Source organism: Flavicella sp. IMCC45537 (assembly GCF_057197705.1).
Map to the genome: position 1 here is coordinate 3,056,583 of NZ_CM170067.1, position 461,373 is coordinate 3,517,955.

The 461,373-nt window shown below is 33.4% G+C and carries 391 protein-coding genes, 8 tRNA genes and 1 pseudogene (1 of these 400 cut by a window edge); 248 read left to right on the forward strand and 152 right to left on the reverse strand.

What is annotated here, in order from left to right; genetic code table 11:
* The first annotated feature begins 107 nt into the window (after nucleotides 1–107).
* Nucleotides 108–1,601, forward strand: a complete 1,494-nt coding sequence (locus tag AC2DGP_RS12325) for an MFS transporter (RefSeq protein ID WP_484490363.1) — start codon at nucleotides 108–110, stop codon at nucleotides 1,599–1,601.
* Nucleotides 1,602–1,667: 66 nt separating this feature from the next.
* Here the strand turns inward: AC2DGP_RS12325 and AC2DGP_RS12330 are convergent, their stop codons facing one another.
* The 6 genes from AC2DGP_RS12330 to AC2DGP_RS12355 are packed head-to-tail and all read right to left on the reverse strand — an operon-like array spanning nucleotide 1,668 to nucleotide 5,685.
* Nucleotides 1,668–2,381, reverse strand: coding sequence for a multiheme c-type cytochrome (locus AC2DGP_RS12330; protein WP_484490364.1), 714 nt, complete (start codon nucleotides 2,379–2,381; stop codon nucleotides 1,668–1,670).
* Nucleotides 2,382–2,383: 2 nt separating this feature from the next.
* Nucleotides 2,384–3,415, reverse strand: a complete 1,032-nt coding sequence (locus AC2DGP_RS12335) for a 2Fe-2S iron-sulfur cluster-binding protein (RefSeq protein WP_484490365.1) — start codon at nucleotides 3,413–3,415, stop codon at nucleotides 2,384–2,386.
* Between the two features lie 11 nt (nucleotides 3,416–3,426).
* Nucleotides 3,427–3,906 carry a hypothetical protein gene (locus AC2DGP_RS12340; protein ID WP_484490366.1) on the reverse strand — a complete coding sequence of 160 codons (480 nt, stop codon included), beginning with the start codon at nucleotides 3,904–3,906 and terminating at the stop codon, nucleotides 3,427–3,429.
* 11 nt (nucleotides 3,907–3,917) lie between these two features.
* Nucleotides 3,918–4,724 carry a c-type heme family protein gene (locus AC2DGP_RS12345; RefSeq protein ID WP_484490367.1) on the reverse strand — a complete coding sequence of 269 codons (807 nt, stop codon included), beginning with the start codon at nucleotides 4,722–4,724 and terminating at the stop codon, nucleotides 3,918–3,920.
* Nucleotides 4,725–4,757: 33 nt separating this feature from the next.
* Nucleotides 4,758–5,243: a globin family protein gene (locus AC2DGP_RS12350; RefSeq protein WP_484490368.1), complete on the reverse strand. Its 486-nt coding sequence runs from the start codon at nucleotides 5,241–5,243 to the stop codon at nucleotides 4,758–4,760.
* 34 nt (nucleotides 5,244–5,277) lie between these two features.
* Entirely contained in the window at nucleotides 5,278–5,685 is a 408-nt protein-coding gene (locus AC2DGP_RS12355; protein WP_484490369.1) for a globin domain-containing protein, read from the reverse strand.
* Between the two features lie 216 nt (nucleotides 5,686–5,901).
* On the opposite strand from AC2DGP_RS12355, the gene AC2DGP_RS12360 reads away from it, so the two are divergent.
* On the forward strand, nucleotides 5,902–6,345 hold the full coding sequence (locus AC2DGP_RS12360) for a peroxiredoxin family protein (RefSeq protein WP_484490370.1): 444 nt from the start codon (nucleotides 5,902–5,904) through the stop codon (nucleotides 6,343–6,345).
* 65 nt (nucleotides 6,346–6,410) lie between these two features.
* Here the strand turns inward: AC2DGP_RS12360 and AC2DGP_RS12365 are convergent, their stop codons facing one another.
* From AC2DGP_RS12365 to AC2DGP_RS12460, 20 genes are all read right to left on the reverse strand, one after another.
* Nucleotides 6,411–7,661, reverse strand: a complete 1,251-nt coding sequence (locus AC2DGP_RS12365) for an alginate export family protein (protein ID WP_484490371.1) — start codon at nucleotides 7,659–7,661, stop codon at nucleotides 6,411–6,413.
* A gap of 141 nt (nucleotides 7,662–7,802) precedes the next feature.
* Nucleotides 7,803–8,609 carry an ABC transporter ATP-binding protein gene (locus AC2DGP_RS12370; RefSeq protein ID WP_300321986.1) on the reverse strand — a complete coding sequence of 269 codons (807 nt, stop codon included), beginning with the start codon at nucleotides 8,607–8,609 and terminating at the stop codon, nucleotides 7,803–7,805.
* A 17-nt stretch (nucleotides 8,610–8,626) separates the two neighbouring features.
* Nucleotides 8,627–9,484: an ABC transporter ATP-binding protein gene (locus tag AC2DGP_RS12375; RefSeq protein ID WP_484490372.1), complete on the reverse strand. Its 858-nt coding sequence runs from the start codon at nucleotides 9,482–9,484 to the stop codon at nucleotides 8,627–8,629.
* Nucleotides 9,485–9,547: 63 nt separating this feature from the next.
* Nucleotides 9,548–10,648 (reverse strand): ABC transporter permease, encoded by a 1,101-nt coding sequence (locus tag AC2DGP_RS12380; protein ID WP_484490373.1) that lies wholly within the window; start codon nucleotides 10,646–10,648, stop codon nucleotides 9,548–9,550.
* Between the two features lie 105 nt (nucleotides 10,649–10,753).
* Nucleotides 10,754–12,133: a CmpA/NrtA family ABC transporter substrate-binding protein gene (locus AC2DGP_RS12385; RefSeq protein ID WP_484490374.1), complete on the reverse strand. Its 1,380-nt coding sequence runs from the start codon at nucleotides 12,131–12,133 to the stop codon at nucleotides 10,754–10,756.
* A 263-nt stretch (nucleotides 12,134–12,396) separates the two neighbouring features.
* A complete protein-coding gene (locus AC2DGP_RS12390) occupies nucleotides 12,397–13,095 on the reverse strand; it encodes a Crp/Fnr family transcriptional regulator (RefSeq protein WP_484490375.1) in 699 nt (232 codons plus the stop codon).
* A gap of 192 nt (nucleotides 13,096–13,287) precedes the next feature.
* Nucleotides 13,288–14,628 (reverse strand): MFS transporter, encoded by a 1,341-nt coding sequence (locus AC2DGP_RS12395; protein ID WP_484490376.1) that lies wholly within the window; start codon nucleotides 14,626–14,628, stop codon nucleotides 13,288–13,290.
* 281 nt (nucleotides 14,629–14,909) lie between these two features.
* Complete coding sequence (locus AC2DGP_RS12400) at nucleotides 14,910–15,920, reverse strand: DUF481 domain-containing protein (protein ID WP_484490377.1); 1,011 nt, start codon at nucleotides 15,918–15,920, stop codon at nucleotides 14,910–14,912.
* 21 nt (nucleotides 15,921–15,941) lie between these two features.
* Nucleotides 15,942–18,029, reverse strand: a complete 2,088-nt coding sequence (locus tag AC2DGP_RS12405; protein ID WP_484490378.1) for a hypothetical protein — start codon at nucleotides 18,027–18,029, stop codon at nucleotides 15,942–15,944.
* A 5-nt stretch (nucleotides 18,030–18,034) separates the two neighbouring features.
* Nucleotides 18,035–18,667, reverse strand: a complete 633-nt coding sequence (locus AC2DGP_RS12410) for an outer membrane protein (RefSeq protein ID WP_484490379.1) — start codon at nucleotides 18,665–18,667, stop codon at nucleotides 18,035–18,037.
* Nucleotides 18,668–18,845: 178 nt separating this feature from the next.
* Nucleotides 18,846–19,325, reverse strand: a complete 480-nt coding sequence (locus AC2DGP_RS12415; RefSeq protein WP_484490380.1) for a hypothetical protein — start codon at nucleotides 19,323–19,325, stop codon at nucleotides 18,846–18,848.
* A gap of 25 nt (nucleotides 19,326–19,350) precedes the next feature.
* On the reverse strand, nucleotides 19,351–19,854 hold the full coding sequence (locus AC2DGP_RS12420; RefSeq protein WP_484490381.1) for a hypothetical protein: 504 nt from the start codon (nucleotides 19,852–19,854) through the stop codon (nucleotides 19,351–19,353).
* A gap of 7 nt (nucleotides 19,855–19,861) precedes the next feature.
* Nucleotides 19,862–20,443 carry a hypothetical protein gene (locus AC2DGP_RS12425; protein ID WP_484490382.1) on the reverse strand — a complete coding sequence of 194 codons (582 nt, stop codon included), beginning with the start codon at nucleotides 20,441–20,443 and terminating at the stop codon, nucleotides 19,862–19,864.
* 18 nt (nucleotides 20,444–20,461) lie between these two features.
* Nucleotides 20,462–21,142: a hypothetical protein gene (locus AC2DGP_RS12430; RefSeq protein ID WP_484490383.1), complete on the reverse strand. Its 681-nt coding sequence runs from the start codon at nucleotides 21,140–21,142 to the stop codon at nucleotides 20,462–20,464.
* Nucleotides 21,143–21,153: 11 nt separating this feature from the next.
* Entirely contained in the window at nucleotides 21,154–21,810 is a 657-nt protein-coding gene (locus AC2DGP_RS12435; protein WP_484490384.1) for a DUF4136 domain-containing protein, read from the reverse strand.
* Between the two features lie 28 nt (nucleotides 21,811–21,838).
* Entirely contained in the window at nucleotides 21,839–22,891 is a 1,053-nt protein-coding gene (locus AC2DGP_RS12440; RefSeq protein ID WP_484490385.1) for a hypothetical protein, read from the reverse strand.
* A gap of 1 nt (nucleotide 22,892) precedes the next feature.
* Nucleotides 22,893–23,618, reverse strand: a complete 726-nt coding sequence (locus tag AC2DGP_RS12445) for a porin family protein (protein ID WP_484490386.1) — start codon at nucleotides 23,616–23,618, stop codon at nucleotides 22,893–22,895.
* Nucleotides 23,619–23,632: 14 nt separating this feature from the next.
* Nucleotides 23,633–24,232 carry a hypothetical protein gene (locus AC2DGP_RS12450; RefSeq protein ID WP_484490387.1) on the reverse strand — a complete coding sequence of 200 codons (600 nt, stop codon included), beginning with the start codon at nucleotides 24,230–24,232 and terminating at the stop codon, nucleotides 23,633–23,635.
* Nucleotides 24,233–24,236: 4 nt separating this feature from the next.
* Entirely contained in the window at nucleotides 24,237–24,911 is a 675-nt protein-coding gene (locus AC2DGP_RS12455; protein WP_484490388.1) for a hypothetical protein, read from the reverse strand.
* A 268-nt stretch (nucleotides 24,912–25,179) separates the two neighbouring features.
* Entirely contained in the window at nucleotides 25,180–25,884 is a 705-nt protein-coding gene (locus tag AC2DGP_RS12460; protein ID WP_484490389.1) for a Crp/Fnr family transcriptional regulator, read from the reverse strand.
* A 542-nt stretch (nucleotides 25,885–26,426) separates the two neighbouring features.
* Here AC2DGP_RS12460 and nirB point away from each other — a divergent pair.
* The 5 genes from nirB (at nucleotide 26,427) to AC2DGP_RS12485 (ending at nucleotide 32,492) form a co-directional block, all read left to right on the forward strand.
* Nucleotides 26,427–28,943, forward strand: coding sequence for a nitrite reductase large subunit NirB (gene nirB, locus AC2DGP_RS12465; RefSeq protein WP_484490390.1), 2,517 nt, complete (start codon nucleotides 26,427–26,429; stop codon nucleotides 28,941–28,943).
* A 162-nt stretch (nucleotides 28,944–29,105) separates the two neighbouring features.
* A complete protein-coding gene (gene nirD / locus AC2DGP_RS12470) occupies nucleotides 29,106–29,483 on the forward strand; it encodes a nitrite reductase small subunit NirD (protein WP_484490391.1) in 378 nt (125 codons plus the stop codon).
* A gap of 109 nt (nucleotides 29,484–29,592) precedes the next feature.
* On the forward strand, nucleotides 29,593–30,180 hold the full coding sequence (locus AC2DGP_RS12475; protein WP_484490392.1) for a DUF4202 domain-containing protein: 588 nt from the start codon (nucleotides 29,593–29,595) through the stop codon (nucleotides 30,178–30,180).
* A 60-nt stretch (nucleotides 30,181–30,240) separates the two neighbouring features.
* Nucleotides 30,241–31,584 carry a PAS domain-containing sensor histidine kinase gene (locus tag AC2DGP_RS12480; protein ID WP_484490393.1) on the forward strand — a complete coding sequence of 448 codons (1,344 nt, stop codon included), beginning with the start codon at nucleotides 30,241–30,243 and terminating at the stop codon, nucleotides 31,582–31,584.
* A gap of 92 nt (nucleotides 31,585–31,676) precedes the next feature.
* A complete protein-coding gene (locus AC2DGP_RS12485) occupies nucleotides 31,677–32,492 on the forward strand; it encodes a hypothetical protein (protein ID WP_484490394.1) in 816 nt (271 codons plus the stop codon).
* A 33-nt stretch (nucleotides 32,493–32,525) separates the two neighbouring features.
* Here AC2DGP_RS12485 and AC2DGP_RS12490 read toward each other — a convergent pair whose 3' ends face one another.
* Together AC2DGP_RS12490 and AC2DGP_RS12495 are read right to left on the reverse strand one after the other, a co-directional pair.
* A complete protein-coding gene (locus AC2DGP_RS12490) occupies nucleotides 32,526–34,559 on the reverse strand; it encodes a DUF4954 family protein (protein ID WP_484490395.1) in 2,034 nt (677 codons plus the stop codon).
* A gap of 114 nt (nucleotides 34,560–34,673) precedes the next feature.
* Entirely contained in the window at nucleotides 34,674–35,561 is an 888-nt protein-coding gene (locus AC2DGP_RS12495; protein WP_484490396.1) for a DUF302 domain-containing protein, read from the reverse strand.
* A gap of 136 nt (nucleotides 35,562–35,697) precedes the next feature.
* On the opposite strand from AC2DGP_RS12495, the gene hemN reads away from it, so the two are divergent.
* From hemN to AC2DGP_RS12515, 4 genes are all read left to right on the forward strand, one after another.
* Entirely contained in the window at nucleotides 35,698–37,062 is a 1,365-nt protein-coding gene (hemN, locus tag AC2DGP_RS12500) for an oxygen-independent coproporphyrinogen III oxidase (protein WP_484490397.1), read from the forward strand.
* Between the two features lie 55 nt (nucleotides 37,063–37,117).
* The gene (locus tag AC2DGP_RS12505; protein ID WP_484490398.1) at nucleotides 37,118–39,157 is read left to right on the forward strand and encodes a YgiQ family radical SAM protein; all 2,040 of its coding nucleotides are present in this window, start codon (nucleotides 37,118–37,120) and stop codon (nucleotides 39,155–39,157) included.
* Between the two features lie 94 nt (nucleotides 39,158–39,251).
* Nucleotides 39,252–40,868: a mechanosensitive ion channel family protein gene (locus AC2DGP_RS12510; RefSeq protein ID WP_484490399.1), complete on the forward strand. Its 1,617-nt coding sequence runs from the start codon at nucleotides 39,252–39,254 to the stop codon at nucleotides 40,866–40,868.
* A gap of 137 nt (nucleotides 40,869–41,005) precedes the next feature.
* Nucleotides 41,006–43,273: a sulfatase-like hydrolase/transferase gene (locus tag AC2DGP_RS12515; RefSeq protein ID WP_484490400.1), complete on the forward strand. Its 2,268-nt coding sequence runs from the start codon at nucleotides 41,006–41,008 to the stop codon at nucleotides 43,271–43,273.
* 64 nt (nucleotides 43,274–43,337) lie between these two features.
* On the opposite strand, the gene AC2DGP_RS12520 is transcribed toward AC2DGP_RS12515, so the two are convergent.
* A complete protein-coding gene (locus tag AC2DGP_RS12520) occupies nucleotides 43,338–44,135 on the reverse strand; it encodes an HAD family hydrolase (protein ID WP_484490401.1) in 798 nt (265 codons plus the stop codon).
* Nucleotides 44,136–44,610: 475 nt separating this feature from the next.
* Between AC2DGP_RS12520 and AC2DGP_RS12525 the strand changes: the two genes are divergently transcribed.
* From AC2DGP_RS12525 to AC2DGP_RS12570, 10 genes are all read left to right on the forward strand, one after another.
* The gene (locus AC2DGP_RS12525; protein ID WP_484490402.1) at nucleotides 44,611–45,213 is read left to right on the forward strand and encodes a GNAT family N-acetyltransferase; all 603 of its coding nucleotides are present in this window, start codon (nucleotides 44,611–44,613) and stop codon (nucleotides 45,211–45,213) included.
* 47 nt (nucleotides 45,214–45,260) lie between these two features.
* Nucleotides 45,261–46,457, forward strand: a complete 1,197-nt coding sequence (locus tag AC2DGP_RS12530) for an argininosuccinate synthase (RefSeq protein WP_152286809.1) — start codon at nucleotides 45,261–45,263, stop codon at nucleotides 46,455–46,457.
* Nucleotides 46,458–46,513: 56 nt separating this feature from the next.
* The gene (gene argC / locus AC2DGP_RS12535) at nucleotides 46,514–47,491 is read left to right on the forward strand and encodes an N-acetyl-gamma-glutamyl-phosphate reductase (protein ID WP_484490403.1); all 978 of its coding nucleotides are present in this window, start codon (nucleotides 46,514–46,516) and stop codon (nucleotides 47,489–47,491) included.
* Between the two features lie 79 nt (nucleotides 47,492–47,570).
* Nucleotides 47,571–48,698, forward strand: a complete 1,128-nt coding sequence (locus tag AC2DGP_RS12540) for an aspartate aminotransferase family protein (protein WP_484490404.1) — start codon at nucleotides 47,571–47,573, stop codon at nucleotides 48,696–48,698.
* A 247-nt stretch (nucleotides 48,699–48,945) separates the two neighbouring features.
* Complete coding sequence (locus tag AC2DGP_RS12545) at nucleotides 48,946–51,207, forward strand: beta-galactosidase (RefSeq protein ID WP_484490405.1); 2,262 nt, start codon at nucleotides 48,946–48,948, stop codon at nucleotides 51,205–51,207.
* A 9-nt stretch (nucleotides 51,208–51,216) separates the two neighbouring features.
* The gene (locus AC2DGP_RS12550) at nucleotides 51,217–52,752 is read left to right on the forward strand and encodes a sialate O-acetylesterase (RefSeq protein ID WP_484490406.1); all 1,536 of its coding nucleotides are present in this window, start codon (nucleotides 51,217–51,219) and stop codon (nucleotides 52,750–52,752) included.
* 6 nt (nucleotides 52,753–52,758) lie between these two features.
* A complete protein-coding gene (locus AC2DGP_RS12555) occupies nucleotides 52,759–53,631 on the forward strand; it encodes a sialate O-acetylesterase (RefSeq protein ID WP_484490407.1) in 873 nt (290 codons plus the stop codon).
* Nucleotides 53,632–53,738: 107 nt separating this feature from the next.
* Entirely contained in the window at nucleotides 53,739–54,698 is a 960-nt protein-coding gene (locus tag AC2DGP_RS12560; protein ID WP_484490408.1) for an N-acetylornithine carbamoyltransferase, read from the forward strand.
* Between the two features lie 61 nt (nucleotides 54,699–54,759).
* Nucleotides 54,760–55,536, forward strand: coding sequence for an acetylglutamate kinase (gene argB / locus AC2DGP_RS12565; RefSeq protein WP_484490409.1), 777 nt, complete (start codon nucleotides 54,760–54,762; stop codon nucleotides 55,534–55,536).
* A 121-nt stretch (nucleotides 55,537–55,657) separates the two neighbouring features.
* Nucleotides 55,658–56,719 carry a M20 family metallo-hydrolase gene (locus tag AC2DGP_RS12570; RefSeq protein WP_484490410.1) on the forward strand — a complete coding sequence of 354 codons (1,062 nt, stop codon included), beginning with the start codon at nucleotides 55,658–55,660 and terminating at the stop codon, nucleotides 56,717–56,719.
* Nucleotides 56,720–56,734: 15 nt separating this feature from the next.
* On the opposite strand, the gene AC2DGP_RS12575 is transcribed toward AC2DGP_RS12570, so the two are convergent.
* The 4 genes from AC2DGP_RS12575 to AC2DGP_RS12590 form a co-directional block, all read right to left on the reverse strand.
* Nucleotides 56,735–59,128: a T9SS type A sorting domain-containing protein gene (locus AC2DGP_RS12575; RefSeq protein ID WP_484490411.1), complete on the reverse strand. Its 2,394-nt coding sequence runs from the start codon at nucleotides 59,126–59,128 to the stop codon at nucleotides 56,735–56,737.
* A 282-nt stretch (nucleotides 59,129–59,410) separates the two neighbouring features.
* On the reverse strand, nucleotides 59,411–62,596 hold the full coding sequence (locus AC2DGP_RS12580) for a glycoside hydrolase family 2 TIM barrel-domain containing protein (protein ID WP_484490412.1): 3,186 nt from the start codon (nucleotides 62,594–62,596) through the stop codon (nucleotides 59,411–59,413).
* Nucleotides 62,597–62,656: 60 nt separating this feature from the next.
* Nucleotides 62,657–64,351: a hypothetical protein gene (locus tag AC2DGP_RS12585; protein ID WP_484490413.1), complete on the reverse strand. Its 1,695-nt coding sequence runs from the start codon at nucleotides 64,349–64,351 to the stop codon at nucleotides 62,657–62,659.
* A gap of 236 nt (nucleotides 64,352–64,587) precedes the next feature.
* Complete coding sequence (locus tag AC2DGP_RS12590; protein WP_484490414.1) at nucleotides 64,588–65,442, reverse strand: LamG domain-containing protein; 855 nt, start codon at nucleotides 65,440–65,442, stop codon at nucleotides 64,588–64,590.
* 283 nt (nucleotides 65,443–65,725) lie between these two features.
* Here AC2DGP_RS12590 and argH point away from each other — a divergent pair, with 283 nt between their 5' ends.
* On the forward strand, nucleotides 65,726–67,006 hold the full coding sequence (argH, locus tag AC2DGP_RS12595; protein ID WP_484490415.1) for an argininosuccinate lyase: 1,281 nt from the start codon (nucleotides 65,726–65,728) through the stop codon (nucleotides 67,004–67,006).
* Nucleotides 67,007–67,099: 93 nt separating this feature from the next.
* Here the strand turns inward: argH and AC2DGP_RS12600 are convergent, their stop codons facing one another.
* From AC2DGP_RS12600 to lpdA, 5 genes are all read right to left on the reverse strand, one after another.
* On the reverse strand, nucleotides 67,100–67,309 hold the full coding sequence (locus AC2DGP_RS12600; RefSeq protein WP_484490416.1) for a CDGSH iron-sulfur domain-containing protein: 210 nt from the start codon (nucleotides 67,307–67,309) through the stop codon (nucleotides 67,100–67,102).
* A 58-nt stretch (nucleotides 67,310–67,367) separates the two neighbouring features.
* Nucleotides 67,368–67,589, reverse strand: a complete 222-nt coding sequence (locus AC2DGP_RS12605; RefSeq protein WP_484490417.1) for a CDGSH iron-sulfur domain-containing protein — start codon at nucleotides 67,587–67,589, stop codon at nucleotides 67,368–67,370.
* A gap of 5 nt (nucleotides 67,590–67,594) precedes the next feature.
* Nucleotides 67,595–69,445, reverse strand: coding sequence for an acyltransferase family protein (locus AC2DGP_RS12610; protein WP_484490418.1), 1,851 nt, complete (start codon nucleotides 69,443–69,445; stop codon nucleotides 67,595–67,597).
* Nucleotides 69,446–69,612: 167 nt separating this feature from the next.
* Nucleotides 69,613–70,671, reverse strand: a complete 1,059-nt coding sequence (locus AC2DGP_RS12615; RefSeq protein WP_484490419.1) for a hypothetical protein — start codon at nucleotides 70,669–70,671, stop codon at nucleotides 69,613–69,615.
* A 68-nt stretch (nucleotides 70,672–70,739) separates the two neighbouring features.
* Nucleotides 70,740–72,143, reverse strand: coding sequence for a dihydrolipoyl dehydrogenase (lpdA, locus tag AC2DGP_RS12620; protein ID WP_484490420.1), 1,404 nt, complete (start codon nucleotides 72,141–72,143; stop codon nucleotides 70,740–70,742).
* A gap of 448 nt (nucleotides 72,144–72,591) precedes the next feature.
* Between lpdA and AC2DGP_RS12625 the strand changes: the two genes are divergently transcribed.
* The 14 genes from AC2DGP_RS12625 (at nucleotide 72,592) to AC2DGP_RS12690 (ending at nucleotide 98,296) form a co-directional block, all read left to right on the forward strand.
* Nucleotides 72,592–76,452, forward strand: a complete 3,861-nt coding sequence (locus AC2DGP_RS12625) for a hybrid sensor histidine kinase/response regulator transcription factor (RefSeq protein WP_484490421.1) — start codon at nucleotides 72,592–72,594, stop codon at nucleotides 76,450–76,452.
* A 158-nt stretch (nucleotides 76,453–76,610) separates the two neighbouring features.
* A complete protein-coding gene (locus tag AC2DGP_RS12630) occupies nucleotides 76,611–79,796 on the forward strand; it encodes a SusC/RagA family TonB-linked outer membrane protein (RefSeq protein ID WP_484490422.1) in 3,186 nt (1,061 codons plus the stop codon).
* Nucleotides 79,797–79,807: 11 nt separating this feature from the next.
* Entirely contained in the window at nucleotides 79,808–81,445 is a 1,638-nt protein-coding gene (locus AC2DGP_RS12635) for a RagB/SusD family nutrient uptake outer membrane protein (RefSeq protein WP_484490423.1), read from the forward strand.
* Between the two features lie 213 nt (nucleotides 81,446–81,658).
* Complete coding sequence (locus AC2DGP_RS12640; RefSeq protein ID WP_484490424.1) at nucleotides 81,659–84,010, forward strand: glycoside hydrolase family 3 N-terminal domain-containing protein; 2,352 nt, start codon at nucleotides 81,659–81,661, stop codon at nucleotides 84,008–84,010.
* 2 nt (nucleotides 84,011–84,012) lie between these two features.
* The gene (locus AC2DGP_RS12645; protein WP_484490425.1) at nucleotides 84,013–85,635 is read left to right on the forward strand and encodes a sulfatase family protein; all 1,623 of its coding nucleotides are present in this window, start codon (nucleotides 84,013–84,015) and stop codon (nucleotides 85,633–85,635) included.
* A 7-nt stretch (nucleotides 85,636–85,642) separates the two neighbouring features.
* Nucleotides 85,643–87,214, forward strand: a complete 1,572-nt coding sequence (locus AC2DGP_RS12650; RefSeq protein ID WP_484490426.1) for a sulfatase — start codon at nucleotides 85,643–85,645, stop codon at nucleotides 87,212–87,214.
* Entirely contained in the window at nucleotides 87,211–88,659 is a 1,449-nt protein-coding gene (locus AC2DGP_RS12655) for a sulfatase-like hydrolase/transferase (protein WP_484490427.1), read from the forward strand. The genes AC2DGP_RS12650 and AC2DGP_RS12655 overlap by 4 nt, the downstream gene beginning before the upstream one ends.
* Before the next feature lie 3 nt (nucleotides 88,660–88,662).
* Nucleotides 88,663–89,556, forward strand: a complete 894-nt coding sequence (locus AC2DGP_RS12660; protein ID WP_484490428.1) for a sialate O-acetylesterase — start codon at nucleotides 88,663–88,665, stop codon at nucleotides 89,554–89,556.
* Nucleotides 89,557–89,568: 12 nt separating this feature from the next.
* Nucleotides 89,569–90,666: an endo-1,4-beta-xylanase gene (locus tag AC2DGP_RS12665; RefSeq protein WP_484490429.1), complete on the forward strand. Its 1,098-nt coding sequence runs from the start codon at nucleotides 89,569–89,571 to the stop codon at nucleotides 90,664–90,666.
* Between the two features lie 329 nt (nucleotides 90,667–90,995).
* The gene (locus tag AC2DGP_RS12670) at nucleotides 90,996–92,426 is read left to right on the forward strand and encodes a sulfatase (RefSeq protein ID WP_484490430.1); all 1,431 of its coding nucleotides are present in this window, start codon (nucleotides 90,996–90,998) and stop codon (nucleotides 92,424–92,426) included.
* Nucleotides 92,408–94,183: an endo-1,4-beta-xylanase gene (locus AC2DGP_RS12675; RefSeq protein ID WP_484490431.1), complete on the forward strand. Its 1,776-nt coding sequence runs from the start codon at nucleotides 92,408–92,410 to the stop codon at nucleotides 94,181–94,183. The genes AC2DGP_RS12670 and AC2DGP_RS12675 overlap by 19 nt, the downstream gene beginning before the upstream one ends.
* Nucleotides 94,183–95,826 (forward strand): sulfatase family protein, encoded by a 1,644-nt coding sequence (locus tag AC2DGP_RS12680; protein WP_484490432.1) that lies wholly within the window; start codon nucleotides 94,183–94,185, stop codon nucleotides 95,824–95,826. Before AC2DGP_RS12675 ends, AC2DGP_RS12680 begins: the two co-directional genes overlap by 1 nt.
* Before the next feature lie 2 nt (nucleotides 95,827–95,828).
* Nucleotides 95,829–97,430 (forward strand): sulfatase, encoded by a 1,602-nt coding sequence (locus AC2DGP_RS12685; protein ID WP_484490433.1) that lies wholly within the window; start codon nucleotides 95,829–95,831, stop codon nucleotides 97,428–97,430.
* 14 nt (nucleotides 97,431–97,444) lie between these two features.
* A complete protein-coding gene (locus AC2DGP_RS12690; protein WP_484490434.1) occupies nucleotides 97,445–98,296 on the forward strand; it encodes a sugar phosphate isomerase/epimerase family protein in 852 nt (283 codons plus the stop codon).
* Here AC2DGP_RS12690 and AC2DGP_RS12695 read toward each other — a convergent pair.
* Together AC2DGP_RS12695 and AC2DGP_RS12700 are read right to left on the reverse strand one after the other, a co-directional pair.
* The gene (locus tag AC2DGP_RS12695; RefSeq protein ID WP_484490435.1) at nucleotides 98,293–99,075 is read right to left on the reverse strand and encodes a transporter family protein; all 783 of its coding nucleotides are present in this window, start codon (nucleotides 99,073–99,075) and stop codon (nucleotides 98,293–98,295) included. The genes AC2DGP_RS12690 and AC2DGP_RS12695 overlap by 4 nt on opposite strands.
* 122 nt (nucleotides 99,076–99,197) lie before the next feature.
* On the reverse strand, nucleotides 99,198–100,244 hold the full coding sequence (locus AC2DGP_RS12700; protein ID WP_484490436.1) for a dimethylarginine dimethylaminohydrolase family protein: 1,047 nt from the start codon (nucleotides 100,242–100,244) through the stop codon (nucleotides 99,198–99,200).
* 208 nt (nucleotides 100,245–100,452) lie between these two features.
* Here AC2DGP_RS12700 and AC2DGP_RS12705 point away from each other — a divergent pair, with 208 nt between their 5' ends.
* From AC2DGP_RS12705 to AC2DGP_RS12735, 7 genes are all read left to right on the forward strand, one after another.
* On the forward strand, nucleotides 100,453–101,397 hold the full coding sequence (locus AC2DGP_RS12705; RefSeq protein WP_484490437.1) for a glycosyl hydrolase: 945 nt from the start codon (nucleotides 100,453–100,455) through the stop codon (nucleotides 101,395–101,397).
* A gap of 18 nt (nucleotides 101,398–101,415) precedes the next feature.
* Nucleotides 101,416–101,781, forward strand: a complete 366-nt coding sequence (locus AC2DGP_RS12710; RefSeq protein ID WP_484490438.1) for a hypothetical protein — start codon at nucleotides 101,416–101,418, stop codon at nucleotides 101,779–101,781.
* Between the two features lie 119 nt (nucleotides 101,782–101,900).
* Entirely contained in the window at nucleotides 101,901–103,172 is a 1,272-nt protein-coding gene (locus AC2DGP_RS12715) for a T9SS type A sorting domain-containing protein (protein ID WP_484490439.1), read from the forward strand.
* Between the two features lie 159 nt (nucleotides 103,173–103,331).
* Nucleotides 103,332–104,534: a T9SS type A sorting domain-containing protein gene (locus AC2DGP_RS12720; protein ID WP_484490440.1), complete on the forward strand. Its 1,203-nt coding sequence runs from the start codon at nucleotides 103,332–103,334 to the stop codon at nucleotides 104,532–104,534.
* 155 nt (nucleotides 104,535–104,689) lie between these two features.
* Complete coding sequence (locus AC2DGP_RS12725) at nucleotides 104,690–105,886, forward strand: T9SS type A sorting domain-containing protein (protein ID WP_484490441.1); 1,197 nt, start codon at nucleotides 104,690–104,692, stop codon at nucleotides 105,884–105,886.
* Between the two features lie 151 nt (nucleotides 105,887–106,037).
* Nucleotides 106,038–106,871 carry an alpha/beta hydrolase gene (locus AC2DGP_RS12730; RefSeq protein ID WP_484490442.1) on the forward strand — a complete coding sequence of 278 codons (834 nt, stop codon included), beginning with the start codon at nucleotides 106,038–106,040 and terminating at the stop codon, nucleotides 106,869–106,871.
* A 48-nt stretch (nucleotides 106,872–106,919) separates the two neighbouring features.
* Nucleotides 106,920–110,864, forward strand: a complete 3,945-nt coding sequence (locus AC2DGP_RS12735) for a T9SS type A sorting domain-containing protein (RefSeq protein WP_484490443.1) — start codon at nucleotides 106,920–106,922, stop codon at nucleotides 110,862–110,864.
* Between the two features lie 50 nt (nucleotides 110,865–110,914).
* Here AC2DGP_RS12735 and AC2DGP_RS12740 read toward each other — a convergent pair whose 3' ends face one another.
* Nucleotides 110,915–112,360, reverse strand: coding sequence for a sulfatase (locus AC2DGP_RS12740; protein WP_484490444.1), 1,446 nt, complete (start codon nucleotides 112,358–112,360; stop codon nucleotides 110,915–110,917).
* A 92-nt stretch (nucleotides 112,361–112,452) separates the two neighbouring features.
* Nucleotides 112,453–113,079 (reverse strand): CPBP family intramembrane glutamic endopeptidase, encoded by a 627-nt coding sequence (locus tag AC2DGP_RS12745; RefSeq protein WP_484490445.1) that lies wholly within the window; start codon nucleotides 113,077–113,079, stop codon nucleotides 112,453–112,455.
* A gap of 250 nt (nucleotides 113,080–113,329) precedes the next feature.
* Between AC2DGP_RS12745 and AC2DGP_RS12750 the strand changes: the two genes are divergently transcribed.
* From AC2DGP_RS12750 to AC2DGP_RS12775, 6 genes are all read left to right on the forward strand, one after another.
* Nucleotides 113,330–113,728, forward strand: a complete 399-nt coding sequence (locus tag AC2DGP_RS12750) for a hypothetical protein (protein WP_484490446.1) — start codon at nucleotides 113,330–113,332, stop codon at nucleotides 113,726–113,728.
* A 523-nt stretch (nucleotides 113,729–114,251) separates the two neighbouring features.
* Entirely contained in the window at nucleotides 114,252–114,644 is a 393-nt protein-coding gene (locus tag AC2DGP_RS12755) for a hypothetical protein (protein WP_484490447.1), read from the forward strand.
* A 129-nt stretch (nucleotides 114,645–114,773) separates the two neighbouring features.
* Nucleotides 114,774–115,172, forward strand: a complete 399-nt coding sequence (locus tag AC2DGP_RS12760) for a T9SS type A sorting domain-containing protein (protein ID WP_484490448.1) — start codon at nucleotides 114,774–114,776, stop codon at nucleotides 115,170–115,172.
* Between the two features lie 108 nt (nucleotides 115,173–115,280).
* Nucleotides 115,281–116,126 carry a helix-turn-helix domain-containing protein gene (locus tag AC2DGP_RS12765; RefSeq protein WP_484490449.1) on the forward strand — a complete coding sequence of 282 codons (846 nt, stop codon included), beginning with the start codon at nucleotides 115,281–115,283 and terminating at the stop codon, nucleotides 116,124–116,126.
* A gap of 82 nt (nucleotides 116,127–116,208) precedes the next feature.
* A complete protein-coding gene (locus tag AC2DGP_RS12770; RefSeq protein WP_484490450.1) occupies nucleotides 116,209–116,763 on the forward strand; it encodes a carboxymuconolactone decarboxylase family protein in 555 nt (184 codons plus the stop codon).
* Nucleotides 116,764–116,786: 23 nt separating this feature from the next.
* Nucleotides 116,787–117,155 carry a cupredoxin domain-containing protein gene (locus AC2DGP_RS12775; protein WP_484490451.1) on the forward strand — a complete coding sequence of 123 codons (369 nt, stop codon included), beginning with the start codon at nucleotides 116,787–116,789 and terminating at the stop codon, nucleotides 117,153–117,155.
* A 49-nt stretch (nucleotides 117,156–117,204) separates the two neighbouring features.
* Here AC2DGP_RS12775 and AC2DGP_RS12780 read toward each other — a convergent pair whose 3' ends face one another.
* The 3 genes from AC2DGP_RS12780 to AC2DGP_RS12790 are packed head-to-tail and all read right to left on the reverse strand — an operon-like array spanning nucleotide 117,205 to nucleotide 121,785.
* Nucleotides 117,205–118,743, reverse strand: a complete 1,539-nt coding sequence (locus tag AC2DGP_RS12780) for a sulfatase family protein (RefSeq protein ID WP_484490452.1) — start codon at nucleotides 118,741–118,743, stop codon at nucleotides 117,205–117,207.
* Nucleotides 118,744–118,749: 6 nt separating this feature from the next.
* On the reverse strand, nucleotides 118,750–120,246 hold the full coding sequence (locus tag AC2DGP_RS12785) for a sulfatase family protein (RefSeq protein WP_484490453.1): 1,497 nt from the start codon (nucleotides 120,244–120,246) through the stop codon (nucleotides 118,750–118,752).
* 9 nt (nucleotides 120,247–120,255) lie between these two features.
* On the reverse strand, nucleotides 120,256–121,785 hold the full coding sequence (locus tag AC2DGP_RS12790) for a sulfatase family protein (protein WP_484490454.1): 1,530 nt from the start codon (nucleotides 121,783–121,785) through the stop codon (nucleotides 120,256–120,258).
* 260 nt (nucleotides 121,786–122,045) lie between these two features.
* Between AC2DGP_RS12790 and AC2DGP_RS12795 the strand changes: the two genes are divergently transcribed.
* Nucleotides 122,046–122,573, forward strand: a complete 528-nt coding sequence (locus tag AC2DGP_RS12795) for a hypothetical protein (RefSeq protein ID WP_484490455.1) — start codon at nucleotides 122,046–122,048, stop codon at nucleotides 122,571–122,573.
* Between the two features lie 76 nt (nucleotides 122,574–122,649).
* On the opposite strand, the gene AC2DGP_RS12800 is transcribed toward AC2DGP_RS12795, so the two are convergent.
* A tRNA-Leu gene (locus AC2DGP_RS12800) sits at nucleotides 122,650–122,735 on the reverse strand.
* 206 nt (nucleotides 122,736–122,941) lie between these two features.
* On the opposite strand from AC2DGP_RS12800, the gene AC2DGP_RS12805 reads away from it, so the two are divergent.
* On the forward strand, nucleotides 122,942–123,295 hold the full coding sequence (locus AC2DGP_RS12805) for a hypothetical protein (protein ID WP_484490456.1): 354 nt from the start codon (nucleotides 122,942–122,944) through the stop codon (nucleotides 123,293–123,295).
* Nucleotides 123,296–123,299: 4 nt separating this feature from the next.
* On the opposite strand, the gene AC2DGP_RS12810 is transcribed toward AC2DGP_RS12805, so the two are convergent.
* The 5 genes from AC2DGP_RS12810 to AC2DGP_RS12830 form a co-directional block, all read right to left on the reverse strand.
* Nucleotides 123,300–124,157: a cupin-like domain-containing protein gene (locus AC2DGP_RS12810; protein WP_484490457.1), complete on the reverse strand. Its 858-nt coding sequence runs from the start codon at nucleotides 124,155–124,157 to the stop codon at nucleotides 123,300–123,302.
* Nucleotides 124,158–124,402: 245 nt separating this feature from the next.
* Nucleotides 124,403–124,488 (reverse strand) — tRNA-Leu (locus AC2DGP_RS12815).
* A gap of 12 nt (nucleotides 124,489–124,500) precedes the next feature.
* Nucleotides 124,501–124,575: transfer RNA gene (locus tag AC2DGP_RS12820), tRNA-Gly, on the reverse strand.
* An 87-nt stretch (nucleotides 124,576–124,662) separates the two neighbouring features.
* The gene (locus AC2DGP_RS12825) at nucleotides 124,663–126,732 is read right to left on the reverse strand and encodes a LamG domain-containing protein (RefSeq protein ID WP_484490458.1); all 2,070 of its coding nucleotides are present in this window, start codon (nucleotides 126,730–126,732) and stop codon (nucleotides 124,663–124,665) included.
* 221 nt (nucleotides 126,733–126,953) lie between these two features.
* Nucleotides 126,954–127,039: transfer RNA gene (locus tag AC2DGP_RS12830), tRNA-Leu, on the reverse strand.
* A 232-nt stretch (nucleotides 127,040–127,271) separates the two neighbouring features.
* Between AC2DGP_RS12830 and cyoE the strand changes: the two genes are divergently transcribed.
* The 8 genes from cyoE (at nucleotide 127,272) to AC2DGP_RS12870 (ending at nucleotide 132,338) form a co-directional block, all read left to right on the forward strand.
* Nucleotides 127,272–128,183: a heme o synthase gene (cyoE, locus tag AC2DGP_RS12835; RefSeq protein ID WP_484490459.1), complete on the forward strand. Its 912-nt coding sequence runs from the start codon at nucleotides 127,272–127,274 to the stop codon at nucleotides 128,181–128,183.
* A 15-nt stretch (nucleotides 128,184–128,198) separates the two neighbouring features.
* Nucleotides 128,199–128,780: a cytochrome c oxidase subunit 3 gene (locus tag AC2DGP_RS12840; protein ID WP_484490460.1), complete on the forward strand. Its 582-nt coding sequence runs from the start codon at nucleotides 128,199–128,201 to the stop codon at nucleotides 128,778–128,780.
* A 56-nt stretch (nucleotides 128,781–128,836) separates the two neighbouring features.
* Complete coding sequence (locus tag AC2DGP_RS12845) at nucleotides 128,837–129,814, forward strand: cytochrome c oxidase subunit 3 (RefSeq protein WP_484490461.1); 978 nt, start codon at nucleotides 128,837–128,839, stop codon at nucleotides 129,812–129,814.
* A 55-nt stretch (nucleotides 129,815–129,869) separates the two neighbouring features.
* Nucleotides 129,870–130,214 carry a cytochrome C oxidase subunit IV family protein gene (locus AC2DGP_RS12850; protein ID WP_300325091.1) on the forward strand — a complete coding sequence of 115 codons (345 nt, stop codon included), beginning with the start codon at nucleotides 129,870–129,872 and terminating at the stop codon, nucleotides 130,212–130,214.
* Nucleotides 130,215–130,308: 94 nt separating this feature from the next.
* Entirely contained in the window at nucleotides 130,309–130,962 is a 654-nt protein-coding gene (locus tag AC2DGP_RS12855) for a hypothetical protein (RefSeq protein ID WP_484490462.1), read from the forward strand.
* Nucleotides 130,963–131,601 carry an SCO family protein gene (locus AC2DGP_RS12860; protein WP_484490463.1) on the forward strand — a complete coding sequence of 213 codons (639 nt, stop codon included), beginning with the start codon at nucleotides 130,963–130,965 and terminating at the stop codon, nucleotides 131,599–131,601.
* A 3-nt stretch (nucleotides 131,602–131,604) separates the two neighbouring features.
* Nucleotides 131,605–132,120, forward strand: a complete 516-nt coding sequence (locus AC2DGP_RS12865; RefSeq protein WP_484490464.1) for a DUF420 domain-containing protein — start codon at nucleotides 131,605–131,607, stop codon at nucleotides 132,118–132,120.
* An 8-nt stretch (nucleotides 132,121–132,128) separates the two neighbouring features.
* A complete protein-coding gene (locus tag AC2DGP_RS12870) occupies nucleotides 132,129–132,338 on the forward strand; it encodes a hypothetical protein (RefSeq protein WP_484490465.1) in 210 nt (69 codons plus the stop codon).
* Between the two features lie 62 nt (nucleotides 132,339–132,400).
* On the opposite strand, the gene AC2DGP_RS12875 is transcribed toward AC2DGP_RS12870, so the two are convergent.
* Nucleotides 132,401–134,431 (reverse strand): M3 family metallopeptidase, encoded by a 2,031-nt coding sequence (locus AC2DGP_RS12875; RefSeq protein ID WP_484490466.1) that lies wholly within the window; start codon nucleotides 134,429–134,431, stop codon nucleotides 132,401–132,403.
* Nucleotides 134,432–134,449: 18 nt separating this feature from the next.
* Nucleotides 134,450–135,526, reverse strand: a complete 1,077-nt coding sequence (moeB, locus tag AC2DGP_RS12880; RefSeq protein ID WP_484490467.1) for a molybdopterin-synthase adenylyltransferase MoeB — start codon at nucleotides 135,524–135,526, stop codon at nucleotides 134,450–134,452.
* 313 nt (nucleotides 135,527–135,839) lie between these two features.
* Between moeB and AC2DGP_RS12885 the strand changes: the two genes are divergently transcribed.
* The 4 genes from AC2DGP_RS12885 to infB all read left to right on the forward strand — a co-directional run bounded on the left by AC2DGP_RS12885 (nucleotide 135,840) and on the right by infB (nucleotide 140,895).
* Entirely contained in the window at nucleotides 135,840–136,040 is a 201-nt protein-coding gene (locus AC2DGP_RS12885) for a hypothetical protein (RefSeq protein ID WP_484490468.1), read from the forward strand.
* A 222-nt stretch (nucleotides 136,041–136,262) separates the two neighbouring features.
* Nucleotides 136,263–136,724, forward strand: a complete 462-nt coding sequence (gene rimP / locus AC2DGP_RS12890) for a ribosome assembly cofactor RimP (protein WP_484490469.1) — start codon at nucleotides 136,263–136,265, stop codon at nucleotides 136,722–136,724.
* Nucleotides 136,725–136,737: 13 nt separating this feature from the next.
* Nucleotides 136,738–137,988: a transcription termination factor NusA gene (gene nusA / locus AC2DGP_RS12895; protein WP_484490470.1), complete on the forward strand. Its 1,251-nt coding sequence runs from the start codon at nucleotides 136,738–136,740 to the stop codon at nucleotides 137,986–137,988.
* A gap of 117 nt (nucleotides 137,989–138,105) precedes the next feature.
* Complete coding sequence (infB, locus tag AC2DGP_RS12900; protein WP_484490471.1) at nucleotides 138,106–140,895, forward strand: translation initiation factor IF-2; 2,790 nt, start codon at nucleotides 138,106–138,108, stop codon at nucleotides 140,893–140,895.
* Between the two features lie 369 nt (nucleotides 140,896–141,264).
* On the opposite strand, the gene AC2DGP_RS12905 is transcribed toward infB, so the two are convergent.
* Nucleotides 141,265–142,137, reverse strand: a complete 873-nt coding sequence (locus tag AC2DGP_RS12905) for a family 16 glycosylhydrolase (RefSeq protein WP_484490472.1) — start codon at nucleotides 142,135–142,137, stop codon at nucleotides 141,265–141,267.
* 201 nt (nucleotides 142,138–142,338) lie between these two features.
* Here AC2DGP_RS12905 and AC2DGP_RS12910 point away from each other — a divergent pair, with 201 nt between their 5' ends.
* Entirely contained in the window at nucleotides 142,339–142,683 is a 345-nt protein-coding gene (locus AC2DGP_RS12910) for a c-type cytochrome (protein WP_484490473.1), read from the forward strand.
* Between the two features lie 35 nt (nucleotides 142,684–142,718).
* Here AC2DGP_RS12910 and AC2DGP_RS12915 read toward each other — a convergent pair whose 3' ends face one another.
* Nucleotides 142,719–143,060: a hypothetical protein gene (locus AC2DGP_RS12915; RefSeq protein WP_484490474.1), complete on the reverse strand. Its 342-nt coding sequence runs from the start codon at nucleotides 143,058–143,060 to the stop codon at nucleotides 142,719–142,721.
* Between the two features lie 486 nt (nucleotides 143,061–143,546).
* Here AC2DGP_RS12915 and AC2DGP_RS12920 point away from each other — a divergent pair, with 486 nt between their 5' ends.
* The 19 genes from AC2DGP_RS12920 (at nucleotide 143,547) to AC2DGP_RS13010 (ending at nucleotide 175,555) form a co-directional block, all read left to right on the forward strand.
* Entirely contained in the window at nucleotides 143,547–144,731 is a 1,185-nt protein-coding gene (locus tag AC2DGP_RS12920) for a c-type cytochrome (RefSeq protein ID WP_484490475.1), read from the forward strand.
* A gap of 35 nt (nucleotides 144,732–144,766) precedes the next feature.
* Complete coding sequence (locus AC2DGP_RS12925) at nucleotides 144,767–147,835, forward strand: TAT-variant-translocated molybdopterin oxidoreductase (protein WP_484490476.1); 3,069 nt, start codon at nucleotides 144,767–144,769, stop codon at nucleotides 147,833–147,835.
* Nucleotides 147,836–147,866: 31 nt separating this feature from the next.
* Nucleotides 147,867–149,264 carry an NrfD/PsrC family molybdoenzyme membrane anchor subunit gene (nrfD, locus tag AC2DGP_RS12930; protein WP_484490477.1) on the forward strand — a complete coding sequence of 466 codons (1,398 nt, stop codon included), beginning with the start codon at nucleotides 147,867–147,869 and terminating at the stop codon, nucleotides 149,262–149,264.
* The gene (locus AC2DGP_RS12935) at nucleotides 149,257–149,781 is read left to right on the forward strand and encodes a DUF3341 domain-containing protein (protein ID WP_484490478.1); all 525 of its coding nucleotides are present in this window, start codon (nucleotides 149,257–149,259) and stop codon (nucleotides 149,779–149,781) included. The genes nrfD and AC2DGP_RS12935 overlap by 8 nt, the downstream gene beginning before the upstream one ends.
* Before the next feature lie 4 nt (nucleotides 149,782–149,785).
* Nucleotides 149,786–150,340 (forward strand): c-type cytochrome, encoded by a 555-nt coding sequence (locus AC2DGP_RS12940; RefSeq protein WP_484490479.1) that lies wholly within the window; start codon nucleotides 149,786–149,788, stop codon nucleotides 150,338–150,340.
* A gap of 28 nt (nucleotides 150,341–150,368) precedes the next feature.
* Nucleotides 150,369–151,790: a histidine-rich protein gene (locus AC2DGP_RS12945; RefSeq protein WP_484490480.1), complete on the forward strand. Its 1,422-nt coding sequence runs from the start codon at nucleotides 150,369–150,371 to the stop codon at nucleotides 151,788–151,790.
* A 37-nt stretch (nucleotides 151,791–151,827) separates the two neighbouring features.
* Entirely contained in the window at nucleotides 151,828–152,895 is a 1,068-nt protein-coding gene (locus AC2DGP_RS12950; RefSeq protein WP_484490481.1) for a cytochrome c oxidase subunit II, read from the forward strand.
* A 59-nt stretch (nucleotides 152,896–152,954) separates the two neighbouring features.
* Entirely contained in the window at nucleotides 152,955–154,706 is a 1,752-nt protein-coding gene (locus tag AC2DGP_RS12955) for a cytochrome c oxidase subunit I (RefSeq protein WP_484490482.1), read from the forward strand.
* Nucleotides 154,707–154,793: 87 nt separating this feature from the next.
* A complete protein-coding gene (locus tag AC2DGP_RS12960; RefSeq protein WP_484490483.1) occupies nucleotides 154,794–155,132 on the forward strand; it encodes a cupin domain-containing protein in 339 nt (112 codons plus the stop codon).
* A gap of 355 nt (nucleotides 155,133–155,487) precedes the next feature.
* On the forward strand, nucleotides 155,488–165,069 hold the full coding sequence (locus AC2DGP_RS12965) for an MBG domain-containing protein (protein ID WP_484490484.1): 9,582 nt from the start codon (nucleotides 155,488–155,490) through the stop codon (nucleotides 165,067–165,069).
* A gap of 40 nt (nucleotides 165,070–165,109) precedes the next feature.
* Nucleotides 165,110–165,985: a PorP/SprF family type IX secretion system membrane protein gene (locus tag AC2DGP_RS12970; protein ID WP_484490485.1), complete on the forward strand. Its 876-nt coding sequence runs from the start codon at nucleotides 165,110–165,112 to the stop codon at nucleotides 165,983–165,985.
* Nucleotides 165,986–166,098: 113 nt separating this feature from the next.
* A complete protein-coding gene (gene ruvB / locus AC2DGP_RS12975; protein WP_484490486.1) occupies nucleotides 166,099–167,121 on the forward strand; it encodes a Holliday junction branch migration DNA helicase RuvB in 1,023 nt (340 codons plus the stop codon).
* Nucleotides 167,122–167,141: 20 nt separating this feature from the next.
* Nucleotides 167,142–168,863, forward strand: a complete 1,722-nt coding sequence (locus tag AC2DGP_RS12980; protein ID WP_484490487.1) for a SulP family inorganic anion transporter — start codon at nucleotides 167,142–167,144, stop codon at nucleotides 168,861–168,863.
* Between the two features lie 79 nt (nucleotides 168,864–168,942).
* Nucleotides 168,943–169,482, forward strand: coding sequence for a DUF2911 domain-containing protein (locus AC2DGP_RS12985; protein WP_484490488.1), 540 nt, complete (start codon nucleotides 168,943–168,945; stop codon nucleotides 169,480–169,482).
* Nucleotides 169,483–169,633: 151 nt separating this feature from the next.
* Complete coding sequence (leuS, locus tag AC2DGP_RS12990; protein WP_484490489.1) at nucleotides 169,634–172,450, forward strand: leucine--tRNA ligase; 2,817 nt, start codon at nucleotides 169,634–169,636, stop codon at nucleotides 172,448–172,450.
* 21 nt (nucleotides 172,451–172,471) lie between these two features.
* Nucleotides 172,472–172,966, forward strand: coding sequence for a hypothetical protein (locus AC2DGP_RS12995; RefSeq protein WP_484490490.1), 495 nt, complete (start codon nucleotides 172,472–172,474; stop codon nucleotides 172,964–172,966).
* A 1-nt stretch (nucleotide 172,967) separates the two neighbouring features.
* Entirely contained in the window at nucleotides 172,968–173,237 is a 270-nt protein-coding gene (locus AC2DGP_RS13000) for a SemiSWEET transporter (RefSeq protein ID WP_484490491.1), read from the forward strand.
* An 8-nt stretch (nucleotides 173,238–173,245) separates the two neighbouring features.
* Nucleotides 173,246–174,712, forward strand: coding sequence for a sensor histidine kinase (locus tag AC2DGP_RS13005; RefSeq protein WP_484490492.1), 1,467 nt, complete (start codon nucleotides 173,246–173,248; stop codon nucleotides 174,710–174,712).
* 60 nt (nucleotides 174,713–174,772) lie between these two features.
* Nucleotides 174,773–175,555, forward strand: coding sequence for an enoyl-CoA hydratase/isomerase family protein (locus tag AC2DGP_RS13010; RefSeq protein ID WP_484490493.1), 783 nt, complete (start codon nucleotides 174,773–174,775; stop codon nucleotides 175,553–175,555).
* Nucleotides 175,556–175,647: 92 nt separating this feature from the next.
* Here AC2DGP_RS13010 and AC2DGP_RS13015 read toward each other — a convergent pair whose 3' ends face one another.
* Nucleotides 175,648–176,301, reverse strand: a complete 654-nt coding sequence (locus AC2DGP_RS13015) for an HD domain-containing protein (protein WP_484490494.1) — start codon at nucleotides 176,299–176,301, stop codon at nucleotides 175,648–175,650.
* A gap of 82 nt (nucleotides 176,302–176,383) precedes the next feature.
* Between AC2DGP_RS13015 and tsaB the strand changes: the two genes are divergently transcribed.
* From tsaB to AC2DGP_RS13190, 35 genes are all read left to right on the forward strand, one after another.
* Nucleotides 176,384–177,061 (forward strand): tRNA (adenosine(37)-N6)-threonylcarbamoyltransferase complex dimerization subunit type 1 TsaB, encoded by a 678-nt coding sequence (gene tsaB / locus AC2DGP_RS13020; protein ID WP_484490495.1) that lies wholly within the window; start codon nucleotides 176,384–176,386, stop codon nucleotides 177,059–177,061.
* Between the two features lie 23 nt (nucleotides 177,062–177,084).
* Nucleotides 177,085–178,089 carry an SDR family oxidoreductase gene (locus AC2DGP_RS13025; RefSeq protein ID WP_484490496.1) on the forward strand — a complete coding sequence of 335 codons (1,005 nt, stop codon included), beginning with the start codon at nucleotides 177,085–177,087 and terminating at the stop codon, nucleotides 178,087–178,089.
* Nucleotides 178,090–179,061: a Gfo/Idh/MocA family protein gene (locus AC2DGP_RS13030; RefSeq protein ID WP_484490497.1), complete on the forward strand. Its 972-nt coding sequence runs from the start codon at nucleotides 178,090–178,092 to the stop codon at nucleotides 179,059–179,061.
* An 8-nt stretch (nucleotides 179,062–179,069) separates the two neighbouring features.
* A complete protein-coding gene (locus AC2DGP_RS13035) occupies nucleotides 179,070–180,356 on the forward strand; it encodes a nucleotide sugar dehydrogenase (RefSeq protein WP_484490498.1) in 1,287 nt (428 codons plus the stop codon).
* A gap of 20 nt (nucleotides 180,357–180,376) precedes the next feature.
* Nucleotides 180,377–181,426 carry a dTDP-glucose 4,6-dehydratase gene (gene rfbB / locus AC2DGP_RS13040; protein ID WP_484490499.1) on the forward strand — a complete coding sequence of 350 codons (1,050 nt, stop codon included), beginning with the start codon at nucleotides 180,377–180,379 and terminating at the stop codon, nucleotides 181,424–181,426.
* Between the two features lie 47 nt (nucleotides 181,427–181,473).
* The gene (gene rfbA / locus AC2DGP_RS13045) at nucleotides 181,474–182,364 is read left to right on the forward strand and encodes a glucose-1-phosphate thymidylyltransferase RfbA (RefSeq protein ID WP_484490500.1); all 891 of its coding nucleotides are present in this window, start codon (nucleotides 181,474–181,476) and stop codon (nucleotides 182,362–182,364) included.
* Nucleotides 182,351–182,923: a dTDP-4-dehydrorhamnose 3,5-epimerase gene (gene rfbC / locus AC2DGP_RS13050; protein WP_484490501.1), complete on the forward strand. Its 573-nt coding sequence runs from the start codon at nucleotides 182,351–182,353 to the stop codon at nucleotides 182,921–182,923. Before rfbA ends, rfbC begins: the two co-directional genes overlap by 14 nt.
* Nucleotides 182,916–183,770, forward strand: coding sequence for a dTDP-4-dehydrorhamnose reductase (gene rfbD, locus AC2DGP_RS13055; RefSeq protein ID WP_484490502.1), 855 nt, complete (start codon nucleotides 182,916–182,918; stop codon nucleotides 183,768–183,770). The genes rfbC and rfbD overlap by 8 nt, the downstream gene beginning before the upstream one ends.
* 476 nt (nucleotides 183,771–184,246) lie before the next feature.
* Nucleotides 184,247–184,672, forward strand: coding sequence for an adenylyltransferase/cytidyltransferase family protein (locus AC2DGP_RS13060; RefSeq protein ID WP_484490503.1), 426 nt, complete (start codon nucleotides 184,247–184,249; stop codon nucleotides 184,670–184,672).
* A 149-nt stretch (nucleotides 184,673–184,821) separates the two neighbouring features.
* A complete protein-coding gene (locus tag AC2DGP_RS13065) occupies nucleotides 184,822–186,147 on the forward strand; it encodes a UDP-glucose dehydrogenase family protein (RefSeq protein WP_484490504.1) in 1,326 nt (441 codons plus the stop codon).
* Nucleotides 186,148–186,375: 228 nt separating this feature from the next.
* On the forward strand, nucleotides 186,376–186,795 hold the full coding sequence (locus AC2DGP_RS13070; RefSeq protein ID WP_484490505.1) for an adenylyltransferase/cytidyltransferase family protein: 420 nt from the start codon (nucleotides 186,376–186,378) through the stop codon (nucleotides 186,793–186,795).
* Between the two features lie 89 nt (nucleotides 186,796–186,884).
* Nucleotides 186,885–187,832, forward strand: coding sequence for a GDP-L-fucose synthase family protein (locus AC2DGP_RS13075; protein ID WP_484490506.1), 948 nt, complete (start codon nucleotides 186,885–186,887; stop codon nucleotides 187,830–187,832).
* A gap of 42 nt (nucleotides 187,833–187,874) precedes the next feature.
* On the forward strand, nucleotides 187,875–189,011 hold the full coding sequence (gene gmd / locus AC2DGP_RS13080; RefSeq protein WP_484490507.1) for a GDP-mannose 4,6-dehydratase: 1,137 nt from the start codon (nucleotides 187,875–187,877) through the stop codon (nucleotides 189,009–189,011).
* 72 nt (nucleotides 189,012–189,083) lie between these two features.
* Nucleotides 189,084–190,358, forward strand: a complete 1,275-nt coding sequence (locus AC2DGP_RS13085; RefSeq protein ID WP_484490508.1) for a nucleotide sugar dehydrogenase — start codon at nucleotides 189,084–189,086, stop codon at nucleotides 190,356–190,358.
* Between the two features lie 126 nt (nucleotides 190,359–190,484).
* Nucleotides 190,485–191,993, forward strand: a complete 1,509-nt coding sequence (locus AC2DGP_RS13090; RefSeq protein WP_484490509.1) for a lipid II flippase MurJ — start codon at nucleotides 190,485–190,487, stop codon at nucleotides 191,991–191,993.
* Complete coding sequence (locus AC2DGP_RS13095) at nucleotides 191,986–193,089, forward strand: glycosyltransferase family 4 protein (protein ID WP_484490510.1); 1,104 nt, start codon at nucleotides 191,986–191,988, stop codon at nucleotides 193,087–193,089. Before AC2DGP_RS13090 ends, AC2DGP_RS13095 begins: the two co-directional genes overlap by 8 nt.
* A gap of 2 nt (nucleotides 193,090–193,091) precedes the next feature.
* On the forward strand, nucleotides 193,092–193,826 hold the full coding sequence (locus AC2DGP_RS13100; protein ID WP_484490511.1) for a hypothetical protein: 735 nt from the start codon (nucleotides 193,092–193,094) through the stop codon (nucleotides 193,824–193,826).
* A gap of 68 nt (nucleotides 193,827–193,894) precedes the next feature.
* Nucleotides 193,895–195,058: a glycosyltransferase gene (locus AC2DGP_RS13105; protein WP_484490512.1), complete on the forward strand. Its 1,164-nt coding sequence runs from the start codon at nucleotides 193,895–193,897 to the stop codon at nucleotides 195,056–195,058.
* Nucleotides 195,059–195,067: 9 nt separating this feature from the next.
* Nucleotides 195,068–196,282, forward strand: a complete 1,215-nt coding sequence (locus AC2DGP_RS13110) for an O-antigen ligase family protein (RefSeq protein ID WP_484490513.1) — start codon at nucleotides 195,068–195,070, stop codon at nucleotides 196,280–196,282.
* A gap of 7 nt (nucleotides 196,283–196,289) precedes the next feature.
* Nucleotides 196,290–197,426 (forward strand): glycosyltransferase family 4 protein, encoded by a 1,137-nt coding sequence (locus tag AC2DGP_RS13115; RefSeq protein WP_484490514.1) that lies wholly within the window; start codon nucleotides 196,290–196,292, stop codon nucleotides 197,424–197,426.
* Nucleotides 197,416–198,192 carry a glycosyltransferase family 2 protein gene (locus AC2DGP_RS13120; RefSeq protein ID WP_484490515.1) on the forward strand — a complete coding sequence of 259 codons (777 nt, stop codon included), beginning with the start codon at nucleotides 197,416–197,418 and terminating at the stop codon, nucleotides 198,190–198,192. The genes AC2DGP_RS13115 and AC2DGP_RS13120 overlap by 11 nt, the downstream gene beginning before the upstream one ends.
* Before the next feature lie 9 nt (nucleotides 198,193–198,201).
* Complete coding sequence (locus AC2DGP_RS13125; RefSeq protein ID WP_484490516.1) at nucleotides 198,202–199,146, forward strand: NAD-dependent epimerase/dehydratase family protein; 945 nt, start codon at nucleotides 198,202–198,204, stop codon at nucleotides 199,144–199,146.
* 1,371 nt (nucleotides 199,147–200,517) lie between these two features.
* On the forward strand, nucleotides 200,518–200,817 hold the full coding sequence (locus AC2DGP_RS13130; protein WP_484490517.1) for a nucleotidyltransferase family protein: 300 nt from the start codon (nucleotides 200,518–200,520) through the stop codon (nucleotides 200,815–200,817).
* A 102-nt stretch (nucleotides 200,818–200,919) separates the two neighbouring features.
* Entirely contained in the window at nucleotides 200,920–201,159 is a 240-nt protein-coding gene (locus AC2DGP_RS13135) for a HepT-like ribonuclease domain-containing protein (protein ID WP_484490518.1), read from the forward strand.
* Nucleotides 201,160–201,525: 366 nt separating this feature from the next.
* On the forward strand, nucleotides 201,526–202,437 hold the full coding sequence (locus AC2DGP_RS13140; RefSeq protein ID WP_484490519.1) for an MraY family glycosyltransferase: 912 nt from the start codon (nucleotides 201,526–201,528) through the stop codon (nucleotides 202,435–202,437).
* Nucleotides 202,427–203,656 (forward strand): oligosaccharide flippase family protein, encoded by a 1,230-nt coding sequence (locus tag AC2DGP_RS13145; RefSeq protein ID WP_484490520.1) that lies wholly within the window; start codon nucleotides 202,427–202,429, stop codon nucleotides 203,654–203,656. The genes AC2DGP_RS13140 and AC2DGP_RS13145 overlap by 11 nt, the downstream gene beginning before the upstream one ends.
* A gap of 26 nt (nucleotides 203,657–203,682) precedes the next feature.
* Entirely contained in the window at nucleotides 203,683–204,900 is a 1,218-nt protein-coding gene (locus AC2DGP_RS13150) for an O-antigen ligase family protein (RefSeq protein WP_484490521.1), read from the forward strand.
* Nucleotides 204,887–206,017 (forward strand): glycosyltransferase family 4 protein, encoded by a 1,131-nt coding sequence (locus AC2DGP_RS13155; RefSeq protein ID WP_484490522.1) that lies wholly within the window; start codon nucleotides 204,887–204,889, stop codon nucleotides 206,015–206,017. Before AC2DGP_RS13150 ends, AC2DGP_RS13155 begins: the two co-directional genes overlap by 14 nt.
* Before the next feature lie 2 nt (nucleotides 206,018–206,019).
* On the forward strand, nucleotides 206,020–206,616 hold the full coding sequence (locus AC2DGP_RS13160) for a PglD-related sugar-binding protein (RefSeq protein ID WP_484490523.1): 597 nt from the start codon (nucleotides 206,020–206,022) through the stop codon (nucleotides 206,614–206,616).
* On the forward strand, nucleotides 206,613–207,725 hold the full coding sequence (locus tag AC2DGP_RS13165; protein ID WP_484490524.1) for a DegT/DnrJ/EryC1/StrS family aminotransferase: 1,113 nt from the start codon (nucleotides 206,613–206,615) through the stop codon (nucleotides 207,723–207,725). Before AC2DGP_RS13160 ends, AC2DGP_RS13165 begins: the two co-directional genes overlap by 4 nt.
* A complete protein-coding gene (locus tag AC2DGP_RS13170) occupies nucleotides 207,725–209,617 on the forward strand; it encodes a polysaccharide biosynthesis protein (protein ID WP_484490525.1) in 1,893 nt (630 codons plus the stop codon). Before AC2DGP_RS13165 ends, AC2DGP_RS13170 begins: the two co-directional genes overlap by 1 nt.
* A gap of 54 nt (nucleotides 209,618–209,671) precedes the next feature.
* On the forward strand, nucleotides 209,672–210,451 hold the full coding sequence (locus AC2DGP_RS13175) for a polysaccharide biosynthesis/export family protein (protein WP_484490526.1): 780 nt from the start codon (nucleotides 209,672–209,674) through the stop codon (nucleotides 210,449–210,451).
* 8 nt (nucleotides 210,452–210,459) lie between these two features.
* Nucleotides 210,460–212,859 (forward strand): GumC family protein, encoded by a 2,400-nt coding sequence (locus AC2DGP_RS13180; RefSeq protein WP_484490527.1) that lies wholly within the window; start codon nucleotides 210,460–210,462, stop codon nucleotides 212,857–212,859.
* Nucleotides 212,860–213,549: 690 nt separating this feature from the next.
* The gene (ccsB, locus tag AC2DGP_RS13185) at nucleotides 213,550–216,849 is read left to right on the forward strand and encodes a c-type cytochrome biogenesis protein CcsB (protein WP_484490528.1); all 3,300 of its coding nucleotides are present in this window, start codon (nucleotides 213,550–213,552) and stop codon (nucleotides 216,847–216,849) included.
* Nucleotides 216,850–216,961: 112 nt separating this feature from the next.
* A complete protein-coding gene (locus AC2DGP_RS13190) occupies nucleotides 216,962–217,477 on the forward strand; it encodes a DUF2892 domain-containing protein (protein WP_484490529.1) in 516 nt (171 codons plus the stop codon).
* A 228-nt stretch (nucleotides 217,478–217,705) separates the two neighbouring features.
* Here AC2DGP_RS13190 and AC2DGP_RS13195 read toward each other — a convergent pair whose 3' ends face one another.
* Complete coding sequence (locus tag AC2DGP_RS13195) at nucleotides 217,706–218,806, reverse strand: glycosyltransferase (RefSeq protein WP_484490530.1); 1,101 nt, start codon at nucleotides 218,804–218,806, stop codon at nucleotides 217,706–217,708.
* A gap of 59 nt (nucleotides 218,807–218,865) precedes the next feature.
* On the opposite strand from AC2DGP_RS13195, the gene AC2DGP_RS13200 reads away from it, so the two are divergent.
* Both AC2DGP_RS13200 and ruvC read left to right on the forward strand, forming a co-directional pair.
* Nucleotides 218,866–219,015, forward strand: coding sequence for a hypothetical protein (locus tag AC2DGP_RS13200; RefSeq protein WP_484490531.1), 150 nt, complete (start codon nucleotides 218,866–218,868; stop codon nucleotides 219,013–219,015).
* Nucleotides 219,016–219,819: 804 nt separating this feature from the next.
* Entirely contained in the window at nucleotides 219,820–220,380 is a 561-nt protein-coding gene (gene ruvC / locus AC2DGP_RS13205; protein WP_484490532.1) for a crossover junction endodeoxyribonuclease RuvC, read from the forward strand.
* A gap of 1 nt (nucleotide 220,381) precedes the next feature.
* Here the strand turns inward: ruvC and AC2DGP_RS13210 are convergent, their stop codons facing one another.
* Nucleotides 220,382–221,254, reverse strand: a complete 873-nt coding sequence (locus tag AC2DGP_RS13210) for a DMT family transporter (RefSeq protein ID WP_484490533.1) — start codon at nucleotides 221,252–221,254, stop codon at nucleotides 220,382–220,384.
* 89 nt (nucleotides 221,255–221,343) lie between these two features.
* On the opposite strand from AC2DGP_RS13210, the gene AC2DGP_RS13215 reads away from it, so the two are divergent.
* From AC2DGP_RS13215 to aroC, 3 genes are all read left to right on the forward strand, one after another.
* A complete protein-coding gene (locus AC2DGP_RS13215) occupies nucleotides 221,344–222,207 on the forward strand; it encodes a heavy-metal-associated domain-containing protein (RefSeq protein WP_484490534.1) in 864 nt (287 codons plus the stop codon).
* Between the two features lie 136 nt (nucleotides 222,208–222,343).
* Nucleotides 222,344–223,375 (forward strand): COX15/CtaA family protein, encoded by a 1,032-nt coding sequence (locus tag AC2DGP_RS13220; RefSeq protein ID WP_484490535.1) that lies wholly within the window; start codon nucleotides 222,344–222,346, stop codon nucleotides 223,373–223,375.
* Nucleotides 223,376–223,467: 92 nt separating this feature from the next.
* Nucleotides 223,468–224,529, forward strand: coding sequence for a chorismate synthase (aroC, locus tag AC2DGP_RS13225; protein ID WP_484490536.1), 1,062 nt, complete (start codon nucleotides 223,468–223,470; stop codon nucleotides 224,527–224,529).
* Here aroC and AC2DGP_RS13230 read toward each other — a convergent pair.
* Nucleotides 224,526–225,125, reverse strand: a complete 600-nt coding sequence (locus AC2DGP_RS13230; RefSeq protein ID WP_484490537.1) for a hypothetical protein — start codon at nucleotides 225,123–225,125, stop codon at nucleotides 224,526–224,528. The genes aroC and AC2DGP_RS13230 overlap by 4 nt on opposite strands.
* Before the next feature lie 301 nt (nucleotides 225,126–225,426).
* Here AC2DGP_RS13230 and rplU point away from each other — a divergent pair, with 301 nt between their 5' ends.
* The 10 genes from rplU to AC2DGP_RS13280 all read left to right on the forward strand — a co-directional run bounded on the left by rplU (nucleotide 225,427) and on the right by AC2DGP_RS13280 (nucleotide 234,762).
* A complete protein-coding gene (rplU, locus tag AC2DGP_RS13235; protein WP_484490538.1) occupies nucleotides 225,427–225,906 on the forward strand; it encodes a 50S ribosomal protein L21 in 480 nt (159 codons plus the stop codon).
* A gap of 41 nt (nucleotides 225,907–225,947) precedes the next feature.
* Nucleotides 225,948–226,208: a 50S ribosomal protein L27 gene (gene rpmA / locus AC2DGP_RS13240; protein WP_484490539.1), complete on the forward strand. Its 261-nt coding sequence runs from the start codon at nucleotides 225,948–225,950 to the stop codon at nucleotides 226,206–226,208.
* Nucleotides 226,209–226,324: 116 nt separating this feature from the next.
* Nucleotides 226,325–227,566 (forward strand): 3-deoxy-D-manno-octulosonic acid transferase, encoded by a 1,242-nt coding sequence (locus tag AC2DGP_RS13245; RefSeq protein WP_484490540.1) that lies wholly within the window; start codon nucleotides 226,325–226,327, stop codon nucleotides 227,564–227,566.
* Between the two features lie 169 nt (nucleotides 227,567–227,735).
* Entirely contained in the window at nucleotides 227,736–228,731 is a 996-nt protein-coding gene (moaA, locus tag AC2DGP_RS13250; RefSeq protein WP_484490541.1) for a GTP 3',8-cyclase MoaA, read from the forward strand.
* A 10-nt stretch (nucleotides 228,732–228,741) separates the two neighbouring features.
* Entirely contained in the window at nucleotides 228,742–229,203 is a 462-nt protein-coding gene (locus tag AC2DGP_RS13255) for a hypothetical protein (protein ID WP_484490542.1), read from the forward strand.
* A gap of 33 nt (nucleotides 229,204–229,236) precedes the next feature.
* A complete protein-coding gene (locus tag AC2DGP_RS13260) occupies nucleotides 229,237–230,451 on the forward strand; it encodes a molybdopterin molybdotransferase MoeA (RefSeq protein ID WP_484490543.1) in 1,215 nt (404 codons plus the stop codon).
* 39 nt (nucleotides 230,452–230,490) lie between these two features.
* Entirely contained in the window at nucleotides 230,491–230,967 is a 477-nt protein-coding gene (gene moaC / locus AC2DGP_RS13265) for a cyclic pyranopterin monophosphate synthase MoaC (protein ID WP_484490544.1), read from the forward strand.
* The gene (locus tag AC2DGP_RS13270) at nucleotides 230,968–232,089 is read left to right on the forward strand and encodes an NTP transferase domain-containing protein (protein ID WP_484490545.1); all 1,122 of its coding nucleotides are present in this window, start codon (nucleotides 230,968–230,970) and stop codon (nucleotides 232,087–232,089) included.
* A 6-nt stretch (nucleotides 232,090–232,095) separates the two neighbouring features.
* A complete protein-coding gene (locus tag AC2DGP_RS13275; protein ID WP_484490546.1) occupies nucleotides 232,096–232,983 on the forward strand; it encodes a bestrophin family protein in 888 nt (295 codons plus the stop codon).
* 6 nt (nucleotides 232,984–232,989) lie between these two features.
* Nucleotides 232,990–234,762: a MutS-related protein gene (locus AC2DGP_RS13280; RefSeq protein ID WP_484490547.1), complete on the forward strand. Its 1,773-nt coding sequence runs from the start codon at nucleotides 232,990–232,992 to the stop codon at nucleotides 234,760–234,762.
* Between the two features lie 92 nt (nucleotides 234,763–234,854).
* Here the strand turns inward: AC2DGP_RS13280 and AC2DGP_RS13285 are convergent, their stop codons facing one another.
* Together AC2DGP_RS13285 and AC2DGP_RS13290 are read right to left on the reverse strand one after the other, a co-directional pair.
* Nucleotides 234,855–235,277, reverse strand: a complete 423-nt coding sequence (locus tag AC2DGP_RS13285; protein ID WP_484490548.1) for a molybdenum cofactor biosynthesis protein MoaE — start codon at nucleotides 235,275–235,277, stop codon at nucleotides 234,855–234,857.
* 45 nt (nucleotides 235,278–235,322) lie between these two features.
* Nucleotides 235,323–235,565, reverse strand: a complete 243-nt coding sequence (locus tag AC2DGP_RS13290) for a MoaD/ThiS family protein (protein WP_484490549.1) — start codon at nucleotides 235,563–235,565, stop codon at nucleotides 235,323–235,325.
* Between the two features lie 66 nt (nucleotides 235,566–235,631).
* Here AC2DGP_RS13290 and queG point away from each other — a divergent pair, with 66 nt between their 5' ends.
* The 4 genes from queG (at nucleotide 235,632) to AC2DGP_RS13310 (ending at nucleotide 238,636) form a co-directional block, all read left to right on the forward strand.
* Nucleotides 235,632–236,579: a tRNA epoxyqueuosine(34) reductase QueG gene (queG, locus tag AC2DGP_RS13295; RefSeq protein WP_484490550.1), complete on the forward strand. Its 948-nt coding sequence runs from the start codon at nucleotides 235,632–235,634 to the stop codon at nucleotides 236,577–236,579.
* A gap of 86 nt (nucleotides 236,580–236,665) precedes the next feature.
* Nucleotides 236,666–237,496, forward strand: coding sequence for a hypothetical protein (locus AC2DGP_RS13300; protein WP_484490551.1), 831 nt, complete (start codon nucleotides 236,666–236,668; stop codon nucleotides 237,494–237,496).
* A gap of 11 nt (nucleotides 237,497–237,507) precedes the next feature.
* Nucleotides 237,508–238,017, forward strand: a complete 510-nt coding sequence (locus AC2DGP_RS13305; protein WP_484490552.1) for a hypothetical protein — start codon at nucleotides 237,508–237,510, stop codon at nucleotides 238,015–238,017.
* A gap of 148 nt (nucleotides 238,018–238,165) precedes the next feature.
* Nucleotides 238,166–238,636 (forward strand): hypothetical protein, encoded by a 471-nt coding sequence (locus tag AC2DGP_RS13310; RefSeq protein WP_484490553.1) that lies wholly within the window; start codon nucleotides 238,166–238,168, stop codon nucleotides 238,634–238,636.
* A 39-nt stretch (nucleotides 238,637–238,675) separates the two neighbouring features.
* On the opposite strand, the gene AC2DGP_RS13315 is transcribed toward AC2DGP_RS13310, so the two are convergent.
* Entirely contained in the window at nucleotides 238,676–238,924 is a 249-nt protein-coding gene (locus AC2DGP_RS13315) for a hypothetical protein (RefSeq protein WP_484490554.1), read from the reverse strand.
* 787 nt (nucleotides 238,925–239,711) lie between these two features.
* Between AC2DGP_RS13315 and AC2DGP_RS13320 the strand changes: the two genes are divergently transcribed.
* The 9 genes from AC2DGP_RS13320 to AC2DGP_RS13360 all read left to right on the forward strand — a co-directional run bounded on the left by AC2DGP_RS13320 (nucleotide 239,712) and on the right by AC2DGP_RS13360 (nucleotide 255,127).
* A complete protein-coding gene (locus AC2DGP_RS13320; protein ID WP_484490555.1) occupies nucleotides 239,712–241,985 on the forward strand; it encodes an NADP-dependent malic enzyme in 2,274 nt (757 codons plus the stop codon).
* Between the two features lie 30 nt (nucleotides 241,986–242,015).
* Entirely contained in the window at nucleotides 242,016–242,597 is a 582-nt protein-coding gene (ruvA, locus tag AC2DGP_RS13325; RefSeq protein WP_484490556.1) for a Holliday junction branch migration protein RuvA, read from the forward strand.
* 75 nt (nucleotides 242,598–242,672) lie between these two features.
* Nucleotides 242,673–249,752 (forward strand): T9SS outer membrane translocon Sov/SprA, encoded by a 7,080-nt coding sequence (gene sov / locus AC2DGP_RS13330; RefSeq protein ID WP_484490557.1) that lies wholly within the window; start codon nucleotides 242,673–242,675, stop codon nucleotides 249,750–249,752.
* Between the two features lie 118 nt (nucleotides 249,753–249,870).
* Nucleotides 249,871–250,251: a glycine cleavage system protein GcvH gene (gene gcvH / locus AC2DGP_RS13335; RefSeq protein WP_484490558.1), complete on the forward strand. Its 381-nt coding sequence runs from the start codon at nucleotides 249,871–249,873 to the stop codon at nucleotides 250,249–250,251.
* Nucleotides 250,217–250,621 carry a VanZ family protein gene (locus AC2DGP_RS13340; RefSeq protein WP_484490559.1) on the forward strand — a complete coding sequence of 135 codons (405 nt, stop codon included), beginning with the start codon at nucleotides 250,217–250,219 and terminating at the stop codon, nucleotides 250,619–250,621. The genes gcvH and AC2DGP_RS13340 overlap by 35 nt, the downstream gene beginning before the upstream one ends.
* Nucleotides 250,622–250,753: 132 nt before the next feature.
* Complete coding sequence (locus AC2DGP_RS13345; protein ID WP_484490560.1) at nucleotides 250,754–251,482, forward strand: energy transducer TonB; 729 nt, start codon at nucleotides 250,754–250,756, stop codon at nucleotides 251,480–251,482.
* Nucleotides 251,483–251,601: 119 nt separating this feature from the next.
* Nucleotides 251,602–252,369, forward strand: coding sequence for an energy transducer TonB (locus AC2DGP_RS13350; RefSeq protein ID WP_484490561.1), 768 nt, complete (start codon nucleotides 251,602–251,604; stop codon nucleotides 252,367–252,369).
* 93 nt (nucleotides 252,370–252,462) lie between these two features.
* The gene (locus AC2DGP_RS13355; RefSeq protein WP_484490562.1) at nucleotides 252,463–253,053 is read left to right on the forward strand and encodes an acyltransferase; all 591 of its coding nucleotides are present in this window, start codon (nucleotides 252,463–252,465) and stop codon (nucleotides 253,051–253,053) included.
* Nucleotide 253,054: 1 nt separating this feature from the next.
* On the forward strand, nucleotides 253,055–255,127 hold the full coding sequence (locus tag AC2DGP_RS13360) for an energy transducer TonB (RefSeq protein WP_484490563.1): 2,073 nt from the start codon (nucleotides 253,055–253,057) through the stop codon (nucleotides 255,125–255,127).
* On the opposite strand, the gene AC2DGP_RS13365 is transcribed toward AC2DGP_RS13360, so the two are convergent.
* From AC2DGP_RS13365 to AC2DGP_RS13375, 3 genes are all read right to left on the reverse strand, one after another.
* On the reverse strand, nucleotides 255,124–257,082 hold the full coding sequence (locus AC2DGP_RS13365) for a protein-disulfide reductase DsbD family protein (RefSeq protein WP_484490564.1): 1,959 nt from the start codon (nucleotides 257,080–257,082) through the stop codon (nucleotides 255,124–255,126). The genes AC2DGP_RS13360 and AC2DGP_RS13365 overlap by 4 nt on opposite strands.
* A gap of 28 nt (nucleotides 257,083–257,110) precedes the next feature.
* Entirely contained in the window at nucleotides 257,111–258,421 is a 1,311-nt protein-coding gene (gene tilS / locus AC2DGP_RS13370; protein ID WP_484490565.1) for a tRNA lysidine(34) synthetase TilS, read from the reverse strand.
* 80 nt (nucleotides 258,422–258,501) lie between these two features.
* Entirely contained in the window at nucleotides 258,502–259,794 is a 1,293-nt protein-coding gene (locus AC2DGP_RS13375) for an anthranilate synthase component I family protein (protein WP_484490566.1), read from the reverse strand.
* A gap of 171 nt (nucleotides 259,795–259,965) precedes the next feature.
* Here AC2DGP_RS13375 and AC2DGP_RS13380 point away from each other — a divergent pair, with 171 nt between their 5' ends.
* Together AC2DGP_RS13380 and AC2DGP_RS13385 are read left to right on the forward strand one after the other, a co-directional pair.
* Nucleotides 259,966–260,703 (forward strand): NRDE family protein, encoded by a 738-nt coding sequence (locus tag AC2DGP_RS13380; RefSeq protein ID WP_484490567.1) that lies wholly within the window; start codon nucleotides 259,966–259,968, stop codon nucleotides 260,701–260,703.
* The gene (locus AC2DGP_RS13385; RefSeq protein WP_484490568.1) at nucleotides 260,696–261,709 is read left to right on the forward strand and encodes a DUF6695 family protein; all 1,014 of its coding nucleotides are present in this window, start codon (nucleotides 260,696–260,698) and stop codon (nucleotides 261,707–261,709) included. The genes AC2DGP_RS13380 and AC2DGP_RS13385 overlap by 8 nt, the downstream gene beginning before the upstream one ends.
* On the opposite strand, the gene apaG is transcribed toward AC2DGP_RS13385, so the two are convergent.
* Together apaG and AC2DGP_RS13395 are read right to left on the reverse strand one after the other, a co-directional pair.
* Nucleotides 261,706–262,092, reverse strand: coding sequence for a Co2+/Mg2+ efflux protein ApaG (gene apaG / locus AC2DGP_RS13390; RefSeq protein WP_484490569.1), 387 nt, complete (start codon nucleotides 262,090–262,092; stop codon nucleotides 261,706–261,708). The genes AC2DGP_RS13385 and apaG overlap by 4 nt on opposite strands.
* A gap of 100 nt (nucleotides 262,093–262,192) precedes the next feature.
* Entirely contained in the window at nucleotides 262,193–263,449 is a 1,257-nt protein-coding gene (locus AC2DGP_RS13395) for a type IX secretion system plug protein (protein WP_484490570.1), read from the reverse strand.
* Nucleotides 263,450–263,724: 275 nt separating this feature from the next.
* On the opposite strand from AC2DGP_RS13395, the gene AC2DGP_RS13400 reads away from it, so the two are divergent.
* The 8 genes from AC2DGP_RS13400 to AC2DGP_RS13435 all read left to right on the forward strand — a co-directional run bounded on the left by AC2DGP_RS13400 (nucleotide 263,725) and on the right by AC2DGP_RS13435 (nucleotide 272,155).
* Complete coding sequence (locus tag AC2DGP_RS13400; RefSeq protein WP_484490571.1) at nucleotides 263,725–265,077, forward strand: Na(+)-translocating NADH-quinone reductase subunit A; 1,353 nt, start codon at nucleotides 263,725–263,727, stop codon at nucleotides 265,075–265,077.
* Entirely contained in the window at nucleotides 265,077–266,231 is a 1,155-nt protein-coding gene (locus tag AC2DGP_RS13405) for an NADH:ubiquinone reductase (Na(+)-transporting) subunit B (RefSeq protein ID WP_484490572.1), read from the forward strand. Before AC2DGP_RS13400 ends, AC2DGP_RS13405 begins: the two co-directional genes overlap by 1 nt.
* Nucleotides 266,232–266,234: 3 nt before the next feature.
* Nucleotides 266,235–266,951 carry an NADH:ubiquinone reductase (Na(+)-transporting) subunit C gene (gene nqrC / locus AC2DGP_RS13410; RefSeq protein WP_484490573.1) on the forward strand — a complete coding sequence of 239 codons (717 nt, stop codon included), beginning with the start codon at nucleotides 266,235–266,237 and terminating at the stop codon, nucleotides 266,949–266,951.
* A gap of 2 nt (nucleotides 266,952–266,953) precedes the next feature.
* Entirely contained in the window at nucleotides 266,954–267,625 is a 672-nt protein-coding gene (locus AC2DGP_RS13415) for an NADH:ubiquinone reductase (Na(+)-transporting) subunit D (RefSeq protein WP_484490574.1), read from the forward strand.
* 13 nt (nucleotides 267,626–267,638) lie between these two features.
* Nucleotides 267,639–268,253 carry an NADH:ubiquinone reductase (Na(+)-transporting) subunit E gene (gene nqrE / locus AC2DGP_RS13420; RefSeq protein WP_484490575.1) on the forward strand — a complete coding sequence of 205 codons (615 nt, stop codon included), beginning with the start codon at nucleotides 267,639–267,641 and terminating at the stop codon, nucleotides 268,251–268,253.
* An 18-nt stretch (nucleotides 268,254–268,271) separates the two neighbouring features.
* Nucleotides 268,272–269,558, forward strand: a complete 1,287-nt coding sequence (gene nqrF / locus AC2DGP_RS13425) for an NADH:ubiquinone reductase (Na(+)-transporting) subunit F (RefSeq protein WP_484490576.1) — start codon at nucleotides 268,272–268,274, stop codon at nucleotides 269,556–269,558.
* 71 nt (nucleotides 269,559–269,629) lie between these two features.
* Nucleotides 269,630–271,816: a hypothetical protein gene (locus tag AC2DGP_RS13430; RefSeq protein WP_484490577.1), complete on the forward strand. Its 2,187-nt coding sequence runs from the start codon at nucleotides 269,630–269,632 to the stop codon at nucleotides 271,814–271,816.
* Nucleotides 271,817–271,894: 78 nt separating this feature from the next.
* The gene (locus tag AC2DGP_RS13435) at nucleotides 271,895–272,155 is read left to right on the forward strand and encodes a hypothetical protein (protein WP_484490578.1); all 261 of its coding nucleotides are present in this window, start codon (nucleotides 271,895–271,897) and stop codon (nucleotides 272,153–272,155) included.
* Nucleotides 272,156–272,167: 12 nt separating this feature from the next.
* On the opposite strand, the gene AC2DGP_RS13440 is transcribed toward AC2DGP_RS13435, so the two are convergent.
* The 3 genes from AC2DGP_RS13440 to AC2DGP_RS13450 form a co-directional block, all read right to left on the reverse strand.
* Complete coding sequence (locus AC2DGP_RS13440; protein WP_484490579.1) at nucleotides 272,168–273,130, reverse strand: KR domain-containing protein; 963 nt, start codon at nucleotides 273,128–273,130, stop codon at nucleotides 272,168–272,170.
* Nucleotides 273,131–273,475: 345 nt separating this feature from the next.
* Nucleotides 273,476–274,066: an SRPBCC family protein gene (locus AC2DGP_RS13445; RefSeq protein ID WP_484490580.1), complete on the reverse strand. Its 591-nt coding sequence runs from the start codon at nucleotides 274,064–274,066 to the stop codon at nucleotides 273,476–273,478.
* 63 nt (nucleotides 274,067–274,129) lie between these two features.
* Nucleotides 274,130–274,717 (reverse strand): TetR/AcrR family transcriptional regulator, encoded by a 588-nt coding sequence (locus AC2DGP_RS13450; protein ID WP_484490581.1) that lies wholly within the window; start codon nucleotides 274,715–274,717, stop codon nucleotides 274,130–274,132.
* Nucleotides 274,718–274,865: 148 nt separating this feature from the next.
* Here AC2DGP_RS13450 and AC2DGP_RS13455 point away from each other — a divergent pair, with 148 nt between their 5' ends.
* Both AC2DGP_RS13455 and AC2DGP_RS13460 read left to right on the forward strand, forming a co-directional pair.
* A complete protein-coding gene (locus tag AC2DGP_RS13455; protein WP_484490582.1) occupies nucleotides 274,866–275,723 on the forward strand; it encodes a UDP-2,3-diacylglucosamine diphosphatase in 858 nt (285 codons plus the stop codon).
* Between the two features lie 5 nt (nucleotides 275,724–275,728).
* Nucleotides 275,729–276,754: a glycosyltransferase family protein gene (locus AC2DGP_RS13460; protein ID WP_484490583.1), complete on the forward strand. Its 1,026-nt coding sequence runs from the start codon at nucleotides 275,729–275,731 to the stop codon at nucleotides 276,752–276,754.
* A 67-nt stretch (nucleotides 276,755–276,821) separates the two neighbouring features.
* Here AC2DGP_RS13460 and AC2DGP_RS13465 read toward each other — a convergent pair whose 3' ends face one another.
* From AC2DGP_RS13465 to AC2DGP_RS13495, 7 genes are all read right to left on the reverse strand, one after another.
* A complete protein-coding gene (locus AC2DGP_RS13465; RefSeq protein ID WP_484490584.1) occupies nucleotides 276,822–279,218 on the reverse strand; it encodes a glycoside hydrolase family 31 protein in 2,397 nt (798 codons plus the stop codon).
* Between the two features lie 173 nt (nucleotides 279,219–279,391).
* Nucleotides 279,392–281,305, reverse strand: coding sequence for a 1,4-alpha-glucan branching protein GlgB (gene glgB / locus AC2DGP_RS13470; protein ID WP_484490585.1), 1,914 nt, complete (start codon nucleotides 281,303–281,305; stop codon nucleotides 279,392–279,394).
* A 57-nt stretch (nucleotides 281,306–281,362) separates the two neighbouring features.
* The gene (locus AC2DGP_RS13475) at nucleotides 281,363–282,637 is read right to left on the reverse strand and encodes a glucose-1-phosphate adenylyltransferase (RefSeq protein WP_484492503.1); all 1,275 of its coding nucleotides are present in this window, start codon (nucleotides 282,635–282,637) and stop codon (nucleotides 281,363–281,365) included.
* Between the two features lie 7 nt (nucleotides 282,638–282,644).
* Complete coding sequence (locus tag AC2DGP_RS13480) at nucleotides 282,645–284,060, reverse strand: glycogen synthase (RefSeq protein WP_484490586.1); 1,416 nt, start codon at nucleotides 284,058–284,060, stop codon at nucleotides 282,645–282,647.
* A 293-nt stretch (nucleotides 284,061–284,353) separates the two neighbouring features.
* Nucleotides 284,354–285,097: an energy transducer TonB gene (locus AC2DGP_RS13485; RefSeq protein WP_484490587.1), complete on the reverse strand. Its 744-nt coding sequence runs from the start codon at nucleotides 285,095–285,097 to the stop codon at nucleotides 284,354–284,356.
* Nucleotides 285,098–285,286: 189 nt separating this feature from the next.
* Nucleotides 285,287–287,083: a translation elongation factor 4 gene (gene lepA, locus AC2DGP_RS13490; protein WP_484490588.1), complete on the reverse strand. Its 1,797-nt coding sequence runs from the start codon at nucleotides 287,081–287,083 to the stop codon at nucleotides 285,287–285,289.
* 102 nt (nucleotides 287,084–287,185) lie between these two features.
* Nucleotides 287,186–288,163, reverse strand: coding sequence for a Gfo/Idh/MocA family protein (locus tag AC2DGP_RS13495; protein WP_484490589.1), 978 nt, complete (start codon nucleotides 288,161–288,163; stop codon nucleotides 287,186–287,188).
* A gap of 133 nt (nucleotides 288,164–288,296) precedes the next feature.
* On the opposite strand from AC2DGP_RS13495, the gene dusB reads away from it, so the two are divergent.
* Together dusB and AC2DGP_RS13505 are read left to right on the forward strand one after the other, a co-directional pair.
* Nucleotides 288,297–289,292, forward strand: a complete 996-nt coding sequence (dusB, locus tag AC2DGP_RS13500) for a tRNA dihydrouridine synthase DusB (protein WP_484490590.1) — start codon at nucleotides 288,297–288,299, stop codon at nucleotides 289,290–289,292.
* A gap of 97 nt (nucleotides 289,293–289,389) precedes the next feature.
* Nucleotides 289,390–290,010: an SdiA-regulated domain-containing protein gene (locus AC2DGP_RS13505; RefSeq protein WP_484490591.1), complete on the forward strand. Its 621-nt coding sequence runs from the start codon at nucleotides 289,390–289,392 to the stop codon at nucleotides 290,008–290,010.
* Here the strand turns inward: AC2DGP_RS13505 and AC2DGP_RS13510 are convergent, their stop codons facing one another.
* Both AC2DGP_RS13510 and rbfA read right to left on the reverse strand, forming a co-directional pair.
* Nucleotides 290,011–291,207, reverse strand: a complete 1,197-nt coding sequence (locus tag AC2DGP_RS13510) for an ABC transporter permease (protein ID WP_484490592.1) — start codon at nucleotides 291,205–291,207, stop codon at nucleotides 290,011–290,013.
* A 1-nt stretch (nucleotide 291,208) separates the two neighbouring features.
* The gene (gene rbfA / locus AC2DGP_RS13515; protein WP_484490593.1) at nucleotides 291,209–291,604 is read right to left on the reverse strand and encodes a 30S ribosome-binding factor RbfA; all 396 of its coding nucleotides are present in this window, start codon (nucleotides 291,602–291,604) and stop codon (nucleotides 291,209–291,211) included.
* A 183-nt stretch (nucleotides 291,605–291,787) separates the two neighbouring features.
* Between rbfA and AC2DGP_RS13520 the strand changes: the two genes are divergently transcribed.
* From AC2DGP_RS13520 to truB, 4 genes are read left to right on the forward strand one after another with little or no spacing between them, the layout of a single operon-like run.
* Nucleotides 291,788–292,666 (forward strand): cell division protein FtsX, encoded by an 879-nt coding sequence (locus AC2DGP_RS13520; protein WP_484490594.1) that lies wholly within the window; start codon nucleotides 291,788–291,790, stop codon nucleotides 292,664–292,666.
* Nucleotides 292,667–292,693: 27 nt separating this feature from the next.
* Nucleotides 292,694–292,933 (forward strand): DUF3098 domain-containing protein, encoded by a 240-nt coding sequence (locus AC2DGP_RS13525; RefSeq protein ID WP_484490595.1) that lies wholly within the window; start codon nucleotides 292,694–292,696, stop codon nucleotides 292,931–292,933.
* 20 nt (nucleotides 292,934–292,953) lie between these two features.
* Nucleotides 292,954–293,751, forward strand: a complete 798-nt coding sequence (locus AC2DGP_RS13530) for an undecaprenyl-diphosphate phosphatase (protein WP_484490596.1) — start codon at nucleotides 292,954–292,956, stop codon at nucleotides 293,749–293,751.
* Nucleotides 293,751–294,443: a tRNA pseudouridine(55) synthase TruB gene (gene truB, locus AC2DGP_RS13535; protein ID WP_484490597.1), complete on the forward strand. Its 693-nt coding sequence runs from the start codon at nucleotides 293,751–293,753 to the stop codon at nucleotides 294,441–294,443. The genes AC2DGP_RS13530 and truB overlap by 1 nt, the downstream gene beginning before the upstream one ends.
* A 1-nt stretch (nucleotide 294,444) precedes the next feature.
* On the opposite strand, the gene AC2DGP_RS13540 is transcribed toward truB, so the two are convergent.
* Nucleotides 294,445–294,927, reverse strand: a complete 483-nt coding sequence (locus tag AC2DGP_RS13540) for an ABC transporter ATPase (protein ID WP_484490598.1) — start codon at nucleotides 294,925–294,927, stop codon at nucleotides 294,445–294,447.
* A gap of 33 nt (nucleotides 294,928–294,960) precedes the next feature.
* Complete coding sequence (locus AC2DGP_RS13545; RefSeq protein ID WP_484490599.1) at nucleotides 294,961–295,251, reverse strand: hypothetical protein; 291 nt, start codon at nucleotides 295,249–295,251, stop codon at nucleotides 294,961–294,963.
* A gap of 189 nt (nucleotides 295,252–295,440) precedes the next feature.
* Between AC2DGP_RS13545 and AC2DGP_RS13550 the strand changes: the two genes are divergently transcribed.
* On the forward strand, nucleotides 295,441–295,992 hold the full coding sequence (locus tag AC2DGP_RS13550) for a hypothetical protein (RefSeq protein ID WP_484490600.1): 552 nt from the start codon (nucleotides 295,441–295,443) through the stop codon (nucleotides 295,990–295,992).
* Here the strand turns inward: AC2DGP_RS13550 and AC2DGP_RS13555 are convergent.
* From AC2DGP_RS13555 to AC2DGP_RS13575, 5 genes are all read right to left on the reverse strand, one after another.
* On the reverse strand, nucleotides 295,958–296,431 hold the full coding sequence (locus tag AC2DGP_RS13555; protein WP_484490601.1) for a regulatory protein RecX: 474 nt from the start codon (nucleotides 296,429–296,431) through the stop codon (nucleotides 295,958–295,960). The genes AC2DGP_RS13550 and AC2DGP_RS13555 overlap by 35 nt on opposite strands.
* 88 nt (nucleotides 296,432–296,519) lie before the next feature.
* Entirely contained in the window at nucleotides 296,520–299,990 is a 3,471-nt protein-coding gene (locus AC2DGP_RS13560) for an efflux RND transporter permease subunit (protein ID WP_484490602.1), read from the reverse strand.
* A gap of 28 nt (nucleotides 299,991–300,018) precedes the next feature.
* Nucleotides 300,019–301,206, reverse strand: a complete 1,188-nt coding sequence (locus AC2DGP_RS13565; protein WP_484490603.1) for an efflux RND transporter periplasmic adaptor subunit — start codon at nucleotides 301,204–301,206, stop codon at nucleotides 300,019–300,021.
* Between the two features lie 18 nt (nucleotides 301,207–301,224).
* Nucleotides 301,225–302,562, reverse strand: a complete 1,338-nt coding sequence (locus tag AC2DGP_RS13570) for a TolC family protein (protein WP_484490604.1) — start codon at nucleotides 302,560–302,562, stop codon at nucleotides 301,225–301,227.
* Between the two features lie 2 nt (nucleotides 302,563–302,564).
* On the reverse strand, nucleotides 302,565–303,167 hold the full coding sequence (locus AC2DGP_RS13575) for a TetR/AcrR family transcriptional regulator (protein WP_484490605.1): 603 nt from the start codon (nucleotides 303,165–303,167) through the stop codon (nucleotides 302,565–302,567).
* Nucleotides 303,168–303,318: 151 nt separating this feature from the next.
* Between AC2DGP_RS13575 and AC2DGP_RS13580 the strand changes: the two genes are divergently transcribed.
* Both AC2DGP_RS13580 and AC2DGP_RS13585 read left to right on the forward strand, forming a co-directional pair.
* On the forward strand, nucleotides 303,319–304,293 hold the full coding sequence (locus AC2DGP_RS13580; protein WP_484492504.1) for a polyprenyl synthetase family protein: 975 nt from the start codon (nucleotides 303,319–303,321) through the stop codon (nucleotides 304,291–304,293).
* Nucleotides 304,294–304,369: 76 nt separating this feature from the next.
* Nucleotides 304,370–304,443 (forward strand) — tRNA-Ile (locus AC2DGP_RS13585).
* Between the two features lie 461 nt (nucleotides 304,444–304,904).
* Here AC2DGP_RS13585 and AC2DGP_RS13590 read toward each other — a convergent pair.
* Together AC2DGP_RS13590 and AC2DGP_RS13595 are read right to left on the reverse strand one after the other, a co-directional pair.
* Nucleotides 304,905–305,678 carry a hypothetical protein gene (locus tag AC2DGP_RS13590; protein ID WP_484490606.1) on the reverse strand — a complete coding sequence of 258 codons (774 nt, stop codon included), beginning with the start codon at nucleotides 305,676–305,678 and terminating at the stop codon, nucleotides 304,905–304,907.
* Nucleotides 305,679–305,742: 64 nt separating this feature from the next.
* Nucleotides 305,743–306,327: a riboflavin synthase gene (locus tag AC2DGP_RS13595; RefSeq protein ID WP_484490607.1), complete on the reverse strand. Its 585-nt coding sequence runs from the start codon at nucleotides 306,325–306,327 to the stop codon at nucleotides 305,743–305,745.
* Nucleotides 306,328–306,389: 62 nt separating this feature from the next.
* Between AC2DGP_RS13595 and pdxA the strand changes: the two genes are divergently transcribed.
* From pdxA to AC2DGP_RS13655, 12 genes are all read left to right on the forward strand, one after another.
* A complete protein-coding gene (gene pdxA / locus AC2DGP_RS13600; RefSeq protein ID WP_484490608.1) occupies nucleotides 306,390–307,433 on the forward strand; it encodes a 4-hydroxythreonine-4-phosphate dehydrogenase PdxA in 1,044 nt (347 codons plus the stop codon).
* 75 nt (nucleotides 307,434–307,508) lie between these two features.
* Nucleotides 307,509–308,081 carry a YceD family protein gene (locus AC2DGP_RS13605; RefSeq protein ID WP_484490609.1) on the forward strand — a complete coding sequence of 191 codons (573 nt, stop codon included), beginning with the start codon at nucleotides 307,509–307,511 and terminating at the stop codon, nucleotides 308,079–308,081.
* The gene (gene rpmF, locus AC2DGP_RS13610; RefSeq protein ID WP_300322531.1) at nucleotides 308,053–308,247 is read left to right on the forward strand and encodes a 50S ribosomal protein L32; all 195 of its coding nucleotides are present in this window, start codon (nucleotides 308,053–308,055) and stop codon (nucleotides 308,245–308,247) included. The genes AC2DGP_RS13605 and rpmF overlap by 29 nt, the downstream gene beginning before the upstream one ends.
* Before the next feature lie 179 nt (nucleotides 308,248–308,426).
* Nucleotides 308,427–309,425 carry a beta-ketoacyl-ACP synthase III gene (locus AC2DGP_RS13615; RefSeq protein WP_484490610.1) on the forward strand — a complete coding sequence of 333 codons (999 nt, stop codon included), beginning with the start codon at nucleotides 308,427–308,429 and terminating at the stop codon, nucleotides 309,423–309,425.
* Between the two features lie 33 nt (nucleotides 309,426–309,458).
* Complete coding sequence (accB, locus tag AC2DGP_RS13620; RefSeq protein ID WP_484490611.1) at nucleotides 309,459–309,950, forward strand: acetyl-CoA carboxylase biotin carboxyl carrier protein; 492 nt, start codon at nucleotides 309,459–309,461, stop codon at nucleotides 309,948–309,950.
* Nucleotides 309,951–310,020: 70 nt separating this feature from the next.
* Nucleotides 310,021–311,361, forward strand: coding sequence for an acetyl-CoA carboxylase biotin carboxylase subunit (accC, locus tag AC2DGP_RS13625; protein ID WP_484490612.1), 1,341 nt, complete (start codon nucleotides 310,021–310,023; stop codon nucleotides 311,359–311,361).
* Between the two features lie 252 nt (nucleotides 311,362–311,613).
* Nucleotides 311,614–311,700, forward strand: a tRNA-Ser gene (locus AC2DGP_RS13630).
* Between the two features lie 64 nt (nucleotides 311,701–311,764).
* Nucleotides 311,765–312,490, forward strand: coding sequence for a MotA/TolQ/ExbB proton channel family protein (locus AC2DGP_RS13635; RefSeq protein WP_300322523.1), 726 nt, complete (start codon nucleotides 311,765–311,767; stop codon nucleotides 312,488–312,490).
* Nucleotides 312,491–312,495: 5 nt separating this feature from the next.
* Nucleotides 312,496–312,954, forward strand: a complete 459-nt coding sequence (locus AC2DGP_RS13640) for a hypothetical protein (RefSeq protein ID WP_484490613.1) — start codon at nucleotides 312,496–312,498, stop codon at nucleotides 312,952–312,954.
* A gap of 5 nt (nucleotides 312,955–312,959) precedes the next feature.
* Nucleotides 312,960–313,595 (forward strand): ExbD/TolR family protein, encoded by a 636-nt coding sequence (locus AC2DGP_RS13645; protein WP_484490614.1) that lies wholly within the window; start codon nucleotides 312,960–312,962, stop codon nucleotides 313,593–313,595.
* A 9-nt stretch (nucleotides 313,596–313,604) separates the two neighbouring features.
* Nucleotides 313,605–314,087, forward strand: coding sequence for an ExbD/TolR family protein (locus AC2DGP_RS13650; protein ID WP_484490615.1), 483 nt, complete (start codon nucleotides 313,605–313,607; stop codon nucleotides 314,085–314,087).
* Between the two features lie 119 nt (nucleotides 314,088–314,206).
* Nucleotides 314,207–314,854 (forward strand): porin family protein, encoded by a 648-nt coding sequence (locus AC2DGP_RS13655; protein ID WP_484490616.1) that lies wholly within the window; start codon nucleotides 314,207–314,209, stop codon nucleotides 314,852–314,854.
* 1 nt (nucleotide 314,855) lies between these two features.
* Here AC2DGP_RS13655 and AC2DGP_RS13660 read toward each other — a convergent pair whose 3' ends face one another.
* Entirely contained in the window at nucleotides 314,856–315,464 is a 609-nt protein-coding gene (locus tag AC2DGP_RS13660) for a hypothetical protein (protein ID WP_484490617.1), read from the reverse strand.
* A gap of 1 nt (nucleotide 315,465) precedes the next feature.
* Nucleotides 315,466–316,923, reverse strand: coding sequence for an RNA polymerase factor sigma-54 (gene rpoN, locus AC2DGP_RS13665; protein WP_484490618.1), 1,458 nt, complete (start codon nucleotides 316,921–316,923; stop codon nucleotides 315,466–315,468).
* A gap of 191 nt (nucleotides 316,924–317,114) precedes the next feature.
* Here rpoN and AC2DGP_RS13670 point away from each other — a divergent pair, with 191 nt between their 5' ends.
* Entirely contained in the window at nucleotides 317,115–318,239 is a 1,125-nt protein-coding gene (locus tag AC2DGP_RS13670) for a sterol desaturase family protein (RefSeq protein WP_484490619.1), read from the forward strand.
* A gap of 75 nt (nucleotides 318,240–318,314) precedes the next feature.
* On the opposite strand, the gene AC2DGP_RS13675 is transcribed toward AC2DGP_RS13670, so the two are convergent.
* The 10 genes from AC2DGP_RS13675 to AC2DGP_RS13720 all read right to left on the reverse strand — a co-directional run bounded on the left by AC2DGP_RS13675 (nucleotide 318,315) and on the right by AC2DGP_RS13720 (nucleotide 330,452).
* Nucleotides 318,315–320,648 (reverse strand): efflux RND transporter permease subunit, encoded by a 2,334-nt coding sequence (locus tag AC2DGP_RS13675; RefSeq protein WP_484490620.1) that lies wholly within the window; start codon nucleotides 320,646–320,648, stop codon nucleotides 318,315–318,317.
* A gap of 87 nt (nucleotides 320,649–320,735) precedes the next feature.
* Complete coding sequence (locus tag AC2DGP_RS13680) at nucleotides 320,736–321,662, reverse strand: sensor histidine kinase (RefSeq protein WP_484490621.1); 927 nt, start codon at nucleotides 321,660–321,662, stop codon at nucleotides 320,736–320,738.
* A gap of 51 nt (nucleotides 321,663–321,713) precedes the next feature.
* Nucleotides 321,714–322,433, reverse strand: a complete 720-nt coding sequence (locus tag AC2DGP_RS13685; protein ID WP_484490622.1) for a sulfite exporter TauE/SafE family protein — start codon at nucleotides 322,431–322,433, stop codon at nucleotides 321,714–321,716.
* Between the two features lie 3 nt (nucleotides 322,434–322,436).
* The gene (locus tag AC2DGP_RS13690; RefSeq protein ID WP_484490623.1) at nucleotides 322,437–322,886 is read right to left on the reverse strand and encodes a FixH family protein; all 450 of its coding nucleotides are present in this window, start codon (nucleotides 322,884–322,886) and stop codon (nucleotides 322,437–322,439) included.
* Between the two features lie 17 nt (nucleotides 322,887–322,903).
* The gene (ccoG, locus tag AC2DGP_RS13695; protein WP_484490624.1) at nucleotides 322,904–324,322 is read right to left on the reverse strand and encodes a cytochrome c oxidase accessory protein CcoG; all 1,419 of its coding nucleotides are present in this window, start codon (nucleotides 324,320–324,322) and stop codon (nucleotides 322,904–322,906) included.
* Between the two features lie 68 nt (nucleotides 324,323–324,390).
* Nucleotides 324,391–325,257: a cbb3-type cytochrome c oxidase N-terminal domain-containing protein gene (locus AC2DGP_RS13700; RefSeq protein ID WP_484490625.1), complete on the reverse strand. Its 867-nt coding sequence runs from the start codon at nucleotides 325,255–325,257 to the stop codon at nucleotides 324,391–324,393.
* Nucleotides 325,247–325,453 carry a CcoQ/FixQ family Cbb3-type cytochrome c oxidase assembly chaperone gene (locus tag AC2DGP_RS13705; RefSeq protein ID WP_484490626.1) on the reverse strand — a complete coding sequence of 69 codons (207 nt, stop codon included), beginning with the start codon at nucleotides 325,451–325,453 and terminating at the stop codon, nucleotides 325,247–325,249. Before AC2DGP_RS13705 ends, AC2DGP_RS13700 begins: the two co-directional genes overlap by 11 nt.
* A 10-nt stretch (nucleotides 325,454–325,463) precedes the next feature.
* The gene (gene ccoN, locus AC2DGP_RS13710) at nucleotides 325,464–327,647 is read right to left on the reverse strand and encodes a cytochrome-c oxidase, cbb3-type subunit I (protein WP_484490627.1); all 2,184 of its coding nucleotides are present in this window, start codon (nucleotides 327,645–327,647) and stop codon (nucleotides 325,464–325,466) included.
* A 14-nt stretch (nucleotides 327,648–327,661) separates the two neighbouring features.
* Nucleotides 327,662–327,847, reverse strand: coding sequence for a cbb3-type cytochrome oxidase assembly protein CcoS (gene ccoS / locus AC2DGP_RS13715; protein WP_484490628.1), 186 nt, complete (start codon nucleotides 327,845–327,847; stop codon nucleotides 327,662–327,664).
* A 208-nt stretch (nucleotides 327,848–328,055) separates the two neighbouring features.
* The gene (locus tag AC2DGP_RS13720) at nucleotides 328,056–330,452 is read right to left on the reverse strand and encodes a heavy metal translocating P-type ATPase (protein ID WP_484490629.1); all 2,397 of its coding nucleotides are present in this window, start codon (nucleotides 330,450–330,452) and stop codon (nucleotides 328,056–328,058) included.
* Between the two features lie 149 nt (nucleotides 330,453–330,601).
* Between AC2DGP_RS13720 and AC2DGP_RS13725 the strand changes: the two genes are divergently transcribed.
* Nucleotides 330,602–331,321 carry a Crp/Fnr family transcriptional regulator gene (locus AC2DGP_RS13725; protein WP_484490630.1) on the forward strand — a complete coding sequence of 240 codons (720 nt, stop codon included), beginning with the start codon at nucleotides 330,602–330,604 and terminating at the stop codon, nucleotides 331,319–331,321.
* Here AC2DGP_RS13725 and AC2DGP_RS13730 read toward each other — a convergent pair whose 3' ends face one another.
* The 3 genes from AC2DGP_RS13730 to AC2DGP_RS13740 form a co-directional block, all read right to left on the reverse strand.
* The gene (locus tag AC2DGP_RS13730; RefSeq protein ID WP_484490631.1) at nucleotides 331,322–332,803 is read right to left on the reverse strand and encodes a hypothetical protein; all 1,482 of its coding nucleotides are present in this window, start codon (nucleotides 332,801–332,803) and stop codon (nucleotides 331,322–331,324) included.
* 181 nt (nucleotides 332,804–332,984) lie between these two features.
* The gene (locus AC2DGP_RS13735; protein WP_484490632.1) at nucleotides 332,985–335,576 is read right to left on the reverse strand and encodes a phosphoenolpyruvate carboxylase; all 2,592 of its coding nucleotides are present in this window, start codon (nucleotides 335,574–335,576) and stop codon (nucleotides 332,985–332,987) included.
* 123 nt (nucleotides 335,577–335,699) lie between these two features.
* Nucleotides 335,700–336,269, reverse strand: coding sequence for a 5-formyltetrahydrofolate cyclo-ligase (locus tag AC2DGP_RS13740; protein ID WP_484490633.1), 570 nt, complete (start codon nucleotides 336,267–336,269; stop codon nucleotides 335,700–335,702).
* A gap of 113 nt (nucleotides 336,270–336,382) precedes the next feature.
* Here AC2DGP_RS13740 and uvrC point away from each other — a divergent pair, with 113 nt between their 5' ends.
* From uvrC to AC2DGP_RS13770, 6 genes are all read left to right on the forward strand, one after another.
* Nucleotides 336,383–338,179 (forward strand): excinuclease ABC subunit UvrC, encoded by a 1,797-nt coding sequence (gene uvrC / locus AC2DGP_RS13745; protein WP_484490634.1) that lies wholly within the window; start codon nucleotides 336,383–336,385, stop codon nucleotides 338,177–338,179.
* Nucleotides 338,180–338,190: 11 nt separating this feature from the next.
* Complete coding sequence (locus AC2DGP_RS13750) at nucleotides 338,191–340,407, forward strand: patatin-like phospholipase family protein (protein WP_484490635.1); 2,217 nt, start codon at nucleotides 338,191–338,193, stop codon at nucleotides 340,405–340,407.
* A gap of 122 nt (nucleotides 340,408–340,529) precedes the next feature.
* Nucleotides 340,530–340,898 (forward strand): toxin-antitoxin system YwqK family antitoxin, encoded by a 369-nt coding sequence (locus AC2DGP_RS13755; RefSeq protein ID WP_484490636.1) that lies wholly within the window; start codon nucleotides 340,530–340,532, stop codon nucleotides 340,896–340,898.
* A 212-nt stretch (nucleotides 340,899–341,110) separates the two neighbouring features.
* Nucleotides 341,111–342,238: a DegT/DnrJ/EryC1/StrS family aminotransferase gene (locus tag AC2DGP_RS13760; RefSeq protein WP_484490637.1), complete on the forward strand. Its 1,128-nt coding sequence runs from the start codon at nucleotides 341,111–341,113 to the stop codon at nucleotides 342,236–342,238.
* Nucleotides 342,239–342,425: 187 nt separating this feature from the next.
* The gene (gene galE / locus AC2DGP_RS13765) at nucleotides 342,426–343,436 is read left to right on the forward strand and encodes a UDP-glucose 4-epimerase GalE (RefSeq protein ID WP_484490638.1); all 1,011 of its coding nucleotides are present in this window, start codon (nucleotides 342,426–342,428) and stop codon (nucleotides 343,434–343,436) included.
* Between the two features lie 210 nt (nucleotides 343,437–343,646).
* The gene (locus tag AC2DGP_RS13770; protein ID WP_484490639.1) at nucleotides 343,647–344,633 is read left to right on the forward strand and encodes a LamG domain-containing protein; all 987 of its coding nucleotides are present in this window, start codon (nucleotides 343,647–343,649) and stop codon (nucleotides 344,631–344,633) included.
* 86 nt (nucleotides 344,634–344,719) lie between these two features.
* On the opposite strand, the gene fabD is transcribed toward AC2DGP_RS13770, so the two are convergent.
* Nucleotides 344,720–345,601 (reverse strand): ACP S-malonyltransferase, encoded by an 882-nt coding sequence (fabD, locus tag AC2DGP_RS13775; RefSeq protein ID WP_484490640.1) that lies wholly within the window; start codon nucleotides 345,599–345,601, stop codon nucleotides 344,720–344,722.
* 124 nt (nucleotides 345,602–345,725) lie between these two features.
* On the opposite strand from fabD, the gene AC2DGP_RS13780 reads away from it, so the two are divergent.
* Genes AC2DGP_RS13780 through AC2DGP_RS13800 form a run of 5 tightly spaced genes read left to right on the forward strand, consistent with a single transcriptional unit; the run spans nucleotide 345,726 to nucleotide 349,394 of the window.
* Entirely contained in the window at nucleotides 345,726–346,418 is a 693-nt protein-coding gene (locus AC2DGP_RS13780; protein WP_484490641.1) for a queuosine precursor transporter, read from the forward strand.
* 51 nt (nucleotides 346,419–346,469) lie between these two features.
* On the forward strand, nucleotides 346,470–347,171 hold the full coding sequence (locus tag AC2DGP_RS13785; RefSeq protein WP_484490642.1) for a DUF547 domain-containing protein: 702 nt from the start codon (nucleotides 346,470–346,472) through the stop codon (nucleotides 347,169–347,171).
* 21 nt (nucleotides 347,172–347,192) lie between these two features.
* On the forward strand, nucleotides 347,193–348,290 hold the full coding sequence (gene arsS / locus AC2DGP_RS13790; protein ID WP_484490643.1) for an arsenosugar biosynthesis radical SAM (seleno)protein ArsS: 1,098 nt from the start codon (nucleotides 347,193–347,195) through the stop codon (nucleotides 348,288–348,290).
* 8 nt (nucleotides 348,291–348,298) lie between these two features.
* Entirely contained in the window at nucleotides 348,299–348,799 is a 501-nt protein-coding gene (locus AC2DGP_RS13795) for a rhodanese-like domain-containing protein (protein WP_484490644.1), read from the forward strand.
* On the forward strand, nucleotides 348,789–349,394 hold the full coding sequence (locus tag AC2DGP_RS13800; protein ID WP_484490645.1) for a TIGR04282 family arsenosugar biosynthesis glycosyltransferase: 606 nt from the start codon (nucleotides 348,789–348,791) through the stop codon (nucleotides 349,392–349,394). The genes AC2DGP_RS13795 and AC2DGP_RS13800 overlap by 11 nt, the downstream gene beginning before the upstream one ends.
* 44 nt (nucleotides 349,395–349,438) lie before the next feature.
* Here the strand turns inward: AC2DGP_RS13800 and AC2DGP_RS13805 are convergent, their stop codons facing one another.
* A complete protein-coding gene (locus AC2DGP_RS13805) occupies nucleotides 349,439–353,077 on the reverse strand; it encodes a T9SS type A sorting domain-containing protein (RefSeq protein WP_484490646.1) in 3,639 nt (1,212 codons plus the stop codon).
* A gap of 301 nt (nucleotides 353,078–353,378) precedes the next feature.
* Between AC2DGP_RS13805 and AC2DGP_RS13810 the strand changes: the two genes are divergently transcribed.
* The 7 genes from AC2DGP_RS13810 (at nucleotide 353,379) to AC2DGP_RS13840 (ending at nucleotide 358,682) form a co-directional block, all read left to right on the forward strand.
* Nucleotides 353,379–354,074, forward strand: a complete 696-nt coding sequence (locus AC2DGP_RS13810) for a DM13 domain-containing protein (RefSeq protein ID WP_484490647.1) — start codon at nucleotides 353,379–353,381, stop codon at nucleotides 354,072–354,074.
* The gene (locus tag AC2DGP_RS13815; RefSeq protein ID WP_484490648.1) at nucleotides 354,074–354,886 is read left to right on the forward strand and encodes a purine-nucleoside phosphorylase; all 813 of its coding nucleotides are present in this window, start codon (nucleotides 354,074–354,076) and stop codon (nucleotides 354,884–354,886) included. Before AC2DGP_RS13810 ends, AC2DGP_RS13815 begins: the two co-directional genes overlap by 1 nt.
* A 49-nt stretch (nucleotides 354,887–354,935) precedes the next feature.
* Nucleotides 354,936–355,904 carry an arsenosugar biosynthesis arsenite methyltransferase ArsM gene (gene arsM / locus AC2DGP_RS13820; RefSeq protein ID WP_484490649.1) on the forward strand — a complete coding sequence of 323 codons (969 nt, stop codon included), beginning with the start codon at nucleotides 354,936–354,938 and terminating at the stop codon, nucleotides 355,902–355,904.
* 57 nt (nucleotides 355,905–355,961) lie between these two features.
* Entirely contained in the window at nucleotides 355,962–356,840 is an 879-nt protein-coding gene (locus tag AC2DGP_RS13825; RefSeq protein WP_484490650.1) for a sterol desaturase family protein, read from the forward strand.
* Nucleotides 356,841–356,878: 38 nt separating this feature from the next.
* On the forward strand, nucleotides 356,879–357,712 hold the full coding sequence (locus tag AC2DGP_RS13830) for a hypothetical protein (protein ID WP_484490651.1): 834 nt from the start codon (nucleotides 356,879–356,881) through the stop codon (nucleotides 357,710–357,712).
* Nucleotides 357,713–357,886: 174 nt separating this feature from the next.
* A complete protein-coding gene (locus tag AC2DGP_RS13835; protein WP_484490652.1) occupies nucleotides 357,887–358,537 on the forward strand; it encodes a transporter substrate-binding domain-containing protein in 651 nt (216 codons plus the stop codon).
* Entirely contained in the window at nucleotides 358,503–358,682 is a 180-nt protein-coding gene (locus AC2DGP_RS13840) for a hypothetical protein (protein ID WP_484490653.1), read from the forward strand. Before AC2DGP_RS13835 ends, AC2DGP_RS13840 begins: the two co-directional genes overlap by 35 nt.
* Nucleotides 358,683–358,745: 63 nt before the next feature.
* On the opposite strand, the gene AC2DGP_RS13845 is transcribed toward AC2DGP_RS13840, so the two are convergent.
* From AC2DGP_RS13845 to AC2DGP_RS13855, 3 genes are read right to left on the reverse strand one after another with little or no spacing between them, the layout of a single operon-like run.
* The gene (locus AC2DGP_RS13845) at nucleotides 358,746–360,014 is read right to left on the reverse strand and encodes a POTRA domain-containing protein (protein WP_484490654.1); all 1,269 of its coding nucleotides are present in this window, start codon (nucleotides 360,012–360,014) and stop codon (nucleotides 358,746–358,748) included.
* A gap of 4 nt (nucleotides 360,015–360,018) precedes the next feature.
* The gene (locus AC2DGP_RS13850; protein WP_484490655.1) at nucleotides 360,019–361,032 is read right to left on the reverse strand and encodes a glycoside hydrolase family 113; all 1,014 of its coding nucleotides are present in this window, start codon (nucleotides 361,030–361,032) and stop codon (nucleotides 360,019–360,021) included.
* Nucleotides 361,033–361,917: a hypothetical protein gene (locus AC2DGP_RS13855; protein ID WP_484490656.1), complete on the reverse strand. Its 885-nt coding sequence runs from the start codon at nucleotides 361,915–361,917 to the stop codon at nucleotides 361,033–361,035.
* A gap of 214 nt (nucleotides 361,918–362,131) precedes the next feature.
* On the opposite strand from AC2DGP_RS13855, the gene AC2DGP_RS13860 reads away from it, so the two are divergent.
* From AC2DGP_RS13860 to AC2DGP_RS13890, 7 genes are all read left to right on the forward strand, one after another.
* Entirely contained in the window at nucleotides 362,132–363,463 is a 1,332-nt protein-coding gene (locus AC2DGP_RS13860; protein ID WP_484490657.1) for an NAD(P)/FAD-dependent oxidoreductase, read from the forward strand.
* Nucleotides 363,464–363,472: 9 nt separating this feature from the next.
* A complete protein-coding gene (locus tag AC2DGP_RS13865; protein ID WP_484490658.1) occupies nucleotides 363,473–365,086 on the forward strand; it encodes a 4Fe-4S binding protein in 1,614 nt (537 codons plus the stop codon).
* 10 nt (nucleotides 365,087–365,096) lie between these two features.
* The gene (locus tag AC2DGP_RS13870; protein ID WP_484490659.1) at nucleotides 365,097–365,570 is read left to right on the forward strand and encodes a toxin-antitoxin system YwqK family antitoxin; all 474 of its coding nucleotides are present in this window, start codon (nucleotides 365,097–365,099) and stop codon (nucleotides 365,568–365,570) included.
* Nucleotides 365,571–365,608: 38 nt separating this feature from the next.
* Nucleotides 365,609–366,328: a glycosyltransferase family 2 protein gene (locus AC2DGP_RS13875; protein ID WP_484490660.1), complete on the forward strand. Its 720-nt coding sequence runs from the start codon at nucleotides 365,609–365,611 to the stop codon at nucleotides 366,326–366,328.
* On the forward strand, nucleotides 366,328–367,878 hold the full coding sequence (locus AC2DGP_RS13880; RefSeq protein WP_484490661.1) for a cellulose synthase family protein: 1,551 nt from the start codon (nucleotides 366,328–366,330) through the stop codon (nucleotides 367,876–367,878). Before AC2DGP_RS13875 ends, AC2DGP_RS13880 begins: the two co-directional genes overlap by 1 nt.
* Nucleotides 367,871–369,205, forward strand: coding sequence for an MptA/MptB family glycosyltransferase (locus tag AC2DGP_RS13885; protein ID WP_484490662.1), 1,335 nt, complete (start codon nucleotides 367,871–367,873; stop codon nucleotides 369,203–369,205). The genes AC2DGP_RS13880 and AC2DGP_RS13885 overlap by 8 nt, the downstream gene beginning before the upstream one ends.
* Nucleotides 369,206–369,410: 205 nt before the next feature.
* Complete coding sequence (locus AC2DGP_RS13890; RefSeq protein ID WP_484490663.1) at nucleotides 369,411–370,457, forward strand: LacI family DNA-binding transcriptional regulator; 1,047 nt, start codon at nucleotides 369,411–369,413, stop codon at nucleotides 370,455–370,457.
* Nucleotides 370,458–370,549: 92 nt separating this feature from the next.
* On the opposite strand, the gene alaS is transcribed toward AC2DGP_RS13890, so the two are convergent.
* Nucleotides 370,550–373,186 (reverse strand): alanine--tRNA ligase, encoded by a 2,637-nt coding sequence (gene alaS / locus AC2DGP_RS13895; protein ID WP_484490664.1) that lies wholly within the window; start codon nucleotides 373,184–373,186, stop codon nucleotides 370,550–370,552.
* A 157-nt stretch (nucleotides 373,187–373,343) separates the two neighbouring features.
* On the opposite strand from alaS, the gene AC2DGP_RS13900 reads away from it, so the two are divergent.
* From AC2DGP_RS13900 to AC2DGP_RS13925, 6 genes are all read left to right on the forward strand, one after another.
* Nucleotides 373,344–374,315: a M23 family metallopeptidase gene (locus AC2DGP_RS13900; RefSeq protein WP_484490665.1), complete on the forward strand. Its 972-nt coding sequence runs from the start codon at nucleotides 373,344–373,346 to the stop codon at nucleotides 374,313–374,315.
* Nucleotides 374,315–374,644 (forward strand): MerR family transcriptional regulator, encoded by a 330-nt coding sequence (locus AC2DGP_RS13905; protein WP_484490666.1) that lies wholly within the window; start codon nucleotides 374,315–374,317, stop codon nucleotides 374,642–374,644. Before AC2DGP_RS13900 ends, AC2DGP_RS13905 begins: the two co-directional genes overlap by 1 nt.
* Before the next feature lie 116 nt (nucleotides 374,645–374,760).
* Nucleotides 374,761–375,357 carry a LemA family protein gene (locus tag AC2DGP_RS13910; protein WP_484490667.1) on the forward strand — a complete coding sequence of 199 codons (597 nt, stop codon included), beginning with the start codon at nucleotides 374,761–374,763 and terminating at the stop codon, nucleotides 375,355–375,357.
* 2 nt (nucleotides 375,358–375,359) lie between these two features.
* Nucleotides 375,360–375,797, forward strand: a complete 438-nt coding sequence (locus AC2DGP_RS13915) for a TPM domain-containing protein (protein WP_484490668.1) — start codon at nucleotides 375,360–375,362, stop codon at nucleotides 375,795–375,797.
* A gap of 20 nt (nucleotides 375,798–375,817) precedes the next feature.
* Nucleotides 375,818–376,513, forward strand: a complete 696-nt coding sequence (locus tag AC2DGP_RS13920; RefSeq protein ID WP_484490669.1) for a Bax inhibitor-1/YccA family protein — start codon at nucleotides 375,818–375,820, stop codon at nucleotides 376,511–376,513.
* Nucleotides 376,514–376,544: 31 nt separating this feature from the next.
* Nucleotides 376,545–377,336, forward strand: coding sequence for a TPM domain-containing protein (locus AC2DGP_RS13925; RefSeq protein WP_484490670.1), 792 nt, complete (start codon nucleotides 376,545–376,547; stop codon nucleotides 377,334–377,336).
* A gap of 1 nt (nucleotide 377,337) precedes the next feature.
* Here the strand turns inward: AC2DGP_RS13925 and AC2DGP_RS13930 are convergent, their stop codons facing one another.
* The 5 genes from AC2DGP_RS13930 to AC2DGP_RS13950 all read right to left on the reverse strand — a co-directional run bounded on the left by AC2DGP_RS13930 (nucleotide 377,338) and on the right by AC2DGP_RS13950 (nucleotide 381,023).
* Nucleotides 377,338–377,871, reverse strand: a complete 534-nt coding sequence (locus AC2DGP_RS13930; RefSeq protein ID WP_484490671.1) for a DUF1697 domain-containing protein — start codon at nucleotides 377,869–377,871, stop codon at nucleotides 377,338–377,340.
* 93 nt (nucleotides 377,872–377,964) lie between these two features.
* Nucleotides 377,965–378,696 carry a head GIN domain-containing protein gene (locus AC2DGP_RS13935; protein WP_484490672.1) on the reverse strand — a complete coding sequence of 244 codons (732 nt, stop codon included), beginning with the start codon at nucleotides 378,694–378,696 and terminating at the stop codon, nucleotides 377,965–377,967.
* Between the two features lie 11 nt (nucleotides 378,697–378,707).
* The gene (locus AC2DGP_RS13940; protein WP_484490673.1) at nucleotides 378,708–380,291 is read right to left on the reverse strand and encodes a PspC domain-containing protein; all 1,584 of its coding nucleotides are present in this window, start codon (nucleotides 380,289–380,291) and stop codon (nucleotides 378,708–378,710) included.
* Nucleotide 380,292: 1 nt separating this feature from the next.
* On the reverse strand, nucleotides 380,293–380,628 hold the full coding sequence (locus AC2DGP_RS13945) for a PadR family transcriptional regulator (protein WP_484490674.1): 336 nt from the start codon (nucleotides 380,626–380,628) through the stop codon (nucleotides 380,293–380,295).
* Between the two features lie 11 nt (nucleotides 380,629–380,639).
* A complete protein-coding gene (locus tag AC2DGP_RS13950) occupies nucleotides 380,640–381,023 on the reverse strand; it encodes a DUF4870 domain-containing protein (RefSeq protein ID WP_484490675.1) in 384 nt (127 codons plus the stop codon).
* 240 nt (nucleotides 381,024–381,263) lie between these two features.
* Here AC2DGP_RS13950 and AC2DGP_RS13955 point away from each other — a divergent pair, with 240 nt between their 5' ends.
* The 3 genes from AC2DGP_RS13955 to AC2DGP_RS13965 are packed head-to-tail and all read left to right on the forward strand — an operon-like array spanning nucleotide 381,264 to nucleotide 383,257.
* Nucleotides 381,264–381,719 carry a DUF4442 domain-containing protein gene (locus tag AC2DGP_RS13955; protein ID WP_484490676.1) on the forward strand — a complete coding sequence of 152 codons (456 nt, stop codon included), beginning with the start codon at nucleotides 381,264–381,266 and terminating at the stop codon, nucleotides 381,717–381,719.
* Complete coding sequence (locus AC2DGP_RS13960) at nucleotides 381,695–382,450, forward strand: hypothetical protein (protein WP_484490677.1); 756 nt, start codon at nucleotides 381,695–381,697, stop codon at nucleotides 382,448–382,450. Before AC2DGP_RS13955 ends, AC2DGP_RS13960 begins: the two co-directional genes overlap by 25 nt.
* Before the next feature lie 9 nt (nucleotides 382,451–382,459).
* Nucleotides 382,460–383,257 carry a TIGR00266 family protein gene (locus AC2DGP_RS13965; protein WP_484490678.1) on the forward strand — a complete coding sequence of 266 codons (798 nt, stop codon included), beginning with the start codon at nucleotides 382,460–382,462 and terminating at the stop codon, nucleotides 383,255–383,257.
* Between the two features lie 95 nt (nucleotides 383,258–383,352).
* Here AC2DGP_RS13965 and AC2DGP_RS13970 read toward each other — a convergent pair whose 3' ends face one another.
* The 4 genes from AC2DGP_RS13970 to AC2DGP_RS13985 are packed head-to-tail and all read right to left on the reverse strand — an operon-like array spanning nucleotide 383,353 to nucleotide 385,345.
* The gene (locus AC2DGP_RS13970; RefSeq protein WP_484490679.1) at nucleotides 383,353–384,060 is read right to left on the reverse strand and encodes a DUF4369 domain-containing protein; all 708 of its coding nucleotides are present in this window, start codon (nucleotides 384,058–384,060) and stop codon (nucleotides 383,353–383,355) included.
* 22 nt (nucleotides 384,061–384,082) lie between these two features.
* Nucleotides 384,083–384,892: an HAD family hydrolase gene (locus AC2DGP_RS13975; RefSeq protein ID WP_484490680.1), complete on the reverse strand. Its 810-nt coding sequence runs from the start codon at nucleotides 384,890–384,892 to the stop codon at nucleotides 384,083–384,085.
* Between the two features lie 15 nt (nucleotides 384,893–384,907).
* Complete coding sequence (locus AC2DGP_RS13980) at nucleotides 384,908–385,081, reverse strand: DUF4177 domain-containing protein (RefSeq protein WP_484490681.1); 174 nt, start codon at nucleotides 385,079–385,081, stop codon at nucleotides 384,908–384,910.
* Between the two features lie 24 nt (nucleotides 385,082–385,105).
* Nucleotides 385,106–385,345: a DUF1456 family protein gene (locus tag AC2DGP_RS13985; protein WP_484490682.1), complete on the reverse strand. Its 240-nt coding sequence runs from the start codon at nucleotides 385,343–385,345 to the stop codon at nucleotides 385,106–385,108.
* 60 nt (nucleotides 385,346–385,405) lie between these two features.
* On the opposite strand from AC2DGP_RS13985, the gene AC2DGP_RS13990 reads away from it, so the two are divergent.
* Entirely contained in the window at nucleotides 385,406–386,098 is a 693-nt protein-coding gene (locus AC2DGP_RS13990) for a M15 family metallopeptidase (protein WP_484490683.1), read from the forward strand.
* On the opposite strand, the gene AC2DGP_RS13995 is transcribed toward AC2DGP_RS13990, so the two are convergent.
* Both AC2DGP_RS13995 and AC2DGP_RS14000 read right to left on the reverse strand, forming a co-directional pair.
* On the reverse strand, nucleotides 386,099–387,205 hold the full coding sequence (locus AC2DGP_RS13995) for a DNA alkylation repair protein (RefSeq protein ID WP_484490684.1): 1,107 nt from the start codon (nucleotides 387,203–387,205) through the stop codon (nucleotides 386,099–386,101). It abuts the gene before it with no gap.
* Nucleotides 387,206–387,273: 68 nt separating this feature from the next.
* Entirely contained in the window at nucleotides 387,274–388,413 is a 1,140-nt protein-coding gene (locus AC2DGP_RS14000) for an acyl-CoA dehydrogenase (protein WP_484490685.1), read from the reverse strand.
* A 121-nt stretch (nucleotides 388,414–388,534) separates the two neighbouring features.
* Between AC2DGP_RS14000 and AC2DGP_RS14005 the strand changes: the two genes are divergently transcribed.
* The 7 genes from AC2DGP_RS14005 (at nucleotide 388,535) to AC2DGP_RS14035 (ending at nucleotide 394,875) form a co-directional block, all read left to right on the forward strand.
* The gene (locus AC2DGP_RS14005) at nucleotides 388,535–389,593 is read left to right on the forward strand and encodes an anhydro-N-acetylmuramic acid kinase (protein WP_484490686.1); all 1,059 of its coding nucleotides are present in this window, start codon (nucleotides 388,535–388,537) and stop codon (nucleotides 389,591–389,593) included.
* A gap of 296 nt (nucleotides 389,594–389,889) precedes the next feature.
* Nucleotides 389,890–391,359 (forward strand): sodium/proton antiporter NhaB, encoded by a 1,470-nt coding sequence (gene nhaB / locus AC2DGP_RS14010; protein WP_484490687.1) that lies wholly within the window; start codon nucleotides 389,890–389,892, stop codon nucleotides 391,357–391,359.
* A 162-nt stretch (nucleotides 391,360–391,521) separates the two neighbouring features.
* Nucleotides 391,522–392,211 (forward strand): MotA/TolQ/ExbB proton channel family protein, encoded by a 690-nt coding sequence (locus AC2DGP_RS14015; protein WP_484490688.1) that lies wholly within the window; start codon nucleotides 391,522–391,524, stop codon nucleotides 392,209–392,211.
* A 12-nt stretch (nucleotides 392,212–392,223) separates the two neighbouring features.
* Entirely contained in the window at nucleotides 392,224–392,616 is a 393-nt protein-coding gene (locus AC2DGP_RS14020; RefSeq protein WP_484490689.1) for an ExbD/TolR family protein, read from the forward strand.
* Between the two features lie 64 nt (nucleotides 392,617–392,680).
* Complete coding sequence (locus tag AC2DGP_RS14025) at nucleotides 392,681–393,460, forward strand: energy transducer TonB family protein (RefSeq protein ID WP_484490690.1); 780 nt, start codon at nucleotides 392,681–392,683, stop codon at nucleotides 393,458–393,460.
* Nucleotides 393,461–393,520: 60 nt separating this feature from the next.
* Nucleotides 393,521–394,741 (forward strand): bifunctional folylpolyglutamate synthase/dihydrofolate synthase, encoded by a 1,221-nt coding sequence (locus tag AC2DGP_RS14030; protein WP_484490691.1) that lies wholly within the window; start codon nucleotides 393,521–393,523, stop codon nucleotides 394,739–394,741.
* 56 nt (nucleotides 394,742–394,797) lie between these two features.
* Nucleotides 394,798–394,875, forward strand: a tRNA-Val gene (locus AC2DGP_RS14035).
* Between the two features lie 118 nt (nucleotides 394,876–394,993).
* Here AC2DGP_RS14035 and AC2DGP_RS14040 read toward each other — a convergent pair.
* From AC2DGP_RS14040 to purH, 8 genes are all read right to left on the reverse strand, one after another.
* The gene (locus AC2DGP_RS14040) at nucleotides 394,994–395,935 is read right to left on the reverse strand and encodes a hypothetical protein (RefSeq protein ID WP_484490692.1); all 942 of its coding nucleotides are present in this window, start codon (nucleotides 395,933–395,935) and stop codon (nucleotides 394,994–394,996) included.
* 6 nt (nucleotides 395,936–395,941) lie between these two features.
* Nucleotides 395,942–396,586, reverse strand: a complete 645-nt coding sequence (locus AC2DGP_RS14045; protein ID WP_484490693.1) for a porin family protein — start codon at nucleotides 396,584–396,586, stop codon at nucleotides 395,942–395,944.
* An 80-nt stretch (nucleotides 396,587–396,666) separates the two neighbouring features.
* The gene (gene rodA / locus AC2DGP_RS14050; protein WP_484490694.1) at nucleotides 396,667–397,944 is read right to left on the reverse strand and encodes a rod shape-determining protein RodA; all 1,278 of its coding nucleotides are present in this window, start codon (nucleotides 397,942–397,944) and stop codon (nucleotides 396,667–396,669) included.
* On the reverse strand, nucleotides 397,925–399,808 hold the full coding sequence (gene mrdA / locus AC2DGP_RS14055; RefSeq protein ID WP_484490695.1) for a penicillin-binding protein 2: 1,884 nt from the start codon (nucleotides 399,806–399,808) through the stop codon (nucleotides 397,925–397,927). The genes rodA and mrdA overlap by 20 nt, the downstream gene beginning before the upstream one ends.
* A gap of 8 nt (nucleotides 399,809–399,816) precedes the next feature.
* Nucleotides 399,817–400,224 carry a rod shape-determining protein MreD gene (locus AC2DGP_RS14060; RefSeq protein ID WP_484490696.1) on the reverse strand — a complete coding sequence of 136 codons (408 nt, stop codon included), beginning with the start codon at nucleotides 400,222–400,224 and terminating at the stop codon, nucleotides 399,817–399,819.
* 103 nt (nucleotides 400,225–400,327) lie between these two features.
* Nucleotides 400,328–401,128, reverse strand: coding sequence for a rod shape-determining protein MreC (gene mreC, locus AC2DGP_RS14065; protein WP_484490697.1), 801 nt, complete (start codon nucleotides 401,126–401,128; stop codon nucleotides 400,328–400,330).
* Between the two features lie 51 nt (nucleotides 401,129–401,179).
* Nucleotides 401,180–402,208, reverse strand: coding sequence for a rod shape-determining protein (locus AC2DGP_RS14070; RefSeq protein ID WP_484490698.1), 1,029 nt, complete (start codon nucleotides 402,206–402,208; stop codon nucleotides 401,180–401,182).
* Nucleotides 402,209–402,284: 76 nt separating this feature from the next.
* Nucleotides 402,285–403,811 (reverse strand): bifunctional phosphoribosylaminoimidazolecarboxamide formyltransferase/IMP cyclohydrolase, encoded by a 1,527-nt coding sequence (purH, locus tag AC2DGP_RS14075; protein ID WP_484490699.1) that lies wholly within the window; start codon nucleotides 403,809–403,811, stop codon nucleotides 402,285–402,287.
* Between the two features lie 203 nt (nucleotides 403,812–404,014).
* On the opposite strand from purH, the gene xrtF reads away from it, so the two are divergent.
* The 5 genes from xrtF (at nucleotide 404,015) to AC2DGP_RS14100 (ending at nucleotide 408,138) form a co-directional block, all read left to right on the forward strand.
* Nucleotides 404,015–404,572 (forward strand): exosortase family protein XrtF, encoded by a 558-nt coding sequence (gene xrtF, locus AC2DGP_RS14080; RefSeq protein ID WP_484490700.1) that lies wholly within the window; start codon nucleotides 404,015–404,017, stop codon nucleotides 404,570–404,572.
* Entirely contained in the window at nucleotides 404,556–404,999 is a 444-nt protein-coding gene (locus AC2DGP_RS14085) for an exosortase F system-associated membrane protein (protein WP_484490701.1), read from the forward strand. Before xrtF ends, AC2DGP_RS14085 begins: the two co-directional genes overlap by 17 nt.
* A 53-nt stretch (nucleotides 405,000–405,052) precedes the next feature.
* On the forward strand, nucleotides 405,053–405,475 hold the full coding sequence (locus AC2DGP_RS14090; protein WP_484490702.1) for an HYC_CC_PP family protein: 423 nt from the start codon (nucleotides 405,053–405,055) through the stop codon (nucleotides 405,473–405,475).
* Between the two features lie 68 nt (nucleotides 405,476–405,543).
* Complete coding sequence (locus tag AC2DGP_RS14095; protein WP_484490703.1) at nucleotides 405,544–407,787, forward strand: TonB-dependent receptor; 2,244 nt, start codon at nucleotides 405,544–405,546, stop codon at nucleotides 407,785–407,787.
* A 9-nt stretch (nucleotides 407,788–407,796) separates the two neighbouring features.
* Complete coding sequence (locus tag AC2DGP_RS14100) at nucleotides 407,797–408,138, forward strand: heavy-metal-associated domain-containing protein (RefSeq protein WP_484490704.1); 342 nt, start codon at nucleotides 407,797–407,799, stop codon at nucleotides 408,136–408,138.
* 42 nt (nucleotides 408,139–408,180) lie between these two features.
* Here AC2DGP_RS14100 and AC2DGP_RS14105 read toward each other — a convergent pair whose 3' ends face one another.
* The 8 genes from AC2DGP_RS14105 to miaB all read right to left on the reverse strand — a co-directional run bounded on the left by AC2DGP_RS14105 (nucleotide 408,181) and on the right by miaB (nucleotide 417,617).
* On the reverse strand, nucleotides 408,181–410,892 hold the full coding sequence (locus AC2DGP_RS14105) for an outer membrane beta-barrel protein (protein ID WP_484490705.1): 2,712 nt from the start codon (nucleotides 410,890–410,892) through the stop codon (nucleotides 408,181–408,183).
* Nucleotides 410,893–411,147: 255 nt separating this feature from the next.
* A complete protein-coding gene (gene groL / locus AC2DGP_RS14110; protein WP_484490706.1) occupies nucleotides 411,148–412,791 on the reverse strand; it encodes a chaperonin GroEL in 1,644 nt (547 codons plus the stop codon).
* A gap of 47 nt (nucleotides 412,792–412,838) precedes the next feature.
* Nucleotides 412,839–413,117: a co-chaperone GroES gene (locus tag AC2DGP_RS14115; protein ID WP_300326603.1), complete on the reverse strand. Its 279-nt coding sequence runs from the start codon at nucleotides 413,115–413,117 to the stop codon at nucleotides 412,839–412,841.
* A 143-nt stretch (nucleotides 413,118–413,260) separates the two neighbouring features.
* On the reverse strand, nucleotides 413,261–413,608 hold the full coding sequence (secG, locus tag AC2DGP_RS14120; RefSeq protein ID WP_484490707.1) for a preprotein translocase subunit SecG: 348 nt from the start codon (nucleotides 413,606–413,608) through the stop codon (nucleotides 413,261–413,263).
* 2 nt (nucleotides 413,609–413,610) lie between these two features.
* Nucleotides 413,611–414,303 carry a hypothetical protein gene (locus tag AC2DGP_RS14125; RefSeq protein ID WP_484490708.1) on the reverse strand — a complete coding sequence of 231 codons (693 nt, stop codon included), beginning with the start codon at nucleotides 414,301–414,303 and terminating at the stop codon, nucleotides 413,611–413,613.
* 10 nt (nucleotides 414,304–414,313) lie between these two features.
* The gene (locus AC2DGP_RS14130) at nucleotides 414,314–414,817 is read right to left on the reverse strand and encodes an LptE family protein (protein WP_484490709.1); all 504 of its coding nucleotides are present in this window, start codon (nucleotides 414,815–414,817) and stop codon (nucleotides 414,314–414,316) included.
* Nucleotides 414,818–414,905: 88 nt separating this feature from the next.
* Entirely contained in the window at nucleotides 414,906–416,141 is a 1,236-nt protein-coding gene (locus AC2DGP_RS14135) for a sigma 54-interacting transcriptional regulator (protein ID WP_484490710.1), read from the reverse strand.
* A 15-nt stretch (nucleotides 416,142–416,156) separates the two neighbouring features.
* On the reverse strand, nucleotides 416,157–417,617 hold the full coding sequence (gene miaB / locus AC2DGP_RS14140; RefSeq protein WP_484490711.1) for a tRNA (N6-isopentenyl adenosine(37)-C2)-methylthiotransferase MiaB: 1,461 nt from the start codon (nucleotides 417,615–417,617) through the stop codon (nucleotides 416,157–416,159).
* A 249-nt stretch (nucleotides 417,618–417,866) separates the two neighbouring features.
* On the opposite strand from miaB, the gene topA reads away from it, so the two are divergent.
* The 7 genes from topA (at nucleotide 417,867) to AC2DGP_RS14175 (ending at nucleotide 427,539) form a co-directional block, all read left to right on the forward strand.
* Nucleotides 417,867–420,398: a type I DNA topoisomerase gene (gene topA, locus AC2DGP_RS14145; protein WP_484490712.1), complete on the forward strand. Its 2,532-nt coding sequence runs from the start codon at nucleotides 417,867–417,869 to the stop codon at nucleotides 420,396–420,398.
* Between the two features lie 87 nt (nucleotides 420,399–420,485).
* Nucleotides 420,486–421,643: a formimidoylglutamase gene (locus AC2DGP_RS14150; protein ID WP_484490713.1), complete on the forward strand. Its 1,158-nt coding sequence runs from the start codon at nucleotides 420,486–420,488 to the stop codon at nucleotides 421,641–421,643.
* A gap of 121 nt (nucleotides 421,644–421,764) precedes the next feature.
* Nucleotides 421,765–423,150, forward strand: coding sequence for a T9SS ring complex lipoprotein PorK/GldK (gene porK, locus AC2DGP_RS14155; protein WP_484490714.1), 1,386 nt, complete (start codon nucleotides 421,765–421,767; stop codon nucleotides 423,148–423,150).
* A gap of 47 nt (nucleotides 423,151–423,197) precedes the next feature.
* A complete protein-coding gene (gene porL, locus AC2DGP_RS14160; protein ID WP_484490715.1) occupies nucleotides 423,198–423,830 on the forward strand; it encodes a type IX secretion system motor protein PorL/GldL in 633 nt (210 codons plus the stop codon).
* 35 nt (nucleotides 423,831–423,865) lie between these two features.
* Entirely contained in the window at nucleotides 423,866–425,428 is a 1,563-nt protein-coding gene (gene porM, locus AC2DGP_RS14165) for a type IX secretion system motor protein PorM/GldM (RefSeq protein ID WP_484490716.1), read from the forward strand.
* An 80-nt stretch (nucleotides 425,429–425,508) separates the two neighbouring features.
* Nucleotides 425,509–426,417 (forward strand): type IX secretion system ring subunit PorN/GldN, encoded by a 909-nt coding sequence (gene porN / locus AC2DGP_RS14170; protein WP_484490717.1) that lies wholly within the window; start codon nucleotides 425,509–425,511, stop codon nucleotides 426,415–426,417.
* Nucleotides 426,418–426,492: 75 nt separating this feature from the next.
* Nucleotides 426,493–427,539 carry an NAD(P)/FAD-dependent oxidoreductase gene (locus AC2DGP_RS14175; RefSeq protein WP_484490718.1) on the forward strand — a complete coding sequence of 349 codons (1,047 nt, stop codon included), beginning with the start codon at nucleotides 426,493–426,495 and terminating at the stop codon, nucleotides 427,537–427,539.
* On the opposite strand, the gene AC2DGP_RS14180 is transcribed toward AC2DGP_RS14175, so the two are convergent.
* Nucleotides 427,540–427,920: a DUF983 domain-containing protein gene (locus AC2DGP_RS14180; RefSeq protein ID WP_484490719.1), complete on the reverse strand. Its 381-nt coding sequence runs from the start codon at nucleotides 427,918–427,920 to the stop codon at nucleotides 427,540–427,542.
* Nucleotides 427,921–428,122: 202 nt separating this feature from the next.
* Between AC2DGP_RS14180 and AC2DGP_RS14185 the strand changes: the two genes are divergently transcribed.
* The 3 genes from AC2DGP_RS14185 to AC2DGP_RS14195 are packed head-to-tail and all read left to right on the forward strand — an operon-like array spanning nucleotide 428,123 to nucleotide 431,786.
* Nucleotides 428,123–430,042: an ABC-F family ATP-binding cassette domain-containing protein gene (locus AC2DGP_RS14185; RefSeq protein WP_484490720.1), complete on the forward strand. Its 1,920-nt coding sequence runs from the start codon at nucleotides 428,123–428,125 to the stop codon at nucleotides 430,040–430,042.
* A gap of 11 nt (nucleotides 430,043–430,053) precedes the next feature.
* The gene (locus tag AC2DGP_RS14190) at nucleotides 430,054–430,989 is read left to right on the forward strand and encodes a 1-aminocyclopropane-1-carboxylate deaminase/D-cysteine desulfhydrase (RefSeq protein WP_484490721.1); all 936 of its coding nucleotides are present in this window, start codon (nucleotides 430,054–430,056) and stop codon (nucleotides 430,987–430,989) included.
* Nucleotides 430,990–430,991: 2 nt separating this feature from the next.
* A complete protein-coding gene (locus tag AC2DGP_RS14195; RefSeq protein ID WP_484490722.1) occupies nucleotides 430,992–431,786 on the forward strand; it encodes a glucosaminidase domain-containing protein in 795 nt (264 codons plus the stop codon).
* A gap of 36 nt (nucleotides 431,787–431,822) precedes the next feature.
* Here AC2DGP_RS14195 and AC2DGP_RS14200 read toward each other — a convergent pair whose 3' ends face one another.
* The 4 genes from AC2DGP_RS14200 to AC2DGP_RS14215 all read right to left on the reverse strand — a co-directional run bounded on the left by AC2DGP_RS14200 (nucleotide 431,823) and on the right by AC2DGP_RS14215 (nucleotide 437,829).
* Nucleotides 431,823–432,278 carry a hypothetical protein gene (locus AC2DGP_RS14200; RefSeq protein WP_484490723.1) on the reverse strand — a complete coding sequence of 152 codons (456 nt, stop codon included), beginning with the start codon at nucleotides 432,276–432,278 and terminating at the stop codon, nucleotides 431,823–431,825.
* A 93-nt stretch (nucleotides 432,279–432,371) separates the two neighbouring features.
* Nucleotides 432,372–434,927 carry an AsmA family protein gene (locus AC2DGP_RS14205; RefSeq protein ID WP_484490724.1) on the reverse strand — a complete coding sequence of 852 codons (2,556 nt, stop codon included), beginning with the start codon at nucleotides 434,925–434,927 and terminating at the stop codon, nucleotides 432,372–432,374.
* Nucleotides 434,928–435,368: 441 nt separating this feature from the next.
* On the reverse strand, nucleotides 435,369–437,066 hold the full coding sequence (gene lysS, locus AC2DGP_RS14210) for a lysine--tRNA ligase (protein WP_484490725.1): 1,698 nt from the start codon (nucleotides 437,064–437,066) through the stop codon (nucleotides 435,369–435,371).
* A gap of 259 nt (nucleotides 437,067–437,325) precedes the next feature.
* Nucleotides 437,326–437,829, reverse strand: a complete 504-nt coding sequence (locus tag AC2DGP_RS14215; RefSeq protein WP_484490726.1) for a DUF456 domain-containing protein — start codon at nucleotides 437,827–437,829, stop codon at nucleotides 437,326–437,328.
* A 126-nt stretch (nucleotides 437,830–437,955) separates the two neighbouring features.
* Here AC2DGP_RS14215 and AC2DGP_RS14220 point away from each other — a divergent pair, with 126 nt between their 5' ends.
* Nucleotides 437,956–438,435 (forward strand): hypothetical protein, encoded by a 480-nt coding sequence (locus tag AC2DGP_RS14220; protein WP_484490727.1) that lies wholly within the window; start codon nucleotides 437,956–437,958, stop codon nucleotides 438,433–438,435.
* Between the two features lie 25 nt (nucleotides 438,436–438,460).
* Here AC2DGP_RS14220 and obgE read toward each other — a convergent pair whose 3' ends face one another.
* The 8 genes and pseudogenes from obgE to AC2DGP_RS14260 form a co-directional block, all read right to left on the reverse strand.
* A complete protein-coding gene (gene obgE / locus AC2DGP_RS14225) occupies nucleotides 438,461–439,450 on the reverse strand; it encodes a GTPase ObgE (RefSeq protein ID WP_484490728.1) in 990 nt (329 codons plus the stop codon).
* A gap of 39 nt (nucleotides 439,451–439,489) precedes the next feature.
* Nucleotides 439,490–440,607, reverse strand: a pseudogene (locus AC2DGP_RS14230) (adenylate kinase).
* 89 nt (nucleotides 440,608–440,696) lie between these two features.
* Nucleotides 440,697–443,675: a protein translocase subunit SecDF gene (secDF, locus tag AC2DGP_RS14235; RefSeq protein ID WP_484490729.1), complete on the reverse strand. Its 2,979-nt coding sequence runs from the start codon at nucleotides 443,673–443,675 to the stop codon at nucleotides 440,697–440,699.
* Nucleotides 443,676–443,906: 231 nt separating this feature from the next.
* On the reverse strand, nucleotides 443,907–444,158 hold the full coding sequence (locus tag AC2DGP_RS14240; RefSeq protein WP_484490730.1) for a substrate-binding domain-containing protein: 252 nt from the start codon (nucleotides 444,156–444,158) through the stop codon (nucleotides 443,907–443,909).
* A gap of 158 nt (nucleotides 444,159–444,316) precedes the next feature.
* Nucleotides 444,317–445,189, reverse strand: coding sequence for an AraC family transcriptional regulator (locus tag AC2DGP_RS14245; RefSeq protein WP_484490731.1), 873 nt, complete (start codon nucleotides 445,187–445,189; stop codon nucleotides 444,317–444,319).
* A gap of 449 nt (nucleotides 445,190–445,638) precedes the next feature.
* Nucleotides 445,639–445,712: transfer RNA gene (locus tag AC2DGP_RS14250), tRNA-Thr, on the reverse strand.
* 200 nt (nucleotides 445,713–445,912) lie between these two features.
* Nucleotides 445,913–447,253, reverse strand: coding sequence for a DUF5723 family protein (locus AC2DGP_RS14255; RefSeq protein WP_484490732.1), 1,341 nt, complete (start codon nucleotides 447,251–447,253; stop codon nucleotides 445,913–445,915).
* Between the two features lie 15 nt (nucleotides 447,254–447,268).
* Nucleotides 447,269–448,915 (reverse strand): hypothetical protein, encoded by a 1,647-nt coding sequence (locus AC2DGP_RS14260; protein ID WP_484490733.1) that lies wholly within the window; start codon nucleotides 448,913–448,915, stop codon nucleotides 447,269–447,271.
* A 141-nt stretch (nucleotides 448,916–449,056) separates the two neighbouring features.
* Between AC2DGP_RS14260 and AC2DGP_RS14265 the strand changes: the two genes are divergently transcribed.
* The 3 genes from AC2DGP_RS14265 to AC2DGP_RS14275 are packed head-to-tail and all read left to right on the forward strand — an operon-like array spanning nucleotide 449,057 to nucleotide 452,479.
* Complete coding sequence (locus AC2DGP_RS14265) at nucleotides 449,057–450,337, forward strand: hydroxymethylglutaryl-CoA reductase, degradative (RefSeq protein ID WP_484490734.1); 1,281 nt, start codon at nucleotides 449,057–449,059, stop codon at nucleotides 450,335–450,337.
* The gene (locus AC2DGP_RS14270) at nucleotides 450,337–451,236 is read left to right on the forward strand and encodes a GYDIA family GHMP kinase (protein WP_484490735.1); all 900 of its coding nucleotides are present in this window, start codon (nucleotides 450,337–450,339) and stop codon (nucleotides 451,234–451,236) included. Before AC2DGP_RS14265 ends, AC2DGP_RS14270 begins: the two co-directional genes overlap by 1 nt.
* Before the next feature lie 22 nt (nucleotides 451,237–451,258).
* Nucleotides 451,259–452,479, forward strand: a complete 1,221-nt coding sequence (locus AC2DGP_RS14275) for a BaiN/RdsA family NAD(P)/FAD-dependent oxidoreductase (RefSeq protein WP_484490736.1) — start codon at nucleotides 451,259–451,261, stop codon at nucleotides 452,477–452,479.
* On the opposite strand, the gene AC2DGP_RS14280 is transcribed toward AC2DGP_RS14275, so the two are convergent.
* From AC2DGP_RS14280 to AC2DGP_RS14290, 3 genes are all read right to left on the reverse strand, one after another.
* Nucleotides 452,476–455,343, reverse strand: a complete 2,868-nt coding sequence (locus AC2DGP_RS14280) for a TolB family protein (RefSeq protein ID WP_484490737.1) — start codon at nucleotides 455,341–455,343, stop codon at nucleotides 452,476–452,478. The two genes, AC2DGP_RS14275 and AC2DGP_RS14280, sit on opposite strands and share 4 nt — an antisense overlap.
* A gap of 17 nt (nucleotides 455,344–455,360) precedes the next feature.
* Nucleotides 455,361–455,597 (reverse strand): hypothetical protein, encoded by a 237-nt coding sequence (locus tag AC2DGP_RS14285; protein ID WP_484490738.1) that lies wholly within the window; start codon nucleotides 455,595–455,597, stop codon nucleotides 455,361–455,363.
* Nucleotides 455,598–455,677: 80 nt separating this feature from the next.
* The gene (locus tag AC2DGP_RS14290) at nucleotides 455,678–456,034 is read right to left on the reverse strand and encodes a MotA/TolQ/ExbB proton channel family protein (protein ID WP_484490739.1); all 357 of its coding nucleotides are present in this window, start codon (nucleotides 456,032–456,034) and stop codon (nucleotides 455,678–455,680) included.
* A gap of 268 nt (nucleotides 456,035–456,302) precedes the next feature.
* On the opposite strand from AC2DGP_RS14290, the gene AC2DGP_RS14295 reads away from it, so the two are divergent.
* The 6 genes from AC2DGP_RS14295 to AC2DGP_RS14320 form a co-directional block, all read left to right on the forward strand.
* Nucleotides 456,303–457,307, forward strand: a complete 1,005-nt coding sequence (locus tag AC2DGP_RS14295; RefSeq protein WP_484490740.1) for a sensor histidine kinase — start codon at nucleotides 456,303–456,305, stop codon at nucleotides 457,305–457,307.
* 7 nt (nucleotides 457,308–457,314) lie between these two features.
* A complete protein-coding gene (locus AC2DGP_RS14300; RefSeq protein ID WP_484490741.1) occupies nucleotides 457,315–458,028 on the forward strand; it encodes a LytR/AlgR family response regulator transcription factor in 714 nt (237 codons plus the stop codon).
* 35 nt (nucleotides 458,029–458,063) lie between these two features.
* A complete protein-coding gene (locus AC2DGP_RS14305; protein ID WP_484490742.1) occupies nucleotides 458,064–459,146 on the forward strand; it encodes a diphosphomevalonate decarboxylase in 1,083 nt (360 codons plus the stop codon).
* 53 nt (nucleotides 459,147–459,199) lie between these two features.
* Complete coding sequence (locus AC2DGP_RS14310; protein WP_484490743.1) at nucleotides 459,200–459,727, forward strand: toxin-antitoxin system YwqK family antitoxin; 528 nt, start codon at nucleotides 459,200–459,202, stop codon at nucleotides 459,725–459,727.
* Between the two features lie 126 nt (nucleotides 459,728–459,853).
* A complete protein-coding gene (locus AC2DGP_RS14315; protein ID WP_484490744.1) occupies nucleotides 459,854–460,780 on the forward strand; it encodes a mevalonate kinase family protein in 927 nt (308 codons plus the stop codon).
* 1 nt (nucleotide 460,781) lies between these two features.
* Nucleotides 460,782–461,373: the 5' portion of a geranylgeranylglycerol-phosphate geranylgeranyltransferase gene (locus tag AC2DGP_RS14320; protein WP_484490745.1), read on the forward strand. The gene runs 347 nt beyond the window's last position; the window shows 592 of its 939 coding nt (coding positions 1–592); the start codon lies at nucleotides 460,782–460,784; its stop codon lies off the right edge, out of view.

A 461,373-nucleotide genomic window follows, 5' to 3' on the forward strand; every position in this document is an offset into this window, starting at 1 on the left:
ATTTTAACAGAAACTAATATGATAAAACTCATAAATAAATACGTATTAATACTTAGATTCATCTATTAATACGTATGTTTGCGTCTTTCTAAATAAAAAAAACTATAATGGAACAGGCATTCAATTTAAAGAAATCAAACAAAGTGCTTTTTATGAACACTTTTGCGTTTACCATATGTTTTGCCGTATGGATGTTAAATGCTGTACTGGTAACATTTTTAGTAGACAACCAAATATTCGATTGGACTTCCATTGAAATAGGTTGGTTGATTGGGATTCCGGTTTTAACTGGGGCTGTAATGCGATTGCCGGCAGGAATTTTAACGGATAAGTTTGGTGGGAAACCGGTTTTTACCGTGCTCCTTATTTTATGTGCTATTCCAATGTTTATGTTATCATTCGTAGATTCCTTTTTTGCCTATGCTTTATGTAGTTTGGGTTTTGGATTAGCAGGTACTAGTTTTGCTGTGGGAATAGCCTTTTCATCGGTTTGGTATCCTAAAGATATGCAAGGCACGGCATTAGGGGTTTTTGGTGCTGGTAATGCTGGTGCTGCCATTACGACGCTAGTCGGGCCAAAATTATTATTTTATTTAACTGATGGGAAAACGAATTTAGAGGGATGGAGAACATTTCCTAAGATATATGCTGCCGTATTAGTGATAACTGCCTTATTATTTTTCTTTTTAACAGAAAATAAAAAATCAACCGCGGCTAAAAAAACGTTGAAAGGTCAATTGCAACCATTGAAAAATATCAGAGTTTGGAGATTTGGTTTGTATTATTTCTTAGTTTTTGGTTGTTTTGTTGCTTTTGCCGGGTGGTTAGTGCCTTATTATACAAATGTTTATCATCTTGATTTAGTTACTGCTGGTATTTTAGCTTCTTGTTTTTCATTGCCTTCGGGGTTGATTAGAGCTGCTGGAGGATGGATGTCTGATAAATGGGGTGCAAGAAAAGTAATGTATTGGGTGTTAGGATCTACTGTGGTGGTAAGTATTATGTTAGTCATTCCAAAAATGGATATTTATGCTGATGGAAAGGGAGTGGTTTCTAAGCAAGCAGGGGTGGTTACAGAAGTAACTAGTGCGTATGTGAAGGTTGAAGATCAGGTCTATAAAATTGCTGAAAAAACTGATGGTTTTGATCAGGTTGATAATGAGATTCATATCCTGCCGATCAAAGAAACTTGGCAAGAAGCATTGGTGAAAGTAGGAGATAAAGTTGATAAAAAGCAATTGATAATTAAAGGTAGTACCCACATATATTTTCAAGCTAACATTTGGATATTTGCTATTCTAAGTATTATTATTGGTTCTATCTGGGGGATTGGAAAAGCAGCAGTATATAAGCATATTCCAGATTACTTTCCGAACGAAGTTGGTGTTGTTGGAGGAATGGTAGGTGTTCTAGGAGGATTAGGTGGTTTTATTTGTCCTATCTTATTTGGGTATCTACTGAAAGGTACTGGACTGTGGTCTAGTAGTTGGTTGTTGATGTTTTTCCTCGGAACAATTTGTTTGATTTGGATGCACAACGTGATCCAGAATATGATGAATAAAGAGGCTCCTAAATCAGCAGATAAATTTGAAAATTCATAAAAATAGATAGTAAATTTTAAGTGGTTTTATATTTACTGCCGAAGTAAGAAATTACTTCGGCTTTTTTTATTTTAAATATTTAGCAATCCATTCCTTTTCGGAAAGAGCTGTGAATTTTTTTTGAGCACTATATGGATCTTTACCACCCTTGAAATAGGCCTTTAAACTTGCTGTAGAAATAGTATCCTGCATTTTTTCCGGAACTTTATATTCATGATTTCCATGAAAATCATGACATTGTAAACAGGTATCCCATGCTTTGTTTTTTATTAAAGCGGTATGCGAAGTATCTAAAGGATCATTTGTAACAGTTAGGTCTTCATGACAGTTCATACAGTAATTGGTTTTTTTGATAGTGACCCTTTTACCATTATGTTCAGAGTGACACGTATTACAATCTGCACTGTTTACTTTTTCAACTGCTTTTCTAAATTTGGGTTCTAAAAATCTATGCGTTGGATGTCGATCGTTATCTCTATCATGACAGGCTAAACATTTTTTAGTTTCCACATCAATAGAACCGAACTCAGTTGCATTTTCTCTTAGTCCCATTCCATACTGCATGTTTGATTGTACTTGTTGCCAAAGAGTTCCTTCGGCATCTGCATGGCACGTATTGCAAGAGAATTCTTCGTGTCCAGTATTCATAGGTCCAATACTCACATAGTTTTCATTTGATTTTAGGGTAAGTAAAAAAAATAGAATTCCTCCAATAAGGAAACCGGATAGAATTCCTATTGTTTGTCTTTGACGTAAGGGGTTGATTTGAAATTTTGACATGTTTAACTAGGAATTTCGATGGTAACTTTTTCTGTCTCGGGGTAGGCAACACAAGTTAGTAGTTTACCTTTTTTTACTTCTTCTTCCGGTAATAAATGCCCTTTCATTAATGATATTTGTCCTGATGAACACTCCGCTTTACATGAACTGCACATTCCTGATCTGCAGGAATAGGGAATTACTATGTTGTTTGACATAGCACCTTGGAGAATAGTTTTATTTCCTGGGATTTTTATGTGATGTAATTTTCCTTTGTAATTAATAGTCACATCACTAACTAAATTTTTACGATCAATTTTTAGTTTTGGAGGTTTGAATGCTTCAATGTGAATTTTACCTGGAGAAATTCCGTTCGATTTTAAAATTTCTTTGGTGTTGTTCATGTAACCAGCAGGTCCACAAATCATGTATTTATGTTCTTCAGAAAAGCTAACTTCGTGTTTTAAGAAAATTTCTTCAACAATTTCATTTGTGATAAATCCAGAATAATGTTTCGTACTAGAGCTATCACTCAAAATGTGTTCTAGATGAAATCGATCAGAATGTTTTAATTGTAATGCTTCAAGTTCTTTTTGGAAAATAATATTCTCCAAGTTTTTATTGGCATAGACCATGATTACTTTAGAATCGGGTTCTTCACTCAGCACTGATTTTAAAATAGAAAACACTGGTGTTATTCCACTACCTGCGGCAAAAAGTAAATATTGTTTTTTGTTTTTTTTATCAGGTTCAATAAAAAAACTACCCATTGGTTTTTCTATGGCAATTTTCTCTCCTTTTTTTATCTCGTTATTGAGGTAGTTTGAAATAAGTCCTTTTTCAACTTTTTTTACTGTGATTCTTAAATCCGAATCCGTGTAAGGATTGCTGCTAAAGGAATAGGCTCTTTTTTCCTCAACTCCGTTTAAGGGAATTTTTAGGGTCAAAAATTGACCTGGTTTGTATTTTATTTTGTTGAAAAAACGATTGTTTTTGAAACACACGGTTACCGCTTCATCCGTTTCTTTGATAATATTTGTGATGGTTAACTTCATGAAATTATTTCTTATTTATAGTAGAATACAGTTCCCATATGAAAGAAAAGTAAAACGGTAATACACATAGATATGGCAACATGCCCAATCATCCAACCTTTGAAAATCCAATTTTTGGTTGACTTAATTACGTCCAGATTCAAAGTTCCTAAAAGAACATTGACTAAGAATAAATAGCAGAATAGCGCTAAGTATCCAAAACCGAATCTAGTACTGTGTAAATACAACAAAATAGGACTAAGCACCCCAATCCATTTATGGATATTGTTAATTGTTGCAGCTTTAGACTGAAATTTTGGAATGATTCTGCTAAAGGTTAAAAACCATTGAATCAAAATAAAAAGAGCCATTACTAAACCAGACCATCTTTTATACATCTCTTGTTGCTGTAAAAGCTCAAGAGATGTAATTTTGATTTGAAATATTTCTTGTATTAAATAAATACAGAAAAGACTACTACCAAGTATGGTTATGTATTTTGATTGTTTCAAGGGAGTATAATTTATTTTAATAAAACGGCCATGGTTTCAGCTGAAGCTAATTCGCGCACACTGTCCAAGAATACTTCTGGAGTTGGTAAATATTTTCCACCGGCAGAAGGCCATTTTTCTCCAATTACTGGTTTTTCACTTGATTTGAAAGCGGCAATTTCAGCTAGATAATCTTTGTACACAGCTTTTGTGCCATTTCTGTAGGCTTTAAGTACTGCAATTGTTGCATCATAACTTAAAGAGTCTGTTGGATATTGCCATGTAGTAGCTCCCATTACGTCACCCAATTTCCAATCACTTTTTGTTGTTTGTTCGTGTTTGTTATGACATGAGACACAAGCTCCAGCTCCGGCTACATCTGCAAACATTGCTGTGTATATTTTTTGATCTTCATCATAAAAATGCTGAGGTTTTCTGTCTTTTTTAATTTGTTTAAATAATTCACCTTGTTTTCCTTCAAATTTATTGGCTTTGTTGATAGGGAAATCAGATCCTAAATACAGTCCGAGTGGAACTTCACTTTTTCTGATGTCGTTGGCAATTCCTCTCAAGAATAAAGCAGGTAATGGTCCAGCTTCAACATCTTTTTTTTGCCAATCTTCATCAAATTTTAAACCTTGTTTTTTCCCGGCTCCTACAATCGCTTTGGTGTAAAGTGTTCTGGTGATGTCATTTTCTTTTGAGACCATTTCTAGAACTTCTGCAACAGAAAATTCTAATTTTTCTTTAAGGGCTGTTTTGCTTTTTTCAGGAACACCACCACAAGAGATTAAAAATGCTGGAAAACTGATTATAAAAGTGTAAATTAATTTTTTCATATGTTGTTGATTTTGGGGGTTGATATGTTAATTTTATTCGTATGCAGCTTCAATCATGACACCTGCCATAACTGTGTAAACTTTGGTCCATGCTTCTTTTACTTCCGGAGTAAAAGCATCTCCAAGTCCAGCCTCTAGCGTTCCTAATAGAGCAGCACCCACGGTATCGTAGTGTGATTTTTCAACTTTATAAGCAACATGTCTTTTACCAAGATCTTGCAATACTGGAATCAATTTGTCTAAAGCAGAAAGCCCTGCTACAGCACTTGCAAGCATGGTCATAAGTTTGTTCCCCTGTTCGGCCATAGCTCCTTCTTTTTTTGTAGGGAAAAGAGGTTTTAGCTTAGGGTCAAGTTCAAAAAGTTTGGTGTAAAAAATTTCAGCAGCGGCCGGTGCAATTGGTTTGACTAATTCAAAAGAATCTTGAACTAACTTTGTTGTGATTAAGTCAATTGGTGCTTCTTCAACTGCTATGTCTTGTTCGGATTTATTGAAAAGGTTTTTGAAAATTTTTAACATGATAATTGTTTTTTTAGAGTTCGTATGAATTGAATTATAATTGAATCGATTGTGAAATTTTTTGGAAATATTGAAACCAAGCTAGTTCTACTTCTAACGTAAAATCTTCTTGAAGACTATTTGATAGAGACGCCATAAATGCTGTTCCAATAAAATCAAAGAATGTTGGTTTTAATTTTTTTGCACGTACAACTTTTCCAAGGTTGTAAAGAATTGGTTTTAGTTGTTGAAAGTTGTCGAGATAAGAGATGGTTGTTTTAAGAATATTCATAAAAAAGGCGCTTAGCTCTTCCATGGATTCGTTAGTGTTGCTTGAATAAAATCCTTTTAAATTCGGGTCAAGTTCTAACAGACGATCATAAAAATAGGTCGCAGTTCCTTGTCCGTGTGGCTTTAATTTTTTAAAAGATAATTGAACGATATTTATGGTGTTGGTTTCCATTATAGAATGTGAAAGCGTGGTTTTAATTATGTATTTTTATACTTGTAAAATTAAATCGAATGGATGATTTGTTTTATGAGATGTAACAAGTGAAAATGTCTTTTTATTCAATTTTTATCCGATAAGAATGCTTATAATTTTCTGATAAATAGCATGTTTTTATTTCTAAATGGTTGCTGTAGAGTAGAGGTAAGTTTCAATTTTTATGATAGTAATATGGAAAGAAGTAACCTAGGGTTCACTGAGATTATGGTGCAAGAATTTTCAGGGAAAGCAATTAATTTGTTAGAGAAGTATAAAGGTGCCTCCTTGTTACTGTTGTTTTATAACAATCAATGTTTAGGGTGTACCGGTCGAGCGATTCCTTTGGCCTATGAGTTCAGTTTAGAATTTACTGAATTACAAGTTATCGGAATTCATTCTAACTTTTCTGAAGGAAATATTACGGAGAAAGAGATCAGGAGTATTTTTACTTCAAGTGATTTACCCTTTCCAATATATGTAGATAAAAATCACGAATTGTATGATTTTTTTAATGCTGAAGGTACTCCTCATTGGATTTTGGTTGAAAAAAGCGGTAAGGTGTTTCGGTCAATATTTGGGTCACAAAGCAATTCTAAAAATAGATTGTTTTATGCTTTAGAAAGTCTAGTTTCTTAAAATTAAATCAAAAAAAAACCGCTTATAAAAGCGGTTTTTTATGGTTTGATTTCTATTTGTTTTTCTTACAAGAAAGAAGGTTTGATAGTTAACATCAACCAAGCCCAGTTTTGTAAGCTTTTTGCAGGTGGATTTCCAACAGGATTAGGGAAATCGTCGCTTTCAAAGAATTGAGAGTAACCTCCTGCCAAAGAGAACTCTTTGAATTTTTTAGAAACAACTAAATCAATTTCTTGACCTAAAGAATTTTTAGTTTGAGATTGCTCAGAGAACATGTGTCCTTTGATTTTCAAGTTGTAAGATTTAAATATTTTTGTTGCAGCAGTTACATTTAAGTCTACTAAACCGTTTGCATTAGCATGGTTTCCTACGTAGAATCTATCCATCAAACCGTTGAATTTGTGGTTTGTACCGTAAAGAGGAAAGAATCCAACAGAAGTATCTGTTTTACCAGAGATAACCTCAGCACCTAATCCAAACATTGTTTTTTCAGTTGCTTTAAAGTTTACATCCAAACTAGCTAAGTAAGCAGCATCTACCGCTACTTGTCCAACTCTTTCTCCATCTTGAATAAATGCGTTACCACTGAATGAAAGTGCTCCTGGTTTGTAGTCGAAGTGCACACCTCCTGTGAATAAGTTAGAGTTTTCTGGTCCAACATTTGAATCTTGAAACGTGTTATGTAAAGCTAAAACACTTAAGTTTAAAGATTCGTATTTTTTGTTAACTCTTAAAAAGGCAATGTTTTTATAAGAAAACAATGCAGAAGTATCATATACATTATTTGCTCCATTGGTGTTGTAACCAAAACCTGCATCTAAAGAATATCCATTGTTAGCATACTTCACGATACCTACATCGTGCGTTCTTGCTTGCTGAGCCCATCCTAGACCTCCTAAGATTCTTTGATCATCGTAAGAAAGTGGTTGTCTACCTAGTTTGAAAGAAGTAAGTTTAGAAAATTTGATATCTGCCCAAGCTTCTTGCATTCTTATTTTTCCATTACCAGTAGCTGAGATTTGAGGTCTGTCACCAAAAGTAAATACTTCTTGAACAGAAATGTAAGCAGTATATGTTTCTGCTGCATACTTAGCTGCTAAAGCAACTCTAGCATCTGTTATAATGTAACCATCGGTACCTTCTCTACCAGCAGTATTTACACTTTGAGTAGGATCCGTCGCTTTGGGTTGGTATTTGTAGTTGAATCCATCTCTCCATTCAGATCTTGGTCTAAACTCTCCACTTAAAGAAAATTGGGCCATTATAGATGATGTTGCTAACATCAATAAGGCTACTAGGGTAAATTTAATTTTCATCTTTTGTAATTTTAATAATTGATTGTTTTCGATTTTGTTTCATTAGATTTATAGGGCAAATCTATGTGTTTGATAACTTCTAAAACATGACTTATAGCAGTTTTTAACCTCTTTTTGTATCGTTAAGATACGTAAAACTACTTAATGTTCTAAAAAGTCAATCATGTGTTTACGGTACTTGTAATAGTCATCATGTGCAAGTACAGCCTTTCTTGATCTTGGACGTTCAAATTCAATAGGTAAAATATCTCCAATTTTAGCCCGAGGACCACTTGTCATCATCACAACTCTATCCGATAAGAAAATTGCCTCATCTACATCATGTGTAATCATGATTGCAGTAATTTTTTCTTTATTCCAGATCTCTATAAGTACATCTTGCAATTCTCCTCTTGTTAATGAATCTAGCATTCCAAAAGGTTCGTCTAATAATAATACTTTTGGTTTGATGGCAAAGGCTCGTGCAATACCAACTCTTTGTTGCATTCCTTGGGAAAGCTCTGAAGCTCTTTTATGGAAAGAACCATCAAGACCAACTTTACTTAAATAGTATTTACAGATGTCTTCTTTTTCTTTTTTACTTCCATGAGGGAATACCTTTTTAACACCCAGCATTACATTTTCCATTGCAGTCATCCAAGGCATTAGACTTGGAGCTTGAAATATTACTCCTCTGTCTGGGCCTGGACCTTTGATAGAAGAACCTAATACGGATATTTTTCCACCAGAGATCTCATTTAAACCTGCAATCATAGAAAGCATAGTTGTTTTTCCGCAACCAGAATGACCGATGATAGTAATAAATTCTTCTTTTTTTACTTGTAAATTCAAATCTTCCAAAACTACGTAGTCACCTTTTGGAGTAGGGTATACTTTTTTTAAGTCCTTTAAATCTAGCATTACATCTTTACTAGCAAACTTTTCTTGTAATATTGTTTTTGTTTCCATTTTAAAGTTCTTTGAGTTTATTTAGGAGATCTAAAATCCCATCTTAAATCTTTTGGTTGTAAATCTGGTAGTTCATAATTAAACTCAGAATTTCCAGATCTTTCATTACCAATATCCATCAGGTATTCAATAATGGCATTCCTTGTTTTTTTGTATTCAGGATTGTCATTTAATTCGGTTTTATCCCTAGGTCTTTCAATATTGATTTTAAATTCAGGACCTAAAGTAGCTTTGGGACCAGGTCTAAGCGGAATAATTCTATCTGCCATATAAATTCCTTCATCAACATCATTGGTGATTAACAAGGCTGTTCTTTTGTTTTTATTCCAAATATTCAAGATTTCATCCTGTAAATTACCTCTTGTTAAAGCATCTAAGGCTCCTAATGGCTCATCCATAATGATCATTTCAGGATCCATTGCAAGTGCTCTCGCTACAGATACTCTTTGGCGCATTCCTCCAGATAATTCTTTTGGTCTTTTGTGGGTTGCATGACTTAAACTTACCATGTCAATATATTCTTTGATACGTTTGTCTAAAAAAGAATTATTCTCCTTTGGAAATGCTTCTTTTACTGCCATTTCAATATTTTGATATACCGTAAGCCATGGTAAAAGAGAGTAGTTTTGGAAAATAACACCACGTTCATGACTAGTGTCTTCTATTTGTTTTCCTTTAAATAATACTTCTCCAGAAGTTGGTTTTTCTAGTCCATTAATTAGGTTTACTAACGTGGTTTTTCCACTTCCTGTAAATCCAACAATTGCTACAAATTCACCTTCTTCGATGTGTAAATTTATGTTGTCCAAAACCTCTGTAAGATTTTCATTACTTCCGAAAGATTTTGATATGTTGTTTAGTTCTAAATAGGCCATTTGCTGTTTTTTAAAGTTTGAATATTGTTGAAGTCCATTTGTGGATTCAACGGTTAAGCATTCTTAGATTCCTTCGTTTTTATCGAATGAAATGAATTTTTGAATGGTTAACATTATTCTATCCAATAAGAAACCAATGAAACCAATTACAAACATGGCAACAATAATTTTTGAGTTAGAATCCATGGCTCCATTTTGGAATTCTTCCCAAACAAAGGATCCTAAACCAGGACTTTGTGCTAGCAATTCAATTGCAATTAATACCATCCAAGCGACAGAAAGAGTAATTCTTAAACCTGTAAATATCAAGGGTAAGGAGGCTGGCAAAATAACTTTGAATATTTTTTGGAAAGTTCCAAGTTTTAAAACTTTTGCAACATTTAAATAGTCTTGATCTACCGTAGAAACTCCCATGGCAGTGTTTACTAATGTAGCCCACATAGAACAGAGACCAACACTAATAAATGAAATTACAAAAGAAGTGTCTCCTGTAGAATCTTTTGTCAACGTTTTTACAATCATAAATACTAGCAATAACCAAACTACAGGCGAAACTGGTTTTAGTATTTGTATTAGCCAGTTGAATGAATTACGAAGTGTGTCGCTCAAACCAATAATGATTCCAATAGGAGTCGCGATTAATAAAGCTAAGAGAAAACCTGCGAAAACGGTTTTGATACTTGTTTTAATTTGATCAACAAATGAAGGTCTACCAGTATAAGTAATAGGTGCTTTTCCTTCAGCAATTCTTTTTTCATTTAAAGTTGCAGTTTTTTCTTTAAATGCTTTTTTGTCCTTGCTAATTTCTTTATGATCTTCAAGTAGAACTAAGAAAGAAGCCCATACTTGAGAGGGAGAGGGAAGCGTATTTGGTTGACACGAAAGATCTCCAGATTCAATACAAGCTTTTATTTTATCTGCTTCTGCTTGCCCTTGGTCTTTTAATGTTTTTTCAATTTTATAATTTGCTTCTGTGTTGTAAAGAGATTTAGATCCCGTGTACCATACTCCTAGAAATAATAAAACCGATGCGATGGGTGCTATTATTTTTTTTAATACTGCTATGGTGTTTTTTTTAGAATCTTCTCCACTAGCAAGACGTACTAGAGGCTCAAGAAAACCAAGACCTATGAATCGTAATACTTTTATGATAGAATCTTTCATTTTGTTGTCGTTTAATTTGTTGAAACTAGGTTTCAAATGAATTTTGATAAATTAACACTTGAAAGGATGTAGCTTTCAAGTGTTAATTTTAGGTGTTGTAGTTGATTATTTACTGTCTTTGTTACCAATTTTAAAGCTATTGATGTATCCAATAGGATCTTTTGCATCGTATACTTTTCCATCGATGAAGTCAGTCGTTGCTGGCTTGTATCCATCAGTTTTAGGAATATCTGTCGCAGGGATTTTACCTTCTTTAGCAAGCATATTTGCAGCTTTTAACCAAATGTCTGGACGATAGATGTCTTTAGCTTTATCAGCGTACCAAGCGGCTGGTTTTTCAGTTGGGATTTGTCCCCATCTTCTCATTTGAGTTAAGAACCATACAGCATCAGAGTAGAATGGGTAAGTAGCGTTGTATCTGTAGAATACGTTAAAGTCTGGCATTTCTCTCTTGTCACCTTTCTCGAATTCAAATGTACCCGTCATAGAGTTTGCTAATACAGCTTCATCAGCTCCAACGTATTGAGACATTGCTAAGATTTTAACAGCTTCTTTTCTGTTTCCAGGAGTATCTAACCATTTACCTGCTCTAATTAAAGCTTTTGTTACAGCTACGGCAGTGTTAGGGTATTTAGTTACAAATTCTTTAGTCATAACAAATACCTTTTCTGGGTTGTTTTTCCAGATATCATAATTTGTAGTTACAGGAACACCGATTCCTTTAAAAACTGCTTGTTGATTCCAAGGTTCTCCAACACAGTAACCGTAAATAGTTCCTGCTTCTAAGGTAGCTGGCATTTGTGGTGGTGGTGTTACAGATAGTAATACTTCTGCATCAATTTGTCCTTGAATGTTGTTAGCAGAATACATTCCTGGGTGAATTCCTGCTGCTGCCAACCAATATCTAATTTCGTAGTTATGAGTTGATACAGGGAATACCATTCCCATTTTAAACGCTTTACCGTTGTTTTTGTATTCTGTAATTACTGGTTTTAAGGCTTCAGCACTGATTGGATGTACAGGTTTTCCATCAGGACCTTTTTTAACATTTGGTTTCATACCTTCCCATACATTGTTAGAAACAGTAATTCCATTTCCGTTTAAATCCATAGAAAAAGGTGTAACTAATTCTGCCTGACGTCCAAATCCTGCTCCAGCGGCAATAGGTTGACCCGCTAACATATGTGAACCATCTAATTGTCCATCAATAACTCGGTCTAGGATGTTTTTCCAGTTAGATTGAGCTTCTACAGATACGAATAAACCTTCATCTTCAAAAAATCCTTTTTCCTTTGCAATTGCTAAAGGTGCCATATCTGTAAGTTTTATAAAACCAAAAGTTAATTGTGGTTTTTCAATTTCTAAACTTGCTGATTTTGCTTGAGGTTGCGTTGTTGCTTCTTTTTTCTTTGTGTCTTTACCTCCACATGAGATTGCAAGAAACATACTTGCAAGTGCTGTAATTTTAATGGCTGTTCTTTTCATGTTTTCTATTTAATAAATGATTATTTTAATCTGTGTTTGTGTATGTTTGAATACATGACAAAGATAGATTCAGTGTATGATTTAAACTGTGCGAATACACAGTGGTTAACAGTCTTTTGTACTTAGAAAAAGCGGAGTAAATACAAAAACTAAACTGCGTTATGGTAGGTTAAAAAATGGGGTTTTTTGATTTTTGTATAAAAAAACTGCGCTTTCTTTTAAGATGAAAGCGCAGTTTTTAAAACATAGATCGGGGTATAGTGTCAAGAATTTAATGTGTGTTTAGAAATTTCTTTTTTAAGGGTTTCCAGGTTTTTAATTCCTAGTTTTCTCCCTTTAGCATTGATTAGATTTTGTTTTTTTAGACCAGATAAAATTCTGATTACTTGTTCTTCTGTAGTTCCTGAATATTCTGCATATTCTTTTCTGCTTAAGGATACGTTAAAAAGTCCATCCTTAGAACCAAATTTTTTATCGATATAAATAAGGGAGTCAATAACTCTTTCTTTTACGGACATCTGTGCTAATTTTCTTACGCGTGTTTCACTTTCGCTAAGTTCATCTGCATAGAATAACATAAAATCAAATGTAAGTTCAGGGATGTTTAATAAGATAGATTTTAGATCTTCTTTAGAAAAATAACATAAGGTGGAGTCTTCTAATGCTTGTGCAGATATTGAGTAGTATTTTGACGAGCCAAAACCTCCTCTATGACCTATTATATCACCATCTTTAGCAAATCTCACAATCTGCTCACGTTCATCGGCTCCTGTTTTGGCAACCTTAACTTTTCCTTTGTAGGTAAAAAATAATCCATGCGCAGGCGTACCTTCCATAATAAACTGCTGAGATTTTTTACACTTAATGGTGTGTTTGTTCTCTAAAACGTTAGTGATTTTATCGTTTAAACTATGTTTTTTAATAAGGCAATTTAAGTTTTCGCATTGTGTACAATCTGCCATGGTTTTGTTTTTAGGGTTTGTTTCTACAAAGTTACTTTGATACATTCGTAAAAAACATGACGAACATAGGGCTAATTTAGTTTTTTAATACATAAGTAAAACTGCGTTTTTGTAGGTATTGATAAAATGAAGACAAAAAAAAGCTCTTTGAAAATTTTCAAAGAGCTTTTTTAAGTTTTAATTATTGTATAATTAAGCTGCTTTAGATAAAGCCTCTAGTCTATTTTGTTCGTCAATAGCGGCTTTTTCGTCAGCTGGAGAGAATTTAATAAGGAAGCCTAAGAAACCAACAGCAGAGACAATAAATCCGAAAGTGAAAAATGCATCTTGTAAAGTAGCTCCGCTTCTTAATAAGTATTGAGCATATAATACGGCTCCTACATTACCACCTGCTCCTACAATTCCAGAAACTGCTCCAAGGGCTTTTCTGTTTATGAATGGTACTACAGAGTAGGTTGCTCCTTCTGCCATTTGAACGAATAGTGAGAAGAATACCATACTAGCGATTGCAAATCCTAATACATTCATTTGAGAGAATAGTAGTAAAGCAATTCCTTCTGCGATCACTACGTAAACCAAAATTTTAACACGTCCATTCAATCCTGAGTTTTTAGAGAATCTATCAGCAATCCATCCACCAGTTGATCTGGCGAATAAGTTCATTGCTCCAAAGAAAAGAACCACAAATCCTGCTGCCTCTTGGCTTAAACTAAATTTTTCTTGATAATACGTTGATGCTTTTCCAGTAACGAATAATTCCATTCCGAAACAACCTGCATACATAGCGAAAAGAATCCAAACTCTTTTATCTGATGCTGCTGCATAAAATAAACTTTTTTCACCTTTTTTAGATTGAGGTCTTTCTTCTGGTAAGTCTGTATAATTACCTTTTGGACAATCTGTTGTGTATTTCCAATATAAATAGGCTACAAATAACATTATTATTGCTGGTATATACATAGCGATTCTCCATGATTCAGTTGCTTCAGCTAATCCGAAAGCTGCTACGGCTGATGCGATTAATGGCATGGCTGCATTTGTAACACCACCTCCAAGGTTACCCCATCCAGCAGTAGTTGCATTTGCAATACCAATTACGTTTGGTGCAAACATAACAGAAGTATGATACTGAGTAATTACGAACGAAGCTCCGATTACCCCGATAGCCAAACGAGAAATTAAGTAAGTTTCCCAAGAGTAGGCAAATGAAGATCCAGCAACAGCGATTGCTCCAAAAATTAATAGGTAAACATAACTTTTTCTTGGTCCTATTTTATCACAAAGATTTCCTATTCCTAATCTAGCAAAAATTGTAACCCCCACCGATGCAATAAAAGCAAGTGTTGTTTGTGCTTTTGTTAAATCTAAATCAGGTGCAATAGTAGATTTCATTAATGGTGCATGTGAAAACCATCCGAAAAAACAAAGGAAGAATGCAATCCAGCTTAAGTGGAAGGTTCTCATTTGAACGGATTTAAAATCCAATAGGTTGATTTTTGTTGCTTTTTCGTTTTGTAGCTGTACTGTTTTCATCTGTGTTGGTTTTATGAAAAAATTATACAGCAAATATAGAGGCCTAGCTCAGTTTGTTTTGTGGGTTAAATTCAAGTTAAAACAAGTTTTTAATCGGTAAATAAGATGAAAAAAACAGTAAAAAAAACTGTCAAAAAACATGTTTTTATTGCAAGTATCATGTTGTTAGGTGGTTGCGGTTTTGTTTTTTGATAATTTAAAATCAGATTTTTAAAGAGGGGATAGTTGGGGTATTCTTAAACAGTGATTTAACGTGGTTTTAAATCTGAAAATTCCTTGGTTTATTTATTGAATTCCCAACCAAAACCACTGGAAAAAATATAATCATATTGATTTCCTTCAATTGCGGGTTCGTTATCGTAATTCAAAGTAAAAGAAGTTTTAATATAAAAGTCATATGGTAAATCATATTTCATTGTTAGATTGTAATCCACCCTGACCCTTCCAAATTCAGAAATTGTTGGACTGACCTTAACATCTGTTGTTAAACTAATATCTTCAAAGTTATACATGTTTAGATTTGCGTTGATGAAGGTTTCTGTAGATTTTTTGTTTAAACTTTCATCCACATAAGTCTCGAAGTTGAAGGCAATACCAGTTGAGAGTCCTAGATATAGTTTAGGAGTACTGGCTAATAATTTTCCCATACCTAAGTTAGGGGTATAACGCCCATGAAGTGCTTGTTCAGTATTTGAAAGATAAGTTAATTCACCAATCATATACCAAGTTTTAGAGATCAACCTCCGAACGTCTGCTTTTGCATCTGTCCTTTTGATGTCCTCTACATCATCTTGCTGAGAGTTTAAAACATTTAAACTTCCATTCGTTACCCATAGTTCTCCCACATATCCTAATGTTGCATTGACGGTGGTTTGTTTTTTACCTTGTGCTTTGGTAAAGTCGTAACCAAAGTCGACACTTCCCGAGAATCTTTTACGTCTATCTTCACTAACTTCCTGGAAGGCTATAATTTCAGAGATTTTAAAAGTTTCAACGAGATTTTTGTTTGTTTCAATGGTAACAATTCCAGGTTTGATAGTTCTAACTTTTCCAAAGCGTCGTCTACTTTTAGTAAGTGTAATAATACATTTTTTATGAATGTAAATACTTGTTACTTTGTCAAATTCAACGCGAAAATCTTTGTCGCTATAAGAGGTTTTGAAGACGAGTACGCCTGTATCAAAACTTTCAACAGTTCCAACAAGTATATCTTTGTTTTTTAGTTTAAGAGTATCTTTTTGCCCATAAAACAAAGTTGTTGAGAGTAAGAATAAAAAGATTAATCGTTTCATGAGTTCGCTAAATACACGTTTTTATCTTCGTCGACCACCCCCCATGGATGTGCGTGATCTATTTTGAGATCTATATTGATTGTAGTTTGTATTACCTCTACTTCGGTTATTGTGAGATCTTTCTAATTGTTGCCTTTGTTGTTTTTGGTAATCGTTAGTTTGAGGTCTTGTTTGTTGCCTAGTGTCAGGTTTAGTTTGAGGTCTGGTCTGAGCTTTGTTACCAACGTTGTTGTTTCTTTTTTGTTGCCAGTTTCCATTTTTATCTCTTTGATGAACATTACCGGCTTTATCTGTGTAAAGATTGTTTCGGGTATTTTTGGCTTGGGTTGGTCTGTTTCCTTGTGCTTTAACTGGTCGGGTAGTTATTCCTGGTCTGTTTTTACCATTTTGTGTTCTGTATACATTGTTAGAGTTTCTTTTGCCATGAGCGTATCCCGCAGCATAGCCTCTTCTATACCCATTGTGATATCCATGTCGATAACCGTGTCTGTAACCGCAAGGTCCCCAATAGGCACGAGAATGGAATGACATACTCATCCATCCATAACTAACTCCAACAGAGAATCCCCATCCAGTATAAGGGTTATAATGCACACCAAAACCATAAGTCACGGGTCTTGGGTAGTAATACATTCCGTACCATGGTCTGTAATAGTAGCCAGAACCGTATACAATCACTCCACCATACATGTAAGAGTGGTAATAGCCTGGGGTGTAACCAACATATACAACTTCAGGTGTTGATTCATAGATGTAGACGTATTTTACGTTGTAAACGGGTGAACTCGGTGGAATTTTTTCAACTTCATCTGGTCTCTTTGTGGATACGATCCAAGGGCCTTGTGCAGAGTTGGATTGAAACCAAACTGCATTGTCAACTACATAATAGATGTTGTTAATATATAAAACTGTACTTTCAGTATTGATAGCATAAGAAAGATTCGTTCCTTCAACTTTATCAAATTTTGGTTTCCCATCATAGGTCACCTTGGTGGTTGCTTCTTTTCTGTTTACTTGAGCAGTCTGAGGTATTTGCTGTTCGTATATTGCTTCTTTAGCCTCATCAGTACCTGGTACACTAACTCTTAAACCTGAAACTTTTTGATCATCTGCAGGAATGGATAGGAATGTTTTGGGTAAAGATTTAGGTTCAACAAAATTCCATTTCTCTTCTTTTAAAGATTTAGTAGCATACCATCTACCATTAAGTAAAAGATAGTGCGTTTGACTTTCTATTTCTAGTAATAAATCACTTTCTGTATTACCAACTAATAATAGTGTTGTGCTTTTAATTGGCTCATAAGCCAAATCACCTTTTGTAACCACAAGTTCTGCGGCTTTCGTGGTGATAATAAGTTTTGGGGGAGTAGTTTCTCCTTCTTCTATCTCTGGGTTTTGTTGTGAACTTACATTTTTATCTGCAAGATTTTCTATGTCTGAAGGAACTGAATTGGTTGTCTTCCAATCCGTATCATAAAGATCATCTGTTTTATACCAGAAATTATTTCCCTTAAGATAGTAGGTGTTTTTCTTTTTTACGATGAAAAAAGGAGTGTTAACGATATACTCAATTTTTTTACCTTCTACTGTTTTGAATTTTGGTTCTCCATCGATGCTTACTAGAACAGTTGGCTCTTGACGGAAGTAGATTTTTGGGGGTGTATTGTCTAAATTTTCTGAGATTTCTTTTTCTTCAGAAACGGTTTCTAAACTAGCTATAAGTTTATCGATAGAAATATCGATGTTGATCTTTTCTAAATCTTCAAGAAGTACTTCTTTTAATACTTCGATGTTTTTATCGTTTTCAATATCAGGGAATTTGATCTTAAGAATATCGATAGATTCTAAACTAGCCATTCTTGTTTCCAGATCTGTATTTAATCTAGCATCAAACCACATGGCACCGAACAAAAGTTTATCTTCTTTTGTTTTGACAGAAATTGCCATTCTACCTTTTAATATGTTTTCAACCAAAGTTTCATATTGAGGTTGATATAAAGTTATTTTGTAATTACCTGCTTTGATCACACGAGGCCAGGTTAAACTGTTTTCCTGCGCGTTGATGTGTTGCGTTAAAATTACTAAAAGTAGAATGACAAGTTTTTTCATGGTATTTATTTAAGTCTATATACTAATCCACCACTGAATCCTCCAATTAAAATATTGCTAGATCCTGATACTCCGGCACCTCCGGTTCCGAAATATACACCTCCCCATTGGATAGGAATCATTAAGTTTCCTTGTACGTTCAATCCCCATTGTTCATTGAACATATAGTTTACACCGGCTTTGATAGTACCTGCTAAATACCATTTTGTGTCAATTGGGTAATCAAAAATAGCTTCATTGGCATTTTCTGAATTGAAAATTGCAGCACCAATACCTCCTCCAACAAATGGACGTAGTTTGTCTTTTGTAATGTATTTAGAGGCTCCGATAGTGATCCAATCCATATACAAATCTGTAAGGTGATCCGTTTGACCATTTTCTCTTCTGGTTATAGATGAAGAATGACGCGTATAACTTACTTCTGTCATTACACCTTCAAACATGTCAACTCCTAAGGTAAAACCAAATTGATCACTTTCATTGATTTTTACATAATTGTTGTAACCGTAATTTGATTTTGATCCAAATTGATAACCGTAAGATGCAGTTAATTCAACAGTTTGAGCCTGAATACTTGTTAAAGTAAAAATAGCAATTGCTGTTAGAAGTACGGATTTTATTAAAACTGATTTTTTCATGATGTTGTCTTTTAAGACTTTAGTTGTTAGGGTTTAACGATTTAAAAATAATAAAAATGAATTTTTGTTTTGAGATTGATTCTTTTAAATTAAATATTTATAAATCGATACGCTATTAAAAGTATATTTCATGAATGTAAAAAGTGGTATTTACATTCATGAAATATGGTATGTTGTGTTATTCAACTTTTTCTAATTCACCTATAAATGGTACATTTTCGTATACAGCAGTTTTAGATAAGCTTAAGAAGTAATTTTCAATTTGTAAAAATTGAGCTGCAGCTCTAGGTCCACCTGCTTTTTTTAGTTTTTTGAAATACTTTTCTATGTTTTTTGCATTGTTTTTACTCTGTTTCAAGCTTCTTTTACAAAGTTCTTCAATTTTTTCATTAGAAAGACTTGTATAGTTTTCAGCGTAGTCAGTAATCAAAGCAATTCTTTCAGATCGCAATTCTTTTCTGTCTGCTTCATAGGCTTTATAGATATCCCAGAATGCCTCTTTGTTTTCAGAATCAACCGTTATAAAATCTTTTACAATGGTAAGTTTGTCTACACCAAATAGTGCTTGAAAGAAATCAGTGTCATTAGTGTCTTGTTGCGCAAGCATAGCTAATGGTGATAACATACAAGCGATAATTAGTGAATAGAATTTTTTCATGTTTTTGATTTTTTTAAATTATTGTTTATTGATTTTCTTTTGTTTTAAAAAATAAGTTTGTCAGTGCACCTTTTTCCATAGAATCTCTAATAGCGATAATTACATTATAGCTCCCAAGTGAAAAAAATGAAGCAATTAAAATTAATCTAAATTGCATAGGGTCTCTATGCTCATGGATTGATTTTATGGCTTCAATGTAGTTGTTTCCTTCGAGTAATGTATGGATTAGATTTTCTAGAAAAAGAACAAAAGTCAATACCAAGGTATAGATAATAGATTTGAATAGAACATTTTTATACAAGGCTTGACGAATGTATACTTTACCTAAAGGTGTTTTGTCTAAAATGATAACCACTTTACTCATTACTAAAGCACCTACTAAAGCTGCTGAAAATCCATAAAATTCAACTTTTACTTGAGCAAGGGTAAGTTTTTTTATTAGAATCAATACTCCAAAACAAAGCAAGAAGTAAGCGGTGACTAAAAGAATTTCAATAAATTCTTTTTTTAATTTTTGAACAAAACTCATAGTAGTTTTATTTAGTGTTTACCTTTTTCAAAGCAACAGCAATGGCTTCTGCGTAGGTTAAAATAAATTCTTGACCTATGTGAACTTTTTCAAGTATTTTAGGGTCTTTTACGGGGATAGTCATGTAGTTTCCGGCAGGACCTCTTACGGTTGCTATCATATAAGGTCTGTTTAAAACCTCAATAGTAACAATTGCTTTTGCAACTGCTCCAACAACTGCCCCTGGGTCTACACCTTCTGGAGCTTTACCAGCTTCAGAAACTATTTGCAATGGTTCCGCGCGTTCGGCTAAAGTAGGTTCTCTAAATTCTGCTTTGATATAAGTCCAATAGTCAAAACTAATTTTGTCATCCACAGAGATTTCATCAAATCGTTTGATTTGATCTCCTGCTTTAATAGTGTTAAGGTCCCCCTCTGGCCCCATTAAAGTAAGTTCTCTAGTTTCTTTATTGATTTTTGTAACAGTACCTTCGCTTGAAACTAAGTTCCATCTTTCTCTAGAAGGTTGTTCTTCTTGAATAACTTGTGCAAATGAAATTTGCACAAGTATTATTAAGATTATCGAAAAGAATAAATGTTTCTTTTTCATAGTATAGTTCTATGTGTTTTACCACTCCCAGTATAAACCAGCTCCAATATTAATACTGGCTAAATGGTCTATATTAAAGTAATCGTTTTTGTTTGTTGAATAATTGTAAGTAGCATAGGTTGCAATTCCGAAAGTTTCATTTACTTCAAGTTGTAAACCTATTTCTGGTTTTACCAAGAATCCCCAGTTACTCTCACTGATTACGTATATGTTAAAATACGAATCTTGTTCTGAGTATACCGTTCCGATTCCCAATCCAACATAAGGTTTGATGTTTCTTTTGTAAATAAAATAGTATCCGTTTACAGCAATTGGTAAGGTGTAAATATGTCTCACCATATCGGTATGAACCGCACCACTACCATCAGGTCTTTCATATACCTGAGGAGCATAATATTCATTAAATGAATTCCATCCTAAGGAGGCACCCACGGCTAAATTACCACCATCTACAAAATGCTTGTAATCAAATCTACCACCACTATAACTGTTTTTTCCTAAGAAATCATTTCCAGAAGGTATTGCCATTTCCCAGTTTAAAACAAACTGATCATCAGCAGTCATGGTATAAGTGTAAATTTCTCTGTCAGGCTGAGGTCCATCAGACGGCCATGGAGAAGTTACAGTTGTCGTTGTTGGTGTTTGTGCTTGTATGAATTGTCCCATACCAAGCAATAAAAGAATTATAAATTTTTTCATGTCAGTAGGTTTTAATTGTTTTTGATATAAGGAGATTGATCAAACGCTTGTGTAACTCCTCTTTCTGCTCTGTCAATATTTGTTTGATCGTAAGAGCTTAGTACTCCAAACATGGCTGCGTTCCAAGCCGTTGGAGTTCTACCTACGTTGTCTTTATTGGTTAAATCTCCAATCTCAACACTTAAAGTACCGGTGTCGTATTTGTAGTAAGAACAGTATGGATAGTAGTATCCACCACCACCCCAACCCCATGGAGGCCAGTAACCTGGGTAACCACCCCACCAACCCCAACAAGTTTGGCCAGTGTTGGTTACTCTAATAATAGCAGTTGCAAGTGCAATTTCTGCCGTTCCATCGGTTACATCAGAAGTTATTTTCGTTCTGGTATAACCACGATCATCCATGTTAGATTGTATTTCTGCAATCACGGTAGTTGCTACTTGATCTTGACCAACCACTAAAATACTATCGTCTTTGATGCTGTTGGAAACAAGGTAAATTGTATCAGACAAGTAATACGTATTAAAATCTGTAAAGTCTACTTCTAAATCCACGTCTGTAGCGACTACAAGTTCAGAAGAAAGTCCACCAAGATCTGGGGACTTGTAACAGGAATTCAGAAGTACTAATGCACAAATGAATCCTAAAAATTGAATTGTTTTTTTCATTGTTTATTTATTTTGGGTGTTTCTCTATTTAATTAAATCTATAGTTTAAGGATAGTAAAAATGATTTTCTATCTCCAATCAATCCTGCTTCAGATCGTATCATCCAGTTTTTGTTATGCTGGTACTGAGCTCCAACAATTCCATTCCAAGGTTGTTTTACACTTTTGTCAATTCCGTATTTAACTATTCCTTCTCCGTCAGCTTCATCAATTGCATCTACAATAGGTTTTATAGTTTTGTTTGCAATTGCTTTTTGAGCAGGAGGAGTATCAGGGTCGTTATACCAGTCATAAAAGTTGTTTACAATTTGATCTGCTTTTTCCCAAGTTTCAGGTGGTAAAGCATCATTTAGTTTCAATTGACCTCTAGTTTCAGAGCTCAATTTAACTCTCATTGCACCCACCCATAAACCTACATTTCTATAAGGTTTAGAAGAATGCACAAAGTTATGTCCAAACCTAAGGCCTAGAGTAGAAACTTTTACTGATTTATCAAGTAACTCAGGTTTTGTCCAAGAAAGGTTTCCGTCTACTGCAATCCAAACAGGTCCCACACCACCTGCGGCAGTTGCTCCAAAACCAGCGGTTCTTACGCCTTGCTCTACAACTGATTTTAATCCTAGTGGTTTATTACCAATTTTGTCTAAGTTTACTTCGGTTGTTGAATTTCCAACACCGAAAATACCGTATACATTTAAGAAAGGGAACACCCATAAATCAGGTCTAACCATAAATGTTTCTGCGGTGCTATAATTATTTCCAAAACCAACAAAGTCAATTTCCGTTAAAGGAAAATCTTGATTTTCATTTTGGAATCCTAATTGAAGATTGTCTATGATAAGTCCTTGTTTTACCCAAAAGTAATTTGCCATAATTCCAACAGGGTAAGGTATGTCGAAACCTTGTGAATAGGCAGCTTGTCCCCAAATAGGAAATACTTTATCGTAATCTATTTGTTTGATGCTGTCTGTATATGCCTTGTGTATTGGTAATATTTTTTTAGATGAATATTGTGCTTTTACAGAATTGGCTGTAAAGCAACATACAAAAAGGATTATTATATATTTATAGGTGTTTTTCATGTTACTCTTTCGTTTGTTTTGCTTTCTCTTCTCTTTTTTTCTTTGCAGCATTCGCACCGATAGGTACATTTAGTCTTAAGAATAAACTATTGTTTTTAGTATCTGTTTTGTTTTTATATACGTCAACTAATCCAAAATAGTATTTGACTCCAAGGGTCATTCCATCATTTTTCATCAATCGATATCCTGTTCCAAGGGTTATACCTGCGTCAATTTTATTTATAGCGTCGGAGTTCGTATGTCTTATTCTAATATCTTCGTTTGCGTCACTATAATTAAATTCAACGAAACCTTTACGCATCCAACCAATTTGTGGACCTCCTTCAAAATAAATTCTATTTTTTAAGCTGTATTTTAAAAGTATTGGAACGATAAAATAATTTAATTCTTGTTTGTAGTCCCCTGGTTCAGGTTCAGTAGGTATTCCCAAAAATGTTAAGTCTTCTGCACTGAGGTTGTTTGCGCCAAGTGTCGACTTAACTAACACTCCTGTATCTAAATGTAATCTTTCTTTAAGCGTAATATCAAAATAAAAACCTAAGTTGTAGTTTCTTACGCTTCCATTGTTTTCTAAGTTAGAAATATTCGCCCAATTGACCCCTCCTTCAAGTCCAAATTCTAATCCTTCAGAATTAAGTTTGTCTCCAAAGATTAAACTCAATAATACTTGTGAGTGTATTGTATTACAAAATAATAGGAATAAGAAAAGGATTCTAAGATTTTTCATAGGTGTTCTTTAGTTTATAGCCAATTTACAACTAAAGGTTCTGCTAGTTCAAAAGTTCCTTCTGTTCCTTTTGGGAAATGAATAATGGTACCAGGTTGAAGCATCCCAACAGCTGCACCTACTGCTGCACCTTTTCCGGCTCCTTCACCGCCATCAAACGCTGCACCAACACCCGCTCCAATCGCTGCTTTTCTCATAGTATTTCTTCCGTTTCCTTGGGTTTCAACTTGTTTCCCTTCTGTTTTACATTTCTGAACAAAATTATCTACAATAAAACCACCAACGGTAATTGCAAATTTGCTTCCACGTCGTTTTGTGTTTTCAGAAATAAGTACTTCCATTTGTACTAGTGTACCTTTAGGTATTAATATTTTTCCTTTTGAGGTAATGTCTCTGTCGAGTTCAACAAAAAAATGATCACCTGCCTGAAAGTTTTTAGCATAAACATCCTTCATCGCTTTTACAAAGATGATAGTTCCAGCAGGCAATGTTGGATACTCTTTGGTGTCGTTTTCAGTTTTAGGAACTTCCGTGGTTTGGGCTATGGTTTGAAAATTGGTAGCGCTAAATAATCCAATGGAAAGTGTTAAAATGTATATGTATGAGGTTTTCATGATGTTATTGTTTTAATGCTTTTGCAATTTCTTTTACATATTCTTCTGCAGCTGTGTAAACTGTTTCTGGATCATCTACTGCTGAAGTTACTACTGCAACAAGTTGTTCTGTTGAAGCTAGGTCTAGATTAAAGATAACGGTTTCAAGTACAAAAGATTTTCTGATGTCAGTGTAAGTTTCACTAGGAACATAGCTTTGATACGTAGGATGTGAGTATGGATGGTTGTAATACCCATAAAAACCACCATAGTACTGTGGGTATAAAGAGCTGTAACTACCACCGGTGTAATAACCACCATGTTCTGTTGTCACCGTTTTTTCACTTCTTTTTTTGACACTTGTTAGGATAATTGCATTGAATCCAAGGCTTTTGATATTTGCAACAAGCTCCTTGCGTTCTTCAGCTGTGTATTCACGTTGGTCGTTGAAAATTGGAATTTTCATATAGCTAGTACTCGCTTTAATTTTTCCTTTTTTTAGATGAGCAACCATCTGTTCTTCAAATGCACCTCTTTTTTTATTGTCTTCTGTTCTTGTTATAACAAGAATATTTTGATCAACAATAGTGTTCAGTTTGTCCGATTTCCAAGCGTTTATTACTTCTACACTAGATTTACATGAGGATAAAATGAGTAGTAAAGAGGCTAGAAGCGTTGAGAATTTTATTTTTTTGATCATGTTAATTTTTTGTTTTTTAGTAAGTGACTGCAAGTCAGTTCTTCATCGTTTTGTGATAGCTTATGAAAAATCAATGTAAAATAGTAAGAATTATTTAAATATATAATGATTTGCAGTATTTTGACTGTCAATTTTTTTTGAACAAAAGTATTTATAATTTTAGATGAAGGAATAAACCTAGGTTAATATTATGTTGTTGTTTTTGTAAATAAAAACACCTCCTTCTTTTTTATGAGAAGGAGGTGTGTAGTGATTGTTATTTTTTGAATTAGCTATCTAAAAAATAGTTGTGTTCTGATATTTCTTTTTTAAGTAATGAAACATCCGCAATTCCAAGTTTTTTTCCTTTAGAAATAACGAGTTTTTCTTTTTTTAAGGTGGAGATTATTCTTATAACTTGTTCCTCTGTAGTTCCTGCAAAATCTGCAAAATCTTTTCTAGGGAGTTGGATATTGAAGAATCCGTCTTCTGATTGACCAAATTTTCTATTTATGTAAAGGAAAGAGTCTATTACTTTTTCTCTAACAGTCATTTGAGCAAATTTTCTCACTTTAGTTTCTGATCTATTTAATTCTTCTGAATAGAATAACATTAAATCAAAAGTTAAGTCTGGGATTTCATGAAGCATTTTCATTAAAACTTCATTGGTGAAATTGCATAAGTGTGTTTCTTTTATAGCTAAAGCTCCAATAGGGTAGTTTTTACCAGTTCCGAAACCTCTGTGTCCAATTATTTCACCATCATGTGCAAATCTTACAATTTGCTCTCTTCCATATATCCCAGTTTTTACCACTTTAACTTGACCTTTTCTTACGAAAAATAAGCCATGAGCAGGAGCTCCTTCCATGATAAATTGCTGCGATTTTTTACACTTAATATTGTGTTTCTCATCCAAGTATTTTTCAATATTTGGGTTTTTGATGTTTTTTTTAATTAAACAATCTGTGTTTTCGCATGTGATACAATCTGACATAATTGTTGTGTTTTGAGTTTCTGGTGGTAAAATTACGTAAATAATTTAATAAACTACGTAAAAATACTTAATATATTGTATTTGATTATGATTTTTGTGATGGATCTTATGGTGATTTGTCAGTAAAAATCTGAAACCTCTGGTGTATTGGTTGCTGTTTAAAACAGGTTTATGAGTTTTTGGATCTATTGTTTTTGATGGGGATATTGTTGCCTGAGTTTTTTGCGATTCTGTATGAAGATAAATTTTTTCAAAGGGGGGGGAGTTGGTTGCTATTTGATATTATCGTCTTTTAAGTAAAAGAAATAAGTTTTAAGTTGTTATTGATTTGCTTTCGATATAATCGGTAAAACTGCGATTAGTTAGGTTTTAACTATGTATTATATAATATTAAAACATGTTTAATGTTGATTTGATAAAATCAGAACCTATATATTAAGAACAATGAATAATTTTGTTTTTTACGTAAAATTAATGAATGAAACTACGTATAGTTACGTAATTTTACGTAGTTTTGCTGTGTAATATAAAACACATAGAATATGAAAACGATTTTAGTTATAGGAAACGGTATGGTAGGGTACAAATTTTGCGAAAAATTTGTAGCGAAAGCAGATCTAACTGAATTCAAATTGATAGTATTCGGTGAAGAGCCAAGACCAGCATATGATAGAGTGCATTTAAGCGAGTATTTTGCAGATCAAAATGCAGAACGATTGAGTATGGCACCTAGATCTTGGTACGAAGAGAATGGAATAGAGTTGATTACGAATGAGCGTGTGACAGATATTCATAGGTCAAATAAAACGATTACTACGATTAGTGATAAAGAATATTCATACGATTATATCATTTTAGCTACAGGGTCTTCAGCTTTTGTACCACCAATTCCTGGTGTTGAAAAAGAGGGTGTGTTTGTATATAGAACTATTGAGGATTTAGATGCAACGATGGCATATGTTGCTGAAATAAAAAAACAAAAGCCTGATGGTAAGGCTGCTATTTTGGGTGGAGGTCTTTTGGGATTAGAAGCTGGAAAAGCAATTATTGATATGGGACTTGATGTTTCTGTTGTTGAGTTTGCGCCTCGATTGATGCCAAGACAATTGGATAATGATGCGAGTAAAGTTCTTCAAGGGAAGTTAGAAGATTTAGGCATTGATATTCTTTTAAATAAAGGAACTCAAAATATAGAAGGTGACGGAGCAATTACGGGAATGAAGTTTTCTAAAGAGGAAACTTTGCCTGTTGATATGTTGTTAGTTTCTGCGGGGATTCGTCCAAGAGATGAGTTAGCAAAAACATGCGGATTAGAAGTTGGTACAAGAGGTGGAATACTTGTAACGAATGACATGAAGACTTCTGATGAAAATATTTATGCAATTGGAGAGTGTGCTTTGTTAAATCAAATGATTTATGGTTTGGTAGCACCAGGTTATGATATGGCTGGGGTAGCAGTAGATCAAATCTTAGGAGAAACAGAGGCTTCGATGCCAATATCTATTGATATGTCAACAAAATTAAAACTGAGTGGTATTGATGTTGCAAGTTTTGGTGATGCATTAAATGAGAGTAAAGAAGGAATTAGTATAGTATACGAAAACAAGTTCCAAGGAATATATAAAACAATCAATGTCTCTAAAGACGGTAAATCGTTATTAGGAGGTATTTTGGTTGGTGATGCAAGTGATTACAATATGTTGCATCAAATATTTTTAAATGGGTTGGCTATTCCAGAAAATCCAGAGGACTTGATTTTAGGTTCTAGAGGAGGAGAAGGAGCAAGTATGGGGTCTGTGTTAGATTTACCAGATGAAGCTGTTGTTTGTTCATGTGAGTCGGTAACCAAAGGAGCAATATGTTGTAAAATAGAAGAAGGAGTTGATACTTTAAAAGGATTGGCAGCGGACACTAAAGTTACTACAGGTTGTGGAGGTTGTAAACCAATGGTACAAGATATTTTAGATGAGACTTTAAAGGCTTCAGGTAAAACTGTAAAACAAAATATCTGTGAACATTTTGATTATTCAAGACAAGAGTTATTTGATATCATTTCAACAAAAGGAATTAAATCATATGATGAGATTTTAGATTCTCATGGAAAAGGAAATGGTTGTGAGATTTGTAAGCCTGCATTGGCTTCGTTATTTGCAAGTATTTATAATGAAACAGCAAATGAGCAAGAAACTATTCAAGATTCAAATGATAGGTTCTTGGCAAATATTCAAAGAAATGGTACTTATTCCGTTGTTCCTCGTGTAGCTGGTGGAGAAATTACTCCTCAGCAATTAATCGTATTAGGGGAAATTGCTAAGAAATATGACTTGTATACAAAAATTACAGGGGGGCAACGTATTGATATGTTTGGGGCTCGTTTAGATGAGTTGCCAAAAATATGGAAGGACTTAATTGATGAAGGTTTTGAAAGTGGACATGCTTATGGAAAATCTTTAAGAACTGTAAAAAGTTGTGTAGGTTCTACATGGTGCCGTTATGGAATGGATGAAAGTGTAAGTTTTGCTATCGAGGTAGAGAATAGATACAAAGGAATCCGTTCTCCGCACAAATTTAAAGGTGGGGTTTCAGGATGTATTCGTGAGTGTGCAGAAGCACGTTGTAAGGATTTTGGAATGATTGCTGTAGAAGGTGGTTGGAATTTATATGTTGCAGGTAACGGAGGAGCAAATCCTAAACATGCAGAGTTGTTAGCAGAGAAAATAGACAACGAAACGGTTGTGAAGTATGTAGATAGATTTTTGATGTTTTACATCAAAACAGCACTACCACTGCAAAGAACAGCAGCATGGTTAGATAAACTAGAAGGAGGTATTGAATATCTTAAAGATGTTGTAATTAATGATAGTTTAGGAATCTGTGAAGATTTAGATAAAGAAATGGCTGGATTGATTGATACTTATAAGTGTGAGTGGAAACAAGCCATAGAAAATATTGAGATACAAAATAGGTATAGTCATTTTGTAAACTCTGAAGAGATTGACGAAAATTTAAATTTCGTTCCTTTAAGAGAACAAAAAATGCCTGAATTGTGGAATGCATAAAGATAGTTTGATTTCTATGAATGGAGGAGCACAATAATTCAAAAGCAAACTTTTGATAATTTAGGTTGTTTTTGAATTGTGATCCTCTTATAGAACAGATTGTAATAGTGTATTAAAAGAGTAACAGTAATTAATCCCTAAGAGGGGTAAAAAATAAAAATTATGTCAGCAGTATTAGAAAAGTATTTTACAACTAACGTTGATGAAGTAAAAGTTTGGTTTAAAGCAGCTCCAGTATCTAAGTTTCCTGAAAATGGTGGTGCATGTGTGAAATACAATGATAAGCAAATTGCCGTATTTAATTTCACTAGAGAAAATAAGTGGTATGCTTGCCAAAACTTATGTCCTCATAAGATGGAGATGGTTCTTTCTAGAGGTATGATTGGAGATGACTGTGGGACACCAAAAGTGGCGTGTCCGTTGCATAAAAAAACATTCTCTTTAGAAAATGGAGAGAATTTGAATGGCGATTTAGACTCTATTGCAGTTTACCCTGTGAAGATAGAAGATGGATTTGTGTATTTAGGATTTTCTGAATAGATATTTAGCCAAAGATTTTTTGTTTTAAAACACCAAGAAGATCTAAATTAATTTTATTTTTGTAAAAGATTCAGCACCTTTGTGTTGGATCTTTTCAATTTTTAGAACTATGGTATCAGCAAAATTTCAAGAAGCAATTAATTTATTTGATCAGGCAAACGCAAATGATCCTAACAAAGAAATTTGGGAGGGTAAAGAGTATTCTAAAGAGGTACTTTATGGTCAGCGTATGACTGAGATGTTAAATGGTTTTGATGCCAAGGCTTCTGAAGAAGTTCAACTTGCAGCACGTTGTCAACATATTTGTCGTTGGGAAATACCAAGAGACTCTTATGAGATGAACAGACCAGGATACCTTAAATGGAGAACGGAATTGAAAAAATTTCATGCACAAAAAGCTTCTGAAATTTTAGAGACAGTAGGGTATGGTATAGAAGTTCAAGAAAAAGTTTCCTTTTTGTTGCAAAAGAAGCAGCTGAAAAGAAACGAAGAAACTCAAACCATTGAAGATGTTATCTGTTTGGTGTTTCTGCAGTTTTATTTTGATCCATTTATTGAAAAACATTCAGAAGAAAAGATTGTGGATATTGTTCAGAAGACTTGGAAAAAAATGTCGGAAAAAGGACATGATGCTGCACTACAATTATCTTATTCTGATCAAGGATTGGCTCTAGTTAAAAAAGCCCTTGGTTTGTAATAGAATTCTCAATTTGAAGGAATTCAAATACAGTTGTATTCTTTTTTATACTTTTGCAAAATGCAGAAGAATAAAATTGAATACACAAATATCCCTTTACTTTTAAAAAGACTTTTAGTACGGTCTTTTCTGTTATTGGCAGGTTTGCCAGTATTTTTGTACATGCTTTTGAATTTTTTTCAAGTGGAATTTTCATTATCGCTGTTAGCCGTACTGTTTTTTGTGTTGATTATTCTTGTTTTTGTAAAGCAGTATTTTCAAAAAATAATTCAAATTCTCGTCAAATCAAATATTTATAACAAAGAGCAGATAGCGGAGTTGAAAGAGCAGTACGAATTGAAAGAAATTGCTTACCAAGAGTTAGAAAGTTTGAATTTTGTTGTTGATAATGCAGCCTTATTTGCAAGTACGAAATTGGATGGTACAGTGCTTTATATGAGTAAAAAATTTTCTGATTTATTAAAATTAGAGAAAAATGATATTCGAGGCTCCATAGAATTATTATTAGCCCAAAAAGAAGGACAACAACAAAAATTGAAAGATGTTTTTTTAACAACTCGTCAAAAAAGTTGGATTGGTGAAGTTGAACTGACCTCAAAAACGGGTGAAAGTTTATGGATGGAGATTTCTGTCATTCCTATGAACAGAGCTCATGGAAAACAAAGTTTGTTTATTCTTGGAAATAATATTACTGAAAGGAAAGAGACTCAGGAAGAAATAGATAGAATAAAGCAAGAAGAATACGAAAGTAAAGTACAGTTGCAGAAAGATCAAGCCAGTCAGATTGTTGAAGCGCAAGAAGGTGAAAGAAAACGTATTGCCAAAGATATTCATGATGGTATTGGTCAAATTCTTACCGCATTGAAGTTTAGTGTAGAGTCAATAAATTTAGAGAATCCTGAAAAGGCAGAAGAAAAATTAGCAGATTTAAAAGTAGTATTTGGGCAATTAATAAAAGATGTTAGAGCTGTAACTTTTAGTTTGACGCCTCCTGAATTAATAGATCATGGGATTGCTCCAGCATTGCGTAAAATGACTCAGGAAATATCTAAACTTTCGGGGAAAAATATATTGTTTGAAAACAAAACAAATTTTAATGAACGTTTTGATTCGTTAACGGAAACAAACCTATATAGAGTAGCGCAAGAAGCAACAAATAACGCTTTGAAGTATGCTGACTCTACCTATGTTTTAGTCTCGGTAACACATACTAAGGATCTTTTAAGCATCATGATTGATGATAATGGAAATGGATTTGATACCAGTCAGATGATAAACTCGGAGAAAGGTTTGGGGATGGGGTTGTTTTTTATGCGTGAGCGTGTAAACTATGTAAATGGTCGTTTGTTTATTAATTCAGCAATTGGTGAGGGTACCAGGATAACTATTAATATTCCTTTGTAGGTTGTTTTATAAGCGTTATATTTACGTTTATAAAAATGCTATGTTTTCAGAGAAAGAAATAATAGTGTTTGTTAACTTAAACCTATAATTATATGAAAATTTTTAAATCTATGTCAATATGGCTTTTTGCTGTATTGGTATTAGCTTCGTGTTCTGAGGATTCCGGAGAGGAGTTGGAGTCCATGATTTTTAGTGGAATTGAAGTGTCAAAAGAGATGACTTTCATCGATGAAACAATTACGTTAACGATTGATGGATCTGGGTATTCAGAAATTGAACTTACGTCAAATAAACCTTCAAGTATCGAATTTGAACGTATTGCAAACGGAGTTTATGAAATTAGTTCTGATGCATCGGTAGTAGGTAAAGTCTATGTGGCTTTAAAAGATTCTAACGGAAATTATTCTGATGAAGTTCAAACTGTAAATGTTGGTTTTTTTGAACATGGAGTAAAGGCTGGGAAAATTGTTGAGGGGATTAAAGTCGATGTAGACAAAAAAGAAAAAATTCTAAAGTTATTAGGTGAACCATCTTATACCTCTACGTCGGATGACAAACGATATGAATATTTAAGTTATCATTTGATTGGGCTTAGTCTATCGTTGAATCGAACTACAGAAGTTGTTAGTCATATTAACATCTTTAGTTCAAATTACTATACACCGACGGATAATGGTAATGTTTGGTTTAATGATTATCCTTATGATTTGCCATATGGGTGGAGGATAAATAGCTCAACTATGTCCAGCGTTATTGAAGAACTTGGTGAGCCAAACCTAAAAAGTAGTTCAGAAGGCTCAGAATTAAGATCTTACAGGTTTGATAGCGTTAGTTCTTGGGTTCGTTTTTATAGCGATACCGAAGATGGTTATTTTGGAAAAGTAATCAAATCATGGATGATTTACTAATAAAAAAGGGACTACAAATTGTAGTCCCTTTTTTTATGCTAACTTTTGCAGTTGTTGTATAATATCATTAGATAATTTGGTTTTCTTATCAACATGATTCAATATTTCTTGAACCGTTGCATTGCTTTTGAAATCACCTCTCACACTCGCAAAATCTTTTTCACGTTCTTTAAGGTTTCCGTCTACTCCAAAACCAACTTGCGTAGATAAAGAGAATTCTTTTTTTGCATCTTCATAAAGTAAATTGTCAAGCTCAACAACAGAATTGATCCATTGTTTAACAATGTCAATTACATTTTCTGGAGTGATCTTGTTTAATGATATATTAAAATGTTTTTCTAGAAGTGAGCTAGCCCAATTCCATTCATATTCATAATAGTTACTATGGATTTCCTCTAGCTTTTGTTGAGCTTTTTCCAGACTATCAATAGTTTTATTTTCAATATCATTTAGGAAACTGTCTAAGCTTTCAATAGGGCAAATCATACCACTAACATCTAGCCATTTCCCTTTTCCAATATCTGAGTTGGGTTGAAGAATAGAAATGAGTTCTTCTTTGTTTTGGATAGAGTTGTTTTGAATTCTACTAATGATTGAGTTTCCAAGAAATTTGTTAATGACAATGGTATAGATATTAATCCCTTTTTTTAGAGAGCTTTCCTTTATTTTCATGCCAGCATAGCTGTACTCTTTAGCACCGTTTCCAGACAATCGTTCGAGGTCTTTTAATGTTTGTAAGCCACCATCTATTTTATGAATGGTAAAGGGACTTAATAAATTAAAATTGATAATATCTGTTCTGTGGTTTATATAGCGATTGTCTCGCTTTGGCCATTTTTGAGCATCTCTAACAGTTCCAACACTTCTTAAATTGATTCCAGGTATTAAAATACTGTCGTTTTTTGATTCAATCAAATAAGAGAATGGTAGGTTTGATGAGTCCACATTTTTATAATGTCTTCCTGAAACCAAAGTAAAAGCACCTATTTTTGAAGGCCATAAAACATATGAGTTACTGGTTGTTTTTGCACCTCTTTCTAGAATCCCTTGATGAATTGGCCCTAGTTTGTACATGTGGTTACTTTGGTTGGATCCACTTCCTGCATTCATGAATGAAAACATCCCAGCAATAAGTAACGTAGATTTATGATGTGTAACAGTATATGGTCCTGCAAATATAGAACACGCTTCTCCATTAAATCCTTGACTATTTGCGAAAAATAGGGAATGTTCTGCTGAGTAATGTTTGTCTAAAATACAACCTTGTCCCACAAAACAATTAGATACTATCGTAGCGTTGTCAATGGAGCTGTTACTTGAGATGATAAAATTCTCTGCCATTACTTCAGATCCTATATAAACAGGAGCATCTTGGTAAGAATTGATGCTTCCGTTTTTTAAACTAGCGACACCTTCAAGTTTTGCGTTTCCTCCAATATTGGTGTTTTTTATAGATTTACAGTTTAGAATTCGTACATCATCTTTTATGGTTCCAATGTTGGATTCAATAGCATTTGTGTAGTTGTTGATCATTTCCTTTAAATTGGAAATTAAATCATCTCTGTGTCTATATAAGGCCAGGATATAAGCAATTTGTGCAGAAAGATTATCGTAAATAGGGATTTCTCGTCCACCCCCTTCGTTTATCGTTTCTACTATAGTTCCGTTACCAAAGGTAGAGGTACCATTCACGGCAATATGACCTACGTTTTCGATAATTACATTGTTTCCAATGATATAATTTGCAATATAGTTCTTTACATTTTTGATAAAAGGGTTGTCTCCAATATTGCAATTGTGTAAATGCGCATTGTAGATACCATTATCTCTTATAACTCCGCCAAAAGAAGTGTTTTCTCCGCTAATTGCACCTAACTTAACGTCGCTGCTAAAAGTAACATGTTGAATTTTTGAAAGATCAGTTTTGTCAGTAATCCAAACTGTTTCCCAACATTTAGAGGAGCAGCCTTGAGATTTAAGTTGCGTAATTTGTAATTCCGTTAAGTTAAGGTATAAATGATTGTCAGTCATTTCTTTTTGAAGGTTATTCAAAGATAATGAGGTCATGTTGATTGGTTTGAGCTAATTCATTTGAATAGATATAACTCCATTCAGAGGATAAATTTACAATTTTATTATCACAATTACGGGAATGAATAACTAGGTTTTAATACAGAGCTCTTATTGTTGCTTTTTGACCGCTTTTGTAAAGGTTGCCTTTAATCTATTATTTATAAATTTTTGTGGTTTTGTGGATGTGTTGTAGTATAACTCAGAAAAAGCTACGATGTCATTATAAACGATACTGCAATTCTTTTGTGAGTCTTCGTAAACTAATAATTTTTGGCAAAAGGCATCTAAGCCAATTTTTGGTGTGGTAAACATGGCTTTACCTCCAGGAGCAGGTCCTCCAAATAGTAACAATTTAGTAGGCCTAATCTCGATATTTAAGTTTTTAGCTTCTTTTTGAAAATCAATAGCTCCAAACCACTGTGTGTCGTTTTGCGACAATACAATGTTTTTTAAATTTTTCACCGTCGTTTCGAAGTTGTATTCAGATTTAATGCTGACTATTCCGAAATTTTTTGTAACGTTCTTAGTGACCGTATTTGAAATTAAATTAGTTGGTAGATTGGCTAGAATTTGATTCATACCTTGATGGTAACTTTTTAATTGACTTAAAGGAATATCATGTCGTTTAGAAATAAATTCAGCAGAGGTATAGGCAATATTTACACCGGTTGTGTCTTTTTCTGCATAGCAAAGAATTTTAAACGGAAGGTCTAAAGCAGTCAATTGATTTTTTTTGATCAGGGCTGTATTAATTTCTGTTGATGAAAATATGGTAGCTATGGAAGGAGGGGTATAGACCCCTTTGTCTTGGGCCATTTTATGATGATCTAAATTTGCGATCAACGTGTATTTAGTGATGTTTTCATTTAATGTTCTTGAAATAGCACTAACTTTATTAGAAATGTATTTTTTTTCTTTTTGAGGTTGAGTGTTTTTGCATGATGCTAAAAAGATAAACAGACATACAAGGAAGAAATTTTTTATGAATAAAGTCATAGCAAGGAATTTTAAAGTTTTTATTACAGACTCTTAAAAATAGTGATTTTTTCCAATGTGATGTTAGAATAAAATGACATTTGTCATTATTGGTTTGTTCATTCCTGTTTAATTTTGCTTTCGTAAAAATAATTCTATGAATGAACTTTTAATCAGAAAATATAATATCCCAGGGCCTAGATATACAAGTTACCCAACAGTTCCCTATTGGGATAAGGATGGGATTTCAATTGAAGATTGGAAAAGAACGGCTAAATTTTCATTTGATGAAACCAATAAAACAGAAGGAATAAGTTTGTATATCCACCTTCCGTTTTGTGAAAGTTTGTGTACTTTTTGTGCGTGTCATAAAAGAATTACTAAAAGGCATGAAGTTGAAAATCCGTATATTGAAGCTTTGTTAAAAGAATGGCAATTGTATGTTGATTTATTTGAAGAGATTCCGGTTATAAGGGAATTGCATTTTGGTGGTGGTACTCCAACTTTTTTTAGTCCTGAAAATTTAAATAGACTTTTAACGGGGATATTTGGTTCAGCCAAAAGGCATGTGAATTATGAATATAGTTTTGAAGGACATCCGAATAATACCACAAGGGAACATCTGCAAACATTGTATGATTTTGGGTTTACAAGAGTAAGTTTTGGAGTTCAAGATTACAATATTAAAGTACAAAAAGCTATTCATAGAATTCAACCGGCATCAAATGTTGAGAATGTCACGAAACTTGCTAGAGAAATTGGGTATACTTCTATAAGTCATGATTTGGTTTTTGGTTTGCCATTTCAAACTTTAGAAGATGTTTTGAATACCATCCGTAAAACCAATGAGTTCAGGCCAGATAGAATTGCTTTTTATAGTTATGCCCATGTGCCATGGGTCAAAGGAGTTGGGCAACGTGGTTTTGATGAAAATGATCTTCCTGATAATGAAGTGAAACGTTCATTGTATGAATCTGGTAAAAAGTTATTGGAAGATTGTGGTTATAAAGAAGTTGGAATGGATCATTTTGCGTTGACAACAGATTCTTTATTCACCTCTATGAAGACTGAGAAATTACATCGAAATTTTATGGGGTATTCTGCCCATAAAACACAGTTGATGGTTGGTTTAGGAATGTCTTCTATTGCCGATTCTTGGTATAGTTTTGCTCAAAATGTAAAAACAGTTAAAGAATATCAAGAGTTAGTTGGTAAAGGAGAGTTTCCTGTTTTTAAGGGGCATTTGTTAAGTGGTGAAGATTTGATCATTCGAAAGCATATTTTAAATATTATTTGTCATTTTAAAACAACATGGGAGGACGAATCCATGCAGTTTCCAGAGCTTTCAGAAGCATTAAAAAGATTAGAAGAGTTAGAAAAAGATGGTTTGGTTGAGATTTCTGAAAATGGGCTAATAGTTCCTGAAAAAGCCCGTCCTTTTGTTCGGAATATTTGTATGGCTTTTGATTTACTACTCCAAAGATCTTCAATGAGAAATAATTTATTTTCTAAGACGATCTAAAGAATTCAAAAAAATGTAGGGTTATTTCAAACTCTAGTTTGCTTATCTTTGCAAAATGCAAGAATTACGTTTGTCAAGTTGGTTGCCAACAACCAATAAGGAGGTTAAGTTAAGAGGATGGGAAGAATTGGATGTAATTCTTTTTAGTGGAGATGCCTATGTAGATCATCCTTCCTTTGGACCCGCTGTTATTGGGCGTTTGTTGGAAAGCTACGGACTAAAAGTAGCCATTGTTCCGCAGCCTTCTGTACACGATAACCTTCAAGATTTTACAAAATTAGGGAAACCTAAATTGTTTTTTGGTGTTACTTCTGGGGTCATGGATTCTATGGTAAGTAACTATACTGCAAGTAAGAGACAACGTGATAAGGACGCTTATACTCCAAATGGGGATAAGGGCTTTCGACCAGATTATGCAGCTACGGTTTATAGCAAAATTTTAAAAGATAAATTTCCAGATGTCCCTGTTTTGGTTGGTGGGATAGAGGCTTCCTTGCGTCGTGTAACACATTATGATTATTGGACAGATAAGTTAAAGCCGTCTATGTTAGTAGAATCAGGTGCGGACATGTTGGTGTATGGAATGGGAGAACAGCCCTTAAAGGAAGTTGTTACTTTGATGCAAAAAGGAGTTCCTTTTGAATCTTTGACAACCATAAAACAGACTTCTATTGTGCGTCCTAAAAAAGAAGGACTTCCAGTAAATAAGAATTGGAAGGATAAAATTCTTAGCTCACATGAGGCTTGTGTAAAGGACAAGAAAACTTTTGCGGCAAATTTTAAAACGATAGAACAAGAGTCGAATAAAACTTATGGGGCTCGAATATTACAAGATTATCAAGATAGTACCATTATTATCAATCCTCCTTACCCTACGATGATAGAAAAGGAAATTGATGCATCTTTTGATTTGCCATATACTCGTTTGCCTCATCCAAAATATAACAAGCGTGGTCCTATTCCTGCGTTTGAAATGATCAAATTTTCAATCAATACACATCGTGGTTGTTTTGGTGGTTGTAGTTTTTGTACTATTTCTGCTCACCAAGGAAAATTTATTGCCAGTAGAAGTAAAGAATCTATTTTGAAAGAAGTAGACCATGTAGCGAACATGCCTGATTTTAAAGGGTATTTGTCTGATATTGGTGGTCCGTCTGCGAATATGTATCAAATGAAAGGAAAAGTTCAAGAAATTTGTGACAAGTGTGTGGCTCCTTCTTGTATCAATCCTGTAATTTGTTCAAATTTAGATACATCGCATGCTGCAATGACTGATTTGTATCAGTCTGTTGATAAGCATCCTAAGGTGAAAAAATCTTTTATTGGTTCTGGAATTCGATATGATATGTTGGTTCCTGAATTTAATAAAAATGCCTGTCCAAAAGAATTAGAAGATTATACAGAAGAAGTTATAACAAATCACGTTTCTGGTAGGTTAAAGGTAGCTCCAGAACACACTTCTGATCCTGTTTTGAAATTGATGAGAAAACCATCATTTTCAAATTTTCACCAGTTTAAAAAACTATTCGATAAAATCAATCTACGTAAAAAATTAAATTTACAGTTGATTCCTTATTTTATATCAAGTCATCCTGCGAGTGAGCTAGAAGATATGGCAAATTTAGCAGCGGAAACCAAAGATATGGGGTTCAAATTAGAGCAGGTACAAGGTTTTACACCTACACCTATGACAGTTGCTACTGTGATATACTATAGTGGTTATCATCCTTATACCTTGGAGAAGATGAAAACTCCAAAAACAAAAAAAGAAAAAGATGAGCAACATCGTTTCTTCTTTTGGTATAAAAAAGAAAATCAAGATTGGATTCGAAAAACTTTAACGAACGTTGGACGTAAAGATTTGGCAGATCGTTTGCTTCCGGATAACCCAAAGTTTCATAAAAACAAGAAGAATTTTAAGGTTAAAAATACCTTTGATGATGCAGTGGATACTCCAAAAGGAAGAAGGCGTGGAAGTAAAGGCAAAAGAAATCAGGGTAAACAAGAATTTGTTAGTGTTCTAGGGAAAGGAAAGAAAGGGAATGCTTCTGAGAAATCTAATTCGAAAAAAAGGAAACCTAAAAAAAGAAGGTAAGTTTATTAATCGTGCCGTTTTTTCTAGTGTGCTTTTGAACTTTTAGAGTATTGGCGTAATTTTATATTATAGAACTTATTTATATTTACGTTGTATGAGAAAAATTATAATATTATTATTTGTTTCTATTTCGTGTTTTGCTCAAAAGAGTGAAGTTCAACCAGATTTATCAAGTCCAAGAACAACAATCTATACTCATCTTTATTTTTTACAAGAAAGTAGTTTTGATAAATCTAAGGCAGCAAAAACTATATATGGTTTGCAAGGTGACGCAGCAGAGGACTGTGCGGTTAAATTAAAACAGATTTTGGATGGTAAAGGTCTAAGAGTTGATATTAATATTTTACCATCGAATCCTAATTATTTAGATACTTTGAATGGTTTTGATTATAAGAGTAAATATGTTCTTTTTCCAAATCAAATGCCGCAGGTATATGTAGAAAAAATAAATGACAATTGGTATTATAGTGTAGAGACGATTGCTCATCTTGATGATTTGTATAGACAGGTATATCCATTGGGGACAGAGCTTTTAAAAACATCAATACCCAAAGTGGGTCATAAAGTGTTTTTTGGATTTGAACTGTGGCAATACCTAGGTGTTGTGGTAATGTTGGTACTTTGCTTTGTGTTGTTTTTTGTTTTCAATAAAATTGTATTCTCGCTTTTAAAAATTATTGAAAAGTCGCTTGTAAGATTTTCACATAGTAGTTTAAATGAGTCTTTGCAAAAGTTATCAAGACCTGTAGCGTTGTTGTTAGTTTTTTATGTGTGTGAATCCTATGTTCCGGTGTTTCAATTTTCATTAGATATCAATTCTTTTGTGTTGAATGGAATTCATATTGCTCAAACTGTTTTTTGGATTTATGTATTTCTGCAATTTGTAAATGTGGTGATGGATATTTACAGTTCTTATGCCTTGAAAACGGAAAGTAAGTTGGATGATCAATTAGCTCCTATTTTACGAAGGATATCAAGAGGTGTGGTGATCATAGTTGGTATTCTAAAAATGTTAACCATTTTTGGGGTAGATCCTACTACTGTTATTGCAGGTGCTTCTATTGGGGGATTGGCCGTGGCATTGGCATCTCAAGATACTGTAAAGAATTTGATTGGTACGTTTATGATTTTTTTAGACAAACCATTTCAAATTGGAGATTGGATTGAAGGTGGAGGTGTTGAAGGTACTGTAGAAGAAGTTGGTTTTAGATCTAGTAGGATTCGTGCAGCCGATACTTCTATTTTTACAATTCCTAATAGTAAACTCTCTGAGATTGTGATTAATAATAAAGGACTTAGGTTGTATAGGAGGTATAATACCACATTAGGTATTCGATATGATACACCTCCAGAATTAATAGAAATTTTTGTTAAAGGAGTGCGTGAGATTATTGATAAACATCCGGATACCAGGTCGGATTCATTTAATGTTGAGTTCGTTGGTTTTGGAGATTCAGCTTTACAAATATTGCTGAATGTTTATTTTAAAAGTCCAGGATGGGCAATTGAGCAATCTTCTAAACATATGCTACATATGGCTCTTGTAAAGTTTGCCAATGAAATTGGTGTTGGTTTTGCTTTTCCTTCTCAGACAGTTATGATCGAGGAGTTTCCTGAGAAAAAATCTGTAAATTTAGAGTATAGGGTGGATAAAGATAAGGCAGACGCTATTTTGAAGGAAATATTAAAAGATTTTCCAGCTTCAGAATAGTTGTTTTTTATATTAAAAAAAGCCCCAAAGTCTTTTGATTTTGGGGCTTTTGACGTTTATGAAACTATATTAGATGTTCATTGAACCTCAAATGGAGTAATGCATATTACTTTTGAGCGAACCAATTTATGAATACCATGATATTTAAATTTAAACTTTTATTAGTAGTTCTTCTAAGTAGTCCATTTTTGTCCTTTGCGCAAGTTACTACGAGTACTTCTCCTAATATTATTTTTATTTTAATAGATGATTTAGGGTATATGGATACTGCTGTATACGGTTCTACGTTTTATGAAACTCCTAATATAGATCAATTGGCTTCAGATGGTATTCGTTTTACGCATGGTTATGAGGCAGCTCCTAGGTGTGCGGCTTCCAGAACCTCTATCATGACGGGGAAATTTGAGGCTAGACCCTCAGTTTCTTCAGGTATGTATTTGCCAAGTGATAATCATGAAAAAGGCTATGCTGAAACTACTTGGGCACAGGCCTTGAAAGATCAAGGTTATAAAACATTTTTTATTGGAAAATGGCATTTAGGACACGATGCTAGTCATTATCCTGATAAATTTGGTTTTGATATTAATATTGCAGGGTGTGATTTAGGTTCTCCACCAAGTTATTGGTACCCTTATACTGATGGTGATGATGTATTACCAGATTTATCTACCGGTGGTGCCGAGGGTGAATATTTGACGGACCGAATTACGCAAGAAGTGGAAGAGTTTATAGATGACCATGTGTTGAATTCTCCAACAGTACCATTTGTTACTATGATTTCGCATTATGCCGTGCACACCCCTTTAGAGGCAAAAGCAGCTGATGAAAGTTATTTTCAAACAAAAGCTGATAATCAAAATTATACAGGTCCAGAAACTGAAAATCAATTGACGGCACAAGCTAAATTAAACCAAGACAATGCAGCTTATGCAGCCATGATAAAAAGTATGGACGAAAGTGTTGCAGCGATTCGACAAAATTTGATTGATAATGAAATAGAGGATAATACAATTATTGTTTTTACTTCAGATAATGGAGGGTTGTCAACTACAGAAATTGGTGGGACAAGGGAGTTGTCTACTTCTAGCAAACCTTTACGAGGAGGAAAAACTTGGTTGTATGAAGGTGGAGTTCGATTGCCTTTGATTATTTATGGACCTGATTATCGTTCTGGAGTTGTAGAAGATACCCCTGTAGTAGGGACAGATTTTTTTCCTACTTTTTTAGAAATGGCTGGAGTGCCATTGTTACCAAGTCAACATTTAGACGGTGAGAGTTTTCAAGATATATTATTGACAAATGCGAATGGAGGAGATGCGAGTTGGACTAGAAATAAATCGATTGTTTGGAATTTTGATTTTTCAAGTACCGGAACTGCAAATGTAAGTATGGCGGCAGTAAGAAGTGGAAATTATAAATTAATTGAACATAAATATGACAATCGTTTTGAGTTGTTTGATGTGGTCAATGATATTGGTGAGAATACTGATTTGAGTACCACAAATACAACAACGTTAAATGCATTAAAAGATTCCTTATACAGTTTTAGATCTGAAGCAGGAATTACACACAGGGTTACAAATTCAAGTTTTAAAACTACAAATAACTATTTGTATGAAAATATGAACACAGAAACAGGATCTGGTATTGTAGAAGACTTTGGATGTGCTGCACCTTCTGCATCGGATAAAATTATTTTTAATGCAGGATTTGAATGCTGGTATGACTTGGATTGGACTTTGCTAGTGGATGCATCTCAAGCGGCGACATTTTCTGATTCAGAATCTGCTGCTAATACCGGAGATTCAGGGGCTCAAATTGTTGTTACGACGGGTGGTTCTCTTGGAAAAGTAAAATTAATTAACACCCCGAATTACAATAATTTTAATGGAGCAACCGTAACAGTAGGAGCGTATATTAAATCACCAGATGCTGCTCGATTTAAGTTTCAGATAAAAGTAAGTTATACTGATGATACTTCAGAAACCTTTATTTCTTCTACTAAATATACAGGTGCCAATGAATATGATTTGTATTCAGATGATTTTGTGATACCCGAAAAAGATACCGAATCTATAGAAGTTCGTTTGCAGTGCGGTCAAACTGTTGGAACAATTTTAATTGATGATTGGTACAGTAAAGCAGAAGGAGGAAGTTTGAGTGTCCCTTTGATAGAAGAGGATTTAGTAATTGTAAGTCCTAATCCTACCCGGAATTTTATTCATATTAAAGGACCATTAATTACGCAAGAGGTTTTGTTAATTGATAGTACAGGAAAATTATTAAAAAAGAAATTAGGAGATATAGAGTCTTTGGATGTACAAGACCTCTCCACAGGTGTATATTATTTAAAAATATTCTTTGAGAATAATACATATATAACAAAACGATTTATAAAACATTAATCGTCTTTATTTAGGTTTATTTAGTTTCGTAAGTGCCGAAGTATTATACTTCGGCATTTATGTTTTATTTGATAAGGTTTTCAAGTATAAAGTCTACTCCTCTTTCATCATTGCTAAGGGTTTCATAATTTGCAATTTCTTTAACGTTCGGATGGGCGTTTTTCATGGCGTAGCTAAAGTCAGCTTTTTCAAGCATTTTTAAATCATTATTGTAATCACCAAAGGCCATCGTTTCTGCTTGAGAAATATGTAACGATTTTTGAAGTTGTGTCAAAGCATTTCCCTTGTTAGCTTCTAAATTAGATATATCTAACCAGTTTTTTCCTGAAACAATTACCTGCATTTCATCTGCAAGATGTGCCACTTTTGGGAGAATATGGGTTTCAGAACAATCAGGATGGTAAAAAGCAACCTTAAAAAAGGTATCCTCCTTTACTTCTCTTAAGTCGTCTACCAATTGATAACTAGAATAAAACTGACTAAAAGTTTCTGCAAATTCTTTATTTGATTTTTCTATGTAGGCATATTTTTTTCCGCAAAGAACAATACCTAGTCCGTCAATGTTTTTTACAAATTCTATGGTTTTAAGTAATTTTTCAATAGGCAATTCAAGGGTGAATAATTCTTTCTCATCTTGTTTTGCAAAAGCTCCATTTTCTGCAATAACGGTTATGTCTTTTTTGATGGACGTAAATTTGCTAATGATACTGTGGTATTGTCTTCCACTAGCAGCTGCGAAATGAATGTTCTTTTCTTTTAGCTTTTTATGGATTTCAAAAAAACGATCACTTACCTCATGATTTGAGTTCAGTAATGTTCCATCCATATCAGTTACCACTAATTTTACTTTAGAAAAATCCATAATTTTTATTTTTTGTAAAAATACAGTTCTTAACTGACCTAATTCACTATTGAAGGGTTAATAAAAAGCAAAATATTATACGGTAATTTGTGAATTGGTTGTTAGAAAATAGAAATATTGTATCTTTGCCTCAGATGAAAAAAGAAGTAACATATATTTTAAACTTTAGGACACGCTTGACAAGGCGCTGTCGCTGTATGCGCTTGGCATAATGAGACCATTTTAGAAATGGAAATTAGGTTCTAAACCTAAAATTAAAGTTTTATTTATATTTTTTTTATCAAATTCAAAATGCAATTCATTTTACGTTTTTTTAACAACAAATTTCAGAGTATCTTTGCGCTGCTTTTAGCACGCTTATATTCTTTAGGTTTTCGACGCCCATTGGGGCGTTAATTGATTAGAAGATAGGTGAGTCCATCTTTTTGGAATAAAGAATATGTGTTAGAAATAATTATAAGACAAGGAGTTTAGAGTGAAAATTGTAACAACAAATAGTTCCCACAACAAGTATGCAGAGATAATTTGCGATACCATAGCTGATTCTGCAAAGGTTAGAGGTACCGGTATTGCCAAAAGATCTCCTGAATATATTGTTAAGAAAATTGAGAGTGGAAATGCAGTAATAGCTCTTGAAGGAGAGAAATTTGCAGGATTTTGTTATATAGAAACTTGGAGTAATAAAAAGTACGTTGTGCATTCCGGTTTGATAGTACATCCAGATTTTAGAAATCTTGGTTTGGCTAAAAAAATCAAAAAGAAGGTGTTTGATCATTCTAAAAAAATGTATCCTGATGCTAAAATTTTTGGGATTACAACAGGTTTGGCAGTAATGAAAATTAACGCTGAATTAGGTTATAAACCGGTTACTTTTTCTGAGTTAACGGATGATGAAGCATTTTGGAATGGTTGTAAAGCTTGTAGGAATTATGATATTTTGACGAGAAACGATCGAAAAATGTGTCTGTGTACAGGAATGTTGCACGATCCAAAAGCAGAACAATCTCAAAAAGAGGTGAAAAATAAAGTTTGGACTCGTTTAAAGAAAATCAAACAAGCCTTGTTTTTAAAAAAATAAATAAAAAAATGTTTTCATCTTAGGATGTAAAACGCAAAGAATATATCATGGATAAAGTAGTTTTAGCATACAGTGGAGGATTGGATACATCATATTGTGTGAAGTATTTAATCAACGAATTGAATTTAGAGGTACACGGTATTTTGGTGAATACTGGTGGTTTTAGCGAAGAAGAGTTGGAAGTTGTAGAAAAGAAAGCCTATGATATGGGAGTAACTTCTCACACCAATAAAAATATTTTAGAAGATTACTACGCAAAAGCGATTAAGTACATGGTGTATGGTAATGTGTTGAAAAACAATACTTATCCTTTGTCTGTAAGTGCTGAACGTGTTTTTCAATCTATTGAGGTTGTGAAATATGCGAAAAGCATTGGTGCAAAATATATCGCTCATGGTAGTACAGGAGCAGGGAATGATCAAGTTCGTTTTGATATGATTTTTCAAACAATTGCACCTGAAATAGAAATTTTAACTCCAATCCGTGATTTAAAATTATCTCGTCAAGTAGAAATTGATTACTTGGTGAAACACGGAGTAGATATGAACTGGGAGAAATCTAAATATTCTATCAATAAAGGTATATGGGGTACTTCTGTAGGTGGAGTTGAAACTTTAAAATCTAAGGAAGCGTTGCCAGAATCGGCATATCCAAGTCAACTGAAAAGAAATGATGAAGAGGCGGTTACTTTAACCTTTGAAAAAGGACAATTTGTTGGCTTTAACGGAGTAAAGGATACACCTGTAAATAATATTTTAAAATTAGAGGCTATTGCTTCTGAGTTTGCAATTGGTAGAGATACACATGTTGGAGATACCATTGTGGGTATTAAAGGACGTGTAGGTTTTGAAGCTGCAGCAGCTACTGTAATTATCAAAGCACACCATTTGTTAGAGAAACATACCTTGTCTAAGGCACAACAGTTAACAAAAGAGCCTTTGGCAAATACGTATGGAACCTATTTTCATGATGGTCAATATTTAGAGCCTTTGATGCGTAATATTGAGAAATTCTTAGAAGATTCTCAGAAAACAGTTACTGGTGATGTGTTTGTAACATTACGTCCATACCATTTTATGGTAACAGGTATTGATTCTGAGTTTGATTTAATGTCTTCAGGATTTGCTGATTATGGTGAAGAAAATAATGCTTGGAGCTCTGATGATGCAAAAGGATTTATTAAGATTTACGGAATGCAAAACAAGATTTTCTATCACGTAAATAAAGATTTATTAGACGCATAAATTAAGAACCCTGAGCTTGTCGAAGGGTTTTTCTATAATTGTCAAAAACGAAAAAAATGATAAAAGCAGGAATAGTTGGAGGAGCTGGTTATACAGCTGGTGAGTTGATTAGATTGATAAATAATCACTCCAAAGTTACATTAGATTTTGTTTACAGTACTTCAAACGCTGGTAACAAATTGTATGCGGTACATGCTGATTTGCTAGGTGATACAGAGCAAAGTTTTACAGATACTATCAATGCTGATGTAGATGTGTTGTTTTTATGTTTGGGACATGGTAACTCTACTGCTTTCTTGCAAAATAATACGTTTTCTGATGCAACAAGAATCATTGATTTATCTAATGATTTCCGTTTGAATGCAGATGCTAATTTTGAAGGAAAAGATTTTGTATACGGTTTGCCTGAAGTAAGTAAGGAAGAAATCAAAAAAGCAAATTATATTGCGAATCCTGGTTGTTTTGCTACTTGTATTCAATTTGGATTATTGCCTTTAGCAGCAGCTAAAAAATTAGGAAATGATATTCATATCAATGCTACTACAGGAGCAACAGGAGCTGGAGTTTCTCCTTCTGCGACATCTCATTTTCCTTGGAGAGATAATAATTTCTCAGTATACAAGCCTTTTACACATCAGCATTTAGGTGAAATAGGTGAAACATTAGAGGCTTTGCAAGGAGCAAAAACTGGTGAGTTATTATTTATTCCGAATCGCGGTAACTTTAGTCGTGGAATTTTTGCTTCTATTTATACAAAATTTGAGGGTACTTTAGAAGAAGCGAAAGCATTGTACACTGAGTTTTATAAGGATGCACCTTTTGTACATATAACGGATGTACCAGTAAGTATGAAGCAAGTTGTAAACACGAATAAATGTGCTATTTCTTTGATCAAGCATGGTGATAATATTTTAATCTATTCCGCAATTGATAATCTTTTAAAAGGAGCTTCTGGACAGGCAATTCAAAATATGAACTTGATTTTTGGATACGAAGAGACGGAAGGATTGAACTTGAAAGGAACAGCGTTTTAATAGTATCAAGTACAAAGTATCGAGTATCAAGATTTTGAGATACCTGATACCTGATACCTGATACCAAATACTAAAAAAAATGAAATTATTTGATGTATACCCATTATACGATGTAACCCCTGTAAAAGCAGAAGGTTGCTATGTTTGGGATTATAAAAACGAAAAATATTTAGATTTATACGGAGGGCATGGTGTAATTTCTATTGGTCATACCAATCCTCATTATAAAGGAATGATCGAAAAGCAATTGAGCAATATTGCTTTTTATTCGAACGCAATTCAAAACCCATTGCAACAAGAATTATCCAATAAATTAGGAGAGTTGTCTGGTTGTAGTGAGGAGTATGAATTGTTTTTGTGTTCTACAGGAGCTGAAGCAAATGAAAATGCTATAAAAGTAGCTTCTTTTTACAACAAAAAATCTAGAGTAATTGCTTTTCAAAACGGGTTCCATGGTAGAACATCTGCTGCGGTATCTGTAACGGATAATAAAAAAATTATTGCTCCAGTAAATGCTCATAATCCCGTAACAATTTTGCCGTTAAACGATATTGAAGCGGTAAAGAATGAGATTGAAAAAGGAGATGTAACGGCTGTTATTGTCGAGCCTATTCAAGGAGTTGGTGGTTTAGATGAGCCAACAACAGCATTTTTAAAGGCGGTTAGAAAAGTAACAGAAGAAAATAATGTTTGCTTGATTTTAGACGAGGTGCAATCCGGTTACGGAAGATCAGGTAAATTTTTCGCACACCAATTACATGACGTAAAAGCAGATATTATTCCTATGGCAAAAGGAATGGGGAACGGTTTTCCTATTGGTGGAGTATTGATTGCTAAACATATTGAATCTTGGTATGGAATGTTAGGTACCACTTTTGGAGGTTCTCATTTAGCATGTGCAGCTGGGATTGCAGTTTTAGATGTGATTAAAAAAGACAACCTTATAGAGAATGTAAAAGAAATCAATGCATATTTCAAAGAACAAGTAAAATCATTAAAAGGCGTGAAGCAAGTCAAAGGTCAAGGATTGATGTTAGGTCTAGAATTTGATTTTGAAGTAGGTGAATTGCGCAAAAAATTAATTTACGACGAAAAGATATTTACAGGAGGAGCAATGAATAAAAATTTATTGAGAATATTACCACCTTTAAATGTTACAAAACAAGATATTGATGTTTTTATAAGTGCTTTGAAAAAATTACTTTAAATCTTATCAACGATAGAACCAAGCCTCATTCAATTTATGAATGAGGCTTTTTTTGTTTCATAGGGCCCTGTTTTGAGATAAATATAGCCAGTAATGTTTCGTTTTTGCTACTTATATACGCAGCTATAAAAAAGATGAACGGAGAGCAACAAAATTACTCCTGAAATTTTTGTTCTTCGTAGGTAACATAATTACTAAATTTTAACCTATGAAATTCCCAACACTTTTTTTGAAGCGATTACTATTTATGATAACACTATTAGTCAGTGTTTCAATACTTGGTCAAGATCTTGAAAAAGAAGCTAGACAAGAAATTAAATCTTTAGAAAAATTAATTAAAAAAGCTGAGAAAAAAAACATTGATGTACTTAAAGAAAAAACAACGATTCGAACTGCAGAGATATTTTTGGAATTTGCTAATTGGGATGAAAAGAACACTGATATAAATGAAGATGCATTTCAAAAGGTAGCATCTTATAAAAAAGATGCTCATAAAATGAGTTTGGAATTGCCAGATTTTGAGAGGCAAGATGTTTTATTGATGCTTAAAGAAGCTAATTCTTATTTAAAATTACTTTTAAAGAAAGAAGTGTTTAGAAAAGAAAGCCCAAAAGTTGATTGGAAAAAAGCAAAAGTAGAAGAAGATCAAATAACCTATAATGGGAGACCTGTTTTTCTAGCGGATTATACATGGAAACCTAAAACTAAAAAATTAACCGAATATCATGGAGATCAAGATGGTTTTTTTCTTACACCTTCTTATGTGGTTAACGAAAAAGGTGATTTTTCTCCTCGAAAAAAAACAGAATTAGAAAGCAAAGGAGAGGGATCTTTAGGATTTATTTTTATGAATCATAAAGGGGTGCCAAAATGGGCAGAACAGAAATATGGTCCGGGTTTTAAAATGCGAGAAGATACGTATACTACCTACGATATTGATAATCCCGGTGCACGTGTGTTGCAAGAAAAATTACTTGCTGCAGTGGTTCCTTATACGGCAGGTAAGCAATTTTCAGGATTGGGGTATATGTTGTGTAATGAGCCTCATTTTTATACACAGAATGATAAGAAAAAGGGAAAGTTGCCATGGGCCTCTGGAGGTGTGTCTAACTATACAATTGATAAATTTAAAGAATGGTTACATAAAAAGCATGAGTCTATAGATTCTTTGAATTCAGCTTGGGGAACAAATTTTAAAAATTTTGATTCAGTACAAATCGAGATTCCTATTGATATCAGCCATAGAGGATCTGCTATGTGGTATGATTGGTCTGTGTTTAATATGAATAGAGTTACAGAGTGGTATAAGTTTTTGAAAGAAGAAATTCAAAAGTATGATGCGGAGGCAAAGGTGCATTTAAAAATAATGCCAAATTTATGGACTGAAAATCAAAGAGTTCATGGAATTGACTTGGAGGCCTTAACGGATTTAAGTGGTATCATAGGAAATGATTCAGGAGCTGAACACAAAAGAATTTGGCAAAAGAAACCTCATGAATGGGAGGCTCATTATAGTTTTGGATGGAGAGAATTGTGTATGGGGTACGATTTTATGAAGTCCGTAAGTCCAAATAAAATCAACTTTAATTCAGAATTACATTATTTATCGACTAACAGATCTAGAGATTTATATCAAGATCCAACATATGCTAGAGCAACTTTTTGGTTAGCACACACCTATGGAATGACCGCAAGTCAGATTTGGTACTGGCCTAGGAAAGAAGATGGATCTTTGAATACTAAGAAAGATTTGAAAGGCTATGCGGGTTCTAATAATCAGCAGCCTCGTGTTACGAATGAGGTGGCCATGACTTTGATTGACTTGAATGCTTATGGTGAGGAAATTATGGCGATGCAACGTCAGAGAAAACCGATTCGTTTGTTTTATTCTAAAACTTCTGCAATAAATAAAACGCATCATATGGATGATTTGTTTGAGTTATATGAGTCTTTACATTTTGAAGGGACATCTTTAGGTTTTGCAACGGAGAATATATTAAAAACTCAAAATTTTTCTAATTGGGATGTAGTAATGGTTTATGATACCGAGTTTGCTACATTAAATGAGGTACATGCGCTACAAAATTATCTAGATAAAGGCGGTGTTGTATTTATTGATGCAAAGAGTTTGAAAAAGGATGAATATGGGAATTCTTTACCTAAATTAAAAAAGAGTAAAGGGCAGTTGTTAGAGCTAGATACTCTAGAGTCATTTAAAAAAGAAGGGATTCAATTACTTGAAAATTTTGGTTCTTTGTCTGGTTTAAAAGTTACAGAGACCAATTCTGTAGGTACAAAAACCTGCATTTGGAAAGTTGTTAAAAATTCAAAAGGGAATCAAGTCCTATCAGTTGTCAATGTTGGTAAGGCCGATGCTACTCTAAAAATTACTTCCAAAAATAATGGGGAATTGGTTTGTATGGATTTATTGAAAGGTGTTGAGGTGTCGTCTAATCCAGTTTTAAAACCGAATGAAGTGTATTTTGTTGAGGTGGTTTTAAGAGATTAATAATTGGCTATGAAATATAAATTCCTTCAAGTTGTAGTTGTTTGCTTATATGTAAGTATCACCAATGCTCAAATTTTTGAAAAGGACGTTCAAGTTGTTTTGTTAGCGGGGCAGTCTAATATGGCAGGAGGTGGAGATTATGATAACCTTAGTTCTTTAAATCGTCAAAGAATAGAAAACGTACAAGATAGGGTGTCCATTATTTTTAATGGATCGAAACCTTATCCTTTGTCTTATTACAAGAATAAACCTGGTAAAAAGTACAATTTCACAAAGCGATTCGGACCTGAGTTGTTTATTGGTGTAACCTTGGCGGAGAAATATCCTGACAAGAATTTTTTGTTGATCAAACGTTCTCAAGGAGGAACTTCTTTATATGGCGCTTGGAATCCTAAATGGAGTTCAGAGAAAGCGAAGGAAGTTGAAAAAGGAGATTACAAACAAAACTTGAAGTTGTATGAATTGCATATCTCGGATATTCTTGAAGGAATTCAGCAGTTAGAAAAAGATAATAAAAGCTATCAAATCATTGGTTTTGGCTGGATGCAAGGTGAAAATGATGCAGCCTATGAAGTTTCTGCGAAGAGCTACAGAAAAAATCTTAAAAATTTAAAGGCAAGTTACCAACGCGATTTAAAACTGAATGAATTGCCTGCTGTTTATGGTCAAATTAATTCACGATATGGTGATTTTGAAGGAGGACCCGAAATGGTTCGAAATGCCATAATGAAAACTGCAAATTCGGATTATTGTGCGGATTTTATTGCAACTAAAAATGATATTCCATGGAGTGATTACCCGAAACATTCTGATAATGTACATTATAATGCAGAAGGACAACTTCGTTTAGGAACTGTTTTTGGTGAAAAACTAATCTCATTAAATAAAAAAATATCAGCAAAAGAATTTAAAAATATAACAGAACTCGTTCCTGGAGTTGTTTTGAAATTCAGAGCAGCAGGAGATATGAATATGATATATCATGTCTATATTCCAAAACAGTTATCGGTTAAAAACAAAAAGTATCCTTTAATTATTTCTTTTAGTCCTGCGGGTGAAGGAAAGAAAATTCTTGAAAAGATGAAATTGGGAGCGGAAGAAAATGAGGTTATTTTGGTGGGCTGCGATAAGTTGAAAAATGGGATGATAGATCAAGAATTAGAGCGGCAAATGGAAGATGAAGTATTGGCGTCTATTCTTAAAAATATTCCACATGATGGAACACAAGTGTTTTTATCTGGATTTTCGGGAGGAGCCATGCGCTCGTATCAATTGACTACTAGAATCGATCAAAATATTAAAGGTATTATTGCTTTTGGAGGTTGGCTTGGAGGTAATGAATATCAAAATAAGAATTACCAAAAGAGTTTAAAAGTTGCTATGGTAAATGGTACTAGTGATAAAGGAGCTAATAAATGGAAAGAGATAGATGCTAAAACTTTAAAGAAACAAAAAGCTGAAATTAAGTTTTTTGAGTTTGAAGGTGGGCATCAAATGGCACCTGAAAAGTTAACTTCTGCAGTTATGAATTGGATGTTAAAATAAAAGTTGATGAGAGAGTTTTATGTATTAGTGTTATGTGTCATGAGTTTTTCTTTTGGTTTAGCTCAAGAAAAAGAAGTACATGTAGTTTTGCTTGCCGGACAATCAAATATGGCAGGTCATGGAGATTTTGATGCACTTACTACCGAGCAAAAAAATAGAATACGTGCTATTCAAGATCGAGTGTTATTCGCAGTTTCTGACAATCCAAAGTTAGAACCAAAACCTATTGCTCCCAGGGAAAGTAAAGCTTCGGAAAAATATAATTTCACCAAGCATTTTGGACCCGAAATGTTTCTTGCAGTAACCTTAGCAGAAGCGAACCTAAATCAAAATTATTTATTTATTAAAAAAGCAGTAGGAGGAACATCTTTGTACGGAGCTTGGAACCCAAACTGGACCAAAGAAAAAGCGAACTTTGCAGAAAGAGGAGAGGCAAGAAAGCAATTGCAGTTATATAAGGCACATCATAAACAAATTCATAGAGAATTGCAGAGGATGCAGGATAGTGGAACTTCATATAGAATTATTGGAATGGCTTGGATGCAAGGAGAGAGTGATACCAATAAAAAAGAAACAGCTGGGCATTATGAGCAAAATTTAACTAATTTGATTGAAGGATACCGTACTGAATTTAAGGTACCTGATTTACCTTTTGTATTTGGTCAAGTAAACCCTTTGCCACGAAAATTCAAGGAAGGGCCACAAATTGTTAGAAATGCTATGCAGCGTGTAGCAACTAAGGATCGCTTTGTGAAGATTATTGCAACACCAGAAAACTTACCATGGGGAGATTTTCCAAAACATGTAGATAATCTGCATTATACTCATATTGGTCAAGTTCGGTTAGGTAGGTTAATGGGCAACTTTTTGTTGAATTAGAAAAGATCTCTTTTTGCAATGGGCTGCTTTCCTAATTAGAGCTTTTTAATTGTAGCTTATCAAGCTTTGATTTTGTATTTTTGGGGCTTATTAAATAAAAGAAGTCCATGAAACATTACATGTCCATTCACGATTTACCAAGTATCAAGGATACGGTGAAAGAAGCGATTGAATTAAAGAAAAACCCTCTACAATTTCAAGATTTAGGTAAAAATAAAACCATTGGTTTGTTATTCTTTAATAATAGTTTGCGCACGCGTTTGAGTACTCAAAAGGCTGCGTTGAATTTAGGAATGGAGCCAATTGTAATGAATTTTGGAGCAGAAGGTTGGCAGCTAGAGTATGAAGATGGCACAATTATGGACCAAGGGAAATCTGAGCATATTAAAGAAGCGGCTCAAGTAATTTCTCAATATTGCGATGTGATTGCGATTCGTGCTTTTGCAGGATTGGAAGATAAGCTAAAGGATGAAGCTGAGGAGGTATTAGAAAGTTTTAAGAAGTATGCTACTGTACCAATTTTGAATATGGAATCTTCAGTAGGACACCCTTTGCAAGCTTTGGCAGATGCCATTACCATTGAAGAACATAAACCTGAAAAAAAGAAATTAAAAGTAGTATTGTCTTGGGCTCCACATCCGAGAGCTTTGCCACATGCCGTAGGAAATTCTTTTGCAGAAATGGCACTGGCTCATGAAGATGATTTTGAAGTGGTTATTACCCATCCAAAAGGATATGAGTTGAATCCAGAAAAAACGAAAGGAGCTACGATTGAATACGATCAAAAAAAGGCTTTTGAAGGTGCTGATTTCATCTATACTAAAAACTGGTCTTCGTACAATGACTACGGTAAAGTGGCTTGTACAGATGAATCATGGATGATTTCTGGGGATAAAATGGAAGTAACTGATAATGCAAAATTTATGCATTGTTTGCCCGTTCGTAGAAATGTTGTTGTTGCTGATGAAGTAATCGATTCTGAAAATTCTATTGTTATCAAACAAGCGAACAACAGAACATATTCAGCTCAAATCGTATTGAAAAAAATATTAGAAAATTTAAAATAGTCTTTTGTTTTTAGGATTCTTATTAAAATGAACATCAAAAACAAAGATTTTATCTAAGTATATGGAAAAACTAACCATCGTAAAAGTAGGAGGTAACGTAATTAACAATCCAGAGACTCTAAACAGCTTTCTTACGGATTTTGCAGCTTTGCAAGGAAATAAAATTCTTGTACATGGAGGAGGAAAACGTGCAACACAATTAGCTGCTGATCTAGGAATAGAGGCAAAAATGATCAATGGGAGACGTGTTACAGATATAACCACTTTGGAAATTGTAACAATGGTATATGCTGGTTTGCTGAATAAAAACATTACAGCAACGTTGCAAAAGTTTGATTGCAATGCGTTAGGTTTGTCTGGCGCTGATGGAAATTCAATCCAGGCGCATAAACGTATTGTAAAAGATGTTGATTATGGTTTTGCAGGAGATGTAGATAGTATCAATGCAGGAAATATAGCAACTTTTATTGAAGGTGGAATGACTCCTGTTTTTTGTGCCATTACCCATGATACAAAAGGACAGTTGTTGAATACTAATGCAGATACGATTGCTTCAACTATTGCAGTTGGAATGTCAGAAAAGTATGAGGTTTCTTTGATTTATACTTTTGAAAAAAATGGAGTATTGACTTCTGTTGATGATGATGATTCTGTGATTACTGCTATTGATACTCCAAAGTATGCACAGTTAAAAAAAGATGGAATCATAGCGGATGGAATGCTTCCGAAAATGGAAAACTGTTTTGAGGCTTTACAAAAAGGAGTTTCTGAAGTTATCATTGGAAATCCAACGGTAATATTAAACAAAGAACAATTGTTTACAACTCTAACGTTGTAAATGAATGTTCTCGATATAATTTAGAATTTGTTACGAAATACTTGAACTGACAGGATGAAATGTCACTTCGAGTGATTTTGAAATATGAAAAATTGTATCGAGAAGTAATTGAAATATAATTATGTTAGAAAAATTACAAAACGACGCTTTAGAGCTTTTAAAATCTTTAATAGTTACTCAATCCTTTTCTAAGGAAGAAGATCCAACGGCGAAATTATTATCAGCTTGGTTAATTGAAAGAGGAATTGAAGTTAAAAGAGATTTGCACAATATTTGGGCAGTAAATAAATATTTTGATGATAGTAAACCTACTATTTTATTGAATTCACATCATGATACTGTAAAGCCCAATGCAGCCTATACAAGAGATCCATTTGAAGCAACAATAGAAGACGGTAAATTATTTGGACTTGGTTCCAATGATGCCGGAGGGTGTTTGGTAGGTTTGATAGCTGCATTTGTGTATTTTTATGAGAAAGAAAATCTGAAATATAATTTTGTTTTGGCAGCAACTGCAGAGGAGGAAATATCAGGAGAAAATGGAATTGCTTATATGCAACCGATTTTACCTAGAATTGATTTTGCTATTGTGGGAGAGCCTACCTTATTGGATTTGGCAATTGCTGAAAAAGGGCTTGTTGTATTTGATGGTAAAGTTACTGGAACTCCTGGTCATGCTGCACATATTTCGAATGATCAGAATCCTGTTTTTATGGCACTTAAAGACTTAAATTGGTTCAATTCTTTTGAGTTTCCAAAAATATCTGAGTCTTTAGGAAAAGTAAAAATGACTGTTTCTCAAATCAATGCGGGAAAACAACACAATGTGGTTCCTTCAGAATTAAATTTTGTTGTGGATTGTAGGGTGACAGATGCCTATTCTAATCAAGAAATAGCTGCTATAATTAAAGAAAATACAGAGTGTGCGGTTACACCAAGATCATTGCGTTTAAATTCCTCATTTATTGATCCCAACCATGAGTTTGTAAAAGCAGGATTGAAATTAGGTAAGAAAACCTATGGATCTCCAACGCTTTCTGATCAATGTAGATTGACATGCCAATCGGTAAAATTAGGTCCTGGAGACTCTTTACGTTCGCATTCTGCAGATGAATTTATTTATGTGCAAGAAGTAAAGGATGGAGTTCAGTTTTATATTGATATTTTAAGAGAAATCATATAGGGGTAGAAACGATTTTTATTTTTTAACAATCTTCTGAACGGTTGTTCCTGTTCGGTTTTTTACTTGCAGGTAATAAATACCGGAATTTAACAGATTTAATCGTAGTGTTGTTTCTTTACCTATAAAGGTGTCCGAAATAAGTAGTTGGCCGTTTGCGTTATACAATTTAATAAGGGATTGTTTTGCAGAAGAGTTAGTTAAATGTATGGTAACTAAATCCTTGAATGGATTTGGGTAAATTTTTATTTTGATATCGGAAATAGAATTACTGCTTAGGTTATCCCCTGGTTCAAAAGAAGAACTTGTAAGATTGGAACCTGAATTAAATACTCTATTTTTTAATGTTTCTGTATTTCCTTCCCATGCTCCTAATGTAGGGCTTATTTCAGTTGTGATTCCCTCAATAATAGATCCGCCTGAGTTAAATGAAGATTCTGGTAATAGCCTGTAATTTTCAGTGGAGATATCTACATAGTGATCAGAAGCGTTTGTAATAAAACCGTTGTTTTCCGCTTCAATATGATAGCCGTATTCACTAGCGGCCTTTGTGGTAAATTCATCTAAATCTGTTTCAGTAACGCTGCCAACACTACTTGGAGCTCCTTCTAAGAAGAGATTGTTTTTTAATGCCATTGCGTTTACGTCAGCATTTTCTGTTCGATGCCAAAAGCCAATAAGGCTGTTGTATTCCCAAGCAGTATTATTGAAATATTCTATTTTACGGTTTAGTTTTCTGTTCCTTGGTCCTAAATAGGCAAAATAATTGATGTTTCTTGTGGTCTCTGGCGTGCCATCATTTTGTAACCGTACACTGGTATATTCGTCGTTGTTGTCATATAATAAATTATGATGCGCCGTGTAATTATCTACATCTTCTAAATAAAAGGCTACAATGTATTTTTTATTACTCCAATCTTGTGGGTCGTAGGCGGGTATCCCAGTTAATCCATGTATTTTATTGTAAGCAATAATTGTTTCGTTCATGTCTAAGGCATCATCTTTACCGGTACTTGTAAACATAATGGTTCCAGCATCTTCACCCATTGACATGGCACTGTCAAAATCATTGTCTGTGATTTTTGCATATACGGATTCTGTGGTTCTAATATGAAAACGTGATGCTTTTCCAAAGGTATTATGAGTTACCTCAGTATTATTTCCGTTGTTCTCTAACGATACAGTGAATTGACCCATCCAACCAATTTCTTCTATTGTACAATTGTTTATTTTAGAATTATCTGAGCCCTTAAGAATGATGATTCCACTTCCCCATGTATGACCGATGTAGCAACTTTCAAAGGTTGAGTAGTCCGAGTTATCTACCAAAATACCCTGACGGAGCACTCCATAAGTTCTTCTATAAATATAGGGTGTCATGTAGGTAAACTGACATTTATAAAAAGAAGTGTTTTGTGCATTATTTATTTGAACCTCACCACACCTCATGTCAAGATAATTAATCGTCACATTGTTTGCTTCAATTTTCATTACATGTTGTCTTCTTTTTATTTCAAAGTTTTTATTTTCAACGGTTCCACCCTCAGGTTTATAATAAATAGTATTTTCATTTTTTTTGTAGAACCATTCACCTTCTTGATCGAGCAATGATAAATCCATCAAATATCCAAATCCCTCAGGTAGATCAACAGCACCTTCTTGTCCCCATTTATTTCCTTGTGTATTGAAACTTTTAAAAGTTACCAGTCTTTCACCGGCTTTTGTAATTTCCCCTCCATCTTGTGAATAGGAAAAAATATTGTTTCTTAGTTTTCCAGTAAATCCACGAATAAGTGCCTCATCTGTAAAATTAACATCTGGGAGAATTGGTGTTCCATGATGTGAAGAGAAACTAACTTGTCCAGTTTGATTTGTACCTTCTGGCTTACTAGCGTTTAAAATAACGGCAAAACCGCTTGTTTGATCTCTAGGAGCCATCATTTCTTTGTGTGACCCTGATAGGTAATCCTTGTAATCTGTGTTGTTATTTGGAAATCTAGCAATTTGTTTATGTTGATGATTGACAAATAATTGTGTAAAATCTGTTTCTACTTGATCTGAGTTTAAGGTGAGTTTAAAGACTCCTGGTCTTGTGGGATCTGTAACCCAACTATTTGCACCATACCAATTTGCACCAGAAATAACCACCTTGTCATTTTCAAAAGGTTGAATAGTAATATTATTTACGTCTACTACAATAGTTTCTCTATAAAACCCTTGATGAATAAGCATTACATCTCCTTCCTCAATTAAGTTGTTGCTAAAAACATATTCAATAGTTTTGTAGGGAGCGTTTTCAGACCCTCTTCCTGATAATGAGTTTATCCCATCTTTTGCAATATGAATTTCTGTGGCAATTATTTTTGAACTAATAAATAAGAAAGATAAAATGAATACAAATTTCTGAAACATAGAATTGGTTTTTTGGTCAGATACAAATATCAAAAATCCTATTCGGTAAATTAGAAATTGCCATTATACATAATGTTTACTCTTTTCATAAATGTAAATTATTGTGTCAAACTAACTTGATTTTAACTTATTCAGGGTTTTGTTTGGTCAATTATTAGGGGATTAAGAATCCAGTTTTCTCTTGATAATTATATGTTTAACAGTTTAATAGCTCCAACTTTTACTTCTACCGTCTGAATAATATGTTTTCTGGGTAATGATTTTATTGCTAATTACGTTCTTTTAGAACTTTAATGTAAACTCGAATTCATACTCCTTTATTGGAAGTAAATATTGTTTTAAGGGTTCAGGTCCGCAGCTCGCATTTCCTAACCCTAACATTTCAGCATCTAAACATAAAATGATTTCTTTTCTAGCTTTTAGGAAAGCGGGTCTACTTGCTTTAATCAAATCACTAGCATCATAGTGCAAAGCGGAGAAAATAAAAGGTTTATTTGAGTTAATAGAAATACTCGGTTTTTTACGAGTTTTAAATGAAAATGCTAAAGAACGAATATCAGTACGTGCTCCATTTTCTTGTGGAACCAAATATGGGGTGAATAAATTTGTAACCGTTGATGTGTAATTCCCTAAAAAAGCTGATTCGTTGCGGTCTGGGTAGTTTTCTTGAGGTCCCCTTCCATACCAGGTTACATTTTCTAAGCCATCAACCAAAGCTAATTTAATTCCTACTCGAGGAAGTGTTTTTAAGTTTTTTACCTGTGTTGGTATAACTTTATTTTTCAAGATAATTTGACCTTTGCCAGTAATGTCATAGATACATTCGTGCGTAAAAGTCAGTGAATCTGATTTGAACTCTTTTACAATTTTCACGGAAACAAGAGATTCATTTACTCGTTCCGATTTGATTGAGAGTACTTTTTGAGTTAAATTTTCGAGCTGTGCCTTTTTCCAATCGTCTTTGTATGGTCGGTCATTTTCTGTTGGAGCACGGAAAATATTTAAAATAGGCCCTGTAATGTTTCCTGTTTGGGATATCAACTCTTTTTTGTTATTTAGGATTGAATTAATCGTTCCTGTTCTTTTATCAAAAATAATTTTTAGACCTTTACTATTGGTGATGATATGTTTCTTGTCTTCGCATATAGTAACGGTTCCAGATGCTTTATTTAGGATGGTTCTTTTCTTTTGTAAAATGAATTCTTCTTTTGCTACTTCATGTCCAGCTTTGGCCCAGGAAGTCGGTTTTTTTAGAGCGTAGCTAAATTGAAGCACATATTCTGAAGTGCTTTTGAAGCTTGGAAGATTCAAGGAAATTTCTTTAGATTCCCCAGGTGCTATATCCATGGAAGTTATTACTCCTCTTTTGATACTTCTACCATCTCTTAATAAATTCCAACTTCCAGAAAATTCGTTGAGATTCGTAAAGTAGTATTTGTTTTTAATAGAAAATACATTTGTCTTTTCTATTAATTGGGTCATAGAAATAAATTGTTGTGCTTTTTTCACTTCTAATAAAGAAGGTTTAGGAGTTCTATCTGCAAATACAATTCCTTTGGCACATTCATTATCTAATTTCCACATTTCGGAAAAATTACCATTTACAGGTAAACTATCTACTGGGTGGTAGTCCAATCTATGACTTTGTCGTGTTTTTCCGTTCGGCATTTTTGTATTGTAGGTTTGGTTTACCCAATCCCAAATGTATCCACCTATGAATGATGGCGTTTTTTCTACCACTCGCCAATATTCTCCAAAGTTCCCTAAAGAGTTGCCCTGGGCATGTGCATATTCAATCATAATGTAGGGTTTGTTGTATTTTGGCTGAGCCCAGAAGCTTAGTAGTTTCCAATGTTTTTGATTGGTGTCGTTTTCTATAAAGGGGTACATTGAACTATTGATATCGAAATAATCTTTGGTGTCCCACATATCCGTTTCACGGCCGTCATAAGAAATCAAACGAGTTGGGTCAGCACGACGGATGTAATCACTCATAATGGCAAAATTCTGACCATAACCGGATTCATTTCCTAAAGACCAAAAAATAATAGATGGGTGATTTTTCGATCTTTCTACCATCGCTACCGCACGATCTAGAGAGGTTGCTAACCACGCGATATCACTCCCAGGTAATGAGTTTCCACGGATAGAATAATCTGGAGATTCCAGTGCTTCGTCCATTACATACAATCCATATTGATCACACAAAGCATACCAACGAGGGTCGTTAGGGTGGTGACTAGAACGAACCGCATTGATGTTGTGTTGTTTCATGAGCTTTATGTCTTGAATCATAGATTCTGTTGTCAAGGTTTTTCCATAGACAGGGTGAGACTCTCCTCTATTGACACCTTTTATTAAAATGGGTTTTCCGTTGATGCAAACTTGTAAGTTTTTAATTTCAACTTTTCGGAATCCAAATTTACATTGTGTGGTCTCTAAAATACTTCCATCAGCATCCACTAAAGTCAAAACAATGGTGTACAGATTAGGGTGTTCAGCAGACCATTTTTTAGGGTTTTTAAGTAGTAAATTTCCTTTAATCACACTTTCTGCGCCGGGAGATCCCATTTTCCAACCTATTTTTTCACTGCTGAATTTCGAATCAGGAACCAAAATTCCTTTGGCATCATATAAGGCAATGTTTACTTTTTGTCCTTTGATAATGGCATTGGTGTTATTGTATATTTTTAAAGAGGCTTTTAATTCTGCATTTTCATAACTGTCATCTAAATCAGAAGTAAAGTGGAAGTCTTTAATATAGATGTTAGGTTTACTTTGCAAGTATACATTTCTAAAAATTCCGCTGAAGGTCCATGTGTCTCCAGATTCTAAATAGCTACCTGTAGACCAACGATAGACTTGCACGGCTAGGCTGTTTTCTCCTTTCTGTAAATAATCACTGATATTGAAAACTGAACTTGTCATAGAATCTTCATCATAACCTACATATTTACCATTAATCCATAAATGGAAAGCACTAGATACACCATTAAAATGTAAAAAAGTTTCTCTATTTTTCCAGTTATCTGGTACTTTAAAAGAAGTACGATAGCTACCTACATGATTGTCTTCTGTTGGCGCGTCGGGAATCTTTAATGTTCCTTTTCTAATTTTACTACCAATTCCTCTATGTGAAGGAACTCCGTATCCATTTCGTTCCCAACAAGCAGGTACTGGTATGGTTTCCCAATTACTGTCGTCAAAATTAGGTTTCTGAAAACCTTCAGGTTTGTCTGTGATATTTTTAGCCCAATTAAATTTCCATTGACCATCTAAGCTTTTATAGTAAGGAGATTTTTTATAGTCTCCTGTGAGAGCAGTTGCCGTATTTGGAAAGACAAAATGTGTAACGGCATGTGGTTCGGTACCTACGGTGTAAACTTGTTTGTCTTTTCTAAACTCTTGTGCTTTTACTAAAGTAGTTGTAATTGCAAGTAAGAATAATAGCTTTAATTTATGCTTCATTTTTTTTCTTTTTGTTTTGGTAACATGTGCTGAAATAGTTTGTGTTTTAGAAAGTATTTACTAATGATTTCTCAGAAGTACTTCTAATTTCTCAATTGACTTGATAAAAGGATCGTTTCCTTGGCAGTGAATGGATTCATAATCAACATACAATGTAGGGCAGTTGGTATTTTCTCTTTTTAGTGTTAGCCATTCCTTCCATTTAGCATGATAGGTGTCTACAATAAATTGCGCCTCTTTTTTATCGAAATCTTTCCCTTTTAATTCCATCCTTGCAAATAGGATTTGGGTGCGATAAATCAATTCAATCAATTCGTATTTAATACGTCCATAGGTTGTCGATACTCTAATGAAGTCTTCATTTTTTTTATTAGGTAACTCAATGCTGTAGGCTAAGTTTTCCATTTTGTACCAATTTTTTAAATTTTCATTTTTCTCATCCAAAACTTTTTTATCCACTCCGTTTTTTACAAAATCTGACATGTTTAGTGCTGTAAAAAAATGATCACGAATCCACCAAGGAGAAGTTCTATGAAAATTAGTGGCTTGACCCTTATAAACAGCATCTACCGATAACATGCACAGTTTTCTTAATTTGTGAACATTTTCTGCTGTCATGTTTAAAACATTTGTTGCATAATCATTAAATATTTCTTCCTCTTGTTTCAATGGTTTTTTTGTGAACTCTTGAATTACATGAGCATTTAAATCTAACCAAAATTCATTTCCAAAATAAGGTCCAAACCAGCCATCACCCCAGGTCCAAGTCCAAATTCCTTTTACTTGTTTGTGGTTGTATACATCGCGAATTCCTTTTTTCTTTTCCATTTCAGGCCACCCCTCAATTATACCTTTGCCAATATAGTAAGGATGCGCATTTTTCCCGTACATCCCTGCTTGATTGATGGAGATTTCGACAATTTGTTGGTGGTTTCCAATTCCAAGGGTTTTATTGAAAGGCAAGCCACGTAAGAAGTCACCATTGATGTTTTTTGTTGAGAAGTATAGGTTAGCATGTGGTTCAATAGCATTAGTTACTTTTAAATAAACCTCTGGTACTAAGTGGAGTTTTCGTTTTATCTTCCCCCAATCCCAGGTTCTATAAATCAATTTTTTATTTCTTTTTACACAAATCTCCTCTCTTAAAATATTGATGATTTTAATATGGTCTTCAGGTGAGTATACAGGGCGATTTCCAACATGGAAAGGGGTGTCGTGTAAATAAGTTTCACCAAAACGAATCGTCAATCCTTCCAGTTCTGGAAATGTTTTGAAAATTTCAGTGATTTGCGCTTTTAGAATATTTTGAGTTCTTTTTTTCTGTATGGATAACTTTCCATCTATCTTCATTTCGTTGCCATATTTTTGCATCACAGATTTGGGAACTACCAAAACATCCGTAAATGGGAAAATAGGCATACCATTACTTTTGGCTTTGTTTAGTTGGATTCTGATATCAGCCGCTTTCCGTTCGATCCATAATCGCTCTTCCGTTTGAAATGGTACAAGACCTTCTTCATAATCATCATAGGTAACAGCACATTGAATTTCAAATTTAGGTATTTGTCCATTGTACCCAATTTCTTTTATGTATTCTGTATTTGCGTATTTTGTATTAAATCTTGGTTCACCAGGGTTGTGGTGCACCATGTTGTAAAGTATAGGGAATCGTTGAGAAGCATGTTGTGCTTGAACGGTTAGGCAGTACAATGATAGGTATGAAAAAAGGAATATATTAATTTGTTTTTTTGTCATATTGGTTAAGAGTTTGTAATGGTATTGATGAATCTTTCATTAGGCAATCTTATCGAATCCATTAAGTCCTGTTTCTCCTTAAAGATGTTGGAAGAACTTTGATCCATTTTAAATATCATGAATCTTTTGTGTTGAAGAAATTAGGTTGGAAAGAGTTATGAATTCAATTTGAAAAAAGGGATCCATTATATTCGATTCAGCAAGAGATATTATTTGAAATTGAAATACTTCAAATCCTATGGTTTTAATTTATAAACCCTTATGTAGTCAACAAGAGTTGTTCTTTCCTCTTTGGTTCCGGTTGCAACCTTGCTTCCAATTTCAGGAATTGGGTTCCAATCATAAGCTTCAATAGAAAATTGTAAAATTAAATCTTGATTGAACGGAACTGGAGGTGTTAATGTGTAAACATATTCGCCATCTAAATAAAATAATAACTCGGTAGCACTTTTCCAATAAAATCCATAAGTGTAAAAGCGTTCATGGTTTTTAGTAGGTGGAGCCATTTTCTTTTGATCTCTAACCTGTTTTACACAGGTAGATCCACGATGTATAGCATTGGAATGCATAATTTTATCCCAATCATAAGCCCAGTTATGAGTTTGCTCTGTTAACCTACCAACGGATTCTGTAATGTCAATTTCATTTTTATTTTCGCAGGTTCCTTTGTGGCAAAGCCAGAAACCCCCTCCCATTTCGGTTTTATTCATTTTCATTCGACATTCGTAATAATGTCCGATAGATGTTTTTTTGAAAGATCTTAAGATGCCTCCATGATACTTGTAAGTGGATTTCCCTATGGTAACAGGCTTTGGCAATTCTCCAACTTCTATGGTTAAATATCCATCTTTGATACCAAAACTTTCTTTTTGAAAAAGGGCTGGTGCTCTACCAAGCCAGTTCAATTCATAATGTTTTTCAGGATCGATGTTCCATTTTTTAGTATCAATTTTTTTACCGGTAAACTCGTCACTTAACTTTTTAACTTTAAGCCATGTTCCGTTTTCTAATTTGGGAGGTTGACCATTTATGGTGAAAATATTGCAGACAATGATGATTTTTAGAATCGTTAGCGTTTTGTGTAAGTTCATCTTTTAAGGTTTATAGAGTGTTTTGCTAATTTAGCTGTATTTCAGTTTTTTAAGAAAGGAATCAACTTGTTAAAAAATGTATTGCTTGTTTCTTTTGTTAGGTTTTATATAGACAACGGTTTTCTTAGTGTCCACAATTCTCTACAATTGTTATACTAAGCAGCCTTACATAAAGAATAATGAAGCGAGTTTTTATAATTTGAAACTTCTTTGATAAAATAGAATTACGTTTTTCTCTTTCTTATTGAAACAGTATCTTTGCCGTCATACAAAAAGTACATATATGAAACTTTGGGATAAAGGATACGCTACAGATAAAAAAATTGACATTTTTACGGTAGGAAACGATAGAGAGTTAGATTTACAATTAGCAAAGTATGATGTTCTAGGGAATATTGCACAAACTAGAATGTTAAACTCAATTGGTACTATTACTGATGAAGAATTGGAAGGTTTGGTAGCGGAATTGAATGCTATCATGAAAACTGTAGAAGATGGAACTTTTACCATTGAAGATTCTTTTGAAGATGTACATTCTAAAGTAGAATGGTTGCTAACAGAAAAGTTAGGAGATGCTGGAAAGAAAATTCATACTGCTCGTTCTCGAAATGATCAAGTTTTATTAGATGTACATTTGTATTCCAAAGAAGCAATTTTAGAATTGAAAGATTGGGCCAAAAAATTATTTGATTTATTAATTGAATTGGCTGAAAAATATAAGAATCATCTTCTACCAGGGTATACGCATTTACAAGTTGCAATGCCTTCTTCTTTTGGAATGTGGTTTTCTGCTTATGCTGAAAGCTTAATTGATGACGTTTATTTTTTAGATGCTGCCTATAAAGTAGCTGATCAAAATCCTTTAGGTTCTGCTGCTGGATATGGGTCTTCATTTCCTATAGATAGAGAAATGACAACAAAAGAATTGGGTTTTGAAGCCTTAAAAGTAAATTCTGTTGCGGCTCAAATGGGACGTGGGAAACTGGAAAAATCTATTTCTTTTGCAATAGCTAGTATTTCTGCTACGTTGTCTAAAATGAGTATGGATATTTGCTTGTATATGAGTCAGAACTTTGGATTTGTTACTTTTCCAGATGAATTGACAACAGGTTCAAGTATCATGCCTCATAAAAAAAATCCAGATGTATTTGAGTTGATTCGAGGGAAGTGCAATAAGTTACAAGCTTTACCGTATGAGTTAACTTTGATTACTAATAACTTACCAAGTGGTTACCATAGAGATTTACAGTTGGTAAAAGAAGGGTTGATTCCTTCAGTATCTACCCTGAAATCTTGTTTGGATATGATGGTGTTTTCTTTGGAGAATATTATCATCACAGAAAATATTGTTGCTGATGATAAATATAAATATATTTTTAGTGTTGAAGAGGTAAATGCTTTGGTTCAAGCAGGTACTCCGTTTAGAGATGCCTATAAAATTGTCGGAGAAAAAATTCAAAAAGGAGAATTTAAGCCTGATCTCAATGTAAACCATACCCATATAGGTAGTGTCGGAAATTTAAGATTAGACTTGATACAAGAAAAAATGGAAGCCCTTTATTAGAGAAAAAATGGCCTGAGCTTGACGAAGGTTGACTTAAGCAATATTATCAGTATAAAAAAAGCACCCTGAGCTTGTCGAAGGGTGCTTTTTATTTTATCCGTTGTGCGAACCATCGCAATAAGGTTTGTTCTGGCTTTTTCCACATCCACAAAGTGCGCTTTCACCGGATTTTTCGGCCTTAAATCGTAAAGGTGGTCCTCCTCCTTTTTCTTTATGTGTACCATCGCAAAACGGCATCGTTTCTGAATGACCACAGGTACAGTATGAATAATTTCTTCCTTCTTTCAATTCTACTACAGGCATAAATAAGTGTTTTAGTTTGCCTAAAAATAGCTAAAAAAGGTTTTAGAGAGTTTCTAAATTAGTGAGATCCGTCACAATAAGGTTTGTCCTGACTATGTCCACAGGTGCATAAAAAGGTTTTTGTGTTTTCTGGAACTTTAAATAATAAGGGTTTTTTATCTGTTCCTTTATGATTTCCATCACAATAAGGGTATTCACCAGATTTTTCGCAAGTGCAATACGCATATGCTTTGTCTTTAATGAGGTAAGCGGCAATGGGAGTAGGGATGGTTTTTTTCATGAATATTATTTTAAAATTTCAAGCTTTTTAAGTTTTATATTTTGAGCAATAATTTCACAAGCGTAGTAACTTAAATGGTTTGAGTCATAGGTTAAAAGTTTTTTGTTGTCAATTATAAATGTGCAATTTTTAGGGTTTTGACTAGAACAAAGAAGATCAGTTTTACTGTAAAACTTATAATTGTTTTTTGCATTTTCTTTTAATGTTTCTTCATGTAAAGCAAAGTCTTGAATGTCCTTTTGATAATTAATTCCACCGTTTGCTAAAATATCTGGAAGAGGTCTAGTGAATTGAATAAAGTTTCCAAAAACTATGAATTGAGCAGAGGTGGTAAGTTTCATTTTATTAATAAAATTTAGAATGTGTTGAGGTTTGTATTTGCCAACAATGAATGTACTAATAACCACATAATCATAGTTTTTACATATATCTTTATAATAAAGACTTTCAATACAATCTAAACAATTATTTTGCATTTTTGCATCTCCTGGTTGTATCTCAAAAAAATCTTCCTTTGTTAATGGAGGACAACCTCCATTCGTAATGATATTATATTTGTAATTTGGGTATGCTATTTTTAAAAAATTTAATGCATCTGGAGCATGACTGTCACCTATAATTAAAACGCGTTTGCCAGGAATCGTATCAATAGTTAAGTTTTGGGCTTCTTGAATATGTCGTTCTCTATTTCTTGATTCAAAACGAATTTCTTTCGAACTGTATTCAGGGTAGTCTTTGTTTTTCAATAGTTCTAAGTTAGAATTATTTGTATAAACGTTTAGACCTACGAATAATAATATTGAGGTAAGTAAGGCAGGAACATGATATTTAGTGTTTTTAGAATGTCTGAATTTGTTTTCAATAATATAATAAAGCCCGATTGCCAATAGAAATGAGGCTGCATATAGGATGGCTAAATCAAAAATATTGAATTTTTGGGTTATTTTATATTTGTAAAAAACCAAAATAGGCCAGTGAACAAGGTATAAAGAATAAGAGATTTTACCTAAATAACGAAAGAACGCATTGTTATATATAGACCCTATAAAGCTGTTTTTCTGAGTTGATATAATTAATATAATTGTAAATAGACATGGGAAAATAGCATTAATTCCCGGGAATTTTGTTGATTGATTGTATAGAGTAGAAATTGAAATAATTCCTATTAGAGAAAATAGAGTTAACATTTCTTTAATCGTTTTGTTAAATCTTTCTAGATGTATGTTAACTCCAATAGCGCCTATCATAAACTCGAATCCTCTGAATGGTGTTAAATAAAATGAAGCAGATTCATCTATGGATAAAAAATATTCAGAAGAGATCAAACTAGAAATGAACAATATTCCTAAAAGGATATTTTTTAATACTCTATTTTTTATTTTAAGATAAATAACAACTAAAACCGGCCAAATAAGATAGAATTGTTCTTCTACAGATAATGACCAAGTGTGAAGTAATGGTTTTAATTCACCAGTAATATCAAAATAACCAGATTCTTTGAAAAAATGAATATTTGAAAATGATAACATTGAAGGAAGTCCAGTTTTTACTACTTTTTCGAAAAGATTTATCGGGAAAATATATAAACTAAAAATACATGTTACGATTATGGTTGTATATCCAGCTGGAAGTAATCTTTTAATTCTACGCAAATAGAAATCCTTGTAGCTAAACGATCCTTTAGATATTTTGTTTTGAATAATACTAGATATTAAAAATCCACTTATGACAAAAAACATATCTACACCAATAAATCCACCACTTAAAAAAGAAATGTTAAAGTGAAAACTAAGAACTAGCAAAACAGCAAGACCTCTTAAGGAGTCTATATGAGGTATGTATTTAATGCTTGACATCGTTAGATTTTATTTTTTTTACGAAAATAAATAAACCATTTATGTCTAACATATATATTCTATTAATATTTTAAAAGAAGTTATTTGCTCCTCCCTCAAGTATGCAAAAGGTTAGGAATAGAGTTGTTAAATTAATGAGTCCGTGTTAATAAGGTTTTTCATGAAAATTATAATCTATAGCTTAAATTAAGACCAATATTAATACTCGATAAGTTTATTCGATATTCTCTATCTAAATGAATTTTTTCAGTTGATTGACCATCAGTGATGTCTAATTTAGATATTGTTCCATAGAACAATCCCGCATTAAGTCCGATTGCAAATTGCTCATTAATCATTCTTTCATACCCTGTATAAAAATCTAAACCAAGGTTGCCAGATGTTACAGTAAGAATAGTTTCAATACCAGAAACTTCCTTATAAGTAAAATACCCAACAGAACCGTCTAGAGTAAATCTGTTTTTGTTGTTTCCAAATGGATATTCATTATAGAATTTGAGAGCATAATAATTCACAGATGTCTCAAGATTTAAAACGCCAAATTCTGTTGGTTTGGTTGTGTTGTTAAACTCAATAAATTCATCGTTGAGACTACCACCTCTATAAGTATAACTATATTTTAGTCCAATCGCTTCTGTATTATTAATTTGGTACAAACCGCTGAATGAAAACTGAGTTCCAACTTTTAATATATCATGTATAGCTCTTGTGAATTCAGTGGAGTTGTCTTTTTTTCCAATTGTAATAGAAGGGCCAATATTGACGCTAAACAAAAAAGGATGTGTTACTACATCTTTTAAGTTATCAAAAGTATCGTCTTGAGTTATGCCTGTTTTTGAATAAGCACTAAGAGAATCTTTCTGTTTAGATATTTTTCTTAAAATATCTCCTTCAAATTGGTGACATGATGAGCCAAAGAAGGAAGGTTTTCTATGTTTTTTTAAACCAATGATATTTCCTCCGTTTGCGCGAGCACTGTCTATTACAATCTGTAGCATTCTATCATAGGAACAATTTGTTGTAAAGCCGCCATCAGATACGGATATAGAACCGATTAGTTCATTATGACTGTTATCTCGTTTTGAGTATGTTTCGGGTTTGTATATTTTTAATTTTTCTGATTGAGATAGACTAGGATATCTTTTTGTGAATTGACTATTGATTTTTGGACTACAAGAAACAAGAAGGGTAATTACACTTAGTGCAAGTAAAATTTTTGATAGCATTTTTTGTTTGCGAAAATAAAAAAGGTCTATGACAATCATAGACCTTTTTTAATATTTGTTCTGATATATTAAATATGCAATGCTCTATCATCAGTAGCAGCTAAACAGGCTTCTTTTATTGCTTCTGTATAGGTAGGATGCGCATGCGACATTCTTGAAACATCTTCCGCAGATGCTCTAAATTCCATGGCTACTACAGCCTCAGCAATCATATCAGCAGCTCTGGCTCCAATCATATGAACTCCTAAAATTTCATCGGTTGTTGCATCTGCTAATACTTTTACCTGTCCGTCAATATCCATACTGGCTCTAGCTCTACCCAAGGCACGCATAGGGAAACTTCCTACTTTGTATTTTACACCTTCTTCTTTTAATTGCTCCTCTGTTTTTCCTACAGCGGCAACTTCTGGCCAAGTGTATACTACACCTGGAATTAAGTTGTAGTTGATATGTGGTTTTTCTCCAGCTATAAATTCAGCAACCATAGTTCCTTCTTCTTCTGCTTTGTGGGCTAACATAGCACCTTTCACAACATCACCAATGGCATAAATATTTGGAATGTTTGTTTGTAAATGTTCGTTCGTATCAATTTGACCTCTTTCTGTTGTAACGATTCCGATATTGTTCAATCCTAAACCATCAGTATAAGGTCTACGTCCAACAGAAATTAAAGAATAATCTCCTTTAAATTCTACCGGATTTCCTTTTTTATCATCTGCCGTAACTACAACTTCATCACCTGTATTTGTTACAGAAGTTACTTTATGACCAACAAAGAATTTAATACCTTGTTTTTTCAATGATTTTTGTAATTCTTTAGATAACATTCCATCCATTCCAGGAACAATTTTAGGCATATATTCAATCACAGAAACTTCAGCTCCTAATCTTGCATATACTTGCCCTAATTCTAGTCCAATTACTCCACCACCAATTACGATAAGGTGTTTCGGTACCTCTTTTAGTTTTAAAGCTTCTGTAGAGGTTATTACTCGTTTTTTATCCAAAGAGATAAATGGTAATGTTGAAGGTTTTGAACCCGTAGCAATAATAGTTTTTGCAGATTCTATTTTTTCTACAGATCCATCAGGTTTTGCAATATTGATATGTGTTGTGTCAAAAAAAGAACCAACACCTTCGTATCTGTCGATATTATTTTTACTCATTAGGTAATCGATTCCTCCTGTCGTTTGCGCAACAACTTCTCCTTTACGAGCAATCATTTGTTCGAAATTTAAACTCAATCCTTCTACGCCGATACCATGTTTTTCAAAATGTTTGGTCGCATCATGGTAATGGTGAGAAGAATCTAATAATGCTTTAGAAGGAATACATCCTACATTTAAACAAGTTCCTCCAAGAGTTGAGTATTTTTCAATAATTGCAGTTTTCAATCCTAATTGAGCACAACGGATTGCAGCTACATATCCTCCAGGTCCAGCACCAATAACGGTTACATCGTATTTAGTCATAATGAATGTTCTTTAAATTACGATACAAAATTAAGAAAAACCAATTAACAGGGTTGTGTAAATTTTGTAATAATTGCATGTAAATTATACAAATCTGTTAGAAATAAAACCAACATTTTTCATATTTAGAACTGTATTTTAAAAGTAATTGAATTTTCCTGATTCAATATCCAGCAAGTAATGGAGTTTTGTTATTTAAATTATTGGAGAAGTTTATGAGTCTATTTTTGAGTTACTATTGTAAGAGGTTAAAAACCTTTGCTTAAGGCTTTGTTTTAACTTAAGTGCATTGTAATTTTTACTTTAAACGTATGTTTTACAGTATTTAAAATTGAATAGTATTTGATAAATTCTTGTATTTGTAGTAGAGTTTTGTAGTTTTACACTTCTTTTTATTTTTAGATTTATTAACTTATCATCTAAAATCAACACCTTACTTTTTCGTTTTATGTTTAGAAAATTTCCTTTATTATTGGTTTTCACTTTCGCGCTATTTGGTTCAGTATTTGGACAAAATAATATTGATTTTGAGAAGCTAAATGCGGAGAATGGGGTTTCGCAAAGTATCATTTATAATATTGACCAGGATCAAACTGGGAATATTTGGATGGCAACTGAAGAAGGTGTCGTAAAATATAATTCTGTTTTTGCCGATACTTATTCCAAGCAAAAAGGTCTGCCAAAGGAAGCGGGGAATCGAGTAAATACTCTTTTTATAGATTCTAAGAATAGAGTTTGGTTAGGTATTGATAAAGGAATTTGCTTGTATGATGCAAAGTATGATACCTTCAACTATATTATTCCAAATGGAAAGCTTAGACCAAATTTGGTAAAAAGTATTTGTGAAGATTTAAATGGTAGAATCTGGATTGGAGCCTATAATGGGCTTTGGTTGTATGATCCGGCATCCTCCGAGTTTGTAAATAAAACCATTGAAATTAGTAAGGTAAGGATTGGGATACAAACTGTTGTTACTGGCGTTAATGGAAAATTATTGCTCGGAACTGCAAGAGGTTTGATGGTTTATAATATTCAAAAAGAAAAATTGCGTCAAGTATCTAGAAAAAATTTGAATATTATGAGTATCGCTAGAAATAAAAGCGATTACTTATTGGGTACAAAAAAAAGAGGTCTTTTTAAAATAGACAATAGATTTCAAGATTTAAATAAAATTGAAAGCGTTGAGGTATCAAATCCAATTCGTGTCATTACTAAAGACAAAACAGGTGACTTTTTGGTTGGAACGGATGGTGCTGGAGTGTTTGTTTTAAATAATGATTATAATTTATTGAGTCATTATTTCCATAGCGAAGATCAGTTAAATTCTCTTACAAGTAATGGGGTATATGATATTATTATTGATCGTCAAGGAATTATTTGGGTGGCAACTTATGGGGGTGGACTTAATTTTCTTGACAAGTCAAAAATGGTTTTTAAGAAATTAAAACACGAACCCAATACTGAAAACAGTCTAAAAAATAATTTCACACGTTCTATAGAGGTGGATGCTTTAGGAAGGCGTTGGTTTGGTACCAAAAATGGAATTAGCATTCTAGAACCTAAAAACAATAAATGGAGGCATTTGAAACAAATAAATGATATTGTTTTAACGCTTGAAAGTGATGGTGACTTTATGTGGGTTGGTACTTTTAACAAAGGTGTTTTTAAGGTCAATATTCATAACTTATCCGTACAGTCCTTAGATTTAGAGTTAAAAAAAGTATATGTTATTTTTAAGGACAGTGACAAAAGCATATGGTTTGGGGGTATAGAAGGAGAAACCTTAAAGCTTTCAAAATCAGGAAAAGTAAGTAGTTATCCAATAAGAGATGTACGCTCTATTATTGAATTTGGAGAAGCTATCCTGATAGCAGGGAGAAATGGGGTGAGTGTCATTGTAAATGATAAAATCACGGATTATAAGGCACTTCGCGATGTGCACAAAGATTTAAATTTGGCAACAATCAATGTGTTAACCCAGTTCACGGAAAATAAAATATTGATTGGTACAAATGGGGGTGGTTTATTGATGTATGATCATGAAAAAAAAGAAAACTATAAAATTTCTGTTTCTTCTGGATTGCCATCTGATATCATTCAGGGGATCATTCCATATAATGAAAATGAAATTTGGGCGAGTACCACTAAAGGGTTGTCTCAAATATTAATTAAGGAGAAAGATACAGTCATACATGTTTTTGATAAAAATGATGGTTTGTCAAGTACAGATTTTAATTATGGAAGTTTTAAAAAAATAGATGACAAAACCTTTGCGTTTGGAGGGGTGCAAGGTGTAACTATTTTTAATCCTGAAGAGATTGACAGTAAAAAAGCCAATTTGCCAAATGTTGTCTTTGATGAGTTTAGTGTTTTTAACAAAGTTATTTCACCAAAAGACTCTTTGTTAAAAGGACATATTAATACCGTAAAGGATATTCAATTAAAATATTCTGAGAATTCTATTACCTTAAAATATTTAGGGGTTTCAAACCAAGCTTCATCAAAAGTAAAATACTCATGGAAGTTAGAAGGCTTTTCAGAAACTTGGTCGTTACCAGAAATAAACAGACAAGTAAACTTTACAAATCTTAGTTTTGGTGATTATGTTTTTAGGGTAAAAGCTTCTAATGGTTTTGGTGAATGGGGACCTGAACGTTCTATAAATATTACTGTAATGAGACCTTGGTGGGCTACCACAACTGCTTATTTTGTCTACTTTATGTTAGTTGTTATTGTTTTTGTGATCACCATTTATTTTACCCAGTTTATTGTAAGTAAACGCAATGCAGATGAACAAATTGAGTTTTTTAATAACTTAACGCATGAAATTAGAACGCCATTAACAATTTTATTATCCTCTTTAGAAACTTTTTCTGAAACTCCAGAAAAAGAAGCGAATAGTCAAGTGAAAAAAACAATTACAAGATTAAATGCTTTGTTTGAGCAAATGTTGAATTTTAAAAAATCAACAGTTAATAAACCAGGTCAAAATGTATCTAAGCTTCCTTTAGAAAAACATATCAAAGAACTTGTTTTAAATTTTAAGCCGCTGTTAGAAGAGTATGATATTAAATTAACGATTGAGAATAAATGGAAAAATGAAGTTTTTTATTTTGATAAAGAAACTTTGAATAAAATTGTTTTCAATCTGGTTTCTAATGCGGTAAAGTATTCTAAAAAAGAAGGAACCATTGATGTGAAATTGAAAACGACCCTGAAAAGTCAATTGCAAATAGAGGTAAGCGATACAGGTATGGGGATTCCTAAAGACCAGCAGAAATTTATTTTAAAAAGATTTTATAGAGCTCGAAATGTGGTAAATAGTCAGAAACCAGGAACAGGCTTAGGTTTGATGATGGTTAAAAATCTTGTGGAAGCTTCAGGTGGAACGATAAGTTTTGAGAGTGAAGAAAATGTTGGAACTACTTTTAAAGTTTGTATTCCTAATAGAGAAGAAGGTTATAAAAAATCGGTAGTGTTAGAGGAAAGTTTTCAAAAGGAGTTCACGATTAATGACCAAGGCGATATTGATGCTTTTAGTGATCGTAAAATATTGATTGTTGAAGATAATAACGAGTTACGTTCTTTATTAGCCAGAAGTCTTGGTACTTATTTTCAAATTTACGAGGCATCCAACGGTCAAGAAGGTTTAGAGCTAGCAGGTCAGATTTTTCCAGATATTATACTAACAGATTTAATCATGCCAGAAATGGATGGGATGCAAATGGCAAAACGACTGTTGGACGATATCAATCTAAATCATATTCCTGTATTTATGATGACTGTATTAAATAATTCTGAATTAAAAATTGAAAGCATAGAAAGTGGAATTTCTGAGTATATAGAGAAACCATTAGATATCAATTTACTTTTGGCTAAGATTACAAATACATTGAGTTGGCAAAAAAAGTTGCGTAAAAAGTATGTACATCAATCTGAAAAAGATACTGCCACACAATACAGAAATTCTAAAGATGAAAGTTTTGTGACAAATTTAGAGGCAACCTTGTTGCATAATATTTCAGATACTTCTTTTTCGGTTCATGATTTATGTGAAAGTGTTGGAATGAGTAGAACTTCGTTGTATATGAAACTTAAAAATTTAATAGACCTGTCTCCTCAAGATTTTATCATTCATACAAAATTGAAGTATGGAAAAAGTTTGCTGATAAAAGGAGGGATGAGCGTAAAAGAAATCGCCTACCAGTCAGGTTTCTCAAATCCAAAGTATTTCAGTACTTCATTTAAGAAGTTTTATGGAGAATCTCCAACAAGTTTTCTTAGTGGTTTAGAAGATAAACCGTCTTAATTAATTTTTTAGTTATTAAAAATTGCGTTATATTTAATAAGGTTAGCCCTTGTTTTATAGTAGGTTGACGATTATTGTACCTATTCGGATGCTCCTTGCACCACGTTTATAGATAGGTGAAGTAAATTGCTAATCTAAACTAAACCAATTTTTAAACTATGAAGAATATTACAAGTATAGTTCTCGTATTATTTGTTTCGATTTCTGCTGTTGCACAGATAGCTGTGCATGGAGTAGTTAAAGATAACACTGGAGAGCCTTTACCAGGAGCAACCATTCTAGAAAAAGGAGCACCAAATGGAACCACCTCTGATTTTGATGGAAATTATGAATTAACCGTAAGAGATAAAAGTTCGGTTTTAGTGATTAGTTTTGTGGGGTTTGAGACCCAGGAGATTAGAGTAGAAGATCAAAAAGTAATAAATATTCAACTAACTACAGGGTCAGAATCTTTGGAGGAAGTTGTGGTGATAGGATATGGAAGTTCTTCTAAGGCTGATATCACTGCGTCTATTGCAACGGTAAAACCTGTTACAGATGATAAAGCCGGGGTAGCTGTAGTAGAAAGTTTACTTAGAGGTACCTCTGGGGTGAATGTAGTATCTAGCGGAGAGCCTGGAGCCGCTGTTTCTATTAATATTAGAGGAGTTTCAAGTTTAACAGGATCAAATCAACCACTTTATGTAATTGATGGAATTGTAATGGATAGTTCGCAAGAGTCATTGACAGATCCAACAAACTTTCAAGGGGCTAGTAAAAGTGGTATCGGTGGGGTTGCACCAGAAGATATTGAGTCTATTCAAGTTTTAAAGGATGCATCTGCTACGGCAATATATGGTTCTTTAGGAGCAAATGGAGTGATTCTGATTTCAACAAAAAAAGGAAAATTGGGAGAGCCTACATTTAATTTTTCTACAAGTACAACCGTTGGAACAGCAAATTTACCATATGATATTTTGAATACTGAAGAATATGTTGCCTTTACAAATGATAAATATACTGCCCATCCGGATTCCAACTCAGGAACTGAATATTTATATCCAGAAGGAAGGTTTCCTTTTGAAATCCGAGAAGATGGTTTGTATAATTTTGTGTCAAGAAATGATGATGATAATAGCGGTGATTTAGATTTGATTGGAATTTATGAGCCGATGAATTGGACAGATTTGTATAGAACTACTTTTTCTACAAACTCTAGATTTACTGCTTCAGGAGGTACAGAAGATACAAAGTACTATAGCTCTGTTGGATATTTTAAACAAGAAGGAGTTTTAGCGAATGCATATTTGAATAAGTTAGATTTAAATTTAAATGCAAGTCACAGATTCAATAAAAAATTAAAAATTGGAGGGAAAATATCTTACACCTTAACTGAGAATTCTTTACCAGGGGTAAGTGGGTCTAATGCAGGAGAAACAAATTCTGTTTACAGACATATAAATGATAATTTTCCGCTTGAGTTGAGAGAGGATTTAGCACCATTAGATAATGAGAGTTTTCGTTTGAATCCAAGAGGCTGGGTAGATGACTATGACAATATCTCAACAGAGAATAGAGTGCTTGGAAATTTATCTGTAGAATATAAGTTGAGGAAAGACTTGATTTATAATTTTAGAGTAGGTGCGGATTATAGAAAAGGAGTACTTGATATTTGGCAAGGAGTGGGCACAAATCAAGGATTGACAAGAGAAGGAAGGTATGCAAAGTCTAATTTAAATCGATTTTCTTATAATTTAGATAATACCATTACTTACAAGCCTAAAGCAATTGGAGACCATAGGTATACCTTATTAGGAGGGATAGTTTACAATAGTACAGATTCAGAAAAAAATTATACCAGAGCTTCTAATTATTCTTTAGAGGGGCAAGAAAATAGAGGTAGAGATTTTTATGGTGCTTCAATTATAGAACCTACGGTTTATAATTATGGACCAGAGAGAATGATATCTTTTTTAGGAAGGGGAACTTATGGATTTAAAGATCGCTATAAAGTGTCTGCCTCTTTAAGATATGATGGGTCTAGTAAGTTTATTGGTAAAAATAGATATGGATTATTTCCGGCGATAAGTGCCGCATGGGAAATTCATAAAGAATCATTTATCGAGGATGCTGATACAGCAATCAATCAATTAAAGCTGAGAGTAGGTTACGGTGAAACTGGGAATCAAAGGGTAGGGAATAATTTAACTTATGTGAATTATAAAATTTCTCCAGAAGGATATGCAGCGGCAAATAAAGATTTACATATTGCCTACGAAAAAACAAATATTGCAAGTAAAGATTTGACATGGGAAACTCAAAAGCAATTCAATACAGGATTGGATTTAGGGATGTTTTCAAATCGTCTTTCTGTAACGATTGATGCTTATAATAAACAATCAGATGATTTATTAAACACACTTAGTATAGGTGGAAGTTCTGGAGATGATACTATTGTTGTGAATCAAGGATCTCTTAATAATCAAGGAATAGAATTGGCAATTAATGGAGACGTGTTCAGGAGTGATAATTTTACTTGGAATTTATTTGGTAGTTATTCTATGAATAGAATTGAAATTCAGAATTTAGGTCTTGTTGAAAGTGAATTTGGATCGGCAGGAACTTTTGTTGGCTACTATGGAAGGCCTATTCAAGTTGCAAATACAAACACAGTGCCGATGAATGTTTATTTAGAAGGACAGGCTCCAGGATTATTTTTTGGTTTTGAAACCAATGGAATTGTTACAGCCGATGATGTGGCGAATGGAAATACGCAAGTTGAAGGTTTTTATAATATTGTCGATAAAAATGGAGACGGACAAATTACAGATGATGATAAAACCATCATTGGAGATCCTAACCCAGATGCTATTTATTCTTTCGGAACGAATATTTACTATAAAAAATGGTCGTTCAATGCGAATTTTTATGGTGTTAAAGGAAATGATGTTTACAATGCAAATTTCTTAACGGAGAATTATAGTGCTGAAAATAGATGGAATAATGTAAGAAGGGACTACTTACTAAATCGATATAGTAGTGAAAATCCAGGAGGTACTTTACCGGATATAAATCTTCAAAAAGATGCCCTTAGTAATGCGGGTGTGTTAGATGTTGCCGTTGCAGATGGTAGTTATTTAAGATTACAGAATATAAGTTTAGGTTATGATTTTACACTTAGAAATAGTGGAATAAAATCTGTCAAAGTATTTGGATCCATGAGTAATGTTTTCACAATAACTAAATATACTGGAATGAATCCAGAGATTGCTTCATTGCGTTTTACTCCTGGAGTGGCTGGTGTGGATATTGCAAGTCCGCCTATTCAGAGTACTATAACTTTAGGTGCATCATTAACATTTTAAAATTGAAAATCATGAAATATATATATATCCTTATAATCGTTCTAGCACAAGCATTTGTCTCATGTGATCAAATTTTAGATGTAAGTGACAATCTTGCAGAAAGTGGGGCTTTAAATAAAGAATTGTTATACTCTTCTGAAGAAAATATAGAAGGTGTTGTAAACGGTGTCTATGCTAAATTTGCTTCAGAGTTTTATAGTGGAGGTAACTTTTTTCAAATGACAAGTGCACATACTCCTTATTTTTCAAGTTCAGGATCTAAAGGAGAGCAATTCGGAACTTTTAATATTTCTCCCTCATTGAAAAACTTGAATGATACATGGGTAGAGATTTACAGTTGTGTTGATCATGCAAATCATTTGATAGAGAATTTACATAAGTTAGCACCAGGTTTTTCAACTACAGAAAGAAACTTGGGGCAGGCACATTTTATTAGAGCCATAACTTATTTTGATTTGGTAAGGGTATGGGGAGAAGTACCTTTAAGAACTGTTCCAGCAGAGCAAGGAACTTTGTTTTTACCAAAATCATCAAAACAAGAAATTTATGACCTAATTATCGCGGATTTAACAATTGCTGCTGATTTGTTGCCTTCTGAAGAATATATACCTGGTAGGCCATTATCATATGCTGCAAATGGATATTTGGCAAAGGTGTATATGAATATGGCTACAGAATCAGGTTTGTCAGGTTCGTCTAATGATTACTGGGAGTTGGCTTACACTCATGCTAAATTAGTTGAAGATTCTATGAAATATAGTTTAGTACCTAGTTATGAAGATTTATTTGCTGAGGGAAATGAAAATACTTCTGAAAGCATTTTTGAAATTCAATATACCGCCGGCGGAACTTCTACAAAAAGTGGTCAACATTCTTTTATGACGGCTCCAGCAAAATCAATTTATAACCAAAGAGATTCAGGTGGAAACTTAAGAGTGAATAGATTGGCTTTACATGATCACTATATAGATTACAATATCGCAACAACAGATGTACATCCTGATCCTAGGAGAACGGTAGCATATGTATCTGAACAGTATACAGAAATTGTGGCTCCTTTCAAGGTTCGAAAGATTTATCCTACTCAGTTTTCGGGTGGTTTCGCAGTGAATTGGATCAAAAAATACCAAGAAGTATCTAATACGAATATCAATTCTAATAGAAATCGAATGGTTTTTCGTTATGCCGATTTATTATTGATGTTAGCAGAAATTGAAAATGAAAGAGGGAATTATCAATCGTCTAAAGATTATGTAAAGTTGGTTTTAGATAGAGCTAATTTAAGTTTATATAACCTTTCAGGGATTCAAGGTTTAGTAGGTGGAGATGATTTAAGAGATAGAATTCTAAAAGAAAGAATTTATGAGCTTTTAGGAGAAGGGCATGAATGGTTTGATTTGCGAAGACAACAGAATTCAGGGGTTTCATTTTTAGAATCTAGAATTGATAGAAGACAGGTTTTAATGACAGGTGGTGATCAATTTGATACTAAAAACAAAACACAATTCCATAGCATTTGGAACCCAGATTTATCTTTTGTTACGGATGATGCCGCTGTTCTTGAAAAGAATATGAGGTTTCCAATTCCTTCAAATGAAATCATCGGAAATAATGCTTTAGATAATAGTGACCAGAATATTGGGTATTAGAATTATTAAGGTTTTTGTAGAATTAGCACTTGTAATACAGGGTTTTGACGAATACTGTACCTATTTTGATACTGCGTGCACCTCAAAATTACTCCAACAAAGTAATTTAGTGGTCAAGACCAATAGCTATTTTGATTGTTCTGTTTTATAAAAAAGACAATTGAAATAATTTAAAGAAATAAGAAGATTTAATTACAGTAAAAACAAGAAAGGATGAAGATCATAAAAAGAAGTTTTCAAGTTATGTTGCTACTATCGGTAGTATTAATGTCTTGCGATTCTCAACAAGAGAAAAGTAATTTAGACTATACATCTACAGAATTAAGTGCAGAAGAGAGAGTGAAAGATTTAATGTCTAAAATGACATTGGAAGAAAAGGTTGCTCAAATGTGTCAGTACGTAGGTCTAGAACATATCAAAGCTGCTCAGAATGATCTTACAGAAGAAGACTTGGATGTCAATGATGCGAGAGGATTTTATCCTGATTTGAGTATCAATGATTTGGTAGAAATGACCAAAGCTGGTAAAATAGGATCTTATTTACATATCGTTACCGTTGAAGAAGCAAATTATTTACAATCATTAGCAATGCAATCAAGGTTCAAAATTCCTTTATTGATTGGTATTGATGCCATTCATGGTGATGGATTGTTTTCAGGAGCTACCATTTATCCTTCCCCAATTACACAAGCTGCTACTTGGGATGATGAGTTACTATACAAGGTAAGTGCTCAAACAGCAACAGAAATGAGAGCAACTGGTACGCATTGGGCTTTTACTCCGAATATTGATGTATTAAGAGATCCTCGATGGGGACGTACTGGTGAAACTTTTGGTGAAGATCCTTATTTAGTAGGGAATATGGGGGTTGCTACAATTGCAGGAATGCAGTCAGATGATTTTTCAGGTTCTGATAATGTCATTGCTTGTGTGAAACACCTTGTTGCAGGAAGTCAATCGTTAAATGGTTTGAATGCATCTCCAACAGATGTTTCTTACAGAACCTTAATGGGAATATTTTTACCACCATTTAAGAGAGCTGTACAAGAGGCAAATGTTTTTTCTGTGATGACCGCTCACAATGAAGTAAACGGAATTCCAGCGCATATGGACAAACATATGATGACTGATTTAATGAGAGATCGTTGGGGATTTGATGGTTTTTATGTTAGTGATTGGAACGATGTTTCAAGGATAGATACTTGGCATCATGTCGCAAAAGATTTTAAACAAGCAACAGAGTATTCTGTTGGAGCAGGATTAGATATGCATATGCATGGTCCTCATTTTGCTGAATATGTAATTGAATTGGTAAATGAAGGTAAGTTACCTGAATCTAGAGTTGATTTAGCTTGTTCAAAAGTATTAGAGGTAAAGTTTAAACTAGGGTTATTTGAAAATCCATTCATAGAAGAAGGTTCATACAAGGAAGTATTGTTCAATAAAGAACATCAAAAAGCTTCTTTAGAGCAAGCGAGAAAAGGAATTGTTTTACAGAAAAACTCAGGGTTTTTACCATTGAAAAAAGGAGCGAACAAAACCATTTTCGTAACAGGTCCAAATGCGAATAACCAAACAACCTTAGGAGATTGGGTATCTCCTCAGCCTGAAGAAAACATCATCACGATGTATGAAGGAATAAAGAAATTAGGAGAAGAAAAGGGGTACAAAGTAAATTATTTTGATTCTGGAGATAGATCTAGAAAAATGAAAGATGCTGATATCAATAAAGCAACCACTCTTGCAAAAAAGGCTGATATCACGGTATTGGTATTAGGTGAGAATTCTTTTCGACATGATTGGCCAAACAAAACAACGGGAGAAAATATTGATCGTGCGACTTTGAAATTATCAGGGAAGCAAATGCAATTAGCGGATAAGATTCTAGCATTAGGAAAACCAGTTGTTGTGGTTTACGTAAGTGGAAGCCCAATTGCAGAACCAAGTTTAGAGAAAAGAGCAAAAGCGGTTATCAATGCATGGGAACCAGGTGCTTTTGGAGGGCAGGCTACTGCTGAGATTTTATTTGGTGAAGTGAATCCAAGTGCAAAATTACCATTGACTATTCCAAGATCTGTAGGTCAGTTACAAATGGTATACAACCATAAACCAACAATGTATATTCATAAATATAATACTGAGAAGAAAACTCCATTACATCCTTTCGGTTTTGGATTGAGTTATACAAAATTCGAAATTTCAAAACCGGTAGTATCATCTAGCGTTGTGGGCAAAGAAGCTCCAATTGAGGTTTCTGTTGAGGTATCTAATAAAGGGAAAATGGCTGGAGAAGAAATTGTGCAGCTTTATATAAGAGATAATGTGAGTTCTGTAACAAGACCGGTTAAAGAATTAAAGCGTTACCAAAGAGTAGCACTTGAACCAGGAGAAACAAAAACAGTTACCATGGAGTTAGATGCTGAAAGCTTAGCTTTTTATGATATAAATATGGAGTATTGTGTTGAGCCAGGAAGTTTTAAAATCATGGTTGGAAACTCATCAGCAGATAAGGATTTAAAGGAAACTTCTATTGAAGTTAAGGAACGAATTATATTAAAAGATTAATTATGAAGCATCTTAGAGAAATTAAATCAGCAGTATTTTTTGTTGTAGCGATAGCTTTTGTCTTCGCAAGTTGTGGGACCTCTAAAACAAAAAAGAAAGAAAAAAGACCTAATGTGATTTACATTATGGCCGACGATTTAACTACGCAAGCTATAAGTGCGTATGGTGGAATTTATAAAGATATTGCTCCTACCCCTAATATTGATAGAATAGCAAATCAAGGAATGTTATTTCAAGATGTGTTATGTACCAATGCCATTTGTGGACCAAGTAGATCTGCAATTTTAACGGGTGATTATAGCAACGTAAACGGTTATTATAAAAATGAAAGCGGTGGTAGGTTTGATGAAAACAAATGGACTTTTCCACAAGAATTTCAGTCCAATGGATATGCTACAAGTCTTTTTGGTAAATGGCACCTAGGATCAGAGCCGAAAGGATTTGATTCATACAAATACCACGCAGCAGCAGGTCAGCAAGGACACTATTGGGATCCAAAATACAACGAAAACGGAAAAGAAGTCGTTGAGAAAGGATATGCAACAAATATAAGCACTGAATTTGCACTGGATTGGTTGGAAGAGAACAAAGGTTCAGAAAAACCATTTATGATGTTGTTGCAATACAAAGCACCTCATAGACCTTGGGAACCAGATCATAAATATGAAACTTTATGGGATGATATTGAAATGCCATATCCAGTTACCTACAATGATACCTATGAAGGTAGAGAGTTAACGGCAGGGGATTCAGAAATGACGATGGAATATTTCAGTAGACGAGATATGAAAATGAAAAGACCAGAAGGGTTGAAAGGAAAAGAAGGGGTGAAATGGGATTTTTATGGTGCAAAACCAGGAGAAATTGTAACGCAAGAAGGAATGACCTTTGAAGAAGGAAGAAACTGGAGATATCAGACTTACATCAAAGATTATTTGGCCTGTGTAAAATCGGTAGATGATAATATTGGTAGAGTATTAGATTATTTGAAAGAGAACAATTTAGAAGAAAATACGATTATTGTTTTGACTTCTGACCAAGGGTTTTATTTAGGAGATCATGGTTTTTTTGATAAAAGATTTATTTACGAAGAATCTTTAAGAATGCCTTTTATAGTGCGCTATCCTAAAAAAGTGAAAGCTGGAAGTGTAAATGAAGATATCATTACAAATGTGGATTTTGCACCAACTCTGTTGGAATTAGCAGGAATAGAGAACAAACAAAAAATGCATGGTGAAAGTTTTGCAGCTTCACTAGAGGGTAAAACACCTAAAGATTGGAAAGATGGTATGTATTACCACTATTATGAATTTCCATTTTGGCATCATGTACAACCACATTATGGTATAAGAACAGAAAGATACACCTTGGCACATTTTTACTATAGTATTGATGTATGGGAATTATATGATTTGGAAAAAGATCCAAACCAGATGAATAATATCATCAATGATCCTGCTTATAAAGAGGTTATTGTTGACCTGAAAGCACAATTAAAAACATTGAAAGCGGCCGTAGGAAATGATAAATCTTTAGAGGAGTATAGAAAAATTACCGACACTGATTTTGGAAGTATCATAGACCATCATGGTGAAGCTTCAGTTCAAGATTTATTAACTAAATAAAAGCAATATGAAAATAACTAAGTTTCTTTTAGTAGCTATAGTACTCTCTCTAACTTCTTGTAAAGCACAGAAAAAAAAGGAGAGTACCATCCATGAGCAAAAAAATATATTGTTCCTGGCAGTAGATGATTTAAAACCATTGATCTCCGCTTATGGTGAAAAACAAATGCATACACCTAATTTAGATCGTTTGGCAAAAATGGGAGTTATTTTCAAAAACGCTAATGTACAACAAGCCGTTTGTGGTCCTTCTAGAGCAAGTATTATGACAGGTATGTATCCTGACAATACTAAAGTTTGGGATTTACATACAAATTTTAGAGAATCGGCACCTCAATTAAAATCCATGCCAGAATATTTAATATCTCAGGGGTATGAAACAACTGCAGTGGGGAAAATTTATCACAAAGGGTCTACATCAAAAGGGCATGATGGTAAGAGCTGGTCTATAGCTCATACCTTACCAGAAAATTTCCCAAAAGAATACGGGAAACCGATGTATGCTTTTTATCAAAAACCAGAAACCAAAATGGCTATGGCCGAGCTTAAGAAACAAGCATTGGCTAAAGGTTTAAAAAAGTATGGTAAGCAAAGTAAGTTTGTTTTTAAAACATTGAAGCCTAGCTCGGAATGTATTGAAGGGCCAGATGAAATGTATCAAGACGGTTTGTATACGATTGATGCTATTAGAAAAATGGATGATTTGATAAAAACAGAAAAACCTTTTTTCCTTGGTGTAGGATATCAAAAACCACATTTACCTTTTGTAGCACCTAAAAAGTATTGGGATTTATACAAGAGAGAAGAAATTGAATTGGCGCCCTTTCAAGAATTGGCTGAGGGAACGCCGAAAGTTGCTTATCATTCCTTTGGAGAAATTAGAGCTTTTTCTGACATAGATAGTAGTTTGGGAATTGGTGATAAAATGCCAGTTGAAAAACAGAGAGAATTGATTCATGGGTATATGGCCTGTGTGTCTTATGTAGATGCGCAAATAGGAAAACTGTTAGATGCTTTAGAGGAAAGAAATATTTTAGAAAGTACGGTTATTGTATTATGGGGAGATCATGGATATCATTTAGGGGATCATACAGAATGGTGTAAACATTCAAATTTTGAACAAGCCACTCGAATTCCTCTTATGTTTGCTGGCCCAGGAGTGTCTAAAAATAGACAAGAAGAGACTCCTGTAGAGTTGGTAGATGTATTTCCAACCTTGTTTGAATTGGCAGGAGTAAAAGGAACCGAAGTAGATGGAAAATCGTTGGTGCCTCTTTTAGATGGAAACCAGAAGACAAGCCTTGACGTTACTTATGCGGTGAGTCAATATCCTAGAGGGAAAGATAAAATGGGGTATTCTATTCGAACAAAACAATATAGATACACAGAGTGGCACGGAGCTGCTTATAAAAGCTATAAAACGTATAAGGATTCAAATATTATTGGTAGAGAACTATATGATTATGATAAGGACCCTAATGAGACAAAAAATTTAGTCAATGAAAAAGAATATAAATCGGTTGTGGCCGATTTAAAGTCTAAATTGAAAAACCACTTAAATACCATTGAAAAAAGATGAGATTTTCTAAACTAATCCTATTGTTTTTGTTATTCGTGCAGTCAGTTTTTGCACAGGAAAAACCAAATATTGTAATGATAATTGTTGATGATTTTGGTTACCATGATATTGGATATCACGGGTCTCAAATACATCAAACACCGGCCATTGATAATTTGGCTAAAACAGGGGTTGTTTTTCAAAATGGATATAGTAGTTATCCGAGGTGTACACCTTCTCGTTATGGAATGTTTACAGGTACCTATCCTGTGAATGAAAGTAAAGGTTATTTAGGAGGAATTCCCTCTGAAAAGAATTTTATACATCAGTTCAATAAGGCAGGATATAAAACATCTTACACAGGTAAATGGCATATTGGAGGGGAAGAAAGTAGCCCAACAGGATTTGGGTTTCACCAGTCTTACGCTGCAGGTCATGCCGGAGGTGTAGATACACGTCATTATCCTTTTAATACCAAAACATTAGAAAAAGCCAAAGCTAATGAAGGGAAGAAGAAAAAAGGTCATGGTGAAAAATATCCTGTGTTGAATGTTACAGAAGATGGAAAAAAAGGAGATTATTTATCGGATGTATTGACGGATGCTACGATTGGATTTATTGAAAATAGAGATAAAAAGAAACCATTTTTTACGGTTCTGGCTTATTATGCAGTACATACGCCTATTGAAGCAAAGAAAGAAGATGAAAAAAGAAATCAAAAAGAAATAGATGCTTTTGATTATGGAGATGGTCCCGAATACATAAAGGAAGGTGCAGGTAGAAGAAAAATGCGTCAAGACAATGCTGCCTACGCAGGGATGGTTGAAAATGTTGACGAGAATATTGCAAGAGTTGTGGCAACCTTAAAAAAGGAAGGGTTGGATAAAAATACCATCATCGTGGTGACGTCTGATCATGGAGGTTTGTCAAATGGAGGTCATAAAGGGCAGCGTTTGTTAGCTACTACAAATTTACCTTTCAAAGCAGGAAAAGGTTGGTTGTATGAAGGTGGAATCAGGGTGCCATATATTGTTAATTGGCCAGCAAAAATTACACCGAAATTTGATACTGAGTCGATCGTTTTAGGAATGGATATTATTCCTACTTTGTTGGATTTATCTATTAATAAAAAAGTAGAAGGCATTGATGGAAAGAGTTTTAAATCAGTGCTAGAGGGTACGGAAAAATGGAATGATAGAACGGTCTATTGGAGATCTGTCAAAGCAAGACCCCATAGTACAGGTGATGGAAAAACGGAGGTCGTTAGATCAGGTGATTATAAATTACTTTATTTTAAAGATACCGATAAAGTTGAATTGTATAATGTGGTAAAAGACGAAGGAGAATTAAATGACCTATCAGCTACTGAACCAAAAAAGAAAAAGGAATTGTTAGAATTGTTAAAAGAATGGAAAAATGAATATTTAATTCCATCAAAAGTAAAGATATACCCACCTAAAAAATAACTAATGTATCGACTCATAAAAGAATTTCATATTGTTTTTTTTCTAGTTTTGTTTGCTTGTAGTGTAAATCAAAAAGGAATCGCACAAAAAAATAATGAAACTAAAAAGGTGTTTTTCTTCGCAGGTCAATCAAATATGGAAGGAAGAGCCGATGCGGATAAAATTTCATCAGAGGATTTTCAAAGATTGGAAGCTGTAAAAAATAGAATACAGTTTTACTACAATGATCAGAAGGTAAGTCCGTTAAAAATTACTTTAGGAAATAGTTATGTTCAAAAAAAATTTAAGGTAACCCATGTTTTTGGGCCAGAAATATTTTTTGGAATTGAACTAGCCGAGGCTTATCCTGAAGAAGAATTTGTTTTTATAAAAAGATCACAAGGAGGGACTTCTTTGTATGGAGCGTGGAATCCTAATTGGATTGAGGAAAAAGCTGCACTAACCAACGAATTAAAGACACCTAAATTATACAGTGAGTTTATTTCTTTAGCGCACTTAGTTCTAGATCCTTTGAAGAAATCTGATTACCAGATATGTGGCATGTTATGGGTGCAAGGGGAAGCAGATAGCAATACGAAAAGAGGAATGCAACCAAGCGAAAGTTATGGGCAAAATTTATCAAATTTAATTCATTCAGTTCGCGATGAATTTGGTGTGCCTGAAATGCCATTTATGATGTTTCAAGTTGGGAATGGTAAAGTGGTTGAAGGAATGAAAAAGGTTTCTAAGGAGGATGTTCTAGTGGGATTAATTCCGCAATCGAATAATAAAAATTCTAAAGACTTTTATCCAAAGAATCCACCACCGATTGGCCATTACGTAACCAAATCGATGAAAAGAATTGGTGTGGAATTTTATAAGTTGTATCAAGCAGATTTTGCGAAAGATTTTTTCTAAAAACAAACAGCAATGACTTTAAAAAAGAGCTACTTTCAACTGGTTTTTGTTTTTGTGTTGGGGGTTTCATGTACTTCTCAAAATAGAGAAGAGGGTGACAACGAACCAATGATGGAGCTTGAAACCGATTTATTGGTTGGAGCTACCTTGAACTACCATGAGTTAGGCACGCAAAAAGAAATTTTATTTTCAAAACATTTTAAATATTTGACCCCAGCGAATGCAGCTAAACAGTCCGCGGTGCTCTCAACACCAGATAATTGGAAATGGACCAAAATTAATGCGTTTTTAGACTTAGCTAAAGCAAATAATTTACAAGTTAGAATTCATGGCCCTATCAGTCCACAAGCTTCCAAATGGGCAAAAGATGATACTAGAACACCGCAAGAATTACTAGAAAACATGATACAGTTTATGACTGCATCAGCAAAAAAATACAACGAAATTCCAGAAGTAAAATGGATGGATGTGGTAAATGAAACTATTTTAAAAGATGGTTCTTGGTTTGGCCCAAAAGCGGGCGTAGACAAGTGGGAAAATCCTTGGCTTCACATCGGTCTAGACGATGCCGGTTTTCCAATTTATATTTTAAAAGCTTTTGAACTAGCAACTGAACATGCTCCAAATGTGAAATTGGTATACAATCAAAATTCAGGAATGGAAGAGGTGATGTGGGATAGAGTAAAAGAAACCATCTTGCACATTCGATCGAAAGGGCATCGTGTAGATGGAATTGGTTGGCAAGCTCATTTATTGTTGGGTGCCAAAAGAGAAGACTTTGTTGATAACACAGCAGCAACCATGGAAAAGTTGGCCGATTTGATCGACTGGGCACATGCCAATGATTTAGCATTTCATGTTACAGAGTTGGATTATTTGATCAAAGAAGGAGAAGATAAAACTGCAGAAAGATTAATTCAAAAAAGGGTATACCAAGCTTTAGTAACTGTTTTACTTGAAAAAAGTAAAAACGGAGAAGTAACTTTAAATCTATGGGATTTGGGAGAGCGCTATAAATCGGGAACAGGACATTTTCAATCTATTTATGATGAGAATTTTGAGCCTACTCCGGCCTATGACGTGATTATTCCGTTGTTGTCTAGAGAGTAATATTTGATTTTTTATTCACTAAGTTGTTGCAATCATTTGTTTTAGGTATTTTAATAATTCTAAAAAATATTAAAATGAATTAAAGGTTATGAAGTTTTTTATAATGGAAAGCGATCCTTATGAAATGAAAAATATACCTAAATAAAAAAACAGAGTAGGATTGGGTGTAGAATAATGGCACCATATTAGAACTAAAAACTTATTAGGACTATGAAAGAGATCGATATTCTAATGAGATTGACAATTATTGAACCTAATTAGATTTCTAGAATAACCTCTTTTATTATACTATTAGGTAATTTGCTGTCAACTAAATTTATTTTTTAATTATGATTACACAGATGAGATGTTTTGTTTTTTTTTATGGATTGACTTTTCTTTTTTCTTGTAAAGGAAATCAGTCGAATAAGAACATACCAACTGTACAAAAAGCACCAAACATAATTGTCATTCATGTCGATGATTTAGGATACCATGATTTAAGTGTACATGGTTCTAAAATATACCAAACCCCTCATATAGATAATTTAGCTAAAGAATCTTTTGAATTTACGAATGCTTATGCGAATTACCCAAGATGTGTTCCTTCAAGATTTGCCATGATGACAGGTAAATATCCAATTCAAGACGGTGATGTTCCAGATGATGGTTTTGAAATGACCGACGTCTCAGCTGATGAAAATTTTATCAATCAATTTAATACTGCAGGGTATCAAACCGCTTATTTTGGTAAATGGCATTTAGGACATGATTCTCACGGTCCAAAAGGTTTTGGCTATCGTTATTCCTTTGCCGCAGGAGCGGCAGGTTCTCCTATTAGTTTTTTATACCCTTTTAATACACCAAAAGGACATAATAGAAATGTAAAAAAGAAACCCATTGTTGATATAGAGGAGCGCAGTAAAGAAGGTGATTATTTGACAGATAATTTAACAACTGAATTTATTTCCTATCTAAAAAATGTCGACAAAAACAAACCTGTAATGGCGGTGTTGGCTTATTATGCCGTGCACCAACCTTTAGAGGCCAAAGAAGCAGATGTGAAACGAAATCGAAAAGAAATCTCTCAATTTGATTTTGGAGAAGGACCAGAATATATTTCGGAAGGAACAGGACGAACAAAAATGAGACAAGACAATGCAACCTATGCAGCAATGGTCGAAAATTTGGATGTGAATATTGGTCGAATTATGACTAGCTTGATGCAATTGGGTTTGGATGAAAATACAATAGTTGTGTTTTCATCAGATCATGGTGGGCTGTCTAATGATGGTTATAACAAACGTGGTTTGGCTACGAGTAATGCTCCTTTGCGCGCAGGGAAAGGATGGTTGTATGAGGGAGGAATAAAAGTTCCTTTATTTGTTCGATGGAAAAACCATATTCAACCTCAAAAAGAAACTACTTCAATAGCCATGTTGATGGACGTATTTCCTACCTTATTAGATTACGGAACAGGTAAAATTGTTTCAAACGTAGATGGAAAGAGTTTGAAGCCCATTATAGAAACTAAAAAATCAAACGAAAATCGTATTGTTTATTGGCATTCGTCAAAAGCAAGACCGAAAAATACAGGTGATGCAAAGTCTTCAGCTATAAGAAAAGGAGACATGAAATTGATACACTTTTATGAAACCAATACTGTTGAATTATATGATTTGTCTTTAGATCTTTCTGAAGAACATAATATCGCAACGCAACAACCAGACGTGGCGGACGAATTATTAAAAAAACTAAACCAATGGAAAGAAAATTTTTAAGAAATATATGTTTGATGACTCTTTTTGTGATGGTGAGTAGCAGTATATCTGTATGCGCACAAGAAATCTTGAAAAAGGGAAAGGATATCACAAACACGAACAATTTAAAATACACCCGAACGAATAAGGAATACGGAGAGGTCACATTTATAAAAAAAATGGAAGATTTCGAAGATGTATTAGCAATAGAAACCAAAGTGCGTCCAAAGTTTATTTACAAAGCTTCAACTTCGATTCCTGTAAAAAAAACGGAGTTAGAAAAAGGACAGAAAGTTTTGGTGTCCTTCAAAGCAAGAACGGTTTTTTCTGGATTAGAGACGGGGGAAGCTAGATTTTTATGGGTGCTAAATCAAACCGGAAATTATAAAGGTAATATCAATTCTACTATAAGTTTAGCAAAAGAATGGAAGCAGTATTATATTCCATTTGAGGTCAATCAAAAAGTTAAAAAAGACGATTTAAGGATGGCTGTTCAGTTTGGGTATCAACCTCAAAAAGCTTTGTTTGCGGATATTCAGGTATTGGTTTTCGATAGATCTGTTCCCTTGGAAGCATTGCCAAAGACCAAAATTAAGTATGTCGGTATGGAAGACGATGCTGTTTGGAGAAAAAAAGCATTCGAACGAATAGAGAAAATTAGAAAAGGAGATGTGCTTTTAAGTTTTAGCAAATCAGGAGAGCCATTGAAAAATAAAAAAATTGAAATCAAGCAAATTGAACATGAATTTTCATGGGGAGCAACTGTGAATGCGGCAGATATTTTGAATGATCAGAATCAATTAAAGTATTTGTCAAGAGATTTCAATGAGATTGTTTTTGCCAATGATTTAAAAATTAAAAGTTGGCATCGTGAAAAAAATAAAGCTAGAACGTTAGCTGCTATAGAAGAGGTTTCGAAAACCGATTTAAACATAAAAGGACATGTTTTGATTTGGCCAGGTTTTCAGTATCAGAACAAAGGGGTTCGAGAAATGGAAGATCAACCTGAAGCCTTGAGACAACTAATAAGAGATCATGTGGTGAATATTACTGAGACTACAAAAGGGAAAATCTCACATTGGGATGTGGTGAATGAGGCTTACACAAATAAAGATTTTCAAAGAATAACTGGTTCTGAAGAAGTTTTATATGATGGCTTTCGGATTTTAAAAGAATTGCAGCCAAATGTAGGGAGGTTTACCAATGAATACGGAATTATCAGCAAAGGAGGAATCGATTTTGAAAAACAACAATGGTATTATAATTACATCAAACGCATAGATAAATATACCGGTGGATTAGTGGATGGTATTGGAATCCAATGTCATATTGGGTCTGATTTAACTCCTCCAGAAAAGGTGGTTTCTATCCTTAACTATTATGGTACACTCAATAAAAAAATCAGTATTTCTGAGTTTACTATGGAAATTAATGATGCAGAGATACGGAAACAGTACACCTCTGATTTTATCATAGCAGCCTTTAGTCAGCCAAATGTAAGTGAGTTTTTATTTTGGGGTTTTCATTCAGAAGGAAATCCAAAGGCAATTTTATATAACAAAGATTGGTCTTTCGCTCCAATGGGTGAGGCTTTTTACGAATTGGTACATCAAAAATGGCAAACAAACATTACAAGTAAGACTTCAAAAGCAGGAGAATTACCTGTGAATGGTTTTTATGGAACTTATGAGTACTCATACAAAGAAAATGGCAAAGTGAAAAAGGGAACGTTTGTTTTGAAAAAAGGAGGAGGGACAGAAATAAATATTGAATTGTAATGAAAAAATTGATTTTAATCATAGTTGGGTGTATTAGTATCGCATCACATGCTCAGGTACAACAACCAAATATCCTATGGATTGTAAGTGAAGATATCAGTCCGACGCTATCTATGTACGGTGATGCTACTGCTAAAACGCCTCATTTAGATGCTTTTGCTAAAGAAGCCATGGTTTTTGATAATGCTTTTGCAACAGTGGGAGTTTGTGCTCCTTCTCGTTCATCAATTATCACGGGGATGTATGCCACAAGTATTGGAACCATGCATATGAGAACTGGGATGGATATTCAATCTTGGGGAAAAAGAACCTATAAAACAGGGATACCAATTACAGATATTAAAGGTGATTCTATCATTCAGTATGCTGCAGTAGTTCCGGCTGAGGTTAAATGTTTTCCAGAGTATTTGAGAGCAGCGGGTTATTTTTGTACGAATAACCAGAAAACTGATTATCAATTTGCAGCTCCGGTAACTGCTTGGGATCAAAATAATAATAAAGCACATTGGAGAAATGCTCCAAAAGGCAAACCATTTTTCTCGGTTTTCAATATAGATCTCACCCATGAGAGTAAGTTGTGGAAACACGATAAGTTACCTTTAACCGTAGATCCAGCCCAGGTAAAAGTTCCGCCTTATCTTCAGGATAGCGAAACTTCAAGAAAAACCATTGCAAGAAATTATAGTAATATTGAGTTAATGGATAAAAAGTTCGGTGCTATAGTTGCTGAGCTTAAAAAAGATGGACTGTATGACAATACCATTATTTTCTTTTATAGTGATCATGGAGGACCCTTACCTCGACAAAAAAGAGAAATTTTAGATTCTGGTTTGAAAGTTCCTTTTATGGTTAAAAGCATCAATTCAGAAACAATAGGTAGAACAGATCAAATGATTTCTTTTGTGGATTTAGCTCCAACTATTTTGAGTTTGGCACATCTAAAAACCCCTAAATACATGGATGGTCAAGCCTTTTTAGGAGCATATAATGCTAAAGAGAGAATGTATGTTTACGGAAGTTCAGATAGATTTGACGAGTTTACAGATAGGATTCGTTCTGTTAGAGATAAGCAGTATTTGTATTTGAAAAACTATTACCCTGCCTTGAAAAAGTACAAGGATGTTGGCTATCGAAAACAAGTACCGTTGATGGTTGATTTGCTGTCACTAGCTTCTAAAGATGAGTTGAATAATTTACAGATGATTTGGTTTGGTGATAAAACATCCGAAGAGCTTTATGATTGCAAGGCAGACCCTTTTAACTTACATAATCTAGCGGAAGATCCTGCTTATACGACTCAATTAAAAAGGATGCGTAAAGCACTAAAAGCTCAAAAAAACAAAGATTATGCAGATATTTCAGAGTCAGAAATGATTGCAGAAATGTGGCCAGGTAATAAGCAACCTCAGACAAGTGCTGTCACCGTGAAGCAGAAAAAGAAAACGATACAACTTTGCACAGAGACCAAAGGAGCATCGATTGCTTATTATATAGCCAAAAAGAATAATTTAAAATTAGATTTTAATAGTGGTTGGCAATTGTATTCGAAACCTTTAACTTTAGAAAAGGGTGTTTATCTATATACAATGGCAGAAAGAATAGGGTTTAAGGAAAGTGAAATTTTAATAACTAAAATCAATTAACCATGAGGTTTATCAGAATTGTAATTATTGTATCGTTAGTTTTTATGTCTTTTCAGTTTGTTCAAGGTCAAGATAAAAAGCCAAATATATTGATGATTTGCGTAGATGATCTTAGGAATAATATTGGAGTCTATGGAGATGAACAAGCAATAACTACGAATATTGATCGGTTAGCCAAACGAGGGGTGGTTTTTAGAAATCATCAAGTTCAATATGCCGTATGTGGTCCTTCAAGAGCAGCGTTAACAACAAGTTTAATGCCTGAAGAAACCGGAGTGATTGGTTTTAAACCAATCCGAGCGAAACTAAACAATGTGATTTTTTTACCTCAATATTTTAAAGAGAATGGATATATTACTGCGGCAGCCGGAAAAATTCATGATCCGAGAACAGTGGGTGTAAAAGGACAAAAATCAAAAGACGGTGATGATATCGCTTCCTGGTCTATCCCATATTATGCACCTAAAAACGGACATCATCCAAAAAACGTGGCCATAGATGCAGCGGATTTACCTGATGAGAAGTATACCGATGCAATGATTCGGATTGAAGGATTAAAGTTATTAGAAAAAGTTGCGAAAAAAGACGATCCATTTTTTTTAGCAATCGGATTTAAAAAACCGCATGAACCCTTTATTGCTCCAAAAAAATATTGGGATTTGTATGACAACACAAAATTCAAAATAGCAGCCAATCAAGCTGCCCCAATTGGAAGAGAAGATTTAAAAAAATATGCGCCTCATGGTAAAGATGTCGAAAACAATATGGATAAGAAAACCGGTTTGGTCAATGAAAAATTTCAGTTAGAGTTGAAAAAAGGCTACTATGCCTGTACTTCATTTGTAGATGCTCAAATTGGATTGGTGTTAGATGAGCTGGAAAAATTAGGTCTTTCAGAGAATACAATCGTTGTGCTTTGGGGGGATCATGGTTTGTTTTTAGGAGAACATGGTCGTTGGAATAAACACTCCAATTTAGAAGTAGCTTCATCATCTCCATTGATTATTGTAGATCCTAGAAATTCTGAAGCTAGAGGGGAGACTTTTTCTGCAGTTTCAACCGTTGATTTGTATCCTACTTTATGCGAGCTATCTGGGTTGAAAACTCCGGAACAGCCTAAAAATAATTCCAAATCAACAGGAAGAGCTTTAAAGGGTAGAAGTTTAGTGCCGATTTTGAATGATAGAAATGCACAAGTAAAAATAGGTGCAGTTACCGTGTATAGAGGACAACGTGGAATAGGATACGGGTACCGAGTAAAGGGAAAATATCGTTATATCGAATGGGTGAAAAAAGGAAAAGAAAATTTCTATGAATTGTATGATTATCAACTGGACCCTAATGAAACTATGAATTTAGCGGTGGTTTCTAAAGATACCTACGAACCGTTGCTTCATAAATTTTCAAGAGATATTAGAGCGCATGGAGAAGGTGCAGGTTGTATGGCTTTACTGAAAACGGCACCGTATAAAATTTCTTCCAAAAACGAAAAAAATATTTTAGTTAGAGATGCTGATAATGATGGAACTCCAGATGATGAGGAAGGAACCATAGACAGCAACAACAACGGAATTATGGGTTATTTAGATAGTGCTGTGCATTGATTAAACTGACTTTAATGAAAAAAATGTTTTTTTTAGGGCTTCTGGTTTTTACTGCCTGTAATACTCCTGTTTCTGAAAACACCTTTTCCAAAGAAAATTTAATTCCATGGTCGATTGTTGGTTTTGATGTTAAAGAACGGACTCCTAAAGAACGAATTGAAATGATTCAGAATTTAGGATATAAACAATACGGTTACGGTCATAGAGTTAGACATATACCTACCATGGCTAAAGAATGGAAACTTGCTCAAGAAAAAGGAATTGAAATCCATAATGTTTGGTTGTATATAAATTTATCAAAAGATGCTCCTGATGCGCTAAGAGCACAGAATGAAGCAGTATTTGAAAATTTAGAAAAAACAAGTTTGCACACTCAGGTTTGGGTAGGTATGGATTCAAAATTTTTCACGAATGTCTCTGATAAAGTTGCATTTGAAAAAGCGAAAGCTATGATCGATTATCTTTCTGCAAGAGCTAAATCTTTAGGGTGTAAAATAGCATTATACAATCATGGTGGATGGTATGGGAATCCTAAAAATCAACTTGAAATTATTTCTCAATTCCCAAAAGGTGAAATAGGGATTATTTATAATTTCCATCATGCTCACGAAGATGTAGAAAATTTCAAAGAAAATATTAAGTTGATGTATCCTTATTTGTGGTGTGTGAATTTGAATGGAATGAAAAAAGAAGGCCCCAAAATAATTACAATTGGTGAAGGGGATTTAGAAAAAAACATGATACAAGAATTGATAGATCTTGGCTATAAAGGGCCTTGGGGTATTTTAGGGCATGTAAAAGGTGGAGATCCAGAAAATATTTTGGAAAAAAATTATAAAGGTCTTCAACAGTTGTTTTTGAATTAAAACTTATAAAATAAAGCTACAACTGCTTTGTTTGCTTTTATGGCTTCGTTTTTTGATAAGTCTTGAATATATTTTGCATTCATGAAAAAGTGTTTTCCCAACGGGATTCCAGCATCTATACCAATTCCGGAAACAGTAGATTTGTCGTTGAAAATAGGTTCTGAGTTTACGTATTCTGGACTGATATTCGCATTGTAGTATCCTAGTAATCCTAAGGTTTTTCCTTTGGTGAAATGTCTAGAGAAATTTGCTTCTACGATAAATGCATCGCCAAACTCTTTTTCGCTAGTTCCTTTTTTGTGTCTGTATTCATAAATAATTCCTCCGTTTAAAGAATACTTGTTTTCATTATAATATCTGGTTGCTTTTACAGAAAACAAATGTCCATTCAGAGGTAAATCTTGTCCATACATAAGTGAATAACTTCCTTGGAGTTTAAATTTGTCTAGATCCCAAGACAACTGAATTGGGGTAAAAGCGGTAACAGGTAGAAAATTCGATGAAAAGTTGTCATTGAAAATTACAGGTTGTGAAATTCCTACTGTATATTTCCCTCCAAGCACTGTATATCCGGTGTTCCAAGAAAGGGCTGTAACTGTGGGATTGATTTTGCTAGAAAATAGAGCAATGGCACCAACGCTAACACCATCTCCTGAATAGGTTGCCGCGTTTGCATTGGTTGCTCCTCCAAGACCAGGAAGTGTCAAGGATCCGAACATTTGAGCATTGGTAGTTTGAATTCCGAATAATAAGACTGTTAAATAGATTAGTTTTTTCATGGTATAGATTTTAAAATAGGTTCTCTATTTATAGTAGCGTAATAGTTTGTGAAAAACCCTAATTTATAATTGAAAAAAGTCCGTATAAAATATACGGACTGATTTTTTTAGTTAATTATGCATTATTCTCTGGTGATTGGTTGGTAACTACATCTCAATCCACCACCAAAGTAATTTGCTTTTTTGTAAGGGATTTCATGTACTTCAATTCCCATTTCTCTTACTTTTTTTGCGATTTTCGGAAAAGCATCTGACATAAGAATGGTTTTACTGTTAACCACAATTCCGTTGGTAGCCATAATTTGAGCTTCTTCAGGTTTTGCTGTTACCCATTCTCTGTTTTTCAATTTTGCTGGCAATGCATCAAAGTCGATAAAATCTTCTTTACAGATAATTCCTTGGTTTTCGTTGATCAACATCATCGCACAGTCTAAATGTAAAACGTTTTTATGCAAAGCTATTGCGTGTACATTATAACTATTTCCTAAAGTTTCTTGCAACCATACAATACCTTTTTCGTTAGAAGCATTTCCACTTATTCCAACATAAATATCTTTTCCGTCTACAAAAACATCTCCACCTTCGATGTACATATTGTCTTCATGGTAGCCTAATTTGTTTGCAGGCATGCTAATCACTTCACCGTTGTAATTTTTAGCAAGATCTAAAGCAATTCTTCTATAGTTTGCAGATTCTTGTCTTCTTTGTTCTGTATACATATTGGTAATGATAAATTTATTTCCAATGGTGATAATAGGGTCTCTAGAGTATACTTGAGCAGTACCTGTTACCTGAAACTCCATTTCGTCTGGTCGTCTAACCTTAACTCCTAGTTCCTCCAATTTTTTAACTAGATTCTCGGTTTCGATATGGTATTCTTGATCATCTTCTGGATATACGTCAGCAAGTGATTGTTCTTGAGATTTTTCCATGTATTTAAATGCAGTATCCGTTATATAAGGAAAATGAGCTCTTACATCGTTGCTGATTTTAGGAGTATTAAAAGTGTTAGTTTCCCATCTACCAACAACAACTTCTTTAAGTTGGTTCCATTCGGTGTTGTTACTAATTTGTTTCGTTGATTTTTTTTCAGATAATGGTGTGTTGAAAGCACTTAAGACTCCTGCCCCTATTAATGTTGCGATTGCGATGTTTTTAAAAGTTTTCATAATGTATAGTTTTTAATTAATTATTGTCTTCATAAATAATAGCGTGAGAAGCAGTAAAAAACCCTAAAAATATTTGTGTTTTTTTTATTTTTTATCTGTAACGCCTCTGTTTTTGTGTTTGTTAGATGTTTTCTGAACTTATTTTGACAAATATGAAACCTAGATTTTAAGCATGTTTTGCAATTTTGTATCAACCAAACCAACCAATATGTTTTTTATTTTTTGCAGCCATAAAAAAAGAATTATCCTACCTCTATATTTATGTGTTTGCTCATTTTTAGGTTGTTCTGATGTTAGTTCACTAGAAGAAACATATCCTACCCCAAAAAAACATATTGGTTTTAATATGCGTTGGGGAGATACTCCCGTAATCACAGAAAAATTGGTGTCAACTATCTCTAAAATGGAGCCCACTATGTTGCGATACCCTGGGGGAACTATGGCGCATAATTTTAATTGGGAAATCGGATTGCCAAGTGAGCCTACCGTTAAGGATATTGAACATAAAATTGAAGACGTGAAGTTGTTGGCAGATGGTACGAATACCCAAATTATTTTTGTGGTTGATATTGTAAAAAGTACCATGGAAAATCAATTGAAAATGTTGGAAGCTGCTAAGGTTCCTGTGAGGTTTGTGGAGATTGGAAACGAGTTGTATTCCGATCATTATGAGGAAGTTTTTCCTAGTGGAAAAGCTTATGCTGATACGATTAATAAGTGGGTCCCTCGAATCAGAAAAAAGTTTCCCTTAGCAAAGTTTGGAGTTTCTATGATAGGAAGGCAGGCAGGGAATGAAAGAAAACAAAATTGGAATCAAGATGTGTATTCCAATATCAAAGTCGCTATTGATGCACTTGTTTATCATTTATATGTGCATGCAGATGAAACTGTACAACATAGAATAGACCGATTTTTACCCCATTATATAAAGGATGAGAATAAAGAATTGTGGGTAACCGAATATGGAGCTCAAAGTCACTCGATTGAACAAACTAAGGAATTAGCGGATTATGTGGAGTCTATTGCAACTATTTCATTAAGTCATGTTTTGATTTCACGTTCCGGGAGGTACAGCAAAATCGATGATGAATCTGAATTGACAGAAGAAGGAGCCTTTTTTGTGAATAGGCGAAATAAAAACAACCAATATTAATTTTAAACCAAAACTATTATGAAGACTATCAAAAGAATTTTAGTAATCGCAGTAATTCTATTATCATTAACGAATGTAACTGCACAGAAGAAGACGTTAGAAGATAAAGCAAATGAAAAAATAGTTCAAATAGATAAATTTATTATTTCTGAAAATGAGAACTTGGGCTTAGAGGAAGAACAAAAGGAAAAAATGCTTGCCTATCAAGTAGGCATGCTTAAGGAAGTAAAAGATATAAAGTCGCAGGGGTTATCAGAAGAAGAAACCAAAGTAAAGTTGAAGGCTTTATATAAAAAAGCATACAAAGAAATGATTGTTGGAGTTTTAAGCAAAGAGCAGCAAACAGCCTTGAAAACTGCCAAAAAGAAAAATAAGAATTCATAATTACCCCCAACCGATTTTTCTAAAAGCGTTTTGTATATCATTGCAAGACGCTTTTTTTTATGAAATTATTTTTTTAACTTAAGTATCAGTATAATAGAATGTTAATTAAATAATGGCTTATGAAAAAAATTACCTTTTTTATTGTTTTATTTGTTTCTTTTGGTTTGGCTGCGCAAGGTACTTATACATTTGATTTTGAGAATTCTGATCCCCCAAATGATGTATGGACTGTAAACTCAGGATTGACTTCTACAATCAGTGGTGGAGATCTAAATTTAGCATTAACAGAATCTGCTTCGAATCCCGTTTTTGGGACTACCACAGCAAATATAAATGCTGAGCTGTATCGATATGTAGCTATTTCTTTGAAGAACCCTTCTGCTGCCGGACCCACTTATTTACGAATGTCTTTTCCTAAAGAAGGAGGAGGTAGAAAATACATTAGTTTCGATATTCCCAATTTCCACTCAGATTACAAAACTCATGTTTTTGATTTGAGTAGCGAATCGGATTGGGAGTATACGATGAATGATATCAAGTTTCATTTTAAAAGCGCTGGAAATGCAGATTATAATGCTGGTGCTGGAGTAGAAGTAAATGTGAGTGAAATTGTATTTCATGAAGTGAGTTATAGCGGATATGTACAAAACCCTGCCTTTGAAAATGAGTTAACGTCATGGAGTTTAGATACGGCAACGGCAACGGAATTCTATATCGCTGAAGGTGAAGGTGTAAGTGCAAGTAAGGCAGCTGAAATTTCTTTTGATGGAACACTTTCAAGTGGTGATATCAAATTAGAAAATAACTTTACTTATGAATTCGAAACCGATATTCCTGAAACATATACATTAGCCTTAGATTACTATCATAAAGCAACAGGTATGGCTGCAGAGGTACAAGTTTGTTTTAAGTTAAATTATAGTGACGGTATCGGAGGAACAAAAACCTTTTATCAAGGATGGGTGAGTCCTGGTGCTACTTTCGCAGTTTCATCTTCTAACAGATTACTTGATGATGGTGACTTAGCGGATAATACTTATAAAAGTGTTACTGTGTTTTTTAGGGCCAAAGGTGGAGATAATACTACCATAGCGTATTTAGATGATATTGTTACAAATATAAAAGATGAAAATGGCGATGAAATTCTTTCGATTTCCATGATCGATTCTAGAAAAGAGTCATTCTTGATATATCCTAATCCGGTGAGAGATGTATTGCATGTAAATACAATCTCAAAAAAAATAGAAATTTACGATGTTGTGGGGAATTTGATAACAAGAAAAGTTAATACGGATCGTATTGAGGTTGGATTTCTAAAAAGCGGAGCTTATATCCTTAAAAGTCAGGATGAAAACGGGGCAATTATCTCCAAAGTTTTTGTGAAAAAATAACGAAATTATCATTTGTTAAGAGCCGCTATCCCAGTAAGATAGCGGTTTTTTGTTGTTGTGACAATTTGTAAACCATATCGGACATTAATGAAACCTGATAGTCATATTTGAAGTCTAATTTTGAAATATCAAATCAACTAATTATTAAATATTACTATCATGAAAAAAATTACACTTTTACTTTTATTAATGACCTCTTTGTTAGGGCATGCACAAATATCAAATGGAACGTTTGATTCTGATATTTCTGGATGGGTTATGCAGAATACTCCAACAGTATTTGAACATGATAATACTCTTGGGAACCCAGGAGGTTCTTTTAAGATTACAACTGCGAATGCTACGAACACAGGAATTAAATCATCACCAAATTCGGCAATAGCAGCTGGAGATTATATCATGAAATTTCAAGTTTATGGTACGGCGGGTGATAAAGTTCAAGCAGCTTATTATCAGGCTGCTAATGGAACTGTTACAGGGTTAACATATACCATCCAACAAACAGGTCAATGGGAAGATTATTCTACAACCTTTACAGGTTTAAATGCTGAAAATGTAAATGTGAGAATTATTGGAAAAACAGCTGAATCAACTTATAATTTAGATAATGTCACTTTTGAAATGGCAAATACAGAAAATGGTTATGTCTCAAATGGTGATTTTGAAACGGGTAGTTTAGCTAATTGGACGCATACAGTTGATACCGAATCTTCAATGGGGTCTGTAGCTGGTTATAATAGCTCTGCAGCAGCAGCGGGATTGACTTTTTCTGTAGCACAAACTTTAGTTACATATATTGATAACGATGTGTATGATTTTGGAGAGACTGTTTATCCAGATAATATCAATGTAAATTTATATGTTAAAACTTCAGATATTAACGTGAATTTTCAGATTGTTTTTAAACTATTTGATGCCAATGATATTAATTTAGGTTCCTTGACAACAGGTTCTTCAAACGCAACTGGTGTAAATTGGGAGCCATTGTCTTTTAATAAAACTAATGATATTGGAGGTTTTAACAAGATTCAAGTTCGTGTAAAGATTAAGGATGGTGCTCCTTTAAATGGAACAGTTGCTGTAGATGACGTGGTTTCTAGTTTTTCTTATGTTACTTTAGGACTAAATAACTCTCAAAAACAAAATATATCATTAAACTTATATCCTAATCCAGTACAGAACGTTCTTAATATTACCTCAGAGGTTGCTCAGATTTCTGTTTATGATATCTTGGGTCAGCCAGTTCTTTCCTTTTCAAATGTTAGTAAAGTAGATACTTCAAGCTTAAAAAGTGGGTCGTATATTGCTAGAATTACAACACTAGAGGGGGAGATTGTTACGAAAAGATTTTTTAAGAAGTAGGAATTACTTCTAGTATAAAAAAGCATCACCATTTGGTGATGCTTTTTTTGTTTTGACCGAAAACAAACCTATTCTGACACTTATGAGACCTTTAAAAAGCAGATTCCTATTAGTTTTGAAGAGTAAACTAAACAATTAATTAAAACCAATATATCATGAAAAAAATTACACTAATTTTATTATCAATAGTTGCTTTTAATAGTAACGCTCAACTTTCGAATGGAGGTTTTGATACCGATGCCAGTGATTGGACGGGTCAAAATAGTGCTTCAATTTCATATGCCGGAGCAGAAGGGCAACCTGCTGGTGCTTTGTTTGTTGAATCTGCTTCTTCAACAACTTCAGGAGCAAAAGCATCAAGTTTTGCTGTTGCAAATGCTGGAGACTATATTGTTAAGTTTGATGTAAAAGGAGATGATGGAAGTAAAGTTCAAGTTCAAATTTGGCAATCAGGTCCTGGTACTACAACAGGACTTACTTATACACTTTCAGGAACAGGTTGGCAGCAAGTATCATCTACAATAAAAGGTGTGTTAAACTCAACGAATGTTAGTTTAAGAATAATCTCTAAAACAGCAGATAAAGATTTCTATATTGATAATGTAACTTTTCAAGAAGCTACAACTGAAGATATGTATGTGAGCAATGGGGATTTTGAAAATGCTTTGACAGATTGGTCTCATAATACAACAACAGATTCAAGTATAGGAACCGTTGTAGGTAATGGCGGTGGAACTGGAGCTGCCTTAACTTTTAGTCAAGATCAAACTGTTGTTACCTATTTTGATAACGCAGTGTATGATTTTGGTAAAGAAGTTTCTACGGATAATATTGAAATTACCTTTGATGCAAAGTCAACAAATGCCTCTGTTCAATATCAAGCTGTTTTTAAATTGTTTGATGATGAAGATAACACATTAGGGTCTTTGTCTTCTGGTACTACAACAATTTCTGCTGATGGTAACTGGCATTCAATATATTTTAACAAACCCAATACCATTATACCATTTTCTAAAATTCAAGTTAGAATTAAAATTAAGTCAGGTGCTGTTTTAAATGATGTGGTTTCAATTGATAATGTAACCTCAAATTTGTCTTATGTTACTTTAGGTCTTAATAATGGTCCAAGACAAGATTTATCGGTGGATGTATATCCGAATCCAGTTCATGATGTGTTGCATATTTCAAAGGAAGTTGCTGTTGTTGAATTGTATAATGTTTTAGGACAGCATATTGAAACCTATCAAAATACCAATGCTATAGAGACTTCAAATTTGCAGAGTGGAAGTTATATAATTAAGCTTGTTGCAGAAGATGGACGTAGTGCCTCTAAAAGAGTATTCAAACAATAATATAAGTTTCATAACCTATAAAGTAGCACCGTATCATGCGGTGCTTCTTTTGTTTTTGACTTATTTCAAACCCTTGTTGACAATGTTTAGACCTTCTCTGAATACTTGCTTGCTAACTTTGAGTAAACTTAAACCCCATAAAATTTTTAATATGAAAATCATCTCTAAATTAATTTTCTTTTGCTTCTGTGTCACAGGAATGGCGCAACTAAAAATTCCTGAAATCAAACCTGAAGTGTTAGTTTACAAAACGGTGGATTCTATTCCGCTGCATTTATATATTTATAAACCTGAAAATTTTGATGCTAGTAAAGTTTATAATTGTATGGTTTTCTTTCATGGTGGAGGATGGAACGGAGGAAATTATAAAGCTTTTAAAAGACAGTCTTCTTATTTAGCGAGTAGAGGAATGATTGCGATTTCTGTTGAGTATAGAATTTTTAATGAGCATAAAACAAGTCCCTTTGAAGCAGTTAATGATGCAAAATCAGCCATTAGGTATGTACGTGAAAATGCAGAGAAACTTCATGTGAATCCAGCTAAAATTGCCTCAGGAGGTGGTTCTGCAGGTGGGCATTTGGCAGCTGCCTGTGGTAATGTGGAAGGATTGGAAGAAGTTGGTGAAAACCTTTCGATAAGTTCAGTTCCAAATGCCTTGGTATTATTTAATCCTGTATATGATAATAGTAAAAATGGCTATGGGTATGGGAAAGTAAAAGAGCGCTACAAAGAAATCTCTCCTTTGCATAATATTTCTAAAGGAGCCCCTCCAACGATTGTGTTCTTTGGAACCAAAGATAAAACTACACCTGTGAGTTCCTCTTTGGAGTTTGAGAAAAGGATGAAAGCTGTTGGCAGTAGATGTGACTTAATTTTATATGAAGATCAACCACATTCATTTTTTAATAAAAGTCCATATTTTGAGAAAACTGTTATTGCGATGGACGAATTTTTAGTCTCGTTAGGATACTTATCGAAAAAATAAATCAAACTACTTAGAACGATATCGTTTAAACTAACCACACTTAACTAAATGAAACTTACCAAATATATATTTATGCTTTTTATGGTGCTTTCTAGCACTACAAATGCAAGTTCAATTGCTGATTTAATTCCAGACAATACAGCAACCCATACCGCTGTAAAATCCGGTTCTTGGTTCACACCTTCAACCTGGAGTACGAATACGGTGCCAACCTCTGGGGCTATTGTTGTAATTCCATCAGCATACAGTGTTACTTATGAACAAAGTTCTGAGGAGCATATTTTTGCCATTAAAGTACATGGTACCTTTACAATGTCGCAAACAAATAGTGCAGCAACTACTAAATTAATAGTCGATACCTTTAATGGTACTATGATGTCTAAGATCTATATTCATGCCAATGAAACTACAGATGGGGATATAGATATTGTATTCAAACCTTTCGATATTGAACAGCATAAAAATGACGTAGAGAAAATTTATGATTTAGATTGGAATTCAAATGCAAAATCACATTTTTCTGATGAACAATTACATTATAAAGTAACCTATAAATTAACTACAACGGGAAACGTTGATCGATTTGATACTGCCGCAGAAGGAAATGCGAATACTACATTGTCAGAACATTCATCTGTTGCAATCGATGATGGTCCGGGAGTATATGGACGTTCAAGTTGGGATGCAGAACAGCTTTCTTTAGGACTTGCAACGATGGGACAAATTCAGGTACTTGGAAAAACAAAAACAACAAAAGTGAAATTGGCATCTGATGCGGCGAAAGCACAGAAAACTGTCAATTTGGAGTTTGCTCCAGAAGGTTGGGAAGTCGGTGATGAACTGGTTATTACAAGCGGCGGAAACATAGATACAGCTTCTCGTGGGGTAGATCAAAAAACTATAGGTACATTAAACGGTACTGTATTAAATACTGCTGCGAATATCAATTTTAACCATGAAGGTAATGCTTTACAAGAATTGCATTGTTATGTAGGAAATCTATCTAGAAATATAACTTTTTCGTCAGCAGATATTTCAGAGGTTTCAAGAAGAGGTCATGTAATGGCAATGCACAACCCATTGGATGTTCAGTTTCGATATGCTCTTTTTAAGAATTTAGGAAGAACAGATAAGTCCAGAGTTGCAGATGATTTTTTGTATGATATGTGGTTGGAACCAAAAGTTTTTACTTCTAAACTGTCAGCGTTAGGACAAGAGTGTATGCAGTTAAAAAAAGCAGATGCTAATAAAATTACAAACAGTAGAGGTAGGTATTCTATTCATTTACACAGGACAGGTGCTACTAATGGAACCAATGCAGCACATGTAGAAGGAAATGTTGTTTGGGGAAATCCAGGATGGGGAATTACGCATCATGATTCTCACGCTGAGATTGATGATAATATAGTTTATGAAGTGGCAGGTGCGGGTATCGTTTCTGAAGCTGGAAATGAAACTGGTTTTTGGGATGATAATTTGTTGGTTAAAATAACAAAAGCAAGACCCGGAACTGAGGATGCTTATACACCTGTAGAAGGGGAGAATTATTTTGATCCTGATTTTTATCATTCTGCATTGTTTTACGATGACTATTTGTTTAGAGGAGAGGGATTAGGAATGAGAGGTCGTGCCGTTGTTTGCAGAAATAATGTAATAACAGATTCTAATTTTGGAATTGGGGTTACAAATATCAATCCAGTATTAACGAATCTTCATAGGGTAGATCCTGCTGCTTTAGCAGAGCTTAGACCAAGCCATCAGGTAAATCATTTTCCGTTGGATGTGGATGGATTAAGTATAGAAGAAGATGGAGTAATGCCGGTTGAGGTTGCATTAATAGTGGAAAATACGGAGGTTATAAATACTTATAATGCAATGAACTCAATAGAAAGAGATATGGCTGTAAATCATGAGTCTAGATCTGTGTTTGATGGATTTAAATCATGGGGATGTAACATTGGACTTCAGTTAACCTATCAAGCGGATTATTCATTTAAAGATGTTTATATATCTGGTAAAAATGAAAATTCACGAGCTATAGATTTGTGGAAACATTCTTCTAATCATTCTTTTGAAAATATCAAAATTGAAAATTGTGCAGCAGCAATAAGGGTATCCAAAGTTGTTGGATTAGGAACAGACTATCTTAATTTAAAGACTAGGAATAATGGATTTACACAATGGAGTTTTATCAATTATAGTGAGAGTAATGTAACAGAACATTATGAAATTGAGTTAGATACTGATGGAGGAACTTATAATTATACTGAACATTGCGATAATATAGTTTATTTAGATACTGAAGATGTTATGAGTACAAGACCTTTGGCATTTACCGTTACAGAAGAGGCTGATTTAGAAATCGACATAGCAGGCAATGATTTTAGATTTGAAGTGGATGGTTATATTTCTGACGCAATTGGGTTTTATAATTATGGAATTAAATCAGCATGGGCCCAAGGATCTTTAAGATTTGATTACCCTCAGCGAATTTATGAATTTGCATCTCAGGTAAAACTAGAAGAGTACCTGACAAAAAATGGAGTATATAAAGATGCTGCTAATGGAGATCAATTGTATTTTATTATCGAAGAGTCCGTTCCAGATAGAGTGTCATTTGAGTATAAAACAGTACCAATACGCGTGCAAATTTTAAATCCACCTAATACGGTACCCTATACAAATGCTACCTATGAAAGTGCAATAGCTTTATTACCTCAAACGCAAATAATAAGTTTAGGAAAAACAGTGAGTCAAAGTTCTACTGCTACTGATCAGACCTTTGAAGGAGTTACAATTGAAACCCCTGCATCAAAAGCAATTGATGGTAATATAAATGGAAGGTTGCATGCTCAATTTTATCAAAAAGGGTTGGTTCCTGTTGGGTCTTCTGCATATACAAATATAGAATCTGAGCCATGGTGGGATTTGGATTTAGGTGAGAATTTTGATATTGAATCTTTCGAAATTTGGGGTACTCAAAAAATGAATGGAGCGAATAAGGGAACGGTATCAGATGATTTTAAAAACTTTTATGTTTTGATTGATGATGAGCCTTTTGGAGATGTTGATTTAGCAACTGCCAAATCAAACGCTTTGGCGTATTATTATAGAGGAACCACAGGATCTAGGTTGTTTTCCAATGTTAATGTAGGAACTAAGGCGAGATATATTCGTGTTATGGGAGAAGGTTCTAGAAGGTTAAGTTTGGCAGAAGTTAGTGTTTTAGGAAAAAAGGAAGGAGATAGGTATTGTGATATTTTAGAAGAAGGAGGAATTGTAGTGAATGGCGATTTTGAATGTGATTTTGATTCAAATTGGGATTTTGCTGTTTCAGGAATAGCTGAAGCAATAAATTTTGATGGAGCTTCGGAGTCGTATGAAGGAGATCATAGTTATGGAGTTAATGTTACAACAGGAGATGGACATAACAAAGTTTCTTTAAAAAACACCATTTATTACAGTAGTTTAAAGGATAAAACACTTCGAATAAAAAGTTATGCAAAATCACCAAACGCTGGAGCCACGTTTAGATATCAAGTTTCTGTCAAAAATACTCAAGGAGTAGTAACAAATAAAACCTCACCTGTAATGAATTTAGGAAGTGATTATGCATTGTTTGAATATGATATAGATATGGATGAAGATACCCAAGAAGTACAATTAAAAATTAATCTTGGAAAAGATCCAGGAACCTATTATTTCGATAATGTAACCGGGATAATCGATGATCCTTTGTCTGTTCCGCTTGAGAAGAATGTTAGTCAGAAATTTTCATTTTATCCTAATCCTGCACAGGATAGACTGTTTCTTAAAAATTATGAGGGTTTAGAAGCGTTAGCCATTGTGAACACCACAGGACAAATCGTTAAAAAATATAGAATAACGAGCAATGAAATATCTTTAACGGGTTTACAAGAAGGTGTGTATTTGCTTCTAGTAACCACCAAGGAAGGTATTCAGTTTACCAAAAAGCTGGTAGTTTTAAATTAAAATGATTGTATGTATATTGAAAGAAGCCTAGGCAGAAACCTAGGCTTTTTTTATTCTGAAATTTGATGTTTAAAATTCTGATGCAGCAGTGTACTTAATTCTTGAATTTTACTTTTGAATTTTGGATTGTTGGCAATATTAATATTTTCGTCAGGGTCTTCACGATGATCAAATAATGTTTTAGCAATGGTAACATTGGTTTTTGTATTGATATACTCTGTATAACTGAAGGATTTTGTTTTTAAGGTAAATCCATTTCCTTTTTTAGTAAAAACAAAAGTTTTATTAGTTGTGGTGTTGTTCTTTAATATAGGGTAAAAACTTTTCCCGTCTAATTGATTTTGTGGAGGATTGATGCCGCAAATCTCTATTAGTGTTGGATATAAATCAACCAATTCAACCAAATTATCAACTGTTTTATTTTTAGTTTGGGGTATTTTTATGATTAGCGGTACTTGCGACGTTAATTTATGATTGGTGAATTTTGCCCATTCACCGTGCTCTTCAAGTAAATATCCGTGATCAGATACTAAAATAACGATAGTGTTTTTTTTAAGGTCAAGTGCTTTTAATTGTTTGAGAATTTTTCCAATTAGAGCATCAACATAACTAACGGTGGCATAATACCCATGTATCAGTTGCAATGAAGTTTGGCTGTCAACAGGTCCTTTTTTAGGGATGTTTTGATAAGCTCTTAATTCATAAAAATTACCTACTGCGATATTAGGTATGTTTTTTTGTTTAAAGTTGTTATAAGGGTGTTTGATGTCTTCATTTTGGTATAAGTTCCAGTAAGTATCCGGAGCATTGAAAGGCAAATGATTTGATATAAATCCTGCGGTAAGAAAAAATGGCTTTTTGGAGTTTTTTAGTTTTTTTAGATCTCTTAAAACTTTTTGAGTCATTTTTCCATCTATGTAAGTTGAATCATGAACAGTGGCTTTCTCATATGCGGGGCCGTTGCCAGTATTTTTATAGATGTTTTTGTTTTTAGTAGTTTGATAGTCCTTCCAAATCGATTGCCAGTATTCAGTTGGACTTAGGTTATTGGTGTTTTTATCAAAAGCATAAGGTCTGTAAATTTCGTCCCAATCATCTGTATTGTCATCTAAATGATGGTATATTTTTCCGTTGGAAATGGTTGTGTAACCTGCTTTCTTAAATAATTTAGGAAGACTTATTGCGCTAGGAACTTCTTTGGAAGCAAAAGTATTATAATTTAAAAACCTATGAGAAGTTGGGTACATTCCAGTAAGCATACTTGCTCTTGAGGCTCCGCATACAGGAACGTTGCAATAGGCATTTTTAAAAAGTATACCCTCAGAGGCAAGAGCATCAATATTTGGAGAGCTTATATGTTTACTGCCATAACAACTAAGTTCAGGACGTAAATCATCCATATACAATAACAAGACATTTTGCTTTGTTTTGGGTTGAGCGATGGTAAGCTGGAAAAACCAGATAAATGCCAAATTGAATAAAACTGAATAACGCATAGAGTTGAATTAATGATTGTTACCCAAAAATATAGACAAACAAACTTAATAGGGTTTTCTCATTGTCGATATGGGTTTCATAAGCAACAAAATTATGGAACAGGAAAGCCTAATGCAGCTCCAAATCCTACTGTATAAAGCCAACAGCCATAAATCGCATGTTCTAAAGATACTAGCCATAAGGATCGGGTTTTTGCATAGGTAAATGCGAATACAAGACCACCGATAAAAGTAATTCCACTCACTAATATGTTATTAAAAAAAATATGACCCAATGAAAATACCATCGCATTAGAAATGATTAGCACCGTGGGATTGGGGAATAATATCTTATATCTACTAAAATAAAAACTTCGATAAATTATTTCTTGTGGAATCACTGAAAGAAAAGAATAGATAGCGATAAAGGTAATCCACATTTTTGGATTGGCACGGATTACATTAAATAGATTCTCTGGACGCGTGGTTTTTAAATAAACAATGGTTATGAAACTTAGAGCCAAAAAATTTATACCAATTTTAAGGCCAAGTTTTTTTTGGTAAGTGATCGAAGGGCTTTTTAGGAAAGGGTATTTGGATTTTATTAAATAGGTAATTAAAAAAATAAAAAAGAATAGTCCTAAACCAATTTTTATAAAAATAGGATAGTCAAAACAAAATGAAATAGGAAGAAGAATGAATAAAAGTAAATATTCAATTGCCAATAATAATTTATTCATAGTTTTTTACTTTTTTGACTTATTAAAAGTAACAATTTTGTTCTGTTTAAAAGGGTTTTTAATAGAGTTTCCTCCAAAACTGATTTTTGGTAGTTTGGAGTTTGACAAACAGCAATAAAATATTTGATTTTAACCTATTAATTATATGTTTTTGTAGTAGGGGTTAAAATAGTACATATTGTAGGCAAATTCGACAAGTTGTTTTTTTTAGAATGCCTCTATATTTGAGGTATAATTAAAACAAATAATTATGAAAAACACAATTAAAAAATTAATGGCAATGAGCATGCTGCTAGTGGGACTAGTTGCAACTGCTGAGAATGTAGATCCGAAACCAGTAATGGAAGTAACGTCTGTAAATGCAGACAGATTTGTGGTATTTGTTGAAGAATTAGAAGGTACAATGGTTATTCAAATAAAAGATGATATGGGAGTGTCCATGTATAGAGAAAAGGTTAAAAGTGGTGCTACTTATAAAAAGATGTATGATCTTTCAACAATACCTGAGGGTACTTACTACTTAAAAATTGTTGATGATGTTCATAGTAAGATTTATTCTATTGAAAAAAAATATGATCGTTTGGAAGTAAAAGTAAACTTTGAATCTCCTAAGATTGATAAAAAAGTACTCGCAATATTAATGGATTAAAAATACGTTTAGTTTAGTTTAGTTTAATTTGGTAAAGAGGGACAACAGTGTTGGGTTGTCCCTTTTTTATGTTTTAGGGTTTTTGAATATGTTTACTATTGTAATTTTTTCTACAAGAACAAATGAAAAATAGTAATAATAGTAATGAATTTAAAAAAGGGGTTAAATAAGTTTGGAAGTAGGGAGGTCATTAATTGGTTTCCCTTTTTTGTTTTGTAATATATCTCTCCAAAAAGATTGGTTATCAAGTTCATTTAAGTGATGATAGTGGTGAATTTTATTTTTTTTCTCCAAAATGTGTAGTCAAATTTTCAAACTATTACTGTCCGAAAGATTTCTAAAAATCACAACCTGCTTATTCATAGGTTTTGTGCTGATTTAATATTTAAAAATGTTTGTTTTTACCCTGTTTTTTTGTTGTTTTTATGTTTTATGTTAAAATAAAACATATTTGTGACAATAATCATGTGTTGCTTAGCATTAAACCCTTGTATCTTTGAAGTATAATTGAAAACAGAAAATTATGAAAAACACAATTAGAACAGTAATCGTAATGAGCATTCTATTAGTGGGAGTACTGGTAAATGCAAAGAATGTGGACCCGAAACCAGCAATGAAAGTACAGTCTGTAAATGCAGAAAAATTTACATTTTCAATGAAAGAAGTGAAAAGTGAAGGCTTACTTCTTATAAAAGATGCATATGGATTTGTAATTTATTTTGAAGATATGAAAGCCGGCACTAAGTTGCAAAAAACATATAATATTTCTAGCCTTCCAGCAGGTATATATTATTTAGAAATTATTGCAGACGGTTATTCTAAAGAATACTCAGTGAAGAAAACGTACAATGAATTATCAGTGAAAATTGATATTCCTACTTATAATATGAATGAAAAAATGTTAGCAGTATTGTAGTTTTAAAAAGAGGTTTAGTTTAGATAAAGGGAGGTCAGTTTATGATCTCCCTCTTTTTTTCTAAAAATTAGGGTTTTTGAATGTATTTAACGCTATCATAAATGAAAGCAATTTAAAAACAATTATATCATGAAAAATTTTATCGTAAAAACCATTGGAATTGGCATCTTGCTGTTGGGAGTAGCAGTAAATGCAAACACTATTGAGCCGTCTGAGACTGTAAGAGTAAGAACAATTGATGTTGATCATGTTTCATTAGCAACTGTACCCATTGAACACAAAACTAAAATTCAAATAAAAGATACCGAGGGTGTTGTTTTGTATGACGAAGAGTTGGAGGTTGGCAACACGTATAGAAAAAAGTTAGATATGACAGAGTTGCCTTCGGGCGTTTATTATTTAAAAGTAGTGGATGGACAAAATGTAACTGTTTACAAAGTTGAAAAGGGATATGAATCTTTAGAAATAGATAAAAAATACGCATCTCCTACTATAGATCAAGATATGCTGAGCATTTTAAAAGATTAATGAGTTTAATATGCAAGAAAAAGGAATCCTTTCGGATTCCTTTTTTTGTATTCGTAATGAACTTAAATAAATTCGACTTAGATATGGAAAGATTATAATTTGATTTTTATGAAATTTATTGGTTCTACAGAGGAGTATTTACATCTGGAAATTGTTACATCCGATACGTGTTCTGTATTAAAGGAAGTTGTAGAAAGTAGTTTGACCATTCTATGGTTTCAAAAAGATGAAAACCATATTAAAATTGATGGAAAACAGTATGTGTTTCAAAAAAATCAAATTTTGTACCTAACTGAATTTCATAAGGTAGAAGTAGCGAAAATTGATGAAATAAGATTTTTAAGATTCAATAGGCCTTTTTATTGTATTCTTGATCATGATATTGAGGTGAGTTGCAAAGGCGCTTTGTTTTTTGGAGCATCACAACTTCCTGTTATTACCATAAAAGGTAAAGAATTAGATAAGTTTGAAACTTTATGGAAAATGTTTTTAATTGAAATGGAGGAAAATGATAGTCTTCAAATTGATATGCTGCAAATGATGTTAAAACGTTATTTAATTTTAGGAACTCGTATATACAAGCAAAAAGAAAAGTATCCAGATTTGATTGAGAATTCTGATATAGTAAGAGAATTTAATTTTTTAGTTGAAAAAAATTTTAAAACAAAACACAGTGTAGCAGATTATGCTGCATTATTATTTAAGTCACCAAAAACGCTCTCAAATATTTTTGCAAAAATGGGAGCTAAAACTCCCTTGCGCTATATACACGATAGGAAGTTGTTAGAGTCTAGGAGAATGTTGATCTATACGGATCTAACAGTTAAAGAAATTTCATATGATTTGGGGTTTATGGATATACAATCTTTTAGTAGATTTTTTAAAAAATATGAGGGAGTTTCACCCACAGAATATAAGGAAAAACAGCACTTGGGAAAAATTGCTAACTCCTAGGGAATTTTGACCAACTTCTAAAATAGGATAGCGTCGCATCTTTGCAGTGTAAATAATTAATAACAATTAAAAAACTATAAAGATGTCACAATTTAACGTACCAACTAGGGAGGAAGTATCTCCAAAGAATCAAGAAATATTTGACTCCTTAAAATCAAAATTAGGCTTTGTTCCGAACCTTTATGCATACTATGCTAAAAGCGAAACTGCCTTGGCGGATTATTTAAGTTTTCAAAACAGAAAAACTTCATTAAAAGCAAAAGAAAAAGAAGTCATTAATTTAGTAGTAAGTCAAATAAATAACTGTAAATATTGTTTGTCTGCACATACTGTAATTGGTAAAATGAATGGATTTGATGAGAATCAAATTCTTGAGATTAGAAGTGGTTCTGCTTCTTTTGATGCCAAGTTAGATGTTTTAGCAAAAACAGCAAAAGCGATTGCGGAGCATAAAGGAAGAATTGACGCTGCGCAAAAGGCGGCATTTTTTAACGTTGGGTATACAGAGGAGAATTTAATTGATCTGGTCGTTGTTGTGGGAGATAAAACAATCAGTAATTATATTCATAATCTAGCTGATTTCCCGATTGATTTCCCGGTAGCTCAAGAATTAGTAAAAGAATCATTAGTATCATAAATAACATAAAAAAAAGTAATATCATGAAAAAATATATCCTATTCAGTTTCATAGCAGTTGTAAGTTTATTCTCAAACAATAGTGCTGCTCAAAAAGCTAAAACCGTTAAATTAGAACAAACCACCGGAGATTTTTCTGTGCATGGATTGGTCTTATCTGAAGGAGATTACATCTTTGAAATTGCAAATAACGGAGTAGATCACGAGGTAGGTTTTGTAATTGCACCTGAAGGTAAAACAGATCAAGCACATCATATCAAGGAAGCATATGTAAAAGAAACTATAAAAAACGGTAAGGTGTCAGAAACTTCTGTTGTTACTTTAACTAAAGGGAAGTATGTGTATTTCTGTCCTTTGAATCCAACGCCACAATATACCATTGAGGTTAAATAAATGGTATTAAAAAAAAAGAGTTTCTGTAGCTTATCAGAAACTCTTTTTTTTAATGTTTTTTCTTCTTTGAATTGGCTTTTAACATTTCGGCATAAGTACCGGTTAAAAATATTTGTTTGGATTTTGTAGAAGCATGCCTGTCAAATAATATTCCATATTTCTGATAATGATTGTCCTGAGTTGCTTCTTTTTGAATTTTTTTCAGTTGTTTGTCGTATAATGAGCGCATTTTTTTGAGCTGATTTTTATAGTCAGGATCTTTTGCTTTGTTGGTCATTTCTAAACGATTTTTTCCAATGTAGTAAAGCTCTTCTGTAGGGTTCATATGTTTGTCTCCGTATTGCCAATAGATATATTTCCAATCCTTGGTAACAACAGACATGGCCTGTATTTCATCATTCCCCCACATGTTAGCAAGTGCCATGGATTCTCTTTTAAATTTTTTTGGTTTTTCAATGAGTGTTTGAAGCTGTTCACCATCCATGGTTTTTAAAGGCTTTAATCCTGCATAATTTAAAATAGTAGGGGCCATATCAATATTTCCAGTAACAATTTCTCTTTGTATTCCTCTTTGGTTTTGAGGACTTCTTGGATCAAAAATTATCAAGGGAGATTTAGAGGCCTCCTCATAAGGAAGCACTTTTCCGGCCAAACCATGAGCGCCACAACTATAACCATTATCGCTTGTAAAAATGATAATTGTATTGTCTGCCAGACCTTGTTCTTCTAAGGCTTTTCTAATCATTCCCAAGGCATAGTCTACCCCATGAATTAATTGATTGTATTTAGTGATTGCAGTTTGATAGCTCGTGTCAGAATCTCTCCAGAAATTATAGCTGTTGTATTGCCTTCCTGATTTTGCTTGAGGAGAGAGATGTGCCGCATTTTCTTTACCGTAATTTTTTGGTTTTTGATATTCTTTTCCTTTGTATACGTAATCAAAATAAGAATCTGGCGTAAACGGCAAGTGGGGAGCTTTAAAGCTGATGGACATACAAAACGGTTTGTTGGTTTTTTTTGCTTCAATCATAAAATCTTTGGCCCAAGCGCCGTATGCACGTGTACTATGTGGGTGTTTTTTAGCATATTTGGCAATATGCACGTTTTTTTCGGTTTTATAATTGGTTTGACCGAGTCCACCTGCCCAAACATCATAGGAATCGGTTGGTAAAACATCCCATGATTTGTCATCCCAGCTATCTCCATCAGACACTGCCATTCCGAATTTTCCGGCAAACCCCGTGAAATATCCTGCTTCTCTTAGTAAAACAGGGTATGATTTTTGAAATTTTTTTGTACGAAGCGGGCCGTGCATAAAATTGCAACCTGTTTTGTATTCATACATACCGGTTAATATGATTGCTCTACTTGCCATACAGATTGCAGTGGTATTGTAGTGATTTTTGAATAATACCCCCTCTTGCGCTAATCTATCCATATTCGGGGTCAATACTTGGTCATTCCCATAACAGCCCGTTGCAATACTTGTTTGATCATCGGATAATAGAAAAATAATATTAGGTCTTTTTTGAGCCGTAAGTTGAACTGTCACAAAAACGATACATAATTTTAGAATTGTATTTTTCATATGCTGTTATTCTTTTACTTCATATTGTTTGCGTAATTTTTTCAATTCTTTTTTTAGTTGAGAAATTACTTTTTTCATAGAATTATCGCTATAAATATTGTTCATTTCAGAAGGGTCAGCAATTAAATCATAAAGTTCCCATTCCTCACCATTCGGTACATCTTCTCCGTAAAAACGAATTAGTTTGTGTTGTTTTGTAGAGACACCTTCATGTCGTCTTACGGCGTGTGATCCAGGATATTCATAGTAATGGTAGTATAACGATTTTCTCCATTTTTTAGGAGTTTTTCCATTCATCAAAGGAACAAGACTTTTACCTTGCATTTCTTTGGGAATTTTTATGTCAGCAATATCTAAGAAGGTTTCTGCAAAATCTATATTTTGAACCAGATCAGTATTGATGCTTCCTGGTTTAATAGTGCCTGGCCATTTTACGATTAAGGGCGTTCTAAAAGATTCTTCATACATAAATCTCTTATCAAACCAGCCATGTTCTCCCATATAGAAGCCTTGATCAGAAGAGTACATTACAACCGTATTTTTATCCAATCCAGATGCTTTTAGATATGCTAAAACTCTTCCTATATTTTCATCAACACTCCAAATGCAACGCAGATAATCTTTAAGATAAATTTGATATTTTAATCGAGTTAATTCTTGTCCGCTTAAGTTGAGGTTTTTATATTTTTCTAACCTAGCATCAAAACGATCGTCAATACCTTGTTTTTTATGCCATTCTTTTTCTAGAGGAGCCATTTTTAAATCTCTATCTAGCGTCATGTCATGTAAAATACTCAAAGTTTGTTTGTGTGCAGCAGTAGTTCTAGTGGTATAATCATCGTGTAGGTTTGCTGGTTCAGGAATTTCAATTCCCTCGTAAAGTTTCATATGTTCTCTTTTAGGCACCCAAGGTCTATGAGGTGCTTTATGGTGTAGCATTAACATAAATGGTTTCTCTTTATGTCTTTTGTTTTGCAGCCAATCTAGAGATTTGTCCGTGATAATATCGGTAGTGTATCCTTGGTATTTATTTTCACCTTCCTCTGATTTTAGAACAGGATTTACATAAGAACCCTGACCAATTAAAACCTCCCAATAATTAAATCCTTGCATGTCACCATCGAGATGTATTTTTCCAATCATGGCTGTTTCATAGCCATTTTTTCTTAGTGTCTTTTGAAATTGATCTTGATCATGATTGAATACAACCTTTTTAGTGTTATTGTATTTACCATGCATATGGCTCATTTTCCCTGTAAGTAAGGTAGCTCTGCTGGGTGCACAGATAGAGTTTTCTACGTAGCATTTGTCAAACCTCATACCTTCATTTGCTAGTTTGTCAATGTTTGGTGTAGGGTTGAGCGCAGCTAAATGTCCACCATAGGCACCAATGGTTTGATAAGAATGATCATCAGAGAAAATCCAGATGATGTTTGGCTTTTCGTTTTGAGCAGTACTCAAACAAAATTTTGTCAAAAAAATAAAAAATATTGTAAGTCTCATAGTTAGGAATTAAAAGTGATTACCAGTTGGTTTTTTACCATCTCTAGTATCATTGTATTTTTTTAATAAGTAGTTTACTTTTCTTTGGTATCTTTTGTTAGAGATAAGGTTTAATTCTTCATGTTCTCTAACATTATTATTCAAATTGAACAGGGCAACAGGAGTTCTGGTTTGATCCGTTTTATCTTTTTTGTCAAATTGGATAATTAACTTCCAGCCGTTTTCAATAATCATAGTTTGTTTTGCGGACCCTCCTTGAAGCATCACATAGGGATGGGTTTTGGCTTTTTTATTTTGTTGTAAAATAGGTAGTAAATTATATGAATCGATTGCCTGATCATCTTCTAGTTTTATTCCTGCAATTGCTGCGATGGTTGCAGAAATATCTAGTCCTAATACAGGTTTGTTAGTTTGTGCGTTTCCTTTTATTCCTTTTGGCCAAGAAACGATGAATGGAACACGACTACCTCCTTCATAAGGATCATTTTTGCAACCTCTGTAAATATCACTAGGTTCGTGTCTTGCATTCCAGGTATCTCCATCTATATGTAAGCCTCCATTGTCAGAGGTGAAGATAAATACTGTGTTTTCATAAATTCCTTGTTTTTTAAGTTCTTGAACTAACATTCCCATCTGAACATCAAGTTCTTTAATCATGTCCATATGTTTTGAAGGAGTTGTACCTGCGATTTTGATGCCGTTAAGTTCGTCGGCAGGTGTGTGTGGACTGTGTACTGCTTGCGAACAATAGTACATAAAGAAAGGTTTGTCCTCTTTCGCTTTTTTAGAAATATAAGATACCGCTTTGTTAGCTAAAAGTGGACCTATTAATTTAGGGTTCCATTTTGAATCCCCTAGGCCTTGGTTTTTGTTAAGTTTTAGGCCGAGGTTTTCCATATACATTTTATTAATAATTCCAATTTGTGAATCTTTATACAAAGGGAACCATTGGTCGTTTTCATAAACTGCATAGGGTACATTTTGAATTCCCGACGGGAGGGTAAAGCTATAGTCAAACCCATTTTGCATTGGTCCACCTCCAATAATTTTTTCAATGTTTAAATCAAGGTCAATTTTATTTTTGTTTCTGGTTCTATAAGGTTCGTTTGCATTGGAATATTTTCCGAAATCTGTTCCCAAATGCCATTTTCCGATAAATGCAGTCTGGTAAGCTGCTTTTTTCATCAGTCTTCCGAGAGTTAATGTTTCAGGTGTAAACACGTTTTCTGCATATCCACTCCATACACCCCATGGTAACGGGCTTCTATAGTTATGATTTCCTGTCATAATCGCATATCTTGAGGTTGCACATAAAGCAGCTGGAGCGTGAGCATTTGTGAAAAACATTCCTTCTGTTGCTAATTGATCAATGTTTGGTGTCTCTATTTTGATGGCATCTGAATGTAGACTCCTGTATTTTGAAATATCACCAGACCCAACATCATCTGCAAGAACAACAATAATATTTGGCGATTTTTGAGCAGATACTTGAATACTCATGCATAGCATAGGAAGTATTAGGATAAAGATTTTTTTCACAATAGTATTGTTTTAATATTTTCTTTAGCAAGATACAGTTCGTCCTTTGAAAAGAGTTGCTACGCATCTAACAAAAACTAAAACATAACGTGTTGATGCTAGAACAAATGTTCAAATTATAGTATGAGTATAGTGTTTTGCTATGTTTTTAGTGATTGTTAAAATCAAAGTCCTAAAAAAGTTTGAAAAATTTGATTTTTAATTAGGGGTTTTCGGGAGGTTTTACACTGTTACTAATAACAACTAAAAAACATAAAAAGATGAAATACCTAAGAATTAAATTTTATTTAGTAATGCTAATGCTTTTTGTTTTAGCATCATGTGGAAAAAAAGAAACAATGGAAGAGTCTAGAAATGGCATCCATATTAACGGAACATTTCACAAATTTGAAACGTTGTGGATTCATGATGAAAATACAGAAAATAATACGGCAAGTGATATTGGATTTAGATTTTTTAATATATCGGATTCTAAAATTCAAAGTGGCAATGAGGTAACCGGTGTAACGCAATTGTATTTTGATATTTTAGATACAAGTTTGAAACAAAAGATGTATTCTAATGTTTTGGATTATAAACTTGAAGTAAATGGTAGGCTTAAAGATTTGAAATATTCAAATGGAACAGTTTTGTTGTTTGATGAAGATCTTGAGTTGAATGCGACTAGCACCACGGTAAGCATTGAAAAAATCTCAGACAATCAAATAGAGCTTAATTTTTCTTTTGTTAGAAAAGATGGGAAGACTTATTCAGGCTACTATAAAGGAAAGTTTGTAAATAAGCATTGAGTTATCCTTTTTTTATGGGAAAACAAAATAGTTTCTAAAATAAAAAAACCTCCTAACAAAATGTTAGGAGGTTTAGTACTCGAGATGGGACTTGAACCCATACGGACCTTACAGTCCACTGGATTTTAAGTCCAGCGTGTCTACCAATTCCACCACTCGAGCGAGTGATTTAATTCGGGTGCAAATATATAACATTTGTTTCATATAAAAGCTTTTTGAGTGTAAAAAATATTTAATTTTTTTTACCCCTCAAATTAAGTACAATTGAAAAGGATAGAATCTGAGAAATTATCTTTTTGCTAACTTTTGTTGGAACTTAAATCTAATGTATTAGTTTTGTGAAGGAAACCTAGTTTTATAAATGTCTTATGAAAAAATATTTATTTCTTACCATACTTTTTTTTGCAGGATTAACGCAATCTGTTCAAGCAAGATCAAAGCCTACATTGACATTTAAAGAAGGAGCATCACATATTATTTTATTAAAAGCCTCGGCGGTAAATAATGCCATCCAAGTTGTTTTTCAAAATGGTGAGGGAGGACTTTTATTTACTGAAACTCTTGCAAAAGGCTATTCGTATAAAAAAAATTACAACTTATCAGATTTTTCTGATGGTGTATTTTATGTAAAAATAGTTGAAGTGAAAAATGTTCAATTTTTTAAGGTAGAAAAAGGTGAGCAAAATAAAATCACTGAAATTGATAAGCTACCTTTCGAATAGTGGATTAGACTTTTGCGTAAGATTTTTTTTCAGCATGATTGTTTTTCCAAGCAATCCATTTCTCTCCCATGGTACGTCGCATTATATTTTCTACGGGCATCATTACAGCAATATTGTAAACGGCTTTGGCTAAGTATTTCGGTGTTTTGGGGATACTTCTTAAACTCATAGAAAAACCAGGTGTGATATATTTCATATAATGCCAGTAACCTTCAGGTATATAAAGCATGTCACCATGCTCTAAATTTGCAATATGTCCCTTTGCATTTTTTAGTTCTGGCCATTTCTCAGTATCGGGATTAGAGAAATCAATATCACTATGAGTTCTTAACGTATTGGGTAGTTTGTATAGATATTTCGATTGTTCTTGGTCAAATAAAATACATTGTTTTTGACCTTCAAAATGAAAGTGAAAAATATTGGCTAGGTCTATATCATAATGCATATAGGTATATGATTTATAACCGCCAAAAAATAGAGTAGGCAAACTTTTTAAGAAAGAAATTCCTAAATCAGGATATTCAAAGTCCTTTTGAAGTGAAGGGATTTCTTTTAAAATATTCCATAAAAATATACGAAAATCAGTAGGTTTTTCTTTTAATAAGTCTACGTATTCATTCATTTTCATATAGGCATGGGGCTGATTGAATTTTTTAGCCTCAATAGGTCTACTGTCATGCAGAGGAACTTGTTTGTCTCCTGCAATTTCTTTCATATAATCGAGATTCCATTTTTTATACGCAGGCCAGTCTTTTGAAAATTTCTTTACCACAACAGGTCGTTGTTTTTTAAGATAATTTTCTACAAATTCTTTTTTTGTGATTTCTTCTATAACTGGAATTTTTTCAAGATGTAACTTCATGAAATGCGTAGTTTTTGGGAATTCTGTAATAGGCTATAAAGTTACCTTTTTTTTGAATAAAATCAAGAACATTCTGTTTGGGAAATTACTGCAGTTCCTTAAATTTTCAAGATTTTTGATTTTTTGAAACTTAGGGAGTATGAATTTTTGTGTTTTAAAAAACCGACTCTTAATGTAATGCAAGTGTTTTCTGTGTTAACTAAACTGAATAAAAAAGCCTGTCAACAAAAAGTTAACAGGCTTCGTACTCGAGATGGGACTTGAACCCATACGGACCTTACAGTCCACTGGATTTTAAGTCCAGCGTGTCTACCAATTCCACCACTCGAGCATTGGAATGATATGGAGCGAAAGACGGGATTTGAACCCGCGACCCTCACCTTGGCAAGGTGATGCTCTACCCCTGAGCTACTTTCGCATTTTTTATGCGAGTGCAAATATAAAATTTATTTCAAAAGTTCGCGTCTTTTTTTAGCTTTTTTTGACCAGATTATTTTTACTTTCTCTAGTGGTATGGGGTGTAAGAGCTAAATTCTACATCAAAAGATTTGTTTAGTAAATCTAGATGGTTCTTGCAGAAGCTGTTGTGGGAAGAGAGGGCTTTTTGGTTTTGATGTGTCGTTATTTGCGCTTTTATCAAGTATTCTATAGCTGGTTTAGAAAGGGAATCTAACGTAAGCCATAGTTTTGCCAAATAAATAATTTTATTCCAGTCTTTATTGAGGATACAGCTTTTAATGTTTTTATGAACATTAGATGTTAAATTATCCTGTAGTGGTCTTAATAATAAATCAAAATTATGCGTGTAAATAGTTTTGTCAAATGTTAATTTGTGTAACTGCTCAATTGTATTCCATTGAGAAAATAATTGATCTATTGAAAGGATATCAATAAAAATAGCGTCAGAAACTTCAATCTGCCATGTTTTATTCTTGTACTCTAATGTGAGTCCTTCAATATTTTTTAAAATACCTCTAAGTCTATGGATGTTTGTACTTCTATTGTTTTTTTGTTGAGAGTTTGTTTCGTTGGGCCAAAGGGCTTCAGACATTTCGGTAGAGCTGATATGACGTTTGAAAATTTTAGGGTAGATTAAAATAATTAAAAATAATCTAATCAGTGTAGGAGCAAATTCATTTGAGAAATTTTCTGAATTAGCATTGTAGGCTCTAAACTTCTCTAAAAAATAGATCGCATTTTTTAAGGGTAGTTTAGGGAGTTCGTGAATTGCAGGTTTGATTGAAATTTGACTAGTTTTGTTGATGAGGTTGTTCTTTTTTCGAAAGAGCTTTAAACATACGAGTGTTAAAAAAACGATTAAAATAATCACAGAAATCGTTAAAGTTGTTGTGTACTGTTGCTTTGAGGAAATTTCAATGTTGTTCTTGTAGATTTTTTCAATTTCAGCATCTGATAATTTTCTGTCCCATAAAGCAATTTCTTTAATGTTTCCATCGTAATAATTGTTCCAGAAACTTTTGCCTATTTCTAAATAAGTGGCTTTTCCAGTATTTTGATAAATCTGTTTGCTGTCTGTTTTTTTTCCATTGATATAAAAATCAATGAGGTGATTGTAATTTAAAGATATGGCTAGATGGGTCCATTCTTTGGTGTTTATATTTTTAGGAGGATTCGCTAAGATGCCATAATTTAAAGGAACGCTAAACCATAGTTTGCCCGTTTTTGGTAAATAGCGAAGTGAAAAATCGCTATTTCCTACAAGAGCCATTATTCTATCTTTGTCGCTAGGTTTTACCCAAAGAGAAATAGTCTGTTGATGGCCAAACTTCACATTTTCGAATTTTAGGTAAGATGTTTTATGCGTAAACAGCGCAGATCCAATTCCATTATTGTCGCTTTCGAAGGAAATATTTTTTTCACTTAATAATTTTGATTTTGTTGCTGCTTTGTTTTGAAGATTCGTTTCAAGAGGAAGGTATAGGTTAAGTGCAAAATCTATAGCTGGAGATTTTAAGGAAGTCATGTAAACCTCCATCATTTCTTTTTCAGAAATGGCGCGATTCCAAGTTTGTAATTTGTCTAAAAACCCCTCTGCGTTAATATCATATTTATCCGTTCCTATATAGGTTTTTCCTTTTCTCTTCCACCAATTATTTTTGATGCTGTCTTGTAAAATACAATCACCATTCAAGAAAATTTTTAATCGACCCTTTGTGTTTAAAGTAAAGCCTATATGTTGCCAACGATTTTCAGAAAGAACCGCTTTTGTTTCTGTGTCTTTTAAGTTGAAATGATTGAACTGTATTTGTTGGTTAGAGAGATACCGCAGGTAAAAATTATTTTCTTCTCCATAGATAGTTCCTGGATGTAGTTCTATGTTTTGTGGTTTGATCCAAAAAGCAACAGAAATATTTTTATCGCGTTGGGAGTTGATAGAAAGTGGATTCGTTTTGTTGTTGAATTTCACAACTTTTCCTCGGGTTTCATCCTCTGTAAAAACGCTTAGGTTGATGTCATTGTTGTTCGCTATTTCAAAAAGATTTTTGTTAAATGTCAAGTCGTTTTCAAAATATTGTGCATAACCACTAAAGTCAATCCATAATATAAAGAGCAAGGATGTTAAAAAAGAAATTGGTTTTAGGAACATAGAATCAAGAAAATCCAAAAATAAGATTGGTATAAAAGTAAAATATTTAAACTAAATGCACAATTTGTAAAATATGGGTAGTTTTATGTTGAAAAGGAATCTTGTTATACGGTAGAAATAGAACTAAATGTTATCAAGAAAAATCTGCAAAATAAAAAAGCCTGTCAACAAAAAGTTAACAGGCTTCGTACTCGAGATGGGACTTGAACCCATACGGACCTTACAGTCCACTGGATTTTAAGTCCAGCGTGTCTACCAATTCCACCACTCGAGCGTGGCGATTTTGATTGCTCAAATTCGGTTGCAAAGATACATGATATTTGTTACTAGAAAACAAAAAATAAATATATTTTTTAATCAACTGAATCACTGTCTTTTATAGTGTTTTTGATTGTTTTTTATAAGAGTAAGAGTACTTGATATTTCTTAGAGCTTATCAATTTTGGAATTTTTGATGGTCAATACGTAAGAAAGAAATATCTTTGCAAAAATTTTAATTCAAGGAAATGGGATCCGTTGTTGAGGAAGTAGAGCAAAGTGAAAAATCTTCTACGTTGGTGAGTGATTTTAAGCAGCTTACAAAGATGGGCTTGTCTATGAGTGTTGTGTTTTCATCTGTTGCAGGTTATCTGTTGGCAGTTGATAATGACGCCATTTCATATTATGTGATTTTTTTACTTGCCATAGGGGGGTATTTTATGGTGGGAGCTTCCAATGCTTTTAATCAAATTATTGAAAGGAATACAGATGCCTTAATGAAGCGAACAAAAAATCGTCCAATTCCTGCAGGAAGAATGTCTGTGAGAACGGCATTGGTGATTGCGGTAAGTTTTACAATTTTTGGTATTGCAATTTTATACTCTATTAATCCTAAGAGTGCTTTGTTTGGTGCGATATCAATTTTTCTATACACAAGCGTTTACACTCCATTAAAGCCTGTCACTCCTTTGTGCGTTTTTGTGGGAGCATTTCCAGGGGCAATTCCTTTTATGTTAGGTTGGGTTGCTGCAACAAATAATTTTGGAGTAGAAGCTGGTTTTTTGTTTTTGATTCAGTTTTTTTGGCAGTTTCCTCATTTTTGGGCTATTGGATGGTTGCAAGATGAAGAATACAAAAAAGCGGGTTTCAATATGCTGCCAATGGGAAAAAAAGACAACGGTGCAGTAAGACAAATCATACTTTATACAATTATTATGATTTTAGTTTCTATAGCGCCTGTTTTAAAGTTAACAGGTAGTTTTTATATATATCCATTAACAGCTGTGGTGATATTCATGTTAGGAGCAAGTATGTTGTTTTATGCGGTAAAGATGTTGAAGGATCATAGCAGAGAAATGGCAAGAAAATTAATGCTTTCAAGCGTATTGTATATTACGGTTGTGCAGGTGATATATGTGATAGATAAATTTTTACATTAAAGATAATTAGTGACTATGGACAATACTGTAGATTTAGAATTAAGAGAAGGTAGAAGAAAAGGAGCAAAACCGATGATGTGGATTTCAATGGTTAGTATGACTATGATGTTTGCTGGGTTGACAAGTGCTTATGTTATTAGTAGTAACAGAGAGGATTGGGTGAGTTTTGATTTGCCAACTGCATTCCAATGGAGTACCATTTGTATTCTATTGAGTAGTGTGACTTATTTTATTGCAAAGAAAACTGCAAAAAAAGGGAATAAAACAATGACAACAATCATGTTGTTGATCACTTTAGTCCTTGGATTAGGGTTTGTCTATGGTCAATTTCAAGGATTTCATGAATTACAAGACATGGGATTGTATTTTACAGGACCCAAAAGTGCGGTGTCATCTAGTATGTTAATGGTAATTGTTTTTGCTCATATTTTACACGTTGCGGTAGGATTAATATCTTTATTAGTAGTGTTTTACAAGCAGATTCGAGGACTGTATACAATGGACGATACTCTAGGGTTAGAGCTAGGAGAAATATTTTGGCATTTCTTAGATTTATTATGGATAGGCTTATTTTGCTTTTTCTATTTTAATACTTAATTAAAATTGTTATTTTTGCCAACTAATTAGAATTATACATTAATTAAACGAAATTTATGGGAGCAAATATTGCTGATCAAAATGAAGGTAAAACGTGGGACGGTGGTTCTACAAGACCTATGGGAGCTAGTTATGGAAAAATGATGATGTGGTTTTTCATCGTTTCTGATGCATTAACATTTTCAGGATTCCTTGCCGCTTACGGTTTGACAAGATTTAAATTTATTGACGTTTGGCCTATCGCAGATGAGGTGTTTACTCACTTTCCGTTTATGCATGGGACACACGCTCCGATGTATTACGTTGCTTTGATGACGTTTATTTTGATCTTCTCTTCTGTAACAATGGTATTGGCAGTGGATGCAGGTCACAACATGAATAAGAAAAAGGTGACTTTTTACATGTTCTTGACAATTATTGGAGGTATTATTTTTGTTGGTTCTCAAGCATGGGAATGGAAAAATTTCATTCAAGGTTCTTATGGAGCGGTTCAGTTAAAAGATGGTAAGATTGTTCAATTTGCAGAAAATGGACATCAAATTGCCTTAGCTGACTTTGTAACTTCTCATCCTAAAGAAAGAGTTGATCATACAAGACATAATGGTTTGTGGTTTGAATCAGGTGATGCAAACCCTACTTATACAGTAGAAGAAGTGGTTGCTTCTTTTAAAGCAAATCCTCATGTAAACTTAAGAATAGAGAAGATTGATCCTGAGACTAAAAAGAAAGTAATAGTTTCTAGAAGTGAAGGATTGAAATATTTATCTCAAGCAGCAAGAGTTGTTGAAGGAGCTAATCTAGAAGTAAACGAATATGGAAGTAGTCAATTCGCAGATTTCTTTTTCTTTATTACAGGTTTTCACGGTTTCCACGTATTCTCAGGAATTGTACTTAATATTATCATTTTCTTTAATGTTATCATTGGTACTTACGAAAAAAGAGGTCACTACGAAATGGTTGAGAAAGTTGGTTTATACTGGCACTTTGTCGATTTAGTATGGGTATTTGTATTTACATTCTTCTACCTAGTTTAATAATTAATAAAAAATATAGCAGTTCGTTTTTTCGAATCTGATAAATAAATATAAAATGGGAAACGCAGCAGATCATAAAGCATTAATTTGGAAAGTTTTTGGAATACTTTCTGCAATTACAATTGTGGAAGTAGCATTAGGTATTGTTAAGCCAGAGTTTTTATTTACAACTCAGTTTTTAGGTACCTCTTTATTAAACTCTTTATTTTTAATCTTGACAATTGTTAAAGCTTACTATATTGTTTGGTACTTTATGCACTTAGGAGATGAGAAAAAGAATTTTAAATACTCTATAGTATTACCATTAGTTATTTTGATTCCTTATTTGGCTACATTGCTAATTATCGAAGGAAGTTATGTACATGATGTTTTAGCACCTTACATAAACTGGAAATACTAATACCTAGTATGTAAAAAAATAAAAGAAAAAGGTGGTTTATCCGCCTTTTTTTGGATTCAATAAGTATTGGATCCCTTAAAGATATGATTCTATTATGAGTGAAAAATCCAATCAGACCAAAAAAATAATAATACTGTTCAGTACATTTATTGTTCCGTTGTTGTTCTTCTTGTTTTTGGCTTCCGGTAAAGTGAATTTTAATAAACTACCTATCATAACAGAAAAGGTTTCTAATCTTAAGGGAGAAATTCCTTTTAGGAATAAAGTATCAGTGCTGTCTATATTAGGGGAGGAGCCTAGTGTGGGGACTTATCAAAATATATTGAATCTATATCAGGTAATTTATAAAAGTACCGAGAAGTATAAAAATTTTCAAGTCATTACTATTGTTCCTAAGTCAGGAAAAAAAAATATTGAGAGACTTCAAAAGGAATTATCTAAAGTAGGAGGTGTTGATTTGCCGAAATGGGAATATCTAGTACTTTCTGAAGAACAGATTCAAGATCTTGTAACCAGTTTTGGTATTCCTTCGGTATCTTATGATACATCTGTTGGTTTAGAGAAGGTTTTTATTATTGATGAATCAATGAATTTGAGAGGTAGAACGGATGATGAAGACACCGATTCGGGTTTACTTTATAGTTATGATACCAAATCAGTTTCTGTCTTAAAGAATAAGTTGAGGGAAGATTTGAAAGTTGTTTTTTATGAATCTAAGTTTGCTGTTAAAGAACCTAAATTGAATTAAATGAAGAATAATTATTCTTATGCAGGGGTTGCTTTTATTATCTTGATTTTTGGAATCTGGGGAGTAAATGAATTGGGTAATAGAACCCAAAAAAGATCGCTTGTAAAATTTGAGAAAGTGCCGGATTTTGAATTTGTAAATCAAAAAAATGTACTAATATCGAATTCTTATTATGAGGGAAAGGTTTATGTGGTTGAGTTCTTTTTTACGACTTGTCCTACCATTTGCCCTATCATGACGCAAAACACGGTATTGTTGCAGAATAAATTTTATGGCAACCCAAAGTTTGGAATTGCATCGATAAGTATTAATCCAAAACATGATACACCGGAGGTGATGAAAGCTTATGCGGATGAAAAAGGAGCAACCATGGAAAATTGGAATTTTTTAACAGGTGATGAAAGGGCAGTGTTTTCATTCTCTAATGAGGGTTTCAAACTATACGCAGGTAAAAATGATGATGTAGAAGGTGGTTTTGAACATTCTGGTCTGTTTGCTCTAGTAGACAAAGAGGGGTACATTCGTTCAAGAACAGTTAAAATGGGTGATAATGAAAATCCTATAAAGTTTTACGATGGTTTAGATATTGATGCAATAGAGATGTTAAAAGAAGATATTAAATTATTATTAGAAGAATAAGTTATGAGTGCAGAAAAAAAATATAACAAGTTGATTGTGGTATTGTCAGTTGCGATTCCGTTGGCGGTAGCAGTTTTGTTTGGAGTGAAGATTGATTTAGAGTTGCCTGTATTTTTACCACCTATTTATGCTAGCATCAATGCAATTACGGCCTTATTGTTGGTTTTGGCTGTATTGGCAGTAAAAAAGGGGGATATCAAGAAACATGAATTGATAATGAAAATTGCCATTGCTTGTTCCTTAGTTTTTTTGGTGTTGTATGTTTTGTATCATATGACTTCAGACTCTACGAAATATTTAGGTGAAGGTTTTATGAAATATGTGTATTATGCAATATTAATAAGTCATATAGTGTTGTCTATAGCTGTAATTCCTTTTGTGTTGATTACGTATGTACGTGGAATAACCAATCAAATTGAATTGCATAAAAAGATTGCGAAATATACCTTTCCTTTATGGTTGTATGTTGCAGTAACAGGTGTTGTTGTGTATTGGATGATTTCACCTTATTACATTTAAACGTTGACATGAAAAAAGGTCTGTTTTTTTTACTTATGATGCCTACTTGGTTTGCTCAAGCACAGTGTGCTATGTGTAAAGCTGTTGTAGAAAGTGGTGATCAAGGAATGGCAGAGGGCGTTAACGATGGAATTATGTATTTAATGATATTTCCATATATACTTGTTGCGGCTCTTGGTTATGCTTTGTATAGGTATAAAAAGAAGCAGGCTAAATAGTTTCTTAAAAATAAAAAAGCCCTATCAATTTTGATAGGGCTTTTTTGTTTTTAAGCGTTGTATTAAAGTAAACCGGCTCTTTTTAATAGAGCATCAGAATTTGGTTTTTTACCTCTAAAGGCAACATATAAATCCATTGGTTTTTGAGTGCCTCCCTGTGAGAGAACAGTTTCTTTAAACTTTGTTCCGATTTCTTTATTGAATATTCCTTCTTGTTTAAAATATTCAAAAGCATCAGCATCTAATACTTCTGCCCATTTATAGGAATAATACCCTGCAGAATAGCCTCCTTGGAATATATGAGAGAAAGAAGTGCTCATACAGTTTTCAGCTATGTCTGGATATAATTGTGTATCCGAAAAAGATTGTTGTTCGAACTCTTTTACATCCAGTTGGTCAAAATTAATTTCGCTTTGCGAATGCCATGACATGTCTAATAATCCAAAGCTTAATTGACGTAAAGTTTGCATTCCTTCTAAAAAGGTTGCTGCTTCCTTGATTTTGTTGATTAAGTTCATTGGAATTATTTCTCCCGTTTCATAATGTTTAGCAAATAATTTTAAAACATCTTCTTCATAGCACCAATTTTCAAAGATCTGACTTGGTAGTTCTACAAAATCCCAAGAAACACTTGTTCCCGATAAACTAGCATATGTTGTGTTTGCTAGCATTCCATGTAAGCCATGGCCAAATTCATGGAATAGGGTAGTTACTTCGTTAAAGGTGAGTAAAGAGGGTTTTGTAGCTGTCGGTTTGGTAAAGTTACAAACGTTTGAGATATGGGGTCTACTATTAACACCGTCTTTCATAGATTGTCCTTTATAAGAGGTCATCCATGCACCGTTTCTTTTTCCTTCTCTAGGAAAAAAATCGGCGTAAAAAATTGCAACGTATGCGTTATTTTCATCTGTTACCTTATAAGTCGTTACCTCCTCATGGTAGGTGTCAATATCAAAAACTTCCTCAAATTGTAATCCGAATAATTTATTAGCAACGGTAAAGGCACCGTTTAAAACATTCTCCAGTTTGAAATAAGGTTTTATCGCTTCTTCATCAAAATCAAATAATTCTTTCTTTAGTTTTTCGGAATAGTAAGCACCGTCCCATTTTTGTAAATCAGTGATTCCATCTTTTTGAGCAAATTCACTTAACTTATCAAATTCTTTTTGAGCGGCAGGCTTTGCCTTGTTCAGAAGTTCGTGAGAGAAATTTAAGACAGTTTCAGGTGTTTCCGCCATTCTCTCTTCTAACACATAATGAGCATGCGTGTCGTATCCTAATAATTGAGCACGTTTAAGTCTTAAGCTAACAATTTTTTTTACAATCTCTTGATTGTCAAATTCATTTCTTTGAAAAGCCTTTTTACCAAAAGCAATGGCCATTTCTTTTCTTAATTCACGGTTGTCTATGTAAGTCATAAAAGGAATGTAGCTAGGGTAATCTAGTGTAAATAACCAGCCTTCCTTTTCTTTTTGCTGGGCAGTTTGCTTTGCTGCTTCAAGTGCTCCCTCAGGCAATCCTTTTAATTGATGAATATCAGTGATGTGTAACTCAAAAGCATTTGTTTCAGCTAAAGAATTTTCGCCAAATTGTAAAGATAGTTTAGAGAGTTTCATGTCGATCTCTCTTAGAGTATCCCTGTCTTTACCTTTTAAATTAGCTCCGTTTCTAGAAAATCCTTTGTATTGTTTTTCTAAAAGCATGGTTTCTTCGCTAGTAAGATTTAAGTTTAATTGATTATCATAAACTGATTTTACTTTTTGAAATAATGTTTCATTCAGTCTGATGTCATTTGAAAATTGAGATAAAAGAGGCGAAACCTCCTGCGCAATTTTCTGTATGGTATCGTTGGTTTCAGCAGAATTTAAGTTGAAAAAAATACTTGAAATTCTATCCAATAGTTTTCCTGAATTTTCTAATGCCTCCGTTGTGTTTTTAAAATTAGGCGCATCAGTGTTTTTTGTAATGCTCTCAATCTCTTGTTTTGCAATGGTTATTGCTTTTTCAAAAGCAGGTTTGAAATGCTCGTTTTCTATTTTAGAAAAAGGAGCTGTTTCATATGGTGTGTTAAATTCTTTTAATAGTGGATTCATGAATTTTAGGGTGTTTTTTTATTGAGATCTTCTCCAGGCATCTACACCTCCTTGAAGACTTTTTATGTTTTTATTTGGGTATTTTTCTAACAGTAATTTAACTCCAACAAGACTTCTTTGTCCAACTTGACAGTATAGAATAATATTTTCCTTATTGTCGAAAAAATCAAAACGCTGTTGCAATTGATGTAATGGAATATGTTCTCCTCCAATGTTGAAGTTTTCACGTTCCATTAACTTTCTTACATCAACTAAAGTAATATTATGTTTTTTAAGTTCCAATGTCAATTCACTGCTGGAAATTTCAAGACTAGATTCTTTTTCTATTCCGCAGAAAATATCATAATCAATCAATTCTTTGATTTCTATTGTTGGATTTTTCGGGAATTTTAAAATGTTTTGTTGAAGGTTTAAAGCGTTCATGGAGAGTAATTTTCCGCTAAGAACATTCCCTAAATCGCAGATTATTTTTATCGTTTCATTTGCTTGTAGACAGCCAATAATTCCTGGTAGCACCCCTAAAACTCCAACATCGGAACAATTTGGAATACTGTTTGCACTAGGTGGTTCGGGAAATAAACATCGATAGGTAGGTCCATTTTTATAATTGAACACACTTACTTGACCTTCAAATTTAAATATGGCACCAAAGACCAGGGGACGATTTGTTAAAACCGCAGCGTCATTTGTTAAATATCTTGTTTGGAAATTATCTGAACCATCAACAATGATATCATAATCAGAAAATAGTTTCAAAGCATTTTCAGAAGATAGAAAACTGATGTAGGTGTTAAATGTAATGAAAGGGTTTAGTCTTTTTAATCTATCAGCGGCGACTTGTGCTTTGGGTTTGCCGATATCGTCAATAGTAAATAAAATTTGTCTTTGTAGATTGCTTTGGTCTACCGTGTCGTTATCAATAATTCCGATGGTTCCAACTCCTGCTGCTGCAAGATATTGTAGTATGGGACATCCTAACCCTCCAGCTCCAACGACTAAGACCTTGCTGAGTTTTAATTTATTTTGACCTTCTACCCCAATAGATTCCAGGATGAAATGTCGATTGTATTGTTTTTTTTCGCCAGTTGAAAACATATATAATTGTTCTGTTTAAGTAACAAGTATTCCATGTTTGATTAGTTTTGTTAATCCGGAATTCTTATTTCAAAAGTACCTATTTTTTGCAATCTATTGAAGTGTTAGCGTGTCTAAAAAAAAATGTGCATAAAACTTTAGTTTTAAGGTAGAAATTTTGTAAATTGCAAGCGTAAATTTCTATGAAAGAAAGTCTTACGAACAGCTATCAAAGTTTGATGTTTATTTTAAATCAAACTATGGATTGAATACTACCCCTTGTTTTAGTTACGGAACAAAACTGTTTCAAAATTTAAAAGTTAAATGTAGTATTATGAAAGCTCAAAACCACCCGCTAAACTCCGAAAAATCTTTAGGAAATGGAATTATTAATTCTATTCAAGAGTACCTTCATGAAAAAGGAGAAGGTTTGAATTTATTTGAGAAAGTTATGTTGACCCTATATAGTATGATGACAATGTTCTTCTTGTTTTCTGCTGTTTATTTGGTTCTTACCAAAGGGTTTAAATTTTAAGAATTTAGCTGCTATTAAAAGCTTATTTAAATATTTATATAAAGTCCAAATTGCACAAGATGCAGTTTGGGCTTTTTTATCCCTGAAATTTAAGTAATTGTTTTTGTTACTTAAGCTGTATCGGTTTTGTATATCCGATAATTGTTGTTATATTTGCACCGTAAAATCGAGATTATTGCAAATGAAGGGGGACTTACAAGTCTCCTTTTTTTATACTAGAAGATGAATAAAGAGCTTGTTGAACAATTAGTAAATGACGCATTGGGTGAAGATAGCCCGCTGTTTTTAATTAGTTTAGAGTTGTTGCCAGATAGTAAAATATCAATAATTATTGATGGTGACCAAGGAGTTCCACTTAATGAATGTATTAGGATAAGTAGGGCTGTTGAAGGTGAGCTGGATAGAGAGGAAGAAGACTTTAGTTTAGAAGTTAGTACTCCAGATATTACAAAACCTTTGCTAGTGTTTAGACAATATAAGAAAAACATTGGTAGAACCCTTTCTGTGAAAACAGCAGAAGGTAAATATGAAGGAAAGTTGGTTGAAGTTATTGGAGAAGATATAGTGTTAAACTGGTCTGCAAGAGAACCAAAGCCAATAGGAAAAGGTAAAGTAACGGTTGAGAAATCTGTAACTTTAGCATATAATAGTATAGTAGAAGCAAAAGTGAAGCTAATTTTTTAAGTAGTAAGGTGAAATGGAAAATATAGATTTAATAAATTCATTTTCAGAGTTTAAAGATGATAAGAGTATTGATAGGGTAACCTTGATGTCTATTTTAGAGGAAGTTTTTAGAGCCGCATTAAAACGTAAGTTTGGTTCTGATGATAACTTTGATATTATTATCAATCCAGATAAAGGAGATTTAGAGATTTGGAGAAATAGAGTTGTTGTTGCTGATGGTTTTTCAGAAGACGATAATGAGGAAATTGAATTAAGTGAAGCTAGAAAAATTGAGCCTGATTTTGAAATTGGCGAGGATGTTTCTGAGGAAGTGAAATTATTTCAATTAGGAAGAAGAGCTATTTTGGCTTTACGTCAAAACTTGATTTCTAAAATATACGAGCATGATAGTACAAATATCTTCAAGCAATTTAAGGAGTTAGAAGGAGATTTGTATTCTGCTGAAGTACATCATATAAAGCACAATGCTATCATTCTTTTAGATGATGAAGGAAATGAATTGGTATTGCCGAAAAGTGAACAAATCCGTTCAGATTTCTTTAGAAAAGGTGAATCTGTTAGAGGGGTAATTAAAAGTGTTGAGTTAAGAGGAAACAAACCAGTGATCATTTTGTCTAGAACTGCACCAGGATTCTTAACGAAATTATTTGAGCAAGAAATTCCTGAGGTTTTCGATGGTTTGATTACTATTGAAGGAGTAGCAAGAATACCAGGTGATAAAGCAAAAGTTGCTGTGGATTCTTATGATGATAGAATTGATCCTGTTGGAGCATGTGTCGGAATGAAAGGATCAAGAATTCATGGAATTGTTCGTGAGTTGGGTAATGAAAATATTGATGTAATCAATTATACTAAAAATACAGAATTATTTATTGCAAGAGCTTTGAGCCCTGCAAAAATAGTTTCTATGACTATCAAACAAGAGCCAGAAGAAGGTAAAAAAGGTAGAGTAGATGTGTTTTTACGTCCTGAGGAAGTGTCAAGAGCAATTGGTAGAGGAGGAGTAAATATTCGTCTTGCAAGTGAGCTTACAGGTTTTGAAATTGATGTGCAAAGAGAAGGTGTTGAAGACGAGGATGTTGAATTGACGGAATTCTCTGATGAAATAGAATCATGGGTAATTGAAGAATTCAAAAAGATTGGTTTAGATACTGCTAGAAGCGTATTGGATAAAGACGTGGATGAGTTAGTGAAGAGAACAGATCTAGAGGAGGAAACAATTTTAGATGTTCAAAGAGTTCTTAGAGAAGAATTTGAATCATAAGTACCGTGAGTAACGAGTTTCGTGAGAAACGCAATTTAAATAGATTATAGAATACAGAATAGTTGGCTAATTTATGAGCCAAAATAGATTAAGTAACTATTCAACAATTAAATAGATATGGCTGAAAATAAAACAATACGACTCAACAAAGTTCTTAGGGAACTTAACATATCATTAGATAGGGCTGTTGAGCACTTGGCAAGCAAAGGAGTGGAAGTAGAGGCAAGACCTACTACTAAGATCTCTAATGAGATTTATGAAGTCTTATTGGATGGTTTTCAGACTGACAAGAATAAAAAAGCTGCTTCAAAAGAAGTAGGTGAGGAGAAGAAGAAAGAAAAGGAAGAACTTCGTTTGGCACAGGAGGCTGAGTTGGAGAAAAAACGTCAGTTGGATGAATCTCGTAGAGCTGTGGTAAAGGCAAAAGCTGAAAAGCTTGAGTTAAAAACAGTTGGAAAGATTGATGTTCCTGGTGCAACGAAAGCAGAGGAAAAACCAGTTGTTGAAGAAAAGAAAGAAGAGGTAAAGGAAACTGAGGCAAAACCAGTTGAGGTTGTTGCAGAAGAAAAGCCTGTTGAAGAGGTAAAGGTAGAGGCGAAAGTTGAAAAGCCTGTTGCTCCTGTTAAAAAGGAAAATATAGCTCCTAAAGCAATTGATCAAGCTCAAGAATTTGTGGAAGCGAAACCAACGCCTAAAAAGCAAGAGGTTAAAGAAGAAGTAAATCCTGAAGAAGCTGAAAAATTAACAACGCAATACAAAAAGTTAGATGGTCCTAAATTAACAGGCACTGTAATTGACTTAAAACAATTTGAGCGTCCAAAGAAAAAGAAGGAAGAAGCGAAACCTGCTAATGGTGGTGCTGCTAAAGCTAAAAGAAAAAGAATTGTAAAACCTGCTAATCATTCACCAAGACCTGGTGGTGGCGGTGGTAATAGAGGTAACTTCAATAAAGGTAGAGGAAGGAATCAAAGACCTGCTCCAGCCGTTAAGAAAGAAGAGCCTACAGAAGCAGAAGTACAAAAACAAGTACGTGAAACTCTTGAGAGATTACAAGGTAAATCTAGTAAAAACAAAGGAGCGAAGTACAGAAGAGATAAAAGAGATTTACACCGTCAACAATCTGATATTGATCAGGAGTTAGCGGCTCAAGATAGCAAAATCCTAAAAGTTACTGAGTTTGTAACTGTAGGTGAAGTTGCTACAATGATGGATGTATCTCCAACTCAAATCATTTCTGCATGTATGACATTAGGAATGATGGTAACCATGAATCAAAGATTGGATGCTGAAACGATTTCTATTGTAGCAGAAGAGTTTAACTATACTGTTGAATTTATTGGTGCAGAAGTTGAAGAAGGAATTCAAGAAGAAGTGGATTCTGAGGAAGATTTAACTACAAGAGCTCCAATTATTACGGTAATGGGACACGTAGATCATGGTAAAACATCTTTATTGGATTATATCCGTAAAGCAAATGTTATTGCTGGTGAATCTGGAGGAATTACACAACATATTGGTGCTTACTCTGTGGAATTATCAGGAGGTCAAAGAATCGCATTCTTGGATACACCGGGTCACGAGGCCTTTACTGCCATGAGAGCACGTGGAGCGCAGGTTACCGATTTAGTGATTATTGTAATTGCTGCTGATGATGATGTAATGCCACAAACAAAAGAGGCAATTAGCCATGCACAAGCTGCAGGGGTGCCAATTGTGTTTGCAATAAATAAAATTGACCGTCCAGCTGCGAATCCTGATAATGTGAAGCAACAATTAGCTTCTATGGATTTATTAGTTGAAGACTGGGGTGGTAAAATTCAATCACATGATATCTCTGCGAAAACAGGACAAGGTGTTGATGAATTATTAGAAAAAGTATTGCTTGAGGCTGAGATTTTAGACTTAAAAGCGAATGCTGATAAAAGAGCGACAGGAACTGTTGTTGAGGCTTTATTAGATAAAGGTAGAGGGTATGTTTCTACAATTATGGTGCAAGCGGGTACTTTAAAAATTGGAGATTACGTATTGGCAGGTAGACATAGTGGAAAAGTGAAAGCGATGTTTGACGAAAGAGGTCATAACATTCAAGTTGCTGGTCCTTCAACTCCTGTTTCAATGTTAGGTTTGGACGGAGCACCGCAAGCAGGTGATAAGTTTAATGTATTTGAAGATGAAAGAGAAGCGAAACAAATTGCAACGAAACGTTCTCAATTACAAAGAGAACAATCTGTAAGAACACAGAAACATATTACCTTAGATGAGATTGGTCGTAGAATTGCATTGGGTGACTTTAAGGAGTTGAACATTATCTTGAAAGGGGATGTGGATGGTTCTGTAGAGGCATTGACAGATTCATTCCAGAAATTATCTACAGAAGAAATTCAAGTAAATATTATCCATAAAGGTGTTGGTGCGATTACTGAATCTGATATCTTATTAGCATCTGCTTCAGACGCGATTGTAATTGGATTTAACGTACGTCCTTCTGGAAATGCTAGAATTGTTGCAGATACCGAAGAGGTTGATGTAAGAATGTACTCAATTATCTATGATGCAATCAATGACTTGAAAGATGCAATGGAAGGAATGTTGTCTCCAGATATGAAAGAGGAGATTACAGGTACGGCTGAAATTAGAGAGGTTTATAAAATTTCTAAAGTTGGAAATGTTGCCGGATCTATGGTCTTAACAGGTAAAGTATTTAGAACTTCTAAAGTGAGAGTTATTAGAGATAGTATAGTGGTGTTTACTGGAGAGTTTGCAACATTAAAACGTTTCAAAGATGATGCTAAAGAAGTAGCAAAAGGATACGATTGTGGTATGCAAATCAAAGGATTTAATGATATCAAAGTAAATGATATTATTGAAGCTTACCAAGAAGTAGAAGTGAAGAAGAAATTGAAATAAAATTTCTAATCTTATATAATAAGTCTGATTCAAATGAATCAGGCTTTTTTGTTTTTCAAAGGATTGTAATAAGAGGAACCTCTAGAGAATTACGAGCTGCCTATTGCTATGATAGCTACTTGGGAAATTGTAGAGAGTCAAATGATTTTCTTTTTATATAAAGTCATAATAATACCAATTAGAAATAATAATTATTCATCTTGAAATATCATTGTGATAAGAATACCTAATGTCTTCTATTTGTGGGATAGGAGTATTATTCGTTTCTGCTCTTATAGTAGTGATTTTGCCATGAAATATAGCTCATAGATAATCATAAAAAAACCTGATTCATTTGAATCAGGTTTTTTTATCATATTAGTTTTTTGATTACTTTAATCTCCAAACTCTAACCCAGTCATAAGAAGTTGTTCTTTCTTCTTCGGTACCGGTCATCCCACCATCTGCTGGTACAGGATTCCAATCATAAGTTTCTACCACCATTCTGATATGCATATTGATATCAAAATCTGCTGCTGGTGTAACTTTTTCTGTTAATACTCCATCTAAATAAAACCAAACTTCGGTTTCACTTTTCCACCATGCTCCATAAACATGATAGTCATCGTAAACCATACCTTCATTTAAATCGGTGTTGGTTCCTTTAATTCCTTTTACATAATCACAACCCTCAGGGATATTTCTGCTGTGGGTATTTGAGTGCATAGATCGGTCAAAATGTTGTGCCCATTTACCTGTGGTGTTAATTTCACCAACACATTCTTGGATATCCAACTCTATAGTTCTTTTATTGCATCCTGATTCATTACGTCCCTCATTTATCAGCCAAAATGTAGAAGACATAAAAGTTTTGTTTGCTTTCATTCTAGCTTCATAGTATCCGAATTTAGAAGGGGCTACAGAACCTACATATCCACCACCATGTGTAAAGGTCTTTTTGTTTTTAACAATTGGATTGGGTAATGTATAGGCAGTTATTTTCAAAGACCCATCTTCTACTTTTATATTGTCTTGCATAAATAGTCCAGGAGGTCTTCCGATCCATCCACCACCGGTAACCCATTTGCTTTTGTTTAATGAAGAACCTTTAAATTCGTCCGATAAATTTTTAACAAGTTTCCATTTTTTGTCTGTTGGTTTTGGGTCATTTCCTTTTTTAAAGGTTGGTGCCTTTTGTGCAGATAGAATGGTAGTGATTGCAAAAACACTGAAAGTTAAAATTGTTTTAATTGATTTTTTCATTGTATAAGATTTTATATTTCTAAAATACTTGTTTCCTATGATTCACATAATGAGGAATGGTTTTATTTAAACGACAGATGATTTTATGTAGAATGGAAATTAGGGTCAACTATTGGTTAAATTTAAGGATGTTTTTTTCGCAGAACTGAGTTGTGTCTATGAAAAAAAAATTAAATTTGAGACATAAATAATCTTTAGACTATGAGAACAATTTTATTTTTAATATGTAGTGTCGTGTTTTCTATTTCTTCATTAAGCGCTCAAACAGATGCAGCTAAGGGAAAGAAAATTTTTAATGGAAATTGTGCCGCCTGTCACAAACTTGATAAAAAGTTAATCGGCCCTGCCTTGGGGAAAATTTCTGAGAGAAGAAAAAAAGAGTGGACTGTTGAGTTTATAAAAGACAGTAAAGGACTAATGGCAAAAGGAGATAAAGATGCTATAGAGATTTATGAGAAGTATAATAAAATTCCAATGATGTCTTATTCTTATTTAAGTGATGAGGAAATTTTAAATGTGATTTATTATTTGGACCATGCTAAATAGAAAAAAAGACCATTCGTTAGAATGGTCTTTTTTTATTACAATACCCTTGCTCCAGGATATTCTTCTTTGATTTTATTCAAAACCCGATCAGCTTCAATTCGTGTTTTAAAAGAAACGGTTTGAACTTTCCATTCGGGAACTTTATAGATTCTCTTTATTTCTATTTCAGGAAATATTTCTTTGAACTCTTCCATCTTTTGCAAAGCCATTTTTTCATTGCCGTTGTATAATTGAATGCAAAATCCTTGTTTTGCCTGTTTATTGTAAGCTCTCTTTTTTACTAAAAGAGTTTGTAAACTAGCTTCTGTTGATGTTTGAGATACACCTATAAATGGTAAACTCAATAAACTAACAATAAATAAAATTCTATTTTTCATAAAGCGTCTTATATATTGCAAAAATATAGTTTTGATTTTTATCTTAATGTATGATAGTGTTAATTTATAAATATTTTCTTTGATTATTAAGGTGATTGGGTTGAATAACTGTAATAATGAAAGCGTTTTTAGTTAAGAATTGATTTATATCATGTCATCTAATTTCATGAAAAATTCGGATAAATTCCTTGTAGTTGAGTATATTATATAAGGCTATTTTCAGATATTTTATTGCAGAGTATAATTGAGTGGAAAGCGTTGAAAATGAAGACGCTTAAACGATTTCGATAGGTTTAATATATTGGAACCTATAAGTTTAGATAACTTTATTATTTAGAATTACTATAAATTAGTTCTTAGCTTCCTTTTTTAATTTACAATTTTGGTAATAAGTAGTACTTTTGCTCAAAATTTTGGGGAAATAAATTCGTATCAATAACGGATTGTTTTATCTCAAATTAAGATAGAAAATTTATATTTTTAAGTATGAAAAGTGTGAAAAAACACAGTCAAATCGGGAGATTAGTAGTTGCTAGTCTTACTTTCTTATTTCTTTTTACCTTTAGTTTATCTGCGCAAGGAGATGCAAAAGCTGGTAAAAGTTTGTTTAATGCTAATTGTGCTGCTTGTCATAAATTAGATAAAAAACTAGTAGGTCCGGCATTAGGGAAAATCTCTGAAAGAAGAGAGATGGATTGGTTAAAAGCATGGATTAAGGATAATAATGCCTTAAGAGCTTCAGGTGACGCGGATGCAATTGCGATTTATGAAGAGTATAAAGGTTCGCCTATGACTGCCTTTCCTCAGTTCGCAGATGCTGATATTGAAAACATTGTGGCTTACTTAGATGCTGATCCTGTGAAAAAAGCCGGTGCTGTTGCAGTTGCTGCTGCTCCAGTTGAAGTAAAGGAATCAGGCTCTTCTAATGTTATTTCATATGTTGTTTTCTTAGTGTTAGCGGGGTTAATTGTATATGTTTACTTTAAAAGTGATAACGGTTTCTTGAAAATTATTGCTACGATTATCTTGTTGTTCAATATTGCTTATTTTGGGTTTACGGCTTTAATGAGTATTGGAGTAGATCAAGGATATCAGCCAGTTCAGCCGATTGCATTCTCTCACAGAATACATGCTGGAGATAATAAAATAGACTGTCAATACTGTCACTCTTCTGCTAAAAATAGTAAAACTTCAGGGATTCCTTCTGTAAATGTATGTATGAACTGTCATAAGAACATTGGAGAAGTAGCTGAAGAAACTGCAACCGCTGAGCATTCTAAAGCATTCTACGATGGTGAAATTCAAAAGTTGTATAAGGCAGCTGGATGGGATTCAGAGAATCTAGAGTATACTGGTGAAACTGAGCCTATCGTATGGACTAGAATCCATAACTTACCTGATTTTGCATACTATAACCATTCTCAACACGTAACTGTTGGAGGAATCAAATGTCAGAAATGTCATGGTCCTGTTGAAGAAATGGAAGAAGTTTATCAATATTCTCCTTTAACTATGGGATGGTGTATCGACTGTCATAAAGAGACCAAAGTTAAGATGGAAGGAAATGGATACTACAAAAACATACATGAAGATTTATCTAAAAAGTATGGTGTAGAAAAAGTGACTGTCGCTCAAATGGGAGGGAAAGAATGTGGAAAATGTCACTACTAATCAATTATTAAGTTTATAAAATACCTATATATAACATGGCATCTAACAAAAAATACTGGAAAAGTGTTGAAGAACTAAACGAAAATAGTTCGATTGTTGCTAAGCTTGAAGAAAAGGAATTTGTGTCAGAGATGAGTGCAGATGAATTTTTAGGAGATAAAGAGAGTTTAGAAGAATCTTCTACTTCTCGTCGTGACTTTTTAAAATATGTTGGATTTTCAACTGCAGCTGCTTCGCTTGCTGCTTGTGAAGGTCCCGTTAGAAAATCAATTCCTTATGTTGTAAAACCGGAAGAAATCACTCCAGGTATCGCAAATTACTATGCGAGTACTATTGCTGATGGTTACGATTTTGCAAATGTTTTAGTGAAAACTAGAGAAGGAAGACCAATTCTTATCAAGCCAAACAAATTGGCAAACGGAACAACGAATGCAAGAGTACAAGCTTCTGTACTTTCTTTGTACGATAGTTTACGTTTAAAAGGACCTAAAGTAAATGGAAACGATTCTTCGTGGTCTGATGTTAATGCACAAGTTAAATCTACATTGGCTGAATTAAAAGCCTCTGGAGAAAAAGTTGTTTTATTGACGGGTACTTTAGCAAGTCCATCTACAGAGAAATTGATTGCTGATTTTACTGCTGCAAATGGAAACGTTGAGCATGTTCAGTACGATGCAATGTCTGAGTCAACTGCTTTGGATGCGTTTGAAGAAGTATACGGAAAAAGAGCATTACCTAATTATGATTTTTCTGAGGCAAAAACTATTGTTGCTATCGGTGCAGATTTCTTAGGAGATTGGCAAGGTGGTGGTTTTGAGAAAAGCTATACAGAAGGTCGAAATGTTGAGGCAGGAAAAATGTCTCGCCATATTCAGGTAGAATCAAATATGTCTTTGACAGGTTCTAATGCTGATAAAAGAATTGTAGTAAAGCCTTCAGAGCAAATATATGCTTTGATCAATTTATATAATGCTGTAACTGGTGAAAACTTAACTTCTAAAGCAACCTCTAAAGATGGTGCTGTTTTGAAAGCTGCGAAGCAATTAAAAGCTGCTGGAAAGCATGGAGTTGTTGTTACAGGAATTCAAAATAAAAATGCTCAGTTAATCGCATTGGCATTAAATCAATACTTACAAAGTGAGGTGATTGATACCGCTGCGGTAAAGTATACAAGACAAGGTTCAGACGTTGCTGTAGACTTATTAATCGCTGAGATGAATGCTGGTAAAATTGGAGCAGTTATTACTTATAATACAAATCCAGTTTACACGTTAGCAAATAGTGCTGCCTTTGTAAAAGGATTGAAAAAAGTAAAACTTTCGGTTGCTTTTGCTTCTAGCGAAGATGAAACTGCAAGTATTACACAATATGCATTGCCAACTCCTCATTATTTAGAAGCTTGGGGTGATGTTCAAATCCAAGAAGGATCTTATAGTTTGACACAACCAACTGTAAATCCATTATTTGATACGAAACAATTTCAAGATTGTTTGTTAGCTTGGTCTGGTAGTGAGCAATCTTACTACGATTATTTATCAAACGTATGGAATTCTGATATTTTAGGAGGTACTTCATGGAATCAAGCATTACATGATGGGATTTTTTCTAAGGAAGTAAGTGCATTAAAAGGAAATAGTATTGATGTAGCGAAAGCTGCAAAAGCATTAAAATCTTCTGTGCAAACAGGAGCATTTGAATTGACTTTATTTGCGTCTACTGCAATTGGTGATGGTCAACAAGCAAACAACCCTTGGTTGCAAGAGTTACCAGATCCATTAACAAGAGCATCTTGGGATAACTACTTATTGATTTCTCAAGCAGATGCTGATGCTCAAGGCTTCACAAACCCAATTAGAGATAATGGTGCTATCGACGGTCAATATGCAAATGTTACTGTAAATGGTGTTGTTGTTGAAAATGTACCAGTATTGATTCAACCTGGTCAGGCTAAAGGTTCTTTAGGTTTGGCAGTTGGATATGGGAAGACAAAAGCTATGAAATCTGAAATGCAGGTAGGTGTAAATGCTTATGCTTTATCTGCTGATAATAAAAATGTTCAGATAGCAACAATTGAAAATGTTGGAGGTACTCACAAATTTGCTTGTGAACAATTACAACACACTATTGCTGGTAGATATGAAATATTAAAAGAAGTATCTTTTAAAGATTATAGTAATACTGATTTAGATCCAAAGGAATCTTGGAATCAGGTTACTAAAGTGTCTTTAAAGCACGAAGAGGTAGAAGTAAATAGTGTAGATTTATGGGACGATCAAGATCGTAGTATAGGACATCACTTTAACCTTTCTATTGATTTAGGTTCATGTACTGGATGTGGGGCTTGTGTTGTAGCATGTCACGCTGAAAATAATGTGCCTGTAGTTGGTAAACATGAAGTACGTGTTGGTAGAGATATGCACTGGTTGCGTATCGATAGATATTATTCTTCTGAATTGGATGCGGACTCTGCAGAGAGAGAAGAAAACGTAAATTCTACTTCTGATGAAGTTGATACGTATTACGCTTTAGAAGCTCCTGCTGAAAATCCACAAGTATCTTTCCAACCTGTAATGTGTCAGCACTGTAATCATGCTCCATGTGAGACGGTTTGTCCAGTTGCTGCAACATCTCATGGTCGTCAAGGTCAAAACCAAATGGCATACAACAGATGTGTTGGTACAAGATATTGTGCAAACAACTGTCCTTATAGAGTACGTCGTTTCAACTGGTTTAAATACAACGAAAATTCTGAGTTTGATTTCAACATGAATGATGAGTACGGAAAAATGGTGTTGAATCCAGATGTTGTTGTTAGATCTAGAGGGGTGATGGAAAAATGTTCTTTCTGTATCCAATCTACGCAAGCGGTTATCTTAAATGCTAAGAAAGAAGGTAGAAAAGTTGCTCCAGGTGAATTTAACGATGCAGTAGCATGTTCTTCAGCTTGTACAACTGGTTCTTTGGTGTTTGGTGATGTAAATGAGTCTGATGACGAAATCGTTGCTAAAAAAGAGGATAAAAGAGCTTACCGTTTGTTAGAATCAATAGGAACAGACAACAATGTACTTTACCAAGTGAAGGTAAGAAACACGGAAGAAGCATAAACTAAATTAATTAAGAAACAATATATAAATTATGTCGTCTCATTACGAAGCACCTATTAGAGAACCATTAGTATTAGGGGATAAAAGTTACCACGATATTACGGTTGATATTGCTAAGCCTATTGAAGGGAAAGCAAATAAAAATTGGTACATAGCATTTACAATTTCATTAATTGCCTTTTTATGGGGTATAGGATGTATTACCTATACTATTGGAACAGGTATTGGAGTATGGGGATTGAACAAGAACATTGGATGGGCTTGGGATATTACTAACTTCGTTTGGTGGGTAGGTATTGGTCACGCCGGTACTTTGATCTCAGCAGTATTATTATTATTCCGTCAACGATGGAGAATGGCCATTAACCGTTCTGCAGAAGCGATGACTATCTTTGCGGTTTTCCAAGCAGGTTTGTTCCCGTTAATTCATATGGGACGTCCTTGGAATGGATATTGGGTATTACCTATTCCAAATCAATTTGGATCTTTATGGGTAAACTTTAACTCACCGTTACTTTGGGATGTATTTGCAATTTCTACGTATTTATCAGTTTCGTTAGTTTTCTGGTGGACAGGTTTACTTCCGGATTTTGCGATGTTGAGAGATAGAGCTGTAAAGCCTTTCCAAAAGAAAATATATGCCTTGTTAAGTTTCGGATGGTCTGGTAGAGCAAAAGATTGGCAACGTTTTGAAGAAGTTTCTTTGGTGTTAGCTGGTTTAGCAACTCCGTTAGTACTTTCAGTACATACAATTGTATCTATGGATTTTGCCACTTCTATCAACCCGGGATGGCATTCTACTATTTTTCCTCCATATTTCGTTGCTGGTGCGATCTTCTCAGGATTCGCAATGGTACAAACGTTATTAGGAATTATGAGAAAGGTAACAAACCTAGAAAACTACATTACACGTTTACACGTTGAATACATGAACTTTGTTATTATGTTAACAGGTGGTATTGTGGCTGTGGCGTATGCTTCTGAGTTCTTTATTGCTTGGTATACAGGTTCTCCTTACGAAAACTTTACTTATATGTCTGTGGGTGCAGCTACTGGTGCATATGGTTGGGCATTCTGGTCATTGATTTTATTTAATATTTTGATCCCTCAGTTATTGTGGATAAGAAAGTTTAGAAGAAGTTTTATCGCTTCATTCTTAATTTCTATTGCGATTAATATTGGAATGTGGTTTGAGCGTTTTGACATTATTGCGATTGTATTAAGTAAAGGACATTTACCATCTACATGGACTCGTTTTGAGCCTACATTTGTAGACATAGGTATTTTCATTGGAACAATAGGATTCTTTGGAGTATTATTTTTATTATATGCTAGAACATTCCCAGTAATTGCTCAGGCAGAGGTAAAATCTATTTTGAAGGTATCAGGAGAAAATTATAAAAAATTAAGAGACGGAAATCATGAGTAATAAAGTAATACACGCCTTATATAATGATGATGACATCCTGATGGATGCCGTTAAGACAGTAAAAGAAAAACACATTCATATTGAGGATGTCTTTACACCTTTCCCAGTTCATGGATTGGATAAGGCTATGGGATTGCCTCATACAAAACTGGCAATAACTGCTTTCTTATATGGATTGACTGGTTTGAGTTTTGCGATTTGGATGACTAACTATATGATGATTCAGGATTGGCCACAAGATATTGGGGGTAAACCTAACTTTAGTTGGTTTTTAAACATGCCTGCATTCGTGCCAATCATGTTTGAATTAACAGTGTTTTTCGCGGCCCATCTGATGGTAATTACATTTTACATGAGAAGTAGAATTTGGCCATTTAAAGCAGCAGAGAATCCTGATGTAAGAACTACAGATGACCATTTCTTAATGGAAATCGCTATTCATGATAATGAAGAGGAATTGACTTCTTTGTTGAATGAAACAGGTGCAGTTGAAATTAACGTAATTGAAAAGCAATAAGGAGATGAGAAATACGATCACTAAAATAGCAGCAATTTTATTTGTAGCAATCGCGTTTACTTCATGTAATGATAAAACGAAGCCTCAAGTTCAATATATGCCAGATATGTACACTTCTGTTGCTTATGAACCTTATGGTGTTAATACTGGATTTGCTAATGGAATGGATTCACAATTACCTGTGGAAGGAACTATAGCAAGAGGACAAGTACCTTATGATTATCCTAATTCTAATGAAGGATATGATGCAGCCAAGAACGAATTAAAATCTCCATTAACTGAGTACACTAAGAACAGTGAAAAAGGGAAAGCTTTGTACGGAATTTATTGCGCAGTATGTCATGGTAAAAAAGGTGACGGTCAAGGAGATTTAGTAAAGAGAGAAAAGTTTTTAGGAATACCTAATTATAAAGACAGAGATATTACAGAAGGTAGTATTTATCACGTAATTATGTACGGAAGAAACTTAATGGGATCACATGCTTCTCAATTAACAGGAGAAGAGCGTTGGCAAGTTGTGAACCATGTTCAAAAATTAAGAAACGATTTATTAAAATAATCTTTAATAAAGATTGAATTCGAATTATATGTATCAGTTTTCAGGAAAATTAAAAACAATTGCATTGGCATTAATGGTTATAGGAGCTGTGGGAGTGATCTCAGGTTTCTTAGCAACGCCTAGTTCAATTGAAGAAGTAAAAGAGCACTTGCATCATGCAGAAAATGCTCATGGTTCTCACGGTAAATCGCATCATGCAGAGGCTGATGCTCATGTAGAACATCATGCAGAAGCAACTCATGACGCTCATGGTCATGCAGAAGCGCATCATGATACTCATGGTGAAGCTCACGAAGAAGAGGCAGCACATGGAGAGGAAGATCATGGAGATAGTCACGCAGAACATGTATATCATCAATTAAAGAACAGACCTTGGGCAGCGTTTTATGTAGCTTGTTTGTTTTTCTTTGGAGTAACACTTTTAGTGTTGGCTTTCAATGCAATTCAAAGAGTTGCGCAAGCAGGTTGGTCAATTGTTCTTTTTAGAGTTATGGAAGGAATCACAGGAAATTTATTACCTGTAACCATGATTTTACTAGTAATCTTATTATTAGGATCAGCTCATGTGCATCATTTGTTTGTTTGGATGGCTCCAGGAACTGTGGATCCAACGGCAGCTAATTATGACGCCATTATTGATGGAAAAAGCTGGTGGTTGAATGTACCAGGTTGGACAATCAGATCTATTGTTTATATCGTAGGATGGAACTTATACCGTCATTTGTCTAGAAAAGCTTCTTTAGCTGAAGACAATGAAACGAATTTAGTTAGCTATAAGAAAAACTTTAAAATGTCTGTAGCGTTTTTAGGATTCTTCTTATTCACTGAATCTATGATGTCTTGGGATTGGATTATGTCTTTAGATCCACACTGGTTTAGTACGTTATTCGGATGGTATGTGTTGGCTACTTTCTTAGTATCTGCAGTTACTGTAATTGCGATGGTTACTGTTTACTTAAAATCAAAAGGACACTTAGAGTATGTAAACAATAGTCATATTCATGATTTAGCTAAATTTATGTTTGGTTTCAGTATTTTCTGGACATACTTATGGTTCTCTCAGTTTATGTTAATTTGGTATGCTGATATGCCTGAGGAAACAACTTATTTTGTACAAAGATTTGAGGAGTACAAATTGCCTTTCTTGATGATGATACCTATGAATTTCATTTTCCCAATCCTATTGTTGATCAATAGTGATTATAAGAGAATTCCAAACTTTGTTATTGGAGCTGGAGTTGTTGTATTGTTGGGTCATTATACAGATATTTTTATCATGGTAATGCCGGCGACGGTTGGAGGAGAGTGGTTCTTTGGAATCCCTGAAATCAGTGCAATATTATTCTTTTTAGGATTGTTTATATACGCTGTATTCTCAACAATTGCTAAAGCACCTTTATTAGCTAAAGGAAATCCTTTCTTACATGAAAGTGAAACTTTCCATTACTAATATATATTAAACTAATAATTATAAATAAATAGAACATATGCTAGCTTTATTTTACATCTTTTTAGCTGTTGCAGTAGCCCTAGGGATTTGGCAAGTGAATAGATTGACAAGTTACGGGAAGGTAATTTTAAGAAATGATAAAAACGAGGAAGTTACGGCGATTTCAAAATTAGAAGAAAACCCGTTAGCGACTGAAAAGGATAATGATTTACACGGAAAGTTATTCATGGTTTTCCTTATAGGTTTTTACGTTTTAATGACATATTGCTTATTCTTTTTGAATGATTTGATGTTACCAGAATCTGCTTCTTTTGAAGGAGAGAATGATGATAACTTATTTTTGATTTCTTTCGTAATGATTGGAATTGTTCAGTTTGCAACGCAAGGTTTGTTATTTTATTTCGCTTATAAATACAGAGGGATCAATAATAGAAAAGCATTGTTTTATGCTGATAGCCATAAGTTAGAGCTTATTTGGACTACAGTTCCTGCGATTGCGTTGACCTTGTTGATCGGATACGGTTTGTATACTTGGAATACTGTAATGGATTTGTCAGATGCTGAGGATCCAATTGTAATTGAAGTATATGCGCAACAGTTTAACTGGCAAGCTCGTTATGCAGGTGCAGATAATACTTTAGGTAGAGGTAATGTAAGAAACATTGAAGGAATAAATACTATGGGTATAGATATGACAGATGCAAATTCTGCTGATGATATCCCTGTAAGAGAATTGCATTTACCAAAAGGTAGAAAAGTGGTTTTTAAGTTCCGTTCTCAAGATGTTTTACATTCAGCTTATATGCCTCACTTTAGAGCTCAAATGAACTGTGTTCCTGGAATGGTAACTGAATTTGGATTTACTCCAAAATTTACAACAGAGGAAATGAGAGTTCAAGAAGAGACGGTTCGTAAAGTAGCGCGTGTAAATAAAGTAAGAAAAGAGAAAGGTGAAGATCCTTATGAGTTTGATTACTTATTGTTATGTAATAAAATTTGTGGAGCATCTCACTATAACATGCAAATGAAAATTGTTGTTGAAGAAGAGGCAGACTTTTACAGTTGGTTGAAACAACAAAAAACAATCGCAGAAGTAGTTAAATAAGGATAATTAAAGAATAAACATTTTCTTTCCCTTAGGGGATAAAAAAAATAAATTATATTATGTCAGAACATCATCATAAAGAAACTTTTGTAACTAAATACATCTTTAGTCAAGATCACAAAATGATTTCTAAGCAGTTCTTGATTACCGGTATTATTATGGGTGTAATCGGAGTTCTTATGTCTATGTTATTCCGTTTGCAAATTGCATGGCCGGAGCATTCGTTTTCAATTGTAGAAGCTTTTTTAGGACACCACCAGACGGATGGAGTAATGGATCCTGATATGTATTTAGCATTGGTAACAATTCATGGTACAATCATGGTTTTCTTTGTATTAACTGCTGGATTGAGTGGAACTTTTAGTAACCTTTTAATTCCTTTGCAAATTGGAGCACGTGATATGGCTTCTGGTTTTATGAACATGATTTCATACTGGATGTTCTTTATTTCTAGTGTAATCATGGTAATTTCATTGTTTGTTGAAGCTGGACCAGCATCAGCAGGATGGACTATATATCCTCCATTATCTGCGTTACCACAGGCTATTCCTGGATCTGGAATGGGTATGACATTATGGTTAGTTTCTATGGCAATATTCGTAGCATCGTCATTAATAGGTTCTTTGAATTATATTGTTACTATTTTAAATTTAAGAACAAAAGGAATGAAAATGACAAGATTGCCACTGACAATGTGGGCATTCTTTATTACAGCAATTATTGGTGTTGTTTCTTTCCCGGTACTGTTATCTGCAGCCTTATTATTGATTTTTGACAGAAGCTTTGGAACATCGTTCTATTTGTCTGATATTTTTATTAGTGGTGAAGTATTGCATTATCAAGGAGGTTCACCTGTATTGTTTGAACACCTTTTTTGGTTCTTAGGTCACCCAGAGGTATATATTGTATTATTACCAGCATTAGGAATTACTTCTGAAGTAATAGCAACCAATTCTCGTAAACCTATATTTGGATACCGCGCAATGATTGGATCAATTATGGCTATTGCATTTTTATCTACAATTGTATGGGGTCACCATATGTTTATTTCAGGAATGAATCCTTTCTTAGGTTCAGTATTTACATTTACTACCTTATTAATTGCGATTCCTTCTGCTGTAAAGGCTTTTAATTATATTACAACCCTATGGAAAGGTAATTTGCAAATGAATCCAGCTATGTTGTTTTCTATCGGATTGGTTTCTACGTTTATAACAGGAGGATTAACAGGGATTGTTTTAGGAGATAGTGCTTTGGATATTAATGTGCATGATACTTATTTCGTAGTAGCTCACTTCCACCTAGTAATGGGTGTGTCTGCAATTTATGGAATGTACGCTGGTGTGTATCACTGGTTCCCTAAAATGTACGGAAAGATGATGGATAAAACATTAGGATACTGGCATTTCTGGATAACTGCAATTGCGGCTTATGGAGTGTTTTTCCCAATGCATTTTATTGGATTAGCTGGATTACCACGTAGGTATTATTCAAATACTGCATTTCCATTATTTGATGATTTATCAGATGTAAATGTTGTGATTACGATTTTCGCCTTGATTGGTGGTATCGGACAAATTATTTTCTTAGTAAATTTCTTTATGAGTATTTACAAAGGTAAAACTGCAGTTCAAAACCCTTGGAAATCTACAACATTAGAGTGGACTACTCCAGTAGAAGGTATTCATGGGAACTGGCCAGGAAAAATTCCTACGGTGGAGCGTTGGGCTTACGATTACAGTAAACCTGGTCATGATGAAGATTTCGTTATGCAACATGTACCATTAAAAGATGGAGAAGAAGAATCTTAATTGATTTTAATGAATATATTAAAAGCCTTTCTTAATTAGAAAGGCTTTTTTATTTTGTATATTATTGGACCTGTTATTAATGAAGCTATGAAAATAAAAAAAACACAAACGTTACCAGAAGTTGGAGTAAGCCATAATAAAGATATTAAGAAAAAAGTATTTATTGGAAGAAACGAAATTCCTAAACTGATGATGTTTGGTTCAGCGACCTTTTTACCGGGTCAGTCGGTTGAAATGCATAAACACGATACTATGTATGAAGTTTTTTACATTCAAACGGGAAAGGTTGATTTTTTTGTTGAGAAAAGGAAAATTACTTTAGTTGCTGGTGACTGTATTACAATAGATCAAGGTGAATATCATTGCCAAATGAATATATATGATAACCCGGTAACATGGTTGTATTTTGGTATAGCTACTGACTGAAATGTAATCCATTAAAATAGGGAGTTTGAATTTTAGTAGTATTTAGTGAAAATATTACATAAATGGGTGTATTTCGTATGTGAATGGTGTTAAAACGATAATAAACGGAACTTTTTTGTATATTGTTGGCATAAAATATTAATTATGATCATTCTACCCCTAAACTTGATTTTAAAATTAGCTTCTTTAGACTTTTATTGTAACTCCTTGGTTTTTAATTACCCCTAGTATTTAGAGAGTACTTAGTGACTTTTTTATTTCTGTAAAGTCATAATATCAAATTGTTAATTAGTTATCTACCCCTAACTTTTCTACTATGGCCTACCCCTGCCAAAGAAGTAAATCACTGTATGTTGTGTTTTACTTTCTAATCCCGTTCTTTCTATTTTCTAATGAATATAGGATTTTTGACTATGCCTTAAATGGAGGAATGCATTCTTCTTCTCTATCTGAATCTATTGAGGATATTGATGCTAATGTGATTTATTTTAAAACCAAAGATGAGCTTTTAAATTCTAAAAAGCTTTACGACACAGCAGTTAATGTTAGTTTTCCAAAATTTATGAGCGTTAATGCTTTTGGATTGTCATCTGCAATGTTCAGTTACGTGTCGACAACTCCATTTAATAATGGTGTTACATTTAATGAGGATAAAGAATTCTTAATACCAAATACAAATGAAATAGAAAACAATCCGTTGATGCGTTTTAAGCCGGATCCTGCTTTGGGTGTGGCTGTATCCGGTAAAACAATAAGTAACGGTCAGCCTTGGGCAACAAGTGTTGTTTTTGATCATACAGCATCAACTGGTAATGTTACACTTTGGTCTCAGACCTATAGTCAAACAGCTTTCCATCAATTTGGGAAAGTTGCCCTGTCAATTGATAATAATAGATTGAAATTTTATTATGGGGATGAGGTAGCGAATCTACAATGGAATTCAAATACAAACTTTATAGATGGAGTCCGATATCATGTTTATATAGACTATAATGGAGGCTCAACTAGAGGTTCAGATCCTATTCCTTTTAGGATACGAATCGTTGATTCTTTTGGTAATGTAACAACTCCTGATGGAAATTGGAGCGTTTTCAATGGAGGATACCCGACAAATGGAACATGTATTACTGCGAGGTGCGGATCCAGTGAGAGGATCTATGGATATTTTTATGTTGGTGCTAATTATCTAGCGAGTCGTATTACAGAGGATGCTATAGATGTGTTTAATAGTAAGATTTATTCTATAGTGTTGACCACATTAACTACCAATACTACCTTGCCTACGGATACAGAGATTACAATGTTCACATTAGATCCTTTAAAGTGGCTTGTAGACTACAAAGAAGGTAAACCATGGAGAAAGCCAAATGAAAATGCCTCTACTTCTAATTTTATTTTAAATTCATCTGATGCTGCTGATGGTGCTCAAGGCACAAAAGTTTGGTTGATGGGAGATGGCCTATTTGACAGTGCAACCAATATTGAAAATCAAGTAGCTTATGGTATTTCTTCTCAAGATTTATCAACAGATACCGTATTGCCTCCCTTTAAAGGAGTGGCTCCAAAATTAACGGATCCTGGTGTTCTTAGTGTAAATGAAAACATAACAGGATCTTTTTACACGGTAAAGGCAAATGTTTCAGGTGTAAAATATTTTCTTGGACCTGGAGATGACAACCGTTTTATACTTGACCAAACGACAGGCGAACTTAGTTTTAAAAATATTCCAGATTATGAAAACCCGGTAGATGTAGGAAATAATAACGAATATGAAGTAAAGATTATTGCAAGAGATTCCTTTGGTGTTGAAGTTGAATTACAACTAAAGATAGTGGTTCTAAACATAAATGAATTAGATATTGAATTTGATAACATTGGCAAAACTTATGGAGATGCTGATTTTAATTTAGCTGCTACTTCAAACTCTGGTGGTTTAATAACCTATAAAATACTTGTTGGTTCTAGTTTAGTGGACGGATATTTTGACACAAACTTAAGCGGTTTAAATAATTCAAGTGTAAGTATTGGAGATGCAGGTACAATTACGATTCGCGCAATGGTGGAACAGAATGCTGGAATTGATGCTGGCTTTAAAGATGTGATACTTACCATTGCTAAAAAAGAAATTACAATAACACCAAACGTTGGACAGACTAAAATTTATGGTGTTGCTGATCCAACGGAATATTTGTTTACAACCTCTACCGATTTGAAATCGGGTGATGATTTTTTCGGAGGTCTGACAAGAGTATCTGGAGATACTGTGGGTACCTATGAAATATCTAAGGGTGACTTAAGAACGACTAATGATGCGAATTATAATTTGGTATTTACTTCAGGTGTCGATTTTACGATTACACCAAAAGAGATTTCTGTAACCCCTAGAACTGGCCAAACTAAAGTATTTGGAAGTTTGGACCCAATTTTAATCTACGACGTTGTGCCAGCCTTGGAATCAGGAGATGTTTTTACAGGTAGTTTGAATAGAGAGACAGGAGATGATATAGGGAATTATGAAATTACGCAGAGAGATTTAACTGCCGGCTCTAATTATATACTTTCTTTTACTACCGGTGTTGATTTTAGTATAACGCCAAAAGATATTTCTATTACACCAGTATCAGGACAGACAAAAGTATATGGAGATTCGGAACCAGTTTTGACCTATACTGTTTTCCCAGCATTAAATACAGGCGATTTTTTCACCGGAGATTTAGTCAGAGTATCAGGAGAAAATTCTGGAGATTATGCTATTGGACTGGGCGATCTGAGTGCAGGTCCCAATTATAACTTAGTATTTGATTCGGGAATTGATTTTACTGTTTTACCATTAGAAATTCTTGTAACTCCGCTACCAGGACAGACAAAAGTTTATAAAGAAAATGACCCTGTTATCTTGAATTATAGTGTTTTTCCGGATTTAAATATAGGTGATTCTTTTACAGGTGAGTTAAGCAGAGTTTCAGGAGAAAATGTCGGGAATTATAGTATTACTTTGGGTGATCTTAATGCAGGGTCTAATTACAACTTGGTGCTTGCAGCAGGAAATGATTTTAAGATTATACCAAAAACAGTTACGGTGACACCAACGACAGGTCAATCTAAAGTTTATGGAGAAACCGAACCGGTTTTTGAGTATACCATTTCTTCTGAATTAGAATTTGGTGATGTTTTTACAGGTAGTTTGAGTAGAGCACCAGGGGATGATATAGGCAATTATGAAATTACGCAGAATGATTTGACTGCAGGATCTAATTATAACTTGATTTTTACTTCAGGAGTTGATTTTACAATTACTCCTAAATTTATTTCGGTAACACCTGTATTAGATCAATCAAAAATTTATGGAGAAACAGATCCTATTTTGATTTATAATGCTTCCCCTTCTTTAAATATTGGTGATTCTTTTTCAGGAAGTTTGACGCGGGTGTCAGGTAATAATGCAGGGAATTATGCCATCGGTCAAGGTGATTTAAGTGCTGGTTCAAACTATACCATCTTATTTGATTCTGGCATAAATTTCACGATTGTACCCAAAGATATTATGGTAACTCCTATTACCGGGCAGTCGAAGATTTATGGTGATACAGATCCCAATTTTGCATACAGTTTATTGCCGACATTGGAAATAGGAGATGTTTTTTCTGGACAATTATCAAGAGTATCTGGTGAAAATATTGGAGAATATGAAATAACTCAAGGAAGCTTCAGCGCTGGAACTAATTACAACTTGCTTTTCGTTACGGGTAAAAATTTCAAGATAGATACTAAGGTAATAAACATCAGACCGGACACCAACCAATCCAAGATATATGGGTCAGCGGATCCAATCATAAGTTTTACCACAATTCCGAGCTTGGTAGGCGGAGATGTTTTTACGGGGAATCTTACAAGAATCCCTGGTGAAAATATTGGAGCTTATGCAATCAACCAAGGATCATTAACTGCAGGAAGCAACTATACATTAGTTTTTGACCCCAATATTGATTTTAGGATCAATTCAAAAGAGATATCCATAACACCTTTAGTAGGACAATCAAAGGTATTTGGTACAGTAGATCCTATTTTAAAATATTCAGTCGCCCCTTCCTTAGAATTAGGAGATGTTTTAAGTGGGGATCTATCAAGGGTATCTGGTGAAAATATTGGTTTTTATGCTATTTCTCAAGGAACATTGAATGCTGGAGCCAATTATACCTTGGTTTTTAATGAAGGTGTTGATTTTAGAGTTGCTCCTAAAGAAATACGAGTAACTCCACTATCTGGTCAATCTAAGGTGTATGGACAAACTGATCCAATACTTTCCTATCGACATACTCCAGATTTAGAGTCTGGAGATAATTTTACAGGAAATTTAATTAGAGTATTGGGCGAAAATATTGGCGAATTTGAGATTAGCCAGGGAAGTCTTAATGCCGGATCTAATTATTCTTTGGTTTTTGAGTCAGGTATTGATTTTACAATCATTCCAAAAAACATAACAGTCACGCCCGTTGCAGGACAGTCGAAAATATATGGAGATCTAGATCCAAGTATTTTGTTCAATGTGTCATCTGCATTGGAATTTGGAGATGTCTTTTCGGGAAGTTTAGGAAGAACTATTGGTGAGGATGTTGGCAGTTATGCAATCACCAATGGAGATTTAACAGCAGGTCCTAATTATAATTTAATATATAATTCGGGGGTTGATTTTAATATTTTACCGAAGGACATTGTCATCACCTCTTCTTCTGGTCAAACTAAAATATATGGTGAGATTGACCCGGAATTAACCTATGATATTATACCAGATTTGCTGTCGGGTGATTCTTTTACAGGTGGGTTAAGCAGAGTTTCAGGAGAAATTGTAGGGAATTATAGTATTACTTTGGGTGATCTTAATGCGGGGTCTAATTACAACTTGGTGCTTGCAGCAGGAAATGATTTTAAGATTATACCAAAAACAGTTACGTTGACACCAACGACAGGTCAATCTAAAGTTTATGGAGAAACCGAACCGGTTTTTGAGTATACCATTTCTTCTGAATTAGAATTTGGTGATGTTTTTACAGGTAGTTTGAGTAGAGCATCAGGGGAAGATATAGGCAATTATGAAATTACGCAGAATGATTTGACTGCAGGGTCTAATTATAACTTGATTTTTACTTCAGGAGTTGATTTTACAATTACTCCTAAGGTTATTTCGGTAACACCTGTCTTAGATCAATCAAAAATTTATGGAGAAACAGATCCTGTTTTGATTTATAATGCTTCCCCTTCTTTAAATATTGGTGATTCTTTTTCAGGAAGTTTGACGCGGGTGTCAGGTAATAATGCAGGGAATTATGCCATCGGTCAAGGTGATTTAAGTGCTGGTTCAAACTATACCATCTTATTTGATTCTGGCATAAATTTCACGATTGTACCCAAAGATATTATGGTAACTCCTATTACTGGGCAGTCGAAGATTTATGGTGATACAGATCCCAATTTTGCATATAGTTTATTGCCGACATTGGAAATAGGAGATGTTTTTTCAGGACAATTATCAAGAGTATCTGGTGAAAATATTGGAGAATATGAAATAACTCAAGGAAGCTTCAGCGCTGGAACTAATTACAACTTGGTTTTCGTTACGGGTAAAAATTTCAAGATAGATACTAAGGTAATAAGCATCAAACCGGATACCAATCAATCCAAAGTATATGGGTCAGTGGATCCCATCATAAGTTTTACCACAATTCCGAGCTTGGTAGGCGGAGATGTTTTTACTGGGAATCTTACAAGAATCCCTGGTGAAAATATTGGAGCTTATGCAATCAACCAAGGATCATTAACTGCAGGAAGCAACTATACACTAGTTTTTGACCCCAATATTGATTTTAGGATCAATTCAAAAGAGATATCCATAACACCTTTAGTAGGACAATCAAAGGTATTTGGTACAGTAGATCCTATTTTAAAATATTCAGTCGCCCCTTCCTTAGAATTAGGAGATGTTTTAAGTGGGGATCTATCAAGGGTATCTGGTGAAAATATTGGTTTTTATGCTATTTCTCAAGGAACATTGAATGCTGGAGCCAATTATACCTTGGTTTTTAATGAAGGTGTTGATTTTAGAGTTACTCCTAAAGAAATACGAGTAACTCCACTATCTGGTCAATCTAAGGTGTATGGCCAAACTGATCCAATACTTTCCTATAGACATACTCCAGATTTAGAGCCTGGAGATAATTTTACAGGAAATTTAATTAGAGTATTGGGCGAAAATATTGGCGAATTTGAGATTAGCCAGGGAAGTCTTAATGCCGGATCTAATTATTCTTTGGTTTTTGAGTCAGGTATTGATTTTACAATCATTCCAAAAAACATAACAGTCACGCCTGTTGCTGGACAGTCGAAAATATATGGAGATCTAGATCCAAGTATTTTGTTCAATGTGTCATCTGCATTGGAATTTGGAGATGTCTTTTCTGGAAGCTTAGGAAGAACTATTGGTGAGGATGTTGGTAGTTATGCAATCACCAATGGAGATTTAACAGCAGGTCCTAATTATAATTTAATATATAATTCGGGGGTCGATTTTAATATTTTACCAAAAAAGATTTTGATTACTCCAACATCAGGTCAGTCAAAAGAATATGGTCAATCCGATCCTGTTTTTGCGTATACTATTTTTCCTAATACTGTTGATTCTTCCGAAATAAAAGGAGGTTTATCAAGGGTTTCAGGTGAGAATATTGGAGCTTATGAACTATTACTGGGGAGTTTGTCAGCATCAAAAAATTATGAAATTCAATTGACTGCTGGTGTCAATTTTAACATCCAACTTAGGAATCCTAATTTGGAGGTAAATGATATTGTCAAGACTTATGGAGATGCTGATTTTAAGTTAGATGCTGCCTCAGATTCCAATGGAATGATTACTTACAGTATTCTTGGGGATGGAAATGGAACAACCTTATCAGGTGCTAGGAATGAGATTGTCTCTATTGGAAATGCAGGAAATGTTATAATTAGGGTGTCTATCACTGCAACTACCAATTATTCTGAATCCTATAAAGATATTCAACTTACCATTGACAAGGCAGTTTTAAGTGCCAAAGCAGAAAATGTATCTAGAGTTTATTTAAGTGATAACCCTGATTTTACAATTATTTATAATGGTTTTGTGAATGGAGACACCGTTGCGGATATTGATGAGGAACCAACTGCTAAAACAATAGCTACTTTCGATTCAAATGTTGGAGAATATTACATTGTTCTTTATGGTGGGATGGATAATAATTACACCATAGAGTCTGGATTGTTCAGTTTGGGTGTATTGACCATTGTTCAAAGAATACCATCTGTTGTGTTTTCAAACATTAGTAAAACCTATGGAGATCCTGATTTTAATTTGGAAGCAACCACAACTTCTGTTGGAGAAATTTCATACAGTTTTGTTGGTGATGCTATTGGGAATACATTATCTGGGGTAGGGAATGATATCTTTTCTATTGTCAATGCTGGTTCAGTAAGAGTTAGAGCTACTGTAGAGGGGACAACAAATTATGCGACCGTATATAGAGATATAACCGTTACAGTTGATAAAAAAGATTTAATAGCAAGAGCGAATGATATATCAAGACTTTACGGAGAGGAAAACCCAGAGTTTATTATTGATTATGAGGGGTTTGTCTATGAGGATGGTGAATCGGATCTTGATGAAATTCCACTGGCAATCAGTATCACCGATAAGTATTCAAATGTTGGGGAGTATTTTATTTTGTTATTTGGTGGATCTGATAATAACTATAATATTATCACCAGTGTATTAAACCCAGGGGTTTTGACCGTTCTTCCACAGACACCGATTATAGATTTTGAAAATATCACAAAAACATATGGAGATCCGGATTTTGATTTATCTGAATTGACAGATTCTGATATTTCTATTAAATATTCTATCGTAGGAGAAGAAAACGGAACGACTCTTTATGGCGCAAACAATCAAAAAGTAGCCATAGGAAATGCTGGAGCTGTTAAGATAAAGGCTACCTATGGAGCTACTGCTAATTATGAAGGGGTGTCTCAAGAAATCATATTGATTGTTGAGAAATCTAAAATAGGAATAGATTTAATTGAAGTTTCTAAAGAATACGGGCAGTTAGATCCTAAGTTTGAATACACCCTTACTTCTGGAAATGTCAAAGAAGGGGAAGAATTATTTCTTTCCAGGGTAAAAGGTGAAAATATTGGTTCTTATGCTATTTTCCCGAGTATTGCCAATTCAAATTATGAAATTACTTATAAAAAAGCCAGCTTAAATATTACAAAGGCTATTGTGACTGTTAGAGCCAAATCACAAACTAAAATATATGGTGAAAAAGATCCGGAATTTGATTTTGAATTTGAAATAGGTGCGTTGTCTAGTTGGGATACTTTAGAGATTACAAGAGAGCCTGGAGAAGATGTAGGGATTTATAAAATATTTGCTACACTAGATAGTAACAATTATGAACTGACCTATATTGGTGCAAACTTAGAGATTACAAAATCAATTATTACGGTAGAAGCCAAAAGTCAAGTAAAGACTTATGGCTCTCCAGATCCAAAATTCACCTATCAAGTAACCTCAGGGTTGTTTGTAGAGGGAGATGTTTTTGAAGGAGAATTGATAAGAGAAGAAGGTGAAGTGCTAGGCATATATCCGATATATTCTACTTTATCACATCCAAATTATTTAATAACCTATATCAGTTCTAATTTGACGATTAATGTAGGAGAACTGATTATTGAATTGGATCACTTAACAAAAGGATTCGGCACGGTAGATCCAGAATTTACCTACAGAATAACTTCAGGAGATTTTGATAATTCCACAGATCTTTCTGCTCTTATTAAAAGAGAATTAGGGGAAGACGTAGGAGTGTATAAAATCAGCTTGGACTATACCAATGCTAATTATTCAATTACGATTGTTGAGGGAACTTTAACCATTGAAAAAATAGTGCCAGTTGTGGCTACGATGGATGCTTCAGAAGTTTCAGGTAAAACCGCAATGTTTGAAGGGAAGCTCATTTCAAATGGAGGAAATGAGGTGATAGAACAAGGATTTATGTTAGGGTTTGTCAATTCAAATTTGGTTGCTAAAAATTCTTCTGTATTGGTAAGAATTGAACTAGATGCTAAAGATCCATTTAGAAGTGTTGAAGATAATTTGAATAGTGAAACCACTTATTACTATAGAGCTTATGCAATCAATTCAACAGGAATAGGATATGGTGAAATTAGAAGTTTTACAACGTTGGATATCACCGCTCCGAATCCACCAACTGTGTTACAAGCGGCTACATTTACTTGTCCAGGCAATAGAGAGGTGACTTCTGATAATAATTTCATTATTCATGGAACTGCCGAGCCAGAAAGTGTGGTGGAGGTATTTATGAATGGAGATTCAAAAGGATACGCAAATACGGATATTGCTGGAGACTGGAGCTTAGATATGAGTGAGGTAACTCAGGCTGATGGACAATATGAGTTTACGGCAACTGCCACAGATTTATCAATGAATACAAGTACTATGTCTGATACCTATTCGATTCTAATTTCTACGGTTAATAGTGATTTAGACGATATTCCTGATCACTGTGATGAGGATGATGAGAACGACGGTTATCTAGATGCGAACCAAATTCAGGAAAAGGTTGGATATGGAATTTCTCCAAATGGAGATGGTGTTAATGATGTGTTGGTTATTAGAGATATTGAAAATTATCCGAACAGCCAGTTAACTATTTATAGTAGATCTGGAGCTCTTGTGTATAAGGCTAATTCTTATGACAATACTTGGGATGGAAGAAATATGTTCACCAGTGGAGAAGCTAAACTTCCGGAAGGTTCTTACTTTTTTGTATTGGATTTAAAGACATCAGGAAAGCAAATTGTACAAGGTTGGATTTACATAACATACTAAAAGATTGGAGATGATTAGAAGTAATAGAAAAATAAAAAATGTGAAACTTATAATAGGTGTTTTTTGCATTGCAGCATCCTTAAAAGTGATGGCGCAACAGGAACCAAATTTCACCATGTATAATTTCAATTTGAACATTATAAATCCAGCCTATGTTTCGGTTAAAAAGCATTCAGAAGCAAGTTTGTCTTATAGAAGTCAATGGACGGGAGTTCCTTATGCACCCAATACTTCTGTTTTGTCTTATGTAGCTCCTATTCATGATAGATTAGGCTTTGGTTTGTCGGTTGTAAACGATGAAATTTTTATTTTGAATAAAACAGATGCTGCCTTTGATTTGGCGTATGAAGTACAGTTTTCAGATGAGTATTATGTACATTTCGGATTGAAGGCAAGTTTGAGTTTTGTGGACTTGAACTTAACAAAAGCTGGAGCACCGGATAGGGATACAAAGTTTAGTCAGAATGAAAGTTATGTAACACCCACAGTGGGAGCTGGAATATATTTGTCACATCCAAAATATTATGTAAGCCTTTCTAGTCCTAGTGCCTCTAAGGTAGAGCGTTATTCTTTAGAACCTGGATCGCCTGAAATAGTTGTGAATTATTTACATCTATATCTTGGAGCGGGTTATATTATACCAATTGAAGACGAGATAACAGTAACCCCTGCAATCATGAGTCGTTTTGTTGCTGGGACAACCACTACTTATGATTTTTCAGCAACTTTAGATTATAAGCAAAAAATAAAAGCAGGTTTGAATTATCGTTGGAAAGAAGCTGTTTCTGTTTTTACGATGTTTTCTTCTAAAAGTAATTTTAATTTCGGATTTGCATATGACATGAATGTTTCTGAAATAGCGAAGGTAAATACGCATGGTTCCTTGGAGTTTTTATTAAAGTATAAATGGAATTAAATAAAATTAATGATTCTTCTGTTTTCAAAATATAAAAAGCAATTCAACGAATGGTAAGAGTCTTTAATGAGCTATAATTTTTAGTATCTTCGTGCTATCTAAGCATCGAATGAATGAATGAAAATTTAAATCCAGAAAACTCTAATTTCTCGCATGAGGAAATGGATGTAGAGAAAAAACTAAGACCTTTAAGTTTTGATGATTTTACAGGACAGGAACAAGCACTTGAAAATCTAAAAATATTTGTTGAGGCAGCAAATAGAAGAGGAGAGGCTTTAGATCATACCTTATTTCATGGTCCTCCAGGTTTGGGAAAAACAACCCTTGCCAATATTTTAGCAAATGAGTTGAATGTTGGAATCAAAGTAACTTCTGGACCCGTATTAGATAAGCCGGGTGATTTAGCAGGTTTACTCACAGGTTTAGATGAGCGTGATGTTTTATTTATAGATGAAATTCATAGGTTGAGTCCTGTCGTTGAGGAATATTTATATTCTGCAATGGAGGATTATAAGATTGATATCATGATTGAATCGGGACCGAATGCGAGAACGGTACAATTGAATTTAGAACCCTTTACACTAATTGGAGCCACTACAAGGTCTGGTATGTTAACAGCACCAATGCGAGCTAGATTTGGTATTAGCAGTAGGTTACAATATTATAAAACAGACTTGTTAACAACAATTGTACAGCGAAGTTCCGCGATTTTAAATACTCCGATTAGTATGGAGGCAGCTATTGAAATTGCAGGCAGAAGCAGGGGAACACCTCGTATAGCCAATTCATTATTGAGACGTGTGAGAGATTTTGCAGAAATAAAAGGGAATGGATCTATTACCATTGAAATAGCAAAATTTGGATTGGAAGCATTGAATGTGGATGCGCATGGGTTGGATGAAATGGATAATAAAATTTTGACAACTGTTATTGATAAATTTAAAGGAGGCCCTGTTGGTTTAACGACACTAGCAACTGCAGTTGGAGAGAATGCCGAAACCATTGAAGAGGTGTACGAACCCTTCTTGATTCAGCAGGGTTTTATAATGAGAACTCCAAGAGGTAGAGAAGTTACAGAGCTTGCGTATAAGCATTTGGGAAGAACAAAAGGAAGAATCCAAGGAGAATTGTTTTAAAGATTGAAACTAGAGCATAAATGAAAAAGTACCTGCCAATATTACAATGGATATCAAAGTACAATAGCAGTCTGTTAAAGAAGGATGCAATTGCTGGGATAACAGTTGGAGTGGTGCTGATTCCACAAGGAATTGCTTATGCATTGATTGCAGGATTGCCTCCGATATATGGTTTGTACACAGCTTTGATACCTCAATTGGTTTATGCAGTATTGGGAACCTCACCAAGAGTGGCTGTTGGGCCTGTGGCAATGGATTCCTTACTGGTGGCGGCTGGAATTGCCTCTTTAGCAGTTGTTGGTACCGAAAATATTGTTGCCATTGCTATTTTGCTTGCATTTACCGTGGGGGTCATACAGGTACTGTTGGGGGTGTTGAAGTTGGGATTTATTGTCAACTTTTTATCAAGACCCGTAATTAGTGGGTTTACATCTGCCGCCGCGATTATTATAGGGGTAAATCAATTTAAGAATTTACTAGGAATACCGATACCTAGAAGTAATAGAGTTCATGAAATTTTGATTCATTTTTATCAAAATGTATTGGATACTAATATGCAGACTTTTGCTATTGGAGCTGGAGCAATTGTTATAATTTTTATTCTTAAAAAAATTAATAAAAACATACCAAGTCCGTTAGTGGTTGTGATTGTTGGGATTTTAATTCTGAAATTTTTTAATAATACTTTTCAGGAAGTTGCAATTATCAAAGAAATTCCTTCAGGATTGCCTTCGTTTGATGTTCCAGATATTAGTTATAAAAATATTATGGAAATGCTTCCTATTGCGATTACCATTGCAATGATTGGTTTTTTAGAAACAGTTTCTATAGGGAAGTCCTTGGAAACAAATAAGGATATCATTCAGGTAAAACCCAATCAAGAATTAATTGCGATTGGGCTCGGAAATGTTCTAGGGTCGTTTTTTAAATCTTATCCTTCTACAGCGAGTTTTTCAAGATCTGCTGTAAATCAAGATGCAGGTGCAAAAACTGGTTTTGCAGCTTTTTTCTCTGTAGGAATTGTAGCTTCGGTTCTTTTGTTTTTAACCCCCATGTTTTATTATTTACCAAAAGCAGTATTGGCTGCCATAATAATCGTTTCTGTTTTAAAGTTGATAGATTATAAAGAGGCAATGAGGTTGTGGAATGTCAATAAAATTGATTTTTGGATGCTATTGGTAACCTTTATAGGAACTTTGTTTTTTGGTATAAAGGAGGGTATTGGAGTTGGTGTCAGTTTATCTTTAGTGATGGTGATTTTTAGAACATCTAAACCCCATGTTGCAGTTTTGGGTAGGATTCCGAATACTAGTTTTTTTAGAAATATAAATAGATTTGATGATATGGAGGTGAATCAAGAAGTTTTGATTCTTCGTTTTGATTCTCATTTATATTTTGCAAATACCAATTATTTTAGAGAACGTTTGGATGATTTGGCAACTGAAAAAGGAGAAGCTTTGAAGCTGATTATTTTAGATTGTGAATGTATTAACGGTTTGGATAGTACAGGAGCAGCCATGTGGAATGATCGAATTGATTTTTATGCAACACAAGGCATAGAGATTCACTTTACCAACGTTAAAGGGCCTGTAAGAGATGCAATGACAAAGGCTGGGATTATTGAGAAAATTGGAATAGAAAACTGTTTTATGAGCAACCATGGGGCGTTGACTTTTTACGAAACAGGGAGTAGAGAAAGTCAGAAAAACTTATCATCCTATATACAACAGGCAAATCAATAGAATTAACAAAAGATTATTTTTTTTGGTTTGTAAGGAATCGTAGTTTTGTAGGACTTTACACAAAACTTTAATTATTCTTATGAGAAAATCAATTTTTACCTTGGTGCTATTAGTTATTTCTATGGTGTTTACCAGTGATTTAGAAGCGCAAAAATTTAGTTCAATGGATAAGAGTCCGTTGGATGTAGCAACATTTCCTAGTAGTCATAGGGAATCTAATAAAATCGTGAAAGTTATATATTCACGTCCGTTTTTAAAAGGCAGATCCGTAGCATCTTTAGCTCCGAATGGAAAAGTATGGAGAACAGGAGCCAATGAAGCTGTAGAAATTAGATTTTACGAAGATGTTATTTTTGGAGGTAAAGAGGTAGAAGAAGGGGTTTATACTTTATTTACAATTCCCGGAGATAAGGAGTGGACTTTTATTTTAAGTAAAGACCATAATGTATGGGGTGCATATAGTTATAAACAAAGTAATGATGTTGTGAGAGTTACTGGGAAGGTTTCTCAGAACACCTCTAAATTAGAAAACTTTTCTATCGCTTTTGAAAAAGACATGACTTTATGTTTAGGTTGGGGAACTACTTTAGTAAAGTTGCCGATAACTTTAGAAGATTAATAAAAAGATATTCTGTAAAAAAAAGCGACTTTATTAAGTCGCTTTTTTTATGGGTTAAAGTTTCAAGTTTAGGATTTTTAACTTTCAGTTAAGAACTGTACTTTTGCAACTTAACTCAAAATAATAAGGGGCTTGCCCCCTTTCAGACATAATGGATTACAATTTTAACGAGATAGAGGCCAAATGGCAAAAATATTGGGCTGAAAATCAAACTTTCAAAGCTAGCGAAACAACGGATAAACCAAAATATTATGTTTTGGATATGTTTCCTTATCCTTCAGGAGCTGGGTTGCATGTTGGTCACCCCTTAGGGTATATAGCTTCAGATATTTATGCTCGTTACAAACGTCACCAAGGGTTTAATGTACTGCACCCTCAAGGATATGATTCTTTTGGTTTGCCAGCGGAACAGTATGCAATTCAAACAGGACAGCATCCTGCAATTACTACCGAAACTAATATTGCAACCTACAGAAAACAATTAGATAAAATTGGTTTTTCATTTGATTGGTCTCGTGAAGTACGTACCTCTAGTCCTGAGTATTATAAATGGACACAATGGATTTTTATCCAACTGTTTAATTCTTGGTATAATATAGCTACTGATAAAGCGGAGGATATTACTGATCTTATCGCAGTTTTTGAAAAAGAAGGAAATGCAAATATTTCAGCTTCCGTTGATGAGGATATTTCAGTGTTTACAGCTGAAGAATGGAAGACATTTTCAAAAGCAGAACAAGAGTCGATATTGTTAAAATATAGGTTGACTTATCTATCAGAAACAGAGGTGAACTGGTGTCCAGTATTGGGAACTGTTTTGGCAAATGATGAAATCGTCAATGGGGTTTCAGAACGTGGTGGACATCCGGTAGTTCGTAAAAAAATGAAACAGTGGAGTATGCGAATTTCTGCATATGCACAACGATTATTAGATGGATTAGTAAATATTGATTGGCCACAGCCGTTAAAAGACTCTCAAACCAATTGGATTGGAAGATCACAAGGTGCAAGTGTGTTTTTTGATGTAGAAAATTCAAAGGAGAAAATAGAAGTGTTTACCACTCGTCCTGATACTATTTTTGGTGTAACATTTATGACTTTGGCCCCTGAACATGAATTGGTGTCTCAGATTGTAACTGAAGCTCAAAAAAAGGACGTTGAGGCATATATTGAAGCGACATCAAAGCGTTCTGAAAGAGATAGAATGGCAGATGTAAAAACGATTTCTGGAGCCTTTACAGGAGCCTATGCGATTCATCCTTTTACAGGAGAGAAAATTCAAATATGGATCGGAGATTATGTACTAGCAAGTTATGGTACAGGAGCTGTAATGGCGGTTCCATGTGGAGATCAACGTGACTGGGATTTTGCTAATCACTTTGGAATCGAAATCAAAAATATTTTTGAAGAAGTTGATGTTTCTGAAGCTGCTTGTGAAGATAAAACTGCGAAAATTGCCAATTCAGAATTGCTATCTGGCTTGACTGTCAAAAAAGCAACAAAGTTGGCTATTTACGAAATGGAAAAACAAGGCTTTGGAAAAGGGAAAATAAATTATCGTTTGCGTGATGCTGTATTTAGTAGACAACGTTATTGGGGAGAACCTTTTCCGGTGTACTATAAAGACGGTATGCCAGTGATGATTGAAGCAGAGCATTTACCTATAGTATTGCCAGAAGTAGAAAAGTATTTGCCTACAGAAGATGGGAAACCGCCTTTAGGAAATGCAGAGGTTTGGGCTTGGGATATTGAAACCGCTGAAGTGGTGAGTGTAGATAACATCAACAATAAAACCGTTTTTCCACTAGAGTTAAATACGATGCCTGGATGGGCGGGTAGTTCTTGGTATTTTAACAGGTACATGGATCCTTCAAATGATGGTGAGTTTGTAAGTAAAGAGGCTGTAGAATATTGGAAAGATATCGATTTGTATATTGGAGGTTCTGAGCATGCTACAGGACATTTACTTTATGCTCGTTTTTGGCAAAAATTCTTATTTGATAAAGGGCATCTTCCTGTTGATGAGTTTGCCAAAAAATTAATCAACCAAGGAATGATACTTGGTACAAGTGCTTTTGTGTACAGGCTAGAAGGGACTAATAAGTTTGTCTCAAAAGGTTTGATTGGAGATCAAAAAGTACAGGCAATTCATGCCGATGTATCTTTAGTGAATAGTTCGGATGAATTAGATGTAGAAGGATTTAAAAATCATGCTTTAAATAGTGATTTTAAGGATGCTGAGTTTATTTTGGAAGATGGGAAATATCTTGTTGGAAGAGAAGTAGAAAAAATGTCTAAATCTAAATACAATGTTGTAAATCCTGATAATATTTGTGAAGAATATGGTGCGGATAGTTTGCGTTTGTTTGAGATGTTTTTAGGGCCTTTAGAGCAAGCGAAACCATGGAAAACATCTGGTATTTCTGGAGTACATTCTTTCTTGAAAAAATTATGGAAGTTGTATCACCAAGGAGAGGTGTTTACCGTTACAGAAGGAAAAGCAACTAAGGATGAATTAAAGACATTGCATAAAACAATTAAAAAAGTACAAGAAGATATTGAGAACTTCTCTTTTAATACTTCGGTAAGTACTTTTATGATTGCAGTAAATGAATTGTCTTCATTGAAATGTAATAAACGTGAAATTTTAGAACCTTTATTAGTTTTGGTTTCTCCTTATGCACCTCATATTGCAGAAGAATTATGGAGTAAATTAGGTCATGATACTACAATTGCTACAGTTGAGTTTCCTGTTTTTGAGGCAGCACATTTGGTAGAAAGTACTAAAGTGTATCCTGTTTCTTTTAATGGAAAAATGCGTTTTACTTTGGAATTGTCATTGGATCTATCTAAAGATGAAATAGAAAAAGTAGTGATGGCTCACGAAAAAACACAGGCTCAGTTACAAGGAAGAACTCCTAAAAAAGTGATTATTGTTCCTGGCAAAATTGTAAATATTGTAGGTTAATCAAACTTAAAAATTTTAGTTATGAAATGGATGAAATTATTATGTGTGTTGACTTTTGTTGTTACTTCGTGCGCGACAGAAGATGAAAAAATGCAAAAATATATTATAGGAAATTGGGAAACGGTTTTTGTGAAATTGGAATTTCCTACTTTTAAAGGAAGAGATACTTTGGTAGAGTATGATATAGATTTTGCAAATCCACATGATCCCAGAGCACAGCGTCAAGGGAAATCTTTTTCTACCTATAAAGCGGATGGAACTTTTAAAAGTTGGACTGAAAAAAATAAAAGACAGACTGGGCAATCGACAACGGGAAAGTGGAGAGTTACAAAAGATTCTTTGTTTTATGATTTTGAACAAGGACCAGGAAAAAAAGATGTAACTGTTTCTTTTGGTTTAGAAAAAATTGAAGACGGATTTGCTATTACAGGATTGCAAGATAGAGATAATGATCGCGCAAAGGATGATACTATTTATTTAGAAACCGTTCGTTTGCCTGATACACCTGAAGAATAAAATGGAGGTAATTCCAGTTGAGATCGAAATTATCGGTTTGGTAGCTGCCGGTTTAACAACGGCCTCTTTTGTTCCTCAGGTATATAAGATTTGGAAAACTAAATCAGCCGAGAGTATCTCTTTGGCTATGTTTTTGATGTTTTTTGTAGGTGTGTTGTTGTGGTTGGTTTATGGTATTTTTATAAAAAGCCTTTCCATGACAATAGCCAATACCATCACAGCCTCTTTAGCATTGGTTATTATTTATTATAAAATTAAGTTGAAGGATTAATTTCGTTTATGAATTTCAAAAAATTGTCTTTACGTATTAGAATATTTTTGTCGATGATCTTATTGATTTTATTGACCTATGTTTTGATAGCTTTTATGACAATTTATCAATACAACGAACAAACTATCAACTATAATAAACGTCGTTTTGCTAGAAAGGAAAATGCAACACGTTTAAGTATAAAATATGAGTTGGATAATACCAGACATCCCCTTGAGACAAGTGAACTTTTTGATTATTTTAAGGAACCGATTCTTGAAATTGTAAAAGTTCATAAAGTAAATATCAACTTTTACGATTTGCAAGGAAAGTTGTTGTTGAGCTCTAAAGCTATTGCGGCAAAAGATAGCGTTTATGATCGTTCAGATTTTTTAAAACCATATGAGTTAGGCAAACTTAATATGGAAGAAAGGTTTGTAGAGGGGGTTGAAATTGAAAATGGTAAAATTTTACAATCCTCTTACAGTTATTTATATAACAAGGCGAATGTACTTATTGGTTTTTTGAAATTACACTATGTTCAGGATAATTCCGTACAGGATAGAAATTTAAATGAGTTTTTGCAGCGATTGGCTTATGTCTATTTTTTCATGTTTATCATTGCAATTAGTTTTGCATATTTTCTATCTAGTTATATTACACGTTCTTTAAAAACTATTATTGAAAAAATTGAAACCATTGGAAAGACAGGTTTACAAGGAGGGAGTGAAAAAATTGAATTAGGAGCAACTTCTAGAGAAATTTATAAACTAGTATCAGCATATAATAATATGATTGATCAGTTGGAGGATGCTGCAAAAAAATTAGCTAGTTCTGAAAGAGAGCAAGCATGGAGAGAAATGGCAAAACAAGTCGCGCATGAGATAAAAAATCCATTGACTCCGATGAGGTTGACAGTTCAAAGTTTTGAGCGTCGTTTTGATCCGAATGATCCAGAGATTAAAACAAAATTAAAGGAATTTAGTGAAGGGATGATTCAGCAAATTGATGTGATGAGCTCCATTGCTTCTGCTTTTTCGGATTTTGCGAAGATGCCAAAACAAAAAAAGGAAGATATTGAAGTTGTTTCTGTGATAAAAGTTGCGTTGGATATTTTTGAAAATGAAAATATTTCTTTTGAAAGTTATACCTCTGAAATTCATTTGCATATGGATAAAACACAATTGATTCGCGTTGTAACGAATCTATTGAAAAATGCCATTCAGGCGGTTGTCGATGTAGAAAAACCTATGATAAAAGTGACGGTTTCTAAGAATTCTTCTCAGTTTGAATTGAAGGTTCAAGACAACGGAGAAGGAATTGAAGAGGAACTTAAAAACCTGATTTTTGAGCCAAGATTTACCACTAAGAATAGTGGTATGGGATTAGGGTTAGCAATGTCTAAAAAAATCATCGAAACCTATAATGGTGAGATTGATTTTGACTCTGTGTTAGGTGTGGGTACTACTTTTTCTATTAGAATTCCTTTGAAATAGTTTTTTTCTGCTCATAAGTTCTATTATATTTATAAAAGTTGTATTTATAAATGTACTATTATGAACTTTGAAAATGTATCCATTCAAAAATTAGATTCCTTTATTGCAATAGTGACGATAGAACGACCTAAAAAATTAAACGCACTAAATAAAGCCACTATATCAGAATTACATGATGCTTTTGTTGTTTTGGAAAGTGATGCTGAGGTGCGAGTTATTTTGCTTACAGGTTCTGGTGATAAAGCTTTTGTTGCTGGAGCAGATATTTCAGAATTTTCTAATTTCACAAAGAAAGAAGGTACATTACTGGCAAAAAAAGGGCAGGATTCTCTGTTTGATTTGATTGCTAATTTTTCTAAACCTGTGATTGCTGCTGTCAATGGTTTTGCCTTAGGTGGTGGGTTGGAGTTGGCAATGGCTTGTCATTTTAGATTGGCTTCAGAAAAGGCAAAGATGGGATTGCCGGAAGTTTCTTTAGGTTTGATTCCTGGCTATGGAGGAACACAACGTTTGCCACAGTTAGTGGGGAAAGGCAGAGCAATGGAGATGATTTTAACGGGGAATATGATTTCTGCTGAGGTTGCGAATTCTTACGGTTTGGTGAATTCAGTTGTACAGCAAGAAGAGTTGATTTCGGCTTGTGTTTTGATAGCTAAAAAAATTATTCAAAATTCTAGTAATTCTGCCAAAGTTGCAATTCAAGCTGTAAATGCAGGTTTTGAAAATAATATCGATGGTTTTGAATCGGAAGTAGCATTGTTTGGAAGTTGTTTTGGAACAGAGGATTTTATTGAAGGGACTACTGCTTTTTTGAATAAACGAAAACCAAATTTTGGAGGTTGATACTTTTTATCGGGATTAATGTCCAAAATATGTTGATGTTTTTAGATTCTACATACGGAGTCTCCATCAAAGTGATTGGTTACAGGTGAATTTTACTTCAGTCCCTCCCATTCACCATAAAATTGCTTCAAGTATTGAAGCATAAATAAATGTCTCTCCTCTGCAATTTTTTTCCCAGTAGCTGTATTCATTTTATTTTTTAATAGTAAAAGTTTCTCGTAAAAATGATTGATGCTTGGAGCAGTAGAGTTTTTATACTCTTCTTTTGTCATGTTTAGATTTGGCTTAATGTCTGGATTGTAAATAGCTCTTTGTTTAAAGCCACCATAGTTAAAGCACCTGGCAATTCCTATAGCTCCAATAGCGTCCAGTCTGTCTGCATCTTGAACTACTGCAAGTTCGTTTGAGTGAAAGTTTGATGTAAAATTACCTCCTTTGTAGGAAATGTTTTCAATGATTTTTATAATGTGCTCTGTGTTATTTTTATCTAGGTTTTGAGATGTTAAAAAGTTTCTTGCAGTTTTTGGACCTATTGTTTCGTCACCGTTATAGAATTTTGAATCAGCGATATCATGTAGTAAGGCCGACAATTGAATAATTGTGAAGTCTACTTTTTCGGTTTGCGCGATTAACAGAGCGTTTTTGTAAACACGTTCAATATGAAACCAATCATGTCCACCCTCTGCATTTTTAAGTTCTTGTTTTACAAAATTAATTGTGTTTTCAATGATGTTATTTTTGTTCATGAGGTAAAATAACGGAAATATTCTGAATAGAGGGAAGAATCAAATTGGTATATTTGCATTACGATAATTGAATTGGAATAGAATGTCTTATATATTGAATTTTGATACAGCTACAAAAAATTGTTCTGTAAGTCTCAGTCAAGATGGAAAGGTTGTTGCCTTAGAAGAGTTAAATTCTGAAGGGTATTCACACGGAGAAAAGTTACATGTGTTTATTGAAAATGTTCTGAAAAAAGCAGGTATAACATTTTCAGATTTATCTGCAGTTGCTGTGGGGAAAGGGCCGGGTTCATATACAGGTTTACGTATAGGAATATCGGCAGCAAAAGGAATTTGTTTTGCTAAAGATATTCCTTTGATTTCTATAGAGACCCTAGATATTTTAGCGAATTCAAATCCTATATCAGAAGGTGTAATTGTTGCTATGTTGGATGCAAGAAGATTAGAAGTATTTAGTGCTATTTATGATAATGATTTAAATAAAGTACGGAAAACAGAGGCTCAGATAATTGAAGCAAATTCTTTTGCTGATTTTTTATCAGCAGGGAAAGTTTATTTTGTGGGAGATGGAGCCGAAAAATGCAAGGGTATTATTAGTCATGATAACGCGGTTTTTATTGATGGAAAATTTCCATCAGCGAATCAAATGGCTACTTTGTCACATGCCAAATTTGAAATTCAAGAATTTGAGGATGTTGCTTATTTTGAACCCTATTATCTTAAGGATTTTGTAGGTATGAAGCCAAAGCCTAGGAAATAAGTTTAAAAAAACGAAACAAAATTATGAGTGATTTTAGAGAGATTAAATTAACAAATAAAACAATACTGGTTACTGGAGGAGCTGGTTTTATAGGGTCGAATCTTATTGAAGTGTTGTTGCAAAAAGGCAACAAAGTTGTTTGTTTAGATAATTTTTCCACTGGAAAAAAGGAAAATATTTTAGCCTTTGAGTCAAATGTTCAGTTTAAATTAATTGTTGGTGATATAAGAAATTTAGAAGATTGTCAAAGAGCTGTAAATGGTGTTGATTATGTTTTGCATGAAGCGGCTTTAGGGTCTGTTCCGAGATCTATTTCAGATCCAATTACTACAAATGATGTTAATATTTCTGGATTTTTAAACATGTTGTTGGCATCAAAAGAAGCAGGAGTTAAAAGATTTGTTTATGCAGCAAGTTCCTCTACTTATGGTGACTCCAAATCATTGCCAAAGGTAGAAGAAGTAATTGGTAAACCTTTATCTCCCTATGCTATTACGAAGTATGTAAATGAGTTATATGCAGATACATTTTATAAGAGCTATGGTTTTGAAACGATAGGGTTGAGATATTTTAATGTATTTGGTAGGCGTCAAGACGCTAATGGTGCATATGCGGCCGTGATTCCAAAGTTTGTTGGGCAATTCATAAACCATGAATCACCGGTGATCAATGGAGATGGAAATTATTCAAGAGATTTTACTTACATAGATAATGTCATTCAGATGAATTTATTAGCGTTGATAACGGAAAACCCGGATGCTGTAAATCAGGTATATAATACAGCTTTCGGAGAAAGGGCTACATTAAATGATTTGGTAGGTGCTTTAAAAGATAATTTAAGTAAATTTGATCCAAGTATTAGTGAGGTGCCGATAGAATATGGTCCGAATCGTGCAGGAGATATTCCTCATTCCTTGGCAAGTATAGATAAAGCTAAGAGATACTTAGGATACAATCCAAAATATTCTTTGGGAGAGGGATTAAAGGAAGCAGTAACGTGGTACTGGGACCAAATGAAAACTTTGTAGATGAAAAATTACGCATTGATAGGAGCGGCAGGTTATATCGCTCCGAGACATTTAAAGGCAATAAAAGATACACGAGGTAATTTGTTGGCAGCACTAGATAAATTTGATAGTGTGGGGGTGCTGGATAGTTATTTTCCAGATGCAGATTTTTTTGTCGAGTTTGAACGTTTTGATCGGCATGTAGAAAAACTAAAAAGTGAAAAAGGAATCACGCTTGATTATGTGAGTATTTGTACACCAAACTACCTTCATGATGCTCATATTCGAATGGCTTTAAGAAGCGGAGCGGATGCTATATGTGAAAAGCCTTTGGTTTTGAATCCATGGAACTTAGATGCTTTGATCAATATTGAAAAAGAGACGGGAAATAGGGTTTATACCATTTTACAATTGCGCTTGCATGAGAGTATCATCGCATTGCGCAATAAAATCAAAAAAGGACCGAAAGACAAAGTGTATGATGTAGATTTAACTTATTTAACCTCAAGAGGTCATTGGTATTTTACTTCCTGGAAAGGTGATGTCTCGAAATCGGGTGGGATAGCTTCAAATATAGGTGTTCATTTCTATGATATGTTATCATGGGTTTTTGGAGATGTTAAGGAGAATGTAGTTCATTTGCATACTCATGACAGAGCATCGGGTTATTTAGAGTTTGAGCAGGCACGAGTAAAATGGTTTTTATCTATTGATTATGAGGCTTTACCTGAAGAAATAAAAGAGAAAGGACAAAGAACTTATAGGTCAATAACCGTTGAAGGAGAAGAAATTGAATTTAGTGGTGGTTTTACAGAGTTACACACTAAAAGTTATCAAGAGATACTAAATGGAAAAGGATTTGGTTTAGAAGATGCAAGGCAATCTATTGATATAGTTCATGTTATTAGAAATGCTGAATTGAGTAAGAAAGAGGAAGGTAAGTATCATAAATTCGTTGACTTACCTATTTCCAAGCATCCGTTTAAAAAATAAAATATTTGATGATAGAAAGAAAAAAGATTGCCATTATTGGTTTAGGATATGTAGGATTGCCATTAGCAAGGTTATTTGCAACAAAATATCCAGTTGTCGGATTTGATATTAATAAAGAAAGAATTAGTGAATTAAACTCAGGTATAGATGCTACCTTAGAGGTAGATGACGTCATTCTTCAAAAAGTTTTGAAGCATGAAAATAATTCAGAGAACGGATTGTTTTGTACTTCTGATTTGAAGGAATTGGAAAATAGCAACAATTATATTATTACGGTTCCGACTCCCGTTGATAAAAATAATAGACCCGTATTAACTCCGTTGATAAAAGCGAGTGAAACAGTTGGTTCTGTTTTAAAAAAAGGTGATGTGGTTGTTTATGAATCGACAGTATATCCGGGTGCAACGGAAGAAGAATGTGTGCCAGTTTTAGAAAAAGTTTCTGGTTTAAAATTTAATGAAGATTTTTACGTTGGATATTCACCAGAGCGAATAAATCCGGGAGATAAAGAACATACGGTTGAGAAGATTTTAAAGGTGACATCAGGTTCAACAACTGAAATAGGTTTGCAGATTGATGCGTTGTATAATTCAGTCATTACTGCGGGAACATTTTTGGCATCGAGTATAAAAGTAGCCGAGGCCGCAAAAGTTATTGAAAATTCACAAAGAGATATCAATATTGCATTTGTCAATGAACTGGCCAAGATATTCAATAAAATGAATATAAATACACATGATGTTCTGGAAGCCGCAGGGACGAAATGGAACTTTTTACCCTTTAAACCAGGACTAGTAGGGGGACATTGTATAGGGGTTGATCCTTATTATTTGGCTCAAAAAGCCCAAGAGTACGGGTACAATCCTGAAATTATTTTGGCAGGGAGAAGGATGAATGATGGAATGGGGGATTATGTAGCTTCAGAAATAGTTAAGCTTATGATTCAGAGTGAAATAAAAGTGAATCAGGCAAATATTTTAATTCTTGGAATAACTTTTAAAGAAAATTGTCCAGATGTTAGAAACACCAAAGTGGTAGATGTGATTTCAGCATTAAAGGAATACAATACTAATATTACCGTGTACGACCCATGGGCAAACCCAGAAGAGGTAGAACATGAATACGGAGTTGTTTCTGTTAAGGAAATTCCAAAAGCAAAATTTGATGCAATTGTATTAACGGTTGCGCATGCTGAATTTAAAGAAATTGAGTTTACCTCTTTAAAAAAGGAGAATTCAGTGATATACGATGTGAAAAATATATTATCCGAGGACCTTGCAGATGCCTCTTTATAAGTTAAATAAAATAAAATAAAATGTCAAAGAAAATATTGATAACTGGTGGAGCTGGATTTATTGGGTCACATGTTGTGCGTTTATTTGTGAAAACCTATCCAGAATATGAAATTTATAATTTAGATGCGCTAACTTATGCCGGTAATCTTGAGAATCTAACAGATATTGAAGGTGTAGACAATTATACCTTCTTAAAGGGAGATATCACGGATGAAACCTATATAAATGAATTGTTTGTAAAATATCAGTTTGATGGTGTCATTCATTTGGCTGCGGAATCACATGTAGATAGGTCTATTACAGACCCACTGGCTTTTGCAAAGACCAATATTTTAGGAACTATGATTTTGTTAAATGCTTTTAAGAGTTTATGGCAAGATAACTGGCAAGATAAATTATTTTATCATGTTAGTACGGATGAGGTATATGGAACTCTTGGAGAGACTGGGTTGTTTACAGAGACTACTTCTTATGATCCAAATTCTCCTTATTCGGCTTCAAAAGCAAGTTCGGATCATTTTGTGAGAGCCTACGGAGAAACTTATGGAATGCCCTACGTGATTTCCAATTGTTCAAATAACTATGGTGCGAACCAGTTTCCAGAAAAGTTGATCCCTTTATTTATCAATAACATAATTAATAATAAGGCTTTACCGGTTTATGGAGATGGAAAATATACTAGAGATTGGTTATATGTGCTTGATCATGCCATCGCTATTGACTTAGTGTTTCATAAAGGAGTAAACAGGGAAACTTATAATATTGGAGGTTTTAACGAATGGCAAAATATTAATTTGATTAAGTTGTTGTGTGCTCAGATGGATGAGAAATTAGGAAGAGAAAAGGGAGCTAGCGAGGAGTTAATTACGTATGTAAAAGATAGACCTGGGCATGATTTACGTTATGCAATTGATGCATCAAAAATCAACAAAGAGTTAGGATGGAAGCCTTCAGTTACTTTTGAACAAGGATTGTCTAAGACTATAGATTGGTATTTGTCTAACTCCGTTTGGATGCAGCGAATTGTGAGTGGGGCCTATGAAGAATATTATAGCAAACAGTATAAATAAAACAATTATATAATAATTTTATTAAAAGTTAATATTAATACAGTGTTATGAAAGGAATTATTTTAGCAGGTGGATCAGGAACACGTTTGTATCCATTAACAAAGGCAACATCAAAACAATTGTTACCCATTAATGATAAGCCGATGATTTATTATCCGTTATCTGTGTTGATGTTGGCAGGTATCAAAGAAGTATTAATCATTTCCACCCCAGATGATCTTCCGAATTTTAAAAAATTATTAGGAACTGGAGAAGAAATCGGGATGCAGTTTTCATATAAAGTACAACCTTCTCCGGATGGTTTGGCACAAGCTTTTCTTTTAGGAGAGGAGTTTATAGGCGATGATGATGTGTGTTTGGTGTTAGGGGATAATATTTTTTATGGTCATGGTTTTACAAAGTTGTTGACTTCTTCTTTAAGAAATGTGGAAGAGGAAGGGAAAGCAACGGTTTTTGGCTATTATGTTCAGGACCCAGAACGTTATGGAGTGGTAGATTTTGATAAAGCAGGGAAGGCCTTAAGTATCATTGAAAAGCCAAAGGAACCAAAAAGTAATTATGCCGTTGTTGGGTTGTATTTTTATCCAAATTCAGTCATAGATATCGCTAAAAAAGTAGTACCAAGTGATAGGGGAGAGTTGGAGATTACTAGTGTGAATCAAACATACTTAGAACAAGAAGAGCTTAAAGTGGAAGTGATGGGACGTGGTTTTGCTTGGTTAGATACGGGGACACATGAATCATTATTAGAAGCTTCTAATTATATACAGGCTATTGAAAATCGTCAAGGATTGAAAGTAGCATGCATTGAGGAGATTGCCTATGAAATGGGTTATATTAATAAAGAGCAAGTGTTGAAGTTGGCAGAGCCATTGAAAAAAAATGGCTACGGTCAATACCTAATTAATAGAGTAACTAGAGAAAATGAAGTTTACTAGAACAGAAATTCCAGAGGTGGTTATTTGTGAACCACAAGTTTTCGGAGATGAAAGAGGTTACTTTGTCGAAACCTTTCGACAAGATAAATTAGAAAGTTTTATAGGTTATAAAATTGATTTTTGTCAAGACAACGAATCTAAATCATCTTATGGAGTGTTGCGAGGATTGCATTACCAATTGCCCCCTCATGCACAGACCAAATTAGTAAGAGTAATTACGGGTAGGGTATTGGATGTTGCTGTAGATATAAGAGAAGGTTCTCCTACTTTTGGTAAGCATGTGGCTGTTTTGTTAACTGAAGAGAATAAAAAACAATTGCTAGTGCCAAGAGGATTCGCTCATGGTTTTGTTGTTCTAAGTGAAGCGGCTACTTTTGCCTATAAGGTGGATAACTATTATAGCCCGGAATGTGATAGGGGCATTGCTTTTGATGATAAATTTTTAGATATTGATTGGGAATTGTCCCTCGATAAAATGAAATTATCTGAAAAGGATAAAAAGCAGCCGGCATATGCAAATGCTGAATATTTTGATTTTAATGAGGAGTTGTATGTCTAATATATTAGTTACAGGAGGAAACGGACAATTAGGATCCGAAATAAAAGATATAACATCTAAATATTCTGCTTATAACGTATTTTTTACAGACTCGTCAAATCTCGATATTACCAATCATAAAAAGGTAGAAGCTTTTGCTGTTGAGAATTCTATAAATGTTATTGTAAATTGTGCTGCACATACAGCAGTGGACAGAGCTGAAGAAGAAGTTGCATTGAGTAATGCGATCAATCATTTGGCGGTTCGTAATTTTGCAGAAATTGCAAAAGAAAAGGAGATTAAGTTAATTCATATTTCGACGGATTATGTTTTTGATGGTGAAAATTGCAAACCTTATATAGAAACTGATAAAACAAACCCGCAATCTGTGTATGGGAGTACTAAATTGTCTGGTGAGCTCGCAATGCAAGAGGTCAATCCCAAAAACTCAATTATAATCAGAACCTCATGGGTGTATTCAAGTCATGGGAATAATTTTGTTAAAACTATGTTACGACTCGGGAAAGAAAGAGATGAATTAGGGGTGATTTTTGATCAGGTGGGGACTCCTACAAACGCTGAGGATTTGGCAAATGCTATTTTATCAATAATTCCTAAAATAAAAAATAATTCTGTAGAGTTGTATCATTATTCTAATGAAGGAGTCTGTTCTTGGTATGATTTTGCAAAAACTATTTTTGCAATTTCTAGCACTCAGGTAAAAGTCAATTCTATTGAAACAAAACAATATCCAACACCTGCAAAAAGACCTTTTTACAGTGTGATGAATAAGACTAAGATCAAAGGAGATTTTGACTTAGATATTCCCTATTGGAAAGACTCTTTGAAAAGAATGCTTGGAAAATGAATTCTTAGTTCATCCAGATGCAAAGTCAAAGTAAAAAGAAAGGAAGGTGACGTTTGTCTTTGGCTTTTTAAACTAAACTCCAAGAGAACATATTGCCGCGGTAGTATACTTCTCACAATGGCAGAAACACAATATTCTATATTTTCATTTTAGTTTATCTCTTTTATCTATAGGAATTCATGAATGCGGAGCATTTATTTGATACGAGACAAAACTAGTTTTAATCTTTTTTCTTTAGCTTTCGTATTTGTCTTTATCATGTTTAATGCAAGATTTCCAAGGGATTTAAATATGTGTTTTATTAGTTGTATAGGTGTGTTTATAGTATTATTTATGCCATTTGTTCGAATAGTTCAATGTGAATTCCGTTTATGAAAAATGTGATGTAAAGCCTTTTTAATGAATCGCTTAAATGAAGTACTAACATATGTTAAAATAATACCCTATTTTTGCAAAATTAAACCAATACTTAGCTTATGAAAGTTGGAATTACCTTTAGTGCCTTTGACCTTTTACACGCAGGGCATATCACGATGTTAGAGGATGCCAAACGTCAATGTGATTATTTGATTTGTGCGATTCAAACAGATCCTACATTGGATAGACCTGAAAAGAATAAACCTGTTCAGTCAGTGGTAGAACGTTATATTCAGTTGAAAGGTTGCAAGTTCGTGGATGAAATTGTGCCTTATGCTACAGAACAAGACTTAGAAGATATTTTAAGATCTTTTAAAATTGATGTTCGTATTATTGGGGAAGAATATGCGAACAAGGAATTTACAGGTCGTGCTTATTGTGAAGAGAAAGGAATTTATTTGTATTTCAATAAAAGAGAGCATCGTTTTTCAAGTAGTGGCTTGAGAAAAGAGGTACATGAAAAAGAACAGTTAAAGAATAAATAGAATAGAAATAAAATCTTGAGGGAGTTGAGATAGTGAAGTAATAGGTTGTATATGGAAAATCTCAATTTGCTCCATAGTGAAAAATGACTTTTCGAAAAAGGTGTAGAAGTGATATTGCGTAAATCGACTTCATCCAAAAAAATAAAATTATGAATATTGTAGTAATCGGATCTGGTTATGTTGGATTGGTGTCTGGAACTTGTTTTTCTGAAATGGGTAATAAAGTGACCTGTGTAGATATCGATCCTGTCAAAATAGAAAAATTAAATAAGGGAGTTATTCCAATTTTTGAACCTGGCCTGGAGTCAATGGTTTTAAAAAACATAAAAAATCAGAATTTATTTTTTACAACTGATTTAGCAGAGGCTATTCAAGATGCTGAAATTGTCTTTATTGCGGTTGGTACTCCTATGGGTGATGACGGGTCAGCTGATTTACAGTATGTATTGGCGGTAGCAAAGTCTATAGGTCAGACAATGCAAAAAAGATTGGTAGTTGTGGATAAGTCAACCGTTCCTATTGGAACTGCTGATAAAGTAAAAGCAACGATTCAAAAGGAGTTACAAATAAGAGGAGAAGTCATTGAATTTGATGTAGTTTCTAATCCTGAATTTTTAAAAGAAGGAGCTGCCATCGCTGATTTTATGAAACCGGATAGAGTTGTGATTGGCTCGGAAAGTGAGTATGCAACTGAAAAGATGAAGCAATTGTATGCATCATTCTTTAGAACAAATGATCGTATTATTTTGATGGATATTCGTTCTGCGGAAATGACCAAATATGCAGCAAATGCAATGTTGGCAACAAAGATTTCCTTTATGAATGAAATTGCCAATATTTGCGAAAAAGTGGGTGCAGATGCAAATCAAGTTCGTATCGGAATAGGTTCTGATGCAAGGATAGGATATAACTTTATTTATCCTGGTGCAGGATATGGCGGTTCTTGTTTTCCGAAAGATGTGAAAGCCTTGAATAAGATTGCTGAAGAACATGGGCATAAAGCAGAATTAATTCAGTCTGTTGAAAGAGTGAATGATGCCCAGAAATTTGTAATTGCTCAAAAAGTAGTGAAACGTTTTGGAGAAGATTTGTCCGGAAAGACTTTTGGTCTTTGGGGCTTGGCTTTCAAACCTGGGACGGATGATATGCGTGAGGCCCCTGCTATATATGTTATAAAAGAATTAGTGAAACGTGGAGCAAAAGTTCAAGCATATGATCCAAAAGCTATTGAAGAAGCAAAACATTGTTATTTAAAAGATGTTGAAAATATTAAATATGCTGATGCTAAATATGATGTGCTTAAAGGGGCTGAGGCGTTAATTCTATTAACAGAATGGAAAGAATTTCGTTCACCAGATTTTGAAGAGATAAAATCACAATTGGTTTCTGCAGTTATTTTTGATGGGAGAAATCAATACAATGCCTTTAATCTTGAAGAAAAAGGTTTTGAATATTATCAAATAGGAAAGGATTAAAGATTGGAAATGGAAATAGGAATCCTGAATCCTTGGGTGATTTTATAAAGGCAATTGAGGCTAGTTTTGGTATATAAGCAAAAAAGAAATTTTCACCAATGTAAGATAGAGATGTTCCACAGATCTGGGCTTATATGTCTGATTTAGTAGGATTTGTGCATAGGAATAATATAGGAATCGAAAAGAGGTAAAGGAATTTGTAGTGTGGTATTATAATTACAATAAAAAATGAAGAAGAAAGCAATAATTGTATCAGGATATTTTAATCCTATACATAAAGGCCATTTGGAATATATCAATAAGGCTAAATCATTAGCAGATGCGCTTTTTGTCATCGTGAATAACGATCAGCAACGTGCGTTAAAAGGTAGTAAAGAGTTTCAGTTGGAAGAGGAACGCATGTTAATCGTGTCAAACTTAAAATCAGTAGATACTGCTATATTGTCTATCGATAATGATAGAACGGTTTGCAAGACTATAGAAATGATAGCAACTGACTTTGGTGAGACTTTTGAATTAGCTTTTGCTAATGGCGGAGATCAAAATAATGAAACAATTCCGGAAATTGCAATTTGTCAGAAAATGGGAGTTGGATTGTTAGACGGGTTAGGAGATAAAATACAGTCAAGTAGTTGGTTGTTGAAATAGAAGTTAGACGAAGTCTTTGGTGAAAACTATATAAAGACCTGGTTTGAGCAAGTCATAGTGTAGAATTGGACAAAGAAGGATAGAATAAAATGAATAAAGAAACTAAAATATACATTGCGGGTCATCGAGGGATGGTGGGTTCCGCGATTTGGAGAACATTAGAAGCCAAAGGCTATAGTAATCTTTTAGGAAGAACGAGCCAAGAATTAGATTTGAAAGATCAGTTAGCAGTGCGTTCGTTTTTTAAGAAAGAGCTACCAGAAGTAGTCATTGATGCAGCAGCAAGAGTTGGTGGGATATTAGCGAATAATGATTATCCATATCAGTTTTTGATGGAAAATATGCAGATTCAAAACAACTTGATTGATACTGCTTTCACTCAAGCAGTAGAGAAGTTTGTTTTTTTAGGGAGTTCTTGTATTTATCCTAAATTATCACCTCAACCTTTAAAAGAAGAATATTTACTTACAGATTCTTTAGAACCAACCAATGAATGGTATGCGATAGCTAAAATATCAGGAGTGAAAGCTTGTGAGGCTATAAGAAAACAATTTGGTAAGGATTTTGTTTCTTTGATGCCTACTAACTTATATGGAACCCATGATAATTTTGATTTAAAAACGTCACATGTTTTGCCTGCGATGATCCGTAAGTTTCATGAAGCAAAATTAAATAAAATGCCTGTTGAATTGTGGGGGTCAGGAACTCCAATGCGTGAATTTTTATTTGTAGATGATATGGCAGCTTCTGTAATTTTTGCATTGGAAAATAAATTGCCGGAGCATTTGTATAATGTGGGAACAGGTACAGATGTAACAATCAAAGAACTGGCAGAAACCATTCAGAAGGTAGTCGGACATAAAGGTGAAATTATCTGGGATCGATCAAAACCAGACGGTACCCCTAGGAAATTGATGGATATTTCTAAAATGCATGACTTAGGTTGGAAACACAAAGTAGACTTAGAAGAAGGAATAGAAATGACCTATGCTTGGTTTTTGGAAAATATAGAAAACGTAAAAGAAGTTAAAATCTAAATAATCTGAGGCTGAGCATGTCGAAGCCAAATAGAAAAACATATGAAAAAACGTAAAGTAGCTTTAATCACAGGGATTACCGGACAAGATGGTTCTTACCTAGCGGAACTATTGTTGGAAAAAGGATATATGGTTCATGGTATTAAAAGAAGAGCTTCTCTTTTTAATACAGACAGAATTGATCACTTATACCAAGATCCTCATGATCCAGATCAACGTTTAAAATTGCATTATGGTGATTTAACCGATTCAATGAACTTGACACGTATTATTCAAGAATGTCAGCCAGATGAAATATACAACTTAGGTGCCATGTCTCATGTTGCGGTATCTTTTGATACACCAGAATATGTTGGGAATGTTGATGGATTGGGTACTCTTCGTATTCTAGAGGCAGTAAGAATTTTAGGATTAGAAAGGAAAACAAGAATTTACCAAGCATCAACCTCTGAATTATTTGGAGGGATGTCTGAAAATAAAAACGAAAAGGGTTTTTATGATGAAAATTCTCCTTTGTACCCACGTTCACCATATGGTGTAGCGAAAATATATGGTTTTTGGATCACAAAAAATTACCGTGAAGCCTATGATATGTTTGCTTGTAACGGTTTATTATTCAATCATGAATCACCAAGAAGAGGGGAAACTTTTGTAACACGTAAAATTACACGTGCAGTAGCGAAAATAGCCTTAGGCCTACAAGATAAAGTATACTTGGGGAATCTAGAAGCGAAGCGCGACTGGGGGCATGCCAAAGATTATGTACGTATGATGTGGATGATTTTACAAGCAGACAAAGCTGAAGACTGGGTCATAGCTACAGGAGAAACCACTACAGTTCGTGACTTTGTACGTATGGCATTTTCTGAGGTTGGAATGGAAGTAGAATTCAAAGGTGAAGGGGTTGATGAAAAAGCCTTTGTAAAGTCTTGTAATAATAAAGATTTTCAAATTGAAATCGGAAAAGAAGTACTCTCTGTAGATCCTTCTTATTTCCGACCAACAGAAGTAGATTTGTTAATAGGAGATCCTTCAAAAGCTAAAAGCAAACTAGGATGGGTGCCTGAATATGATTTAAATGCTTTGGTAAAAGATATGATGCATTCTGATGTTAAGTTGATGCAAAAAGAGCAATATCTTAAAGAAGGTGGGCATGAAACGTTGAATAGTTTTGAGTAATGCAAAAAATTGTAATCTTACTATATGTGTTTTCATAACTTTAGTGGATTAAGAATAAAAATATGTTAAAATATGAAAATAGGAATTATTGGTTTAGGATATGTTGGTTTGCCACTAGCTAGATTATTTGCATCTAAATACCCAGTAGTAGGCTTTGACATCAATACAGATAGAATAGCAGCGCTACAAAACGGTTCCGATACAACTTTGGAAGTTGCTGATGAAGTATTACAGGCTGTTATTAAAAGAGAGAATTCATCAACTAATGGTTTGTTTTGTACCAATGAATTAGAGGCTTTAGAGTTATGTAATTATTATATTATTACTGTACCAACACCTGTAGATAAAAATAATCGCCCAGTATTAACACCTTTAGTGAAAGCGTGTGAGACCGTGGGGAGTGTATTAAGTAAAGGAGACGTGGTTATTTACGAATCTACAGTTTATCCAGGAGCAACGGAAGAAGAATGTATTCCTGTGTTAGAAGAAGTTTCTAACTTGGTTTTTAATAAAGATTTTTTTGCAGGTTACTCACCCGAAAGAATCAATCCGGGTGATAAATTACATACAGTTGATAAAATATTAAAAGTAACATCAGGTTCTACGTCAGAGATAGGAATAGAAATTGATAATTTGTATAAATCCGTTATTACGGCAGGTACACATTTAGCACCAACTATTAAAGTAGCCGAAGCTTCTAAGGTAATAGAGAACTCACAACGTGATATCAATATTGCTTTTGTGAACGAATTGGCGAAGATATTCAATTTAATGGATATCAATACGCATGATGTATTGGAAGCTGCAGGTACCAAATGGAACTTCCTACCCTTTAAGCCCGGTTTGGTTGGAGGGCACTGTATCGGTGTGGATCCTTATTATTTGGCACAAAAGGCGCAAGAATACGGATATCATCCAGAAATTATTTTAGCAGGTAGAAGGTTAAATGATGGTATGGGAGATTATGTTGCTTCAGAAGTAATTAAAACTATGATTGGTAAAGATATTAAAATTAAGAATGCCACAATTTTAGTTTTAGGGATCACATTTAAAGAAAATTGTCCTGATGTACGTAACACCAAAATAGTAGATGTGATTTCAGCACTTGAGGATTATAGCGCTATTGTTACGGTTTTTGATCCTTGGGCGAATCCTGAAGAAGTAAAAAAAGAATATGGAGTTACATCACTCAAGGAGTTACCGAATGAAAAATACGATGCAGTTTTATTAGCGGTGGCGCATAATGAATTTAAAACAGTTGATTTTGATGTCTTAAAAAAGGAAGTATCAGTTGTGTATGATGTAAAGAATGTATTAGACGAAAATGTTAGAGATGCGTCGTTGTAAATTGGCATAGTGGATTATGTAATTTCGATTATCAATAATTTTTTGTTATAAGTTCATCTGTTTTTATGCATTTTATCAAACTAGATTTATATGTAGGATTAGATGAATGATAATTAATGTGAATTAATGAAGAATAAAACAAGTATTTTATTTCTATTTCGTATCATTAAATTAATGATAGGAATGGTAAATGTTTCATTGGCTGCAAAGTATTTTGGGGTTAGCGCTGAAAAAGATATGTGGCTATTAGCTATTTCCATCATATTATTTTTAGATTTAGCTATGTGGGGTCCAATTAATGAAACTTTTCGGTCAAAATTTATTTTCATAAGAGGTGAACTTGGTGATGTTGAAGTTTTAAATAAGACCAAGTCTTTGATTTTTTTTTCATTTATCATTTCTGTGATGACTGTAATAATAGTTCTAGTCTTTCCTGGATTATTTGCAAAAATAATTGCACCGTCATATAGTGGAAGTCATTTGAATGGTTTAATTCAGATGATTCTCCTGGCAGCACCGATATTGTTATTTAACCAGTTAAGTGCTATTGGAAAAAGCGTTCTTAATGCGAATGAATCGTTTTTTATTCCAGAGCTATCAAGTGTTGTTACTTCTATACTTAATTTATTGTCATTATGTATATTAGCCCCAATGATTGGGATATTATCACTTGTAGTGTCTTATTATTTAGGAGCAGTATTGTTATTAGTATTCATTTATTTTGAGATTTTCAAATTGAAAATACGATTGTTTTCAGGTTATAGTAGTGTAAAGTTTTCAGATTTTGTAATCTTTTTTATGTTTTCTTTACCGTTTTTCATACCGTATTTTTTTGGTCAAATTTCTAGAGTTCTTGAAAAGACGTTTGTTAGTAATTTAGGAATTGGATATGTCTCTATTTTAGATTATTCCAAAACGTTTTCGGCTATTATACAGGGAGTATTGTCTAGTGTATTAATGACAATGTTAGTTCCAGTTTTATCTACTGATTATATAAAAAAAATGAAAAAAAATTTTATAGCCCATTTTTTAGAGATTTATCAGTTAGGTATGCTGTTTTTAGCTTTTATGATTAGTCTTATTACGACAAGTTCTTCATCCTTTGTGAGTATTTTGTTTGACAAAGGAGCTATATCAGAAAATGGTTTGGAAGAAATTAGTGATTTGATGGCGTTGTATATATGGAGTACGTTGGCAGTCTTTGCTTATATAATATTTGGTATGGCCTTATTATCCACTGGAGCGGTTAAAAAATATGCGTTTTGGGGAGTGATTGCTCAGGTACTCTCAATTATAATTGTATATTTATTTATGGAAACAGTTGGTGTTTACATATTCCCAATAGCTCTATTAGTGTCACATTTGTTTTCTGGTGTTATTATGTTTAGTCAATTTCCATACAGGTCAAATACTATTTACAAGATAAGTTTAAAGTATCTGTTAATATTACTAATTACTGTATTAATAATGAGTGGCTTGAATAACTTTAATTCTTACTTTTGTAATGAATACGTTGTTCTAATTATCAATGCATCGTTATCATTTATTGTGTTAATTGCTTTAATTTTCATGTTTGGATTAGAGGAGAAGGGACAAATAACGAATTTAATTAAAAAAATAAAAATATATGCTTAGGTATTTAACGATATTCCCAGTTACACAGAATGTTCATCTAATAAAAGATGTTGGAATGTTACCTTATATTCTTCATAAAAATTTCGAATATGATTCTACTATTGCGAGTTATAAAAATGGAGAGTACCCTTATTTAGAGACAGAAGTAAAAGGATTGAAGCAAGTATTTGTCAATAAGTTTTTTAAATACTCAATAGTTAACTTTTCTTTGTTCCTTTTATTAAATTTCAGAAAGTATGATGTTGTACAATGTTATCATTTGAAAATGTCAAGTTTATGGATTTTAACTTTGTTTAAAATATTGAAAATAATCACATTTTCTAAGGGTAAGAGTTTTCTTAAATTGGATGCAGTTAAAGAAGTAAAAAACATAAAATTGAGCTGGTTAAAATCTGTTTTTATTAAGAATATCGATTTGGTAAGCGTAGAAACAAAAGAGTATCTTAATTTTTTAAATAAATACAATATTTTGGGGAGAAAGGTTGAATACATTCCAAATGGTTTTTTTACAAAAGGATTAAAGAAGACTGTAGATTTTGATAATAAAGATAATTTAATAATTACTGTTGGTCGTATAGGAACATATGAAAAAAATAATGAAACTCTTTTGGAAGGATTTAAAAAATTCTCACAGGTAAATAAGGTTTGGAAGTTGGAATTAATTGGTCCTGTTGATGAAAATTTTCAACAATATATAGAAGATTACTTTAGATTGAATCCTGAACTTATTGATAGAGTTATATTTACTGGAGCTATTAATAATAGAAAGGAGTTAAAAATGAAATATGAGAAAGCAAAGATTTTTGTTTTGTCTTCAATATCTGAGGGTTTTCCATTGGTGTTTTTAGAGTCTATAGAGTCAGGTTGTACTATTATATCTACGGATATTGCGTCTGCAATTGATATTACGGATAATCAAAAGTATGGGGCTTTGTTTTCTGTTGGTGATAGTGAAGAACTTGCCCAAGCTCTTAATAACGTAATTGAAAATAATAGAAAACTAAAAGACGATTGTTTAGCCATACAAAATTTTGCTAATGAATTTTATTCATGGGATAATATTAGTACTAATGTGAATAAATTAATTCTTGCTTAAATATGTGTCTATTAATTATAACATCGGCGGTAAATGTTAATAGTTGTTTAACAGAATTGGTAGATGCCAATATTAGATTGAAACAATATTTATCAAGTATTAAATTTTATATTAAGATTAAGGAAATTGATTCAATCGTAATATGTGATAATAGTGGTTATGATTATTCAAAGCATGAGATGTTATTTTTAGAATCATCCCAAGGTAAAAAAATTGAATTACTTTCATTTTCAGGTAATTCATCTGCTGTGAAAAAAAAAGGTAAAGGTTATGGTGAAGGTGAGATTATGGAATACATTATGAAAAACAGTAAATTATTGCAAAATAATCAAGCTTTTTTTAAAGTGACAGGTAGAATTATTGTTAAGAACATTAATTCTATAATTAGAACCGTTGATTTGAAAAAAAATTATTTTGTTAATTATCGGAAAAAATTTATTATTCCTCTTAATAAGGTGGATACGAGATTTTATTTTTGTACTAAAAACGATTTTTTATTAAGCTTGCAAAATTCTTATATCAAAGTTGATGACCTTAATAATTATTATTTAGAACATGTTTATTTTGATTCATTGAATGTAAAAGATAACGTTTCATATCAGGATTTTTTCTTCTATCCTAAATACGAAGGAATTTCTGGCTCAAATGGTAAGAGTTATTCTGAATCTAAAATAAGGATTATAATAAAACAAGTAATATTATGGATTCTCTTTCAGTTTCAAAAGGCAAATCAATAGAAATATAGACTTATTAATCGAATCTTGGACGGAGTTACTAAATTCTACAATTTTAACAATTAACAATTTTGAATAAACTAATATTTGACACTGCAATAACAGGACACCACACGGAGTATATTAATCATTTGGTTGATTTTCTAATAGATAATCCTGATGATCATTTATATTATTTCGTTGTAAACCCGGAGTTTATTAATCGGTTTCCTGAAATATATATGAAAGCGAAGAATATATCTAATATAAACTTTGTTGAAATTACGAAAGATGAGTTTAATAAATGTCATAAGGGGAATATTATAAGAAAGTCTTTTTCAAATTATAATATGGTAATAAAATATGCTCAAAAATACTTTATAGATCATTCTATTTTAATGCACTTTAATCTTTTTCAAATAGCACTTGTATTTTGTAGACCAAAGTGTACTATAAGTGGTATTTTATTTTCTCAATTCTATAGAATGGATAGAACTTCTTTTAGAAGTAAGTTGAGCTATTTTAGAAAATATTTTAATACTTTTTTATTAACAAAAAATACTAAGATTAAAGAAATATTGGTGTTAAATGACGAAAAAACAGTGTCTTTTTTAAATAGAAATATGAATACTGGTATTTTCACAATGTTGCCCGATCCAATTCCAAAATTAGAGACGAAAGAATATATTTCAATTCATGACCATTATAATATATTGCCTGAAAAAAAAATCCTTTTACATATAGGTGGTTTAAGTGACAGAAAAGGAACATTTGAAGTTGTAGATTCTGTCATTAATATTAAAAAGAAACATCAACCAGGTATTGTTTTATTGTTAGTTGGTGTTATTCATAAAAAACTTGAAATTCTCTTGAATGAAAGTATCTTAAATTCGACTGGTGCTTCTCAAGTTCAAGTTATTTGGGATAATAAATTTGTGTCTAATTCATTTATGAAAAACTTATTCGATCAAAGTGCTGTTGTTTTAATTCCCTATAAAAAAACTGAATCTTCTAGTGGTATCTTGGGGCATTCAGCAGCTGCTAAAAAACCGGTGATTGCAACAGGGAAAGGATTGTTAGGAGAATTAGTAATAGAGAATAACCTGGGTTATGTAATTGATGAAGTTACTGGAGAGGCAATTGCTGGAAGAATTGACAATCTGTTGGATTCTAATTGGTTTTTTGAAACCGATAATCATGATGAGTTTGTTCAAAGATATCTCCCTAGTATTTTTTCTAAGATTGTTTTATCTTAATTGGATATTATGAAAAAAATCATCTACACCATTACCTTTTTCTTATATTCAGGGTTTAACGCTTTATTGGTTATTATTATCTCCTTAGGCATGCATGGTTATACAAGGTTGATTACTATACCACTTAGGCTTTTTATGACTGTGTTAATGATATATGCAATATTTAAGCTTAAGAATAACCGTTATGAGTCACGAACACTTAATTCAAGAAAAATAATAAAAGTTCTTTTTGTTCTTTTTTGGATATTCTATTTTTTGAAAGTTCTTTTACATTACAATAACCTTTATTCTCTTAATCGTTCTTGGATGGAGTATATTTTTTATGCGTTAAATTTTTGTGTTTTTCCATATTTACTCTATTCTAAAATTAATTTCAATAGTTTTAAGGATATTATTTTTGAATCATTGTTGTTTTCCGGATTTTTGATGGGGGTCTTTTCATTATATATTTACAAAGATATTTTAACTATGGGGTTAGGAAGGATTAATCTTATTGTTTATGAGAATCCTGATTTGGCCACTGTTTCTCCTCTAGCTCTTTCCTATTCGGGAGTTTTGACTCTTACTTTGAGTTTGTATTCTTTAATTTTTCAAAATCATAATAATACAATAATTTATAAAGTATATTTATTGCTCAATATTATTTTGGCTGGAATTATGTTTTTTCTTGGAGCTTCACGCGGTTCTTTGGTTGCTTTAATCTTTTGTTTACCTATTTTTTACTTTTATGCAAAGAAAAGTCTAAGAGTTAAATTTATGATTTATTTTTTATTTTCGATTCCTTTAATGATTTGGGGAGCAATTAAATCTGGAAGTTCTATTTTTACTCGCTCTTCTGATACTATTTCAAGTGGGCAGGATTCATCTACACAGGAGAGATTCTATCTGTGGAATCAAGCAATTGAAGAATTTATTATAAATCCGATTTTTGGAGGTAGAATAGAAATCTATTTTTACCCACATAATATTATATTGGAAGCTTTTATGGCTACAGGTGTATTTGGAGGTTTTATTCTATTATATATTATTTTTAAATCTTTTAGAAAAGGATTGAAAATAGCAAAAATAGATAATCAATTTGTATGGGTCTTGGTCGTGTTTATTCAAAGTTTTTTTCAAGGTATGGTTTCAGGTGCATTATACAATGCTACTTTGTTTTTTTTCTCTTTAGGTCTGCTTTTATCCTTTAAGTTCGAAAAGAATATAATTAATTTAAAATCATAATTAAGCTATGAATTTATTGCATATTTGTAATGATTTTTTAGGTTCAAAAGTTCATAGAAACCTTTATCAAAAACTTGAGAAAAAGGTTAATAGGCAATTTGTTTATTATCCAGTGCGTAATTATAAAGATTATGGTAATGAAGTTTTGAGTAATGAATTTGTCGTTATACAAGGAGCTGAGTTGTCAGTGTATCATAGATTTTTTTTTAGAAATAAAATTAATTATTTGTTCAAAGATATTCAAGCTAAAATTGATTTTAGTACTATAGAGGTTATTCATGCAACCACTTTATATAGTGATGGTGCATTAGCGTTTAAATTACATGAGAAGTATAATATTCCCTACGTTATTTCGATTAGAAATACAGATGTGTATATCTTTTTAAAGTATAGGCCTGATTTGATTGGGTTAGCTATAAATATTTTAAAAAAGGCCTCTAAAATTATATTTATTAGTGATTCGTTAAAGCGAAACTTCTTCAGTCGTTTTTATATTTCAAATTATAAAATTGATTTTGAATCTAAGTCAAAAATTATATACAATGGTCTTGATTCCTTTTGGTTGAAAAACATAAATTATAGTATTGAAAAGTGTAACGTCATTCCAACTAGGATTTTATATGTAGGTGTTTTTGACAAAAATAAAAATGTTCTAAGATTAGTTAATGCTGTATTAGAATTAAAAAAAACACACAGAAATCTTTCGTTAAACTTGGTTGGAAATAAAGGTGTGCAGTTGGATGAAATAAAAGAAATTGCTGCAATTCCGGGAAATGGAATAAATTATTTAGGACCAATATACAATAAGAAAAAGCTTATTCAAGTTTATCGAAGTAATGACGTTTTTGCTATGGTTTCAAAACGAGAAACTTTTGGCTTGGTTTACGTAGAAGCTCTTTCTCAAAATTTATCTTTGGTGTTTTCAAAGAATCAAGGGATAGATGGGGTGTTTAAAGAAAAAATTGGAGAAACTGTAGACCCAATGTCGTCATCTTCTATTTATAAAGGTTTAGAACGTGTTCTTTTGAATTATCAAACTTATAACGCAAAAGTTGATTTTTCTCAGTTTAATTGGTCGATTATTTCTCAAATATATTATAATCTCTATTATGAAATTTTAAATAAACTTAATAATGAAGAATAATCCGTTAGTATCTATAGTTACACCTGTATTTAATTCAGAGAAATTTTTAGAAGAAACAATTCAGTCTGTTGTAAGACAAACATATTCTAATTGGGAATGGATTATTGTAGATGATTTATCTGAAGATAAATCAGTAGAAATAATTAGGAGATATTCTAAAAAAGATAATAGAATCCGTATTATCACGTCAGATATTAATCAAGGTTCTGGGATATCTAGAAATATTGCTACGGAATACTCTAATGGTAAATATATTGCGTTTTTGGATAGCGATGATTTATGGGATAATAATAAATTGGAAAAACAAATTAATTTTATGCAAGTTAATAGTATTCCTTTTTGCTATACCTCCTATCGCTATATTAATGAGGAAAGTAAAATAATAAATAAGGATTATATTGTGTCTGACAAACCTATTAACTATTTTTTTTTACTAAAGAAAACAGATATAGGTTGTCTGACAGTTATTTATGATGCAGAGGCACTAGGTAAGCAATTTATGTCCGATATTAAAAGGAAGCAAGATTACGCGCTATGGTTGAAGATTTTAAATAATGGAGTTCTTGCTACTCCAATGCCTGATGTCTTAGCCTCCTACAGACAAAGAAAAGGTTCAAATACAAGTAATAAAATGAGGTTAATTTTATTACACTATAAATTTTTAAGAATTACACAAGGTTTAAGTTTTTATAAAGCCTTATCATTTACTATAAGTTGGGGGTTAAGTGGTCTTAGTAAATTCTATTTGTCTAAAATTAAATTATAATCTTGAGTTATGAGGTTAATAGATGAAAAGGATTTACTAGTTTCGGGGGGGGGGGGCTTCGTAGGAAGTAATTTAATTGCTTACTTCAGATCATATCATTATAACATAGATATTGTTACAAGAAATCGTAATATAAAAAATAAAATTTCTTATGTGAATCTTACAATTGAGTGCTTTTCTAAATTTGATGTCTTTATTCATTTAGCGGGTAATAACCATCATGTTGGTAAGAAAATTGCGGATGAAAAATACTTCAACGTCAACACAGATTTAACAATAAAACTCTATGATCAGTTCTTAAAAAGCACCTGTGAGACTTTTATCTATATGAGTTCGGTTAAAGCCGTAGCTGATGAAGTAGAAGGTTTTTTAGATGAAGAAATTCAACCGAATCCAGTTACCGCCTATGGGAAATCAAAATTAGCGGCTGAAGAGTATATTTTAAATCAAAATTTGCCAGAAGGGAAACGAGTATATATTCTAAGACCCTGTATGATTCATGGACCCGGTAACAAGGGGAATTTAAATTTGTTGTATAATTTTGTGTCAAAAGGCATTCCTTATCCTTTCGGTAAATATGAAAACCAACGTTCTTTTTTATCGGTCCAGAACTTATGTTTTGTAATCAAAGAGCTCATAGAGAATGGAACTATTGCTTCTGGAGTGTATCATGTAGCTGATAACGCTACATTATCTACAAAGCAGTTGGTGACTATTATTGGTGAAGTTATTGATAAACCTGCAAAGGTTTTAAACCTACCTAAATCGTTCGTGAATTTAATTGCAAAATTAGGAGATGTATTACCGTTGCCGATCAACAGTGAGCGTGTTCAAAAATTGACAGAAAATTATTGTGTTTCGAATGTCAAGATAAAACGTGTAATTGGCAAGGAGTTTCCGTTGACAGCAGAAGAGGGGATTGAAAGAACAATTCAATCTTTTTTTCAAAAATAAGAGTTATACCCTCTAAGACTATAAAGCTTAAAGTATATAGCTCGAAGTACAAAGTAGAAAGCCCAAAGACGAATTCTTCGTTTTCACCTTAGTTAAAAAGAATCTCATATTAGTACTTTATTGGTAGTCGTTTTATGGAATTCAAATAATAATTTTAATCTTTTTTGCATCGCCCAAAAAAGAAACAAAAAAGTCTAGTCTTGCAGTCTCGACGGTCTTCCAGTGATATAAAATTCAGAAGAAAATAACTCGCTCTGCTCAAACACTTTTTCTTCTATTGAATTTAAAAACACGTTGACCCTCGTCTCCGACATGCGATAACAATTTAAAAAAAGGCATTCCGGTCATTAAATAAGAGATTGCTTCACTACGCTTGGAGTTACGTTTGAATTGTTCAGGTTTCCGTCATTGTGAGGTAAGTATGACCAAAGCAATCTCCTAACAGTATGTCAAAGACTAAGCCAAAGTGGATAGCCAATTGTCACTTCGAGTGAAATTACGAATGAAATGAAGAATTTAGTATCGAGAAGTTTTCAGACCTATATGTTTATAGTTCTCAATACACTTCTCCTTTGTCGAAGCACTGGAACTGACCGAGCATCATACCAAAATCGTCTCCTAGATGCTATGACGAATAATCAGAAAAAATATTCTATTGCGTATTTCATGAGGATTTTGTCCTAAGAAAATCTTTGTAGTAAATTCAATCCTATCAAACGTTTTGCAACCGTGTGAGCATGTTTTATTCCTAAAAAAAATCGCCGGACTGTTTTTTATTAGTACAGTCATAGATCTTGCAGTCGAGTATCATTTCAATGAAAAAGGCGTAAACTAAAAAGCTGTTTGAGAACGTAGTTCGAGTTCTTTTTTGTTAGTCTTTAAATTGTAAAATGATCGATGAAAGATCAGGACTTGACTTTTTCTTTCTTTTGTGTCAGAACAAAAGGAAAAAATAGAATATTGTGTTTCTGTTATTGTGAGAAGTATACGACCGCGATAATATGTTCTCTTGGAGTCTAGTTTAAAAATAGCACAAGGTCAATTAAGATCTTTACCCTTCGACATGCTCAGGGTACGTTGGATAAATTCAAAGTCAACTCCCCACCAACGACCAATTACCAAGAGCTAAAGGCTCAAGGCTAAAAGCTCAAGGATCTTCACCAATTTATTGAGTCACTATTTTACGCTCTCACTTTTTTCGGGAGGTCGTTTTTCGGCACACCGTGCATTTGGTTTTCAAGACATTACTATTCCACACCATCACAGTTTCACTATCTCGCCACTTCACTCTTTCATGTCATCCCGCGCTGCTAGTTATTAGAAATAGATGTTTTAAATTAAAAATCGATGAAAATTAGTTACCTTTGATATATGTTACAATTAGATAAGAATATTCAAAAAGTTAAAACACTATGTCGAAAGCATAATGTTGAAAAATTATATCTTTTTGGATCTGCTACAAACGAAAATTTTACTCTTAAAAGTGACATTGATTTTCTTGTGAGTTTTGATAAGAAAAATTTAAATCAATATTTCGAGAATTATATTTCTTTCAAAGAAAAATTGGGGAAATTATTTAAAAGAGATATCGATTTGATTGAGGAACAAACTTTAAAAAACCCGATTTTAATTAATTCTATAAATAAAAACAAAGAATTAATTTATGGATGAGAGAGTTTTAAAATGGATTTATGACATCGATTTTGCACTAGATGAAATTGAATCATATTTCAAGGGAAAGAAAAAAACTTCATTGCATACAGAAAAAATACAATGCTTAAAAGAGCAATTGAAAGAGATTTAGAAATAATCGGAGAAGCTGTAAATCGAATTCTAAAAAGAGATCCCTCATATGAAAATAGTATTTCTGATGCCAAAGCAATTATTGGATTAAGAAATCAAGTTATCCATGCATATGACAGTATATCCGATGAGAATATTTGGTCAATAGTAATAAACCACATTCCTAAACTAAAAAAGGAAGTTGCCAAGATAATAAAGGAAAATAAGTAAAGACTTCACTTCGTTTGCAATGACATTTGATTTGTATAAGTTCCCGTCATTGTGAGAGAAACAAGATTGAGGCAATCTTATGAGAGTAATCTAGGTTTTTATGATTTTACCCTACGATATCACTTTGAGGGTTTCAGTGTCCAGTTATAGCTACGAAGGAAAAAGTCAAGGTCAAGGTGAAAGTCTATGGCCCACTAACTAACCATTAAATTTCCACTTCAGATATCAAAACAATTAATCAAGACTAAAATAAAAATCAACCATAGAAATTAGTTACTTTTGTCGGGATTAAAGAAAATAGCTAGATAGATAATGGAAACATACGGGATTGTTGCAGTTTTACTGATAGTCATATCAATCATATATATGAAAACTGCAGATAAGTTTAATATCATAGATAAACCGAATCATAGGAGTTCACATACGGTACCAACCATTCGTGGTGGTGGAAGTCTGTTTTTATTTGCACTTTGGATTTATTTTATCATATCTGATTTTTCTTATCCTTATTTAGTTTTAGGAGTGTCTTTAATCGGCATTGTTAGTTTTATAGATGATATTAAAACCCTAAGTTCAAAAGTGCGGTTTCCTTTTCAATTGACGGCGATACTACTGGTGTTTCAAGAAGTTGGTATGTTTGGGAACCCGTTGTGGAGCTTGGTGTTGTTGGCCATTGTTGGGGTAGGGTTTATCAATTTTTTCAATTTTATGGATGGTATTAATGGGATTACGGGCTTATATAGTTTAGCCGTTTTGTTCGGGTTCTATTTTATAAATCAAAACACTTTAGTGATCGATCAAGATCTTTTAAGAATTGTCATGATGGCTTTATTAGTGTTTGGTTTTTATAATTTTAGAAAAAAAGCACGGTGTTTTGCGGGTGATATTGGTAGTATTTCCATAGCTGTGATTTTGTTTTTTATGGGTGTTTCTTTAATTGATACTTTGAATGCTCCAGTTATAATTTTATGCGCAGTGCTTTATGGTGTAGATGCGATTGTTACTTTATTCTATAGGAAATATTTGGGAGAGAAATTGACAGACCCACATAGGCATCATATATATCAGAAATTGGTGGATGTCGCGAAAATTTCTCATATGCAGGTTTCTTTTATGTATTTTGGACTTCAACTTGGAATCAATTTTATTGTGTACAGAATGTATACCAAAAGTTTGGAAGCACAATTAATCACCTTTTTTGTCGTTGTTGTTCTGTGCATATTCTTGTATGCGTATTTATTCAAATATTTAAAATCAAAATCATTAAGTGAGGCTTAAAAAGTATCAAACTATTTTTGAGAATAGTATGTCCCTGTTCTTGCTAAAAGCCATAGATTTAGTTTTGACAATTGGTTTGATACCCTTTTTGATTCAAAAAGTAGGTCTACACAATTATGGAATATATGCCTTTGTCTTGTCATTGGTGTTATTTTTTGTGAATGTATTAAATTATGGGTTTAATTTATCCACGGTAAGAGAAGTAGCTCGGAATAGAGATAATTTTACCTACATTAATCATGTCTTCAATCAAGTATTTTCAGTAAAACTCTTGCTTTTTGCTTCAATCTGTGCGCTATTTCTACTTTTAATTGTTATCGTGCCTTTTTTAGGTCAGTATAAATTATTGTTCTTATTCTGTTCCTTTTTATTAGTGGCAGACTTGTTTTCAGTTCGTTGGTTGTTTTATGGTTTAGAGAAGATGAAATATATTACCCTAATAAGTCTTCTAGGAAATGGTTTATATGTAATTTTGGTGTTCAGTTTTATTAAAATAGAAAGTGACTTTGTGAAAATTCCTTTATATGAATCTATAGGGCTTGGGCTCGTTACTTTTCTTGCTTTTTTATTGGTTGTCAAAAAATACAAATTCCGATTGAATCTAATTTGTTTTTCTGAGGTTGTTAAGTATTTAAAACTTAATTTTAGCTCGTTTATAAACTTATTGCTACCTTCAACTTATAATTTAACAATTGTATTTGTAGTTGGATTACTAGGGGTTCCTGTTCAAGTTAGTTTTATCCAGTTAGGGGTCAAATTTACAGCTGTTTTTTCTACCTTGGTTATGATATTGTCGAATGTTTTTTATCCCATTATAAATAGAAATGTTGCATGGATGCATCCAATGAGGACAATCTTAGTGGGACTAGGATTGTTATTGTCAGTTACCATGTTTGTGTTTTCTGAATTTATGATAGAAACCTGGTTAAGTTATGATGATAAAAATGATTTTCTCAATACAGTTGCTGTAGTTCGTATTTTAAGTGTTATTCCGTTTTTAACCTCCATCATTGCAGGATTTGGCGTAAATGGTTTGCTGGTTTCATTTAAAGATATTGTTTTTAGTAAACTCACCGCCGTATCTACTGGTGTTATGATTCTTTCAGCTGCAATTTTTGTGCCTATGTTTCCTGTTTTTGGAGGTGCGTTTGCTTTTTTGCTCGGTAAAATTATATACGCTATTTTGGTATATTGGAATTATCGAAAATTGAATTTTTGAGGTAAAATTTTATATATGTTATTTTTATGGAAAAATGGTTGAAATATTTATTAGGGTGTATGATTTTGACTTCAATTTACACACAAACAATTGACCTAGATTCCGAAAATTTGATAATTTCTAGGATGACTATTTCGGATGTTTTTGGTGTTTTAGCTATTGCACTGTTTGTAATGATTAATTTGTTAAAAACGCCAGTACAGTTTAAATTTCCATTATTGTATAAGTTTGCTTTTTTAGTCTGTTTTGGGTTTTTGTTAAGTGTAATAACTTCTTTAAATGTTAGAAGTACAATATTTGAAACATTAATAGTGTTTTATCTAATTTTATTATCTTATGTTTTATTTGAATCATTTAAAAATTATTTACCTCATTTTATTTATCTTTTAACCGTAACTTGCTTTTTTATGACCATGGTTGGTTTATATGATTTGTTGGCAGCTAATAATGACTGGTTTACAGTTTTTGATGGAGCTTCTGCTAGACATGCTACATCAGGGTTTAGATATTTTGCACAGGCTGGAAATTATAGTTTTACAATGTTAACAATTTTAATTCCCTTTTACTATTCCAACTTAAGTATTTCTTTTTCTATAGAGTTTAAGAATTTTATGGCTTTTACTATTCTTACAACAATGATGTTTATGATTGCTACTGGAGCCATTTCTATTATTATTTCTTTTGGAATTGGGGTTGTTTTGTTTGTGTTGCAAAATTATAAAAATAAAAAAATTTGGAAACACTCAACTTTCATACTCACATCTCTATTTATGTTTTTTATTGGGGTGTATTTTTTTGCAAATAGGTTGTATGAGAATATTGTGTATAGGATTGAATCAAGAGTGACAAAACGAAATATGGATACCCCTGAGGCTAGTTTTATTGTGGATAATTTTAATGATTCTATTCGGGCATTTTACGACAATGTTTTTTTAGGAACTGGATTAGGAGGCTTTGTTAATAATTATAGTGAATTTGAAATCCATGGGACTTATTTAAAGATACTTGGTGAAACAGGTATAATAGGCTCGATTTTTTATCTGGTATTTTTCATTTTTCTTATTAGAATGATTATGTGGTCTAAGAAAAATATTTTGACTCTTTTTATTCCTTTTTTACTAGCCAGTTTGATTTCTTGGAGTTATAATTATCATTTTCGGAAAAAAGAATTTTGGATATTATTTGCTTTTTTGATGATCGTTGATGAAATGAACAAAAAGACAACTCAATATGAAAAGGAATAAAACTCTTCTCATGGTGGCCAATGTCGATTGGATATTTATTGCGCATCGGTTACCGATCGCCAAACATGCTTTGAATTCAGGGTTTCGTGTAATCGTTCTATCAAATGATTCAGGCAGATCAAAAGAAATTGTGGATACTGGCATGGAATTTATAAATGTTCCAATTTCAAGGTCAGGAGTAAATCCCCTGACAGAGATAATTTTATTAATAAAAATGTTTTTTCTATACAGAAAAATAAAACCATCGGTTATCTATCAAGTAACTTTAAAACCGGTGATTTATGGTACTTTGATCGCTAAATTATTAAAGATCCCAACTGTGAATGCGATTAGTGGTTTGGGGTACAATTTTACTGGGGAAAGACAGGGTTTTGTGCAAACTCAGATGATTCGATTGATGCGCTTAGGTTTTTCTAAACTCAAGAATCATTTAATTTTTGAAAATAAAGATGATTTTAATGAGTTAGATAATTTAGGAATTATCAAGAGTTTCAATAAAACAACAATTATTAAAGGAGTTGGAGTTGATCTAGTTAGGAATAGCTATGAAGTGCCTTGTAAAAAGGATAAAATAATTGTTTTGTTGGCTACACGAATGTTATGGGATAAAGGAGTAAAGGAGTTTGTGGAAGCTGCAAAAATTTTATTTGATAAATATAAAGGACAAGTATGTTTTAAATTGTGTGGTAAAATCGATAAGGGTAACCCTGAGTCAGTTTCAGAATCGTATTTAGAAAGTATATATATAAAGGATTTTTTATATTGGGATGGGTATAGTGAAACAATTTTTGAAGAGTATAAGAAATCTGATATTGTTGTACTCCCTTCTTATAGAGAAGGCATGCCTACTGTTTTAATTGAGGCAAGTGCCATCGGTAGACCATTGATTACTACAGATGCTATTGGATGTAGGGAGTGTGTGATAGAAGGATGGAATGGTTTTAAAGTACCGGTAAAATCAATTGTTGAGCTGTCTAACTCCATGGAGAAATTAATATTAAACGAGAACCTTCGTGTTGAGATGGGGAAAAATTCAAGATCTAAGGCGGAAAAAGAATACAGTCAAACGGAAGTGGTTAAAAGCCATGTCTCAATTTGTGAAAATTTGTTAGAGTAGGTATGTTAAAAAAGATTGCCATTGTTGGAGCAGGCGGATTGGGTAGAGAGGTTTTGGGTATTTTAAAATGTATTAATTCGGTTAAACAAACTTGGGATATTGTTGGTTTCTATGATGATGGAGTTGCGTGCCATGATATAAACGGTGTGCAGGTTTTAGGTGGATTTGAAGAATTAAATGCGGTTAAAACAAGAATCTATATCATTGTAGCTATTGGGAATCCTAAAATTAAGAAAGGTATAGTCGATAAGTTGAGTAACCTTAATATTATTTTTCCTAATATTTTCCATCCTTCGGTGGTTGTTTATGATCAGACATATGTCCATTTTGGAAAAGGGATTGTTATTGGTGCAAATGCTGTGTTGACGACCAATATTAAAATTGGAGATTTTGTATATATCAATACAGCTTCAGTGGTGAGTCATGATGTAGTTGTTAAAGAATATTCTATATTGATGCCAAATGTTTGTATTTCTTCTAAAGCTACAATTGGTAAAAAAGTATACTTGGGTAATAGCGTAAAGATTGATTACCCTGTGGTTATTGAAGATGAATCGATTGTTCCAATGGGGACTTTAATGACAAAACCAAAATATTGAAAAATTACAAAGTGAAATTGTCGGTTCCATTTATGGATGGAAAGGAATTGGAATACATGTCAAGGGCTATTTCAGAAAATGAAATTGGACCAAGGGGAACATATATTGATCTTTTTAAAAAATATATTTCAGAATTTGTAGGGGTAAAGAATGTTTCTTTGTTGAATTCGGGTACTTCAGCAATTCATTTGGGATTAAAGGTTTTGGGAGTGGAAAAAGGAGATGTTGTAATCTGTAGTACATTTACCTTTGCAGCAAGTGCCTTTCCAATTGTTTATCTTGGAGCTGAACCCGTTTTTGTAGATTCAGAAAATGAAACATGGAATATGTGCCCTGACCTATTGAAAAAAGCCATTGTTTCGGAAATCAATAGAGGTAAGAAACCCAAAGCCATTGTAGTAGTTCATGCCTATGGAATGCCCGCAAAAATGAAGGAAATAATGGAGGTAGCTCGTTTTTATGACATACCAGTATTAGAAGATGCTGCGGCTGCGATGGGGTCAGAATATAATAACGTTAAGTGTGGTGTTATGGGAGATGTTGGAGTGTTTTCTTTCAATGCCAATAAAATAGCAAGTACTGGTGGAGGGGGAGCGTTGGTAAGTCGGAATGAAAGTTTCATCAAAAAGGCTGAGTTTTATGCTGCTCAGTCAAAAGATACTGCAAATTTTTATTTGCATTCTGAATTGGGGTTCAATTATGGAATGTCAAATATTACAGCTTCTATTGGCTGTGCACAAATGGAAAGTTTAGCAGGGCGTATTCAAATGAGGAAATTAGTGTTTGAAAATTATGCCAAGGAGCTTAACTCCATCAGCTTCCAAAAGGAGTTGTCAAATACGATATCGAATCGATGGTTGACTTGTGGACTATTATCATCTGAGGAGATGGTTGAGGAAATTGTTGATTTGGCTAAAAAGAATCATATAGAAATAGGTCGGCTTTGGAATCCAATGCATTGTCAACCATTTTTTAAAAATTCTCGTAGTTATTTAAACGGATGTTCCGAGGATATTTTTAAAAAAGGTGTAACTTTGCCTAGCAGTGAAAATTTGAGTAGAGATATTCAGCAATTTATTGCAAAGATTATTTTAGACCAAACAACCTAATGATTAGATCATACTTAATAAATTACGCTCAGAAAAATGTTTCGAGATGGCTTGTCTTATGGATTGATGTTTTTTTGATCATTCAAACATTTTTTATTGCTTATTTTATCAGATTCAATTTTTCTATAAATTTTGATGTATATCAGTTGTTTATGGAAATGCCGTTGATCATCGGTCTTGCGTTACTGAGTTTTTTATTAGCAGGTTCTTACAAAGGAGTAATTCGACATACTGGATTAAGAGATGCTTTAAATGTATATGTTGGGGTGAGTCTTTTGGCTATATTGATGATCATTACGGTTTTGATCAATCGGTATTATGAATTTCATTTAGATTTTACGATTCCGATAGCGATTATTGTGATTCATTATTTGCTGAATATTATTGTTTTAATTACACTTCGTTTTCTTTTTAAATACATATATCGCCGGATTGCATTTGAATTGAAAAAACCGAAAAAAGTATTGATCTATGGAGCGGGTGAAATGGGGATTATCATGTATTCTACCCTGCAGAAGGATACTGACAATGCATTGGACGTAGTTGGCTTTATTGATGATAATCCCAAAAAAACAAGTAAAAAAATTGATCGACTAACCGTCTATAATTCATTAGAGATAACTCCTGAGTTTATTGTAGAGGAAGAGGTGGAAGAGGTTGTTATTGCTATTCAAAACATCAAGCAGAGCAGGTTGATTCAAATTGTGGATGAATTATTGTCTCTAGGGGTGAAAACCAAAATTGCACCGCCAGTTGCTAAATGGGTGGATGGAGATCTTAATATTGGACAAGTACAGCAAGTAAAGATTGAAGATCTTTTAGAAAGAAGACCGATAAACTTGGATAATACGGAAGTTTTAAGGGAATTAAATCAGAAAGTGGTGTTGATTACTGGAGCGGCAGGTTCTATTGGTAGCGAGATTTCAAGACAAGTTTGTACTTATAATTGCAAGCAGATTATTCTTGTGGATCAATCAGAATCTGATTTATATGATTTAGAACAGGAACTGAAACGAAACAAATTTCAAAATGTGAATGTATTTGTTGCGGATGTTAGAGATTTGAATAGGATGGATGCTCTTTTTAGAGAATATCAGCCTCAGGTTGTTTTTCATGCCGCTGCTTATAAACATGTGCCTCTAATGGAAGCGACCCCGTACGAGGCGGTAAAAATTAATGTGGGTGGGACAAAGAATATAGCGGATTTGTCTTTGATATATGGTGCAGATAAATTTGTAATGGTGTCAACGGATAAAGCTGTGAATCCGACGAATGTGATGGGGGCTACTAAAAGAATTGCAGAGATGTATGTATCTGCGATGAATAAAAAAGCGAATGGCACAACGAAATTCATAACCACTCGTTTTGGTAATGTTTTAGGATCTAATGGTTCCGTGATTCCGTTGTTTAAGAAGCAGATTGAAGAAGGCGGGCCGTTGACTTTAACCCATGAAGAAATTACGAGATATTTTATGACCATACCCGAAGCTTGTCAATTAGTAATTGAGGCGGGGGTTATGGGGAAAGGTGGAGAGATATTTATTTTTGATATGGGGGAGTCTGTGAAAATTTATGACTTGGCAAAAAAAATGATTCAGCTGTCAGGCTTCAAATATCCGGAGGAGATAGATATAAAAATCACCGGATTACGTCCTGGTGAAAAGTTGTATGAAGAATTGTTAAATGATGGTGAAAATACCATGCCAACCCATCATAAAAAGATAATGATTTCAAAAGTTAGAGAGTTAGATGATGATCTTGTTTTGAAAGAAATTGAATTATTGTGTTTTGAAAACAAGTACATAGATGCTGAGAAAACCGTATCGAAGATAAAAGATATTGTACCAGAGTTTTTATCTCAAAATTCTGAGTTTAGCAAGTTAGATGTTTAAAAGAATGAAATATTAATATTAAAGTGTATTTTCGCATCGCGTGAAAAAAAGAATATGAAAATTATAAAATATATATTGACGTTGTCTATGTTTGCAGTGATTCTGTCATCCTGTGCGTCTAGAAAGGATTTAGTCTATTTCCAAGGAGTTGATACCACGGAAATGGATTCTATCAATAGGAATTCGAATTATTCTCCTGTCTTAAAACCAGACGATCAATTGTCTATTGTGGTGTCGTCTATAGATATGGAATCAGCATTACCATTTAATTTACCTTCTGCGGCAGTTAATATAGGTGGGCTAAATGCTAATGGGAGTCCTCAGATCCAAGCTTATTTAATTGCTCAAGATGGAACGATTGAATTTCCGCAATTAGGAAAAATGCATTTGGCGGGTTTGACACGTTTGGAGGCAATAAAATTATTCAAATCTAAATTGACTCCTTTTTTAAATGATCCTGTTGTCACGATTCAAATAGTAAATTTCAAAATAAGCGTTTTGGGGGAGGTAAAGAAACCAGGTACGTTTTCTGTGAAGAATGAGAGAATAACAGTAATTGAAGCTTTGGGCTTAGCAGGGGATACCAGTTTATGGGGGGTAAGAAATAATGTATTGGTGATACGAGAAAATGAAAATGGAAAGCAATTTGAACGTATAGATTTGACATCACCAGATTTATTTAAATCCCCTGTGTATTATCTAAAGCAAAATGACGTGGTGTATGTAGAGCCAAATAAACCGAAAATAAATAATTCCGCTACAAGTTCAACTACCGGAATTATCATATCGATAACATCGTTGGCGATTACAGTGATTTCCCTAATTGTTAGATAATTTAAGCTATGAATACTCAACTTAACAATTCAAATTATAAAGTACAAACACAAGAGGATGATTCTATCAATTTAAGAGATGAATTGGAGAAATATTTTATTCATTGGAAATGGTTTCTGTTATCTGGTTTTATTGCTATTGTATTAGCTTTTATATATGTGCGTTATGCAACGCCTCAATATGAAGTAGCTTCTACTCTTTTGATAAAAGATGACGAATCATCTTTGAGCTCTGAATTGTCGGCATTTCAGGATTTAGGGATGTTAGGAGGGGGAAGTTCCAATATAGATAATGAAATTCAAATTTTAAAATCTAGATCCTTGGCAGAAACGGTTGTTAAGGATCTTATTTTAAATATTTCTTATTATAAAAGAGGTAGGGTCAAAGAATCTGAGATTTATGGTGATCAAATTGAGTATAGATTAATAGCTCTTGATTCTACAGAAGTCTATAAACAATTAGATACAGTAAACTATTTTGAAATTTCTGACTCGAATGAGATTGTATTGTTTGATGAAGACAAGCTTTTTTCTAAACAGGTAGTCTTGAATGAAAAATTTACGATTGGAGATTATGCTTTTGTTTTGAAAAAAGAAAAAAATAATACGGTTGCTAGTGAAATAAGAACTGAGAGTTTCCGAACGAGTTTTAAACCTACCCGTAAAGTGGTGGATGGGCTGGTCAAGGGAATTCAAATAGAACCAATTGACAAGCAATCAAGTGTACTTAAGCTTTCTCTGAAACATGCTATTCGAAAAAAGGCTGAGGATATTATCAATACCTTAATAATAAATTACAACAACGATGCCATAAATGATAAAAGTGATGTTGGAGAGCGAACCTCATTGTTTATAACAGAGCGACTGGTGAAGATTGAAGATGAGCTAGATGTTGTTGATAAAAGAGTAGAGACTTATAAAAAAGATAATAAACTAACGAATGTAGAAGAAGAGTCAAGTTTGTTTGTAGAACAAGTTTCGGAAAATGAGAAAGCATTATTTGAAACAACGACTCAATTGAGATTGGTGGATTTTATGGATGAATATATCCATAAAAATGGCAGTTCTTATGAACTGTTACCGGCTAATTTAGGTTTTCAAGATGCTTCTATTGCTATATTGTTAGAGCAATATAACGAAGTTGTATTACAAAGAAATAAAATATTGTATGGTTCGAGTGCAGAGAATCCTATGGTGAAGAATTTGGAATATCAGTTAGATAGTTATCAAGTGAGTTTAAAGGAAAGTTTGGTGAATTTAAAAGCCTCTTTAAATATTACGTTGAGTGAATTAAATAGACAAGATAGAAGGTTTAACGATAAAATTAAAGGCATTCCGACCAAGGAGAGAGAATATAGAAATATTCAACGAGAACAGGGAATCAAAGAAGCTTTGTATTTGTATTTGTTACAAAAACAGGAGGAAACAGATATTTCTTTGGCAGTCACGACATCTAATTCTAAAGTGATTGATGTGGCTTATGGATCTGATAAACCAGTTGCACCAAGGAAAATGATTATTTTATTGGCTGCCATGATTATAGGAATGATTATTCCTTTTGGGTTTATATATATCAATGATTTGTTGGATAACAAATTGCATACAAGAAAAGATTTAGAAGCAATGTTGTCGGTTCCAATTTTGGGAGATATTCCATTAAAGGAAACCAAAGAAAATATTGTGATTACCAAAGATGGTAGATCAAGTACAGCTGAGGCCTTCCGTTTATTACGTACGAATTTAGATTTTATGCTAACTAGTACTAAAAAGGAAAAAGGGAAAACTATATTTCTAACTTCTACGGTGAGTGGTGAGGGGAAATCCTTTGTCTCTATTAACTTGGCTTGTACACTTGCCTTGTCTGGTAAAAAGGTAGCCTTATTAGGAATGGATTTAAGAGCCCCAAAAATTACAGAATATATTTCTGTCTATAATGGAAAGGGAATCACTAATTATATTATGGACGAGTCTTTAGGCTTGGAAGATTTGAAAATAAATTTACCGAAACATCAAGGGTTAGACATTTTTCCTTCTGGGATTATTCCGCCAAATCCAGCAGAATTGTTGATGCACCCACGTGTAGATGAGTTGTTCGCAAAAGTGCAAGAAGAATATGATTATATTGTAGTTGATACGGCTCCAGTGAATTTGGTGACAGATACTTTAATGATCAGTGATCGTGCGGATTTATTTATGTACGTGACTCGTGCTAATTATTTAGATAAACGTTTGTTAGCTGTTCCTCAGAATTTGTATAATGAAAAACGTTTGCCTAATATGGCTATGTTAATCAATGGAACCGACTATAAAAAAGGATATGGTTATGGAAATTACGGAGCGTATGGTTATGGCCATGTAGAAAAAGGACCGTGGTGGAAAGAATTATTTAAAAGAAAAACAAATGCATAATAAAAAAAGCTGAATCAATTTGATTCAGCTTTTTTTATTATGTAGGGTGTTGTTTTAAATTCGAAAGAATTTGTCCAATAACTTGGAATCGAGTATCGTTTTAAAAAAATATCGAGCTGGATGCTATTTTTAATTTGGCAGGATTCGTCATGGAAGTCACAGCCGAGCGTCAACGTGTTTTGAAATACGTAAAAAGAAAGGTTGTTTGAACGAAGTGAGTTCTTTTCTTTTAGAATTTTATAATGCAGTTAGTCCGGTGAGACTTTAAGACTAGACTTTTTTCTAACTTTTTTGGTCGATGCAAAAAAGATTATAATAAACAAATAACTATAGACTACAGAATTTGTACTAGAACTTGGAGTCGAGAATCATTTCAATGAAAAAGGCTAAAACAAAAAAGTTGTTTGAGCACTAAGTTTGAGTTCTTTTTAGTTGGGCTTTAGTGTTGTATATTGTTCGATGAAAGTTGAAGACTTGATGTTTTGCTTTGTTTTGTATCAAGACAAAATGAAGAGATAAACATTAAAATAAAGAATTAAATAATTTATTTTATTTCAAAGTTTCTTAGAATATATACCTCAAACTTTCTGGAAATCACAAACCTAATTCAGTCAACTTTGATTAAATTTGCAACTTGAATTATTTGATCAAAGCATAGTTAGTTTTGATTGATATCTGATACCTTATCTGATGAAAAAAATCTTAGCATTACTTTTTAGTACTCGATTGATGGCAGTGTTGTTTCTTGTGTATGCAGCAACAATGGGAATTGCAACGTTTATAGAAAATGATTTTGGAACTCCAACAGCCAAAGCTTTGGTTTATAATGCATGGTGGTTTGAGTTGATCATGCTATTGTTTGCAATTAATTTTTTCGGAAATATTTTTAGGTATCGTTTGTATAAAAAAGAAAAATGGTCAGTGTTGTTATTTCATGCAGCCTTTTTTTTAATTCTTGTTGGAGCTGGTGTCACTAGATATATCAGTTATGAAGGGATCATGCCTATCAAAGAAGGTGAGACTTCCAATGTGTTTTTTTCGGATAAAACTTATTTAAAGGTAACCTTAGATGATAATAAAGATCAGCGTATGTTGTTTGATCCCGTATTACTATCTGCTTGGGGGCAGAATAAATATGGTTTTGAAACAGATTTTAGAGGTCAGGAGGTAACGTTTGAATTGCAAGAATTTATACCGAATGCAGCTACAAGTTTTGTAGAAAGTGATCAAGGTGAGTTGTACATTCATTTTGTAGAATCAAGTAGTGGAAGCAGACATGATCATTATATCAAAAAAGGAGACATAGAAAATATCCATGGAGTATTGGTTGGTTTTGCACATAAAGAAAATGCTCTTGTCAATTTTGAGTATGAAAATGAAGAGCTAAAAATGGAGTCTATGTTTGAAGGAACTTTTCTTCGTATGGCAGATCAGTTGAGAGGAAAGATAGAAAAAGATACTTTATCTGAGTTTAAATATTTGACTTTACACAATATTGCAGGAATGAGTTTTGTGGTTCCTAAACCACCATTAACTGGGGCAATGCAGTTGGCTAAAGGAAATAAGGATGAGTTTCCGGAGGATGTTTTAAAGCTTTTAGTGAAAAGTAAAGACGAATCTAAAGTGATTCAAGTAAGTGGCGGACAGTATACCACAAATGCACCCGTTCAATTTCAAATGGCGGGTTTGAATTTTAGGGTAGCCTATGGTGCCAAAGAAATTACACTTCCATTTCAAATAAAATTGAGAGATTTTCAGTTGGACAAATACCCAGGGTCGGAGAGTGCGATGTCTTATGCTAGTGAAATTACTGTGATAGATCCTTCTGAGACTTTTGATTTTAGAGTTTTTATGAATAATATTTTAGATTATAAAGGATATAAATTTTTTCAATCAAGTTATAATATTACTCCGCAATATGAGGAAACTCGATTGTCTGTGAACCATGATTATTGGGGAACTATGATTACTTATGTAGGGTATTTTTTATTATATGCCGGCTTGATGTTAATTATGTTTGTTAAGAATACACGTTTTTCCTATTTGCGTCATAAATTGGAAAAGATAAAAGCAAAAAAGGCTTTGTTGTCTTTGGCTGTTTTTTCAATGTTGTCGTTTCAAATAGGAGCACAAGAGCATACAGCAGATGATGGACATGATCATAGTGGTCATAACCATGCGCAAGAACACAAAGCAAAAGAGGACGAGAATCATATAAGACACAACCATGCCCAAGAAACACATGGTAAAAACCCGGAAGAAGATCATACTGGGCATAATCATGGGAATTCAGATCAAGAGCATAGCAATCATATCAATGAGATTACTGCAAAGCAAATAGATTCTATTTTGAATGCGAATGTGGTATCTATAAAACATGCTGAAGATTTTAGTGCCTTGGTAATTCAAGATGCTGGTGGACGTATGAAGCCAGTGCATACATTTGCTTCTCAATTGTTGAGAAAAGTTAGTAAAAGTGATACGTACAATGGTTTGGATGCGAATCAGGTGTTTTTGTCAATTGTAGAAAATCCTAGGTTGTGGTTTCAAGTACCGGTAATTTATTTGGAAAGAGGGAATGACAAATTACGTACTGTTTTAGGAATTAAAGATGTCAAACAAAAATATGCACGTTTGATTGATTTCATTGATGATGAAGGAAGGTATAAAATCAAATCAGACGTAGAAGCGGCACAGAAAAATAATATCAAAAGTAAATACCAAAAGGATGTTATCAATGTAGATAAACGAGTTGGTTTATTGTACTCTGCAATTGGAGGAGGGATCTTAAGAATTTTTCCGATTCCTGAGGATGAAAATAATACTTGGGTTTCGCAACCAGAATTGTATAATGCTCCGTTTAGAGGAATTGACTCTGTTTTTGTGAAACAAATTTTACCTGTTTATATCCAAACACTGCATGAAGCAAAAATTGCTGATGATTATGAAGAGGCTGGTAAAATTTTAGAGGGGGTAAAAAACTTCCAGAAAAAATATGGTGCTGCTGTTTATCCTTCTGACGATAAAATTAAATTTGAAATCGCGTATAATAAATATGATGTGTTTAAAAAGCTTTTTAAATACTATATGTATGCTGGATTACTGTTGTTTGTATTAGTGATTATTCAAATATTTAAAACAAGTAAAGTATTAGAGGTTTTATTAAAAATTTCAGTGGCGATTGTTATCTTGTTTTTTGCAATGCATACGGCAGGATTAGCAGCGAGGTGGTTTGTGAGTGGACATGCACCTTGGAGTAATGCTTATGAATCGATGATCTATGTGGGGTGGGCTACTATGTTATTTGGACTGTTGTTTGGTAAGGATTCTACGCTTACGATTGCGGCAACTGCGTTTTTAACAGCAATGATTTTGATGATAGCACATTGGAATTGGATGGATCCTGAAATTGCAAACTTAGTTCCAGTACTGAATTCTTATTGGTTGATGATCCATGTGGCAATTATTGTTGCAAGTTATGGTCCTTTTGCCTTAGCAATGATTCTTGGTCTCTTGGCCTTGGTTTTGATGAATGTAACGAACAAAAAGAACAAGAAAAAATTAGACAATACGATTAATGAATTGACGGTGATCAATGAAATGTCAATTACCGTTGGTTTGGTGATGTTAACCATTGGGAATTTCCTTGGTGGTATGTGGGCCAATGAAAGTTGGGGACGTTATTGGGGATGGGATCCAAAAGAGACTTGGGCTTTGATTAGTATTATGATTTATGCATTTGTGCTGCATTGCAGATTGGTTCCGGGATTGAGAGGAAGATTTACCTATAATATTTTATCTGTGTATGCTTTTGCATCAATTATGATGACATATTTTGGTGTGAACTTCTATTTGTCTGGGTTGCATTCTTATGCAAGTGGTGATAAAATTGTAACCCCAAGTTTTGTGTATTATTCTATTTTAATTGTGGCTGTACTCGGAATTCTTGCTTATAGAAAGCATCTTAAATTTTATAAAAAAGGAAAATAATAAATCAGAATGAAATATCTAAAAAGAGGTTTTATTCTTTTGAAAAATATGTAAATTCGCAACTTCATTTAGTACGCTAAATGCATAAATTTAAAAATAAATAAGTATTACAATGTTTAATAAGTATATAAAAATAGTTATAGCAGTATTAATTACAGTTTGGGCTGGATTTCAATTTGCAGATGAAAATATTGGAAATGGAATCATGATTCTTTTGTTAGCAGGGGTATTTGTGTTTTTCTTTTTCAAAAACGAGTTTTTATTGTTAGCCTTTTTGCAAATCAGAAAACAAAACATGGCAGGAGCTCAAAAATGGTTGGCTTTTATTAAGAATCCAGAAGCTGCTTTAAGAAAACCTCAAGAGGCTTATTATTATTTTTTACAAGGGTTGATGGTGACTCAAACAAGCATGACACAAGCAGAAAAGATGTTTAAAAAGGCATTGAAACTTGGGTTGTCAATGGATCATGATATTGCAATGGCAAAATTGAATTTAGCGGGTGTTGCCATGCATAAAAGAAGAAAAAGAGAAGCTACTACTTTGTTGAATGAAGCTAAGAAATTGGACAAGCATGGTATGTTGAAGGATCAGGTGAAAATGATGAAAGATCAAATGAAAAGAATGTAATTTTTTTTATCTTAAAATATATAGCTCGCTTTATGCGGGCTATTTTTTTGACGACTATTTTGTATATTCGTAAAACCGTTAAACTTAAATTAGATTATGGCGCGCATTAGAAACAGAAGAAAGCCGAACCAAAAAAGAGCTGTTTTATTAACTATTTTACTAGTAGTAACTATTTTTTTGTTGTGGAATGTTGATGGGTTGATCTCCGGTATATTCAACTAAAATAAATTATTTTTTCAGTTGCCTTCCTTTCCATTCAAAATTTGTGATTTGAGATAGGATAAAAATTCCAGTGCTAAACACGGGATAACAAAAACTGCATAGTATTACATATCCAAAATTTATGTTTTCTTTAAAGAAATTAGTAGTTTTCTTTAATAAAATAAAGTCGATAATAAATTTAAAGATAAATAAATACAAGGCAAGTTTCCAATCGATACCTAACAGAATTAACAGTAAACTATTCGTTAAAAATACAATACTGCCTACTGTAATCCCTATCTTGTTTTTATAAAGTGTAGCTTTTGCAGCCCATCTGATTTTTTGATGATATACTTTTTTCCAAGTACTTTCCGGAGCGGTATAAACCAAACCATTTACAGAATTCAGGTAGCCAACTTTTTTAGCGTTGCTATGCATTATTTTTTCTAATAAAAAAATATCATCTCCGCTGGCAACCTCAGAATTCCCATGGTAACCATCTAGGGATATAAATATTTCTTTCAAATAACAACTGTTGGCAGCATTACTCATAAAAGGCATTTTGTTGGCAAAAGAGCCGAGGGTACTTCCTTGTAAACTTAGAAATTCTATATACTGGAATTGATTTAAAAAGTTAGACGCCTGTTTTATGCAAACAGGTCCAGTGAGATAGTGATATTTTTTTTGAGTTAGGAGTGTGTTATAGGCTTGAATCCATTTGTGAGAAAAGCTGCAATCAGCATCTGTAGTCAAGATATAGTCGAATTTAGCTTGGTGTACTGCTGTAGTCACAGCTTCTTTTTTGCCTGAGCCTTGGTTTTGTAGTATGCGAATGTCAAGTTGATTTGTTTGTTTTTGAAATTCTTTTAATAGGAGCAGACTGGTATCTTCTGAATGGTCATCAACAAAAATGATTTCAAAATGTTTAGGGTTGTATGCTAAGTTTTCTAAGCTTGAAAAAAGTTCGGTTAAATTTTCTTCCTCATTTCTAACAGCAATAATAATAGAAAAAGTAGTTGATTGTGGATGATCTTTAGCTGGAATTTCAGTTGTTTGGTAAATACCTTTTATAAAACTGCCTATAACTGCACCGTAGGAGATTCCAATAAGACTACTCAATAGTACCATGCTGCAAATGTGAGTTAAGTTTATAAGTGCTAAGAAAAATACTTCCTATAATGGCTGGAATGACAAAATTGAAAATCCACATTATAAAAGCCGTAGCTAATATTGTTTCATTAGAAATAGATAAGGGTTTGAAAAGAAATAAAGCTACAGAACCTTTGACAACAAAATCAAACAAGGCAAAACTTGGTACGCATGACGATATAAAATAAATAAGCCAAATAATTGGTAATAAGGAATACAAACTAGGGCTTGCTCCCAAAAGCCTTAAAATGAACACGTATTGAAGTGAGAAAATTATATATCTAATGGAACTGGTCAATGCTGTTTTTAAATGGATTTTCTGATTTAAATTGAGAAAGAATTTAAAAATGTTTTTTTTCTTTTGGAGGTAGAATCCCGCAGTCAAACTAATTCCAAAAAATAAAAAAATAAATAGAACACCTTGTGTTTTGAATAATTGATATGGGTAAAAAAGAATTCCGAATAGTCCAAAAACACTAGTGACTAACATCTGGTAACCATTACCAATAAAAGTGAGTTGCAGAATTTTTTTTCTATGTTTTTTTGAAAAAAAGAATGCTTTTGCTCCATATTCACCAATTTTATTGGGAGTGATGATTGCAGTGGTATGGGCAGTTAAACTTTGTTTCAAACTGTTTAAAAATGAAATAGGATAAATTGTAGAAACTAAGTTTTTCCACTTTATAATTTCTACAACCCAATTACAGGAGGAAATGAAAAATAAAATTAAAATAGTTACAAGAGACAGTTTTGGAAAAGGGCTATTGAAAGCATCTATTTTTTGATAAATACTATAAAATGCAAGTGCTAAAATTAAAGCTTTTAGAAAGCCAAAGCCAATAGATTTAGAAAATGAGTTTGGAGTTCGCAATTATATAGTTCTTATTAATAGAAAGCCATTGGCCTCTTTTTTATATCTTCGTTCTAAGTTACAAAGAAAACTGAAATAAAGTTTATTTGTCATCTTTCGGATAAAAAAATACCACTAGAATTTGAGTACAGAGAGAATTATTTTAGGAATTGACCCAGGAACCACTATTATGGGCTTTGGTTTGATTCGCGTTGTAAAGAAAAAAATGGAGTTTATTCAAATGAATGAATTATTACTTCAAAAATATGAGGATCCTTACACGAAATTAAAATTAATTTTTGAGAGAACTATCCAGTTGATTGATACTTATCATCCAGATGAGATTGCAATTGAAGCACCCTTTTTTGGAAAAAATGTCCAGTCTATGCTAAAACTCGGAAGGGCACAAGGTGTTGCAATGGCAGCAGGTTTGTCCAGAGAAATTCCGGTAACAGAATATTTGCCTAAAAAAATTAAAATGGCCATCACCGGAAACGGAAATGCTACAAAAGAACAAGTAGCATTGATGTTAAAAAGTACTTTGAACTTAAAAACCTTACCTAAGAACTTAGATGCAACCGATGGTTTGGCAGCAGCAGTTTGTCATTACTATAACAGTGGTGTTGTGGTTGGGGGTAAAAATTATAGTGGTTGGGCCTCTTTTGTAAAAGCAAACGAAGGCAAAGTAAATAAAGCCAAATAAATTATTTCTTAGATTTTTTTTGAGCAATAATAACTCCCCAAATAATTAAGATAGCCGCAATTCCTTGCGAAAGACTTAGTTTTTCTCCATCTAAAATTCCCCAAGCAACTGCAACCAGTGTAATTAAATAGGATACGGAAGCAGAAAAAACAGGACTTGATATTTGGATCAATCTATTAAAAAGTAACATGGCCATACTAGTTCCAATAGCAGCTAAAATAAAAACATATCCCAAAGAAGTGTAATTAATTTGTTCCGTAATATCTCTTCGGAAAAAGCCAGAAAAAAGAAGTACAAGTAAGGCAAAAGGAATTAAAATAGAAAATGTGGCAGCTGTGATACTAAGGGTGTCTAATTCTTTAAATTTCTTTTTGATATAGTTAACGCTAAAAGCGTACCCTGTGGCGGCAATAAATATCAGAAAAGCATACAAGTGATTTTTATTCGGATTGGCTATTGCGTTTTGATATAATAGAATTAAAGTACCGCTTAATCCAATTAAAACTCCAAATGCTTGTTTTTTGGAAAAGCTGAAATCAAAAAAGAAAACCCCTAAGATCATTGTAATTAATGGTGTCAGAGAATTTAATACTGCAGCAATGGAACTATCAATTTCTGTAATGGCATAAGAAAATAAAAAAACGGGAAAAAAGGTTCCGAATATAGCAACTATAAAAAGAGGTTTCCAATGTTTTTTATCAATGTGTTTGAATTTTTTTATTCCAAGAAAGAATAAAATAACCCCAGCGAAAATAATTCTTAACGCTCCTATTTCTAAAGGAGTAAGTCCTAAAAGAGCTTTTTTAATTAAAATAAATGAGCTACCCCATGTTAAAGAGAGAATAAATAGGAGAAGCCATTTGATGTTTTTCATAGTATCTTTGTAATCTAAATGTAAAAGTGCGTAATTTTTTCGGATAATAATCATATTCTATCTAAATTGCACTAGCTAAATATTCTATTATGAGAGTTATAAAAATTATTTGTTTGGGGTTGCTTGTTTCTTTTTTTACAGTTTCATGTAAAGAGGCTTCAAAAGGAGCAAAAGAAGGAATAGAAAAATCTGTTAAAGGAGAGAGCCTAAAGAAAATTGAAGTTGGTATTGAGGGGATGACTTGTCAAATAGGTTGTGCAAAAACTATTGAATCTAAGTTGTCTAAGATGGAAGGTGTTCGTTCTGTTTCTGTTTCTTTTGAGGATAAATTAGGGAAAATTGTATATGATGCAAATAAAATTTCTGATGAGGATATTAAAAAGAAAATAACTTCAATTGCTGGAGGAGAAACATATTCTGTTAGTTCGATAAAACAAGTAAAAGACGCATGTTGTTCTGCTGATTTGAAAGAGTGTACTATGAAGTGCAGTGAAACTTGTACAGAAAAGGAATGTGCTAAATGTGCAGCTGTTCAGGCAGAATGTAAAACCAAATGCGCTACAGAAAAGCAGTCATGTTGCAAGGAAAAAGCGAAAACTTGTGCTAAAAAATGTAGTGAATCTTGTACAAAAAAGGATTGCGATAAATGTGCGGCGATGCAGGCAAACTGCAAAATTAAATGTGAAAGTAAAAATAAAAGCTGTTGTTCTGCTGATTTGAAAGAGTGTACCATGAAGTGCAGTGAATCTTGTACTGAAAAGGAGTGTGCTAAATGTGCAGCTGTACAGGCAGAATGTAAAACTAAATGTGCCACAGAGAAACAAGCATGTTGTAAAACAACAGAAAAAAAGTCTTGTGCAAAAAAGTGCAGTGAGTCGTGTACTAAAAAAGATTGTGCTGCTTGTGCAAAAGCAACGGAAGATTGTAAAGCAAAGTGTGCTGCTAAAAAATAAAAATCATTTTTTTTTTTTGACGTAAAAGACCATCCTTTTTAGGATGGTTTTTTTATGGCATAAAAGTAAGATTGAAATAGCAATTCATTTCATTAATCCGTATTTTTGTGGACGTAGAAAATTAAAATTATTTCTTTTGAAAAAGCACTTTAAAAGCATTGTAAAAGCAGCATTGATTTCAGTATATGTTATTTTTATTGCAGGTTCAGTTGTTCGAATGACAGGTTCTGGAATGGGATGCCCAGATTGGCCTAAATGTTTTGGTTATTACATTCCTCCAACGGATGAGGAACAATTAGTGTGGCATCCAGAAACAGGGTATTCAAAAGGAACAATAATAATTAGGGATGAGGCCTTGATTGTGGCAAAAAATGAGTTTAAAACAACTCATGAATTTGCAGAAGAAAATTGGGAACCCTATACCAAACATGAATATGCAATTTTCAACGTGTATCACACATGGACGGAGTATATTAACAGATTAGCTTCTGTTTTATCGGGATTTGTATTTCTATTTTTAATTGTGGGTGCACTTAAATTTTGGAAAGAAAATAAACGAGTGACTCTTTATTCTTTTGGTGCGTTTTTTTTAATGCTGTTTGAAGCTTGGTTGGGTAAAACTGTTATTGATTCTGTTTTGAAACCTTCTGTAATTACAATTCATATGGTGGCCGGTTTATTGATCATTGCACTGTTATTAAAAGTACTACATATTTTGTCTGAGAAAGAGGTGGTTCAAAAACCTTTTAATAGGATGTTTCATAATTTATTGGGCTTTTCTATTGTGTTGTCTGTAATTCAAATTGCTCTCGGTACTCAGGTGAGACAATTTGTAGATGAACAAGTAAAGTTATTCGGATTTGAGAGTAAACAAATGAGTTTGTATAATCCAAGTCTAAAGTTTTATATTCATAGGTCTTTTACCATCTTAATTGTGTTGTTGAATTTCCTTATTTATTGGAAAAATGAAACTTTAAAATTAGAATTTAAGTTTCCTAAATATATTATTGCTTTATTAGTGTTTGAAGCACTTTCTGGAATTTTAATGTATTATAGTGATTTTCCATTCGGAACACAGACAGTACATTTGTTATCGGGTGCTTTGTTGTTTGGAACTCAGTTCTATCTTTTTATGCAAAATGGAAGTCTAAAACCCTTTAAATCTTAGTGTTATAATTATTGTGTTTCACTCACTTATTGGAATAGAAACCAAGGAATAATTACAAATCTTTTTTCTAACTTTGCAAAAAAATATTTTTTATGTCAAATTCTTTTGGAAAACTCTTTAAAGTAAGCACTTTTGGTGAATCACACGGACCTGCAATAGGGGGTGTAATTGATGGATGCCCTCCAGGGGTAACGTTAGATTTTGAGGCTATTCAAAAAGAATTAGATCGTAGAAAACCGGGACAATCTAAGATTGTAACGCAAAGAAAAGAACCAGATGAAGTAGCGTTCCATTCAGGAATATTTGAAGGAAAAACTACCGGAGCTTCCATTGGTTTTTTGATCCAGAACACCAATCAAAAATCAAATGATTATTCGCATATAGCAAATACGTTTAGACCATCTCATGCGGATTATACTTATGATAAAAAGTATGGTAATAGAGATTATAGAGGTGGTGGTAGAACATCTGCTCGTGAAACTGCCAATTGGGTAGTAGGCGGGGCAATTGCGAAACAGGTAATTCCTCAGATTAAAATTAATGCCTATACTTCTGCTATCGGAAATATAAAATTAGATACACCTTATCAAGAGTTGGATTTTGATAAAATTGAATCTAATATAGCGCGTTGTCCTGATGCTCAAAAGGCAGAGGAAATGATTGACTATGTGTCTAAAATTAAAAAACAAGGAGATACTGTAGGAGGTGTTATTTCTTGTGTGATTCAAAATGTACCTATTGGGCTAGGAGAGCCTATTTTTAATAAATTGCACGCTGCTTTAGGTCATGCTATGTTATCTATCAATGCTGTTAAAGGTTTTGAATATGGTAGCGGTTTTGATGGAGCAGAAATGAAAGGGAGTGACCATAATGATATCTTTAACACGGATGGAACTACAAAGACCAATATGTCAGGTGGGATCCAAGGTGGAATTAGTAACGGAATGGATATCTATTTTAAGGTAGCCTTTAAACCTGTTGCAACTCTGATTCAAAAACAAATGACTATTGATAAAGATGGTAATGAAGTGGAGATGATGGGGAAAGGAAGACATGATCCTTGTGTAGTGCCAAGAGCAATCCCTATTGTTGAAGCAATGGCAGCAATGGTAATGGTTGACTTTTTGATGTTAAATCAAGCGAGTAAAATCTAGTCTTTTATTAGAAAATCTTGTTTGCTTACATCTCTATTGATTAGAATAGATTTTGTTTGAAAGTCAATTTTATTGTTTCCAGCAACCATTAATAAATTGGTAGGGAAGAGTAGTCCCTCAATTTCAACATAGTTGCCAAAGAATAATTGCTGTAAAAAGATAGTGCCATCTTTTTCTTGGATGCTAACACCCTTTCTTTTCAATCCAGAATTAACGGAGTAATACACTTTTGTGTTGTCAATTTTTAACACGTGACAATCACTTTGTTCTACTTTTTCTATTCCTAAATATTTGGCTGTTTTCAAATAGTCAAATTCTGGAAAGATACATCTGTTTTTTTTGTGACGTTTTAGTTCTTCTTTTGAAAAGGGGATTTCGTCTGATTGTTGGAGAGTGATTCCTTGTTGGCCATCAAATGTGCTTTGAGAAATAATTTTCCCATTAAGTTCCATGCTTGTAAAATACATATTAGGAAGCATCATTTTTTGTTTTAAAACAATTTGAGAGTTGTTTAAGTTTCCGATAGCTTCCGAAGAAAAGGAATGAATTTGTTTCGCTCTTTCTTCACCTCCTATGGCATGGAAATATTTTTCCACGATAGATTTTATTTTATTTTTTTGAGCTAGTACATTGTTGCTAACTAATAAAATAAATAAGATGGAGTAAAGTAAACGCTTTGTTGTCATATCAGTTGAATAGGCTGTAAATATATAAAAAACTGCAAGGATTATGGTTGTTGAATCAAAGGATGGTGAAAGATACAACTGAAAGTCATTAATGTTTTGTTTTTGAGTGTATTGACTAGGGGTAAATTTGATGGTTTTTTGTGTTGCATATTTGTAGAAAAGAAGTATATTTGCACTCGTTTTAAACAAAACAAAATAAAATAATAAACATATGTACGCAATTGTAGAGATAGCAGGGCAGCAGTTTAAAGTAGCAAAAGACCAAAAAGTATACGTACACCGTTTACAATCTGAAGAAGGATCAAAAGTAACTTTTGATAACGTTCTTTTGGTTGGAGAAGGTGAAAATGTAACTATTGGCGCCCCAGCTATAGAAGGAGCTAAAGTAACAGCTAAGGTATTAGGTCACTTAAAAGGTGATAAAGTAATCGTTTTCAAAAAGAAACGTAGAAAAGGATACAAGAAAAAGAACGGACACCGTCAGTTCTTAACTGAAATCCAAATTGATGGTATCGCTGTAGGTGGTGCTAAGAAAAAAGCAGCAGCTAAGAAAGAAGTAGCAGCTGATGAAGCAGCTCCTAAAAAAGCAGCAGCTAAAAAAGCTCCAGCTAAAAAGGCAGCTCCTAAGAAAGAAGCAGCAGCTAAAAAAGCTCCAGCTAAGAAAGCAGCAGCTAAGAAAGAAGAAAAGTAATTAACAATCCTGTTTTAAATAGGTAATAAAATTAAGAAATTATGGCTCACAAAAAAGGTGTCGGAAGTTCGAAGAATGGTAGAGAATCAGAATCGAAACGTCTAGGTGTAAAAATATATGGTGGTCAAGCGGCAATCGCAGGTAATATCCTTATCCGCCAGAGAGGAACTAAACACTACCCAGGTGAAAATGTTTACATGGGAAAAGATCATACTTTACATGCTAAAGTTGATGGTTTAGTGAAGTTTACTAAAAAGAAAGATAATAAATCTTACGTGTCTATTGAAGCTTTTGAAGCTTAAGATATAAGATTTAATTAAGACTTAAAACTCCCTTCCGATTCGGTTGGGAGTTTTGTTGTTTTAGTTTGTGAACGTTTTTTGGTGTCAAATTAAGACGAAATATATACATTAGCAGCATGCAGTTTTTATATAATAATATCATTTTTTTAGTAGGGGTAGTACTGAAATTGTTAGCTTTCGTGAACCCTAAGCTCAAATTGTTTGTAGCAGGGCGAAAACAGGTTTTTTCTGTAATTGAAAAAAAAATTTTAGAGACTGATAAAGTTATTTGGGTTCACTTCGCTTCTTTGGGGGAGTTTGAACAAGGAAGACCGGTAATTGAGAAGTTGAAAAAAGATTTTAAGGAGTATAAAGTAGTGTTGACTTTTTTCTCTCCATCAGGTTATGAGGTTCAAAAGAATTATGAATTAGCCGATGTTGTGGTTTATTTACCACTGGATTCAAAACGAAATGCGAAGCGATTTTTACAAGCGGTACATCCTTCTGTTGCAATTTTTGTTAAATATGAATTTTGGCCTAATTTATTGGCGGAGCTGCAATCTTGTAAAATTCCAACAATTCTAGTTTCTGGTATTTTTAGAAAAGATCAGTTGTTTTTTAAATCATATGGTGGTTGGATGCGTTCCAAATTGAAGGCGTTTTCTTTTTTCTTTTTACAAGATCAAACGTCATCAGATTTACTTACTTCAATTGGTTATGACAATAATTTGGTATGTGGTGATACTAGATTTGATCGTGTTTATGATATCATTAGTAGAGATAATAAATTAGATTATATTGATGAGTTTGTTGGAGATTCAACAGTGTTAGTGGCTGGAAGTACTTGGCCGGAGGATGAAGATTTATTGGTGAATTATATTTTGAATGATGCAAAGGAAAATGAAAAATTTATCATTGCACCTCATAATATCAAACCGGAAGGAATCGCTAGGCTGAAAAATGCATTGCAAAATTCTTCTGTGTTATTTTCTGAAAAAGAAGGTCAATCGTTGAAAGAATTTAAAGTGTTTATTATTGATACGATTGGTATTCTTACTAAGATTTATGCGGTTGCTGATATTGCTTATGTAGGAGGTGGTTATACAAAAAGTGGAATCCATAATGTTTTGGAGCCAGCAACTTTTGGTGTTCCTGTGGTGATTGGTCCAAACTATAGAAAATTTAGAGAAGCGAAAGACCTAGTGTCTTTGGGTGGTGTAATTTCTACAGATAATCAAGAATCTGTTACGGCAATCTTGAAAAAGTTTTCAGATAACAAAGACCTGAGAAAGGCAAAAGGTACTATTGCTTTAAATTATATCAAGCAAAGCTTAGGGGCTTCTAATAAAATAATGGATTATCTAAAAAAGGTATTATAGATAACTGTGAAATCTGTAAAAATTAGGGGTTTAAATAGGTTGATGTTTCTTTTCAATGATTCAATTTATAAACCCAATATTTCTGTCGTTACTTTCTTGTTTATATCCTTTTAAATTTTGTTGTTAGTTCTTTTTGTTAGAACTTTACAAGCTTATAGAACCTTAGAAAATGGAAACTTTAGTAGATTCTTTTGGTAGACAAATTACCTATTTGCGCTTAGCGGTTACAGATCGTTGTAATTTACGATGCACTTACTGTATGCCTGCAGAGGGAGCTGCAATTGTAGAGCGAAAAGAATTGTTGACATTTAAAGAGATGTATCGAATTACAAGGGTATTATCTGAATTAGGAGTAAACAAAGTTCGCTTGACAGGTGGGGAGCCTTTTGTTCGTAAAAATTTCATAGATTTTATAAAAATGCTTTCGTTTAACGATCGTTTAGATGAAATAAATATGACAACGAATGGTGCTTTGATTGCTGAGCATATTGAAGAGTTGGAGAAGTTAAAAGTAAAAACGATCAATTTAAGTATTGATAGTTTGGATGCAGGAAATTTTGCTAAAATAACTCGAAGAGATGTGTTCGATAAAGTTTGGGAAACTTATGAGTTATTAAAAAAGAGTAGTTTAAAATTAAAATTAAATATAGTAGTTCAATCAGGTGTCAATACTTCCGAAATAAAGGATTTTGTTGCTCTGACAGAAAAAGAAGCGATTGAAATTCGTTTTATAGAAGAGATGCCATTTAATGGAGTAGGGAAACGTGCTACTGAAGAAGTATGGAATTTCAATAAAATTTTGAATGAAGTAAAAACAGGTTTCAAAGAGGTTGAAAAACTACCAGTTTTAAAATCATCTACTTCGCATACTTTTAGAGTTAAAGGATTTAAAGGGGTGTTTGGAATTATTCCTGCTTACACCCGTACTATTTGTCACGATTGTAATAGAATTAGAATTACATCAACAGGACTGTTGAAAAACTGTTTGTTTGACGAAGGGGTTTTCAATGTGCGAGATTTTATCAGAAAAGGTGCGGATGATGCTGCATTAAAACAATTATTTATAGATTTAGTTTCTAAGAAACCAAAAGATGGTTTTGTTGCAGAGGCAAATCGTTTGAAAAATAAAAATGTTTCCGAAAGTATGTCTTCTATCGGTGGATAACAGAATTATTATGGGGCAAGAAAGAACTTCAAGAAGAAAAATAACCATACTAATTTTGGTTTCAGTTGTGTCAATGTTGATTTTTTCGAATTTTGACCTGACTAAAGAAATACATATTCCAGTTGGTGAAAAAGATTGGTTGTTACCTGTGCCAGCCTTGTTTCCTCTGCTATTTGTTTTTTTATATGGGAACCTAAAGTATTTGAAGTTTTCGTATGCAGAAGGTAAAAATATCATCCAAAAAGTAATATTTGGCTTATTAAATATGGTCATAACGGTTACTATATTTTTAGTAGGATTTTCTTTTTGGAAATACAGTCAGGGAGATATTGATGTTGCCTTTTTTGGAGAGATAAAAAAAGCGTTTCACTTAAATTTCAGAAATTTATATTTTTGGGTGTTTTATCAAAGTGTATTGATGGCCTATGGATTGTCGATTTTAAAAATTCTGGTGAGCAGGTTAAAAAAGTAATGCAGTAAATTTAATTGATTCAAAAAATAGTTCATGATAGAAGTTATACAAGCAAGTGAATTGATCTTAGAAAATTCTCAAGATTACGGTACAGAATCGGTACATTTTATGGAATCTTTAGGTAGAGTTTTAAAAGAAGATATTCTTGCTGATAGAGATTTTCCTCCTTTTAATAGAGTTTGTATGGATGGGATTGCTGTCTCTTTTAAAGTATTTTCTGAAGGACAGAAATCTTTTGAAATTGAAGGGGTTCAAGCAGCCGGGAGTCCTCAAAAAAAACTAAATGATGCTACAAAATGTTTAGAGGTAATGACCGGTGCTGTTTTGCCTTTAGGGGTGGATGTCGTGATTCCTTATGAATTGGTATCAATTGAAAACGGAATTGCAACCACTGCATTGGATGAAGTGAAATTGTTACAAAATGTTCATTTAAAAGGAAAAGACAAATCCAAAGGCGATTTGTTAATTCCTAAAAATACAAGAATTTCAGCTGCGGAAATAGGTGTTTTTGCCACTGTAGGAAAAAAAGAAATCTTAGTAGCAAAACAGCCAAAAGTACTTATTGTCTCTACGGGTGATGAATTGGTTGAAGTAGCTGAGAATCCCTTAGAACATCAAATTAGAAGAAGTAATGTATATAGTTTGCAAGCCCTGTTGTTAGAGCTAGCTATTCCATCAGACACAAAACATTTGTCAGATGATAAGGAAGCTTTGCTAAAAGAAATAGGAGCTGCAATAAAGCAATATGATGTGCTGCTGTTCAGTGGGGCGGTGTCCAAAGGAAAGTTTGATTTTATTCCTGAGGTGTTAGACGAAATAGGGGTTGAGAAGTTGTTTCATAAAGTAAAACAACGTCCGGGAAAACCTTTTTGGTTTGGAAGGCTTGCCTCATCAGATGTTGAGGTATCTTTTGGTGCTGTGGTTTTTGCTTTTCCGGGGAATCCAGTTTCAACGTATGTGAATTGTTTGAAGTATTTTTATCCATGGTACCAAAAGTCGGTTTATGGCAAAGCGGATACAACAAAATATGCAAAATTGGGAGTTGATTTTAACTTTAAACCTAGTTTGACCTATTTTTTACAAGTTCAATTGAAAAATATTAAGGGAGAACTTATAGCATACCCTGTAACTGGAAATGGTTCAGGTGATTTGGCTAACTTAACGGAAGCCGATGCTTTTTTGGAGTTACCAGGTGATAGAACAGCATTTCAAAAAGGAGAAATTTTTCCTGTAATAACTTATCGATAAATTGTTTGATGCCGGGGGCTAATATTTAAATAAAAAAACGTGAAGAATTTTACTCATCTAAGCAATAGTGATCAACCTAAAATGGTAGATGTTGGTGCTAAAAAAATCACAAAAAGACAAGCAACCGCTAAGGCTACTATGTTTTTAGGTAAAGAAATAATATCTTTATTCGAGAATGAAGAATTGAAAACGAAAAAAGGCCCCGTTTTTCAAACAGCAATCATTGCTGGGATACAGGCAGTTAAAAAAACATCGGAATTGATTCCTATGTGCCATCCGTTGTTAATTCATGGTGTAGATGTAGAGATTGAAATATTAGATGAGGAATGTATTGAGTTGTTTTGCACAGTTAAAATAGAAGGTAAAACAGGGGTAGAAATGGAGGCTCTTACAGGAGTTAATATTGCAGCACTTACCGTATATGATATGTGTAAATCAGTTTCGCAAGATATGGTAATCAAGGAAGTAGTATTAGTAAAAAAATCTGGTGGGAAATCGGATATTAATAAAGGATAAATGAAAAAGCATAGCAAACACGCAAAATTAACACTTAGAAATAATGGAGATTTTGCTCCAAATGAAATTGCATTAGTAGGTGTAAAATGCAGTGTTATAACAGATCTTGTTGCAGCGATTAGTGAAAAATTATCAGAGAAAGTAAAAATAGCCTATGCCGATGCTTCTCATGGGAAGGATAATACGGCACCTGTTTTTGATACTTTTACATATCATTCTTCTGGAGATACAGTGATTTCCTCTGATATCAAAAAAAATAAGTTCAATGAGCGAGTTCGTTTTTCAAATTATGATCTTGTTTTAGTTAATGGAAACCATTTTCCTGCGCAAAAACAAATAGTAATATTAGATCCTGAGAAGGAAAACTCTATAGAAAAAAGAATAGAGCAATTAGATGCTGTTCAGTTTTTTGTGACCACGCAAAATGGCCTAGAGGTATTTAATGCCTTAAAGGAGAAATACCCAAACTATACAAGCTTACCAATCTATTCTTTAGAGGATTTGGCATCGATTACTGAGCATATAGCAAATTTGGTAGCATCTGAAAAACCAAAATTGAATGGTTTGGTGTTAGTTGGCGGCAAGAGCACAAGAATGGGTACGGACAAAGCTCAACTTTCTTATCATGGAATGCCGCAAAGTGACTTTGCTGTAAAGTTATTAGAGGAGAAAGGCTTGGAGACATTTGTTTCTGCAAGAGCACATCAAAAGATAGATAATCATAAGACGATTACAGATGCTTTTATTGGTTTAGGTCCTTTTGGGGCAATATGTTCCGCTTTTATGAAAAACCCTAATGAGGCGTATCTTGTTTTGGCTACAGATTTGCCTTACGTTTCGGAAGAGGTGATTGAGAAATTGTTAGAGAATAGAAACCCGAAAAAGATAGCTACTGCTATTAAAGGGAAATCAGCTAAATTTATGGAGCCTTTGATTACTATATGGGAGCCTAAATCATATCCAATATTATTGAGTTATTTAGCACAAGGATATTCTTGTCCTAGAAAAATATTGATCAATTCTGAAGTTGAAATAATTGAAATTGATGATGAGTTGATTAGAAATGTAAATACACCAGAAGAATTTGAAACAGTAAAACAAGAGTTGAAAACTTTAAATTAATATCAGATGATTTTAGAAAAAAGAATTCCTTTAAGTTATTGGTTTAAAATTATCCGTTTTGATATGCTTATCATAGGGATATTTTCTTCTTTCGTGTTTATACTGTCTCTGTATCTACAGCATCTAACAATTCCATTTTCTATTGTTGCTTTTTTAGGAACTGCCATTTCTTTGTTACTTTCTTTTAAGTTAAGTCAATCATATGATAGATGGTGGGAGGCCAGAAAAATTTGGGGAGCTATAGTGAATGATTCCAGGAGTTTTGTAGTTCAGTTGAAAAATTTCACTGACGGTACTGATTCTGACTTGGTGCGTAAAATGGGGTTCCGTCAGATGGGTTGGTGTTATGTTTTAGGAAATGATTTGAGAAGATTAGAGTCTTTAGAAATTGCTGAAAAATTTGTTTCAAAAGAAGAATTAGAGGTGTTAAAAACTAGTAAAAACAGGGCCTTAACTTTGTTGGATTTTCATAACAAAGATTTACTGGAACTTCATAAATCAAAAAAAATTAATGACTATCAGCAAATACAAATAGATAGTACTATTGTGCGTTTGTGTGCTTCTATGGGAAAAGCTGAACGAATTAAAAATACGTTTTTCCCAAAAACATATAGAATGACCTTGCATTTCTTTATTTATATATTTTTAATATCACTGTCTTTGTCCTTGACAGATTTACATAATGTGATAGAAATTCCATTTATGATGGTGATTTCTTTACCTTTTTTTATGCTTGAAAAAATAGCTTTAACCATTCAAGATCCATTTGAAAATAAACCCGCTGATACCCCTGTAACGAGTATTGCAAGGACGATTGAAATCAATTTAAAACAACTTTTAGATGAGGAAGAAATTCCTGAAAAAATTGTTTCGGATACCTATTACTCTCTTTAAAATTTTATGCAAACATCTCCATTTGATTTTTATTCAGCAGAAAAAAAACATTTTAATGAATTATATGTAACTGTTCAAAAACAGTTGAAAGCATATAGTTTGATTCGTTTCATCGCTTTTGCGAGCACTGTTTTCTGTATTTATTTTTTTTTAGGGAATGTTCAAATAATGTTAGGTTCGGGAATTACTGGAGCTGTTATTTTTGGCGTATTTCTGAAAAAGTATTGGACTAAAAAAGAAGAAAAACAGCATCTGTTTCGTTTGATTGAAATAAATGCCTGTGAATTATCTGTATTAGAAGGTGATGTTTCTGGGCTAGATACCGGAGAACGCTATAAGAACCCAAAACATGCCTATAGTTTTGATATAGATGTGTTTGGGAAAAATTCGTTTTTTCAGTTTTTGAATAGAACGACTACTACTGCGGGAACCGAAAAATTAGTCTCTTTTTTGAATGAAAATAATATTGAAGGGATAGAGCAAAAACAAGAAGCTATTCAGGAGTTGAGTAGGTTGCCGAAATGGCGACAAGAGTTTGCGGCTTTGGCAAGTTCAGTCCAAACAGAAATTGAGCCAAATGAGGTAGTTCGTTGGTTGCAGCAACATCCTATTTCGTTACCAAAAATTGGTAAATGGCTGCCTATGGTTTTTTCAACGGTGTCGCTGTTACTGATTTTAGGGATAAGTTTTTTGAATATTTCGTTTAATTTTTTAACCATATGGTTTTTTGTTGGACTCGCAGTTTCTGGGGTCTTTATTAAAAAAGTCAATCATTTGTATCTACGCGTTGGAAAGGTGAAAGCAACGTTTCAGCAGTATTATAAATTGTTAGAAGTGTTAGAGAAGAAAGAATTCTCTGCAGAGAAATTAAATGCAATGCGATCTAAAATTAATAATAATCATGAAAAAGCATCTAAAACAATGGCTGTCTTTTTCGATTATTTAAATGCACTAGATCAACGTAATAATGTGATTTTTGCCATTTTTGGAAATGGTTTGTTGTTATGGGATTTTAAACAAGCCTATCGTGTAGAACAATGGATGGAGGTAAATAAAAATAAGGTAAAAGATTGGTTTGAAGTTATCGCCTTTTTTGATGCTTACAATAGTTTAGCAAATTATGCATTTAATAATCCGGCATTTACATTTGCGACTATCTCTTCAGAAGAATCGGTTATTGAGGCGACAGGTTTAGGACATCCTTCTTTGTTGGAGTCAAAAAGGGTAAACAGTGATTGTGTGTTAAATAAACAAGACTTTTTTATTATCACAGGGGCAAATATGGCAGGGAAAAGTACTTTTTTAAGAACGGTGTCTTTGAGTATTCTCATGTCAAATATGGGATTGCCTGTTTGTGCAAAACAGATGACTTATAATCCCGTAAAACTTATAACAAGTATTAGAAATAGTGATTCGTTATCTGATGATACGTCTTATTTTTTCTCTGAATTAAAACGATTAAAATATATTGTCGAAGCTCTTAGGGATGAAAATTATTTTATCGTTCTGGATGAAATATTAAAGGGAACCAACAGTACAGATAAGGCTGAGGGGTCTCAAAAATTTGTCGAAAAATTGGTCGCTTCGAAAGCTACTGGCTTGATTGCTACACATGATTTAAGTTTGTGTGAAATTGAGAGTCAGTATACTGAAATTCACAATTATTATTTTGATGCAGAAATAAAAAACGATGAATTGTTTTTTGATTATAAATTGAAAAAAGGAATCTGTCAAAATATGAATGCTTCTTTCTTGTTAAGGAAAATGGAGATTGTATAGTTTATAGTCAGGAGTCAGGAGTCAGGAGTCAAAGCATTCAAATCGTTAAAATCATCATTCCTATGTCTTGATTCTAGAATCATTAATCTTTTTTAGGGATGTGCATTTACCCAGACCTCACCATCTTCAAAATGTTCTTTTTTCCAGATAGGGACCGTTTCTTTGAGTGTATCAATAGCATATTGACAAGCTTCAAACGCAGCAACTCTATGGGCCGCAGAGACAGCAATTATTACAGGGATGTCTCCAATTTGTAACATTCCTTCTGCGTGATGAATTGCAATTTTAAACACTTCAAATTTCTCCAGAACTTTTTCTGCAATTAACTGCATTTCTTTAATTGCCATGGGGCCATAGGCTGAAAAATCTAATTTTTCTACCTCTTTTCCTTTGGTATGATTTCTTACCGTTCCTACAAATATATCGATCCCGCCACAAGTTGGATCTTCCACAAAGCTATAGCATTCTTTAAGAGAAAGTTTGTCTGAAGTTAATTTTATAGAAATAGGATTCATTCGGAAAAAGATTATAAGTTTTAATATTTAGAGGTAATAATTCAATTAACCACCACTTACGGGTGGAATTATGGCGATGGTGTCTTGCTGTTGAATTATTTGTTCCTCTAAGGCGTAAGCTTCATTAAGAGCAATTGCGTACGTCGTGTAAGTTTTTAGTTGGGGATAGTTTGCAATCAAAGATTCTTTAAAATCTCCAATAGTACTACCGCTGTTTATTTCTATTGAAATGTTGCTTTCTCCAATTAAATCGGCAATAATTCCAAAAAGTAAAACTTCAATTTGCATTTGTCTTGTGTTTTTACAAAAATACTTTTTAAAAGTGATTCACACAAAGCGAGAGTTCCTTAATTAATGTATTTTTGTGATACTTTGACTGCAATTGAAAGACATACAAAACTTATAAAAGAGAAGGCTTTAGAGTTCGGCTTTACAAGTATTGGAATTTCCAAAGCTGGGTTTTTAGAAGAGGAAGCACCCAGATTGGAGGAATGGTTGAAGCAGGGTTTTCAAGGAGAAATGCAATACCTTGAAAATAATTTTGACAAACGATTAGATCCTACTTTGCTGGTAGAAGGGGCTAAATCGGTTATTTCTTTGAGTTATAATTATTTTCCAGAGGAGGTTCAAAGCCAGGATTCTTATCATGTAGCTAAATATGCATACGGGCAAGATTATCATCATGTGCTCAAAAAGAAATTGCAGGATTTGATGCTTTTTATTCATGAAGAGATTGGTGAAGTGGGGGGAAGGGTTTTTACCGATTCTGCTCCTGTTATGGAACGAGCTTGGGCACAAAAGTCAGGTTTGGGGTGGAATGGAAAACATTCTTTGTTGATTCAAAAGCATCATGGTTCTTTTTTCTTTTTAGCTGAAATGATATTGGATTTAGATCTAGTTTATGACCAGCCTTTTAAAACCGATCACTGCGGTACCTGCACCAAGTGTATTGATGCTTGTCCGACTGCCGCCATTTTGCCTAACAATACAGTTGATGGAAGCAAATGTATCTCATACTTTACGATTGAATTAAAAAATGAATTACCTACAGAGGTAAAGGGTAAATTTGATGACTGGATGTTTGGCTGTGATATATGCCAGGATGTATGTCCATGGAATCGCTTTTCAAAGCCGCATTCTGAGCCATTGTTTAATCCTCACCCGGATTTATTACAAATGTCTAAAAATGATTGGGAAGAAATTACAGAAGATGTTTTTAGAAAAGTTTTTAAAAAATCTGCTGTAAAAAGAACAAAGTTTACCGGTTTGACAAGGAATATTGAGTTTTTAAAAGACGAATAGGTTTGCATCTATTATTATTTCACCAATTTTTTCAACTCAGAAAAAGGTTAAAAAAATTAGATTGTTAAAAATACTACAGGTAAATTATGAGAATTTTAAAAATAGTAATATTCATGCTTGGATTTGGTTTTGTTGTAAATGCACAAACTTATTCCAATTTGAGTACGTCAGATAAAGAAGTATACTCTTTGTTTTTTGACAAGTTAGAAATGGAGAGTCAATATAAAGCAGGAGCCAAAGTTGTTTTAAAAACATTTGCAGTAAAAAACCCGAGAATTAGTCAAGGAGTATGGGATCAAATAATGAATGAAATTAATTTTGAAAAGTACAACTTAAGAACATTAAATACTTTAGTTTCATTATATAGTGTAGAGAAGGTAAAGGAAATAATGGCCTTAAATGAAATGGCGGATGTTATTAATGATACAGGTGAGTTTTTGTTTGAACCAACCCTAGACGAAGCTGAAGTGTTATATAAGGAGAGTAAAATAAATGGAAGAATGCTTTCACTTGATATAATACAACTTATGACAAAATATGTCAGCCTTGCGGATGGTGGTTTTACTTCAGGTTTTATGAAGAGTGTAGATTTAGAATTGGTGAATGTTCAGCTTCCTGATCGCAGCAAAAATGAAGTATATGTTGTTGGTTATTATGATGTGACAATTACTTGGGATAGAGAAATGTTTCCAGTTACAGGTAACGTAAAACTGAGAGCGACCCTTTATGAAGATGGGGATGAGGTGTTTAATGGTCGTTCATGGGAGAATATTGAAGGTAATCCAGGTGTTTTTACCTTTAAAAACAAAAGACTTCAAAAAGGAGATTACAAATTGAAAATATTTGTTGATGTCGATAATTTCGTTCAAGGCATTGACTACCTAAACCTTGATATTAGAGAACCTGTTCGTAAATAATTCTATAGAAAATGAAAAAAATATTTATTTATTTTATATTTGTGCTGGTTGCGCAAATAAGTATTGCGCAAGATTGTAGCTTAGCTAAGCTGGTAGATGATATTAAAAATACACCAGCTCTAAAAGAGGCAATTAAGAGTAAGCCTGAGTTGGTCAACGCGTGGAAAAAGTTCGATGATGTAGGTGTTGATGATGCACTTAGAAAAAATCCAGGAGCTTTAGATGCTTACAACAAAAGACTTAATGGAGAGGTAGTTCCTGAGCCAAATACTTATTTGTCGCAAGATTATATTGATAATCATTTAGCAAAGTTTGATGAAGGTGCAGTTCGATTTACTACCGATAAATATCCAACTTTAGGAACTGATGAAGCCTTTGTTATGCCAAAAAGTGAATTTGATGATTTAATGGCTGAAACAGGAGGTAATTTAACAGCTATAGAACAAAAATTAACTTTAGAGCCAGGTACTTTGACAGGAAATAACACTGTTATAGCATGGGTTAAAAAAAGAAGATTTTAAGACTGATGTTAGATTTCCAACAGGTAAGGAGGGTGGAGCGATTCCTGGAAAATGGATTCCAGGAGGGAAAACCGCAGGTGGTGTTTCTGAAGCTATTTTAGATTTATCGGATAAAAGTATTAAGAAGATATTATTTCCTTTTTAATTTATGAGAGAAATTAAATTAGATAATGGTTGGATTGTTAGTAAGGTTGAATTTAAACAGGCGGTACTTCATGTACTGCCTTTAGAAAACTCCCTTTTTAGGAAAAAACAAGATGTTTTATTGCCTGTTAACATATATAATGCTATTCTTGGTGGAGAGGTAGAAATTAAGGAGTTATTTAAGAAATATAAATTACATAATCTTATTTTTCAATGGGAAAAAAGAGAGCCTAAAGCGGTTGTTGTTCCTGAAAATACTGATTTCATTTATTACGGTAAAGGATTTATTGTTACCGATGAGACTGGACGATATTTTATAAAATATCAATTATCAAGGCACGGAGGTGGTATTCGAAAATTTGAGATAAGCAAAGAGATTTATCTTGAAGCACGAACAGGTAAATATAGCACTTCTGAATTGTTTAAAAAGTATGATTTATATCGTTTCGATATATCAGAGAATAATGTAAAGTAAAAATCAAAAGCCTCACTTTTCTTGAGGCTTTTTTATGCATTAAGAAAACGCTTGTTTGGTTGTGAAATTCTGGTCTATATTGTCAATTAGAAAGAACAATTTACTATGAGTTTCTTTGTCCAGTTGTTCAATATCATCAATTCTTTTAAGCGCCTCTTTATTGTAGTTAGCTAACTGTCCTTCTCCTACCAAATAATCTACGCTTACATTAAATACTTTGGCTAGTTTTAAAATCATATCAATAGATGGAGTAGTTCTTTCATAAGAAAGTCTTCGTAGTAAATTCAACCGGAAGAAACGAGATAAACAAGGTGCTGTTTGAGCGTAGCGAGTTCAGCTTGTTTCGTTTCGAGGATTAGAATTTCAAGAAAGTTTCTTCAGACTAGATTTTTGATTACTTTTCATCAATGGAAAAGTAATATGAAATAAGCTTTTTCATTATAGATGTAAAACTCTAATTTTTTCTTTTTTCGATTTCTTCAATGGAGTGATTCTCAATTACGAACTTTAGAGACGAAGATTATTTTATTTTTTTTCAAAGATTTATAAATATAGTTTTTCGTCATAAGAAAGTCTTCGTAGTAAATTCATCCACAAGAAACGAGATAAACAAGGTGCTGTTTGAGCGTAGGGAGTTCAGCTTGTTTCGTTTCGAGGATTAGAATTTCAAGAAAGTTTCTTCAGACTAGATTTTTGGTTACTTTTCATCAATGGAAAAGTAATATGAAATAAGCTTTTTCATTACAGTTGTAAAACTCTAATTTTTCCAATAACGTAGATTTGCAATTTGTGCGATTAAACTTGCGATAAATAAACTACCCAGGCACCACACTAATTCCAAAATTATTTCTCAATGCACTTTTTTATGAGCGATTGCACAAGCAGAGATGGTAAATATCTGTTGCTTTAAATTATATAAAATAGTCGTTTTAAAAATAACGACTGAGAGCTGTAATAAAAATAAAAAGTATTTGAATTAACTCCTGTTTTTAACTTCCTAAAAGATTAAAAAACTTCTGAAGTTTCTATTCTAAAATGAATATATTTGTTGGTTAATTAACCTACGAAAAATCGCATGTCTGAATCTAGAAAAAGAAGAGAAGCTTTATTATATCACGCAAAGCCAACACCCGGAAAAATAAAAGTAGTTCCTACAAAAAAGTATGCAAGTCAAAGAGATTTGTCTTTAGCTTATTCTCCAGGGGTTGCTGAGCCTTGTTTGGAGATAGAAAAGGATCCAGAAAATGCTTACAGGTATACTTCTAAAGGAAATTTAGTTGCGGTAATTTCTAACGGAACTGCAGTTCTTGGTTTAGGAGATATTGGACCACTTGCAGGAAAACCTGTAATGGAAGGGAAAGGATTGCTTTTTAAAATATTTGCTGATATTGATGTGTTTGATATAGAGGTAGATGTTACAGATGTAGATAGGTTTATTGATACCGTAAAAGCTATTTCTCCAACTTTTGGTGGGATAAATTTAGAAGATATTAAGGCTCCTGAGGCTTTTGAGATAGAAAGAAGACTGAAAGAAGAATTGGATATTCCGGTGATGCATGATGATCAGCACGGAACAGCTATTATTTCTGCAGCAGCATTAAAGAATGCAGCAGAGATAGTAGGTAAAAATATTGAAGATTTAAAAATTGTAGTGAATGGGGCAGGGGCAGCAGCAATTTCTTGTACCCGTTTGTATATGGCACTCGGAGCCAAGAGAGATAATATTGTTATGTGCGATTCTAAAGGAGTTATTCGTAACGATCGTGCAAATTTAACTTCTCAAAAAGCAGAATTTTCAACAGATAGAGATTTGAATACTTTAGAGCAAGCAATGATTGGTTCTGATGTGTTTATTGGATTGTCTAAAGGAGATGTGGTCACACCAGAGATGTTGTTAACCATGGCGAATGATCCAATTGTTTTTGCAATGGCCAATCCAACGCCAGAAATAAATTTTGACTTAGCAGTTAAGACAAGAAAAGATATCATTATGGCTACAGGTCGTTCTGATCATCCTAATCAAGTGAATAATGTTTTAGGATTCCCTTTTATTTTTAGAGGAGCTTTGGATGTTAGAGCTACTGGAATTAATGAAGAAATGAAAATGGCAGCGGTACATGCTTTGGCAGATCTTGCAAAGAAAACCGTACCAGAACAAGTAAACCTTGCATACAATCAGTCAAACCTTACGTTTGGTAGAGATTATATCATTCCAAAACCTTTTGACCCTAGGTTGATTTATGAAATTCCACCAGCAATTGCGAAAGCAGCAATGGATTCGGGAATTGCAAAATACCCAATCCAAGATTGGGAAAAATACAAGCATGAGTTGATGGAACGATTGGGGACTGGGAATAAAATGGTTCGTATGCTGCATGATAGAGCCAAATCAAATCCAAAACGTTTGGTGTTCAATGAAGCGGATAAACTAAATGTAATGAAAGCGGCACAAATAGTGCATGATGAAGGAATTGCCATTCCAATTTTATTAGGAAATAAAGCCATCATTCAAAAACATATAGAAGAAATTGGCTTTGATGGTGATGTGGAAATCATTGATCCAAAAATTGATGAGGAAAGACCGCGTAGGTTTAAATACGCAGAAATTTATTGGAAAGCAAACCAACGAAAAGGGGTTACTTTAGTGGAAGCTCAAAAAATGATGCGTGAGCGTAATTATTTTGCTGCCATGATGGTAAACGAAGGAGATGCTGATGCCATGATTACAGGGTATTCTAGGAACTATTCTAGTACGATAAAACCTTTGTTTGAAACTATTGGAATGATGGAAGGAGTATCTAGAATTGCTGCAACAAATATGATGTTGACAAAACGTGGACCTATGTTCTTGTCTGATACAACCATCAATATTGATCCAAATGCCAAACAATTGGCTAAAATTACACAGTTAACAAGTAGCGTTGTAAAAATGTTTGGTTTAGAGCCAGTGGTGGCAATGTTGTCGTTTTCAAACTTTGGAGCGTCACCGTCAATACATCCTAGAAAAATTGAAGAAGCCGTACAAATTTTGCACAAATCGAATCCTGATTTAATAGTGGATGGACCAATACAAGCAGATTTTGCCCTGAATTCTGAAATGATGGAAGATAAATTTCCTTTTTCACTATTGGCCGGAAAAAAAACAAATACCTTAGTTTTTCCAAACCTTGACTCTGCAAATATTTCTTATAAAATGATGAAGGAATTGAACGGAGTAGAGTCTATTGGGCCAATTATTCTTGGTTTGAAAAAACCAGCACATATTTTACAATTAGGTGCAAGTGTTGACGAAATGGTAAATATGGCTGCAGTAGCAGTTGTTGATGCTCAGAATAAAGCAAAAAATTAAAACAAACCGTAAGAATCAGAATCTAACAATATGATTACACAGTTAAGAGGGAGATTAGTAGAGAAAAATCCAACGTATGTTGTGGTAGATTGCAATGGGGTTGGGTATTTATTACATATTTCATTGAATACCTTTAGTGCCTTACCATCAGAGGAGTTAATTACAATATATACACATCTTTCTATCAAAGAAGATGCACATACCTTATTTGGTTTTGTGACCAGATTAGAACGTGAAATTTTTAGGTTATTGATTTCTGTATCAGGAGTTGGGCCAAGCATTGCTAGAACCATGTTGTCTTCTATGACTTCAGAAGAAATTCAACAAGCAATTGCTTCGTCAAACGTAGCTTTGATACAATCTGTGAAAGGAATTGGAGCAAAAACAGCACAAAGACTTATTTTGGATTTAAAAGATAAGGTGGTTAAAACTTTTGATTTAGATGAAAATGAACTTCCGGTGCACAATACTAATAAAGATGAAGCGTTATCTGCTTTAGAAGTACTTGGATTTGCAAGAAAAATTTCGGAAAAGGTATTAGATCGTATACTAAAAGAAGACAGTACATTGTCTGTCGAAGCATTAATTAAAAAAGCATTGAAAAGTTTCTAACCAAACTTGAGAAGACTTTTACAAAAATACAGGGGGGTAATTTTGTTGTGTTGTACCGTGTTTTTATACACTGCAATGTCAGCACAGATAGCGCCTGTCGTAGAGTCAGATTCTATACCTCCTAAAAAAGAAACGGGAGATAGTATGTTTCTTAAGCTGCCTACCACTAAGGAGGTAATTTATGATCCGGCAAGTAAGCGTTATATCATAAAAGAAACTGTTGGTGGTGTTGAGGTAAGTACTCCATTATTTATGTCTACTTCTGAATATAAGGAGTATCGCCTAAACCAAGACATGCAGTCTTATTATAAGGATAAAATTAGTGCCTTAAATAGTGACAAAGAGGGTAGTGAAGAGGCGCAAAAAAACTTGTTGCCTACTTATTACGTGAATTCAAGTTTGTTTAAAACTATTTTTGGTGGAAATGCGATCGAGGTAAATACCCAAGGATCTATTGATGTTCGTTTGGGAGTATTGTATCAAAATATTGAGAATCCTCAGTTGTCTGAAGAAAATAGAAGCAATACTACTTTTGATTTTGACCAACAGGTAACCGCTAGTATTGGTGCAAAAATAGGAGAAAGACTTAAGGTTACCGCCAACTATGATACCAAATCTACCTTTGATTTTCAGAATCTTGTGAAAGTAGAATTTTTGCCAACGATGCAAAATGGCTTTGAATCTGAAAATGCGGATGATATTGTTAGAAAGATTGAATTAGGGAATGTTAGCATGGATGTTAGCAACAATTTAATTTCTGGTTCTCAGAGTTTGTTCGGTATCAAATCTGAATTACAGTTTGGAAAAACAACAATTACCTCTGTTTTTTCAGAACAGAAATCAGAGACAAAAACAGTTACGGCTAAAGGAGGTTCTTCTTTAAATGAATTTGAGTTACAGACAACCCAATATGCTGCGAATAAATATTTCTTCTTGTCTCATTATTTTAGAAATAATTATAATGATGCCTTAAAGAATTTTCCTATCGTTAACAGTTCTGTAAACGTAATTAAAGTTGAGGTTTGGATTACCAACAGAGGTTCTGCAACCGAGGATGTTAGAAATATTGTTGCCTTGACAGATTTGGGTGAAAACGGAAGAGATTTTTATGATAATACACTTTCTAATATTACTAATGCAGGTATTACAGAACTAACACCAGAACTTCCAGATAACAATGCCAATACGCTGAATTCTGTTTTAGCTCCGGGTTCAGGCATAAGGCAAATTGGTACCGTGAGAACGGAATTGATCAGTTCGGGAATGATTAATCCAACCCAAGGATCTGATTATACTATTTTAGAGAATGCTAAAAAATTAAATCCCAATGAATATTCTTATCATCCGCAATTAGGGGTACTTACCTTGAATAGAAATTTAACGGATGGAGATGTTTTAGCGGTAGCCTTTCAATATTCTCTTACCGGTGATGAGCAAGTGTATCAAGTTGGGGAATTTTCTACAGATGGAATTGAGTCTTCTGAGAATTTAGTAGTAAAAATGCTGCGTTCAGAAATTAAGGAACCTGGAAAAAGAATCTGGGATTTGATGATGAAAAATGTCTATTCTTTGGGGGCTTATCAAATGCAACCGGAAGGATTCTTATTGGAACTTTTGTATAAAGACGATCAGACTGGGGTTGCAATTAACTCATTGCAAAACGCAGTTTCTACGTATAATTCTAACGGTACTGAAGTAGTGGTAAGCGATCGTACATTATTGAATTTAATGAAACTGGATAGTTTGGATCAGAATAATTTCTTGAAACCTAAGGGGGATGGATATTTTGATTATGTAGAAGGGATTACCGTAGATTCTGAAACGGGAAGTATTCATTTTCCAACGGTGGAGCCTTTTGGTCGAGATTTAGAGGCAAAATTGACGGATGCGGCAGATGATCAATACCTTTTTAAAGAATTATATACCGAAATTCAAGCCGTTGCACAGAATAATTATCAAACACGTGATAAGTATTTGATCAAAGGATATTATAAATCAGATGCTAGCAATGGGATATCATTAGGTGCATTTAACGTTCCAAGAGGTTCGGTTACAGTAACCTCAAATGGAATTGTACTGACTGAAGGTGCTGATTATGTAGTAGATTATCTAAGTGGTAGAGTTCAGATTATCAATCCAGCGATTGAGGCCTCTGGGGCACCTGTTCAGGTTTCCTTGGAGAATAATACTTTGTTCAATCAGCAAACAAAACGATATGTTGGAATTGATGTAGAGCATAAGTTCTCTGAAAAATTTCAAATGACTGGGACTTATTTGAATGTGAATGAGCGACCATTGACACAAAAAACGTCCTATGGATCTGACCCAATTAACAATACCATGTTGGGACTTACTTTTAACTATGATTCAGAAATTCCGTGGTTGACTAAAATGGTAAACAAATTGCCATTCCAAGACACAGATGTTCCTTCACAGTTAACTGTGAGAGGAGATTTTGCTTATATGTTACCTGGTACGCCAAGTGGAATTGATCAAGATGGAGAGGCAACTACCTATATTGATGATTTTGAAGGAGCTCAAATACCATTGAGTATCATGGATGAAAATTCATGGAAAATTGCAAGTAAGCCTTTGAACTTCGATAGTTATAATTTTGGGCCAGATAGTGAAGACCCTTCCTTGGAATATGGTGAGAAAAGAGCTGATATGGCTTGGTATTCGATTGATAGATTGTTTTACGGTAACTCTTCGCTTACCCCAGGGAATATTGATAATGATGAACTTTCTAGAAACGAGGTGAGCAGGGTAGATTATAGTGAGATTTTTCCGGCAACCGATTTAGATTTTACGCAATCAACAACGCTTTCTACGTTTGATTTATCATATTTTCCAAAGGAGAGAGGTAGTTATAACTATGATATTACCAATTTAGATTTTGATGGTAGTTTGGCAAATCCTGAAGATAGATGGGGAGGGATAACTAGAGCCTTAACTACTACAGATTTTGAAAGAGCAAACGTTGAATACATTCAGTTTTGGATGCAAGACCCTTACGAGGGTTATTCTATTCGTCCAGAAGAAGGAGGACCGCAAAATCCTGCAGCGGTTGTGAAAGAGGGTGAGTTGTTTTTCAACTTAGGAAATATTTCTGAAGATGTTTTGAAAGATAGTCGTAAGGTTTATGAGAATGGATTGCCTGGTGCTGGAGAAGTGGATAACACAGAAGAGACCGTTTGGTCAAGAATTCCTAATAACAATACCTTTTTATATGCCTTTACCGAATTGGATGAGGATAGAGTTTTGCAAGATGTTGGGCTAGATGGTTTTAATGATGCAGGTGAGACTCGTTATCCTAATACCGGTTCTGAGGATAGATCCACGGATAATTATCATTTCTTTAGAGGAAGTGATTATGATGCGCAAAATGCCTCTATTATAACAAGATATAAGGATTATAATAAAACAGAGGGTAATTCACCTACCGCCAATTTGAGTACAGAATCTTATCCAACTTCTGCTACAGCAGTGGCTGATGCCGAGGATATTAATAAGGATCAAACAATGAATACGATCAATGCGTATTACCAATATAAAGTATCCTTAAATGCATCCGATTTAGTTTTAGGTAGAAACAATATTGTTGATATCAAAAGAACAAAAAGAGAAACACCGGATGGATTGGAAAAAGATGTAACATGGTATCAATTTAGAATTCCAATAAGTGGTGGGGTGCCTATTAATGGAATTTCAGATTTTAATTCCATTCGTTTTATGCGTATGTTCTTAACAAAATTCAAATCACCTGTAGTGTTAAGATTTGGGCAATTGCAATTGGTAAGAGGAGATTGGAGACGATATGAGAAAAACGTGCACGGTGGAGTTCAGGTGCCAGATGATGATTTGGATGAGGTGGAATTGAATAACTTTACTACGGGAGTTGTAAACATTGAAGAAAATGCAAGTAGACAACCAATTCCTTATGTGTTACCTCCAGGAATACAAAGAGAACAGTTGCAGGGAAGTACAAGATTGCAGTTTCAAAATGAGCAATCTTTAGCAGTGAAAATAAATGATTTGCCTGCGGGGGAAGCACGTACTGTTTATAAGAATATGATTTCTGATTTGAGAATGTACAAAAGATTAAAAATGTTTGTGCATGCTGAAGGAATAGGTTCTGATTTGGATGATAATAAGATGATGGCTATCATGCGTTTGGGGTCTGATTTAAATGATAACTTTTATCAAATAGAAGTGCCCCTGAAGGCGACTTTGTTTAGTCAGTCTACCAGTGAAGAGGTATGGCCTGCCGAGAATAATTTTGAGGTTGATTTAGAAAGTTTAGGATTGCTAAAGGTAGAACGTTACGCAGACGAAAGTTCTCCGAGTGCCACAGAATTATATCCGTTGCCTGTTGCTGGGGAAGAGCCTGCTTATAGAATAAGAGTAAAAGGAAACCCGAATTTGGCAAATATCAAAACCATGATGATGGGGGTACAAAATATTTCTGATGTACAACAAAGTGCTGAGATTTGGTTTAATGAGTTGCGTGTTGCTGGTTTTGATAATGAAGGAGGTTGGGCATCTGTGGTAAGCGCAAATGCCAATTTTGCTGACTTGGCGGATGTTGCGTTAACGGGAAGTATTTCTACCATCGGGTTTGGTGGAGTTGAGGAGAGAGTGAATGAAAGAAGTCAAGAAGATGTAAAGCAATATGGAGTCTCTACAAATGTGAATGTAGGGAAATTGATGCCAAAAGAATGGGGAGTTAAAATTCCTTTGAGTTACTCTATATCTGAAGAATTTAAAGATCCTAAATACGATCCTCAATTTCAAGATGTGAAATTTGAAGATGCAAAAGATATTAACGAGAATAGCAGTAGTGCTAGAGATTATACTAAAAGGCATAGCATTAGCTTGATAAATGTTAGAAAAGAACGCGTTGGAGAGTTGAAAAAGAAACCAAAGCCTTATGATGTCGAGAATTTTTCTGTTTCTTATAGCTATAATGAAGAGAACCATAGGGACTATAATGTGCAAAAGCATTTAGTTCAAGATGTAAAAACTTCAGCAAATTACGCTTACAATATTCCTGCAATGCCTATCGAACCTTTTAAGAATTCTAAATCATTAGATAATAAGTATTTTAGGATAATTAAGGATATCAATTTCAATTTGTTACCATCAACGATTGGTGTGAATAGTAATATTACTAGGAGTTATAATGAACAAGCTTCTAGGAATTTAGTTACCGGAGGAGCGTTGCCGACTTTACAACAAAGAAATTTCTTATTTGATTGGGATTATAATATTGGTTACAACTTAAGTAAAAACTTAAAATTTAATTTAAGAGCAGCAAACAATCATATTTATGATGCTTTTGAAAATACTGATGAAGCGGAGAATGTTCAGTTATTCTCGAATTTCTTTAATCTTGGGCGTGCAAATAATTACAGCCAAAAATTTGATGCCAATTATCAAATACCGATTAACAAATTGCCATACCTTGGTTTTGTAACGGCAGATTATAGTTATACGGCTGATTTTAATTGGCAGGCGGGCTCACAGTCTTTTCAATATGAAATTGGGAATGCGATTCAAAACGCAAATACGCATACCATTTCTTCTAATTTAAACATGACCAAGTTTTATAAAGATATTGGTTTGAAGAGTTTGTTTACACCAAGTTCAAAGAAATCTAAAAAGAAGAAAAAATCTAAAAAAGATGACGGTGCACCAAAATTTGCAACCCCATCTGCGCCTAGAAGGATTGGAAAGAAAAAGAAAACTACTGCTGGTGAAAAGGTGTTGAATGTTGCCTATGATTTGGTAACCATGATTAAAACAGGTAGAATTAGTTACGCAGATAATAATGGTATGTATTTACCGGGTTACAAAGAATCCGTTGGCTTTTTAGGACAAACGAGAAGTGGAAGTGGAAGTATGTCACCGACCTTTGGATTTGTATTCGGAGATCAAAGAGATATTAGGCAATTGGCGTTAGAGCAAGATTGGTTAACAACAAGAAATGTAAATATCAACGGTGTTGAAGATGAGAATTATTACTCTAAAACCTATACCAATACACACTATGATAAACTAGATTGGTCTTTATCGGTAAAACCAATAAAAGATTTAGATATCAATATCAATGCAAATAGAATTACCACACGCAATAAATCACAACAAATTGATGCTGTGAGAGATTATGGAAATGGAACTGTGGAATCTGGTTTTGATAGAAGATTTGAATATACTCAGCTTACAGAGACAAGTAACTTTAGTATGACGTATAGTATGTTTAAAACTTCATTTGATGGAAATGGAGATGATACCTTTCAACAATTTTTAGATAATAGAGCTACAATTCAACAACGACTTGCAAATGAAAGCGGATTGGATCAGACAAAATATGGATTGAATACCCAAGATGTGTTATTGCCTTCTTTTACCTCTGCCTATTCAGGTGGAAGTGCTGAAACAGAGAAATTAAGTCCGTTTAGAAATATGCCTATTCCAAACTGGAGGTTGAGTTATAAAGGGTTTATGCGGGTCAAATGGTTTAAGAAAAACTTCTCTAGCTTTGTTGTAACACATGCTTATAAGTCTTCTTATACGATTGCAAATATGAGTAACAACGCACAGTATATTGAAAATGGTGGTGTGCCTCCAACGGATATCAATGGGAATTATTTATCTAAAGTTGTCATCTCTACAATCGCTTTAAATGATGGTTTCTCACCGCTTGTAAAGTTAGATATGAGATTTAAAAATAGTTTGTCGTTTAGAGGAGAAGTAAATAAAGATAGAACCTTGGCATTGAGTTTTAATAACAATTCGTTGTCTGATATACGAGGAACAGAGTATGTGTTTGGATTGGGTTATATTTTAAAAGATCTTAAACTGAAAGGAGCTTCAGGTAGAAGAAAAGCAATCAAGGGTGATTTGAATATGAAAGCGGATGTTTCATACCGTCAAAATTTAACAACTATTAGATCGATTGATACCCAAAACACGCAAATTACAGGAGGTCAAAATTTATTTTCATTGAAACTTTCGGCAGATTATAATTTGAATAAAAACTTAATTGCCACCTTCTATTACGATCAATCCGCAACTAGGTATGCAATTTCAACATCTTTCCCAAGACAATCTATCAGTAGTGGAATCAGTATTACCTATAATTTAGGAAACTAAAGAAAATAATTTCTAATATAGATCTGTTGTTTCTAATTGCATTTTTTGTTAAGAAGAACAATATATTTTATACTTTTGTTGTTCATACATAAAAAAATAATATTAAATATACATAGCAATGAATTTACCTGAAAACTTAAAATACACAAAAGATCATGAATGGATTCAGATTGATGGAGATGTCTTAACAATAGGAATTACAGATTTCGCTCAAAGTGAATTAGGTGATATTGTTTATGTAGATGTAGATACCCTAGATGATACTGTAGAAGCAAATGAAGTGTTTGGTTCAGTAGAAGCTGTAAAAACCGTTTCTGATTTGTTTATGCCAATGACTGGTGAAGTGATTGAATTTAATGAAGGTCTAGAAGATGCTCCGGAATTGGTAAACTCTGATCCTTATGGAGAAGGATGGATGATTAAAGTAAAAGCGAGTGATTTAACACAGATAGAGGACTTATTGGATGCTAGCGCTTATAAAGAACTTGTACAAGGCTAATGCCATTATAATTGCGGTTGCTTTAACGGCTATTGTGGCTTATCTAAGTTTGTCTAAAATTAGTTCTATTACGCCAGTAATAAGAATTGATAATGTAGATAAATACCAGCATTCGTTGGCTTATTTTGGATTGACACTTAGTTGGCTTTTTGCTACTCAAAAAATGAATACAAAACCATCCTTTAAATTTTGGATGGTTTTCTTGGTTTTTCTATTCGGTGTTTTAATGGAGGTGTTACAACAAGAATTGACAACTTATAGAACTGCCGACTTTTTTGATGTTTTAGCAAATACATCTGGAATTATCATAGCCTATGTATTTTTTCAGAAAATAGTATTTAAAGAATTTAAAAGATTTTTGAGGGAATGATTTTCCACGGAATTACTAAGTCTTTAAGAAATTGTAAAAAAAAAGTGGAAAAGCATGTTAATTTATAGGCTTAGGTTTGCATAAGTCGTATTTAAATTATTAAATTAGCGAACTCATTAATTATTTCAACAAATGGAAGTAAAGAAAAATCCTAAAGCTGATCTCCAGAATTTCACAAAGTTGTTTATTCAACTTGGTTTGGTGTTAGCTCTATTTATTGTGTATGTTTCAATTGAACACAAGACTTATGACAGGGTGATCGCTGACTTAGGTACAGCATCATTATCTGGTGAAGAAGAAGAAGAAATGGTAATTACATCGCGTCCGATACCGGTGAAACCACCACCACCACCACCACCACCACCTGCACCAGAAATTATTGAAATAGTTGAGGATAAAGAAGAAATTGAAGAAACAGTTTTGGAAACAACAGAAACCGATGAAGAAGAAGAGGTAGTTGTTGAAGAAATTGTGGAAGAAGTAGAAGCTGAAGAAATAGTAGAGGATGTACCTTTCGCTATTATTGAGGATATTCCGGTTTTTCCAGGTTGTGAAAAAGGAACAAAAGCACAAAAGAAAGCATGTTTTTCTCAAAAGATTAGCAAGCATATCAATAGAAAATTTAATTCTAGTTTGGCATCTGATTTAGGTTTGTCAGCAGGAAAGAAAAGAATTTTCGTAATGTTTAAAATTGATCAAACAGGATCAATTACAGAGATTCAAGCAAGAGCTCCGCATCCAAGACTTCAAAAAGAAGCTGAAAGGGTTGTAAAGACTTTGCCTAAAATGACTCCTGGTAAACAACGTGGACGACCAGTAAGTGTACGTTACTCTTTACCTATTTCATTCTTAGTAGAATAATTAAGATTTTTAATCATAGAAAAGGCTATCTGAAAAGATAGCTTTTTTTTTGTCTCATATTTTTTGAAATAGTGGCACGCTTCTTGAAATTCAATTTTAAAACCTTAAAATTGAATGATATGAGAACAGAAAAAAAAGAGTCAGCCTACACACAAAAACGATTTAATGAAAAATTAGAAAAAAGTTCAAAAATGTTTACCCTGCTTGGTTTGGTTACCGCCTTGTTTGTAGTTTATGTTTTGATTGAGTACGAAACAAAGCAAATTGAAGTGACTGTGATGGGAAATGCTGAATTAACGGAAAAAGAAGAGATGGTAGCTCCGTTAGTTTTTAAAAAAGAGGTTCCAGTACAGAAAATGCAACAAACGAAAACTATTGCAGCAGTAAACAAAGCTATTGAGATTATTGAAAAGGTAAAAGTTGTAGAAGATGACACTCCATTGCCTGAGAAGTTAGTTGAGGTAAAACCGGAGGAACCAATAAAGGAAATAACGGATATAGTTGAGATTGTTGAGCCAGAAGAGTTTTTTGAAGATGTTCCGATTGCATTTGTAGAGGAAGCTCCTGTTTTCCCTGGTTGTGCCGGTAATAAAGAAGAACTAAAAAAATGTTTAGCAAAAAACATCCAGAAACATATCAATAGAAAATTTGACGTTGGTCTTGGTCAGGAGTTAGGTTTGTCGTCAGGCAAGAAAAGAATATTTGTAGTGTTTAAAATAGATAAGAACGGTCAAATATCAGACGTGATGACAAAAGCACCACATCCTAGGTTACAGAAAGAAGCAGAAAGGGTGGTAAAAGCTTTACCAACGATGAAAGCAGGAAGGCAAGGAAATAAAGCTGTCGGGGTAAGGTACTCCATACCAATTACTTTTGAGGTTCAATAAATAATGTTTGAGTAAAAGGAGGTTGCTAAAAGGTAACCTCTTTTTTTGTGCGTAATAATTTGTATTTTCGCTCTTAACGTTAGTAAATTAACTATGAAAAAGGATTCAAATTATTTTTCCCATGAAACGGCTGTTATAGATGATGGTTGTCAAATAGGAAACGGAACTAAAATATGGCACTTTAGCCATATTATGAAGGACTGTGTTTTAGGTGAGCGTTGTAATATAGGCCAGAACGTAGTGGTTTCTCCCCAGGTTGTCTTGGGTGAAAATGTAAAAGTTCAGAATAATGTTTCTATTTATACTGGGGTCATCTGTGAAGATGATGTTTTTCTTGGTCCTTCCATGGTATTTACAAATATAACAAACCCGAGAAGTGCCATTTTACGTAGAGATCAGTATGTTAAAACTAGGGTTAGGCGTGGCGCTAGTATCGGGGCAAATGCAACTATTGTTTGCGGTAATGAAATTGGAAAATATGCACTCATTGGAGCGGGAGCTGTTGTAGTTAAGGAGGTGTTGCCTTATGCGTTGGTCGTTGGGAATCCTTCCAAACAAATTGGTTGGGTGAGCGAATATGGACATCGTTTGAAATTTGATGAGCATAATGAAGCCATCTGTCCAGAATCTAATCAGAAGTATATTTTGAATGATAATTGTGTTATAAAACAAGCTAAGCAATAGTATGAAAAGAATTTATATTACATTTTTATTGGCACTTTGTCTACAGCAGTTATCTGTTGCACAAACTCAAAAATTCCCGGTATATAAAGCTTGTGAAAGGAAACCGTCAAGCGAATTAGAGTCTTGTTTTAATACGACCGTTAAATCTGACGTATTGGAGAAGTTAGAGGTGCCTGAGATCATGGTAAAGGATAACTTTAAGGGAACGGTAAATATATTGTTTTTTGTAAATAAGCAAGGAGAGTTTCAAGTGGTGCATGTAAATAGCCCTTATCCAGAGTTGGAAGCAGAGGTAAAACAAACTTTCAATGCGTTAGAGAAAGCGAAACCCGCACAGTTTAACGGACATGCCGTTGAAATGAGTTTTTCGATGCCGTTGCATTTCCCGGATCCGAAAATATCTAGAGAGGAAAAAAGAAAAGAAGAAAGTGATAAAGTTAGTTTTTCAAAACCTGTGGAAACGGCAAAGAAGGAATTGACACCTGGCAGAAAAACAGTTGTTTTAGAACATCAAAGTAATTTAAATATTCCTTTGAATTACTCGCGCTATGTAAATATTGAAAGAGACTATATTCAAGGAGATAATGTGCATACTGCTGTAAAGCCTTACACTTATAACAGGGTTTTAGAGTATACAGATTTGGATGCAGAGAAGATGCAATTTCTAAAAAAGAAATCTTCATGGCTAGGAAGAAAATTGTGGAATGAGCATTTGGCTCAAGTGGAAGGTAAAGATTTTTGGTTTACGGCAGATCTGTTGTTAGACTTGCAATTAGGGAAGGATAATTCTGATGTGGATTATACTTTTTTGAATTCTAGAATTTTACAGGTTCAAGGAGAGCTAGGTTCTAAATTTTCTTTTTCTGCAACAATTTATGAAACTCAAGGTAGGTTTGCACAGTATGTAAATGACGAAATAGATTCTTTTGAGAAAGAAACTTTTTCCTCGGATGGTTTGGTTTTAGGGCGTGGTAAAGCTAAAGGGTTTAAAGAAAACTCTTATGATTTTCCGGTTTCAGAGGGGTATATTGCCTATCAACCTAATAAATTTTTTGTATTTCAGTTAGGTCAAGGGAAAAACTTTATTGGTGATGGTTATCGTTCCATGATGGTATCAGATGTAGCTGCTCCTTATCCGTATTTTAAAATTACAACGAGTTTTTGGAAAATTCAATATACCAATTTATGGATGTGGATGACGGATATTAGAAATGAAGTTAGGGTTGGTGATGCACATGCACGTAAGTATGTGTCTTCTCATCATTTGAGTATCAACATTAATAAAAGATTGAATATTGGTTTGTTTGAAGCTGCCATAACGGATAATACACGTACAGGTGCCATAGAGATGGATTTTTTAAATCCGATTATATTTTATAAGTCGCTTGAATTTAATAGAGGAGAGGATGCTGGTAGCTCAGTCTTGGGAATCAATGCAATGTATAAGTTGTCTAAGAGTTTTTCAATGTATACGCAGCTTGTTTTGGATGAATTTACTTTGGAGGAAATTAAGGCACAAAATGGATATTGGGGAAATAAATATGGTTTTCAACTAGGGGCTAAATATTTTAATGCATTTAAAGTTAGAGATTTATATTTACAATTAGAATACAATTTACTTAGGCCGTATACTTTTTCTCATGGTACACCTATTTATAATTATGGGCATTTTGGGCAACAAATTGCGCATTCTTGGGGAGCTAACTTTAGGGAAATGGTGTTGATAGGGAAGTATTCTAGAGATAGATGGACTGCGAATCTAAAAATGATTTATGGACTAAAAGGTTTTGATCCAGAAGGGACTAATTTTGGAGGGGATATTTATAAGTCCTATGATACAAGAGAGCAAGATTATGACAATTATATAGGTCAAGGAGCAAAAGCAATGATCTTAAATACAGATTTCCAGGTTTCTTACTTGGTAAATCCATTGACGGATTTAAAAGTGTTTGCTGGTGTTATTTACAGGAACTTTTCACCTGAAACAGCTACTACAGAGTTTGAAGCTAATCAAACTACATGGTTTACCTTTGGGGTAAAAGTAGATTTATTTAACTGGTATTTAGATTACTAATTATTTCTAGAAAGTCCTTCTTTTAACCAATTCAAATAAGTATCTGTGTCGGTGTATTTTTCTGGGTGATTCAGAAGTTTCATGTCCGTTGATAATTGTACATAAAAGGGTTGTGAGGCAGTGGCAAAATTAATAGCTTGTAAAGTTGCCCATTTTGAGCCTACTGTTTTTATCTTTTTAATTTTACCATTTTGTTTTTGGTAATCAAATTGCATGGCTTCTGGAAGTAGTTTTCTATCATCTACATATAAAGAAATAAGGACAAATTTTTCCAATTCTTCATAAACCTCTGGGTCGCTCCAAACATTTTCTTCCATTTTTCTGCAGTTGACACAAGCCCATCCTGTAAAGTCTAACAATATAGGTTTATTCGTTTTTTTTGCATATGTCAAGCCTTCTTCAAAATCTTTAAAACAGTTTAAATCAAGAGGGCAATCCGTTTTTGTTTCGTAAATGCTATAAAATTTTGGAGGCGCAAAACCACTTAATAAAGAGAGGGAAGTGTTAAAGAACAACCCCGTAATTAGATAAACGGTAAATAAACCAGAAGCTAAACCAGTAATTTTTCTACCGTTACTTAATTTTTGAATTGGTCCGTCATGAGGAAATTTAATTTTTCCAAAAGAATAAAGGGCAAGTCCTGCAAAAACAACGATCCAGATAGCGATAAAGGTTTCTCGCTTTAAAAGTCCCCAATGTTGTACCATATCTGCATTGGATAAAAATTTTAACGCCAGTGCCACCTCTAAAAACCCAAGTGTTACTTTTACGGTATTAAGCCACCCACCTGATTTAGGTAAGGTGTTTAGCCAGTTAGGAAAAAGAGCAAAAAGAGTAAATGGTAATGCAAGGGCAGAGCCAAAACCAACCATTCCAAAAGTAAGTTGCATGGCACCACCGTCTGAAGATAGTGCTCCTACAAGTAATGATCCTAAAATTGGACCTGTACAAGAAAAAGAAACTATTGCTAAGGTCAATGCCATAAAAAAGATTCCAATAATTCCACCAATATCAGAAGCGGAGTCCATTTTGTCTGACCACGAATGTGGGAGTGTTATTTCAAAATAACCAAAGAATGAAATTGCAAAAACAATAAATATGACGAAAAACCCGACATTAAGCCAAACGTTAGTTGATATACTGTTTAGTATTTCAGGGTCTAGTGAATCTAAAAAGTGAAATGGTAAGCTTAAAAGAAGGTAGATAAAACTAATAAAGAAACCGTAAAGAATAGCACTAGAAACACCTTTTTTCTTTGAGCCAGATTGTTTTGTGAAAAAGGATACCGTCAATGGAATCATTGGAAAAACACATGGTGTAAGTAGTGCAATAAGACCGCCAAAAAAGCCTAATAAAAATACTGCCGTAAGTCCTTTTTCTTTAGGTTTAGAATTTTCGTCTGTGTTTAAGAATTCAGATTTGTTTGAAATGTTTAAGTCTAATTCTTTTGATAATTTTATACTACGCTCATTTATGTTTACAGAGGCTAAGGGATTTGTGTTTTCATTTATTTGAAAAACTAAGTTTTCCCCTGGTTCGAAAGTACAGGCTTGATCATCACAAGTTTGGTAGGCAGCGGTAACCTGAATGTTGTTTATAGAATTGTTTAGTAATTGTATGCGTTGTTCAAAAACAGCTTCTTTTTCGAAGAAAGAAGTTTCCATTTCAAAAATTTCCTCATAAGAGGTGTGTGTGTCACTTTCTTTGGTTTCTCCAATCAGTTTATAATCAACACCAACTTTTTCAAATGTGAATTCTGTTGCGAGTGGACCACCTTCAGGTAAGTGTTGAGAATATAAATGCCATCCAGGTTTTAAAGTTGCAGTAAAGGTTAATGTATATTCTAACTCTGTTTCTTGAGTTGTTTTAGTGTCCCATGAAATAGTGCTTTCTTGACCAAACGTAGAAAGCATAATTCCTAAAAATAAAAACAGTGTGAATAGTTGTTTTTTCATAGTGTCTGTGTTTTTTTGAAATTAATTTTTATTCTGTGTAATTAATTTCTAATATTTCGGTTGTTTTATCCGTTACCTTATATCTGTTGTCCATACGCATTCCAATGATCCAAATTATGGCATCACCATCACATAAAAGCCATTGATTTTCCTTTTCAACTAAAGATAATTTAGTGTCTTTGAAAAATTTACTGAGTTTCTTTTTACCCTGCATTCCTATCGGGTGAAAATAGTCTCCTTTTTTCCACTTTCTTACAGTAAGTGAATTGTTTAACAGATTTTTATCAATGTACACACTATTAAGGGTGAGCGCTCCAATCTTTTTTCTAGGATGAAAAGATAGTTTGATTGGAGTTAAAATCTTGTTAGTGTCTTTTGGAATGGGAAAAGATGTTGTTTGTTTTTCTGAAAGCTTACTAATTAATATTTCTTCCCTGTTTTTAATTAGTCTATGGGTTTTAGATAATAGTTGTTTCCCTGATTGAGCTTCTAAAATGTTGTGAATGTCCTTCCAATTCACAAAACCATAAGGCTTTAAGAGTGGATATAGGTTGGTTTTTACATCCCCTAAGTCCTTGATTTTTTTAATTGAAAGACTAAGACTTTCGTCTTTATTTTTGTGAACTAAATTTTGATTGAGTTCAAGTGTTTTTTGGTGAATTAATTCTTTAGATTCTTTTAAGTTGCTTATGGTAGAATCAAAAGATTTGAAAAAATTTGGATTCAATTCTTTCAGGATGGGTACAACCTTATGTCTAATTTTATTTCTGAAATATTTGGTAGAACTGTTGCTTTCATCTTCTCTCCAAATAATGTTATTTTTTTTAGCATATGCTTCTATCTCAGCTCTAGAAAAAGCAAGTAATGGCCTTACAACTGCTCCATTTTTTTCAGGAATACCGGTAAGTCCATCTAAGCCTGTTCCTCTTGTGAAATTAATTAAAAAAGTTTCAAGTACATCGTCTTTATGATGCGCTGTTAGAATATAATCTAGATGATGTTTTTTTTTGATTTTTTCAAACCACTCATATCGCAATTCTCTTGCTGCTATTTGAATAGAGATCGCCTTTTTATCGGCATATTCTTGCGTTTTAAATTTGGTGGTATACACATCTGCATTTAAAAAACTTCCAAGATTTTTGACAAAGGTTTCGTCTTTGTCGCTTTCTTTACCTCGTAGTAAAAAATTACAATGAGCTAAGGAGAATTTATAATTTGATTGATTAAATAAGTGAGCCAAAACTGTACTGTCCAAACCTCCTGAAGAAGTAATTAAAACATTACTTTTTTTTAAAAAAGGTAAATTTTCATCAATGTGTATTTGAAATTTTTTTAGCACGATGTCATAAAATTAAAATTGTAATCGGATACATTGAATGTAAACCAAATATAAGTTATAAAAATAAGAAAGAACCTTAGTTAGATTAAAACTTGTCTCATAGCCTTTGCCTTTAGTAAGCATTCCTCAAGTTCTGTTTCGGGTTTGGCTAATGAGGTTATTGCACTTCCGACTGAAAAGGATACGTATTTTTTTTGTTGATTATATAAGATGCTTCTAATGATTACGTTAAAATCGAAATCTCCGTTAGGAGTAAAATATCCTACAGAACCAGAGTATAATCCTCTTTTCGTTTCTTCTTCCTTTTCTATGATTTCCATGGCAGCAATTTTTGGCGCACCAGTCATGCTACCCATTGGAAAAGTATTTTTTATGATATCAACAGGATGAATGTTTTCTGTGGCTTGTGTGCTGATTGTTGAAATCATTTGATGCACTTGTTTAAAACTATAAATACCGCAAAGTTCTTCTACTTCAGTTGTTCCTTTTTGAGATATTCTAGAAAGATCATTTCTAACCAAATCCACAATCATTACATTTTCAGCACGCTCCTTAGGGTCTGTTTGCAATGTTGTTTTGAGTTTCTGATCCTCTGATTTGGAATTGGATCTTTTCGCAGTTCCCTTAATGGGTTGTGAAATTACTTTGGTCCCTATTTTTTTTAGATATCGTTCTGGTGAGGCGGAAAGTAAAAATTGATGCTTCAATTTTAAAAAAGTAGCAAATGGGGGTTTTGAAATTCTATTTAAATTATGATATACTTTCAGTGGATCTATCTCGGTGTTCTCAGAATAGAATTCTTGACAAAAAGTAGCTTCGTATATGTCACCCTGATGAATGTTATCAAGTATATTTTCAACTTTCTTTAAATAGCTGTCTTTTGAAAGTTTCAATTTTAAATTTGCTTTCGAATTTGTGACTTGAACATTCGAGTTGTAAGTGTTGCAGATCGTTTCAAAATCTGAATCTAAGTCCTTTTTTTCAGATGCAAGATATTTAAATGTCGCTATATGACCAGAGATGAAAATTAATTTTTTCGGTTGAAAGAAATAGAGATCCTCAAAATATAAAGAGTCTGAGTTGTTTGATTGTAATTTTTCAATGTCATTCTTTAGATCGTAACCTAAGTAGCCAAAAATATAATCTTGTGTTGATGTTTGGTAGGTTTTTAATTTTTCAAAAGCATTGTTGTATCCTGTTTTTAAAAAAGAATGTTCCCCAATCGCAATGATAGCTTCGTGTTGTGCATATTTTTCGTGGTGCTGATTTGAGTCACACCAAATAACAGATTCATATTGTTGAGACCAAGTTAAAACTTGAGTTTTAAAGAGTTCAGAATCTTTGAGGATGTAGCGATTTTCTACCCTTTGCATGTAGCTGTTGAAAAAAAATTATGAATCGCAAAGTTAGGATTAAATTGTAAATGATTAAGTATATATTAATAAATTATAGTCGTTGTAAACTATTTTACTATTTTTGGTAATTCTGTAATTATTTCAATTTTCGGAGACGAAAGGAGGGTTACAGCTATTTAAATACCGTTTATGTGTACAGTCACTTACTTGCCAAAGAATAATGGCGATTTTATATTTACATCTAATAGAGATGAACAACCAGAAAGAAAAACCATAGCTCCTCAGTTTTATGAAAAGGAAGGAGTTCACTTTTTGTATCCGAAGGATGAGAGAGCTGGTGGAACTTGGATTGCTTTATCAGAGGAGGAGAGATTGGTGTGTTTACTGAATGGTGCCTATGAAGCGCATGAAATAAAAGGTCCATATGCCTATAGTCGTGGTTTAGTTGTGAAAAAAATTTTAGAAGCTGAGAACGCAAAATGGGCTGTAGAGGATTTGGAGCTAGAAGGGGTAGAACCGTTTACTTTAATTACTATAGATTGGTCATTTATGCCTATTTGTATTGAGTTGATTTGGGATGGTGTAAAAAAAGATGTTAGAATTTTATCACATAGTACAAAAATTTGGTCTTCATCAACGTTGTATGATAAACCGATCAAAGCGTTACGCGAAACTTGGTTTAAAGAATTCATAGAACAACATCCAGAAGCTTCTTTTGAAGAGGTGTTAAAATTCCATCAAAATGATAGTCTTGGAACTAAAGATATTGCTGTTAAAATGAAAAGGGAAGGTGTTGAAACAACCAGTATTACTTCTGTGATCAAGGAAGGTGATTCTTTGTTTATGTATTATGTAGATGTTTTAACAGGAAAAGAAAGTAGTATTGATTTGATGTCATATAAATCACAAATGTCGATAGATGAATAAAAACAACGGGTTTATAGTGATATTGGCGTATCCAGATGTGATTGTAAGGATTGCAAACGGAGAATTAATAAGTAAAGTATGGCCCTTGTTTGGTATAGGAGGACAGCAAAAGGTAATGGCAGGACATGCCGCTATGTTGTTGGTTTCTAAAGAAACAGGTAAGGTGAGTTATTTTGATTTTGGAAGGTATATTACATCAGATACCTTTGGTAGAGTTCGTTCAGAGGTAACGGATAATGAAGTTGCCATTCCATTCAAAGCGATCCATGATGGAGAGACGATTGAAAATCTTGAAGAAATTCTTTTATTTTTAGATAAACACCCTGAAAAAACCCATGGAGAGGGAAGGTTAGTCGCTGGAGTTAATTCTGAGATTGATTATGATAAAGCTTTGGCATTTGTTCTGGAATTACAGAATAAAGGGGAGGTTGCTTATGGGGCTTTTAAAAGAGAAGGTAGTAACTGTGCTCGATTTGTAACAGATACGATTCTAGAATCTACCAGTAATAAAAAAATTATTAGAGATCTTAAAATAACTTACACGATTACTCCAAGCCCTGTGAGTAATGTGATAAAAGGAAGTAGCTTGAATGCTAAAAAGTGGCAAGTAGAAAATGGTGTTATTGAAGAATATCGTAATAGTTCCATTTTAAGAGAATATAAAAAATCATTATTTGCTAAAGTTTCGCAAGAAGTGGATGAAGTAGGTTCGGTTATCGCAGATACTGAAAGTTACAATTCTTCTAGCGCTCAATGGCTTGGTGGTATTGGTAGTGGTGCCTGGTTTGAGATTGTTAAAAATATTGATAGTACCAATTCTTATGCTATTACCAGAAGAAATCGATTGGGTGAAATTGATTTAGAGGGCGATTTTGAACTCAAAAATCCAGGTTTCTCTATTGATCGAAATTTTGAATTTCAATACGGTTCTAATTGTAAAGAGTGCAAAATTAAACAAAATGAGAAAATCTTTGTTTTTGAAAGAATAATGTCAGCGTCAGCTTAGTTTAAAGTGTCTGCAACGTTTAGCTGAAAAGCTGGAATTTGAACCTTAAAATGTGATTTGGAATCGAAATTAATCATATTGAAGTAGCCTTTCATCGCACCAATCTTTGACTGCAAAAGGCAATTAGATCTATAGGTGTATTTTTCACTTGGTTCAAGAATAGGAATTTGACCGACAACACCATCTCCTTTCACTATTTCTTTTGCGTTTAATGAATCAAATATTTCCCATTTACGAGAAAGTAATTGAACGGTGTCGTTTGTTTGATTTTCTATCGTGATAAAATAACTGAACAGAAACATGCGATTCTCATTTTGAGAATGAATGCCTTCATAGTTCGTTAGCACTGATATTTTGATGCCTTTTGTTATCTTTTCTACCACTTGTAATAATTTTACCTATGATAAATATAAGTAATTTTGATGGGAAATTTATGTGAAATATATGGATTTTAACGTTTGTTAAGTTATGAAACTATGAAGTTTAGTTTTTACTATTAATGGTAGTAGCTCCCACAATCCGTCCAATTCTTTCACCAAAAGGTTTATAGTGTACAAGTATGGTGTAGTTGTTTTCTGTTTCTTGAAACGAACCTTCTATAGCTTCAATGTTTAAAGACTTACCATCTTTTTTTTGTACATAAGTATAGTTGTAAAAACCTTGTTTGAATAGCATTTCTGTTTCTAGGTGTTGTGTTTTTTTATTGAAAATCAGACGGTTTTCTTCAGTGAATGCGTAGTTGTTAAATGCTCCATAAACATATATGTTTTCGTTTTCCAAGAGTTCATTGTTGGCTTTTAGGAAAAAGTGAACATTAGTATATTCGCTATCTAAACTAGATTCATAACCATTTAAAGTGCGTATAACAAAGCCGCCATTAATATCTGGATAATAGGTGTAAGGTAGAAATTTTCTTAAAATGTTCGGGTACAAATAGGTTTGGTAATAATGATCTTCCAAAGCGGTTCTAGCAATATTGACATTGGTTCCATTGAAATTTTTTGTATCAAAATTTAGATATTCATTTCCGCCTGGAAAACTCGTTTCAATGTTATAGTTATATACGATTTCGTTTTTTTTATAATATTGGGGTTTTATGTCGTATTTGATAAGGTTCCAATCGTTATTTTGAACAATTTGTATCTTAATTTCCTTAGATGGATTGTTTATCGTTACGTTTGGATGGAGGATTGAGAAATTAACAACTTGGTTTCTATCCTTTATAGTTTGTTGAGGATTTATTTGTTTCAACCTTCTGTCTCTTTCTATTTTTGCTGCAACAACGATCCGTGATTCATAATATACAAATCTGCGTTGGATACAGATTTCATCGTCGTCGTTTAATATTGTCAATAAAAAATTACCGCTAATTTTTATTCTAGTGTTGATATTTGGGATTTCAAACTTGTGATGCGTGTAGGATTGATAAGTGCCAAATGAGTTCTCCAAGTCTTGTATTTCAAAAGATTGGAACCCGTTGATGTATTCTGTGCTTTGAAGATTAGATATGTTCCAATCATAATCACAATGTTGGATGTAGTATCTGTAGTTTTTTTGATCCGCTTCTAGGTCGTCAAAAGCGAATTTTAATTTGGTTCCTAGTGGGACTATTGGGTTAAGGTTTTCTTCTGTGTTAAAAGTAACTGTCTTTATAAATGCAGCAGTGTAGTTCTGCGCATAAACATTAAGAAATATTAAAAATATTCCTGTGGAAATAATAAATAGTTTGTATTTGTTCAAAGTCTCGTTTTGATTGCTAAGATCCAAAGATACTAATAAATTGATGTCAAATGAATTTTTAATATGTTTGGTTTTGTTGAAATAAATTTAAGGATTTTGATGTTTTGTTGATTTAAATTTAACGAATATTTGATTTTACAAAACATCTTCAAATCCTTATTTAAATCAATTATAAATAAGGTAAGAGGTTAATATAAAGGGGCTTATTTGCCGTAAAAAATTTCTAATTTTTTAAATTTGCATTGTTTTAAAACAGATTAACTTAAATTCTAAATATGTCAGAAGACATTCGAATAAAAAAAGGCTTAACCATTAAGCTTAAAGGCAAGGCAGAAGAGACAGTTTCTGCAACTCCTCGTTCTGGGATTTTTGCAATTCAACCAAAAGATTTTCATGGAATAACTCCAAAACTGACTGTAAAGGTTGGTGCTGAGGTTTCTGTGGGTGATGTTTTGTTTTATTCAAAATCAAACGAACAAATTAAATTTACTTCACCGGTTTCAGGAACGGTTAAAGAAATTACAAGAGGTGCAAAAAGAAGGATATTAGCGGTTGTTATAGAAGCTAAATCTGAAGATGAATTCAAAAACTTTGGTAAGGAAGATCCATCTGGACTTTCTAAAGAGCAAGTACTAGCTAAATTATTAGAAAGTGGTTGTTGGGGATTTGTAAATCAACGTCCGTATGACGTGATTGCTAATCCAGCAGATGAAGCCAAAGCTATTTTTGTATCTTCTTTTGATACCGCTCCTTTGGCTCCAAATTATGCTTTTGCATTGAAAGGAAAAGAAGAGGCATTTCAAACAGGTTTGAATGCATTAGCAAAACTTACAAAAGGGAAAGTGTTTCTTTCTGTAAATGAATCTGCATCTTTCTTTAGTAAATCTCAAAATGTTGAGGTGATTAATGTTAAGGGAAAGCATCCTGCAGGAAATGTGGGAGTTCAGATTTCTAAAGTTGATCCTATCAACCAAGGAGAAAAAGTTTGGACTGTAAATGCTCAAGATGTTGCCATCATAGGAAATCTGTTCTTAACAGGAGAATACAAACCAGAGAGAGTTATTGCTTTGGCTGGTTCTGAGGTTAATGCACCTCAATACTATAGTGTAACGGCTGGTCAAGGATTGGATAGCTTGTTAGAAGGGAAAATTAATAAAGATAACGTAAGAGTTATCTCTGGTAACGTATTAACAGGAGATAAAGTTGCTACATCTGGTGATTACTTAGGATTCTATGATAATGTTGTCTCTGTAATTCCAGAAGGAAACACACATAGGTTTATGGGGTGGTTTCCGTTTATAGGAAGTGGAAGCATCCATAGTGCATCTAAAACTTCGTTCTCTTATTTATCACCAAACAAGGAGTATACTTTAAATACAAATTTACAAGGTGAAGAGCGTGCTATTGTTGTAACGGGAGAAATGGAGAAAGTAATGCCAATTGATATTTTTCCAATGCAGTTGTTAAAAGCTGTGATGGCAAAAGATATTGAAAAAATGGAAAATTTAGGAATCTACGAAGTAGCTCCTGAAGATTTTGCTTTGATTGATTATACTAGTTCTTCGAAAGTAGAAGCTCAAACGATCATCAGAGAAGGTTTAGACATAATGATAAACGAAGTAGGATAATGAAATTTATTAGAAATACATTCGATAAGTACAAACCACTTTTTGATAAAGGGGGTAAGTATGAAAAAATGGCTCCGGCTTTCAATGCATTTGATACGTTAATGTTCGTACCAAATCATACAACAAAGCAAGGTGCACATATTAGAGATGGTGTTGATTTAAAACGTGTCATGATTACTGTGGTTCTAGCTTTAGTTCCTGCATTGATCTTTGGTATGTGGAATGTTGGATTTCAACATTTTTCTCAGTTAGGAGAAGCAGGTAGTTTTATAGACTATTTGATTTACGGATCTGTAAAATTTCTTCCAATGGTTGCCGTTTCATACGGTGTTGGTTTAGGAATTGAATTTGCTTTTGGAGTTTTTAGAGGTCATGATATTAACGAAGGATATTTAGTTTCTGGGATGTTAATTCCATTGATTATGCCAATAGACCTTCCTTTATGGATGTTAGGTGTGTCAGTTGCCTTTGCTGTTTTAATTGGTAAAGAGGCCTTTGGAGGTACAGGAATGAATATTTTGAATCCAGCCTTAGTAGCGCGTGCTTTTGCATTCTTTTCTTATGCTCCAAGTATGTCTGGAGATAAAGTATGGGTTGCAGATGCAAGTACTGTGGATGCAATTTCAGGTGAAACTATTTTAGGATCATTGGCTCAAAATAAAGAAGCAGGGTATAGTGTTTTAGATATGTTTATGGGATATATTCCAGGTTCCGTTGGAGAAACTTCTGTATTGATGATCTTAATTGGTGCTGCCTTTTTGTTATTTACAGGAATTGCAAGTTGGAGAATTATGGCTGGTTCTGTTATTGGAGGTGCCTTAATGGGATTGATCTTTAACGCTCTTGGCTTGAATGCTTTGATGAATTTTCCATGGTGGCAACACTTATTAGTTGGAGGATTTGCCTTTGGAGTTGTTTTTATGGCTACAGATCCAGTGTCTGCGGCACAAACAGATAAAGGAAAATGGATTTATGGATTCTTCATTGGTTTGTTAGCAATTATGATTCGTGTATTTAATGGTGCGTATCCAGAGGGTATGATGATGGCAATCTTATTGATGAACGTTTTTGCTCCTACAATTGATCATTATGTTGTAGAAGGAAATATCAAGCGTCGTAAAAAACGTTTAAAAAATAACTTAGAAACGGCTTAAGACATGGATAAAAATAGCAACGCATATACGTTTATTTTTGCAATTATCATGGTAACTGTTATTGCTGGTTTGTTGGCTTTTACAGCAACTAGTTTGAAACCATTGCAAGAGAAAAACGTGAAGGCAGAAAAAATGCAGAATATATTAGGAACGATTGGTGTAACTGAAGTTTCTAGAGATGATGCTGAAGTAGAATTTAACAAATATATCAAACAACAGTTGGCTCTAAAAGCTGATGGTACTGTTGATACGGAAGCAGATGCTTTTACGTTAAGTTTGAAAAAGGAAGTTAAAAAAAGTGATAATGACCAACGTTTTCCGTTATATATTGCGGAAAAAGATGGAAAGACTTTCTATGTAGTTCCTTTATATGGAGCTGGTTTATGGGATGCAATTTGGGGTTATGTTGCCTTAGATGGTGATAAGAACACAATCATTGGTGCGAACTTTGGACATAAAGGAGAAACTCCTGGATTAGGTGCAGAGATTACAACGGATTGGTTTCAAGCTCAATTTGCAGGAAAGACTTTATTAAAAGATGCAAATGCTGGTTTTACAGCAGATAACTTTGTTTCTGTAAAAACAGTAAAAGGAGGAGCTAAAACTGGTGATGCTCATGGTGTTGATGCAATTTCGGGAGGTACAATTACTTCCGATGGTGTTTCAAACATGGTACAAGAGAGATTAGCACGATATTTACCTTATTTTAAAAATAATTAATCATGGCAGAGGAAAAAGAACCATTGTTCTCTAAACAAAATAGAGCGTTGTTAACAGATCCATTGGATGATAACAACCCCATTTCGGTACAAGTACTAGGTATTTGTTCTGCATTGGCAATTACAGTACAATTAAAGCCTGCCTTGGTAATGTCGATTGCAGTATTATTTGTGGTTATTGCAAGTAACGTAATCGTTTCTTTGATTAGAAACTTGATTCCAGGACGTATTCGTATTATCGTACAGTTATTAATTGTAGCCTCTTTGGTAATTTTAGTAGATCAAATTTTAAAGGCTTACGCATATGATGTGAGTAAAGAACTTTCTGTATTTGTGGGTTTGATTATTACAAACTGTATTGTAATGGGACGTTTAGAAGCGTTTGCTTTGGCTAATGGACCATGGAAATCATTCTTAGATGGTGTTGGAAATGGAGCTGGTTATGCGTTAATATTGGTATTGGTTGCTTTCTTTAGAGAGTTATTAGGATCTGGAAAATTATTCGGATTTGAAGTGTTAGGACACAAAGCCAAAACTTTAGCTGACTCTACGGGCTTATATGCTTTAGGCTATGAAAATAACGGATTTATGTTATTATCACCAATGGCATTGATCACTGTAGGAATCATTATTTGGGTACAGAGATCTAGAAATAGAAAATTAATCGAAAACTAATAAAATATACAAGATGGATTATATTAACATTTTCGTAAAAAGCATTTTTATTGACAACATGGTATTTGCATACTTCCTTGGAATGTGTTCATACTTAGCAGTGTCAAAAACAGTAAATACAGCGGTTGGTTTAGGAGCTGCAGTAATCTTCGTATTGGTGGTTACCGTTCCTGTTAACTTTTTGTTGGATACGTATCTGTTGAAACCTGGTGCTTTGCAATGGTTAGGAGCAGAATATGCCTCGATTGATTTAAGTTTCCTTAGTTTCATCATGTTTATTGCTGTAATTGCCTCAATGGTTCAGTTGGTAGAGATGATTGTGGAGCGTTTTGCACCTGCTTTATATGGTGCCTTGGGTATCTTCTTGCCATTGATTGCTGTAAACTGTGCAATCTTAGGAGGTTCATTATTTATGCAACAAAAAGATTTCTCTAACGTTGGAGAATCTGCAGTATATGGTTTAGGATCAGGAATTGGATGGTTTTTAGCAATTTTAGCGATTGCTGCAATCCGTGAGAAAATTGCTTATTCTAATGTACCTGCTCCTTTAAAAGGATTGGGAATTACATTTATCATTACTGGTTTAATGGCGATAGGATTCATGAGTTTCTCAGGAATCAAATTATAAACAACTAAGAGTATACACATGACTATAGTAGTAAGTATTATCGTTTTTTTAATTGTAATTTTAATTTTAACAGCTGTTTTGTTGGCTGCAAAGGCAAAATTACTTCCTTCTGGAAAGGTTAAAATAACGATCAACGGAGAGAAAACAATTGAAGTAGAAACTGGAGGAACCTTATTAGGTACTTTAGGAGCAGAAAAAATATTTTTACCATCAGCTTGTGGTGGAGGTGGAACTTGTATCCAATGTGAATGCCACGTACATTCTGGTGGTGGAGAAGCTTTGCCTACAGAAACACCGCATTTTACTCGTAAAGAGTTAGCAAGTGGGGCACGTTTAGGTTGTCAGGTAAAAGTAAAGAATGATATGGATATTTCTATTCCAGAAGAGATTTTTGGAATTAAGAAATGGAAAGCAAAAGTAGTTTCTAACTATAATGTAGCTTCTTTTATCAAGGAGTTTGTTGTTGAGATTCCAGAAGATATGGATTACAAGGCGGGTGGTTATATCCAAATTGAAATTCCAAAAACGGAAGTGAAGTATTCTGATATGGATATCACCGCTCACCCGCAGGATCACCCAGGTGAACCTGATAAATTTCAAGAAGAGTGGGAGAAGTTTAAGCTTTGGCCATTGGTAATGAAGAATACAGAAACCATAGAAAGAGCATACTCAATGGCTTCTTACCCTGCAGAGGGACGTAACATTATGTTGAATGTGCGTGTAGCTTGTCCTCCTTTTGATAGAGCGAAAGGTGGATGGATGGATGTAAACCCAGGAATTGCATCATCTTATATATTTAACTGTAAAGTTGGTGATGAGGTTACAATTTCAGGTCCTTATGGAGAGTTCTTTATCAATGATTCAGATGCCGAAATGGTATATGTAGGAGGTGGAGCCGGAATGGCACCAATGAGATCTCACTTATATGAGTTATTCCATACAATGAAAACGGGTCGTAAAGTGTCTTACTGGTATGGTGGACGTTCTAAGCGTGAATTGTTCTACTTGCACTATTTTGAAGCGTTAGAGAAGCAATTCCCTAATTTTAAAATGCAATTAGTATTATCTGAACCATTAGAAGAAGATAATTGGAAAGTTAAAAAGGATGTTAATGATGAAGGTGATGGATTCGTAGGTTTCGTTCACCAAGCATTGATAGATAATTATTTGAATGATCATGAAGCACCAGAAGATATTGAGTTTTACTTCTGTGGTCCGCCTATGATGAACCAAGCGGTTGTTAAAATGTGTGATGATTTTGGTGTACCACCTGAGAATGTACGTTTTGATGATTTTGGAGGATAATTTATGCATTTAGAATATATTAGAAAAACCTAGTACCTTAGTACTAGGTTTTTATGGAAAATAATAACATTATGAAAAAAAATTGGACATTTATTTTATTATTCACCCTTACTATTGCGTTTTCTCAAACGGAGCTAACAGCTGGTGACATTGCCATTTTGCAGATGAATTCTGACGGAAGTCCTCAGGTAACAAAGTTCGTTGCGCTATCAGCGATGGAACAGGGTACCACCATTACTTTTACGGACAATGGTTGGAAGAGTGATGATACTTTCCGTACCGGAGAAGGTGAAGATGTTTGGACGGCAGCATCAAATATTAAGGCAGGTGATGTGATAGAGTTTACTTTAACAAATGTCTCATTGAGTACTGATGGTGATCAACTTTTGGTATATCAAATGCAAGGAGGATCAGAAGTATTCCTGTTCGCTGTTAATAACGAAGGGTCTGCAGTATGGCAATCCGATGCAACTTCGGAAAATACTTCAGCACTGCCACTTGGGCTGGTGAACGGGGAAACTGCCGTAGCTATAAATGAAAGAGATAATATTAAATATAATGGCGTATCTGCTGATAGAAAAGGTACGATTGCACATTTACTAACAAATATTTGTGATGATACTAAATGGAAAAGAAGTAACAATACAGTACAAGATTATACTAGGTCATTAACCTCTAGTATAAAATGGACAGGCACCTGGGAATTTGGTGGAGACCCGATTGATTATTGGTTAACTAGAATTAGAAGTAATTACGATACAGCAACAGAAGGAGAATTTTCTTGCAACGAATTAGAAATTAGAAGTGCACGTACATTAACCATTAATTCTGGGGACTTAATAAAGGTAGAAAATAGTATTGATAACCTTGGGGATATTGTAGTTGAAGACGATGCTGCATTGATTCAAGTTATTAAGGATGGAACGTGTTCTGGAGTAGGATATACTGTGAATAGACAAACTACCAATTTAGATTCTAAAGGCGAGTATACCTATTGGTCATCTCCATTAACGAGCTCTACTTTGTTAGAGGCGGTGGATACCCATTTGTATTATAGTTTTGATAGCAGTTCACAAAATTGGTCTGCTGAAAGTTCTGGTTCCATGATGAATCCTGGGTTAGGGTATGCTGCAACTGGTCCTAGTTCCGGTACTTATCCATTGCAACATTCAGCTGCATTTACAGGATCAGCCTTTAATAATGGGGATATTTCTGTGAGTTTATATTACTCAGATGATGCCGATGATACGAATGATGCACATTTAATAGGGAATCCCTATCCTTCAGCCTTAGATGCGGATGCATTCTTAACTGCTAACACGAATTTAGGAGGAACCTTATATTTCTGGACCCATAATAGTGATGATACGGCGGGTGATAATGTTGTGGATGATTATGTATATTGGAATGGTATGGGAGGAATAGGAACCTGTTCGGGGTGTACAGCTCCTGATGGAAATATTGCTTCCGGACAAGGTTTTTTCGCCCAAGCAATTGCAGAAGGTTCCATAACATTTACGAATGATATGAGAATAGCAACAAACGGACAGAATAGTCTATTCTACAAATCGAGCTCAAAAAAAACAAGTCCTAAAGAAGACAGGTTATGGCTTAATATTACTGCTGGGGTTAAGTTTAATCAAACTTTGTTTGGTTACGAATCAAAAGCAAGTGATGGACTAGACCGCCTGTATGATGCAAAAAGAACCATTGGAGGATCTGGCTTATGGATCAATACACTTTTGGAAAATGAAACTTATGCAATTCAAGGAAAAAATAAATTCGTTACCTACGATGAATTAAATCTTAGCTTTGAAACGGATCAAACTGGAGAGCATATAATTGATATTGAACAGTTGTATGGAATTTTTGATGAGCAAAAAATTGTGTTGGTAGATAAAGAATTGAATATCAGTCACAACCTGAAAAAATCTCCTTACGTTTTTAATGTGGATCTGGTAGGTTCTTATTCAGATCGTTTTTTGTTGGAAATAGGGAATAAAAAGAAACAGGACGCTGCCTCTAATGAAAAAGTAAAGATATATTTGAAAAGAAATATCTTGAAAGTCCGTTCCTATAAAGAAATTGTAACAATTAAGGTGTTTGACATGAATGGGAAAATAATGTACAAAACAAATAAAGCCAAGAAAAATTTAAATATTAAAATAAAAAAGCTTCAGGAATCAAATATTTTTATTGTTCATGTACACTTGGAATCTGGTTCTTTAATCAAGAAAAAGATTTTCAACGAAAATTAATTAGCCTCAATTCAATACATGATAGTTTAGGAATAATTTACGACCAAGCTATTAGTAAAAACTTCACAACTATTTAAGATGCAGACAAACTCTAAATATTCATCTATTTTATTATACGAAGCTCAAATGAATCCGATCAATGAGATTGTTTATTTTGACGATGACAAGAATAAAATAAAAATTAAAGATTCAGTTGTCAGAGTTTTGAATAAAAACTCCGACAATGAAATTTTATTGTTAGAAAGTGGTTTAGAAATTCCTATTGAAAAAATTTACAGAATCGATACAGAACTTTCCCCTTTCCATTCCGATGATACTTTTAGTTGTGACTGTGTTTAAAATAATCGCAGCTTAGGAAAGTGAGAACGAACCTGTACTATCTTCGAGAAACTTCCAAAGTTCATCCTGTAATTCACGATCTGTGATGGCCGAATTCATTGGCTTTTGGTTTGTTATTTTACCTAAAGTTTGTTTTTCTGGAGCACCCAGAACATCACCATTTGTTCCAACTGCGCCATCCAATGCTTTGACAAATTTTTCGGCTCCATCTGCAGGACTTTGTGCTTTTCTAATCAGGCGCATGAGACCAAACCCGACTTTCTCCATAGCCCATCTTTTTATTGGAGTCATTTTGGATAATCCGTTCGTACCATATGTCAATCCAGGGGAGAACCATAAAATGTCAAAATTTCTGTTTTTAATTTCCGATATTTTAATAGTCCAAATAGCTCCTAATAACTTTGATACTCCAATAGCATTCATTGGATTGTAGGTAGCTTTAGAACGACCCTGTAGGTACTCTTTAAATTCAAGAATACTGTTGAATGTAGGTTTTTGTATCATTCCAGGTATTCCTCTTGCACCTTCTCCTCCGGCATAAACAACTCTTGCTTTGTCTGCAATTAATTTTTGTTCGATCAGATTGTTTAGCACTATATGAGCTCCGAATAAATTTTGGAAACTCGTTTTTTCAATCTTAGTACCCTGGATCTTTATTGTAGGATATTCTGTATCGATGATGATTCCGCCTGCCGCCAAAAATATCACATCATATTTTGTTCTTGGAAGATTTGCAATGGTTTTTTCTATTGAGTTTTTATCCAACATATCAAACCCACCAATTGGTAATAATTCTATATTTTGACTTTCTTTTGCTGCTGAGAGCAAAAGATCTTTGGTTTGTTGTGCTTTTTCTAAAGTTCTACAACCCAAAGTAATTTTTGTTGCACCTTGTCTTATTAAAGCTTTGATAGTTTCCAAGGCTAAACCTCCGTTTGCACCTATGACCAGTATATTTTTGTTTGAAAGTTCCATATTAAGAATTTAAATAAGTTTGTGTTTTTTTGTGAAAGGATAGAAGAATAGATATTATCGCAAAGACGATTCCTATATATGCCCTCGTAGGCAATGAGATAAGGATTGTAATTAAAAAAACGGTTCTAAAAAGAATTATTTTTTTATTTAGTATTGAGTATACCATTAATATAAAACTGGAAATATATCCGATGCCAGTGTATATGAAATAAATAGGTTTCAATCCATCGATACTTATATTTTTAGAGGTAAAAACATAATAAAACACGAAAGGTAAAAGTGCTAAGATTGCGTTTAGGATAAAGACAATTCTCAATTGAATAGGTTTCTGTAACATAATTAAATTTATTTAGAGGTTGAATATTTCTTTTTTATTTGTTTAAAATTATCCTTGTTGACCTTTTCTCCGGTGGTGGTGTAATGTTCTACGGCTATCAAATAGTCGTCAATTCCCTTTTTAAATTTTCCTTTGGCCAAAGCGCCAAGGAAAGCGGGGTTGGTTCTATAATCCATTTTAAATTCGATTTCAGAAGTAGTTGCATTAATAGTGTGAACAGTGTAGGTTGCTTTGGTATAAGTTGGATCTAAAGGAATACCTTCGGTATGTAGAATTTGTACCGTAAAGCTGTGATTTTTGGGGTCAAAATTGAGTTGTTTTTCTTGAATGTATTTTGTTCCCTTCTCATTCAGATTGCATACTCTTACGGCTCCTTCACCTCCATAGGTAATGCTTCCTTGATTGTAATTCGAACTCACAATTTTAGGATGTGAATTCGCAATTGCTCCAAAATCATCTCCTACTACTTTCCATACAGATTCAATGTCGGCAGGAATTATTCTTTTTATGGTAAAGGATCTAACTTTTTTTTGTGCAAATGTTGTAAATGACAAAATAGAGATAAGAAGTACGATTGTTTTTTTAATTGTTGTTTTCATGATGTTAGTTTTTAGTTATTATTTGTTTATGATGACCGTTCGTCATATAAAGGGTAAAAAAAATTATTTTCTTAAAAGGTTGTCAAAAATTGAGGTATAAAAATCATTTAGAGGTTTTTTGGAAGCAGTAGATTTCATTCTTACTAAGGCACCGTGCCAACTATTGATAATAAATGCTCCAGCGCTATCCGCATGGATCACTTTAGAAACTTCACCCAGGTTTTGGGCTCGTTTTATAGTATCAACAATGATCGATTCCATTTCATCGAATTGTTTGTCCATAATTTCTCGAAATTTTTCATTTGTATCAGCTAGTTCTGCAGAAAAATTGCTGAGCATGCAGCCTTTGTCGTACTCGTTTTTTGAAACAAAGCTATCAATCATATTTGTATACATAGACTTAAGTGCGTCTAAAGGACTTTTGTCACTAAGTTGTAAAGATCGTTTATGCCATTGAACACCACCATCTGTATAATTCTGTATCACTTCAAGTCCAAAAGCTTCTTTGCTACTAAAATGATTGTAAAAAGATCCTTTAGGTATTTTAATACTATCGGTAATCTCTTTGATTCCGGTAGCATTGTAGCCGTTCAAGAACATGAGATCCTTGCCTGCTTTTAAAATATCTTCCCTATATATCTTTCTTTTCATGTCACAAATATAATGACCGTTCGTCATAAATAAAAAATATTTTACAATTATTTTACATTTTTAATGTTTTGTTTATGAAAATCAAACACTTAGATAATCTCTTTGTTATTAATTTGTACTGTTAAACATACTTGAAACAAAAGAGTGTATGGTGAAAAAAAAGAAAAGAAGGATCGATATATTAGTATTATCAGATATCCATTTAGGCACATTTGGTTGCAACGCTAAGGAGTTGTTACAATATTTGAAAAGTATCAAACCTAAGAAGGTTATATTGAATGGAGATATTATTGATATATGGCAATTCAAAAAGAGCTATTTCCCAAAATCAAATATGAAGATTATCAAACATATTTTTAGTTGGGTTTCCAATGGCGTAGAAGTAGTTTATATTACTGGTAATCATGATGAAATGTTAAGAAGGTTTGCTGGATTTTCAATGGGAAAACTGTCTATCCAAAACAAATTAGTATTGGAGTTAGATGGAAAGAAAGCTTGGTTTTTTCATGGAGATGTTTTTGATGTAACGATGGAGCATTCTAAGTGGTTGGCTAAATTAGGAGCTGTAGGGTATGATCTATTGATTATGATTAATTATGTCGTAAATAGGTGTTGCGAGTTTTTTGGAAAGGAAAAATTGTCACTTTCCAAACGCATAAAAGATAAAGTAAAAGGTGCTGTAAAGTTCATCAATAATTTTGAAAAAACTGTAACAGATATTGCTATGGAAAAAGGATATGAATATGTTGTTTGCGGCCATATACATCAACCATTGATGAAGGAGTTTTCGGATGATAAAGGCAATGAGACCTTGTACTTAAATTCAGGTGATTGGATCGAAAATTTAACATCACTTGAATATACTGATGCTGAATGGAGATTATTCAAATATAACCCTACGGATTTTGTCCAAACAAAAGAGCAACACGAATTAGAGTTATATGATACCTCTGATCAAACTACAAAGGAATTGTTTGAAGGATTGTTAAAGGAGTTTAATCTATAGTTACTATGAAGATATTATATGCGATTCAAGGAACAGGAAACGGTCACTTAAGTAGAGCTAAGGAAGTAATTCCAGCACTAAGGTCTAGGGTAGAAGTAGATATTTTAGTGAGTGGAACACAAGCTGATATTACATTGCCTTTTGATGTTAAGTATAATTTCAAAGGTCTTAGCTTTATTTTTGGTAAAAAGGGAGGAGTAGATGTGTATAGTACGATTGCTAGTAACAGTATTAGAAGTGTCTATGCAGAAATTAAAGATTGTCCTGTTCATGAATATGACTTGGTAGTAAATGATTTTGAACCTATTTCTGCATGGGCGTGCAAATTAAGAGGAGTCAATTGTATTTCTTTAAGTCATCAAAGTGCATTGCTATCTGATTTAGTGCCACAACCTGGTTATAGGGATTTTATTGGTTCGTTGATTTTAAAATACTACGCTCCCTCCATTCAAAATTTTGGCTTCCATTTCAAGAAATACGATTCTAGTATTTATTTACCAATTATTAGAAGGGCGATAAGAGAAATTCAGCCAACAGTTGATAAGCATTATACGGTTTATTTACCTTCTTATAGCGATGCAAAAATCATCGCGGTACTTTCAGAAATTAAAGGGGTTACTTGGGAGGTTTTTTCAAAACATTGTAAAACACATTATAAAAAACGTAATGTAGTGATTAGACCTATTGATAGTAAAAATTTTGAAAATAGTATTGCATCTAGTATCGGTGTTGTTTGTGGAGCAGGATTTGAAACCCCAGCAGAGGCGTTATACCTTAAAAAGAAGTTGTTAGTGATTCCAATGAAAGGTCAATTAGAACAACATTTTAATGCAGCTAGTTTAAAGGATATTGGAGTCCCGGTATTAAAAAAATTAAAGAAAAAAAATATCTCAAAAATAAAAAAATGGGTAAAAAAAGGAAAGGTGGTTGAAGTGGTTTATCCTGATAGAACTCAATTAATAGTGGATGCAGTACTTTCTAAATATATCATTGCAACTGAGCTTTCTAACAAACTTATGCATGAGATATAATAAATTGAATTATATAAAAAAAAGCCATCTAATTGAATTAGATGGCTTTTTCTTTGCTAGAATGTTATTATCCAATAATTTGAATATTTGTAAATTCTTTTGAAACAATTAAAGTTCTGTTCTCAAACTGAACGTCTTCTAAGGAAACTTCCTCATTGTCAATTTTAATCGATTTTACATCAAATGGTAACCCAAATAAATTGATTTTAAAAGTTTCATAGGTCGTAGTATATTTTCCTTGTTTATGCTGTCTCAAGGTTAATTTATTATCACTTCCTATCAATTTAAAATGTCTTAAACTATAACGACCTTTAGTGTAGTCATATCCATCATTTGCATCTTCAAAAAGATCTGATTCTTCTTTACCGTTTTTGAAGTAAACGTCTAAAGTCATTTCAGTAATTTCTTTTTCACCAACATATTGTTGAACTGGATACTTAGGTATTACAGCTCCTGCTTTAATAAAAATTGGCATGTGGTGTAAATCAGCATCTACCCATGTTTCTTTTCCTCCTGAAACTACTTCTTTAGACCATTTGTTATACCATTCACCTCTCGGAATATACATTCTTCTTCCTGTAGCGTTTGGTTCGTTGATTGGACAAACTAAAATTTTGTCACCACAAATAAATTCATCTATTCTATAGTGTGTTTGTGTATCTTCTTGGTCAAATAAAACCAATGATTTTAACATAGGTTCTTTCAGTTCAGAGTATTTGTAGAAAGAAGTATATAAGTAAGGTAATAACTCATATCTAATTTCAATAAATTTACGAACTACATCTGTGATTTCTTCATCAAAAGCCCATGGTTCTTGATCACCATGATCCCCAGATGAGTGTGTTCTACAGAAAGGGTGGAAAGCTCCTAGTTGAATCCAACGTGCATATAGTTCACCATTTGGTTGTTCGGCAAAACCTCCAATATCAGAACCAGCGAAAGAGAAACCTGAAAGGGCTAAGCGTTGTGCTTGTATGTTTGCAATTTGTAAATGCTCCCAAGTAGCCACGTTATCTCCCATCCAAGTAGATGTGTAACGCTGCGTTCCTGAATAGGCAGAACGTGTAATTACAAACGGTCTTTTTGGGTAGTTGAATTTTTTCAACCCATGGTATGTTGCTCTCGCCATCTGCATACCATAAATGTTGTGCGCTTTGTTATGACTACAAGGATTTCCATCATAATCATGTCTAACATCTGAAGGGAAAGTTTTACCAGGAACGTCCATAACAGCAGGTTCGTTCATGTCATTCCATACACCTTTAACACCAATATCTTCTATTAGTTCTTTAAAAAGTCCAGCCCACCATTCTCTTACTTCAGGTCTTGTGAAATCTGGGAAATAACATTCTCCAGGCCATACTTTACCTTTCATATAAGGTCCATCAGCTCGTTTACAGAAGTAATCTTTATCTAAGGCTTCTTTAAATACGCTATATTCATTATCGATTTTGATACCTGGATCAATAATTACAACCGTTTTAAATCCATCATCGGCTAGTTCTTTAACCATACGCTTAGGATCTGGGAAATAATCTTTACTCCAGGTAAAACATCTAAATCCTTCCATGTAATCGATGTCTAAATAAATGGCATCACATGGAATTTTTAAATCTCTAAATTTTTGAGTTATCTCTTTAACGTTAGATTCAGGATAATAACTCCATTTACATTGGTGGTATCCCAAGGCCCATAAAGGAGGTAATTCAGGTGTTCCTGTTAAATCTGTATAACTTGTTACAACGTCGTTCATATCAGGACCATAAATGAAGTAATAGTTCATTTCACCTCCCTGTGCCCAAAAACTTGTAACATTTCTTCTTTCATGGCAAAAGTCAAAGTATGTTCTAAAAGTATTGTCAAAGAAAATACCATAAGATTTTCCGCTGTGCAGTCCAGTATAAAATGGAATGGCTTTGTAAATAGGGTCTGTATCTTTACCAAAAGCATATGAATCTGTTGCCCAGTTTTCAAAACGTCTTCCTTTTAAGTTAATGTGTTGAGGCTTATCACCTAAACCATAGTAACTCTCGCTATTTTGAGCTGTTTTACTCATTTTAACGATATCACCACCTAGTTCATAGCTTTCTTCCCAATGAAATCCTTTTTCGTCTTCACAAATTAAAGTATTGTCGTTTACGTCAAAAATCGATTTACGTAAATCACTTTTATGAATGTGACATATTAACTTCGAAGTTGTGATGATGTACTTTTCGTCGTCATCAGAAATTTCTAAATGGTTGTAACCTGTATTGGCATCATTTGCAATAGCATATGAAAAATCATTATCGAATTTACCAACAGTTGTATATCTAAAACGCAATACACTATCACGAAGTACCGTAAGTTGTAATATTACATTGTTTGATGTAGAAAAATGTAGTACGTCTACATCTTTTTTATAGTCTATAATATTCGCAGGAAATAGATCCCCTTTGTATTCTAGTTGAGTATTTAAAATCATAATTACTAGTAATTTAATAAGTTGCAAAACTACTTAAAAAAATAAAAGAAGTAGTTAAATTTAGTTCGAATTTAACATTGTTTTATTGTTAAGAATTCGATACTCAAAATTACTATTTCACACTCTAATTTTGATTGTTTTTCAGCAATTAAAAGAATGTGAAATAGCAGGTTTTATTTGGCGATTTTAAAGAAAACTACTCCCAATGGTGGGATAGTAATTTTTGCAGAATTAGATTTAAAATTCCATGGCTCTTTACCGATTTTTATTTTCTTTGGATTTTTAACGCCACTACCTCCAAACTTTTTGTCATCACTATTTAAAATTTCAACTAGATTACCTGGTTTATGGATTCCTAAAAGATGATTTTCTCTTGGGACTGGCGTGAAGTTACAGACGACCACAATATCATTTTTTTCGTCGTGTCCTTTGCGAATAAACGAAATGATAGAATCTTCAAAGTTTTCATAGTTGATCCATTCGAATCCTTCTATTCCGAAAGCTTTTTCATAAAATGCAGGGGTCTTTTTGTAAATTTTATTTAGCTCTTTTACAAAATCCTTCATTTTGGCATGTTGTGGATCTTCTAGTAAATTCCAATCTAAACTATTGTCAAAAGCCCATTCGTTTTCTTGTCCAAATTCACTACCCATAAACATTAGGTTTGCTCCTGGGTGTGCATACATATATCCGTATAATAGACGTAAATTAGCAAGTTTTTGCCACTTGTCACCAGGCATTCTACCTAAAATGGAGTGTTTACCATAAACCACTTCATCATGAGATAATGGCAGCATGAAATTTTCTGTAAACGCATATGCCAAACTAAAAGTAATCTTGTTATGGTGGTATCTTCTGTTAATTGGGTCTTCTTGGAAGTACTCTAAAGTATCATGCATCCAACCCATCATCCATTTCATCCCAAAACCAAGTCCACCTAAGTTTTCTGGTTTTGTGACCATTGGGAATGCTGTAGATTCTTCAGCGATAGTTTGTACACCTTCAAAACTAGCGTAAACTTCAGTATTGAAGTCTTTCAAGAATGAAATAGCATCTAGGTTTTCTCTTCCACCATACATGTTAGGTTCCCATTCACCATCTTCTCTTGAATAATCAAGATATAGCATAGAAGCAACAGCATCAACACGTAATCCATCAATATGATACTTATCTAGCCAAAAAATAGCATTACTAATTAAGAATGATCTTATTTCATTTCTTCCGTAATTGAAAATCAAACTTTTCCAATCTTGATGATATCCTTTTCTTCTGTCTGGATGTTCATATAAATGAGAACCATCGAAAAATCCAAGTCCATGATCATCAGAAGGAAAATGAGAAGGTACCCAATCTAAGATTACACCAATATCATTTTGATGCAGTTGATCTACTAAAAACATAAAATCTTTAGGAGAACCAAATCTAGAGGTGGGCGCAAAATATCCAACCAATTGATAGCCCCAAGAAGGATCATATGGGTATTCCATTATCGGCATAAACTCAACATGAGTATATTCCATTTCTTTAAGGTAGCTGACTAATTTATCAGCTAATTCTATATACGATAAGGGTCTGTTTTCCTCAACATTGTACATCCATGATCCTAGATGTACTTCTAAAACTGCGTAAGGTTTGTCAAGTCCATTTTTATCTTTTCTATAGGAAAGCCAATCTTTGTCCTTCCATTTGTAATTTTCAATATCATAGGCTACAGAAGCAGTTCTCGGTGGTTCTTCACAAGAGAATGCGTAAGGATCCGCCTTTTCAGTAATAATTCCGTTGTTGTTACTGTGAATTTTGTATTTGTATTGAACACCCATTTTAAGGCCAGGAATGAAACCTTCCCAAATTCCTGAACCATCCCATCTTACATTTAAGAGGTGGTCTTTAGAGTCCCAAAAATTGAATTCTCCAACTACGTAAACATGGTTTGCAGAAGGGGCCCAAACGGCAAAATAAATTCCTTCCACACCGTCTACTTCTGCAGGATGTGCACCAAATTTTTCATATAGTCTATAATGCTTACCGGCTTTGAATAAATTAATATCAAATTCAGTAAATAGACTAAAAGCTTTTACATGACTCATATATTGTGAGTTTTATTAAATAAAACAGCAACCTATTGGTTGCCGTTTCGTGTGAGTTTATATTACAGTACCACTTTTGATAACAGCTTTACTTTTGATTACAACAATTCCGTCTCTGACGGTGTATGTAGCAGTATCTATATCCTTTAAGTGAGGTCCGCCATTTATTCTAACATCGTTTCCGATACTTGCATTTTTATCTACGATACAGTTATTGATATAACATCTGTCTCCAATACCGATATAGGGTTTGTCTTTTTCGATACACTTTGCAATAACCTCTAAGCTTTGGTAATTATCACTACCCATTAAGTAAGAGTTTGAAATGGTAGTGCCAACTCCAATTCTACTTCGAATTCCTACAACAGAACGTTCAATACGACTCGCGCTAATGATTCCACCTTCTGCTACTAAAGTTTTCTCTAGAGTGGTACCTGTGATTTTTGTAGGAGGAAGAATTCTTGCACGGGTTAAAACACTTTTAGATTTGTCAAATAAATCAAAATCTGGAATAGCATCAGTCAAACCGAGATTGGCATCAAAGAAAGAAGCGATAGTTCCAATGTCTGTCCAATAACCTCCGTATTGGAAACTCATTACTTTATGTTTGTTTATAGATTGTGGAATGATTTCACCTCCAAAGTCTAAAGTATCTTCATTTTCTTTTAATACTTTAGATAAGAAACCTCTACTGAAAATATATATCCCCATAGAAGCTAAGTAGTTTCTACCTTGATCTTTCATTTCTTGCGATACTTCAGAAGACCATTCTGAAAGTTCGTCTGCAGATGGTTTTTCCACAAATGAATCTATAGTATTGTCTTCATTTGTTTTCAAAATACCAAATCCGGTGGCATCTTTTGCTGTAACTGGTTGGGTAGCAATTGAAATTTCAGCATTACTTTCTTCATGCTGTTTTACCATTTCATTGAAATCCATCTGGTACAATTGATCACCTGATAGTATCAAAGCATAGTCCCAGTCATGGTCTAAAAAGTGATGCATAGATTGTCTAACAGCATCTGCAGTCCCTTGGAACCAACTACTGTTTCCTGGTGTTTGTTCTGCAGCAAGTACATCTACAAAAGCATCATTGAAAAAACTAAAATTATACGTATTCTTAATGTGTTTGTTTAGGGATGCTGAGTTAAATTGTGTCAATACAAACATTCTATCAATTCCTGAATTGATACAGTTTGAAATTGGAATATCCACCAATCTATATTTACCAGCAATTGGTACAGCTGGTTTAGAACGAGTTGATGTTAGAGGTTGTAATCTGGATCCTTGCCCACCACCTAGAATGATTCCTAAGACCTTTTTTTTCATAATGTTTTTGTTAGATTAGTTTGTTGTATAAGTCAATATAGTTGTTTGCAGCACTGTCCCAAGAATGGTCAATTTGCATAATTTGTTTTCTGATTCTTTTAAATCTTGGTTGATCTTTGTAGAGTTCAATAGCTCTTTCTATCGCGATAACAGCTTCGTTTACTTCTGTGTTTTCATGACAGATCCCAAAACCATTTTCTTCTGAAATGTCCACAATGGTGTCTTTTAAGCCACCGATGCTTCTAACAATTGGAATGGTTCCGTAGCGTAAAGAATACATTTGGTTTAATCCGCAGGGTTCTACTCTAGAAGGCATTACTAAATAATCTGCACCGGCATAAATTATATGTGAAAGAACTTCGTCGTATCCAATATATGTATTGTAATTTCCTGTATGTTTTTCTTTTAGAGCATTTAGTTGATGTTCTACAGTTGGATCTCCTGAACCTAAAACTAGAATGTTGGCATCTAGGGTTTCGTTCTTTAGGATGTTGTCAAAAATTTCAGGTAATAATTCAGCTCCTTTTTCTCCAACCAATCTACCAATAAAGGCGAATAACGGTTTTTCAGGGTCTAAGTTAAATTTATCACATAAGAACATCTTATTGTTTCTTTTACCTGAAAGAGAAGTTTGTTTCGTAAAGTTTTTAGAAATCATTGGGTCTGTAGCCGGGTTCCAAACGTCAGTATCAATACCGTTTAGAATTCCAGTAGATTTTCCTTTCTCATTGTCTAGTAACCATTCTAAACCATTGGCTGCACTCCTTAGTTCAATTAAATAACTTGGAGAAACTGTTGTAACTGCCCAAGAACATTTGACAGCTGCAGCAAGAGGATTGATCATTTGTGCCCATTCTAACATTCCGGAATAAGAAAGATCATATTCAGGGAAATAGTTTAATTTATCAAATGAAAATTGCCCTTGATATTGTGCGTTATGAATTGTCAATATGGTTGGAATATCTTTCAATGGTTGAAATTGATGAGCATAGGTCATCATAAAAGGAATCAATCCGGTGTGATAATCATGACAATGTACAATTTGTGGCTTGTTTTGGAATTGTAGAATCCATGATAAGGCTGCCTTTTGAAAAGCCATAAAACGTTCTGTATCGTCATTATAGCCGTAAACATTTTCCCGGTCCATAAGTCCAGGGATTTTGATCAAATATAATGGATAGCCTAGTTCTTCATTGTCTAATTGTAAAACTTCGAAATCATACAAAAGACTACCTAAGGAAACATTGTTTCTATGGTCTAATCTAAAACTATTGTTTTGTGTAAATTTAGTGTTGTAAAATGGCATTACAACAGCAGTTTTTTTACCTGCTTTATTTTGGTATTTTGGTAGTGCTCCAACAACATCAGCCAGTCCTCCTACTTTTGCAATAGGGTAGCATTCAGCACTAATATGTATTATTTCCATTCATAATTATTTTTGATGTCTAAACTTACGTATTTTTTTTATAAAACTTATTTTATAGATATGCTTTTTCTAACCATTTGTTAATTTGTTTACATATTGTTGTTATTCAGTTGTTTAAGGTTTTTTTTTCTTGTGGGTTTTGAATGTAATTTGTAATAGTCTGTATAATAGCATTTTATTATCTGCTATAATTATATGTTTTTGTATGGTAAAGTCATTTTTTTTGAAATATTGGTTTTTAAAATTCTTAAAAGTGACTTTTTGGTTTTATATATGAACCAAAAAGTCAACATTTATAAAACAACCTGAAAGGTTATTGGTAAAGAGTATTTTACCCTTACAGGCAATCCTCTTTGTTTTCCCGGAGTCATTTTGGGTAATGTTTTTACTACCCTAGATGCTTCTGTTTGTAATCTTGGATGAGGAGCGCGGGATTGAACTTCTGTTATATTACCATGTTCATTTATGGTAAACATCACAAATATTCTTTTTTTGCCTGGAGGAAGGCCTAACTCATTGGCAAGTTCAGCATCAAACTTTTTGTTAACATGTTTACGGACTTTACTGGAAAAACATGCTTTTTTTTCTGCTTTATTACCTTTTTCACAGCCAGGAAAAATCGGAATGTCTTCAATAATAGCAAATGGTACATCCTCAATAATTTCCTCGTATTCAGCAACCTCATTTATATTCTCAATATCCTCAGACGTGATGACTGCCTCAGTTTCATCGGTTTCTGTTGATTCGATAATAGTTTCGGGAACATCTGCCACATTTTCAACAACTTTGATGATTTCTATCATTTTAGGAGGTGGAGGTGGGGCATGTTTGATTGGTGGTGGTTTTCGATGCGTGATAACCATTTCTTCAACCTGTTCAGAAGTGATTTCGACACTACTAAACGTTGCAATTTCTCTTGTGTAAGTTTTGTGTTCTAGGGCTACATAGGTAAAAAATAAAGTCAAATCTAGACCAATAAGCATAAATTGTTGACTGTAGTTCTCTAATCTAGCACGTGGGTTCTTTTTAGTGTCCATAACGCTGAGATTTAAAAGATTAATATGTCTCTAAGTTACGAAACTATAAGGGTAAAAACACTATAAAAAGACTAAAAGATCTTATTTTTAATCTTTTATCAAGGAAACATTGTTTACGTTGGTAATTCCATTTGGAAATGAAAAAAACCTTATATTTTTTTTAAAAAAAATATAAGGTTTTTTGTTGTTTTAGTCATTAAGTTTTAGAACCGCCATAAAAGCTTCTTGTGGAATTTCAACATTCCCAACTTGTCTCATACGCTTTTTACCTTTCTTTTGTTTTTCAAGTAGTTTACGCTTTCTAGAGATATCTCCTCCATAACATTTAGCTGTTACATCTTTACGAAGTGCTTTAGTTGTTTCTCTGGATATAATTTTGGCTCCAATTGCTGCTTGGATTGGAATATCAAACTGTTGTCTTGGAATTAATTCTTTTAGTTTCTCACACATTTTTTTACCAATAGTGTAAGCATTGTCTGCATGCAATAAAGCTGATAACGCATCTACTTGTTGCCCATTTAATAAAATATCAACACGAACCAGTTTAGATTCTTTCATACCAATTGGATGGTAGTCAAAAGAAGCGTATCCTTTTGAAACTGTTTTCAATCGATCATAGAAATCGAATACAATCTCTGCCAATGGCATTTCGAAAATCAATTCCACTCTTTGAGTTGTAAGGTAAGATTGATTAACGATGATTCCACGTTTTTCTATACACAAACTCATTACTTGACCAACAAAGTCAGATTTTGTAATGATTGAGGCTTTGATAAATGGTTCCTCAACACGATCCAAACTAGAAGGGTCTGGTAAATCGGTTGGGTTATTCAAAGGTATAATTTCGTTAGGTGTTTTCTTTTTAAAGGCGTGGTATGAAACGTTAGGTACCGTTGTGATTACAGTCATGTTAAACTCACGTTCCAAACGTTCTTGAATAATTTCCATGTGAAGCATTCCTAAAAATCCACAACGGAATCCAAAACCTAAGGCGGCAGAGCTTTCTGGTGCGAAAACCAAAGATGCATCGTTCAGTTGAAGTTTTTCCATTGAATAACGCAGCTCTTCATAGTCTTCTGTATCTACGGGGTAAATACCTGCAAATACCATTGGTTTTACATCTTCAAAACCATCAATTATTTCAGTAGTTGGTAGTGCAGCATCTGTAATCGTATCACCTACTTTTACCTCTTTTGCAGTCTTAATTCCTGTGATAAGGTATCCTACATCTCCTGTTTTAACAGATTTTTTTACAACTTGTTCTAGTTTTAAAGTTCCAACTTCATCTGCAAAATATTCATTATTAGTCGCCATGAATTTGATGCGTTGTCCTTTTTTGATTTCGCCATTAAGTACACGGAAGTATGTTTCAATCCCTCTATAAGAGTTATATACTGAGTCAAAAATCAATGCTTGTAATGGTGCCTCTGGATCTCCTGTAGGTGCTGGAATTCTGTCAATAATTGCTTCTAAAATATTATCAACACCAAACCCTGTTTTTCCACTTGCATGAATAACTTCTTCAGGGTCACATCCTAATAGATCAACAATATCATCTGTAACCTCTTCAGGATTTGCGCTTGGTAAATCAACCTTATTTAAGATAGGGATGATTTCTAAATCATTTTCAAGTGCTAGGTATAAATTGGAAATTGTTTGCGCTTGAATACTTTGAGCGGCATCAACAATTAACAAAGCACCTTCACAGGCAGCAATAGATCTAGAAACTTCATATGAAAAATCAACGTGACCAGGAGTGTCAATTAAGTTTAGAATAAAATCTTCTCCTTTGAATTTATAGTCCATTTGAATTGCGTGACTTTTGATGGTAATACCACGTTCACGTTCCAAATCCATATTGTCTAATAGTTGATCTTGCTTTTCTCTTTCCGTTACGGCTCCTGTATAATCTAAGAGTCTATCGGCTAAGGTACTTTTACCGTGATCAATATGTGCAATGATGCAAAAATTTCTGATGTTTTTCATACTTCTTGTGTTCTTTCTCCTAAAATGGTTTGCAAAGATAGTTTTTTTGGAGGGAATTTTATTGACAAGTCTTGGTTAATCTTAAGAACCTGAGGTTCTTTTTTAATTATCATGATTAGGGTAATGCACACCTGCCATTTTTCTGATTTTGTCTAATGTTTTGATAAGCGTGAGACTAAAGTTTAAAGGTAACATAGGACTTTCTTTACGTCCTTCATCCAAACATTGCATTACGTGTTCGGCTTCATTTTCATAACCGAGTCCTTTGTAATCAAAATGGAGTTCCTTTATGTTTCCTTTTTTACCGATCAATAAAGGGCGGTGTAACTCTCTTGAAATACGAACAGATCCTTCAGTGAAGTAAAATTCCGAATCATTAAAGGCATTGCATTTAAATCCAGAAGCTAAATTAGCTGAAGTACCATTTTTATATTCAAATAACATTTCAAGGTCCTCATCTACTTCCGTTGCGCCTAAAGTAGCGTTTATTGTAATATTATCAGGGGTACCTAAAGTCATCAATGCTGTGAAAACAGGGTATATTCCTATATCTAATAGAGAACCTCCCCCTAGGTCTTTATTAAAAAGTCTATGGTTTTTATCAAATGGAGCAAAAAATTTGAAATCGCACTTGACATGTTTTAGAGTACCTAATTCTTTAGTTTTAATGAGGTCTAAAACTTTTAGAAAAGCTGGATTGAAACGTGTCCAAAAGGCTTCCATTAAAAAGGAGTTGTTTTCTTTTGCGCATTTGATCATGGCAGAAACCTCCTTTTCATTCATAGCAAATGCTTTTTCACATAAAACTGCTTTTTTGTGATTTAGGCATAGCATGGTGTGCTCTAAATGAAAAGAATGTGGTGTGGCTATGTATACGATGTCTACATTTTGGTCCTTGACCATTTCTTCATATGAACCATATGCTTTTTGAAAATCAAACTCTTCAGCAAATTCAATTGATTTATCTTTTGATCTGGAAGCCGTGGCATACAGATTAGCATTTGATAATAACTTTAAATCTGCTGTGAATTTTTTAGCAATTCTACCACAGCCCAATATTGCCCAATTATATGTTTTCATAAGGATGGTTTATTTTGTGAAAATACGATTTACTTTTAAATCTGCTTTCTCCAAATTTGTTAAAAGCAGGGAGGCATGTTTTAAAAGAATTAGAAAGTTGTATCTTTGCAGCTCTAAAAAAAACATAGATATTTTGGTTAAGATAGGCGATATAGAATTGAATGATTTTCCTTTGTTGTTAGCACCAATGGAAGATGTTAGTGATCCACCGTTTCGTGCATTGTGCAAGGAGCAAGGAGCAGATGTTGTGTATACGGAGTTTATTTCTTCAGAAGGTTTGATTCGTGATGCTGCGAAAAGTGTTAAGAAATTAGATATCTATGAAAAAGAAAGACCTGTTGGGATTCAAATATTTGGAGCCAATTTAGAGTCTATGTTAAAGACAGTTGAAATTGTTGAGAGATCAAAACCAGATATTATTGATATCAATTTTGGATGTCCAGTGAAGAAAGTTGTGAGTAAGGGAGCCGGAGCAGGTATCTTAAAAGATATTGATTTGATGGTTTCTTTAACCGAGGCTATGGTAAAACATACCGATTTACCTGTAACGGTTAAAACTCGTTTGGGATGGGACGAAAGTTCGATTAAAATTGTAGAGGTAGCTGAGCGTTTGCAGGATGTTGGATGTGCTGCTATTTCAATTCATGGTAGAACGAGAGCTCAAATGTATAAGGGAGATGCCGATTGGAAACCAATTGCACAGGTAAAAAACAATTCTAGAATGCATATTCCTGTATTTGGTAATGGAGATGTTAATACGCCGGAAGCTGCAGTTAAAATGAGAGATGAATACGGTTTGGATGGTGCGATGATTGGAAGAGCAAGTATTGGAAATCCTTGGTTTTTTAAAGAAGTAAAACATTTTTTTGAAACCGGAGAACATTTACCTCCAGTAACAATTGCAGAGCGTGTTGAAGTAGCAAGAAGACATTTAGAGATGGAGATTGCATGGAAGGAAAAAGAAATTTTGGCAGTTTTAGAAACAAGACGTCATTATGGAACTTATTTTAAAGGAATTCCAAATTTTAAGCAATATAGAATGAAAATGGTAACTTCAAATTCTGCAGAAGAAGTGTACGCTACTTTTGATGAGGTACTTGCGAAATTTGGTGACCAAACTTATGTTTAAAAAAACTATTTTACTTATTGGGAGTTTACTGCTACTATTTGCATGTGGTACTAAGATTCCTAAAAGTAACATAGAATTTATTTCAAAAAAAAGGCTAGTGGTACCAGAACCCTCTGGACTCACCTTTTATAATGGGAGTTTGTTTGTGGTGAGTGATGCAAATTCTTTTTTGTATCAATTAACAATGGACGGTCAGCTTCAAGAAAAATATGCTGTTCCGGTAAAAGGTTTGGAAGGTGTTACTTATCATGAGCAGAAGAAAGCATTTGTGTTACTTAGTGAATCTAAAAGAAGGATCACCTATTTTTCACTACAAAATGGGGTAGGAAATTCCTATAAGATAAAAGGGAAACAAAGTTCAAGTAATAATGGTTTGGAAGGGGTTTGTTATAATTCTAAAAAAGAATCTTTGTATGTCCTAAATGAAGCCAAACCGAAAAAACTTTTAAAAGTATCTACGAAAGGTAAAATAAAAAAAGACCATGCCCTTTCTTTTGGGAAAGATGTCTCGGGTATCGTTTTTGATAAAAGGTTGAATGTGTTTTGGGTTTTAAGTGATAGTTCTAAATCTTTGTATAAGATTGATATAAAAGGAGAGTTGTTGCAAGAGTTTCCTTTAGAGATACGTAAGGCTGAGGGGATTGCTTTAGATGAGCAGCGTAGATTGTATATTGTGAGTGATGAAACGGCTGAATTGTTTGTCTTTCAAATAAAATAATTATTCTAAAAGATCTTTAGAGATTCTACTACTCGCAATAAAGGCAGCAAAGTAACCTAATAAAGTAATGGTAATTGCAACTAATAACAGATTGATGAATTTGAATTCAATCGGGTAGGCAATAGAACTAGTAATCATAAAAAGTTGATATTTATTCTGAATAAAGATCAATAGCCCACCAAGTGAAATTCCAATGATCAAACCTCCAAATGTCAATAAAAATCCTTGATAGATAAATATTTTTCTAACTTCTTTTATAGAAGCACCCAAATTGTATAATGTTATAAGGTTCGACTTTTTGTCAAGAATCATCATGATAATAGATCCAATAACATTAAATATTGCAATGATCAAAACAAGTGTAAATATTAAGTAAGCAACGAGTTTTTCAGTATTTAATATTTTGTAAAAAACAGAGTTTAGTTGTTCTCTTGATTGAATTTTAAAATTAGGTCCCAGTTTTTGTTTTAATTCCTGAATACAAAATTCTGATGCATTGGAATCAGTTTTAATATCAATTGCAGATATTTGATTTGGGCTGTAGTTTAAAAGCCTTTGGCTTACTGATAAAGGAGTGAATACAAATTTATGATCTAGTTCTTCTGAGATAGAAAATACACCAACCGCCTGTACGTTTGATTTTTGAAATGCTTTGGTTGGGTTTGTTAAATATCCTTTTCCTGGTTTAGGAACTAAAATCGTTAAGGGGTCGCCATAGTTTAAAATTCCAATGGATAGTTTATTGGCAATACCATTTCCAACCAATGCCGTCGGGTTGTCAAAATTTAACCATTTTCCAGAGTATATAAGGGTGTCAATTCTAACAACATTCGTGTAGTTTCTGTCAACACCTTTAATATATGCTATTTGTTCTTTTTTGCCGTGTTTAAAAAATGCACGCTCTTCTATAACTTTTGAAAATGCAAGTATGCCTTTGGTTGAAAGAATTTTGTTTTGGATACTATCGGTAAATTCAAAGGATTTTCCGACAGTGGTGGAAATTCTAATATTTGGGTCGGTGGCGTTTAAAAATTTGGTGCTAAATGTTTTAAGTCCAGAGAATACAGAAAGTACAATAAAGAGCGCTAAGGAGCCTACAATAATTCCAATACTAGCTATTTTTGTAATGATATTAATAGCATTGTTACTGCTTTTAGAAAATAGATAGCGCTTGGCAATGTAGAGCGAAAAGTTCAAATTATGACTTTTTCCTTTTTGGTAAAACTTCTGGGTTTTGAATTGGATTAATATCCTCTCCACGCAAAGAAGCATCAATAGTTTCGATATAATCTAAAGAGTCATCACCATAAAATGTAAGGTTAGGAACTCTACGTAATTGATTTTTTGTTCTTTTGGCTAATTCATGACGAATAGTTTTACTGTTCGATTGAATTCCAGATACTAATTCGTCTCTCTTTTCAGAAGGAAAAATGCTTAAAAAAACTTTGGCTTGACTAAGGTCAGTGGTAACACTTACTTTTGTAACAGAGATTATTACCCCTCTCATACCGTCTTGCGCAGCTGATTGTAAAACATCTACTAAATCCTTTTGGATTACACCACCAATTTTTTTCTGTCTATTTGTTTCCTCCATGCTGCAAATTTAAGGTAATTATTTATAATGGTTCATAGTTTTCTGGTGAAACTGTGTTTTTTGGAATGTGATTTTTGTGGGTTATATTTTAACTTTTTGTTACAAATCTAATTCTGTTTCTTCTGTTTAACTTTTCTCACTTACAATCTAATTTAGTAACTTGCCAACTTTAAAATTTTAATTATGTCTAACTCCTTTGATCGTTATCAAAAACGACGTTTAAGATCTTCTTATTTTTCAGTGATCCTTAGTATAGCTTTGGTATTGTTTGTTCTTGGAGTATTAGGGGTTGTGGTGTTGAAATCATCCAAAATAGCAAACCATTTTAAAGAGCAGGTTGCTGTGACATTGTTTTTGAAAAATAGTGTTGATAAAGATCAAGCTAAAAATTTAGAAAAAACACTTAAGAAAAAGGAATATACGAAGTCTATTTTATTTGTTTCTAAAGAAACAGCAGCGAAGCAATTTAGTGAAGAAATAGGTGAAGATTTTCTAACTTTCTTAGGAAGTAATCCATTAAAAAACTCGATAGATATTCATTTAAATCCAGATTTTATCACTCCGGAAAAAATGAAATTAATTGAAGCGGAATTGACTGAAAATGCTTTTGTTTCTGAAGTCTTGTATGATGCCCCTTTGATAGAAATGTTAACGCAGAATATTCAAAAAATAAGTTTTTGGATTCTAGTAATTGCAGGGTTTTTTACGCTAATTGCTGTTGTGCTAATTAATAGTTCAATTCGTTTGTCTGTTTATTCTAAACGATTTACCATTAAGACCATGCAAATGGTAGGAGCTACGAAAAGATTTATTCGTTTGCCTTTTATTTGGAAAAGTATTAGGTTAGGAATTATGGGAGCAATACTAGCAAGTATTGGTTTGGCTTCTTTATTATATTACGTTGGAAGTGCGATTCCTCAGTTGAATTTATTGGGAGATAAAAAAGATTTGGCCATTATTTTTTCAGGAGTCCTGTTAATGGGGATTTTGGTGACTTGGATGAGTACGTTTTTTGCAACGCAACGATTTTTAAATTTAAAAACGGATCAGCTTTACTCTTAAAGAGATGCTGGTTGATATAAAATTCATATGAAAGAATTGAAATCAAAAGAAGAATTTTTATTCGGTAAAAAGAATTATAAATGGATGCTCATCGGACTGGCTGTTGTGGCTTTAGGATTTATTCTAATGGCAGGCGGAGGTAGTGATGATCCTGAAGTTTTTAATGAGGCAATTTATAATTTTAGAAGAATTCGTTTAGCACCTACTTTGGTGTTGATTGGTTTTGCAATTGAGGTGTATGCTATATTGGCAAATCCTAATAAATAATTTTTTCAAGTACATATAGAATGGGAATAATTGAAGCTATAATTCTTGGAATTATACAAGGGTTGACTGAGTTTTTACCAGTGTCATCAAGCGGGCATTTAGAATTGGCAAAATTTATTTTAGGAGACGATGCTGTTCCGAAGGAGAGTTTAACTTTTACGGTAGTTTTGCATTTTGCAACTGCGTTGAGTACTTTGTTAATTTTTAGAAAAGAAGTAGCTCGTATATTAAAAGGGTTGTTTCAGTTTTCTTGGAATGATGAAACGAAATTTTGTTTGAAAATTGTGATTTCAATGGTGCCTGCGGTTATCATTGGTTTGTTGTTTGAAGAGCAGTTGGAGTATTTTTTTAGTGGTCAAATTTTGCTCGTAGGAGCTATGTTGTTAATAACTTCTTTGTTGCTTGTTTTGGCAGATAAAGCTAAAACAACGGATGTAGAAACGAGTTATAAATCTGCCTTGATTATCGGTATAGCGCAGGCTATTGCGATGTTACCGGGTATTTCTAGATCGGGAGCAACAATTTCTACTTCAGTGTTATTGAAAATAGATAGAACTCAAGCTGCTAGGTTTTCATTTTTAATGGTGGTGCCACTGATAGTTGGGAAGATAGCTAAAGATGTGCTTGGAGGGGATTTGGTTGTGAATTCTGCAGAGGTATTTCCAATGTTTATTGGTTTTATAGCCGCTTTTATTGCAGGTTTGTTAGCTTGTAAATGGATGATGGCATTAGTAAAGAAAAGTAAATTATATTATTTCTCAATTTATTGTGCTGTTGCGGGTGTCATAGCTATTGTTTATTCTTTAACTAATTTATAATGTTTACCGAAGAGGAATTCAAAGAAGGAAAAGTAGTATTGATTGATAAACCGTTAACTTGGACGTCTTTTCAGGTTGTCAATAAAGTACGTTGGGAAATTCGTCAGCGTTTTAATATCAAGAAAATCAAAGTAGGTCATGCGGGTACTTTGGATCCTCTAGCGACAGGTTTGTTGATTTTATGTACTGGAAAGTTCACTAAAAAAATTGATCAATTTCAGGCGCAGATAAAAGAATACACCGGTGAAATCACGTTAGGAGCTACAACTCCTAGTTATGATTTAGAATCAGAGGTTAATGAAGTATTTCCCACAGGACATATAACCGAAGCACTGATTCATAAAATGACGGAAAAGTTTATTGGAGAAATAGATCAGAAACCACCTATTTTTTCAGCATTAAAGAAGGATGGTAAGCGTTTATATGAATTGGCTAGGGCAGGAGAAGAAGTGGAAGTGAAGTCTCGAAAAGTTACGATTTCTGAATTTGAAATTACAAAAATTGACTTTCCTAAAGTAGTCTTTAGAGTAGTGTGTAGTAAAGGAACGTATATACGTTCTCTTGCTTATGATTTTGGTTTGGCATTAGATTCAGGAGCTCATTTAAGTGCACTTCGTAGAACTAAAATCGGTGATTTTTCTGTAGAGGAGTCTTTTGAACTTGATACTTATATTAAGGAATTACAAGCCTAGATTATTTAAACATGTTTCCGTACCAGCTTTCTGAAGCAGGTATTTCCCAATATTCATCAAACTCTAGTTTGGTAGAAATCGTGTTGTCAAAAACGATAGTTTTTTTGTTTACCCCTTTGTCTTTAATTAGTTTTTTAAAGTCCTTAAGGTCTTTGTACTGGACGTATTGTCCTTGTTTGAAACAGGCATTCATTTTATCCATTAACTCAGTTTCTAGTTCCGATTGTAATTGAATAATAAAAGATATAAGTTGGTTGGTTGTTTCTGTAGAAATCGTAGTTTCTGTATCGGAAAATAAGATAATAAACCGATTGTATTTAATTGTGAATGCAGCCTCTAGTCCTTGGTTTTTTTCTTCCCATTCTAAAATGAAGTCAGTTATCTTTTTTTCAATCGCTTCAATTTCATTTGCATAGATTTTTTTTTGGGATGGGAAAATCCATACTTTTGAGTGATCAGGTAAACCGTTGTAGTCAGATATCATTTTATTGTAATTTAACCACAAAGATATTTCTTTTTAACTGTTTAGCTTAACTTCTTTTAGCGATTTTTCAGCAGATTCAAGATCTGTATAAGTGTGGTTCAATAACGGAGATATTTTACTCGGAACGAAAAGTTGAAAGAATTTTGGTAATTTTCTCGCATCAAGAAATTGACCATGTTTCATTTCTACTACCAAGTAATATTCTGTTAAAGTCTCGGTTGAATGCGAAGAAATATTATAGGCTGCTGATTTAAATTTTTTTCTTGTCTGAATTGAGTAAAAGAATGAAAAAGCAAGTATGCTAAGAAAAATAAAAGGTATCATGTCAAAAGTTTAGTCGTTTGGATGGTTAACATTTGTTAATAACGAACAATATATAGATTTATTGTATAGGACGGAAGTTTTATCATACATTTGTATTGTTAATCATCGTATTTTATTGTTTTGAGGTATTTATTTTTAGTTTTTTGTGTGATTTTTATTTCTTGTAAAAAAAATCAGGATGAAAAAAAAGTGGTTGAAGAAATTCCTGCAGAGAGTTTGGCTTTGTTCAATGAGACTACTACTTTTAGTTTTGATGAAGTGTTACAACCTAAAACAAATGAAAAAGTAAAGGGGTGGGATGAGTATACTACCTTGTCAAAGTTTCTAAGGAAAAACTTTACGACTATATCTCCGGCTTTGGCATTAGAAATGTCTAAGGAGTTAACAGATCTGTCAAAAACAATGAATGATTCTTTAAGAATCAAGGAGCTAAATAATAAAGGTATGTTTGCTCGTTTGAATGTGTTTTATTCAGAGGCTTTGCGTTTGCAGGATATGTCAGAAATTAGCTCGATACAGCCTTCGGAAGTAAAAGAACAAGTAGAAAAAATAGTATTGGTCTATAACTCAATTAATTTAAAAATTAATTCAGTGTATTTACAGAAAAGTTTTGATGAAAATGTTGATTTTGATGAATCAATATTTGATTTTAATGAAGATGCTGTAGCTCCTTATAGAATTCCTAAAAAACCTCGTAAGTCAAAAGTTAATCGAGATGATAAGCCAGCATTTCGTAAATAAGTTGCGATTCAAAACCTTGTCTTAGTAAAAAATCAATTATTTTTTTCTTCCTTTTGAAAGGGTCGTTTTCTTTTGAGGTTTTTATTTTTTTTAGGATAAGATTGTCTAGGTTTTCAATGTACTCTGTTTGCTCTATTTCTTTTAAAGCAATTTTGATATTGTAGTCAGTGATATTTCGGAATTTTAATTCTCTAATAATTCTGTTTTTACCCCATTTTTTAATTCTAAATTTTCCTCTCGCAAAGCTTTGGGCAAAACGTGTTTCGTTTAAAAAATTCTCAGAGATGAGGTGCGTAATTACCTGCTCGATAATTTCAGGAATCAATCGCATTTTCGAAAGTTTTTCTTCAACCTCTTTATGACAACGGTCTTGATATACACAATAGTGTTCTAGGGCTCTTTTGGCTTGCTCGGGTGTGTAGGTTTTGATCGCTTTCATGATTGTCAAAAGTAGTTTAAATATATAAATTCAAAAAAAAACGACTGTAGAATATACAGTCGTTTTTTAAATTTAATTTGTGTTATGTTTATGCGGTTACTGATCTTTTACTGTGGATCCACATTTTTAATTTTGTAACCAATAAGAATAATATAGGTACAATAATTAATGTAAGGAAAGTAGCAATAATCAATCCGTAAATTACGGTCCATGCTAAAGGTCCCCAGAAAATTACATTGTCTCCACCAAAGTAGATGTGTGCATCAAATTCACTAAAGAATGTAAAGAAGTTGATGTTCAATCCAATCGCTAAAGGAATCAAACCTAGTATAGTTGTAATTGCGGTTAGTAAAACCGGACGTAAACGTGATTTACCAGCAGATACGATACTATTGAAAAGGTCTTCAGAATTTAGATAATCCTCATCTGCAATACCAAGTTCCATTTTTTTACGATCAATAAGTAATTGTGCATAATCGAGTAATACAACCCCGTTATTTACAACAATACCTGCGAGTGAAATAATTCCCATCATTGTCATCATAATAACAAAAGAACTTCCTGTGATTACGATACCACCAAACACGCCAATCAAACTTAAGAAAATTGCAATCATGATAATTGCAGGTTTTGAAATTGAATTGAATTGTAGAATCAAAATTAAGAAAATCAATCCAAGACCAGTGAAAAATGCTCCCATCAAGAATGCCATTTGTTTATTTTGCTCTTCAATTTGTCCTGTATAATCCACTGAGATTCCTTTTGGTAATCCTTTGAAGTTTGTCATTTCTTCTTGAATTTTTGTTACGATCGCACCGGCATCAGTGTATCCGGGAGATAAAGCAGAGTATACTGTAACGACTCTTTTCTGGTCTTTGTGTTTAATGGCACTAAACCCTGAGTTGTTTTTTTGTTTAGCAACAGCAGATACAGGAATTTCCTTTATTTGTCCAGTTGCCATGTCTCTAAAAGTAATCTTTTGATTGAATAAGGCACTTTTATTGTATCTATCTGCTTTGTTGAAACGTACATAGATGTCATAATCTTCACCATCTTCTTTATAAACTCCAGCTTTACTTCCAAAAATTGCGTTACGTAATTGTTGTCCAACTTGTCCTGCGCTTACACCAAGTTCACCTGCTTTTTTACGATCTACAACTACTTGCATACCTGGCTTGTCTCTATTTACATCAATTTTCAATTCGTCAATACCAGCAATACTTCTTGTATTGATAAAGTCACGCATTCTTTCAGCTGTTTCAATCAATTCAGCATAGTCTTTTCCTTCAATTTCAATATTGATTGGAGATCCTGCAGGAGGTCCGTTTACATCTTTTTCAACAGAAATCAATACACCTGGATAAATACCTACTAAGGCGGTTTGTACTCGTTGTCTTAAGATTTCGCTATCTTTTCCTCTTCTAAATTTGTATTCTCGCATAGAGGCGGTAATTTTACCTTTGTGCGGCATCTCTGCAGCAGAACCACCATCTGTTTGAGGGTTTCCAGCTCCTTCACCTACTTGAGAAACGGTACTTTCTACTAAGAAATTGTAATCACCGTCCGTGTATTCATCATCATTCAATACTTCAAAAACGCGGTTTTCGATTTGTTTTGTAATGGCATTGGTTTTTTCAATATCTGTCCCTTGAGGATATTCGATGTAAACAATAATTTGATTCGGTTTGTTGTCTGGGAAAAATTCGATTTTTGTCCTTTGGGTTGCAACAGATGCACCGAAGGAAATAAATGCAATAATTAAAAGCACAAAAGTTCCGATAGTATATACTGTACGTCTCCAACCTGTCAAGGCGTATTTTAATTGTTTTTCATAAAAGTTTTCTAGACGAGTAAGTACTTTATCTTGGAACCAATTCGCAACTTTTCTTAGTACTAGTCTATAGAACCATAACATTATGGCTGTAAAGATCATTAAGGTACCTAAAGCGGCATAGCTTCCTCCAGTTAAAAAGATGATGAATCCAATTACGACTAAAATAGAAGAAATTGTAATCATTCTTTTCAAAGGCATCTCTTTGTCCTCAACACTCATAAATTGAGACACTAATACAGAGTTAAAGAAGATGGCAACAAATAAAGATGAACCTAATACCACAGATAGTGTAATTGGGAAGTAAATCATAAATTGACCCATCAATCCCGGCCATAACCCAAGCGGGATAAAGGCAGCCACAGTGGTTGCTGTAGAGATAATAATTGGATAGGCAATTTCACTAATTCCTTTTTTTGCAGCCTCTTTTCTGGTCATTCCCTCTTCGTCCATCAAACGATATACGTTTTCAACAACAACAATACCGTTGTCAACCAACATTCCGAGACCCATAATCAATCCAAAAAGAATCATGGTATTCATAGTGTATCCTAACATTTCAAGGATCATCAATGACATAAACATAGACATTGGAATAGCGAATCCTACAAATAAGGCATTTTTAAATCCTAAGAAAAACATTAGAACTGTAACTACCAGAATGATACCGAAAATGATATTATTTACCAAATCATCTACTTGTCCAATCGTTTTAGAAGATTGATCATTAGAAATAGTTACCTTTAAATCTGAAGGGAAAAAGTCGTTTTTGGCGTTTTCCACAATAACTCTAACCTGGTCCGCAGCTGCAACCATGTTTTTTCCTGCTCTCTTTTTTACATCAAGCATTACTACTTTTTCACCGTATTCTCTGGCATAGGTAGTTTTATCCTTGTCTTGAAAAGCAATTTCCGCTACATTTTTTAGGTAGATAGGGTTGTTTCGTTCGTTTTTGACAACAAAATTCCCTAATTCTTCAGGATCTGTAATTTCTCCAATAATTCTAATGGTACGTCTTTGGCCACTTGTAATAAAATTACCCGCAGACATAGTCGCGTTTCCGTTGTTAATCGCTTGAACAATATCGTTGAAGCTAACTTTTGCTGCCATCATTTTATAAATGTCAACAGCTATTTCTACCTCTTTTTCTTGTGCTCCACGGATATCAACTTGTTTGATTTCATCTAAGTCTTCAATCTCGTCTTCTAAATACTCTCCAAACTCTTTTAATTTGTAGATTGGATAATCTCCAGAAATATTGATATTCAAGATTGGGATCTCTTCAGACATACTCAGGTCAAAGGCAATAGGCTCCACCTTTGCGCCATTGAAGGTCGGCCAGTCTTCACTAGCAGTTTCACCGTCAATTTCGTCTTTTACCTTTTGCTTCGCTTGATCAACAGAAATGTTTTCGTCAAACTCAACAATAATCATGGAGTAATCTTCTTGTGAGTTAGAAGTAATTTCAACTAGATTAGAGACTGTTTTTAATTTATCTTCTAGAGGAGTTGTAATTAGTTTTTCTATATCTTCCGCTGTGTTTCCTGGGTAAAGTGAACTAATATAAATTTTAGTTTCTTTGATTTCAGGAAAACTTTCACGTGGCATATTGAAGTAGGCAGATGATCCTAAAAAGAATATCATTACCATTACTACATATATGGTAGTTTTATTATTGATTGCCCAGGAGGACAGACCAAATTCTTTGTCAACTTTTTTCTCAGTCATTTTAGGTGTTTTTAAGTTGATTTATAGATTATAATTTCAAAGGTTCGTTGCTTAAAATTTTTACAGACTGACCATCTGTAACACTTCTAGCACCTTCGTTTATTATTTCCAAACCATTTGGGAATGAAGTTGTAACTTCAATAATGTCTCCCTGAGTTTTTCCAGTTTCAATAATTTTACGTTTTACAACCGCTTCTCCGTTTGCTTTTTTATTCGCAATAATATAGATGTATTGATCGCCATTCGCATTTTCTGAAATGATGCTCTGAGGAATTAAAATAGCAGCCTCATTTTTATAGTCATTGATTTTAAGCTTTGCAGTTAAGTTAGGCTTAATATCGTGTTTTGGGTTTGGTACCTTTACTTCAACTTTAAATGTACGATTGCTTGGGTTAACATAACTTGCAGCGTGTCTTACTTCAGCTTCTACCGTTTTGTTTAATATTGGAAAATATACTTCTACATGTTTTCCTTTGGATACAGAAGTGATATAACCTTCTGGAACTTCGGCATCGATATACATATCATCTAAGTTTACGATACGCAATAATTCTGATCCTTGACCTGGTGCAATTACCATACCTTCTTCTTTGAATATATCATCTATAATACCAGAAAAAGGAGCAACAATTCTTGTTTTAGCATATTGTGATTTCAATTGTTTAATAGCATTGATATTAGCATAATAATTAGTCTCTGCTTTTAAGTATTCTATTTCAGAACCAATTTGTTGTTCCCACAATTTTTGTTGTCTTTCATAGGTGGTTTTAGCCAATTTTGTTTGGGTTTCTAATTGTGCCAATTGATCCGCAATACCTCCGTCACTTAGGACTGCTAGAAGAGTTCCTTTAGAAACACGTTGTCCTTCTTTCACGCGAATGTCCTTGATAATCCCTGGTACCTCAGGGTAAACTAATACATTTTTCTTAGTAGTTACGTTTCCTTGAAGTTCTACATGATGATTGAAAACGGTTGCTGTACTAGTAAAAGTGGTTACCAAAGGCAATCTCTTCATAGTGTCATAAACCGAAATTGCAGATACTAAGGCTTCCAATTGAATATTAATTTCTTTTTGAGTAGTTTCAATTTCTTTTTTCTTTTCTCTCATTAATGAAAGGTCTTCCGACTTGATAACATCTTCCACAGAGATTTCTGCTTTCTCAGCACAAGAAGTTAGGATGATTGTGCTGGCAATAAATGCGTAAATATATTTCATGATTAAATGTTTAAGAAATTATTTTATGTTTAATAAGTTTTTCAATTCTACTTTTTTGTTGATTACATCTATAATAGATTCGATGTATTGTTGTTGACTGTCATACAACTGAACTTGTACGGTTCTTAAGTCGATACTACTAGCCATTCCTTCACGGAATTTAACAGAGTTTTTGCGCTCTATTTTTTCAGCTAATTTTAAGTTTTGTTTTCTGTTTTCGTAAGTTTCAGCTGCTAAAATGTATTCACTTTTTACTTTTTTTAAGTCTAGCTTAAGTTGCTGTTCTGTATCTTTTAAAGTGTTTTCTGAAATTTCCCAATTGATTTTTGCTCTTCTTTTTTGAGATCTAATATTGAACGAAGTGAAAATAGGAATGGATAAAGAAACACCTGCTGATGTAGAAGTCAACCATGATTGCTCGCTATCAAACAAGCCTCCAAATTCTTCATTTAGGCCCTGTGCATTTGTATTTAAAAATGCAGATATAGAAGGCAAGTATTTTGCCTTTTCTAATTTGTATAATAACTCTTTGCTTTCCGTATCGTTTACTGCTATTTTGTAATCTATATTATTGAAAATAGAGTTTTGTTGAAATTCAGATTCAAGGGTAACGTATTCACTGATTAAATTTTCTAGATTGTCACTTAAGGTGATTGAGATTTCAGAATCAATTCCCAAAAGTAATTTTACATATCCGTTAGAAACTTCAGCAAGTACCTCATAGTTTCTCATTGAATTTTGAAGGTTTGTCAATGTCAATTGCAATTGCTCTACACTTTCTTCTTCAGCAAGTCCATTCGCAACAACGGCTGTTGCTTCTTTTAGATTGTCCTCAATGTTTTTGATGTTTTTTTCTAAGATTAAAATACTTTCATCCGTCAATAAGGCAGTCATATATGCATTAACAACAATTTGTTCAATTTCATTGTCTGTTTTTTCTTTGTAGTTTTTAGAGATGTCCAAAAAGACTTTAGAAGCTTGTAAACCTACTATATAAGATCCATCAAATATTAATTGAGTTACGGTTAAGCTAGGCGTTAAATTGTTTGCCGGGAAAAAGAAATTAACCGGATCCGCTGGATTGTTAGGGTCACCTTCAATAGGTTTCTTTATGTTTGCTGTGTAGTCAATTTTACCGCTTAACTGAGGAAGACCGATGGAAATTGCTTCCCACTTTTGCTCTTCGGCAGCTTGAATACCTGCGACAGCATTTTGAATATTCCTATTATGAATTTTAGCATAGGATATCGCTTCGTTTAGGTTGAATGAGGTTTTTTGTTCCTCCTCAATAGTCTCTTGTGCAAACCCTATAAAGGTACTTGCCAAAAATAAATAAAGGATGTTTAATTTTTTCATTTCTAATTGTATTGATTTTGTACTTTTTCTAATGTTAATATTCCTTTTTCTGTTGCAATTCCACGCACGTGGTATTCTAAATATTTTTCTAATAAATAATTCATATTAAATAATTCGGTTGGAAATGTATCAACGTCTTTGATACCCATCATTCCTTTAAAATAAACACGTGTAATAAATTGTATGTCCATTTCTTCTCTAAAGTACCCGCCTTCTACACCTCTTAAAAGATTTTCTGCTACACAGCCTTTCATATAGTCGAATTGTTTTTTTGAGAGGTTTTCGTGAAGTTTTGGATAGTATTTTTGGAGTTGAAATAAAGGAGATGATTTTTCATCTTTTAGATTGTCTAAAACAAACTTTTTTATTTGAAATAGCTCTTCAATCGGGTTGAAATTAGATTCACAAATCACATCTATTCCAGTAGAGATACATTCAAACATGCCAAAGGTTGTTTCTTCTACCAATTTTGTTTTGTTGCTAAAGTGTGTGTAAATCGTTTTTTTAGAAATACTCATTTTTTCAGCAATATCGTCCATGGTAACGCTTTTAAACCCGTAGGTTAAAAACATTTCAGTTGCTGATTCTAATATTTTTTCCTTCATCTTCATTTTATTTGACTTGGCAAATGTAGTAAGGAAACTTTAGAAACCAAAAAAGTTTCCATAGTTTTTTGTGATAAATATCATTTTATGTTTTTTTGAAAAAATGTAATTGTGATAAGCTGGCATTGTTTATTTTTACACAAAATTCAATATTTTGAAATTAGAACAATACAAAGAAGATTTTTTAGCACATTTACAAGAGAAGATTAATGTTGTAGAACCTCAAAACCTTTATAATCCAATTGAATATATTTTGGATTTAGGAGGAAAAAGGTTGCGACCAATTTTGGTTTTAATGGGAACAACAGCTTTTGGTGGAAATTATAAGAATAGTTTAGATGCAGCCTTGGCTGTTGAGGTGTTTCATAATTTTACATTATTACATGATGATATTATGGATGCCGCCCCTTTGAGAAGAGGAAAGGCTACAGTGCATAAAAAGTGGGATGTGAATACAGCGATACTTTCCGGGGATGCCATGTTGATTTTAGCGAATCAATTGTTGGAAACTTACGATGGAGGAACTTTTAAACAACTTATGCAGTTGTTTAACAAAACAGCATTGGAGGTTTGTGAAGGTCAGCAATATGATATGGACTTTGAGACACGAAATGATGTAACTGCAGAGGAGTATATTAAAATGATTGGCTTGAAAACATCAGTTTTAGTTGCAGCCGCTCTTGAAATGGGAGCTATCATTGCTGGTGCGACTGCTGAGGATTCAAAAAAAATATATGAATTTGGCTTGAATTTAGGAATTGCTTTTCAATTGCAGGATGATTATTTAGATGCTTATGGAGATGCGGCCACCTTTGGTAAGCAAGTGGGGGGCGATATTATGGAGAATAAAAAAACCTTTTTGTATATCGAAGCTCTGAAACATGCAACACCAGATTTAAAAGAAGAATTAGCACAGTGGTATGATCAATTATTAGATGATAATACAGAGAAAGTACGCCGTGTAAAAGAGTTGTTTAATTTGATAGGTAGTGATAGAATGACCAGAGCTGCTATTGAAAGTTATACTAAAAAAGCATTTGACGTTTTGGATGAGATTTCTATTTCAGAAGCTAATAGCCTTGTGTTAAAACAGTTCGGTCAGAATTTAATGACACGTACGGTTTAATAGGATATTTTTTTGATTATTTTCTTCAGAAAAGTAGTCGGAATTGTAAAATAATGTTATTTTTGCAGACGTTTTAGGTCTCATAGCTCAGTTGGTTAGAGCACCTGACTCATAATCAGGTGGTCCTAGGTTCGAGCCCTAGTGGGACCACTTCTAAAACACAAAGCCTTTCAATTTTTTGAAAGGCTTTTTTTTTGTGAAATAAATAAAAAGCCACTTCTATTAGAAGTGGCTTTTTGATTGCTATGAAAAAAATCAACTCAAATGAGTCGAGGTGTTAAATTAGGGGCGCTGATAAAATCAGTTTATGTTTTTGTTTTCTAGCTCTTGCTTTTCTTAGTAAGCTGTAGAATAATTGTTTTGTAATTACTGTTTTTGAAGGAAGTGTTTTTACTTCATTTAGTAAGTAAGTGCTGTCGGTATACATAATCTTTTGTTTTAAAGGTTATCGGTATCTTTTTTGTAATCTTAATTACGTTTCACACTTAAAGATATGAAGAGATACTTTTTTTAAACCAAAGAATAAGGTGAGTTGGAGGAGTTTGTGGGTGAAGTGTAGTTTTTTTTAGGTAAACTGTTTTAGTGCTTTTGAGGTATTGTGAGTTAATTGTTTAAAAATGGAAGCCTACACCAATAGTTGGACCTTGGAGGTTGATGTCAAAATCAAGTAGTTCTTCTTGAACAATTGCTTTGTGGTGCGAATAAATAGAGGTCCATCCCAGTTTAGTGTCTACTAGTTTTGAAATTCGATATTTGACATAACTATTGATCATCGTAGAGTTTTCGTTGGTGTTTCCTCCCCAATCCCCTTGAAGTTCTATTCTAAATCTTTTGTAGTTAAATGGAACGGATATTCCAATAAGCGGCTCAAGCCATTGGCTTACTAAATTTATTTGCTCTGATGTTTGGGTGATTTCTGATTCAAACTGAATGTAAATATAACGAAGTCCTGTATAGGGTACAATCTCTATACTCGTATGGTTGTTGAAGTTTTTTGACCATGCAGAGTAACCAAAAATCAATCTTGGCATGGTGCCTTGAGCGGAAAGATAGATTAATTCTTTTTCTAATTCGCTTCTTGGTGGGGTGAAGGTAAAAGTATTACCAACGGACCCTGAAAAGGCATCTGCTTGAATCCAAAGTTTTTTGTGTTTATAAGAGGCTCTTCCAACAAAATAAAATTCTAGTCCAGGGTCTTTTTCTATTCGCTCTAGTTCTTTTTTGTCTTTTGGTGTTGCTGAGTTAAGGTAGATATCGCCATATGACAACTGACCCCTAAACCCTGGCACCCATAATGGAATTTCTAAAAGCCATTTGGTGTTAGTGTTTGTGTAAAACTTAGAAGTTGCCTGTGAGAAAACAGCATTCCAAACAAGCAAACTCAAAACAATAAGGGAAGTATTTTTTTTCAATCGCAAAGCAAAAATAAATATATCCTAAAAATAAGAATTATTTATTCATCAAGCGGGCAACATATTTGCCAATTACGTCAAATTCTAAATTTACTTCCGTTCCTGTTTCAAAACGATTAAAGTTTGTGTGTTCGTATGTGTAGGGTATGATAGCAACACTGAATTCATTTTTTTTAGAATTTACTACTGTTAAACTTGTTCCGTTAATAGTAATAGATCCTTTTTCAATAGTAACATTGTTTTTATTAGGGTCATAAGAAAAAGTAAAACTCCAACTTCCGTTTTCATTTGTTATCGCAGTACAGGTAGCTGTTTGATCTACATGTCCTTGTACTATATGTCCGTCTAATCGATCTCCAAGTTTCATTGCTCTCTCTAAGTTTACGGAGTCGTTTACTTTTAAACTGTTTAAATTTGTTTTTTCTAAGGTTTCTTTGATCGCAGTTACAGTGTATTTGTCGTTGTCAATGGCAACCACAGTTAAGCATACTCCGTTATGAGCAACACTTTGATCTATTTTGAGTTCAGAGGTGAATTCAGAAGAAATTGTGATATGTAAATTGTCGTTTTCTTTGATGATTTCTTTTACTAAGCCTTGTTTTTCTATAATACCTGTGAACATAAAATTGTCAATTTAAATGATTACTTTTGATTCCTCAAAAATAAGAATAATAAAGTAGTTGAATGGAGAAAGAGCAAAAAATAAAGGTTGGAATTTCAGTAGGTGATATCAATGGTATTGGTATTGAGGTTGTATTGAAAACTTTTGCAGATAAGCGCATGATGGATTTTTGTACACCTGTTTTGTTTGCATCTTCCAAAGTGATTACTTTTCATAAAAACAAACTGAAGCTAGAAGTTCCAGTACAAGGGATTCAATCTTTAGATGCAGTAGTTGATGGGAAGGTAAATTTGATTCCTGTTACTACCGAAGAGGTGCGAATAGATCTTGGGAATCCAACGAAAGAATCGGGGGCGTTTGCATTAAAATCTTTAGATGCAGCAACACAAGCTTTGAAGGAGGGGAAAGTAGATTTGTTAGTGACTGCACCTATCAGTAAAGATAATATTCAGTCTGATGAGTTTAAGTTTGCAGGACATACTGAGTTTTTGGAGGATAAATTAGAAGGTGATAGTTTGATGATTTTGATGACGGATTCTTTGAGAATGGGATTGATAACAGGACATGTTCCGGTAGCAAAAGTTTCAGAAACGATAACCAAGGATTTGATTTTATCGAAAGTAGAAACTATGTATAGTACCCTTGTAAAAGATTTTGGAATTGATAAGCCTAAAATAGCGGTACTAGGTTTGAATCCGCATTGTGGTGATAATGGTGTTATTGGTAATGAGGATGAAGAATTGGTGAGACCTACCTTAAAAGAAATTCAAGAAACTGGAAAATTAGTATACGGGCCTTATGCAGCAGATGGTTTTTTTGGGTCTGGTAATTATAAAGGGTTCGATGGTGTGTTAGCGATGTATCACGATCAAGGATTGGTGGCGTTTAAAACATTGGCATTTGGAAATGGTGTTAATTTTACCGCGGGATTGAGTGAAGTTAGAACCTCTCCTGATCATGGAACTGCTTTTGAAATAGCGGGTCAGAATAAGGCAGATGCTTCTTCGTTTAAAGAAGCGCTCTTTACTGGGTTGAAAATTGTAAAAACAAGAAAAGGCTATAAAACCTTAACAAAGGATAGTTTAAAAGTTCGAAAAAAATATTAATGTGGAAATTTTAATTTCTTTTGTTTATAATAAAATGAAATTTTATATCTTTGCACGCTCAAATTGATGTTCATTATGAAAGAGTTGAGAGATTTTGAAATTTCTTTTATAGGTTTAAAGGAAGCAAAGCATAATTTTGAATATCATATTGATAACAAGTTCTTTGATGCGTTTCAGTTCGATGATTTTGATGAAACGAATATAAATGTGGAGTTGTCTTTTGTGAAAAAGGCTACAATGTTGGAGTTAGACTTTTCTTTTAAAGGTTTTGTGAATGTTCCTTGTGACGTTACAGGAGAGCCTTTTGATATGGATATCACCGGTGATTTGTCTTTGATCGTAAAGTTTGGAGAGGATTATGATGATGGAAATGAAGAGATTGTTTATTTGCCTTATACTGAACACCGCATTAATGTAGCGCATTATATTTTTGAAATGATTGTTTTGTCTGCGCCAGCAAAAAGGTTGCATCCAAAAGTAATTGATGGCTCTATGGAGTCAGATGCATTTGAAAGATTAGAAGAGCTAAAAGGAAATAAGAGTACAACAAATAACGAAGATACAACAGATCCTAGATGGGGGAAGTTAAAAGATTTATTAATAGATAAAACACAGCGTAATGGCACATCCAAAGAGAAAAATATCTAAACAAAGAAGAGACAAAAGAAGAACTCACTACAAAGCAGTAGCTCCACAAGTAGCAGTTGATCCAACAACAGGAGAAGCTCACTTATACCACAGAGCTCACTGGCATGAAGGAAAATTATATTACAAAGGACAAATTGTAATTGATTCTCCTGTAGTAGAAGCTTAAGGATTTGATAGAAATATAATGAAAAACCCTCTTGAATGGAGGGTTTTTTGGTGTTTTAGGGTGAAAAAAGGCAATTATTGGTTTTTTTTTCATTTATATGTGAAATAAATTTCATTACTTTGGACATCGATTTTTTTTCGTAAAAATTATTCTCGAAAAAGTCTTTAAAAATTATTATTATGGGTAAAATAACTGCAGCAATTACAGCAGTAGGAAAGTATGTTCCTGACTATACTCTTACCAATAAAGAGTTAGAATCTTTAGTAGAAACGAACGATGAGTGGATTTTTACGAGAACAGGAATTAAGGAAAGAAGAATCCTTAAAGATGCTGATAAAGGAACGTCTTATTTGGCAATCAAAGCCGCTGAAGACTTAATTGCTAAAAGAGGTATTGATCCTTCAGAGATTGATATGGTTATTATTGGTACTGCAACGCCAGATATGAATGTGGCTTCAACAGCAGTTTATGTTGCCTCTGAAATTGGAGCAACAAATGCTTTTGGGTACGACTTACAAGCTGCTTGTTCAAGTTTCTTGTACGCGATGTCAACAGCATCTGCTTATATTGAATCAGGTAGATATAAAAAAGTATTGGTAATTGGAGCGGATAAAATGTCTTCAATTGTTGACTATACTGATAGAACTACATGTATTATTTTTGGAGATGGTGCTGGTGCAGCATTATTTGAACCAAATGAAGATGGATTAGGTTTCCAAGATGAGTACCTAAGAGGAGACGCAGTTGGACGTGAGTTCTTGAGAATTGAAGCGGGTGGTTCTTTAAAGCCAACTTCACAGGAAACATTAGATAATCGTCAACACTTTATCAAACAAGAAGGGAAAACAGTATTTAAATATGCGGTTTCTAACATGGCTGATGCGAGTGAGAAAATTTTGAAGCGTAATAATTTAACAAATGATGATGTTGATTGGTTAGCGCCACATCAAGCAAATCAAAGAATTATTGAGGCTACTGCAAGAAGAATAAATTTGGATAAAAGTAAGGTGTTACAAAATATCCAAAATTACGGAAATACAACTTCTGCTACATTACCCTTATTATTAGCAGATTTTGAAGATCAATTAAAAAAAGGAGATAACATTATATTCGCCGCTTTTGGTGGAGGATTTACATGGGGAGCCGTTTATTTAAAATGGGCTTATAACTCAAAATAGAATTAAATACTACTTATATAACTAAAATATATTATGGAATTAAAAGACATTCAAAATTTGATAAAGTTTGTTGCCAAATCTGGTGCAAGCGAAGTGAAATTAGAAATGGAAGACATCAAAATTACTGTAAAAACAGGATCTGGTAAAACAGAAACTACAATTTTACAGTCTGCTGTGTCTCCTGCTCAAATGCCAGTTGTATCACAAGTTGTTCCTCAGGCTGAGCCAGTGGCTCCAGCAGCACCTGCAGCTCCTGCAGCAGCAGCTGAAGAAGAGGATTCTAAATTAGTAACAATTACTTCTCCAATCATTGGAACATTCTATAGAAAGCCATCTCCAGACAAATCAAACTTTGTTGAAATTGGAGATTCAGTATCTGCTGATTCTGTTGTTTGTGTAATTGAAGCAATGAAATTATTTAACGAAATTGAATCAGAGGTATCTGGTAAAATTGTGAAAATTTTAGTGGAAGATTCTTCTCCAGTAGAATTTGGACAACCTTTATTCTTAGTTGATCCATCATAATTTTTAGAGCATAATTAAAAACGATTCTTTGTAGTTGTTGAAACTATAATTAAGACTAAACAATATTATTATGTTTAAAAAAATATTAATAGCCAATAGAGGTGAGATTGCTTTACGTGTTATCAGAACATGTAAAGAGATGGGAATTAAAACAGTTGCTGTTTATTCTCAAGCGGATGAAGAAAGTTTGCATGTAAAGTTTGCAGATGAGGCAGTTTGTATTGGGCCAGCGGCTAGTACAGATTCTTATTTGAAAATGTCAAATATTTTAGCAGCTGCAGAAATTACTAATGCGGATGCAATACATCCAGGATATGGATTCTTATCTGAGAATTCAAAATTTTCTGCGCTTTGTGAAGAGCACGGTATTAAATTTATTGGAGCGAGTGCTGAAATGATTGACAGAATGGGAGATAAAGCAAATGCTAAATCTACCATGATTGCAGCAGGAGTACCATGTGTTCCAGGAAGTGAAGGAGTAATCGAAGATTTTGCTGAATGTAAAAAATTGGCAGAAGAAGCAGGTTACCCAGTGATGTTAAAAGCTTCTGCCGGTGGTGGAGGTAAAGGAATGCGTGCTGTTTGGAAAGAAGAAGATTTAGAAGATGCATGGGATTCTGCTAGATATGAGTCGAAAGCAGCTTTTGGAAATGACGATATGTACATGGAGAAATTAATCCAAGAACCTCGTCATATTGAAATCCAAATTGTCGGAGATTCTTTTGGGAAAGCATGTCATTTATCTGAAAGAGATTGTTCTGTTCAAAGACGTCACCAAAAATTAACGGAAGAAACACCTTCTCCTTTCATGACTGATGAATTGAGAGAGAGAATGGGAGAAGCTGCTGTAAAAGCTGCTGAATATATTAAGTATGAAGGTGCTGGTACTGTTGAATTCTTAGTGGATAAAGACAGAAACTTTTACTTTATGGAAATGAATACTCGTATCCAAGTAGAACACCCAATTACAGAGGAAGTTGTGAACTACGATTTAATTCGTGAGCAGATTTTAGTTGCTTCAGGTGTGCCAATTTCTGGTAAAAACTATTTGCCAAAAATGCACTCTATTGAGTGTCGTATCAATGCTGAGAATCCACATAAAGGATTTATGCCAGCTCCAGGGAAAATTACAACGTTCCATGCTCCAGGAGGACATGGGGTAAGATTGGATACGCATGTATATGCTGGATATACAATTCCACCTAATTATGATTCAATGGTAGCAAAGTTGATAACAACGGCGCAAACTAGAGAAGAAGCGATCAATAAAATGAAACGTGCTTTAGATGAGTTTATCGTGGAAGGTGTGAAAACAACAATTCCTTTCCATAGACAATTGATGGATCATCCGGATTATGTAGCAGGAAACTATACTACAAAATTCATGGAAGATTTTGAAATGGAAAAATAATAACGAACGGTTATTTAAATATTTAAAGAGGATGTAATTATACATCCTCTTTTTTTTTGGCAAGGTAGTTGTGGCCTCAGATGTTAAATTAAGTTTAAGAAAAGAGTTTTAACAGTAAAAATGAGGTAGCAAAAATGTTGTGAATCTGTGAAAACGATAGAAAAACACATAAATAAGTTAAATAAACACATTATTTTTTTTACAGATTCAACATTTTTTTGTTAATTGCTGAACCTTAGAAGGCATATCAACGGAGAGGTGGCCGAGTGGCTTAAGGCGCACGCTTGGAAAGCGTGTTTACAAGAAATTGTAACGGGGGTTCGAATCCCTTTCTCTCCGCAGTGTTTTTTAAGATTTAACTAATTTAAAACCTTAATTATATTAATAAATTAATTTTATCACAATGAAAAAAGTATTTACAATCCTTACAATTACAGGTGCCTTGTTTTTTGGAGCAACTCAAAGCACGTTTGCACAAGCAGCGGAATCTGTAGAATCAGAAACTTTTCACCAAGTATTAAAACAACGTTTTATAGAAGGTGGTCCATTTTTTATGGGAATTGTTTTGGTAGCTTTAATTTTAGGTTTAGCAATTGCAATTGAAAGAATTATTTATTTAAATATGGCTACAACAAACACTAAGAAATTAGTTGCTGGTGTAGATGAAGCTTTGGCTTCTGGTGGAGTAGATGCAGCAAAAGAAGTTTGTAGAAATACAAAAGGACCTGTTGCTTCAATCTTTTACCAAGGATTAGATAGAGCTGACGAAGGAATTGAAGCTGCCGAAAAAGCAGTTGTAGGTTACGGAGGAGTTCAAATGGGATTATTAGAGAAAAATATCTCTTGGTTATCTTTGTTTATCGCTTTGGCACCAATGCTTGGGTTTATGGGAACTGTAATCGGGATGATTGGAGCCTTTGACTCGATTCAAGCAGCAGGGGATATTTCTCCAACAGTAGTAGCAGGAGGTATTAAAGTAGCCTTATTAACAACTGTATTTGGTCTTGTAGTAGCGATTATTCTTCAAGTTTTTTACAACTATATTATCTCTAAAGTAGATGGTATCGTAAATGATATGGAAGATGCTTCTATCTCATTAATTGACCTATTGGTAAAACATAAAAAATAAGAAGAATGAATCAAAATTTAACAAAAATATTAAAAGGTCTAGTAGGCTTAATAGCTTTGGTTGCTGCTTATTTCTTTATTAAGATAATAAGTACTGGTGATGATGCTATTGTTGAAGGTGGTGGATCTTTAGGAATCGTAGGACCAATGGTGTCCTTTTCAATAGGACTATTTTTAGTTGTATTAGGATTGACAGTTTTATTCTCAATTATTGGGTTATTCAAAAAACCAGAGGCATTAAAGAAAACAGCTTTAGGATTAGTAGTTCTTGGGGTGTTCTTGGCTGCAGCATATGGTCTTGCACCAGATGATGCTGTAACAGATGTTACTGGAGAGGTTTTGCCAGGAGGTGAAGCTGGTTCAAACTCTAAATGGGTTAGTACTGGTATTTGGTATACTGTTTTATTAGGAGCTACTGCTGTTGCTACAATTGTAATAGGAGGAGCCAAATCAATTTTTAAATAATTAATATGGCAAGAAAAGAACTTCCAGAGATTAATGCTGGGTCTATGGCAGACATTGCGTTCTTGTTGCTGATATTTTTCTTGGTAACAACAACAATGGATGTTGATTCTGGTATTTCTCGTAAATTATCAGAAAAACCACCAGAAAATTATGATCCGCCTGTGATCAAACAAAAGAATATTCTTGAAATCAACTTGAACCGTAACAATCAAATGTTAGTTGAAGATGAGGAGATGGAAATCAAAGATTTGAAACAGTTTACTATTGACTTCCTTGATAATGGAGGAGGTATTGGTAAAGCGGATGAATACGGACCAGGTAAGAAATGTGATTACTGTAACGGTGCAAAGAAAGATGATTCTTCGGATCACCCAAACAAAGCGATTATTTCTGTTCAAAGTGATAGAGGTACTTCTTACGGAATGTATATCACGGTTCAGAATGAACTTTTAGCCGCTTATACTGAATTGAGAAATAGGTATGCTAAAAAGTACATTACAGGTCAGTATGCAGGAATGAGTTATGATGATTTATTATTGTTATCAGGAAATGATAAAGAGAATGAAGCTTTAAAAGCCGTTATCAAAAAGGTGAAAGGAGCTTACCCTCAGATTATTTCTGATGCAGAACCAACTAAATAATTTTATACTATGTCTAAATTCGGAAAAAAGAAAAAAGGATTACCAGCGGTAAATACTGCTGCCTTACCAGATATTGTATTTATGTTATTATTCTTCTTTATGGTTACAACAACAATGAGGGAAACTGATTTGTTGATCAAACCACCTCAGTTGCCAAATGCTACTGAAGTAAAGAAATTGGAACACAAGAGTTTGGTAAGTACTATTTATGTAGGAAAGGCGAAACCTGAAGACCAAGCGAAGTATGGTTCTGGAGATAAAATTCAGTTGAATGATAAAATTTCAACCGTAAATGATATAGCAAATTTCATTTACTCTGAGCAAGAAAAGCACAACCCAGAGGAGATTCCTTATATGACAACTTCTATTAAATCAGATGTTGCATGTGGTGTTGGTACTATTCATGATATCAGAATGGAATTAAGAGATATAAATGCTTTAAAAATTAGTTATTCTACTCGTAAGGGAGATTTAACTGCTAACGTAAAGTAATTTAATTTATTGAATATATAAAAAGGCATTCGTGTAAAACGAATGCCTTTTTGTTTTAATTTTGTTTTTTACTATTTAATATCAGGTTACTATTGAGAGTATTTCTTTATCTTCTTTTATTGAGTACAAGTCTTTATGCGCAAGTATCAAAAGATAGTGTATCTATTGATCCAAAGTATTTGGAAGATCAATTATATATTGGTGTTACCTATAATATTTTTGCTAATACACCACCTGGCTTTGTTAAAGATGGTTTTGCATATGGTTTTTCGGGTGGGTTTATCAAAGATATTCCTTTTAATGAAAAAAGAAATGTAGGAATAGGTGTTGGTTTGGGCTATGCTTTTAACACACATATTCAAAATATTGTTGTTACTGGTAATAGTGCAGATGTAAATCAAGCGACGACAAATCAGGATACGTATACTATTAAAACGAATAGTCTAGAATTTCCTATTGAATTTAGATGGAGAACCTCGACACTTGAAAAATATAAGTTTTGGCGGGTATATACAGGTTTACATGTGTCATATGTATTAAATTCCTCTTCTATTGGAGAAAGAAATAATGAGTTGATACAGCTAACAGAAGTTTTAAAGCTAGAAGATTGGCAGTATGCTTATTCTTTTGCTGCTGGTTATGGAACGTGGAATTTTTATTTGCATTACACCCTAAATCCGTTTTTTAAAGGGAATAGTGCCTTTAATAATGGTGAAGAGTTGAAAATGAATTCCTTTAAAATGGGATTGATTTTTTACTTACTCTAATTTATAGCCAAAGAATTGCAAATACTAAAAGTTGCGTTATAAATCCGGTTCCGAATCCCAAAAAAACTTCCTTTAAAGTATGTTCCTTCAACTTAATTCGGGCATTTGCTACAATACCTGCTAAAATAAAAAGAACTGCTAAGAACATTGTAATATTAACAGTGGTTTCAATGCTATAAGCTATAACAAAAGCAATGAAACTTGCTATTCCTATCATATGTAGGCTTATTTTTAATTTTTTGATGAACAAAAAATAAGTAATGGAAAGGGCTAAGGAACAGCCTAAGAATAATTGCGATAGAAAAACTAAGTTTGGAATCCTATGAAAAGCTTTCCCTAGGAAAAAAAATAAAATGGTCATGAAAATGATAGGTATTTTTCTTTCCTTTATCTTTTTTACTTCTATAGTGTCAATTAATTTTCTACGTTTTAGAATCATCAACAAAATGATTGGAACAAAATAGGTCCCGATAACAACCATTGAAATAATTTTTAGCTGTATGGATATGTCAATACCATGATCGTTAAGCATAAAAAAGACAAGCGTCGCTGCGATGGGTAATAATATAGGATGTAAAACAACCGAAACGAGTTTATGGAACCTATCCATATTATATTTCTTTTCTTAATCGAGCAACTGGAATGTCCAATTGTTCTCGGTATTTTGCCACAGTTCTCCTTGCAATGATATAACCTTCTTCTTTTAATTTTTGCATTAGTTTATCATCGGTTAAAGGCTTTCTTTTATTTTCTTCTTTGACAACGTTTTTTAGGATGTTTTTTATTTCTTTCGTAGAAACATCTTCACCTTGATCGTTTTTCATCGATTCAGAGAAAAAATCTTTGATCAATTTCGTTCCATAGGGAGTTGCCACATATTTGCTATTTGCAACCCTTGATACTGTAGAAATATCCATGTCAATATTGTCTGCAATATCTTTTAAGATCATCGGTTTTAATTTACGCTCATCACCAGTCATAAAGTAATCTTCTTGGTACTTCATGATAGCATTCATCGTAAGTAGCAGAGTTTGCTGACGTTGTTTGATGGCATCGATGAACCATTTAGCTGCATCTAATTTTTGTTTGATAAATAAGACAGCATCCTTTTGAGATTTAGATTTTTCTTTAGACTCTTGATACCCTTTCAGCATGTTATTGTATTCTCTTGAAACATTTAGCTCAGGTGCATTTCTTGAGTTCAAATTTAAATCTAAAATTCCATCAATGATTTGAATCGTAAAATCTGGTACAATTTGATCCGTAATCTTAGAAGTTACTGTATAAGTACCTCCTGGTTTAGGGTTCAGTTTTTCAATCTCTGCGATTGCGTCTCGTAAATCTTCTTCAGAGATACTATATTTAGCAATTAATTTTTTGTAGTGTTTTTTTACAAAATGATCGAAACTTTTATTTAAAATTTCAATAGCGAGAGAAATAGATTTAGTTTTTGGCTTGTTTTCTAATTGTAAAGTCAAGCATTCATTTAAATCTCTGGCACCAACACCAATAGGATCCATGGTTTGGATGATGTTTATTAGAATTTCTTCTACTTCATTTTCATCCGTATAGATATTCTGTGTGAAAGCTAAATCATCCACCAAGTCAATGATCTCTCTTCTTAGGTAGCCACTATCATCCAAGCTTCCAACAAGGAATTCTGCAATGGTCAATTTGTGATCGTTTAATGAGAATGTATTTAATTGGCTTTTTAGATTTTGATGAAAACTGGCTCCACCGGCATAGGGAATCTGACTCTCCTCATCATCTGCGCTATAGTTATTAGCCTGTAATTTATATTGTGGAATTTCATCATCACTGAGATATTCATCAATATTTATTTCATCTGTTTCTATGCTCTCATTTCCTAGATCGTCATAATCCTCACCAAAATCATCGTCATGATCATGATCTGAATCCCTTTCCAAATCTAAGGCAGGATTCTCTTCAATTTCCTGTTTCAGCTTTTGTTCAAATGCTTGAGTAGGAAGTTGTATTAATTTCATCAGCTGTATTTGCTGAGGAGATAATTTATGTAATAATTTTAATTGGAAATTTTGTTTAAGCATGTGCTACAAATATAGTAAATACAAACAAATTTAATCAGTAATCAAATATAGTTTAAAGGAAATTTAAGACATGGGGCACAGGAGTAAAAAGTCAATTATTTACGATCGTTTATAAACCTATGTTCATTATTATGGGATGCATGATTAATTAACTTATAGTGTTTATCTTTGCGGCATCAAAATTAATGATTATGAATGAAGATAAAAATCTATGGATAGCTGCGGCAATTGTATTTTTTGTTTTGGGTTTAGAGTATTTATTTGCTAGGTCTAAAGGGAAAAAGATTTTTCGTTTTGAAAATACAATTTCAAATTTATTAATGGGTGTTTTTGATAGAATTGCAGGGATTTTTATGGTGCCCTTAATTTTTATGTATTATCAATTTTTATATGACTACGTTCGGATATTTTCAATTCCAAATACGATTGCATGGTTTTTATTTGCCGTATTAATGTCAGATTTCATATGGTATTTTTATCATAAATCAGGACACCGCATAAATTTATTTTGGGGAGCGCATATCATACATCACCAAAGTGAAGATTATAATTATACGGTTGCTTTAAATCTAACTCCATTTCAAGTCTTTGTACGCGTACTTTTTTGGTCTTTAATGCCAATTATAGGGTTTACCCCAGAGATTGTTCTAGGAACACATTTGGTTATTGGCTTGTATCAGTTTTTATTACACACTACCTTAATTCCAAAATTAGGAATCGTGGAATATTTATTTGTAACTCCGTCTCATCACAGGGTGCATCATGGTAGTAATGAGGAGTACTTGGATAAAAATTATGGTGGGGTTTTGATTATTTGGGATCGAATTTTTGGAACCTTTGCGGAAGAGAAAAATGAAGTAGTATATGGGATAACCAAAGATATCAATTCAAGAGATTTTCTTACTTCGGTTTTTCATTATTATAAAAATTTAGGTTTTCAAATGAAACAATTACCGGCATTTAAGGATAAGATGTTGTTGTTGGTAAGTGGTCCGGATTGGGTTCCTTCTACAGGAGAGCTGGAGTTGATGCCTTTGTATATTGATAAAGGATCTTATGAGTATACTAATTTTTCAGCTTTAAAAAAGACCTACATTCTATTCAATACAATTGGTTTGTTTGCCGTGTTGATTTTATTCGCCTATTTTTTAAGTCATCTATCTGTGGTTGATATGTTTGGCGTCGCCACTTTTATTATGTTAACTCTTGTGATTACGGGTAGATTGTTAGAGAATAATAAAAACTCCATTCTAGAGCTGATTCGTTTTGGTTTGGTTGTGTTTTGGATATATAATTTTATGGTATTAGGGTACTAATTAAAACCAAGGAAATAAAAAAAGCTCTGTAAGAAATTACAGAGCTTTTTTTATAATTTGAATCTAAATAATATTTTATTTATTTCGTTTTTTCTTCGTGATTTTTCTTTCCAAAGAAAGTAGTAAAGCAGGTAAAAGTAAAAGATTAGATACCATAGCAAATAACAAAGTAATAGAAACCAAACCTCCAAGTGCTTTGGTTCCTCCGAAACTAGAAACTAAAAACACTAAAAAACCAAAGAATAAAACGATGGAAGTATAAAACATACTCACACCTGTTTCTCTAATCGCTTTGTATACAGACTTTCTTATTTTCCAATTACTAGCAACAAGTTCTTGGCGGTATTTAGCTAAAAAGTGTATAGTGTCATCCACAGAAATACCGAAAGCAATACTAAAGACCAAGATGGTTGAAGGTTTGATAGGGATACCTAAATAACCCATTATTCCACCTGTAACTAAAAGGGGCAGTAAATTTGGAATCAAAGAGATAAAAATCATCCTAAGGGACTTAAACATATAACCCATAAAAATAGAAATCAATAAAATTGCTAACCCTAGAGAAACAATCAAGTTTTTAATAAGGTAATTGGTTCCTTTTAAAAAAACCAAGGCTTTTCCGGTTAAGGTAACATTGTATTTTTTTGCGTCAAATTCTTTGTCTAAAAATGCTTGAATATCTGTTTGAATTTGAGCCATTTCTTCGGTCCCAACATCTTGCATATAGGTAGTTATTCTTGCATACCGAGCTTTAGAATCTACATTGTTAATTAGTGAGCCAGCTCCAGAATCTTGATTGGAGTTGTTTATGTAATCTAACAAAAATGCCTTTTCTTGAGACGTTGGTAATTGATAGTATTTAGGATTTCCGTTGTAGAAAGCTTGTTTAGAGTATTTAACTAAATCTACGACTGAAGTAGCCCTTGAGAGTCCAGGTATTTCATCGATGAGTGTTGTTAATTTATCAATCTTTTTTAATGTTGATAATTTGAAAACTCCTTTGTCTTTTTTGGTGTCAATCATAATTTCAAGAGGCATGATACCACCAAACTCTTCTTCAAAAAATACGATATCCTTATAAAAAACTTCTGATTTGGGCATGTCATCTAAAAGACTTCCTGAAACTTTTATTTTATATACACCAATAATACTGGTAATGACTACAACAAAAGATACAACGTATATGTTGTTTTTTTTGTTTCTCACCATAAAAACCATCCAATCTACAATTCTTGAAATCCATTTTTGATCCAAATGTTTCAAGTGTTTTTTCTTAGGCAAAGGCATGAAACTATAAAGAGAAGGGATGATAAGAATCGAAAGCACAAAAATGGCCATGATATTTATCGAAGCAATAATTCCAAACTCTCTTAATAAAGAACTATTGGTAAAAATAAAAGTTGCAAATCCAGCTGCCGTAGTGATATTGGTCATTAAAGTAGCATTTCCTACTTTAGAAATAACACGGTGTAAAGATTTCGTTTTATTACTGTGTTTCTTTATCTCTTGTTGGTATTTATTGATAATAAATATTGCATTGGGAACACCAATTACAATAATCAAAGGCGGAATTAAAGCAGTTAGAACTGTTATTTCAAATCTGAATAGACCGATAAAACCAAAGGCCCAAATTACACCAATACTAACAACTAATAAAGTAATAAAAGTTGCTCTAAACGATCGGAAAAACAAAAAGAAAATCAATGCGGTAACCGCTAATGCAAGTCCTACAAATTTACCCATTTCTGACTTGATATTTTCAGAATTCATGGATCTTATGTAGGGCATTCCTGATACGTGAATATCAATATTTGTTTCTTTTTCAAACTGTGTAATAATCGGGTTGAAACGTTCAAAAATAAATTCTTTTCTAGCTTTGGTGTTGACTATTTCTTTGTCAATAAATAAAGCCGTTTGAATGGTCTGGGTTTCTTTATTAAAAAGTAAATTATCATAAAAAGGAAGGTCATTGAATAAATGTTTTTTCAATTTGTCTACCTTAATTTGTGTATCTAAATCATCAATAGATAATTCTTTAAGTTCAAAACTTTTTTTCTCTTGGTTTTTGACTAATTCTTTTAAATCTCCAATAGAAATCGAATATTCAATTTCTGGTAAGGAGTCTAATTTATTAGCGAGCTGATTCCATTTTAAAAAGGAATCCGGTTTAAAAATTTGAGCATCTTTAACTCCTAAAACGATCAGGGTTCCCTCTTCTCCAAAAACTTTTAGAAATTGGTCGTATTTAACATTTTCTATATGATCTTTAGGTAGTAGATTGGCTTCTGTATATGAGAGTCTCATATACTTCATCTGACTAGCTAAAAGAGCCGTAATAATAGCTATTGTTATAAGGATTGCAATCTGTTGTTTTAGAACAAATCGTGAGGTTTTTGACCAAAATTTCATGAAAAATAATTTGTGTCAAATGTAAGCATTACAAATTACTTTCAAACCATATTAATTTGTCTTTAAAATGGCAACTAATTTCAGGAATTATACCGCTGAGAATTCTTTTTCAGGAAGTATTACAGTGATTTTAGTGCCTTTGTTTTCTTCTGATTCAATAATTAATTCACCGTTGCAAATTTTTAAATACTGTAGTATTGTTTTAATACCAAGTCCGGTTCCCTTTTCTTTTTGAGTTCCAGGAGAAGAAAACCATTTTTTATCATTCGTTATCAATTCTATATTTTCTTTTGGAATGCCGATTCCTGAATCTTTGATCGTTGTATGTATTTCTGATCCAACTTTTTTTAAATCAAGCGAAATTTTCCCACCGGAAGGAGTGAATTTTAGGGCATTGTGATAGAGGTTCCTAACGATAAAAGAATAAATTTCTTTATCTGAGTAAAGCTCTTCTAGTTCTATGTTTTTTTGAATTGTTATCTTTTTTTCTTTTTGAATACTAGAGTAGGTCTCTAGAATAGAGTTAAAAGTTTTTTCTGTAGCAAAGGGTTCTATGGTTACCGGTGCTACATGAATTTGGTTTTTAGACCATCTTAATAAATCGTTCAAGAAAATCAATAAGTCGTCGATTCTTCCGGAAATCGAATCCAATCGATCATGTATTTTTTCTTTTGAGCAAGTATCAACATCTTCATGAATGATATCAATGAAGCCTTGAACTATGGATAGTGGACTCCTAACATCATGCGCGATAATCGAAATTAATTTATTATTAAGTTGGTTGAGTTCTTCTAGTTGTTTTTTTTGACTGTATATTTTTTTGTGATATTTTGTAGTGAAAAGAGAGATGGGTAATGCGATTGGAATAGGAATGATGATTGCTTTGATAAGCCCGCAATAAAAATCTTCTTCTGGCATAAAATTGTACATAGTAAAAAATACAAGTACGGAAATAATGACGGAGGAGGCAACTATATTAAAAGGAGTGTAATAGTTTTCACGTATCAATTTCATTTTTTTTCTTGCAAATATACATAGGCCATATGCTTAAATTGTTGACATATGTTAATTTACACTTTCTGGAGCACAGGTGGCAGCATTTGTATTGATGTGTAATTGTGCGTCAGTTGGGGAAATGTATGGAATTCCTATTCCTAGCCCCCTAAGAATAAATAAAATTCCAATAAGAACTACGAAGGACGGTATAGCTTTTTGGATTTTATTTCTGAATTTTACTGAAAATATCGATTTAAAATAGATTACAAAAGTGATTAATGGTATCGTACCAAGACCATAAATGAACATATAAACAAAACCATCCTGTGGTGTTGCCATTGCGATGGCTCCAACAAGTGCCATATACACCATGCCACAAGGAAGGTATCCGTTTAAAAAGCCAATCATAAAAAGAGAAAAATAACTTTTGTTTTTAAGTCTTTTACCTAAACCTGACTTTATTTTTCCAATGAAGGAATAAATGGGGGTGGTAATTTGGAACTTTGCAACCAGTGAGGATGGAATCAAAATATAAAGAATCATGATGATTCCTATTAAAACTGAAAGTCTTTGTTGAAACCCTGATAAAAATAGCCCTTTACCAACAAAACCAAAAGCGAGACCTATGCTTCCGTATGCTATAATTCTACCCCAATGATATAAAAATATTTTGAGAATTCTAGGAAAGAAATTTTCATGATGCACTGGCAGAATCATGGCTATAGGTCCGCACATCCCAATGCAATGGAAACTTCCAAGAAGTCCTAGTATAAAGGCAGAGTAAAACATGATTTACATATTTAAACTGTGTTGGAACAAGTACTCCTGGTCCTCAACATTCCAATCAATATGAATATTCCATCTTCCGCCAATTAATAGATCCTTAGAAATAACTTGTGTTTGGTTGGAGATATTGATAGGCAATCTAACGTCAAGTTTTTCATTAGAAGGGCGATATAAATAGATGGTTCCATTAATTTTTTCTTGTTCAATATTATGTGGGAAATGGATAGAAACTCCCTCATTAGATTTTGAAATTTTAATATTCTGCTTTAATTTTTTAGCATTGTTTAATTTGTCAATTCTTTGCTGATATTCCAACTCATCTTTATAGTAATCTTTCGCTACTAAGTCATATTCATAAGTTGTATCTGTAGATGTTTTTATTACAAAATACAGTATAAAAGAAATAAATAATACAAAGGCTATTATGATGCCTGTTCCCCAATTAAATTTTTTCATGATCAATGCTTTTTACGTTATCTAAAACTTCTCGGTCCCATAAAATTGGTAGTAGTTGTTTCTATCAGCTTTCCATTCGAAAATACACCAATTTTTAAATTTTCTTTGGAATCACTTAAATCTTTTCTAGCAATTTCTATGAATAATGAACCACCGTAAAATTCTTGTTTTTCTATATCAAATTCTTCTATTCCTATGAGTTTAATTGTTCCTTTATGTGAAATCAATTCAAAATGGACGTCTTCAATTTTTTGAGAAGTTTTATTGATTAGCTTGTAGGTATATACATTGCTAATAATATTATTTTCTTTGGTTTTGTATAATTCTCCTGGAAGTCTTAAAATAGTAGCTTCTACATCATTTCTCATAAATAACATTGTAATTAACACGGCAATTAGAATAGAGAGAACAACGGTATAGCCTTTCATTCTTAGGTTGAATTCAAATGGCTTTTTATGTTCAATATTCTCTTCAGATTCGTATCGTATCAACCCTTTCGGAAGTCCTACTTTTTCCATCATGTGATCACAGGCATCAATGCAAGCGGTACAATTTACACATTCCAATTGCGTTCCATTTCTAATATCAATACCGGTAGGACATACATGTACACATTGTTCACAATCAATACAATCTCCTTTTCCTGAAGTTTCTCTGTCTTCATTTTTTTTGAAAAGTGCTCTTCCTTTTTCTTTTTCTCCTCTTTTGTAATCGTACGCTACATTAATTGATTTATTATCTAAAAGAACTCCTTGTAATCTTCCATACGGACAAGCAATGATGCAGACTTGTTCTCTAAACCAAACAAATATAAAATAGAATACACCAGTAAAAATTAATAAAAGAGACAAGCCTTTGATATGCTCTCTAGGAGGATCTGTTATGATAGAAATAAGTTTATCACTACCGATAAAATACGCTAAGAATACGTTTGAAATGATAAAAGAGATTACAAAAAAGATAAACCATTTTAACAAACGTTTTCTGATTTTTGTGGCATCCCATTTTTGTTTGTCTAAACGAATTTGAGCACCTCGATCTCCGTCAATGGCATATTCTATTTTACGGAAAACCATTTCCATAAAAATAGTTTGCGGACAAATCCATCCACAAAAAATACGACCATAAACTACTGTAAATAAGATAATAAATACAATTCCGATAATCATGCTAATGACCATCAAATGAAAGTCTTGTGGCCAGAAAGGAACACCGAAAATATTGAATCTTCGTTCTAAAACGTTAAACAATAGAAATTGATTTCCGTTTATTTTTATAAATGGAGAAACCAATAGAACAATTAAAAGAAACCAACTTACATAAGTCCTATTTTTATAGAAGAATCCAGACGGCTTTTTGGGGTATACCCATTTGCGTCCCCCTTCTTCTGTCATAGTTCCTAGGGTGTCTCTAAAAGCTTCTTGTTTTTCATCCATACGTATCTAGCAGATTTGATTGTAAAAAAAATCGCTGGTGTTTTATGAGCACCAACGATTTAATTAATTTATTCTTCTGTCCATTTATCTCCTTCTGGTGCTTTGGCATTTTCTGGATTCGTACCCTGCAGGCTCAGAACATAATTGGCGAGTTGTTGTATTTTTTCAGGACTAAAGCTGTTTTTCCAGGCAATCATCCCTTTACCATCACGTCCTCCCTCAGAAATAGTATTGTATACGTTTTTAATACCACCTCCTAAGATCCAATACTCATCGGTTAGATTAGGACCAATAGATCCACGACCGTCAACCATATGACAAGCAGCACAGTTCTGTTTGAATAGTTTTTTTCCTTTGCTTAAAGCGCCAGCATCAGCACTAGCTTCCATATTACTTAAATCAATGGTTTTAACTGTTTTTTTATAAGCTTCAACCTCAGCTTTTGCTAGGGCAACTTGTTCAATATATTCTTCTTCGTTCGTTTGTCCCCCAAACACCTCATAATATCCTAAGTATACGGCAGCGAAAACAATGGTTGCATAGAACATGTACAACCACCATGGCGGTAAATCATTATCTAATTCTTTAATCCCATCATAATCGTGCTCTAAGATGATGTCATCTTCTTCACTAATAGGTTTGGTTTTTGACAAAGCTTGAATAAGTCCTTTCCAGTCCTTGATCTCACTTGCTTCTTTTTTAGCTAAATAGGCTTCTTTCTCTTTTCCAGTAATATGGTCTGTATAAAGATTTTCAGAAGCTTGTTTGATTTTTTCAATCACTACAAGAGCTAAAATTACTAGGAGGTAAAATACAGCAGTTGTTGGGTGTGAAAAACCTAATTCATCACCAGGTGTCATGAATTCAGTGATTGCAAAAACGACCAAGAATATAGAGAATATTCTAATAAAAGGCATGGGAAGTTTAGTTTTCATATAGGTTGTTTTTTGTATTATCTATAATGTCATTTTTAAAAGGAATCTGACTTACTTTATCGATGTATTCTTTTTTAGAGCTTACTACCCACCAGAAAAGGGCAGTGAAAAAAAGAAAGAATATTACTAGCGAAATAATTGGGTAGATAGCTATCCCTTCAATTTCTGTCATATGATATTTAATAAATTTTAGCATGTCTATAAATTTATTTTTGTGAATCTTTAACTTTAATATCTGTACCTAAACGCTGTAAGTAAGCAATTAAGGCAACAATCTCTCGTTTGTGGATTGGTACAAACTCTTCTCCATCAGCTGCTGCTGCTTGTTTTTCTGCTTCATAGTTTTCTACAAAAGAAGGATCTTGATGCAGGTTTTTTTCTACTTGTAAAGCCTGTGTTTGTAACGTTTCTAAAGCATTTGAAACTTCTGTGTCAGAGTAAGGTACTCCTAAGGTAATCATGGCTTTCATTTTAGCCTGCGTATCTGATGTGTCTAGGGTATTTGCAGTTAACCATTGATATCTTGGCATGATAGATCCTGGTGATGTACTTTGCGGATCATACATATGATTGAAATGCCAGCTATCAGAATATTTCATTCCTTCTCTATGCAAGTCTGGCCCGGTACGCTTAGAACCCCATAAGAAAGGGTGGTCATAAACAAATTCTCCGGCTTTAGAGTATTCACCATAACGCTCAACTTCAGATCTAAACGGACGAACCATTTGAGAGTGACAACTAACACAACCTTCACGAATGTATAAGTCACGTCCTTCTAACTCCAAAGGAGTGTAAGGTTTTACACTTGTTATTGTAGGGATATTAGAGTCAATCATTAAAGTAGGGATGATCTGAATGGCTCCACCAATAAGAATAGTTACTGTGGCCAACAAAGTCAATTGTACAGGTTTTCTTTCTAATACTTGGTGCCAACCTTCTCCTAATAATCTTCCTTTTCCAACTTTTTTCAATGCAGGTGCTTCTGCCAAGTCATCTTCAACAGCAGATCCTGATTGAATTGTTTTTACAATATTGAATAACATTACAAATGCTCCTGCGATGTACATAGATCCACCAATAGCACGCATCCAATACATTGGGATAATTTGGGTTACTGTTTCTAAGAAATTCCCATACATTAACGTCCCATCAGGATTGAATTGTTTCCACATAGAAGCTTGAACAAAACCAGCTACATACATTGGTAAGGCATAAAGAATAATACCTAAAGTCCCTATCCAGAAATGTGTGTTTGCTAATTTAGTAGAGAATAAAGTTGTTTTAAACATTCTTGGAACCAACCAGTAAATCATACCAAAGGCTAAGAAACCATTCCATGCTAAGGCACCAACATGTACATGGGCGATAATCCAATCTGTAAAGTGGGCAATTGCATTTACATTTTTTAAAGATAACATTGGTCCTTCAAAGGTTGCCATACCATATCCGGTAATGGCTACTACCATAAATTTTAAAACAGGATCCGTTCTTACTTTATCCCAAGCACCACGCAGTGTTAATAAACCGTTGATCATACCACCCCAAGATGGAGCAATTAACATAATTGAAAAAGCAACTCCTAAATTTTGTGCCCAATCAGGTAAAGCTGTATAAAGTAAATGGTGAGGTCCGGCCCAGATATAAATAAATATCAATGACCAGAAGTGAACAATAGATAATCTATAAGAGTAAACAGGTCTGTTTGCTGCTTTGGGAACAAAATAATACATCAAACCTAAAAAGGGAGTCGTAAGGAAAAACGCAACGGCATTATGTCCGTACCACCATTGTACTAAAGCATCTTGTACTCCCGCATATACAGAGTAACTTTTCATGAAAGATACTGGTAGCTCAAAACTGTTGAATATGTGTAATACGGCTACAGTTACAAAAGTTCCTAGATAAAACCATATTGCTACGTACATATGACGCTCTCTACGTTTGATTATCGTTCCAATTAAATTGGCTCCAAATGCTACCCAAACTAAGGCAATAGCTATATCGATAGGCCATTCTAATTCTGCATATTCTTTACTGGTAGTATAACCTAAAGGAAGTGTAATGGCTGCTGCGACAATAATCGCTTGCCATCCCCAAAAGTTCAGTTTACTTAAAAAATCACTCCACATTCTTGCTTTTAATAATCGTTGTGAGGAGTAATACACACCAGCATAAATTGCATTTCCAACAAAGGCAAAAATTACGGCGTTGGTATGTAAAGGTCTTAAACGACCGAAACTAAGCCAGGAAATACCGTTGGTAAGATTTGGAAATAGGAACATAAGAGCTAGAACTAGTCCAACTGTCATTCCAATAATCCCCCAAAAGATAGTGGCGTAGATGAAATTCTTGACAATTTTGTTGTCATAATAAAACTGTTGTACTTCCATGGATTTAGAATTTGTTAGTTGTTTTTAGAATTTGAATTTGTTTTGGTGGATTTTTTTGAAGGTTTGTCATCAAAAAGCATCCGGACGGAGGGTGTGTAAGAATCTTCATATTGCCCACTTTTAACAGCCTTTATAAAAGCTGTAAAGAAAATTAAGGCTACGATAAGACTGATAGTAATCAGTAAATAAATGATGCTCATACACACTATGATATTTAATGGACAAAAATATTATTGACAGGCATCACTAGAAATGATAATTGTCATGTTTGTGGTATTTGTGGGATAAAATAGAGCATAAATTTTATGATCTTTCTTTTCCATATTTAGCAAACCTTTCAAATATAAACATTTCTAGTTTGTTTTCAAAAGCAGTGGCCGTTTTAGATAGCTGACAATAAGATTGTTTTTAAGAATAATCTTTTGATAATGATTTGGAAATATAGTTGGTGGCTAGGGTAACAAATACAACTACCGATATAGAACTTAGAGGCATTAGTATTGCCGCTATCACAGGTGATAATTGTCCTGTTGTTGCAAAATACAAACCAACAATATTGTATAAGAAAGACAATACAAAACTTGCTTTTATAATTTTAATTGATTTTTTAGAAATCTTTAAAAATAGTGGAGCTTTGTGTAAAACACTTGCATCAATAATGGCATCACAAGCTGGTGAGAAAACATTTACATTTTCTGAAACCGCAATACCAACATTACTTTGCGCTAATGCTCCTGCATCATTTAAACCATCTCCAAACATAAGAATAGAATGATTTCGTTTTTGTTGTTTTTTGATGTAGGTTAATTTATCTTCTGGTTTTTGATTAAAAACAAATTTCGTTTTCGAAGGCAGTTTTTCTGTGAGGTATTTTTTTTCACCTTCATTATCTCCTGATAAAAGGGTAAGCTTAAACTTTTTTTGAAGGTTTTGAAACATAGAAAACATACCTTTTCTATACTGATTTTTAAATGAAAACCTGCCTTTGTAATTGCCATTTATATTTATATGGACGGCTGTTTCCGTTAGGGTATCTTTTGAGGGAGCGTCAGTAAAATTTGAGGATCCAATTTTTATAAAAATATTGTGAAAGGAACCGCTAATTCCTTTCCCAATAAATTCTTCATAATTTAAGTTGTCTTCCAAAGTGGTAATTGTAGTCATACTATCATATAAAGTTCTACTCAATGGATGATTGGAATTTCTTAAAATTGTTTTTATAGATTGCTCTTCTAAAGGGGATAAAGGAACACCATGATAATGTATTTCTTGCTTAGAGGCAGAGGTTATTGTTCCTGTTTTGTCAAAAATAAGTGAATCTATTTCTGCAAGACTTTCTATAACACTCGCATTTTTCAGATAAAACTTATGCGCTCCAAATATTCTTATGATGTTTCCTAGGGTAAAAGGTGCGGATAATGCTAGTGCACAAGGACAAGCAATAATTAAGACGGAACTAACCACATTTAAGGCAATACTGGTGCTGTAAAACGACCAGTACAAGCCAGCAACAAAAGCAATTGCTAGTATGATATAGGTGAAGTATTGACTTATTTTATCAGTTATGTTTTTAAAATGTTCTTGCTTGTCTTTGTTGAAAACATCATTACTCCACAATTGGGTTAAATAACTTTGTGATACTGTTTTGATAGCTTCTATCTCTAGTACACTATCTAATTGTTTCCCTCCTGCAAAAAGCTTATCACCTGATTTTTTATGAATAGGATTGGCTTCACCGGTTACAAAACTATAATCAATCAATCCGTTTCCTTTGATTATGATACCATCCACTGGAATTAATTCTTGGTTTCTAATCAATAAACGATCTCCTTTTTTTACATCATATATTTGAATGGCTTCTTCCGTTGTATCTGTAATTCTTGTTACCGCAATAGGGAAGTAAGAGGTATAATCTCTTTCAAAAGATAAAAAACTATAGGTTCTTTGTTGAAAAAACTTTCCAAGAAGTAAAAAGAAAACAAGTCCCGTCATACTATCAAAGTATCCTTGACCAATATCGTAAAGAATTTCTATGACACTTCTAATAAATAAAACAAAAATTCCTAAGGAGATAGGAACATCAATATTAAGTATTTTGTGTTTGAGACCTTTGATGGCGGAACTGAAATAATCTCTTGCAGAATAAAACAAAACAGGCAATGCCATAAAAAACATAATCCATCTAAAGAACGATTTGTATTGGTTGAGCCAAAATTCGTCGACTTCAAAATATTCTGGAAAGGATAAGAACATGATGTTTCCAAAAGCAAAACCAGCAACACCTAGCTTGTAAATAAGAGATTTGTCAGTTGTTTTATTTTTCTCTCTTTCTGCGCTTTCCAAACTGATATAAGGTTCGTAACCAATAGAACTCAAAAGCAGGACGATTTCTTTTAATGAAATGATGTTTTTATCAAAAACTATTCTAACGGTTTTCTTAGGGAAGTTTACCTGCGAAGATTGAATTTTTGAATTTATTTTATGTAAATTTTCTAAAACCCATATGCATGAACTGCAATGGATGTACGGTATGTTTAGCGTTGCAATAGAGGTGGTCTCAGCATCAAACTCAAGAAGTTTAGATACAATTTTTTCATTTTCTAGGTAATCGTATTTACCTTCTATTTTTTCTGGAATTTTACCCGGTGTATCTTCAAAATCATAGTAAGAAGTTAGTTCGTTTTCATTGAGGATTTGAAATACTGTTTTACAACCGTTGCAACAAAAATTTTTCTCTTCAAAAATTAAAGCGGTGCTTACGGAACAGTCATTTCCACAATGATAACAATTAGTTTTTCCTTGCATGATATATGTTAGAAATTAATAAAGGAACTTCTGTGTTTTGAAAAAAGTTCTGACTCAAAATTGAGTATGTAACCGTTTTATGAGTGTTTCAAATTTATGACAAAAATCATAAGAAACAGATAACTTCTAAATGATAATTATCATAATTAATGATTATCTTTGTTAGGAAATTTGCAGGTATTATGGGGAATTGTCATCAATGTATTGTTAAGGAGTTTAACTCATTAAAAGCTTTGTCTACAGAGGAGCTAAAATGTGTGTCTAGTCATAAAAATGAAATGAGCTTTAAGAAAGGTGATGTCATTTTTAAAGAAGGAATGATGCTGAATGGTGTTTACTGTATCAAAGAAGGTAAATGTAAACTAACCAAATTGAGCCCTAATGGAAAAGAGCAAATCGTTAAATTTATAAAAAATGGGGATATGCTTGGTTATAGATCTGTTTTAGGGGAAGAGCCAGTGAATTTATCTGTCGTTGCTTTAGAAGATATGGAAGCCTGTTTTATTCCTAAAAAAGACATTTTTGATTCTATTCAACAAAATAAAGAATTTTCTAAAGACATGTTTAAAGTAGTGTGTCATGATTTAAAAGATGCAAATGCTACGATTGCAAATATGGCTCAGAAAACAGTAAGAGAACGTTTAGCTGATACTCTTTTGTTTTTGGATGAAACTTTTGGGGAAGATGAAGATGGAAACATCAATATAAAACTTTCTAGAGAAGAAATAGCAAATGTGATTGGTACTGCTACTGAATCTGCGATTAGGTTATTGTCTGATCTAAAAAAGGAAAATATCATATCCTTAACAGGTAAGAAAATTAAAATAGTAAATACACCAGCTCTAAAGAAAATTGGAAACGGTTTTTAATTATCTTATTTCTTCAATTTTTGCATTTACGGTATAACTTAATCCAAACATCAATGCAACATTGTGATAGGTTGTTGAGGTATTGTTATTGATATCTCCAAGAAGTCTGTTTGCTTGGCTTATTGTAGCCATATTTACAATTTGAGAATCATTTTTAGATAAGCCCAAACCATAATTCAATCCTAAGGAAATTTTAAAGTTTTTTGTTGTAGTCATTAAACCGGTACTAAGATGGTATATATCCCAAAAAGCCATATTGGGAACATAGTCCTTGGTTCTGTTTAATTGAGTATCGTCAAAGTGATTAAAATCTGTTCTAAAACTTAGTAAAAAGTTTAAATCATTTTGAAGTTTATGATCAATAGATATCCCGAAATTTAAAATTTGTTTGCTTGCCATAAAAGGAACAGCATAGGTTGGATCATCACTAAATGATTCTGTAAAATCTTCACTGTTTTGTTTTCTTGAAATCATTCTATAGGAGTTCACTTTAGAAAAGAAACCGACCATGGTGTTGATTTTAGTTTTGTTAAATTGATATTCTAATCCGAGATCAAAAATCCAAGGGGTATTATAAACCCCAGCATAGTTTATATGACTGTTGGCATTATTGGTGATTTTATCAACAGTGTCAGGAAGTATTTCAGTAGAGCGACGATTGGACTGATTATTTAAAAGTCCTAAGCTTAAATTAGGAGTTGTTATTGTTGCCCCAATTTTAATCGGAGAGAGATCTATGTTGATACCCGGTTTGAAAACAAAGCCGATGCTTCGGAAACTAAAATCTTGCAGGTGATTTACCATGGCAAACTTGGTGGCTGGGATTGGGTTACTAGCGTTATTTTCTCTTACAGTTGCATTATAAGAATTGACATAATCTTGGATTTTGATCACAACATTCGTAGCCAGTCCTATACCTATTTTAGGGGAAAGTTGATAAGCAACCGTACCATTAACCCAGTTTTCAGTGGCTCGATTTTGGTATCGTAATTCACCATGAAAAATATCGTTGTTAGGAGTTGAGCTTAAATAATTTCCTTGTGTTTCATGTCTTATATTAAAAGAGAGGTTTGAAATGTTTTTTGTGAATACACCAAACCCATAAACAATTTTTGGATTGATTTTACTTTGAGTCGAATAACCTATTAATGAAGGTGAAACATCAAGAGAAATCGTTTGTATTGGAATGTCATCTCCAGCTCCATTCTGAATGTTAAAGGCGTCTAAAGTGATTAAATCGGCTTGAGCTTCTATGGCTTGCCCTTTAAAAAAGGCCAGAGCTCCTGGATTGTAAAAGATGGCGCTATTAGAGGAAACATCTGCAACAACAATTCCACCTTTTAAAAAAGAGGAAGCACCATAATTATTGGACCAGTAATTTGTTTCTTGCCCTTTTATAGTGTCAATCCTAAAGAGAAATATTAGAATAAGTACTGTAGGAAATAATTTAGTTTTATTACAAAGCAAAGTAAAAATCATCATTTCAAATAATATTTCTTGTTTTTCTCTTTGATACTGCTATATGTGTATTTGCTAAAGTAGGATTTGTTTGATACAAAATACTAAATAGATTTTAAAAGAGGTGTTTTTTTGATTTTTGTCTTAAAAAAAACTCCTATAAAAGTAATTTATAGGAGTTTTAAATTTGAATTTAATTTTACTGTTAAGCAGAATTTCTACTTGCATTCGTATTTCCGAAAAGAGATCTAGTAATAATTTTTTCAAATGTTTCTAATCTTTCTTTGTCAGAGATACCTTCTTTATGCATGTCTTGAACAGCTTTTAAGGCATATTGTTGGATTGTTAACAATGGCAATACAATAGAATCACGGACAGCAATAGATGCTTTTCCATCAGGATAATTTTCCATCAATTCAGTATGTCCAGTTAATTTTAATAACAAACGTTTTGTTAAAAGATATTCGTCGTGAATAATGTTCCAAAATGCTCCAAATTCTTCATCTTTTGCCATGTATGAAGTCAATTCAAAGAACGACTTGCTAAGTGACATAACACTGTTTTCTAACAAAGTTTTGAAGAAGTTTGAATGATTGTAGAAGTTTTGAACTTTGTCAAACTCTCCTGCATCTTCATATTTCTTTAAAGCAGTTCCTACACCGTAGAATCCAGGTACATTTTGTTTTAATTGAGACCAACTTCCAACAAATGGGATGGCTCTTAAATCACCAAAGTCCAAAGCAGTAGATTTAGATCTTTTAGAAGGTCTAGATCCAATATTTGCTTTTCCGTAGTATTTTAAAGTACTCATGCGTTCCAAGTAAGGAATAAACATTGGGTGTTCTTTAAAATCAACATAAGCCTTATAACTAGTTTCCGCTAGGTCAATCATAACTTCTCTGTCGTGATCTTTCATTTCACCATTTTTAGGATCATTGAAGATAGCGTTTGTAATACCCGCACCTAAAAGTTGCTCCATATTGTACTGAGAAGAATCTAAATTACCAAAGTTAGAACTAATTGTTTGACCTTGGATTGTCAGTTGTATTTCTTGATTCTCAATTTTTGGTCCTAATGACGCATAGAATTTAGAAGTTTTTCCACCACCACGAGCAGGAGGTCCTCCACGTCCGTCAAAGAAAATAACTTTAATTCCGAATTCTCTAGATACCTGACTAAGTTCTTCTTTAGCTTTGTAAATACCCCAGTTCGCCATTAAGTATCCACCATCTTTGGTTCCGTCAGAGAAACCTAACATGATGTTTTGTTTGTTACCTCTTTTTTCAACATGTGCACGATATTCTGGAATATTGTACAATTGTCTCATAACCTGAGGAGCTATTTCTAAATCGTCAATAGTTTCAAATAAAGGAGCAACATCAACATCTAAACCATCTTCAAAACCAGATAAGTTTAACATTGCAAATGTTTCCATTACGTTCAATGCTGTTTGGTTGTTACTAATAATATACCTGTTAGCACCTCTAGATCCATTTTCTTTTTGAATGGTTCTAATAGCTTGCATAGAACTTAATGTTCTTTGAGCCATTTCTTCGCTAATATCTTCTGGGTTGATATAACCTTTAACTTTGGCTAAAACCTCAATCTGCTCATCAGGAGTAAGTTCTAGATAGTTTTCTGGGAAAATATCAGCACCTTTTTCTTGAATCTCTTTAACAATGTTTGTGAATACATCATGGTGTACACGGCTATCCTGACGAATATCCATTGTTGCAAAGTGGTATCCAAATATTTTTACCTTATTGATAAAAGTATCAACCTCTTCAATAAACAATCCGTTGTACTGATCTTTGATTGTTTTTTTGATGTTTTGTAGTTTTTCTAAAAGAGCTTCTTGAGAAATTCTGATAGGAGCATCTTCAGAAATACAACTGTCATATAATCTAGTTTCAATATCGCTTATTACATCATGTACACCTTCAAAAGATAATCTTCTTTTGATTTCTCTTGCATCACGGTAATAGTTTTTCAATACTGCTTGACGTAATTTTCTAGCAACTTTAAGAGTTGTTTCTGTTGTAACAAAAGGATTTCCATCTCTATCACCACAAGGCCAGAAACCTAGGTTTATTACATCATTATCAATTGACTTTCCATCAAAAATATGAGTTTGAATGTAGTCGTAAATTTTTCCTATTGATTGGTAGAATACATTTTCTAAATACCAAATTAAGCTGATTGCCTCATCATAAGGAGTTGGTTTCTTTTGAGTAAAGAAGGTTGTTTTTCCTAATTGAGATAAAAGCTTTTTAATAAATGGTAAATCACCCGCTTTGATAGCTTCTTGTAAATCTGTTAAGATTGTCAATACTGTACCAGGGTAAAATTGAGTTGGATGCGCTGTAAGAACCAAGCGAGTTTTAAAGTCTTCTAAAAATTTTTGAAGGTCTTTTTTTACACGCTTAGAAGTCGCTTCTTCTTTGATGTTTCGTAAGGTTCCAATCCCATTCATGTTGTTTACATCTGCAAAAGCAGAATCTTCAATGGCATCAAATAATACTACTTGACGCTCAATGTATTGAATGAACTTGAAAATGAAAGAGATTCTTTCTTCTTCAGAACTGTCTGATTTATAAGCATCGAAAAATCCTGTAACTATTTCTGTTGGTGTTTTTCCTTCTTTAAATCCTTCTACACATGTTTCGTTGAATAACGGAAGTAGTGTACCTGTTTTACTAACCTCGTCAAATGGCAACGTCATAAATACACTGTTGTATACTTGATATTTTGCGAGGACATTATTATTAAATCTTGATAATTTCGTCTGTTTCGACATAGTTGAATAATTTTTGCGCAAGATACAAAACACTGTTTAAAATCCCTTTTTTATTCAAAGATTTAAACAAATAGTAACGAATGGAGTAAAAAAACAACAATTTTTATGCAAAATGATTGTTTTCTAAAAAGAATATATGTTATTCGGCGTAATACAGTAATTTAAAGCAATGTCTGTTGGAAGTGTTTCTTGGATTTGTTCAAGTGGTTCAAAAAAAGAGAGTCCTATTTTTATGCAGTTGGTGTCTTTTAAAAAACGATCGTAGAACCCTTTTCCGTATCCAACTCTATTTCCTTTTTCATCATAAGCTAAAAGAGGTATAAAAACAACGTCAATTTTGTTTGTAGGCACTTCTATACCGTCTAAAGGTTCAGGAATATTGTATTTGTTTTTTTTAATTCTTGTGTTTTCCGTTAACAGATAGTTGGTCATGGTACCGTTAGCAAAATTAGATTTAGCAATAACAACCTCTTTATCCTTAGCGAATAGAATATTTAAAATATGTTCTGTATTTATTTCCTTTTGTTCTTTAATGCTAAGGAAAAGATGAAAATATAGATTTTGATTCCAAAAACCGTCTAATTTTAATTTTAGTAATTGATTTGCAATGGCAATACTTTTATCTTCTAATTCTTGCATAGAGAAAGCCGCTCTTTTCTTTTTATAAAGCGCTCTAATTTCATTTTTTAACATGGAAATAAATTTTAGACAAATAAAAGAAAATTAAGTAGAATGTTTTTGAAAAAGCTAGTTCTATTTTTGACGTTCTATTTCTTGATTCATCAAGATTTACTTAATTTTGTTCTATGCTGGAAGCCTTAAAATTACAAATAAAAACATTACCTAATTCACCTGGGGTTTATCAGTATTATGATAAAGAGGACCAATTGCTGTACGTGGGTAAAGCGATAGATCTTAAAAAGAGGGTCTCATCATACTTTAATAAAACGCAAGAAAACGGTAAAACAAGAGTGTTGGTTTCTAAAATTAGAAGCGTTAAACATATTGTAGTCTCTACCGAGACAGATGCGCTATTGTTAGAGAATAATCTGATAAAAAAATATCAGCCTAGGTACAATGTAATGCTTAAGGATGATAAAACTTACCCATGGATTTGTATTAAAAAAGAGCGTTTTCCAAGGGTGTTTTTGACTCGTAAAGTAATAAGAGATGGATCTGAGTATTTTGGACCTTATACCTCAGTAAAAACAGCGAAAGCCTTGCTTGATCTAATTCAAGAGTTATTTCAATTGAGAAGCTGTAACTTTGATTTGAGTGAAGATAATGTGAATACAGGCAAATATAAGGTGTGTTTGGATTATCATATTGGCAATTGCAAAGGTCCATGTGAAGGTTATCAATCGGAACAAGATTACAATAATAATATAAAGGCCATTAGAAATCTTATCAAAGGGAATTTTAAAACCTCTTTGGAAACATTTCAAAAAATTATGATTGAGTTCGCAGAGAAAATGGAATTTGAAGAGGCTCAAAAAATAAAAGATAAATTAGATCTACTGGTCAATTATCAGTCTAGGTCAACGGTAGTAAATCCTTCTATAAATAATGTAGACGTGTTTTCCATTATTTCTGATGAAAGTTTTGGTTATGTAAACTTTTTTAAAATAGCCAATGGAAGTATTATTCAATCACATACTACAGAGATTAAAAAGAAACTAGATGAAACCGATAAAGAGCTGCTAGAATTATCGATAGTTGAAATTAGACAGCGATTTAGTTCGGTATCCAAAGAGATATACGTTCCTTTTGAAGTGGATTTGGGAGAGGATTTAAAAGTAACGATTCCTAAATTAGGTGATAAAAAAAGAATCGTAGAATTGTCTCAGCGTAATGCAAAGTACTATCGTCAAGAAAGGTTCAAACAGATCAAAATAGTTGATCCTGATCGTCATGTAAAAAGAATCATGGCGCAAATGAAAAAAGATTTGCGTCTGAGTGTGGAGCCAAGACATATTGAGTGTTTTGATAACTCAAATATTCAAGGAACAAATCCGGTAGCAGCTTGTGTTGTATTTAAGGATGGTAAACCGAGTAAAAAAGATTATAGAAATTTTAATATTAAAACGGTAGAAGGTCCAGATGATTTTGCTTCTATGGAAGAGGTTGTTTTTCGTCGTTATAAAAGATTGGTAGAAGAAGATAGTCCGTTGCCTCAATTAATAGTGATTGATGGAGGGAAGGGACAGTTGTCATCAGCCTTAAAAAGTTTGGAGGTTCTTGGGTTAAGAGGAAAAATAGCTATTATTGGTATTGCAAAGCGATTGGAAGAAATTTATTATCCAGGAGATCCTGTACCGATGTATTTAGATAAAACTTCTGAAACTCTAAAAATAATACAGTTTTTAAGAAATGAAGCACATCGATTTGGAATAACACATCATAGGAATAAAAGAAGTAAAGGGGCCATACAATCTGAATTGGAGCAGTTAGATGGAATTGGTAAACAAACAGTAGAAACATTATTACAATATTATAAATCTGTAAAAAGAGTAAAAGAAGCTAGTTTGGAAAGCTTATCTTCGGTAATTGGTCCATCAAAAGCGAAAAAAGTAAAAGAGGGCTTGTTAAAGAAACTTAAATAATAAAAATTGCAATGAAAATTATAATCACATTCTTTTTCCTGTTGTTTGGTTTTTTGGGGATAACCGCGCAGAACTTGAATAAAGATGTTAAACCAAAAGTAGGTTTGGTTCTAAGTGGTGGTGGTGCGAAAGGTTTTGCCCATATTGGTGTTTTAAAAGTTATTGAACAAACCGGATTGCAAATTGATTTTGTAGCAGGTACTAGTATGGGGGCAGTTGTGGGTGGCTTATATGCTGCAGATTATTCACCAAAAGAAATTGATTCCATTATTAACTCTTATAATTTTATGGAGTTATTACAAGATAAAATTCCAAGAAGTCAATCGGCATTTTTTGAAAAACAATATGGAGAAAAAAGTTTGATTTCTTTTCCTGTTACAAAAAAGGGGAAAATAACATTGCCATCTGCAATTGCGCATGGTCAGTCAGTCTATAATGAGTTGAATGCCTTGTTTGAACATGTGCATGATGTTAGAGATTTTAATGAGTTGACTATTCCGTTTTTTTGTATGACTACAAATCTAGAAACTGGAGAACCCGTTATTCTAGATTCTGGCCATTTGCCTGAAGCTATTAGAGCAAGTGCATCTTTACCAACTTTGTTAGAACCTATGGAAATAGAAGGTAAAACTTTTATTGATGGTGGGGTGGCTAATAATTTTCCGGTAGATGAAATGCGGGAGCGTGGAGCGAATATAATAATAGGCATAGATGTTCAAGGAAAGCTTGAAGATAAAGATAATATTAATTCTGTAGTGGATGTGTTGAATCAGATTGTGAACTTTCAAATGTATGCTAGAGATGAAGAGAAAGTAAAAGAATTAACAATTCATATAAAGCCAAACACCAAAGATTTTTCAGTTACATCTTTTGATAAAACTATTGAAATTATAACAGAAGGACAAAGAATTGCTGGTGAGCATCGAAGGGAATTTGAAGAAATTGCTGCACTTCAAAAAAGATTTGGAAAGGAGAAAAGAATTCCAAAAGAGAAGTATCGAAAAACAAGAAAAGTAAACCAAATTAAAATAAATGATTTGTATCATTTCTCTGGAGCATATATCCGTGGTAAAATGAATTTGGAATTTGGAGACTCTATTTCTTATAAAGATTTAAATTATAAACTGGAGCGTCTTTCAGCGAGTAATGATTTTGATATGGTGACTTATGATTTCCATGAAATAGGTGATGAGGAATATCAACTAGACATGAAACTTAAAGAAAATGACTATTTGTCTTCTTTTAAATTAGGACTTCATTATGATCCCTTGTATAAATCAAGTGTATTATTAAACTATACAACGAAACATATGCTTATAAAAAATGATATTTTATCAGCAGATTTTATTGTAGGAGATAATATAAGAGCCAATCTTTATTATTTTGTAGATAACGGTATTTATACCAGTTATGGGTTGAACTCTCGTTTCAATACCCTTAATACCAGTGTAAAGTTTGATGGTACTCAAGTGAACCAGATTAATAAAAATTATGTTGATTTCTCTTCAATGGTTTATATTCAAACTACCTTCAATAGAAAGTTTGCGGTAGGTTTAGGGGTTGAACACAAGTTTTTGGATGTATCCACCAAGTCATTAGTGTCTGATGAAATATCAAATCGAAAATTTTATTTTGAGAAAAGTCATTATTTGAATTCCTTAGCTTATATCAAGTATGATTCTTATGATAAAAAAGCATTTGTTAAAAATGGTGTCTTGATAGATGGGGAATTAAAATATTATATGGCTTCGAGCGATTACAATAATAATTTTGAGCCTTTTTGTCAAGCAAAATTGAAGTTGGCTGCAGCAAAAACTCTTATAGATAAATTTACTTTTCACACCACTGTGGAAGGAGGGGTTACTTTTGAAAGTAATGATACCGGTCAATTTGAATTTGCATTAGGAGGTTTCGGACAGAATATGATTAACAATCATATTCCTTTTTATGGATATGAATTTGAGGATAATGTGAATCATTCTTATTTGAAAGGAGAGCTAGAGATTCGTTATGAGGTATATAAAAAGCACACCATGGCGTTTATAATGAACTATGGTAAGACGGATTTGGATATATTTAATGATGGACAAGTCTTTCAAGACATTTTATCAGGTTATGCATTAGTTTATGGTTATGAGTCGGTAATAGGCCCGGTAAAGCTTGTAAGAGACTGGACACCAGATATTAATATTGGTCATTGGTACCTTAGTGTAGGGTTTTGGTTTTGATTCAATGTTAAATTTTCACTCCAATGTTAAATTAATGTTATGTAAAAGTGTATTTAATGTAAAATGTTTTATATATTTGATGTATAGAAAAACAAATACTATTAATTTTAAATATATCTATTATGAAAAAACTATTGATGACAGCCTTTATTTTTACTTCTTTAGTTTTATCAGCACAGAATGTTGTAAGTTCAGAAGCGCCGAAGCCAGTATATGAAGTTGAAGATGGATTGGTGAAGGTTACAAATTTTTACGAAACAGGAGAGATTAGAGAACAAGGATTTTACGATGCTGATAAGAAATTAACAGGAGAATGGATCCAATATGATAAAACTGGAAAAAGAACTATTGTTGCGAATTATTACAAAGGAGCAAAAGTAGGGAAGTGGTTAGTTTGGCAAGGAGACAAATTATTACAGTTAGATTATGAGCAATCAAGGATTGCAAATGTTAGTGAGTGGAAAGACACGAGTACTCTAGCAGATAATTAAAAATCGCTGTAGAACTTTTTGTTTTACAAACCGAAACGCATTAAACGTATCAAATACGTTTAATGCGTTTTTTTTGTTATATTTGCATATGAAAACCTAAAAAACAGAAATTTTTAGGGGTTCAATTCTAATAGTATTTAGAATAAATATTGTCTTGGTTGGCTGATTAAATTTGTATTTTTGTGCGGTTATAAAATTTAAAAAATCTTCAGATGAGAAAACTTCAAATGGTTGACTTAAAAGGTCAGTATGAAAAAATAAAAGATCAGGTTGATACAGCGGTAATAGATGTTATAGATTCTACTGCCTTTATTAATGGACCAGAGGTTAGACAATTTCAAGAAGATTTGGAGAAGTATTTAGATGTGAAGCATGTAATTCCATGTGCTAATGGTACGGATGCTTTACAAATTGCGATGATGGGACTTGGGTTAAAACCGGGTGATGAGGTAATTACTACGGATTTTACTTTTGCAGCAACTGTTGAGGTAATTGCATTATTAAATCTTACACCTGTTTTGGTAGATTGCGATCTTAATAATATGAATATTTCAATTGAGGCTATCAAAAAAGCGATCACTCCTAAAACAAAAGCAATAGTACCGGTACATCTTTTTGGTAGAGCTGTAGATATGGATTCAATTATGGCTTTAGCGGAAGAGCATAACTTATATGTTATTGAAGACAATGCTCAAGCTGTTGGAGGAGTTTATACTTCAAAAGAGGGTAAGAAAAAGTTAGGAACTATAGGAGATGTTGGAACCACATCCTTCTTTCCATCAAAAAATTTAGGTTGTTATGGAGATGGTGGAGCGATTTTTACCAATAACGATCAGCTAGCACATACTATTAGAGGAATTGTAAACCATGGAATGTATGAAAGATATCATCATGATGTTGTTGGTGTAAATTCAAGATTAGACAGTGTTCAGGCAGCAATCTTAAGAATAAAATTACCACATTTAGATGCTTATAACAAAGCTCGTCAAAAGGCGGCAATGTATTATTCTGATAAATTAGGTGTGAACCAAAATATTATTGTACCTGTAATTTGTGATAGTTGTGATTGTCATGTTTTCCATCAGTATGTGATTAGAATAACAAATGGAAAAAGAGATGGGCTGTTAGAGCATTTACAGAGTAAACAAATACCATGTGCTATTTATTATCCAATTCCATTGCATAGACAAAAGGCATACTTGGATGATAGATATAAAGAAGAAGATTTTTCTGTAACAAACCAACTTTCTGATGAGGTGATTGCATTACCAATGCATACTGAATTAGATACGGAGCAACAGGATTATATTATAAATACAATTCTCAACTATATTCAGTAGGTATAGGTTGTCATTGTATTAGTAAAATAAAAAATTAAAGGGGTCAAATGTTTCCTTTCTAGTGCTGTGTTTTTAAAGAAGCATTATAACCACTACGAATAGTCACTACGCCCCCTGTTTATAAAATGAAAGCATAGTAATTTTATCAATTACTAAAAATTATAAATAATTATTTAAAATTAAAAGAATGGCAAAAATACTTGTAACAGGAGGATTAGGATTTATAGGATCTCACACTGTTGTTGAATTACAGAACAAAGGGTTTGAAGTAGTAATTATTGATGACTTATCGAATACTACAATTGATGTTTTAGATAGTATCACTGAAATTACAGGTGTTAAACCAGAGTTTGCTCAGATTGATTTAAGAGTTAAAAGTGATGTTCAAGATTTTTTCAATAAACACAATGTTGATGGGATTATTCACTTTGCTGCTTTTAAAGCTGTAGGGGAAAGTATGCACAAACCATTAGATTATTATGAAAATAATCTTGGTTCTTTAGTGTACTTATTGCAAGAAATGAGAGATAGAAAATTAGACAACTTTATATTTTCTTCGTCTTGTACAGTATATGGTCAAGCTGATGAGTTGCCAATTACAGAAAAGGCTCCAGTGAAAACTGCAGAATCTGTTTATGGGAATACAAAGCAAATAGGAGAAGAGATTATTAAAGATGCAAGTACTGCACATGGAATCAATACTATTGCGTTGAGGTATTTTAATCCTGTAGGAGCTCATCCATCAATTAAAATAGGTGAATTACCGCTTGGAGTGCCTCAAAATTTGATTCCATTTATCACTCAAACCGCTGCTGGAATGAGAGCAGAATTATCTGTTTTTGGTGATGATTATGATACTGTTGATGGAACTGCTGTTAGAGATTATATTCATGTAGTTGATTTAGCGAAAGCTCATATAGCGGCTTTACAGCGTTTGATTAATAAAAATAACAAAGAGTCTTTTGAATACTTTAATGTTGGTACAGGAAAGGGAAGTTCTGTCCTTGAAATTATCAACGCTTTTGAGAAAGTAAATGATTTAAAATTGAATTATAAAATTGTAGAGAGAAGAGCTGGTGATATTACAGCTGCTTTTGCCGATACAACAATTGCGAATAAAGAATTAAACTGGAAAACAGAGTTGTCTTTAGAGGATGCTTTAAGTTCTGCTTGGAAATGGCAGCAAGCACAAAAGTAATTGTGTAGAATAAATTTTTTAAAAGAGACTGTAAATATTTACAGTCTCTTTTTTTTTGTTCAGTTGTTTACTTATGATGAGTTTGTTCTAGACAGACCTTTATGAATACTGCATTGTGGCTAGAAAAAAAATAGACAAGTTGTGTATTGTGATTTTTCAACTTTTCTTTTCTGATATATTTGTAGGTCCAATTAATTTAAACTTAAACAAATGATTCAAAATAGAAATTTAATAAGATTAGTGTTTTCACTTTTTTTAGCGGTCATACTTTTTGGAAGTTGCAGTAGTGACTCTCTGGAAGAAAAGGAACCATCAACGATTGTAATTGACCCTGATGAGAATGAAGAAGAGGAAGAAGAAGAAGAGGTTGTAGTTATAGATGTTCATGCGGCTGATCAAAGATTTCCTTCTTTTGTTTCATTTGATGATACGACTCCTCAAGGAAAATCTTGGATTAAAGTAGAAAATTTATCTGATGAATTTAATGGAACTTTTGATAGCGCTAAATGGACTAAAACGAACTGGAATTATGGAGGGACACCTGTGAATATGCAAAATTCTAACTCAGGAGTTTCTGGCGGAACACTATGGATCAAAGCAACCTTGGATGCTTCAAGTCAAGATCAATGGTTTAAAACATCTAGGGTGCGCTCAAGAACTAAAATTAAATTTCCTATGTATACTGAATGTAGTATCAAGACTGCACATATTTCTGCATTTAATACTTTTTGGTTAAATAATGGTGATAGTAATAATAGAGATGAAATTGACATTATTGAAAATAACTCAAAACCTACGCTTCCACCTACTTCTAGTTTTGCATTAGATGAGTATCCATGGCAAATGAATTCACAGTATTTCATCGTAAAAAATGGAGTAACGGAAAGAGCAAAGGGAAACTCTAGTAATAAAAATTTATCTGAAGGAAATACCTTAAAAGGTGTGAAATGGAATGAGGCATATCATGTGGTAGGTGCTTGGTGGAAGGATGAAAATACGGTTCAATTTTACTTAGATGGAGAACCATCTGGAAGCATCACAACAACTCAAAATTTTACCCTTGAGCAATTTCTTATATGGGATTTATGGACTCAGGATTCTCCGTGGGTAGGTGGTCTTCCTGATAAGACTGACCTGTCTGATGATACGATAAATACCATGAAAGTGGACTGGGTACGAACATGGAAGTTGGAATAATTTCAATGACAGAAATAAAAGAAATAAAAGAAATAAAAAAAACACCCTACGCTATGTAGGGTGTTTTTTTATGGTTGTAAATATTTTTAAATCTCAGCACTACTTCTAGCGACAGATCTATCAATTTTAGCAAATAAACCTTGTAATACTTTACCAGGTCCTACTTCAACAACCTCTGTTGCACCATCAGCAATCATTGCTTTAGCACATTGAGTCCATTTTACAGCCCCTGTTAATTGAGCAATTAGGTTTTCTTTTATTTCAGATGGGTTTGTTACTGCTTTGGCAACAACATTTTGGTATACTGGGCAAGAAGGTTCATTAAACTGCGTTGCTTCAATAGCTGCAGCTAATTCTTCTCTAGCAGGTGCCATTAATGGAGAGTGGAATGCTCCTCCAACAGGAAGTAATAATGCACGTCTAGCACCTTTCTCAGTTGCTAATTCACATGCAGCTTTCACCGCCTCTAATTCACCAGATATTACTAGTTGACCTGGGCAGTTGTAGTTGGCAGCAACTACATCACCTTCAATAGAAGCGCAAATTTCTTCTACCACATTGTCCTCTAATCCAAGAATTGCAGCCATAGTTCCGGCTTGCAATTCACAAGCCTTTTGCATTGCATCAGCTCTTTTTGCGACTAATTTAAGTCCATCTTCAAAAGAAAGAGTATTGTTAGCAACCAAGGCAGAGATTTCTCCTAGAGAGTGCCCTGCTACCATATCTGCCTTGAAGCTATCACCTAAGGTTTTTGCTAAAATTACTGAATGTAAAAATACAGCTGGTTGTGTAACGTTTGTTTGTTTTAAATCTTCAGCAGTTCCTTCGAACATAATTTTAGTGATATCGAATCCTAAAATTTCATTTGCTTGTTGAAATAATTCTTTTGCTAATTCTGAATTTGTGTACAAATCTTGTCCCATTCCAGAAAATTGAGCTCCTTGACCAGGAAAAACATATGCTTTCATATTATTTATTTTCAAATTTGACTGCAAAAATAAGCATTGTTTGTGAATTATATCATTTGTACTGTTATATAATGAGTTTGGTTAGATTCCTATAGGTTAATGCGTTTTTGTTATATTCGTATTTATGAATACAAAAGACCGACAGCTGGCCTCTTCAATCTATATGATTTTGGCCACTTTATTTATAACTTCTTTGGTGGTTTCAAACTTAATATTTCAAAAATTTTTTTATTGGAATCCTCTAGGAATATTTCGTTTTGAAGTATCTGTTGGTATTTTACCTTATCCAATAACTTTTTTAATTACAGATATTATTTCTGAAATTTATGGGAAGAAGAAAGCAAATCAAGTTGTTGTTACAGGAATTTTCGCATCCTTTTTTTCTGTATTAATTGTGTTAGTAGCCAATTATACTCCTGCAACAAGTTGGTCTCCTGTAAATGATGGATTGTTTTCAAAAGTATTTGGCTTGTCTCCAATAGCTGTAATGGCATCTATGATGGCCTACTTATTTGCGCAATTTATTGATATTAGAATATTTCATTTTTGGAAACAAAAAACAAAAGGGAAACATTTATGGTTACGGAATAATTTTTCAACTTTTAGTTCTCAGTTTATTGATACGTTTACTGTGGTATTGTTGCTTACTTTGTTTGATGTGCTTTCATGGGATGTTTTTGGAAGTCTTTTGCTTAGTGGATTTTTGTTTAAAGTGATAGTCGCAATTGTTGATACGCCGTTGTTATATGGGGCTGTCTATTTGTTTAGGAAAAGATTTAATTTGACGGCAGGAGAAGAATTAAAAGAGATTTTGTAATTTTCTAATAGTTTTCTCTACTAACGTTTATATCTAAAAAATTACTACAATATGAAATCATTTTTTTTATGGGCTACGATTGTATTTGTGTCCACCGTATCCTTGGCACAACAAGAGGGGTTTGATCAACTTTTAAAAAATAATGTAACTCAGGATGGGGTTGTTAATTATAAAGGAATTCTTAAAGAGAAAAATGCACTTGATGCTTATATCGATTATTTAAAACAGACCAAACCACAACAATCATGGTCAGAAGATAAAACAAAGGCTTTTTGGATTAATGCTTATAATGCCTATACCATTAATTTAATTCTTGAAAATTATCCTATTTCTAGTATTATGAAAATTAATAATGGAAAAGCATGGGACATGAAAATAGCGGTGGTTGGTGGTGAAACCTATACTTTAAATCAGATAGAACATGAACGGTTGCGTGCGGTTTATAAAGATCCACGTATTCATGTTGGTGTGAATTGTGCTTCATTCTCATGTCCGCCACTAGCAAATTATGCTTTTACAGAATTAAATGTTGATTCTAAGTTGGAGGAACTTATGAAGAAATTTGTGAATGATCCTAAAAGAAATATGTTAACTCCTAAAAAAGCATCTCTATCAAAAATATTTGAATGGTATCAGGGAGATTTCACCTCAGAAGGTAAATTGATAGATTATATAAAGAAATATGCATCGGTTGAATTATCGAAAAAAACTAAAGTTCGTTTTTTAGAGTACAATTGGAACCTAAACGAATAAAAACACTTCAAATAAAAAAATATGGAAGCTTATTCCCTTGCTGACCAAGAAAAACTATATGCAAAAGTTCAAGAGACTTTGGCAAAATCAAAATCAAATCCAATTGTTGAAATTAGAAAAAAGAAATCTGAAGAAGATATGTTGTTTTTAGAAAGTTTGCCAATTCTAGGTTTTTCTAAGCAATTACATCAATATTCAAAATTACCTTTTAAAGCAAAAGGGTTGGATATTTTGCAAATAAATGTTGGTTATTTGTGCAATCAAGTTTGTAATCATTGCCATGTAAATGCAGGACCTTCTAGAAGAGAGTTGATGTCAGTTGAGACGATGAAGCACTGTTTAGCAGCGCTAGATTCGGGAGGGTTTTCAACAGTAGATCTTACAGGAGGAGCACCAGAAATTCATCCTGATTTTAAATGGTTTGTTGAAGAAATTTCTAAACGTGAGGTTAAAATTATCGTTAGAAGTAATTTGACCATTCTTACGTTTGCTAAGGAGTATGAGTATTTGCCTGAATTTTTTAAAACGCATAAAATTGAGGTTGTAGCGTCTATGCCTTGTTATACTTTAGAGAATGTGGACAAACAACGTGGAGATGGTGTTTTTGAAGCTTCTATTAAGGGATTGCAACTTCTAAATGAAAAAGGCTATGGTAGAGGAGAAGAGTTGAAGTTACATTTGGTATATAATCCAGGTGGACCTTCGTTACCAGGCTCTCAGGAAGGTCTTGAAAAAGATTACAAACGAATGTTGAAGGAAAATTTTGCTATTGATTTTAATCATTTATATACCATAACAAACATGCCTATTAGTCGTTTTTTAAATGATTTAAAAGCACAGAATAAGGTTGAAACCTATATGAATCTGTTGGTAGATAATTTCAATTTGGCCGCAGTAGAAAATGTAATGTGCAGAGATACCATTTCAGTGCGTTGGGATGGTACTATTTATGATTGTGATTTTAATCAAATGTTGCATTTGCCCATCCTAGACAAACAACATCAAAATATTAAAGATTTTAATGCTGATACATTGAAGAACAGAACAATTTCACTGAAAAACCATTGTTACGGATGTACTGCTGGTGCTGGTTCTAGTTGTCAAGGTGTTATATCGTAAGTAGAAGTATGAAACAGAGAATTGTTTTTTTAACGTTGTTGATTGTGTCTACTTTTTCGAATGCACAAACTAAAAAATTCAATAAATTACTTGAAAGAAATTTAAAGGAAACGGTTCCTATAGTTAAGGTATCCGATATTTCTTCTTTAGATAAGTATGTATTGTTAGATACTCGGGAACAAAATGAGTACGATACAAGTCATCTTAAAAATGCACTTTGTGTTGGATTTGATAATTTTGAAATAGATGCTGTATTGCAAAAATACCCAGACAAGTCACAACCTATTTTGGTGTATTGTTCTATTGGGATGCGTAGTGAAATGATTGGTGAAAAGTTATTGAAATCAGGCTATACAAAGGTGTATAATTTGTATGGTGGGATTTTTGAATGGAAAAATCAAGCAAAGGAAATAGTAGATAAAAATAACCAACCTACAGAGAAGGTTCATACGTTTTCTAAAGAATGGAGCAAGTGGTTGACTAATGGGGAAAAGGTTTATGAAAAATAATAATCTATTAATTATTTTCACTAGGAATCCTGAATTAGGGAAAGTAAAATCAAGATTAGCGGCTTCGATCGGACCTGAAAAGGCATTGGCTATATATAAAGAATTACTAACTCATACTCGTAATATTTCGCTTGAGGTAGTCTCAGATAAGTATCTTTATTATTCAGAGTCTATTCAGGAGTTTGATGATTGGGATCCAAAAGTGTTTTCAAAGAAATTACAAAAAGGAGAAGATTTAGGGGATAAAATGAAGAACGCATTTTGTGATGGCTTTAAAGCAGGTTACGAAAAAGTTGTGATTATTGGTTCTGATATTTATGATCTTAATTCGTTACATATTACGAAAGCCTTTGAAAAGTTAGATTCTTATAATACCGTTATTGGACCCGCAGAAGATGGAGGTTATTATCTATTGGGTATGAAAGAATTGATTCCTTCTGTGTTCAAAAATAAAAAATGGGGTACTGAGACTGTTTTGAAATCGACCATAGAAAATTTAGAAGGAAAATATACTACTTTGTTTTTAGAAGTTTTAAATGATATTGATGTAATTTCTGATATAAATCCAGATTCAAATCTGATAGCATTAATATAAAACCCGAGAGGTAGATACTCTCGGGTTTTGATGGTTTATTAATTTTATTTTTTGATAAATTGCAGTGCGTTTCCGTGTTCGTTTTGTATATAATAAATACCTGTCTTTAGTTGTTCAATATTAATTGAAATTAATTCATGTCGACTGTTTTGTTTACTATCCAGTCTATTGATAGAAAAATTGTCAATTCTGTTCCCTAACATATCTAGGATATAGTAATTACCTGTTCCTGCGTTTAATAAATTGATGGTATTTGAAGCTGGGTTTGGATATAATACTGTTTTAGATTGTTGAGCCACATTATTAGGTACACTTAATTGATTAGATTCTAATATCGTAATATCGGTAAATTCTGTTTGTTGCGCTTGTACGTTGTTCTCATCTGTGTATACTACCCTTGTTCTAATGGTGTATTTTTGATTGTCAGGTAAGTCTTCACTGATTGTTATGTCTATTGGGATGTTAAAATCGAATTCAATCGTGTCTTCAATCAAGGCATTTCCGTTTAACGCAATTGCCTTTGGAATTACTTCTTGGATAAAGGCATTATTGTTTTCGGTTCTTAAAAGCAAACTAAACTGTACAAGGCTGATATGATCTGTTTGTTGTACACGATACGAAACCTTTTGATTTGAAGTTTCGTTAACAGTGAGTTCATTGGTCGCTTTTGTGTCCCAATTGATAAAGCTAAAACCAGGGTTTAGAATACTAACATCTTCAAAATTTAAGGTAACAATACTTTTACCATCATTGTCTTTTGAATCAATTCTGGTTCTCATTCTATATTTTTGACCAACTGGTAGCTGGTCCGAAGTTGAAATTCCTGTTGGTGTTTTAAAATCAAATTCTATAGTTGCACTGCTGTTTGCTATGGAACTATCCCCTTCAAAGGCAACATTTGTTTGAGGTGTAACAGCGCTTACATAATTGTTGTTTAGATCGGTAATTATGAGACCGAATTGTATAAGTTTAATCGTTTCATCTTCTTGTACATTGTAAGAGATTTTTTGCGAGGTTTCTCCATCTGGTGCAAAAGTTTTTATGTGGTTGGTAACCCAGGTAACGGAGTTCCCTTTTATAATATTTACAGTTGTATTTTGCGTGGCATATGTTTCCATTCCATTTTCATTTAGAGAACTTATCCTGGTTCTAATTACGTAAGATTGTCCTTCAGGTAGCTCGTTTGATGGAGTAATGTTTTCCAGTACTAGATAATTAAAAGAAGTTGTTCCTCTTTGTTCAATATTAGCCGCCGTTGAAGGGAAGCTTTGCGGTTTTATAACTTCAATAATATTTGCGTTGGTATCTATAATTAAGAGACCAAATTGGGTAAATTGCGGAGTATCTTTTTCTAAGATAGCATGAGTGATTGTTTGTTCGGAATTTGCACCGATAGTTAAGGTACTTTCCGGATTATCCCATGTGATTTTATTCTCTGTGATTAACTCAAATAGTGTAATTTGAATTTCAGATTTAGTTTTTAGGGTTTCTCCGATACCATTTACTTTAGTATTTAGGGTAGATCGTAATATGTATACTTCGTTATCTGAGAGTTTGTTTGATGCAGTTATACCTGTTGGGATTGTATAATTAAATGTCTCTGTTCCATTGCTTGTAGCATTTTGATTAACAACTTCCAGTTGAGATGCTTCCACTGCTACAATTGTTTTAGTTTTCGTATTTAGGATGGCTAAATCAATTTCAATAGATTCTAATATTTCATTATCAGCTCTTACGCCATAATGGATTTGTTGTTGTGTTTCTTCTCCAAATGAATAAGTGTTGTCTTCTTTGTTAGCAAGGGTTATAAAATTTTCATCAGTTAATCGAAATTTCCATTTAGCATTGTTGTTTAGCTCAACAGGGAGTCTAGATCCATCATTTGGATTTTTCTTTTTTGCGGCAACTAAAGTTACTTTTTCATCATTTAAGGTTGCAATTGCTGATTGTTTTTCGTTTCCACCAGGAAGAATAACATAGTGATCCTCTTCTTTTGTCAAACACCAAAAAGGGAGTCTATTTATAAATGAGGGGATCATTTCAGAATAGTTGTTTTTTTCAAAAGGGAAAAGTTCTGGAAGATTATTGGGATTACCAATAATATTACTTTCAGTAAACGGTACCGCTAATTCTAAAAAGTTATTTGTGTGTAAATTTTGGAAATTATAACTAAACGGTGGTGCAAATGTTACAATCCATTTAGAAGAATTGTCAATTATATCTGATGTGATTACTTCACCATTGCTTCCTTTTGCGGTAAGTACCTGACCTGTTTGAGCATTTACAATTTCGTAAGTTCCCCCCGCAAGTAATTGTCGAGGTGATTCTATAAATGAAATATCACTCGCTCTAGGGAAGTTAATGTCGTTTCCTTCAGAGTTTAAAGAGGTACCCTGTTTTAAATTTATTGAGAGACTTCCTGTTTCAGCCCTTTCTAGGCCAATATTATTTTTAATAACAATATTTTCAGAAGGTAAATCTCCTGTATTATTGGGGTTACTTCTTGGTATTATAGGTTCATGAATTTCATTCTCATAATACGCTAGGTTGATCCACCTGTTTCCAGAAACAGTTGCAGAAGATTCTGTGAAATTATTATTTTCAATATTTAAATCACTTGTGCCGTAAGTAGAGATAAAAAACCGATAAAGACCCGTGACAATATTGTTGCTTACATTAATGTTTTTGACTGGTTGAAGTTCTCTGTCAAATACCATTATTTTACTTCCATCATCGCTAGTACAGTTAAAGGTATTGTTGGTTATTGTAAAATTGCTAGAAAATTCTTCAATGTGTATGAGATCTACTTTACCAGAGTTATCATTAAAAACGTTATTGTTAATAATGACATTTGCACCTCTTGAAGAGGCTCCAAATCCTGTATTGATAATATTGCAATTTTCAATAGTTGAGTTGTTGTGATCCCAAACAATTGGGTAAGACGCATTTCCGGCATCAAAAGATATAGCACGGTCATTAAACTCTATTGTGTTTCCAATATTGCTAGTTCCGTTAGGTACATTTTTTGGAGAAAAAGTACAGTTTGTCCAGGTAACTTTTGGATGAGAATTTGAATTACCAATCCTATTAAACCAAAACCCAATCACGTTGAAGTTTTCAAAAGTAACATTGGTAAAAGAGCCTCCAATTCCATTTCCAACAGCAATTTGATATCCTCCCCCTGCTATTTTTACATTGTTAAATTCAATTCCAGTATAGCTATCATTGGTCTCTAGATTTTGCTCGGAGCCAGGACCATTAATACGATCAGTATAAGTAGGATGAAACATTTTTAAAAATATATTCCATTTGGTACCGCTCGTTTTTGTCAGTGATATGTTATGTATTTTTATGTTGTCCGATCGGAATGTGATGATTTTACAGTTGGTGAAATGAACCCCAATAGTAGTATTGTCTGCCCCTTTTGCAGGCAAGGTGATTGAATTGTTATGAACACCTCTAAGTGTCACTTGTTTGTTAATTGTTAAAGCTTCATTATTGAAGTCATAATTTCCTGCTGGAAACTCAATAATATCTCCATTTGTTACTTTTTTTAGAATATTTTGAATGTTTTTCGGAACCGATAGGAGTTCGTTTTTTTCATTTTCGAAATTATATATTTGTTGAGCACAAAGGATTTTAGTTAAGAAAATTAGACTCAGAAATAAGATGTTTTTCTTCATTGTTTAAGTTTTTTTGGTTGATTTATTTGAGGGATAAAGCTAATTGTTAGAGAATTAGCTCAGTAAAAGTTTGAGAAGGAAATACTCATAAAGAACTCGACTAATCAACTTTTTTTGTTTTATTCATCGGGAAAAAAGTGGACTATAACTAAAAAAATAACTTAGTAATATTTGAAACCTAGACAATGTCTAGTTGGGTGTTTAATGTTTTTTATGCTATTCTCAGCGATGTAATTTTTTTGTTATTGAATTGTAATTTTTGATATAAATCTCGACTCACATTTATGTAAATACGGATAATATGAAAAAACTAATTTTATTAATTGTTGTATTAATTGGGAGTTTTCAATTCACAAAGGGTCAGTGTAGAAGAGTGGCTCAATTCCAAAATGGGCCGGATATTTCAGTTACAGGAAATGCTATTTTGACGTTTTCAATAGATGGAACCAAAACCTTAAGTTTCGATGATACTTTCTCAACTTCTTCAGGTCCTGATTTACATGTGTATTTATCCCAAGAAAATGTAGTTTCTAGTCCAGGCGGTATTTTAGTAACACCAAATACAATTGAGATTGGCGTGTTAAAAAGTCCTACTGGGGAACAAAGTTATGATCTTACCAATAGTACTCCAGCTATTGATTTGGATTCTTATGCATATGTGCATGTACATTGTAAAATGTATGATCATTATTGGGGTGGTGGAGCTTTTGCTGCAGAAACCGGTGCAGATTGTGGTAATTTATCTGTAGCAGATGTTTTGGAATCGGAGTTTTTAATCTATCCAACCGTGATGCAAAAAGAGTTGATTATTTCCTTAAAACCAAATAGAACAGCAAATCTTTCTTTGTATTCTGTTATAGGAGAATTGATTTATAAAGAAGATGGTTTGTCGAAGGAAATAAATTTTATTAAAACCGAAAGTTTACCGAAAGGAATTTATATTTTACAAGTTGAAATAGAAGGTAAATTGCATAGTCAAAAAATTATAAAAAAATAATGATAGAAAAAGTAGAAGCAACCGTTTCTTTTTTGAAAAATGTTGGTATAGAAGATGCTGAGGTTGGTATTATATTGGGTACTGGACTTGGTAAATTAGTTGATTCCATAGCGGTAGAAAAGAAAATCCCTTATAACGAGATTCCAAATTTTTCGGTTTCAACCGTAGAATCTCATGAGGGGAATTTAATTTACGGTAGTTTGGGTGGTAAAAAAATCATTGCGTTGCAAGGAAGGTTTCATTTATATGAAGGATATTCATTTGCAGAAATTGTATTCCCTGTTAGAGTTTTAAAATATTTAGGAGTTCAAAAATTGTTAGTTTCCAACGCAGCGGGAGGAATCAATACAAATTATAAGAAAGGGGAGTTAATGTTGATTGAAGATCATATTAATTTGCAAGGAGGTTCACCTTTAGCAGCAAATGGAATTGAAGCATTTGGCCCTCGTTTTGTTGATATGATTGAACCTTATGATAAGTCGCTTAATGAAAAACTAAAAAATATTGCTCAGGCTAATAAAATTCCTTTGTATGAAGGAGTATATGCGGCGGTAGTTGGGCCTCAATTAGAAACTAGAGCTGAATATAGATATCTTAAAATAATTGGTGCGGATGCCGTAGGGATGTCTACAGTACCGGAAGTTATAGTGGCAAATCAAATGGGGCTGCCTTGTGTTGCCATTTCTGTATTGACAGATGAGTGTGACCCAGATAATTTAAAACCAATAAATATTCCTGAAATTTTGGCTTTGGCGGCACAAGCAGAGCCTAAGCTAGTTACTTTGTTTACTTGCTTGATAGAAGAGATATAAATTAAAGATAATACATACCTAAAATAATAAGAGGTTAAAAAGATATAATATGAGTTATTTAGATACGACACATGATGTTTATAAAGAAGCGGCTTTAACTCCGGATGTTGGACTTTGTTGCACAACAAATCCGATATGGGAGTTACCAGGGTTAAAGATCCCAAAGATCATGCAAGAAATGAATTATGGTTGCGGAAGTACTGTTAATGCTAGAGACTTGACAAACTCACCAAAGATATTATATGTAGGTGTTGGTGGAGGAATGGAATTGTTGCAATTTTCTTATTTCTCACGTCAAAAAGGAGGAGTGATTGGTGTGGATGTTGTAGATGAAATGCTAGAGGCTTCTCGAAAGAATTTTTTAGAGGCTGAAAAACAAAACGAATGGTTTCAAAGCGAATTTGTTGAGCTTGTGAAAGGGGATGCATTAAACCTGAATGTAAAAGATAATAGTATTGATGTTGCAGCACAAAACTGTTTGTTCAATATTTTTAAAGCAGACGATTTAAAAAAGGCGATTTCAGAGATGTATCGTGTTTTAAAACCACATGGGCGTTTGGTTATGAGTGACCCTACTTGCGAACAACCTATGAATGATACATTAAGAAATGATGAAAGGTTACGAGCACTTTGTTTAAGTGGTAGTTTACCAATAGCCGATTATGTAAAGATGCTAACTGATGCTGGTTTTGGTACTATTGAAATTAGAGCTAGAAAACCATACAGAATTTTAGATCCTAAAAATTATCCAACTGACGAGCTGATTTATATCGAATCAATAGAAGTTGCTGCTATAAAAGACCCAATGCCAGAAGATGGACCATGCATATTTACAGGTAAGGCAGCTATTTATTATGGAGATGAAGATTTTTTTGATGATGGAAAAGGACATACTCTTTTAAAGAATCAACCATTGGCCATTTGTGATAAAACCGCAGCAGCATTGCAGTCTTTAAATAGAGATGATATTTATTTTAGTGAATCTACTTTTCACTATGATGGAGGAGGTTGTTGTTAAAACAAGGAGTTATAAGTATCTTTATCCTAGTCATAAACAGACTAGGATTTTTTTTAAATGATAGAGATTTGGAACTTATTTAAATATTCATTCCTTGGATATGGGAATTATCTAATCCAAGATATATTAAATCCCTCCTGGGGGAGTTACTTTTATGCTTTGATAACTATATCTGTTGTGGTTTGGATGTTAGAAGTTTTCTTTCCATGGAGAAAAAAGCAAGGAATATTTAGAAAAGATTTTTGGTTAGACTTGTTTTACATGTTCTTTAACTTTTTTATTTTTAATCTTATTGTTTTCATTGCTTTATCGTCAGCAGCAGAAGCGTTTTTTATAAAAGTGCTATCGTTTTTTGCTCTAGATTTAACATCCCTACAAATTGTAGATTTGAATGAGTATCCTCTATTATTGCAGTTGTTTTTATTTTTTATCATTACCGATTTTGTGCAATGGGCAACCCATAGAATGCTGCATAGTACACCTTGGTTATGGAATTTTCATAAGGTACATCATTCCGTCAAAGAAATGGGTTTTGCTGCGCATTTACGCTATCATTGGATGGAAACATTAGTTTATCGGACTATGTTATATATTCCACTTGCGCTCATTGGAGGCTTTCAGGTTGAGGATGTAGTATTTGTGCATTTGATAGCCCTAACCATTGGACATTTGAATCATGCAAATATAAAGTTGCATTATGGCCCCTTAAAGTATCTTCTAAATAATCCGGAAATGCATATTTGGCATCATGCAAAAGTATTGCCATCATCACATAGGAATGGAGTGAATTTTGGTATTTCTTTAAGCGTATGGGATTATTTGTTCAGAACAAATTATATTCCTGATAATGGCATGGATATTGAATTAGGCTTTGAGGGAGATGAGGAATTTCCAAAAGATTTTATCCAACAAGAGGTGTATCCTCTAAAAAAGTAAAGACTTTTTTTGAATATAAAAAAATATAAATTTTTAGAATGAAATTTACGATTATAGGAGCATTGATTTTTGGTGTTGTCATGTGTTCATGTGACCAAAAAAAATCAGAAAAAAAAGGAAATAAAGATGTTTCAGTAGAGAGACAAGTAGCGAATTCTTTTCAAAACAAAGGACATGAACTTGTGTTTCAAATGGTCCAAAAAGTGGGAGGTTATGAAAAACTTCAAGAGAAAAGAGATGTAGTATATACTTATACCTATCAAACTCCGGACGGCGCTATTGATATTTCTAAAGAACAGTATTTGTTTGATGGGGAATTGTCTTATGGTAAATACCATAGGCATGAAAGAACCCTGTCTAATTTTAAGGGAGATATTGAACAAGGGTATGATGGAAACGAATTCTGGCTGAAACATAATGGAAAATTAATCCAAGAAAAAGATGCTTTGAAAAGAGTTGCTTTTAATAGACCAACGAATTTTTATTGGTTTGCTATGATGCAAAAATTGTTAGATCCAGGTTTGATTTACGAGTACCTTAAAGAAACTGTAATTGATGGAATTGCATATGAAATAGTCAAGGTGTCATTTGAATCCGATAAGGAAGAACCGAAAGATACCTATCAGCTTTACATCAATAAAAATACACTCTTGGTTGATCAATTTCTTTTTACGGTAGTCGATTATGGTAAAATGGAACCCTTTTTGATGCAGGTTGAATATGAAAAAATAGAAGGAATATTAATTCCAACAAAACGTAAATATAAAGCTTCTAATTGGAGTGGGGAGATTACTAGGAAACCTTGGATTTATGTTACCTGGTCTCAAATTGAATTTGATAATGGTCTTTCTGTGGAAGATTTTAAAAAATAAGTTTTCAGACGTTTTGTTTTGTTAAAATATTTGTTGGTAAAAAAGAAATTATTAAAAAGGATGTGTTTATATAAATTCACTAGTGAGTTTAATTCTCAGAGTATTGCATGTATTAAAAGAAATTTAGTAGATTTACATTCGAATTATTAAGAAATAAATTAAACCTTATAACCTATGAGAAAATCATTTATTGCATTAGCACTTTTAGTAGTTACTAGTTCTGCGTTCCTTACATCATGTGCTGAGTCAGTTAAACAAAAAACTTTAGATAAAATTTTAGCACAAAAAACAATTGTTGTTGGTACTACGGGTCAGCAATTTCCATTCTCTTTTAATGGAGCTTCTGGTGAGTTAGAAGGGATTGATATTAAAATTGCAGCTCATTTAGCTAAAGAATTAGGAGTAGCTGTAAAATATGAAGTGATGGATTTTGAGAATTTAATTCCTGCGGTTCAAGAAGGTAAGGTAGATATTGTTTTTTCTGGAGTTTCTATAACTACAGAAAGAAATGCAAAAGTTGTTTTTCCGGGAGTATATTTTAAAAGTGGGAAATCTATTTTAACAAAAAGTAAAAAATTATCAAAAGGTGACGCAGAGCATGTAAATGTTCCTACAGTTACTTTGGCAACAACTAAAGGTACCACTAGTGAGGAGTTTGTGAAAAGAAGATTCCCAAATGCTAAATTGGTATTGGTAGAAAACAATGCGGAAGCAATTGCTTTATTAGGAGCTGATGAGGTACATGGTATCGTAGCTGATTTTGAAACTTGTGAAAGTCTTGCTTTTGGATATGAGCAGTTTCCTTTACTACAACAATATTTCTAAATCTACAGAGAAAGAATTTATTAGTCCTGTTATTGCAGCACATGATAATCACTTTACAAATTTAATAGCTAACTATATTACAAGAATCAATGCAGTAGATAAGTCTAGTGTAATTGATGAAATTTGGTATGATTATACTAAATAGGAAGTATTCATAAATAATAAAAAAAGCTCCTTTTTAAAGGAGCTTTTTTTTATGCTTTGGATTTTAAAAATACTGTCCAATTCCAAACACCATTCCATGTCTGTTTTGGGTTAGACCAACTCCATAATCTATTCTAAAAACGGCATTAACAATCTTTTTATGGATAAATCGGAGTCCAAGTCCAGAGAAGACTACAATATTATCAGGATCAATAAAGTCATCAAGGCCACCCCCTGGAGTACGCCATGATCCTGAATCTATAAAAGCATTTCCTTGTATTGCAAAAATTGAAGTATCTACCACTGAATGTCTGTATTCTGCATTCCAAACAATGGAACCGGTACCTCTATCTATAATATTTCCTACTCCCCGAATGTTTACGTTGTTGTCAAGAGCAAAAGGAGCAAAAGGAGAATCATTATTCGTAGCTAAGCCCACTCTTAATCTTGTGGCAAAATTACCACGTGCTTTGATGCGTTTGTAGTAAAGAAAATCATTCCAACCTATCAAAAAGTTTGGTGATGATACGTTGGTCTCAGAAGTCACATATTGAAAGTTAAAAATGTCCTTAAATCCAGATACATACTGGTAGTGGTACTTTAAATTATCATGTTGGTATATTAATTTATATAGTACTTTGTCTTCTATTAATTCGGATACAGGTGGAGTAACATCTTCTTGTTGGGGAACATATTTATAGTCTTCTCTAAATATATTTACCCCGGTACTAAATCTATTTTTGGCATTGATTTCATACAAGGCTAATACTTCGTAAGATGTATTGTTATATTTATAATCTACCGTTCCTTGTTCAAAGAAAACAGGTTCTAAGGAGGTGAAGTTTTGATAACTTATACCTAAACCAAATTTTTTAGAAAACAGATAGGGAGCTTGAAAACTTATTCTGTAGGAATCATAAATATCCTTTTGATAAAAACCTCCTAGAACCATGCCTTTACCAAATAAATTATATTCAGTTAAACCTATTCTATATGCAACTTCTTCATTGTTGGTGGTATACACGTTGAATAAAGGAATTATTGAAAAGTTTTCTTCAATATCAAAAACAACCTTGTATTCATTTTGATCATTTTTTACAGTTTTATAGCTAGCATACGCTACGGCAGGCAGTCTTTTTAAAAACATGATGTCATTTTCAAGAATGACGGAGTCAAGTAGACTGTTCGTTTTAGTGCTAACAACTTTTTTTAGAAAACTTGGTTTTATTTTTTTTATTCCCGAAAATTCAATTTCAGAGATTGTTTTTTCTTGTGCTTTTATAGGGCCAAAACAAAGAAATATAATTATGAAAGAGTAAGCTATTTTATGCATTTAATTATTGTTGGGAAGCAAAGAATTCTTTTACTATTTGTTCTGTTGATTTATTTTGAACGGTAAATCCATTATTATGAATACCACCAGCTTTAGAGTGATCATCAAACCATTTCCAAAGAAAACCACCCTGAAACCATGATTCGTTCCAAAATGATTGAAACAATGCATTTAATGCATTTGCTTGTCCGTTTTCATTGAAGTTCTCATGAGTATCAGAAACCCATGGTTGCTTGGCACAATAATCAATACTTCTATAACCGTACTCGGTAAAGATAATTGATTTTTTATGTTTCTTGTGAAAGTTTTTGAGCTCCGTTTTAATTGGGTTCCAAGCTGCAACTAGTTCTTCAGTAGTTGGTGTTCTAGTGTCGTTTAATGGAAAGTATGCATCAATTCCAATATAATCCAATAGAGGCCAAAATTGAGGGTTTTTATAAGAATCCCAATTGGCCGCATATGTGATTTTCCCTTTGTATATTTTTTTTATTTTAGTGATTAGGTTGAACCAGAACTCTGGTCGTTGGCTGACAAAATTATTTAGTTCTGTACCAATACAAAAAAGCTCCATGTTTGAGTTTTGTGCTAATTCGGCGTAAAACAAAATAAAATTCTCATAATTATTTTCAAGGCTTTTCCAATCTTCTTCATTGGTCATTTTCATATGACCAGTAAACAAGCCTCCTTTGATCCAGATTTGTGGTTTCAACATCCTTTTTATTCCGGCCGTCTTAAAATAGTTTGAAGTACTCTGTACTCCTTCTGCAGTTTCTCCCCACCATTGCCATTTTGTATTGAATTGGAGCATAGGTTTGTGTTCGGACTGCATAAAACCGAAGGGCATCAAGGTTACCCAATTTGCGTTGAGATTGACAACAGGTTGAATGTTTTTAGAGCTTACTTTTTTATTCGAAGCTACAAAACTAACACCGTTAATTAAAGAAGTCCTTTTCTCCTGTGCCTGACAGGAAAAAAGGACCATTGCTATGAAAAAAAATAATAGTTTTTCTAATTTCATTTAGTTAGATATGAATCGAAGCCCTAAGTTAAGGGTTTCTCCGAAACCTGTATCAGATCCTCTTACAAAATTAGTATAGGATACTTCTATATTCAACGCTCTTGTCACCTGATATTTTCCTCCAATTCCTAGTTGCGTATATTCTTGGCTAAATTTATTCCCTAAATCTATCAAAATATATTGTTGCGTTTGCAGGTATACTGTAGATTTTGATGTTGGAAAATAACTTACAAAGGCACTTACAGGAACCCCAAGACTGTTGTTCGCAAAACCTCCTTCAGAGGTTCCATTGTTATCATAAGTATCTTCCTCCCCAAAATTAAATTGTGTATCTAATTCAGTAAATAATTGCCATTTTCCGCTTGGGAATGTGTAATCGTAAAAGAATTTTGTTTCCCATACGTAACTTTTTTTGTCTAGATAAACACCGTTTTCTGTTTCATGATCAATTAATGGAATAAATACCCCAGTTCGAATAGAAAAATTACCTACATTTTTTAAAGGTTGAAAACTAATACTCGGAGCTATGGAAGTGAAACCAGCTCTAGAAACTCCTTCTTCATTGGCAAAGTTTAATGGAGAAAACCAACTTTTTCCACCGATGTTATTTGATTTTACATTGAATACCAATCCTACATTAAAACGCGAGTTTTCACTTACTCCATAAAAGGTTTCAAAGGTTGCCGTAAAGAAATTCTCTCTTGGATGATCTCCTCTAAAAGTGTCTTCTGTTTGGCTATAGAAATTATTAAACCATTTTACGTCTACTTGCCCCTTTTTCAAAAGTTTTGATGGCGTATAGGTCTGAATATTGCTTTCTTGGGCATTTGATATACCCGTTATAAATAATGCTGTGATAAAAATTTTAGTGATGCTCTTAATCATATTAAAAGTTTATTAGGTTCTGGTTAAAAGTATGTTTTAAAGTAAAGTCCTTACAAAAGTATTTTATTTTTAATGATTCTAAATTGAGTGGTTTTTAGTTTTTGAGTTAAGTTCTTGAAATTGTTTCGACCTATGATTTGTAGATTTCTTATTTTTAAGATGCTTACCTAAATATATCAATAATTAGATTTAGAACCTAAACGAACCTAATTTTATGAAACATATTGTAATAATTGGAAACGGAATTTCTGGAGTAACGGCTGCCAGACATATAAGGAAATTAAGTGATCATCGTATTACTATTATTTCGGCTGAGTCTAAGTATTTTTTTTCGAGAACAGCATTGATGTATGTTTTTATGGGACATATGGAGTTTAAGCATACCCAGCCCTATGAAAAATGGTTTTGGCAAAAGAATAGAATAGCACTTGTAGAAGGGAGTGTTGAGACTATAGAAGCCGAGACTAAAAGGTTAGTTTTAACCGATGGTTCTGATATTTTATTTGACGACTTGATTATCGCTACAGGTTCTAAACCTAATAAGTTTGGATGGCCAGGTCAGGATCTTAAAGGGGTTCAGGGCTTGTATTCTAAACAAGACTTGGAAACGTTAGAAGAAAATGCCAAAGATTGTAAAAGAGCAGTAATAGTTGGTGGAGGGTTGATTGGGATAGAAATGGCAGAAATGTTGCATTCTAGAAATATTCCAGTTACATTTTTAGTAAGAGAAAAAAGTTTTTGGAATGGTGTTTTGCCAGATGAGCAATCAGAGATTGTCAATAAAGAAATTATAGACAACCATATTGATCTTAGGTTAGATACAAGTTTAAAGGAAATTATTTCTGATGAAAAAGGAAGAGCAAAAGCGATAGTTACTGACAAAGGAGAAACTATCGAATGTAGTATAGTCGGTTTAACTGCGGGTGTAAGTCCGAATATCGAATTTATAAAATCATCAGCGATATACACAAATAGAGGTGTGTTGGTCAATGAATTTTTGGAAACCAATTGCAAAGATATTTATGCGATTGGTGATTGTGCAGAACAACATAATGCAATCGGACAAAGAAGAACCATTGAAGCTGTATGGTATACCGGTAGAATGATGGGAGAAACCGTTGCAAGAACTATTTGTGGAAACACCACAGCATATAAACCAGGGAATTGGTTTAATTCAGCAAAATTTATAGATATAGAGTATCAAACCTATGGATGGGTTTGGGCACAACCAAAAGAAAATGAGGATCGGTTTTCTTGGAAAGATAGCTCAGGAAAAAAAAGTATCATCATAAGTTTTGATAAAGAATCAAAGGAGTTTTTAGGAATTAACACGTTTGGAATTCGATTAAGGCATGAACGTTTTGATACCTGGCTTACAGAAAAGGCCTCTGTTGAAAAGGTTTTGGAACACCTTAAGGATGCTAATTTTGATCCCGAGTTTTTCAAACAATATGAACAAGAAATTATAGAGAAATACAATACTGATTTTAATGCTCAGTTAACAGTAAGAGCTAAAAGTTGGAAGAGAATATTTTTAAAAGCATAAATAGAGAAGATGAAAGCGATAAAAAAAATTGGATTATTTATAAGTCTTATCGGATTTGTGATTTTCACAGGTAGTATATTCACTTCAAAAAATTACGTTTCTCAAGAGGCTTTTGATGGATGGATTTCCTCTAAAAATATCAAAAGTGAATATTTTATAGAGCAAGCTCAAACAAGTATTGTTGCAAAAGAGTTGAGCACCTTTGAGTTGTCGGATAAAATTATTGCATTAGGTAATGCTTCAGATGCATATCAGTTAAGTCAAGAGAATATTGCTTGGGATAAAGTGATGAAACTTAAGTGGAATAAAACTTCTAAAGAATATGTTTATCCTTTGGTAAGAGTTACCACAATTGGTTGGGTTTCTGAAAATCAGTGGCTATTTTTTTGGTTGACCTTTGGTTTGGCTATTTTAGGTGGGTTGATTGCTTTTGGCTCAGATTATAAATTACTGGGGCCAGCAGGAATAAAGAATAACGGAATTATGCAACATGCAGCTACAAATAAAGGTTGGATGGGAATGATTGCATTTATTTATTTTGTTGGGTTTTACATATTGCTATATTTCTTTCCAAATTATTTGATAAACCCGATTTTATCGGTAGATCCAATTAGTAAAAGCTTAAGTGGAAACCCTTCTAGTCAATGGTTTTTATATGGGTTTATGTATTGTTCTGTGATGACAGTTTTTGCGGTACGTATGTTTATTAAATATAGACACAACGCCTATCAAATGGTGAGAACTGGAGTAGTATTGTTCTTTCAAATTGCATTTGCATTTTTAATTCCTGAAATTTTAGTTGCCTTTAATAAACCTTGGTTTGATTTTAAAAATGCATGGCCGTTGGATTATGATTTATTTTTTGATTTGAATAAAGATTGGGGATTATTAGGTCAAGGTCAAATAGGATTATTTATGTTGGTTTGGGGAATTGTTTTGACCTTGATAGTGGTTCCGATAATGGTCTATTTTTATGGGAAAAGATGGTATTGTTCCTGGGTTTGTGGTTGTGGAGGCTTGGCTGAAACTTTAGGAGATCCTTACCGTCAATTGTCAGATAAATCTTTGTTCTCGTGGAAAATTGAGCGTTGGTTGATTCATGGAGTTTTGGTTTTTGCGGTTGGGATGACTGGTTTGACGCTCTATACCTATTTTGCTGAAATAGAATCATGGCAAGAAATTGCTTTTGGCATTACCGCATATGATGTGCAATCTAGTTATGGATTTTTTATAGGGTCAATTTTTTCTGGGGTGATAGGTACTGGGTTTTATCCAATTATGGGGAATAGAGTTTGGTGTCGTTTTGGATGTCCGTTAGCAGCATACATGGGACTGGTTCAGAAATTTAAATCAAGATTTAGGATTACTACAAATGGCGGACAATGTATTTCTTGTGGAAACTGCTCTACGTATTGTGAACAAGGAATTGATGTACGATCTTATGCTCAAAAAGGTCAAAATATAGTTCGTTCTTCTTGCGTTGGTTGTGGAGTCTGTTCTGCTGTTTGTCCAAGAGGGGTATTAAAACTTGAAAATGGTCCTACAGAAAATAGAATAGATCAAAACCCTACTTTATTGGGGAATGATGTAGATTTATTAAAGATGATAAAAGAAAACAAATAGTAGTATTAGTATGTTTCGAATTTTATTTCTGTTTTTTACCTTGAGTATTACAGCTCAAACTTCAAGATTTTATCAGAAAAACAAGGATACTTCTGGTAGGATTGTTAGTGAGGGGTGGATGCTAAATGGAGAAAAATCAAAGTATTGGTACACCTATCATAAGGATAATTCAGTAGCATCAAAAGGACATTTTGAAGCAGGCCTCAAAGAAAAATATTGGTACTTTTACCGCGCGAATGGAAATCTTGAAAAAGAAGGACATTTTGCAAATGATTTGATGACAGATTGGTGGGTGTTTTATGATATAGCCGGGAGTTTAATTTGTAAGATTCAATATAAATCTGGTAAAAAAGAAGGGTATTGTCTTCAATACAATTCTGAAAAAATTGTGAAGATTGAAAAGTTTTCATCAGATGTAAAAGTAGGAGAATGGGATAATCTTGAAAGCTTTCAAAAAGAAAACGATCTAAAAGATTTACTATAAAACAGTGCAATAAAATAATGCCGGATAAAAATATTAAGTTGGAAGCAAATAAAAAATCCCTTGGAAAGGATGTATTGATCAAGGTTATTATACCTGCCTTCAATGAAGGAGATGCTATTGCTAATGTTGTTCGTGATGTTCCAAAAATAGTATCAGAAATAATTGTGGTAGATAATGGGTCTACAGATGCTACCGCGTTGAACGCGAAAAATGCAGGTGCTACGGTTTTGTCAGAAATAAATAAAGGGTATGGATATGCTTGTTTGAAAGGAATGGAGTATATCGCTCAGCAAAACGTGTTGCCTGAGATAGTTGTTTTTTTAGATGGAGATTATTCTGATTACCCAGAGGAATTGGAAAAAATAATTGCTCCAATCCTCGAAAAAAATATTGATATGGTAATTGGTTCTAGAACAGGAGCTTATAGGGAACCTGGTGCTATGACACCACAACAGGTTTTTGGAAATTGGTTAGCAACTCGTTTGATGCGATTGTTTTTTTCTGCAACTTTTACTGATTTAGGACCGTTTAGAGCGATGAAGTATGAAAAACTTCTTGCCTTAGAGATGGAAGATAAAACCTATGGTTGGACTGTTGAAATGCAATTAAAAGTATTGAAGCAAAAAATGACCTACACAGAGGTGCCGGTTACTTATAGAAATAGAATTGGTGTTTCTAAAGTATCAGGAACGTTAAAAGGAACGCTTATGGCTGGGTATAAGATATTAAGTTGGATTTTTAGATATAGTTTAAAATAATGGAAGGTTTATTTTCGGATAATACAATTTATGGAATAGGAGTGGCATTGATGATTGTTTATTTGCTAGCGCTAACTCTAATTTTATCATTTTCTTTTGCTCAATTAAATTTGTTGTTCAATTTTTTGAAATCAAAACGAAAGAAAAATCAGGATGAGAAATATGATTTCAAGGACCCAGATCAGATACCTTTTGTAACGATTCAACTTCCAGTGTATAATGAGATTTATGTGATGGAGCGCCTTTTGAATAAAATGGTGGAATTAGAATACCCAAAAGATAAATTAGAGTTTCAAGTGTTGGATGATTCTACTGATGAAAGTGTTGCCTCTACACGTAAGCAAATAGAAGAACTAAGAAAAAAAGGGCATACTATTGAATATATTCATAGAACAGATAGAAAAGGTTTTAAGGCAGGTGCTTTAAAGGAAGGTCTAAAAATCGCGAAAGGTGAGTTTATCGCTATTTTTGATGCGGATTTTTTACCTGAATCTAATTGGTTATATAAAACAATTCCCTTTTTCAAGAATCAAAAAATAGGGGTGGTGCAAACCAGATGGGGACATATCAACAGAGATTATTCTTTACTTACAAAAATTCAGGCCTTTGCTTTAGATGCGCATTTTACACTTGAACAAGTAGGACGTAACAGTCAAGGGCATTTTATCAATTTTAATGGTACCGCTGGGGTATGGCGTAAAACATGTATTCTAGACGCAGGGAATTGGGAAGGAGATACGCTTACTGAAGATTTAGACTTAAGTTACAGAGCCCAATTAAAAGATTGGAAATTTAAATATTTGGTAGATGTAGAAACGCCTGCTGAGTTGCCTGTGGTAATTAGTGCAGCAAGAAGTCAGCAATTCAGATGGAATAAAGGTGGAGCTGAGAATTTTCAGAAAATGATAAAAAAGGTGATGAAGGCGGATAATCTTTGTTTTAAAACAAAGGCCCATGCCGCATTACATCTTTTGAACAGTAGTATGTTTTTAAATGTTTTTATTGTAGGAGTTTTGAGTATTCCTATGTTGTATCTGAAAAATTATTTTGAAGACCTTAAATTATACTTCGTGGCAATGTCTTTTTTTGCTATGAGTACCTTGATATTTTTTATTTGCTATTGGTTTATGTATAGGGAAATAAAAGGAGGTGGTTTGAAAAATTTCGGAAGTTATTTTTTTATGTTTTTTAAATTTTTCTCAGTTGCAATGGGGTTTTCTTTGCATAATACGGTTGCAGTAACCGAAGGACATTTAGGGAAAAAAAGTGAATTTGTGCGAACACCAAAATTTAATATGCTTTCACTGAAAGATAAATGGAATAAAAATAAATATATTCAGAAAAAATTATCTAAAAGTGTTTTTGTAGAAGGCTTATTGACTTTGTATTTTGGTTTTGGTTTATTGAGTGCCGTATTAGTGGGGTATGTTGGCGATAATAAACTAATACCAAATGAACATTTTGATTTTGGATTATTTCCTTTTCATTTAATGCTTTTTTTGGGCTTTGGTTATGTCTTTTTTCAATCGATAAAATCGGTGAATGAATAAATTGTTTCAAATTATTTCTATCAAATCTGTGTTGGCAATTTTACTTAGTACTATTGCTTATCTCTGGATAGCTTATGGGATAGAAAGAAGTTCTTTTTATTTGTTTATTTTCCTTTATTCAGTATGTTTTATCTCATTTTTATATTTTATTTATAAAAGTGAACAAAATAATAAATCGCTATTTTTTCTTTCACTTGGGTTTAGAGTTTTGTTGCTATTTGCAATTCCAAATTTATCGGATGATTTTTATAGGTTTATTTGGGACGGTAGAATGATATGGGAAGGTTTGAATCCCTATTTGGTTTTGCCCGAAAATGATACCTCATTGGTTGCTGAAGGACAGTTGTTATATGAAGGAATGGGAGCAATGAATGGAAGTCATTATACTTGTTATCCTCCGATAAATCAATTTTCTTTTTTGATTACGGCGATTTTCTTTTCTAAAAACTTACTAGGAGCTACTATAGTGATGCGACTGTTGTTGATTTTGGCAGATATTGGAACTTTTGTTTTTGGGAAGAAAATTTTGAAACTTCTGAATTTACCTTCAAAGTGTATTTTTTTATATTTTCTAAATCCTTTTATAATTCTTGAGTTGACAGGGAATTTGCATTTTGAGGGCTTGATGCTGTTTTTTCTTGCAATAGCCATCTATTATTTACTCAAAAATAAATGGCTTTATTCTGTATTGGCTTTTTCTTTTTCTGTTTCGGTAAAATTGATTCCACTATTATTTGTTCCTGTTTTAATAAAAAGAATTGGTTTTTGGAAAACAGTTGGATATGGTAGTTTTATATTGGGGTTGAATTTCTTGTTTTTCTTGCCTTTTTTAAGTCAGGATTTATATTACAATTTTATGGATAGCATCCATCTTTATTTTCAAAATTTTGAATTTAATGCAAGTATTTATTATATCATTAGGGAGATTGGTTTTCAGGTTAAAGGGTATAATATTATTCACTCTGTCGGGGCTGTTACTCCAATTATTGTGATTGTAGCGTTGGCAATATTATCGATTTTTAGAGAGAATAAAAATCCAATAATTTTATTGGAAACGATGCTTTTTTCTATTTGCATCTACTATTCTTTGGCATCCATAGTGCATCCTTGGTATGTTGCCATTCCTCTGTTTCTTTCCATATTTACTCGCTATAAATTTCCTTTGGTGTGGAGTTTTATGATTGTTTTGAGTTATGCTGCATATCAGACTAAAGAATACCATGAAAATTTGTATTTGGTTTTTCTGGAGTATGCAATAGTGTATGGGGTGTTTTTCTGGGAGTTTTTCATCCGAAAAAGGAGTCATAAATCCATAGTCGAGTTGTAGTAAAGTTTCTAAATTGTTAGTTAATTGCTCTGATTGCATCAATATTATCCATATTTTTAATTTGATAGGCTTGAATGGAATAAATAGTTTTGAAAACTAAATTAACTTTTATAAATTGTTATGTTTCAAACAAGGTGCTGTTTGGTAATGAAATTTGGCTAATTATAACTATTTTTGCATCCAGTCATAAATTAATTTATTCCATATGAAAAAAATAACTATTAAAGATATTGCAGCGAAATTTGATGTATCTATATCTACGGTTTCAAAAGCTTTGAATGATAGTTATGAAATTAGTGATAAGACAAAAGCTAAAATTCAGAAGTACGCGAAGAAGAAAAAGTACAAGCCTAATTTTAATGCCTTAAGTTTAAAAAATAGACGAACTAAAACAATTGGTGTAGTAATTCCTGATATGTTGAATTACTTTTTTGCACAGGTTTTTAAAGGGGTAGAGAAAAAGGCGAATGAGAATGGCTATAAAATTATTACTTGTATTTCAAATGAATCTTATGATAAGGAAGTAGAAACAATGGAGATGCTTTCTAATGGAAGTATTGATGGCTTTATTGTTTCTATGTCTAAGGAAACGGGAATGAAAAAATGTGTAGACCATTTTAAAGATATGATTGAAGAGGGAACTCCTATTGTTATGTTTGATAGGGTTGCTAAAGATGTTGAATGTGATAAAGTAGTAGCAGATGACTTTGAAGCCGCAATAAAAACGGTAAAACATCTAAAAAATACTGGATGTAAAAACATTGCTTTTATATCTACCATTAGTGATTTAATTGTTGGGAAAGATCGTTACAAAGGATATTTAGAAGGAATGAAAGTTGAAGGGCTTTCTGTCAACGAAAATTTGATATTGAATATCCAAGAAAGTGATTACAAAAAATACGAAGAGATTATTGAACCTCTTTTTGAAAATAATGACATCGATAGTGTGATTGCATCGAGTGAGCAATCGGCTATTGCAGCCATGAAGATTGCTCAGCGTAAAGGCTATAAAATTCCTGAGAATTTTTCAGTAATTGGATTTGCAAATGGATTGTTATCAAGACACTCAAGTCCGAAATTAACAACAGTGAGTCAGCATGGGGAGCAAATGGGAGAAACGGCTGCGCAAATGTTGATAGATCGTTTGGAGAAAAACGAAACAGATATTCCAACTGTAACAGAAGTGATCAGAACGGATTTAGTTGAGCGAAATTCAACAAAAACGTATTTAGAGTTGTCTAAAAGCAATTAAAAAAAATATGATAAAATAAAAAAGGTTCCAATTTGGAACCTTTTTTATTTTATAAACATAACTGCTTTTTAATCCGAGAGGATTTATAATTATTATGCAATATAATCTTTAGCTTTAGAGATAGCCTCAGTCAAGCCAGATGGATTTTTTCCACCTGCAGTTGCAAAGAACTTTTGTCCTCCACCTCCTCCTTGGATAAGCTTTCCTAATTCTCTAACTATTTTACCAGCATCCAATTCTTTTTGTTCTACCAAGTTTTTAGAAATATAACAAGTCAATAATGCTTTTCCGTTTATTTCAGTTCCTGCAAAAAAGAAAAGATTCTCAATCTCATTTCCAAGTTCATGTGCAATGTCTTTTAATGCACTAGCTTCCATATCTATTTGTGTCGCAAGAAAATTAATTCCATTGATGTCGGTAATACTGTTCTTAAGCTGTGTTTTAAGATTTTTTATTTTTTCTTTTACTAGAACTTCAATTTGTTTTTTCAATGCATTATTTTCATCTTGTAGGCTAGTGATCGCTTTTACTGGATCTTTAGCGTTTTTCAAGGTAGATTTTACATCACTAAAAAGTAGGTCTTGGTCTTTATAATATTTTTTAACCGCATCAGACGTAATGGCTTCTATTCTCCTAATTCCAGATGCAACTGCTGATTCTCCAGTGATTTTAAATTGCCATATGTCTGCGGTGTTTTCCACATGGATACCTCCACATAATTCCATAGAGCTACCAAACTTTATAGAACGCACTGTATCTCCATATTTTTCCCCAAACAAGGCAATTGCTCCTTCCGCAATAGCGTTGTCATAGGTGTTGTTTCTATTCTCTTCAAGACTTAGTTTTTCATGGATCCTAGAATTTACAAAATTCTCTATCTCCGTTAATTCATTCGCAGAAACTTTAGAGAAATGAGAGAAATCAAAACGCAATGAAGCTTGATGTACATAAGAACCTTTTTGTTCTACGTGAGTCCCCAATACGCTTCTTAAGGCCTGATGCAATAAATGAGTAGCGGTATGGTTGGCCGCAGATCTTGATCTATATTTAGCATCCACAACAGCGGTATAAGTTGCTTGTAAGTTTTTAGGAAGGTTCTTGGTCATATGAATGATCAAGTTGTTTTCCTTTTTTGTGTCGATTAAATAAGTTACATCTCCATTAGCTGCTTCTAAATAACCTTTGTCACCAACTTGTCCTCCTCCTTCTGGATAGAACGGAGTTTGATCAAATACCAATTGAAATAGTTGACCGTCTTTTTTACTATCAACTTTTCTATATCTAGTTAGTTTTACTTCAGCAGTAATGTTGTCATAACCGATGAATGATTCATTTGTGCTTTCAGCAATTATTTGCCAGTCACCTGCAGTTACCTGAGCTGCAGCACGAGATCTGTCTTTTTGTTTTTGTAATTCAGATTCAAAACCTTTTTCATCTAATTGATATCCTTTTTCACTTAAAATCAAGGCCGTCAAATCAATTGGAAATCCAAAAGTATCATACAATTCAAAAGCTTTTTCTCCAGAGACTGTAGTCCCCTCTGTTTTAGAAATGATATTATCTAACAACAATAAACCTTGATCCAAAGTTTTTAAGAAAGATTGTTCTTCTTCTTTAATTACATTGGTAATTAATTGTTGCTGTGCTTTTAATTCAGGGAAAACTTCTCCTAATTGGTTGCTTAAAGTTTCTACCAATTTAAAAATGAAAGGCTCTTTTGTGTTTAAAAAGGTAAACCCGTATCGTATCGCTCTTCTTAAGATTCTTCTGATTACGTAACCAGCTCCATTATTGCTTGGTAATTGTCCATCAGCAATAGAGAACGCTACCGTTCTTACGTGATCTGCGATTACTCTAATAGCAACACTTACTTTTCCGTTTGATTCTGTAGGAATAGAGTTTTTATCGTATACAGAATTTGTAATGGTTTCTATCTCTCTAATTAAAGGAGTAAAAACATCTGTATCATAGTTAGACTGTACATTTTGCATAGCCATACACAAACGTTCAAATCCCATTCCTGTATCAACATGCTGTGCAGGAAGTTTTTCTAAAGAACCATCTGCCTTTCTGTTGAATTGCATAAATACAAGGTTCCAAATTTCTACTACCTGAGGGTGGTCCATATTGACTAAATCACGTCCAGATACTTTTGACTTTTCTTCTGGAGTACGAATATCAATGTGAATTTCAGAACATGGTCCACATGGCCCTTGCGCACCCATTTCCCAAAAGTTGTCCTTTTTATTCCCCATAATAATTCTATCTTCAGGTACAATAGCTTTCCATAAGTCAAAAGCTTCTTGATCTAATTCAAGTTTATCATCATCAGAACTCCCTTCAAATACACTTACGTATAAAGAGTCTTTGTCTAATTTTAATCGATCTGTTAAAAATTCCCATGCCCATTCAATTGCTTCTTTTTTAAAGTAGTCTCCAAAACTCCAGTTTCCAAGCATTTCAAACATGGTATGGTGGTAAGTGTCCATTCCTACTTCTTCCAAATCGTTGTGTTTACCAGAAACACGTAAACATTTTTGTGTATCCGCAACTCTAGAATTTGTAACCTCACGCTGCCCTAAAAAATATTCTTTAAATTGGTTCATACCCGCATTGGTAAACATCAATGTTGGGTCATCTTTTAAAACGATAGGTGCAGAAGGAACAATTTTATGTGATTTTTCTTCAAAAAAGTTTAAAAATTGCTGTCTTATTTCTAATGATTTCATGTGTTACTATTCTTTATGTGAACAATTAAAAAAATGCTAATTCCCCTCGCTTATTGAGTAGTTATAAAACATTTTGTAAATTTGCATTTGTTCTGTTTGTTTTTAAGCGCACAAAAGGGCTTGCAAATGAGGATACAAAAGTACTATATTTAGCAATATGGCAAAAGTAAAATTTTATTACGATTCAGAAACCCTTTCTTATCAAAGAATAACGGTAAAAAGAAGCACTAAAATAAAGAACGGTTTGCTATTTACAACCGCTGTTGGTTTGATTGCTTTCCTTGGTTTTATTGGATTTAGTTATGTGATTAAATCTCCAAGTCAGTTAGATGATGAGCGCGAGTTGGAAAACTTAAAATTGCATTATGAACTATTATCTAAAAGAATTGATGAAGGGACTTCTGTTCTAGAAGAAATTCAAGAAAGAGATAACAATATTTACCGAGTTTACTTTGAAGCAGAGCCAATCTCGAAAGAAGAGCGTATGGCAGGTTTTGGAGGGATCAATAGGTACAAGTCTTTAGATGGGTTTGAGAACTCAACGATGATTAAAGATGTAACCAAAAAAATTGATGTTTTATCTAAGCAGCTAGTAGTGCAATCAAAATCTCTTGATGAAATTATTGGAATGGCTAAGAACAAAAAAGAAATGTTAGCTTCCATACCAGCAATTCAGCCTGTTGCGAATAAAGATTTAAAGAGAATGGCTTCTGGTTTTGGCTATAGAATTCATCCAATTTATAAAACAAGAAAATTTCATTGGGGAATGGATTTTTCCGCTCCGAAGGGAACACCAATTTATGCTACAGGTAATGGAAAGATTGAAAAGGTTACAAAGTCTAAACGAGGTTTTGGAAATTATGTGAAAATTGATCACGGTTTTGGCTACAAAACATTATATGGTCATATGGAGAAATATACAGTTCGAAAGGGCCAGTCGGTTAAAAGAGGTGATTTAATTGGGTATGTTGGGACTTCAGGGACTTCCACCGCACCGCACTTGCATTACGAAGTAGTGAAAGGGAATAGAAAGGTAAATCCGATTTATTATTATTTTAATGATCTTACCCCAGAGGAGTATGATATGATGTTGGATATGGCTTCAAAAGAAAATCAATCTTTGGATTAATGGAAGTTGATTTACCAGAAAAAAGATATTACAAAATAGGTGAGGTGGCGAAAGCTTTTGATGTGAATACCTCTTTGATCCGCTTTTGGGAAAAAGAATTTGATATCATCCAACCTAAAAAAAATGGAAAAGGAGATAGAATGTTCACGCCTGTGGATATTAAAAATTTTAAATTAATTTATCATTTAGTTAAAGAGAAAGGTTTTACCTTAGACGGAGCTAAGAAAAAATTAATAGCAGAGCCGGAAACTACTAAAAAAAATCTTGAAATTATTGAAAGATTACAAAAGGTAAAGGCAGAATTACTCAAGATCAAAAACGAACTTTAAATTATTTCAATCACATTAGTGAATTGCCAATTTCGGCAAAAAACTGACAAAATATCAGTAAAAAAATAATTGGTATGTATATTGAACCGTTGTGTTTATAAAAAACAAAAATAAATATGGATAAATTAAAAAAGTGGTTGCCTTTAATTATTGTAGCTGTAGTTCTGTTATGGGGATATAGCTCGTTTAAGGGCTTTAATAATACAGCTGTTACGTATCAAGAGGATGCAAAAACAGCATGGTCAAATGTTGAAAGTTCATATCAAAGGAGAGCTGATTTAATTCCAAACTTAGTAAATACTGTAAAAGGATATGCTTCGCATGAAAGTGAAACTTTAGAGGCTGTTATAAAAGCCAGAGCTAGTGCTACAAGTACTAAAATTGATGCAAGTAATTTGACTGAAGAAAATATGGCTTCTTATCAAAGAGCTCAACAAGGATTAGCAGGAGCTTTAGGGAAGTTAATGGTTGTGGCAGAAAAATACCCTGATTTAAAAGCGAATACTAATTTTTTAGAGTTGCAAAGTCAATTAGAAGGAACTGAAAACAGAATTAATGTGGAAAGAAATAGGTTTAATGGATTGGTAAATACCTATAATAAACATATTAAATTATTTCCGAATTCCATTTATGCAGGACTTTTGAATTTTGAAGAAATGAGTCGCTATAAGTCTGCAGAAGGAAGTGAAAAAGCACCTGAAGTAAAATTCTAGTTATGCCAAATACAGAATATCATTTATCGGAGCAAGAGGAGTTAGATGTGGTAGAGGCGATAAAATCTGCTGAACTGAATACTTCAGGAGAAATAAGGGTACACATTGATCCAAGTTCGGATAAAGAGGCCTTGGAAAGAGCCAAGGAAGTGTTCTTTGAGTTGAAGATGAATGAAACCGAGCAGCAGAATGGTGTGTTATTTTATTTAGCTACAAAAGAGCACAGGTTCGCTATTTTAGGGGATGCTGCAATTGATAAAGTTGTTTCTAATGATTTTTGGGATACGACGAAAGAGTTGGTGATAAAGGAATTTAAAAAAGGTGATTTTGCAAAAGGCTTGCAGCTAGGAATTGAAGAGGCAGGTAAAAGATTAAAAGAGTTTTTTCCTTATCAAAAAGATGATATTAATGAATTGCCTGATGAAATTTCAAAAGGGTAAATAAAATAAAAATAAGAATTATGAATACAGATGTTTTATTACAAAGAGAGCAAATAGAAGCAGCTTTTATTTCAAAGGTATATGGTTGGATGAGTGCTGCATTGGTTATTACAGGAGTCGTGGCTATGTGGGCTGCATCAACACCTGCAGTATTGAGTGCAATATTTCCAGCATCAGGAAGTATGCTTCCTTTTTATCTGTTGATCGGAGCAGAGTTTGGAGCTGTGATTTTTCTATCAGCAAGAATTAATAAAATGACGGCAGAAACAGCAGGAATAGTGTTCTTGTTATATTCTGTTTTGAATGGATTGACGCTTTCTATGGTGTTTTTAATTTATACAAGTTCCTCAATTGCATCAACGTTTTTAGTAACGGCTGCAACCTTTGGGGTGATGAGTGCTTATGGATACATGACAAAGAAAGATTTAACTTCTATTGGAAACCTTGCATTTATGGCATTGATTGGTTTGATTATTGGTTCCGTAGTGAATCTGTTTTTACAGAGCGAAGTAATGTATTGGGTTATCACTTATGCAGGTGTTTTAATTTTTGTAGCCTTAACGGCATATGATACTCAGAAAATTAAAAGAATGGCTTCTTATGCGGATGATGCAGAGGTTTCAAAAAAGAAATCGATTTTAGGTGCTTTGACCTTGTATTTAGACTTTGTAAATCTATTCTTGTATTTACTTCGTTTCATGGGGGACCGTAAATAAATTACATTGATTAATAACTAATTTCAGTCATTTGAAAGTAAAAAAAATAGTACCCATCCTTTTGTTTGTTATCGCCACGATAACCGGTGGATATTCTCAAAGTAGTATTCCGGAAGCTCCAAAAAAGCAGACGAGTCTGTATGATTATGCGAACTTGCTTTCTAAGAGTGAACAGCAGAGTTTAGAGTATAAATTATTGCGCTATTCTGATTCAACTTCCACTCAGATTGTGGTTGTTACAATGACTTCAATAGGTTCTAACCAGATAGCAATGTTTGCTACGGAGTTGGCTCATAAGTGGGGAATTGGTCAAAAGGGTAAAGATAATGGAGTATTAATACTCGTAGCAAAAAATGAACGAAAAGTTAATATTTCCACGGGTTACGGAGTTGAACATTTGCTTACAGATGCAGTGTCTAGGAGAATAATAGAAAATGTGATTACACCTAGATTCAAGTCAGGGAACTTTTATGCCGGTTTAGATGCTGGAAGTGAATCTGTTTTTAAAGTGCTTAGTGGTGAGTTTAAAGAAAATAGAAAGAAAAAATCTACATCTAATGAATCCTCTAAACTGAAAGGTTTTTTTATTTTTATCGTATTGGTATTGTTTTTTATATTCCGAAATCGAGGGAATAAAGGTGGCGGAAGAGGGGGAAGACGTAATGCTTCTTCTGATATTTTGACAGCAATATTATTTAGTAATATGGGAAGAAGTAGTGGTGGTTTTGGAAGTGGAAGCTCCGGTAGCTTTGGAGGCGGTGGTTTCTCCGGTGGTTTTGGAGGTGGAGGCTTCGGAGGTGGTGGTGCCAGTGGTAGTTGGTAGTTCAGGCTTTAGATGCTAAATCTATTAATTTTGAGATGGTATTGTAGTTTCTAGTGGTTCCTAAAGTTTTAAATTTCTTTTCAAAATATTGATTCGACAATTTTGTTTTTCCATATCCATTGAGGCACTGAATATAAACCGTATCGTTATAGACCTTAAAATTATCTCCATGGAGTTGGGTGATTGTTTTTGAAACTGATTCAGTCTTGTTGATTCCATTAGCTAGAAAACTAAAATACAATTGATTTGTTTCAAAAGAAGGAAAAGGAATGTTTGCTAAGAGATTTTTTAATTCAAGTGCTGATTTTACAATGGCAATAGTTTTTATATCAAAGGTTTCTAGTAGTGTTTTTTCAATTGAAATCTTGATCTGAGAGCCTTTGAATTTACAATGTGGTATTACAATATTGCCACTTTGAATGTAAGTTTGAATTTTCGGATATTCATTTTCCAAGGCAAGTTTTAAATCTTGCATTTTTAGTTTGTTTTTTCCTGCGACATTTATTGCTCTTAAAAAAATGATATAATCTTGCATATTTAAATTTTATCAAATATAAAAAAATGCCTTTAGCTGTATGTCTAAAGGCATTTGTAAATCAATCTAAACCAAAGATTGCTTTCTGAGGCTCTACCCAGCAGAAACGTTTCCACCCGAAGATGTTTTTCTTTCAATGTTTTTAGGATTTCCTTTGTGGTTGATACTTCCGCCACTACTTGCTTTTCCTTTTAATGATTCAGTTGCGGTCACTTTAATATGAGAACCGCTACTTGCTTTTGATTCAACATTTTTGGCATTTAAATGATAAGCATTTATGGTGCTACCGCTACTCGAGTGCGCTGAAAAATTAGAAGCTCTACCTTTTAGGTCTATTTGAGATCCGCTGCTTGTACTTGAGCTAAGCTTATTAGTGTTGACTTGTAAATCTATATGTGAACCGCTTCTCGATTGAATGGTTAGATCATCGCTTATTAAAGTGTTTTCAGATAAAACACGAGCACCACTATTTGTTTCTATGCTTGAAATTTGATTCACAGTTAAATAAACATTCCGAGCTTTGGAATTTTTAATATTTGGCTCACAGAATATTTTTAATGTTCCGTTTTTAAGTTGTGTTTTAATCAAAGGCATTAAGTTTTCGTCAGTTTCTACTGTTAATTTTTGATTGTTTCCCATGCTTAGGTATACAGAGATTCCCTCATGTACTTCTATTTTTGTAATAGATTCCGTAATTGCTCTTTCCTCTGAAATGACTTTTTTATTTCCTTTAACAGAGTTTGTCTGATTAAAATCTACCTTGCAGCTAGTAAAGATTATAAATAGTGAAAGTAGCAGGGTTGCTTGTTTTGTAAATCGTTTCATAATATTGGTTTTTAGTTTCTGAATAATCTTTCATCACAATCAGTACATTCTAAACCAACAGGTCTCATGATGAAATGATGGTTTGGCAAGTCATTGCTAAAGATGTCTTGAGTAGTTTCAATATTTCCTAGAAAGCTTTTTGTAGAATTTGTAAAATGAATGGTTGTGTTTTTGGGTACTGCAATGGTTATGGCGATGTTTTGATTTTTATCAAGGCTGTTTTCAGGACTTAAAAAGTAACCATCCAATAGTATTGTTTTATCTTCAATAATATAATTATATTCTAGTTTTTCCGCATTCTGATTAGCAATATTTCTGTCTTTACCAACAGACATTCTCCTAACTTTTACAGAGGCAACATCTGTGTCATTGTATACTACATCTATGGATATGTTATTGCTATACAGTTTTCTGGTATCTTTATCATATACAAATTCTTGGTTGTTATCTTTTCTTAAAAGACTCTTATATAGGAGCTCTTCATTATTAATTAATTTAATTTTTAGAGTATCGTTTTCTTGATATGCAAACGGCGTTTCTTGTATTTTAAACCCTTTGAAAGCTTTTGCTGTACTATGTTCGATTCCGGTAAAAATTAGTGCTAACAAGGCGATAATCCAAATTCCTAATAGGGTTAATGATGTGGCTTTGCTCAATTGTTTTACTGAGGATGAAACGATTCTTAAGCCTAATAAAAATAAGATTAGAAAAGGAAATCCGATAGCGATAAAAATTAATGCTGCAAGCGTCCAATGTGGAATGATTGAGCCATGGATAAAAGAAGGTATAGAAGTGAAGTTGTGTGTCATTCCCATGAATTCTATACTTCCAAACGAAAAGGCTCCGATAACTAATACTAACAAAATTGCTGCGGCAACAAACATTAGAAGCACTCCAATAACTTTTCCAACAACATTAAATATTGCTAGTATTATTTTGCCTAAAGTGTCTAAAAAATTTTGAAAACCGGTTTTAGCCTTGCTGTAATCTGCATTTTTTATTTTGTCTCCCACATTGTTAAATTCGGTACGGATTTTTTTTTCAATATTATCGATGTTCACCGCTTCCCCTTCCATCTCAAGTTTTTCTGCCGTCGTTCTAGCTTCAGGTAAAAGAATCCATAAAATTATATAGATTGGAATTCCAAATCCGCCTGTGATCGTTAACAAAATAAATGCCAATCGAACCCAGATAGAATCAATACCAACATAGTGCCCGATTCCAGAAGCTACACCACCTAAAAATTTGTCCTCACTATCTCTGTAAAGTTTCTTAGTTGAACTAGCGCTAGTTCTATAATTATTTTTATGTTCGGTATATTCTTCAGTATGATCATCATAATCTTCAGGCTGCCCCATGATTTTTATAATGGCATTGATATCACTTTCATTAATTACCTGTCTTTGGTCTTTGATGGTTTCTGATAACAATTCACTTATTCTAGCCTCAATGTCTGCTATAATTTCATTTTTTCCTTGTGGATCATCACTTAAAGATCGTGCTATAGATTCTAAATATCCCTTTAAGATTTGATAGGCAAGTTCATCAATATGAAAAAAGAATCCGCCCAAATTTATGTTGATAGTTTTATTCATCTTATTTGTTTTTTTTGCTAGTAACGATTTGTACTGCGTTAGTTAGGTTGTTCCAGGTTGTGTTTAATTCCTTTAAAAAAAGGGCTCCGTTTTCAGTAAGTACATAATACTTTCTTGGTGGACCGGAGGTAGATTCTTCCCATCTGTAGCTTAGTAATCCTGCATTTTTAAGTCTTGTTAGTAATGGATAGATGGTTCCTTCTACTACAATCATTTCTGCATCTTTTAATGTGGAAAGAATTTCTGAGGTATAAGCATCTCCATTTTGTAATATGGAAAGAATACAATACTCTAGAACTCCTTTTCTCATCTGTGCTTTTGTGTTCTCTATCTTCATAAAAAGGATTTTTATTTTAAAAAATTAATTGTCATTGGATACTGGTAAGTTTCCCCTTTCTGTGCTTTTGAAGCAGCAATAATAATGAGACAAATACTCATTAACTCAAATACTCCATAGATTCCGAAAAATGGGACCATGTTTGGTGAAGCCTTAAAAAATAGAAAAACGAAAAATGAAATAATTAAACCAAATGCCAAAATACATTTATACAAGCCGAAGGTGATATTAAAGTTTACGGCCTCTTTTCCGTTGCTGTCTAAAAAGCTACTTTCAGTTTTTTGTGCTTTCCATAAGATCAACGGAATGATAACCCCTGCAAATGGAAATAGAAAACCTAACAAGGCTGAAATATGAATTAAAAATGCATTTGTTGCTTCTTTTACTACTGTCATATGGCGTCACTTTTATATATTGATGTGACAAATATATGTAAACATATAGTATTATGCAAAACATAGTACTGTTTGTTTTTTAATTTAGTAGCTTGTTTTTGAGAGGTTTTCCATGTTTAATGGTGTCTCTGTAAGTTTTATTTTTTATAATTTTTTTTCATTTTTTATTTGAAAGTTACTTTTTTATGGAAAAAGGAACTAAAATTAGTAGCTCATTTCTTTTTTTTTTAACTTACATAAATGAAATTTACCACTACAATTTTAAACCGTTTTGTGTTTTTTAAAATTCCTTCAGCGTACCTATCTGGTGTCAGGGTGAAAACTATTTCAGAAAATAGCATTACGGTAAAAGTCAGATACCAATGGATCAATCAGAATCCATTTAAGTCAATGTATTGGGCCACACAAGGAATGGCATCAGAATTGGCAACAGGGGTTCTAATGATGAGAAAGATATACGTGTCAGGAGAAAAGATTTCGATGCTTGTTGTTGGTCAAAAAGGAGAGTTTTTAAAAAAAGCAAAAGGGATAATTTATTTCGAATGTTCAGATGATGGTCGTATTCAGCAAGCGATTGAAAAAGCTGTTGAAACGGGCGAGGGACAACATTTGATTTTAGAGTCAAATGGAATTGATGAACAAGGAGATGTTGTGTCTAAATTTGAATATCAATGGAGTATAAAGTTAAAAAAATGAGGAGATTGACGGTGTTGCTTTTGTTGTTGTTAAGTATAAGTTGTTCTACGGAAGAGGAGCGGGGTTATGATAATTTACAAGAATATATAAATCTACATCCTTTAGATCGAGAAAATGATGTCATTGCTTGTGCGGCAAGTGCGAAAGACGGCTCAGGAAATACTTTAGTGTTTTTTTATCCTATTCCGGGCGCTACAGATTATCGTTGTTTTGAAACAAATGATTTAGAAGGAGGGAAAGAAAACTTATTATTATACAGGGAGGTAGATTTTCCATTGGAACCCGTTTTTAATGGGTATCTCCAGAGGTTTGTTCGTGATTCTTCTAACGAAATCTTTTGCATTGTGACTTATTTAGTGAATGGGGAATTGAGAACTTCACAACCCATTCGATTGAAACAACAAACCAAACCAACAGAATGGTCCCAGGAGGTGTCGATTGATTTTGAACAGAATGCACAACCCAAATTTTCTTGGTTAGATGGGCAAATAGATGAGAATGTTATTTATTTTCAGGTGATTACGGATAGTCAAAGTAATTTGTTATCTGGTACTTACACCTATGAAAAAATGTTTACCTATTACCATTTGGATAATGTTGTTTTGAATGTTACTAGAGAGGAGCCGCCAGAACTTTTGTTAAACAATAGTTATAGTTTTACTATGATGGGAGTGAGTGTTGATAATTGGGTTAATTTGGTGATTCAAAATGATTTTCTAATACCTAATTAAAAAATAAATATGAGCGCACACGTTATCGATTACAAAATTGAAGGAGAAGAAATGCAATTTGTTGAAATTGAATTGGATCCTCAAGAGAGTGTTATTGCAGAATCTGGAAGTTTTATGATGATGGATTCGGGAATTTCAATGTCTACAATATTTGGTGATGGATCTGGTCAGTCCGAAGGGGTGCTTGGTAAATTGTTTTCTGCAGGGAAAAGATTACTTACTGGAGAGAGTTTATTTATGACTGTTTTTACCAATACAGAATTTGGTAAAAAACATGTTTCTTTTGCATCTCCTTACCCAGGAAAAATTATTCCTATTGATTTGTCTAGAAATCAAGGAAAGTTTATTTGTCAGAAAGACGCGTTTTTATGTGCAGCAAAAGGAGTTGCGATAGGTATTGAACTCTCTAAAAAATTAGGAAGAGGACTTTTTGGTGGTGAAGGATTTATCATGCAAAAATTAGAAGGAGACGGAATGGCGTTTGTTCATGCAGGTGGAACTATCACAAAGAAAACATTGTTGCCAGGTGAAATACTGAAGGTAGATACTGGATGCTTGGTTGGTTTTACGGAATCAGTTCATTATGATATTGAATTTGTTGGTGGTATAAAAAATTCTCTTTTTGGAGGAGAAGGTTTGTTTTTTGCAAGTTTGCAAGGACCGGGAGAGGTGTATATTCAATCATTACCTTTTAGCAGACTTGCCAATAGAGTTTTGTCAATGGCGCCAAGAACAGGAGGGAAATCTCAAGGAGAGGGAAGTATTTTAGGAGGTATTGGTGATTTGCTAGATGGAGATAACCGTTGATAGTAAAATAGTCGAAGGACGGTACGAAAAGAAATACGAGCATAAAAAAAGGGAACGTTAAAATGTGTTCCCTTTTTTTATTGGTTCTAATTGTATTATTCTTCCGTAGAAGATTTTATTTTTTCAATGAAAGAATTTAATTCTTTACCATATCGAGAGTTTTTAATCTCAAGACTTAGAGAGTTGTTAATCGTATCTAAATATTTAACATTGGCATTGTTCAATACACTTAAGGCTAAATAAGGAGCAACTTCTGAGTCGGTGTTGTTTAACGCAAAGTTTATAGTATATAAATATTTTTTGCGCAATAACGTTTTTGATTCTTTAGCTATTTTATCTATTTTTTCTTGGTTTTTATCCTTGATCGCGTCAAAATTTGCTTTGATCATTTCCAAGTTTTTGTTTTGAAAACGAGATGCAATAATATTGTACTGATCTAAAATTTCTTGATTTTTAGATCCAGAAATTTTTGCATGTAAAAGAAAGTTATCCAAACTGGTGTTGATTGTAATCTCCCCAGGTTCGCCAAAAAAAGGAATCGATTTTTCGCTGTCTTTGTTCAAAGAAAGAAAATGCAATTGAGAAGAGTTGTTGTTTGAATTCAATTCATAAAGTCCTGTTCCTTTTACATAGGTAGAATCAATTGTCGATAAAATACCGTTATCAATTTTTTGAAGAAATAAAGTCCCTTTTTTTAACCCTTTTACTTCTCCTTTTACTACCATAGTATTTTTGTTTGGCTTCTTGTCACAAGACACAAACAATGCAGCAGTTAAGAATGAGATGATAATTAGGTTTTTCATATTGGTTTAGTTTAGTTATGTTTTACAAATGTTTCGCAATAGCTTTTGCAACTCCGTTATTATGGTTGGTGTCAGTAACGTCATCTGCAATCGCTAACACTTCTTCTTTAGCATTTTTAACAGCGACACCCATTTTAACGGCTTTCAGCATTTCAATATCGTTATAATTATCACCAAAAGCAATACAATTTTCAAGAGATAAATTGTTGTAACTGTTTTTTAGTAAGGTGTTGATACCCGTAAGCTTAGAGATTTCTTTGTTTGCAATTTCTATATAGGTATCTTTAGATCTGTATAAATGAAGTTCATCAGGGTATGCTAAAGTAAGACTTTCCATTACCTTATCAAGTTCTTCCTTATCTCCCATACACATTACTTTGTGCGCGCCTTTATTGTTGGTTTTCCAGTCAACTAAAACTTCTTCGATAGGCTTAATAGTAGGCGTAACTTTGGTGTTGTTTTCTTCTCTTTTTGCCCAAAAATCCATTCCTTCAACGTACCAGTCGTCATTATTGTATAAACTTATATGGAATTTTTTTTCAGTATTCAATCCGGCAATTACCTCTAAAATGGAATGCTCAATTTCTGTAGAATGTATGCTTTTATTGTCTACTAATACAAGCCCTCCATTATAACAAATGATAGGAGTGTTTTTTATATTCAAGTCATCTTGAATATGATACATTGCGCTTGGCATTCTTGAAGAAATTAGAACAAACGGAATGTTGTTTTTTGAAATTCTAGCAACTTCTGTTTTTAGCGCTTCTGAAGGAATTCGTTCTTTGCTTAATAAAGTTCCATCAATGTCTGTAAAGGCAATTTTAAGGCTCATATTTATTTGTAATTGTTAGTTCTGTGTTTCTTCCTTGTCTCTTTCTAGAATAGCCTTTACAACACCACGATGTACAAATGAGTTGACCACGCGCCATCCCGTTTTTGCATAGCTATTCAATAGGTTTTCAAAGTCTGCATCCTTTTTAATAGGCGTGCTTTTTTGTTTTATGAATTTGTATTCTTTCATGATTATTAAGTTTAGAGTCGTGGGTTATTTATTCGTTTTTTTGGGAGGCATCGGACCTCTCTTATGTATGATTAAGCCATTTAAAAAATTACGTAAAAATTGATCTTTACACTCCATGTATTTAGGATGGTCTTCATTTCTATACAAAGCGTTTATTTCACTTTTGGTAACCTTGAAATTTACCAATCCCATGATATCTACAATATCGGTGTCTTTTAATTGAAGCGCTACTCTTAATTTTTTTAAGATGTCGTTATTTGTCATAATTCTTAATTGAAATGCAAATATAGTTAATTAGATTTGTAGGTATTCAAATTTATATTGATGAAAGCACCTAACTTTAATTATAGGATTATTTGCCTTTTTTTGATTCTTTTTTCGGGATGTACAATCACTGCGCAGAAAAATAGACCGAATGGTTTCAAGGAAATAAAATTAGAAATTCCTGATGCTTTATTGGAGATAAGATATTTTGGTAATCATAATTTTATAGGTAAACCAATACATGGCTATAATGCGCCAATAGCCATTCTTTCTAGTGAAGCGATAAATCGATTAGTAGAGGTTCAAAAAGAATTAAAAGAAAAAGGGTTGGGGCTGAAAATATATGATGCTTATCGGCCTCAAAGAGCAGTTGACCATTTTGTAGCTTGGGCAAAAAATGAACAGGATACATTGATGAAAGTTGAGTTTTATCCTAATGTTCGCAAAAAAGATTTATTTAAACTACAGTATATAGCGGCTAGATCAGGGCATACTCGTGGGAGTACTGTTGATCTGACTTTAGTAAATATAAAAACTCAAAAAGAATTGGATATGGGAAGTCCATATGATTTTTTTTGTAAAATTTCTTGGCCTGATGCTACCTCTATATCGGAAAAACAACATAAAAATAGAATGCTTTTGAGAAATGTTATGTTAGGTCATGGTTTCAAACCTTATAAATGTGAGTGGTGGCATTTTACTTTAAAAGAAGAACCTTATCCAGATACCTATTTTAATTTTCCGGTAGAATAATTAAGTTAAAAGTTCAAAAGTTTTGGATTCCATTTCCACTCCATTAATAACCAAACTTATTTTATGTATGCCAGTGTAATATTTTCGGGTACTAATAATTTTAAAAGAATGTCTTCTGTTATAGTCAAGAGTTTCATTTGTCGCTATTTCTCTTTCTGATATTTTAAATATTTTTTTAGAAAGGGAGCCGTTGGAAAGTAAAAAATGAATAAAGTATTCTAATCTAACTTTTTGGTATTTCTTGCTACTATTAGAAATAGAAAACTCAAAGTTTAGGTATGTGCCAATAGCAACTTTATTTGATTTAAGTTTTATGGAACTCACATCGAAGTTATTGATGTCTCCATATCCGAAAAGTTGCAGTGCCTTTGTGTCTCCTTTTTTCAAAAGAGTTCGTGCTGCATGTTTTACCAACCAGTTCCTATCGTCAGTATACCCATACCATTGATATAAAAGTTTTAGGATTGCATCTGGATGTTCTTTTGAAATGTCATTGATGTTGTTAGCAACACTTCTTCTTACATATAAAGAAGGGTCATCTTTTAAATTGTCTAAAATAGGATATATTGGGCTTGGGTCCTTTTTTAAATAGGGTAGTCCCATTCCCCATGGCAACCTTGGACGGCAACCTTCAGATGCCAATCTTCTTACGGAAGCATGTTTATGATTGCTCCATTCTTTTAATTTTTCAAAAGTTTCTTTAGGATATTTTAGTAAAAATGGCCTAATCGCAAATTCACAACTGGCTAAAACCGTAACTTTTTCAATGGCCGCGAAGGAGGTTTTCAATTCAGGTAAACCATAGACTTCAATATAATCGCATAAAACGAGATATTCAAAAGTGTCTTGTTTGTTTTGGTTTATTCTGATATCCTCTGAAATTGCAGTGATCAGTTGTAAATTTTCAATTGTGTTTTCTGAAAGTTGACCATGAATGGCCGCAGCAATATGTTTGATTCTGGGTTTGAGTTCTAAATGAATCCAGTTTTCATCAAAAATAAATTTTAAAAATTGTTCTGAATCAAAGTTTTCAATATGGTTTTCACAAATTTTTGAGAAAGGCATAACAAATTGTTCATTGAACATGTTTTTTAATGGTTCCGCCATGGTTTCATTTAAAATTTTGAAGATTCTTTTTTTTAGGCTTGAATTGATCTTTTATGTTGCTTGCTTCTTTATTTTAAAACCGATCTAGAAATCACAATTTTCTGAATTTCAGAAGTACCCTCATAGATTTGAGTAATTTTTGCATCACGCATCATTCTTTCTACATGGTATTCTTTTACAAAACCATAGCCGCCATGTATCTGAACCGCCTCTGTTGTTATTTTCATAGAGCTATCAGCGCAATATAATTTAGCCATAGAGCTTGATAGGTCGTAATTCAAGCCTTGGTCTTTGTCCCAAGCAGCTTTTAGACATAAAAACCTTCCTGCTTCAATTTCAACTGCCATATCAGCAAGTTTGAATGCTATTGCTTGGTGTTTGCTAATTTCTTTACCAAAGGCTTTACGCTCTTTACTATATTGTAAAGACAATTCATAAGCTCCAGAAGAAATTCCAAGTGCCTGGGCGGCAATTCCAATTCTTCCTCCTGAAAGTGTTTCCATGGCAAATCTAAATCCAAAGCCATCTTCGCCAATTCTATTTTCTTTCGGAACTTTTACATCTGTAAAAAGTAACGAGTGTGTATCAGAACCTCGAATTCCTAATTTATTTTCTTTTTTACCAACCTTAAAACCTGGTGTGTCCTTTTCTACAATAAAAACATTAATTCCTTTATGGGCTTTTGAAATATCAGTTTGTGCAACAACTAAATAAATACTTGCGTTCCCTCCATTTGTAATCCAGTTTTTTACACCGTTTAATAGATAATGATCTCCCTTGTCAATTGCTGTGGTTTTTTGAGAAGTAGCATCGCTACCAGCTTCTGGTTCACTTAAACAAAAAGCACCAAGAACTTCGCCACTGGCTAAAGGTTTCAGATATTTTTGTTTTTGCTCCTCTGTTCCATATTTTTCCAATCCCCAGCATACTAATGAGTTGTTTGCCGACATAGCAACTCCTGCCGAGGCATCAATTTTAGAGATTTCTTCAATCGCAAGTACGTATGAAATTGTATCCATCCCGCTTCCTCCGTATTCAGGAGATACCATCATTCCCATAAGGCCAAGTTCTCCCATTTTTTTTATTTGTTCATGTGGGAAAGTTTGAGTTTCATCACGTTCAATCACACCGGGTAATAATTCTGATTTGGCAAAATCTCTTGCCGCATCTCTAATCATGATATGTTCTTCTGATAATTGAAAGTTCATAAGCGCTGTTTTTATTTTAGAAAATTCAATATAGTAATTTTTAGAGGTGCATTTAATTTTTAAATCATAATTTTTATCTCAATCAATGTAAAAAACTACATTTGTTTAGGAACTTAAAATTATGCAGAAAACGATTTACGGTATAGGTGTTATGTCAGGTACTTCTCTTGACGGTGTAGATGTAGTGTATGTGAAATTTAAAAATACAGAAACATACGATTATGAAATTGTTCATTGTAAAACCTTTGCTTATTCTAAGTTATGGGTCACATCGTTGAAGGCAGCCTTTGATAAAAAACCAGAGGAGTTAAAAGATTTAGATATTTCTTTAGGAGTTTATTTTGGTGAGGTCATAAATGAATTCATCGATTTATATGAAATACCACATGTAGACATCGTTGCGTCACATGGCCATACCATTTTTCATAAACCAGAGGAAGGGTTCACTTTGCAGATTGGTTCTGGTGACGAAATAGCGAAAGTAACAGGCTGCAAGGTGGTTTATGATTTTAGAACTCAGGATGTGCAACTTGGGGGACAGGGGGCTCCTTTGGTGCCTATCGGTGATGTATATTTGTTTTCAAAATATGATTTTTGTTTGAATTTAGGTGGTTTTGCAAATGTTTCATTTGATCAAAATGGAATAAGAAAAGCATTTGATATTTGTCCTGTGAACATCGTTATGAATTATTATATGAATAGTATAGGGCAGGAGTATGATGACAAAGGTAGCTTGGCAAGTACTGGAAAAATTAATGAAGCTTTATTGGGCCAATTAAATAATGACCCGTTTTATGCATTAGATCATCCGAAATCATTAGGATTCGAATTTGTGCATAATGAGGTAATACCTCTTTTGGATCGTTTTCAACTTCCCTTGCAGGATTTGCTGCGAACTTTTGTGGAGCATATTGCCATGCAATTGACCGCCGTAATAAAGGGAAGAAATGAGTCTCAAATTTTGGTAACTGGTGGTGGTGCCTATAATGAGTTTTTAATAAATAGGTTGAGAGCGTTGACTAATTACGATTGGATAATTCCGACTCGTGAATTGGTAGAATATAAAGAAGCTTTAATTTTTACCTTGTTAGGGGTATTAAGAATTCAAGGCAAGGTGAATTGTTTAAAAAGTGTAACGGGGGCAAAAAAAGACCATAGCAGTGGACAAGTTTCCGGATAAGGTTTTATGTCTTTTTTTTGTGTTGTAAGCTGCTAAAAGTTCGTTTTGTTTATTGATATTTGGTTTTTGTTTGAAAAAATGTAACGTATTTAGTTTTTTGTTGCGTAATGTATAAAGATTAAAAATAAATATTTATAATTTTTTAGGGACTTAATAAGATAGTTTTTAAAATTGTCTTGTAATTTTTATCAAAATCATTATTTTGTGTAACGAAATGCATTGCGTAAAGAAAACCTTTTAAAAATGGGGTTAGCTTGATAGAATTTAGTAGTTTAGGCGTTCAAAAATTAACTATTATGTTCAAAAATTTTTTAGGTTCTAGCCCGTCATGGTTCAAAATTACCATGATCTTCTTTTTAATTGTTAACATTCCAATATATTTTGTTAGTCCAACAGTATCTGCTTGGGTATTTATTGGAGAATTTATTTTTACGTTAGCGATGGCGCTAAAATGTTATCCACTTCAATCAGGTGGATTGTTAGCGATTCAAGTATTATTGTTAGGATTAACAACTCCGCATAATGCCTATCATGAGGTAGATCAAAACTTAGAAGTTGTTTTGTTACTTGTATTTATGGTTGCAGGGATTTATTTTATGAAACCTTTATTGATGTATATCTTCAGTAAAATCTTTTCTAAAATTAAATCTAAGGTTGCTTTATCTTTATTATTTGTTTTTATGTCGGCTGTATTGTCAGCGTTTCTTGATGCCCTAACAGTAACTGCGGTATTGATTAGTGTAGCAGTTGGTTTTTATGGAGTATATCATAAAATACACTCAGGATCTACGGATTATGATGGAGACGGTGTGATAGATAAAACACAATTGAGTGGTGAAAATTTAGAACAGTTTAGAAGTTTCTTAAGAAGTTTAATCATGCACGGTGTGGTAGGTACTGCATTAGGAGGAGTTTGTACTTTGGTAGGAGAACCTCAAAACTTATTGATTGGAGAAAGAATGGGATGGGATTTTATTGAATTCTTTTTCCAAATGGGACCTATTACAATACCAGTTTTGTTATTCGGATTACTAACAACTGTATTGTTAGAGTTAACTGGATGGTTTGGTTTTGGTGCTAAAAGACCCGCTATTGTAAACCAAATTATTGATGGCTATACTCAAGCTGAAGATGAAAAGAGAACAGAAAAAGAAAAATACGCTTTAATTGTTCAAGGGGTTGCAGCTGTTTTATTAATTATTGGATTGGCAACGCATGCTGCACCAGTTGGGTTTATCGGATTAGGATTAATTGTTTTTCAAACAGCATTTATGGGAATCATTGAAGAACATGCATTAGGACATGCCTTTGAAGAAGCATTACCATTTACAGGTTTGATTGTAGTGTTCTTTGTAATTGTTGCAATGATCCATGATCAACATTTATTTACACCTATTATCAACTGGGCATTGAATCAAGATCCAGATGCACAACCTGGTTTGTTTTACCTAGCAAACGGTGTATTATCTGCAATTAGTGATAATGTATTTGTGGCAACGGTTTATATCAGTGAAGTTCAGGCAGCGTTTGAAGCAGGTCAGATTGATAGAGAGCATTTTGAAAAATTAGCAATTGCAATTAACACGGGTACAAATTTACCAAGTGTTGCAACGCCAAATGGTCAAGCAGCTTTCTTGTTTTTATTGACATCTTCTTTGGCTCCGTTGATTAACTTATCATATGGTACGATGGTGAAAATGGCTTTACCTTATACAATTGTATTAGGTGGTGTTGGTTATGTAATGGTAAATCTAGTATTACATTAGAATCAAAAAAATATTTAAAAATAAAAGGAGCTATTCATAAGAATGGCTCCTTTTTTGTTGCGCTACATTTTAAGTACGAATATTTCTGAATTTATTAAATCAAAAACAATTTACTATTCGTATTTTCGTTTTCTTTAAATACCTAATAAAAAATAATTGAATATGTTATCATTGTTTCAAGAGGCTGTTGTAGACGCTGAAGAGTTAATTTCGGAAGAAAAAACATTATCGATCTATAAATTAATTATGGAAGGTGGCGTAGGTGGTCAGATTATAATTGCCATTTTATTTGTGTTACTTGCGGTAACTCTATATATCTATTTTGAAAGATTTTTTGCAATAAAAGCCGCTAGTAAAATTGATAAAGATTTTATGAATCAAATAAAAGATCATGTTGCCAATGGTAATTTAGAGGCTGCAAAATCTTTATGCTCAAATGTAGAAACTCCTGTTGCTAGTTTGATTGAAACGGGCATTTCAAGAATAGGTAAACCATTAGAGGATATCAATACAGCAATTGAAAATGCAGGTAAGTTAGAAGTTTATAAACTAGAAAGTAATGTAAGTGTAGTTGCAACTATTGCTGGTGCAGCACCGATGATTGGTTTTTTAGGAACGGTAATCGGAATGATTATCTCTATTCATGAAATTGCAAATGCAGGTGGACAAATAGATATTAAGTTATTAGCTGATGGTTTATATACAGCAATGACTACGACTGTTGGTGGTCTGATAGTAGGGATTATATCCTATATTTCATACAATCATCTGGTTGTTAAAACAGATAAGGTTGTTTATCAAATGGAAGCTAAGACTGTTGAATTTATGGACTTATTGAATGAACCTGTATAAAACTTGTAACAAATGAATATACAAGGTAGAAATAAAGTAGACCCAAGCTTCAATATGTCGTCCATGACGGATATTGTTTTTTTATTGTTGATCTTTTTTATGTTGACATCGACATTAGTAACGGTTAACGCGATTGATGTGATCTTGCCAAAGGCAGGTGGGAAAACGGAAAATAAAGGAACTATTGCCGTTTCCATTACGAAAGATGCTAAGTTTTTTATGGATGGAACTGAAGTTTCTGAATTGAATTTGGAAAGTGCAATAAAAAAAGAGTTTTCTGCAGATGATGGAAAAACCTTAGTGATTCGAGGTGATCAAGAGGTTTCGTATAAAAAAATTATGCATGTAATTGATATTGCAAACAGAAATAAAATTAAGATGATACTTGCCGTAAAAGGGATGTAATTTTTATATGAGATATTTAGAAACAAAGCATCAACAAAAATCATTGGTAATAACCTTTGTAATCATGACGTCAATTTTGATGTTGATGTTGTTTTTTGGAATGCGTTATATGGATCCTCCGGAAGAATATGGAATTGCCATTAATTTTGGTACTTCAGATGTTGGTAGTGGACCTCCTAAAGTGCAAGAAACTATTAAGTCTGTTCCAGAGCCTATGCAACCTAAGCAAGAGGTTACAAAAGTAGAAGAAATACCATCGGAAGAAGTAAAGGAAGAGCTGCTTACTCAAAATACGGAAGAGGCTCCGGTGATTCAAAAGAAAGAATCAGTGAAGAAACCTGTTCCCGTTCCAAAGGAGAAACCTAAAAAGGTGGAAAAACCAGTTGTAAAAGAAGCTCCCAAGCCTTCAAAAGAAACTGAAAATGCATTGTCTAATTTACTCAATGGAAATCCTTCAGACGGTGATGTCTCTCAAGGAGAAGGAAATGATACTGACTCAGGTTTGAAAGGAAATGAATTGGGTGACCCCAGCTCATCTAAGTATTACGGAAATGGTGGTTCGGGTGGTGATGGTAATTATAGCTTGAGTGGAAGGACAGCTGTTGGTAAACCTAAAATTAATTCAGATTGTAATGTAGGTGGTACCGTTGTGGTAAGAATTCAAGTGAATAGGTCAGGACAAGTAATCAATGCAACTCCCGGTGCTAAAGGAACTACGGAATCATCACCATGTTTGTATAAAGCAGCAAAAGAAGCTGCACTAAAAACTAAATGGAGTGCTGCTCCAGATGCTCCTTCTGTTCAGAAGGGACGTATTATTTACCATTTTTCATTATCTGAATAACTCACTCTTGTTCTCAAGGTTTAGAGAATCGAGTTCCAATAATTTTCAAGCAATCATAGAATGAATTATCAAGAAACTTTAGATTGGATGTTTGTACAGTTGCCTATGTATCAAAGACAAGGGGCTGCTGCTTATAAAAAGGATTTATCCAACACTTTATTGTTAGTGGATCATTTAGAAAATCCACATAAGAATTTTAAATCTATTCATGTTGCAGGTACTAATGGAAAAGGGTCCTGTAGTCATATGTTAGCTTCTATATTGCAAGAGGCAGGCTATAAAGTTGGGTTGTATACGTCTCCTCATTTGGTTGATTTTAGAGAGCGCATAAAAATCAATGGTCAAGAGATACCAGAACAGAAAGTAGTAGATTTTATCGAAAAAAATAAATCCTTTTTTGAACAAAACTATTTGTCTTTTTTTGAAATGACGGTTGGGCTGGCATTTGAATATTTTAGTGAACAGAAAGTTGATTTTGCTGTGGTTGAAGTTGGTTTAGGCGGTAGATTGGACTCAACGAATATAATTACTCCAGAAGTTTCATTGATTACAAATATAGGTTTGGATCATACTCAGTTTTTAGGGGATACCTTAGAAAAAATAGCCTTTGAGAAGGGTGGGATTATCAAATCTAAAACTCCAGTTGTTGTTGGTGAATTTCAAAAAGAAACATTGCCGGTTTTTGAGAAATTGGCACAAGAATACGAAGCAGAATTATTTTTGGCCTCTAAATTAGTGAATGAAAGTATTCCATCTGATTTGTTGGGAGATTATCAAAAGCACAATAGCAAATCTGTTTTTCAAACGATAAAAGTATTACAAGCCAAGGGGCATTCTATTTCGGATGCTGCGATCACCTCAGGAATGCAATCAGTGGTGAAGAATACAAATCTTCTTGGTAGATGGCAAATTTTGCAAGATAGTCCTAAAACTATTTGTGATACAGCTCATAATAGAGAAGGATTAGGGTATACCTTAAAACAGTTGGGAAAAGAGAAGTATGAAAAACTACATATTGTGTTAGGGATGGTTGATGACAAAGACCTTAATAGGGTATTACCGTTGTTTCCTAAGGAGGCTGTTTATTATTTTTGCAAGCCTGATTTAGGTAGAGGTTTAGATAAGGAGGTTCTAAAACAAAAATCATATGACTTTGGTTTGTTAGGTAATTGTTTTGAGTCTGTAAATGAGGCATATGAGAAAGCAAAAATGAACGCTACTACAAATGATTGTATTTACATTGGTGGAAGTACTTTTGTGGTAGCAGAAATTTTACAATAAAAAGTAAAAAAAAGTTTGGTCACATCGAACAAAGGTTCTATATTTGCAACCGCTAAGGGCAATTAGCTCAGTTGGTTCAGAGCACCTCGTTTACACCGAGGGGGTCGGGGGTTCGAATCCCTCATTGCCCACCAAGTTTTAGAAAGGTTTACACGAAAGTGTAAACCTTTTTTTATGTTGTAAAAAGGAATCTTTTTTGAAGTTAATTTACAAAAGAGATTCCCTTAGTTTTAATGAAATTTATAAGCTTCGTTAAAAATAAAACTTAATTCCCAACATTGCTTTACTTATTCTAGTGTTAGATTCTACGCTTTTAAGATTTACTTGGTAGGTGTTAAACTGAAGCCCTAGCTCATAGTCATCAGATCCTGAATAGCCTATTTTACCTAAAAAGATATTAGAAAACCCTCGATTATTCATTGATATCTCAGGAGTAGAGGAGATTGAGTAACCAAGTGCTACTGCTATAGGGGTGTTGTGATTTTCATTGAAGTCTATATCTCCTAAGATTCCGAAAGAGTAGTAAGTGTCCGTTGTTCCTCTTTGCATGGATTCTCCGTGAATTGCGTCTGCATTAAATTGTAATCCGTAAGTTTCGTTAAAAGCATAAGCTCCTCTAATTCCTAGTCCAACAGAGGTTGCTTGTATTTTTTTGCTTAAACTTGGGTAAGGTTCTCCGTCAATTAAATCTTCAAGGTATTTTGTAACATCAATAAAATTTCCGGTGAGGTTGTTTGCTTTTACGGTGGCAGACAAAAGTAATTTGTCAGTCTCTTTTATTTTAACAATCCAACCAATGTCACCGCCAGAAACTGTATTTACCCCATCAGCAATAATTGTGGATAAGTCAGAGCCAATTCTACTCGATAATTTCATGGAAATAAATAAGCCTAACCAATCTGTAAATTGTTGTTGGTATTGCAGTTTAAAGTCTACATATAATATTTTTCCTTGAAAACTGAATAGATTAACACCGTTGTAGTCAAAGCCTGGAATTGTAATTAAAGAGGTGCTTCCATATCCAATATCTGTTTGGAGATTTGTAGATATGAAAGCACTTTTCAATTGACTTGTAGATAAGAATTTATGACCATTTAATTCTGGTATTCTTTGATGCGGGTTTTCATTTTGGGCTATAGAAACCTTTACTAACAATGAAAATAAAATAATGGTATAAAGATATTTGTATTTCATAGTAGGTTATTTTTTTGAAGTTCTAAGAGGGATTTCCAATCCAGTAAGTAGTCTAATATTAGAGGATTTTACGCGAGGAAGTAAATCATCTACAATAGATTCTTGGGTTATGTTGTTTAAGCCTTGTGTATATCTTGCTTCAAAAATTAAGGTAGAAATTCCTATTGGAATTCTCATGCCAGCTCCGAATTGAATTGAAAAATTCCAAGGTTCTATTTGGGTTTCAATTGGTTTTGAAGTGTCCCCTTTAGCTTGTTGTGTACTACTAAGTAATTTAGAGGTTTCCAATCCTGCTAGTGCGTAAAATTTTTCATTAGTACTGTTGACTTTTACTAATACGGGTAAGGAGAAGTATTCAAGTTTTACACTGATGCTGTCAATAGGTTCGTATACATCGTCTAGTTTATGGCTTATTTTAGTGCCTTCTTGACTATAGGAAGGCTGTATACTTAAATAGATATTTTTTGATAAATCAAAGTCGATAAAGGCTCCTATATTGAGGCCAGGTTTTGATTTATATTTTGTATTGGCTTGGACATCTCCATTGAGTTTACTTAGATTTAGGCCACCTTGTATTCCAATTTTATGTTGTGAAAAACAATTTGTTGAAATAAGGATAAATAGCAAAGAATAAAATGTAATTTTTCGCATAGCATGAATTAGGTTAGTCTAACTAAATTACTAGTTTTTTTTAAAATAAAGGATTGCTTATGTTAAATAATCAGTTGTTTTTATAATTCGTAAGATTTACTTGCATCAAGTTTGATGAAAATAAAAAGAAGAATTGTAAAGCCCCATAAGCCAGAACCACCATAGCTGAAAAAAGGGAGAGGTATACCGATGGTAGGGAATAAACCAATGACCATTCCGATATTGATTAAGTAATGAAAGAAAAATACAGCTGCTATTCCATAACCATAAACTCTACTAAAGGTAGTTTTTTGACGTTCTGCAAGTTGAATAATTCTTAAAACAAATAAAGTAAAGATGACAACTAAAAATGAGGTGCCCAAAAATCCCCACTCTTCACCGATAGTACTAAAAATATAATCGGTTTGTTGTTCAGGAACAAAATTTCCTTGTGTGCGATCTCCTTCTAGAAAGCCCTTTCCGGAGAATCCACCAGATTTAATGGTTAATACAGATTGATTAGTGTTATAGCCAACACCTCTTGTATCTGTATTTTTCCCTAATAAAATATTGAATCTATCTCTATGTCTTTGTTCAAAAATATTGTTGTAAACATAATCAACACTAAAAATGAAAAAACCACAAATAGCATACACGGCAGAAATTTTAAGCCAGTGGAATTTTAGAGAAATATTTCTATAGAATAAGATGTATAAAATAAATAATGTAAAGATTCCGTAGGTGCAGAGTAGTATAAAGTTAAACCCAAATGCCAGTGTTAAAATAAACAAAGCAATCGCAAATACACCTATGGCTATATAATAAATAGGTAGGCCTTCTCTGTAAAGAACGAAAAAGAATGCGGTGTATACAAGAGCAGAACCCGGATCAGGCTGTAGGGTAATTAAGATGGCAGGAAGAAAAATAATAATAAACGCCTTGATTTGATTTTTTACTAATTTAAGGTCGTATTGCTTGTCGGATAATAATTTAGCGAGTGCCAAGACTGTTGCGAATTTTGCAAATTCAGAAGGTTGAAGGCTGGTAGTGCCTAGATCGTACCAGGAGGTTGCTCCATTAATTCTTTTTCCAAATGCAAATAAACCTGCTAAGGATAATAACGAACCTAGATATATTAAGGAAGAGAAACGTTCATATAATTTGGCATCGATAAAAAGAATCATAATAATTAATACAAAACTTAGACCTATCCAGATCATCTGTTTTCCGTATTTGGTACCAAAGTCAAATATTTCAAATTGTTCATCAGAATAAGTAGCTGCATAAATATTCATCCAACCGAATACGATTAGAAAAAGATATAATAGAACTAAAGTTAGGTCTATTCCAGAAAATATGTTATTCCTTTGAGCTCTCACTGTCTGGTTGAATTAATTGTTTTTTATATTCTTCTTCGAGATTTGTGTGCAACATGCGCTGTTCCCAATATTTATTGGTTGTCTTCCCTGTCAGGTATTTTTCTATCATGAGGCTGGTGATGGGAGCGGCAATCATAGATCCGAATCCTCCATTTTCTATATAGACAACAATTGCAATCTTAGGGTCTTTTTTGGGAGCAAAAGCTACAAAAATAGAGTGATCTTCAAATTGAATTTTCTCTCCATTGATTCGTTTAAAATTTTCAGCAGTTCCTGTTTTTCCACAGATTTCAATATCTTTCAACCTAACATGTTTTGCCGTTCCTGTTTTAAAAACATCATGCATTCCTTCAATAATCGGAGGGAAGTATTTTGGATTTATAGTGGTGTGTTTGAGTGTTGTGTAGATGGAGTCAATAGGAGTGTTGTCGCTTGTTTTCTTTAGGATGTGAGGGGTGTAAAAACTCCCTCTATTAGCAATAGCTGCAGTCATATTAGCCAATTGAATCGGGGTGGTTAAAATTTGTCCTTGGCCGATGGCGTTGGAGATGGTGTAAGTAGCTCTCCATCTACCGTCTGGATACCAGCGATTGTATAGTGCTGCATCAGGAATAAGACCTTTTTGCCCTTGTGGTAAGTCATATCCAAGATATTGACCAAGACCAAAACTACGCATATGTTTACTCCACACATTCATACCTTCTGATGCTGTTGGGTATTTTTCGATAATTCTGCGGTAAACGTTGGAGAAATAACTGTTACATGATTTAGCTAATCCTTGTCTAAGTTGTATGGGTTTATTGTAAATTCCACAGTGACAGCCCATAAATTCTGTGTTTCTTGCTCCATATTTGTATCCATGAAAACATCTGAAGGAAGTGGTTGGTGTTATAATTTCTTCTTGCAGTCCCACAAGGCCTTGAACAATTTTAAAAGGAGAACCTGGTGCGTATTGTGCAAGCAGACTTCTATCATACATAGGCTTGTTAATACTGTCATTGAAAAAAATAACTGAATTTTTTGATCTTTCTCTACCTACCATAAGATTAGGATTGTAGCTAGGCATGGTTATTAAACTCAGGATCTCACCAGTACTAGGTTCAATCGCAACAATTCCTCCACGTTTGCCGGCCATAAGTGCCTCTCCGTATAATTGTAGCTGATTGTCTAAGGTTAGTGTTAAGTCTTTTCCATCAACAGGGATTGTATCGTATATGCCTCCTTTGTAAGGACCAATTATTTTATTGAAATGATCACGTTGTAGGTATTTTACACCTTTGGTTCCTCTAAGGAAATTTTCATATTGTTTTTCTACACCTGTTGTTCCGATCAATTCACCAGCTTGGTAGTATGGGTTTTTCCTGGCAATTTCATCATTTACTTCATTTACATAACCCAGTACATTTGCAGCAGAGTTATGAGGGTAGTTTCTCAATAGTTTTCTTTCAATAAAAAAGCCTTTGTATTTATGCATTTTCTCTTGAAGGTAGGCATAGTCTTCTTTGGATAGATGCGCTAAAAAGACGGAAGGTAACCTCTGAGACCAACGTTTGGCTTTGTGAAAACGTTTTAAGAAATAATCTTTATCAATATCTAATAACTTACAAAACTCGACCGTATCCAATGGTTTTACCTCTCTTGGAATAATCATCAAGTTGTAAGATTGTTTGTTGGCGACCAATAGTTCGCCATTTCTATCATAGATATAACCTCGTTCTGGGTAGTCAAATACCTTTTTAATAGTCGAGCTTTTAAGATTAGTTCCTGTGTTGGAATGACTAATCACCTGCAGGTAAAACAACTTTCCGATAAAAACGAAAGCCATGGCTATAATGAAAAATGATAAAAGATATCCTCGTTTCATTATAGTAATTATTGGTTCATAAATTTATTTTGTCTAGTCAGTAAGATGGCAAGTACAATTAGGATAATTGTGAATAATCCATTTGTGATTGTCTTAAACAAGATCGTTCCAATTTCCTTTAGGCTAAAATATTCTAAACCGAATAGAATAAAATGATGGACTAGTGTAAGTATGGTTACGTACGTTACAATTCTAATTACAGGTTCGTTGTTTAGCTTAAATAGTTTAAAATCGGTATCCTGTGTATTTAGTAAAAGATTCAGAATTGGAAGACTAAAATAAGCAGTTGCAACAGTTGCCGCAGCATTCACTCCACCAGTGTTAGAAAAAATATCAATGCAGAAACCAAACAAGAAGGAAACTATTAAAAAGTTAGTTCTTTTTGTTTCAATCGGATACAAAAAAATGAATAACAAATAAAGGTTTGGATTGATGTATCCAAAAAAATAAATATTATTCAGGACTAGGGTTTGTATTAAAACCAGAAAAACAAACCGGAAAGCTATGATTAAGGTGTCTCTAGTCATTTGCTTGTAGTTCTAAGATTTCTTCCTTATCTAAATTATGGATGGCATATACGTATCCAATGTTACTCATGTCCATAAATAATTCCACCTCAATATTGTCATAGCTTTTATTAGAAGCATCAAAACTTTTAACGACACCAATAGGTATGTTATCCGGAAATAAAATAGACTTTCCTCCAGAAACGATGGTGTCACCAATATGTATGTCTGCCTGTCTTTGAATGTCTAATAATTGAGAATATTTATAATCCTGTCCGTTCCATGTTAAAGTACCAAAATAGTTGTTTTTTTTCAGTCGTGCATTTATTTTGGAGTTACTGTTTAGGACGCTTAACACTGTAGCATAATTGCTAGAAACTTTATTAACAACACCAATTACACCTGTATTATTGATGATTCCCATGTCAATAGAAATACCATCTTGACTACCTTTATTGATGGTAAGTATGTTGTTTCGTTTGGTATAACTGTTTTGAATAACCTTGGCAGCAATAAATTTGTTTGTAACTGAAAGGCTATCTAGATGCATCTCAGGCAATGATTGATTGCTGATTAAAGAGCGTAACTTTGCATTCTCTTGAGCAAGTCTTAGATTGTCTTCTTTTAAAATACTGTATTCAAAGAAAGAAGTAGATTTCTCTAAAAGTCCACCAGAAATGGTGTTTGCCGAATTAAAAAAATGACTTTTATGATAACTATGGGATTGTATTGTAAACCCTATAGCAATAACTTCCAACAATAGGAAAAGCAAGAAATATTTGTATTTTTCAATAAAATAGGCAATTTGCTGCATTGATATTGTTGGCTATAAAAGTTCAATACTGTAAACGTATTAAAACTATTATTATTTTAATAAAACACTTTTGTAAACATCTATTTTCTTTAGAGCAATACCAGTACCTCTAACAACAGCTCTAAGTGGATCTTCAGCGATATATACTGGTAAGTCCGTTTTTTTAGATAGACGTTTGTCCAAACCTCTTAGCATAGATCCACCGCCAGCAAGATAGATACCTGTATTGTAGATATCCGCAGCTAATTCAGGCGGAGTTTTAGATAAAGTTTCCATTACCGCATCTTCAATACGTAAGATAGATTTGTCTAAAGCTTTGGCTATTTCTCTGTAAGAAACTTGTACTTGTTTAGGTTTACCACTAAGTAAATCACGTCCTTGAACAAGCATGTCGTCCGGAGGAGTTTCTAGGTCTTCTGTAGCAGCACCTATTTGAATTTTTATTTTTTCAGCGGTAGTTTCTCCAACAAATAAGTTGTGTTGCGTACGCATGTAATACATGATATCTCCAGTAAATAAATCACCGGCAACCTTTACAGATTTATCACATACAATACCCGCTAAGGCAATTACTGCAATCTCTGTAGTACCACCACCTATATCAATAATCATATTACCTTTAGGCTCCATGATATCTATACCTACCCCTATCGCTGCAGCCATCGGCTCATAAATAAGGTAGATTTCTTTTGCATTCATATGCATGGCAGAATCACGAACGGCACGTTTTTCTACTTCTGTAATTCCAGAAGGAATACAAATTACCATTCTCAGAGCAGGAGGAAACATTCTCTTTTTTATAGAAGGAATATTTTTGATGAATTCCTTTATCATTTCCTCAGATGCCTGGAAATCTGCAATTACACCATCTTTCAAGGGACGGATGGTTTTGATGTTTTCATGAGTTTTTCCTTGCATCAGGTTAGCTTTCTGACCTGTTGCAATTATTTTCCCAGAAGATCTGTCTCTAGCTACAATTGAGGGGGCATCTACAACAACTTTTCCATTGTGAATGATAAGTGTGTTAGCCGTTCCTAAATCAATAGCAACATCTTCAATCATGAAATCAAAAAAACCCATAGTTCTTTTTGTGGTGTTATGTTAATATAAAGAATGTGTTCACCTGTAGATGAACACATTCCCCAAATTTAGTGAATTAATGTTTAAAATGACGTGTTCCTGTGAAAACCATTCCAATGTTGTTTTCATCACAGTAATCAACAGATAATTGATCTTTGATAGATCCTCCTGGTTGAATCACTGCTTCAATTCCTGCGTTACCAGCAATTTCAACACAGTCAGGGAAAGGGAAAAAGGCGTCACTTGCCATTACCGCTCCTTTCAAATCAAAATTAAAAGTTTTTGCTTTTGTAATTGCTTGCTCTAAAGCATCAACTCTTGAAGTTTGTCCTGTTCCACCTGCACAAAGTTGCTTGTTTTTTACAAGGATAATTGTGTTTGATTTTGTGTGCTTACAGATTTTTGAAGCAAATAATAAATCCTCTATTTCAGCATCAGAAACAACACGTTTAGTTACGTTTGTCAATCCTTCTTTAGAGTCAGTAACATTGTTCGGGTCTTGAGCTAAAACACCATTTAATGCAGTTCTGTAGCTGATGTTAGGGAACTCAACATCTTTTTGAACCAAGATAATTCTGTTTTTCTTTCCTTTTAGAATTTCTAATGCTTCAGGTGTGTATGACGGAGCAATAACAACCTCACAGAATAAACTGTGGATTTCTGTAGCAGTTGCTTCATCGATTTCTTTGTTAGCAATTAGTACTCCACCAAAAGCAGAAGTAGGATCACCAGCTAAAGCATCAATATAAGCTTGTTTTAAAGTGTCTCTTTGTGCAAAACCACAAGCATTGTTGTGTTTTAAAATAGCGAACGTTGGAGCTTCTCCTTTGAATTCTCTAATTAAGTTCACGGCAGCATCTACATCTAATAAATTGTTAAATGATAACTCTTTACCATGCAATTGGTCAAATAATTCTTCTAAATTACCATAGAAAAATCCTTTTTGATGAGGGTTTTCTCCGTAACGTAATTGTTTAGAAGTATCAAAACTTTGTCTGAATTGAGGTTGGTCATCATTCATGTAATTGAAGATAGCCGTGTCATAATGACTAGATACAGCAAAAGATTTTGCTGAGAATGATTTACGTTGCTCAATAGTTGTAGCACCATTTTGCTCAGTTATAATATCTAAAAACTCTCCGTATTGGTCCATTGAAGAAACGCAAATTACATCTTTAAAGTTTTTAGCAGCGGCTCTAATCAAAGAGATTCCACCGATGTCAATTTTTTCAATAATATCTTGCTCAGGAGCTCCACTAGCAACAGTTTTTTCAAACGGATAAAGATCTACTATAACAATGTCAATTTCCGGAATTTCAAACTCTTCAATTTGTTTTTGGTCACTTTCGTTTTCACGTCTGTTTAAGATTCCTCCAAAAACTTTTGGGTGTAAAGTTTTAACACGTCCTCCTAAAATAGAAGGGTACGATGTTAAGTCTTCCACACGAACTACATCAATACCTAAATCTTTGATAAAAGTTTCAGTACCTCCAGTTGTGTAAATAGTTACATTTAACTCATTTAATTTCTTTACAATTGGCTCTAAACCATCTTTGTGAAATACCGAAATTAAGGCAGATTTTGCTGTTTTGCTAGTGCTCATTTTATGTGTTGTAAAATTTTCTGCGAAGTTACTAATATTGTGATGTTTTCGCAACAATAATTCAACACCTAGAACGATTATTTTTCGTTTATATTTTGTCTGACTTTAAAAGTTATTCGAAAGAAAAAAAATCTATCACATTATCTGTGCCTTTCACTTGAATTAAAATTGGTATTTTTGAGAAAATTGTAAAAGGAATTAGTTTGAGTAAAAGAAAAAGTGTTCTCTTTTTTTTGTCGAAATTTTTCGGTTCTTATTTTTTTATGTTTGCCATGTATTCTTATTATTTGCATGCAACGCAAAAAAAAGATTTGATATTTCAGTGTGCTCCTATCACGGAAACGGTTGCAGAGCAAACCATTGCTGTACTTCAGTTTTTTGGTTATAATGCTCAAGCGGAACAACATAATCAAGAGCTTTCAGTGAAGTTGATTTTAGATGATGTTTATTTGGCTCGAGTTATAGAAGGATGTAATTCAATTAGCGTCATTATTTTATTTATAGCTTTTATTGTTGCTTTTCCTGGATCTTTGAAAAAATCCTTGTTGTATTCCTTAGCAGGGGGAATTTTGATTTATTTACTGAATATTTTAAGAATTGCATTTTTAACTGTTGCACTAGCTAAATTACCAGAGCAAAAAGAGATGTTACATAATTTGGTTTTTCCATCTATTATTTATGGATTGGTATTTCTGTTATGGGTTATATGGGTAAATTATTTTTCTAACTATAAGCAAGTGCGTGATGAGAAGAATAATTAGATATTTTTTAGTTTTTGTTTTGCTGATGGCTTTGGTTTTGGTAAGAGCCTTTGAAAATGAGTTGTTTTATGATCCTTTTATTGTTTTTTTTCAAAATGATTATTTGTACACTTCAATCCCGGAATTTGATTATGGAAGGCTGATTTGGGATTTGTTTTTACGTTACTTACTGAATTCAACAATTTCACTAGGAATTATTTATTTGGTTTTTGAAAAAATAGGCTTTGTAATTTTATCGGCAAAATTATATGTGCTTGGTTTTATATTATTAATTTCTGCCTATGTATTTCTATTGTCTTCAGATTTTGAAAATGGATACCTTTTGCCTTTTTATGTGAGACGTTTTTTAATTCATCCTTTGTTTTTACTGCTTTTGATGGCTGCTTTATTTTATGAGAAAATAGCAGGAGTAAAACCAACCTTGTAATATTTTAACAAGTTTTAAACTTTTTAGAATGTAGTTTTGATTAAATTTGTAGTGTGAAAAAACAACTGCAAAATATTGGAACAATGGTACTGGCACTTTTGGTGCTTTTCTCTTCATTGTCTTTTGGTATAAGTAAGCATTACTGTGCAGGAGAGGTTTCTGAGGTGTCTTATTTTGAAGTTGCTGAGGGTTGTGAAATGCCTGAGGTGAATCCTGTTTGTGAGACATCAACGACACCAGTTGTTGAAAAAAAAACTTGTTGCGAAAATAAATATCAGTTTGTTGATGGAAACGATTTTCCTTCAAAAAAAATCACTTCATTAGTTTCCTATGGTTTCCCTGTTGCTGTTATACAGCATTGGAAAATATCATTTTCTTTACTTGAGGAAAAGTTTGATCCTCATAGTTTTTTCCAATATCATTCACCACCAATCCAAAAGGATAGAGTGGTTGTTTATGAGTCTTATTTGATTTGAATATTAGTTTTTTTAGAAAAATCTAGTATGAATATTTGCGTTATAGAGGCGCAATAAAAAATCAAAAAGTGAAATATAGTTATATAATTTTACCATTTGTTTTTGTTACCCTAATGTCATTTTCTCAAGAGAATTTGAAAGGTATGGTAATGATTGCAGATGAAGACAATGTTGTTTCTGGTGTGCCAGGAGCTTCATTGTATTGGTTGGGGACAACCGAAGGAACAATAACTAATAATGAGGGGTGGTTTGAGATTGATTTAAATCAAAAATCAAAACGTTTGGTTATTAGTTACGTAGGGTACAAGACAGATACGCTATTGGTTTTAAATAATAAGGAATTGCATTATTTTTTAAAACCTGATACTTCTTTATCGGAAGTAGCACTTAATGTAGCTCGAAAATCAACTTCCGCTTCCTTTTATAATCCCATAAATACCGTTACGATTAATGAAACGGAATTGTTAAAGGCAGCATGTTGTAATTTGTCAGAGAGTTTTGAAACAAACCCCTCTGTTGGTGTCAGTTATTCAGATGCAATTTCAGGAATTAAAGAAATTAAAATGTTAGGTCTAACAAGTCCTTATATATTGATTTCTCAAGAAAATATACCTTCTGTTCGTGGAGCTTCTCAAGTTTATGGGATGTCTTTTATACCGGGTACCTGGATTGAAAGTATTCAGGTCACCAAAGGAATGGGATCTGTAGTAAACGGGTTTGAGAGTATTTCTGGACAGATTAATACAGAACTAAAAAAACCGAGAAATGCGAATCGTTTTTTTGCGAATCTGTATGGTTCAGGATCTGGAAGGTTGGAGTTTAATTCACATATTTTCAAAACTATTTCTGATTCTTGGAGTACCGGATTGTTTGTTCATGCAAACCAAAGGAGCTTAAAGGTAGACAGAAATAATGATGGTTTTTTGGATGCACCATTAGGCTCTCAATTGAATTTATTGAATCGGTGGCAATACGCAAACCCAAAATCTGGATGGGTTAGTTTTTTAGATCTTAAATTTGTGACAGATTCAAAGCAGGTTGGAAGTGTGTTTTACAAACCTAAAGCAGATAAGTTTCAAGGAACAGAATATGGTGGAGAAATTGACACAAAGCGGTTTGAATTATTTTCAAAGTTGGGCTATGTGTTTAAGGATAAGCCTTATCAAAGTATAGGAATTCAGTCATCTTATAGCAATCATAATCATGAGTCTTATTTTGGGTACAATACTTATAATGTTGAACAGAACAGTTTTTATTTCAATTCTGTATTTCAGTCTATATTGTTTAATACGATGCATACGTTTAAAACTGGGGTAAGTGTTGCTCATGATAATTATGTAGAGCAGGTGTCAATGAAAAACTACTTTAGAAATGAAAACTCTATTGGTGGATTTTTTGAGTACACTTATGATAATATTGATAACCTAACCTTGGTTGCTGGTGTAAGAGTAGATTACCATACGGTAATGAAATATTTTTACACCCCAAGGATTCATATTCGGTATGAGCCATGGCAGTCTGGAGTGTTTAAGTTGGCTGCGGGCAAGGGGCAAAGGGTTGCAAGCATTTTTTCTGAAAATCAAAAAATGTTTGCATCTTCTAGGTCTATTTCTTTGGAAAATTCAAAACGAGGAGCTTATGGATTGAACCCTGAGATTGCATGGAATTACGGAATCAGCTATTTGCATAAAACAAAAGTGTTTGGAAAGACCGTCTCTTTAGCGTTGGATTATTTTATCACTGATTTTTCGCAACAGGTAATTGTAGATTATGATCATTCTCCTCGTGAGGTGCTGTTTTATGATTTAAAAGGACAGTCAAAGGCAAAGTCTTTTCAAGTTGAATTGAATTATCAATTGCATCGTTTTTGGGATGCAAGAATTGCATATCAATTAAATGATGTACAAATAGATTATAAGAAAGGGCGTTTACAAAAGGCATTACAGCCAAGAGAAACTTATTTTTTAAATATAGGATATCAATCAAAGTTGATCCATGAAAAACAATGGAAATGGGATATAACTTATAATTGGCTTGGAGAGCAACGTATTCCGGAGACAAGTCAAAACCCATTGATGTATCAATTAGATGCATATTCGGAGCAAACGCAGTTGTTGCATTCTCAACTGACTTATGTATTGTCTAAAAATCTTGAATTTTATTTGGGAGCTGAAAATATTTTGAATACTACACAAAAGAATCCTGTTGTGGCTAGTGAAGATCCTTTTGGTGCTTATTTTGATTCAACTTTGGTGTATGCTCCTATATTAGGAAGAATGTATTATGGAGGTATTAGGTATAATTTAAATTAAATGTAAATCATGAAAAATATAATTTTAATGTTGTTTCTTGTTGTTTCGGCTGGGGCGATATCTCAAGAGGTTCAAGAGAAAAGTAAGAAAAAGAAAGTGGTAATGACTGTAAATGGCAATTGTGAAATGTGCAAAGCCAGAATCGAGAAGTCTTGTTTAAAAACTGCTGGCGTGAAATACGCTTATTGGGATGTCAATTCTAAGCAATTGAATCTTGTGATCAATGAATACAAAACATCTAAGAAGCAAATAGAACAATCTATACTCAATGTTGGGCATGATGTTGATTCCTTGATAGCAAAGCCAGATACCTATGACTCATTGCATACTTGCTGTCAGTACAGAGATTAATAAGAAAAAAGGAGATTCAAGCAGAATCTCCTTTTTTAGTTATTATGATTTTTTTCCTTTTTTATACTTTTTTCTAGCCCCGTTATTTAATCGGTAGGTGTAACTTAGAACTGCATACATTCCAAGACTTTCTGTAGTTGTCTCTTCGTAATAGTTGACGCTACTTCTTCTTCTGATGTCTACATTTTTATTTAACATGTCGATCAAAATTAACTTTACAACATTGTTCTTTTTTGGAGTAAATGCATAAGAGATGGCAGTGTTCCAAAGTGGAAGAATTACATCGGTTGCAAAATTTTCATTGGCAGTTTCAGTATCATAGGTGTACAAGTAATAATCAAATTGTGTGTTGAAGTTTAGTTGTTTTGTGAAGTCGTAATCAAATTTGGTAAAATAATGTTGTGTAGAGAATTCTCTGTTCAGTTCACGTCTGATTGAAAAATTAGTTTGATTCATGGAGTATTCCGCTCCAATTTTAAAATCAAAGATGTTTTTATTGTGATTTTCAAATCGTAAACTACCAGAGTACCTATTTGCGGTAACATCATTTAAAGTATAGTTGATTAATGAATTTGATTTTTGAAAAGAATTTCTGTTTTTTATGGTGTAGCGAACAGGGAGACGGTTAATTTTTTTACTCAAACTAAAAGAAGTGGATATATTATCTTTTGTTCCGATGTTTTCAAAACTTCTAACTCTATTTAAATCTTCATCAATTTCAATAGTAGGAATTATAGCATCTTTCGTGTGAGATAAATTTACAAATCCATAAAATGTAAGTGCTGATTTATAGTCATGAATATTGACTCTTGCAGATAAGTCATCTCTTTGTTCAGCGTTGATATTTGGATTTCCTTTTCTAATAAATCTAGGGATCAAATCATTAACAACAGTTGAGCTTTGGTAGATATTAGGACTTCGCACAGATTTTTTATAATTCAAACGATATTTTCTACCTGCTTTTGGTTTGTATTGGATGAAAGCTCTTGGGTTGATAAAACTATTTTTTTTATTTATTGATAACTTTTCTAGTTCACCAAAATCTCTGGTGAGGTCTTGGTATTCCGCACCTGCATAAATATTCAGTTTTTCAATATTATAACTATAGCCTAATCTAGATTGATAATTGTATTCTTTATGGTTGTATTGGTATGCAAATAAATCTTGTTGGTTGTCATTTGTAATAGTTGTTTTTGATTGAACTACATCTTCATCAATATTTCTAAAGGTATTAAACGCTTCTATTTTAATATAATGGTTGTGTCCTAAAGGTTCTGTGTATTTGATGTTGTAATTGATTGAGTTATTATCTATCAATTCATCTCTATATACTTCGCTTTTAATCACTGATGGAGTTTCAGAGTCTAGATTTCTGGTTGTTTCAGTTTTTTGTTGGTTGAATCTTTTGAGTTTTTCGGTGGTAGCATAGGCACCTACAGCAAAATTTTTTCCTTGGTCATTGAGTTTTTTGTAAAAATTCAATTTTAGGTTTCCTCGATGTCTATTCTGAGCATTGTTGAATTTACTATCATTCGTAGTTCTTAGAATATTTTCTGTATTGTAGATTTGAGAAAATTTATTTAAAGTTATGATTCGATCACTGGCATTGTACATTCCCTTTGCGAAATAACTGTAAGTACTGTTTGCTTGGTTTTTGTAGTTGAAATTCAGATTGTGGTTTTTGTCTTTGTTGTCGAAATTACTCACAATATTTGAATTTATATTTGTTTCATTAACCGATGATACCCTGTTGGTATAGGAAGTACCGTCGTTTTGCGATTGGTTAAAAGTGTAATCAGCATTTAAGGATTCTTTCTTTTTGAATTCATGTCCGAAATGGAGTCCAGCAATTTGAGAGTTTAAAAAGCCACTTAAACTTTTTTTGCTGATGTTGCTTTCTTCACCGTCTGATTCGTCTCCTAGTCCGTCTGCACTTTTAAGAAAGTTTTTAATATTAGAACCTGTAACGTTAATGTTGTTTGTGGAGGCTACGGCAGAAAATTGTGTTTTTGATGAGAACTGGTTGTAGTTACCACTTGCAAAGTAACGGTTGTCAAGTCCTATTCCAGCACTTGCTTTTCCAAAACCTCTATTCTTTTTGTCTTTCTTTAACGTGAAGTTTAGAATTACCTGTTTGTTACCATCGCTTACTCCGGTAAGTTCAGATTCGTCACTTTTTTTGTCTATTATTTCTACTTTTGCTATTACATCTGCTGATAGATTTTTCATAACTACCGAAGGGTCTCCTCCAAAAAATTCCTTTCCATCAACATATATCTTGGTAACTTCATTTCCTTGGGCAACCATTTTACCATCAGAATCAATTTCCATGCCTGGTAATTTTTCAAGCATGTCTTCAATATTGTCATCATGATTGACTTTAAATGCTGAGGTGTTAAAAGCAACAGTATCTTTTTTTATTTGAATAGGAACAACAGCTGAAATAGTAACTTCATCTAACAAACCAACATCTTCTTTCAAAATGATATTGCTTAAATCTATAGCTTCGTTTCTGAATACAATATTTTCAAAGTGAGAAATAAATCCAGTAGAGTGAATCTGTATAAGTAAGGAGTCTCTTGAATCTTCCAATATCTTAAACTTCCCCTCCATATCGGTAGTTGTAAAGTTTATCATTGTGGAGTCCTTTGGATTTAACAAAGCAACGGATGCGTATTCTAGGGGGTCGTTTTCTGGAGTTGCCACTCTTCCGGAAATTATAGGTTCTGTTTGTGCAAGAATAAATTGAACCATAAACAGCATAATGACTGTTAGAAAAATTGATTTATGAAAAGTAAGAGCTGGCATTAATAGGTATTGATTTAAATGTAGTAATTACGGTTGATCGTCAAAATACAAATACCTTGCCATGATTTAAATTTGAGATTGCTGTTGGGTGATTTTATTTAGTTTAATGTGTTGATTAAGTGTGATTTATGAGGTGAGATAAATTCAAAAAAAAAGTGCTTCTGAGATTTCAAAAGCACTTTTTATATTTGTTTTATGATTTTACATCATTCCAGGCATACCACCACCCATTGGAGGGTGTGCATGATCAGCACCAGCAGATTCTGATTTGATTTCAGAAATAGTACATGCAGTAGTCAAAATCATTCCTGCAACAGAAGCAGCATTCTCTAACGCAACACGTGTTACTTTTGTAGGATCAATAATTCCTGCTTTTAACATTTCTACATATTCACCAGATTTAGCATTGTATCCAAAATCAGCTTTTCCTTCTAGTACTTTAGAAATAACTACAGAACCTTCACCACCAGCATTTTCAACAATTTGTCTAAGCGGTTCTTCAATAGCTCTATTAATAATGTTCACACCTGTTTGCTCGTCTGTATTGTCTTCAATTGCAATTGCTGTAAGAGAAGCTTTAGCTCTGGCTAAAGCAACACCTCCACCAGCAACAATTCCTTCTTCAACAGCAGCTCTTGTTGCATGTAAAGCATCATCAACTCTGTCCTTCTTTTCTTTCATTTCAACTTCACTTGCAGCACCAACATATAATACAGCAACACCTCCAGCTAATTTAGCCAAACGCTCTTGTAACTTTTCTTTATCATAGTCAGATGTTGTATTCTCAATTTGAGATTTGATTTGAGTAACTCTCACATTGATTGCGTCAGACTCTCCAGCACCATTTACAACTGTTGTATTGTCTTTATCAATTGTAACTCTTTCGGCAGTTCCTAACATTTCAATGGTAGTGTTTTCTAAAGTAAGACCTCTCTCTTCAGAAATTACAGTACCTCCGGTTAAGATTGCGATATCCTCTAACATTGCTTTTCTTCTGTCTCCGAATCCAGGAGCTTTTACAGCAGCAATTTTAAGCGCTCCACGTAGTTTGTTCATAACTAAAGTAGCTAATGCTTCACCATCAACATCTTCTGCAATGATCAATAAAGGTTTTCCAGATTGAGAGATAGGCTCTAAAATCGGTAATAATTCTTTTAAAGAAGAGATTTTCTTGTCGAATAATAAAATGTATGGGTTCTCTAGGTCGGCCAACATTTTTTCTGTATTTGTTACAAAGTAAGGAGATAAGTATCCTCTATCAAATTGCATACCTTCTACGATATCCACATAAGTTTCTCTACCTTTTGCTTCTTCAACCGTAATTACTCCTTCTTTACCAACTTTTCCAAAAGCTTCAGCGATCAAGTCACCAATCGTTTCATCATTATTAGCAGAGATAGAAGCTACTTGTTTGATTTTGTCAGATTGATTTCCTACTACTTCAGATTGCTTTTGTAAGTCAGCAACCAAAACCTCAACAGATTTATCGATTCCTTTTTTGATATCTAAAGGGTTGGCACCTGCAGCAACGTTTTTTAAACCTTCAGTAACAATAGCTTGTGCTAAAACAGTAGCGGTTGTTGTTCCGTCTCCTGCAAGGTCATTGGTTTTAGAAGCAACTTCTTTAACCATTTGAGCTCCCATGTTTTCAATTGGGTCGTCTAATTCGATCTCTTTCGCTACGCTTACCCCATCTTTTGTGATGGAAGGTCCTCCGAATGATTTTTCAATAACAACATTTCTACCTTTTGGTCCTAATGTTACTTTTACTGCATTTGCTAAAGCATCAACACCACGTTTTAAACCGTTACGTGCGTCAATGTTAAAATTGATTTCTTTTGCCATTTTAATGTGTTTTTATGTTCTCTATTAAAGATGAATAAATTGAAAAATTAAACGATTGCGAATATATCGCTCTCTCTCATAATTAAGTAATCTGTACCTTCTAATTTTAGTTCGGTACCAGCGTATTTACCGTACAATACAGTATCTCCAACCTTAACAGTCATTGCTTCGTCTTTGGTTCCATTCCCAACTGCAACTACAGTTCCTTTAGAAGGTTTTTCTTTTGCTGAATCTGGAATGATTAATCCTGATGCAGTTTTAGTCTCTGCTGCTAATGGCTCTACAAGTACTCTGTCCGCTAATGGTTTGATGTTTACGTTACTCATTATTATATATGTTTATAAGTTTATATTTTGTTTGCCTTTTACATATCTAAAAATATGCCATTTGTATAAGTCTGACAATATGTAAAAAAAAATGCCAAGGTGTCATTTTCCTTGGCATTTTTGTGTCAACTTGTGTTGATGTTTTATTCAGCAGCTTCTTCCGTTTCTTCTACTTCTGGTAGAGAAGGAGCTTCATCTTCTGTGATTCTGTTATTCAGAGTTTCTTCAATTTGAGAATCTGTTGAGTTTGTGTTTTCTCTAGGAATAGCAAAGTTAGAAAGTAATATCATTGCCATTAAAGCTATTGCTAATGTCCAAGTACTTTTGTCTAAAAAGTTATTAGTACTTTGTACTCCTCCCATTGATTGAGATCCACCTGCTCCTCCGAAAGAAGAAGACAATCCACCTCCTTTAGGGTTTTGAACCATAATTATTAATACTAGCAATACTGCTACAACAAGGATAAGGATTAAAAACAATGTATATGTCATGCTTATTTATTTTTAAGGTGTTCTATTTTCTTGATTTGGTCTGCAAAGAAACCACTTTTTTCTGGATATTTCAAAATTAAAATATTATATGCTTTGATTGCATTGCTATATTTCTTTTGTTCTAGGTAAACTCTAGCTAAAGTCTCTGTCATTAATTCGTTTTCGTAATACGTGTTTGATGGGATAGAAGAGCTCTGTGTGTCTTTAGCGATAGGTTTGATAGTTGGGTTTAAGTCAATGAATTTATCTATTAAATCTTTGTTTTTATGTAAAGTACTATTCTTTTTAGGTTCCCTTATGATAGGTTTTTTGGTGGTAAGTTGTAACCATTGATTGAAAGAATGAGCTTCATTCTGATCAAATTCAAAAGGAGCACTGGCGCCCGTTTCTGTTTCAGGGATTTCTTCAGGTGTGTTCTCAATTGATTTGGTTTGTTCTTTTTGGTGTTGTTGCTCGTCAAATTGAAAACTACTTATATAATCGAAAAGCACACTTCTGTCAATGGTAACAGCAGCTGTGTTTTTAAGTGATTTATTGTATTTGTAATTATTTGTTTGTTTGTATGCTTTTAATAAAACAGCTTGTGCAGCCTGAAAATAGGGGTGTTTTTGAACAAGGGTTTCCAACTGCAAAATCTCTTCTTTACTAAAAGAAGTTGCGTTTTTTTGAATTGTTGAAAACGTTTGAATATCCATTTGTTATGTATTACCAGTTTGCTACAGAAGCATTAAAAATATCTTGGGTGATTCGTTCAAATATTTCATCTAAGGCTCCTTCTAATACAGATCCTGTTAACTGATCATTTGCATCAAAGTCGCTAAAGTGAGTAAAACTTTTTTCGAAATCTTTCTTTTCGTCTAGTTTGTTGTAGAAACGTACATTAATCACAATTGTAAGTCTACTTTGTGCAGCAGTTTGTTCTGCAGTTGCTGTCATCGGTGTAACACGGTAATTTGTAATTTCACCTTCGAAAAATAAATCACCACCTGACTTAACTAAACTCAGGTTTGTTTGTCTTAAAAATAAATCTTGTAAATCTTGAGTAAAACGCTGACTTAAACCAGGTTCAACCAAAGGTGCGTTGTTGGGAAAGTAATTAACTTGTAGCGTCTCTGCATTGCCAGTATCTCCTCCGGTAAATGAGTAAACACCACAGCTAATGATGCTTAGAAATAAAAGCGTGCAAAATATAATAGATTTAATTTTCATTTTTTTTCTTGATAATGATGAGTACAATGTTGCTGTTGACGAAAAAACAAATTAACAATTTAACAATGAGAGTTTCAACTAAACTTTCCTATAAATCATATTGTTTAATTTTTCTGTAAAGTGTTCGTTCAGAAATTCCTAGTTCTTTTGCTGCAAGTTTTCTTTTATTTTGGTTTTTCTCTAACGACTTTTTAATCATTTCTATTTCTTTTTCATGTAATGATAAAGACTCGTCCTCTTCAATGGTTTCAGCATATTCATAATTATTTGCAGGCGCCACAGGTTGTTGGATTTGAATTAATTCAATATTAGAGTCAGAATTGAATGTATCCTTGTCTTTGTTTAGTTGATCTAGAAGTTGTAAGTTTTCATTTGGCAACTCACCAATGTTTTTGTTATTGATTAAATCAAGGGTGAGTTTTTTTAATTCATTGAAGTCCTTACGAAGTTCGTATAACGCTTTGTATAACACATCTCTGTCTTCAGAAATGCTTTTACCTTCTTGAGATTCGTTTGAATTAATAATTACAGGTAGATTATTGTAGTTAGGAAGATATTGGATGAGTTTATCAGGGCCGATATTTCTACTTTCTTCAACAACAGATATTTGTTCTGCAATATTTCTTAATTGTCTTATGTTTCCAGGGAATCTATAGTTAATTAATAGATTCACAGCTTCTTCATTCAATCGAATGGTAGGCATTCTATATTTTTGTGCGAAATCCGAAGCAAATTTTCTAAATAACAAATGAATGTCGTTTTCTCGATCTCTTAGAGGAGGTAAGTTTAATTCAATGGTACTTAACCTATAGTATAGGTCTTCTCTAAACTTTCCTTTTTGAATAGCCTGTTGCATTTTCATGTTTGTTGCTGCAACAATCCTAACATCTGTTTTTTGAACTTGAGAAGAACCAACTTTTATAAATTCACCGTTTTCTAGTACACGTAGAAGTCTAACTTGAGTCGTCAATGGCAATTCACCAACTTCATCTAAAAAAATTGTACCACCATCAGCCACTTCAAAATATCCTTTTCTAGTAGAGGTCGCACCAGTAAAGGCTCCCTTTTCATGTCCGAAAAGTTCACTGTCGATGGTTCCTTCTGGAATAGCACCACAGTTTACAGCAATATAGTTGCAGTGTTTTCTATGCGAAAGTTGATGGATGATTTTAGGAATAGTTTCTTTACCAACACCACTTTCACCTGTCACCAAAACAGAGATGTCTGTTGGGGCAACTCGAATTGCTTTTTCTAGTGATCTGTTTAATTTGTCATCGTTTCCAATGATTTCAAAACGTTGTTTGATGGTAGTAAGTCCTTCCATTAATTTCTATGTTTTTTATTGAAAAGGGATTTCTTGAGCTTCACCTACCGAATGTCCGATAAGCGTTGCAGAAGTGCAATCTTCAATTTTTACTTGGATATAATCTCCAACTTTTTCATTTTTTTTAGGAAACACTGCAACATAATTTTGAGTGTTTCTAGCCATCCAATGTTCTGAAGATTTTTTAGAAGTTCCTTCAATAAGAACCTCTATAGTTTGCCCAACGTATTCTTGTGTTTTTTTGGAGCTCAATGCGCGTTGTACTGCAATTACTTCATTTAAACGACGTTTTTTTGTTTTGTCGTCAATATCGTCTTCAAATTTTTTAGCAGCTAAGGTTCCAGGTCTTTCTGAGTAAGAGTACATAAAACCATAGTCGTATTGCACATATTCCATCATGCTAATCGTATCTTGATGTTCTTCTTCTGTTTCCCCACAGAATCCGATAATCATATCTTGAGAGATGGCCACTCCAGGTATTATCTCTTTAATTTTATCAACTAGTTCCATGTATTCTTCTCTAGTATGTTGTCTGTTCATTCTTTTTAAAACAGAAGTACTTCCAGATTGAATAGGTAGGTGTATGTATCTACAAATATTAGGATGTTTTGCAATAACATGTAGAACTTCTAAATCCATGTCTTGAGGGTTGCTTGTGAAAAAGCGTATTCTTAAGGTTGGGAAGTTCGTGGCAACCAAATCTAGTAATTTGGCAAAACCTACGGCGGTTGCTTTTGCAATATCAGAAGCTTTGTCTAAGTCTTTTTTTAGCCCTCCTCCATACCAAAGGTAGCTGTCTACATTCTGACCTAATAAAGTAATTTCTCTATAGTTTTTATCTTTTAAGTTCTGGATTTCTTCAATGATACTTTTGGGATCTCTACTACGTTCTCTTCCTCTTGTAAAGGGAACAACGCAAAAGGTACACATGTTGTCACACCCTCGAGTGATAGATACAAAAGCAGATACCCCATTAGAGTTAAGTCGAACCGGTGAAACATCTCCATAAGTTTCGTCTTTAGATAATACTACATTTACAGCATCTCTTCCTTCGTTTACTTCTTCTAAAAGATTAGGTAAGTCTTTGTACGCATCAGGACCAACAACAAGATCAACAATTTTTTCTTCATCTAAAAATTTAGATTTTAATCTTTCAGCCATACAACCCAAAACCCCAACTTTCATATCAGGATTTATTTTTTTGATTGAATTGTATTTTTGAAGTCTTTTTCTGATAGTTTGTTCTGCTTTATCTCTAATAGAGCAAGTGTTGACCAACACCAAATCAGCGTCTTCAATATATTGAGTAGTATTAAAATCGTTTTCAGCTAGAATAGAGGCTACTATCTCACTATCGTTTAGGTTCATTTGACAACCATAACTTTCTATGTATAGCTTTTTTTTGTTTCCTTCTATTGCTTCAGTTAACAAAGGATGTCCTTGTTTATTAGCATCAATTATTTTTTCAGTCTCCATTCCTTTAGAAAATTTGGATTGCAAAGATACAATCAAAAATACGAATTCTGACATTTTGGCAGAGAAATAAACCGTTAAAAATACGTGAAGAATTAAAAAATATTTGAATTTAAATGGAACATAAATTTGAAATTTAAAAAATCTATCTACTTTTGCAGGAGGTAAGAGTATTGATTTCTGTTTGGCTATTGGTCGAAAACAAGGGGTATTTTTACAATTTTACGACAACGAATTATACAATTACGATATATGGCAAAGAATTTAGTAATAGTTGAGTCACCAGCAAAAGCCAAGACAATAGAGAAGTTTCTGGGGAAGGATTTTCAAGTAGAATCTAGTTTTGGGCATATTGCAGATTTACCTTCTAGTGAATTAGGAATTAATGTAGATGGAGATTTTCTGCCAAGTTATATTGTGTCAGATGATAAGAAAGCAGTTGTTAAAAAGTTGAAAACTTTATCAAAAAAAGCAGATACGGTTTGGCTAGCAAGTGATGAGGATCGCGAGGGAGAAGCAATTGCATGGCATTTACAAGAACAGCTAAAATTAAATTCTGATAATACAAAACGTATTGTTTTTCATGAGATTACCAAAAAAGCTATATTAAAAGCTGTTGATAACCCAAGAGATATCAATTATGATATGGTGAATGCTCAACAAGCAAGGCGCGTTTTGGATCGTTTGGTTGGTTATGAGCTATCTCCTGTACTTTGGAGAAAGGTAAAAGGAGGCTTGTCTGCTGGTAGAGTTCAGTCAGTTGCTGTAAGATTAATTGTAGAAAGAGAAAGAAGTATTAGAGAATTTAAGACTACTGCGCATTATAAAGTGGTGGCTGAATTTTTAAATAGTAATGGTAAGAAATTCAAGGCAACCATACCAAAAAGTTTTGATTCAAGGGAAAGTGCAGAAGAATTTTTAAAATCGGCTTCCGATGCAGATTTTTCTATTGCTGATCTACAAAAGAAACCAGCAAAAAAATCTCCTGCTCCTCCGTTTACAACTTCAACATTGCAGCAAGAGGCTTCAAGGAAATTGGGGTATTCAGTTGCTAGAACAATGCAAGTTGCCCAACGTTTGTATGAAGCCGGTTTGATAACCTACATGAGAACGGATAGCTTGAATTTATCTGACGATGCAAGAAAAGAAGCAGAGGAAGAAATTACAAATTATTACGGGCCAGAGTATAGTAATCCAAGGGTTTTTAAAACGAAATCTAAGGGAGCACAAGAAGCGCACGAGGCGATTCGTCCTACAGATATGAAACGTCATACGGTGAATGTTGAAAACGACCAAGATCGTTTGTATGATTTAATATGGAAAAGAACGTTGGCTTCTCAAATGAGTGATGCTCAGTTGGAAAGAACGAATGTTAAAATTGAAAATAATAAAAATGAGAAAATCTTTTCTGCGAATGGAGAGATGATCAAATTTGAAGGGTTTTTAAAAGTATATTTAGAAGGAACGGATAATGAAGAAGAAGAGCAAGCAGGAATGCTTCCTCAATTAGCAAAAGGAGAGGCTTTAGATTATAATTTCATTACAGCAACTCAAAGGTTTACAAGTCCACCTTATAGATTTACTGAGGCTTCTTTGGTAAAACAATTAGAAGAGTTAGGAATAGGTAGACCGTCTACCTATGCGCCTACAATCTCTACGGTTCAGAGAAGAGGATATATAGTAAAAGGGGAGCTTGAAGGTACAGAAAGGGAATATGAACAATTTACCTTAAAAGCTGGTAAAGTTTCAAATAAGAATTTAACTGAAAAAGTTGGTTCCGATAAAGGAAAATTAGTTCCAACAGATATTGGAAATATTGTAAATGACTTTTTAGTAGCTAATTTTTCAAACATCTTAGATTTTGGGTTTACTGCGAAAGTAGAGGCTGATTTTGATGATATTTCTGAAGGAACTCAGGATTGGACGGCTATGATAAAAGAATTTTATCAAACTTTTCATCCAACCGTAAAAGATGTTTCTGAGAATGCTGAGAGAGAAAGTGGTGAAAGAATTTTAGGTAAACACCCTGAAACCGGAAGGACGATTTTAGTGCGTTTAGGGAAATTTGGTCCAATGGCTCAAATTGGAGATCCAGAGGATGAAGAAAAGTTGTTTGCTTCTTTATTAAAAGAACAAACTTTAGGAACAATTACCTTAGAGGAAGCGTTGGAGTTGTTTTTGTTGCCTAAAAATTTAGGTGTTTATGAAGGAGACGATGTTGTTGTTTCCAATGGAAGATTTGGACCTTATATTAAATTTGGAACGATGTATGTTTCGTTAGATAGAGGTGAAGATCCGATGTCTGTTGATATGGCTAGAGCAACTGAACTTATTGTGGCAAAACAAAAAGCAGATGCACCAATCGCTGAATATGAAAATTTACCTGTACAGAAAGGGGTAGGGAGATTTGGTCCTTTTATCAAATGGAATAGTATTTTTATCAATGTTAATAAGAAATACGATTATGATAATTTAAGTTATGATGATATCGTAGAGTTGATTGAAGATAAAAAACGAAAAGAGATTGAAAAAGTTATTCATAATTGGGAGGAAGAAGGTATTCGTCTTGAAAAAGCAAGATGGGGACGTTTCAATGTCATCCAAGGAAAACTAAAAATTGAACTGCCAAAAACTACGGATGCTAAAAACATGACGTTAGAGGAGGTGCAGGCAATTATAGAAGCTAAAAAACCAAAGAAAAAAACTAGAAAAGCTCCTGCTAAAAAAGCAACTGCAAAAAAGAAAACTGTAGCCAAGAAAAAGCCAGCAGCAAAAAAGAAATAGTAACTGTAGTTGCATTTTTTATTTTGAATTTATTTTATATTTTTGAGACGCTTGGTGGATGAAGTGTACCAAGTACAATTTTTTTTAATGATCTTAGATTTTTTATTACCCCTTGAAGAACTTTTTATAGATGAGATTTTAGAGTATTCTGAAACCTCATTGTCTCGTTTTGTTAAAATTCATAACAAAGAGCAGGGGATGCCGGAACTCGAAAATGTTTCGATTGCCATTATTGGTGTTCAAGATGGTAGAGGAGCTGTTAATAATGATACCACTGGGTATGGAGTAGATGCCATAAGAAAGTATTTTTATAAATTATATCCTGGCAACTGGTCTCAAAAAATTGTTGATTTAGGAAATATTCCCCAAGGAGCTTCAGTTCAAGATACTTATTTTGCTTTGAAAGAGGTTGTTGCTTTTTTAGTGAAAAAGAATATTGTTCCATTGATTTTAGGTGGAGGTCAAGATTTGACTTATGCAAATTACAGGGCTTATGATACATTGGAACAACTTGTAAATATTGTTTCTGTAGATTCAAAATTTGATCTTGGAGCCATAGATTCTCCTTTGAACTCAAATTCTTTTTTAAGTAAAATTGTGATGGAAGAGCCCGCAAATTTATTTAACTATAGTAATGTTGGTTATCAAACTTTTTTTAATTCTCAAGATGAAATAGATTTGTTAGAAAGTTTGTCTTTTGATGCATATCGTTTAGGAGAAGCGAAGGATTTAAAGATTGTTGAGCCCATAATGCGAGATGCTGATATTGTGAGCATTGATCTTGGTGCTGTACGTATGAGTGAAGCGCCAGCAAATGGAAATGCAACCCCGAATGGTTTTTATGGAGATGAAATATGTGCTATTTCTAGATATGCTGGGATCAGCGACAAAGTAACCTCATTTGGGATATATGAATTTAATAACCGTTTAGATTTACAAGGACAGACGGCTCATTTAGTAGCGCAAATGATGTGGTATTTTATAGAAGGTTATAGCTTTAGAGCTAAGGATTATCCTTACTGTACCAAAGAAAAATATGTAAAGTATATTGTTCCGCATGAGGATGAGAATATGGTTTTTTATAAAAGTCATAAAAGTGGAAGATGGTGGTTGGAAATTCATTCTATGAATGACAATAAATACAAACGACATGCGTTAATACCGTGTACGCACGACGATTATATTGATGCCACGTCGCAAAAAGTGCCTGAGAGATGGTACAAAGCGTTGAAAAAAATAAATTAATAATTCTGCGTTAACTTATAGTGAAAAGTGCCAAAAAGTCTTGGTTTATGCTTTTTATTCATTGCTTTTGATAAAAAAAAATGATAGGTTTACGCTCAATTACGAAAGACAAGAAGTAAATATGAAAAATATAGCAGTTTATATAGCCTTAATTTTAGTGATATATAGTTGTGGTTCTAACGATAGAGGAGAGGTTGTAGGAAAGTCTTCCGGTAAGAAAATTTACTCTGAAAGACCATTTGGTATGGTCTTGGTTCCTGGAGGAGCTTTTACAATGGGTAGAGAGGATGAAGATCCTTTTGGAGGAATTGGAACAGCGCCTAGAACTGTTACGGTACAGCATTTTTATATGGATGAGTCTGAAGTGACGAATAGTGAATATGGTCAGTTCGTAGAATGGGTTCGTGATTCTATTGTGAGAACAGAATTGGCACTTACGGCAGATGAGCGATCTTATCTATTAGATGCAGATAGTGAAGGCGGGGAAGATGGTATTTTTCGTTACAGCTTTAAAGAAGTAGATACAACGGATGCCAATCAGTATGAGAAATACATGATTGATAATTATGGAGGTTTAGGAGATGTGAATTCTTTAACAGAGGGTAGAGCATTGAACTGGAGAATTCCAATTATTTGGGATAAAAATGAATATCCAGATGCTGCTTATTCAGAGGTTATGGATTCCATGTATTTACCTTTAGAAGATTCTTTTGAAGGAGAGAGAATTTTGAATGTTAAAAAATTAAAATATACTTATTCTTGGTTTAATAAAGAAGGAGCTGCAAAAAGTACCACCGGATCTAGAAAGGATTTTATCATTCACGAAGATGTTTCGGTTTACCCTGATACTACTGTTTGGGTAAAAGATTTTAGTTATTCCTACAATGACCCGATTCACGAAGAATATTTTTGGCATGCAGCCTACCAAGAATATCCTGTGGTAGGGGTGAATTGGTATCAAGCAAAAGCTTATTGTAACTGGAAGACGAAAAAGAAAAATGATTATCTGAGATCTAGAAAAACTCCGATTAGAGTTCCTAATTTTAGATTGCCTACTGAAGCAGAATGGGAGTTTGCCGCTAGAGGTGGAATTGACCACGGAACATACCCATGGGGTGGACCGTACACAACGGATGATAGAGGGATCTTTTTAGCAAACTTTAAGCCTGTTCGTGGTAATTATGCAATTGATGGCGCGTTGTATACCGTAGAAGCATATTCTTATGCACCAAACGGGTATGGACTTTATAATATGGCAGGGAATGTTGCTGAATGGACAAGTACTTCTTATAACCAAGGTTCTTACAGAACAGGTTCAAGTATCAACGCAAATATTGAAGATAAAGAAAACAAAAGAAAAGTTATTCGTGGAGGTTCTTGGAAAGATATAGCTTATTTCTTACAAGTTTCAACTAGAGATTATGAATATGCAGATTCATTGAAAAGTTATATTGGATTTAGAACAGTTCAAGATTTCTTGGGGATTTCTAAAAAAACAAAAAAGTAAAAACACAAATAATAATAATTAACCAACCCCTAATAAAAATTTAAATTATGGCACAATCAGTAAAAAGCAAGAAAATTTTAAACATGGTATACGGACTTGGAGCATCTGTCGTTTTGATAGGAGCCTTGTTCAAAATATTACACTTTAGCATGGGACCACTAACAGGTGGAGTTATGTTAACAGTTGGTCTTTTAACAGAGGCGTTTATATTTGCTTATTCTGCCTTTTTTGAACCGATAGAAGAAGATTTGGATTGGACCCAAGTATATCCTGAGTTAGTAGGAGGTACTGCAAAAAAGAAGGATCCTAATGCAAAAGGTATTATGGCTGATAAATTAGATGAAATGTTACGTCAATCTAATTTGGATGCAGAATTAGTAGGAAGTTTAGCAGAAAGTATTAAAAACTTTAAAGGAGCTGCAGATAGTATTAATTCTTCAGTAGATACGGTTGCAAATACACATAAATACAATGAGGAGATGGCAGTTGCTGCTGTACATCTTGAATCTTTAAACAGTTTGTATAAAGTTCAGTCAGAGAACAGTGAGCGTCAAGCATTCTTAAATGAGTCTATGTTGAAACATTCTGAAAAATTAGAATCTCAAATGGAAGTATTAGCGAATAACTTGTCTTCTTTGAATTCAGTATACGGTGGAATGTTATCTGCAATGAATAAATAATTAATAACCTTAAAAATTAACAAAGCTTATTAATTATGGCAGGAGGAAAACAATCAGCTAGGCAGAAGATGATCAATCTTATGTACCTTGTATTTATTGCGATGTTGGCATTGAATATGGGTAAAAAGGTATTGTCATCTTTTGGATACTTAAATGAAAAAATAGAATCTTCAAATCAAACCGCAGCAAATGATATTGCAGCAGTTTTAGAAGATTTAGGAACAAAAGCATCTGAGCAACCAGAAAAATATGGTGACTTAAATGATAAGGCGGTTCAAGTGAATAGAATTTCGAATGACTTTTACAACTATTTAGGAGCGGTAAAAGATTCTTTATTAGCGACTATTGACCCTGAGCTTCACAAAGATTATGAATCGTTAGATTCTGAAACAGCAGGAGATGAATTTTTCTTTGCTGGTGAGACTAAACTTACAGAAAATGGAGAGTTGTTTGTAGCAAGTATCAATCAATATAGAGACGATATCATTGCTGCGTTGGGAGAAAATATCAAACCAGATGTACTAGATCACTTAAAGAAACGTTTTGATACTAGTGAGCAACCTTTAAAAGATAGTGAAAGAACACAACCGTGGATTAGAAATAGATATGAAGGTTTCCCATTAGTGGCTACTTTGACAAATATTTCTGTAATTCAGGCTGATGCTAGAACTTCTGAAAAAGAGATTTACAATTCTTTATTAGGAAAGCAGTTATCTGCAGATGCTAGTATTAGTGAGAAAACGTATAAGGCAATTGTTATATCTGAAAAACCAGCTTATTTTCCTGGTGAGGAATTTAGTGGAACCGTGGTTTTAGGAAAGTATGATGCAAGTTTGAAGCCAGAAAGGTTAACAATCAATGGAAAGAACTATTCAGAGAGAGACGAGAAAGGGGCTGCTGTTGTTAAGTTTAAAACAGGTAAAGTTGGTGAAAATGATATCATCGGTGAATTTGTTTTTCAGCAAGATGGAAAGCCAGTTAAAATTTCTGTAAAGTCTAATTATCTTGTAGTACCAAAACCTAATGGAGCGGTAGTATCTGCTGATAAAATGAATGTGGTATATAGAGGGGTTCAAAATCCAATTACCATTTCTATGCCGGGTATTTCTGATAACAATGTTAGAGCGAGCGCTACGGGATTAAAAAGAGTAAAAGGAACAAAATATAATTTATTCCCAGGAAAAGGAAAAGAAGTTACCATCAATGTTTCTGGAACTACAAATGACGGTGAAAAAATTTCGTCACCACCTGTAAAGTTTAGAATTAAGGATATTCCGCCGCCGGCAGCTACTATTAGAAAGCAATGGGGGTCAATAAAAATGCCTAAATCAAGTTTAGCAAAAGCGACAATTGATGCAGCGTTAATTGATTTTGATTTTGATTTGAAATTGAAAGTTTCTTCTTTTAAAATTAAAATCCCGGGTCAGTCTACAGTATTGGTCAATGGTACTCGTTTAGATGCAAGAGCTCAAAAAGCTTTGATGAAAGCTAAAAGAGGTGATGTAGTTAGTATTTTTGATGTGAAAGCTGCAATTATTGGAAATTCTTCTTATAGATTGAAAGGTGTATTGCCTTTAAGTGTAGTAATCTCTAACTAATCATTAGTTAAGAGATTTAATAGAAGTATTGTTTAAAAATACATATATAGTATTTTTGTAAGAGGATTAAAATTATGAGAATGATGAGTTTGAAAAGTTATGTACTATTTAGTTTAGTTGCATTGTTGAGTATATCAGCAAATGCGCAAGCTGATTTTAATGTACTGAATGCACAAACGCCAGATGAAATAGGGCAAGTGCCAGAGCAGTATCAGGAAGCTTCTAAGGATAGTCCAATACCTTACGGATATGTTAATGAACGTGATATTCTTTGGTCGAAAATAATATGGGAAGAAATAGATTTGAATGAGCGTATGAATATGCCTTTATACTACCCTATAGATTCAGCCAATGTGAATAGTAGCAGGAAATCTTTGTTTTACACGCTTTTAAAAGGAATTAAAACGGGAAAAATTAAGGAAGTTTATGACGATTCGTTTTTTAAATCTAAACTTACGGAGAAAGATATCAATCAAAAATTAACGAGAGTAGATACTTCAGATTATGCTTATGAGTTGATCAATGAAGGAGAAACTAATATTTCAGACTTTGTAGATGAGGTTTCAATAAAATCAGAAGATATTGCCGGTTATAAAATAAAAGGTATTTGGTACTTTGATAAAAGACATGGTGAGTTGAAGTATCGACTTTTAGCGATAGCTCCTTTGGCGCCAGATGTTCAATTATTAGGTAGAGATGATATTGTTGATGATGAAACGTTACCGTTATTTTGGATATTTTATCCTGATGCTAGAGAAGTGTTGCACAACGCATATGCTTTTAATAATGTAAATCATAGGTCTCCAATCTCCTTTGATGATTTGTTGAATTCAAGAAGATTTACTTCTGTGATTTTGCGAGAAGAAAACTTGTATGGTAATAGAGCAATTGCAGATTATATTCAAGGAAATGCTTTGTATCAAATTATGGAATCTGAGCGTATTCGTGAACAAATTAGAAATAAGGAATTGGATATGTGGAATTATTAATTCTACCAATTTGTAAATAATAAAAAGCTCTTGTATGTAATTTCCATCCAAGAGTTTTTTTTTAATTAGAGTTTTATGAAAGTGGATTGTGTGATTGTTGGATTTGGATTGGCAGGGATGGCTTTTGCTAAAGAATTAGAAGAAAATGGTAAATCATTTGTTGTCTTTGAAGATGATTCTCAAACTTCTTCAAATGTAGCAGGTGGGGTGTATAACCCTGTTATTTTAAAGCGTTTCACTCCTGTTTGGCAGGGACAAGAACAATTGGATATAGCTTTGCCTTTTTATTCAGAAATAGAAAATAAATTGGGTGGAGTTTATGACTATAAGTTTTCTACCTATCGCGTATTTAAATCTATAGAAGAACAAAATAATTGGTTTTCAGCATCTGATAAACCCTTGTTAGCCCCTTATATGGATACTGAGATTGTTCGTAAAGATTATCAAGGAATTATTTCCGAAAATGGTTTTGGAAGGTTATTTCATACAGGAAGAATAGATACTAAAAAGTTGTTGTCAGATTACAAACAGTATTTACACTCCTCAGAAAGTATTCGATATGAAAGTTTTGATTATGCTCAATTGGAGTTGCAGGAAAATGGTGTAAAGTATAATGGCATTCAAGCTTCTTATATTATTTTTAGTGAGGGATACGGAATGCATAAGAATCCATTTTTTTCAGAGTTGCCAATGAATGAGGCAAAAGGAGAATTATTGACCATTCATGCTCCAGAGTTAAAGGCAGACTTTTTAATTAAAGCGGCTGTGTTTGTATTGCCCTTAGGGAAAGGTATGTTTAAGGTAGGAGCAACTTTTAATTGGAAAGATAAAACCTTAAAGGCTACAGAAGAGGGGAAAAAAGAGTTGTTAGAAAAACTAGACACCTTTATTAATGTACCTTATAAAGTGGTGGAACATTCAGCAGGGATTAGACCTACTGTAAAGGATAGGAGACCGTTAGTAGGAGTGCATTCTGATTATAAATCCTTATGTATTTTAAATGGACTTGGTACTAGAGGGGTTATGATCGCTCCCAAAGTTGCTAAGGAACTTTATTTACATTTATATGAGGGAGCAGAATTAGATCCCGAATCGAATATCAATAGATTTATCAAAAAATAATTATTTCTTTTTGTCTTTGTAGGCAACAAATATGTTGATCCAAATAATTCTTGAAAGTCTTAGGCTATAGGGAGTAGAACCTATAAGAATTAGAATTATTGCTAAAAAAGATTCTAATAATTCAAAATTGAAAATTAGGTTCGTTATCAAAAATGTAAGGATAGAAATTCCAACTGATAAAGTATAGGCTACGTACATGGCTCCATAAAAAAACGATGGTTCCATCATATACTTTAAGTTGCAGTTGGGGCAATTGTCATGGATTTTAGTTACATCCTTTAATTTAAAGCCACCTTTCTCTGTAAAAAAATCGCCTTCATGACATTTAGGACATTTAAATTTTAAAATGCTATATAACTTGCTGCCTTTTTTTAAAAACATAATATTATTCTTAGGAAATCATAGGAATTAAGATCACTATGATGATGAAATAATCATTTGGTAAAGGTACAAAGTAAATAGCGTAAGCCCTATAATCCTTTGTTAAATAGCTTGGAAACAAACAAAAATTCTATTCTTAAATCGTAAAATTTGTGATAGATTTGCAAAATTCCATTAATATTCTAAAAACACTTATTTATAGATGCTTAACGTTCATAATTTAACCGTTTCTTTTGGAGGGACGGATCTTTTTTCAGAAATCACTTTCAAACTTAATAAAGGGGATAGAGTTGGTTTGATTGGGAAAAATGGAGCTGGGAAATCTACCTTATTAAAAGTTCTTTCTAAAGATATAGAAAGTAGTGGAGGTACCATGGCTTTTGAAAAAGATGTGCAAATGGGGTTTTTGAGACAGGATATTGATTTTGTTGAAGGAAGAACAATCTTGGAAGAGGCCTATCAAGCTTTTGAAGAAATTAAAGAAATAGAGTTAAAGCTCGATAAAATTAACAACGAGCTGGCGACAAGAACGGATTATGAAAGCGAATCGTACAACCAATTGATTCATGATCTTACTGATTTAACTGAGCGCTATGAGTTATTAGGAGGATACAATTATAAGGGAGATACGGAAAAAATATTACAAGGGTTAGGATTTAAAAGAGAGGATTTTGATAAACTAACGGATACTTTTTCTGGTGGGTGGAGAATGCGTATTGAATTGGCAAAGCTATTACTCCAAAATAATGATATTTTGCTATTAGATGAACCTACGAACCATTTAGATATTGAATCTATCATTTGGCTAGAAAACTTTTTAAAGGGGTATTCAGGTGCGATTGTTTTGGTTTCGCATGATAAAATGTTTTTAGATAATGTTACCAATAGAACCATTGAAATTTCTTTGGGGCAGATATATGATTATAAAAAATCATATTCTGAGTTTTTGTTGTTAAGAGGTGAAATCAAAGAAAAACAGTTGCAAGCGCAAAAGAATCAAGAGAAAGAAATCAAAGCGAAGCAACAGTTAATAGATAAATTTAGAGCTAAAGCAAATAAGGCATCTATGGCTCAGTCGCTTATCAAGCAATTGGACAAGGTAGAAAGAATTGAAGTTGATGCCGATGATAACGCAACCATGAATATAAAATTTGCCGTTTCTAAGGAACCAGGTAAAATTGTAGTGGAAGCGGAAAATATGTCTAAAAGTTATGGAGATAAACATGTACTTGAAGATGTAAATTTATTGATAGAACGTAACAGTAGGATTGCTTTTGTTGGTCAGAATGGTCAAGGAAAATCAACTTTGGCAAAAATGATGGTTGGAGACATTCCATTTGAAGGTCATTTAAAGTTAGGGCATAATGTTGAGATTGGTTATTTTGCTCAGAATCAATCAGAGCACCTTCCTCCTGAAGAAACGGTTTTAGAAATTATGCAAAACGCAGCCACTGATTCTAATAGGGCAAGAGTAAGAGATATGCTTGGAGCATTTTTATTTGGTGGGGACGCTGTTGAGAAAAAAGCGAAAGTATTATCAGGAGGTGAAAGAAATAGATTGGCGCTATGTAAATTACTATTGTCACCATTCAATGTATTAATCATGGATGAGCCAACCAATCACTTGGACATTCAATCTAAAAATGTATTGAAAGCAGCGCTGCAAAAATATGCCGGTACTTTAATTATTGTATCGCATGATAGAGATTTTTTACAGGGCTTAACAGATTCTGTTTATGGTTTTAAAGATAAAGTAATCAAAGAATATTTAGGAGATATTGATTACTTCCTGGATCAGCATAAATTAGAAAACTTACGAGAGGCGGAAAAAAGAACCGTTGTTGTTGAAAAAAAAGTTTCTAAAAAAGAAGATTATAAATTAAGCAGACAAGAAGAGAAAGAATTAAAGCAATTGAAAAATAAACTTAGTAAAGCCGAAAGAGCTATTTCTGATGTTGAAAAGGAAATTTTGGACATGGATGCTAAGTTGGCTGAGGATTATGAAAAGACAGCAGCTGATCCTGCGTTTTTTGAAAACTATCAAGCTAAAAAAGACTCTTTGGATGGTTTAATGGAGGCTTGGGCAGAGTTGGATGAAAAAGTAAATAGCTTTTCTTCATAAAAATTATTGCATTGCGGCCTGTCACTAGCAACATAGAAGAGATTATTTTACCAGAATTAGAAGCTAAAAAAGTACAGCTTTATATAAAACGGGAAGATGCCATTCATCGTGTTATTTCTGGAAATAAATACCGTAAATTATTATACAATATTAATTTTGCTAAAGAAAACGGCTTTACAGAGTTGTTAACTTTTGGAGGTGCGTATTCCAATCACATATTGGCTACAGCTGGGGCGGGCTTTGAGTTTGGATTTAAAACAATTGGGGTTATTAGAGGAGAGGAATTAGGTGTAGATATTGATAAAACATTATTAACCAATGAAACTCTTAGACGTTCAAAGGAGGATTATGGAATGGAGTTTGAATTTATTTCTAGGTCTGATTATAGAGAAAAAGCAAATCATAGTTTTTTACAAAAACTAAAAGAAAAACACCCTAATGCCTATATATTACCTGAAGGCGGAACCAATGATTTGGCGGTCCAGGGATGTGAAGAAATTTTAGATAAATCTACTGAGATATTTGATTTTATTTGCTGTGCTGTTGGAACCGGTGGTACCATTTCTGGTATTATCAATGGTTCTGAAAAAAATCAACAAATTTTTGGGTTTCCTGCATTGAAAGGAAATTTTTTGGAAAAAGAGATCAAAAATAATCAGGTACGTACATCGAATTGGAGTTTAGTGTCTGATTATCATTTTGGAGGCTATGCTAAAATAAATGAAGAATTAGTTACCTTTAACAATAATTTTTTCAAGGCCACTAACGTTCTGTTAGATCCAGTTTATACTGGTAAAATGTTTTATGGAATTTTGGATATGGTAAAGAAGGATAAATTTAATCAAGGTTCTAAAATTTTGGCCATTCATACCGGTGGTTTACAAGGGATAAAAGGTATGAATAACGTCTTGGCAAAAAGAAAGTTGCCCTTGTTAATTGAAAAATAGATATGAAATATACTTTAACATTGATTGCTTGTTCCATCTTTATGATTGGTTGTGGTTCGAGCAAAAAAACTACAGTTCAGAAATCAAGCCCTAAACCTGTTTTAAAAGTTGTTGAGACGGATGATAAGGCAGTGAACAAAGAAGTTGTAAAATTAGAGAAAAGACAATCTAGTTTGGATACTAGAACGATTGCTTATATAAGCCATTACGCACCTGTTGCAATGGAGGAGATGAAAAAACACAAAATACCAGCAAGTATTACCTTAGCACAGGGTATTTTAGAGTCGGGTAACGGAGTGAGTAATTTGGCTTTAAAATCAAACAATCATTTTGGAGTGAAATGTCATGACAGGTGGCATGGAGAGTCAGTAAGGCATGATGATGACGAAAAGCAAGAGTGTTTTAGGAAATATAAAAAAGTGGAAAGTTCTTACAGAGATCATTCTTTGTTTTTGACAAGTAGGTCGAGGTATGACTTTTTGTTTGATCTTAAAATAGATGATTATAAAGGGTGGGCTAAAGGATTGAAAAAAGCAGGTTATGCAACCGATAAGAAATATCCAGATAAATTAATTCGTATTGTTGAAACATATGATTTAGATCATTATGATAAACTTGTGCTGAATAAAAAAATAAAAGATTCAAATAAGAGATATGGGAAAGCATATCGGGTAAGAAAAGGAGATACTCTTTATGGAATAGCGAAAAGGTATAGAATGACTGTTGAGGAAATTAAGAAGCTAAATGGGCTTACCTCAAATGACATCGCAATAAATCAAGTTTTAAAACTTGAATAAAAAAATCCCAGTAAGTAAATACTGGGATTTTTTTTATTATGAGTTCGCTGGTTTTCCTTTGTGACCTCCTTTTTGTCTGCCTTTTTGACTAGCATGCTCTTTGTGCATATGTGCTTGAATTTTTTTCCAAGATTCATATTGTTCTTTATCAAGTACTTTTTTTACTCTTGCTTGAAAAGAAATCTGTTGATCCATCTTTTCTATCATTTTGGCATAAAGCTCATCGCTAGATAGATTTGGTTTTTGGTCGCCATTTGCTTTTCTTTCATCCATTGCATTTTGCTTATTGGTTGTGGCAACTAAAATTAAAGGATACATTTTTTCTTGTTGTGATTCGGATAAATCTAAAGCGATTGTTAATTTTTTTACAGCAATGGTAGTTTGCTGCTCTACTGTAAATTCAGGCTTTTGATGTTGTTTATGTTTTTTCTGAGCTGTTGAGTTGTAAACAAATCCGATAATGATAACGAGTGTTAAAATGCTTTTTTTCATGATATAATGTTTTAAAGTTTAATTTTTAGACTCAAACATTTCTCAATAGTTTAATCAGATGTTTTTTTTAACAGAATTTAACAGGTTTTGTTTCTAGAAAAGCCCTTTTAATAAATTTTTCGCTGCTTTTTCGATATCATTTCCTTTTGTTTTGGAACTGTCTCCTTCTTTAGTCGTTTTCTTTAATAGATTATCGATTAATTTATTTTTTTGAGATTCGATAACTTTGCCTGAGACAGCCTTAAGTGCACTTGTGAAGTCGGGAACAACGTTTGGCTTACTCACTGCTCCATTCATTTTTATTTTCATCGGGACAGTCATTTTCTCAACTTCTTCATTTGAAAGACCGGATAATAAATTAGTAGCTTCCTTACCTAAAAATTTTACAGGAATGTTTGTTGTTATTTTATAGTCCATTGTATTAGAAAAACTATGTGAACCTTCTAGTTGGATTGGAATTCCATCGTAGGATGCAATTTTGAATGGTTTGAAAGAAATAGCGCTATTTTCAAATTTAATAGCTGTTTGGATTTTTTTCATGTCCAATTTTTTCAAGTCAACAAAACTGAAATTATTTTCTAATAAACTCAAGGCATTGGATTTTTTCGGATCTATTTCTTTCACTTCTAATTTTGATAACCCGTCACCATTAAGGCTATTCATATCAGGAAAAAACTCAGCATCTAAAGTACCTGTTAGATCCATAGAGGTCGACATTTTTCCATTGAAAGCTTTCGCAAATGGAGCAATGGATGCAAACAAATCTAAAGTAGCAAAAGAAGATACGATATCAAGCTCTTTCAAGGCCATAGAAAAGTCAAATTTGCTTGGAGTAGGTTTGGTGTCTACATTTCCTTGCAGTCCTATGGTACCTCCTAGCATTTTGGCTGTGGTATTGGTGAATATTGCTTTTTGATCATAAATTTTTATTCCCCCTTTCATGTTGCTAAGTTTGATGTTGTCATAATTAACATTTTTAGCAAAAAGTTTCGTTGTAATATCTATATTGCCGGGGATTTTGATAGCTTCTAAATTATCAGATTTTGTAGTTGTTGTTTCTTCTGTATCTTCTGTGGTTTCCGTTTCAGTTAAAAAGTCGAATACGTTAAATGTGTCTGAAGTAATAGAGAAATTTCCTTGTAAGTTCTTATCGTTAAAAACAAATCCCATTAAGTTTTTTAAACTACCATTAGCTTTTAAGTCGCTTTTGGCCGTTGTGGCTTCAAAGTGTTGAAGAATAAATTCTTTTGGTGTGAAATTCAGTCTGGCCTTGTTGATTAAAATAGGATGCGGTAGCATTTCCGTTTCAATTGATAAATCTTCTAGAGAGATATAGCCACTATTTTTGATAGATTCATAAAGTTCTTTATCTAGGGCTTCTTGGGTAAATTCAGATTTTAAATGAAAAGTAGTAATTCCGTGTAACTTTTCTTCAAGGGCTATGGGATATGCTTGATTTAAATTGCCTAGGTTCAAAGTTCCATCTAGTGTCGCTTTTACATGGGGGTTACTCATCAAATTACTGAGTTGGCATTTGGCCTTAAAAATATCTTTATCAATTTTTAAATCAAATTTGTTTACTGAGATATAGGTGTCGTCAAGTTCACCGGTTTTGTTAGTGATATGAGTGTCAATATATATGTTCTCTATTGATTTAGGTAATTCAGGATAATGGAAAGAAGCATTATTAGTGGTTAAATTCAAATTAAACTTAGGCACACTATTATCAGAATAAAGTCCTGTAGCACGTCCGTTAAAATTTAACGCACCAATTGCCTCTATAGCATCAAAATTTGATGAATAGGCAGAAGGAATTAACGATAACAGACTTTTAAATTGTGAACCCTTGGAGTCAAAATCAAGATCCATTTCTATCCCTGCGTCAACGGGTTGTAAAAAACCATGAAAAGAGAGTTTTAAATCATTTAACTGGGCTAAGTTTTCTAAAAATTCAATTTTCAGATTGTCTAAATTTAGGTTCAGTTTTGCATCCCAAAGAAATTTGGCATTTTGAATTAAGTGGATGTTGTCAGAATTAAAATTGAAAGATTCAATTGAAGACTTTGTTTCAAGGAGTACGTTTTGAGAAGAAAATAGACCTGTACCTTTGTGGTTGAAATTTTTAATAGCCATATTCAAATGACTTGATTCATCAATATAATTAAAGTTGATATTTTCAAAGCTATAGTATTCTATATGTAATGATAATTCAGAATTAGAGGTGCTAGCTTCTGTTGGTGATGTGTTTTCATCATTAGATTTCATAATATCATAATTAGAAACTCCCTTTTTATTCGTTTTAAGATTGATCAAACTTTCAGTTATTGAAAAGTGGTCAACACTTAGTTTTTTAGATAGTAAGTTTGAGATGGATGTTTCTAAATTAATATTTCCAATTGCCATTAAAGTATCCCCTTCAAATGGTTTTTTATTAGTGATCAAAATATCTTCAAGGGTGATGGAAGCATTTGGGAAATCTGTCAAAAAATTTAATGAAATAGAACCGATATAAAAATCAGCGTTGATAACCTTGTTGACTTCGTTGGTTATGGTGTCATTGATCTGTTTTTTGAATAAAAAGGGAGCAATTAGCAAGGTTAAGAATAGCAATGCTACAATACTAGAAATTATTTTTATGAGGTTTTTCATGTGCTTTATTTTGGCATGATAAAAATACGATGCTGTTATTCAAACAGAGATAACACATGTTAAAAATAATCAAAAAAAAACCCACTCTACAAGTAGAGTGGGAAAATTGCTATGAAAAAGAAATTGGTGTTAAACACCAACTGGTACAAATATATAAATATTTTGTTATGTGACCATTTTATTTTGATGATTTTAAGTAATCATTAACCTTTGTTTGTTTATAAACGGTTTAAAATCGACAATAAATTGCATAAAATGCGTTTTAAATATCTACATTTATTGTGTATTGTGGGAATTACTTTTTAGTAGGAGCCTAATTAATAGCGTTAATACACTGTTATTTTTATGTAATAAAAAGAATAACTTTAACGTTTTAGAACTGCTATAAAAAGAAAAAGCACTGCTGTAAGGGCAGTGCTTTTTTAGAATTTATTATGGGAGTTAAACTAATTCTACAAATAAACCTTCTTCGGTTTTATTTACATTTGCTAAATTATTTTTAGTAAGTCCTTTGATAGTTTTATCCCATTTTTTATTAGATAAACCAGATTGTGTTTTTAAATCTCCTAAAGCAATTTTCTCAGCTTTTTCTATAAGAGCATATACTGCCTTTTCTTCATCGTTCAATTCAACAGTTGGAGCTTTTTTCTCCGGTCTCATTTGAGGGAAAAATAAAACTTCTTGTATAGATTGGTTGTTTGTTAAATACATAATCAAACGGTCCATTCCAATTCCTAAACCAGAAGTAGGAGGCATCCCATACTCTAAAGCACGCAGGAAGTCTTCATCTATAAAGTTTGAAGCTTCGTCATCACCTCTTTCAGCTAATTTCAATTGAGCTTCAAAACGTTCTCTTTGATCTATTGGGTCATTTAATTCTGAATAAGCATTTGCAACTTCTTTACCGCAAATCATTAATTCAAATCGCTCTGTTAATTCTGGATTGTCTCTGTGTTCTTTACATAAAGGTGACATTTCCTTTGGGTAATCTGTAATGAAAGTTGGTTGAATGTAATTTCCTTCACATTTCTCGCCGAACATTTCATCAATTAATTTACCTTTACCCATGGTATTGTCAACTTCAATACCCATTTCAATTGCTGCAGCTCTTAACTCGTCTTCATTTTTTCCAGTGATATCAAAACCAGTAAAGTGTTTGATAGAGTCGGCCATGGTTACCCTTGCAAAAGGAGCTTTAAAACTTACTTGATGTTCTCCGAAGACAACATCAGTAGAACCATTTACTTCTAAAGCACAATGCTCTAAAAGGTTTTCTGTAAATTCCATCATCCAGTTGTAATCCTTGTAGGCAACATAGATCTCCATTGCAGTGAACTCTGGGTTGTGAGTTCTATCCATTCCTTCATTACGGAAGTTTTTTGAAAATTCGTAAACACCATCAAAACCACCTACAATTAATCGCTTTAAGTAAAGTTCATTTGCAATTCTCATGTACAAAGGAATATCTAATGAATTGTGATGCGTAACAAAAGGACGTGCTGAAGCTCCACCTGCTATGGGTTGTAATACAGGAGTTTCTACTTCAAAATAACCTGCATCATTGAAAAACGAACGCATTGCATTGAACAATTTTGTTCTTTTTACAAAAACTTCCTTTACGTTAGGGTTAACCACTAAATCAGCATAACGTTGTCTGTATCGTAGTTCAGGATCATTGAATTCATCATAAGTATTTCCCTCACTATCCGTTTTCGGTAGTGGTAAAGGCTTTAGTGCTTTACTTAATAACTGAAAAGTTTTTACTTTGATTGAAATTTCTCCAACTTGCGTTTTGAATAATTCACCTTCAATCCCGATAAAATCACCTAAATCTAATAATTTCTTAAATACATCATTGTAAAGTGTTTTATCTTCTCCTTCACAAATTTCATCCCTATTTAAATATATTTGAATACGACCCTCAGCATCCTGTAATTCAGCAAAAGATGCTTTTCCTTGAATCTTCTTTCGCATCAAACGTCCAGCAAGAACAACTTTTTTTCCTTCCTCGTAGTTTTCCTTAATCTGTTTAGAATAAATGTCCACAGGAAATAAATCTGCAGGATAAGGATTAATGCCTAAAGCTCTTAGTTTGTCAAGCTTTTCTCTTCTTACAATTTCTTGTTCTGATAATTGCATGGTACGTATATTTATAAAATGAATTTAATAGCTTGCAAAGATACCGAATGAAAAGTGAATTTTAAATAATAAAGCCTAAAGTTTCGTGGTGGACGAGTCACATTAATGAAAAAAAATCATGAATTTTAATTTTTCTTGTTTTGCAAGTGTATTTTGTTATATTTGCAATGTGTTGTTTTGATGCTTTTAGAAAAAAGCATTATGGTTTTTGTTGAAACCAGTGGAAAGCTTCCCTCGTTTAGGGTTGCTTTTTTTTTGCTTAAAACTTAAATATTTCTGCTTTATAGATCCAAAACTCTTCCATAAAGTAATAGAAGAAAAACCCACCAACCACTAGTTTTAGACCTGTAGATAAAATAAAACCAATAAAAGAACCCATTGCTGCTTTCAAAGCCTTTTGGATATCATTTTTATCCTCTATAAGTTCGCCGATAAAAGCGCCAATGAATGGCCCTAAAATAATACCGACAGGTCCAAAAAATAATCCGACGATTAAACCAATGGTAGATCCCCAGATGCCTTTTTTGGTGCCTCCAAATTTCTTAGTTCCTACAATCGGAATTATATAGTCTAAAGCAGTAACTATAATAGCAATGATAAGTGTGGTATAGATAAAACTGGTGTTGTTTGGAACTGTATCAGTTCCATAGAGACAAAGTAAACCCAACCAACCAATTGGAGGTCCTGGGATAACTGGTAAAATCGCACCCAGTATTCCTAGGGTGATAAATAGGAAACCGAATAAAGTTAGTAGTATATCCATAAAAGCAAATTAATAAAAACCAATAATATGCAAAAGCTTTTTGTGGGTAAATAATGTAAAAGTGGATATAGGGCTATGTGTTACGATAAAAGAAAAAGTTGTATTTTCACTTACTAATTGACCACAATGATTTTGCGATTACTTTTTGTGTTTTTTATAATAATTACTTTGAGTTCATGTGATTATTTTCAAGGTGCTACAGGAAATATATTTTCGAGACACCCGGTTGATACCATTGTGGATTATCATAAAGTTGATGAATATCCTGAATTTCCTGCGTGTAAAGAGTTAATTGATACTGATAAAAAAAATCGCTGTTTTATAAATAATCTATACAATCATTTTGCTAACGACTTGTTAAAGGAAACCTTAGGGGTGCCTGAATGTACCAATGAAATAGTTACAGTTAAATTATTATTTGATGCAAAAGGAAATACCAGTTTAGTTTCTATTGAATCATCGCAGCTAGTCAAAACAGCCATTCCAGAATTGGAAGGAATCATTAATAAGAGTGTGAAATCTTTACCACAATTAAGAGGTGCGATAAAAAGATCGATTCCTGTAAGTACGGTTTTTGAATTACCAATTGTTATAAAAATGAAATAGGGATGTAATTACATCCCTATTTTATTTAGTTTAAAAGTTTCCAAATGGCATCTTTTAATTCCATAATCCCAATTTGAGCAACAGATGAAAAGAATAAGGCAGGAATACCCTCAGGGAGTTCCTTTTTTATCTCCTCTTTTAATTCATCGTCTAGCATGTCACATTTAGAAATAGCCAACAATCGTTGTTTGTCTAAAAGTTCAGGATTGTGTTTTTTCAATTCATTTAAAAGAATTTTATATTCTTCTTTGATATCATCAGAATCTGCTGGAATTAAAAAGAGAAGCGCAGAGTTACGTTCTATATGTCTTAAAAAACGATGTCCTAAACCTTTTCCTTCAGAAGCACCTTCAATGATTCCAGGAATATCAGCCATAACAAAACTTTGATGATCTCTATAATCAACAATTCCTAAATTAGGCTTTAGCGTAGTAAAGGCATAATCTGCAATTTTTGGTTTTGCTGCAGTAACCGTTGCTAGTAAAGTTGACTTTCCAGCATTAGGGAAACCAACTAAACCTACATCAGCTAAAAGTTTTAGCTCTATTTGAAACCATCCGTCTACACCAGGCATACCCGGCTGAGCATATCTTGGAGTTTGGTTGGTAGCAGATTTGAAGTTCCAGTTACCTAGTCCACCCTTTCCTCCTTCACAAAGAATAATTTCTTGCTGGTCTTCAGTAATTTCAAAAAGAATTTCTTGTGTTTCTACATCTCTTACAATGGTACCTAAAGGAACGTCTAGGTATTTGTCTTCACCATCGGCTCCAGTACTTCTACTTTTACTACCATGTCCACCTTTGTCAGCTCGGGTATGCTTTAGAAAACGCAAATGATGTAGCGTCCACATACCTTTGTTTCCTTTTAAAATAACATGGCCACCACGACCACCGTCACCACCGTCAGGTCCACCTTTGGTAATAAATTTCTCTCTATGTAGGTGTGTAGAGCCACCACCACCATCTCCAGAAGATGCGTAGATTTTAATATAGTCAATAAAATTACCGTCAGTCATGATTGTAAGGTTTAAACCTTTGCGTTATAAATGCTTGGGTTATTGTAATTTGTCAATTACGTTTGAAATTAATCCAGTGATATCATCAATAGATCCAACACCATTAATTCCATAATATTTATTTTGTTTGTCGTAATAATCTTTTACAATAGCAGTTTTAGTATTGTATTCGTTAAAACGGTTTCTGATTTTAGACTCGTCTTGATCATCTGCACGACCAGAAACTTTTCCTCTTTCTAACAAACGTCCAACAAGTACATCTTCTTCTACTTCTAAAGCAATCATTCCATTAATTGTTGCATTCTTTTCAGCAAGGAAAGTATCCAATTCAGCAGCTTGAGATTCCGTTCTTGGAAATCCATCGAAAATAAAACCATTAGCAGCTTCGTTTTTCTCAACTTCAGCTTTCAACATATTTATAGTTACCTCATCAGGAACTAAATTACCATGGTCAATATATGATTTTGCCAAAAGTCCTAATTCTGTTTCATTTTTGATATTGAAACGGAATACATCTCCTGTAGAAATATGTACTAAGTTGTACTTATCCTTTAATACTTCTGCTTGTGTTCCTTTTCCTGCTCCTGGAGGGCCGAATAATACGATGTTTTTCATTTTTATTGTTTTGATAATTTGTAAATATCTGGAAGGTTTCTTCCTAAACCGTCATAATCTAATCCATAACCCACAATAAAGTTGTCAGGGATTTCAAATGCGACGTAATCTATGTGTAATTCTTTTTTGAAAACTTCAGGCTTAAAAAATAAACTAACGATTTTTAAATCTTTAATCTGTTCCTCGCCTAGAATTTTATATATTTCTTGTAAGGTAGTACCCGTATCAATGATGTCTTCTAAAACCACAATAGTACGGTTGGTTAGATCTTCATTAATTCCTAGCAGCTGTTTTACTTTGCCGGAAGATTTGGTTTTTTCGTAAGAGGCTAATTTGATAAATGATATTTCACATTCATCTTCAAAAGCTCTCATAAAATCAGCAGCGAAAATAAAAGCACCGTTTAAAATACTTATAAAAAGAGGTCTTTCGCCATTCAAGTCTTTTTTTAGTTGTTTGGCTAAAGACTGTACAGCTAATTGGATCTTTTCACGTTGGATGTAAACCTCGAAGTTTTTATCATGTATCTTTATTGGTTTCATCTTTTGAATCTTTATTCTTCTATTAAAAATAACAGAAAACCGTCCCCAATAAAATTAGGGACGGTTTACCATTCTTAAAACGGTATAAACTATTTAGTTTTTTTTCCTTCGTTTTTGTTAGATGTATCAAACATTATTGGTGATGCCACAAATAATGAAGAATACGTTCCAACTAATACCCCGATAATCAAGGCGAACATAAATCCTTTGATAGAATCTCCTCCAAATAAGAAGATTGCTAATAATACGATTAAAGTAGTTAAAGAAGTATTGATAGTTCTTCCTAAAGTACTGCTCAATGCTTTATTTACAACTTCTGGATATTGCCATCCTGCGTGTAATTTTGAATATTCTCTAATTCTATCAAAAATTACTACGGTATCATTTAATGAGTATCCAACTACTGTAAGTATTGCGGCAATAAATGATTGACCTATTTCCATATCAAATGGCATTACTTTGTAAGCAATTGAGAAAATAGATAATACAATCAATACATCGTGGAATACTGCAGCAACAGCACCTAAACTATATTGCCATTTCTTAAATCTTAATAAGATGTATAAGAAAACCACTAATAAAGATCCTAAAATAGCCCATTTAGCTGCGTCTTTAATATCATCTGCAATTGTAGGTTCTACTTTGATAGCATTAAAGATTCCAACCTTTTGTCCATCAAACCCACCATTGAATTCTTCTAATGTAGTTCCGTCAGGTAAGAAAGCTTTTACACCTTCAAATAAAGCAGATTGAACTTCTTCATCTACACGTTGACCTTCTTCATCAATTCTAAATTTGGTAGTAATTTTTAATTGGTTGCTAGTACCATAAGTTTTAACCTCAGGTGAACTTTCAAATACGTCTTTTAAGCTATTTGCAACTTCAGATGAGTTCATTGGTTGTGCAAAACGAACTACATAAGAACGTCCTCCAACAAAATCTACACCATAGTTCAATCCATTTGTAAATAATGAACCTAAACCTAATACGATGATTGTACCTGAAACAGCGTACATCACTTTACGTTTCTTTAAAAAATCGATATCAATATTTGTAAACCATTTTTTAGTCATTCCTGTATTGAAAGTCAATGTTTGACCTTTTCCAGAATAAGCATCAATAAATAATCTTGTAATAAAAATTGCTGTAAATAAAGACGTTGCAATACCAATCATCAAAGTAGATGCAAATCCTTTTACAGGACCTGTTCCAAATACAAATAAAATTAAACCTGTTAATAAGGTAGTGATGTTTGCATCAAGAATAGAAGATAAAGCGTTGCTAAAACCATCGCTAATTCCTTCTTTCAAAGATTTTCCTCTTGCCAATTCTTCTTTGATACGCTCAAAGATAAGTACGTTTGCATCCACAGACATACCTATTGTAAGTACAATACCGGCGATACCAGGTAAAGTTAATACAGCACCAAATGCTGAAAGTATTCCGAAAATAAATAAAATGTTTACTAACAATGCTACGTTTGCAAAAATACCAGCTTTTCCGTAGTAGAAAATCATCCAAACCAAAACTAAGATCAAAGCAAGAATGAAAGATTGAATACCGCTGTCAATTGCTTCTTGACCTAAAGAAGGACCAACAATTTCAGATTGAATAATATGTGCAGCAGCAGGAAGTTTTCCGGCTTTCAATACATTGGCTAAATCTTGCGCTTCTAATACTGTGAAATTTCCTGAGATAGAAGTTCTACCACCGGTAATTGCAGTATTCACTCTAGGAGCTGTATAAACGTAATCATCTAATACTACAGCAACAAAATTTCCAACATTATCTGCGGTCATTTTAGCCCAAAGTTTAGAACCTCTTGAGTTCATAGTCATGCTAACCTCAGGGTTTGTTCCTAATTGATCGTACTCTTGAGAAGCATTGATAATTACATCCCCTTGAATAGGAGCGATGTCCTTTCTGTTAGATTTAATAGCATACAAGTTGATAACTTCTGTATCCTTGATTGGCTTAGCATCCCATAGGAATTTAACATGTTTCATTTCAGGAGACAACAACTCTCTGATTTCTTTCATGGCTAAGTATTTGTTTACAGTGGCAGTATCAATAACCGCTGCTGTACCTACAATAGAGCTAATTTCATTTTGACTTCTAGGAATTCTAGGGTATAAAACTGAAAATAAATCTTTTGTTTGTTTTGTCGCAGTAGAGTCTTTTACCTCTCCTAATAAATCATCAATTTCACTTGAAGAATCCTCCGTTGAAGCCGATTCTTCTTTTGGAGTTTCCTCTTTGAATATTTCAATGATTTTTGAATTTGCAGAGTATAAGAACTGAGCAGTTTCTTGGTTAGAGTATACTTCCCAAAATTGCAATTCTGCAGTAGATTGTAATAATTTCTTTACACGTTCAATATCTTTGGCTCCAGGTAATTCAATTAAGATTCTTCCTGAATTTCCAATTCTTTGAATGTTTGGTTGTGTAACACCAAATTTATCAATTCTACTTCTTAATACTTCAAAGGCAGTATTGATAGAACTACTAATTTCTTCACGAATAGCATCTTTAGTTTCTTCATCAGATTTCTGGAAGTTAATTTTCTCTCTTAAAGATTTGTTACCAAAAATATCTGGAGCATTTAATTTATCGTTTCCAGTTGCAATATTATCAAATGCAGCAAAGAATAAATCTAAATATGAATCAGTACTGTTTTTTTGAGCTTCTGAAGCAGCTTTTAAAGCTTTGTTAAATGACTCATTTTTAGAATTGTTTGACAACCCAATTAAGATGTCTTTTACAGATACTTGTAAAGTTGCATTAATTCCTCCTTTTAAATCAAGACCTAAATTAATTTCTTTGTCTTTGATGTCATTGTAGCTAAAAGAAACTCCAAATTTATCAAATACAGCAACATTAGCAACAGAATCTAAATAGGTTCTTTCAAATTTTGCTAAAGCTCTACCGTCGTTTTCTTCGGCATGTGCAATTGCATATTCTTTAGCGTCCTTTTCAACACCTCCCGCTAACCAAGTAAATGATAATTGGTATAAACTAACTATTCCAAAGAGAATTGCGAACAGTTTTATAAGTCCTTTGTTTTGCATTATTTATTGTCTTAAATTTTATAAACGTGCAAATATAGTATTTCAAACATGAAAAGACAATTTTTTGTTGTTTTTAATTTAACCTGCTGTTTTGTTAGAGGTTAGTGATTGTTTCTTGTCTTTTTGACGACTTTTTGGAGACTGAAAATGTCATTTGTATACTTATTAAGATAGTTTTTTTACTTGTGAAAAACGGGTCGATTTTGACGATAAATTAGGATGAGATACAAATTAAATTTGTTTGTTTTTGTTAGTTGAGTTTCGAATGATAAGTTTTGATTTTAATATTTTCCGACTGTTTTTAGAGGAGTAATTTTTGATTTTATTTAGTAGAAGTTGTGCTGATGTTTGTCCCATTTCATATCCAGGTTGATCAATACTAGTTAGTGAAGGTTGAATTAACTCATCAACAGGTTCATTATTAAAACCAATGATAGAAATATCTTCTGGGATTTTGATGCCTCTTTCTTTTGCTACTAGCATAACCGCGATGGCAAGTTAATTGCTTTGGGTAAAAAGTTTTGTTTTAAATTAAATTAGGAAAATTACACCTATCGAGTTGATTGTTGTTTTGCTCAGGACTGTATTTTAATGTAGTCGAAATTATGTTTTGTTCAGTTTTATAGGTAGGTAAGTGTGAATCAACTTATTATTCTTTTCATTTCATTTCTGTAGTTGGAAGGGCTCCAACCCGTTTTTTTCTTGAAAATTTTGTTGAAGTGAGAAAAATTATTAAAGCCACTCTCATAGCATATATCGGTAATACTTGTAGGTTTTTCTGCAAGTAACTTTGATGCATGTACTATTCGATATTCATTTACAAGTACTGTGAATGTTTTTCCCGTTACTTTTTTAAGATACCTACAAAATGATGGAGGAGTCATGTTAACTTCATTAGCAATGTCCTCTAGTCCAATGTGATTTTTAAAATTCTTAGTAATGTACTTAAATATTTGATCAACCCTATCATTATCTTGTTGATAGACTTCCATTGCAAAGTCTTGAGCGTTTAATAAGGTGTAGTTTTGAGTGATTGCAAGCTCATGTAAAATTTCTATAAATGTTAAAAGTCTTTGGATTCCTTGGAGGTTTGTGAGGTTGGTGATTTTTGGTCCTACTTCTTTTTTTACACTTGGGTGGAATAGCATTCCCATTTTTGCTCTTTCAAACAATTTATGAATAGCATCCATCTCCGGGAGGTTAAGAAATTCTTTTCCTAGAAAGTCGGGTTTCATTTGAATAGTTGTCTCAGAACCATTGATTGTTAAACGATCTGTGAACCCCATATGTGGCAAGTTTGAACCTATTAAAAGAAGTTGGCTGTTTTTGAAATAGGAGATATGATTTCCTATGTGTCTTTTACCACCGCCATTGTTAACGTATACTAATTCTAGTTCAGGATGAAAGTGCCAGAATTGAAATCTATCTTTAACCGACTCTTTATAGTGATTCATAAGGAAAGAACTACCAAAGTCTGGTTCTATCTTTTTGAGTGTGGGTTTATTAGTTAACATATCTATTTTTTACTCAAAAATAAGTAAAACCAATGTTTCTTCTATGTTATTTTATCGTAAATTATTCTAATGAAAACGTTGTAGGTTAAAATAACACATGTATTAGGCAATTATGATGATGTTTGTAACTGTATTACTGCCGTATCTTTGCAGTATAAATTTGATGATAATTTCAAGTTCATGAAAGGAAAGTTCGGAGTGGTTACCAGCGATTACTTTTTGAATGTTTTAAAGAATTATTTTTCAAAATATTGGTTTAAGTTTAGTTGAAAAAGGAGTAATCGTTGAGGTTACTCCTTTTTTTGTTTAATGTAAAATTAGGAAGTAGCAGATTCTGTCTACTGACTTATAGATAAGAGTTCTCTTTTAAGTAGGTCAAACTTTTATAAGAAATTTATTTCGGAAAGTTTAGTGCAAAAAAAAACACTTCAAATTGAAGTGTTTTTTTGAGCCGATGGAGGGACTCGAACCCACGACCTGCTGATTACAAATCAGCTGCTCTAGCCAGCTGAGCTACATCGGCCTGTATTTAACTTTGTTTCTTTTGTTATCCGTTTAAGACGCGGCAAATATACTACACATCTACGTTTTACACAAGAAAAAAATGGAGAAATTTTAAAGTTTTTTTTAAGTGTTTGGTATTCAGTATTCTTTATTGAAAATAAAAAAGAGCTACTTTAGGTAAGTAGCTCTTTTTGTTCGTTTGAATCGGTAATTGATAATTTACTGAACGTTGTTTGCAGTGTTTTTGGCTTTTATGTGTTTGTTATATCCAAAAACAAAGTTTAAACCAACGCGAACATTTGCGCCTGTTGCTTCTTCAGGTTTTGTAAATAATGCTTTTAAACTATCGGTAGCAGCATACAATTGTAACGGCCCTAATTTCATGGCAAAGTTTGCCCCGAATAAGAATTCATTGTCAATACCACCCATACTAGTTAAAACACCAAGAGTAGTTTTGTTTAATGTTCTGTTATATCCCAAAGAGTAGCTTGGTTTGAATTCGTCAAAAGCATGAGTGTTAAATGCCGCTAAAGTAAACGTGTTTTTTTCTGTCAGTGCGTAACGAGCAGAAAGGTAAGTTTTCATGTTTAATTTTGTTTCAAACTCTTCCTCTGTTTCGTTCGTATCGAATATTCTTTCTAATTCATCTAGAGCATTGTTTTCAAGTCCGCCAGCGTCATCTCTAAGATCAATTCCTGAGTAGGTTTCTCCGTTAGTATCTTCAATATTAAAATTCTTGATATCCTCTTTCCAAGTGATAGATCCAACGTCATTCACAGCGATCTCAAAAGTTAATTTTTTAGTAGGTTTAAAGGTAGCACCAAAATCAAATCCCCATCCTGTGTTTTCTGTAAAAACTTTGAAATCATCTGTTCCGCCTTCATCAAATAGGCTGTTTCCCGCACTGTTTACAGTTGCATTCTGAGCAGATAATATATAGTTTCCTAGCTCATCTATTTCTAAAGATGCAGTCGCTCCTTCTTCTGTAGAACTGTGCACATAACCATTTAGGTATTTAGCCCTTACGGCAATGGCAAGTTTGTCGTTAAAGAAAGTTTGTGTGATACCAATACCAAATTCATTATATCCTGTGTATTCACTGATCTCGTTTAAAGAAAAGCTGGCAGTGATTCCATTTGCAGCAATTCCTAAGAAATCTTTAGAATATCTCCAGTTGTTAGTAGCTCTAGAGTTGGCAAAGATCGTAAATGAACCTCTTTTTCTTTTGAATGCCATATAGAACAAGTTAACTGTAACATCAACATTCAGATCATTTAGATCGTCTGCTTCATCATAAAGGTTTGCTAGGTTAAATTCCAAATTATTTGATTCGTTTTGTACCAGTAATTCGTTTACTTTAAAACCTGAATTGAAGTTAAATCCTAAATTGGCTACCGGGACAGCAAATGTGAACGAATTCTTAGGGATGTATACGGGTGATACATTTTGTGTTTGAACTACATAATCACCAAGATTGTAGAACGAAAAATAATCTTGTGCATTGATATTGTTAGCAGCAACAACTAAAAATGCTATGTATATGTAAATTTTTTTTTTCATCTTTTATATTTTTTTTTAGTTGTTCTCTTCTTCATCATCACCTGTAATCTCTAAAGTAATATTTGCTTTAAGGATTAACTTTATTGTGTCAGAGCCGTTTAGTTTAACCACCTCTGTACCTGAATTAAATGTAATTTCTAATCCAACTTGCGTAGCTTGTTTTAATAATTCCATTTCGCTGAAACTAAATTCTAAAGTATTTGTGGTGTTCGTCGAGCCGTTAGATTTTCCAGTTGCATCAGTTGGTGCCGCTTCAAAAATATCAATAGATTTAGTAAGTCCAATGGGTGCTCCGTTTTCTTTGAAGATTAGATCAATTGTTCCTGATAAAGGAATATTGTTGATTGTAGTTACATCTAGAGTAAGTTCATTTAAATCATTAACATCATCACCTAAGTCAAGTTCTATGTCATCTTGAGAAATTGTTACATCCGTGAATTTGACAGTTAGCGGTACATCAATTGTAACATCTACAGAAAGACCATTGTTTGTTGTAGCGTAGAAGTTTGCATTTGTTGCGGCTAAAACTGGATTTGCTTTTCCAGAAACATTTAAATTGAATCTAGTAGGAGCAGATGACAATAAGGCATTGATATTTGAGTTGTCCTTGTTTAAGGTTGTAGTGGTAACCACAGCAGTAGTTGGAACAGAATAAGCTGCTACACCCTCAAAAATAATATAATTACTACCTGCTGCTAATTCGTCTGCATCAGTACTTGTATAAGTTAAAGCTGTAGAGGGAGTTCCTACTCCTTTGTCTCCAGCAATACCACTAACATCAATTCCAATAGGAAATCCAAAGTCATTTGTCGCAGAGATAGTCATTGATGCATCTTCAAATGTAATACCATCACCGAAATCGTTAAAGAAATCTATATCGATTGTACTATTGTCTACAGATAATCCTTCTTGTTTGAAATCGCCATACACAACCTTTGTTGAAGCATCTTGTATTTGAGCAGAGTATATAATTTTATCCGATCCATTTATTGTCTCCCCTGTTTTAAATTTAAATTCGGCAGCTATATCAACTACAAAATTGTTAACGATTGATGTGTTATAATCGGTTCCGTCATGAGTAAAGTCAGCATTATAAAGACTTAGGTTTATTTCATGGGGGCCATTGTCTGCAGGTAGGTTGTATTCTACATCAGTAAATCCTATCAATGATGGGATTGAAACCGTGACTGTAATTAAAGATTCAAAACTTGAGTCAAAGTTCAATATTAATTTTCCATCATTAAACTCAGCACCAGTTAGGTTCTGTGAAACTGTAAAGGTATGTTGTAATTGATCAGTAATCTTTTCGTTGTTATCAGCTGGTATTAAGAAAGGATCGGTAGGCAGTACGATAGGTGATGCAATAGTTTTTGGTCCTAGTGTTTCATTAGGAATAGTTGCGTTAAAAGCACTATCATCTCCTCCATTAATACTTTCTGTGTAGGTAAATGAGAAATTTCCATCTGTGTCTTCATCTAATTCTTTAACCTCTAATTCGTCAAAAAGTTCTGATAATGTATAAGTTGCATGACCCACAGGAAGATTCACTCCGCCCTCCCAGGTGAAATCTTCTATCTCGTTATCGAAATAACTTATATCGCAAGAAGTAAAAATACTTGCTAAAATTATGGCTGACAAGCCAAAAAGTTTTGTTTTTTTCATGTAATTTATTTTAAAAGTGTGAGTATTTGGTTATTGGACAAAGATAAGAATTATAAATTAACATAATTTAACAAAAGATATAGTAGTTGCATATTTAGCGTAATCGGTATCTTTGCCGTCATAAATGAGAATTTAACAGATATGGTAAGAAGAATTACAGGATTTTCTAAGTTTTCTAAGGAAGAAAAAATTGATTGGCTGGTAAAAGCATTTTTTAATAAACAGTCTATTACAAAAGAGACGTTAAAAAAGTATTGGAATACGGATGAAAAATTGCAAAGACTACATGATGATTTTATAGAAAATACGATTTCTAATTTTTATTTACCATTTGGTGTCGCTCCAAATTTTATTATCGATGGTGTTGATTACACGATTCCTATGGTTATTGAAGAGAGCTCTGTGGTAGCAGCAGCTTCTTTGATAGGGAAGTTTTGGAGTACAAGAGGTGGTTTCAAAACAACGATATTAGGAACAACCAAAATCGGACAAGTTCATTTTATGTTTAGCGGAGCTCCTTCTGATATTGAAGCATATTTTAAGGAGGTGAAAACGGATTTGTTTGCAAGTACCGAGTCGATTACAGCTAATATGCGTAAGCGTGGAGGTGGAATAGTAGACATAGAATTACGATCAAAGACAGAAGAATTGGAGAATTATTACCAGCTACATGTGACTTTTGAAACAAAGGATTCTATGGGGGCTAATTTTATCAATTCTTGTTTGGAGGCTATTGCTTCTAGGTTTGAAAAAGATGGAATTCAAATAGTAATGAGTATTTTGTCTAATTATGTTCCGGAATGTTTGGTAAGGGCTGAAGTTTCATGTAAGGTAGAGGAGTTAATTCAAGGTACTTCGGAAATAGACCCTAATGAATATGCAAGAAAGTTTAAGACGGCTATTGATATAGCGAATGTGGAACCTCACAGAGCGGTGACACATAATAAAGGAATTATGAATGGTATCGATGCTGTTGTATTGGCAACGGGTAACGATTTTAGAGCAATTGAATCTTGTGCGCATGCATATGCCGCTAAAGAAGGACGTTACAAGAGTTTAACTCAGTGTGAGGTGAAAGATGGGGTTTTTAAATTTTGGATAGAGATTCCATTGGCCTTGGGTACAGTTGGCGGATTAACAGCATTGCATCCCATGGCAAAATTATCTTTAGAATTGTTACAAAATCCATCAGCAGAAGAGTTAATGAAAATTATTGCAGTGGCTGGGTTGGCTCAAAACTTTGCTGCATTGAGAGCTTTAACCACAACCGGAATTCAGAAAGGGCATATGAAAATGCATTTAATGAATATCTTGAATCAATTGGGAGCTTCTAATGAAGAAAAAGAATTGACGGTTGCTCATTTTGAAAAAGTTCCGGTAACTCATAGTGCTGTTCATGAATTTTATAATACCTTAAAATAATGGAACAGTTTTATAGTAATGGAAAATTACTTTTGAGTGGGGAGTATGCGGTTTTAGATGGAGCTGTTGCTTTGGCTGTTCCCACAAAGTTTGGACAAAGTTTGGAGGTAAGTCTTCTTGATGTTCCTGTATTGATTTGGGAAAGCTTTAACTGTGTGAAACAGTTGTGGTTTCAGGCAGAAATAAAATTGGATAAGTTGTCTGAATTAAGTGAAGAGCCTACATTGGCTACTTTACAAAAGATTTTAATGGTGGCGCAAGAATTGAACCCATTGTTTTTGTCTGATGGCAATGGTGCTTTTGTGCAAACATTTTTAAGTTTTCCTAACGAATGGGGGTTGGGTACTTCTTCTACCTTAATCAATAATATTGCAAGTTGGGCTAAAGTTGATGCTTTTGAGTTACTGCAGAAATCTTTTGGAGGGAGTGGTTATGACATAGCTTGCGCTCAGAACCATGTTGCAATTCATTATCAGCTTGGAAAAACAAACCCAATGGTGAACCAGGTTACTTTCTGTCCTGAGTTTTTGGATCGTATTTACTTTGTGTACTTAAACCAAAAACAAGATAGCAAAGATGGAATTCAATTGTATAAAAACACCTTGGGAGATAAGAAATATTTTGTCGCTGAAATTTCTAAACTGACGGAAAAAATAACTTTGTGTACAGATTACAAAGAGTTTGTTTCTTTATTAAAAGAACATGAAACTGTTACAGGAGATTTTATAGGTGTAGTTCCAATACAAGAGCAATTGTTTGCTGACTTTAAGGGTGTAGTTAAAAGTTTGGGAGCTTGGGGAGGTGATTTTGTAATGGCTGTTGGAGATAAATCGACACCAACGTATTTTGAAGAAAAAGGATTTGAAACAATAGTACCTTATAAAGATATGATTCTATAGAATTATAAAGAAGTTGATGCTTATGAATGTTAAAAGAGATGTTGTTATTGTAGGAGGTGGAGCTGCAGGTTTTTTTACTGCGATTACAGCAAAAGAAAAGAATCCGAATTTGTCCATTACAATTCTCGAGAAAGGAAAAGAGGTGCTTCAAAAAGTGAAAATTTCTGGAGGCGGAAGATGCAATGTAACTCATGCTTGTTTTGTTCCAAAAGACTTGACAGAGTTTTACCCAAGGGGTAGAAAAGAATTATTAGGTCCTTTTCATCAATTTATGACTGGAGACACCATGGAGTGGTTTGAAAGTAGAGGGGTGCCGTTAAAAATAGAAAAGGACAATCGTGTTTTTCCACAATCGAACTCTTCTCAAAGTATTATCGATTGTTTTGAACGTTTGGTAGCTAAGTATGACATTGAAGTTTTAAAAAATCATGGCGTCAATTCCGTAAAAAAAGAAAATGAAATTTGGGAGGTTTCAAGTACTAAAGGAGTTTTTGAATGCGATAAATTGGTAATTACCGCAGGGAGTAGTAAACGAGTTTGGGAGTTGGTTTCTAGTTTAGGGCATAAAGTTATAGATCCTGTTCCTTCTTTATTTACTTTTAATATTAAAGATCCAAGATTAACCGATTTACTTGGGGTATCGGTTCCTCATGCAACGGTTAAAATTGTGGATACAAAATTGGAGTCCTATGGGCCATTGTTGATAACACATTGGGGGTTAAGTGGTCCTGCCGTGTTAAAATTATCAGCTTTTGGTGCAAGGAAATTAGCAGAAAAAAATTATGAGTATCAAGTGGAGGTGAATTGGTTGTCTAAACCCTTAGGTCAGGTGATTCAAGAACTTCATAAAACAAAAAAAGCAAATACGAAAAAACAAATCGGTTTAAGATCTCCTTTTGAACCAATATCTAAAAGGCTTTGGGAGCGCTTGGTTACTATCGTTGGGGTAGATGCAACGAGTAAGTGGGCAGATTTGAGTAATAAAAACTTGGAGGAAATTGCAGGTCAGTTATCAAAAGCAGTTTTCAAAGCTAGCGGGAAAAGTACTTTTAAAGATGAATTTGTAACAGCAGGAGGAATTGCTCTAAAAGAAATAAATTTTAAAAGGTTTGAGAGTAAGTTACATAAGAACTTGTTTTTTGCCGGAGAAGTTTTAAATATAGATGCCGTAACGGGTGGTTTTAATTTTCAAAATGCTTGGACAGGTGGGTTTATTATTGGTAATGTTTTGGCTGAAAACTAAAACCCTATTTGTATAAAAACTTCGAAAGCACTTGTTTTACTAGGGTTGCTGAAATTGTTGTTCATCAAGAAACTTTGTCTCAGTCCTAGAGCAACCGGTGCAATATTGAAATAAATATTGTCAAAGATCAGCTCTGCTCCATAAGAATTTTGGTTGATTGTAGTTGGTGTTACTATAACGGTTGGATCGTCGTTTGAGCCTTCTGTAGTATAGGTTTTAGTATTTATACTACTTGCATCAATAAAAGCATTGAATCTAATTCTTTTGAAATACGTTAATCCCCAAATACCAAAATCGGGGTAAATTACAGGTAATTCATAGTTTGCAGAAATTTTTATTACTTGTTCATTTATTATGGCTGTATAACCTCTTGCATATCTAAAAGTGTCAGAGTACCTGTATTGGTTTTCAATAAGTTCTTTTTGTCCGTTAAAAACGAAGTTTAAACTATGGTTTTTGGCTAATCCAGGAAAGAAAATTAAACTATTAAATGATAACTTTTCTGCTGTTACATCCGTTATACTTTTATTGTAATTGAAGGTTAGGTATTGTCCCCATCGAGGGGCAACATTTTGCAAAGCCGTTCTTCGAATATTAGAAAGTGTAATACTTGATTCTATAGCTCCAAAATTTAAACCAATAGTATTAGAAATGTCATAATTGTAAGTGTCATGTTGTATGTAGTTAGTTGCAAATGCAAAAGACTGTGAATAGTTTCCTTTGAATCTAGAAATTGGGATTGAAAAACCACCACCATATAATAATTCATCAAATTGAGTGTTAAATGCCAGCCCAAATGCACCATAAGTAGAATTTCTTTTAAGGGTAGCCGTTTTTATATTCCAACTAAAAAGTCCTTTTCCGTACCCAACATCAGCACGCAAACTATTAGTTCCTTCATTGATATTGTGTAAAAGGGCAATGTTTCCTCTAAAATCATTCAAAATATTTTGAAACTGTACATTTGCTCCCCAAGTATTGGTAGAAGTGGTAGAAGTTGTGATTCCCCAACTGTGTAGTTTTGTTCCTTTAAAAAATCCTTTATAATCTTTAGTATCATAGGTTTCTTTTGGAATAGAATCTAGAATAGCATGCTCGATATTTGTAGTTTTTAAATCGTAAAAATTTGAATTTTCTAAATTAGGGATTTTAAAGGATTCAAATTCAGTTTGTAAATTTTGTTCTTTCAGTTGATATCCTTTCGTAGTGAATTCAGCGTATACAATTTTTTTGTTGTCATTTGAGATATCTGGGAAGTAGGCTCCAACTTTTACAGAAGAAATTTGTTCTAGGTTTCTTTTGCCGTTCAAGTCTAAGCTATAAATGTTATCAATTCCACTATAAGATGCAGTAAAATATAATTTGTCTGTTGAAAGTGTGTATTGTCCTATAGTCGCAGTAGTCCAATTTGAAATTTGGATGTTCTTTTTTTGAGCGATATTGTATTTGAAAAAAGCGAGTTTTGAATTTTGTTTTGCTAGGTAAATAATAGACGTATTGTCTTTTGACCATTTAGGAGTACTTAAAAAATCATTGTTAGGATTCGGTAATGTTCCCAATAGATTCCCGTTTGAAGCGTCAATAATATCGATGGTATATTTTATGTTTTCTTGGTATTGAACGGCAGTTATTTTTGAACCGTCGGAAGCGTAGTGAGGAGAGAAATAACGTTTGTTTTTGGTTAAATGTTTCTTTTGGTTTGAATTGTAGTTGTATGTGATGATATCACTATAATTTTTATTGGCATGTCTGAGGTCTTTTTGATGCTCTGTCCAAGTAATATAGTTGTTGTTGATAGAAAGATATTCTTGAGCCGCAATACCAATCGTTGTTAGTTTTTTCTCTTTACCCTTATTTAGCTCTACTAAATAAGGGGTTTCTTTGAAACTTCTTTTTAATGCAATAATATTTCCATTATTTAAATATTGCGGAAAAGTATAGTGAGTAACAGTCTTTGAGTTTTTTGTAGGAACTAAAATATTTTCTGTCTTTTTAAGATTGGCATTTTCACTTTTCCATTTTTCTTGCAGTGCTAAGGCACTTTTTTTATACATTTTAGTGGTAGAAAAACCTGTGTGTTTTTTCATTGCACTAGAAAATGGATATAGCCCGAATTTATATCTTCCCGCGTCAGCTAAGATTTTGCTACCCGTTTCTATCTCGTAATTATTTCTAATATGGTTGTTAATCATATATCCCAATGGATAAATATTAGGGACAATATCTTTATAAGAACCATTTTGTGCTTTGTGGTAAGAATAAATTTTGTCCTCTAGAAATAATGCCCGTTGCTCTTTAAAGAAATATGGATTTCTCCCACGACCATTTTCTGAAAGTAGGGATTCGATAAGTACGGCATCTCCTTCAAGATACCAAGATGGAATACTTAAGCCTTGACTAAATGCCCATCCGTTTTGACCCGCAACAATGTGAAAAAATTTTGTCACCCCACGATTTGAGTTAGCATATTGCAGTGCATGTCTGTATTCATGCATCGATAATAAATCTAACCAATCTGGTGTTCCAAGAGAAGATTGGTCTTGTGGACTTATGGCAAAAAATTCTGATCTGTAAGGGGATAGAGTTACAAAGCCATTGGATATAGTTTGTTGGTTTTGAAGTACAATGTCAATTTTTTTGGATTTGCCTCCAACTGAAATTGTTTTATTTTGATGTATATATTCTATAACATCCGCAATTCTTTGTGCTTGTAGGTTTGTACCTTCAGGAAATATAACTTTTACATTTTCTGTTTCAATAGATTTCCAATCAATATCAGCAGCATGCTTTCCAAGAGTTTGTGCGTTTGATTTAAGATAAAAACAGAGAAAGCTAAAAAGAACTAGGAGTTTTAAAATTTTCATAGCGGTGAAAAATTGTTTTATTGAGCTACTTGACCACGGTGAGGTTTTAAAGCGTCTCGGTAGGTTTTCATGTCAATTTCATCAACAATGATGTAAGCAGTGGCATGCATGTCAGAAATTTCCTGAAAATCAATTTCGTAAAAATTTAATTTTTCAATTTCTGCAAATTCTTTTAAATGTATGCAATGGTGTTTTGCAGTGCCCAGCCCGGCAGGACCTTTAAAGTCCCAAATAAGTTTTAGTTTTCTATCCAAAATAAATACCTTCTTAGTAATTGATGTAAACAAAAATAACTAAAAAGGTACTTATAAATTGAGATCTAAATAAATAGATGTTATTTTTTATTAGGGGTGCCCTTTTGAAGCCAAGTAATTACAATAGTGCCAAGTTTAGAAATTAGATAAATAAAAACCCCAAAAACAGTAGGATAAAAACTAATTTTTAATCCGCCTGCAAGAACCTCCTGAGATACGGATGTTTGTTGCATGTAGCTGAAGGCACTTAGTAATCCAATAATTTGTCCGAGTATCCCAAAAGTAAGAGCAAACAAACCAATGGAATTGATTAGTTTAGGAAGTTTGTTTGATGTGTTTTTTGAGGTAAAAACTCTGATCAATAAAAAAGCAATGATTGCTAAGAGAATTAATAAAGAGTACATAAAAAGTGGTCCTCCGTCGTTTAAAAATTTCATAATTATATTTTTAATGTTATACACCGTAAAAGTATTTAGGATAAAGGCTATTGATTTTATTTTGCGACGAATCTAAGAGATCCCAACGGATACTGCAGAATTTCATGGTTATTTGCGTTTTTCTTGTCTGTTTAGTTAAATCACCTTCCAAATACGTCATCTATCTCAAATATTATGTAATTTAAATAAAATACCTTTTCTTGTTGTTATGAATTTAAGACCTATTTTTTTTAAGCTTAATAATACTCTAAGACATGCTTTTTTTTGGATGTTAGTTTGGCTTTTTTATGTCTATTTTTATAGTTTCAAGTCAGGGAATATCTCTTATATTCTTTTGTTTTCATTGGCATTAATTCCTATTACAATGGGGGCAACTTATTTTGTGAATTATCATCTGATTCCGAAATATTTGGTGCCAAAAAGATATGGGAAATTTATCCTTTATGCTATTTATTCAGTGGTTTTAGTTGCGTATGCTATTGTGTTTGTGATGCTGGGTGGCTATGTGTTTTTAACAGATCTACAGGTAATGGAAATACCGCCTCTAGGTTGGAGCTTGTCTTATATACTGCTAAGTGTTTATTTGGTTGTGATTGTGGTGGCCGCATTCCATCTGTTGAAAATGAATTACGAAGCAAACGAAAAGTTTAAAGATTTACAGCAGAAAATATTGGAAACTCAGTTGCAGGTAAAGGAGCAAGAGTTGCTGTATTTAAAGAAGCAAATTCATCCTCATTTTTTATTCAATACTTTAAATACTATTTATGGTTTTGCTATAAGAAATGCAGGAGAAACCCCAGAGCTTATTTTAAAATTATCAAATTTATTAGATTATATATTGTATCAAGTAACAAAGCCAAAAGTTACTTTGATAGAGGAGGTTGAGCATATAAAGGAGTACATTAGTTTAGAAGAGATTAGATTTCAGGATTCTTTGAATGTGTCTTTTTGTTATAAACCCATATCAAAAGCTGTTGAGGTGGCTCCTATGTTGTTGATTCCGTTTGTAGAGAATGCTTTTAAACATGGAGCCTTGATAGACGGAAGGTTGCAAGTTTTTATGGATTTAGTATCGAGTGAAGATAGTTTTGAGTTTGTGATTAAGAATTCTTTTCTTTCAGAAGATGAAGGGGGAAGAAATACGGGAGGGATTGGATTAGAAAATTTAAAAAAAAGGTTAGCTCTTTTGTATCCGGATCGGCATCGGTTGGAGATAAAGGTGGATGAAAATTGGTTTTATGTGTTTTTAAAAATTGAACATTTGAATAATTGAGAAAAAGATGGAAAAAGTAAAATGTTTGATTGTTGATGATGAGCCGATAGCTAGAAAAATTTTAGAAGACTTTTTATCTAAAATTGAAGCTTTAGAGATTGTGGGAAGTTGTAAAAATGGGATTGAAGCATTTAATTGTATTGCTTCTAATAAAGTTGATTTGATATTTTTAGATATTCATATGCCAGAGATTTCTGGCTTGTCTTTTGCAAAATCTATTGATAAAAAGATAAAGATAATTTTCACTACAGCCCATAGAGAGTATGCGGTTGATGGTTTTGATTTACAAGCTTTGGATTATTTATTGAAACCAATTTCTTTTGACCGTTTGCAACAATCGGTTTATAAATATCTTGGAGAGTTTAAGGAATTGGTTTCTGTTGAGCCTGAACAGAAAATATTAAAAAAGACAAATTTTTTCTTTGTGAAATCAGATCGTAAAATGATAAAAATAAATTTTTCTGAAATTTGTTATATCGAGAGTCTGAGTGATTATATAAAGATTGTTTTGTTAGAAAAAACAGTTGTAACCAGAGAAACGATTTCTAGTGTTGAGGCAAGGTTGCCATATGAAATATTTATGCGGTGTCATCGATCCTATTTGGTTTCCGTACCTAAGATAGAGTCATTTACTAGTGAGTTTGTTGAGGTGTCTAAAAAGGCAATTCCCATAAGTAGATCGTACAAAAAAGATGTGTTGCATAGATTGGAGTCTATTTAAGTAAAACAAGTATCTTTGCTGAAAAATTTTAAGATTTGACTACAAACGATTTTATTGCGAATTCTAGCCAAAACACGGTAAAGAGCGGTATTACTACATGGAAAACTCCTAGTAATATTGCCTTGGTGAAATATTGGGGAAAAAGAGATCCTCAATTGCCAGAAAATCCATCTATAAGCTTTACTTTGAATAACTGTCATACAATTACCTCTTTGACTTTTGAAAAAAAAGAAAAGAAAGAGGATGTATTTAGTTTTAAAATTATTTTTGAAGGGGAAGAGAAACCTTCTTTTCAACCAAAAATTCAGAAGTTTTTCGAGCGTATTGCAATCTATGTTCCTTTTATAAAAGAGTATCATTTTGTAATCAGTTCTGAGAATTCTTTTCCGCACAGTAGTGGTATTGCTTCATCAGCAAGTGGTATGTCTGCTATTTCGATGTGTTTGATGCAGTTGGAAAAACAATTAAATCCTGATATTTCTGAAGCCTATTTCTATAAAAAAGCTTCTTTTTTAGCACGCTTAGGTTCTGGTAGTGCTTGTAGAAGTATTAAAGGAGAACTGGTAGTTTGGGGCGAGCATTCTGAAATAAAAGGTAGTTCAGATTTATTTGGTGTTCCTTTTTCTGGAAAAGTTGCTCCTGTATTTGAACATTATCAAGACACAGTGTTGCTTGTAGATAAAGGAGAAAAACAAGTAAGCAGCACAGTTGGACATGATTTAATGCATGGCCATCCTTTTGCAAAAAATAGGTTTGAACAGGCTTATGGTAATATTTCTAAAATGAAAACTATTTTAGAAACAGGGGCTGTATCAGAGTTTATTGCATTGGTAGAGAGTGAGGCACTCACGCTACATGCGATGATGATGACGAGTCATCCTTACTTTATATTGATGAAACCAAAAACTTTGGAAATCATTGAGAGAATATGGAATTATAGAAAACAAAATAATTCTAATATTTGCTTTACTTTGGACGCAGGTGCCAATGTACATTTATTATACCCCATTTCAGAAAAAGAAACAGTACAAGAATTTATAGCAAATGAACTTGCTGGTTTTTGTCAAAACGGTCATTATATCCACGATGAGGTTGGGTCTGGTGCAATAGAAATGTAGAAAATATGAAACTTAAGGGGTTGGTTTGTTTGTTGTTTTTGGCAATAAATTTTATGTATTCGCAGAAAGATACTATTTGGTTTGATACTGATTGGAACGTTCAATTAAAAGATTCTGCAACCTATTACAGGTTGTCAGAGCATAAAGAGGTGAGGTTTAAAGATTCCTATCATTTTGTTGATTATACAAAGGACGGATTAAAATTAAAAAAAGGAATTTCTTTACTTGAAACATCAGATAAGTTTGAAGGAGAAGTGGTCTATTATAATGAAGGAGTTTATATAAGTGAACGAATTTTGTATAGAAATGGTTCTCCTTATGGTTCTCATAAAATATATTATAACTCAGGTAGATTAAAAAGTGTAAAAACCTATAATTTTGGAGTACTTACCGGGCCTAGTAAAGTGTATTATGAGGATGGTGTTTTAAAAGAATCGGGTGCTTATACTAATAATGAACGTAATGGAGAGTGGAAAGTGTATTATCCAAATCGTAAATTAAAGGAGCAAGGGCAGTATCATAATGGGGTTCGTGTTGGGGTATGGAAGGTGTACTATTATAATGGAACTTCACAAGAGTAAGGACTGTACGTCAGTGGTATAGTAAGGTGATTTGCTGCAGGTTTTTGTGAAAAGGAATATTTGCACCTAAAATAAACTGTTTATTTTTGCTTATCTTTGCAATGCTATGACTAAATTTTAACTTGTATGAAAGGACCTTTATTTTATGCCAAAATTTTATTGTTTGGAGAGTATGGAATTATAAAAGATTCCAAAGGTTTGGCAATCCCTTATAACCACTACCAAGGTGCGTTAAAAATTTCAGAAGAAAACACTGAAGAGGCACAAAAGTCAAATGCGAATTTACAAAAGTTATATACCTATTTATCGGCATTAGATTCTGATTTAGTTCAGTTTGATCTGGAAAGTTTGAAAAAAGACGTTTCTAATGGTATGTATTTTGATTCTAGTATCCCTCAAGGATATGGAGTGGGAAGTTCAGGGGCTTTAGTTGCTTCTATTTATGATAAATATGCATTAGATAAAATTACAGTTCTTGAAAATCTTACAAAGGAAAAATTGCTGAAATTAAAGCAGATTTTTTCATTAATGGAATCGTTTTTTCATGGAAAAAGTTCTGGTTTAGATCCTTTAAATAGCTATTTGAGTTTGCCTATTTTAATCAAATCAAATACGAATGTTGAACCTACCGGTATTCCATATCAAAAGGATGGAAAGGCAGCCGTATTTTTGTTAGATTCAAAAATAATTGGTGAAACGGAGCCGATGGTAAATATTTTCATGAACAAAATGAAAAGTGAAGGCTTTAGGAAAATGTTTAGTGAAGAGTTTGCTGCGCATACAGATTCTTGTATTGAAGATTTCTTACAAGGAGACGTAAAGTCTTTGTTTTCTAATATGAAAAGTTTATCAAAAGTTGTTCTTGATAACTTTAAACCTATGATTCCATCAGCATTTCATAAATTATGGAAACAGGGAATTGATTCAAATGATTATTACTTGAAACTTTGTGGTTCAGGTGGAGGTGGATATATTTTAGGTTTTGCCAAAGATTATGAAAAAGTAAAAAAACAACTTAGCGCCTATAATTTAGAGTTAGTTTATAGATTTTAAAATGGATCTATTAGAAATTGCTGAGCAGAACAAAAAATTAAAACGTCCAGTTTTTTACGGTATCATTGGTATGCTTTCTGTCATGAGAGGGTATAATATTTTGGTGGTTGTGGTGGCACAATACTTGGCGTCTATTTTTATTTTTTCACCAGAGAAACCATTAAAAACTATTCTTTTTGATGCGCATTTATTTATTACAGTATTTGCCACTAGTTTGGTAATTGCTGCCGGCTATATAATAAATAGTTTTTATGACTCTGAGGTTGATAAAATTAACAAACCCATTAAGTCTAAAATAGATAATTTTGTAAGCCAAAAAACAAAGCTTAGAACTTACTTTGTGCTTAATGCTACCGGTTTTATGTTGGGATTTATAGTCTCTTGGAGAGCAGCAGTTTTCTTTGCTGTTTATATTTTTTTAATTTGGTTTTATTCGCATAAATTAAAAAAATATCCTCTTGCTGGTTTGTTGTCCTCTGCGGTGCTTGCTATGTTGCCTTTTTTTGTTGTGTTTGTTTATCATAAAAACATTTCAGAAATAATTTTCACCCATGCGGCTTTTCTGTTTTTTATTATAACCATTAGAGAGTTGA

Bases quoted from the DNA above. Each gene is read 5' to 3' on its own strand.
- AC2DGP_RS12325 (WP_484490363.1), top strand. From the start codon at position 108: ATGGAACAGGCATTCAATTTAAAGAAATCAAACAAAGTGCTTTTTATG.
- AC2DGP_RS12330 (WP_484490364.1), bottom strand. From the start codon at position 2,381: ATGTCAAAATTTCAAATCAACCCCTTACGTCAAAGACAAACAATAGGA.
- AC2DGP_RS12335 (WP_484490365.1), bottom strand. From the start codon at position 3,415: ATGAAGTTAACCATCACAAATATTATCAAAGAAACGGATGAAGCGGTA.
- AC2DGP_RS12345 (WP_484490367.1), bottom strand. From the start codon at position 4,724: ATGAAAAAATTAATTTACACTTTTATAATCAGTTTTCCAGCATTTTTA.
- AC2DGP_RS12350 (WP_484490368.1), bottom strand. From the start codon at position 5,243: ATGTTAAAAATTTTCAAAAACCTTTTCAATAAATCCGAACAAGACATA.
- AC2DGP_RS12355 (WP_484490369.1), bottom strand. From the start codon at position 5,685: ATGGAAACCAACACCATAAATATCGTTCAATTATCTTTTAAAAAATTA.
- AC2DGP_RS12360 (WP_484490370.1), top strand. From the start codon at position 5,902: ATGGAAAGAAGTAACCTAGGGTTCACTGAGATTATGGTGCAAGAATTT.
- AC2DGP_RS12365 (WP_484490371.1), bottom strand. From the start codon at position 7,661: ATGAAAATTAAATTTACCCTAGTAGCCTTATTGATGTTAGCAACATCA.
- AC2DGP_RS12370 (WP_300321986.1), bottom strand. From the start codon at position 8,609: ATGGAAACAAAAACAATATTACAAGAAAAGTTTGCTAGTAAAGATGTA.
- AC2DGP_RS12375 (WP_484490372.1), bottom strand. From the start codon at position 9,484: ATGGCCTATTTAGAACTAAACAACATATCAAAATCTTTCGGAAGTAAT.
- AC2DGP_RS12380 (WP_484490373.1), bottom strand. From the start codon at position 10,648: ATGAAAGATTCTATCATAAAAGTATTACGATTCATAGGTCTTGGTTTT.
- AC2DGP_RS12385 (WP_484490374.1), bottom strand. From the start codon at position 12,133: ATGAAAAGAACAGCCATTAAAATTACAGCACTTGCAAGTATGTTTCTT.
- AC2DGP_RS12390 (WP_484490375.1), bottom strand. From the start codon at position 13,095: ATGGCAGATTGTACACAATGCGAAAACTTAAATTGCCTTATTAAAAAA.
- AC2DGP_RS12395 (WP_484490376.1), bottom strand. From the start codon at position 14,628: ATGAAAACAGTACAGCTACAAAACGAAAAAGCAACAAAAATCAACCTA.
- AC2DGP_RS12400 (WP_484490377.1), bottom strand. From the start codon at position 15,920: ATGAAACGATTAATCTTTTTATTCTTACTCTCAACAACTTTGTTTTAT.
- AC2DGP_RS12405 (WP_484490378.1), bottom strand. From the start codon at position 18,029: ATGAAAAAACTTGTCATTCTACTTTTAGTAATTTTAACGCAACACATC.
- AC2DGP_RS12410 (WP_484490379.1), bottom strand. From the start codon at position 18,667: ATGAAAAAATCAGTTTTAATAAAATCCGTACTTCTAACAGCAATTGCT.
- AC2DGP_RS12415 (WP_484490380.1), bottom strand. From the start codon at position 19,325: ATGAAAAAATTCTATTCACTAATTATCGCTTGTATGTTATCACCATTA.
- AC2DGP_RS12420 (WP_484490381.1), bottom strand. From the start codon at position 19,854: ATGAGTTTTGTTCAAAAATTAAAAAAAGAATTTATTGAAATTCTTTTA.
- AC2DGP_RS12425 (WP_484490382.1), bottom strand. From the start codon at position 20,443: ATGAAAAAGAAACATTTATTCTTTTCGATAATCTTAATAATACTTGTG.
- AC2DGP_RS12430 (WP_484490383.1), bottom strand. From the start codon at position 21,142: ATGAAAAAATTTATAATTCTTTTATTGCTTGGTATGGGACAATTCATA.
- AC2DGP_RS12435 (WP_484490384.1), bottom strand. From the start codon at position 21,810: ATGAAAAAAACAATTCAATTTTTAGGATTCATTTGTGCATTAGTACTT.
- AC2DGP_RS12440 (WP_484490385.1), bottom strand. From the start codon at position 22,891: ATGAAAAACACCTATAAATATATAATAATCCTTTTTGTATGTTGCTTT.
- AC2DGP_RS12445 (WP_484490386.1), bottom strand. From the start codon at position 23,618: ATGAAAAATCTTAGAATCCTTTTCTTATTCCTATTATTTTGTAATACA.
- AC2DGP_RS12450 (WP_484490387.1), bottom strand. From the start codon at position 24,232: ATGAAAACCTCATACATATACATTTTAACACTTTCCATTGGATTATTT.
- AC2DGP_RS12455 (WP_484490388.1), bottom strand. From the start codon at position 24,911: ATGATCAAAAAAATAAAATTCTCAACGCTTCTAGCCTCTTTACTACTC.
- AC2DGP_RS12460 (WP_484490389.1), bottom strand. From the start codon at position 25,884: ATGTCAGATTGTATCACATGCGAAAACACAGATTGTTTAATTAAAAAA.
- nirB (WP_484490390.1), top strand. From the start codon at position 26,427: ATGAAAACGATTTTAGTTATAGGAAACGGTATGGTAGGGTACAAATTT.
- nirD (WP_484490391.1), top strand. From the start codon at position 29,106: ATGTCAGCAGTATTAGAAAAGTATTTTACAACTAACGTTGATGAAGTA.
- AC2DGP_RS12475 (WP_484490392.1), top strand. From the start codon at position 29,593: ATGGTATCAGCAAAATTTCAAGAAGCAATTAATTTATTTGATCAGGCA.
- AC2DGP_RS12480 (WP_484490393.1), top strand. From the start codon at position 30,241: ATGCAGAAGAATAAAATTGAATACACAAATATCCCTTTACTTTTAAAA.
- AC2DGP_RS12485 (WP_484490394.1), top strand. From the start codon at position 31,677: ATGAAAATTTTTAAATCTATGTCAATATGGCTTTTTGCTGTATTGGTA.
- AC2DGP_RS12490 (WP_484490395.1), bottom strand. From the start codon at position 34,559: ATGACCTCATTATCTTTGAATAACCTTCAAAAAGAAATGACTGACAAT.
- AC2DGP_RS12495 (WP_484490396.1), bottom strand. From the start codon at position 35,561: ATGACTTTATTCATAAAAAATTTCTTCCTTGTATGTCTGTTTATCTTT.
- hemN (WP_484490397.1), top strand. From the start codon at position 35,698: ATGAATGAACTTTTAATCAGAAAATATAATATCCCAGGGCCTAGATAT.
- AC2DGP_RS12505 (WP_484490398.1), top strand. From the start codon at position 37,118: ATGCAAGAATTACGTTTGTCAAGTTGGTTGCCAACAACCAATAAGGAG.
- AC2DGP_RS12510 (WP_484490399.1), top strand. From the start codon at position 39,252: ATGAGAAAAATTATAATATTATTATTTGTTTCTATTTCGTGTTTTGCT.
- AC2DGP_RS12515 (WP_484490400.1), top strand. From the start codon at position 41,006: ATGATATTTAAATTTAAACTTTTATTAGTAGTTCTTCTAAGTAGTCCA.
- AC2DGP_RS12520 (WP_484490401.1), bottom strand. From the start codon at position 44,135: ATGGATTTTTCTAAAGTAAAATTAGTGGTAACTGATATGGATGGAACA.
- AC2DGP_RS12530 (WP_152286809.1), top strand. From the start codon at position 45,261: ATGGATAAAGTAGTTTTAGCATACAGTGGAGGATTGGATACATCATAT.
- argC (WP_484490403.1), top strand. From the start codon at position 46,514: ATGATAAAAGCAGGAATAGTTGGAGGAGCTGGTTATACAGCTGGTGAG.
- AC2DGP_RS12540 (WP_484490404.1), top strand. From the start codon at position 47,571: ATGAAATTATTTGATGTATACCCATTATACGATGTAACCCCTGTAAAA.
- AC2DGP_RS12545 (WP_484490405.1), top strand. From the start codon at position 48,946: ATGATAACACTATTAGTCAGTGTTTCAATACTTGGTCAAGATCTTGAA.
- AC2DGP_RS12550 (WP_484490406.1), top strand. From the start codon at position 51,217: ATGAAATATAAATTCCTTCAAGTTGTAGTTGTTTGCTTATATGTAAGT.
- AC2DGP_RS12555 (WP_484490407.1), top strand. From the start codon at position 52,759: ATGAGAGAGTTTTATGTATTAGTGTTATGTGTCATGAGTTTTTCTTTT.
- AC2DGP_RS12560 (WP_484490408.1), top strand. From the start codon at position 53,739: ATGAAACATTACATGTCCATTCACGATTTACCAAGTATCAAGGATACG.
- argB (WP_484490409.1), top strand. From the start codon at position 54,760: ATGGAAAAACTAACCATCGTAAAAGTAGGAGGTAACGTAATTAACAAT.
- AC2DGP_RS12570 (WP_484490410.1), top strand. From the start codon at position 55,658: ATGTTAGAAAAATTACAAAACGACGCTTTAGAGCTTTTAAAATCTTTA.
- AC2DGP_RS12575 (WP_484490411.1), bottom strand. From the start codon at position 59,128: ATGTTTCAGAAATTTGTATTCATTTTATCTTTCTTATTTATTAGTTCA.
- AC2DGP_RS12580 (WP_484490412.1), bottom strand. From the start codon at position 62,596: ATGAAGCATAAATTAAAGCTATTATTCTTACTTGCAATTACAACTACT.
- AC2DGP_RS12585 (WP_484490413.1), bottom strand. From the start codon at position 64,351: ATGACAAAAAAACAAATTAATATATTCCTTTTTTCATACCTATCATTG.
- AC2DGP_RS12590 (WP_484490414.1), bottom strand. From the start codon at position 65,442: ATGAACTTACACAAAACGCTAACGATTCTAAAAATCATCATTGTCTGC.
- argH (WP_484490415.1), top strand. From the start codon at position 65,726: ATGAAACTTTGGGATAAAGGATACGCTACAGATAAAAAAATTGACATT.
- AC2DGP_RS12600 (WP_484490416.1), bottom strand. From the start codon at position 67,309: ATGCCTGTAGTAGAATTGAAAGAAGGAAGAAATTATTCATACTGTACC.
- AC2DGP_RS12605 (WP_484490417.1), bottom strand. From the start codon at position 67,589: ATGAAAAAAACCATCCCTACTCCCATTGCCGCTTACCTCATTAAAGAC.
- AC2DGP_RS12610 (WP_484490418.1), bottom strand. From the start codon at position 69,445: ATGTCAAGCATTAAATACATACCTCATATAGACTCCTTAAGAGGTCTT.
- AC2DGP_RS12615 (WP_484490419.1), bottom strand. From the start codon at position 70,671: ATGCTATCAAAAATTTTACTTGCACTAAGTGTAATTACCCTTCTTGTT.
- lpdA (WP_484490420.1), bottom strand. From the start codon at position 72,143: ATGACTAAATACGATGTAACCGTTATTGGTGCTGGACCTGGAGGATAT.
- AC2DGP_RS12625 (WP_484490421.1), top strand. From the start codon at position 72,592: ATGTTTAGAAAATTTCCTTTATTATTGGTTTTCACTTTCGCGCTATTT.
- AC2DGP_RS12630 (WP_484490422.1), top strand. From the start codon at position 76,611: ATGAAGAATATTACAAGTATAGTTCTCGTATTATTTGTTTCGATTTCT.
- AC2DGP_RS12635 (WP_484490423.1), top strand. From the start codon at position 79,808: ATGAAATATATATATATCCTTATAATCGTTCTAGCACAAGCATTTGTC.
- AC2DGP_RS12640 (WP_484490424.1), top strand. From the start codon at position 81,659: ATGAAGATCATAAAAAGAAGTTTTCAAGTTATGTTGCTACTATCGGTA.
- AC2DGP_RS12645 (WP_484490425.1), top strand. From the start codon at position 84,013: ATGAAGCATCTTAGAGAAATTAAATCAGCAGTATTTTTTGTTGTAGCG.
- AC2DGP_RS12650 (WP_484490426.1), top strand. From the start codon at position 85,643: ATGAAAATAACTAAGTTTCTTTTAGTAGCTATAGTACTCTCTCTAACT.
- AC2DGP_RS12655 (WP_484490427.1), top strand. From the start codon at position 87,211: ATGAGATTTTCTAAACTAATCCTATTGTTTTTGTTATTCGTGCAGTCA.
- AC2DGP_RS12660 (WP_484490428.1), top strand. From the start codon at position 88,663: ATGTATCGACTCATAAAAGAATTTCATATTGTTTTTTTTCTAGTTTTG.
- AC2DGP_RS12665 (WP_484490429.1), top strand. From the start codon at position 89,569: ATGACTTTAAAAAAGAGCTACTTTCAACTGGTTTTTGTTTTTGTGTTG.
- AC2DGP_RS12670 (WP_484490430.1), top strand. From the start codon at position 90,996: ATGATTACACAGATGAGATGTTTTGTTTTTTTTTATGGATTGACTTTT.
- AC2DGP_RS12675 (WP_484490431.1), top strand. From the start codon at position 92,408: ATGGAAAGAAAATTTTTAAGAAATATATGTTTGATGACTCTTTTTGTG.
- AC2DGP_RS12680 (WP_484490432.1), top strand. From the start codon at position 94,183: ATGAAAAAATTGATTTTAATCATAGTTGGGTGTATTAGTATCGCATCA.
- AC2DGP_RS12685 (WP_484490433.1), top strand. From the start codon at position 95,829: ATGAGGTTTATCAGAATTGTAATTATTGTATCGTTAGTTTTTATGTCT.
- AC2DGP_RS12690 (WP_484490434.1), top strand. From the start codon at position 97,445: ATGAAAAAAATGTTTTTTTTAGGGCTTCTGGTTTTTACTGCCTGTAAT.
- AC2DGP_RS12695 (WP_484490435.1), bottom strand. From the start codon at position 99,075: ATGAAAAAACTAATCTATTTAACAGTCTTATTATTCGGAATTCAAACT.
- AC2DGP_RS12700 (WP_484490436.1), bottom strand. From the start codon at position 100,244: ATGAAAACTTTTAAAAACATCGCAATCGCAACATTAATAGGGGCAGGA.
- AC2DGP_RS12705 (WP_484490437.1), top strand. From the start codon at position 100,453: ATGTTTTTTATTTTTTGCAGCCATAAAAAAAGAATTATCCTACCTCTA.
- AC2DGP_RS12710 (WP_484490438.1), top strand. From the start codon at position 101,416: ATGAAGACTATCAAAAGAATTTTAGTAATCGCAGTAATTCTATTATCA.
- AC2DGP_RS12715 (WP_484490439.1), top strand. From the start codon at position 101,901: ATGAAAAAAATTACCTTTTTTATTGTTTTATTTGTTTCTTTTGGTTTG.
- AC2DGP_RS12720 (WP_484490440.1), top strand. From the start codon at position 103,332: ATGAAAAAAATTACACTTTTACTTTTATTAATGACCTCTTTGTTAGGG.
- AC2DGP_RS12725 (WP_484490441.1), top strand. From the start codon at position 104,690: ATGAAAAAAATTACACTAATTTTATTATCAATAGTTGCTTTTAATAGT.
- AC2DGP_RS12730 (WP_484490442.1), top strand. From the start codon at position 106,038: ATGAAAATCATCTCTAAATTAATTTTCTTTTGCTTCTGTGTCACAGGA.
- AC2DGP_RS12735 (WP_484490443.1), top strand. From the start codon at position 106,920: ATGAAACTTACCAAATATATATTTATGCTTTTTATGGTGCTTTCTAGC.
- AC2DGP_RS12740 (WP_484490444.1), bottom strand. From the start codon at position 112,360: ATGCGTTATTCAGTTTTATTCAATTTGGCATTTATCTGGTTTTTCCAG.
- AC2DGP_RS12745 (WP_484490445.1), bottom strand. From the start codon at position 113,079: ATGAATAAATTATTATTGGCAATTGAATATTTACTTTTATTCATTCTT.
- AC2DGP_RS12750 (WP_484490446.1), top strand. From the start codon at position 113,330: ATGAAAAACACAATTAAAAAATTAATGGCAATGAGCATGCTGCTAGTG.
- AC2DGP_RS12755 (WP_484490447.1), top strand. From the start codon at position 114,252: ATGAAAAACACAATTAGAACAGTAATCGTAATGAGCATTCTATTAGTG.
- AC2DGP_RS12760 (WP_484490448.1), top strand. From the start codon at position 114,774: ATGAAAAATTTTATCGTAAAAACCATTGGAATTGGCATCTTGCTGTTG.
- AC2DGP_RS12765 (WP_484490449.1), top strand. From the start codon at position 115,281: ATGAAATTTATTGGTTCTACAGAGGAGTATTTACATCTGGAAATTGTT.
- AC2DGP_RS12770 (WP_484490450.1), top strand. From the start codon at position 116,209: ATGTCACAATTTAACGTACCAACTAGGGAGGAAGTATCTCCAAAGAAT.
- AC2DGP_RS12775 (WP_484490451.1), top strand. From the start codon at position 116,787: ATGAAAAAATATATCCTATTCAGTTTCATAGCAGTTGTAAGTTTATTC.
- AC2DGP_RS12780 (WP_484490452.1), bottom strand. From the start codon at position 118,743: ATGAAAAATACAATTCTAAAATTATGTATCGTTTTTGTGACAGTTCAA.
- AC2DGP_RS12785 (WP_484490453.1), bottom strand. From the start codon at position 120,246: ATGAGACTTACAATATTTTTTATTTTTTTGACAAAATTTTGTTTGAGT.
- AC2DGP_RS12795 (WP_484490455.1), top strand. From the start codon at position 122,046: ATGAAATACCTAAGAATTAAATTTTATTTAGTAATGCTAATGCTTTTT.
- AC2DGP_RS12805 (WP_484490456.1), top strand. From the start codon at position 122,942: ATGAAAAAATATTTATTTCTTACCATACTTTTTTTTGCAGGATTAACG.
- AC2DGP_RS12810 (WP_484490457.1), bottom strand. From the start codon at position 124,157: ATGAAGTTACATCTTGAAAAAATTCCAGTTATAGAAGAAATCACAAAA.
- cyoE (WP_484490459.1), top strand. From the start codon at position 127,272: ATGGGATCCGTTGTTGAGGAAGTAGAGCAAAGTGAAAAATCTTCTACG.
- AC2DGP_RS12840 (WP_484490460.1), top strand. From the start codon at position 128,199: ATGGACAATACTGTAGATTTAGAATTAAGAGAAGGTAGAAGAAAAGGA.
- AC2DGP_RS12845 (WP_484490461.1), top strand. From the start codon at position 128,837: ATGGGAGCAAATATTGCTGATCAAAATGAAGGTAAAACGTGGGACGGT.
- AC2DGP_RS12850 (WP_300325091.1), top strand. From the start codon at position 129,870: ATGGGAAACGCAGCAGATCATAAAGCATTAATTTGGAAAGTTTTTGGA.
- AC2DGP_RS12855 (WP_484490462.1), top strand. From the start codon at position 130,309: ATGAGTGAAAAATCCAATCAGACCAAAAAAATAATAATACTGTTCAGT.
- AC2DGP_RS12860 (WP_484490463.1), top strand. From the start codon at position 130,963: ATGAAGAATAATTATTCTTATGCAGGGGTTGCTTTTATTATCTTGATT.
- AC2DGP_RS12865 (WP_484490464.1), top strand. From the start codon at position 131,605: ATGAGTGCAGAAAAAAAATATAACAAGTTGATTGTGGTATTGTCAGTT.
- AC2DGP_RS12870 (WP_484490465.1), top strand. From the start codon at position 132,129: ATGAAAAAAGGTCTGTTTTTTTTACTTATGATGCCTACTTGGTTTGCT.
- AC2DGP_RS12875 (WP_484490466.1), bottom strand. From the start codon at position 134,431: ATGAATCCACTATTAAAAGAATTTAACACACCATATGAAACAGCTCCT.
- moeB (WP_484490467.1), bottom strand. From the start codon at position 135,526: ATGTTTTCAACTGGCGAAAAAAAACAATACAATCGACATTTCATCCTG.
- AC2DGP_RS12885 (WP_484490468.1), top strand. From the start codon at position 135,840: ATGAAAGCTCAAAACCACCCGCTAAACTCCGAAAAATCTTTAGGAAAT.
- rimP (WP_484490469.1), top strand. From the start codon at position 136,263: ATGAATAAAGAGCTTGTTGAACAATTAGTAAATGACGCATTGGGTGAA.
- nusA (WP_484490470.1), top strand. From the start codon at position 136,738: ATGGAAAATATAGATTTAATAAATTCATTTTCAGAGTTTAAAGATGAT.
- infB (WP_484490471.1), top strand. From the start codon at position 138,106: ATGGCTGAAAATAAAACAATACGACTCAACAAAGTTCTTAGGGAACTT.
- AC2DGP_RS12905 (WP_484490472.1), bottom strand. From the start codon at position 142,137: ATGAAAAAATCAATTAAAACAATTTTAACTTTCAGTGTTTTTGCAATC.
- AC2DGP_RS12910 (WP_484490473.1), top strand. From the start codon at position 142,339: ATGAGAACAATTTTATTTTTAATATGTAGTGTCGTGTTTTCTATTTCT.
- AC2DGP_RS12915 (WP_484490474.1), bottom strand. From the start codon at position 143,060: ATGAAAAATAGAATTTTATTTATTGTTAGTTTATTGAGTTTACCATTT.
- AC2DGP_RS12920 (WP_484490475.1), top strand. From the start codon at position 143,547: ATGAAAAGTGTGAAAAAACACAGTCAAATCGGGAGATTAGTAGTTGCT.
- AC2DGP_RS12925 (WP_484490476.1), top strand. From the start codon at position 144,767: ATGGCATCTAACAAAAAATACTGGAAAAGTGTTGAAGAACTAAACGAA.
- nrfD (WP_484490477.1), top strand. From the start codon at position 147,867: ATGTCGTCTCATTACGAAGCACCTATTAGAGAACCATTAGTATTAGGG.
- AC2DGP_RS12935 (WP_484490478.1), top strand. From the start codon at position 149,257: ATGAGTAATAAAGTAATACACGCCTTATATAATGATGATGACATCCTG.
- AC2DGP_RS12940 (WP_484490479.1), top strand. From the start codon at position 149,786: ATGAGAAATACGATCACTAAAATAGCAGCAATTTTATTTGTAGCAATC.
- AC2DGP_RS12945 (WP_484490480.1), top strand. From the start codon at position 150,369: ATGTATCAGTTTTCAGGAAAATTAAAAACAATTGCATTGGCATTAATG.
- AC2DGP_RS12950 (WP_484490481.1), top strand. From the start codon at position 151,828: ATGCTAGCTTTATTTTACATCTTTTTAGCTGTTGCAGTAGCCCTAGGG.
- AC2DGP_RS12955 (WP_484490482.1), top strand. From the start codon at position 152,955: ATGTCAGAACATCATCATAAAGAAACTTTTGTAACTAAATACATCTTT.
- AC2DGP_RS12960 (WP_484490483.1), top strand. From the start codon at position 154,794: ATGAAAATAAAAAAAACACAAACGTTACCAGAAGTTGGAGTAAGCCAT.
- ruvB (WP_484490486.1), top strand. From the start codon at position 166,099: ATGAATGAAAATTTAAATCCAGAAAACTCTAATTTCTCGCATGAGGAA.
- AC2DGP_RS12980 (WP_484490487.1), top strand. From the start codon at position 167,142: ATGAAAAAGTACCTGCCAATATTACAATGGATATCAAAGTACAATAGC.
- AC2DGP_RS12985 (WP_484490488.1), top strand. From the start codon at position 168,943: ATGAGAAAATCAATTTTTACCTTGGTGCTATTAGTTATTTCTATGGTG.
- leuS (WP_484490489.1), top strand. From the start codon at position 169,634: ATGGATTACAATTTTAACGAGATAGAGGCCAAATGGCAAAAATATTGG.
- AC2DGP_RS12995 (WP_484490490.1), top strand. From the start codon at position 172,472: ATGAAATGGATGAAATTATTATGTGTGTTGACTTTTGTTGTTACTTCG.
- AC2DGP_RS13000 (WP_484490491.1), top strand. From the start codon at position 172,968: ATGGAGGTAATTCCAGTTGAGATCGAAATTATCGGTTTGGTAGCTGCC.
- AC2DGP_RS13005 (WP_484490492.1), top strand. From the start codon at position 173,246: ATGAATTTCAAAAAATTGTCTTTACGTATTAGAATATTTTTGTCGATG.
- AC2DGP_RS13010 (WP_484490493.1), top strand. From the start codon at position 174,773: ATGAACTTTGAAAATGTATCCATTCAAAAATTAGATTCCTTTATTGCA.
- AC2DGP_RS13015 (WP_484490494.1), bottom strand. From the start codon at position 176,301: ATGAACAAAAATAACATCATTGAAAACACAATTAATTTTGTAAAACAA.
- tsaB (WP_484490495.1), top strand. From the start codon at position 176,384: ATGTCTTATATATTGAATTTTGATACAGCTACAAAAAATTGTTCTGTA.
- AC2DGP_RS13025 (WP_484490496.1), top strand. From the start codon at position 177,085: ATGAGTGATTTTAGAGAGATTAAATTAACAAATAAAACAATACTGGTT.
- AC2DGP_RS13030 (WP_484490497.1), top strand. From the start codon at position 178,090: ATGAAAAATTACGCATTGATAGGAGCGGCAGGTTATATCGCTCCGAGA.
- AC2DGP_RS13035 (WP_484490498.1), top strand. From the start codon at position 179,070: ATGATAGAAAGAAAAAAGATTGCCATTATTGGTTTAGGATATGTAGGA.
- rfbB (WP_484490499.1), top strand. From the start codon at position 180,377: ATGTCAAAGAAAATATTGATAACTGGTGGAGCTGGATTTATTGGGTCA.
- rfbA (WP_484490500.1), top strand. From the start codon at position 181,474: ATGAAAGGAATTATTTTAGCAGGTGGATCAGGAACACGTTTGTATCCA.
- rfbC (WP_484490501.1), top strand. From the start codon at position 182,351: ATGAAGTTTACTAGAACAGAAATTCCAGAGGTGGTTATTTGTGAACCA.
- rfbD (WP_484490502.1), top strand. From the start codon at position 182,916: ATGTCTAATATATTAGTTACAGGAGGAAACGGACAATTAGGATCCGAA.
- AC2DGP_RS13060 (WP_484490503.1), top strand. From the start codon at position 184,247: ATGAAAGTTGGAATTACCTTTAGTGCCTTTGACCTTTTACACGCAGGG.
- AC2DGP_RS13065 (WP_484490504.1), top strand. From the start codon at position 184,822: ATGAATATTGTAGTAATCGGATCTGGTTATGTTGGATTGGTGTCTGGA.
- AC2DGP_RS13070 (WP_484490505.1), top strand. From the start codon at position 186,376: ATGAAGAAGAAAGCAATAATTGTATCAGGATATTTTAATCCTATACAT.
- AC2DGP_RS13075 (WP_484490506.1), top strand. From the start codon at position 186,885: ATGAATAAAGAAACTAAAATATACATTGCGGGTCATCGAGGGATGGTG.
- gmd (WP_484490507.1), top strand. From the start codon at position 187,875: ATGAAAAAACGTAAAGTAGCTTTAATCACAGGGATTACCGGACAAGAT.
- AC2DGP_RS13085 (WP_484490508.1), top strand. From the start codon at position 189,084: ATGAAAATAGGAATTATTGGTTTAGGATATGTTGGTTTGCCACTAGCT.
- AC2DGP_RS13090 (WP_484490509.1), top strand. From the start codon at position 190,485: ATGAAGAATAAAACAAGTATTTTATTTCTATTTCGTATCATTAAATTA.
- AC2DGP_RS13095 (WP_484490510.1), top strand. From the start codon at position 191,986: ATGCTTAGGTATTTAACGATATTCCCAGTTACACAGAATGTTCATCTA.
- AC2DGP_RS13100 (WP_484490511.1), top strand. From the start codon at position 193,092: ATGTGTCTATTAATTATAACATCGGCGGTAAATGTTAATAGTTGTTTA.
- AC2DGP_RS13110 (WP_484490513.1), top strand. From the start codon at position 195,068: ATGAAAAAAATCATCTACACCATTACCTTTTTCTTATATTCAGGGTTT.
- AC2DGP_RS13115 (WP_484490514.1), top strand. From the start codon at position 196,290: ATGAATTTATTGCATATTTGTAATGATTTTTTAGGTTCAAAAGTTCAT.
- AC2DGP_RS13120 (WP_484490515.1), top strand. From the start codon at position 197,416: ATGAAGAATAATCCGTTAGTATCTATAGTTACACCTGTATTTAATTCA.
- AC2DGP_RS13125 (WP_484490516.1), top strand. From the start codon at position 198,202: ATGAGGTTAATAGATGAAAAGGATTTACTAGTTTCGGGGGGGGGGGGC.
- AC2DGP_RS13130 (WP_484490517.1), top strand. From the start codon at position 200,518: ATGTTACAATTAGATAAGAATATTCAAAAAGTTAAAACACTATGTCGA.
- AC2DGP_RS13135 (WP_484490518.1), top strand. From the start codon at position 200,920: ATGCTTAAAAGAGCAATTGAAAGAGATTTAGAAATAATCGGAGAAGCT.
- AC2DGP_RS13140 (WP_484490519.1), top strand. From the start codon at position 201,526: ATGAAAACTGCAGATAAGTTTAATATCATAGATAAACCGAATCATAGG.
- AC2DGP_RS13150 (WP_484490521.1), top strand. From the start codon at position 203,683: ATGGAAAAATGGTTGAAATATTTATTAGGGTGTATGATTTTGACTTCA.
- AC2DGP_RS13155 (WP_484490522.1), top strand. From the start codon at position 204,887: ATGAAAAGGAATAAAACTCTTCTCATGGTGGCCAATGTCGATTGGATA.
- AC2DGP_RS13160 (WP_484490523.1), top strand. From the start codon at position 206,020: ATGTTAAAAAAGATTGCCATTGTTGGAGCAGGCGGATTGGGTAGAGAG.
- AC2DGP_RS13170 (WP_484490525.1), top strand. From the start codon at position 207,725: ATGATTAGATCATACTTAATAAATTACGCTCAGAAAAATGTTTCGAGA.
- AC2DGP_RS13175 (WP_484490526.1), top strand. From the start codon at position 209,672: ATGAAAATTATAAAATATATATTGACGTTGTCTATGTTTGCAGTGATT.
- AC2DGP_RS13180 (WP_484490527.1), top strand. From the start codon at position 210,460: ATGAATACTCAACTTAACAATTCAAATTATAAAGTACAAACACAAGAG.
- ccsB (WP_484490528.1), top strand. From the start codon at position 213,550: ATGAAAAAAATCTTAGCATTACTTTTTAGTACTCGATTGATGGCAGTG.
- AC2DGP_RS13190 (WP_484490529.1), top strand. From the start codon at position 216,962: ATGTTTAATAAGTATATAAAAATAGTTATAGCAGTATTAATTACAGTT.
- AC2DGP_RS13195 (WP_484490530.1), bottom strand. From the start codon at position 218,806: ATGGTACTATTGAGTAGTCTTATTGGAATCTCCTACGGTGCAGTTATA.
- AC2DGP_RS13200 (WP_484490531.1), top strand. From the start codon at position 218,866: ATGACAAAATTGAAAATCCACATTATAAAAGCCGTAGCTAATATTGTT.
- AC2DGP_RS13210 (WP_484490533.1), bottom strand. From the start codon at position 221,254: ATGAAAAACATCAAATGGCTTCTCCTATTTATTCTCTCTTTAACATGG.
- AC2DGP_RS13215 (WP_484490534.1), top strand. From the start codon at position 221,344: ATGAGAGTTATAAAAATTATTTGTTTGGGGTTGCTTGTTTCTTTTTTT.
- aroC (WP_484490536.1), top strand. From the start codon at position 223,468: ATGTCAAATTCTTTTGGAAAACTCTTTAAAGTAAGCACTTTTGGTGAA.
- rplU (WP_484490538.1), top strand. From the start codon at position 225,427: ATGTACGCAATTGTAGAGATAGCAGGGCAGCAGTTTAAAGTAGCAAAA.
- rpmA (WP_484490539.1), top strand. From the start codon at position 225,948: ATGGCTCACAAAAAAGGTGTCGGAAGTTCGAAGAATGGTAGAGAATCA.
- AC2DGP_RS13245 (WP_484490540.1), top strand. From the start codon at position 226,325: ATGCAGTTTTTATATAATAATATCATTTTTTTAGTAGGGGTAGTACTG.
- moaA (WP_484490541.1), top strand. From the start codon at position 227,736: ATGGAAACTTTAGTAGATTCTTTTGGTAGACAAATTACCTATTTGCGC.
- AC2DGP_RS13255 (WP_484490542.1), top strand. From the start codon at position 228,742: ATGGGGCAAGAAAGAACTTCAAGAAGAAAAATAACCATACTAATTTTG.
- AC2DGP_RS13260 (WP_484490543.1), top strand. From the start codon at position 229,237: ATGATAGAAGTTATACAAGCAAGTGAATTGATCTTAGAAAATTCTCAA.
- AC2DGP_RS13270 (WP_484490545.1), top strand. From the start codon at position 230,968: ATGAAAAAGCATAGCAAACACGCAAAATTAACACTTAGAAATAATGGA.
- AC2DGP_RS13275 (WP_484490546.1), top strand. From the start codon at position 232,096: ATGATTTTAGAAAAAAGAATTCCTTTAAGTTATTGGTTTAAAATTATC.
- AC2DGP_RS13280 (WP_484490547.1), top strand. From the start codon at position 232,990: ATGCAAACATCTCCATTTGATTTTTATTCAGCAGAAAAAAAACATTTT.
- AC2DGP_RS13285 (WP_484490548.1), bottom strand. From the start codon at position 235,277: ATGAATCCTATTTCTATAAAATTAACTTCAGACAAACTTTCTCTTAAA.
- AC2DGP_RS13290 (WP_484490549.1), bottom strand. From the start codon at position 235,565: ATGCAAATTGAAGTTTTACTTTTTGGAATTATTGCCGATTTAATTGGA.
- queG (WP_484490550.1), top strand. From the start codon at position 235,632: ATGTATTTTTGTGATACTTTGACTGCAATTGAAAGACATACAAAACTT.
- AC2DGP_RS13300 (WP_484490551.1), top strand. From the start codon at position 236,666: ATGAGAATTTTAAAAATAGTAATATTCATGCTTGGATTTGGTTTTGTT.
- AC2DGP_RS13305 (WP_484490552.1), top strand. From the start codon at position 237,508: ATGAAAAAAATATTTATTTATTTTATATTTGTGCTGGTTGCGCAAATA.
- AC2DGP_RS13310 (WP_484490553.1), top strand. From the start codon at position 238,166: ATGAGAGAAATTAAATTAGATAATGGTTGGATTGTTAGTAAGGTTGAA.
- AC2DGP_RS13320 (WP_484490555.1), top strand. From the start codon at position 239,712: ATGTCTGAATCTAGAAAAAGAAGAGAAGCTTTATTATATCACGCAAAG.
- ruvA (WP_484490556.1), top strand. From the start codon at position 242,016: ATGATTACACAGTTAAGAGGGAGATTAGTAGAGAAAAATCCAACGTAT.
- sov (WP_484490557.1), top strand. From the start codon at position 242,673: ATGTCAGCACAGATAGCGCCTGTCGTAGAGTCAGATTCTATACCTCCT.
- gcvH (WP_484490558.1), top strand. From the start codon at position 249,871: ATGAATTTACCTGAAAACTTAAAATACACAAAAGATCATGAATGGATT.
- AC2DGP_RS13340 (WP_484490559.1), top strand. From the start codon at position 250,217: ATGCTAGCGCTTATAAAGAACTTGTACAAGGCTAATGCCATTATAATT.
- AC2DGP_RS13345 (WP_484490560.1), top strand. From the start codon at position 250,754: ATGGAAGTAAAGAAAAATCCTAAAGCTGATCTCCAGAATTTCACAAAG.
- AC2DGP_RS13350 (WP_484490561.1), top strand. From the start codon at position 251,602: ATGAGAACAGAAAAAAAAGAGTCAGCCTACACACAAAAACGATTTAAT.
- AC2DGP_RS13355 (WP_484490562.1), top strand. From the start codon at position 252,463: ATGAAAAAGGATTCAAATTATTTTTCCCATGAAACGGCTGTTATAGAT.
- AC2DGP_RS13360 (WP_484490563.1), top strand. From the start codon at position 253,055: ATGAAAAGAATTTATATTACATTTTTATTGGCACTTTGTCTACAGCAG.
- AC2DGP_RS13365 (WP_484490564.1), bottom strand. From the start codon at position 257,082: ATGAAAAAACAACTATTCACACTGTTTTTATTTTTAGGAATTATGCTT.
- AC2DGP_RS13375 (WP_484490566.1), bottom strand. From the start codon at position 259,794: ATGCAAAGGGTAGAAAATCGCTACATCCTCAAAGATTCTGAACTCTTT.
- AC2DGP_RS13380 (WP_484490567.1), top strand. From the start codon at position 259,966: ATGTGTACAGTCACTTACTTGCCAAAGAATAATGGCGATTTTATATTT.
- AC2DGP_RS13385 (WP_484490568.1), top strand. From the start codon at position 260,696: ATGAATAAAAACAACGGGTTTATAGTGATATTGGCGTATCCAGATGTG.
- AC2DGP_RS13400 (WP_484490571.1), top strand. From the start codon at position 263,725: ATGTCAGAAGACATTCGAATAAAAAAAGGCTTAACCATTAAGCTTAAA.
- AC2DGP_RS13405 (WP_484490572.1), top strand. From the start codon at position 265,077: ATGAAATTTATTAGAAATACATTCGATAAGTACAAACCACTTTTTGAT.
- nqrC (WP_484490573.1), top strand. From the start codon at position 266,235: ATGGATAAAAATAGCAACGCATATACGTTTATTTTTGCAATTATCATG.
- AC2DGP_RS13415 (WP_484490574.1), top strand. From the start codon at position 266,954: ATGGCAGAGGAAAAAGAACCATTGTTCTCTAAACAAAATAGAGCGTTG.
- nqrE (WP_484490575.1), top strand. From the start codon at position 267,639: ATGGATTATATTAACATTTTCGTAAAAAGCATTTTTATTGACAACATG.
- nqrF (WP_484490576.1), top strand. From the start codon at position 268,272: ATGACTATAGTAGTAAGTATTATCGTTTTTTTAATTGTAATTTTAATT.
- AC2DGP_RS13430 (WP_484490577.1), top strand. From the start codon at position 269,630: ATGAAAAAAAATTGGACATTTATTTTATTATTCACCCTTACTATTGCG.
- AC2DGP_RS13435 (WP_484490578.1), top strand. From the start codon at position 271,895: ATGCAGACAAACTCTAAATATTCATCTATTTTATTATACGAAGCTCAA.
- AC2DGP_RS13440 (WP_484490579.1), bottom strand. From the start codon at position 273,130: ATGGAACTTTCAAACAAAAATATACTGGTCATAGGTGCAAACGGAGGT.
- AC2DGP_RS13445 (WP_484490580.1), bottom strand. From the start codon at position 274,066: ATGAAAACAACAATTAAAAAAACAATCGTACTTCTTATCTCTATTTTG.
- AC2DGP_RS13450 (WP_484490581.1), bottom strand. From the start codon at position 274,717: ATGAAAAGAAAGATATATAGGGAAGATATTTTAAAAGCAGGCAAGGAT.
- AC2DGP_RS13455 (WP_484490582.1), top strand. From the start codon at position 274,866: ATGGTGAAAAAAAAGAAAAGAAGGATCGATATATTAGTATTATCAGAT.
- AC2DGP_RS13460 (WP_484490583.1), top strand. From the start codon at position 275,729: ATGAAGATATTATATGCGATTCAAGGAACAGGAAACGGTCACTTAAGT.
- AC2DGP_RS13465 (WP_484490584.1), bottom strand. From the start codon at position 279,218: ATGATTTTAAATACTCAACTAGAATACAAAGGGGATCTATTTCCTGCG.
- glgB (WP_484490585.1), bottom strand. From the start codon at position 281,305: ATGAGTCATGTAAAAGCTTTTAGTCTATTTACTGAATTTGATATTAAT.
- AC2DGP_RS13480 (WP_484490586.1), bottom strand. From the start codon at position 284,060: ATGGAAATAATACATATTAGTGCTGAATGCTACCCTATTGCAAAAGTA.
- AC2DGP_RS13485 (WP_484490587.1), bottom strand. From the start codon at position 285,097: ATGGACACTAAAAAGAACCCACGTGCTAGATTAGAGAACTACAGTCAA.
- lepA (WP_484490588.1), bottom strand. From the start codon at position 287,083: ATGAAAAACATCAGAAATTTTTGCATCATTGCACATATTGATCACGGT.
- AC2DGP_RS13495 (WP_484490589.1), bottom strand. From the start codon at position 288,163: ATGAAAACATATAATTGGGCAATATTGGGCTGTGGTAGAATTGCTAAA.
- rbfA (WP_484490593.1), bottom strand. From the start codon at position 291,604: ATGGAGGAAACAAATAGACAGAAAAAAATTGGTGGTGTAATCCAAAAG.
- AC2DGP_RS13520 (WP_484490594.1), top strand. From the start codon at position 291,788: ATGTCTAACTCCTTTGATCGTTATCAAAAACGACGTTTAAGATCTTCT.
- AC2DGP_RS13525 (WP_484490595.1), top strand. From the start codon at position 292,694: ATGAAAGAATTGAAATCAAAAGAAGAATTTTTATTCGGTAAAAAGAAT.
- AC2DGP_RS13530 (WP_484490596.1), top strand. From the start codon at position 292,954: ATGGGAATAATTGAAGCTATAATTCTTGGAATTATACAAGGGTTGACT.
- truB (WP_484490597.1), top strand. From the start codon at position 293,751: ATGTTTACCGAAGAGGAATTCAAAGAAGGAAAAGTAGTATTGATTGAT.
- AC2DGP_RS13540 (WP_484490598.1), bottom strand. From the start codon at position 294,927: ATGATATCTGACTACAACGGTTTACCTGATCACTCAAAAGTATGGATT.
- AC2DGP_RS13545 (WP_484490599.1), bottom strand. From the start codon at position 295,251: ATGATACCTTTTATTTTTCTTAGCATACTTGCTTTTTCATTCTTTTAC.
- AC2DGP_RS13555 (WP_484490601.1), bottom strand. From the start codon at position 296,431: ATGAAAGCGATCAAAACCTACACACCCGAGCAAGCCAAAAGAGCCCTA.
- AC2DGP_RS13560 (WP_484490602.1), bottom strand. From the start codon at position 299,990: ATGACTGAGAAAAAAGTTGACAAAGAATTTGGTCTGTCCTCCTGGGCA.
- AC2DGP_RS13565 (WP_484490603.1), bottom strand. From the start codon at position 301,206: ATGAAATATATTTACGCATTTATTGCCAGCACAATCATCCTAACTTCT.
- AC2DGP_RS13570 (WP_484490604.1), bottom strand. From the start codon at position 302,562: ATGAAAAAATTAAACATCCTTTATTTATTTTTGGCAAGTACCTTTATA.
- AC2DGP_RS13575 (WP_484490605.1), bottom strand. From the start codon at position 303,167: ATGAAGGAAAAAATATTAGAATCAGCAACTGAAATGTTTTTAACCTAC.
- AC2DGP_RS13595 (WP_484490607.1), bottom strand. From the start codon at position 306,327: ATGTTCACAGGTATTATAGAAAAACAAGGCTTAGTAAAAGAAATCATC.
- pdxA (WP_484490608.1), top strand. From the start codon at position 306,390: ATGGAGAAAGAGCAAAAAATAAAGGTTGGAATTTCAGTAGGTGATATC.
- AC2DGP_RS13605 (WP_484490609.1), top strand. From the start codon at position 307,509: ATGAAAGAGTTGAGAGATTTTGAAATTTCTTTTATAGGTTTAAAGGAA.
- rpmF (WP_300322531.1), top strand. From the start codon at position 308,053: ATGGCACATCCAAAGAGAAAAATATCTAAACAAAGAAGAGACAAAAGA.
- AC2DGP_RS13615 (WP_484490610.1), top strand. From the start codon at position 308,427: ATGGGTAAAATAACTGCAGCAATTACAGCAGTAGGAAAGTATGTTCCT.
- accB (WP_484490611.1), top strand. From the start codon at position 309,459: ATGGAATTAAAAGACATTCAAAATTTGATAAAGTTTGTTGCCAAATCT.
- accC (WP_484490612.1), top strand. From the start codon at position 310,021: ATGTTTAAAAAAATATTAATAGCCAATAGAGGTGAGATTGCTTTACGT.
- AC2DGP_RS13635 (WP_300322523.1), top strand. From the start codon at position 311,765: ATGAAAAAAGTATTTACAATCCTTACAATTACAGGTGCCTTGTTTTTT.
- AC2DGP_RS13640 (WP_484490613.1), top strand. From the start codon at position 312,496: ATGAATCAAAATTTAACAAAAATATTAAAAGGTCTAGTAGGCTTAATA.
- AC2DGP_RS13645 (WP_484490614.1), top strand. From the start codon at position 312,960: ATGGCAAGAAAAGAACTTCCAGAGATTAATGCTGGGTCTATGGCAGAC.
- AC2DGP_RS13650 (WP_484490615.1), top strand. From the start codon at position 313,605: ATGTCTAAATTCGGAAAAAAGAAAAAAGGATTACCAGCGGTAAATACT.
- AC2DGP_RS13660 (WP_484490617.1), bottom strand. From the start codon at position 315,464: ATGGATAGGTTCCATAAACTCGTTTCGGTTGTTTTACATCCTATATTA.
- rpoN (WP_484490618.1), bottom strand. From the start codon at position 316,923: ATGCTTAAACAAAATTTCCAATTAAAATTATTACATAAATTATCTCCT.
- AC2DGP_RS13670 (WP_484490619.1), top strand. From the start codon at position 317,115: ATGAATGAAGATAAAAATCTATGGATAGCTGCGGCAATTGTATTTTTT.
- AC2DGP_RS13675 (WP_484490620.1), bottom strand. From the start codon at position 320,648: ATGAAATTTTGGTCAAAAACCTCACGATTTGTTCTAAAACAACAGATT.
- AC2DGP_RS13680 (WP_484490621.1), bottom strand. From the start codon at position 321,662: ATGAAATTGATACGTGAAAACTATTACACTCCTTTTAATATAGTTGCC.
- AC2DGP_RS13685 (WP_484490622.1), bottom strand. From the start codon at position 322,433: ATGTTTTACTCTGCCTTTATACTAGGACTTCTTGGAAGTTTCCATTGC.
- AC2DGP_RS13690 (WP_484490623.1), bottom strand. From the start codon at position 322,886: ATGAAAAAATTTAATTGGGGAACAGGCATCATAATAGCCTTTGTATTA.
- ccoG (WP_484490624.1), bottom strand. From the start codon at position 324,322: ATGGATGAAAAACAAGAAGCTTTTAGAGACACCCTAGGAACTATGACA.
- AC2DGP_RS13700 (WP_484490625.1), bottom strand. From the start codon at position 325,257: ATGAAAACTAAACTTCCCATGCCTTTTATTAGAATATTCTCTATATTC.
- AC2DGP_RS13705 (WP_484490626.1), bottom strand. From the start codon at position 325,453: ATGCTAAAATTTATTAAATATCATATGACAGAAATTGAAGGGATAGCT.
- ccoN (WP_484490627.1), bottom strand. From the start codon at position 327,647: ATGGAAGTACAACAGTTTTATTATGACAACAAAATTGTCAAGAATTTC.
- ccoS (WP_484490628.1), bottom strand. From the start codon at position 327,847: ATGAGCATCATTTATTTACTGATTACTATCAGTCTTATCGTAGCCTTA.
- AC2DGP_RS13720 (WP_484490629.1), bottom strand. From the start codon at position 330,452: ATGCAAGGAAAAACTAATTGTTATCATTGTGGAAATGACTGTTCCGTA.
- AC2DGP_RS13725 (WP_484490630.1), top strand. From the start codon at position 330,602: ATGATTATCTTTGTTAGGAAATTTGCAGGTATTATGGGGAATTGTCAT.
- AC2DGP_RS13730 (WP_484490631.1), bottom strand. From the start codon at position 332,803: ATGATGATTTTTACTTTGCTTTGTAATAAAACTAAATTATTTCCTACA.
- AC2DGP_RS13735 (WP_484490632.1), bottom strand. From the start codon at position 335,576: ATGTCGAAACAGACGAAATTATCAAGATTTAATAATAATGTCCTCGCA.
- AC2DGP_RS13740 (WP_484490633.1), bottom strand. From the start codon at position 336,269: ATGTTAAAAAATGAAATTAGAGCGCTTTATAAAAAGAAAAGAGCGGCT.
- uvrC (WP_484490634.1), top strand. From the start codon at position 336,383: ATGCTGGAAGCCTTAAAATTACAAATAAAAACATTACCTAATTCACCT.
- AC2DGP_RS13750 (WP_484490635.1), top strand. From the start codon at position 338,191: ATGAAAATTATAATCACATTCTTTTTCCTGTTGTTTGGTTTTTTGGGG.
- AC2DGP_RS13755 (WP_484490636.1), top strand. From the start codon at position 340,530: ATGAAAAAACTATTGATGACAGCCTTTATTTTTACTTCTTTAGTTTTA.
- AC2DGP_RS13760 (WP_484490637.1), top strand. From the start codon at position 341,111: ATGAGAAAACTTCAAATGGTTGACTTAAAAGGTCAGTATGAAAAAATA.
- galE (WP_484490638.1), top strand. From the start codon at position 342,426: ATGGCAAAAATACTTGTAACAGGAGGATTAGGATTTATAGGATCTCAC.
- AC2DGP_RS13770 (WP_484490639.1), top strand. From the start codon at position 343,647: ATGATTCAAAATAGAAATTTAATAAGATTAGTGTTTTCACTTTTTTTA.
- fabD (WP_484490640.1), bottom strand. From the start codon at position 345,601: ATGAAAGCATATGTTTTTCCTGGTCAAGGAGCTCAATTTTCTGGAATG.
- AC2DGP_RS13780 (WP_484490641.1), top strand. From the start codon at position 345,726: ATGAATACAAAAGACCGACAGCTGGCCTCTTCAATCTATATGATTTTG.
- AC2DGP_RS13785 (WP_484490642.1), top strand. From the start codon at position 346,470: ATGAAATCATTTTTTTTATGGGCTACGATTGTATTTGTGTCCACCGTA.
- arsS (WP_484490643.1), top strand. From the start codon at position 347,193: ATGGAAGCTTATTCCCTTGCTGACCAAGAAAAACTATATGCAAAAGTT.
- AC2DGP_RS13795 (WP_484490644.1), top strand. From the start codon at position 348,299: ATGAAACAGAGAATTGTTTTTTTAACGTTGTTGATTGTGTCTACTTTT.
- AC2DGP_RS13800 (WP_484490645.1), top strand. From the start codon at position 348,789: ATGAAAAATAATAATCTATTAATTATTTTCACTAGGAATCCTGAATTA.
- AC2DGP_RS13805 (WP_484490646.1), bottom strand. From the start codon at position 353,077: ATGAAGAAAAACATCTTATTTCTGAGTCTAATTTTCTTAACTAAAATC.
- AC2DGP_RS13810 (WP_484490647.1), top strand. From the start codon at position 353,379: ATGAAAAAACTAATTTTATTAATTGTTGTATTAATTGGGAGTTTTCAA.
- AC2DGP_RS13815 (WP_484490648.1), top strand. From the start codon at position 354,074: ATGATAGAAAAAGTAGAAGCAACCGTTTCTTTTTTGAAAAATGTTGGT.
- arsM (WP_484490649.1), top strand. From the start codon at position 354,936: ATGAGTTATTTAGATACGACACATGATGTTTATAAAGAAGCGGCTTTA.
- AC2DGP_RS13825 (WP_484490650.1), top strand. From the start codon at position 355,962: ATGATAGAGATTTGGAACTTATTTAAATATTCATTCCTTGGATATGGG.
- AC2DGP_RS13830 (WP_484490651.1), top strand. From the start codon at position 356,879: ATGAAATTTACGATTATAGGAGCATTGATTTTTGGTGTTGTCATGTGT.
- AC2DGP_RS13835 (WP_484490652.1), top strand. From the start codon at position 357,887: ATGAGAAAATCATTTATTGCATTAGCACTTTTAGTAGTTACTAGTTCT.
- AC2DGP_RS13840 (WP_484490653.1), top strand. From the start codon at position 358,503: ATGAGCAGTTTCCTTTACTACAACAATATTTCTAAATCTACAGAGAAA.
- AC2DGP_RS13845 (WP_484490654.1), bottom strand. From the start codon at position 360,014: ATGCATAAAATAGCTTACTCTTTCATAATTATATTTCTTTGTTTTGGC.
- AC2DGP_RS13850 (WP_484490655.1), bottom strand. From the start codon at position 361,032: ATGAAATTAGAAAAACTATTATTTTTTTTCATAGCAATGGTCCTTTTT.
- AC2DGP_RS13855 (WP_484490656.1), bottom strand. From the start codon at position 361,917: ATGATTAAGAGCATCACTAAAATTTTTATCACAGCATTATTTATAACG.
- AC2DGP_RS13860 (WP_484490657.1), top strand. From the start codon at position 362,132: ATGAAACATATTGTAATAATTGGAAACGGAATTTCTGGAGTAACGGCT.
- AC2DGP_RS13865 (WP_484490658.1), top strand. From the start codon at position 363,473: ATGAAAGCGATAAAAAAAATTGGATTATTTATAAGTCTTATCGGATTT.
- AC2DGP_RS13870 (WP_484490659.1), top strand. From the start codon at position 365,097: ATGTTTCGAATTTTATTTCTGTTTTTTACCTTGAGTATTACAGCTCAA.
- AC2DGP_RS13880 (WP_484490661.1), top strand. From the start codon at position 366,328: ATGGAAGGTTTATTTTCGGATAATACAATTTATGGAATAGGAGTGGCA.
- AC2DGP_RS13885 (WP_484490662.1), top strand. From the start codon at position 367,871: ATGAATAAATTGTTTCAAATTATTTCTATCAAATCTGTGTTGGCAATT.
- AC2DGP_RS13890 (WP_484490663.1), top strand. From the start codon at position 369,411: ATGAAAAAAATAACTATTAAAGATATTGCAGCGAAATTTGATGTATCT.
- alaS (WP_484490664.1), bottom strand. From the start codon at position 373,186: ATGAAATCATTAGAAATAAGACAGCAATTTTTAAACTTTTTTGAAGAA.
- AC2DGP_RS13900 (WP_484490665.1), top strand. From the start codon at position 373,344: ATGGCAAAAGTAAAATTTTATTACGATTCAGAAACCCTTTCTTATCAA.
- AC2DGP_RS13905 (WP_484490666.1), top strand. From the start codon at position 374,315: ATGGAAGTTGATTTACCAGAAAAAAGATATTACAAAATAGGTGAGGTG.
- AC2DGP_RS13910 (WP_484490667.1), top strand. From the start codon at position 374,761: ATGGATAAATTAAAAAAGTGGTTGCCTTTAATTATTGTAGCTGTAGTT.
- AC2DGP_RS13915 (WP_484490668.1), top strand. From the start codon at position 375,360: ATGCCAAATACAGAATATCATTTATCGGAGCAAGAGGAGTTAGATGTG.
- AC2DGP_RS13920 (WP_484490669.1), top strand. From the start codon at position 375,818: ATGAATACAGATGTTTTATTACAAAGAGAGCAAATAGAAGCAGCTTTT.
- AC2DGP_RS13930 (WP_484490671.1), bottom strand. From the start codon at position 377,871: ATGCAAGATTATATCATTTTTTTAAGAGCAATAAATGTCGCAGGAAAA.
- AC2DGP_RS13935 (WP_484490672.1), bottom strand. From the start codon at position 378,696: ATGAAACGATTTACAAAACAAGCAACCCTGCTACTTTCACTATTTATA.
- AC2DGP_RS13940 (WP_484490673.1), bottom strand. From the start codon at position 380,291: ATGAATAAAACTATCAACATAAATTTGGGCGGATTCTTTTTTCATATT.
- AC2DGP_RS13945 (WP_484490674.1), bottom strand. From the start codon at position 380,628: ATGAAGATAGAGAACACAAAAGCACAGATGAGAAAAGGAGTTCTAGAG.
- AC2DGP_RS13950 (WP_484490675.1), bottom strand. From the start codon at position 381,023: ATGACAGTAGTAAAAGAAGCAACAAATGCATTTTTAATTCATATTTCA.
- AC2DGP_RS13955 (WP_484490676.1), top strand. From the start codon at position 381,264: ATGAAATTTACCACTACAATTTTAAACCGTTTTGTGTTTTTTAAAATT.
- AC2DGP_RS13960 (WP_484490677.1), top strand. From the start codon at position 381,695: ATGGAGTATAAAGTTAAAAAAATGAGGAGATTGACGGTGTTGCTTTTG.
- AC2DGP_RS13965 (WP_484490678.1), top strand. From the start codon at position 382,460: ATGAGCGCACACGTTATCGATTACAAAATTGAAGGAGAAGAAATGCAA.
- AC2DGP_RS13970 (WP_484490679.1), bottom strand. From the start codon at position 384,060: ATGAAAAACCTAATTATCATCTCATTCTTAACTGCTGCATTGTTTGTG.
- AC2DGP_RS13975 (WP_484490680.1), bottom strand. From the start codon at position 384,892: ATGAGCCTTAAAATTGCCTTTACAGACATTGATGGAACTTTATTAAGC.
- AC2DGP_RS13980 (WP_484490681.1), bottom strand. From the start codon at position 385,081: ATGAAAGAATACAAATTCATAAAACAAAAAAGCACGCCTATTAAAAAG.
- AC2DGP_RS13985 (WP_484490682.1), bottom strand. From the start codon at position 385,345: ATGACAAATAACGACATCTTAAAAAAATTAAGAGTAGCGCTTCAATTA.
- AC2DGP_RS13990 (WP_484490683.1), top strand. From the start codon at position 385,406: ATGAAAGCACCTAACTTTAATTATAGGATTATTTGCCTTTTTTTGATT.
- AC2DGP_RS13995 (WP_484490684.1), bottom strand. From the start codon at position 387,205: ATGGCGGAACCATTAAAAAACATGTTCAATGAACAATTTGTTATGCCT.
- AC2DGP_RS14000 (WP_484490685.1), bottom strand. From the start codon at position 388,413: ATGAACTTTCAATTATCAGAAGAACATATCATGATTAGAGATGCGGCA.
- AC2DGP_RS14005 (WP_484490686.1), top strand. From the start codon at position 388,535: ATGCAGAAAACGATTTACGGTATAGGTGTTATGTCAGGTACTTCTCTT.
- nhaB (WP_484490687.1), top strand. From the start codon at position 389,890: ATGTTCAAAAATTTTTTAGGTTCTAGCCCGTCATGGTTCAAAATTACC.
- AC2DGP_RS14015 (WP_484490688.1), top strand. From the start codon at position 391,522: ATGTTATCATTGTTTCAAGAGGCTGTTGTAGACGCTGAAGAGTTAATT.
- AC2DGP_RS14020 (WP_484490689.1), top strand. From the start codon at position 392,224: ATGAATATACAAGGTAGAAATAAAGTAGACCCAAGCTTCAATATGTCG.
- AC2DGP_RS14025 (WP_484490690.1), top strand. From the start codon at position 392,681: ATGACGTCAATTTTGATGTTGATGTTGTTTTTTGGAATGCGTTATATG.
- AC2DGP_RS14030 (WP_484490691.1), top strand. From the start codon at position 393,521: ATGAATTATCAAGAAACTTTAGATTGGATGTTTGTACAGTTGCCTATG.
- AC2DGP_RS14040 (WP_484490692.1), bottom strand. From the start codon at position 395,935: ATGAAATACAAATATCTTTATACCATTATTTTATTTTCATTGTTAGTA.
- AC2DGP_RS14045 (WP_484490693.1), bottom strand. From the start codon at position 396,586: ATGCGAAAAATTACATTTTATTCTTTGCTATTTATCCTTATTTCAACA.
- mrdA (WP_484490695.1), bottom strand. From the start codon at position 399,808: ATGAAACGAGGATATCTTTTATCATTTTTCATTATAGCCATGGCTTTC.
- mreC (WP_484490697.1), bottom strand. From the start codon at position 401,128: ATGCAGCAAATTGCCTATTTTATTGAAAAATACAAATATTTCTTGCTT.
- AC2DGP_RS14070 (WP_484490698.1), bottom strand. From the start codon at position 402,208: ATGGGTTTTTTTGATTTCATGATTGAAGATGTTGCTATTGATTTAGGA.
- purH (WP_484490699.1), bottom strand. From the start codon at position 403,811: ATGAGCACTAGCAAAACAGCAAAATCTGCCTTAATTTCGGTATTTCAC.
- AC2DGP_RS14085 (WP_484490701.1), top strand. From the start codon at position 404,556: ATGAGAAGAATAATTAGATATTTTTTAGTTTTTGTTTTGCTGATGGCT.
- AC2DGP_RS14100 (WP_484490704.1), top strand. From the start codon at position 407,797: ATGAAAAATATAATTTTAATGTTGTTTCTTGTTGTTTCGGCTGGGGCG.
- AC2DGP_RS14105 (WP_484490705.1), bottom strand. From the start codon at position 410,892: ATGGTTCAATTTATTCTTGCACAAACAGAACCTATAATTTCCGGAAGA.
- groL (WP_484490706.1), bottom strand. From the start codon at position 412,791: ATGGCAAAAGAAATCAATTTTAACATTGACGCACGTAACGGTTTAAAA.
- AC2DGP_RS14115 (WP_300326603.1), bottom strand. From the start codon at position 413,117: ATGAGTAACGTAAACATCAAACCATTAGCGGACAGAGTACTTGTAGAG.
- secG (WP_484490707.1), bottom strand. From the start codon at position 413,608: ATGACATATACATTGTTTTTAATCCTTATCCTTGTTGTAGCAGTATTG.
- AC2DGP_RS14125 (WP_484490708.1), bottom strand. From the start codon at position 414,303: ATGGATATTCAAACGTTTTCAACAATTCAAAAAAACGCAACTTCTTTT.
- AC2DGP_RS14130 (WP_484490709.1), bottom strand. From the start codon at position 414,817: ATGAAAATTAAATCTATTATATTTTGCACGCTTTTATTTCTAAGCATC.
- AC2DGP_RS14135 (WP_484490710.1), bottom strand. From the start codon at position 416,141: ATGGAAGGACTTACTACCATCAAACAACGTTTTGAAATCATTGGAAAC.
- miaB (WP_484490711.1), bottom strand. From the start codon at position 417,617: ATGGAGACTGAAAAAATAATTGATGCTAATAAACAAGGACATCCTTTG.
- topA (WP_484490712.1), top strand. From the start codon at position 417,867: ATGGCAAAGAATTTAGTAATAGTTGAGTCACCAGCAAAAGCCAAGACA.
- AC2DGP_RS14150 (WP_484490713.1), top strand. From the start codon at position 420,486: ATGATCTTAGATTTTTTATTACCCCTTGAAGAACTTTTTATAGATGAG.
- porK (WP_484490714.1), top strand. From the start codon at position 421,765: ATGAAAAATATAGCAGTTTATATAGCCTTAATTTTAGTGATATATAGT.
- porL (WP_484490715.1), top strand. From the start codon at position 423,198: ATGGCACAATCAGTAAAAAGCAAGAAAATTTTAAACATGGTATACGGA.
- porM (WP_484490716.1), top strand. From the start codon at position 423,866: ATGGCAGGAGGAAAACAATCAGCTAGGCAGAAGATGATCAATCTTATG.
- porN (WP_484490717.1), top strand. From the start codon at position 425,509: ATGATGAGTTTGAAAAGTTATGTACTATTTAGTTTAGTTGCATTGTTG.
- AC2DGP_RS14175 (WP_484490718.1), top strand. From the start codon at position 426,493: ATGAAAGTGGATTGTGTGATTGTTGGATTTGGATTGGCAGGGATGGCT.
- AC2DGP_RS14180 (WP_484490719.1), bottom strand. From the start codon at position 427,920: ATGTTTTTAAAAAAAGGCAGCAAGTTATATAGCATTTTAAAATTTAAA.
- AC2DGP_RS14185 (WP_484490720.1), top strand. From the start codon at position 428,123: ATGCTTAACGTTCATAATTTAACCGTTTCTTTTGGAGGGACGGATCTT.
- AC2DGP_RS14195 (WP_484490722.1), top strand. From the start codon at position 430,992: ATGAAATATACTTTAACATTGATTGCTTGTTCCATCTTTATGATTGGT.
- AC2DGP_RS14200 (WP_484490723.1), bottom strand. From the start codon at position 432,278: ATGAAAAAAAGCATTTTAACACTCGTTATCATTATCGGATTTGTTTAC.
- AC2DGP_RS14205 (WP_484490724.1), bottom strand. From the start codon at position 434,927: ATGAAAAACCTCATAAAAATAATTTCTAGTATTGTAGCATTGCTATTC.
- lysS (WP_484490725.1), bottom strand. From the start codon at position 437,066: ATGCAATTATCAGAACAAGAAATTGTAAGAAGAGAAAAGCTTGACAAA.
- AC2DGP_RS14215 (WP_484490726.1), bottom strand. From the start codon at position 437,829: ATGGATATACTACTAACTTTATTCGGTTTCCTATTTATCACCCTAGGA.
- AC2DGP_RS14220 (WP_484490727.1), top strand. From the start codon at position 437,956: ATGATTTTGCGATTACTTTTTGTGTTTTTTATAATAATTACTTTGAGT.
- obgE (WP_484490728.1), bottom strand. From the start codon at position 439,450: ATGACTGACGGTAATTTTATTGACTATATTAAAATCTACGCATCTTCT.
- secDF (WP_484490729.1), bottom strand. From the start codon at position 443,675: ATGCAAAACAAAGGACTTATAAAACTGTTCGCAATTCTCTTTGGAATA.
- AC2DGP_RS14240 (WP_484490730.1), bottom strand. From the start codon at position 444,158: ATGCTAGTAGCAAAAGAAAGAGGCATCAAAATCCCAGAAGATATTTCT.
- AC2DGP_RS14245 (WP_484490731.1), bottom strand. From the start codon at position 445,189: ATGTTAACTAATAAACCCACACTCAAAAAGATAGAACCAGACTTTGGT.
- AC2DGP_RS14255 (WP_484490732.1), bottom strand. From the start codon at position 447,253: ATGAAAAAAAAAATTTACATATACATAGCATTTTTAGTTGTTGCTGCT.
- AC2DGP_RS14260 (WP_484490733.1), bottom strand. From the start codon at position 448,915: ATGAAAAAAACAAAACTTTTTGGCTTGTCAGCCATAATTTTAGCAAGT.
- AC2DGP_RS14265 (WP_484490734.1), top strand. From the start codon at position 449,057: ATGGTAAGAAGAATTACAGGATTTTCTAAGTTTTCTAAGGAAGAAAAA.
- AC2DGP_RS14270 (WP_484490735.1), top strand. From the start codon at position 450,337: ATGGAACAGTTTTATAGTAATGGAAAATTACTTTTGAGTGGGGAGTAT.
- AC2DGP_RS14275 (WP_484490736.1), top strand. From the start codon at position 451,259: ATGAATGTTAAAAGAGATGTTGTTATTGTAGGAGGTGGAGCTGCAGGT.
- AC2DGP_RS14280 (WP_484490737.1), bottom strand. From the start codon at position 455,343: ATGAAAATTTTAAAACTCCTAGTTCTTTTTAGCTTTCTCTGTTTTTAT.
- AC2DGP_RS14290 (WP_484490739.1), bottom strand. From the start codon at position 456,034: ATGAAATTTTTAAACGACGGAGGACCACTTTTTATGTACTCTTTATTA.
- AC2DGP_RS14295 (WP_484490740.1), top strand. From the start codon at position 456,303: ATGTTAGTTTGGCTTTTTTATGTCTATTTTTATAGTTTCAAGTCAGGG.
- AC2DGP_RS14300 (WP_484490741.1), top strand. From the start codon at position 457,315: ATGGAAAAAGTAAAATGTTTGATTGTTGATGATGAGCCGATAGCTAGA.
- AC2DGP_RS14310 (WP_484490743.1), top strand. From the start codon at position 459,200: ATGTATTCGCAGAAAGATACTATTTGGTTTGATACTGATTGGAACGTT.
- AC2DGP_RS14315 (WP_484490744.1), top strand. From the start codon at position 459,854: ATGAAAGGACCTTTATTTTATGCCAAAATTTTATTGTTTGGAGAGTAT.